This window comes from Actinophytocola oryzae (genome assembly GCF_004364325.1).
Classification (GTDB): domain Bacteria; phylum Actinomycetota; class Actinomycetes; order Mycobacteriales; family Pseudonocardiaceae; genus Actinophytocola; species Actinophytocola oryzae.
In genome coordinates, this window is record NZ_SOCP01000002.1 from 57,672 (window position 1) to 519,044 (window position 461,373).

Here is a 461,373-nt window from a genome sequence, read left to right on the forward strand (position 1 = left end):
GCGACGCGATCCAGGTGTCCGGGTTCTCGCCCCAGATCTCCTGCGCCAGCCGGGGGTCCATCTGCGCGGCCTCCCACGGGTGGACGCCGACCACCCCGCACACCCAGCCCGCGGCCCCGTCGAACCGCGCGACCGCCATCACGGCCTCCGCGAAGTCCCTCGGGTGCGCGGCGTAGCCGCCGAACTTGGCGGGCTGCAACAACCTCAGCACCCCGGAGGAACGCAGCAGGTCCACCGTCTCGGCCGAGAGCGTGCCGAGACGCTCGTTCTCGTCGGCCAGCGCCGCCAGCTTCGGTCCGATCTCCTCGACGTGGCGGACCACCTCGTGCGTCATGCCCGCACCTCCTGTTCCCGCGTGCCGTCGCCGGTCGCGGACTCCTTGCGGGTGAGGAACTCGGTCACCACCCGCTCGAAGTCGGTCTTGCGTTCGATCTGTATCCAGTGGCCGCAGCGGGAGAAGGTGTGCAGCTCGACGTTGGGCAGCCAGCGGGTCGCGAAGTGGGCCTGGTCGTAGGGGAGCATGCGGTCGTCGCGCCCCCAGAGCAGCAACGTCGGGGTGGTGACGGTCGACGCCCGCGTCCACAAGGGAGGAGTGGTCGCCGCCTGGGGGTTGAACATCGAACCGAAGATCGCCCTGGTCCGGTCGAGCACGCCGTCGGCCGTCGCGTTGCGCAGCCGTTCGTCGACCAGCTCGTCGGTGATCCTGGTGTGGTCGAACACCATCGTCCGCAACCAGCCGACCATGCGTTCCCGCGTCGGTTCCCCGAGGAACTCGAACAGCCGCTGGAAGCCCTCGCTCGGTTCGGTCTGGAAGATCCCGACGGACAGGCCGCCCGAACCCATCAACGCCATCCTGCGCACCCGCTCCGGTGCGGCCACCGCCAGCTCCGCGGCGACCGCGCCGCCCATCGAGTTGCCGACGAACACGGCCGACTCGAAGCCCAGTTCGTCCATCAGCCTGGCGATCCAGCGGGCGGCGACGCGCGGGTAGGCGTCGTCGAGCGGCGGCAGGCCGGTGCCGCCGAACCCAGGCAGGTCGGGCATCACCGTGCGGAACCGTTCGGCGAACACGGGCAGGTTGTCCCGGAAGTTCGACCAGGCCGTCACCCCCGGGCCCGACCCGTGCAGCATGATCAGCGGCTCGCCGTCACCGGCCACGTGGTAGGCGAAGGGGACCCCGTCGATGACCTTGGTCGTCTGCGCCGACTCGATCGTCCAGCTCACGCCGCCACCTCGATCGCTCCGTCGCGCCGGAAAGCTCCGCTCACCGGACCAGCCCCGCCGACGGGGAGGTGGACAGGAACGCGCCGCCGGGGCCGACGTCGAGGACGTCGCCGTACCAGGTCTGGCCGTACTCCAACTCGGGCAGCTTCCACTCGAGGGCCTGCCAGTCCGGGTCGAAGATGTGGTAGCCGCCGGAGTACAGCTCGATCCGGTGGCCCGATCCGGGGTCGTGGACGTAGAGGTACATGGCCTGGCCGATGCCGTGCTTGCCGGGACCGTGGCCGTAGGCGATGTCGAGGTCGCGGATCTCGTCCGCCGCGGTGAGGACGTCGTGGAAGTTCTCGACGTTGAACGCCACGTGGTGGAACTGGGCGTTCTGCCCCTCGGCGCTCACGCCGATCGCCAGGTCGTGCACCTGGGAGGTCACCGAAAGCCAGGACGCCAACATGATGTCGGGCGCCTGCGGCAGCCTGGCGAACTCCCGGCGTCTGAAGCCCAGCTCGGTGCGCAGCCAGGACTCGGCCTGGTTGACCGTGGCCGGAGACGTCTGCAGGTTGATGTGGTCGAGCCTGCGCACCCCGAGCCCTCGGCGACGTGAGCTGTTGCTCGGCATCTTCGAGCGAATGGACTCGTCGGCCAGCGGCTTGTCGATGTCGTAGTACAGCTCGAACGGGTGCTCGCTGCCCGGCACGAGGAACCGGACGGCCTCGCCGCGGCCCGCCTCCTGCCCCGACGACAGCTCCACCGTCTTCATGCCCTGGTCCTCGAACTGCTTGTTGAACAGCTCGACGTCCTGGCGCCGCTTGACGCGGAACCCGTAGGAGTTCACGCGGGCCTCGTCCTGCTGGGTCAGCACGAGGGAGTGGTGGACCAGCTCCTGGTACCCGCGGAGGTAGGCGACGCCGTCGACCTGTTCGACGACCTCCATGCCGAGCAGGTCGCGGAAGAACCAGAGGGAACGCTCGAGATCCGGTGTACCCAGGTCGATGGTGCCGGCATGGGCGACCTGTGGCCCCGGGTCGTAGTCGGGTTGGGTCATCAGCACTCTCCTTCGAGCGGTTTGCACTCCAGTATGGGCGACTCGACGACAGAAGAGTATCCCTATTTGACCATTGACACGATCGTTGCCGCGGCGCACGATCCGTTACGCGACAGGCAATAAATGCTGATGCGGCAAGCGTGACCGAGTTCTAGCGAAGTGTTTTTCGCTCAAAATGCTAAAAATGAGTCCACTTATTTGTGAGAGGTAGCGATGGTCGCCGAAGAACAGACGTACGACCTGGTCGTGGTCGGGTCCGGCGGAGGGGGACTGGTCGCCGCCTACGTCGCGGCGTCTCGCGGCCTGCGCACGCTGGTGATCGAGAAGACCGCCCTCGTCGGCGGCACGACCGCCTACTCCGGCGCCGGGCTGTGGTTCCCCGGCTCGGCGCCCATCGCCAGGGCCGGCATCCCGGACGACGTGGAGCGTGCCAGGACCTACCTGCGCGTCGTCGTCGCGGACAGCTCGCGGGAGGCCCTCCAGGACGCCTACCTCGACGCCGGTGCGCGACTGGTCGACGAGCTGGAGAAGAACCACTGGTTCCAGCACTTCGTCCACGCGCCCGTCCCCGACTACTTCGCGTCGGCGCCGGGTGCCTCGCCGGCCGGGCGGACGATCTTCCCGCCGGAGCTGCCCGTCGCCCAGCTGGGCGAGTACGCCGGCCTCGTCCGCCCGCCGATCCCGACCGAACGGTGGGGCCTCGACCAGGGGCCGGTCCTGGTCGGTGGTCGCGCGCTGATCGGGCGTGCGCTCGCGGCGTACCTCGGGACCGGCAACGGCGTGCTGCACATCGGCACCGCGCTGGTGGACCTCCAACTCGAGAACGACCGGGTCGTCGGCGTCAACGCCGTGCGGGACGGCGCCCCCGTCACCTACCGCGCCACCCGCGGGGTCCTGCTCGCCGCGGGCGGGTTCGAGCGCAACGCCGAGCTGCGGGCCAAGCACCAGCCGATCCCGCTCACCGGCGAGTGGTCGAACGGGGCGCCGGGCAACACCGGTGACGCGCTCAACGCGGGGATCGCGATCGGCGCCGCCACCGACCTGCTCGACGAGGCCTGGTACGTCCCCGGGGTCGTGCAGCCCGACGGCCTGCCGGTCTTCCACACCGGCACGCGGGGCGGGATCTGGGTCAACGGCGCCGGTGAGCGCTTCGTCAACGAGACCCGCCCGTACGACCAGTCCGGGCACGAGATCGCCCGGCTGCACGCGACCTCCGGCGTCTCGCACCTGCCGGTGCACTGGGTGTTCGACCAGCGCCAGCTCGACCGGGACAGCTTCGGCGGTCCGCCCGACCAGCCGCCCGCGCCCGAATGGTTCACCTCCGGCGCGCTGCGGAAGGCCGCGACCCTCGACGAGCTGGCGGCGCTCATCGGTGTCCCGGCCGGCGCGCTCGCCGCGAGCGTCGAGCGGTTCAACTCCTTCGCCCCGACCGGGGTCGACGAGGACTTCCACCGCGGCGAGTCGGTGTGGGACTCGATGTTCCAGCACATCGTGGGGTTCCCCGCCCTGCCGTGGCAGAACTACCCCGCGAAGCCGACGCCCGACTGGCCGAACCCGCTCGTGCTGCCGATCGACACCCCGCCGTACTACGTCGCCACGGTCGTGTTGTCCGACATCGGCACCAAGGGCGGCCTGCGGACCGATGCGGACGCACGGGTGCTGCGGCCGGACGACAGCCCCATCGCCGGTCTGTACGCGGCGGGGAACACGGCCGCGCCGATGTCCGGCCGGGTCTATCCCGGCGCGGGCACCCCGATCGGCTCCAGCCTCGCGTTCGGCTACCGGGCCGTGCTCGACGTCGCCGGCGCCTGACGGGCCAACGAGCAAAGGAGATCCCGTGGACGACAGGGTCAAGTTCAGGCTGTACCGGATGTCGGTGTGGTGCGGCGTCGTGGTGCTCGTCGCGTTCACCGTCGCGTTCACCGTCGTGGGCAGCCTCACCCCACCGATATCGCCGACCGCCTCCGCCGAGCAGGTGACGGATTTCCTGACCGAGCACCGGTCGGGCGTCCTGTGGGCCGTGGTGATCATGGGCGTGTTCGCGCCGCTGTTCTACCCGTTCGCGGTCGTGACCAGCCTGCAGATGCGACGCATCGAGGGTGGCTGGGGACTGCTCTCGATGGTGCAGCTGACGACCGCCGTGGTGGCCCCGACCGGTTGGCTCTACCCGCTGGCGGTGCTCGCGACCGTCACCTACCGGCCCGGCCGCGACCCGCAGCTCGTGCTGCTGCTCAGCGACCAGTTCTGGCTGACCTACGTCGGCATCGCGGCGATCTTCGTGGTGAACGTCGCGGTGATCGGCGTCTCGGCGCTCGTCGACCGGCGCCCGGAACCGGTGTTCCCCCGCTGGTTCGGGTACTTCAACTTCGTCGTGGCCCTCGCGCTGCTGCCCGGCGTGTTCGTCTACGTGTCCTCGTCGGGACCGTTCGCCTGGGACGGCCTGTTCGCGATGATGTTGCCGGCGGTCGCCTTCGTGGTCTGGAAGGTCCTCATGATCGTGTACCTGCTGCGCGCGGTGCGGTCCGAGGAGCGGGAGGCGAGGCGCGACCCGGAGTCGCTGCCTGCCGCGGTCTGACGGTTCGTGACGGCCGGGCGGGGACGCCGCTCGGCCGTCACGTGCTCACTCCCTGCCCACGGCGGCGTTCGTCCGCGGGGGCGCACCGGCCCGCACGGTGTCGAGCAGTGCGAGGCTCGCCCTGGCGTACGCCGCCCGCCGGCGGCCGCTCACCAGGAAGCTCGGCGGCGCGAAGTAGGCGACCTCCCTCGGCAGTGTGGTGCCGCGTCGCGCCAGCGCCGCCTTCGCGTCCTCGGTGGTTCCGCAGACGGCGATCTCGGTGAGCATGTCGTCGGTCACGGCGTCCGCCATGGCGTCGGTGTCACCGTGGCGGAACGCCGTGCGCAGCCGCTCGACCGGTGCCTCCCAACCGTGGTGGGCGACGAGCGGGTCGTAGGTGCGCACCGTGAGGTAGAAGGCGATCATGCGCCGCGCGTCGGTGATCGCGCGTTCCGGTGCCGCGTCGTCGATCGCGGTGATGACCCAGCCGTGTTCCTCGGGTCTGCGCGTGCGGGCGACCGCGGCGACCCCCGTCGCCACGGCCGGCCGCACGACGTCCCGCCACCAGCTCCTGGTGAAGAGCCCGTGCCCGACCACGCCGTCCGCGACCCGGCCCGCCGCCGTCGCCATCCGCGAGTTGAACGCCCCCAGCAGCACGGGGATGTCCAGGCGCCCGAGCACCGGGGCACGCACGTCGGCGTCCACGGTGTGGAACTCACCGGCGTAGCGGACCCGTTCGCCGTTCTCCGCGTGCAGCCAGGCCCGGACCACGTCGATCGTCTCGACGATCCTCGCGACCGGCCGCTCGGGCGGGACGCCGAACCAGTCCCGGTTGATCCTGGCCGCACCGGCGCCGAGCCCCAGGAACAGCCGGCCGGGGGCCTTCTGGTGCAGCTGGCGCATCGCCGCGGCGTGTGCGTAGGGCGTGCGGGCGAAGGCGTAGGCGATGGCCGGGCCGACGCGCGCGTTCCCGGTGTTCGCCACCATCTCGCCCAGCGTGGTGTAGGCGTCCTGCCCGGCGAAGTCACCCGAGCAGAACGCCCCGGCCCCCGCCTGTTCGGCCTCGGCCGCGACCGCCGGACCCGGCCATGGCATGCCGAACAACATCGGTGCCACCTCCTAAAGAGGATACTTAATTGGAGCGTACGGGATGGTCAGCGCAGCGTCCACTTCCGACGGGGGACCGTCGCGCGGTCCACCTCGGCCCTGCCGATCGGGTTCCCGAGCTGCGTGTAGGACAGGCCGGTGCGCAGTGCCTGGGTGCGGGTCATGTCGAGCGACTCCCAGATGGCGCGCACGGTGCCCTGGACCGCGGCAGGCGGTTTCGCCGCGATGACGCGGGCGATCTCGTCGGCGCGCGCCCACAGCTCCGCCCTCGGCACCACCTCGGTGACCAGCCCGATGCGCAGCGCCTGCGCCGAGGACACCCGCTCGTCCAGGCCCAGCAGGGCGATGCGCAGCGCCTCGCCGAGCGGGACGCGGCGGGCGAGCCCGATCGGCTCCAGTGCGGCGGTCAGCCCGTAGCTCACGTGCGGGTCGAAGAAGGTCGCGTCGTCGGAGCAGATGGCGATGTCGGCCTCGTTGAGCCAGTAGAACGCCCCGCCCGCCGCCATGCCCTGCACCGCGCACACGAACGGCTTCCACACCCGGTTGAGCTTGGGGGACAGGCGCTCGCCCGGGTCGGTCTGGCTCCACACGTTGGGGTGCCTGTCGATCCCCTCCTTGACGTCCATGCCGGTGCAGAAGGCGCGGTCACCCGCCGCGCGCAGGACGACGACGTGCACGTCGTCGTCGTCGCGCACCTCCCGCCAGACCAGCTCGAAGTCCGCCAACATGGCCTCGTTGAAGCTGTTCATGGCCTCCGGGCGGTTCAGCGTGATCGTGAGGACGTGGTCGGCGACATCGACGAGAACGGTCTTCGGCTCCATCCGGCAACTCCGCCCGTGGTTGGCTACAGCACATGCTCTTCCCGGCGCAGGCCAGAATAGAGTACAACCAATTGCATGACCGAAGCCGTTCTGCTGTCCGCCTGCCGCACCGCCGTGGGCACCGCCCGCAAGGGCGCGCTGCGTGACGTGAGCGCGTTCGACCTCGCCGCCGTCGTGGTCCGGGAGGCCGTGGCGCGGTGCGGTCTCCCCTCGGCCAGCGTCGATGACGTCGTACTCGGCGAGTCCCTGGCCGGTGGCGGGGACATCGCCCGGCACGCGGCGCTCGTGGCCGGGCTCACCCACGCCCCCGGGCTGGCGCAGAACAGGCACTGCGCGTCCGGGCTCGCGAGCGTGGCGACCGCCGCGGCGAGCGTGCGGGCCGGCATGGACCGGGTGGTCGTCGCCGGTGGCACGCAGTCCTCGTCGACGGCCCCGGTGTCGCGGCGACGGGTTCCCGGCACCGACGAGTGGCAGGACCCGTGGAGCTCGCCGTCCCACGTGTCCACACCGGACGCGCCCAACAACGACATGTCCGTCCTCGTCGGGTGGAACACCGCGCGACTCGCCGGCATCACCCGTGAGGAGATGGACGCCTGGGCCCTGCGGTCGCACCAGCGTGCGGTCCGGGCCATCGACGACGGGCGTTTCCGTGCGGAGATCGTCCCCGTGAAGGTCACCGACCGCGACGGCGCGGTGTCGGTCTTCGAGGTCGACGAACACCCCCGGCGCGACACCAGTGCGGCCAGGCTCGCCGCGCTCCCCGCGCTGAACGAGGAGATCCCCGGCTTCTCCGTGACCGCGGGCAACGCGAGCGGGGTGAACGACGGCGCCGCGGCCGTTGTCGTCGCCGACGCCGGGATCGCGGCGGAATACGGGGTCCGTCCACTCGCGACGGTCCGCGCGTGGGCGAGCGTCGGGGTCGATCCCGTGGAGACGGGGTTCGCCCCGATCGGCGCGATCCGCAAGGCACTCGCCCGCGCGGGGGTCCGCGTCGAGGACGTCGACCTCTTCGAGATCAACGAGGCGTTCGCGTCGGTGCCCGTGGCCGCCGTCCGCGAGCTGGCGCTGGACCCCGAGCGGGTCAACCCGTTCGGCAGCGGGTGCAGCCTCGGCCACCCGATCGCCGCGACCGGGGCCCGGATGGTCACCACACTCGCCCACGAACTCCACCGCCGCGGCGGCGGCACGGCCGTCGCCGCGATGTGCGCGGGTGGCGGCATGGGCTCCGCCATGGTGCTGACCGCCTGATCGCGTCTCTCCGGAGGGAAACGCATGACCGCACGTGAGTCGGCCGGGCTCGACCTGGCCAGGTGGACCCTGCGGGCCGTCGTCGGCGGCACCATGATCGCGCACGGCGTGCGGCACGGGCGGACCCTGGAAGGCACGGCCGGGTGGTTCGGCTCCATCGGCTTCCGGCAGCCGAAGCTCCAGGCCGTCGCCAGCTCGGTCGTCGAGGTCGGCGCGGGAGCCGCGCTGGTGGCCGGGGCCGGGACCCCGCTCGCGGCCGCCGCGGTGGTCGGCACCCTCGCCGTCGCCGCACGCTCGGTGCACCTGCCCAACGGGTTCTTCGTCGTGAACGAGGGCTACGAGTTCGTGCTCAACCTGAGCGCCGCGGCCGTGGCACTCGCCGCGCTCGGCCCCGGCCGGTTCAGCGTGGACCGCGCCGTCGGGGTCGACGGGTGGGGCAACGGACCCGGCCGCGCGGTGCTCGTCACCGGGCTGGGGCTCACCGCCGCCGCGGTCCAACTCGCCGCCTTCTGGCGCTCACCGGCCCGATGAACCCACGAGGCGGTGCGATGCCCGACGAGCGACCACTCCCGGCCAGGCTGCGCAGGGTGCTGGCCACCGACCCGGCGGCGACCGCGCTGACCTTCGAGGACCGCGACTACCCGTGGGCGTTCCTGCGGCACGCGGTGGACGACCTCGAACGGCTGCTCGCCGACGCGGGTGTGCCGGACGCGCACCGGATCGGGATCGTCCTCCACAACCGGCCAGGTCCGTTCGCCGCGCTCGTCGCGGTGATCGCCACGGGCCGTGAGCTGGTGACGCTGAGCCCGTTCCACGGCGACCTGGCCCTCGCCGAGGACATCACCACCCTCGCGCCCCACGTCGTCATCGCCGCACCCGAGGACTGGCGGCGCCCCGCGGTCGAGGTGGCGGCGGCCGGGGTCGCGGCGCTGCCGCTCGAGACGTGCGACGACGACCGACCGCTGCGTCCCCGTGCCGCCGCATGGGCCGCCGTGGCGCGACGGGAGCGGCGGGGGGACGTCGCCGTGCTCATGCAGACGAGCGGCACGACGGGACGGCCGAAGCGCGTCGAGCTGACCTACCGGAAGCTCACCGCCGCGTTCGAGGCGACGGGCACCCCGGTGGCGGCCACCGAGGTGCGCCTGCACGGCAAGGCGTCGATCCTGTGGACCTCGCTGGTGCACATCGGCGGTCTGTACTTCGCGATCGCCAACGTGGCCGCCGGGTTGCGCACCGCGCTGCTCGAACGGTTCGACGTGCCGAAGTGGGCCGCGCTCGTGCGGGCCACCCGCCCGCGCCGCCTGCGGCTGGCGCCGACCGCGCTGCGCATGGTGTTGCAGTCCGACCTGCCCGACGACACTTTCGCCTCCGTCGAGTCGGTGTCCTCCGGCACGGCGGCGCTCGCCCCCGACGACGCCGACCGGTTCACGGCCCGGTTCGGCGTCCCCGTGCTGTCGGTCTACGGCGCGACCGAGTTCGCCGGCGCGATCGCAGGCTGGGACCTCGGTCTCTACCGCGAGTGGTGGACCGCGAAGCGGGGCAGCGTCGGCCGTGCCTTCCGGGACATCGAGCTGCGGGTGGTCGACCCCGAGACCGGTGCGCCACTGGCCCGGGGCACCGTCGGCGTGCTGGAGGCCAAGGGCGCCCAGCTGCCCGCCGACGGGTGGGTGCGCACCACCGACCTCGCGACGGTCGACGACGACGGGTTCGTGTTCATCCACGGGCGTGTCGACGACGCGATCAACCGGGGCGGCTTCACGATCGTGCCCAGCGTCATCGAGGACGTCCTGCGCGGTCATCCCGAGGTGCGGGACGCCGCCGCGGTCGGGATTCCCGACGAGCGGCTCGGCGAGGTGCCGGTCGTGGCCGTCACGGTGCGCGACGGCGCCCGCACCACGCCCGCCGACCTGCGGGCGTGGCTGTCGGAGCGGATGGCGCGCTACCACCTGCCGACCGACATCAGGGTGGTCGCCGAACTGCCGCGCACGCCGTCGCTGAAGGTCAGCAGGCCGGACGTACGGGCGCTGTTCGACTGACCGGCCTCAGCGGGGCGCCATGCGGATCGCGCCGTCCAGCCGGACGGTCTGGCCGTTGAGGTAGGGGTTCTCCAGCATCTCGACGGCGAGCCGGGCGAACTCGTCCGGCTCGCCGAGCCGCTTCGGGTGCGGCACCGACGCGGCGAGCCCGGCGCGGATGTCGTCACGCAACCGGCCGAGCATCGGGGTGTCCATGATGCCGGGGGCGATGGTGTTCACCCGGATCCCCCAGCTGGCCAGGTCCCTCGCCGCGACGAGGGTCATGCCGTGCACGCCTGCCTTGGCCGCGGTGTAGGAGGTCTGCCCGATCTGACCGTCGAACGCGGCAACAGACGCGGTGAGCACGATGGCGCCCCGGTCCCCGTCGTCGAGCGGGTCGCTCGCGGCGATGCCGGCCGCGGCCAGCCGAAGCACGTTGTAGGTGCCGACCAGGTTGACCCGCACCACCTCGGCGAACGTCGCGAGGTCGCCAGGACTCCGGTCCTTGCCGATGATGCGCTTGCGGTCACCGCCCCGCCCCGCGCAGTGCACGACGAACCGCAGCGGACCTCGCTGCGCCGCGGCGTCGAGCGCGGCGGCGACCCCGGCCTCGTCGGTGACGTCCGCGGCGACGAACCGCGCCCCCGCGCCGAGGTTCGCGACCGCCTTCTCGCCGTGCTCGGCGGAGATGTCGACGATCACCACGTCGCCGCCCCGGTCGACGATCCGCCGTGCCGTCGCGAGGCCGAGCCCGGAGGCGCCGCCGGTGACCAGTGCCGAACAACCCCTGATGTCCATGGAACTCCCTTACAGGCCGAGGGACTTGCTGATGATCGTCTTCATGACCTCGCTGGTGCCGCCGTAGATGCGGGTCACGCGTGCGTCGGCGTAGAGCCGGGCGATCGGGTACTCGAGGATGTAGCCGTACCCGCCGTGCAGCTGCAGGCAGCGGTCGACCACGCGCCCCTGCGTCTCGGTGCAGAACAGCTTCGTCTTCGCCGCGTCCACCGGGTCCAGCTCACCCGCGACGTGTGCGCCGATGGCCGCGTCGAGCATGGCCTGCGCGGCGTCGACCTCGGCGGCCATCGCGGCGAGCTCGAACTTCGTGTTCTGGAACTCGGCGAGCGGCCGGCCGAACACGACGCGGTCGCGCACGTAGGCGACGGTCAGGTCGACGGCCGTGCGGGCCTGCGCGACCGCGCCCACCGTGATCGCGAGCCGCTCCTGTGCGAGGTTGCGGCGGAGCAGGGTGAACGCGGCGCCCTCCGCGCCGAGCAGGTTGGCGGCCGGGACCCGGACCTCGGTGAACGACAGCTCCACGGTGTCCTGGGTGGACAGACCGAGCTTGTGCAGCCTGCGTCCCACCGCGAAGCCGGGCATGCCCTTCTCGACCACGAGCAGCGACAGGCCGGCGCGCCGGTCCCGGGGGTCGGTTCCCGTGCGCGCCACGACGATCACCACGTCGGCGTGCTCCCCGCCCGTGATGAACGTCTTGGCGCCGTCGAGCACGTAGTCCGCGCCGTCCCGGACGGCCGTCGTGGTGACGCCGGCCAGGTCGGAACCCGTGCCTGGCTCGGTCATCGCGATGGCGCTGTAGAGGTCGCCGGAGGCCAGCCCGGGGAACCACCTGGCCCGCTGCTCGTCGTTCGCCAGCCCGGTGAAGTAGGGCACGACGACGTCGAGGTGGGTGCGGAGCCCGCCGAGGGTCACGTTCGCCCTGGCGCACTCCTCCTGCAGCACCACGTTGAAGCGGTAGTCGTCGTGGCCGCCGCCGCCGTACTCCGCCGGGACGGACATGCCCATGACGCCGAGCTTGCCGAGGTCGGTGAACAGCTCACGGGGGACGAGGCCGGCTTCCCGCCACTGCTCGTAGACCGGGACGACCTCGCGTTCGAGGAAGCCGCGGACCATCACGCGGAAGTCCTCGTGCTCGGCGGTGAACAACGTGCGGCGCATCAAATGAGTGTACGTATTACCAATGCTGACGGTCGGCAACATGAGACATCGCTCGCACATTGGCCGCCTGAGCTGATAAAGAGTATTACTAATTCTATCAACGAAAGGTTTGTTGATGCCACACGGACCACTGGCGGGCTGCCAGGTGGTGGAGCTGGGCGGTATCGGTCCCGGCCCGTTCGCCGGGATGTTCCTCGCCGACCTCGGGGCGGACGTCATCCGGGTGGACCGCCCCGCCGATCGGGACGACCAAGCCAGGGGCGGCCCGGCCGACGTCCTCAACCGGGGCAAGCGTTCGGTGGTGCTCGACCTGAAGGAGCCGGCCGGCGTCGCCGCGCTGCTCGACCTGGTCGCCGGCGCCGACGTGCTGATCGAGGGTTTCCGGCCCGGCGTGACCGAACGGCTCGGTGTCGGGCCGCACGAGTGCCTGGCCCGCAACCCGGCACTGGTCTACGGCCGGATGACGGGCTGGGGGCAGCACGGCCCGATGGCCGAGGACGCGGGCCACGACATCACCTACCTCGCGCTGACCGGCGCGCTCGGCGCGATCGGGTCCGCCGGTGGCGCCCCGCAGATCCCGCTCAACCTCGTCGGGGACTTCGGGGGCGGCGGCTGCTACCTCGTGATCGGCGTGCTCGCGGCCCTGCACGCGGCGGGGCGGTCCGGCCGAGGGCAGGTCGTGGACGCCGCCATCGTCGACGGCACCACGCACCTGCTCGCCAGCACCTTCGGCAAGTTGGGCCGTGGCGCGTGGACCGACGAGCGGGGCGTGAACCTGCTCGACGGCGGCGCGCCGTTCTACGCCGTCTACGAGACCGCCGACGGCCGCCACGTCGCGGTCGGCGCGCTCGAACCCAGGTTCTTCCGCCTGCTCGTCGACCTGCTCGGGCTCGACACCGACCCGGGCAGGCAGTACGACCGGGACTCGTGGCCGAAGCTGCGCCGCGACCTCGCGAGCCGGTTCGCCGAGCGCACCCGCGACGAGTGGGCGGCGGCCTTCGCGGGCACCGACGCCTGCGTGGCGCCCGTGCTGTCCCTGCGCGAGGCCGTGACCGACCCGCACCTGGCGGCACGCGCGAGCCTCGTCGTCCAGGACGGTGTGCCGCAGCCGGCCGCCGCCCCCCGCTTCTCCGGGACACCGACCAGCCCGGGGACCTCGGCGCCGGCCGTCGGCGCCGACACCGACGCCGTGTTGGCGGACCTGGACAGCCGCGCCGACCCGGTGGGACAGGAGAGGAGCCGACCATGAGGGACGCGGTCATCGTCGACGCGGTCAGGACACCGATCGGGAAGCGGGGTGGCGCGCTGTCCGGCGTGCACGCGGCCGACCTGTCGGCGACCGTGCTCAACGCCGTCGTGGCACGTACCGGGATCGACCCCGCGCTGGTGGACGACGTGCTGTGGGGCTGTGTCACCCAGATCGGTGACCAGTCGAGCAACATCGGCAGGATCGCCGTGCTCGCGGCCGGCTGGCCGGAACACGTTCCCGGTGTGTCGATCAACCGCGCCTGCGGGTCCAGCCAGCAGGCGGTGGACTCCGCCGCGCACGCCGTGATGGCGGGCCAGTACGACCTGGTGGTCGCCGGCGGGGTCGAGACGATGAGCCGGGTGCCGCTCGGCGCGGCCAGGCAGAGCGGACAGCCCTACGGCGACACCGTGCTCGGCAGGTACGGGGTGGCCGACTTCAGCCAGGGCCTCGGCGCCGAGCTGATCGCGCAACGCTGGGGCTTGCGCCGCGAGCGGCTCGACGAGTTCGCCGGTGAGTCGCACGCGAAGGCCGCGGCGGCGATCGACGACGGCGCGTTCGACGACCACATCGTCCCGGTCCAGGTCGACGGGACGAAGTTCGAGACCGACGAGGGTCTGCGCCGCGGCACGTCGGTCGAGACGCTGGCACACCTGACCCCGTCGTTTCGACCCGACGGTGTCATCCACGCCGGCAACGCCTCCCAGATCTCCGACGGCGCCGCCGCGCTGCTCATCACGACCACCGAACGCGCGGCCGAGCTGGGTCTTCGCCCGATCGCGCGGTACCACAGCGGAGCCGTGAGCGGCGCCGACCCGGTCATGATGCTCACCGGCCCGATTCCCGCCACCCACAAGGTGCTGCGCAACGCCGGACTGTCCATCGAGGACATCGGCGTGTTCGAGGTCAACGAGGCGTTCGCCCCGGTGCCCCTGGCCTGGCTCGCGGAGACCGGCGCGGACCCGGCGCGGCTCAACCCGCTGGGCGGCGCGATCGCCGTCGGCCACCCGCTCGGCGGCTCCGGTGCCGTCCTGATGACCAGGATGCTCGCCCAGATGCGTCGGCGGGACCTGCGTTACGGGCTGCAGACCATGTGCGAGGGCGGCGGCACCGCCAACGCGACCATCCTGGAGCTGGTGGCATGACCGCGGTCACCCGGCGCGGCGCAACAGCACCGCCCCCGACGGCACGCCACCGCCCGCGGTGACCACCGCGACGCGCGCGCCGTCGACCTGGCGGCCGTGCGCCTCGCCCCGCAGCTGGAGCACGGCCTCGCGGACGCCGCCGTAGCCGTGCAGCCGGCCGGCGGAGAGCTGTCCCCCGTGCGGGTTGAGGGGCAGTGCGCCGCCCAGCGCGATCGTCGTCCCGCCCGCCACGAAGTCGGTCGCCTCGCCGGGACCGCAGAACCCGAGCCCTTCCAGCCAGGACACGGCGTTGAACGTGAACCCGTCGTAGAGCAGTGCCACGTCCACGTCGGACGGCCGGAGCCCGGTGCGCGTCCACAGGTGTGCGGCGGGTCCGCGCGACTGCGGGGTGTGGGCGAGCGTGTCCTGGTCCCAGGACAGGCGTTCGAGGATCGCCGTGCCGACCGCCTCGACCAGCACGGGTGGGCGTGGCCGGTCGGCGGCGGTCTCGACCGAGGAGACGACGACGGCCACGGCGCCGTCGCAGGGCACGTCGCAGTCGTAGAGCCCGAACGGAGTGGTGACCATGCGTGCGTCGAAGTAGTCGTCGATGGTCAGCGGCTCGCGGTAGACGGCCTCCGGGTTGCGGGCCGCGCCGGCGCGCTGGGTGACCGCGATCGCGCCGAGGACGTCCCGGCCGACACCGTAGCGGTGCAGGTAGTGCGACGCGTTGCAGCCGATCCACTGCGCCGCCGAGACCGCGCCGAACGGGGCACGCCACTCCAGCATGCCGGTCGCGGGACCGGTTTCGGGCGCCCACTGTCCCGACCGGACGGCGGCACTGTGCGAGGACTCCCAGACCGTGCGGAAGCACAGCACGTGCCGGCACAGCCCGGCGGCCACCGCGAGCATGCCGGCGATGACCGAGCCGAGCTGGCCCGGCACCTCGCGAGCACCGTTGACCCAGACCGGACGCAGCCCGAGCGCCTCGACCAGTGGACCGATGCCGCCCTCACCCAGCCCGCCGGCCATCGGGCCCGGGTAGGTGGACAGGCCGTCGATGTCGTCCAGGTCGAGGCCCGCGTCGGCGACGGCGGCACGGGTCGCCTCGACCGTCAACGCCACCGGGTCGACCATGAGCCGCCTGCCGACCCTGGACTGGCCGACGCCCGTCAGCGCGACCGCGTCCTCGAAGCGCCCGGTCGACGCGGGCGGCCGGAGGGCCGCCCGCACGTCCCGGACCTCGGGTAGTGGACCGGGCTCGGTGTCGGTGTCGGGCTCGAACAGCGGGAGGTGCAGGTCGTCGTGCCGCTCGAACCGGACGCGGACCCGCATCCCGACGTGGACGGCGTCCGGGTCGCACCCGACGACGTTGGTCGTCAGCCGTGCCCGGTCGTCCTCCGCGAGCGCGACGACGGCGACGACGTACGGCGGTGGGAACGCGGGCAGCCAGGCCTGGAGGGTGACGGTGAACCCGACGACGATCGCCCGCCCCGAGGTGGGGGCGAGCGTGACGGCGCCACCTCGGCAGGACGGGCAGACCGGCATCGGCGGGTGGAAGAACCGGCCGCAGTCCGCGCACCGGCAGAGCCGCAGCACGCCGTCGGCGCCGGAGCGCCAGAACTCCGCGCTGGCGAACGTCGGCTGGGGGAGTGGGCGAACGAGATCGGCCATGACCCAATAATAAGGATACTCAATAAGTATCAAGACCGCAGGGAACCGCTTGTCACAGACTCACAAGGCCCGTAATGAGGTTACACAAAGTGGACCGCTGGGGTAGTGTCGGAATGCGTCGTGATCGTGACGAGGGAGCGCGGAAATGCCATTGCAACCATGGATGAAGCTGCTGTCGACCGACGACCACCTCATCGAGCCGCCGTCACTGTGGACGGACCGTTTGCCTGCCCGGCTGCGGGAGGTCGGTCCCCGGATCGTCGAGCAGTCGCGTGGCGACGGGGTCGCGCCCGCCGAGGTCTGGAACTACGAGGGCCGGATCTACCCGTACATCGGGCTGAACGCCGTCGCGGGCAAGAAGCCCGAGGAGTTCGGCATGGAACCGACGCGCTACGACGAGATGATCCCCGGTTGCTACGACCCGAAGGCGCGCCTGCGGGACATGGACCTGGACGGGGTCTGGGGCGCGCTGTGCTTTCCCTCGTTCCCCCGTTTCGCCGGCACCATCTTCCTCGACGGGCAGGACCGCGAGCTGGCGCTGCTGTGCGTGCGGGCGTGGAACGACTTCGTCCTCGACGAGTGGTGCGCGGCGGGACCGGGGCGGCTCATCCCGCTGGTCATCCTGCCGCTGTGGGACGTGCCTGCCTGCGTGGCGGAGATCCACCGGACCGCGGGCAAGGGCGCGAAGGCGATCTCCTTCCCCGAGAACCCGGTGCCGCTCGGGCTTCCCTCGTTCCACACCGACCACTGGGACCCGGTCCTCTCGGCGGCCGAGGACACCGACATGCCGCTGTGCCTGCATTTCGGCACGTCCGGCAGCGCCCCGCGCACGGCACCGGAGGCTCCCTTCGCCGTCACCATCGCGTTGTTCGGCTGCAACTCGATGTACGCGACGGCCGACCTGCTGTTCTCCCCGGTGTTCCACCGGCACCCGAGGCTGAAGGTGGGGCTGTCCGAGGGAGGCATCGGGTGGATGCCGTACCTGATCGAGCGGATGGACGCCACCTGGGAGCGGCACCGCTTCTACCAGAACGTCAACCAGGAGATCCGACCGTCGGAGCTGTTCTTCCGGCACATCCACGGCTGCTTCATCGACGACCGGTTCGGCGTCGCGGTCCGGCACGAGATCGGCGTCGACCGGATCACCTGGGAGTGCGACTACCCGCACTCGGACTCGTACTGGCCCAAGAGCAGGGCGTACGCGGCCGAGGTGCTCGCGGACGTCCCCGACGACGAGGTGCACGGGATCGTGGAGCTGAACACCCGCCGCCTCTACAACGTGCCCGCATGAGCCGACGCCCGGAGTCCGAACGGTCCGACTGGACCGACCTGGACCTGCTGACCCGCGAGGAGGCCGCCGGCCGCCTCCGCGACGAGATCGCCGAGCTGGAGCCCCGTCTCTCCCGACTCGCCGAGGAGGACGGGGCCGAACGCGAGCTGGTCGAGTCGCGGCTGCGTGCGTTGCGCGACGCCGCGGCGGAACTGGCGGACCCCGGAGCGCCCGAGTGAGCGTGGCGGCCGCCGTCGGCGGGCTGCCGAGCCCGGTCGGGTTCGTGGGCGCCGGACACGTCGGTGCGCCGATGGTCGAGCGGCTGCTGGTCGCCGGGCACGCCGTGCGGCTGTACGCGCGGCGAGCCGAGGTGCGCGACCGCCTGGCCGCCGCCGGAGCCGAACCGGTCGACCACCCCCGCCGGCTCGGTGCGTGTCCCGTCGTGGTCAGCTGCCTCTACGACGACGAGCAGATGCTCGACGTGTTGCCCGGCGTCGTGCGGTCCCTCGAACCGGACGCGGTACTCGTGTCGCACACCACCGGCCACCCGTCCACTGTGGAGCTCCTGGCGGCGAGCGGGCGGGCGTCGGTCGTCGACGCGCCGTTCAGCGGCACGGCGGAACTCGTGCGGACCGGCCGGCTGACCGTGTACCTCGGCGGGAAGCCCGGCGCCGTCGGCGTCGCGCGCCGGGTCGTGGGCGCCTACGCGAACACGGTGATCGACACCGGCGCACGCGGCACCGCACTGCGGACCAAGCTGGTCAACAACCTCCTGTTCGCGGCGATCGCGCAGGTGACGCTGAACGGGTTGGCCGCGGGCCGCGCGCTGGGCATCGACGAGGACACACTGCTCGCCGCGCTCGCGGTCGGCAGCGGCGGCAGCACGGCGGCAGGCCACATCGCGGCACGCGGCGGCGCGGAACGCTTCAGCGCCGCCGTCGTTCCCTTTCTCCGCAAGGACCTGGCGGCCTGCCGGGACCTCGCGGAAGACACCGGCGCCGACCTGTCGGCGCTGTTCGCGGTGGCCCACGACGGGCCGATGAACGTCGGCGAACCCGTCCCGGAAGGGAGTTCCTGATGAAGGTCACGATCGACACGTCGCTGTGCTCCGGGCACGCGCGGTGCAACGCGACGGCGCCCGAGGTGTTCGACCTCGACGAGAGCGGCTACGCGCTGCCCCTCGCGGACGAGGTCCCCACCGCGCACGAGGCCGACGCCCGGGACGGGGCCATGGCGTGCCCGGAACGCGCGATCACCGTCGAGTGAACGAGGGCGAGGAGGCAGTCGGAGTGCACCGACCGATGGAAGGCGTGCGGGTACTGGAGGTCGCACAGTTCACCTTCGTGCCGGCGGCCGGCGCCGTGCTCGCCGACTGGGGCGCCGACGTCGTCAAGATCGAGCACGCGGAACGGGGTGACGGCCAGCGCGGCCTGTCACGCGTGCTGGGACTGGAGACCGCGAACGAGGGCTCCACGTTCCTCCCGATCATGGAAGGGCCGAACCGGGGCAAGCGCAGCGTCGGGCTCGCGCTGGAGAAACCGGCCGCGCGGCCGGTGCTCGAAGCACTCGTGCGCGCCAGCGACGTGTTCCTGACCAACTTCCTGCCCGGCGCACGTGCCAAGCTGCGCATCGACGTCGAGGACATCCGTGCGCTCAACCCGGACATCGTCTACGTGCGGGGGAGCGGCTTCGGCGCCCGCGGCCCGGAGGCGACCAAGGGCGGCTACGACAGCACCGCGTTCTGGGCCCGTGGCGGCAGCGCGGCGGGCGTCACCCCGCCGGGGGCCGAACGCATGGCGCGGATGCCGGCCGGCGCGTACGGCGACTCGATCGGCGGCATGACCATCGCGGGCGGCATCGCGGCCGCGTTGTACGCCCGCGCCGTCACCGGGGAGCCGGCCGTGATCGACGTGTCGCTGCTCGGCGTCGGCGCGTGGGCCACCCAGTACACGGTGAACCAGGCGCTGATGCGGGGTGGCCCGCTGCCCGTGCGCGAGCAGCCCCGGTACGGCTCCGCGACCAACCCGCTCGTCGGCTCGTACCGGACCGCCGACGGCCGCTGGATCGAGCTGACGATGTTGCAGCCCGGCCGGTACTGGCCGGAGTTCTGCCGCCTCGCCGGTCGGGCGGACCTCGCGACCGACGAGCGGTTCGACACCGTCGACCGGCTCATGGCCAACGCGGGCGTCGCGGCCGAGCTGGTCGCCGACATCATCGCGAGCCGGCCCCACGACGAGTGGGTGGCGGTCCTGTCCCGGGGTGAGGGCCAGTGGGCGGCGGTGCAGAACTCGTGGGAGGTCGGCCAGGACCCGGCGCTGCGGGCCAACGGGATGATCGCGCGGGTCGTCGACGCCGAGGGTGTCGAGCGCGAGCTGGTCGCGAACCCCGTCCAGTTCGGGGAGACGCCGGTGACCCTCACCCGCGCGCCCCTGTTCGCCGAGCACACCGACGAGGTGCTCCGCGAGCTGGGTCTGTCCGACGACGAGCTGATCGAGCTGAAGCTGGAAGGCGCGGTGACCTGACGTGCCCGCCGAGGTTCTCGTCGAGCGCGACGGCGCGGTCCAGGTCATCACGATCAACCGCCCGCACGCGCGCAACGCGCTCGACGCGGCCGTGGCGCACGCGGTCGCCGCGGCCGTCGACGAGCTGGACGCGTCGGACGACCTGCGGGTCGGGGTGCTCACCGGGGCGGGCGGGACGTTCTCCGCCGGCATGGACCTGAAGGCGTTCCTGCGTGGCGAACGGCCGTCGATCGAGGGCCGCGGCCTGTGCGGGATCACGATGACGCCGCCGCGCAAGCCGCTCGTCGGCGCCGCGGAGGGCTGGGCGCTCGGCGGCGGGTTCGAGCTGCTGCTCGCGTGCGACCTGGTCGTCGCCGCGCGCACCGCCCGGTTCGGTGTCCCGGAGGTGAAGCGGGCTCTCGTCGCACGCGGCGGCGGCGCACTGCTGCTGGCCGGCCGGGTCCCACTCGCGGTCGCGCTGGAGCTGCTGCTGACCGGAGAGCCGTTCGGGGCGGAACGTGCCGCGGCGGTCGGCCTGGTGAACCGGCTGACCGACGAGGGCGGCGCACTCGACGGCGCACTGGAGCTGGCGCACACCATCGCGGGCAACGGCCCCCTCGCCGTCGTGGCCACCAAGCGGATCGCGCGTGGCAGTGCCGACTGGACGGTCGCGGAGGGCTGGGTCCGCCAGGACGACATCGTGGCGCCGGTGTTCGCCAGCGCCGACGCGAAGGAGGGCGCCGCGGCCTTCGCCGAGAAGCGGCCGCCGGTCTGGCGCGGTCGCTGACCGGACCGCGCACGCACAATCCAGAGAGGACCCGCGATGAGCACCACGCTCGAACCGGAAGGCACCTACGAAGGCGTGTCCGCCTACCACTACGACAACACGGCCGGCGGGCCGCTGGGGAGCCATCACGAGCGGTGGGACGCGATCGCGGCCGTCCACTCCGGCTTCCGCAGCAGCGTCTCCCGCGGCTTCTGGGTCGTCACCGACGGGGAGGCGGTCCAGACCGCCTTACAGGACTGGCGAACGTTCTCCAGCAGTTCGGTGACGGCACTCGACCCGGACCCGAAGTTCCTGTGGATACCGGAGATGCTGGACCCGCCGGTGCACACGCAGTGGCGCCGCCTGCTCGGCCGCGAGTTTTCGCCGAGCGCCGTCGCCGCGAGGGAACCCGAGGTCCGGCAGGCTGCGGTCGAGCTGATCGACGAGCTGGCCGCCACCGGCGGCGCCGACGTCCTCGACGGGTTCGCCCGCCGGTTCCCCACCCGGATCTTCATGCGCCTGATGGGCCTGCCGGAGGAGGACCTGGACACCTTCCTCGACTGGGTGCACCACATCCTGCACCTGTCCTTCGAGGAGGACCCGGACCGGAGCCGGCAGCTGGCCGCGATCACCGCCGTGTCGGCCTACTTCGCCGAGCAGATCGCCTCGCGCAGGCAGACCCCGCGCGACGACCTGCTCTCCCACGCCATGACCTGGACGATCGACGGCGGACCCGTCAGCGACGAGGACCTGCACGCGTTCTGCATCCTCATGTTCATGGCCGGGCTCGACACGGTCCCGATCTCGGTCGGGTGGGCGCTCCACCACTACGCCACGCATCCGGGGCAGCGCGCGGAGATCATCGCCGACCCGTCGCTGATCCCGACGGCCGTCGAGGAGATCCTGCGCGTGTACGCGTTCGTCGTCCCCGCGCGGAAGGCGACCAGGGACGTCGAAATCGCCGGGTGCCCGGTCCGGGCCGGCGACATGGTGATGCTGCCGCTCGCCGTGAGCAACCGCGATCCGGACCGCTACGAGAACCCCCTCGACGTGGATCCGCGTCGCAGGACGACCAACCACATCGCGTTCGGCTCGGGGCCGCACCGGTGCCTGGGTTCGCACCTGGCCCGGCTGGAGCTGAACGTCGCACTCGAGGAGTGGCACCGGCGCATCCCCGACTACCGGGTCGCGCCCGACCAGGACCTCGAGGAGACGGGCAACATGTACGGCATCAAGTCGTTGCGGCTCGACTGGTGAGTGGGGTCGCGGAGCACGACCAGCTGCGCGCGACGCTGCGTGAGTTCGTCGCCGACCACTCGCCGTCCTCGGCCGTCCGGCGGTGGATGGACGCCGAGCGGGGCCACGACCCCGTGCTGTGGCGGCGGTTCGCCGGGGAGCTGGGGCTGACCGGCATCGCGGTGCCGGAGTCCTACGGCGGCGCAGGCGGCGGGCCGGTGGAACTGGGCATCGTGCTGGAGGAGCTGGGCCGGGCGCTCGTGCCGTCGCCGTTCTTCGCCACCGTCGCCATGGCAGGCCAGGCGCTGGTGGCGTCCGGCGACGAGGAGGCGCGGTCCCGCTGGCTGCCCGGCATCGCCGACGGCTCGCTGACCGCGACGCTGGCCGTCACCGAGGAGACCGGCTCCTGGCAGCTCGACGACCTCGCGACGGTCGCGACCCGGCACGGTCTCGTGTGGACGGTGTCCGGCACCAAGATGTTCGTCGTGGACGGGCACACCGCCGACCTGCTGCTCGTCGTCGCGAACACGGCGGAGCAGCCCGCGCTGTTCGCCGTCGAGCCCACCGCGGCCGGCGTGACGCGGACCCGGCTGGACACCCTCGACCCGACCAGGAGACTGGGCCGGGTCGACCTCGACGGTGCCCCCGCGGTCCGGATTCGCCCGTCCGGCCCCGAGTTCCTCCGTACAGTGCTGGACCTGGTGCTCATCGCCCTGGCCGCCGAACAGGTCGGCGGTGCACAGGCGTGCCTGGACGCCGCGGTGGCGTACGCCAAGCTCCGCGTCCAGTTCGACCGGCCCATCGGGTCCTTCCAGGCGGTCAAGCACAAGTGCGCGGACCTGCTGCTGCGCGTCGAGTCGGCCCGGTCGGCCGCACGGCACGCCGCGGCGGTCACGGCAGGCGGTTCGGACGAGACCTCGGTGGTCGCGGCCGTGGCCGCGGGCTACTGCGCGGCGGCGTTCACCCACGCGGCCAAGGAGAACATCCAGCTCCACGGCGGCATCGGCTACACCTGGGAGCACGACGCGCACCTGTACCTGCGGCGGGCGAAGTCGTCGGAACTCCTGCACGGTGCGCCGCCGACGCACCGCGCCCGCCTGGCCGACCTGCTCGCGATCTGAGGCACCCGTGACGACCGTTCATGAACGTGACCGGCCCCTGGTCGACGACGAGTTCCGGTCGGGACTGCGGCGGTTCCTGACCGAACACCATCCCGGACGGGGCCCGAAGGATCCCGCGGCGCGCCTCGCGTGGCGCAAGGCGTGGCTGGCGACGTTGTTCGACGCCGGGTACGCCGGCCCGAGCTGGCCGCGCGCCCACGGCGGCATGGCGTTGAACTTCACCCAGCAGGTGATCTACCAGGAGGAGTACGCGCGGGCGCGGGTGCCGGGTCCGCTCGGCACCGGCCTCGGCATCGCCGCGCCCACGATCATCCGGTACGGCAGCCCCGCACAGCGGGACCGTTACCTGCGCCCCATGCTGCGCGGCGACGCCGTGTGGGCCCAGGGCTACTCGGAACTCGACGCCGGGTCCGACCTGTCGGCGCTGCGCACCACCGCCCGCCGCGTGGGCGACGAGTACGTCGTCAGCGGGCAGAAGGTGTGGACGAGTGCCGCGGACATCGCCGACATCCTGTTCACCCTGGTCCGCACCGGCCCGCCCGGCTCACGCCGGCACGGCATCACCTACCTGCTCGTCGACGCGCACGCCCCCGGCGTCACCGTGCGGCCGCTGCGGGACCTGACCGGGGACGCCAGCTTCTGCGAGGTCTTCCTCGACGACGTGCGGGTGCCGGTCGCCGACCGCGTCGGCGAGGAGAACGGCGGCTGGCCACTGGTCCGCACGAGCCTCGGCCACGAACGCGCGGCCGGGGCGATGAACCAGGCCGCGCGCTACCGCCGGGTGCTCGACGAGCTGGTCGAACTGGCCCGCGAGCGTGGCCGCACCGCCGACCCCCTCGTCCGCGACCGGCTCGCCGACCTCGCGACCAGGGTGCGGATCATGCAGTACACGGGGATGCGGACGATCTCCGACATCATCGAGCGCGGCGAGCCCGGCCCCGCGTCGTCGATCGCGCGGCTGTTCGTCGTCACCGTCGAACAGGACCTGCACGAGTTCGCCGTGGACCTGCTCGGCTCGCACGGCCTGCTGGGCCGCGACGACCCCCACGCCGTGCAGCGCGGCCGGTGGGTGTGGGGGTTCCTGCGCACCCGCGCGTCGACCATCGGCGCCGGCACCGCCGAGATCCAGCGCGACACCATCGCCGAGAAGGTACTGGGCCTGCCGCGCGACCCGGGCATGCCGACGGACACGACAGGAGACCCCGCGGGATGACGAGCACCGACGAGACCTACGGGGTACTCACCGACGAGGCGATCGAGCGGTCCCGCCGCAGGCTCGGCATCCCGCGACCCCAGCGCAACCCGCCCCACAACTACGAGGTGACCTGGGACGGCGTGCGGCATTTCGCCTACGGGTACGGCGATGACAACCCGCTCTACTGCGACCCGGGGTACGCCGCAGGCACCCGCTGGGGCACGCTCGTCGCCCCGCCGACCTTCCTGTACACGATGGGCGAGGACGCCGCGCCGCCGCAGGACGAGACGACCAGGGCACTGCTGAAGGGCGACCCCTTCGCGGGGCTCGGGTCGTACCAGGCCGTCATGGAGTTCGAGTGGTGGCGGCCGCTGCGGCTCGGCGACCGCTGCCGCGTGCTGCAGACCCAGGTCGGCGTGGTCGCGAAACCCAGCGGTTTCGGCGGCCGCACCGCACACGTCACGCAGGACTACCTGTACACCGACGGGGACGGCGAGCCGCACGCCGTCCGGCGGGGCACCTGGATCAACGCCGAGCGGCACACGTCACGGGACCGTGCCAAGGAGAAGCCGGCGCAGCGGCCGTACACCCCGGGACAGCTGGCCGAGATCGACGCGGCGTACGCGGCGGAGGCCCGGCGGGGCGCCGCGCCGCGTTACTGGGAGGACGTGGTGGTCGGGGAGGAGCTGCCGCCGAAGGTGAAGGGGCCGCTCACGACGACCGACGTGGTCGTGTGGCACCTGGGCTGGGGGATGCAGCTGACCCCGCCCGGTGCGTTCGGACTGGCCGCGCGCGTCCGGCGCAAGGCACCCGGGCTGTACCCGCCGAACGAGCTGAACATCCCGGACACGGTCCAGCGGCTGCACTGGGAGCCGGCGCGGGCGCGCGAGCTGGGCCTGCCCAACCCGTACGACTACGGCGGCATGCGCGAGACGTGGCTGTGCCACCTGCTCACCGACTGGGTCGGTGACGACGGCTGGCTGTGGCGCCTGCGGTGCGAGCACCGCAAGTTCAACTACCTCGGCGACACGACGTGGGTCAGGGGAGAGGTCGTCGACAAACGACGGGTGGACGGCCGCGGCGAGATCCACCTCGCCGTGCGTTGCGAGAACCAGCGTGGCGAGACCACCACCCCCGGCACCGCGGTCGTGCTGCTGCCGACGCGGGACCACGCCGTCGCCCTGCCGTCCCCGCCCGCGCCGGACCTGGCCGGCCTGGTGGCCCACGAGCTGGCCCGGTTCGACGTCGGTTGACCAGGCCCGTCAGGTCAGTGCCACCACGACAGGACCGCGTTGAGGTGCTTGCGCATGCGGCCCCGGGCCAGACCGGTGTCACCGTCGACGATCGCGTCCAGAATCCGTTGGTGGACGAGCCGCACCTCCTCGGCCGCGGTGTCGCCGGGGAGGGACTGATCCTGGGTGGCCCCGTGGCGGCGGAACAGTTCGGTGATGATGTCGAGGAACAACGTCAGCACCGGGTTCCCCGCCAGGTCGGCCAGCTCCGCGTGGAACAGGTCGGCCTTGCGTTGCTCGTCGGCCGGGCCCTCGGTGGTCCAGCGGACGGCCGCAGACAGCCGCTCGGCCACCTCCGCCGCGCCCCCGGCGTGCCGGGCGGTCACCTCGGCGACCGTGCGCAGCTCGATCGCGTCCCGCACGACCCGCAGGTGGTCCGCCGTGACGCCCTGGTACCCGAGGAACAGCGCCATGGTGTCGATGCTCGCCCGTGGCTCCGGCTCCGCCACGACCAACCCGCCGCCGGGCCCCCTGCGCATCCTGGCGACCGAGTGGTACTCCAGCAGCCGCACCGCCTCACGCAGCACCGCCCGGCTGATCCCGTACCGCCCCAGCAGGTCGGCCTCCGAACCCAGCACCGAGCCGATCCGCCAGCCACCGGCCGCGATGTCGTCGTGGATCCGCGCGGCGACCACCTCGGCCAGCTTGGCCCTCGGCCCCTCGACCATCTCCGGCTCGATCACGGGCCCCGCGACCCTGGCCCGCCGCACCCGGTGCCGCTCGACCCACGCGGCGACCCACTCCAGGTGCTCGGTCAGCAACGTCTGGGCGCGTGCGTCGTCGCCGGCTACCACGGCGTCCACGATCGCCCGGTGCACGGCGTGCGAGGTCTCCTCGGACGCCAGCAGCTCCGCCTTGGGAATCCGGCGGGACGTGTGGGCGAACCGCGTCGTGAGCCGGGTGAGCACGTCGATGAACAGGTGCAGGACCGGGTTGCCCGACAGCCGCCCGAGCAGCGGGTGCAGCGGCTCGTACGCCGAGTGCTCCGCCGACGGGGGGCCGTCGACCATCGCCCGTAGCGCGTCGACGCCGTCCTCGGTGAGCCGCTCGGTGGCGAGACCGGCGGCGATCGGTTCCAGCAGCAGCCGGGCGTCGAGCAGGTCGGCGACGCTGGTGCCGACGTACTCGAGGTAGATCACGATGGAGCGGGTCGCGGGTCCCGCGTCGGGCGCCCGGACGAGCAGCCCGCCGTTCGGGCCCCGGCGCATCCTCGCCACCTGGTGGTGCTCCACCAGGCGCACCGCCTCGCGCAGGACCGACCGGCTCACCCCGAGCCGCTCCCGCAGGTCCACTTCGGACCCGAGCGACTCGCCCACCGGCCACCCCCGGCGCATCACGTCGACCTCGATGCGCCGCGCCGTCTGCGCGGCGAGCTTGCCGGCCGGGGCCGAGGACTCGTCGTCGGCGGGCTCCAGCTCGACCGGGGTCGCCATTCGGCCAACTCCTCAGGACAGGCGGTTTCGTACCCTCAGTCTAGTCAGCGGCCGGTGACGACGGCCGTGGCCTGCGGATACGGCGTGTCCGGCGAGTCATTCGGGTCACTGATCACCGGGGCCCGAACCGCTGGCCCGCGTCGAGCCGCAGGCACTGACCGTTGAGCATCGGGTTGTCGACGATGGCGAGCACCAGCTTCGCGTACTCCTCCGGCCTGCCCATCCGCCTCGGGAACGCCGCGTCACGCACCAGCGTCGCCTTCGTGTCGGCCGGCAGCCCGCGCACGGCGCCCGTCTCGAACAGGCTCGGCGCGATCGCCAGCACCCGGATGCCCAGCGTGCCGAGATCCCTCGCCATCGTCAGGCACATGCCCGCGATGGCCGCCTTGGCCGCGCCGTAGGCGACCTGGCCGATCTGCCCCTCGAACGCGGCGATCGAGGCCGTGTTGACGACGACGCCGCGTTCGCCGTCGTCGGGTTCGTTGCGGCTCATGTGGGCAGCGGCGAGCCTGCTGATGTTGAAGGTCGCCACCGCGTTCAGGTCGAGGACCCGCCGGAACGTGTCGAGGTCGTGCGGACCCTGCTTGGTGAGGGTCCGCATCGCCACGCCCCCGCCCGCCGTGGTGACGGCGACGTGCAGGCCGCCCAGGCCCGCCACCGCGGCGTCGAGAGCCTGCTCGGTGGCGGCGAAGTCGGTCACGTCCACCGGGTGGAAGCTCCCGCCGAACCCCGCGGCGACCGCCGCGCCCGCCGATTCCGGCCGGTCCAGCACCGCCACGTCCGCCCCGCGGGCCGCGAGCAGTTCGGCGCTCGCCCGCCCCATGCCGGACGCCCCGCCGAAGACCACCGCCTTCCTACCCTTCGTGTCCACCGGTGCTCTCCTCGTCTGGTGCGGGCCGGACGAACTCGCACAGCCGGTCGCGGTGGCTCGCGGCGTCGCCGTAGAGCATCCCGTCGACCGTCGCCCGGCGCAGGTACAGGTGCAGGTCGTGCTCCCAGGTGAACCCGATCCCGCCGTGCAGTTGCAGTGCCGCGCCCGCGACCTGCTCGGTCGCCGCGCTCGAGTGCGACGCGGCGACGCACGCGGCCCGCGCCGCGTCCTCGGTGTCCGCGTCGACGGCCATCGCGGCGTACCAGGTCGCCGCCCGGACGCCGTGCACGGACATCGCCATCCCGGCACACGCGTGCTTGACCGCCTGGAAGGTCCCGAGTGGCCGGTCGAACTGGACCCGGACCTTCATGTACTCGACGGTCATCTCCAGCATCCGGTCCAGGACGCCGAGAGTCTCCGCCGCGAGGAGCACCGCCGCGTCGTCCAGCAGCCGGGGCACGGCGTCGGCGTCGCCGGGCAGGCGACGGTCCGCGGGCACCCGCACGCCGTCCAGCCGGACCTCGTAGAAGGACCGCGTGAGATCCAGGACCTGCTGACGTCGCACGGTGACCCCGGCGGCGTGCCGGTCGACGAGGAACGACTCGGGTACGCCGTCGTGGCGCACCGTCACCAGCAGCCAGCGGGCCCCGCCGGCATCCTGCACAGCGGTCTTGACGCCGTCGAGGACCACCTGGTCGCCGTCGGTGCGGGCGGTCGCGGCGATCCCGTCCAGCGACCACGGCGCACCCGGTTCGGCGAACGCCCACGTCGCCCAGGCATCGCCGGTGGCCAGCGTTCTCAGCGCTTCGGCCAGCGGGCCCGCCGAACCGGCGCGGGTCAGCGCCCGCCCGACGAGCACAGTGGGCAGGTACGGACCCCGAGCCGCCGCGCGGCCGACCTCCTCCGCCACCAGGGCCAGCTCCACGAGGCCCTGTACCGAGCCGCCGCGGTCCTCGGGGAGGCCGAGCCCCGGCCAGCCCGACCTGCCCACGAGTCGCCAGAACGCCGCGTCGACATCCTTCTCGTGGTTCGACCCCGCACGCGCCGGGGCGTGGTCGGCCAACAGGTCCCGAGCCGCCGCCCGCAGCATCGCCTGCTCGTCGTCGAGTTCGAAGTCCACGAACAAAGCATACTCATTTGTCTCACGAAAAGATCCAGTTGTTCAATGACCCCGATCTGCGCAACCATCAACTCGGTTAGAGTGACCTCATCGTCTCCCGAGGGCGGAAGCAGGTGGGTGATGCGACTGGAGTCGACGCCAGAGCTCGAGGCGTTTCGCGACCGGGTCCGGGAGTTCGTCGCGGAGCATGCGCCGGGGACCAAGGCACACGCGGGTGTCCGCGCGCCGGATCCCTCGCTCATGCCCGAGATCCGCGCCTGGACGGCCAGGCTGTACGGCGCCGGGTTGCTCGGGATCGACTGGCCGGCCCGTTACGGCGGCAGGCCGGACGCGCACCCGCTCGAACCGTTCGTCGTCGCCGAGGAGATCGCTCGCGCACGCACGTGGCCGCCGGTCGGCGCTGGCACGTTGGCCGCCGCGGCGTTGCTCGAGTTCGGCACCGAGGAACAGCTGGCTCGCTTCCTCCCCCGCATCAGGGACTGCGCGGACGTGTGGTGCCAACTGTTCAGCGAACCGGACGCCGGTAGCGACCTGGCCGCGTTGCGGACCAGGGCCCGCCGGGTGGGCGACGAGTTCGTCGTCGACGGCCAAAAGGTCTGGACCACCAACGGTCACCACGCCGACCGGGGCTACCTGCTCGCCAGAACCGACCCGGATGCGTCGAAACACCGCGGCATCACCGCGTTCGCACTCGACATGCGTGCCCCCGGGGTGACCGTCCGCCCGCTGCGGGAGATCACCGGGACGACCGACTTCAACGAGGTCTACCTCGACGGCGTGCGGATCCCGGCCACCGATGCCATCGGCGGCGAGAACGAGGGCTGGCGGGTGGCGATGCGCAGCCTCGGACACGAGCGGTCCGGCGTCGCGGCGCGGGGAGTCGAGCTGTTCGCCATGCTCGACGAGCTGATTGCGCTGGCCGAGCCGGTGATGGAGGACTCGGCGACCCGGCAGGCACTCGGCGAGCTGGCAACCCGGACCCACGTGAACGCCGCCATGGTCGCGCTGGCACAGTCACGCGTGCTGCACCGCACCGAGGGACCGGCCGACGCGGCCCTGGGCAAGATCTTCTTCAGCGAGCTGAACCACGACCTCACGGTGTACGGCCTCAGGCTCCAGGGCACCAGCGGACTGCTCGTCGAGGGCGACCCGGGCGCGGTCGCGAACGGCTGGTGGCAGGACGCCTACCTGTACTCCCGCGCCTACACCATCGCGGGCGGCGCCAACGAGATCCTGCGTACCCAGATCGCCGAGCGCGGCCTCGGTCTCCCGCGGTGATGACCGTTCGTCGACCGAGGAGGAACCCGAAGATGCCCCTGCTCGCCGCGCTGACCTGGTTGGGTGTGGTCGGCGCCGGGGCGCTGGTGATCTGCCTGCTCGCGTTTCGCTGTGCGGACTGGAACCTGCTGCCTCGGTCGGTGTTGCCGAGGCTGCGGTGGTGGCGGCGGTTCGCACCCGTCCTGCTCGGGGTCGCGGCGGCGTTCGCCCTCACCTGCGGTGTGCTGCTGGAGCTGGTCTCGTGAGGCGGTGGGGCCGCCGGGGTTTCCTCGGCGCGGTCGGTGGCGCCGGACTGGCCGTCGCGGGCGGGTCGGTGGCACACGGCTCGCGCGACCAGCCGCACGACCACACGGCACCGGGTGCGATCGGCACGGTCGGCGTGGTCGACCACGCACGCAACGGCTTCCACCCGAACGAGCTGCTCGGCACCTTCGACCACGGCACCGTCTCGCGCACCGCGGCCGGCCGCACCGTTCGCGAGTACCGGCTGGTCGCGGTGGCCAAGGAAATCGAGGTCGCCCCGGGGGTCCGCTACCCGGCCTGGACCTACAACGGTCGCGTGCCCGGCCCCACGATTCGCGCCACCGAGGGCGACCTGCTCAGGATCACCCTCGACAACCAGACCGAACACCCGCACACGGTGCACTTCCACGGGTACCACCCGGCCGCGGTGGACGGCGTCCCGGGAGCGCTCGAGGCGGCACCCGGCTCCTCGGTGACCTACGAGTTCACCGCGGCGCCGTTCGGCCTGCACCTGTACCACTGCCACTCGATGCCGCTGCGCGCCCACATCTCCCGTGGCCTCTACGGCGCGTTGGTCGTCGACCCGCCGGGTGGCCGCCCTCCGGCGACCGAGATGGTGATGGTGCTCAACGCGTTCGACACCGACTTCGACACCGCCAACGAGGTCTACGCGGTGAACACGGTGGCGTTCGCCTACGCCCACGAACCCATCCCGCTGCGTGCCGGCGAGCCGGCCCGCGCCTACGTCGTGAACATGACCGAGTTCGACCCGGTCAACTCGATCCACCTGCACGCCACGATGTTCGACCTGTTCCGCACGGGCACCTCACTCGAGCGCCACGAGCTGACCGACGTCGTCACCATGGGACAGGGGGAGCGCCACATCATCGAGTTCCGCTACCGCGAGCCGGGGCGGTACATGTTCCACGCGCACCAGACCGAGTTCACGGACCTCGGCTGGATGGGCATGTTCGAGGTCACCTGATGCCCCCGGCCCGGCCGCGTGGCGTCGACCCGAGCCGGCACGCGGCCCGCGCACGGACGGTCCGGGTCGCGCTGCTCGTCGCTCCGGTGGTCGGAGTGGCCGCGTTGGTGGCGATGCTGCTGGCCGGCGACCTCGTCGGCACCCTGCGGGGCGGAGCGCCCGTCGAGTCCGTGGCGGTGGAGGACGTCCGGCTCTCCCCGAACCACGTCCAGCTCCACCTCCGTAACGACGGCAGGGTGCCGGTCACCATCGCCCAGGTCACCGTCGACGACGCGTTCCGGCCGTTCAGCGCCCGTCCGTCCACGATGGCGCGCCTGGGCACGGCGACGGTCGACGTGGACTACCCCTGGGAGCCGTCGATACCGCTGGACATCGGCGTGCTGACCTCAACCGGGGAACTCGTGCGGCACCACATACCGGCGCCGCTGCCGACGCCGGTGGGAACCCCGGCCACCGTGGGCACGCTCACGCTCGTGGGCCTCGCGATGGCGGCCGTCCCCATCGGACTCGGGTTGCTCTGGCTGCCGTTCCTGCGTCGGGCGTCTCCCGAGGTGAACTCCGCCGCGCTGGCGTTCACGCTCGGCCTGTTGACCTTCCTCCTGGTCGACACGACGGCTGAAGGTCTCGACCTCGCGGGCGGCGTGGGCCTGGACGGCATCGGACTGTTCACGGTGGGCGCACTGGGGGCACTGGCCGTCTTCGCGGCAGTGGAGTCCGGCGCGCCGCGACTGGCATGGCTCGTCGCGGCCGGTATCGGTCTGCACAACCTGGGCGAGGGCCTGGCCGTCGGCGCCACCATGCGCGTGGGGGAGGTGGCGCTCGGGACGAGTCTGGTCGTCGCCTTCGCGATCCACAACGTGACCGAGGGCGTGGCGGTCGCGACCCCACTGGCCCGCGTGCCGGCCCGGTGGTGGGCACCGCTGGTGACCACCGCCATCGCCGGCCTCCCCGCGGTGCCCGGCCTGTGGGTCGGCGGCCTCACCGCGAGCGGGCCGTGGGCAGTGCTGGGCCTCGGCGTCGCGGCCGGAGCGATCGCACAGGTCGTTCTCGCCGTGGCCAGGCAGGCGGTCGGCGGTCTCGGCCTGGTCACCGCGGCGAGCTTCGTCGGCGGGGTCGGCCTGATGTACCTGACCGGCCTGCTCGCCTGACGCGTGCTCGATGCCGGGACAGCGAGTCCTACGTCACAGCCAGTCCTCGGCGACCCGGGACCAAAACCCGCACAGGAGGCGTTCTTCCCAGTGGCGGCGCCGTGGGCGACGCCCGAGGAAGGAGGATCGTGCCACACGACTACCGCAAGACCCCGGAGGCGCTGGGACGCCTCACCGAGGACCAGTACCGCGTCACCCAGGAAGACGGGACCGAGCCGGCGTTCCACAACGAGTACTGGGACAACCACGAACGTGGCATCTACGTGGACGTGGTCTCCTCCCAGCCGCTGTTCTCGTCGACCGACAAGTACGACAGCGGCACGGGGTGGCCGAGCTTCACGAAACCGATCGAGGCCGACGCCGTTCGTACGAAGACCGACAGATCGCTGTGGATGACCCGCACGGAGGCGCGGTCCGCGGGTGCCGACAGCCACCTCGGACACGTGTTCGACGACGGCCCCGCCGATGCCGGGGGCCGGCGGTACTGCATGAACTCGGCCGCGCTGCGCTTCGTCCCGGTCGCCGAGCTCGAGGCGCAGGGCTACGGCGAGTACCGGGCGCTGTTCGACACGGCCGACACCACCAGCACGGAGGAGGACACACCATGACCAGCGGGGTCAACGACACCGGACAGGTCACGCGCACCCCGGGTACCGAGACGGCTGTGCTGGCCGGCGGGTGCTTCTGGGGCATGGAGGACCTCATCCGCCGCCGGCCCGGTGTGCTGGCTACCCGTGTGGGTTACACCGGGGGCGAGAACGACCATGCGACGTATCGCCACCACCCGGGCCACGCCGAGGCCGTGGAGATCGTGTTCGATCCGACGAAGACGACCTATCGCGACATCCTGGCGTTCTTCTTCCAGATCCACGACCCGTCGACGGTCAACCGTCAGGGCAACGACATCGGGACCAGCTACCGGTCGGCGGTCTTCCCGCTCACCCCGGAACAGGAGCGGATCGCCGGTGACACGATCGCGGACGTGGACGCCTCGGGCCTGTGGCCCGGCAAGGCGGTGACGACCGTCGAGCCCGCCGGTCCGTTCTGGGAGGCCGAGCCCGAGCACCAGGACTACCTGGAGAGGTATCCGAACGGGTACACCTGTCACTATCCGCGTGCGGGCTGGGTGCTGCCAAGGCGCGCGGCCACCTCCAGCTGACGGCGGGGGCGAGCCAGACCCAGTGGCGGTCGGCTTCCTCGGCGTCGCGCAGGTCGGACGGGGGTGCTCGGACCGGATGCTGGGCGACAGCTCCAGGAAGTCGACGCGATGCCGGACAACTCTGGACTGCGCTGGACATGGCCCGTGGCCATGTCCAGCGCACGCTGTCACGGGTGAGGGGTTCGCGTAGCCGTACGCGAACCCCGCACGCCTCGTGGCGACGCCTGCCGCGGATCGTGGTCCGCGTCGCCGGTGATCGCCTGCGCCGCGATACCGGACAACCCGTGCGGCTACGCGAAGAGCCTCGTGCGGGTCGAACCGAGTTCCGCCTTGTGCCGGAGGTGGTGCGGTTTCTCCCGACCGAACCGGCAAGTACGGTGCCCGTTCGGACATGAGCGGCTCTCCCCGCGTGGACTCGTCAGTAGGCTCACTCCGTTTCCACGGAAATGACGGAGGTCGCGCGCATGACCGACGACATCCGGTCGGTCCCGCCCGGAACGGGCGGTGCGATGCCGACCAGTGGTCTCGTGACGTTGTTGGCGACGGTCGACATACCCGGCGAGATCCGACTTCCCGACGGCTCGCGGTTGCGGGTCGGCACCGGCGAACCGGTCTACACGCTGACCTTCCGCTCGGACCGCGCACTGCGCACCCCGGTCACCGAGCTGGGCATCGGCCGCGCGTACGTGTCCGGCGACCTCGACGTCACCGGTGATCTCGGCGCTCTGTTCGGCGTGCGGCAGGCGCTGCCCGACAAGGTGCCGCTCCGGCAGCGGATCCGGTTCCTGTACGACTTCGCCCGCACCCCGAGGTCGGTGAACGCGAGGGCGATCCGCCGGCACTACAGCCGGGGTGACGACTTCTACCTGACGTTCATCGACAGACGGTTCCGGTTCTACTCGCAGGGACTGTTCCACTCGCCGGAGGAGACGATCGAGGAGGCCGCCGAGCACAAACTGGAGTCCATGGTGGACGGTCTGGGTCTGCGGCCGGGCATGCGCCTGCTGGACATCGGTGGCGGTTGGGGCGGCGTGACCCAGTACTGCGGCGCCCGTGGCGTGCACGTCACGACGCTGACGATCGCGGAGGACTCGGCGCGCCACGTCCAACGCCTGATCGACGAGGACGATCTGCCGGGCGAGGTGTTCCGGGAGGACTTCCTCGACCACCGCCCCGCGGAACCGTACGACCACGCGGTGATCTACGGGGTGATCGAGCACCTGCCCAACTACCGGCGCTTCGCGGCGCAGGTGTGGCGGGTGCTGAAACCGGGCGGCCGGCTCTACCTGGACGCCTCCGCGACCATCCAGAAGTTCTCGGTGAGCGCTTTCGTCCGGGACTACATCTGGCAGGGCACGCACACGTTCATGGCGCTCCAGGACGTCATCGCGGAGCTGCTCTACCACGGCTTCGAGATCCTCGACGTGACCAGGGAGACGCGCGACTACGAGCTGACGATGCGGGAGTGGGCAAGACGCCTGGATGCCGCCGAGCAGGACATCACCGCACGGTGGGGCGAGGAGACCTACCGCGCGTTCCGGCTGTTCCTGTGGGGTGGTGCCCACGCGTTCCGCACCAACGCCCTGCAGGCCTACCACCTGGTCGCGGAACGGAGCGCCGCCCCGGGGCCTCGTCCGTCGACCGCACGCCGGATGGTCCAGTTCCTGACCGGCCTCCGCTGACGACGTCCCCGGCGGGCACGTCAGACGGTCACCACCAGTGTGGTGTGACGAAGCCGTCAGGCCGTGCCGTGCACGCGTACCCAACGTCTCGTGACAGGTCGGACCCTTGTGGACAGGAGCGGCAACCCCGGTAGTGCCCCTGACGGGACCGGTCCCTGGCTCAGGTCACCAGTCCGTGGCGGTAGGCGTAGACGACCGCCTGCACGCGGTCGCGCAGGCCGAGCTTGGTCAGGATGCGGGACACGTACGTCTTCACGGTCTCGTGGCTGAGGACCAGGCTCGCGGCGATCTCGGCGTTGGACAGGCCGTCCGCGATGAGGCGCAGCACCTCCAGCTCACGCGGCGCCAGCGGGACCTCGACCGGGGTGCCGTCGGCGGGGCGGACGCGGGCGGCGTACCGGCCGATGAGCCGGCGGGTCACCTCGGGGTCCAGCAGCGCGGCGCCGGTGGCGACGGTCCGGATGCCGTGCAGGAGCTGCCCCGACGGGGCGTCCTTGAGCAGGAAGCCGCTGGCGCCGGCCCGCAGCGCGTCGTAGACGTACTCGTCCAGGTTGAACGTCGTCACCACGAGCACCTTGACCGGGAACGCGACACCGACACCGGCGAGCCGCCTGGTCGCCTCGATCCCGTCGAGCACCGGCATCCGGACGTCCATCACCACCACGTCCGGGCGCAGCCGGTTGGCGAGCTCGACCGAGCTGCGCCCGTCCGCGCACTCGCCGACCACCTCGAGGTCGGGCTGCGCGTCGATGATCATGGTGAAGCCGGCGCGCACCAGGTCCTGGTCGTCGCAGACCAGGACCCGCACGGGAGCGGTCACGACGGTCCGCCCCTCGGGATGCGGGCGCGCACGGCGAAGCCGCCGTCCGCCACAGGACCCGACGTGAGTTCGCCGCCGAGCACGCCGACCCGGTCACGAAGGCCTGCGAGACCCCGGCCGCTCCCTCTCGGAGAGGTGGCGTGCGAACCCGGGCCGTCGGTGTCGACCTCGATGGTGATCTCCGAGGGACCGCGGTGCACGCGCACGGCGGTGTTGTTGCCGTGAGCGTGCTTGAGGGCGTTGGTCAACGCCTCCTGCACCACGCGGTAGGCCGCCTCCCCGGCGTCGCCGTCCACGCCCGCCGGGTCGCCCTCCTCCGTGAGCCGCACCGGTTGACCGGCCAGCCGGGTCCGCTCCACGAGGGCGCGTAGGTCCCCGGCGGCCGGGGCCCGGGTGCCGTGGTCGGGGTTGAGGAGGTCGAGCAGGTGCCGCAGGTCCGTGATGGCCCGGCGGCCGGTGTCGGTGATCGCCACCAGGGTCCGGTCGAGGAGCTCGGGGGACGCGGTCGCGCAGCGCGCCGCCTCCGCCTGCACGACCATCGCCGTCACGTGGTGGGTCACGACGTCGTGGAGCTCGCGTGCGATGCGGCCGCGTTCGGCGACGCGGGTGGCCTCGGCGACCTGGCGGCGCCGGACGGCCTCGGCCGCGCGGAACCGCCGCAGCCACACCCCGAAGCCCCACGCGAGCGCCATGCCGAGGTAGAACGTCACGAACCCGAGCACGCTCTCGGTCGCCCCGCGATCTTCGAGGGCGGCGACCAGGAGTCCGTACCCGGCGGAGGAGGCGACCACCGCGACGCGACGGTGCCGCTCCAGGTACGAACCCGCGCTCAGCAGCGCGACGGGCAGGGCGCTCCCGGCGACCGTGTGGTAGCCGAGCAACTGGTCGGCCGCGAAGCCCGCCGACACGAGGAGCAGGCACGCGGCCGGCCACCGCCGCCGGACCGCCAGCGAGAGGCACTCGACGGCGACGAGCGCGACGGCCAGCGCGTCCATGGGGCGGTTCGACAGGCCGCCGAGCTGCGTCCCGTAGCTGTCGAGCGACGGCGTCAGCGACAGGGCGGCGAGCAGCGGCGCGAACGGGGCGTCCCGAACCGTGACGTCGAACCGCCGCCACCGAACCACGACTAGCCGGAGGTCGAACACCGCCAGAGGGTAGCGGCGACACGGTGTGCCGGGTCCGGCGCCACACACCGCGGCGGCGCTGCCGGCACGTTCGTCCCGGCAGCGGGAGGTGCCGTGTCCCCCGTGCGAGCTACTCACGGATGTCCGCCGTGTGGTGACGACGTGCGCCTGGCCGGCCCCTAGCGTTCGACCGGGCCGCGGTGCGGTCTCGAACAGCCATTCCACGATCTTCTCTGGAGAGAACTCTTGTTCCACAACGTCAGGCCACCTGCCGCCCTCGTGCTGTGCTGCGTCGCGGCCGCGGGGGTGCTGGCCGGGTGCGACGAAGCCCCGGACCCGGAGCAGGACGCGTCACGCCCGTCGGTCACCGCGACCGGGAGCCCTGCAGGTGACGACGCGCTCACCGGCACCACGACGATCGATGTCGGCGGCCGGTCGGTGAACGTCGACTGCTCGGGACGCGCGGCGGGAGGCAGGCCCGTCGTCGTGCTGATGGCCGGTCTCGGCGACGGCCTCGACAGGGTGGCGGACCTCCAGCAGATTCTGGGCGAGAAGGACCGGGTCTGTTCCTACGACCGGCTCGGTGAGGGCAAGAGCGACCAGCCCGCGGACCCGCAGAGCTTCGAGACCACCGGGGACGTCCTGACCGGTGTCCTCGACCGGGTCGCAGGCGAGGACCCGGTCGTCCTGGTCGGACACTCGCTCGGTGGGTTGATCGCGGCCCGGTACGCGCCCGAGCACCGCGACCGGGTCGCCGGCGTGGTCCTCCTGGACGCCACGCCGCCGACCATGCTCGCCGACACGACGAGGATCGTCCCCGAGTCCGCCACGGGCCAGGCCGCCGAGCTCCGCGCCGGGGCCTTCGCCGTCTACCAGGGGGAGACCCCGGAGAAGCTCGTGATGACCGACGGGGAGGTCCGTTCCGCCGGTGACATCCCGGTGGAGGTGGTCCAGCACGGGCAGCAGTACCTCGCGGCCGTCCCGGAGTACGGGCCTGCCCTGGAACAGGCGTGGTCCGACGGGCAGCGCCAGTGGCTGGCACTGTCCGGCCACAGCAGGCTGAGCGTCGCCGCCGACAGCGGTCACTACATCTACGTCGACCAGCCCGACGTCGCCGTCGAGGCCATCCAGCGCGTGGTCGCACAGGCCGCGCAGTAGGACCCTGTCCCTGGCGGACTGTCGTCATCGGACTCCCGACCCCTCGTGGGTCATCCGCGTCTCCCACCGCCGCGGCCGGAAGAGTCGATCAGCGCCCGGTCGGTGCTCTCTCAGGACGGGAGTTCGACCGACTGCGCATGGCGGAAGACGTTCCTCGGGTCCCACTTGGCCTTGACCTGTTGCAGGCGCGGGTAGTTGGCCTTGTAGTACAGGTCGTGCCAGGGCGTGTCCGACGAGTTGTAGGTGGGGTCGGACAGGTCGGTGTCGGGGTAGTTGACGTAGCAGCCGTCGGTGTGGTCGTTGGGGACCGGGACGCCGCCGGTGGCGGCGTAGAGTTCGGCATAGAACGCGCGGACCCAGGCCAGGTTCTTGGCGTCGTCGGCAGGAGTGGACCAGAAGCTCTGGCAGAGCGCCTGGAAGGCCGCGCTCCGGTGCGGAGCGGCCGTCGCGGCGGGGTCCACGGCGTTCACGTTTCCGCCGTACGGGAGCAACAGCAGCATCGCGTTCGGATTGTCGATGGTGGTGCTGGTGAGGTGCCTGTAGATGACCGCCAGGTCGGCGTCGGTGAAACCCTGACGATGGTATGCCGACTTGTGGTCCGCGCGGAGGGTCGGATTCGTCAGCGTGGGGGCGTTGGTCGCCAGCAGTCGAACGGAATGGAACCAGGGGAGTCGCTGGGCGTTGACCAGTTGCGGCATCGCGGTGTATTCGCCCGCGTTTCCGCTCATCGGCCGAATCGCCACCGACACGCCGTCGACGACCTCGGAGACGAAGTCGTCCAGCAGTTGCCCCGCGTTCGGTTCATCCCCGTCGACCTGCACGAACATGCTCACATTGCCGTTGGACCTGTGGTTCAGCGCGAGCGACGCCGACAGGGCCACACCCGGTGAGCTCGGCGCGCTGTTGCGCTCGTGCCAGCCGCTGAAGTTCTTCACCAGCGTCGCGAACGTGGCCTCGGTGAGTTCCGCCCAGGAGAACGACATGCCGTTGAGCAACACCGTGGCCGGCGGCCTGGGCAACGCGGTCCTCGGATCGGCGCCGGTCACCCCGGGTGAGCGTAGCCAGTAACGGGTGATCACGCCGAAGTTCCCGCCGCCACCGCCGGTGTGCGCCCACCACAGATCCCGGTTGCGGTCGTTGGGCTCGCGGGTCGCCACGACGGCGCGCGCCTTGCCTGCCTTGTCGACCACGACGACCTCGACGGCGTAGAGGTGGTCGACGGTGAGGCCGTGGCGCCGGGACAACGGGCCGTCCCCGCCGCCGCAGATGTGCCCGCCCGCGCCAACCGAGTAGCACCGTCCACCCGGGAGGGTCACACCCCAGCCCTTGTACAGGGTGGCGTACAGATCCAGCAGCCGCGCACCGGGCTCGGCGGCGAACGCCTTCATCTTCCTGTCGTAGCGGACCGCGTCCATCTCGGACATGTCGATCACCACGCGCACGTCGGAGTTGCTGACGAAGTCCTCGTAGCAGTGTCCGCCGCTGCGCACTGCGATCCGCCGGCCCGCCTTCACCGCGGCCTGCACGGCGTCGACGACCTGCTGGGTCGAGCCGACCAGCTGGAAGTAGTCGGGGGCGCCCACCCAGCGCTGGTTGTCACCGGTGATCAGTTCCCCATAGCGAGGATCGTCCGGCTTCACGGTGAAGGGTCCGAACGTGTCGGCCGCGGTCACGGAGTCGGCGCCGTTCGACGGGAGCGCGTCGGCGTCGACGGCCGAATCCGCATCGAGAGACGAGGCCTTGGTGATTCCTTTGTCCATGTGTTTCCCCCACTGAAGTCATGCCGAATACAACACCCGGATCGGGATGGGACTCGGTGTCCGGTGTTGTCACCGGGACACGTGGCCGGGAATGTGTGACCGTGCTCCACAAACCCCCGCGTCACGGCCAATGTTCCCCCGCACCGGTGGCCCCCAAACCGTCGCCGATGTGGTTGCCAGCCTAGCAGAGCGACTACCCCCGACCGGGTGATCTTCGCCGCTGGAACGGGTCAACGGCGGCCCGGCGCGAGTGGCGGCTGAGTTACAATCGGCGGTGTCATGGGGGCAGTTATGGAGTGAGTCCAGGCGCGTCGAACTGGGGAACACGGCGCGTGCCGTCGGCCTTGGGGGCGCGCCGGCGGCCACGGTCATCCTCGCTTCGATGACACCTTCGGGCGTGTGACACACGCCTGGGCTGCCGGTCGCAGTTGCCCGGCTCGTCAATCCACCATCAGGAATTCATACGAGCACGCCTATCGACGATGTTATGCCTATCGACAATGTTCGGCACTCCTAGGGGGAAATGTGCCACGAACCAACCAACACCTCCAGCTACCAGTGCAGGTCCGACCAACGACGCAGGGGCACACCGACCAGGTGCTGATCTCTCGCCTCGGTCTGCATATCCCACCCAGCCTCACCTACAACGGCTGGGAGCGTGCCGGGGTGCAGTTGTCCCGGATCCTCGACTCGTCGGCATGGTGCCTCGGCGACTGGCTGGTCTGCGGTCAGCAGCATTACGCGGATCGTTATGTCCGTGCGGTCGACGCGGCCGGTCTCGACTACCAAACGCTGCGCAATTATGCCTGGGTCGCGCGCCGATTCCAACTTGAGCGCCGCCGGGAACAGTTGAGCTTCCAGCATCACGCCGAGGTCGCCTCCCTGGACACGGAAGAACAGGACAGGTGGCTGGACCGCGCCGAGAAGGGGAGATGGTCGCGCAACGAACTACGGCGCTGGCTGCGCGGCGCCAGGCTGGACAAGAAGGTCGCAGCGGACCCGACGTCGTTGATACCCAGGGTCGCCGTGGCTCCGGAACGCGTCGAACGTTGGCGGGCCGCCGCGCAGCGGGCAAATGCTCATCTCGAGAACTGGATGGTATTGATCCTGGACCGGGCGGCCGAGGACATACTGCGGGCTGAATCGACGTAGTTCGTCCCGCCAGCGGGACAAAGCTTTCGAAGTAGTGGAGGATATTTCGATGACGACGAAGAGAACCCGCGTCGCGGTGGTGACCGGAGCGGGAAGGGGGATCGGCCTGGCAGTCGTTCGTGCGCTGGTCGAAGACGGATTCACGGTCGTCGCGGGCAGCCGCACCGTCACGGCCGGGCTGAAGGAGCTGACCCCGGACGCGCTCGAGGCCGATCTCGGCCACCCCGACGAGCCCGCCCGCGTGGTGCGGCACGCTGTTGACCAGCACGGCGGAATCGACCTGCTGGTCAACAATGTCGCGGGCACCTCGGCGCCGCCGGGTGGGTTCCTCCAGCTCGACGACGAGGCGTTCCTGCACACCTTCAACGTGACGTTCATGTCGAACGTGCGCGCGACGCGGGCCGCGCTGCCGAGCCTCCTGGAGCGTCGTGGCGCGGTGATCAACATCAGCTCTGTCAACGCGAAACTGCCCCAGCCGCGGCTGGTCGCGCAGTCCGCGGCCAAGGCCGCGGTGTCGAACCTCGGCAAGGCGCTCGCCGAGGAGTTCGGCGCCCAGGGCCTTCGGGTGAACACGATCTCGCCCGGTCCGGTGTGGACCGATCTGTGGACATCGCCCGGCGGCCCCGGCGACATGCTCGCCAAGCGGGCGGGCGCCACGCTGGACACGTTCAGGGACCAGCTGCCGGCCACCGTCGGCACCTCGACCGGCGAGTTCGCCGACCCCGAGGAGGTCGCGGCGCTCGTGGTGTTTCTCGCCTCGGGCAAGGTGGCCAACATGAGCGGTGCGGATCTGGTGATCGACGGCGGGATGACGAAGACCGTCTGAGCCCGGCGAACAGACTGCCGGCGCGGCCCCCTTCGACTGGCGAAGGGGGCCACGCCGGCAGGGTTTCAGCGCACCGCGGCCGGTTTCGCCTTCGGCGCACCGGTGGTGCGGGGCACGCCGACGAACAGCGCGGACGCGACCAGCCCGACCAAGAGGATCAGCGCCGGCAGGTACATCGACTGGCTGAGCGCGGTACTCATCTTGTGCAGCGTCGCCTCGCGCAGTTCGGGGGACAGGTTGCCCGCGGTGGTGCCGCTTTCGCCGATCGACCGGGCCGGGAGTCCCTGCGCGGCGACGTGAGCCGACAGCAGGGCGCTGATGGCGGCTGACCCGAGCGTGAAGCCGAGCTGGCGGGTGGTCAGGAACACCGCGGAGCCGGCTCCCGCCTGCTGGATGGACAGGTTCCGGATGGCGTTGGCCGCGAGAGGCGCCCAGACGAAGGCGTTCGCGATGCCGGCGATGGCACCGATGACCACGAACAGCGCGATGGGCGAGTCCGGCGTCATGATCGACACATAGCCGAACAAGGTCCCTGCGAACAGTGCGAAACCGATGGTCGGAACCATCCGTGGTGGCAGCCGATCGGCGATCTTGCCGATGAAGGGCGCCAGCAGACCGGTGAGCAACGCCATCGGCGCGAACACCATCGCCGACTCCGTCGGTGACATGTCCCGCACCTGTTGCAGATAGAAGTAGGCCACCACGAACAGGCCGTTCACCGCCGAGGCCATCGAGGTGACGGCCACATTGGACAGCGTGAAGTTGCGGTCCTTGAACAGACTCAGCGGCACCAGCGGTTCCCGCGTGTTGCGGTGCTGGTTGACGACGAACAGGATCAGCGCCGCGACACCAGCCACGATCAGTGCCCAGATGAGGGGACTCCAGTGCCGGGCGTTGCCCTCCTGGATGCCGAACACCAGTAGGAACATGCCGATCGCGGACAGCGCCATGCCGGCGAGGTCGAACCTGTGCCGATGGGTCTCCAGCGCGGGCACCAGCCAGGCCGCCAGCACGAACGCGAGGATGCCGACGGGCACGTTCACCAGGAAGATCCACTCCCAGCCCTGCCAGTCCACCAGCACGCCGCCCAGGATCGGCCCGACCAGTGCTGCCAGACCGGCCGTGCCACCCCACAGACCCATGGCGGCGCCGCGCTTGTCGGGCGGGAAGGTCCTGGTGATGACGGCCATGGTCTGCGGCGTCATCAACGCCGCGCCGAGTCCCTGCGCCACCCGCGCCGCGATCAGCATGTCGATGCTGGTGGCCGCCCCGCACCACAGCGAGGAGCCGGTGAACACCACCAGGCCGATCAGGTAGACGTTCTTGGGACCGAAGCGGTCGCCGAGCCGCCCGGTGATCAGTAGTGGCACCGCGTAGGCCAGCAGGTAGGCGCTGGTGGCCCAGATGACCTGGGCGAGGTCGGCATGCAGGTCCGCCATGATCGCCGGGTTGGCCACCGCGACGATGCTCATGTCCAGCAGGAGCATGAAGAACCCGACGATGACCGCGTACAGCGCGGGCCACGGACTAGGTTGTGCTGGCATGACTTCCGACTTCCTGTGTGAGGGAGCGGCCGGTCCTCCGTGCCCCGGTCAGGGCCGCCTTTTCGCGAGTTCGCGCCCCTTGGCCAGCACCTGCTGGGCGAGATGGGCGATCGTCGTACGGCTGAGCCGTTCCTCCATGGCGTGTTCGGCTTCCCGGAACTCCGCGTCGAGCAGCGCGTGCATATGCCGACCGACCTCACACGTGCTGCTGGGTGGATGAGCGTGCCTGGGCAGGATCGGCCCCCGCTCGACCGCGATGTACGCGTCGTAGAGGGTGATCTCCTGTGGGGCGCGGGCCAGTGTCCACCCTCCGCCCCGCCCCTCCGTGGAGCACACCAGGCCGGCGTCGCGGAGGCTGCCGAGTATGCGTCGAACCAGCACCGGATTGCTCACCAGGCTGTCCGCGATCTCGGCGGAGGTCAGCGCCCTGTCCCAGCGCGCCAACATCGTCAGTGCGTGAGTAGCGGCCGCGCTCCTGCTGCTGAGAGGCACTCGAACTCCTTCGTGACCACCACCTCACCTGAACTGCAACCAACATAGTTTCAGTTTGGCCGGTCGTCGACGCGGGTGTCGACCGTTTCGCCATCTCTCACCCGATCGAGTGACAAATGGTGAGATTCGGGGCCAATGACGGTGGTTCGGGCATTTGTCCCGCCGGCGAGACAGGTGGCATCGGCGGCCCTACTCAGGCGCCCGGTTGTCTGATAGCTTCGGTTATCGAATCCACCGCGGTAATTCGGCGGTGTCGTGCGAATAGAACTCCGCCGCGTATTTGCGACGATGTGGGACCGTTGAACGCGGCAGTCGAATCAGAGGGTCTGGGGGGACCATGCTCGTTGGGGGAGAATCGGGTGCGGAGTGACCTGCCGGTAATGCCGGCCGAAACGGCTGTGCAGCAGCCGGAATGGCCCGACCTACAGCACGTTCGAATGGTGCGCGAGGTGCTCGCCGGCCGGCCGCCGTTGGTGCGTGCCGACGACGTCCACCTGTTGCGTGCCCGGTTGGCACGGGTCGCCGCAGGCGAACTCCTGGTCGTGCAGGCGGGCGACTGTGCCGAGGACCCGGCGGAATGCACGCCGGGGTACGTGGCCCGCAAGGTCGCCCTGTTGGACGTGTTGGCCGGGGTGCTGAAGATGGCCACGGGCAGGTCCGTGCTGCGGGTGGGACGGCTCGCGGGCCAGTTCGGCAAGCCGCGGTCGAGACCGACCGAGCGGGTCGGCGGCCTCGAACTGCCGGTCTATCGCGGTCACATGGTCAACAGCCCGGAGCCGGCTCCGCTGCTCCGCAGGCCGGACCCGGAGCGGTTGCTCGCCGGCTATGACGCGGCGAGTGAGGCGATGGGGTACCTGCGCCTGCGCAACGGCGAACGGCTACCACCGGCGGGGGCGCCGGTCTGGACCAGCCACGAGGCGCTGCTGCTCGACTACGAGGTACCGATGCTGCGTCAGGGCGGGACGGGGCGGTGGCTGCTCACCTCGACGCACTGGCCATGGCTCGGCAACCGCACCAACCAGGTGGACGGTGCGCACGTCGCCCTCCTGGCCACGATCGAGAACCCGATCGCCTGCAAGGTGGGGCCGACCATGTCGCCGGACGAGCTGGTCGCACTCTGCGCACGGCTCGACCCCTTCCGCACCGCAGGCAGACTCACCCTCATCGCACGGATGGGCGCGGGAAACGTGGCCGATCGGCTGCCCGCGCTGGTCGCCGCGGTCCGTGAGGCCGGTCATCCGGTCGGCTGGCTCGCCGACCCCATGCACGGCAACACCGTGAGCGGTCCGGACGGGCTGAAGACCCGGTTCGTGGAAACGATCGTCCAGGAGGTCGTCGAGTTCCGGCGGGCGGTTTCCTCGGCACGAGGAGTAGCTGCCGGGCTGCATTTGGAGACCACTCCGGAGGATGTCACCGAATGCGTCGTAAACGAGTCGGTGATCGACCATGTCGGCGACAAGTACACCAGTTTCTGTGACCCCAGGCTCAACCCGAGACAGGCCATCGAAGTGGTTTCGGCCTGGCGTTAGTGCCACTGGGGAGCAGTGTTCTTTCTTCCTGTCATCGTGTCAGTGGAATCGAGGTCGTTCGGAATGGGCAGGACAGATCGGGTGCAATACGTCGAGACGACGATCGAGGTGGCGGGGGATCCGCTCGACCTGTCGGCTCGACTGGCCGAGGCCGGACCGCACGGCGAGTTCGTCGTCTACGAGAATGCCGGGCAGTGGTCCTATGCGGGCGGGGTGCTCGCCGACGTCACCCTCGACCGGGACGGAGCCCGGCTCAGCGGCGTGCGTACCGCGCGCCTGCCCTGGAGCGACCAACCGTTGCGCCAGGTCGACAGCCTGCTCGCGATGGTCCCGGTCCGGGGCTGGCGGGCCTATGGCACCGCGGCGTTCGAGCTGTCCTACGCCAAGAACGGCGATCTCGAGCACGTGGACGACCAACCGCTGCTGCACCTCGTGGTGCCCAGGAGCGAGGTGCGCATCGGCGCCGGCCGGGCACAGGTGCGCTCCACCAACCCGGCGACCCTTGCCGTACTCGTCGACCTGCTTACCAGTCCCGCCGAACGTCGTGAGCTGGACGCGGTTCCGCTCGACGTCAGGCAGACCGGCCGGGACGCCTACCGCGACGCGGTCGCGCGCGCGGTCCAGGACATCGCCGACGCGCGGTTGCAGAAGGTCATCCTGTCCAGGCTCGTCCCGGTGGACGAGGAAATCGACCTGGTGGGCACCTACGTGCTCGGTCGCAGCAAGAACACCCCGGCACGGTCCTTCCTGATGCGGCTCGGCGGTCTCGAAGCCGCCGGGTTCAGCCCGGAGATCGTCGTCAGCGTGACCGAGGACGGCACGGTCGTCAGCCAGCCGCTGGCCGGCACCAGGGCGCTCACCTCGGACGCCGCGACCAACAGCCGGTTGCGCGGGGAACTGCTGTCGGACGAGAAGGAGATCTACGAGCACGCGATCTCGGTGAAGGTCGGCAACGACGAACTGCTCACCGTGTGCGAACCGGACTCGGTGGGGGTCCGCAACCTGATGACGCTGGAGGAGCGGGGCAGCGTCCAGCACATCGCCTCCCGAGTGACCGGCAGGCTCGCCGCCGGGTATGACGCGTGGGACGCCTTCGCCGCCGTCTTTCCCGCGGTGACCGCGTCCGGGGTGTCGAAAGAGGCCGCCTACGAGGTTATCCGCGACTACGAGACCGAGCGTCGCGGCCTGTACAGCGGCGCCGTGCTGACCGTGGACGAGTCAGGAGCGATGGACGCCGCGCTGGTGCTGCGGACCATCTACCGCCAGGACGGACGGACCTGGCTGCGGGCCGGCGCCGGCATCGTCGGCCGGTCCCAGCCCGACCGCGAGTTCGAGGAGACCTGCGAGAAGCTCGACAGCGTCGCGCGTTTCCTGGTCGCCGCCGAGGTCAAGGCGGAGGTGCGCGCGTGAGGACCGACAACGTCTACCTCTCCGGGATCGGCTGTGTCGTGCCGGATCGAGTGAGCACCGAGCACGCGGTGGCGCAGGGGTGGTACGACGAGGCAGCCCGCGAGGCGTCGGGAATCCTGTCGGTCGCGGTCGCCGAGTCGACGCCCGCGCCCGACATGGCCGTCGAGGCGGCGAACCTCGCGATCCGGCGATCCGGCCACGTCGAGGACGACTTCGGTGTCCTGCTGCACAGCCACGCCCACCACCAGGGCCCGGACGCCTGGTCGCCCGCGCACTACATCCTGAACAACACCCTGGACCGGCCGATACCGGCGATCGAGGTCAAGCAGGGTTGCCTCGGCGGACTGGCCGCGCTCGAACTGGCCGCGACCAGGCTGCTGGCCAATCCCAGCCACCCGGCCGCGCTGGTGACCGCCGCGGACAACTTCTCCATCCCACTGGTGGACCGGTGGCGGACCTCCTCGGCGTTCGTGCTCGCCGACTCCGCCGCCGCGGTGGCGCTGTCCCGTACCGGCGGGTTCGCCAGGCTGCTGGCGATCGGTTCGGTGTCCGACGCCCGGATGGAGGCACTCGACCGGGGCGGCGACCCGCTGTTCCCGCCAGGGGTGACCGTCGGCGAGCCGTTGGACTTCGACAAGCGCCGGGAGTACATGCGGGAGCAGTGGGCGTTGGGTGTCACCCCGCCCATCGGCTACTTCGGCGACAGGATCGTCGCGGTCACCGAGACGGTGCTCAAGGAAGCAGGCGTCACCTTCGACGAGATCGCCAGGGTGGCGCACCCCGGCTTCGGGTGGGCATCGCTGGAAGCGATGTTCCTCGACCCGCTGGAGATCGACGCCGAGCGCGGAACCTGGGACTACCTCAGACGAGTCGGGCACGCCGGGGTGACCGAGGTGTTCCTCGGGCTCGAGCACCTGTGGACGTCCTCGCGGATCGGCCCCGGCGACCGCGTGCTCCTGGTGTCCTCCGGAGCGGGCGCCTCCATGGGCGCGGCGGTCGTGGAGATCCTCACCGCCTACCAGTCGGGGACGGAGAACTGACGTGTTGGAAGGAAGCACGCCGTGGCCGGCTGAGGTGGCACGGCGATACCGGACAGCGGGACTGTGGCGGGGTGAGACTCTCGGCGCCCTGCTGCGGACGGTGGCCGCCGAGCACGGCGAGAGCACCGCGCTGGTGCACGGCGACCGCCGGATCAGCTACCTCGAGCTCGACGGCAGGGCGGACCGGATGGCCGCGGGCTTCACCCGCTACGGCATCACCTCGGGTGACCGGGTCGTGGTGCAACTGCCCAACGTGCCGGAGTTCGTCGCGGTGTGTTTCGCCCTGTTCCGGCTCGGCGCCATACCGGTGTTCGCGCTGACCGCGCACCGCTCGCAGGAGATCGGGCATCTGTGCCGGATCACCGGTGCGGTGGCGTACGTGCTGCCTGGTGTGCACCGGGGGTTCGACCACCGGGTGCTGGCCAGACAGGTCCGCTCCGGTGCACCAACGCTGCGGGTGTTGTTCAGCCTCAGCGGCCAGGGCGGCGACGTCATCGACTTGTCCGCCGTGGACGCCGAACCCCGCGAGTTCGCTGAGCCGGACCCGTCCGACGCGGCGTTCTTCCTGCTCTCCGGCGGGACGACGGCACTGCCGAAGGTCATCCCGCGCACCCACGACGACTACACCTGTCAGGTGCGTGCCGCCTCCTCGGTGCTCGGCATGTCCACATCGGACGTATACCTCGCGGTCCTGCCACTGGAGTTCAACTTCACCTGGGGTTGCCCGGGAGTGATCGGCACGTTGGTCTCCGGCGGCACGGTGGTGCTCGCCGACGCCCCCACGGCCGACGACTGCTTCGCCATGATCGTCAGGGAGCAGGTCACCGTGACCTCCTTGGTGCCCAGCATCGCCCAGCTGTGGTTGGAGGCCGCGGAGTGGTCCGACGCGGACCTGTCGAGCCTGCGAGTCGTGCAGATCGGCGGCGCCAAGCTCCAGCGGTCGGTCGCCGAGCGGATCACCCCGGTCCTCGGTTGCGAGCTCCAGCAGGTCTTCGGCATGGCCGAGGGACTGCTCACGCTCACCAGGCTCGGCGACCCGACGGACGTGGTGCTGGGCACCCAGGGCAGGCCGCTGTCCGAAGAGGACGAGATCCGGATCGTCGGGCCGGACGACCGGGACGTCGCCGCCGGAGAGGTGGGCGAACTACTCACCCGAGGTCCGTACACGTTGCGGGGCTACTACCGCGCGACCGAGCACAACGCGATCGCGTTCACCGAGGACGGGTACTACCGCAGCGGCGACCTCGTCCGCCTGACCGCCGACGGCGACCTGGTCGTCGAGGGCCGGATCAAGGACGTGGTGATCCGAGGCGGCGACAAGATCTCCGCGGCCGAGGTGGAGGGGCACCTGCTCGGCTATCCGGGAGTGCTGCGCGCGGCGGTGATCGGCGTGCCGGACGACTTCCTCGGGGAGCGGACCTGCGCCTATCTCGTGGTGACCGGTGAACACCCATCGCTGCACGACCTCAAGGGCGCGCTGCGGGACCGGGGACTGGCCGACTACAAGCTTCCCGACCGGGTCGAGTTCGTCGACGAACTCCCGGTCACCCCACTGGGAAAGGTCGACAAGAAGGCGCTGGTGCTCCTCGCCGACCAGGGCCGCCCAACGGTAGCGAAACAGAAAGGCTGACATGGACACCGATTCCCGGTCGCCCACGCAACCACCCGGTGAGCAGGAACTGCGCGAAATCCTGGCGCCGCTGATCGACACCCGGCCAGAAGACATTCCCGGCGACACCAACCTGATCCTGCTGGGCATGAGCTCGATCGACATGATGCGGCTGGTCGGCCGTTGGCGCAGGGCGAAGGTGCCGGTCGTCTTCGAAGAGCTGGCGTCGGCCCCCACGCTGAACGGCTGGCTCGCACACCTCGACGGACTGCGGACATGAGCGCCACCGCGGTGGTCGCCGACCTCGATCAGGCGTCCGTCGTCCACGGCGTGCACGGCGCGGACGGCGCGTCCGAATGGAAGGCCTTCGCCCGACGCCATGACCTGTTCGGGTTCTGGGAGGCCGTCGAATGGGCCGCGTTGCCACCGGGCGGGATCAGCGGCGAACACGTGCACACCCGGACCGAAGAGCTGTATTTCATCATCTCCGGCACCGGGATCATGCTTCTCGACGGTCACGAACACCCGGTGCGGGCCGGTGACCTGATCGTCAACGGCATCGGCACCCGGCACGGCCTGGTCAACGTGGGGGACGACCGGCTGACCTGGCTTGTCATCGAAGTGGTCGGCCCACGGATGGCGGCCGTCTATTCCGAACACCAGAAGCGGACCGAATTGGGGGACGACGATGAGCAACGCCGTGGTAATCAATCTTCGTGAGGTGCGGGAGATCGACGCACGCGTCTTTCTGAGCGGGCCGCTGGGCCGGATCCGGCTACCGCGGTTCGAGCCGGGCCAGCAGGAGACGCTGGTCGCCGAGGACCAGGAGCACGCCCTGTTCACCGTGCGTGGCAACGGAACCGCGGTGACCGGAGCCACGACCGTCCCGCTGCGCGCCGGCGTCGCGCTGACCCTGCCGCTGGGCAGCAGCGTCACGGTGGAAGCGGGCGACGAGGGCCTGGAACTGTTCATCGCCAGCCTCAGCACTCCGCAGGCCGCAGGAGTGTCTCGATGATCGTCACCAACGCCGGCGGACTGAGCCGCACACAGGACGGCAGCGCCTGGCGCTGTCTGGCCCGTCGCGGGATGTTGCACAGCGAGTGCGAGGCCTTCGACTACCTCCGGCTGCCGCCGGGCGGCACACGGGACGGGCGTGGCCGGGAGGGCGTCGACGCGGTCTGGTTCGTGCTGAGCGGCGAAGGGGAGTTCGTCTGCGGTGCCGATGGCTCCGTTCCGCTGCGCCCCGGTGACCTGGTCTTCTGGTCCGGGGGATCGCGCGGGTCGTTGCGCAACCCCTCCAGCGGCCACCTCGAGCTGTTGTCCTTCGCGGTGCTGCCCACCGAGGTGACCGACCGGCTTCCCGCACGGATCCCGGTTGCTCCCGCGCCCCTGACCGGAGCCGACCATGGATGATCGACTGATCGTCACGACCCTGGACGAGCTGTCCGAGGTCTACGAGATGCACGGCGGCGACAAGGTCGCCAGGTGGAAGTGCCTGACCCGCCGCAACAACCTGTTCGGGCCGTGGGAGGCGGTGGAATGCTCGTTTCTGCCACCGGGCGGGGCCAGCGGAGTGCACCTGCACAGCAGGACCGAGCAGTTCGACTACGTGGTGTCCGGTTCCGGCGTGATGACGATCAACGGCACCGACCACCCGGTCACCGCGGGCGATCTGCTCACCACCTGCCTCGGCACCCGGCACGGTATCCGCAATGTCGGCGACGACGACCTGATCTGGCTCGTCATCGAAGTCTCCGGGCCGGGGATGGCGCCTGGTGTGCCCGCACAGGACATCAGTGGCGACCGCGCTGAGGTGATCAAGCTCCGCGAGGTCCGCGATGTCGACGCGCTGGACTACCTGTCCGGACCGCTGCGCCGGGCCCGGCTGGTCCACCTCGAGCCGGGGCAGGCCGAGACCCTGGCGGCCGATGTGCAGGAGCACGTGCTCTTCACCCTCCGCGGCAGCGGGTCCGCCACGTCCGCGTCCACCACCGTCCCGTTGTCCTACGGGGTGTCGGTCGGGGTGCCGTTCCTCGGCGCGGTCACGGTCGAGGGCGGGGCGGACGGACTGGAGTTCTTCGTGGTCAGTCTGGTCGTCCCGGCGAACGCAGGTGGTGCGAGATGATCGTCTCCAACTCCGGTGACGGGCTCACCAGAACCGTCGACGGCGGCGCGGGGGAAGCGGTGTGGCGGTGTCTCGGGCGCCGGGGGATGTTGTTCAGCGAATGCGAGTCCTTCGACTACGTCCGGCTCGCGCCGGGGGCCGTGATCGACGAGCGCGGCCGGGGCGACATCGAGGAAGCCTGGTTCGTCCTGCGCGGCAGCGCCGAGTTCGTCGACGACGGCAGGGAACCCCTGCTCGTCGGCGAGGGCGAGATGGTCTTCTGCTCCCACGCGGCAGGCGGTCAGTGGCGAAATGCCGGGGACTCCCCGGTGGAGATGGTGTTCCTCGCGCTGATGCCCACCTCGGTGAGCCGGCGGTTGCCGATCCGAACACCGTCCGACTGACAAGGGGAGAGGGGAGCCGTATGAGTCACCAGCGCATCGAGGTCGACGTCCTCGTCGTGGGTTCTGGGCCAGTCGGCGCGACCTTCGCGCGCACGCTCGTCGAAGGCGGGCGCAGCGTGATGATGGTGGACGCCGGACCGCAGCTCTCCCGTCGTCCTGGCGAGCACCTGAAGAACCACTTCTCCTACCAACACAGCCACGAACGCTTCGGCGCCCTGGTCCGAGGACATCTGCACCCGCTGTCGAATCCCGCCCACGATGCGGCCGAGCGCGACCCGATGATCAGCCTGGACGCAGGAGTCGCCACGTACGCCGTCGGCGGGATGGCCACCCACTGGACCGGCGTGACACCCCGCCACCATCCGTCCGTCGAGCGGTCCGACGCCATCGCGGCCGCCGAGTGGGACCAGCTCTACGGGGAGGCCGAGGCGCTGCTCGACACCGGCACCAGCCTGACCGAGGACGCCGTCTCGCATCAGGTCGTGCTGGCCGCGCTCGCCTCGGAGTACCCGGAGCTGCCCGCCGCGTACGGGGTGCGGCACCTGCCGATGGCGGCGCGGCGCCGCACCGACAACCCCCGGCTCGTGCGCTGGACGGGCGCCGACACCGTTCTCGGCCCACTCGCGGACGGCGGCCGCGACGAGTTCGTGCTGCGCGAACAGCACCTGTGCCGTCGGCTCGTGCCGTCGGCGGACGGTTCGTGGATCGAGTACGCCGAGATCGAGGACCAGGTCGACTGGCGGACGCTGCACGTCACGGCGAGCACGTATGTCCTCGCCTGTGGTGCCGTGCTCACCCCGCAACTGCTGTACGCCTCCGGTGTCCGCCCGCCCGCGCTCGGCCGCTACCTCACCGAACAGCCGGTCGCGTTCTGCCAGGTCGTACTCGGCGACGACCTGGTCGACGGGGTGGCGGCCGATGCGCGCTTCGCCGAACGGGTGGCCGCCCACCGGGCACGCCATCCCGGTGATCCACTGCCGATCCCGCTGGACGACGCCGACCCGAACGTGTGGATCCCGGTGTCGCGGGACCGCCCGTGGCACTGCCAGATCCACCGCGACCTGCCCTACGCGGACACGGCGCCGAACGCGGAGATCGACAACCGACTGGTGGTCGACCTGCGCTGGTTCGGGCTCGTCGACCCGAGTCCGGCCAACCGGGTGTGGTTCTCCGACACCGAGCAGGACGTCTTCGGTCTGCCGCGACCGGGTTTCGAGTTCTCGCTCAGCGACCAGGATCGCGAACGACAACATCGGATGATGGCGGACCTGCGGCGGGCCGCGGCCGCACTCGGGTCGTACCTGCCGGGGTCCGAGCCACGATTCGTCGTGCCCACCCTCCCGTTGCACATCGCGGGAACCGTCCGGATGGGCACCGACGCCGACACCAGTGTGGTCGACCCAGGCTCGAAGGTCTGGGGCGTGCGGAACCTCTACCTCGGCGGAAACGGCCTCATCCCCACTCCCACCGCGAGCAACCCGACGCTGACCAGCGTCGCGATGGCCCTGCGGGCAGCACGCGGAATTCTCCGCACCGGACATCCATTCTCGGCAGAAAGGCGCGCAGATGAGCGGCCCAGGCTACTTGTTCCTCGGTGACGAAGAGAAAGCGCTGGTCAACAGTGCGCTGGACACCTGGCAGCTGAACAGGTACCGGTTCGACGAGACCGCCGAGCCGTCCATGGTGTTCACGCTCGAGCGCGAGTTCGAGCAGCACACGGGCGCCAGTCACTGCCTTGCCGTGAACAGCTGCACCTCCGCGTTGCTCACCGCGCTGGCGGCGTTGGGCGTCGGTGCGGGCGACGAGGTGATCGTCCCCGGTTACACGTTCATCGCGTCCATCGCCGCGATCGTCCACCGCGGCGCGGTCCCGGTGCTCGCCGAGATCGACGAGTCGTTGACCCTGGACCCCGAGGACGTGCTGCGCCGAATCGGTCCGGCCACCAAGGCCATCCTCGCGGTGCACATGCTGGGGGCTCCGGCGGCGCTGGACGAGCTGCGTCGGATCGCGGACGACCACGGCCTGTTCCTGATCGAGGACGCCGCCCAGGCCGCCGGTGGCCGCTACCGGGGTCGCGGCCTCGGCACCGTCGGCGACGCCGGCGCCTTCTCCCTCAACCTGTTCAAGATCATCACCAGCGGTGACGGCGGCCTGCTCACGATCGCGGACGACGCCGTCTACGAACGTGCGTTCGCCTTCCACGACCACGGATTCAAACCGATGCGCCATGGCATCGCCGACGCCGACTCGCTGTTCGGGATGAACCTGCGGATGCACGAACTGAGCGGCGCCGTCGCGCTCGGTCAGCTGCGCAAGATCGACGACATCCTGGGGACGCTGCGCAAGCAGAAGGCGGCGCTGTCCGACGCGATCGGCGAGTTGCCCGGCGTCGAGCGCAGGAAGATCAACGATCCGGACGGCGAATGCCACTCCTTCCTCGTCCTACGATTCGACACCGTCGACACGGCGCGGGCGGTGGCGGCCAAGCTCGGCACCGCCACGCTCATCGACTCGGGCCGGCACTACTACGGGAACATGCCCCAGCTGATCAGCCGGCGCATGCCCACCGCGTCGGAACACCCCTTCGGGTGCCCGGCCCATCCCACCGAACAGCGGTACACACCGCACATGCTCGCCCGTACCGACGAGATCCTCGGCCGGTCGGTGGCGCTGTCGGTCGGCGTGGTCGACGCCTATCTCGGCGCCGGCTTCGGTATCACCCCGCTCTCGCCGGCCGACGAGATCGCGGCCGTGGCCGCCGCGGTGAAGTCCGCTGTCAACGACGTGGTCGCGAGGACATGAACATGCACCCGATCGAATCGCAACCGGCGGAGGCGGGTTCCCCCGCTCACCACTGGCGGGTACAGGCCCAGCTGTCGGTCGACTACGAAGTCGAGATGACCAGCGGCGTCCTCGACCCGTCCAACCTGGCGTTGCTGGATGCGGGCACCACCGTCCGCGGGGACCGGCGTCGTCGGTTCGTCGTGGTCGACGCCGCTGTCTACGACATCTACGGCGACAACGTGCGCAAGTACCTCGAACATCACAACGTCGAACACCGCCTGTGCGTCCTGCCTGCCTCCGAGGAGGCCAAGACGATGGAGTCGGTGTTCACCGTGGTGAACGGGCTCGACTCGTTCGGCATCGCCCGCAGGCACGAGCCGATCATCGCCATCGGTGGTGGCATCGTGCTCGACATCGTCGGTCTGGTGGGCAGTCTGTACCGGCGCAGCACCCCGTACGTTCGGGTCCCCACCTCGTTGATCGGCCTGATCGACGCCGGGGTCGGCATCAAGACCGGCGTGAACCATGGCAGTCACAAGAACCGCCTGGGCTCCTACTTCGCGCCGACGGTGGCGTTGCTGGACCGCGACTTCCTGGCCACGCTGGACGATCGGCACATCAGCAACGGCCTCGCGGAGATCCTCAAGATCGCGTTGATCAAAGACGCGGAGTTGTTCCAGCTGTTGGAGGAGCACGCCGAGTTGCTGCTCGCCGAGCGGCTCACCGGTCATACGCAGACCGGTGACCTCGTCGCCAGGGACGTGTTCAGCCGCGCGGTGGGCGGCATGCTGGCGGAGCTGGCGCCGAACCTGTGGGAGAAGCAGCTGGAACGCGTGGTCGACTACGGCCACTCGTTCAGTCCTACGCTGGAGATGCGGGCTCTTCCCGAACTGCTGCATGGCGAGGCAGTGGCCGTCGACATGGCGCTGACCACGGTGTTGGCCGAGGGGCGCGGTCTGGTGTCCACACAGGATCGTGAACGCGTGTTCCGTCTGATGGGCAGGCTGCGGTTGCCCGTCTGGCACCCGCTGCTGGATGCCGAGCTGCTGGAACACGCGCTGCAGGAGACCGTTCGGCACCGGGACGGGTGGCAACGCATGCCGATCCCGCTCGGTATCGGCGCGGCCTGCTTCCTCAACGACCTCACCGCCGCCGAACTCGGTCTCGCGGCCGAGATCCTCCGAGAACTCGGGGAGAGGACCGAACCTGGGACAACGGCGGCCGAGCTGGTCGTCACCGATGTCGCCCGCCGGTCCACCGCCGCCGGGAATCGGATGATCCGCCGGTCCTCGCTGCCGCCTGGCGGCAGTCGGGAGGAGGAGACGAGGACCGGCACGAACTTCCACTTCGTGCTGGCCGGCCACGGCGAACTGCGCGTCGACGACGTGTCGCACGACCTGCGCCCCGGCTACCTGGTCGCCACCGGAGCCGGGGCCGTGCACCGGTTCGCGAACCAGGGCACGGAGGACCTCAGCTGGTTGGTGATCGAGGTGTCCGGAACAGACGAGGCATCCGTGTCTGCCACGGGAGGCGCCGCATGACCCGGCGGCGGGGCCTCCCCGGGGCCACCGCGGTGCACCATGTCGCCTACACCGTCCCGGATCTGGCCCAGGCGGTCGAGTTCTTCGTCGAGGTCATCGGTGCGGAGCTGGTCTACACCGAGGGCCCGGTGCAGGACGGCGAGGGTGACTGGATGACCCGCAAGCTCGCCGTGGACGCCGCGGCCACCGCACGGGTCGCGATGCTGCGGTTGGGCCCGGTGACCAACCTGGAGCTCTTCGAGTACACCGCGCCGGACCAGCGAAGGCAGCTTCCCCGCAACAGCGACTGGGGCGGCCACCACCTGGCGATCCACGTCACGGACGTCGACGCCGCCGCGGCCTATCTGCGAACCCGACCGGGCGTCCAGGTGCTCGGCGACCCGGAGACGATCACCGACGGCCCGATCGCGGGGGACCGGTGGGTGTACTTCCTGACACCGTGGGGGATGCAGCTGGAGTTGATCAATCTGCCGGCTGGAGCACCGTTCGAGCAGCGAACCACCGCGCGGCTGTACCAGCCGGACCAGCCCTGGGCCAACCACTGAGGAGCATCGTGACCGATCCGTCAGCACAGACCGCGCTCGTCCCCGCCGGCCAAGGACCGACGACCTGGTTCGACGGCAACGTCTACACCGTCAAGGCGAGCGCCGAGACCACCAACGGCGCCTTGTCCGTCCTGGAGTCCTCGATCCTGCCGGGAAACGGTCCGCCGCTGCACGTCCACACACAGGAGGACGAGGCGTTCTACGTGCTGTCCGGCCGGCTGAGTTTCACCGTCGGCGACGAACAGTTCGTTGGCAAGGCGGGGGATTTCGTCTTCGTCCCACGAGGCACACCGCACTGTTTCACGAACGTCGGCGCCCACGTGGCTCACACGATCTTCGTGTACACCCCCGCCGGGTTCGAGAAGTTCTTCGTGGAGGCGGGAGACCCGGCCGTACCTGGCATGCCGATCCCGACCTGGGGACCTGCGGAATTCGAACGGGCGACGAAGATTGCCGCCCGCCATGGGTGGGAGGGCCCACGATCCGAGCAGGAGGCTGGTCGTCAACGAGCTGTCAACGCAACCTGACGACACCGCCAGGTGACCGGCTTCTGCGGCCGAACAGTGGCTGGGTGATGCCCTCCGGTCACAGAGACAGAAGGAACGGGAAGACGGCCGGTCCGCCGGTCCACGACGACTTGGTCCGATGCGACTGCACCGCCACAGCGGCGAATCGGCTGTGGCCGCTCGACATCACCGAACACCGCACCGGTGAAGGAAAGCCGTATCTGTGCGCTGGTCAAGGACGTCTACTCCCATCGGATCGTCGGCTACTCCCTCGACTCCAGGACGAAGTCCCGACTCGCCGTCACGGCGCTCACCAACGCGGTCGCCCGCCGCGACGAGGTCGCCGGTTGCGTGGTGCACGACCGACCGCGGCTCGCAGTTTCGGTCCGGGAAGTTCGTTCGTGCCCTGGTTTGGTTCGCCGGATAGTTGGTGTCGAGTTCCGTCGCGGTGGACCAGTCCCACAGGATTCGGGTGGGTTCTCGGGTCAGGCGCGGCAGATGTCCTGCGCGTGCCGCAGCGACGAGCCGGTCTGGTCGATGTCGAACACCTGCGCGGCCTGCACGCTCCTTTCCAGTGCCTCGGCCAGCGGCTTGTGCGTCGAGTCGGTCTCGGCCATGGCGGCGGCGAGTTCGGATATCCCGGACAGCCGTCGTATGTCCGCCAACTCGAAGTCCCGGGTGATCGGTTCCGTGCGCACGACGAGCCCGCACAGCGCGTCGTAGTCCTCGTCGACGTTCGTGCCCGAGCTGAGTGCCCACGCGAGGCCGAGCCCACCAGCGCCGATCGCGAGCCCGATCGCGACACCGACGACCACCCCGCCCCACCGTCGTGTGGGCGGTCCGTAGCTGGGCGGTCCGTAGGCTGGAGGTCCCTGGAACGGTGGTCCGGGAGGCTGTGGATACCCGTGCGGCACCGGGTCCTGTGACGGCACGCCCTGCGGTTCGGTGCCCGGTGTGTTCATCGTTCTCCTCCGGTGGTGGGTCGCATTCCCTCTGGATCATGCCGTATTGGGGTCTTCGTGCGAAGGTCTCGCTCCGACCGGCGGGCACCGGCCTTCTGCTCGGGTTCGGTGAAAGGCGGTTGGTCGTAGCATCGATTCCGACGAGGAGGAGCGAACGCCGGAGGACGACCAGACGAGTACGCAGGCCGGCTCCGCTCCGACGGTCGCCTTTCGCGGTGCGCGAGCCGGTCGCCGGAGGCAACGGCCCCCACAGGCAAGCGCGGCGTCGTTCTGGTTAGATTGCGCCCCGACCTGCTGGCTCTGTCGTGTCCCGGTTCGTTGCCCGCGTTGACCGATCTGGCCATAGCCGGCAACTCCTACCAGAGCGAAGGGGCCAGTGCCGTGAAGATCGTGTTCGCCAGCCTGCCCGCCTACGGGCACCTGTATCCGATGCTGCCGCTGGCGCAGACCTGCGTCGACGCCGGTCACGACGTGATGGTCGCGGCAGGCGGGCCTTTCCTGACGGAGCTGCCGTTCCGGACCGTCCAGGGCATCCAGGACGGAGTGACCCTGCGCGACCTGAGGCAGGAGGCGAGCCGCGACACCCCGGCGGCAACGGGCATCGAGTTCGCGGCGCGGATGTTCGGCGCGACCGGAACCCGTTACGTGGAACCGGTCCTGCGGGAGCTGTTCGAGCGGGAACGCCCGGATCTCGTGGTGTACGAGCTGCTGGACCTGGGTGCGGCCGTGGCGGCGGCACGCCTCGGGATCCGCGCGGTGGCGATGGGTCTGGTGTTGTGGAACCCGATGTTCGCGCGGTTCTACGAACTGGCGGGTGCCGACCCGACCCTGTTGCAGGACGGCTACCTGGACTCGATACCGCCCTCCCTGCAGACCCCGGGCCCGCTACCCGAACGGCGGCAACCGATCCAGCCCGCGCACTGGGTTCCTCCCATCCCGCTGCCGGCGTGGTTGCCGGACCTGCCGCGCAAGCGGGTGTACGTGACGCTCGGCACGGTGGTGTTCGACGCGGTCGACGTGCTGCGCCGGGCGATACTCGCGGTGGCGGGCCACGATGTCGAGGTGCTGGTGTCGGCGGGGCCGGGCAGCGACCCCGCGTTGTTGGGCGAACTGCCGGCGAACGTGCACGTGGAGCAGTTCGTCTCACAGCCCGAGGTGTTGCGCCACGTCGACCTGGTCGTCCATCACGGTGGCTCCGGCACGATGCTGGGGTCGCTCGCCGAGGGCATACCGCAGTTGGTCCTGCCGCAGCGCGGGGACCATCCGTTCAACGGGGCGGCGCTCGTACGCGCGGGAGCGGGACGGGTACTGGCCAACGACGAGCAGACGCCCGACGCCTTGGGGGAGGCGATCGGGGTGTTGCTGTCCGACTGCCCCGAACGCGTCATCGCCAAGCACATCGCGACCGAGATAGCCATGATGCCGAAACCGTCACCTGCGCTCCTCGAGTCCTTCTGATACGCGAAGGCCCTTCCGTAGAACCTGGAACTGCGTGGCATCCCTGTCGAGGACCTGATTCCGCGCGGCGACGGCGATTGCCCGCCGATCTTCTGCGTGTACGAGAGCGGTGGCACCATCGGTCTGCGGTCCGCGCGCCCAGTCGGCGCGGTGAACGACTGGTGCGAGGAGCGGACCCGGCAAGAGGCTCCGCGGTGTGGACCCGGCGCGGCGAGGTCTTCGCCGTGCACGCCGCGGGCAACCGCCCCGCCGTGCACTTCGGTTGGCTGGCGGCCCTCGCCGCCGGTCGCCGGGTCGCGGTGCGGCCGTCCCGGCGGGAGCCGTTCACCTCGCACCGGCTGGTGTCCGCGTTGCGTGTCAGTAGCGTAGAACGAGAGCTGCACCACGCGGCCAAGGGTGCGAAGCCGGCCTAGCGTACGCCCACACATGACCATGGGCCCGGCACAAGGCCGGGCCCATGGGGTCATGCTTCTGCGTGGAGACCGGTCACGACGTCGGAGTCTCGACCGGCGAAGCCTCCGTGTTGACGATCTCCTGGCAGCTCTTTGCCTGCTCGTAGGCGGCCTTGAGTTCCGGGTTCGCCCCGAAGGACACCGTCGGGTCCACCTCGCCGAGCGCCGACAGCTCCTGTCCGAGCGTGGTGAACGCCTCCTGGAACGCCGCCGGGTCGTCGACCGGTGCCGCGGCTGCCTTGGCCTTCGCGCTGGCCACGGTCTGCTTGGCGGTGCCGAGCTGGTCCTGGAAACCGGTGGCGGTCTCCTCACCGTTCTTGACCGGCGGGGCGCCAGCGTCGTCCACCGCACTTGCCATGCTGTCGAGCGCCGTCTCCACCTTGCCGAGGTACTCGACCATCGAGTCCTTGGTGACCTGCAGGTTGTTCGGGTCGACATCAGGCGTGTCGGCCAACGCGGTGACGTCTTCCTTCATCGACGAGCACACCTCTTCGGCCCAGGCGACAGCATCCTCGTCGGCGCCACCCGACTCCGCGCTGGAGCCGGTGTTGCTGGTGCTGTTCGAGGCGGTGTTCTCGCCACTGTCACCGCAGCCTGCCACGACGAACGCGAGCAGTGCTGCCGCCACCGCGGTGGTCAGTTTGGTCATGTGACTTCCTCCCAGTAGTTACGCCTCGCCACGGTCTTCCATCGCCGTGCCGCGGCGCTGTGACACGGCGATGGCCGCAGCGATGAGTACCACGCAACGACCGCCTTAATGATCCGAATCGCGGTGTTTGCGTCGTCGCCGACGGAGAGGGTGACGATCGCCGAGGCGATCAGCAGCGGGTCCAGGCTCATGACCTTGATCAACGGGTTGTTCGGCGGGTGGGCGGTGTCCTCGGCAGGGTCGCCGACTGTGTCGTTAATCACGGTCGTGGCGGCCGGCGACGATTGGCGCCAGCACGGCGAGCAGGCCGGGGAGTGGCCCTTTCACGCAGCGAGTCACGCGTGACCATGGCCGCCAGCAGACTCGTCTCCTTCGAGCCGCGCGCACTCGTTCCGCTTGGACGGTCGTATCGCGCCGGCTCGGTACTCGACATCGGGCCGGACACGGGTACCGACGGGCAACATCCGTCGATCGCCGCGGTCGGGGAGCCGAGGGCTGGTCGCCGAGCCGGTCACTTTCCTTTTGACAGTAAGAGATCTTGCGGGTAACCACCACATCGCGGTTACGGTCGGCAGGTCGAGGGAGCAGAGGGGGAATGGGGAATGGCGTCGACGCACGCGGATGTCGCCGTTGTCGGTGGTGGGATCATCGGCAGCTGTGTTGCCTTCTACCTCGCGAAGAGGGGTGCGGACGTCGTCGTGCTCGATCCGGCGCCGGGTCAGGGAGCCTCGGCAGGCAACGCGGGAATGTTGGTGCCGAGCCAGTCCGTCCCGTTCGCGAACCTGACCACGGTGGGGGCGTGGCTCGGCGCGCTGGCCCACCGCGACAGCGCCATCAGCTTCCGCCGCCCGCTGTCGCTGAACCTGTTGCCGTGGTTCGCGCACCTCATGATCGAAGCCCGTCCCGGTCGGAGCAGGCGCACCACCGAACTGCTGTACCACCTGGCCCGTCGGAGCCTCCAGCTCTACGGGGAACTGGTTGACACAGAAGGGATCGACCTGCCCCTACGGTCGGCCGGTTCGCTGCGGGTGTTCCGCAGCGCGTCCGGACTCCTGCGCCAGTACCCGGTGTTGCGCACGCTGGCCGGCTTCGGTGCCGAGTTCGAACTGTTGGGGCCCCGTGCCCTGCGGCGGGCCGAACCGGCACTGCACACGGGACTGGCCGGCGCGGTCGACTTTCCCGGTGACCGCAGCCTCGATCCTTCGCGGACCACACACGCCATCGCCGACGCCGCCCGGGCTCGGGGCGCGCGGTTCCAGGCCGACCGTGTCCTCGGGGCCCGGCGCACGGGCGGGCGGGTCGAGTCGGTGACCACCGACCGCGGCACGGTCCGGGCCCGCTGGTTCGTCGTCGCCGCCGGTGCGGCCAGTGCGCGGGTCGGGCGGCTCCTGGGGGTCCGGCTGCCGGTGCGGCCCGGCTACGGCTGGAGCCTCACCTATCCGACCGATCACCCCCTCCTGCGGCACGCCGTGATGCTGGAAGAGGACCACGTGGTGATCAACTCCCGGGAACGCTCGGTGCGGTTGACCACCGGGATGGAGTTCGGCGGCACCACGCACGACGAGCCGCGCGCCGGCGCCGCCCCGTGGCTCGACGCCGTGGCCCGGTCCTACGTGCCCACGCTGCCTGCCCGCGAGACCGCGGCGGCACCCTGGCGCGGCGCCCGACCGATGACGCCGTCCGGCGTTCCGCGCGTCGCCCGTGTCGGCGCGAACGTCGTCGCCGCCACCGGCCACGGCACGTTGGGCATGACGCTGGGCCCCGTGACCGGGCAGCTGGTCAGCGCGCTCGTCACGCCCTGACCGGCTCCGTCCATTCGCGACACTCGGAGAGAACCCGTGAACGATCTGCACGAACGGATAGTGGTGGGCGACGCGCACAACGACCTGCTGGCCATCGTGGCCCTGCGCGACCCGGACCGCTGGGGGAGCTACTTTCGCGACCACTGGTACCCGCAGCTGGTCGCCGGCGGGGTGAACCTCCAGGTACTTCCCATCATGATCGACCGCGAGTTCCGGCCCGAGGGCGCGCTGCGGCGCACCCTGCGCATGGTCGAGGCCGCGCACCGGATCGCCCAGCAGAACGCCGACGTCGTCGCCCTGTGCCGATCGGGGGCCGACATCGACGCCGCGCTCGCCGCACACCGGGTCGCACTGGTCCTCGCGCTGGAGGGGTGCGCGCAGCTGGACGAGGACGTCGAGCTGCTGGCGACCATGGTCCGGCTCGGCGTGCGCATGGTGTCGCTCACCCACTTCGGTCGCACCGCGCTGGCCGACGGCTCGGCCGAACAGGACACCGGTAGCAGGCTCTCCCGGGCCGGGGCGGCGGCGATCGCGCTGCTCGACCGGCTCGACGTCCTCGTCGACGTGTCCCATCTCAACCCGGCGGGTGTCGACCACGTTCTCGAGCTCACCACGCGGCCGGTCGTCGCGAGCCACTCGGCGGCGTTCGCTTTGCGTGCCCACCACCGGAACCTGACCGACGACCAGCTCCGGGCCATCGCCGCCACCGGTGGGGTGATCTGCCTGAACCTCTACGCCGGCTACCTGACCGAGGACGAACCCACGATCGACCACGTCGTCGACCACATCGTCCACATCGGACGGATTGCCGGTGAGGACCACGTCGGCATCGGCTCCGACTTCGTCGCCGAGCTGTTCGCGGAGACGGTGCCGGCCTGGCACCGCCCGCTGATCGTCGAGGGCACCGACGGCGAACGGCTCGTGCCAGGGCTGTTCGGCCCCGCCGGCCTGCCCCACCTCACCACCGCTCTGCTCGGCAGGGGCCTGTCCGAGTCCTTCGTCACGAAGGTCATGGGCGGCAACCTGCTGCGCCTGCTCCACAACCGACACTCCGGAAAGGACTGACATGGACAACGCGAACGCACTGTCGCCCCAGCAGATCGACGAGTACCGGACCACGGGCTACCTCGTCCAGGAACGCGTCTTCGACGAGGACGAGGTGACGTGGCTGCAGGCCGAGGCCGCGCGGGAGTTCGCCGCGGGCGGTGAGCGGGTCACGGTCGAGGAGGGCACCGACATCGTCCGCGGCGTGCACGGCTGCCACCTGTACACCGAGGCGTTCGGCCGACTCGTCCGCTCGCCCCGGCTGCTCCCGGTCGCCGAGCAGCTACTGGACGACGACGTCTACGTGCACCAGTTCAAGATCAATGCCAAGCGGGCCTTCAAGGGCGAGGTGTGGGAGTGGCACCAGGACTACACGTTCTGGCACCACGAGGACGGGATGCCCGCGCCCCGCGCGCTGACCGCCGCGATCTTCCTCGACGAGGTGACCGAGTTCAACGGCCCGCTCACCTTCGTCCCCGGCGGCCACGACGACGGCATGATCGACACCGAGGTCAACGGCGAGGGCTGGGCCGGCACCCTGGCCGCGAGCCTCAAGTACTCGGTCGACATCGACACGATGCGCAAGCTGATCGAGCGCAACGGCATGGCCGCGCCGAAGGGCCCGCGCGGCTCGGTCCTCTGGTTCGACGCCAACATCCCGCACAGCTCGGTGCCGAACATCTCCCCGTTCGACCGCGGTCTGCTGCTGATCACCTACAACAGCGTGGCGAACAGGATCGACCTCGCCCGCGGCACCCGGCCCGAGTGGCTCGCCGCTCGCGACTTCACGCCTCTGACCGCCCTGCACTCGATGTCGTCCTGAGGACGCGATGACGACCTCACTCGCGCACCGCGTCGCCGTGGTGACGGGCGCCTCGTCCGGGATCGGCGCGGCCACCGCCCTGGCGTTGTCGGCGGCCGGGGCCCGCGTCGCACTGCTCGCCCGGGGCTCGGCCGCGCTGGCTGGGGTCGCGTCGACCCTGCCCGGCGAGTCGCTGCCGGTGCCGACCGACGTCGCCGACGACGCCCAGGTGGCGGCGGCCATGGACCGCGTGGTGGCGAGGTGGGGTGTGCCCGACCTCGTCGTCACCTCGGCCGGGGTGTCCCACCCGGCACCGCTTTCCGGGCTCACCCCGGAGCTGTGGCGGGAGACCGTCGACGTCAACCTGTCCGGCACGTTCTACGTCGCCCGCGAGGCCGGCCTGCGCATGCGGGCGGTCGGCGTCACCGGGGACATCGTCACGGTCGGCTCCGAGCTGTCGGTGATCGGCATGGCCTCCTACGTCGCCTACTGCGCGGCGAAGGCCGGCGTGCTCGGCCTCACCCGTGCCCTCGCGGCCGAGCTCGCGCCGCTGGTCAGGGTGAACGCCGTCTGCCCCGGGCCGGTCGACACGCCGATGCTCGCCGCGGAGTTCGCCGCCGAGGGCGACGCCAGCACGGCACGGGCGGAGACCGTCGCCCGCGTCCCGTTGGGACGGTTGGCCACCGCGGACGAGGTCGCGGCGGCGGTGTGCTACCTCGTCGCCCCCACCACCTACGCCACCGGAACGGTGTTGAACCTGGACGGCGGCACCACCTGCGTCTGAGAGGAAGTCCATGCGTGCCAACAGGATCGTGCACACCGTCGAGTCGCACACCGAGGGCATGCCGACGCGCGTCGTGGTCGGCGGCGTCGGCGCGCTCCCCGGCGTGACCATGGCGCAGCGCCGGTGCTACGCCGTCGAGCACCGCGACGACCTGCGCGCCCTGCTGGTCCGCGAACCCCGAGGGCACGCCGCGATGTGCGCGGCGCTCCTGCAACCACCCGCACGGCCCGACGCCGACGCCGGCGTGCTCTACCTCGAACACGCCGGCTGGCTGCCGCTGTGCGGTCACGGCACGATCGGGGTCGCGACCGTCCTCGTGGAGACGGGCATGGTCGAGGTGGCCGAGCCCACCACGACGGTGCGCCTGGACACCGCGGCCGGCTTGGTGGTGGCGGAGGTCGCCGTCTCCGGCGGTGTCGCGCGATCGGTGACGATCGACAGCGTGCCGTCGTTCGTGCTGGAGCGCGACCGCGAGGTCACGGTCACCGGCGTCGGCCCCGTGCGCTGCGACATCGCCTACGGCGGCAACTTCTACGCCATCGCCGAGCTCGCCGACCTGGGTGTCCCCTTCGAACCCGGTGCCCGGCAACGGATCGTGGACGTCGGTATGTCCATCATGGACGAGATCAACGCGGCGGGCCCGCCGGTCCACCCCGAGGACCCGTCGATCGTGGGCTGCGACCACGTCTACCTCGCCGCCCCCGGTTCTACGGCGCTCCGGTCCCGCCACGCCATGGTCATCCGGCCCGGCTTCCTCGACCGGTCGCCGTGCGGGACCGGGACCGGGGCGCGCATGGCCCAGCTGCACGCCCGCGGGGAGCTGGAAATCGGCCGGGAGTTCCGCAACGAGTCGTTCCTCGGCACGCACTTCACCGGCACACTGGTCGCCGAGCGCCGGGTCGGCGAGCACCGGGCCGTGCTGCCCCGGATCACCGGCCGGGCCTGGCTGACCGGGACGGCGCAGCTCGTCCGCGACCCGGACGACCCGTTCCCGACCGGTTTCGAACTCTGAGCCACGATGACCACCGGCTCCCTGTGGCGGTTCCTGCTCGTGGCCCTGCTGGGCGGGATCAGCTTCCCCATGCTCAAGCTGACGCTCGCGGGCGTGACCCCGGCCCAGCTGGTGTTCGGCCGCCTGCTGCTCGGCGCGGTGGTGCTGCTGGTCCTGGCCGGCGTGCGCGGTGTGCGGCTGCCGCGTCCCGGCGGCGTGTGGGGCCATGTGGTCGTGGCCGCGCTGCTGGGCAACGTGGTGCCCTTCATGCTGCTGTCCCACGGCGAACGCACGACCGACGCCGCGGTCGCCGGCATCCTGGTCGGCAGCACCCCGCTGCTCACCCTGGCGCTGGCGGCGGTGGCGCTGCCGACCGAGTCGGTCACCCGGCGCAAGGTGATCGGCCTGCTGACGGGCTTCTGCGGGCTCGTGGTGGTGCTCGACCCGTGGCACCGGCCCATCGGCTCCCTCGGCGGGCAGCTGGCCTGCCTGGGCGCGGCCCTGTGCTACGCGCTGTACTTCCTCCACATCCGCAGGTACCTCTCGCCGCTGGGGCTCGCCCCGGTGTCGCTGATCGCCGCGCAGCTGTGCGCGGCCACCGTGCTCCAGGCGCCGCCGGTGCTGGTGGAGGGGGCCACGCCGCACCTCACCGGCGAGGTCGTGGCCGGCATGGTGATCCTCGGCCTGCTCTGCACGGGGCTGGGCTACACGCAGCTGTTCCGGCTCATCGGCGAGGTCGGGGCGGCCACGGCGTCCGCGGTCAACTACCTCGAGCCGGTCTTCTCCGCGCTGATCAGCACCGTCCTGTTGGGAGAGTCGCTCACCTGGACCATGCTGGCCGGTGGCGCGGTGCTGCTCGGCGGCCTGGCCTACGCGGAGAACCGGCTCCGGCGACCGCGGTGGTCCGGCGTCGCCGGGGAGGTCCCGTGAGCGCGGCGGCGTGGGTGCGCGCGGCGGTCGCCGACCTGGACATGATCCGCGCGCGTGACCCGTCGTGCGCCTCGCGGACCGAGGCGTTGCTGCACCCCGCGCTGCCGGCGATCTGGACCTACCGGGTGGCGCACCGGCTGCACCGCCGCGGCCTGCGCCGCACGGCCCGGTTCCTGTCCGGCCTGGCCCGGGTGCTCTGCGGCGGCATCGAGATCCACCCTGGCGCGCGGATCGGCCGCGGCTTCTTCATCGACCACGGCACCGGCGTGGTGATCGGCGAGACCGCGGTGATCGGCGACGACGTCACGATCTTCCACCAGGTCACGCTCGGCGCGGTCGGCTGGTGGCACGACCGGGCCCGGCCCGCAGGCGCGCGCAGGCACCCGCTGGTCGGGGACCGGGTGGTGATCGGCGCGAACGCCACGCTGCTGGGCCCGATCACCGTCGGCCCCGACAGCGTCGTCGGCGCGCAGGCCCTGGTGATCGACGACGTGCCGGGCGGGTCCCGGATCCTCGCCCCGCCTGCCGGGCCGTACCGCCTGCGCACCACGGCCGTCGTCGTCAACTTCCCGACCTGGTGAACCCCGACAAATCGACACGGAGGCATGTGTGACGACCACGACCCGGCGTTCCCCGGTGGACTCGTTCGCCGACCTGATCGGCGGCACCCCGTTGGTGCGGCTGGACTTCGGCGCCGACGCGGTGGCGACCGTCTACGCCAAGCTTGAGTCGGTCAACCCGCTGGCGAGCGTCAAGGACCGCACCGCGCTGTTCATGATCGAGGGTGCCGAGCGGCGCGGTGAGCTGCACCGCGGCACGAGCACCGTCGTGGAGGCGTCGTCGGGCAACACCGGCATCGCGCTGGCCGCCCTGTGCGCGGTCCGCGGCTACGCGTGCGTGATCGTGCTGCCCGACGACGTGACGGCCGAACGGATCCAGCTGCTGCGGTCCTTCGGTGCCGAGGTCGTGCTGTCCCCGTACCAGGACGGCTACGCGGCGGCCGTCGCCCTGGCCGAGGAGATCCACCGCGCCCGCCCCGGCTCCTGGTACGTGTGCCAGCACGAGAACCCGGACAACGTGGCGGCCCACTACACCACCACCGGCCCGGAGATCTGGACCGACCTGGACGGCGACGTGGACCTCCTGGTCTGCGGCTACGGCACCGGCGGCACCCTCACCGGCTCGGCCCACTACCTGAAGGAACGCAACCCCGCCCTCCACGTGGTGGCGGTCGAACCGGACCGCTCCCCGCTCCTGAGCCAGGGCCGCGGCGGACTGCACGCGATCCCCGGCCTCAACGGCGGCTTCCTCACCTCGACCACCGACGTCACCTGCGTCGACGAGGTCCTGACCGTGACCGACGACGAGGCCAGGGCCGCCGCCCAGGCCCTCGCCCGCACGGCGGGCCTGCTGGTGGGCATCTCCTCCGGCGCGGCCGCCCACGCCTGTCGCACCCTGGCCGTCCGCCCCGACCTGGCCGGCAGGACCATCGTCACCGTGTTCCCGGACACCGGCGAGCGCTACCTGTCCGCCCTGAGCGCCGGATGACGGTGGCCTCATTCGGGTGGGGTCTGGTAGCAAGTTTCGCGTCGTCGTCGCTTCGGGGGTGTTCGTCGCGGGAGCCGTGGTGCAGCGTGCACTACCGGCGTCGTAGCGCTGCCGGGATCGTCCGTCGGCCTTCTGGTTGACAGAGTCTCCTGTGGAAGATCCTGGGACGGAAGTACGAGGGGGACGGATGAAGGCAACGAGCAGGGGGCTTCGGTGCACGGCGGTCGTGCCGGCCATGCGAGGTTCCGCGACGACGTCGGGTCGTGGTTCGAACACGGTGGTTGCCGAAGGCACGTGCAGGATGCGGGGGCGGCCCGTTGCGGCCGTGCCGGCGAGTTGACCTGGTTCGGTTCGACCATGAACGAGAGGTTCGGAAGCCGGCAGGGCGCCGCGACGGATGAGCGGGTCCGGGCCGTGTTCAGCCTGCTTTCCAGCTGGCGGACCGCGTCGGCCATCGGTTCTCTGGAGAGTGGCCCCAAGCGGTTCGGTGCCCTTCTCCGGGAGATGGACGGGGTCAGTCCCAAGGTGCTCACGCGGACGTTGCGCCGTCTGGAGGGGTTCGGCATGGTCAGGCGGCAGGTCTACCCGGCCGTTCCCGCGCATGTCGAGTACTCGCTCACCAAACTCGGGGAGAGCGTGGCGGCTCCCTTGCTGGAACTGCGGTTCTGGGTCGAGACCAACACCGGCTCGCTGGGAGGTGACGGGTCGGAGGAACGGTGAACCGCCTGCGGTGGTTTCGTCCGCCGTGCGGTCCCGGTCGTGTCGCAGGTGGAAGGCTCGGTGTGGCGCCGGATCCGGGCCCTGGCCCCGGATCCGGCCACCCGACGGGACTCGCTGTGGCTCGTCCTACCGGTCATCGGATGGCAGCGCGTCGGCCGCACGGTCGGAGAGCTTCTCGTCGACCGCGTCCAGGTTGTCCTCCGCCCAGGCGCGCAACGCCGCCAGCGGTGCGGCGGCGCTGACGCCGAGCCGGGTGAGGGAGTACTCGACGTGCAGCGGGACGGCCGGGTAGACGGTGCGGTCGACGAGGCCGTGCTCCTCCAACCGGCGCAGTGTCTGGGTCAGCACCTTCGAGCTGATTCCCTGCAGGTTCCGCTGGAGGGCACCGAAGCGCTGTGCGCCGCCCTCCAGGGTGCCGATGGCGAGCGCGGACCACTTGTTGGCCAGGAGGTCCAGTATCGTCCGGCACGGACACAGCGCCGCGTAGACGTCGTGGTCGCGATGACGTCCACTGATGCACCTCGCGGTCATGACGACTCTCCTGTCATCGCCGGTGAAAGGCCTCGATTCCGCCCTTGCCCCTGATCGTCCGGGCAACCGTAGCCCGCGCGGGATCCTTACCCACAAGATCGCTTACTTCCCTGGCGGGAGACGGGGGTCGTCGAGGATAGCGACTCCTCATGTGTCCACTGTGGATTGACGAGGCCGTCCAGGGCCCGACGCCAGCCGGTTCCGTCACAGCCCGCCAACGCGGCGCGCCGCCCGTCCGCACGACGTTGGTGCCGATCCGGTGAGCGAGAGGTCGCGCGGTTCGAGTACGCGCCCGAGCACCAGCATCAGGACTCCCGACTCCGATGGCGGCCTGGCCGTAGTCATTGTCAGCTTGTCGGCGGCCCGAGGCCCAGGCCCCGTTTCGGTGAATTCGTTCGTCCTCGTGTTCGGTTCGCTCAGCATTCGCCGGACTCCGCCGATCAAGGGAGAATCAGGGCATGGCGAGGGAGGGCCGACTGACCGTCGGCGTCGAGGAGGAGTACCTCATCGTCGACGCCGTCAGCCGGGCGACGTGCGCGGAGGGGCCCCTGGTCGCCGACAGCGCCGCTGACGAGCTCGGCGCTCGGGTCGGGACCGAGTTCACCCGGTTCCAGGTCGAAGCTCGCACCGATCCGCACGACTGCCTCCTGTCGCTCGGCGAGCAGGTCCGGGCCATGCGCGCCGCCACCGCGGTCGCCGCGGCCCGTCACGGGGTGCGGGCGGTGTCCTCCGGGACGCCGGTGCTCGGGGAGCTGACCCCGCCGCCGGTCACCGCCGACCCTCGCTACGCGGCGAGCCTCGCCCGTTTCCGGGCACTGAACGACGAGCAGTCCGCGTGTGCCTGCCACGTGCACGTCGGGTTGGCTGAGCGGCCCGTGGCCCTGCGGGTCAGCAACCATCTGCGACCCTGGCTGCCGGTGTTGGTCGCGATCTCGGCCAACTCGCCCTACTGGGCCGGCCGCGACACCGGCTACGCGAGTTGGCGTGCGATGGGCTGGGCACGCTGGCCCGCGGCCGGGCCGCCGCCCTTCTTCCACTCACCCGCCCACTTCGACGACCTGCTGGGCCGGCTGCGGGATTCCGGTGCGATCATGGATTCGGCCGGCGTGTACTGGGATGTGCGGCCCTCGCACCACCTGCCGACCGTGGAGGTCCGCGTGGCCGACGCCGCGACCACGCCAGGTGAGACCCAGCTGTTCGCCGCCCTGGTCCGAGGGCTGGTGGACACCGCGGTGGAGGCGATTGCCGCCGGTGAACCCGACCCAGACCCGGAACCGGAGATCCTCCGGACCGCCTACTGGCGCGCCGCCCGCGACGGCCTGTCCGGCCACGCCGTCGACCCGCACACCGCGCGCCTGCAGCCCACCCGAACACGGGTGGTCCACCTGCTCGCCCACATCCGGGATGCCGCCCGACGCAACGGCGACCACGACCTCATCGAGCGGGAATGGCTCGAGTTGGCGGAACGCGGCTGCGGGGCGGACCGACAGCGCGCCGTCCGACGTGTCCGCGGCCGGCTCACCGACGTCGTCGACCACCTCACCCTTACCGCCACTCACGCCCGACAGTGAGAGGCGTTGCGGTTGGTTGCTCCATTTGGGCGGTGTGATCGTCACCGGGGCGGGCACTCCCGGGGCAGTAACTCGAACTGGGAGGTCACGTGCAGCGCATCCGTCCGTCCAAGCCGGTCGCGGTCTTCGGCGCGATCTTCGGTCTTGCCATCCTGGTGTTCGGTGTGATCCAGATGAAGGACAGCACCAGCGGCTTCTTGTGGCTGTGGTTGGCGGCCGGTCTGGGGATCATCGGGTTCAACCTGTGGGCCGCCTTTGCCAAGAAGGGTGCGACGCAGGTCGTCGAGCACGACAACACCCGTTGAGGAAAGGTGCCACAGCCATTTCTTCAGTGCCGCCCGGGGGTTGAGCACAGGCGACCGGGAATTCACGCACCGCCCCGAGGAGCGCTGTAGGGTGCCGAGGTGACCGCGGCGGACGACGACTACGATGTCGCCGTTTCCTTCGCCGGTGAGCACCGCGAGTACGTCGAAGCCGTCGTCCGCGCCGCCAAGGCACTCGGTCTCCGCGTCTTCTATGACCGGGACATGACGAACGAGTTGTGGGGCAAGAACTTCCTCACGGCCTTTCGCAAGGTCTATTCGTCGGCCACCCGTTACTTCGTCCCGTTCATCTCGGTGGAGTACTTCTCGAAGCCCTACCCGCGGGACGAGTTCTCCTACGCGATGCTCAGAGCGGTCGAGCGGGGGGACGACTACATCCTCCCGTTCCTGATGGACGACGCGGAGATACCGCCCGAACTCCTGCACCCGCACATCGGCTACCTCCGCGCCGCGGACCACACGCCGCGGCAGCTCGCGGAGCGGCTGCGGATCAAGGTCGACCAGGCGCGGGCAGCCGGCCAGACGCCACAGACGATGGGCAGGCTGGTGCAGGACGCGCTCCAGGTCGACCCCACGTTTCCCGCGGACATCCCGGACTTCACGAATCGGGTCGACGAGATCGAGGCGTCGAGGCAGCACGCGTCGACCGCGCGGCCGGTGATCGTCTTCCACGGCATGGGCGGTGTCGGCAAGTCGAAGCTCGCCATCCACCTCGCGCACGGGTTCGGGAAGGGCCGGTCCGACAGGCTCGTCTACCTGAACATGCGCGGTCACCAACGGGAACCGATAGACCCTGTGGACGCGGTCGACGTCCTGTTGTCGCGGCTCGACATCGTCCCCGAGGGCAAGCCGCAGCTGAAGTTCGACCAATGGCACGTCGCGGCGGCGAGGACGAAGGCGATCCTCCTCCTGGACAACGTGGAGACCGCCGACCAGGCAGAGCCCCTGATACCGAACAGTGGTTCGACATTGGTGCTCATCACGTGCCGAAGCCTGATCGGACTGGACGCGGCGAAGTTCGTCCACGTCCGCGAGTTCGACGACCACGCCGCCGCGTCGATGGTCGGCGGCATCGTCAGCGTGGCGGAGTCGGTCGTGACGGAGGTCGCGGAGGTGCTGCTGCGCACCGCGCAGGACGCGGCCGTCGCGGACGGCGACATCCCCGCACTGGCCCGGTTTTCCCTCACCTTGGCTGACCTGCTGGGCAACCGCGGCGAGTCGGCCGAGGCGATCCAGGTCCTGGAGTCGGCGCTCACCCACGACATGACGGCTGGGGACCGATCGGGGCTCCTCGCGTCCCGGGGTGCCCGGTTGCGCGAGCTGGACGACCACGCCCATGCCATATCGACGTTGGAAGAGGCCGTGGCGCTCGCACGCGAGTGGGGCGAGGACAGGCACACGGCGTGGACCCTGAACTACCTGGGACTCGCCTACGAGATGGGCGGCCGGCAGGACGACGCTCTGCGGGTGGAGGGCGAGGCTCAGCGGATCTACGAGGGCCTTGACGACGCCGGTGGCGTCACCTGGGTGATCGGTTACCGGTCCCGCACACTGGAAAGCCTCGGCCGGTACGACGAAGTCGAGCACTCCCTCCTCGAAGCACTCGAGGCGATCAGGCGGCGGCCGCAACCGGCTCTCGGGGCGGAAGCCTGGGTGGCCCACAGGCTCTGCGAGTTCTTCCAGGCGACCGAACAGCACGCGAAGCTCGCGAACTCGGCACGAGACCTGCTGGGTGTCGCCAACGCCATGGACAACAACATCCTGCGAGAGCAGGCACGGGGGTTCCTGGAACACGTCATGCCGGGGGACGGCCTTGCGGAGCCTCGATGAAGTTCTTCAACGCGTGGAGGGTGCGCTCGCTTTCCTTGCGGTAACGCGCGACGACGACCGGCGCGAAGGGTTTCAGTGCCGGTGGGAGCGTGATCTCGATGTCCCGTTGGAGAGTCACGGTGTCGGCCGACTCGGTGAGGGTGTAGGTCACGGCGCTGTCGATGACGCCGAGCAGGCGTGGTCGCAGGGTCATCGGTTGGTGGAACGTCACGGTCTCCGGGCTCCGCATCGCGGTGACGACGCCTCGGCGCACGCCGAGGCCGCTCCGCTCCACGTACTCGGTGCCGACCCGGACCGGGCCGTCGGTGATGTCGATGGTGCCCGTGTAGTCGGCCGACGTGTCGAGCCACCGTCCGTAGCCACGGAGGTCGGTGATGACGTCGAACGTCCGCTCGGCGGTGCCGCGGATCCTGGCTGTCAGGGAGAGCGTTGGCATAGCGCGAAAGGGTAGTCCGAACACCCCGGAACCATCCTCGGGCCGGACGTGTCGAACGCGGTCGGCGACGTGGGTCGCGGCACCCTCTTCCCGGCCGGGGTGGCGGATCGCGACCGGGGAAGCCACCGGGCCCGGCCTGTCATGCGATGCGCTGTCGCGATCCCAGCACGGTCACCGTGAATCGTTTGCCGGGGTTCGGGCCGGGGGTGGCGCGGATGCGGATCCGGTGGTCGGGGGACGGTAGACGCAGCCGGACGTCGCGCACCAGGTGCGCGACCGTGGCCGTCGCCAGCAGTTCGGTGATGCCGGCGCCCAGGCAGGTGTGGCCGCCGACCGAGAACGGTGCGTAGACGCCCTTCCGGCGGCTGCCCGTGAAGTCGCGGTCCAGGTCGAAGGCGTCGGGATCCGCGTAGTGCTCGGGCAGGTGGTGGGGAACGGTCGTGGCGACCAGCACCCGCGTGCCCGTTCCCACGTGGCAGCCGCCGAACTCGAACGGCTTCACCACGGTCCTCGTGGAGCCCGGCGCAGGCGGGTACAGGCGGAGTGTCTCCATGACCAGCCGGTGGGTCACCGCCATCGAGCGCAGGCGCTCGAACGGCAGCCGGCCGTCCACGAACGAGGCGTCGACCTCCTCGGTCACGCGCTGGTGGACGGTGGGATGCCGCAGCAGGGCGTAGACCAGGAAGCTGTACAGGTAGGCCACGGTGTTGATGCCCGCGAAGTACCCCTGCAGCGCCATGCCAGCCTGGACGTCCGGCGGGTAGGGGCGCCCGTGCTGGTCGGTCGCGGCCAGGATGTGGTCGAGCAGGTCCGGCCTGCCGTCGTGCGGCCTCGCGGCGCGTTCGGCCAGCGCGGCGCCCGCGAACGCGCGGATCTCGTCCCGTGCCCGCCGGTACGCGGGCAGCCGCAGTGCCGCCCTCGGCCATTTCCCGGCGACGGTGACGTCGAGCACCCGCTCGAAGGCCGAACGCAGCTGCTCGAACCGGTCGGTCGTCGCGGCACCGGTGAGCACGCTCGACAACTGGTCGGCGGCCAGGCGCTGGCACTGGTCGACCACACGCAGCGGCGCACCCGGTCGCCACGCGCGGATCCGGGCCTCGGTGTGTGCCGAGAAGGTGTCCCACCGCGCGGCGAGCAGGTCGCGGGAGATGGCGCTGCCGAGGGTCCTGCGCAGGCGCCGGTGCGGAGCCCCTGTCAGGACGTGGACGCGCATGCCGAACTCGCGGTCGAGCCCGCCCATCGTGTCCCGGCTGGAGAAGTGCTCCTCGCCGTGCCTGTGCAGGAACTGGTTGGCCTCCTGGCCCGCCATGATCGTGAACGCCTGGTTCAGCGCGCGGACGCGGAAGACCGGCCCCAGCGCGCGGTGCTGCGCGACCAGGAACCGTTGGATGTCGCCCGCCATCGCCAGCGCGTTGCCGAGAACCGGGAGTCGTGGCGCCATGGGCGGCAGCCGTGTGGTGGTCATGGCGTCACAGCCACGTGAGTCGGGAGAACTGGTCGGCGTCCAGGCCGCTGCCGTCCAGGTTGGTGCGCAGCTCGGGCCGGGCGTCGGTGCCCCGGCCGAGCACGTCCATGCCCGCGGGCGTGACGAGCGACCTGTCGAAGGTGATCACCAGGACCTCGCCGTCGGCGCTGACCCGCTCGACCTGCCACCGGCTGCGGAGTATCCACAGTGGACCGCGGCCGCGCCAGACGAACCGGTGGTCGTCCTGCCGGTAGCGGTCGGTGCCGACCACGCGTCGGGCCGCGCCGGCACGGGTGCGGTAGTCGACCTCGTCCCGCAGCACGAGGTCGCCGCCGGGCAGCGGGGTGTAGGTGATCGTGGGGTCCAGCCTCTTCCCGGACAGCCACATCGGGAAGGTCGTGGCGTGGACGCGCCACCGTCCTGGCAGCACCCGACGCAGTTCTTCGACACTCGACTTCGTGGTCACACAGGAAGAGACGGCACGACCGCGGTCGTGGTTTCACGGTTGGTACGCACGGGCAACACGGGGTGGCGGATGGGGCAACGTCAGGTCGGCGTCACTCACCGTCGCACTGCTGCGGTCGTCATCCGTGATGGGTGACGGGGAAGTCGAAGTAGGTGTCGGGGTAGGGCTCGTCGTCGAGGGTGTAGTGCCACCACTCCTCGGCGAGGTTGTGGAACCCGGCGGCCACCAGGGTGTCGCGGAGCAGGTCGCGGTGGTGGCGGGCCGCACCGGTGATGGCCGGGTTGTCGGTGTGGGACAACGGGTCGAAGCAGTCGTAGCCGGTGCCCATGTCGACGGTGTTGTCGGGGAAGCGTTGTCCGACCGGGGCGTAGCAGGCGACCAGCGGCTCACCTGGGCGGTAGGGCCGTTGGGGTCGGACGGGAAGCCTGACGAGCGTGACGTCGAAGGTGCTGCCTCGGCTGTGGCCGGACTTCTCGGCGATGTAGCCGTCGGCGAACAGCCGGGTCTTGTCGACGTCGGGGTAGAACTCGGCCTTCATCCTGTCGTCGTCGAGATCCTCGGCCCAGCGGACGAAGTGGTCGACCGCGCGCTGCGGGCGGTAGCAGTCATAGACCTTGAGCGTGTAACCCTGCCCGATCAGGCTGCGTTGCGCGGTACGCAGGGCGGTCGCGGCCTCGCGGGTGAGGATGCACTCCGGTTGCAGGTAGCCGTCGATGCGTTCACCGACGAAGTTGTGCCGGGTGAAGTAGCGGATGTCGTACCGGATCGTCGGGTCGATGTCGTGCAGAGCGACGAACCCGGCCGGCACACGGTCCCGTTCGCTCGCGGAGGCCGGTGCGGCGAGAGCCACGCAGGAGAGGACGGCGAGCACGACCGCGCCGAGGCGGGAGAGTCGGGACACCGAACCTTTATACACACACGGTCGCGGCGGGTGTTGATCGACGCCGCGGGGGAGAGTGAGACATACCCCTAGCCCCAATGCCGGTCGTTTAAGCCAGTGCAAGATCAACTCGACGATCGGCGACCAGCGGAAACAGGCACGACCAAGATCCACAAGCAGACCCTTGGCGATCTAAACGACCGGCATTGCCCCTAGCCCACCTGCGCACGCACGATGACACTGCCCTCGGCACGGGGGCATCGGCAGTAGCCGTCCTCGTCGACCAGCGTGACGCGTTGGCCGTACACGCCGGCTCCCCGCGGCAGCACGACGTCGACGGGCACGATCACGGTGTGCCCCGGGCCGACGTCCGGCACCGGCACCAGCTCCGGCATGTCGAGGATGTGTGGCCCGTACCGCGGTCCGGTGCGCCGCAGGAACCGGTTGTGCCAGTGCCACCGGCCGCGGTTGCGCAGCTCGACGGCCACCGTCACCCGCTCGCCCGGCCTGCCCCGTGCCGCGGCCGGCGGTGCCCACTCGATCCGGTCGCCCCTCCTGCGCCGCGACCAGCCGGTCCCCTCACGTTCGTCGTGTGCCGCGAACTGGTAGAGCAGCTCCAGTATCGGCGCGGTGCCGTGCAGCTCGTCGTAGGCGCGCACGAGCGGGCGGGGCACGCGGCGGGTGTTCGGCCACCGCCGCCCGCCGACCAGCCTGCCGATCTCCGCCCAGTCCGCGCGTCGGCGGGGTGCCGTGAGCAGCTCGACGCGCCGGCACACCTCGGAGGCCGACAGGCGGCGGTCCACCGGCAGGCACGAGCAGTCGGTCACCAGGTCCGCCAACGGGTCCGCCAGCGGCACCGCACCCTCGCCCGTCGCCGCGAAGCGGGCCAGGTCCGCCCACGCGACCAGGTCGGCGCCGCCGGCCGCACCGGGACCGCCGACCACGAACCGGTCCCCGTCCAGGAACACCGACCGCGGCCCCAGCCCGCCGTGCGACGCGCCGACCCGGTGCAGGTCGGCCATGACGCGCGCGGTCACCCGCAGCAACTCGACGAGCCGCTCGCCCTTCACCGGGCCCCGGGCACGGACCTCGGTGACGACGTCGATCCTCGGCAGGTCCTCGTAGACGAGGTAGCCGGGGCCCCGGTCCACGAGCGCGGCCATGCCGGGGATCCGCAGGTGCCGCAGGCGCGTGCCGACGTCGTGGCCGCCGGTGACCAGGCTGTAGGGCGCCTTGTCCGGGCCGCGCACCCGCCACAGTCGACCGTCGATCCGCTCGACGAGCTCGTAGGGTCCCATTTTGACCGTCACCGGGCCCTGGCCGGTCATCACTCTGGGGGTGCCTGCGGCGGTTCGGCGAGCTCGGCGATCCGGTCGAGGTAGGCGGTGAGGTCGACGACGAGCGAACGGGCCGGGCCTCCGTTCAGTGCCTGGGCCTGCGCGACGTGACCGTGCAGCCGGTCCACGGTCACCTCGATCAGCCGGCTTCGGTTCGCCAGCATCTCCTGGAGCTTGCGGCCGGCCTCGTCACGCTGGCCGCGGTGCAGCTCGCGGAACCCGGTCACCCGGTCCAGCTCCGCGTGGTACCGGCGGCGGCTGCGCAGGTTGTCGACGCACTCCCGCTTGGCGGCCGGGTCCCGTGGCGCGGGCATGTCCACCTCACCCAGGTAGCTCTGGTGTTGCTGGACGATCAGCTGCTGCCGGGTTATCGCCGGGTCCATCGCGCGCAGCTCGCCGATCAGCCGCACCAGCTCCAGGTCGAGCCGTGTGTACAGCCACCGGTCGTACACCTGGGAGAACATCGCCACCATGGCGGCTAGTTCACCGGATCGGGGCGGCACGCGGTATTGGTCGATCAACCAACACGGGGCCGCCGAAGAATGGGCTGGTCAAGAGGTCGATGCGCGATTGTTATGGACAGATCGTCACATCGGTGACAACATCGCGCATCCGATGACCGATATGCCGATCGTGCCACACGGCTATGCTGAGCAACGCCTCCGCGCGCTGAGCTACCGGTACGTTGGTGTGACCCGGGCGATTGTCGTGGCCCTGGCGGCACTCTTCGCGGTGCCGGTGGCGTCGCCCGCCGGAAAAGTGGTCACCGCCATTCTCGCCGGAATTCTGCTCGTCTGGCAATACCCCTATCTGACGCGGATGCGTTCGGGGAACCCCCAGGCGTGGGTGATCGGCATCGACCTCGCGCTCGTCGCCCTGGTCAGCCTGACCCAGCAGTGGACCGTGCCGGACGCCTACCTGGCCGACGGCATCGGCTGGGTGAGCATCGTCGTGTCCATCTCGGTGGTCGCGCTCCAGTGGTACCTCAGCCTGTGGCTCGCGGTACCCGTGACCGTGCTGCTGTCCGTCGCGTACGGGGCGGGCGCGGCACTCGCGGTGCCGGACGAGCCCGGTGCGGCGGTCGCGATCGCGGCCTGGATGCTCGCCGAGGGTGCGCTGTCCCGCGTGCTGTACCTGCTGGTGCGGCAGGGCGCCCGGCGGGCCGACGACATCAGCGCGCGCACCGAGGCCTCCCGCCGCCAGGCCGAGGTGGCCAGGGCACTGCGTGACGACGAGGCCGAGCACGTGGCCGTCCTGCACGACACGGTCGCCAACACGCTGCTCATGGTCGGCGAGGGCGTGTTCGCCGCGCGGGACGACTGGCTGTCGCGGCGGGCCGGCACGGACCTCGAGACGATCGGCACCCCGAGCGACCTGCCGAGCACCGCGGAGTCCGTGGCACTGGACGAGCTGCTGGCGCAGGTGTGCGGGCAGGCGGCGGTGCGGGTCGACGTCGAGACCGTCCCGCTGGCCGTGCCCGGTCCGGTCGCGACCGCGTTCTGCGGCGCGGTCCGCGAGGCGCTCGGCAATGTGGCCAAGCACGCCGGCGTCGACACGGCGACCGTGCGTGCCACCCGCACCGGCCGCACGGTGACGGTCGAGGTCACCGACGCCGGTCGCGGGTTCGACACGCGGTCCTCGTCCCGCAGGGGTTTCGGCCTGAGCGGGTCGATCGAGGAGCGCATGGACCGGATCCACGGCTCGGCGACGGTCTCCTCGACGCCGGGCGCGGGCACGACCGTCCGTCTGATGTGGACACTGGCGGAGCTGCCGCCGGAATCGCCGAGTACGGTCGGGGCGGAACGGTTCCTGCGCGGGATCCGGGTCGCCACGGTGCTGATCGCCGGCGCGGTGCTGGTGGGCATGAACACGCCGATGCTGCTGACCCACCTCGACCAGTACACGTCGGCGCCGCTCGAGATCGCCTGCTTCGCCGCACTCGCACTGGTCGTGCTCGTGACGGCCGTGCCGATCGCCGCCAACCGGCCCATTGGCGTGCTGCGGTACCCGCTGCTCGGGCTGGTGCTGCTCGCGTCGGTGGTCGCGGCGGCCGACGTTCCCGCGCCGTACCAGATGACGGCGGCGCAGTGGAGCTACGGCACCGTCGGCTGGTTCGTCGTGATGCTGCTGTTCGACCGGGGGTTGCGGCCGGTGGTCGTGTTCCTCGGCGTCCACGTCGGCGCCACCCTGGTCCAGTTCGCGCTGGCGGAACAGTTCGACTCCGCGACGCTGCTGCGCACCCTCAACGTGTCCATCCCGATCCTCGGTTTCCAGCTCGCCCTCGGCGCGTGCGGCCACACGCTGACGGTGCTCGCGCAGAGTGCCGAGGAGGACAGCGCACGCGCGGCGCGGGTGATCACCGCGCACGAGACCGCCGAGCGGCTCTACCAGCACCGCCAGGGGCGCTACGCCGAGCTGATGCCCACGATCACGCCCATCCTCACCGGCCTGGCGGACGGGCAGCTGGATCCGGGCGACCGGGAGGTCCGGCACCGGTGCGCGGTCGCGGCGGCGGTGATCCGCAGGCTCCTCGCGGAACGCACCGACCACGACGACCCGCTGGTCGAGGAGCTGCGTGCGGTGATGGACGTGGCACTGCGCAAGGGGGTCGTGGTCGACCTGCTGCTGAGCGGGCAGCGGCCGTCGATCCCGGTCCACGTCCGCCGTGCGCTGACCGAGCCGGCGCTGACCGTGCTGGCGCTGGCCGAGTCGACGGCCCGCCTGACCATCGACGCGGACGAGACCGCGGTGACCGTCAGCGTGGTGGCCGACGCGTCGCCCGTCGACCTGCCCGCGAACGGGCACCCGATCGAGACGACGGTCCTTCCGCTGGACGAGCGAATCTGGGTGGAGTCACGATGGACGATGTGATCACGGTGGCGGTCGTCGACGACCACCCCGCGATGCGGCTCGGCGTGCGGCTGTGGATGGAGTCCGCCGACCCGCCGATCCAGGTGACGGCCGAGGGCGACTCGATCATGACCGCGTGGACCGAGCCGGGTGACCACGCGGACGTGGTCGTGCTGGACCTGGAGCTGCGGCCGGGGGTGCCGGCCTACGACGACCTGCGGCGGCTGGCCACGGCTGGGCGGCGGGTCGTGGTGTACACGCACCGCCAGGACCAGGCGGCCGCACTGGCCTGCATAGCGGGCGGCGCGACGACGTACCTGACCAAGCACGAGAGCAACGAGCACCTCGTGTCCGCGGTCCGCGCGGCGGCGGCCGGTGAGCAGTACGTCTCGCCGTCGCTGGCGGGCGCGATGGCGAACAACCCGGCGGCCGACCGGCCGCGGTTGTCGCCGAGGGAGAAGGAGGTGCTGCTGGCGTGGTTCCGCAGCTCCTCGAAGCAGATGGTGGCCACGCGCCTGTACCTGTCGCTGAGCGCGGTGAACCGACACATCGAACGCGCCCGCGCCAAGTACGCCGAAGCCGGCCGAGCCGCGGGCACGAAGGCAGACCTGCTGAAACGAGCGGTGGAGGACGAACTGGTCACCTGGGAGGACATCTGACCCGCCTGCGATGAGCGGCCCGTCTTCGCGCCGGTCGGACGGTGGGAGGCGGAATCCCGGCCGCAGGTCGACAACCCGCCCCGACGAGTGCCCTTCCGGGCACGGTGACCGGACCTCGACATGCCTATGGTTGGCGTCCACCAAGCTCGTCTTCTCGCGGAGGAGCCATGACCACGCCGTCCCGACGCCTCGAGGACCTCATCGCGATGTGGATCCTCGGCGAAGAGGAGAAGATCGACGATGTCGAGGAGGTGGAGAGGGCGGCGATGGATCGGTATCTCCCGTCGCTCGCCCAGGTTCGGCAGCTCTGTGACGGCTGTGAGGGATTCTGTTCGAGGGTGGTGGACGCGCTGGCCGACGGTGCGCTGGATCGCGGGTCGGGACAGCGCGCGGACGAGTGGCTCAAGGACACGTTGGCGAATGGCTACGACACGGACGACGTGGAGAGATGGCGGCAGCTTTCCGGTTCCGTGCGGGCCGACGACACGCGAGCCGCACTGCTGGACGCGGTCGCCGAGATGCTGCCCCGCCTGCTCACGGTGCGGAACGGCGCGCAGGCCACCCGGGAGGCGCTCTCACAGCAGCTGGACACACTGCCGGAGCTGGTCACCCCGGAGGAGCCTTCGCTGGCCAGAGCCAGGAAGTTCTGCGAGGACCTGACCGGTTGGCAGCATGGACTTCGCGACGGTCTGGCGAACGGTCAGATGACCTATGAACTGGCCCTCTGGTACTACCAGGTTTTCGACCAGGCGGTGAAGAACGAGTACCCGTCGATCAAGGCGGACGTGGAGACCGCTGTCTCGTCGATCGATCCGCACCTGGCCGCTGAGACCCAGGCCGGGCTGAAGAGTGTGCGGGACGCTGCGTACGTGACGATTGACGCCCTTTCCCGGGAGATTCGGCCGAATTCCCAGTCGGGCACCTACCAGCTGCTCCACATGCGGAACGTGGACGAGGAGGCCCAGGAACTCGACGACCGGGACGAGGGGTTCGAAACCGGCGAGATGGGCGACTGTGCGTCCGTCGTCGTCCTGTGGAACCGGAACGAGTACGGCATCCACCGGAACGCGCGGGCCATTCACGGCCTGGGCGGTTTCCGGGCGGTCAACCTGGACAGCCTGTTGGACGACGTGCCGAACGACCGTGGCACGACGGTCGTCGCCCTGCTCGGCGGCGTGTCGGCCACTTCTTTCGACGATCTGCTCCTGACGATGGCGTTCGGGGAACGACTGGGCCAGGCGCGGCTCAGGATCTGTGCAGGAGGTGGCCGCGTCAACCGGAGGGGCGAGGTCCTGAGGTAGCCGACGGATGGTCACCTCGGCGTCCCGGAGCACGGCGAGTCGGGTCCGTCAGTGCCGGCTGACGAGGTGGTCGCGGAGACGGGCGTGCCGGAACTGGTACACCGCGCCGCTTTCGCGCAGTACGCCGCGTCGGTGCGCGTCGTCGAGGAACCGCTTGGGGCGCCAGGGCAACCGGCCGGTGAGCGGCAGCCACAGGCGGGCGAAGACGAGCCATCGCCCGCCCCACGACGAGAACAGCAGCCGGGTCAGCAGGGCGACGAGTCCGTACAGGAATCCATAGAGGACACCTTGCCGGACGGGACTCTCCAACACGTACAGGTTTCCGACCGCGATCGCGTTCACCAGCACCACCATGGCGCCGACCATGGCGACGCGGAACAGTGTGGCGGACCGGTCCCTGGCCAGCAGCTCCCAGGTGCTGACCGCGGCGTCCTGGTTGTCCGGGCCGCTGAACAGACTCACGATGACGTTGGCGATCGCGTACGTCGTCCCGACGACGACACCGAGCACGAGGCCCGCGGTGACGTGGACTGCCACCCCAGCGTCGGGGAGCCGATCCGCGAGGGCCGGTGCCAACGCGCCGACGAACTCGCCGGCGAACGGACGTGAGAAGTCGTAGGCGACGCCGTAGACCAGCCACGAGGCGAGCGAGAACACGACCCCGGTCACCAACCCGGTGACGCCTTCGGCGCCGAACCCGCGGAAGGCTCGCGATGGTGCGGACGGTCGAGAACGCCCGAAACGCAGCCGCTCCGGGACCCGATCCGCTCTCAGCTCGTTGATCACGCCGACCGTGAGACCGGCGGCGAGGCCGGTTCCCGTCTCCAGCATCCCTTCGCTGACCTGGTTGGACCCGCTCGACCCCGCAAGCCAGTCGGCGGTGAGGTAGCCGAGGATGCCGATGGCGGCACCCAACGGTGCCGTGACGATGCCCGTGACCAGTACGCGAGCAGGACGGCCGAGCGTGGTGTCGAGCTGCCACCAGGCGAGGTCGTAGGTGTTGCGGCGAGCCAGGTGTCCGGCGAGGAAGCCGAGCCAGCGGCGCGCCTGGTGGTCCGTCCACACCGGACGCTTCTGGAGAGTGCGGCGGGGGTCGTAGAGCGCTGCGAGGTAGGCGCTGAAGAGGTGGTCCTCGATGGCGTCGAAGGAGGGGAACCGGCGTATGTCGAGCAGGTCCTCGGGATTCTGGTGCGGCACGTCGTTGTAGATGGTGCGCACCAACATGACCAGCAGCGGGGTCCGCAGCGCCCAGGCGAGGTTGCGGCTCGCGGGGTCGCCGGGTACGGCGCGCAGATACGCGAAGATCGACCCCCAGCGGACGGCCCGGGTCGTGCTGTTGCCCGCCTGCAGGTAGCGCTGGGCTTCGTCGAGAGCGATGTCCGCCAGCTCGATGACGGCCGCGTTGCCCATCGCCCCGGTGGCGTCGACCGCGGCGATGTAGTCGGGCGGCCGGGTGGTGAGGACCAGTGGGCCGGCGAACCGGTTGATCTCACGAATGGCCTCGATGTGGTGGCGTGGCTGGATCTCGTCGAAGCCGTCCAGGATCGGCAGGATCCTGCCGGTCAGCAGCAACCTCCTGGCGAAGGTGGTGCCGGCGGCGTCGACCCCGTCCAGGAAGGTGTGGTCGCGGATGAGCCGGTCGGCGAGCATCTCGGTCAGGCCGGTCAGGTGGGGGTTCCAGTTGCTCATGCTGAACAGCACCGGCACTCGTGCCGTGTCGTCCGGGTGGTCCAGGCATTCCAGGATCAGCCGGTGAGCGAGCACGGTCTTCCCCGCGCCTGCCCGACCCGTGATCACCAGGCGACCGGACGGAATGCCCCGGTAGGTGGCGTGGATGCCGGCGGCAGGTTGGTGACCCCGACCCCGCCACGACATGCGCAGCGGCCGTGGATCACCGATGCGCCAGTGGCGTTCCTCCTGCTGGCTGAGCTCCTGGCTCCGGAGCGCCAGCAGGCGGAATGCGGCATCGAGCTGTGCGTCGCCGACCGTCAGGTCCGGGAGAGTGGCGGTGCTGGAGCCGAGGAGCTGGAAGACCAGTGCCACCGCCGCGTAGACCACCGACACGATTCCCGCGACCTGGCTCGCCGTGTTCGTGCCGCCGCCGAACAGTGCGAGCACCACCCACAGGAGTACCGCGACGATCGCCCCGATGAGCAGCAGAAAGGTCCACCGTCTCGCGGTGCTGGGTTGCCGGAGCACGGTGTACCCCCTCATCGAGTCCCCACCCATTGATTTCCAGCGTAGCCGAACATTTCTTTCGAGAACTGGCCTGCGGAGCCGAAGCCGGGAACCACCGGAAGTTCACCGGAGGATCGGGTTTCGCGGTCGCACGGATGGTTCGGCATCGGAACGGGGGTCGCGGTCGGAATTCGGACACTCGCTTCGACTGGCCGGGTCCGCAGACCGAAGAATTCCGGATTCTTCGACACTGCTCATGGACGAGCCGTTCGGGGTCCGACGCACCCGCGCGATCCCGTCCTCGACGGGAGGCCCCGCACGATCCGACTCGCGGCTGCACACCTCCTGCGTGGGGATCCGCACGGCCGCCGCCGACCTGCCGGGCCCGGCCCAGGCGTCTGGCCGGATCAGGGGAGGCGCTGGTCGAGTTCGTGCCAGGCGGTTCTGCGGCGGCGTTGTTCGGCGGGGTCGGCCACGGGGGCGGCGGCGAGCAGTCGCTGGGTGTAGGGGTGGAGCGGCCGGTTCAGCACGGCGGAGGTGGGGCCCTGCTCGACGACGTGGCCGCGGTGCATGACGGCGACTCGGTCGGCCAGCTGTTCGATGACGGCGAGGTCGTGGCTGATGAACAGGCAGGCGAACCGGTGCTGTCGCTGGAGGGTGCGGATCAGGTCGAGGACGCGTGCCTGCACGGAGACGTCCAGGGCGCTCGTGGGTTCGTCGGCGACGAGCAGGTCGGGGTCCAGTGCCAGCGCGCGGGCGATGCAGACCCGCTGGCGTTGTCCGCCGGACAGTTCGTGCGGGTACCGGCCGCGCAGGTTCGTGGGCAGCGTGACCATCTCGAGCAGTTCATCGACCCGATCGTCCACGGCGGACCCGCTGAGGGTCCTGTGTAGACGGACGGGTTCCGCGATGCTCGCGGCGACGGTGGTGCGGGGGTTGAGGGAGGACAGCGGGTCCTGGAACACCACGCCGATCCGGCGCCGCACCGCCCGGACCGCCCGGCGTCCGGCCCGGTGGATGTCGGTGCCCGCCACCCTGACGGCCCCGTGGTCGGGGGTGACCAGCCCGGTGACCGCGCCGGCGACGGTGCTCTTGCCGGAACCGGACTCGCCGACGAGGCCCAGGATCTCACCGGGTTCGACGTGCAGGCCGACACCGTCGGCGGCGTGGACGGAGATCCGTCGGAACCGGCCGTGGTAGGTCACCGACAGGTCCTCCACGAGCAGCACCGGCTCCGTGGCGGGCGTGTCCGGCACGGACCCGGTCGCCGGGTGTTCGGCCGCCGCCAGATGGCTGTCGGAGTCCTGCCGGACCTCACCTCGCAGCGCCTGTTCCACCGCGTGGGTCGCGGCCCCGCCCAACGACACGACCGCGCCGAGCAGTTGCTTCGTGTAGTCCTCGCGGGGGGCGGTGAAGATGGTCGTGACGTCACCCTGCTCGACGACCCGGCCGTCGCGCATGACCACGACCCGGTCGGCGATGTCGGCGACGACGCCCATGTCGTGGGTGATGAGCAGGATCGCGGTGTCGAAGCGTGCACGCAGGTCGCGGAGCAGCTCGAGGATCTCGGCCTGCACGGTCACGTCGAGGGCGGTGGTGGGCTCGTCGGCGATCAGTAGCACCGGGTCGTTGGCGATGGCCATCGCGATGACCACGCGTTGCAGCTGGCCGCCGGACAGCTCGTGCGGGTAGGACCGCAGCCGCCGCTCGGGTTCCGGCAGCCGCACGAGCTCGAGCAGTTCGACCGCCCGTCGCCGGGCCGCGGCGGCGGTGACGTCCTGGTGGGTGCGGATGGCCTCGACGAGCTGTGTGCCGACGGTCAGGACCGGGTTCAGCGCGCTCGTCGGCTCCTGGAAGATCATGCCGACGTCGTTGCCCCGCACGGCACGCAGCTCCGCCGGTCCCAGCGAGTACAGGTCCCGGCCGCGCAGGAGTGCCCGGCCGGTGACTGTCGCCGTGGCGGGCAGCAGCCCGAGCAGCGACATCGCCGTCACGGTCTTGCCCGCGCCGGACTCCCCGACCACCGCCAGCACCTCGCCGGGCACGAGCGCGTAGCCGACGTCCTGTGCGGCGGGCGTGCCGCCGGTGGAGAACGTGATCGTCACGTCCTCCACCGACAGCAGGGGCCGGCTCACTGAGAGAGCCCGACCAGCCGGTAGTCCTGGTAGGCGGGGAACTCGCCGATCAGGAAGTTGACCACCTTGGAGCCGTGCAGGAACGAGTTGCGCGTGTAGATCAGCGGGACGACGGGGGAGTCCTCGAGGATCTTCTTGTCGATCGCGGCCCACCTGCTGCCGGCCTCGTCCGCGTCGACGGTGCTCTGGGCCTCCTCGATGAGCTGGTCGATGTCGGGATCGCTGTAGCGGGCGGTGTTGTACCCGCCACCGCCGATCTCGGAGGAGGCGAACAGCGGCTGGAGGTTGGCGTTCGGGCTGGGGAAGTCCGGTTGCCACGAGGTGAGGGTCAGGTCGTAGGTCGGGTTCGGGTTGGTGGTGACCTCCGCGTCGTAGGCGTCGCTGTCCAGCGAGCGGATGTCGACTCGGATGTTCGCCTTCGCCAGTGCGGCCTGGATGGCCTGTGCCTTCTCGGGATAGTTGTTCTCGGTGCCGACCACGAGCTGCAGGCCGTCGAGGCCGTTCGGGTGCCCCGCCTCGGCGAGCAGCTTCCTGGCCTTGTCCGGGTCGCCGGTCGGTTTCGTCTTGTAGAGGTCGAACTCCTCGCGCCCGTTGATGCCCGGGGTGATCAGCGTGGTGGCGATGTCGCCCGCGAGCTTGGCGTTGCCCGCGGACGCGACCTGGTAGGCGCTCTTGTCGACCGCGTACTGGAAAGCCTTGCGCACCTCGGGGTCGGTGAGCACGCCTCGCTGCGTGTTCAGCGCGAGGAACGCCAGCGCGCCGGACTCCGAGGTGACCAGCCGCCTGCTCGCATCGGGATCACCCCGCAGCTGCGCGAGCTGGGCGGGGGAGACGAACGACGCGCTGAACGCCGACTGGTCGTCGCCGGTGTCCTCGACGAGGCGTTGCGACACGACCGTGGCGTCCTGGCCGAGTGAGAACACGACCTTGTCCGGGAGTCCGAGGCGGACTTCGTCGGACTTCTCGTCCCAGTGGGGGTTGCGGGTCAGCGTGACCTGGACGCCCTTCTCGTAGGCGGACACCTGGTAGGGCCCGGAGGTCACGGGATGCTCGCCGTAGTCGGCCTCCGCGCCCTTGCCCTCGGGCACCGGCGAGAACGCCGGGGTGCTGACGACCCATGGCCAGTCGCCGTAGGGCCTGCTGAGGTGGAAGACGACGGTCCTGTCGTCCGGGGTCTCGACGGAGTCCAGCTCCTTGCCATCGAACGGTCCCTGGTAGCCGGGCCCGCCCTCGAGCAGGGTCTTGTGGTAGCCGAGACCGCCGGAGAACGCCGGGGCGAACGACCGCTCGATGCCCCACTTGACGTCCGCCGAGGTGATCGGGCTGCCGTCGCTGAACTTCAGGCCGTCCTTGAGGGTGAACGTCCAGGTCCTGCCGCCGTCACTGGCCTTCCCGGTGTCCTCGGCCAGGTCCGGCACCACCTCGGTCGTCTGTCCTTTCGCGACCTTCCAGGTGGTGAGCCTGCGGTGCACCAGCCCGTTCGACGTAATCGCCAACCCCTGGCTCTTGGCCGGGTCGAACGGGAAGGTCGTGTTGTCGGTCAGGATCGTCAGCGTGCCACCGGGTTTCAGGTCCTCACCAGCCGGTGTGGACGACGGCTCGTCGTTGGCGCCGCACGCGGCAAGCAGCAGGCCCACGCCGACCGCCGCGACCGCCTTCCCGAGATGCATCTGGTCTCCCCTCAGTTCAGCCGCACCCGCGGATCGAGTACGCCGTAGAGCACGTCGACGACGAAGTTCGCGACGACGATCAGGGCCGCGCCGAACAGCGTGCAGCCCAGCAGCAGTGGCAGGTCGACCGCGTGCACCGCGTCGATCATCAACGAGCCGACGCCGGGCATGCCGAACACCCGCTCGGTGATCACCGCACCACCGAGGAGCCCGCCGAGGTCGATGCCGAACACGGTGACCACCGGCAGCAGCACGTTGCGCAGTGCGTGCCTGCCGACCACGCGCGCCTCGGTGAGCCCTTTCGCCCGTGCGGTGCGGATGTAGTCCTCGCCGAGCGCCTCGAGCATCTGCCCCCTGGTGAGCCGGGCGTAGAGCGCGCCGTGCAGGAACGCCAGCACCAGCCACGGCAGGACCAGGTGCCAAGCCCAGTCCACCGGGCTGTCCCAGAACCGCACGAAACCGTGGGTGGGCACCATGTCCAGCGTGAACCCGAAGACGAGGATGCCGAGCAGACCGGTCAGGAACACCGGTGTGGACACCCCCGCCACCGCGCCGACCATGGCGATCCGGTCCACCGGCCGCCCCGGCCGAAGCGCCGACACCACCCCGACGCCGATGCCTGCCAGCAGCCAGAGGACCGCCGCCCCGACGGCGATCGACGCGGTCACCGGCAACCGGCTCAGTATCAGGTGGAAGGTCTCCTCGTTCTGCTGGAAGGAGTAGCCGAAACACGGTGCGGGACAGTGGATCGCGGTCACCCCGGTGCCGAACGTGCGCCCGGCGACGATCCCGCCGAGGAAGCTCGCGAACTGCTGGTACCACGGCTGGTCGAGCTGCATGAACTTCTTCGCCGTGGCCAGCGACTCCGGGCTGCAGGGCCGCCCGCACGACATCCGCGCGGGATCCGACGGCAGCAGGTAGAACACCACGAACGAGACCAGCGCGACGACCAGCAGCACGACCACCATGCCCACGAGGCGGCCGAGGACGAACCGGGTGACTCCCACTACGCCTTCGCCCTTCCCCTCGGGTCCGCCTTCGGGTCCAGCGCGTCGGCGAGGCCGTCGCCCAGCAGGTTGAACGCGCACGTCGCGAGGAAGAGGAAGAGGCCGGGGAAGATCAGGAACATCGGGTCGGTCTGGATCCACCCGACCGCGTCGCTGATCGACCGCCCCCAGCTCGGCGTCGGCGGCGGGATGCCGACCCCCAGGAACGAGAGCGCCGCCTCCAGCCCGATGCGTTCCGGAATGGACAGTGTGGTCACGACGATGACCGGCGCCCACAGGTTGGGCAGCAGCTCGGTGGTGAACACGTGCCACGGCCCCGCGCCCATCACCCGGGCGGCCGAGACGAAGTTCCGTTTGCGCAGCGTCAGCGTCTGCGCGCGCACGATGCGGGCGACCTTCGGCCAGCCGAAGAACCCGAGCACGACGATGAGCATCAGCGGCCGGGGCACGCTCGGCGGCACGACCGCCCCGAGTGCGATCATGAAGATCAGGTAGGGGAAGCCGAAGATGACGTCGCTCGTCCAGCGCACCACCCGGTCCCACCAGCCGCCGAGATAACCCGCGCTGGCACCGAGGAGCACCCCGATCAGCATCGCGAGCGCCGTCGAGGCGAGCCCGACCAGGAACGAGGTCCGCGCGCCGTGCACGACGATCGCGAACAGGTCCCGCCCGGTCAGCGGCTCCACCCCGAACCAGTGGTCGCCGCTGACCCCGCCCAGCGGGCCGGCAGGCAGACCGGTGTCGGCGAGGGCGTCGTTGTGGTAGCTGTACGGGTCCTGCCCCTCGATCGCCGCGAGCACCGGCGCGACGACCGCGACGAGCCCCAGCGCGGCGATGGTGACCGCGCCGGCGAACGCCCACCGGTTGGCGCGTGTCGCACGCCAGACCGCCACCGGCAGGAATCGGGTGACGGGTGGGTTCCCGAGGCCGTTCAGCCGTGCACCCCCTTGGCTTCGAGCCCACGGTGGTGGGCCGGGAAACGACGGGAAGATTCACACCACCGCGTGGATCGGTCAAGGGTTCCCAGCTTGTGAGATGCCGGTGTGACGTGCGACAGAGGCCTCGGGTTGGTGCTCACCCGGGTGCACGTACCCGGCACTGGGCCCGCGTCCCGGTGCCGGAGACGGAGACCACCAGGCGAGGCAGGTCGCGGCCGTGGCGGCCGGTCACCGCCACGTGCCCGTCCGGTGCGCAGGTCACGGCGATCTCGGCCGGGAAGACGTCAGGCACACCGTGGTCGCGCAGCCACGACCGCACGGCGTCCTTGACCGCGATGACGCGCAGCAGCCATGCCTGTCGTCGCGGGGCCGGGCAGCGGTCGTACTCGGCGCGTTCGGCGGTCGCGAGGTAGTTGCGCATCACCAGCTCCCGTGAGGCGAGGTCGGTCCACCGCTCGCGGACGACCACCTCGCCACCCGGCCGCGGCTCACCGAGGAACCGCCGCTCCGGGTAGCGGAAGACGTCGTGCAGCAGCTGGTCGCTGCCGAACCGACGGTCCCGCCAGCCGGTGATCTCCGCCCACACGCGCCCACCCGACAGCAGCTGCGCGTCGGCGACCACGCTGTCGCCGGTGACCGCGCGCACCCGCAGCAGGCAGTCGAGCCGGGTGCCGGGGGCGGGATGCGGACCGTGGAACGCGATCCTGGCGACGTGCGCGGGGAACACCACGGCCCGCGGCGCGCCGGACTCGATCAGCCACGCGCCGAGCAGCTGCCCCACGTTGTCGAGCAGGCCGCCAGGCGCCCGCGGGGTGACCAGCGTGCCGCGCAGGTGGTCCGGCCCGACGGCGACGAGCTCCGCGACACCCCGGAACCGCGGGCCGTGGAACATCCAGCGGTCGGCGTAGAGGTCCTCGGCGGTCAGTGCCGGCCGCCGTTCGGCCGTGCGGTCCACCGGCCACGGCGGCGGTGGCGGCGGGTAGCGCCCGTCGACCACCAGGGTCGCTCGTGCGTGGTCGCCCAGCGTGCAGGTGAACCGGTCGCCGTCCACCCGCTCGACGGACACCGTCACCGTCCGGGCCGGCACCGCGACGAGCCAGCGGCGCAGTTCGAGGTTCTCCACGGCGGTCACCGCGCGCCCTTCGGCCTGCTCCGCGACGCCGACGAGCTGGTGCAGGATCGTCGTCGCCGGGACCACCGGCCAGCGGTCGGCGAGGTCGGGCCAGCCGGGGCGCTGCCGGAAGAAGCAGTGGTCCACCAGGTACGGCATGGCGTCCACGGAGACCGCCAGGTCCCGGCGCGCCGGGCCGTCTGCGGACAGCCGGGCGGCGCTCACCGCGAGTCCGGTGACCTCCCGGACCAGCGCGGAAAGCTCGCCTGCCACGGGAAAACGTGCGGCGAGGTCGTCGAGTGCGGTCGGGCTGCCCGAGGCGAGTGCCGGTGTGCGACCGGTCAACGACACCAGCCCGCCGCCCAGGTCCAGCCTGACCACGAGCCCGGAGCCGGCCGCCGCGGGCCGAGGCCACTCCGGGGTGCCACCGTCCGTCCAGAGCGCGGCGGCCGTCCGCGACAGCTGTGCCAACCCCGGTCGCCGCGGGTCGTGCGCGGTGACGGCGAGGTGTGCCCGCTCGCCGAGGGTGTCGGCGATCATGCCGGGCAGCTGCCCGACCCCCAGCTGAACGAACGCGCGGAACCCCTGCTCGTACATCGCCTCGGTCAGCGCGCGGAACCGCACCGGTTCCAGCAGGTGCCGCACGAACAGCGCACGCACGTCCGGCTCGGCCGACGGGTACGGGCGTGCCGTCGTGGCCGACCAGACCGCAACGCCGGGCGCGGCGAAGGACAACGCGGCCGCGGCGGTCCTCAGCGAACCGACGTGTGGCGCGAGCATCGGGGTGTGGAAGCCGGACCTGAACGGCAGTGTCCGGCCGAGCACGCCGCGAGCACCCAGGTCCGCCAGCAGGCGCCGAACGGACTCCACCGGGCCGCAGACGAGGCTCTGGTGGGGCGAGTTGTCGTGGGACAGCACGATGTCCGGCCATTCCGCGAGCAGCTCGCCCACCTCGGTGGCCGCCTTGGTGAGCACCGCGAAGGACAGGTCGGGCAGCCGCAACCGGTCCGGCCGCAGTGCCGCCGTGAACGCCGCGACTCCCTGCGGCGGGCACATCCCGGAGCTCGCCATCGCCGTCCACTCGCCGACGCTGTGCCCCGCCATGCCGTCGGCGGTGACACCGAGCGCGCCCATCGCCTCGGCGAGGAACCCACCGAGGCGGATCACCTCCTTCGCGTGCCTGGCGACGTCGCCGACCACCGGTTCGCCGGACCGGGACGGCGCGGTCCACGGCAACCCGAGGGCGGTCGCCACGTCGTCGACGTCCGCGGCGAACTCCGACTCCAGACCGGGGAAGACGAACGCCGTGCGGCCACCACCCGCGCCCAGCAGGGGTTTCGGCACGAACCACACGTCGTCGCGGCCACGCCAGGGACGGCCCGCCGCGGCCATGCGCCGCGCGAGAGCCAGTCGTCGCGCCGCAGGCCCGACGACGGCCAGGCGGGCCGGTCCGCCTTCGGGTGGCGACCACCGGGTCGCCTTCGCGCGCAACGCCTCGTCGGGGGCGTCGAGCTGCCGGGCCATCTCCTCGGCCGTCCCGGCCGACAGCATCAGGACGCTCTCCGGCTCCGTGACGGTCACGGCGGCGGATGCCCGGTCGGGTGCCTGGTCGAGCACGACGTGCGCGTTCACCCCGCCGAACCCGAACGCGTTCACCCCGGCGCGGCGCGGACCGTCCCACGGCTCGGCCGTCGCCGTCACCCGGAACCGCGTGGCGGCCAGTCCGGGATGCGGCTCGTCGCAGTGCAACGAGGGCGGCAGCACTCCGTGGTGCACGGCGAGCGCGGCCTTGACCAGCGCCGCCACCCCGGCCGCGGGCATGGTGTGCCCGATCATCGACTTCACCGAGCCGAGCACCGGCCGGTCGGCGGGGTCACCCGGCCCGAACACCTCGGCGATCGCGGCCAGCTCCGCCGCGTCACCCGCGGGCGTCGCGGTGCCGTGCGCCTCCAGCAGGCCGATCGAGCCCGGCGCGGTCGGATCGAGCCCGGCGGCGTGCCAGGCGCCGCGCACCGCGTCGGCCTCACCCGAGGCGGACGGGGTCAGCAGGCCGCCGGAGCGCCCGTCGCTGCTCACCCCGGTGCCCCGGATCACCGCGTAGATCCGCGCGCCGTCGCGCACCGCGTCGTCGAGGCGCCGCAGGACGACCACGCCGGTGCCCTCCCCGAGCAGGATGCCGTCGGCGTCACGGTGGAACGGCCGGCTCCGCGCGCTGCGGGACAACGCGCCCAGCCGCGCGAACACGCTCCACAGCGTCAGGTCGTGGCAGTGGTGCACGCCACCGGCCAGCACGGCGTCGCACCGGCCGGACGCCAGGTCGCGCACCGCGTGGTCCACCGCGACGAGCGAGGACGCACACGCGGCGTCCACCGTGTACGCCGGGCCGCGCAGGTCGAGCCGGTTGGCGATGCGGGACGCCGCGAGGTTCGGCACGAGCCCGGCCACCGACTCGGCGTCGGCCGGGCCGAGCGAGTCGATGAACGCCGCCCGCACGCGGTCCAGGTCCGTGTCCGACACCGACGGCACCACCTCGCGCAGGGTGTGCACCAGCTGGCGCGCGGTCCGCACCTGCTGGTCGAGCCGGGCCAGGCCAGGGGTGAGGTAGCCGCCGCGGCCGAGGATCACCCCGACCCGGGACCGGTCGGGCAACCGCGCGTCCCCACCCGCGTCCGCGATGGCCGCCGCGGCGACCCGCAACGCGATGAGCTGGTCGGGTTCGGTGCCCGCGACGGAGTTGGGCGCGATGCCGAACGGGGCGAGGTCGATCTCGGCGTCGACGAAGCCGCCGCGCAGGCAGTAGACCTCCTCGGCGTCGCCGGGCCACCGGTGTGCGGGCAGGTCGCCGATCGCGTCGACGCCGTGCACGATGTTGTGCCAGTAGGTGGCGAGGTCCGGCGCACCGGGCAGCAGCACCGCCATGCCCGTGATCGCGACGGCGGTCATGAGACGGGCCGCCAGCCGGGCGCGGCGTGGACGACCACGTCGTCCACGCCCCAGGCCAGCTCGCGCAGCACCGCGGCCGACGCCGAGCCGGGCTCGACCAGCCCCACCCCCCGCGCGGCGTAGCGACGGGCGAGATCCGCGTCGACCATGCCGCCGAACACGTCGTCGGGCGCCCACGGTCCCCAGTGGACGGTGAGGACACGCTCGGCGACCCCGGTCATCGTGGCGCCCAGCTCGGCGAGCGCCGCGTTGGCGGCCGCGTAGTCGGCCTGGCCCGCGTTGCCGGTGACGGCCGCGATGCTGCCGTACAGCAACGCGAAGCGGGCGCGGGCTGGTGCGTTCTCGAGTGCGGCCACGACGTTGCGGGCGGCGCCGACCTTGGCGTCGAACACGCGGCGGAACGAGGCGGCGTCCTTGTCGGCGATGCGCCGGTCCTCGATGACCCCGGCCGCGACCACGACGCCGTCGAGCCGTCCGTGGGTGGCGAGCACGTCCTTGACGACCGCGCGAAGCGACTGCGCGTCGGTGGCGTCCGCCTGGTGGTAACGCACGAGACCGCCACGCCCGCGCAGGGCGTCGACCGTGGCGCCGACCTGTCTGGCCGCGAGCAGCAGCCGTACGGACTGCTCGACCCGTGCCAGGTCGCCGCCACGCGCCGCCAGCGCGGCCCGCAGTGCCACCGGGTCGTCGATCCCCGCGGTGCCGGGGCCCTCCGGGTGCGTGGGCACCGCGGTGCGGCCGACCAGTTCCAGCCGGCATCCCGCCGCCGTGACGAGCGTTTCGGCCAACCGCGCGGTGATGCCTCGGGCACCGCCGACGAACAGCAGCACGGCGTCGCCGTCGAGGCCCAGTTCACGTGCGGCGAGGGTGCCCACCGGGTCGGTCTCCGGCACCGCGAGGTCGGCCAGGACCGGTTCCACCACCTCGCGACCCCGTGCCGACCACCGCACGACCGGATCACCGCCGGACTCCCGCAGCTCGGCCACGAGCAGGGCGGCCGTGGCCGTCGGGGAACGGTCGACGGCCAGCTCGACCAGCCGCGTCGTGGTCGTCGGGTACTCGACCGCGACGACCCGCAGGAACCCGTCGAGCCCGCCGAGCACGCCCGGTCGGCCGGCCGCCAGCAGGCACCGCGGTCCGGCCGAGACGACGTCGCGCCACCACGGGTACTCGGCCACCAGGTCGGTCGGCGTGCCCTCCGCCGCGGCGAGGTGCACCACGCAGTCGACTCCGGTGCCGACCGGCTCGCCGGGACGGATGACGCGAACCGTCGCGCCCAGGTCGCGCAGCTGGTCGGTGAGCGAGGTCGTGATGTCGGACGTGCCGACGACCACGACGGTCCGCCCGGCGAGGTCCGAGGCCGGCCCGGTCAGCTCCCTCGGCACGGGGGCGAGCACGAACCGTCGAGCGGCCTCGACGTGCGGTGCCGGTGGCGTGGTCGGCGGCGTCGCGGTCGGCACGGCCGCACCGGTCAGGCGTGCGGCCATGTCGGCGGCGGTTCGTGCCGTGGAGACGGCCTCCAGCCGCTGTGGTGTGGTGCCGAGGGCCGAGGCGAGGTCGGCGGCGATCTCGGCGCGTTTGATGGAGTCGATGCTGAGCGCGGCCTCCAGGTCCGTGTCCGGGTCGATCATGTCGACGGGATAGCCGGTGCGGTCGCTGATGGCGGACAGCACACGGCGCAGGGCCGTGTCCTCGCCCACCGCCACGGTGGTGGTCTCGCGGGGCTCCTCGGGCAGCTCGACCGGAGCCGGGCGTGCCGCCGGGGCGGCGGGGCCGCCGAGATAGGCCACGAGGACGTCGCGCTGGGCGGCCACGAGGTCGCGGCCTGCCTGGAGGAACTCGGTGACCATCGCGTCCCGGTCGGCCGGTGGCCTGGCGAGGCTCACGAGCCGGGGCGGCCGGCGGGTGGGGGTCTCGCCACCGACCTCGTGCGCGCCCCGGCCGTCCAGCGTCCACCGGGGAGGTTCGGCCCGCGTCGTGACGTCGACGGCGTCACGGCCGGTGAACAGCCAGTCGGTGTCGACCGGCACGCCGGTGACCGCGAGTGCGCCGAGCGCGGACAGGAACCCGGCCACCCCGGCGTCCGGCCCGCCCAGGTTGACCGTCTGGTGTGGACGGTCGGTCAGCGTCGCGTCGACGAGGCGGGACAGCACGGTGCCGGGGCCGGCCTCGACGAACGTGCGGATGCCCGCGTCGTGCATCGCCGTGATCTGGTCGGCGAACCGGACCGGCGCGGTGAGCTGGGCCGCCAGCTCGGCACGGACCCCGGCCGGGTCCGCCGGGTACGGGCGGGCCGTCCGGTTGGACCACACCGGGATCTCGGGCGCGGTGACCGGCACCTCGGAAAGCACCGAGGTGAACCGGTCGGCCGCGCCGCCGACGAGCGGGCTGTGGAAGGCGCACGCCACCGGCAGCGGCGTGGCGCTGTGGCCGCTGTCGCGGACCACCGCCACCGCCCGCGCCATGAGGTCGGTGGGACCGGCCAGCACGGACTGCGCGGGTGCGTTGTGGTTGGCGACGACCACCCGGTCCGCGAGCCCGGCGGAGTCCAGGACGGCTCGCACCGTCGCCGGGTCCGCCGCCACGGCCGCCATGGTGCCGGGATCGTCACCCGTCGACGCGAGGACGGCCTCGGCCCGCCGCCCGGACAGCCAGGCGAGCAGCTCCGGGGCGAGCGCCCCGGCCGCGGCCAGCGCGACCACCTCGCCGTAGCTGTGGCCCGCCACGGCATCCGGTCGTACGCCTGCCGCGACGAGCAGGTCGTGCACCGCCATCCCCGCCGCACCGAGCGCGGGTTGCGCGGCCGAGGTGTCGGTGAGCGTGGCGTGCTGCCGGGCGCGCTCCGACTCGTCGAACGCCGACGGCGCGAGCCACGCCCGCAGCCATGCCGGGTCGTCGTCGGGCAGGTGCCTGCGCAGCTCGGGGAAGTGCGCGTACAGCTCGGCGAGCATGCCGGGGGACTGGCTGCCCTGGCCCGGGAACAGGAACGCGACCGGTCCCGGGGCCGCGCCGGGCACGGCCCTGTGCACACCGGCCGGAGTCGCCCCGGCGAGTAGCCCGCTCAGCTGCTCCACCAGCTGCGTGGTGTCGCGCGTGACGACGGCGAACCGCACGGGCTCGTCGCGGTCCGACAGGGACGCGGTCAGCGCCAGGTCACGCACCCGGGTGCCGGGATGCCGGGCCAGCTCCAGCAACCGGGTCACCGAGCGGTTCGCCGACGCCGTGTCGTGCCCCCGGACGAGGACCAGCTCCGCGGGCCACTGGTCGGCGGCGTGCCGTGCGGGTGGCGCGTCGGGCACCCCGCGCAGCACGGCGTGGAAGTTGGTGCCGCCGAACCCGAACGAGCTGACCCCGGCGACCCGCCGCGCCGCGGGCACCGCCCACGGCCTGGTCGCCGGGTGGAACGCGAACGGGCTCGTGTCCGCGTCCCACAACGGGTTCGGCCGCTCGAGGTGACCTGTCGGGGGCAGCACCCCGTGGTGCACGGCGAGCGCGGCCTTGATCAGCCCGGCCATCCCGGCAGCGCACTTGGTGTGACCGATCAGGCTCTTCACCGAGCCGAGCGCGCAGCCACCGGTACTGGCGCCCGCCGCGGTGAACGCCTCGGTCAGCGTGCGCAGCTCGGTGCGGTCGCCGACCGAGGTTCCCGTGCCGTGGGCCTCGATCAGGCCGACCTCGGCGGGGGACAGCCCCGCTGTGCGGTACGCGCGGTCCAGCGCCCGTCGCTGCCCTTCCGGCCGCGGCGCGACGATGCCGAGCGAGCGCCCGTCGCTCGCGCTGCCGGTGCCCGCGATCACCGCGTAGACCCGGTCGCCGTCCCGTCGCGCGTCCGCGAGCCGCTTCAGCACGACGCAGCCGACGCCCTCGCCGAGGACGATGCCGTCGGCGGCGGCGTCGAACGCCCGGCTCCGGCCGGTCGGCGACAACGCCTGCACCGAGCCGAACATCACGTAGTCCTGGATGCCGTTGTGCAGGTCCGCGCCACCGCACAGCACCAGGTCGCTCGCGCCGGCCGCCAGCTCCCGGCAGGCGAGCTCGACGGCGGCGAGCGACGACGCGCACGCGGCGTCCACGGTGTAGTTGCCGCCGCCGAGGTCGAGCCGGTTGGCGACGCGGCCCGCGATGACGTTGGCCAGCGTGCCGGGGAAGGTGTCCTCGGTGATCGTCGGCAGCTGCTCGGCGAGGTCGGCGGGCAGCTCACCGAGGTAGGCGGGCAGCACCGAACGCAGTGTCACCGCGGCGGACAGCTCGCTGCCGGACTCGGCGCCGAACACGACCGAGCAGCGCGACCGGTCGGTGTCCGGGCCGTCGTACCCCGCGTCGGCCAGCGCGCGGGCGGCCACCTCCAACGCCAGCAGCTGCACCGGTTCCACACTGGTCAGCGACGCGGGCGGCAGGCCGTGGCGCAACGGGTCGAACGGGATCGGCGGCAGGAAGCCACCCCACTTCGACGGCGTGCGGTCCGATCCCGCCGTGGCGCCGGGGGAGTAGTACCGCTCGGTGTCCCACCGGTTCCCGGGCACCTCGGTGATCGACTCGGTGTCCGCCAGCACGTTCGCCCAGAACGCGGCGAGATCGGGCGCACCGGGGAACACCCCGGCCATACCGATGATCGCGATGTCGAGCGGCGCGGGTGTCGGCGCGGGCACCCGCTCGGCACCGAGACGACCGAGCAGCTCGCGTGCCCGCCCGGCCAGCACGTCGGCGGCGCCCTCGGTCACGGCCCGGTGCAGCGCCTCGACGGTGGTCGTGGTCGACCGCAGTCCGGCGACCTCGCCCGCCATGAACAACCCGTCGGCGAGCTGGCGGTCCTCGTCGACGGCGGCCAGCCCGGCCTCGGTGCGCACGAGCCCCCTGCTCGCGGTGCGCAGCCTGCCGACGCACAGTTCCTCCAGCGCGTCACGGACCGCAGGGTCGGACAGGCCTGCCGCACGCAGCCGCGCGGCGTGCTCGGGCAGCGCGGTGACGAACGGGCTCGGCACACACCTCGTCACGTAACCCGGCCCCGTCCGCACGAGAGCGGTGCCGGACGCGTTCAGCACCTCGCGCTGGAACACCGCGCCGATCGCCCCGGTGGCGACGGCCTCCTCGGTGAACAGGTACGCGGTGCCCATGAGCATCCCCACCGCCGCGCCTGCCGCGGTCAGCGGCGCGGCGAGAGCCGTGACCGCGGCGGCCGAGCGGGCGTCGTGCACGCCACCCGCGAACAGCACGTCGATTTCGGCCGCGGCCTCCGGGTGCTCGGCGAGGAACGCGTCGAGCACGGCGACCTGCTCGTCCCACAGGACGAACGCCGACCTGGGTCCCACGTGGCCGCCGCATTCGGCGCCCTCGAACACGAACCGGCGGGTGCCCGCGCGCAGGAACCCGTCGAGCAACAGCGGCGACGGCGCGTGCAGGAAGGTGCGGACGCCGAGACTCTCCAGCTCCTCGGCCTGCGCGGGACGCCCGCCCGCGACGATCGCGTGCGACGGCCGGGCCGCGGCGACCGCGGCGAGCTGGGCGGTGCGCAGCGCGTCGTCGGCGAAGCCCAGAATGCCGACGCCCCAGGGCCTTCCGTCGACGGCGAGGTTCGTCGCCGCCATCAGGTCGGCGCTCGCCTGCCCGTCTGAGAGGGAGAGCGCGACGAACGGCAGGGCACCGTCCTCGGCCACCGCGGCGGCGAACGCGGGCTGGTCGCTCACACGGGTCATCGGCCCCTGCGCGAGCGGCAGTGCGGTCCCGGTCGGCGACCGGCCGGGTGCCCGCGTGCGCAACGCCGTGGCGAGGTGGTCCCGCACCCCCCGCAGCGCCGCGGGCACCGTCGCCCACCGGTCGCGAAAGCGCGTGGCGAGCCCCGCGTCCTGGCCGAAGGCCGCCGGGTGCCTGCCGTCCCGCACGGCGTCGGTCCCACCGTCCACTCGGGACAGTGCGGCGACTACGTGCCCCGCCACCCCCGCCTCCGGGTAGGCCGCGAGGGCGACGTCGAGCACGACACCGGCCGCGCCGCACGCCAGCGCGGCCGCCGCGCTGTGCGGGCCGATCCCGCCACACGCCCACACCGGCACGTCCACCGCCGCGAGGAGGTGTTGCAGCAGCGCGAAGGTACTGAGCGTGCCGACCGGGCCGCCCGCCTCGGCGCCACGGGCGATCAGGCCGTCCACCCCGGCGGCGACCGCGGTCCGCGCCGACACGACGTCGGTGACCTCGGCGAGCACCACGCGCCCTGGCAGGGTCGAGAGGGGCCACGCGGCGTCGGCGGCCAGCACGACGACCTCGACGTCGGCAGGCAGGTCGCCCGGTCCCGGCGCGCATGTCGCGCCGACCCGCACGCCGAACCGGCCTGCGCACCAGGCCCGTGCGTCGCCGAGGGTCCGGCGCGCGGTGCGGGCGTCGCCGGGGAGGTCGACCACGCCGAGTCCGCCGCCCGCGCGCACGGCCGCGGCCAGCCGGGCGTTGGGCCTGCGCAGCGGGTCGAAGCCGAGAACCACCGTGTCCGGGTCCGTGCGCAGGCTCATCGCGTCCTCGTTCCGCTCGGCCCGACGGGATCCGGGCACTACGGCGATCCTGCGGACGCCGGGGGCGCCGGACGAGGCGGGATCACCGGCAGATTCACCGGCAGAGCGGTCCGGTGCGCGGGCGTCGCGGCGGGTTCGCCGAGGTGAACGTCCGGCAGCCGGGCCGCCGCCGCGTTTCCGCCGGTGATCCCGCCTCGTGCCGCGGCAGCCACGCAAGCACGGTGGCGGTGCGGGAGCGTCGGGCTCCCCGCGATCTCCACGACACGAACGGAGTTGCACATGCCATCTCCCACCCTGCGGCGGCCGTACCTGGCCGCCGCGGCCACCGTGGCCGGTGTCGCCTCGGTGCTGCTGCCGACCGCCGCGCAGGCGGCGACCGCGGCCACCGCGGACGCGCACGTCGGGACGGCCGGCCCGGAAGCGGCGCCCAGAGCGGTGCAGGCGAGCCTCGGTGACACCATCGCCCAGAAGGCGGTGGCCGAGCTCTCGAGCGGGCACATCGGCGAGTCCCCGGCCGGGTCCAACTGCAACTACTACTCGGGCTACTTCGGCCGCCCGTGCGAGGAGTGGTGCGCCGACTTCGGCCAGTACGTGTGGAAGGCAGGCGGCGCCAACGTCGGTGGCCTCAGCGCCGCGTCGGCGAGCTTCGCGGCCTACGGCCGTGCTCACGGCACCTGGCACGCGGAACCCAACCTGGCCGGGGTCAAGCCCGGTGACGCGGTCCTCTACAACCTCAACGGCAGCGGCACCTACGCCAGCCACGTCGGCATCGTCACGAGCATCAACAACGGCACGGTGAACGTCGTGTCCGGCAACTACCACAACACGGTGTACAAGCACCCCGCCCAGGAGGCGGGCACGATCTCGGGTTACGTCCACCCCGTGGCCTGACGACCGAGGACACGACGAAGGACCGGTGCCCGGCGGGCCTATCCGCCGGGCACCGGTCCTTCGTCGTGGTCAGTCCGGATCGGAGCCGGACCGCCGCGGCGCGAGGGGTCCCGCCGCGTGCTCCGGGTAGATCGCGAGCAGGTACTTGTCCCAGTAGCGCCCCGCGAAGTAGTCGTGGTCGCGCAACACGCCCTCCACCTCGAACAGCGTGCCCGCCGCACTGCGGATCTGCGGGTAGTTGAACCCCGGCGTCTCCATGTAGACCTTGCGCAGCGGGAAGTTGTGGAACAGGTACCGGATGAACAGCGACGTCGCCTCGGACGCGAGCCCCAGGCCGGTGTGCCTGGCCTGGAACACCGCGCCGACGTAGGCGTGGCCCTGTGCCGTGTCGGCGCTGTAGGCCACGACGTGCCCGATGGGTAGGTCGTCGTCGACCCGCCGGACCATCAGCTGCACGAGCACCTGGGCCCACAGGTCCTGGGTGAAACGCTCCAGCGACGGCGGCGCTCCCCGGTAGCGCCAGCGGAAGCAGGTCTCCGGCTCGACCGCCATGGCGTAGAGGAACCCGACGTCGTTGTTGTCGACGATCGGGGTCAGCCGGACCGAGTTGTTCTCCATCACCGGGTACTCGGACGGCAGGGTCCTGGCGAGTTGCGGGACGGCCGTCGGCCCGAACTCGTCGGTGACCACGAAGGACAGCCTGCGGTCGGGCGCCGCGCGCCCGGCCAGCGAGAGCACCTCACCCACCGAACCCAGCATGCTGCGGTCGGGACCGAGCACGACGCCGCGGGACTCCAGCCATCCCGCCACGGTCATCATCGCCACGCTGTCGAGCCCGAGCTCCGCGACCAGCAGGGTGTCGTCGGACAGGTCCTCCGGGAGCAGGTGCAGCAGGCGGGCGAGGTCCGCGCGCGCGGTGTCGCGGTCGTCGGGCTCGCGGCGGCCAGGGTGGACCGGAGCGAGCGGGTCGTTCGTGATGGTCATGGACTCTCCTCGTACGTGGGACGGACTCAGAGGAACCCGAGCTTCCGCGCGCAGGCGGGCCACGGCGACCAGCCGCGCTGCGCCTGCAGCTTGAACGCGGCCTGGTCCTGGGTCTCCGGTGACGCCTGGTCGGGGCGGCCGGAGTAGCCCAGCCCCTGCCAGGTGGCGAGGTCGAACTGGTAGGCGCCGTAGTAGCCGTTGCCGGTGTTGGTCTTGTAGTTGCCCCCGCTCTCGCACTGGCGCAGCTTCGCGAAGTTCTCCGCCGTGGGCGGGGCGGCCTTCGGCTGCACGGTCAGCGTGTCGAGCGCGGCGCTCGCCCGCCGCGCGGTGTCGTCGACGGCGCCCGTCCGCGTCCCGACGCCGCTCTGGGCGGCGTGGCTCACGGCGTTGTCCGCGGCGGGGGCGGCGTGCGCGGGGGCCGCCAACGCGGTGATCCCGGCGGGGATCGCGATCGTCGCGGCGACGGCGCGCAGGGCAAGCCTGCCGGTCGATGTGGTCATCATGTTTCCGCCAACTCTCTTTCCTGGTACGACGGTGGACGCGTCGAGCATCAGCCGCGAGGACCCGCGCCCACGAGGCGGAATCACCGGCGAATTCGGCGGCAGTAACGGTCGCTGGGACGAACGGGTGCACATCGCCGCGAGGTGCGGTCAGGCACTGGACACACTGAGGCAGATCGCGCCAGTCTGTCCCGGGGGATCACGGAGCACGGCCGTTCGGGGGTGCTGGTCGGTGGAGGACGGCGAGGGGACCGGTGTCGGTCTGGTGGCGGAGCGCGCCCCGCTCGGCCACCGGGTGCGCGCGTGGCGCCGCAGGGCACTGCTGTCCCAGGAACAGCTCGCCGACCGTGCCGGACTCGGCGTGCGCACGGTCCGCGACCTCGAGGCCGGCCGGGTGCGGCGGCCGCACCGGCGGTCGCTGGAACTGCTCGCCGCAGCACTGGGTCTCGACGCGGAGGAGACCGGCGCACTGATGACGGCGTCGGCGCGCCTGTGGTTCGGCGCGGACGCCCCGAAGATCCCCGCCCCGGCCGAGGCCGTCACCGGCGAGACGGTCGCGGCGGACGCCATCCCCTTCCCGGCGGTGGAGCTGCGTGGACGGCGCGCCGCGGTGCGGGCGCTGGTGGACCGGGTGCGCCGCGGCGTGCGCGAGCACGATGTGCCGGTCGTGGTCACCGGTCGGGCCGGCATCGGCAAGAGCGCGCTCGTGGCACATGTCGGGCGCATGATGGCCGACGAGTTCCGGGACGGACTGCTCCACGCCCGGGTCGACGACCCGGGCTCGGTGGACGCCGTCGTGGTGCGCTTCCTCCGCGAGCTCGGCATGCGACCAGCCGAGATCGCCCACGACCCCGGCGAGCGTGCCCGGCAGTACCGGCAGGCGCTGACCGGGCGCGCGGTGCTCGTCGTGGTCGACACGGAGGAGTCGGACCTCGGGCCGCTCACGACCTCCCCGCGCGGGTGCGCGGTGGTGCTCACCGCGCGAACCGAACCGGCGGCCGGGCACGTCGTGCGGCTCACCGCGCTCGACCACGACGACGCCCTGCGGGTCCTCGCCGACGGCGGTGTGCCGGTCGCCGACGATCTCGCCGCGGCGCGCGGGGTGGTCGACCTGTGCGCCGCCGCGCCACTGGCGCTGCGCATCGTCGCCGCGGCGGGGAACCTGCCGGTGCGCCGCCTCGCCGACCGGTTGCGCGACGCCGCACGCGGCTGCGCGGACGAACCGGCCGTGGTGGTCGCCAGGCAGGCGCTCCCCGCCGACGAGGCCGAGGCGGTGTCCCTGCTGGCGCGGCTACCCTGGCGCGAGCTCACCGCGTGGACGGTCGCCGCCGCGTTGGACGTCGCCGAGTCCCGGGCCGCCGCCCTGCTGGAGCGGCTGGTCGCCGCGCGGCTGCTCGAGGTGGTCTCGGGCCGCCACCGGATGCCGGACCCGGTCCGCGACACCCTGCTCGCGCTCACGCCGGACAGCACCCAGGACACGGCCGCGGCGCTGCGGCGCGTGCTCGGCGCCACGCTCGCCCTGACCGAGCTGGCGGACCTGCGGGCACAGCGCGTCCTCGTGCGGGCTGCGCCGGTGCGTGCGCACCGCCACCCCGTGTCCGCCGAGCTTCGCGCGGTCGTCCGCGACCCCGACGGCTGGCTGGGCGCCAACGCGGGCGCACTGGCGGACGCGGTGCGCCAGAGCGCCGCGCACGGGTTCGTCGAGCTGTGCGCCGCGCTCGCCGTCGTCCTGCAGCACTGCGACGGGGAACCGCCCGGCTGTCGGACCGAGGAGCTGGCCGAACTGGCCCGGGACGTCGCCAGGGCGGCCGGTGACGTCCCCGCCGAGGCGGCGCTGCTCCTCGCGGCGGGGATGCGCGCCACCCGCCTCGGCCGTCTCGAAGCGGCGGCGGCCGACCTCTCCGCGTGCCGCACGCTCTACGAGCGGTGTGGGCACCTGCTCGACCACGCCGTCGCGACCGTGGCGGCGGCGGACGCGGCGGCCCACACGGGCGAGTTCGCGACGGCAGGCGCCCTGCTCGATGCGGCGGAGCCGGTGCTGGCGGCCGACCGCTGCCTGCCAGCGCTGGCCGCGGTCGCGCTGGTCAGAGCCCGGCTCCTGGTGATGCGTGGCACCGGCACGGAGGCGGCGCGAGGGCACGCGCTCGCCGCCGAGGCGGGTTTCGAGGCGGTGGGGAACACCAGGGGACTGGCGGAGGCACGCATGGAGCTCGGCGTGCTCGCCGCCCGGGGCGAGCACCACGAGGCCGCCGCCTGGTACCTCGACAGTGCGCTGGCCGCCTTCACCGCGATGGGCGCCCACCGGGCGGCGACCGTGGCCCGGTTCCTGCGCGCGGACCTGCTGCGGATCACCGGCGAGTCCGACCGGGCGGTCGACGACCTGGCCGCGTGCCTGCCCGCGTTCACCGCCCACGGGTCATCAGTCGGTCAGGGCCTGGTGCACCTGTCACTGGCGCGGGTGCACCGCACGCTCGGCAACCTCGCCGACGCCCAGTGGCACACGGCGGTGGCGGGCTCACTGCGTGCCTGCGCGGATCTCCCGGTCGGCCGGTGCCTGCGCGGTGGCGAGCAGCGTCGCGACTCCGGCGGCGCGCGCTGAGCCGGCTTCGCAGAACGCGCCGTAGGCCTGGCTCCACGCCTCGATCGCGGCCGCCGGGTCGCCGTCCGCGGCCAGGACGTGCCCCAGGATCACGCGGGTGCGGGCCGTGCGCACGACCGCGCCTGCCGCCTGCCACAGCCGGACGGCCTCGGTGACGGCCGCCCTGGCCGAAGGGAGGTCACCCGCGAACCGGTGCAGGTAGGCGGACGCGCCCGCGACCGTGGCCAGATCCGCCTCGCGGTCACCGGACCGCCGGGTCACCCGCCTGGACTCGGCCAGGTGCTCGGCCGCGGCGGCGGAGTCCCCGGCCGCCGCGGCGGCGACCGTGAGACCGGCGAGCGCGCCGACGCGGGTCGTGTCGTCGGCACCGGCGCCGCGCAGCGCGTCGCGGTAGTACCGCCGGGCACGGGTGATGTCGGCTCGTTCGGCCAGCAGGTCGCCGAGCCACAGTGCGGCCGACGCGGCGCCGACCTCGTCGCCGGTCGCGCCCGACCCGGCCACCGCCGCCGACAGCAGCCGCCGGGCGGTGTCCTCGTGTCCGGCGTCGTGGTGCACCCGGCCGAGCGCCGCCGTGGCGCGCCAGCCGGCCCGTTCGTCGGCGATCGCGCCGCAGCACGCGACGGCGCCCGCGGCCTGCGCCTGTGCCTCGGCAAGCCTTCCCCGCATCCGCAGCGCATCGGCGAGCAGGTGGCGTGCCGCGGCCTCGCCGAGGACGTCCCGCGCGGCCACGAACAAGGCGATCGCCCGGCCGAGTGCCGCACCGGCCGCCTCCAGGGCGTTGCGGTGCAGCAGCGCGCGGCCCACGGCCACGAGCGCGTGCCCGTCGACCCCGTCGGCGGGCAGCGCGGCCTCGACGCCCGCCGCCGAGGCGAGGACCGTGGCTGCCCGCACCAGGCCCTGGTCCATGGCCTGCGCGGCTGCCGTCCGCAGTGCCGCTCGATCACGTTCCCGGAACGCACGGGGATCGGTCGCGCTGTCGTCGCTCAGCTCCGGCTCGGTGCCCCGCGGTCTGGCGAGCAGCACGCGTTCGGCGAGCCTGCCCAGCTGCTCGACGGCTCGCCGGACCGCCGCGTCCCGATCGTGGTCGTCGTGCTCGGCGCGTTCGCGCGCCCACGCCCTGACCAACGCGGTCATGCCGAAGCGGGTCCCGCCCGCCGGGTCCGCGCCGTTGCTCTCGACGAGGTCGACCAGCCGTGCCCGGACCAGCGGGTTCAGTGCGAGCGCGGCCTCGGCCGGCGTCGTGTCCAGCAGCGCGGCCGCGGTCGCTGCCGAGAACTCCTCCCAGTCCAGCAGACCCAGCAGCCGCAGCATCCGCCCGCTCGGCGCGGGCAACGGCCGACACACGCCGTCCAGCACCGCCCGCACCGAGCGCTCGCCGTCGTCGAGCATGTCGAGCAGTGGCTGGGCGAGGAGGTCCTCCGGCGTCTCGCCCATGCCGAGCCGCCGGCCCGCGATCGACAGCGCCAGTGGCGACCGCTCGCACCGCCGCGTCAGCGCCTCGGCGTGGTCGGTCGCAGGCGGCACGCCCGCCTCGGCGGTCAGCAACGCGACCGCCGCACTCGCCTCGATGCCGGTGAGGTCGACCCGAGCCGTCGCGTGCAACACGGTCAGGGGGTCGCGGCTGGTGACGAGCGCGGCGCAACCCCGGGTCGCGGGCAGCAGCGGACGGACCTGGGTCTCGTCGCTCGCCCCGTCGAGCACGAGCAGGGTGCGCGTGTCCGCGAGCCGGGAACGCAGCGAACCCGCCAGCACCTCGACGTCGGCGTCCGGGTGCTCGGCCACGTCGAGCGCACCGAGCACAGTGGACAGAGCAGTCCGGACGGGGACCGGTGTGCCGTCCTCGCCGCGCAGTGCGACGAACAGCGCACCGTCGGGGAACCGGTCCGCCATCCGCCTGGCCGCGTGCACCGCGAGCACGGTCTTGCCCGCACCGACGGGCCCGGACACCACGCACAGCACCGGTGTCGCGCGCTGTCGCAACCCGGCGGCGATCCGGTTCAGGACGGCCGCCCGGCCCACGAGCGGGACCACACGCGGCAGTCCGGTCACGGTGCCACGCCGGCCAGCCGCGCCGCGACGAGCTGCGCCCTCGGCACCGCGCCGACGCGTGCGAACAGGCCGTGGGCCTCGGACCAGCACTCGATCGCGGCAGCCCGGTCGCCGCTGCCCGCCAGCGCGTCACCCAGCGCGGCGAGTGCGGCGGCCAGCTCGATCGGGACGTCGGCGCGGCGCGCCAGGTCCGCCGCCGAGCGCAGGCAGCGCAACGCCTCGTCGGTCTCCCCGAGCGCGTGACACACCTCGCCCCGCAGCCGCAGGCCCATCCTCCGGATGCTCGCGTGCCCGCAGTTCTCCGCGATGCCCAACGCGTCGTCGACGAGCTGGCGGGCGTCCTCGGGATGACCGCGGTGCAGGGCGATCTCGGCGAGCCCGCACAGTGCGCCGCCCTCGTTCTCGGTCAGGTGATGCTCCCGCGCGAGCTCGAGTGAGCGCTGGAACTGGCTCTCCGCGCCCGCGAGGTCGCCGTCGGCCAGGCGGGCCTCGCCGATCCGGCGCACCACCTTGGCCTCGGCCGCGATCGCGTTCACGGCGCGGTAGCCGGCGGCGGCCTTCTCCCACGCCTGGGTCGCGGCGGTGAAGTGACCCTGGTCGACGTGCAGGTTGCCGAGCTCGTGGTCGGCGCGGGCCACGCCGAGCACGTCACCGAGCCCGGCGAACAGGGTGTGGGCCCTCGACCGCAGCTCCCACGCACGGGTGATGTCACCGTGCCTGCGCGACGCCGTCGCGGCGTCCAAAGTGGACAGTGCCTGCTGGGCGTGGTCGCCGACCGCGCCGGAAAGCCGGGCGGCCTCGGTGAAGGACGCGATGGCCTCGGCCAGCCTGCCGTCCGCCTCGCTGACGTAACCGAGGCCCGCCTGCGCGTAGGCCTCGCCGCGGTGGTTGGCGGCCTTGTGCGCGGCGTCGTGGGCCGCCTGGAGGGTCCGCCGCCAGTGCCCGCGCCTGCCGGTCGAGAAGAAGAAGTCCTGCAGCGTGTCGGCGAGGGCACACGTGATCTCGTCCCAACCGCGCTCTCCCGCGTGCACGACCGCGGCGGTCAGCAGCTCGTACTCGGCCTCCAGGTAGTCGAAGCCGTCGGGGATCTCGGTGGGCACGCCCGCCGCGGCGCGTTTCAGCTCCGCGATCGGCGCGGGCGTGTAGACGTGCTGCTCGGCCCCCGGGATGAACGTGGCCATCGCGCGGTCCACGCGGGCGAGCCACTGGCCGTAGACCGCCCGTACCGCGTGGTCGAGGTCGGCGTCGGCCTCGTCCCGCGCCCGCTGTCGGGCGTAGATGCGCACCAGGTCGTGCATGCGGTAGCGGAGCCCGTCCGACGGGTCGGCCGCCACCACGCCCGCGACCTCCACCAGGCGCAGGTCGACGAGGGTGCGCACCACCTCGGCGGTCTCGTCGGCACCGGATCCGGTCAGGGCGGCGACGGCCCACTCGGCGACCGGGTACGCGGGCAGCAGACCCCACCGCCGGAACGCGCGCCGCCCGGGTTCGCCGATCTGGCGGTAGCTCGCCTCGAAGCTGGCCCGCACGGCGAGGTCGCCCGCGACGAGCTCGTCGAGGCGGCCCTGCTCGTCGCGCAGGAGCGCGGCGAGCTCGGCGAGCGGCCAGCGTGGCCGGGCGGCGAGGCGCGCACCGGCGATCCGCAGCGCGAGGGGCAGCAGACCGCACTGCCGCACCACCGTCTCGGCAAGGGCCGGGTCGTTGCGAACCCGGTCGTCACCGACGATGCGGGCCAGCAGTGTCACACCGTCCTCGGTGGACAGTGCGCCGAGCGGCACCGGGTGCGCGTAGGGCAGCCGCACCGGCCGCCTGCTCGTGACCAGCACCGCGCAGTCACCGGTCAACGGGAGCAACGGCAGCACCTGCTGTGCGTCGCGCGCGTTGTCCAACACCAGCAGCACCCGCGCGCCGACGAGGCGGGCACGGAAGAGGTCCGCCCGCGCCACGGCGCCATCGGGCATCTCGGCCCACGGCACACCCAGCGCGGCGAGCACCCTGGTCAGCAGGTCCGCCGGGTCCGCCGGGTCCTCGTCGGTGCCGTGCAGGTCGAGGTGGAGCTGACCACCGGGGAACCGGCTCCTGAGCAGGTGCGCCACGTGCACCGCGACCGTCGTCTTGCCTGCGCCGCCGACCCCCGTCAGCACGCACACCGGAGCAGGCTCGGTGGACCTGCCCGAGCTCACCACCGCCGCCAGGCCCGCCACCACGTCGGCGCGGCCGGTGAAGTCGACCACGTCCGGGGGCAGCGAACAGTGCGCCCCTCCCCGGTGGCGGCCCGCGGTCCTGCCCGGCGCGAACAGCTCCGCGTCGGCGGTCTCCAGGATCGGGTTGCCCTCGGCGGCCCACCGCTCCAGCTGCGCCAACCGGGGATCGGCCGAGTGGCCAGCCAGGCCGGGTGGCCGCTCGACGCCCGAGCGGTGTGTCGCCAGCACCAGCGCCGCGCGCATGGCGGTCGTGGTCGGGGGAACCTCGGCCAGCAGCGCCGCGAGGGCCTCGTGCCTGCCTGCCCGCAGCTCGACCGCCGCGTACAGCTCCCACGCGTTCGCGCACAGGGTTCTCAGCTGCTCACGCGCGTCGTCGAACCCCTCGGGCACGTTCGCCAGCGGCTCCTCCCGGCAGCGGGTCGGTACCTCGGCGAGCGCCGTGGCGGCCTCCGGCAGCCGGTTGGCCAGGAAATGCTCCTGTGCGTCGCGCAACGCCGTTCTGATCAGCTCGACGTCGACGGCGTCGGCGGGCACGGTCAGCGCGAACCCGTCCGGTGTCGACGCGATCAGCCCGGGCACGAGCCGCTCCAGTTCGTCGACACACGCCGCCACGTCGTGGCCGTCGGTGAGCAGCCGGCCGAGTTGCCCGGCGGTGAGCGCACGTCCGTGCGCGAGTGCCAGCGCGGCGATCACGGCGCGATGGCCGGACTCACCCAGTTCGACGCGCCGGCCGTCGGTCGACAGCTCCACCGGTCCGAGTAGGCGGACAGACCTCCCAGCGGGCTCGCCAGCGACCACGGGTGCACCTTCCCAGGTTCCCCTCCGCCTGTCCACGTGCCAGGGCGCTCATCGAACCCTGGCCTGGGTCGCAGGCCGGTGGGGCGAACATCGCCGAAGGCGACTCGGCCGAACGTGGTCGCCGTTGCCGTGCGTCAGCCGTTTCCCTGGGATTGGCGCGTCGACTGGTCGACATAGGTGAGGACGGCCCTCACCCGGCGGTCGCTGCCCGCGCCGTCGACGTCGAGCTTCGCGAAGATTCGGCCGACGTGCTTGCGCACCGTCGCCTCGCTGATGAACAGGTGCTCGGCGATCGCCCTGTTGACGAGGCCCCGGGACATCAGCGCGAGGACCTGGTTCTCGCGGTCGGTGAGCCCGGCGAGGCGACCACCGGGCTTCGGCGCCGTGCGGGCGGGGCCCGGTGTGGTCGACATCCGCGTGACCCAGGAGCGTTGCATGCGGCCGACCTTCACCGCCACCGCGACGATCGCGGCGAGCAGGACGGCGCCCGGTGCCGCCGCGAGCCAGGCCTCACCTGGTGTGTCGATCACCCGGACGCCGAGGTCGATCCGGTCGCCGGGGACCAGCGTCGGGGCCAGCAGCAGGATCGCCGGGATCGGGAGGACCAACAGCAGTGCCACGAGGTCGAGCAGGACGAGCACGGCGCCGAGCACCGTCGCGGGGCGCGGCGCCGGGATCACGGTGGCGTGCGGTCTCATGACGCCACGGTAGTGGTAGCGCACGCGCTACCCCGGTAGGGCGTCGAGTCGCGCACGCGCCCATACCGTCTCCCGCGCCGGCCGGTTTGGATGGCGGCGTGATGGTGCGGACAACCGCGCAGGCGGCCGTGACGGCGCTCGGCGCGACGAAGACCTACGGCTCGGGCGAGACCGCGGTGCGGGCGCTCGACTCGATCTCCCTGGAGGTGCCGCCTGCCTCGTGGACGGCCGTGATGGGACCGTCCGGCTCGGGCAAGTCGTCCCTGCTGCACTGTCTCGCGGGCCTGGAGCGGGTGGACCGGGGTCGCGTGCTGCTGGCGGGCCGGGACATCACGTCCTGCTCCGACCGGGAGCTGACCCGGCTGCGCCGGGGCGAGATCGGTTTCGCGTTCCAGAACTTCAACCTGGTCACCTCGCTCACCGCGGCACAGAACGTCGCTCTGCCGTTGCGGCTCGCCGGCCTGCGCCCCACCCGCCAGGACATCCACGCCGCTCTCGACGAGGTCGGCCTCGCCGACCGCGCACGCCACCGCCCCGGTCAGCTCTCCGGGGGCCAGCAGCAGCGGGTGGCACTGGCCCGCGCGATCGTGGCCCGGCCGACGGTGCTCTTCGCCGACGAGCCGACCGGGGCCCTGGACACGGCCTCGGCGCGGTCGGTGTTCGCCCTGCTGCGTGCGATGGTCGAGCGCGGCCAGACGGTCGTGATGGTGACCCACGACCCGGTCGCCGCGGCGAACGCCGACAGCGCGTTGTTCCTGCGTGACGGCCGACTGGTCGACCGCCTCGACCGGGCCGCCGCCGCCGCGGTCGCGGCCCGGCTCGCCGACCTGGAGCGTTGATGCTCACCCTCACATTCGCCGGCCTCCGCGACCGGTGGCCGCTGTTGCTCGGTGCTGTCCTCAGCGTCGCGGCCGGCGTGGCGCTCGTCGCGTCCGCGCTGACCGTGGCCCGGTCGGCCACGCCGCCGGACGTGGGTGGCCTCGGTGAGCGGGCCGCCGCCGCGGTGCGCGAGTCGTTCGACGGCGTCGCGACCGCGATGATCATCAGCGCCATCCTCGCCGGCCTGCTGACGGTCTTCGTCGTCGCGACCACGTTCGCCTTCACCGTGGCCGAGCGGCGCCGCGACATCGCGCTCCTCCGGCTGCTCGGCGCGGGACGGGGGCAGGTGCGGCTCGTGTTGCTCGGCGAGGCGACCGCGCTCGGTCTGGTGGGCGCCTCGCTCGGCGTCGTGTCGACGCGCCCGGCGGTCGCCGCCCAGCTGTGGTTGCTCCACCGCGCCGACTTCGTCCCCGACGGCTTCGTGGTGACCCACCCGACCTGGCCACGCTGGACCGCGGCAGGCGTCGGCGTCGCGGTCGCGTTGCTCGGTGTGCTCGCCGCGTCGCGCAGGGCCTCGGCGGTGCCCCCGCTGGCGGCGGTCCGCGGTGAGCAGGGCAGGACCCGGGTGATGACCGCGGGGCGCTGGATCGTCGGACTCGTGCTGCTTCTGGGTGCCGCGGCGCAGGTCGTGGCCGCCACCGCGGTGGGCCTCGTCGCCGCGCTCGCACTGGCCATGGGCGTCGCCGTCACGGGGGCGGTCGCGCTGAGCCGGCTCACCCCGGTCGTCCTCCCGTTCGCCGTCCGCGCCCTCGGCCTGCCGGTCCGGGCGACCGTCCTCGGCGGTCTCGCCCAGGCCAACGGGCGCGACGGCATCCAGCGCTCCGCCTCGACGGCCGCCCCGGTCATCGTCCTGGTCGCACTGGTCATCAGCGTCACCAGCGCGCTGGGCGCCACCACGGCGGCCGTCGTCATCGAGGAACGCGCCAACACCCGTGCCGACTTCGTGGTCGAGACGACCGGTGCCGACGTCACCGCGATCAGGGCGCTGCCCGGTGTCGCGGTGGCCGCCGCGGAGTCGACGCCCGAGATGAGCGTCGAGCTGCCGACCCACGACGACCGGTTCATCGACGGCATCGCGGTCGTCGACCCGGCGGACTACGCGGCGGTTCACCCGGCCGCCCCGGTGGCCGGCGGCCTCGGTGACCTGACCGGCAACACCATCGCCGTCATGGCGCGCCCCACGGACGGCGCGACCTACCGACTCGGCGACCGCGCGGTGGTGACCGTAGGCACGACGACCGTCGAGGTGTCGATCGGCGCGATCCTCCCCGAACGACTCGCCACCGACCGGCACGTCATCGTGCCGGAGGACCTGGTGTCCGCCGACGTGCTCGCCGCGGCACCCACGACGGTCCTCGTGCGCGTCCGGCACGACGCGGACACCCGGGCAGTCGAGGAGGCGGCCGGAACCTACGGCGAGGTGACCGGGACCGAGGCCCGGATCGCCGAGGACGCGGCGGAGCTGCGGCGCACCAACGACGCCACCCTCGTCGTGCTGCTCACGCTCGCCGGCCTGTACACGGTCATGGCCGTCGTGAACGCCGTCGTCATCGCCGGCACCGGGCGCCGCCGCGAACATGCCGTCGCTCGTCTGTCCGGCCTGACCCGCACACAGGTCGTCGCGACCACCGCCGTCGAAGCCGTGATCACGACGGTCACCGGCCTGGTGCTCGGGCTGGTCGTCGTCGCTGGCGCGGTTCTGGGCATCGCGCTCGCGGCGCGGCGAAGCGTCGGCACGACCGTCGTGGAGATGCCCTGGACACTGCTGGTCGTGACGGCACTCGGCACGATCGCGCTGTCCACGGCGGTCGCGGCGGCGGTGTCCTGTGTCCTCACCCGGACCGGACCCATCACCCTCGCCGCCGCCCGCGAGTGAGGCGACCGGGTTGGCCACGACGTCGTCCCGACTGGTCAATTATCCCATGGCGTGTCTGGTCGACCCGAGGTAATGGCCGCGAGTTCGTCAGCGCCGGTTCTCTATCGTCCGTCGCATGATCGGTGACGAGAAGTACGTGACCTCCGGTGGACTGCGGCTGTGGACCGAGCGGTTCGGTGACCGCGACGACCCCGGTGTCCTGCTGGTCATGGGCACGTCGGCGCAGGCCATCGGGTGGCCGGACGAGCTGGTCGCGCGTCTGGTCCACAGTGGACGCCAGGTCGTCCGCTTCGACCACCGCGACACCGGGCTCTCGGACTGTGTCGACTTCACCGCCAATCCGTACACGCTGGCGGACATGACCGCCGACACGCTGGCCGTGCTCGACGGACACGGCATCGACCGGGCACACGTGGTGGGCGTCTCCCTGGGCGGCGCGATCGGCCAGTGGCTGGCGGTGCACCACAGGGCACGGGTCCAGACCCTGACCGCCATCATGACCTCCCCCATGGGCAACAACGCGGGACCGGCCTGGGCACGGGCCATCGCCGGGCGGCCCGCCGCGCCGGACGAGCTTCCGCCGCCGGCGCCGCGGTTCCTCCGCCACGTGGTGGAATCCGCCCACGCGCCCCGTGCGACCCCCGAGCAACGCATCGACGCGGACCTGCGGACCTGGCGTGTGCTCAACGGCGAGGCCCTGCCGTTCGACGAGCCCGCCGCACGACGGTTCGTCGAACGCTCCCACCAGCGTGCGCACGACCCCGCCGCGGCGGGCAACCACGACCTCGCGGGCCGCCAGTTCACCGAGGAACGACTCGCGCCACTGTCCTCGATCACCGCACCCACCCTGGTGATCCACGGCAGCGAGGACCCCATCTTCGCCACCGCGCACGCCGAAGCGCTGGCCGCGCAGGTGCCTGGCGCGCGGCTGCACGTCATCGACGGCATGGGCCACAACCTGTTCTCACCAGGACTACCCGAACGGATCGCCGACCTCGTCGCCGACCACACGGCCACCCGGTAGCTCGGTCCACACGGGCCCCGCTTGGTCATGCCGCTCGGAGCGCACGGTCCCGCGTGCTGCGTTCTGTCACCGCGAGGCCGCGGCTGAAAGCGATGTGAAAGGGGAGATTGCTCTACTCACGCCCGGTGTGTTGACCTGAGCATGGGGGAGAGAGTCGATGACCTGGCGAAGAACGCCGGCCGTGTTGGTGGGACTGGGACTGGTCGTCGGCGTGGTGGTCGCGGACCGGATGGGTCCGCAGGCCACCACGCCGTTCCAACGGATCACCGAGACCGCCGACCAGAACGTCGCCGCCACCGCGGCCAGGCGGCAGCACGAACCTGTCCTGGTCACCTCACTGGGCACGCCCACCAGGAAGGTGTCCGCACAGCCGGACGGCACGATGCTCGCCGAGTTGAGCGCCGAGCCCATGCAGGTCAAGCGCGGCGAACGCTGGCTCCCGGTCGACCCCACGCTCACGAAGAACAACGGCGTGGTCACGGCCAGGACCGTCACCACGCCCATCACCCTCTCCGGCGGCGGCGCCACCCAGCCGCTGCTGAGGTACGGCCCGATCGCCGTGACCTGGCCCGGTCCCCTTCCCGCGCCCAAGCTGGACGGGCCGACCGCCACCTACCCCGACGTCCTCCCCGGCGTCGACCTCACGCTCACCGCCACCGCGACCAGCGTGTCCCAGCATCTGGTCGTCAGGACCCGGCAGGCGGCACAGTCGATCACGCGGATCCCGTTCGGCATCACGGCCGACGGGCTCGCCCTGTCCGTCAAGGACAACGCGCTCCTCGCCACGGACGCCGGCGGCAAGGTCGTCTACGGCACCCCGCCCGCCACGATGTGGGACGCGTCGGAGAAGCGCACGGCTCCCGTCGGGCTCGAGCTGACCGGCTCGACCCTCACCCTCGTCCCGGACCAGGGACTCCTGACCGACCCCGACGCCACGTTCCCGATCACCATCGACCCGGACTACCACCCCGCCGAGGAGCGTGGCTGGGCGAAGGTGTTCACCGGGCACCCCGGCGACTCCTACTGGTACGGGGGCATCGACGACGGGTTCGGCAAGGTCGGCTCCTGCACCGGCCTCAACGACTGCGCCGGCGTGGGCACCAGCCGGACGTACTTCCAGTTCGACACGAGCTTCCTGGGCGGCAAGCACGTCCTGGACGTCAAGTTCGCGGCGACCATCGTGCACAGCCCGAGCTGCGACACGGCCGAGCACCAGCTGTACATCGCGAACTCGACGTTCGGCTCCGGGCTAACCTGGAACAACCAGCCCGGCGCCACCTTCGTCGACCGGCAGACCGCGCAGGGAGCGTGGGGCGGCACGTGCGCGGGCAACAAGGGCATCGAGTTCACCGTCGGCGGGTTCTACAGCCCGTCGAACTGGTCGGCCTACTCCATCCGCGCCGCCGACGAGGCCCACAACTACGCCTGGCGCCGCTACGACGTGGGGTCCACGCGCCTGCGTGCCCGCTACAACATCGTGCCCGGCGCGCCCACCGACCTCACGACCGAGCCGAACCGGCCGGTGTGCAGGTGGTGCGACGGCAAGAGCTACGTCCGTGACGACGTCATCCGCCTGAAGGGCCGGATCGGCGACGGCGACAACGACAACATCACCGCGCGGTGGGACATCAGGGGCGGCTCGTCAACCGAGCACCACGACGGCCCGACCATCATCCAGGGCAACCTGTTCACCACCGACGTCGACCTGCGCAACCGCAACGGGCAGACGGTCACCTGGACCCTCTACGGCTGGGACGGCACCGACAACGGGCCGTCCAGGGCGGGGACGGCGTTCGTCGTCGACCGGATCGGCGTCACGACACCACCGACGATCGCCGCGGGACTGTACCAGGGGGACGACCGCTGGCACGGCGGTGTGGACGTGCCGGGCACCTTCACGTTCGGCTCGGCCGGGGTCGCCGACATCGACCACTTCGAGTACACCTGGGGCAACAAGGCGCCCGTCCCGGTCGACGCGGACGCGTTGGGGGGCAGGGCGACCGTCACCGTCATGCCGCCGGGCGACGGGCCGCAGAACCTGGTCGTGCGGAGCTTCGACCGAGCCGGGAACCCCAGCCCGGAGACGACGCTGCGCACCTACGTCCGGCCGGGCAGCGGCGCGATGGCGCAGTACTCGTTCGAGGGCAACGCGAACGACACCGCCTACCTCGGCGACCGGCACGGCACGGCGACCGGCGGGGTGAGCTACCTGCCCGGCGCCGTCGGCACGGCCGCGTCCTTCGACGGCACCGGCTACGTGACCACCACCAACACCGTGCGGACCGACGCGAGCTTCAGCGTGTCCGCGTGGGCCAGGATCAACCCGACGGGCGGGGCACAGGCGATCGTGAGCCAGGACGGCACCACGTTCGCCGGCTTCGACCTGTGGTGGCGGCCGGACAACGGCGGCCGGTGGGTGTTCGCCATGGCCGACCCCGATGCGACACAGGGCAACGCCGACATCGTGTGGTCGGCGGCACCCGCCCAGCCGAACACGTGGACCCAGCTGACCGGCGTGTACGACGCGGCGGCGAACCAGCTCCGGCTGTACGTCAACGGCGTGCTGTCCGCGAGTGTGGCCAAGGCGAACGTGCGGCCGGAGAACTCGACCGGACCGGTGCGGATCGGCCGGACCATGTGGGACTCGCACCCGGACGTCGACTTCGTGAACGGCGCGATCGACGAGGTGAAGCTCTACGACCGGGTGGTGTCCGACGCGGAGATCGCCGCCTCGGTGAACCGGGACAACGTCCAGGTCGGCTACTGGAAGTTCGACGAGACCAGCGGCACCACCGCGGCGAACACCGTGCCGGGTGGCAGCAAGGCCGTGCTGCGGGGCAACGCGCACTTCACCCAGGACGGCGCGGTGAAGGGCGCGCTGCAGATCGACGACTCCGGCGACGTCGCGCAGACCGACGGCCCGGTCCTGCGTACCGACCAGAGCTTCTCGGTGGCGTTGTGGGCGCGGCTCGACCAGTCCCCGGTGACCGGCGGCATCTCCGTGGCGCTGTCCCAGGACGGTGACGTGAACTCCGCGTTCCTGGTCGGGTACCGCAACCTCGCGAGCGGCCCGAAGTGGGAGGTCTACAGCTTCGGCGCCGACGCGACGACGCACCCGGGTGACGCGGCGATCGTCAGCGACGTGCCCGCGAAGGTGGGCGAGTGGACGCACCTCGCGGCGGTGTACGACGCGCAGGCCGGCAAGCTGCGCATCTACGTGAACGGCGTGCTCGCCGGGACCACGAACAAGACGGTGGCCTTCAACGGCACCGGACCGATGGTCCTGGGACGCAACAGGGACGCGAGTGTCGACGGCAACCCGTGGCACGGCGCGATCGACGAGGTGCGGGCGTACAGCCGGGTCCTGTCGGGTGAGGAGATCCGCGGCATCGTCGGCGGCGACAACGTGATGCTCGCCGAGTGGAAGCTCGACGGCAACACGGTCTCCTCGCCGGCCGGCCACGACGGCTCGCCGGTCAACGGCACCGCCTACACCGCGGGACAGGCCGGCATGCCGGACTCCTCGGACCTGGCGGCCCGCCTCGACGCGACCGGCCAGCAGTCGATCAGCGCACCGCACGTGGTGGACGTCGACCGCAGCTTCGCGGTGGCCGCGTGGGCACGGGCGGACAAGCTTGGCGGGCTGCCCGCGGTGGTCTCCGAGGACGGGACCAGGATCAGCGCGTTCAAGGTGCGGGCCAACGACGACGGGCGCTGGTCGTTCGTCATGTTCAACACCGACGACCCGGGCGCGAGCAGGGACGAGGTGCTCGGCGGTACGGTCCAACTGGGACAGTGGACCCATCTCGTCGCCGTGTACGACTCCGGCGTGCACCAGCTCCAGCTGTACGTCAACGGTGTGCTGGCCGGGTCGGCAGCACACACGCAGAGCTGGAACCCCGCCGGCGGGTTCCAGATCGGCAGGGCGAAGTGGGCGGGTGCCCCGGTGGAGTGGTTCACCGGCGCGATCGACGACGTGTCGGTGTACTCCCGCCCGCTGTTCGCCTCGGAGATCCAGGCCATGGCGGGCCGGGACCTGACGCTCGTGCACGAGTACCCGTTCGACGAGTCCAGTGGCCGCAACGCCGCCGACGCCGTCGGTGCTCGCGGCGCGACCCTCACCGGCAACACGACGTTCACGCCGGGCCGGGTCGGCAACTCGGCCACGTTCGACGGTGACGGCGACGCGGCCACCACGACCGGCGTCGACCTGCGCACCGACCAGGCGTTTACGGTGTCGGCGCTGATGCGCATGCCGACCAGGGGGAGCGGCCGGATGACCGCCGTCAGCATCGACGGCGCCGCCACGAGCAAGTTCCGGCTCGGCTACCTCAAGGACGCCGCCCACCCGCTCGGGGTGTGGCTGTTCGAGATGCCGGAGTCCGATTCGGACAGTGCCCCGGTGACGCAGGCGGCCGTGTCCACGGTGCCGTCGGACGTGAACTGGACGCATCTCGTCGGCGTCTACGACCCGGCGACGAAGAAGATCTGGCTGTACGTCAACGGAACCCGTGTCGGCGACGGCACGCTCAACACGCCGTGGCAGGCCTCGGGCGGTCTGGTGGTCGGTCGCGGCCAGGCCAGGGGGCTGCCCGCGGAGTACTGGAACGGCTCGGTCGACGACGTCCGGCTCTACACCGGACAGCTGGACAGGACCAGGGTTTCCGCGCTGTTCCACTCCTACCCGGCGGAGACGGGCACGGGGTCGCTGCCGGTGCCCGACGCGGGCGCCTGGAACCTCGACGAGAACACCGGCACGACCGCGAACGACTCGAGTGGCCGCGGCATGAACGCGACGCTCAGGGGCGGCACGGGCTGGGTCGGCGGCCGCAACGGGCCTGCCGCACTGAACCTGGACGGCACCTCCGGGTACGCCGAGACCAGTGGGCCGATCGTCGACACCTCACGGAGTTTCACCGTCGCGGCGTGGGCGTACCTGACCGCGACACCGACGGGCAACCTCGTGGTTCTCGGGCAGGACGGCACCCGGCTGAGCACGTTCTCCCTTGCCTACAACGGCGCCGCGAAGAAATGGATGGCGCTGGTGCCCACGGTGGACGCCGACAACCCGGGCCAGTCGGTGACGATCCTCAACTCCACGGAACCCGCCACGCCGGGTGAGTGGACGCACCTGGCGATGTCCTACGACCCGAACCTGCGGCAGGTGCGGCTGTACGTGAACGGCATGCTGTCCGCCGCGCAGGTGGGCGTGACCGTCCTGCCGGCGAAGGGGCCGTTCTCCATCGGCCGCGGCAGGTGGAACGGCGGGAATGCGGCGTACTTCCCCCAGGTCATCGACGAGGTCCGTGCCTACAGCAAGGTGCTGACGGACGGCGAGGTCCGCAGGCTGCACGACGACGTCGTCGACTCGGACCTCGGGTACTACCGCTTCGACGACGGCACCCCCGGGGACTCGACGTGGCGGCACTACGACGCGACGCCGACCGACGGCGTGACCTACGAGCAGGGGGTGAGCGGCGGCGGCGCGAAACTGGACGGCACGGGTTTCCTGACCGGACCGGCCGGGCTGCCCATGCACGACAGCTTCACGGTGTCGGGCTGGGCCAGGCTGACCCGCGGCGACCGGATCGCCACGGTCGTCAGCCAGGACGGCGCCCGGATGTCCGGGTACGCGTTGCAGTACCGGCCTGAACTGAACCGGTGGGTGTTCGCGGGGTACACCTCGGACAGTGACGGCGCGCCGCTCGCGTACGCGACGGACCTGGTGCCACCGAAGCTGAACGAGTGGACGCACCTCGCGGGTGTGTACGACTACCCGGCGCGGCAGCTGCGGCTGTACGTGAACGGGCAGCTGGTCGGGTCGCGCAACAACGTCGTGCTGTGGCCGGCCTCTGGCAAGGTCGTGGTCGGCAGGGGCCGGATCAACGGGGCGTCTGCCGGGTTCTTCACCGGCTCGCTCGACGAGGTCCGGATCGCGGAAGGGGTCGTCACCGACGACCGGATCGCGGTCCGCGGCGGATGGGCGGCGCCGCAGGGCGGTCAGCTCGGCCGGTTCGTCAACGGTGCGGGTGACCACTACACCGGCAGCACCGACCAGGTCCGGTCCGGCTACCACTTCGAGGGCACGCTGGGCAGGCCCGCGGCGGCCGGGGCGAACACGACGATGCTCCACGCCTGCCAAGGCCGGTGCCGACGCGTTCACGTCCACCGACGCGGCCTGCGAGGGCGCGACCGTGGTCGGGGACGTCGGGTTGGTCTACACGGTGGCACCGGGCAACATCCCGACCATCCCGATCTACCGGTGCCTCGGTGGCACGGACCGGTTCGAGTCGCGGTCGGCCACGTGTGAGGGCGGCACCCAGCAACGCCTGCTGGGCTACTCGGTGGCCTACGGCACCTTGGCCGGCTACGGCCTCGGTGGCTTCGACCACATGTCCACAGCGGACGGTCCGGCGGTGGCCTTCGTGGCAGAAGGAGCGCAGGGGCTGCTCGCCCTGACCGCCTCGGAGGGTACGACCTCGCTGATGAGCTGCCAGGACGGTGCCGACACCTTCGTGTCGACGGACGCGGCGTGCGAGGGCAGGAAGGTGCTCGGCTCGCTCGGCCGGATCTGGACGACCGCGCCCGCCTCGGCCAACCGGCCGATCTACCAGTGTGTGAACGGTGGTGACCGGTTCGTCTCGCTGGACGCCGCCTGCGGTGGCCTTCCCGTGGACAGGGAGCTGGGTTACGTGCTCGACGACGTGCCGGCCGTGACGGCGGTGTTCGCGTGATGACTGGAGGAACCGTGCGCCGCAGACGTGTCGCGATGGTGCTGTCGTCGGTGTTGGCGGTCTCGGCCGTCGTCGGGTTGCCGGGTCGGGCATCGGCGGCCGGGGGGCCGTCGGTGCCGTTGCCGGACACCGCGCCCACCCCCGTCACCGAGCAGACCATGAAGCCGCGGGACGCCGACGAGGCTACCGTGAAGGAACTGCACGGCAACCAGGAGTCGAGCGGGCAGGCCGACGGCGGCGGCACCAACAAGGCCACCCCGCTCGCGCCGTCCGCGAAGTGGGACGTCTCGAGGCAGACGGGTGACTTCACCTGGTCCTACCCGCTGCGCGTGCCGCCCTCACCCGGTGGGTTCGTACCCGACCTCGCCCTGTCCTACGCATCATCCACGGTGGACGGACGGACCAGTGCGACGAACAACCAGGCGTCCTGGGTCGGCGACGGCTGGGACCTGTCGGTCGGGTACATCGAGCGCTCGTACCTGCCGTGCGCGCTCGACACCATGGACGGCACCACCCCGCCGACCGTCGGCGACCTGTGCTGGCGCAGCGACAACGCCACGGCCTCCTACGACGGCAAGGGCGGCGAGCTGGTCCGCAACGACGCCGACGGCACGTGGCGCGTGGCCTTCGACGACGGCTCCCGCGTCGAGCGGACCGGCAACCCCGGCGAGGCGGGGGAGTCGTGGAAGATCACCACGGTCGACGGCACCCAGTACTTCTTCGGCTCCCGCGACGACGCGCATTCCAAGTGGACGGTGCCGGTCTTCGGTGACGACGCCAACGACCCGTGCCACAAGACGTCCGGGTTCACCGACTCGCACTGCGTCATGCCGTGGCGGTGGAACCTCGACAAGGTCGTCGACCGCAACGGCAACATGATCCTCTACGACTACGAGGTCGAGACCAACTCCTACGGCATGAACCGCAAGGACCCCGCGGTCTCCTACGTCCGGAGCGGCACGCTCTCCTCCGCCGAGTACGGCCTGAACACCGCCAACGACAAGCACGCCACGGGCCGCGTCGACTTCGCGGTCGCACCCCGGTGCGTGCCGGGCAGTGACTGCACGCCGGACAAGAAGGCCAACTGGCCGGACGTGTCGTGGGACGACAAGTGCGACACGGCCACGTGCCCGGACAGGTACTCGCCGACGTTCTGGTCCACCAAGCGCCTCGACGCGGTCACGACCTCGGTGTGGAACGGGTCGAAGTACACGCCGGTCGAGAAGTGGACCATGGACCAGCAGTTCCCGAAGAGCGGCGACGGCGAGAAGCCCGCGCTGTGGCTCAAGGGAATCAGGCACTCCGGCCTGGCCGGGACCCAGGTCGACCTGCCGGACGTGCGGTTCGAGGGCAAGAGCATGGAGAACCGGGTGGTGAAGCAGGACGGTATCGGCCCGTTGCTGCGCTACCGGATCACGGCGGTCGTGTCCGAGGCAGGCGGGGTCATCACGGTGAACTACGCGCCCCCGGACTGTCTCACCGCACCCGCGCACCCGGAGAGCAACACGCTGCGGTGCTATCCGGTGAAGTGGGCGAAGAAGGACTTCGCCGAACAGACCGACTACTTCCACAAGTACGTCGTCGAGTCGATCACCGAGTCCGACCGGCTCGCCACCAACACCGAGCAGGAGACCAGGTACCAGTACCTGGACGGCGCGGCGTGGGCGTACGACGACTCCGAGTTCACCAAGGACGACCACCGCGACTGGAACGTCTTCCACGGCTTCCGGCGGGTGCGGATCACCAAAGGCAAGCCGGGTGACCTCGCAGGCCCGCAGACGATGGTCGAGGAGCGTTACTACCAGGGCATGGACGGCGACAGGCAGCCGAACAACGGCACGAGGTCGGCGTCGGTGCCCGACACCGAGGGCACCGACTACACCGACAGCCCGTGGCTGCGGGGCTTCCAGTACGAGAGTGTCGTGCACGACGGCACGTCGGACCGGGTCGTCAGCAAGACGATCGTGACACCGTCGGTCCAGGGGCCGGTCGCCACCCGGGGCTCGATCAAGGCCTACCTGGTCCGGCCCGCCGTCCAGACCAACTACACGGCGCTGGCGGCAGGCGGGTGGCGCAAGTCCCGCACCGAGCAGAGCTTCGACACCAGTGGTCTGGTCACCACGAACAACGACCTCGGTGACCTGGCCACCGGCGACGACGACAAGTGCACGACCACGCTCTACAAGCGCAACGTCGGCAAGTGGTTGATCGACATGCCGTGGCTGGTCAAGACAAGCGCCGCGGCCTGCACTGCCACACCGACGTTCCCCGAGGACGCCGTGTCCGCGACCAGGACCTGTTACGACGGCGGCGACTGCGCCGCGGGTCCGACGCGGGGGAACGTCACGCGGACCGAGGAGCTGGACTCGTGGAACGGGTCCGACCCGGTCACGACGCTCGTGTCCACCGCCGTGTACGACGACTACGGTCGTGTCACGTCCACGAAGGACGCCAAGGACCACGAGACCACGACCGCGTACACGCCGGACAAGGGCGGCCCGGTGACGGAGTCCGTGGTGACCGACCCGGCCGGCTTCACCACGAAGACGACGCTCGACCCAGCCTACGGTCAGCCGCTGAAGGTCGTCGACGCCAACGGCTTCACCACCGAGACCGCCTACGACGCGCTCGGCCGCGTGACCGAGATCTGGCTGCCCGACCGGCCGAGATCACCCGACGTGCGGGGCAACCAGTACTTCTCCTACGCCTACCACAACGACGCGCCGACGACGGTCACCTCGAGTGCCATCGGCCCGAAGGGCAACTACACCACCAGCACCCAGCTGTTCGACGGCCTGCTGCGGCCGCGGCAGAAGCAGGTGCCCGCGCCGGGCGGCGGCAGGCTCATCGTCGACACCCGGTACGACTCGCAGGGGCGTGCCTACCGGACGACCAAGCCGTACTTCACGAACTCGCCGGTCGACGACAGGATCTGGATCGCCGGTGACGTCGAGACCGCGAGCCAGACCCTGACCACCTTCGACGGCGCGGGGCGGCCCACGGTCGAGACCGTCAAGACCGGCGCGGACGACGCCTGGCAGACCACGACGGTCTACGGCGGCGACCGGGTCACGGTCACGCCACCGGCGGGCGGCACGGTCACCATGACCCTGACCGACGCCCGCGGTCAGACCACCGAGCTGCGCCAGTACCCCGGCGCGACGGCTCAGGGCGACGACTACGACAGCACGAAGTACGCCTACACCCCGGCCGGTCAGCTCGCGCGGCTCACCGACCCGGCGGGTCAGGTGTGGCAGCACACCTACGACCTCCACGGCCGCGAGGTCGTCACCGACGACCCCGACAAGGGCACGTCGACGTCGTCGTACGACGAACTGGGGCAGCTGGTCAGCACGACCGACGCAAGGAACACCACGCTCGTCTACGACTACGACAGCCTCGGCCGCCGCAGGGCGGAACACCTCGGCACCGCGACCGGTCCGGTGCAGGCCGAGTGGACCTACGACACCGTGGAGGCGGGCGGGAAGGGCCTGCTCGCGACGTCGTCCCGGTACGTCGACGGCCTGACCTACCGTTCCGAGGTCCTGGCCTACGACCAGCGCGGCAGACCGGTCGGCACGACCGTCACCATCCCGGCGTCCCGGGAGGAGCCCGCGCTGGCCGGCACGTACACGACCTACCAGTCCTACAAGGAGGACGGCAGTGTCGGGGGCGTGACCCTGCCCGAGATCGGCAGCCTGCCCACCGAGACGTTGACCTACACCTACGACGATCTCGGCGGGCTCCAGACGGCGAGCGGGGGCTACGACGGCGAGACGGTCGACTACGTGACCGCGACCGACTACACCCGCTACGGCGAGCAGGCCAGGATCCGGATGGGGGCGCCGGGCAGGCAGGTGTGGGTGTCGAACTACTACGACACGAACCTCCGCAGGCACAACAGGTCCATTGTGGACATCGAGGCGGCGAACCCGAAGCAGTCGGACGTGAACTACTCCTACGACCTGTTCGGCAACGTCACGTCGATCGCGGATGCCTCGGACACGCAGTGCTTCCGGTACGACTACGTGCAGCGCCTGGCCGAGGCGTGGACACCCGGCGCCGGTTGCGCCGCCGATCCCGCCGTGTCCGCGCTGTCCGGGGTCGCCCCGTACTGGCAGTCGTTCACCTACGACAAGTCCGGCAACCGGTTGACGCAGACGCAGCACGCGGCGGCGGGCGACACGGTCCAGACGTCGACCTACCCGGCGGCCGGACAGCCGGACGCGCACAAGCTCGCGTCGGTGTCCACCGTGGGGCCGGGAGTGAACACCTCCGGTGCGGTCACCTACGACGAGACCGGGAACGTGAGGACCAAGCCCGGCCAGGTCCTGGACTGGGACGCGGAAGGCCACCTGGCGAAGGTCACCGAGGGCGGCAGGACCACGGAGTTCCGCTACGACGCGGCAGGCAACCGCCTGCTGCGCAGGGACGCCACCGGGTCCACGTTGTACCTTGGCGGCCAGGAGCTGCGGGTCACCAGGGCGACCGGCGCGAAGTCGGCCACCCGGTACTACGCCTACGGCGACCAGACCGTCGCGATGCGGGACTCCTCGGGCCTCACCTGGCTCGCCGCGGACGACCAGGGCACCGCGCAGACCGCGATCAACAGCACCACGATGAAGGTGACGCGCCGCAGGCAGACCCCGTTCGGCGGTTCCCGCGGCCCGGCGGTGACCTTCCCCGGAGAGAAGGGTTTCGTCGGCGGCACGAACGACCCGACAGGCCTGGTGCACCTCGGCGCCCGCGAGTACGACCCGGTGCTCGGCCGGTTCCTGTCGGTGGATCCCCAGCTGTCGCTGGGTGATCCGCAGATGATGAACGGCTACACCTACGCCGACGACAGCCCGGTGACCAAGTCGGACCCGAGCGGCAACGCGCCGATCTGCAACAAGTTCGGCGACTGCATGCAGGGCCACGACACGGGCGCCTCGAACCCGGCGGTGTGGCCGGCGGAACGCGCGGCACAGCAGGAGAACGCCCGCAAGTACGCGGACTACATCCGCGAACGCACCAAGCCGCGCCCGAAGCTGGACCGCTACGACGGCGACAACCTGCTGGTGGGCAAGCACGGCCCGTCCTGGGCGGAGGAAGAGGCGAAGTTCATGGCGAACCTCGACGCGGCGATCCAGGCCAGCCACGACGGGGCCTGGGCCCCGGACGGCTTCAGCGTGTCGCTCTGCGTCGACGCGGGTTTCGCGGTGATCTTCGGCGGCAGTCTGTGCATGGTCGTCGACGGCCAGGGCATCGCCTTCCAGCCCGAGTACGGTACGGCCCTGCCGGGGCTGTCGACGGGGTACTACACCGAGCTGGTGCCCATGGCCAGGAAGATGGTCGTGGACGCGTCGGCGCTCAAGCCGGCGCGACCGGGATTCTCCCTCAAGATCAACAACACGCCGGCGCAGCCGGGGCCCGGTGAGGGGGTCACGGTGACCCATCCGTTGTGGGGTAGGACCCTCGGCATGAAGTGGGGGTTCGAGTCGGACTTCAGCGGGCTGAACTCGGTCGGCATCGCGGTGCCGGGTGGGGAACTCTCGGCCACCTACGAGGGGAACTACACCACCCCGTACCTCGTGCGGTGGGACCACGTGTTCTCGTGGTACGACCCCAAGGAACACGACCGCTTCGGATTCTTCAAGTAGCGGTGACCCGGCACCGGGCCCGGGGTGCGACGATGACGCGGTTTCCGCTGTCGTTCGGGGTGGGTGCTGCCCCGGCGTGAGCTGCACGTGCGCGGCTGGGCACCGACAACGGGGACGAACCCGCGGCACGACACCGGGTTCAGCCCCGGCAGCCCTGGTTGACGAGCTGCAGGGTCACGCCCCGCACGACGCCCGCGTCGAACCGGAACCGGTACTGGCCGTTCGGGTTGCCCGGGGCGGCGACCAGCACGACCCCGTTCGGTTCGACGGTCTGGCCTGCGAGTTCCGGGTACACACCTCCGGCGACGAGGGTGCGTTCCGCGTTCCCGTCTGCACGGTCGACGAGCTGGTGCGGCTCGTCGACGTCCCCGGCTTCGAGACGTTCCGCGTCACACCTGACTGGTGACCTACCGCCGAGGACCACCGCGAGCCGGGGGCAGGCGACCACCTGCCCCCGCCGTGCGTCACCGGCGGTGCGGATTCTGTCGGCCGTCGAGGTAGACGACCACGGCCAGCACGCGGCGGTGGTCGTCGGCGGTGGCGGGGATCCGCAGCGTTGCCAGGATGTTGCGGACGTGCTTCTCGACGGTGTGCTCGCTGATGAACAGGCGGTCGCCGACGGCCTTGTTGGTCAGGCCCTGTGCCACGAGGGAGAGGACCTCCAGCTCGCGTGGGGTGAGCCGGTCCAGCGGGTCGTCGTCGCGGCGGCGGTGGGCGACCAGCTGCGCGACCACCGACGGATCGAGCACCGAGCCGCCTTCGGCCACGGTGCGGATGCTCGCCGTCAGCTCGTCGAGCCTGGCGACCCGGTCCTTGAGCAGGTAGCCCACCCCTTCGGTCCCGTCCGCGAGCAGCTCGATGGCGTAGGAGGGCTGCACGTGCTGGGACAGGACGAGGATGCCGACCCGCGGGTATCGCTCGCGGATGACGCGTGCCGCCCGCAGTCCCTCGTCGGTGAAGCTGGGCGGCATGCGGATGTCGATGATCGCGACGTCGGGCCGGGTGCTCTCGACCAGCGTGAGGAGCTCGTCCGCGTCGGCGGCCAGTCCGGCGATCTCGAAGTCCGCGCCCTCGAGCAGTCTCGCGAGTCCTTCGCGCAGGATGACCCCGTCGTCGGCGATGACTACACGCATGGCAGCTCCACGCTGAGAGAGGTGCCGCCTGCGGCGGGGCTGTGGATGTTCAAGGTACCTCCGAACCCCTCGACCCGGTCGGCGAGGCCACGCAGACCGCTGCCGTCACGTGCCTCCGCGCCACCGACCCCGTCGTCGGTGACCCGGAGGCGCAGGAGACCGTCGTGCGTCTCCGCCGCGATGGTCACTCCGCTCGCGTGGGCGTGCTTCGCCGTGTTGGTGAGGGCCTCGCTGGCGACGTAGTAGGCGGCGGTCTCGATGTCGGCAGGCACGGCGGCACGCAACCGGAGGTCGACGGTGGCGGACACTGTGGACCGACGGGCCAGTTCCGCGAGCGCCGCACCGAGACCGCGTTCGACCAGCACGGCCGGCCGGATGCCCTGGCTGAGGGTGCGGAGCTCGTCCATCGCACGCGCCAGGCCGTCGCGTGCCTCGTCCAGGGCGGCCCCGGCCGCGACCGGGTTCGCGCGGAGGTTCGCCTCGGCCAGCGCGATCGACATCGCGACGGCGATCAGTCGCTGCTGCGCGCCGTCGTGGAGGTCCCGCTCCAGGCGGCGCCGTTCCGACTCGGCGGCGCGCACGAGTCGCTCTCGCGAAGCCCGCAGCTCGACCAGGCGTGCCTCGAGGTCGGCACGCAGGCGCTCGTTCTCCAGCGCCATGCCCGCCGCCGCGCAGACGGAGTCGACCAGAGCGCGGTCGTCCTGCAAAGCCTTGTCGTGCACCAGAACTGCCACCGGCCGGCCGTTGCGCTGGACCAGCGTGCTCGCCTTCTCCGGATCGTCGGGGTCGAACGGACGTCCCCTGGAGTCCACATAGGTCTCGGTCGACGCCAGCCAGTAGCCCACCGCCAGGTCCGGGTCGCCGAGCGCGCGGCTGAGTGCGTCCCGCAGGTCCACGCCGCCGGGGCCGCCGTCGAGCTGGACCACCAGCTGTGCCACGGCGCCGCGGGCGAGACGCTGCCGCAGCATCGAGGCGAGGATCGAGACCGGGATCGCCGCGAAGACCAGTCCGCACATGAAGTTCGGCGCCTGCCCCATGGGTTCACCCGCGACGTCGTTGACGATCGTCACCACCATGGCCACGCAGAAGGCACCCCCGGTCCACAGCACGGGTGCCAGTGACCGCCGGACGGGCGTGGACGCCAGGCGGATCCGCCGAACGAACAGCACGACGGCGACGACGCTGACGACCAGGGCGGCGCCGCGCTGTGCCTGCAGGATCCCGTTCGCCCAGGCGTGGTCGCTGACGATCCGCACCGCGTTGTCGGGGCAGTCCGCGCACACGACCCCGGAGTCCGCCAGGACCAGCCAGGCCAGCTCGACCACCGTGCCCAGCACCACGCCGACCGCCATGAGCGCCCGGTCGACCCGACCGCTCAACCTGCCGTGCGGGAACACCAGGACCAGGTACATCACGCCTACCAGGTAGACGTCCTCCAGGGCGGTCCCGAGCGTGAACCAGAAGCTGTCGTTGCTGTAGGCGAGGTAGGTCGCGAACCACGCGAGCCCGATGAACACCAGGATCGACCCGATCCGGCGGCGACCGTGCCGCCACGTCAACAACCCGCTACCGACATAGGCCCAACCGACCGTCACGGCCAGAACGGCCGACATCGCCGCCTCGGCACCCGCCTCCTGCCGGCTCAGCGCGATGAGACAGATCACGCCCAGCCCGCTCAGGAAGGCCAGTACGGCCAAGGACACGATCCGGATCATGGTGGCTCGGGCACCGACCGACACGGTGGCTGGCAGGAGGTGGCGCACATCGCGAGCATGCCCGCCCCAGTTCGCCCGCGCCACATCCCCGGTACCCGTGATCGCGATATGATGGCTAGCCGGTAGCGCGGACTCCGGCCCGCAAGCTGTCGAGACGACCGTCCTAGGCAGAGGCTGGAGGTACAACGCCGGCCACGAGGGAACACGACCATGAGCACCACGTCGCAACGGTTCGTCGCCGCGATGCTCGCCGCCTTCGCCGTCATCCCTCTTCCCCTTGCCGCCCTGGGACTTCGCCGGGGCGGCGGGAGTCGTGAGCGCCGGGGCCGCCTGGCCGCGGGCGGGTGTCCTGCTGGGAGCGGCCGCCTACCTGGCCGACGCACCCGACCACACGCTTTGGCAGGCGCGGGACCGCGACTTTCCACCTCGCCGATCGTTTCACCCAGCACGAGCCCGCTGACGGGGAGTCCGTCCACAGCCGACCGCACGACGAAGGAGCAGTCATGACCGACCTCACCAAGGATGTCGAGTGGACTCCGGCCGCCCCGGCGCGACGACGTCTGACCGATTCTCGCCGCGGCCGCCTGATGTTTCAGACTGTTCTCCCGGTCGTCGTGGGGGTCGCGGGCGCCGTGGCGATCGGCGCGAAGGCCGGCATCCCGTCGGCGCTGATGATGTGCGCGGGCATCTACCTGGTCGCCGCGGCGACTGGTGTTCCGGTCGCCGCCTGGTGGAGTCTTGCTGGTGCGGTCCCGCTCGTCGGCCTGGGCGCGGTGTTCGACAACGAGTGGCTGTCGCTTCTCGCTCTCGGTGTGGTGCAGGCCGTCCTGCTCGTCATCGGGGGCGTCCGTGGCCGGTGGCGGCAGCGCGACAACCTCCTGCAGGTGGTGGCCGCCGTCGTCTTCGCCGCCCTCGCGATCGCCTCTGCCGCGGGTACCCCGGTCGTCGCGGCGGTGATCCTGATCGTCGGTCTGCTCGCACACGGGGTCTGGGACGTCGTCCACCACCGCGCCGGCATCGTGGTGGCGCGCTCGTACTCCGCGTTCTGCGCCGGCCTGGATGCCGCCCTCGCCCTCGTCGTCCTGATCGCGCTCGTCACGCACAACTAGGTCAAGGTAGCGGACACGCGACGAGTGAGCCCGGGTTCTGATCGAGGAGCGGTTGACGACGGCGTGAGCCACAGCCGGGTCAGTGACCGGTCAGTGCGTTGTAACGGGTGAGGGCTTCCCGGCGTTCGGTGTCGTGGTCGACTACGGGGAGTGGGTAGTCGGGTGCCAGCCCGGCGGGTGGGTGGTGCGCCGCCTTGCCGGTCAGCCCACGCAGTTCTGGTACGTGTCGCCGGACGTAGTCGCCGTCGGGGTCGAACCGTTCGGCCTGGAGGGTCGGGTTGAACACGCGGACGTAGGGCGCGGCGTCGGTCCCACAGCCCGCGACCCACTGCCAGCCGTGCTGGTTCGCGGCCAGGTCGCCGTCGACGAGGTGTGTCATGAAGTGCCGTGCTCCCCACTGCCAGGGGAGGTGGAGGTCCTTCACCAGGAACGATGCCGTGATCATGCGGACGCGGTTGTGCATCCACGCCTCTGCTCGCAGTTGGCGCATGCCCGCGTCGACGACGGGGTAGCCGGTTCGTCCCTCGCACCACAGGGCGAACCGGCGCCGCGCGTCGGGCCCGGTGTCCACGGACAGGGCGTCGAACGTCCGGTCGTGGTTGTGCCGCGCCGAGTCCGGGCGCCGATCCAGTACCTCGGCGTAGAAGTCCCGCCAGGCCAGCTCGGTCGTGAAGGGACCGTCGTGGCGACCGAGGTCGGCGAGCAACGTCCTGGGGTGCACGCAGCCGAACCTGAGATAGGGCGACATCCGCGAGGTGGCGTCGAGGTCGGGGCGGTTGCGCGTCGACCCGTACCCGGATGCCCTGTCACGCAGGAACTCCCGCCAGGTCCGCAGTGCGGCCGCCTCGCCCGGCTCCGGGAGGTCCGCGTCGCAGGGCGGGTCGTGGGGGAGCGGCACGCCGCCGAGGTCCAGGGTCCCCGGGTCGGCCCACCGCACGGTGGCGGCGTCCGTTTCGGCCGGTGCACGCCAGCCGTGTGCCCGCCAGACCCGGGAGAACGGCGTGAACACGGTGAACCGGCGCCCGTCGGCGGTGCGGACCCGACCGGGGGCCACGGCGTAGGGCGAACCGGTCACGACCAGGCGGGTCCGGGGACCGAGCGATCGCCGCACCGCCTCGTCCCGCCCTTTCCCGTACGGTCCGTGGTCTCCGGCGACGTGCACCGTGTGCGCCTGGAGCGCCGAGGCGAGCCGGGGGATCTCCACGGCCGGGTCTCCGGACAGGAGCAGCAGGCGTCCGCCCAGCGCGGTGTCGAGCTCGCGCAGGCACCCGAACAGGAACCGGCGCCGGGCGGCCCCTGCCGGTCCGAGCAGGGCCGGGTCGAGGACGAACACACCGACGACGTGTTCGCACGTGCCTGCGGCGAGGAACGTGGGCTGGTCACGGACACGCAGGTCACGCCGGAACCAGACGATGGCGGTGTCACGCACGTCAGAAGGACTCCCTGTCACGTTCCTGTCCGACCACCACGTCGAGGTCGGACAGCCTCCGCAGGCCGCGTAGCGGCTGGGCCATGCGGTGGTTGGCACGCAGCCGAGGCTCGTTGCGGTCGAGGAAGGCCCAGTAGCCCGCCGTGAACGGGCAGGCGCGCTCGCCGACTCGGGTGCCCGGGTCGAACGCGCAGGACCGGCACGAGTCGCTCATCCGGTTGATGTAGGCGCCGCCGGCCGCGTAGGGCTTGGTGGCGACGATCCCGCCGTCGGCGTACTGGCTCATGCCGATGACGTTGGCGGGCATGACCCACGGGAACCCGTCGACGAACGCGGTGGCGAACCAGTCGGTCAGGGCGCGGGGTGCGTAGCCGCGCTGCAACGCGTGGTTGCCCAGGACCATCAGACGCTGGATGTGGTGGACGAAACCGCGGTCCCGCACACCGGTCAGCGCGGTGCGCAGGCACTGCGCGGTCACCTGGTCGGCGTCCAGCGACCGCCACCAGCCCGGCAGGCGGGTGCCTGCCCTGAGCGCGTTGCGCCGCAGGTAGGAGGGGCCGAGGTGCCAGTACAGGTGCCAGATCCACTCCCGCCAGCCCAGGATCTGCCTCACGAAGCCCTCGACGCTGTTCAGCGGGGCACCGTCGGGGTGGCGCCGCTCGGCCGCGCGAACGACGTGCAGCGGGTCGAGCAGCCCCAGGTTGAGCGGCACCGACAGCAGGGCGTGCGACATCTCCCAGTCGGCGTCGAGCATGGCGTCCTGGTGGGTGCCGAACGTCGCCAGCCGGGTGTCGAGGAACCGGTCCAGCGCCCGTCGTGCCTCGTCGTGCGATGCGGCGAACAGCCGGGGACCGTCGACGCCGACGGGGTCGATGCGCCCGTGTGCCGCCAGTTCGTCGAGGTCGGCGCGGACCTGCCGGTCGATCTCGTTCTCCTGCGGCCGGTAGGGCGCGGGCACGCCCAGGCTCGCCTGTCTCGGCGGCTGCTCGCGGTTGTCCCTGTCCAGGTTCCACCGGCCGCCGACCGGTTCGCCGTCGGGCTCCAGCAGCACCCCGAACCGGCGCCGCTGGTCACGGTAGAAGTCCTCCATGAGGAACCGGCCGCGGTCCTCCGCCCAGTGTGCGAAGTCTTGTTTGGACAGTGCGAAGCCCGTGGTGGGCAGGATGTCCTGCACGACACCTGCCTTCGCGAGGTCCTCGACCAGGCGGGCGGCGGCGTGTGAGCCGGGCTCGTGGGTGATCACCGGCCGCCCCAGCCGCGCCAGCCCGTCCCGATAGGACTCCGCCTGGATCAGCGTGGCCCGGTCGCCGAGCTCCGCCGCGAGCCTGCGCATCGCGTACAGCACGAGGTGCAGCTTCTGCCGGTGGTAGCGGTGCCGCCCCAGCGCCGAGCGCGACTCGATGAGCACGACCTCGCGGTCGGCGTGCGCGCCACCGTGGAAGTGCCGGCCGAGCTGGTCACCGAACAACCACAGTGGAGCCCTGTCACTCATCCGCCCATTCTCGACGTGCCGAACACGCACCGCACTTCGGCGAGCGGTCCTGTCGACGGGGCGCCCTGGTGGGTCCGAGCCCGTGCCCGATGAAGGGCGTTGCCGGAGGACCTGCTGGGCCGGTGGCTCCCACCACCCTTCACCGTTCAGGTGTGGTAGCCGTCCAGGCGGGACAGGACGTACAGCATGACCTCGTCGGCGCCGCCGCCGATGGACCACACCGGGCTGTCCCGGAAGTACCGGGCGGTCCACATCTCCTCCATGTACCCCATGGCGCCGTGGAACTGCAGGCACACCGCGGCGATCTCGCGCGCCAGGCGGGCCGTCTCCAGCTTGCCCACGGTCGCGAAGCGGCTCACGTCCTCGCCCCGGACGTACGCCTCCGCCGCCGCGTAGTTGTAGTGCCGAAGGACGTCCAGGCGCGCGCCCAGTTCGGCCAGGGTGAAGGCGACGTGCTGGTGGTCGATCAACGGCTTGCCGAAGACCTCGCGGGTCTTCAGGTGGTCCGCCGTCCGGGTCAGGGCCGTCTCCATGCTGCCGACCGCGGCGTAGCTCATGACGAGCCGTTCGTTCTGGAACTGGCTTGCCTGCTGGTAGAAGCCCAGGCCGACCTCGCCGATCGTGTTGCCGATCGGCACGCGTACGTCGGTGAACGTCAGCTCGGCGGTGTCGGACGAGCGCATGCCGAGCTTGTCGAGTGTGCGCTGGACGTGGCACCCGGGGGTGTCGGTCGGGACGATGATCTGCGAGAGGCTGCCGTGGCCGGGTTCGTCGGACGTGCGGGCCAGCAGGCAGACCCAGTCCGCCTGGGTGCCGTTGGTGACGTAGAGCTTCGTGCCGTTGATCACCCAGTCGTCGCCGTCGCGTGTCGCTCGGGTGCGGAGGGCGGTCACGTCGGAGCCCGCGTCGGGTTCGGTCACCGCGACCGCGCAGACCGCCTCGCCCCTGATCGCCGGGGCCAGGTAGCGCTGTTTGAGGTCCTCGCTGCCGAAGTGGTGCAGTGACGGGGTTGCCATGTCCGTCTGGATGCCGATGCCCAGTGCCACCCCGGCGGGGCCGACGCGGCCGAGCTCTTCGTGCAGGATCACCGTGCACAGGTGGTCCGCGCCCTGGCCGCCGTACGCCGGGTCGTACTCCAGGCCGAGCAGGTCGAGTCCCGCCATCTTCCGGAACAGCTCGTGCGCGGGGAAGCTCCCCTTCGCCTCCCATTCCTCTGCGTACGGGCCGATCTCCCTCTCGGCGAAGTCCCTGACCAGCCTGCGCAGTGCCGTGTGTTCGGCGGTGAAGACGACCATGGTCACTCCGATGGCTTGTCAGAGGAGGGCGAGCAGCTTGGGCGTGTACAGGGCGTCCGCCGACACGACCCCGGCCACCACGTCGAGGTAGGTCGCGACGAGTTCCGGATCCGACCGCACGGCCCGCAGCAGGGCCAGTCGCTGCTCGTGCGGGGGAGCCAGCCGGGCGACGCCGAGTGTGCCCTGGTAGCCGGGAGCCATCGTCGCGTCCCGGGTCTCGGCGAACCGGGCCAGGGCCGCGTCGAGGCGTGCGGGATCGTCGGCGAGCACGTTGGCCAGCTCGGCCGCCAGGGCCTCCGCCTGCTGGAACGCGTCGCTGATGCCACGGGCGGTGACGGAGTCCTTGTGGTGCCCGGCATCGCCGACCAGCACCCAGCCGGGTCCGGTCGCCTGCCGGAAGAAGTTCTGCTGGTCGCCGGTGCCGTGGAGGCGCTCGGTCGGCTCGCTGCCCAGCAACCGCTCGTGGAGCGAAGGCGCGGTGGTGCGGATCTGCTCCTCGTACGCCCGGCGCGCGTCGGTGCGGACCTCCTCGAAGCGGGACTGCGGGAAGTACGCCTGCACGAGGGTCGCGTCGTCGTTGGTGCGCACCGCGGCCACCCAGGCGCCGGGCCGCTCGTACAGCTCGACGCCGTCGGCGGGCACGTCGTGCCAGTACGTGTGGTAGGCGCAGGTCATGAGCGGGTGCCGCACTGTGCACGGCGCCGCCACCAGTCGGGCGACGGTGGAGCGCATGCCGTCCGCGCCGATCACCAGGCGCGCGTGTTCGGTGAAGTGCCGGTCGCGGTGTCGGCCCTCGACACCGACGACCCGTCCCGTCCGGTTCCGCAGGAGCGCGGTCACCCGGCAGCGTTCGCGGTACTCCGCTCCGGCCCGGACGGCCGCGTCCACCAGCAGCGCGTCCAGGACGCGACGCCGGGGGGCGTACTTCGCCCGCTGTCCCGCCACACCGCCCGCGCACCCGTCGATGCGGATGTCGGCGACCTCGTAGACGGTGCGTTCCAGCGGCGGGCAGCCCGACGCGCGGATCTGGTCCAGCACGCCCCAACGGGCGAGTGCCGCGATCCCGGGCTGGTGGACCAGATGCGTGGAGAGCGTGTCGGAGCCGTACGCCGACCTGTCGAGCAGGAGCACCCGATATCCCGCGCGGGCCAGGAGCAGGGCGCTCGGCGCGCCCGCACAGCGGGCCCCCACCACGATGGCGTCGTACATGCAGATGCCTCACAATCCGCCGCTGGTCACGCTGCCCGCCTCGGGAACGCGCCCGCGGGTCTGGCGATGGTCGCGAGCCGGCGGCGGTCGATCTTCCCGGTCGTCGTGATCGGCAGCTGGTCCACGACCGCCCAGAGGCCGGGCACCATGTACGACGGCAGCTCGTCGCGGAGCCGGTCCCGCAGGTCGGCGGGGGTGATGTCCGCTCCCGGCGCCAGCCGGACCGCGGCCACGAGCCTCTTGTCGAGGCTGTCGCCGTCCGTGACCGTCACGAACGCCTCGTCGACGCCCTCCCTGGCACGCAGTGACTCGCTGATCGCGTGCAGCTCGACGCGGAAGCCGCGGATCTTGACCTGGTCGTCGGCCCGGCCGACGAAGCGGAGCCGGCCGGAGCCGTCGATCCGCACCAGGTCACCGGTGCGGTACAGCCGCTCGGGAACGTCCGGTGAGAAGAAGCCGAACGCCTTGTCGGTCTCCGCGCTGTCGTTCACGTAACCCGACGCGAGGCCGTCTCCGGCGGCATACAGTTCTCCGACGGCCCCGGGGGTCAGCAGCCTGCCGCGCCCGTCCAGGACGTGGACCCGTGTGCCCGGTACCGGCGACCCGATGGGGAGAGGGCCGTCGACGCTTTCGGGTTCGCGCACCGAACACACTGTCGTGACGACGGTGTTCTCGGTGGGGCCGTAGCAGTTCGTGACGACGAGGCCCGGGTTGTTCGCCAGCGCCCGTCTGACGTGCTCGTGGGGCACGACGTCGCCGCCGGTCATGAGGTGCCGCAGGCCGGAGAACGAGTGTCCCGCGAATTCCTGCACCAGCCCGAAGAGGCCCGCGGTGAGAAACGCCACGGTGATGCGGCGCTCCTCGAGGAACGCGCCGATCTCGGCCGGGAACAGCACGTCCGGTGGGCAGATCTCGAGGGTCGCACCTGTCAGCAGGGTGCCCCACAGCTCCAGTGTGGACGCGTCGAAGGCCAGTGACGCCAGGCGAAGCGAGCGCTCACCCGGCCCCAGCGCCAGGTACTCACTCCCGTGGACCAGCCGGATCACGCCGCGGTGCGGAATCGCCACGCCCTTGGGCGCACCGGTCGAACCCGAGGTGAAGGCGATGTACGCCCGTCGACCGGAGTCAGGCCGGACGGCGGCTGCTCCGGTGCTGTTCCGGCCCGGATGCCAGGGCTCGACCACGGGCACGCCGTGGGGTGCGAGCCGGGTGTCGTCGGCGGCGATCGCGGCGGCCGGACACGCCTTGGCCAGAATCCGGGCGGTGTGCGACGCGGGCTGTGTGAGGTCGACGCCGAAATAGGCGGCGCCCGCCCAGAGCGTGCCGAGCACGGCCACCACTTCTGCGACGGACCTCGGCACGCCGATCAGAACCGTGTCCCCGTCTCCCACGCCCGCCGCACGGAGCCGATGCGCCTGTTCGGCCGCGGCGTCGGCCAGTTCGGCGTAGGTCAGTGCCGACTCGGCGTCGCGCACGGCCACCGCGGTGGGCCACCTGCCGGCCACGTCGCGGAAGAGCGCGTCCACGGACGTGTCGGGGAACTCGCGGCTCGTGTCGTTGATCGCGGCGAGGGTTTTCCGTGCGGGGGCGGAGATGCAGCGGAGATCCGCGAGCGTCGCGTCCGCGCTGTCCGCCGCCTCGCCAAGCTGCTCCACGGCTGCCGCGTAGTCCAGGGCGAACCTCCCTGCCTCGCCTTCGGCCCAGATCTCGGCCGCGTAGTCGAGTCGGCCGGCGAACGACCCGCCCTCGTCCACCCGCACGGCGAGGTCGAACCAGGGTGCGATCTCCGCGTCCGGTCGGCCGGGTGTCGAGAAGTGAACCTGGACGAACGGATGACGTCGGCCGGACCGCGTGACGCCCAGCCTCGTGGCGACGTCGTCGAGGGGAAACCGTCCCCGTGCCAGGCTCCAGGCCAGCGACTCCTCCACGCCACGGACGAATGCCGCCGGCGCCAGGTCGTCGTCGACGTCGATCCGCACCGGAACGGGAGCGGTGGGATCGCCGACGCCCACCAGCACGGTGCTCGCCCCGGTCAGTCTGGCCAGGGTCAGACCGAGGGCGGCCAGGAGAAGGGAGTGCGGCGGCACGTCCACCGTGCGCGGTCGTAGCTCGAACGGCCACCTGCCGTAGGTGTCGGACCGGTGTGGCCGACGGTTGTCCGACGGCAGGTCCAGCGTCGTCGGCGCCGTCTTCAGTCTGTCCACCCACGACTCGACCAGGCGCACGCCCTGTCTTCTTCGCGCCCCCATCAGGCCGCCTCGCCGCTGCGGTCACTCTCCATCAACCTGCCGAGCAACGCGGCCTGTTTCCTGATCGTGGGGGCCCGGAGGACGTCGACGGCCTTGATCGTGAGCCCGGAGGACGTCGAGATCCTCCCGATGAGGGCGATGAGGACGAACGAGTCGCCGCCCGCGTCGAAGAAGCTCGTGTCGTCGTCGGGTGTGTCGTAGCCGAGGGTGTCCCGCCACGCCGAGCGGACGAGGCCGACGAGACGAGGTTGGTCCCCGGCCTCCGCGTCGGCCTGACCGGAGCTTGTCACGTCGGACATGATCCGCACCTCTCCCAGTGGTTGTTCGTGCGTTGTGAGCCGTGTCGGGGATGTCGACCGGTCCGGGATCAGGCAGCCTCCGTGCCCGACCTGACGAGGTCCAGGACGTCACGCAGGTCGGCGAGCAGCGTGGCCTCCTCGGGTGTGAGGTAGAAGTGCCCGCCGGGCAGCACGCGCAGCCGGAAGGCACCGCGTGTCATCTCCGCCCAGCGCCCGATGTCCTCCGGAGCCACCTCGGTGTCGTCGGCCCCGGCGTAGGCGTGGATCGGGCAGTCGAGCAGTGGCCGGGGGCCACCGGAATAGCCGCCCACCAGGCCGTAATCGCCGCGGACCGCGGGCAGTGTCGCCTCGCGCAGGTCCGGGTTCTCGAAGGCCGAGGCACGGCTCGCGTCCAGGCTCACGACGTGCGCGATGATGTCCTCGTCCGCGCTGGGGACGACGCGGTCGGCAGGCAGCACGTGCGGCGGCTGTGTTCCGGACACGCACAGGGCGGCAGGCGGGTACCCCCGGTGCTGGAGGCGCAACGCCACCTCGTGGGCGACGGTGGCGCCGAAACAGTGACCGAACAACACCAGCCGTCGCTGTGCCAACTCGCCGAGCGCGTCGGCGACGTCCTCCGCGAGCGCTTCCAGCCCGGGCGGGAACGGGTCGTCGAACCGCTCCTCCCGACCCGGGTACCGCACGGCCATGACACCGACATCCGACGGCAGTCCCCGCGGCCAGGAGCGGTACTGCCCGGCCACGGACCCGGCGTGGGGAAAACAGACGAGCTTCGTCGTGCACTCGTCGCCGTCACGGAAGCGGCGAACCCATTGGTCCGCAGGCGATCCGGTCATCGGTCCACCCCTCTTCCTTGCCATACAAAGGACATCGTCACCTGCGGAGGTCAGAGGTCTGATCGGCGAAGGATAGTTCGGCGATCGGGACGGCCGCATATCCGAAAGTGCGAAGATTATTCGCGGACGGGACCTGCCGGTGGTCGGCCGCGCGTCGACGGCCGCGGTCGTGGCCGGCGCACGCTCCCGTCGGGCTCGATCGGTCATGCTGACGGGGTGGAACCGACCTGGCTGGACGAACCGACGGTCGACGCCCTGCGGGACGCGCTGCGCGCCGTGGCGCCGGACCTGGCCGAGGCCACGATCGTGCCTCGCGGGCTCGAGCCGAACGACGACCCGGAGTGGTGTGCGGCCACCGCGGTGGTCGACGACCGGTTCGTGGTGAAGTTCGCCTGGGCCCGACCCGCCGCGCTGCGGATCTGTGATCAGACACGGGTCCTGGACGCGCTGACGACAGTCGCACCCCGCCTGCCGCTGCCCGAGGTGGTGACGTTCTCCCGTCGTCCGGCGATGCTGGTCATGCGCCGGGTGCCGGCCATGCCGTTCTTCCAGGTGCGGGACCTGGTCGGGTTCGCCGAGCGGGACGGTGTCGCCCGGGACCTCGCCGCGGTTCTCGCCGAACTGCACGATCCTGGGATGCCGCACGCGGTCGCCCGGGTGATCGGCCCGCTGCCGGAGTCGAACCCGCCTGTCCCGACGGACACGCTCCGCGCCCGGTTCGGCGCGCTGGTCCGGCCCGACCAGCGTGACCGCGTGCTGTCCTGGTGCGACCGGGCCGACGCGGTGCTCGCGACGCCGGGGCGGACCGTGCTGGTGCACGGCGACTTCCACGGCGACAACCACCTGTGGGACCCGAGGACGCTGGCGCTGCGGGTGGTCGTGGACCTGGAGACGGTGGGCGTCGGCGAGCCCGAGTTCGACCTGCGTTGTCTTCCGGCGGACTGCGGCATCGAGCTGTTCACCGCGACCGTGGCCCACTACGACAAGCTGACCGGCACGACACTCGAGGTGAACCGCGTCATGGCGTGGCACCTGCGCACCGTGCTCGGCGACGCGCTGTGGCGGACCGAGGCAGGAGGTCCGTTGCCGGACGGGCGAACACCGCGGCAGTGGGTCGACGACCTGGCCGACAGGTTCGCCAGGCTCGGCATCTGGACCTGACGGTCGGGCTGGGAGCTGGCGACCGCTGTGGATCCGGGTCAGCCGGCCGATCGGCGGGCGGCTCGCCGCAGGAATGGTGACCTGCCGGAGTTCGTGACCGACCACAGGTCGTGACCCCGTATCCGCCAGTGGCCGAGCAAAGCGTTGGCCGCGGTGAAGCCCGAAGTGGCGGCGCGTTCCATGAGGGCGACGGGGAGGTCGACGCGCACGAGGTCGCCCGCCAGGACGAGAGCGGGGTCCGGGGTGGTGACGGTCGGGCGGTGGGCGAAGCTGCCGGGTGCGAACAGTGGGCAGTCCTGCGCGAGCACGTGTTCCTCGTGGCGGATGCGGGCTTCGGCGAGTTCCGGGTAGACCGTGCGCAGCTGTGCGGTCAGGTCGTCCACGACCTGGTTCTGGTCGACCTCGTCGGGCAGGGCGTAGGCGTGCAGCTCGACCACCGAACCCCCGGTGTTCGCCCGCCACGTTCGTGCCTCGTCCTCGAACAGGTCCAGGACGCTGATGTTGTCCAGCAGCCGGAAGCCGCTCGTGCCGAGGAACGGTGCGCGGTGCGGGGCAGCGGGGCGGTCCAGCCACAGCCTGCTGACCAGGAACGGAGGCGCGGTACGCAGCGCGGCGATCCTGGACCGCCAGCCGGGGTCGCCGAGAGTGGGCGAGTCGGCGACCAGCCGCCGCAGGCCGCGGACGTCGGTGGCGAGCACGACCGCGTCCGCCGTGAGCCGTTCGGTCGCGGTGTGGACGGTGAACCCCGCGGGCCCGCGTTCGATTCGCGACACGCTCGTGCCGGTGCGCACCTCCGCGCCCAGCTCGGTCAGGAGGCGGTGGAGCGGGTGCCACAGCGTCGTCGGGTAGGCGTCGCGGGGGACGTCGAAGATCAGGCCCTCGCTCGAGCCGAGGAAGTAGATGTGGAACATGGTGGCGAGCTCGGCCGCCGACAGGTTCACGGGGTCGGCGAAGAAGCTGCGGGAGAACACCTCGAAGGCCAGGTGACGGGCCGCGGCGGGGAAACCGATGTCACGCAGGAAGGTCGAGGCGTCGACGGCGTCCAGCTCGGCGTAGGTGCGGGGGATCGAGACGTCGAACAGGCGGGTGGCCGCGGCGGGGTTCATCCTGCGCAGGTCGGCGAGGGTGAACGTCTTGCTGCGCAGCACGAAGCCGGCAACGTTCCACGGCGGGGTGCGGGGGATGCCCGCGAAGCTCTCCTCGGTGCCGTCGACGTGCAGGAGTGGGTAGTCCGCCACGGGGCGCAGCATGCCCAGGTCGGGGGAGACGCGCCGCAACAGGGCGCGCAGGTTGTAGTACTGCTTGAAGAACGCGTGGAAGCCGCGGGTCATCGTGCGGTCCGGGGCCGCCGACCAGCCCTGGAGCCGGCCGCCGAGGTCCGGCTCCTTCTCGACGAGCCGTACCGACAAGCCGCGTTCGGCGAGGGCCACCGCCGCGGTGACACCCGCGATGCCACCTCCCACGACCACGGCACGCGGCGGCCGGTCGAGGTGGGAGGCCGACGGCCGGCCGGGACGGGCGGGGAGCACCTCGGCGTTGCGGTCACGACCGGGACGGATCGGCGGTTCGACCGGGAGTCCACGCATGGGCAGCATCACCCGATGCTCGCAGGGGCCGCCACCATGCGCTGAACGAAGGCCGCCGCCCGCCGTGGGTTGTGGTGGGAGGCGGCGGTGGGTTGGTGCAAGGGCGGCCGTCGCCGTGGACTGGGTGGAGGGTTGTGGGCTGGGTGGGGGGCGTCGTTGGTCGTCGTGCCGGAGTGGGGTGGTGCGGTTAGTGTTCGGCCATGTCCCCGGTGGCCCAGGTTCAGCGTGCGCTGGGGGCGCGTGTTGTCGGGGTGATGGGCTGGGTCGCGGGGGTGGCCGTCGTCCTCGCCCAGATCGTCTACTCCATGACCGACCCGGGGGACCGGCTGCCGACCACGGTCCTCTCGGTGGTGGCGTTCGCCGTAGCGTCGGTGTGTGACGCCGCTGCCCGTTTCGGGGCTCGGACCGCGGTACTGCTGGTGCTTGTCGCCGGTGGTGGTGGGTTGGTCGCCGAGACCGTTGGGGTGCACACGGGGTTTCCCTTCGGTGACTACCGCTACACCGGCACCCTCGGGGCCGAGTTGCTCGGCGTGCCCGTGCTCGTCCCGCTGGCCTGGGTCATGATGGCGTGGCCCGCACTGCTCGTCGGGCGTGCGTTGGCGGGTGCGGGTCGTCCGCCGTGGGTCGCTGTGCCGATCGGTGCCGGGGCGCTCGCGTCATGGGACGTGTTCCTCGACCCCCAGATGGTCGACGCCGGGCACTGGGTCTGGGCGCACCCCTCGCCGGGGCTGCCCGGCGTGGCCGACGTGCCGCTCACCAACTTCGCCGGGTGGCTCCTGGTGGCACTGCTGATGCTGCTCCTCCTGCACCGGGCCACCCCGCCCGGAACCGACCTGGACCTGCGTGCCGGACCCGCGCCCCTGCTCTACCTGTGGACCTACGGCTCGTCCGTCTGGGCCCACGCCGCCTTCTTCGACCGGCCGTGGGTGTCGCTCGTCGCCGGTGTCCTCATGGGACTGACCGCCCTGCCGTTCGCCGTGGTGCTCTGGCGGACGCTCCGGTGAACCTCGTGCGTGCCGCGGCCGCCGCGGCGGTCCTGTCCGCCTGCCACGCCGTGGTCAACGCACGCCTGATGCGTGTCCCTCCCACGGAGCCACCCGAAGTCGGCGAACCGGTCTCGGTGTGCCTTCCCGCCCGTGACGAGGCCCACCGCATCGCGCCGACGATCCGCTCCCTGCTCGCCCAGCACGGCGTGCGGGACCTGGAGATCATCGTGCTCGACGACGGGTCGACCGACCACACGGCCGACGTCGTGCGTGACGTGGCCGCCCGCGATCCCCGACTGCGTGTCGTGACCGGGGCACCACCGCCGCCCGGCCTGCCCGGCAAACCGCACGCCTGTGCCCGTCTCGCCGCCGAGGCACGCGGCAGCGTGCTCGTGTTCGTCGACGCCGACGTCGTGCTTGCCCCGCACGCGGTGGCCGCCGCCGTCGCCCTGCTTCGCGACCTCGGCCTCGACGCCGTCTCGCCCTTCCCCCGCCAGCTCGCCGACGACCTGCCCACCCGGCTGGTGCAGCCGCTGCTGCAGTGGACCTGGCTGGTGTTCCTGCCGCTGCGGCTGTCGGAGCGGTCTTCGCGGCCGTCGCTGTCCGCGGCCAACGGGCAGTTCCTGGTGCTCGACCGTGCCGCCCTCGACCGCGCGGGAGGGTTCGAGTCCGTCGCGACCGCCGTGCTCGACGACATCGCCCTCATGCGGGCGATCAAGCGGTCCGGAGGACGGGGCATCGTCGCGGACGGGAGTGCGGTCGCGACCTGCCGCATGTACGCGGGCTGGCCCGAGGTGCGGGACGGCTACACCAAGTCGCTGTGGTCGGTCGCCGGCAACCCCGCCTCGGCGGCGGCACTCGCGCTCGGCCTCGCGTGGCTCTACCTGCTGCCCCCGCTCGCCGCACTGGCCGGGTCACGCGCCGGTCTGGTCGGCTACCTCGCCGGGGTGGCCGGGCGCGTGGTGGCCGCCCGGCACACCGGCGGACGTGTGTGGCCCGACTCGCTCGCGCACCCGGTCTCGGTGGGCGTCCTGCTCTCGCTGCTCGGCCGGTCGTGGCGGGCACGCGGGACCGGCCGGCTCACCTGGAAGGGCCGGTCGCTGCGGGGGAGCGACTGACGTGGCTCGGGTCGTGGTCATCGGTGCCGGCATGGGCGGACTCGCCTCGGCCGCACGCCTCGCCGCGCTCGGGCACCGGGTGACGGTCGCCGAGCAGGCGGGCACCCACGGCGGCAAGCTCGGCACCCTGCGACGCGACGGCTTCACGTTCGACACCGGTCCGTCGCTGCTCACCCTCCCCGACGTCTACCGCGACCTGTTCGCCGCCACCGGCGCCCCGCTCGACGACGTCGTGGACGTCGTGCCCGTCGACCCGGTGTGCCACTACCGCTTCCCCGACGGCACCGAGCTGGACCTGCCCCACGCGGCGGACGAGGTGCCCGCCGCGCTGGCGGAGGTGTTCGGGGAGCGGGCGGCGCGGCAGTGGCAGGCGGTCATGGTCGACGCGGCGCACCTGTGGGACCTGGTGGGGGAGCCGGTGCTGCAGCGCCCGCTGGGTGGTGTCGGCGACCTGGTGCGCCGGTCGGCGAGCGTGCGGGACCTGCTCGCCATCGCGCCCTGGCGCACGTTGCGTTCACTGGGGCGGCGCAGGCTAGCCGATCCTCGGCTGCGCATGCTGCTCGACCGCTACGCCACCTACAGCGGGTCCGACCCGCGCCGCATCCCGGCGTTGATGAGCGTCGTCCCGTTCGTCGAGCAGCGGTTCGGCGGCTGGTACGTGCGCGGCGGCCTGCGAGTGCTCTGCGACGCGCTGGCCGACCGCTGCCGAGCACTCGGTGTCGGGTTCCGCTTCCACGCGCGGGTGGCGGGGATCGACAGCGACGCGAGCGGCGTCACCGGGGTCCGGCTCGCGGACGGGGAACCGCTCCCTGCCGACCTCGTCGTGTCCGACGTGGACGCCGAGCACCTCTACCACGACCTGCTGCCAGGACGCGCGACCTCGCGTGCCCGGCGAGCACTGCGGCGGGTGCGGCCGTCGCTGTCCGGGTTCGTGATGCTGCTCGCACTGCGTGGCCGCACACCGGCGCCCCGTCACCACCGGGTGCTGTTCCCCGCCGACTACGACGCCGAGTTCGACGCCGTCTTCGGCCGCGCACCGCAACCCGTGCCGGACCCGACCGTCTACGTCTGCGCCCCCGACGACCCCACGGTGGCCCCCGACGGCGACGAGGCCTGGTTCGTGCTCGTGAACGCCCCGCGCCACGGGCCGGTCGACTGGACCGCGCCCGGCCTGGCCGACGACTACGCCGACCGCGTGCTGCGGATCCTCGCCGACCGGGGGCTCGACGTGCGGGACCGGGTCCGCTGGCGCGAGCTTCGCACCCCGGCCGACTGGGAACGCGACACCGGCTCGGTCGGCGGCTCCATCTACGGCTCCTCGTCCAACGGGCCGCGTGCCGCCCTGCTGCGACCGGGCAACGCCGGGCCCGTTCGCGGCCTCTACCTGGTGGGTGGTTCGGCGCACCCCGGCGGCGGGCTGCCGCTCGTGGCCATGTCAGCCGCGATCGTCGCCGGCCTCGTCGGACCGGCCTGACCGGGGCGGGTCGACCCAGGGGCGTCCGGACAGCTCACGGCGGATCCCGGCCGCCAGCTGGACCAGCCCGACCACCGCGATCCCGGCCCACAACAGCGCCGACACCACGCCCCACGACCACCCGGTCCCCGGGGTGCCCGCCGGGAACGTCCCGGCTCCCGCACAGGCGACCGCCGTGACGATCAACCGGGTCGGGCGCTCCGCGACCGTCACCGAGCCCGCCGACCCCATGCCGACGCCCTGAGCCCTGGCCCGCGCGTACTCGTGCAGCAACACCGCGGCACCCAGCGCGGCACCCGCCCACCCGGGAGCGCCGAGCACGACCAGCACGGCCACCAGGCACAGGTCCGCGACCCGGTCGGCCACCGCGTCGACGACCGCGCCGAGCGGCCGTGCCCTGCCGGTCCGCAGCGCCACCGCGCCGTCCAGCCCGTCGAGCACCCCCGTCGCCACCACCAGCACGAACGCCGCGAGCGGCCACCGGTCACCGAGGGCCGCGAGCCCGACGGCGCCCGCCGCGACCACCACCCCCGCCACGGACAGGACATCGGGGGGCACGCGGTCGACCCTGCGTGCCAGCACGTGCACGAGCCGGAGCCAGCCGACGACCACGCGGCTGCCGGACACGTCCTCGCCGTGCAGCCGCGACCAGCCCGCCACGGGGTCCTCGTGCAGGTCATCGGTCACTCGCCCAGGCTAGGCGGCACGCGGGGACCACGCGCCGCGGACGGGTGAGATCGCCGCGGACGGGTAACCAACGCCCATGCCCCGCGCACGTGCCGCACTCCACGCCGTGGTGGGGCACGTCCGCGACGCCCTGCGTGGCCGTGACCTCGTCCTCTGGGCGGCGGGGTTGACCTTCTACGGCATGGTCGCCATGGTCCCGGTGCTGCTGCTCGCGCTCCGGGGCGCCGCCACCCTCTTCGGCGACGGGCTGGTCCTCGACGGCGCGCGGCACCTCGGCCGGTCGCTGCCCCACGCGCACGACGCCGGCCCGCCGCTGTCCACGCTCGCCGCCGGTGCCGTGTCCGCGACGTGGCCGTCGCTCCTCGCGATGCTCCTGCCCGCGAGCCTCTACGGCGAGGGCCTGCGGCGTGGTCTGATCGCGGTCACCGGCCGGCCCGTGCCCGGGTCGACGGGGTGGGCCGGACGGCTGCGCTTCCTGCCCGTGCTCGTCGCCGCGCCACTGCTCGTGGCGTTCCCGCTCGCGTTCGCACCGGTCGTCGCGCCGCTGTACGAGGCGGGCGGCTGGGCGCGCGTGCTCGGCATCGTGCTGTCCTTCCACCTCGACCTCGTGCCGATGTGGGTGGTGGTCGCGTTCGTGTTCGCGAGGACCGGGCCGTCGGTCCTCCCGACCCGTGCCGCCGTGCTCGCGGGTTTCGTCCTCGGCGCGGTCCTGACCGGGTTCCTGCACGGGTTCGTGCTCTTCCTCGCGATCCCGGTCGACTGGAGCATCGCGTTCGGCGGACTGCCGGTGGTCGGGGATATCGTCGCGCTCGGGTTGTGGCTGTTCGGGCTGCACGTCGTGCTGCTCGCCGGGTACCGCATCGCCGTCAGCGCCCACACCGTCCACTCCCGGAGAGGAACACCCCATGGCTCTGTTCGACCGGCTTCTGGCGCGGTGGCCGGATGAGGTGCCCGTGCGCCCGCTGGACCCGACGTCCTGGCCCGCGCAGGAGCCGACGTTCGCCGCCGCGAAACCGGCGCTGATCGACGCCGCCGCGAAACGAGCCGCCGCGCGGCCGTCCGGCAACTGGTTCGTCATCGCCGCGAGCGGGGAGATCCGCGCCGACCGTCCCTTCGGGACCGCTGTGGGACCGAAGGAGCTGGTGGCGTGGCGGGACGCGGCGGGTGGCCTCGTGGTCGGCTCCGGTGTCTGCCCGCACCTCGGGGCGCCGCTCGCGCTCGGCCGGGTGGACTGCGGCACCCTGCGCTGCCGCTGGCACGGCCTCCCGCTGACCGGCGACGGCGGACCGGGCTGGCGGCCGCTGCCGTCCCACGACGACGGTGTGCTCGCCTGGGTGCGGCTCGACGACCTCGGCGGCGAACCGCCGCTGGACGCGCCCGTGCTCGCGTCCCGGCCGGACCCGGCGGCGAGCGTGGCCGCCGTCGCCACCCTCACCGGGGTGTGCGAACCGGACGACGTGGTCGCCAACCGCCTCGACCCCTGGCACGGCGCCTGGTTCCACCCGTACTCGTTCACCAGGCTCACCGTGCTGTCCGCGCCCGACGCGGCCACCGACCTGTCCGACGAGGACGACCGGTTCGTCGTCGACGTGACCTTCCGGGTCGGTCCCCGCCTCGGGGTGCCCGTGCGGGCGGAGTTCTCCTGCCCCGAGCCCAGGACGGTGGTCATGCGCATCACCGACGGCGAGGGCCGCGGCAGCGTCGTCGAGACACACGCGACACCACGCGCACCCGGCGCGGACGGGCGGCCGAGGACCGCGGTCGTCGAGGCGACCATCGCCACGTCCGACCGCCCGGGGTTCGCCAGGGCGAAGCGCGTCGCGCCGCTGCTCCGCCCGCTGATGCGGCGGGCCGCGGCCCGGCTGTGGCGCGACGACCTCGCCTACGCCGAACGCCGCTACGCCCTGCGCTCCGCCACCTGAGCCCGCGGCCGGGTGGCGAGGAACGTGTGCTCGATGCCGCGCTGCCAGCCCGGCACCGTCGCGAACCGGACGTCGGTGAAGCCCGCGCCGACGAGCCTGCGCGCGAAGGCCGGGGCGTCGTCGAACTCCGCGACGCTGCGCCACAGGTGCCGGTACAGGCCGGTGCCGCCTCGGTGCACCACGGCGAGCGGGATCACGATCCCCCAGCACACCGCGTGCCACTTGGCCCGCGTCACACCGTCCTCACCGGAGGTGTAGTCGTGCACCAGCAACGTGCCGCCCGGCCGCAGCAGCTCGCACAGCGCCCGGAGCTGGCCGTCCGGGTCGGCGAGGTTGCGGAACAGGTACGCGGCGAAGATCGCGTCGAACGGGCCGTGCACACCGGCCGCCGCCAGGTTCTCGACGGGACTGTGCACGAACCGCACGCCAGGCGGCCAGTCCTTCTCCCGCGCCCTGGCCAGCATCGCGTCCGCGGCGTCGATCCCGACGATCTCGGCGTTCGGCGCCACCGTGAGCAGCGCCGCGGTCGACGCGCCGGTGCCGCAGCCCGCGTCGAGGATCCGCGTCCCGGCGCCGTCTCCCGGCACGCCCAGCCGCCGCGCCGACAGCCGCAGGTTCTCGTGGTAGCCGGGGTTGCGGTCGACGAGCAGGTCGTAGGCGGGTGCCCCGGCGTCGAAGGCGGACGCCAGCTCCGCGTCCCGCAGCGGTGCCCGGCTCACGCCGCCTGTCCTTCGTGGACGGAACGGGCGTTGCGGCGCAGCCACCACGCCCGCGCGAACGCCGGTGCGGCGACGCGCAGCTTCCTGCCCGTGCCGACCGTCGCGCGACCGGCGAACACGTCGTGGTCCATCGCCTCGATGCGGCCGAGGATGCCCGAGTACAGCGCGAGCGCCGTCGCGATGCACGGCCGGGACTCGGGGCGCAGCATGGGGATCCCGCGTGCGGCCTCCCGGGTGACCGCCCACGTCCTCGCGACCTGGTCGGCCACGGCGCCGCGCACGGCCGCGTCCGCCGCACCGCGGCCACGGCACCACAGCAGCCGCTCCCTGTCCACACCGGACGCCGCGAGCTCGTCGGCAGGCAGGTACACCCGGCCCCGGTCGAGGTCCTCGGCCACGTCCCGCAGGAAGTTCGTGAGCTGGAACGCCTCGCCGAGCAGCTCCGCGTAGGGCGCGGCCGTCGCCAGGTCGGTCACCGCGCCGAGCACGGGCAGCATCTGCAGCCCGATCACCCGCGCGGAGCCGTAGGTGTAGGTCTGCAGGTCGGCCCTGGTCGCGTACGCGCGGACGTCGAGGTCCATCCGCATCGACCGCAGGAACGCCGAGAACAACGCGGGGTCGATGTCGTAGCGGTCGACCGTGTGGACGAGCGCCCGCACCACCGGCTCGCCGTCGGCGCCGTCGCGTGCCAGCCCGGCGGCCAGCAGCCGCTCGGCCCGGTCGACGCAGCCGGACACGACCTCGGGCGTCGCGTCCGGCCCCGGCTCGTCGACCAGGTCGTCGACCCAGCGGGCGAAACCGTAGAGCGCGTGGACCGCGGGCCGCTGGTGCGGGGCGAGTAGGCGCGTGGCGAGGAAGTAGGTGCGGCCGTGCGTGGCGTTGAGCACCCGGCAGCGCAGGTAGGCGGCACGCAGGGCCGGGTCGGTGATCCCGGCGGCGTCGAGCTCGCGGCGGCTCATCGCGCACCCACCGCGGTCCGCAGCGGCACCCGCGTGCCGGTGATCCGGTCGGCGGCGAGGCGCCCCGAGATCAGCACCGTCGGCACGCCGACGCCGGGGACCGTGCCGGACCCGGCGAGCACCACGTTGTCGGTCGAGCGGGGGAAGTTGCCCGGCCGGAACGGACCGGTCTGGGCGAGGGAGTGGGCGTAGCTGAAGGGGGTGCCTGCCGTGAGCCCGGCACGCGCCCAGTCGGCGGGGGTGGTCGTCTGCAGCACCTCCGCCGACGAGGTCAGGCCCGGCAGCAGTCTGCGTTCGGTCACGTCCAGTATCCGTTCGGTGTAGGCGGGGCCGCGGCGGTCCCAGTCGATGCCGCCGCGGTCGAGGTTGGGCACCGGCGCCAGTACCGAGAGCAGGTCCCGGCCCCGGGGCGCCAGCGTGGGGTCGGTCGCGGTCGGCCGGGTGACCAGCAGCGACGGGTCGGTCATGGTGCGGCCGAGGTCGATCAGCTCGCGGAAGGTCTCCCGCCACGCCGCGCCGAAGCCCAGCACGTGGTGGCCGGTGTCGAACCCGGCCGGCACGCCGAGGTGCACCACGAACGCCGACGGCGCGGCCCGCAGCGGCACCGGCCGGAACGGGGTGCGGTGCAACAGCCGGTAGGCGGTGCGTGGTTCGGCGGTGAGCACGACGGCGTCGCAGGCGAACCGGTCGCCACGGTCGGTCACCACCGAGGTGACCCGTCGCCCCTGCCGCTCGAGTGCCGTCACGGTCGCCCCGAACTCGAACCGCACGCCCGCGTCCCGCGCCGCGGCCGCCAGCGCGTCCGGGAGCGCCCGCACCCCGCCGACGGGGAAGAACGCCCCGGCGACGGTGTCCATGTAGGAGATGACGCCGTACACGGCGAGCGCCCGCCGCGGCGCCACCCCGGCGTACAGGGACTGGAAGGTGAAGACCCGGCGCAGCCGCTCGTCGCGCAGGAAGCGGCCGACCTGCCGGTCCAGGCCGTCGAACCCGCCCAGCGCCACCAGGCGCGCCAGCCGCGGGGTGAGCAGCGACAGCGGCGAGTCGGTGTTCGCGGCGATGAAGTGGTCGTACTGCGCCCGGTACAGCCGGGTGAGCCACTCCCGCAGGCGCAGGTAGCGCAGCGCCTCGTCGGGCCCCGCGAACTCGCGCACCGCCTCGGTCATGGCGTCCACGTCGCTGTGCACCGCGAGCCTGCTGCCGTCGGCGAAGCGCGCGTCGTACACGGGCGTGAGGCGGCACAGCTCCATCCGGCCGCTGATCGAGTCGCCGACGGCGTTCAACGTCTCCTCGACGATGTCGGGCATCGTGAGCACCGTCGGCCCGGTGTCGAGCCGGTAGCCGTCGACGTCGGACCTGCCTGCCCGGCCACCCGGCACCTGCTCCCGCTCGACCACCACGACCTCCCGGCCGCGGCCCGCGAGGTGCAGCGCCGCCGCGAGGCCGGACAACCCGGCACCGACCACGACCACGCGGTCGGTCCGTCCTCGCACACTCCGCACGACGTCTCCTACTCGTTCCGGTTGCCGCACAGGTCGGCGAGGTGGACGAGGCGCCGGCGCGCCTCGTCGGACAGCACCACGTTCGACAGTGCCGTCATGCCGTCGCGCAGTCGCTGCTCGACCAGCCGCTCGGCGTGCTCCCTGGCGCCGGTCGCCGAGACCAGCGCCAGGTAGTCGTCCACATCGGACCGGTCGAGGGTCGGCAGCCGGTCGAGGCGGGCCAGCTCACGCCGCTGTGCGGTGTCGGCCCGTTCCCTCGCCAGGACCATCACCGCGGTCGCCTTGCGCGCCAGGAGGTCCTCGCCGACCGGCTTGCCGGTGCGGTCCGGTGTGCCGAACAGGCCGAGCAGGTCGTCGCGCAGCTGGAAAGCCTCGCCGACCGCCGCACCGTACTGCCCGAGCGCGCCGAGCAGGGCGGGGGAGGCGCCGGCGAGCTCGGCGCCGAGCTCGAGCGGGCCGCGGACGGTGTAGTCGCCGGACTTCGCCCGAGCCACCGCGCGCACGTCGTGGAGGGTCGGCTGCCTGCGCGCGTCGTTCACCAGGTCGCGGAGCTGGCCGACCGCGAGGTCGCTGCGCATCCGGTCGTAGCGGGGGAGAACCCGCGCGAGGGCGGCCTCGCCGACGCCGCTCTCCCGCAGCATCTGTTCGGCCCACACCAGGAACAGGTCTCCCGCGAGCACCGCGGCGGACTCCCCGAACCGCGACGGCGAACCGGCGAGGCCCTGCCCCCGGTGCCACTCCGCGAAGACCACGTGCGCGGTGGGGCTCCCCCGGCGCCTCGGGGACTGGTCCATCACGTCGTCCTGCAGCAACGCGAAGCAGTGCAACAGTTCCAGGCTCCCCGCGGCGCGCACGGCCGCGGGTGTCGGTGCCGACACGCACGCCCAGCCCGCGAGCGCGAACGCCGAGCGCACGTACTTCCCGCCCTCGACGAAGCGTCCCAGCACGTCGGCGAGCAGCCGCGTCTCCGGTGCCGGACCGAGGTGGTCCCGGCTGCGCGCGCCGACGAATCGCCGGATCTCGTCGGCGACGGCGGCGCGGGCATCCGCCCGCCAACCGTCGACGCCGTCGGCCGAGGTACTGGCTCGGATGGCCATGCTCACAGGGCACTCCCCGCTACTCGTCGCCGGAGGCTGACCCGCTCATCGTCACATCTTTCGGGCGACCTTGCATCGTTTGTGCGTCGGTTGGCGGAGAGCCTGATACCCTTCCCCGCCCCGTCGCCTCGGTGTTACGAAGGACTCCTTCAGTGCGCTGGGCGTTAGGAAGGCGTCCTTCAGTGCGCTGGGCGCGCCCGCGAGGCGGTGGGGACGTACATTGGGCCCGTGGTGGTCCCGACGAGCACGTTCGCCGACGTAGTCGTCGTCGGATCGGGGCCCGCGGGCTGGGCGCTCGCGGACCACTGCGTCCGCAACGGACTGCTCACCGCGCTCGTGGCTCCTGCGCCGACCGAGCCGTGGACGGCGACCTACGGCCTGTGGACCACCCAGACCGGTGGTCTGCCCCCGGGCTCCGCCGTCGTGCGGGCGCGGCGGGTGCTGGCCGGAGACCACGTGCTGAACCGCGAGTACGCCGTCCTGGACAACGAGGCCGTCCGCCGCGGCTATGCCCGTCAGCCGGTGCACACCGTGGCCGCCGTCGTGACGGGGGTCGAGCACCGGAGTGACCGCGCCGTCGTCGCTCTGGAGTCGGGCGGGCGGCTGGCGTGCCGGCTGGTCGTCGACGCGTCGGGCCGGCGCAGGGCGCTGTCCGGCGGTCAGCGGCGGGGGAGCAGGCCGGAGCAGACCGCCTACGGCATGATCTTCCCCACCTCGGTCGCCGAGCCGCTGGTGGGAAGGCACGAGGCGGTGTTCATGCGTTGGGCCGGGGACACCGCCGGCCCTCCGACCTTCCTCTACGCGGTGCCACTGCCCGACGACCGCGTCCTGCTGGAGGAGACCTCGCTCGTCCGCAGACCCGGTCTCGCGCTCGTCGAGCTGAAGCGGCGCTTGCTGCGCCGCCTCGAGCACGCGGGCATCCCGTCCGACGCGGCCACGAGCACCGAACACGTGCGGTTCGCGATGGACGCGCCCCGGCCGGGACCTCGGGGCGCCGACCTCTCGTTCGGCGTCGCCGCGGGCATGATGCACCCGGCGACCGGGTACAGCGTCGGCGAGGCACTGACCTCGGCTCCGCCGCTGGCCAGGGCCATCGCGGAGGCCCTGCCGCGCGGCCGGGACGAGGCGAGGCGGGCGGCGCGTGCCCAGCTGTGGTCCTACCGCGCACGGGCGGTGCGGCGACTGCGCGTGTGGGGGCAGCGAACGCTGCTGACGCTCGCGCCGGAGCAGGTGCCGGAGTTCTTCGACGCGTTCTTCTCGATCCCGGAGCACCTGCAGGACGCCTACCTGTGCGGACGGGACGACCTCGCGGGCACGGTGGCCGCGATGGCGGCCGTGCACCGCGCCGCGTCCGCGCGCCTGCGTGCCGCCATGGTCACGGGTGCGCTTCCCCAGCTGACGGGGTAGCACCCGGTGCGATGATGTGCCGGTGCTCGAACCAGGTGACGGCGCCACGGCGAGGACCCGCGTGTACACGGCGGGCCAGGTGGCCCGCGCCCTCGGCGTCGCGGAGACCACGCTGCGCTCCTGGCACCGCCGCTACCGGATCGGGCCGCACGCCGCCACCCCCGGCGGGTACCGCAGGTACAGCGCGGAGGACGTCACACGCCTGCAGGACATGTGCGACCTGATCAGGTCCGGCATGCTGGCCTCGGACGCCGCACGGACCGTGAGCGGGAAGCCGTCCGCCGAGTCCCTCCGCCTGTTACGGGACCGCCTGACCGCCGCCGGCCGAAGGCTGGACAGCCGGGCCTGCCTGGAGATCGTCGCGGAGGCCGTCCGGACCCTCGGCGTCCCCGCGACGTGGGACGGCCTGTGCTGCCCGGTCCTGCGTGAGGTCGAGTCCGAACAGGCGGCACGCGCAGACGACACGGCGTGCATCCCGAGGGAGCACGTGCTGTCGTGGGCGATCACGGCCGCACTGCACCAGGTGACCCCCACGATCCCGGTCGGCAACCTGCCGACGGTCATGCTCGCCTGCACCGACACCGAACAGCACTCACTGCCCCTCGAGGCGTTGGCGGCGGCACTGGCGGAACGCCGGGTGCCGGTGCGGATGCTGGGCGCGGCGGTGCCGACGGCGAGCCTCGTCGACGCGGTACGCGCCGCGTCGCCCCATGTGGTCGTCCTGTGGGCACAACGACGGGAGACGGCGAGCCGGCAGACGCTCGCCAGGCTGCGGCGCCTGCCCGTGCGTCCGCTGACCGCGGGTCCGGGCTGGCTGCCCAGGCGCCACGGCGGCGTCGGGCACGTCGACAGCCTGTCGGCGGCACTGGCGTCCCTGGCGGACATCATCGAGGGAGCTGAACCGGTCGGCTCGCCAGGTCGGCCCTGACCGCGGTCAGGGCCGTCAGCCCGGCCTGGATGGTGAACACGACGAGGGCTCCCGGGACCGAGGGCGATGATCTCGCCGGTGCCGGTGCCGGTGCCGGTGCCGGTGCCGGTGCCGGTGCCGGTGCCGGGGATGGCGGTGGTTCTCGGCGTGGCGTTCAGCAGGACCCGTGCCCTGTCACCACAGCCGCACCCGTCCGGAGCGGTGCTGTCCTGTGCGGCGAAGCCGGGTGCGGTCGGCCGCGCCCGCGGCGGCCGGCTCGTCCGCCAGGGTGCCGGACAGGCAGGCCGTCGCGATGGTGAGCCGGGTCGACCTCGTCACCGGCGTCGGCTCCGTCGTGTGCTCGAGTTCCGCGGTGACCGCGGTCACCTCCCGGCGATCTCGTCGAAGTGGCGCAGCATGCGGTCGGTGTCGGGTTCGCGGCCGGTGATGATCCGGAAGGTGCCCGCGGCCTGGAACACGGCCATCCGGCCGCCGTCGAGTACCCGGCAGCCGCGTGTTCGGGCGGTGGTCAGGAGTTCTGTCTCGAGTGGGCGGTAGACGACGTCAGCGACCCACAGGTCTGGTCGCAGCGCTGTCGCGGGCAGGGGGAGACCCGGGTGGCCTGCCATGCCGGTGGGGGTGGCGTGCACGAGTCCGTTCGCGTCGTCGAGCAGTCCCGGTTCGTCGAGGCGGACGGCCTTGGCCGCGGGGATGCGGTCGGCGAGTCGTCCGGCTCTGTCGTGGTCGACGTCAGCGATGTGGAGGGTGTGGACGCCGAGAGAGGACAGGGCGTGGGCGATGGCGGCGCCCGCGCCACCCGCGCCGAGGAGCACGACCGTCTCGATGGCCGCGCCGGGGAGCCCGGTGGCGAGTGCTTGTGCGAAGCCGGTCAGGTCTGTGTTGTGGCCGACCGAGCCGGTGTCGGTGAACACCACCGTGTTCACCGCGCCCACCGAGGCGGCGTCGGGGGAGAGCTGGTCGAGGTGGGGGAGCACGAGCTGTTTGACGGGATGGGTGACGTTCAGGCCGTCGTATCCGGCGAGCTGTGCGGCGGCGACGACGTCGCCGACCCGTTCCGGGCCGAGTGTCCGCAGGTCGAGGAGGCGGTAGAGGTAGCGGATGCCGAGGGTGTCCGCTTCTCGTTCGTGCAGGTGCGGGGTGAGGGAGGTGCCGATTCCCGAGCCGACCAGGCCGACGAGATAACCGGAGCGCGCCGATGCCATGAGCCTCCTCGCAGCCCGTCCGTTGAACGGACTAGATAGTTACATATACGCCGCGAAGGTGGAACGGGGAAGACCGGCCCGCCACCCGGGGGAGTGGCGGGCCGGTCGCCCAGTACACCTCGATCTCGCCGAACGCCGGGCGCCGGACGCGTCGACCTGATCGAACTGCCGACGGGGCGCCGCCGAGTCGCGCGCCGACTCCTGGCGGTCGGGACGAAGGGCGCGGAGTGGGAGGCAGGAGCGGTCGTCGACGGCTCCGACCTGTGTCTCGTGCTCCGCCTCGACGACGTCCACCGGGCAGGCGTCGAGGTCCGGGAGTCCGCACTCGTCGCACGAGCCGTCTCATCGGCGGGCTGGACCACGTCCTCGCGGAGGTGTCCCGGCCGACAACGCGGTCGCGATGTGCGTCCGGCCGTCGAGCAGCGCGGGAGCGGGCGTCCTTCCGTTCCGGGAGTTCGCTGCCGCCCGCGATCCCCTCGGACGGTTCGCCGACGGTCGTGCTGCTGTGGCGCCTGCGAACAGTGGTAGTCGGCCGTGGTTCACCGCCTGCGGCGGAGTGTCCTTTCGTAGTCCTGGAACCGAGCCTTGGCGATGGTGCCGCGGTCCGCCGTGCGCAGCACGATGCCCTCCGCGGCGCCTGCCGCGCCGTCGTCGAGGGCGCTACGGGTGCGTGGCAGGTGTTCTGCCAGGAAGGACCGGGTCTTGTCCAGTTCGACGGGCAGTTCCGCGGCGTCGACGGTGAACAGGCGCGGGGTGAGGGTGAGCGCGTCCGCCTCGGCGCGTGCGGTCAGGTCCTTTTCGGACAGATACCGTTGGCCGCCGGACTCGCGCCAGGCCGAGAGCCGGTCCGGTGGCAGCGCCATGAGTTCGGCGTAGTCGTCGATCACGGCCACGTCGAACAGTCGGAAGCCGACGGACCGCTCGCCGGTGTACTGCTTGCCGGCCGCGGTCACCTTGCCGCCGTACACCTCCAGGTAGTGCACGCGGATCACGTCGTCGGTGACCGGCGCGAGTGCGTCGGCGAACGCCCGCAGCGCGGCCACGATGCCCTGTGCGGGGTTGCCGATCAGGTCGCCTCTGGCATAGAGCAGTTCCTCCCGGCTGCCGAGCAGGTACTCACCGTCCGGCAGGGAGATGACCCGCGAGTTCGTGCCGTCGACCTTCTCGGTGCCGATGACCGCACCGGTGAACGGGACCGTGTCGTCGAGCAGGCCGCCCTTCGCCGGGTCGAGCGTGTGGTAGGTGGGGATGGACGGATACTTGGTCAGGGAGTTGAGCCTGGCCAGATCCGCCCCGCGCACCGTGAACGTCATCGTGTCCTCCCCATGACTTGGTGCGGGGATCATCCCACCGGTCACGAGGAGGACGCGCGCGAATTAACCTCGGGCCCCCGCTTTGTTTGCGTGTTTCCACCGATGCCGACGACCCGGCCTGCGTAGGTACGCTCGACATTCGTTGCATCGCCTGGTGAGCGCCTTCGACGACCCGGACGTACTCCAGAGGTCTGGACCAATCCGGCCCGGACCGGCCGACGTCGTCTCGAAGGGGTAGTCCAGCACGGTTGGCACGCAAATCGGAGGAACACGTGCGCACAGTTCTGTCCAGAACAGGGTTACTGGTCGGTGCCGTCACGCTCGCGCTGGCCACGACGGCCGGCCCGACGGTCGCGGCACCCGACCACACCGCGGACGTCGCCACCGGCGCCCGCACGATCACCATCACGACTGAGGGCATCCCGGCGGCCGTGCTGCGCGCGGCGGCCGAACAGGCGCCCAGGCAGACCCCACTCGCCGGTCACGCCACGACGAGGGGAGTCGACGTGGTGATCACGTGCCCGATCTCGTCGGACTACCCGCACAAGTCCACCACCACGCCGGGTGCCGTGGACGGCAAGGCCAAGACCTCGTGTGACGCCCCTGTGCCCGACCTACGCGCACAGGGCGAGCTGTACCGCTACCTGGACGGGTACGGCTTCACCCTCGTCGGCATCGGATCGCTCGACTACCAGTTCAACAGCACCGGCCCGGTGTCATCCGCGGCGTTCGACCTCTGCTGGAGCACGCCGCAGTACTACTACACGAGGGGCATCCACAGCGTGGTGTTCCCGCCCAACTTCACACCCCAGTCTGCTTCCGGGACGACGCAGAGCCCGGTGATCCAGGTGACCTGCTGACCGGCACCCCCACGCGGACCAGGGCGAGGCCCTGGTCCGCCAGGGGGGATGGCTCGACTGTCGTCACCCCGGTGTCGATCTTCTCCGCGAGCCCCGGCGGTGGCGACCCCCGCGAGCCTCGAACGGCGACTCCCGCCGAGTTCAGCGCCGACCGTGCCCGTCCGAGTTACCGGTGGCTTCCTCCCTCGTGGACCGCCACGTGTGAGTGTGCCGTCCATAAGCGCTCCCAGGGGGAGCCTTTCCGGAAGGACGGGCCATGATGTTTTCCCGATGGCGACGACGCCTCGTGGCGGCGCTGTGCCTGGGGGTCGCGCTGACCTTCATGCCTGCGACCCCCGTTGGTGCACAGGAACAGGCGGGCACCCCGCGTGCCGAGGACCTCGCGCGGTTGGTCAACCCCTACATCGGCACCAAGAAGGGCTGCTGCACCGGGCTCACCTACCCCGGCGCGGTCGCCCCGTTCGGCATGGTGCAGTGGAGCCCCGACACCGTGCTGTCCCAGGTCGGTGGCTACAACTACAACGACAACCGCATCAAGGGGTTCAGCCTCACGCACCTGTCCGGCGCGGGCTGCACGATCTACCAGGACGTGCCGTTCATCCCGTTCGCCGGTGACGTCACCACCTCGCCGGGCACCGACAGCGGCCGCTATGTCTCCACCTTCAACCGCGCCAACGAGTCCGCGAGCCCCGGCAACTACGCCGTCGGGTTCGACTCTGGGCTGTCGGTCAAGCTCACCGCCACCCAGCGCACCGGCGCCGCCGAGCTCAGCTTCCCCGCCGGGGCCACCGCGTCGCTGCTCGTGAACTCCTCCGGCTCGGTCAACGGCGTCACCGACGCGTCCATCACCATCGGCGCCGACTCCATCAGCGGCTACGCGGCCAGCGGCAACTTCTGCGGCTTCCCGCACGGCTACAAGGTGTACTTCCACGCCATCTTCGACAAGCCGTTCACCTCCCACGGCACGTGGAAGGACGGCACCGTCTCCAGTGGACAGTCCACCGCCACCGGCGGCAAGTCCGGCGGTTACGTGACCTTCGCGGCAGGCCAGACCGTCAACGTCCGCGTCGGTGTCTCCTACGTCTCCGTCGACGGCGCCAGGAAGAACCTCGCCGGGGAGAGCGGCACCCGCACCTTCGCCGACCTGTCCACCGCCGCCCGCGCGGCGTGGAACGAGCGGCTCAACCGCATCGCCACCAAGGGCGGCACCGACACCGAGCGCGTCACCTTCTACACCGCGCTCTACCACGCGCTGCTGCACCCCAACGTGTTCTCCGACGTCGACGGCAGCTACCTCGGGTTCGACAACAAGGTCCACGCCGCCGCCTCCGGCCACGTCCAGTACACCAACATCTCCGGCTGGGACGTCTACCGCTCCGAGATCGCGCTGCTCGCGCTCCTCGCGCCCAAGGAGACCTCCGACATCATCCGGTCCATGGTGAACTTCGCCAAGGAAGCCGGGTTCTGGGACCGCTGGACCATCGCCAACGGCACCACCAACGTCATGGTCGGCGACCCCTACCACGCCATGGTCGACAGCGGCTTCGCGTTCGGCGCCAAGGACTTCGACGCCGGTGAGGCGCTGGCGCTGATGGTCCGCGGCGCCACCCAGCCCTCGCAGGAACGCCCGGGGCTGCCCGAGTTCCAGCAGTACGGCTACGTCTCCACCGGCGCCACCGGCGTGTGGGGTGCGGCGGCCACCACGCTCGAGTACGAGAGCGCGGACTTCGCCATCGCCGACCTCGCCAAACGCCTCGGCGACACCGCCACCTACACCACGTTCAGCAAGCGGTCGCAGGCCTGGCAGAACCTGTACAACCCGGCCACCGGGTACCTGCAGATGCGCAACGCCGACGGCACCTTCCGCCAGCCGTTCTCGCCGACCAGCCTCGAGGGGTTCGTCGAGGGCAACTCCACCCAGTACAGCTGGATGGTGCCGCACAACCAACGCGGCCTCATCGACGCCATGGGTGGCAACACCGCCACCGTGGCCCGGCTCGACGACTTCTTCCAGAAGCTCAATGCTGGTGCCGACGCGCCCTACGCCTGGATGGGCAACGAGCCCATCATGCACGTGCCGTGGCTCTACAACTACGCCGGCGCGCCCGGCAAGACGCAGTCGACCACCCGCCGGATCATGAACGAGCTGTTCACCTCCGCGCCGGACGGGCTCGCGGGCAACGACGACCTCGGCCAGATGTCGTCCTGGTACGTGTGGGCGGCGCTCGGCATGTACCCGACGGTGCCCGGCCGCGCCGAGCTCGCCGTCAACGGCTCGCTGTTCACCGAGGCCGTGATCACCCGCCCGACCGGCGCGAGGATCACCATCAAGGCCAGCGGGGCGGCCACCAACGCGCCCTACATCCGGAGCATGAAGGTCAACGGCGTCGCACAGACCCGCAACTGGCTGCCCGAGAGCTTCGCGGAGAAGGGCGGCACGGTCGAGTACACGATGTCGTCGAGCGCGTCGTCGTGGGGAAGCGGCACCGCCGACGCCCCACCGTCCTTCCGCGACGGCGAGGCCACCCAGCGCGGCTTCGTCCAACCCGACCGCAGCACCATCCCCGCCAACAGCGGCACCTCCGTGTTCGTCGGCGTGGACAACCTGTCCGGTGCCGCCGGTTCGGTCGCCTGGAAGGCCACCCCACCCGCGGGCATCACCGTGGAACCCTCGTCCGGCACCATCAACCCGGCCACCGGATCGTCCGGCACCCAGAAGGTCACCGTCCGCGTCGCCGCGGGCACGGCCACCGGGTCCTACCGGGTCCCGGTCACCTACACCACCGCGGGCGGCGCCACACTGCCGCCCAACGGCATCCAGGTGCTCGTCGACACCCCGGGCGGCCTGCGGGAGGCCTACTCCAGCGTCGCCCAGTGCCCCGACGACCGGCAGTCCGTCGCCTCCTACGACCCCCACTGGAACTACTCGGCGAACGCGCTCGCGGCCGTCGGCGTGACGCCGGGGGCGACCCTCACCGTGGACGGCATCAGCCACAGGTGGCCGAGCGTCGGCGTCGGTGAGCCGGACAACGTGGTCGCCAAGGGACAGACGATCGTCCTGCCCAACACCGCGGGCGCCACCCGGCTGTCCATCCTGGGCAGCGCGACCGCGGGCGCGTCCAACGGCACGATGACCATCACCTACACCGACGGCACCACCCAGCAGGCCGACGTCGGCCTGTCGGACTGGGGCCTCGACGGCGGTCTCAAGTTCGGCAACAAGGTCGTGGCGAGCCCCGCCTACCGCAACTCGCTGTACGGGGTCAGCGCGCCACTGCCGTCGAACATCCTGGCCACCGCGCCGATCACCCTCGCGAGCGGCAAGACGGTCCGCAGCGTGACCCTGCCTGCCTCGGTCACCGGCGGGGTGATGCACATCTTCACCATCACCACCGCCTGACCGCCGCGTCACGGGCGGCTGCGCTCGGCTCGTCGCTGAGCGCACCCGCCTGTGCCCGTGCGGTGCGCGGCACCGGATTCGACCGCACGCCGAATTACCTGAGCATTACCTTGCTTTCTGGGCAAGTCCTTTGGTGCGTGCTAGAAAATAGTCGTCGGCCAGCGCCTCGCGTTTTCGCACCCCGATGGCCGGTCGCCCACCTCGACTGGATGCGGGCATGCCGCAGTGTGAATTGTGAGGGCACAACGATGACAGGTAAATGCCCGGTTCATTCGAACCCGATGCCGATGGACGAGCAGTACTGGCCCAATCCGCACCGGGCGCACGCGGCGTTGCACGAACAAGGCCCGGTCAGCCGGGTGTGCTTACCCGACCAGGTCCCGGTGTGGTTCGTGACCGGCTACGAGCAGGTGCGGGTGGGACTCTGGGACCAGCGGCTGGCCCGTCAGCGCAAGTACGCGGGCCCCGACTTCACGACCACGTGCTACCCCGAGGGGCAGCTCGAGTCCAAGCTGATCATGGAGGACCCGCCCGAGCACACGGCGACCCGTGACCTGCTCAACTTCGCCTTCACGCCGAGACGCATCGAGGCCGTCACCCCGAAGATCCGGGAGATCGTCGCACGGCTGCTCGACGACGTCGAGCGCGAGGCCGCGGCGAACGGCGGCGACGTCGACCTCATGCGCTCGTTCTACGCGCCGCTGCCGATCTCGGTGATCAGCGGCATCCTCGGCCTGCCGGACGAGTACTTCGACCGCATCATGGCCGTCACGACCGCGGAGTTCGCGATGGCGGACGTGCAGACGGGGGCGGACGACGACTTCGAGCCGCTCGGCAACGCCGCGGAGACCGCGCAGGCCGAGCTCTTCCAGATCATCGCCGCGCTGGTCGAACAGCGGCGGGCGGCGCCTGGCGACGACCTGATCTCGCACTGGGCCACCGCGACCGACGAGAACGGCGAGCTGCTGTCGATCTACGACGTCGTGGCCCTGGTGATCATCATGTACCTCGGCGGCTACGACACCACGGCGGGGATGCTGCTCTCCTCGACCGTGGACCTGCTCGAACACCCCGAGGAGCTCGCGAAGCTGCGGGACAACCCCGAGCTGTACCCGGTCGCGATCGACGAGCTGCTGCGCCGCAACAGCTCGGTGACGCGGGGCTTCCGGCGGTTCGCCACGGAGGACATGGAGCTCGGCGGCGCGCGGATCGCCGCGGGCGACACGGTGCTGCTGTCGATCAACGGGGCCAACCGCGACCCGGAGGTCTTCGAGAACCCGCACGCCCTGGACTTCTCCCGGCCCAACAACCAGCGCCACATCGCCTTCGGCCGGGGGCCGCACCACTGCCCGGGCAGCTCGCTGGCCACGGCGGAGGTCACGATCGCCCTCGAGGCGCTGTTCGCGCGGTTCCCGAACCTCGAGCTGCGGACGACGCGCGAGGAGATCCCGTGGCGCCAGTCCACGTTCTGCCGTGCCGCGTACAGCCTGCCGGTCAACATCGGCACCCCTGCCGGCGACGCCTGACCTCCCGTGACCGGTGCCGGCGGCCCCGGGGAACGTGCCGTTGTCCGACCCGTTCCCGGGGAGGACGTGACGGATTCATCTGAACACCTCTCTCGTGGAAACGAGCCGTTCGGGGCGTGGCGTCCTGAACGGCTCTTTTCCGTGCGGTGCCCATGCGGTGCCCGCGCAGTTACCTGGGGGTTCGCCCTGGGTTGGCGAGGGTGGGGAATGTCCGAACTAGCATGATCGGTGTCCAGGCTGTGGGGGCACGCAAAATGCGTCGGGGGCCTGATACGGCATGTATCGCCCGATTACCGTGCCGGTTATTCGGCTGAAGTCGCTAGAGCGGAGAGCAAAATGGCCACTTCCTCCGAGGAGATGGTTGCCGCCTTACGGGAAACGCTCAAAGAGAATGAGCGGCTGTGGCAGCTGAACCAGGAACTGGCGGCGCGGTCGACCGAGCCGATCGCGATCGTCGGCATGGGCTGTCGGTTGCCCGGCGGAGTGGAGTCCCCCGAGGACCTGTGGCGCCTCGTCGCGGACGGGGTCGACGCGGTCTCCGAGTTCCCCGCGGACCGGGGCTGGGACGTCGAGAACCTGTTCGACCCGGACCCCGAGCGGTTCGGCAAGTCCTACGTCCGCCACGGCGGCTTCCTCGACGACGCGGCCGGGTTCGACGCCGAGTTCTTCGGGATCTCGCCACGCGAGGCGCTGGCGATGGATCCCCAGCAGCGGTTGATGCTGGAGACGACCTGGGAGGCGCTGGAGCAGGCCGGGATCGACCCGACCTCGTTGCGCGGCAGCCGGACCGGGGTGTTCGCGGGCGTCATGTACCACGACTACGCGGAGGGTATGCCGGTCGCGCCGGAGGAGCTGGAAGGCCTGCTGGGCACCGGCAAGGCCGGCAGTGTGGTGTCCGGCCGGGTGTCCTATGTGCTCGGTGTCGAGGGCCCGTCGCTCATGGTCGACACCGCCTGCTCCTCGTCGCTCGTGACCCTGCACCTCGCCGTGCAGGCGTTGCGCACCGGGGAGTGCACGCTCGCGCTGGCCGGCGGTGTCACGGTGATGGTCAGCCCGGAGGTGTTCGTCGAGTTCTCCCGGCAGCGCGGCCTCGCACCGGACGGTCGCTGCAAGTCCTTCTCGGACGCGGCCGACGGCGCCGGCTGGTCCGAGGGCGCCGGTGTGCTCGTGCTGGAGCGACTGGCGGACGCCAGGCGCAACGGGCACCGGGTGCTCGCGGTGATCCGGGGTACCGCGGTGAACCAGGACGGCGCGTCGAACGGTCTGACCGCGCCGAACGGCCCCTCGCAGCAGCGGGTGATCCGTGCGGCGTTGGCGAACGCCGGTCTGTCCACACAGGACGTCGACGTGGTGGAGGCGCACGGCACGGGTACCCCGCTGGGTGACCCGATCGAGGCACAGGCGATTCTCGCGACCTACGGTCAGGACCGGCCGGCTGGTCGGCCGTTGTGGCTCGGTTCGGTGAAGTCCAACATCGGGCACGCGCAGGCCGCCGCCGGGGTCGTCGGGGTGGTCAAGATGGTGCAGGCACTGCGACACGGTGTCCTGCCGAAGACACTGCACGTCGACGCGCCCTCCACCAAGGTGGACTGGGCCGCGGGCACGGTGGAGCTGCTGGCCGAGGCCAGGGACTGGCCGCGGCAGGGTGACCCGCGACGCGCGGGCATCTCCTCGTTCGGGGTGAGCGGTACCAACGCCCACCTGATCCTGGAGGAGGCGCCCGCCGAGACGGCCACGGCGAGCGACGCGGCACCCGTCGCGCCGCCGGTCGTGCCGTGGGTGCTTTCCGCGCGGTCCGAGGCGGCCCTGCGCGGGCAGGCCGCGCGGTTGACGGAGTTCGCGACCGCTAATCCGGACGTGCCGCTCACCGACATCGGGTCGTCGCTGGTGACGACGCGGGCCCGACTGTCCGACCGGGCCGTCGTGACCGGCGCGGACCTCGACGAGCTGCTGGCCGGCCTCGCGGCCCTCGCCGCGGGCGAGACGGCACCCGGTGTGCTGCGGGGCAACGCCATCGGCGGCACCCGGAACCGCGTTGCGCTGGTGTTCCCGGGCCAGGGCGCGCAGTGGGTCGGGATGGCGGCGACGTTGTTGGCGTCGTCTCCGGTGTTCGCCTCGGCGATGTCCGGGTGTGTCGCGGCGCTGGAGCCGCATGTGGAGTGGGCGGTGTGGCCGGTTCTGCGTGGTGAGGCGGACGCGGAGTCGTTGGAGCGGGTCGATGTCGTGCAGCCCGTGTTGTGGGCGGTGATGGTGTCGCTCGCCGCTCTGTGGCGGTCCTTCGGTGTCGAGCCCGTCGCGGTGGTCGGGCACTCGCAGGGTGAGATCGCCGCGGCGGTCGTGGCCGGCGGGTTGACCGTCGAGGACGGGGCTCGGGTCGTCGCCCTGCGGAGTCAGGCGATCACGGCGCTCGCGGGGCTCGGCGGCATGGTCTCGGTCCCGCTCCCGCCCGCCGAGGTCGAAGAGCTGATCGGACAGTGGCAGGACACCGTGGGCATCGCCACCGTCAACGGACCGTCGTCCGTGGTGGTGTCCGGTGCGGTCGACGCGCTGGACGAGCTGCTCGCCGAGTGCGAGCGGCGGGGCGTCCGCGCGAAGCGGATCCCGGTGGACTACGCGTCGCACTCCCACTACGTCGAGCGCATCCGCGACGACATCCGCGAGAGCCTGGCGGGCATCACCCCGGTCTCGGCCAGTGTGGCCTTCTACTCCACGGTGACCGGTGAGCCGATCGACACCGCGGGCCTGGACGCCGACTACTGGTACGCCAACCTGCGTGGCACGGTCCGCTTCGCCGAGACCGTGGAAACCCTGCTGGCCGACGGGATCCAGCACTTCGTCGAGGTGAGCCCGCACCCGGTGCTGGTCACCGCGATCGGCGACACCATCGAACGCGCGGAGGTCGAGGCCTCGGTCGTCGGCACGCTCCGGCGCGACGAGGGCGGCCTCGCGCGGGTGGTCGCCTCGCTCGGCCAGGCGCACGCGAACGGCGTGTCGGTCGACTGGTCCACGTTCTTCCCCGGCGCCCGCCGGGTCGACCTGCCGACCTACGCCTTCCAGCACGAGCGGTACTGGCTCACCGGCGGTGCCGCGGTCGTGGACGCGAGCGGGCTCGGCCAGTCCACGATCGACCACCCACTGCTCGCCGCGGCGGTCGAGCTGCCGGACAGCGGCGGCGTGCTGTTCACCGGCCGGCTGTCCACGGCCACACAGCCCTGGCTCACCGACCACGCCGTGAACGGCACCGTGCTGGTGGCGGGTGCGGCGCTGGTGGAGCTGTCGCTGCGTGCGGCCGACCAGGTCGGTTGCGACCAGCTGGAGGAGCTGACCCTCGCCACCCCGCTCCTGCTGCCCGAACAGGGCGGTGTGCGGGTGCAGGTGATGGTGGGTGCCGCGGAGGGCGACGGCCGCCGGTCGGTGGTCGTGTACTCGCGCGACGAGTCCGCCCCCGAGGACGCGCCGTGGACCCAGCACGCCACCGGTGTCCTCGGCCTCCGCCGTGTCCCCGCCGCCGCCGAACTCACCGAGTGGCCGCCCGCCGGTGCCGAACCCGTCGACCTCGACGGGCTCTACGACGAGCTGGCCGCCGCGGGCTTCGGGTACGGCCCCGCCTTCCAGGGGCTGCGGCGGGTGTGGCTGCGTGGCGAGGAGATCCTCGTCGAGGCCGCGCTGCCCGCACAGCTCGCCGGGGACGCGGACGAGTACGGCCTGCACCCCGCGCTGCTCGACGCCACGCTGCACGGCATGCTCGCCGCCCGGCGGGAGCGCCTCGAGGTGCGGTTGCCGTTCAGCTGGGTGGGCATCTCGCTGCACGCGAGTGGCGCCACCACGGTCCGGGCCCGGCTCGTGCCGACCGGGGCCGACTCGGTGGCCGTGCACCTCGCCGACGCCTCCGGTGCGCCCGTCGCCACGATCTCCGCGCTGGCCAGCCGTCCACTCGCTGCCGACGCGCTCTCCTCGGGCGCCCAGGCCGGCCCGCAGCCACTGTTCAGTCTCGGCTGGACGCCGGTGTCGGTGGAGGACACCGGCGTCGGCGCCGCCGTGGTGCTCGGCACCGAGACCCACGGCCTCGCCGAGCGGGCACACCCCAGGCTCGCCGACATCGAGCCGGTGCCCTCCGCCGTGCTGTTCCCGGTACCCGTCGACGGAACGGTCCGCGACGTCACCGGCCAGGTGCTGGCCCGGCTGCAGGAGTGGCTCGCGGACGAGCGGTTCGCGGCCTCGCGGCTCGTGCTGGTCACCAGGGACGCCGTCGCCGTCGAGGCACGGCACAACGTCGACCTCGCGCAGGCCGCGGTCTGGGGGCTCGTGCGCAGCGCGCAGTCCGAGCACCCCGACCGGTTCGCGCTGCTCGACCTCGACGCGCACCCGGACTCGCGTGCGGCCGTCCCGTCCGTGCTCGGGACCGGCGAGCCGCAGCTCGCGGTGCGTGCCGGCCGGCCGCTCGCTCCCCGGCTCGCCCGCGTCGGCACCGACGGCGTGCTGGTGCCGCCGGCCGGTGCGCAGGCGTGGCGCCTGGAGAGCGAGGGCAAGGGCGAGCTGGAGAAGCTGGCGATCGTCGCCTGCCCGGACGTCCTGCGGCCCCTTGCCGATGGCGAGGTCCGGCTCCGGGTCGGCGCCGCAGGCCTGAACTTCCGGGACGTGCTGATCGCGCTCGACATGTACCCCGACGTCGTGAAGCCCGGTGGCGAGGCCGCCGGTGTCGTGACCGAGGTCGGTCCCGGCGTGACCGGCCTGGCGCCGGGCGACCGGGTGTTCGGGTTCGTGCACGAGCCGTTCGGGCCGGTCACGACCGCGTCGGGGAGCGTCCTGCGGCGGATGCCCGAGCGCTGGTCCTTCGAGCAGGCGGCCGCCGTGCCGGTGACCTACCTGACCGCCTACCACGGCCTGAAGGAACTGGCCCGGGTCGGCGAGGGCGACAAGGTGCTGGTGCACGCCGCCACCGGCGGTGTCGGCATGGCCGCCGTGGCGCTCGCCAGGCACCTGGGTGCCGAGGTGTTCGCCACCGCGAGCACGGGCAAGTGGGACACGTTGCGCGCCATGGGTTTCGACGAGACCCACATCGCCTCGTCCCGCACGCTGGAGTTCGAGGAGCGGTTCCTCGCCGCGACCGGTGGCAGCGGTGTCGACGTGGTGCTCGACTGCCTCGCCGGTGACTTCGTGGACGCGTCGCTGCGGCTGCTGCCACGCGGTGGCCGGTTCGTCGAGATCGGCAAGACCGACCTGCGTGACCCCGCCGCCGTCGCCGAAGCGCACCCCGGCGTGGCGTACCACTCCTTCGACCTCATCGTGGCGGCAGGCGACCGGCTGGGCGCCATGCTCGACGACCTCCTGGCGTTGTTCGACGACGGCTCGCTCGGACTGCCGCCGGTCACCACGTGGGAGATCACCCGCGCGGTCGAGGCGTTCCGGTTCGTGAGCAAGGCCAAGCAGATCGGCAAGGTCGTGCTGACCATGCCGCGCACCCTCGACCAGGCAGGCACGGTGCTCGTCACCGGCGGCACCGGTGTGCTCGGTGGGGAACTGGCGCGGCACCTCGTCACCACGCACGGCGTGCGCGACCTGGTGCTGACGAGCCGTCGCGGCCTGGCCGCCGACGGTGCCGCCGCACTGCGCGACGAGCTGGTGTCACTCGGCGCGGACGTCACGGTGGCCGCCTGCGACGCCGCCGACCGCGAAGCGCTCGCCGAGCTGATCGGCGGCCTCGCCCGCCCGCTGACCGGGGTGGTGCACGCGGCCGGTGTGCTGGACGACGCGATCCTGGCGTCCCTCACACCGGAGCACCTCGACACGGTCCTGCGGCCGAAGGTCGACGCCGCGCTGAACCTGCACGAGCTGACCAAGGGCATGGACCTGGCCGTGTTCGCGCTGTTCTCCTCGGCCGCCGGTGTCCTCGGCACCCCGGGTCAGGGCAACTACGCCGCGGCGAACGCCGCGCTGGACGCGCTCGCCCAGCACCGGCACGCACACGGCCTGCCCGCCACGGCCCTCGCGTGGGGCATGTGGGCGCAGGCGACCGGCATGACCGCGCACCTCGACCACACCGACCTCGCCAGGATGAGCCGGGGCGGCGTGCTCCCGATGTCCACGGAGGACGGTCTGGCGCTGTTCGACACGGCCGTCCGCGTCGACCACGCCTTCGTCGTGCCCGCCAAGCTGGACCTCCCGGCGCTGCGACACCTCGGCCGCACCACGCCGCTCTCGCCGGTACTGCGCGGTCTGGTCCGCGCGCGGCGCACCGCGGCCACCACCGGCCAGGCCACCGGGCTGCGGCACCAGCTCGCCGGCCTGTCACCGGCCGACCAGGACCGGACGCTGCTGGAACTGGTCAACACCAACGTCGCGACCGTGCTCGGGCACTCGAGCCCGGACGCCGTCGCACCCAACCGCGCGTTCACCGAGCTGGGTTTCGACTCCCTCACCGCGGTCGAGCTGCGCAACCACCTCAACAACGCCACCGGGTTGCGGCTGCCCGCCACGCTCGTCTTCGACTACCCGACCCCTGGCGCGCTGGCCAGGCAACTGCGGGCCGAGCTGGTCGGGGCAGGCGCGGACCGTCCCGCCACACCGGTCACCACGGCCGCCGCGCCCGCCGACGAGCCGATCGCGATCGTCGGCATGGCCTGCCGGCTGCCCGGCGGCGTGGACTCGCCGGACGAGCTGTGGGACCTGATGGCGACCGGCGGTGTCGGGCTCGTCGACTTCCCGACCGACCGGGGCTGGGACCTGGAGAACCTCTACGACCCCGACCCCGACAAGCCGGGCAGGTCCTACGTGAAGAACGGCGGGTTCCTGGCGGAGGCCGGCGACTTCGACGCGGAGTTCTTCAGGATCTCGCCGCGTGAGGCGATCGCGACCGACCCGCAGCAGCGGCTGATGCTGGAGGTGTCGTGGGAGGCACTCGAGAACGCCAGGATCGCGCCGTCGTCCCTGCGGGGCAGCCCGACCGGGGTGTTCACGGGCGTGATGCACGACCACTACGCCGACTTCGTGACCCCGGGCGCCGAAGGCGTCGAGGGCCTGCTCATCGTCGGCAAGGCGGCCAGCGTGGTGTCCGGGCGCGTCGCGTACACGCTCGGTCTCGAAGGACCGGCGCTCAGCATCGACGCGGCCTGCTCGTCGTCGTTGGTGGCGTTGCACCTCGCCGCGCAGTCGATGCGTGCGGGGGAGTGCACCCTGGCGCTGGTCGGCGGCGTGACCATCATCGCCGACCCGATGCAGTTCGTGGAGTTCTCCCGGCAGCGGGGCCTCGCCAGGGACGGCCGCTGCAAGTCGTTCTCCGCCACCGCGGACGGCACCTCGTGGTCCGAGGGCGCCGCCGTGCTGGTGGTGGAGCGCCTGTCGGACGCGAAGCGCAACGGGCGCCGGATCCTCGCGGTGGTGCGGGGTTCCGCGGTGAACCAGGACGGTGCCTCGAACGGCCTCACGGCGCCGAACGGCCCGGCACAGCAGCGGGTGATCCGTGCCGCGCTCGCCGACGCCGCGATGGCCACACAGGACGTCGACGTGGTGGAGGCGCACGGCACCGGCACCTCACTCGGTGACCCGATCGAGGCGCAGGCGATCATCGCGACCTACGGTCAGGACCGCCCCGAGGACCGGCCGCTGTGGCTCGGTTCGGTGAAGTCGAACATCGGGCACACCCAGGCCGCCGCGGGTGTCGCCGGTGTGATCAAGATGGTGCTGGCGATGCGGCACGGCGTGCTGCCGAGGACGTTGCACGTGGACGAGCCGTCGCCGAAGGTCGACTGGGCGGCCGGTTCCGTCGAGCTGCTCACCGAGGAGCGGGAGTGGCACGCGCCGGACCGCCCGCGCCGGGCCGGGGTGTCCTCGTTCGGCATCAGCGGCACCAACGCGCACGTGATCATCGAGGAGTGGCAGGCGGACGAGGCCGCACGCCCCGCGGAGCCGGCCACGCGGGCACTGACCCCGTGGGTGCTCTCCGGCAGGACCGAGCAGGCCGTGGCGGCGCAGGCCGAGCGGCTGCACGCGTTCGTCGCGGCGGACGAGGACCTGCGCCTCGCGGACGTCGGTCTCTCCCTCGCGACCACCCGGTCGCACCAGGAGCACCGGGCGGTGCTCACGGCGTCCGACCGCGACGGCCTCCTGAACGGCCTGGCGGCACTGGCCACCGGTGCACAGCCCTCGGACGTGGTGCGCGGCCGGGTCGCGACCGGCAGGCTCGCGGTGTTGTTCACCGGCCAGGGCTCGCAGCGTGCCGGGATGGGCAGGCAGCTGTACGAGCGGTTCCCGGTGTTCGCCGCCGCGTTCGACGAGGTCTGCGCCGGGCTCGACGGCCTGCTCGGCCAGTCGCTGCGCGAGCTGGTGTTCGCGCAGGACGGTTCGGCGCTCGCCGAGTCCCTGGACCAGACCGGGTACGCACAGCCCGCGCTGTTCGCCGTCGAGGTCGCGTTGTTCCGGCTGCTGGAGTCCTGGGGCGTGACCCCGGACTACGTGGCGGGCCACTCGATCGGCGAGCTGGCCGCGGCACACGTGTCCGGGGTGTGGTCGCTGGCCGACGCCTGTGCGGTCGTCGCCGCTCGCGGCAGGCTGATGCAGGCGCTGCCTTCTGGCGGCGCGATGCTCGCGGTCGCCGCGAGCGAGGACGAGGTGCTCCCGACCATCGCGGGCCAGGAGAGCCGGGTGAGCCTCGCCGCGATCAACGGCCCGACCTCGGTCGTGCTGTCCGGCGAGGAGGACGCGGTCGAGGAGCTGGCGACCACGTGGCAGGAGCGTGGCCGCAAGGTCAAGCGCCTGCGGGTGTCGCACGCGTTCCACTCGCCGCTGATGGACGGCATGCTCGCCGAGTTCGCCGCCGTGCTCGCACAGGTCACCTTCGGCGAACCGGCGATCCCCGTGGTGTCGAACCTGACCGGACGCCTGGCCACCGCCGAGGAGATCGGCACGCCGGAGTACTGGGTGCGGCACGTGCGGGAGACCGTCCGGTTCGCCGACGCGATCACCGTGCTGCGCGAGGAGAACGTCACCACGTTCCTGGAGCTCGGCCCCGACGGCGTGCTGTCGGCCATGGGCGCCGGTTGCGTGGCCGACGGCGCCGACGCGGTGTTCGTCACGGCGCTGCGCAGGGACCGCGACGAGCGTGACACGGCGGCCGCCGCGTTCGGCACCCTCCACACGCGGGGTGTGCCGGTCGACTGGCGGTCGGTCTTCGCGGGCGCCCGCACGGTGACCCTGCCGACCTACGCGTTCCAGCACACCACCTTCTGGCTCAAGCGGACGGTCGAGGCGGTCAACGCGGTCGGACTGGGCCAGCTCACCGCCGGGCACCCGCTGCTGGGTGCCGCGGTGGAGCTGCCGCAGACCGGCGGCTTCCTGTTCACCGGCAGGCTCTCGCTCCGGTCACACCCGTGGCTCGCGGACCACGCCGTCAACGGCACGGTCCTGGTGCCCGGCACCGGGATGGTCGAGCTGGCTCTGCGGGCGGGCGACCAGGTCGGCTGCGACCGGGTGGAGGAACTGACGCTGGCGGCACCGATGGTGCTGGCACCGAACGGTTCGCTGCGGATCCAGGTCGTGGTCGACGGCGCGGACGACGACGGTCGCCGGGCGCTGACCCTGTTCTCCCGCACGGAGGACGCGGCCGACGACGAGCCGTGGACGCGCCACGCCGCCGGTGTGCTCACCGTCGGCCAGCCTGCACCGATCATGGCGCTGACCGAGTGGCCCCCGGCAGGGGCGACGGCGGTCCCGGTGGACGACGTGTACGACGGTCTCGCGTCGATGGGACTGGACTACGGGCCGGTGTTCCAGGGGCTGCGCAAGGCGTGGCTGCGTGACGGCGAGGTCTTCGCGGAGGTCGCGCTGCCCGAGCAGGCCGAGGCCGACGCGGCCAGGTTCGGCGTGCACCCCGCGCTGCTGGACGCCGCACTGCACGGGCTGCTGGTGTCCGATCCGGACAACCGGCAGGCGAAGCTGCCCTTCTCGTGGTCCGGGGTGTCACTGCATGCCACCGGCGCCTCCTCGGTGCGGGTGCGGCTCGTGTCCTCGGGCACGGACTCGGTGTCGGTGCAGGTCGCGGACCGCACCGGTGCGCCGGTGGTCACGGTCGAGTCCCTCGTCACCCGCCCGGTCGCCGGTGTCGTCGCCGCGTCCGCCACTCCGACGACGAACCGCTGGCTGTACGGGCTGGACTGGGTGCCACAGCAGGCGCCGTCGTCACCGGCCGTCGAGTTCGCGGTGCTCGGCGACGACCCCGGTCTCGCGGGCGGGAACGGCCACGCGGACCTGCGGGCACTGGTGGCGGCGCTCGACGGACCGGACGCCGTGCCCGGCCTGGTCGTGCACCCCGTGCCGGTGACCGACGGGGTCGCGGCAGGCGACGTGCGCGCCACCGCACAGTCGGTGCTGGACCTGTTGCAGGCGTGGACGGGCGAGGACCGGCTCGCGACCGTGCCGCTCGCGGTGCTGACGCGGGGCGCGGTGCCGACGGACGGTGCCGAGGCGCCCAACCTCCAGCAGGCCGCGGTGTGGGGTCTGCTGCGCTCCGCGCAGTCCGAGCACCCGGACCGGTTCGTCGTGGTGGACATCGACGACCACCCCGAGAGCCTGGCCGCGCTGCCCGCCGCGTTCGCCTCCGGTGAGCCCCAGCTCGCCGTCCGAGGCGGCGAGCTGCTCGTGCCGAGGCTGGCCCGTGCCGGCTCGGACGGGGAGCTGGTGCCACCGCCGGGGGTGCCTGCGTGGCAGCTGGACCACAAGGGCAAGGGCACCCTGGACCGCATCGAGCTGGTCGCCTGCCCGCACGTGTTCGAGCCGCTGCCGGAGGGTTTCGTCCGGCTCCGGGTCCAGGCCGCGGGACTCAACTTCCGCGACCCGATGGTGGCACTCGGCATGATCGACAACCCGGACACGCACCGCGCGGAGGCCGCCGGTGTGGTCATGGAACTCGGCCCCGGGGTGACCGGTCTCGCCGTCGGCGACCGGGTGTTCGGGTACATGCCCGAGCCGTTCAGCCAGGTCACCATCGCCGACCAGCGCCTGGTCCGACGCATGCCGGACTCGTGGACGTTCGAGCAGGCCGCCTCGGTCGGGGTGATCTTCGCGACCGCCTGGCACGGCCTCGCCGACCTCGGCGGGCTGCGTGCCGGCGAGAAGGTGCTGATCCACGCGGCCGCGGGCGGTGTCGGTGTCGCGGCGGTGCAGCTGGCGCGGCACTGGGGTGCGGAGGTGTTCGGCACCGCCAGCCCCGGCAAGTGGGACGCGTTGCGGGCCGCCGGTCTGGACGACGACCACATCGCCTCGTCGCGGACGCTGGAGTTCGAGGAGAAGTTCATGGCCGTGACCGGGGGCGCGGGCGTCGACGTCGTCCTCGACTGCCTGGCGGGCGACTTCGTGGACGCCTCGCTGCGGCTCCTGCCGAGGGGCGGCCGGTTCCTCGAGATCGGCAAGATGGACGTCCGCGACGCGGCCGAGGTCGCGGCAGCCCACACCGGTGTCGACTACCAGGCCTTCGACCTGTTCGGGGTGCCGGAGCGGCTCGGCCCCATCCTCGACGAGCTGATCGCGTTGTTCGAGACGGGCGCGCTGACGCTCCCGCCGACGACGACGTGGCCGATCACCCGTGCGGCGGCGGCGTTCCGGCACCTGAGCCAGGCCAAGCAGGTCGGCAAGATCGTGCTGAGCATGCCGCGCAGCCTCGACCAGCGCGGCACGGTGCTCGTCACCGGCGGCACCGGTGAGCTGGGTGCGGCCATGGCACGGCACCTGGTGACCGACCACGGCGTCGGGCACCTGGTGCTGACCAGCCGCAGGGGCCTGGCGGCGGAGGGGGCCGCCGAGCTGCGCGACGAGCTGGTCGGGCTCGGCGCGGAGGTCACGATCGCCGCCTGCGACGCGGCGGACCGGGAGTCGCTCGCGGCGCTGCTGGCCGCGATCCCGGCGGAGCACCCGCTCACCGGTGTGGTCCACGCGGCAGGTGTGCTGGCCGACGGCATGCTGGAGTCGCTGACCCAGGAGAGCATGGACAGGGTGCTGCGGCCGAAGGTGGACGCGGCACTGAACCTGCACGAGCTGACCAAGGACATGGACCTGGCCATGTTCGTGCTGTTCTCCTCGGCGGCGGGACTGCTGAGCACGGCAGGTCAGGGCAACTACTCGGCGGCGAACTCGTTCCTTGACGCACTCGCCCAGCACCGGCGGACACTGGGCCTCGCGGCCACGTCGCTGGCGTGGGGGCTGTGGGCCGGCGGCATGGGCGGCTCGCTGGACGACGCGGACATCGCACGTATGGCCCGTGGTGGTGTCTCGGCGTTCACCTCGGCGGAGGGGCTCGCGCTGTTCGACTCCGCCCACCAGGTCGACCGGGCGCTGCTGGCCCCGATCAAGCTGGACGTCGGGGCGCTGGCCGCCCAGGCGGCGAGCGGGCCGGTGCCACCGGTGCTGCGCGGCCTGGTCCGGGTCAGGAGGGTGGCGAGCACGTCGTCCGGCGAGGCGTCGTCCGCGCTGCGCGAGCGCCTGCTCACGCTGTCCACACCGGAACAGCAGGACGTGTTGCTGGAACTGGCCGGCGTGCACGTGGCCGCGGTGCTCGGGCACCCGAACACCGACGCGATCACGCCGAGCCGTGCGTTCAGCGAGCTCGGTTTCGACTCGCTCACCTCGGTGGAGCTGCGCAACCGGTTGGGGTCGGTCACCGGGCTGCGCCTGCCGGCCACCCTGGTGTTCGACCACCCGACCCCCAGTGCCCTCGCGGAGTTCATGCGCGCGGAGCTGGTGGGGGACGGGGCCGCGAGCGTGTCGGTGACCGACGAGATCGCGAAGCTGGAAGCGGTTCTCGCGGCCGTCGAGGTCGAGCAGACCGACCACGCGGACGTGACCGTTCGCCTACGGCGCCTGCTCGCGACCTGGAACGACCTGGTGAGCGGCGTGGACACCGCCGACGACGAGGACCTGAACTCCGCCACCGCGGAGGACTTATTCGACCTGCTCGACGACGAGCTGCGGGCGTCCTGACCAGCCCCGAGCTCGTGCCGCCGAGGCCCACGAGGAGTTGACACCAGTGGCCACCGAAGAGAAGTACCTCGACTACCTCAAGCGAGCCGCCGCCGACCTGCGCGAAGCCCGCCGCCAGCTGCGTGAGGCGGAGCGCAAGGACTTCGAGCCGATCGCCATCGTGGGCATGGCCTGCCGGTTCCCGGGGCAGGTGTACTCGCCGGAGGACCTCTGGCGGCTGGTCTCCGACGGTGAGCAGGGGATCGTCGACTTCCCCGACAACCGCGGCTGGGACCTCGAGAACCTGTACGACCCCGATCCGGAGAAGTTCGGCACGTCCTACGTCCGGCGTGGCGGTTTCCTCTACGACGCCGCCGACTTCGACGCGGAGTTCTTCGGGATCTCACCGCGTGAGGCACGCGCGATGAGCCCGCAGCAGCGGTTGGTGCTCGAGACGTCCTGGGAGGCGGTCGAACGGGCGGGCATCGACCCGAACTCGTTGCGGGGCAGCCGAACCGGCGTCTACGCCGGCGTGCTGTCCAGCGACTACGGCATCGGGGCGGAGCAGACGCCCGAGGAGCTGGAGGGACTGCTGAGCACCGGTGCGATCGCCAGCGTGGTCTCCGGCCGGGTGTCCTACTTCCTCGGGTTGGAGGGGCCGGCGATCACCGCCGACACGGCGTGCTCGTCCTCGCTGGTGACCCTGCACCTCGCCGTGCAGGCGCTGCGGCGGGGCGAGTGCACGCTCGCCCTGACCGGTGGCGTGACGGTGATCTCCCGGCCTGACTCGTTCGTCGAGTTCTCGCGGCAGCGCGGGCTGGCACCCGACGGTGTGTGCAAGTCCTTCTCCTCGGGAGCCGACGGCGCCGTGTGGTCGGAGGGCGCCGGTGTGCTCGTGCTGGAGCGGCTGGTCGACGCGCAACGCCAGGGGCACCGGGTCCTCGCGGTGATCAGGGGAACCGCCGTGAACCAGGACGGTGCTTCGAACGGGTTGGCGGCGCCGAGCGGTCCCGCGCAGCAGCGGGTGATCCGTGCGGCACTGGCGAACGCCGGTCTGTCCACGAAGGACGTCGACGTCGTCGAGGCGCACGGCACGGGCACCCCACTGGGTGATCCGATCGAGGCGCAGGCGATTCTCGCCACCTACGGACAGGAGCGGTCGGAAGGTCGGCCGTTGTGGCTCGGTTCGGTGAAGTCCAACATCGGGCACACACAGGCGGCCGCCGGCGTGGCGGGCGTCATCAAGATGGTGTTGGCGCTGCGGCACGGCGTGCTGCCCAGGACGTTGAACGTGCAGGAGCCGACGCCGAAGGTGGACTGGACCGCGGGTTCGGTCGAACTGCTGACCGAGGCGCGGGAATGGCCCGCGTCCGACCAGCCGCGCAGGGCAGGCGTGTCGTCGTTCGGCATCAGCGGCACCAACGCGCACGTGATCATCGAGGAGGCCCCGCCGGTCGAGCCCGCGGCGGCCGCGCCGGTCGGACCGGAACCGGCCGTGGTCCCGTGGCTGCTCTCCGCGCGGTCCGACACCGCGCTGCGTGCGCAGGCGGCGCGGCTGTTGACAGCGGTCACCGAGGACACGGACGCACGTGCGGTCGACGTGGGCCTGTCCCTCGCGACCACTCGGGCACGGCTCGACCACCGCGCGGTGGTCACGGCGGGGGACCGGGACGGCTTCCTGCGTGGCCTGGCCGCACTGGCGGCCGGCGAGCCCGCGACGGAACTGGTGCAGGGGCGCGCCATCGGCAAGCGGAGCCGGGTCGTGCTGGTGTTCCCCGGCCAGGGCGCGCAGTGGGTCGGGATGGCGGCGACGTTGTTGGCGTCGTCTCCGGTGTTCGCCTCGGCGATGTCCGGGTGTGTTGCCGCGCTCGAGCCGCTTGTCGACTGGGCGGTGTGGCCGGTCCTGCGTGGTGAGCCCGACGCCGAGTCGTTGCAGCGGGTTGACGTCGTGCAGCCCGTGTCGTGGGCGGTCATGGTGTCGCTCGCCGCGCTGTGGCGGTCCTTCGGTGTCGAGCCCGTTGCCGTGGTCGGGCACTCGCAGGGTGAGATCGCCGCGGCCGTCGTCGCCGGTGCGTTGAGCGTCGAGGACGGGGCTCGGGTCGTCGCGTTGCGGAGTAAGGCGATCACGGCGCTCGCGGGGCTCGGCGGGATGGTGTCGGTACCGAGGACCGTCGCCGACGTCGAGGAGCTGATCGGCCGCTGGGCAGGCGACGTCGGGGTGGCCGCGGTCAACGGGCCGTCGTCGGTGATCGTGTCCGGCGGGGTCGCCGCGCTCGACGAGCTGCTCGCCGAGTGCGAGGAGCGGGGCATCAGGGCCAAGCGGATCCCCGTGGACTACGCGTCGCACTCCCACCACGTGGAGCGCATCGCCGAGGAGATCCTGGCGAACCTCGCCGACATCACGCCGGTCACGGCGCCGGTCACCTTCTACTCCACGGTGTCCGGCGGGGTCATCGACACGGCCGAGCTGACCGCCGACTACTGGTACCGCAACCTGCGTGGCACGGTCCGCTTCGCCGAGACCGTCGAAACCCTGCTGGCCGACGGGTTCCAGCACTTCGTCGAGGTCAGCGCCCACCCCGTGGTGTCCGTCGCGATCCAGGACACCATCGAGCGCGCGGAGGTCGACGCGGCCGTGGTCGGCACCCTGCGCCGGGACGACGGCGGCCTGGACCGCTTCCTGTCCTCGGTGGGCCAGGCCCACTGCCAAGGCGTCGCGGTGGACTGGGCGAACCTGTTCGCCGGTGCCCGGGTGGTCGACCTGCCCACGTACGCGTTCCAGCGCGACTCCTACTGGTACGCCCCCACCAGGGGCATGGTGGACGCGGCCGGGCTCGGGCAGACCGCGCTCGGCCACCCGCTGCTCAGCGCCGTCGTGACGTTGCCGGACGGCGGGGGAGCGGTGCTCACCGGCCGGCTGTCCCGCGCCACCCACGCCTGGCTGGTCGACCACGCGGTCGAGGGCACCGTCCTGCTGCCCGGCACCGCGCTGGTGGAGCTGGCCCTGCGGGCCGGTGACCAGGTCGGCTACGGGCACCTGGAGGAGCTGCTGCTGTCCGCGCCGCTTCTCCTGCCCGCGCAGGGTGGGGTGCACGTCCAGGTGGTCGTCGGCCCGCTCGACGGCGACCGCCGCCCGGTGGCGATCCACAGCCGTGACGAGGCCGCGCCGCCGGAGACGCCGTGGACCCAGCACGCCGCCGGTGCGGTCGGCCCGGAACGGCCCGCGGAGGACGCCGGCCTCGCCATCTGGCCGCCGATCGGCGCCGAACCCGTTGACCTCGACGGCTTCTACGACTCACTCGCCGCGGCCGGGTTCGGCTACGGCCCCACCTTCCAGGGGCTCGTGCGGGCGTGGCGGCGTGACGCCGAGATCTTCGCCGAGGTCGCCCTGCCCGAGTCGGCCGCGGGCGACGCCGTCCACTTCGGACTGCACCCGGCGCTGCTCGACGCCGCACTGCACGGCATGCTCGCCGGCCGCGACGACGTCGAGGTGCGGTTGCCGTTCAGCTGGGCGGGGGTCGGGCTGCACGCGACCGGCGCGACGACCGTGCGGGTGCGGCTCACCCCGACCGGCCCCAGCTCGATGTCGGTCCACCTGGCCGACCCGGCCGGGACGCCGGTGGCCACCGTCACGACGCTGACCACCCGGCCGCTGGCGGCAGGTGCGCTGACCGCACAGTCCAACGCCACCGGCCGGCAGTCGCTGTTCGGTCTGGAGTGGACACCCGTCGCGGCGGAGCAGGCCGGGTCCGGCTCGGTCGCGGTGCTCGGTGCCGACACCCTGGGGCTTGCCGCCGAGTCCTTCGTGGACCTCGCGGCACTCGCCGGTTCCGGCGCCGAACCCCACCTGGTGGTGCACCAGGTGTCGGTCGACGCCGGCACGCCGAGCGTGGCCGTGCGCACGGTCACCGAGTCGGTGCTCGGCCTGGTCCAGGCGTGGCTCGCCGAGGACCGGCTGCCCGCCGACGCGAAGCTGGTGTTCGTCACCCGGGACGCGGTGGCGACCGGTCGCGACCACGACGTGGACCTCGTGCAGGCCGCCGTGTGGGGTCTGGTGCGGACCGCGCAGTCCGAGCACCCGGACCGGTTCGTCCTGCTTGACCTCGACGGCGACGCGAACAGCGTGGCCGCGGCACCGGCCGCGCTCGCGACCGGCGAGCCCCAGCTCGCGATCCGCGCGGGCGAGTCGTTCGCGATCCGGCTCACGAGGGCCGGTGCGGACGGCGAGCTGGTGCCCCCGGTCGGCGCGTCGGCGTGGCGGTTGGACAGCCGCGACAAGGGCACGCTCGAACGGCTCGAGTTCGTCGCCTGCCCGCAGGTGCTGGAACCGTTGGCAGAAGGCGAGGTCCGGCTCCGCGTGCGTGCCGCCGGGTTGAACTTCCGCGACCCGCTGATCGCGCTCGGCGTGATCGAGGGCCCCGAGGTGCAGCGCGGCGAGGGCGCGGGCGTGGTGCTCGCGGTCGGGCCGGGCGTCACGGGTCTCGCACCCGGCGACGACGTCTTCGGCTTCATCGGCGGGTCCTTCGGCCCGATCGCCGTGACCGACCACCGCATCCTGCGGCGCATGCCGCGCGGCTGGTCCTACCGGCAGTCGGCGTCGGTGCCGATCACCTACCTGACCGCCTACCACGGGCTGAAGGAGCTGGCCGGGGTCGGCGAGGGCGACAAGGTGCTGATCCACGCCGCCGCCGGTGGCGTCGGCATGGCCGCGGTGCAGCTGGCCCGCTCGCTGGGTGCCGAGGTGTTCGCCACGGCGAGCCCCGGCAAGTGGGACACCCTGCGCGCCATGGGTTTCGACGACGACCACATCGCGTCCTCGCGCACGCTGGAGTTCGAGGAGCGGTTCCTCGCGGCGACCGGCGGCACGGGTGTCGACGTCGTGCTGGACTCGCTGTCCGGCGAGTTCGTGGACGCCTCACTGCGGCTCCTGCCAAGGGGCGGGCGGTTCATCGAGATCGGCAAGACCGACATCCGCGACGCGGACGAGGTCGCCGCCGCGCACCCCGGCGTGGTCTACCGGGCGTTCGACCTGATCGAGCCGGGCCCCGAGCGGCTCGGCGACATGCTCGACGAGCTGGTCGCGCTGTTCGAGAGCGGCGTGCTGGAGCTGGCGCCGATCACCGACTGGCAGCTCACCCGCGCGATCGACGCGTTCCGCTTCCTCAGCCAGGCCAAGCAGGTCGGCAAGATCGTGCTGAACCTGCCGCGTCCGCTCGACCCGGACGGCACCGTGCTCATCACGGGCGGCACGGGTGCGCTCGGCGCGGCACTGGCCAGGCACCTCGTGACCACGCACGGGACGCGGCACCTGGTGCTGACCAGCCGCAGGGGCCTGGCGGCCGACGGGGCCGCCGAGCTGCGCGACGAGCTGGTCGAACTGGGGGCGGAGGTCACGGTCGCCGCGTGCGACACGGCCGACCGGGACGCCGTGGCCGCGCTCCTCGCCGGCCTGGAGACCCCCCTGACCGGCGTCGTGCACGCCGCCGGTGTGCTCGACGACGCGACGATCGAGGGACTCACGCCGAAACACCTCGACACGGTGCTGCGGCCGAAGCTGGACGCGGCGCTGAACCTGCACGAGCTGACCAGGGACATGGACCTGGCCATGTTCGTCCTGTTCTCGTCCGCCGCGGGCATCATCGGCGCCCCGGGACAGGCGAACTACGCCGCGGCCAACGCGGCGGTCGACGCGCTCGCGCAGCACCGGCGTGCGGCCGGACTGCCTGCCACGGCACTCGCCTGGGGCCTGTGGGAGCAGGCCAGCGGCATGACGGGTCACCTCGACGATGCGGACCTGGCAAGGCTGCGGCGAGCCGGGACGCTGCCACTGTCCACTGAGGAGGGCATGGCGCTGTTCGACACCGCGACCGGGCTGGACCGGGCCGTGGTGGTGCCGATGAAGATGGACGTCGGCGCGTTGCAGGCGGAGGGCAGGCCGCTGCCGCCGCTGCTCCAGGGTCTGGTCCGGGTGCGGCGCACGGCGCAGTCCGCCGACCCGGCGCAGGCGTCCGCGCTGCGTGCCCGCCTCGCGGGCATGTCCGCGGCCGAACAGGACCGGACACTGCTGGAACTGGTCAACGCCAACGTGGCCGCGGTGCTGGGCCACACCGGCACCGACGCCATCACCCGCCACCGGGCGTTCACCGAGCTGGGCTTCGACTCGCTCACCGCGGTCGAGCTGCGCAACCGGCTGAACGCGGCGACCGGGCTGCGGCTGACGGCCACGCTCGTCTTCGACTACCCGACGCCCGGCGCACTCGCCAAACAGCTGGGCTCGGAGCTGGTCGAGGACGGCGCGGAGGCCGGACAGTCCAGAGTGGACGCCCTGCTCGGCGAGCTGGACCGGGTGGCGACCGCGGCGCTGGCCGCGGCGGTGGACGGACAGGCCCACGGGTTGGTGGTCGCACGGTTGCGGTCGCTGCTCGCCGGCGCGACCGACGACAACGAAGACGGTGCACAGGACGTGCAGGCGAAGCTCGCGTCGTCGACCGACGACGAGCTCTTCGACTTCATCGAGAACCTCGGGGTGTAGGCCGGCATGGGCTACAAGGACGAAATGAGCGGATCGTGAGCGACCCTGTTGACCAGGCCGACAAGCTGCGGGGCTACCTGACGCGCGTGACCGGTGAGCTGCACCGCACCCGCCAGCGGCTGCGTGACCTGGAAGAGCGTGAGAACGAGCCGATCGCGATCGTGGCGGCCGCGTGCCGGTACCCGGGCGGCATCTCCTCGCCCGAGGACCTGTGGCGGCTGGTCGACGAGGGCGGGAACGTGCTCTCCGGGCTCCCGGCCGACCGCGGCTGGGACGTCGAGGGGTTGTACGACCCGGACCCGGACAAGCTCGGCAAGTCCTATGTGCGCCACGGGGCGTTCATGGACAACGCGTCGCACTTCGACGCCGAGTTCTTCGGGATCTCGCCGCGTGAGGCGCTGGCCATGGACCCGCAGCAGCGGCTGCTGCTCGAGGTGACCTGGGAGGTGTGCGAGCGGGCCGGGATCGACCCGACCTCGTTGCGCGGCAGCAGGACCGGCGTCTACGTCGGCGTGATCCCCCAGGGCTACGGCAACGGGCGGGACGGCAAGGACGAGGTCGAGGGCTTCGTCGCCACCGGCACCTCCGCCAGCGTCGCGTCCGGCCGGCTGTCCTATGTGCTCGGTCTGGAAGGCCCGGCGGTCACCGTCGACACGGCCTGCTCGTCCTCGCTCGTCGCGCTGCACCTCGCGGCGCAGGCACTGCGCTCGGGCGAGTGCGACCTGGCCATCGCGGGCGGCACCACGATCATGGCCACCCCGGCCGTGTTCGTGGAGTTCTCGCGGCAGCGCGGGCTCGCGCCGGACGGGCTGTGCAAGGCGTTCGCCGAGTCCGCCGACGGCTTCGGCTGGTCGGAGGGCGCCGGCGTGCTCGCGGTCGAGCGGCTCTCCGACGCGCGGCGACTGGGGCACAGGGTCCTCGCGGTGATGCGGGGTTCCGCGGTGAACCAGGACGGCGCGTCGAACGGCCTGACCGCGCCCAACGGTCCCTCGCAGCAGCGGGTGATCCGGGCCGCGCTCGCGAACGCCGGGCTGGTCGCGGGCGACGTCGACGTCGTCGAGGCGCACGGCACCGGCACCACGCTCGGCGACCCGATCGAGGCGCAGGCGATCCTCGCCACCTACGGCCAGAACCGGCCTGCCGAGCACCCGCTGTGGCTCGGCTCGGTCAAGACGAACATCGGGCACGCACAGGGCGCCGCGGGCGTCGCGGGCCTGATCAAGATCCTCGGGGCCATGGAGCACGGCGTCCTGCCCAAGACCCTGCACGTGAACGAGCCGACGCCGCAGGTCGACTGGAGCAGCGGCGCGGTGGAGCTGCTGACCGAGGCACGGGAGTGGCCGGTCGACGGGCACCCGCGCCGTGCGGGCATCTCCTCGTTCGGCATCAGCGGCACCAACGCGCACGTCATCCTCGAGCAGGACACGGCGCCGCAAACCGAGGACGCGGAAGGCGTCGTGCCCTCGGTGGTGCCGTGGACGATCTCCGCGCGTACCGCGAAGGCACTGCGGGCGCAGGCAGAGCGGCTGCGGGCACACCTCGTCGCGGACCCGGCGCTGCGGCCGGTCGACGTGGGGCTCTCCCTCGCCACCACCCGTGCCGGGCTGGAGTACCGCGCGGTCGTCACCGGTTCGGACCTGTCCGACTTCCTGCCCGCGCTGGACGCGCTCGCCACGAAGTCGGCGGCGGTCAACCTCATCCAGGGCGTCGGCCTCAGCCAGCCGTCGGTCGCACTCGCGTTCCCGGACGTGGCTTTTCCGGCGCCCGGGCGCCTGTCGGAGATCCCGGCGTTCGCCACGGCCTACGCCGAGGTGCTCGCGGAGCTGGGCGGGAAGTCGGTTCCGTCGTTCGCCACCGGTGTCGCGCTGGCGAAGCTGCTGGCGGCGCTGAACGTTCTCCCGGAGTACGTGGCCGGGGACGGCGTCGGCGCGGTCGTGGCGGCACACGTCGCGGGCGTGTGGTCGCTCGCCGACGCCGCCGCGGTGGCCGCCGCGCTCGTCGGTGGTGACCTGGAGACCGTGCTCGGCTCGGTGTCCTACCACGACCCGGCCATCTCGATCGTCCCGGACGCCGACGGCAAACCGGTGTCGGCCGCGCAGTCCCGCGACGCGGGGTACTGGCTGGCGCGCCTGACCGCGACCGGTCCGTCCGGCGGCCAGGAATGGCTTGCCGGCCACGACATCCCGACCGCCACGCTGGACGCGGCGGCCGTCGACCTCGACGCGCTCGTCGCGATCGTGGCCGGGTTGGCGGTGCGGGGCGTGCCGGTGACGTGGGGCCCCTACTTCGCCGGTAGTGGCGCGAGCTGGGTCGAGCTGCCCACCTACGCCTTCCAGCGCCGCTCGTTCTGGTTGGCGAGCGGTGAGGTGGAACTCCCCGCACCCGCCTGCGCGGTCGGCCTGCCGCCCGCGGTCACGGTCGAGCGGACCGTCGAGACCGAGGCGGACGACTGGCGTTACCGCGAGACCTGGGCGCCGATCACCGGCACGCCCGCCACCCCCGTCGCGGGCTGGTGGCTGGTGGCGATCCCGGAGCGGCAGGCCGGGCACGCGTGGGTGGCCGGCGCGATCCGGGCACTGACGGGCCGCGGTGTCGACGTCCGGCAGGTCGTCGTGGCCGACGCCGACGCGGACCGGGCGATCCTGACCCGCTCGGTCACCACGGTGCTGGCGGGCGGTCCCGCACCGAGTGGCGTGCTGTCGCTGCTGGCGCTGGACGAGGCCGCACACGACGTGCACGCCTCGGTGCCCGGTGGCCTGCTGAGCACCTTCGCGCTGGTGCAGGCACTCGGCGACGCGGGCGTGAACTCCCCGCTGTGGTGCGCGACCCGGGGCGCGGTGTCCGTCGGTGACGACGACCCCGTGACCTCGCCCGCGCAGACCGCGGTGTGGGGCTTCGGCCGCGTGGTCGGCCTGGAGCACCCGCAGCGGTGGGGCGGTCTGGTCGACCTGCCCGACACCGTCGCGGAGGACGGCGTTGCGAAGCTCGCCGACGTGCTCGGCGCGATCGCGGGCGAGGACCAGGTCGCGCTCCGCGTGGACGGCGTGTTCGGCAGGCGGCTGACACACGCGGCCGACGACCCGTACGACGCCGCGTGGACACCTCGCGGCACCGTGCTGATCACCGGCGGCACCGGCGGGATCGGTGCCCGCGCTGCCCGCTGGCTCGCGGGTGCCGGCGCCGAGCACCTGGTGCTGGCGTCACGCAGCGGCCAGAACGCACCCGGAGTGGCGGAGCTGACCCAGGAGTTGGCCGAGACCGGCACCCGGGTGAGCGTGGTCGCCTGCGACTTCACCGACCGGGACGCGGTGACGGCACTGGTGGAGGGGCTGCGCGCGGACGGCGAGCAGATCCGCGCGGTGCTCCACGCGGCCGGTGTGCTGCAGGTCGGCCCGCTGGCGGAGACCACGGTCGACGAGCTGGCGGACGTCATGGCCGCCAAGGCCGCGGGCGCCGCGCACCTCAGCGAGCTGTTCGAGGTGGACGACCTCGACGCGTTCGTGTTGTTCTCGTCGATCTCGGCCGTCTGGGGCAGCGGGACGCAGGCGGTCTACGCCGCGGCCAACGCCTACCTCGACGGCCTCGCCCGACAGCGCAGGGCGGCAGGCTTCACGGCGACCTCGGTGGCCTGGGGCATGTGGGGCGAGATCGGCATGGCCGCGTCGGACGAGGCCAGCGCGCAGCTGCGTGACCTCGGCCTGGTGCCGATGGCGCCGGAGACCGGCATCGTCGCGCTGCGGCGGGCACTCGACCGGGACGACACGTGCGTGACCGTCGCCGACGTGACGTGGGACCGGTTCGCGCCGCGCTTCACCGCGTTCCGGCGCAGTCCGCTGATCGGCGACCTGCCGGAGGTCCGTGCGCTGGCACCGGCCCCGGCTCCGGCCGCGCCCGTCATCGCGGCCACCGCGCTCGCCGAGGAACTCGCCCCGCTGTCGGTGGTCGAACAGGAGCAGGCGCTGCTCGCCCTGGTGCGCGAGAAGACCGCCGCGGTGCTCGGCCGTGAGGACGACGATGACGACGAGGGCATCGAGCCGGGCCGGGCGTTCAAGGACCTCGGGTTCTTCTCGCTCACCGCGGTCGAGCTGCGCAACCGGCTCGCGACCGCGACCGGGCTGGACCTCGCGCCCACGCTGATCTTCGACCACCCGACGCCGCTGGCGCTCGCCGACTTCCTGCGGGCCGAGCTGATGGGTGCCCGCAAGGAGCAGACGGCCGTCGCGCCGGTCCTCACGGTGGCGGCCGACGAGCCGATCGCGGTGGTCGGTCTCGGCTGCCGGTTCCCCGGCGGCGCCAACGACCCGCAGCTGTACTGGACCAAGCTGCTCGACGGCCTCGACGGTGTGCGCGAGGTGCCGTCGGACCGCTGGGACGCCTCGGCCTACTACGACGAGGACCGTGCCGCCGCAGGCAAGGCGTACACGCGGCACGGCGGCTTCCTCGACGACATCGCCGGCTGGGACGCCGCGTTCTTCGGGCTGTCCCCGCAGGAGGCGCTGCGGCTCGACCCGCAGCACCGCCTGGTGATGGACCTGGTGTGGGAGGCGCTGGAGGACGCGGGCATCGCGCCGGACGGGCTGCGCGGCAGCCGCACCGGCATGTTCCTCGGGCTGGTCGACGCCGGGCAGTACGTGCGGCGGCAGACCGAGGCCGAGGGCGCTACCCCGATCGACGACCCGTACCTGGGCCTCGGCAGCTCGCCGAGCGCCGCGGCCGGACGCGTGGCCTACCACCTCGACCTGCGCGGGCCCTGCTTCACCGTGGACACCGCCTGCTCGTCGTCGCTGGTGGCCACCCACCTCGCGGTGCAGAGCCTGCGGCGCGGCGAGTGCGACCTCGCGATCGTCGCGGGCAGCTCCACGATCACCCACCCGGACCTGTTCGTGCAGGCCTGCAAGATGGGCATGCTCGCGGAGAACGGCCAGTGCAAGACCTTCGACGCGGCGGCGGACGGCTTCGTCATCGGTGAGGGCGCCGGCGTGCTCATCCTGCAGCGGGCCGGTGACGCCGCCACGAACGGGCGCCGCCAGCACGCCGTCATCCGCGGCTCGGCCATCACTCAGGACGGCCAGAGCAACGGCCTGACCGCGCCCAACCGGGTCGCCCAGCTCGCGGTCGTGCGGACCGCGCTGGCCGACGCCGGGCTCGTGCCGGACGACATCGGCTACGTCGAGGCGCACGGTTCCGGCACCGAACTCGGCGACACCATCGAGTTCAGCGCGCTGCGGGAGGTCTTCGGCGCCCGCCCGGCCGAGCACCCGCTCGTGGTCGGCGCGGTGAAGAGCAACATCGGCCACCTGCTCGCCGCGGCGGGCATGGCCGGGCTGATCAAGGCGATCCTGTCGGTCAAGAACGGCGAGGTGCCGACGAACCTGCACATGGGTGAGCCGAACTCCGTGGTGACGGTGGACGGGCCGGTGCGCCCGGCGATCGGGCGCCAGCCGTTCCCGGCCGCCGCCGCGGGCGGGCCGAACCGGGCGGGTGTCAGCTCGTTCGGCTGGTCCGGCACCAACGCGCACGTGATCGTCGAGCGCGCGGAGGAGGCACCGGCACCGGCCGTGTCCCGGCCGTGGCAGGCACTCACGATCTCCGCCGCCGGCACGGCGGCGCTGCGCCAGACCGCCGCGCGGCTCGCCGAGCACCTGGCGGACAACCCGGCGCTCGAACTGGCGGACGTCGCCTACACCACCCAGACCGGCCGCGCGTCGCTGCCGCTGCGCGCGACGGTCGTCGGCCGCGACGCCGCCGACACCCTGGACCGGTTGCGTGCCCTCGCCGCCGGACTGGCGGACGGCACCTCGGCCGGTACCGAGACGCCGTCGACCAGCCAGCGCGTCGGGTACCTGCTGCCGGGCACCGACGAGGTGTGGCCGGGAGCGGTCGAGGAGCTGTACCGCGCGGAGTCCGCGTTCGCCGCCGCCATCGACGACTGCGTGACCGCCGCCGGTGACCTCGGTGTCGACCTGTGGGCGGAGCTGAACGGCGGCCGGTCCGCGCTCGGGGCGTTCGCCGTCGAGTACGCGCTGGTCGCGCTGCTCGGCTCGTGGGGACTGACCCCTGCGGCCGTGCTCGGGCACGGGACCGGCGAGTACGTGGCCGCCTGCGTGGCCGGGGTGTTCGACCTGGCAGGAGCGCTCCGCCTGGTCGGCCTCGACGCGACACGCGGCGTCGACGAGGTGGCCGGGGAGATCGCGACGCTGTCGCGGACCGGCCCCCGCGTCCCCGTGCTCACGCCGTCCGGCGAGCTGCTCAGCGAGGTCCAGGCGGTCAGCCCGTTCTACTGGGCCGAGCGCCGCTGCCGGCCGACCGCGCTCACCGGCGACAAGCCGGGTGGGGACGCACTGCGCCAGCTCGCGCGGCAGGCGGGCGTGCTCGTCGAGGCCGGTCCGGGGCAGGCACTGGCCGACCTGGCCGGTGAGCACACCGAGCTGCCCGCCGTGCCGGTCATGCCGGCGCGGGACGCCGAGGCGGCCCGCCCGGCCTGGCTGGCCGCGATCGGACGGCTCTGGGAGCTGGGCACGACCGTGGACTGGACGGCGGGTCACCCCGACCTGCGCAGGCCCGTGACGCTGCCGACCTACCCGTTCCAGCGGACCCGGTTCTGGCCCGAGGTCAGGGAGAGGCAGGAGAAGCAGGAGGCGCGGCCGGTCGCCACACGGGGCATCCGGCACCACACGCCGACCTGGCGGCGGCACGACGCGCTCGCCGCGTCCGCGCCTGCCGGGCAGCTGCTGGTGTTCGCCCCCGAGGGCGTCTTCGGCACACGGCTGGTCGCGCAGGCCGCCGCCGCGGGCCACGACGCCGTGCTCGTCCAGCCGGGCACCACGTACGCCCGGCAGGACGGCGTGTTCACGATCGACGTCACCAAGCCCGCGCACTACCTGCGGCTGCTGGAGGAGGCGGTCACCGACGGCGGTGCGCTGCGCGTGGTGCACGCGTTCGGCACGCACGGTGGCGCCTGGGACCTGGAAGCCGCGCTGGACAACGGTTTCTACAGCCTGCTGTGGCTCGCGCAGGCACTGGGCCGCGCCCTGGCCAACCGGGACGTCGAGCTGGTGGCCGCGGTCGCGGACACGTTCGACGTGCTCGGCGGCGACGCGACCAACCCGGTGCCCGCCACCGTCGCGGGCGTGTGCCGGTCGATCGCCACCGAGTACCCGAAGGTCCGGGTCCGGTGCGTCGACCTGGTGTCCGGTGTGGACGCCGGGGACCTGGCGGGCCAGGTGCTGCGGGAGGTCGACCTGCTGGCCGCGGCCGAGCCGGGCGCGGACGAGGTCGTCGCCTGGCGGCGTGGCCGCCGCTGGGTGCGGACGTTCGAGGAGACCACGCTGCCCCCCGCCGAGGAGGAGCAGGTCTGGCGGCGCGGTGGCACCTACGTCATCACGGGCGGCACCGGTGGGCTCGGGCTGATCATGGCGCGGCGGCTCGCCCCGCTCGGCGTGCGGCTGGCCCTCGTCGGCCGGACCGAGCTGCCCGAGGAAGCCGGGTGGGACGAGTGGCTCGCGGGCCACGACCCGGACGAGAAGGTCAGCGCGATCCTGCTGGCCGTCCGCCAGCTGCGGGCGGCGGGCGCCGAGGTGGCCACGTTCGCGGCGGACGTCAGCGACACGGACGCGGTCAAGCGCGTGCTGCACGCCGTGCGCGAGAAGTTCGGCAGGGTGCACGGCGTGGTCCACGCCGCGGGTGTGCCCGGCGCGGGCCTGCTCGCCGCGAAGGCCAAGGACGACGCGGCCGCCGTGCTCGCCCCGAAGGTCGGCGGCACGCTCGCGATCGCCGAGGCACTGCGCGACGACCCGCCGGAGCTGTTCGCGCTGTACTCGTCGTCGGCCGCCAGCATCGGTGGCTTCGGTGAGGCCGACTACTGCGCGGCCAACGCCTTCCTCGACGCGTTCGCCGCGTCGTCGACCGGGCACGTCGCGGACAAGGTCGTCTCGGTCGCCTGGGGTGCCTGGCAGTTCGACGCCTGGCAGTCCGTGACCCTGGCGGGGAACCCGGCGCTGGAGATGGTCCGCCAGTACCGCGACGAGTTCGGCATCACCGAGGAAGAAGGCCCCGACACCCTCACGAGGGTCCTGGCGGCCGGTACCCCACAGGTGCTCGTGCTGACCAAGCCGCTCGCGGACGTCGTCGCGGACCTCGCGGCACTGACCAACCCCGACGGCGAGCTGGCCGCACCGACCGCCGGCGGGCAGCGTTTCCCGAGGCCGGACCTGCGCACCCCGTACCTCGCGCCACGCACGAAGGTGGAGCGGCGCGTGGCGGAGGTGTGGCAGGACAGCCTCGGCATCGAGCAGGTCGGGGTGCACGACCCGTTCTTCGAGCTCGGCGGCACCTCCCTGGCAGGCATCACCGTGGTGAACCGCCTGTCCAAGGAGTTCGGCGTCGAGCTGGCCGCGGCCTCGCTGTTCGAGCGGCCGACGGTCGCCCAGTTCTCCGAGCTACTCGCGGTACCCGACAACGACGACACAACGGCGCCCCCGCCGTCGCAAGTGGACAACAGTGCCGCGCGTGGGGAGCGCCGCAGAGCACGAACCGGGGCCGCCGCGGTGCGCGCCAGGAAAGCCCGAAGGTGAGGAATCTCCGATGACCAGCGAACCTACACCGTACGACTCGGGAGAGGACGCCGGCGCAGAAGACCTCGCCGGTGACATCTCTGGCGACATCGCCATCGTCGGCGTCGCGGGCCAGTTCCCCGGCAGCCGCGACGTGCGCGAGCTGTGGCGGAACCTGCGTGCCGGCAAGAACCTGATGACCCAGTTCTCCGACGAGGAGTTACGGGCTTCGGGTGTGTCGGACGAGCTGCTCGACGACCCCACCTATGTCCGCGTCGGCTCGATCCTCGACGACGTCGACAAGTTCGACGCCGGCTTCTTCGGCTACGCGGCACGGGAAGCGCAGGTGATGGACCCGCAGCAGCGGCTTTTCCTGCAGAACGCGTGGCACGCGCTGGAGGACGCCGGCGTCGACCCCGACCGCGCCAAGGGCGCGATCGGTGTCTTCGCCGGTGCCCAGCTGTCCACCTACATGGTGAACAACATCGCGCCGCACCCCGGCCTGATCGAGAACACCGGCATGGTGTTCGTGGGGCTGGGCAACGACAAGGACTCCCTGCCGACGCGGGTGTCGCACGCGTTCGACCTGACCGGCCCGTCCTACGGCGTGCAGAGCTACTGCTCCACGTCGCTGGTCGCGGTGTCCGCGGCGTGCAGCAGCCTCGTGATGGGGGAGTCGGACTACGCACTGGCCGGTGGCGTCGCCGTCACCGTGCCGCAGCGGGTCGGCTACCTGTACGTCGAGGCGGGCATGTCCTCACCGGACGGCATGTGCCGCGCCTTCGACGCCGAGGGCAAGGGCACCCCGCTCGGCAACGGCGTCGGCGTGGTCGTGCTGCGCCGCCTCGAGGACGCGCTCGCCGACGGCGACCGCGTCTACGCGGTCATCCGCGGCTGGGCGGTCAACAACGACGGCTCGATGAAGGTCGGCTTCACCGCACCCGGCGTGCGCGGCCAGGCCGGTGTCGTGGCCGAGGCGCTGGCCGCGGCCGGGCTGTCCCCGGCCGACATCGACTACGTGGAGGCCCACGGCACCGGCACCCCGCTCGGCGACGCCGCCGAGATCGCCGCGCTGCAGCAGGTCTTCGACGTCGAGGAGGTGACCAGGGTCCGGGTCGGCTCGGCCAAGACCAACATGGGCCACCTCGACCGGGCCGCGGGTGTCACGGGCCTGATCAAGGCGTCGCTCGCCATGCACAACCAGGTGATCCCGCCGACGGTCAACTACGCGACCCCCAACCCGCAGCTCGTGCGGAGCAAGGGCCGCATCGAGGTGGTCACGGAGCTGACCCCGTGGGAGCGCAACGACGAGCGGGTCCGCAGGGCAGGCGTCAGCGCGTTCGGCATGGGCGGCACCAACGCGCACGTGGTGCTGGAGGAGGTCACGCCTGTCGACCGCGAGGACCGGGAGGACGCCCGTCCGCACCAGGTGCTGGTCTGGTCGGCACGCACCGCCACAGCGGGCACCGCCGCGACCGAGCGGCTCGCCGCCACCCTGTCCGACCTGGCCGCCGGTGAGGTCACCGACGGGGGCGCGGTCGAGCTGGCCGACGTCGCCTACACGCTGCAGGTCGGCCGCAAGGTCTTCCACGAGCGCAGGGCGGCCGTCGTCGCCGACGCGGCCGACGGCGCGACCGCGCTCGGCACCGACGCCGCACAGCGCGTGCTGACCCGGTCCGACGCGAGCACGAAGCGGCCGGTCGGGTTCCTGATCGCCGGGGTCGGCGAGCACTACAAGGGCATGATCGGTGGGCTGTACCGCAGCGAGCCGGTCTTCCGCGCGGCCATCGACGAGTGCGCGGCGATCTTCCGCGCCGAGCTGGGCAGCGACCCGCTGGCCGAGCTGGTCGCCGACGAGAAGTCGAACGGCGCGGACCTCGCCCGCCTGCTCGGCCGCACCGCCCCCGGGGAGGACGAGTCCACCTCGGCCACCGAGGTGGTCCAGCCCGCGGTCTTCGCGGTCGACTACGCACTGGGCAAGCTGCTCATGGCGTGGGGCATCGAGCCGAGCATCCTCGCCGGGTACAGCGTCGGCGAGTTCGCCGCCGCCGCACTCGCCGAGGCGCTGACGCTCGACGAGGCCGCCCGCCTGGTCTCGGTGCGCGCCAAGCTGATCGCCGGACTGCCCGCCGGTGCGATGGCGGCCGTCCCGCTGTCCGTCGCGGAACTCGGCAAGCTGGTCGGCGCACCCGCCGACCTCGGTCTCGACGTGGCCGCGGTCAACGGCACGCAGATGATCGTGGTGGCCGGTCCCGTGGCCGCGGTCGAGGACCTGACGAACCGCCTGGCCGAGCACGACGTGCCGTGCCGGCGGCTGCGCACCGCGCACGCGTTCCACTCGCGCATGCTGCGCCCGGTCGCCGACGAGCTGACCGCGTGGGCACGGGAGAACCTGTCGCCGAAGGCACCCAGGATCCCGTACCTGTCCAACGTGACCGGCGCGGTCATCACCGAGCGCCAGCTGCGTGACCCCGGCTACTGGGCCGAGCACATGTGCCGCACCGTCAAGTTCGCCGACATGCTGGCGACGCTGCTCGCCGAGGGTGAGCCGGCGCTGGTGGAGATCGGGCCGGGGCAGTCGCTCGGCGCGATCACCCGCAACCACCCGGACTGCCCGCCGAACCGGTGGCCGCTGCTGGTCCCGACGCTGCCCGCCGAGGCCGACCCGCGCGCGGACACCGAGGTGCTCGCCGAGGGCCTCGCCAAGCTGTGGCTGTCCGGTGTGGACATCGACTGGCACGCCTACCACGAGGACCGGCTGCCGAGGAAGGTGTCGATCCCGAACTACCCGTTCGAGAAGCAGAGCTACTGGATCGACCCGCCCGCCGCCGCACCCCGGCAGAGTGTGCAGGCCCCCGCCGTGCTGGCGGCAGCGCCGGTCGTCGAGGCCAGCGCGGACGACAACGCGCGGTTCTGGGGTCCGGTCTGGGCGCCGACGCCGCTCGGCGTGCCGGACGGCACCGCGCCGACCGGTCCGGTGTGGATCCTGACCGACGGCCACGGTGTCGGCGAGGCACTGGCCGCCCGGTTCGCCACCGACGGCCGACAGACCGTCGTGGTGCGACGCGGCGAAGCCCTGGCGGAGGGTCCTCAGTGGACGATCCGGCCGGGTGAGGCCGAGGACTACGAGCGGCTGTTCACCTCGGTCGGCGCACCGAGCGAGGTCGTGCACCTGTTCGGCCTCGACGACGGCGACCCGCGCCTGCTCGGCTTCGACAGCGTGTGCCGGCTGACCGCGTTGCTGGGCAGCGAGGTCGCCGACCCGGTGCGGATCACCGTGGTGACCTCCTCGGCGCGGCCGGTGCTCGACACCGACGTGCCGGACCCCCACCGCGCCACCGTGTACGGCGCGTGCATCGTCGCGAGCCAGGAGTTCGCCGGGCTGCTGGTCCGCTCGGTCGACGTCACGCTCGGGGACACCCCGTCCTCGATCGCCGCGGGGCTCCACGCGGAGTCACGCGTCGCGGACGCCGCGAACGCCGTGGCACTGCGCGACGGCACCCGCTACGTGCTCGACATGCGCCCGACCCCGGCCACGGACAACGTGCCGGTGCCGGTCAAGGCGGGCGGTGTCTACCTGATCACCGGTGGGCTCGGCCCGGTCGGGCGACTCATGGCCGGGCACGTCGGTGCCGGTGGCGAGAACACGATCGTGCTCGCCGGGCGCAGCGGCCTGCCGCCGGAGCAGGAGTGGGACGCGCTCATCGCCGAGGGCGACACGCGTGCCGAGCGCCTCCTCGCGGTGCGGCAGCTGCGTGAGGGCGGTGTCCGCGTCGAGGTGGCCGCGGCCGACATGACCGACGAGACGGCCGTGCGCAGGCTCGTCGACGACCTGTTCACCCGCCACGGCAGGCTCGACGGCGTCATCCACCTGGCCGCCAACACCGACCCGAGCACGTTCGGGCCGATCACCGAGCTGCGCCCCGACCAGGTCGACGCGCACTTCGGCGGCGGCAAGATCGACGGCACCGTGGCACTGGAGACGGTGCTCGCCGACTACGACGTCGAGTTCGTGGTCCTGTTCTCGTCGATGTCCGCGGTGCTCGGCGGTCTCGGGTTCGCGCCGTACGTCGCCGCGAACACGTTCCTCGACACCATTCCCTACCGGCACCGCGACGACGCCACCCGCTGGGTCGCCATCAACTGGGACACCTGGGCGGCCACCGCGGCCATGATCGACGACGGCGGCATCGGCGACCTCGGCGCCACCATGGTCGAGTACTCGATGTCCGAGCAGGAGGCGCTCGACGCGTTCGACCACGTCCTGGCACACCCGCTGCCGAGGACCACGGTCAGCGCGGGCGACCTGCCGCAGCGGACCAGGCAGTGGCTGGTCAAGGACATCACCGAGGCCACGTCGTCGTCGGGGGTGCGCCTGCCAAGGCCGGACCTGCCCCAGGACTTCGTGCCCGCGACCAACGACCTCCAGCGGCTGCTCGCCGGGGTGTGGGAGGAGATGCTCGGCATCGACCGGGTCGGTGTGCGGGACAACTTCTTCGACCTCGGCGGCACCTCGCTCATGGGCCTGCAGCTGGTCAAGAAGATGCAGAAGGCGTCGGGTGCCACGGTCTCCGCGGTCAACCTGTTCGAGGCGCCGACCGTCCACGCCATGGCCCTGCTGATCGAGAGCAAGGGCGGCTCCGCCACGCCGAAGCCGGCCGAGAAACCGGTCGAGAAGAAGGTGGAGACACCCGCGCGGGCGGCGGTCACCACCGCGCCGCGCGGCGACGAGTACGGCGACAAGATCGCGATCATCGGTCTCTCCGGCCGGTTCCCCGGCGCGAACGACGTCGGCCAGTTCTGGCGGAACCTGTCCAACGGCGTCGAGTCGGTCACCACGTTCTCCCCGGAGGAGCTGCTCGACGCCGGTGTCTCGCCGGACCTCGTGAACGCGCCCAACTACGTGCCCAAGCGGCCCGTGCTGGACAACATCCGCGAGTTCGACGGCGCGTTCTTCGGCTACAGCCCGCGCGAGGCGGAGATCACCGACCCGCAGCACCGGCTCTTCCTCGAGGTCTGCTGGGAGGCACTGGAGGACGGCGGCTACGGCACGTCGGACGGCCGGGGCCGGGTCGGCGTGTTCGGCGGCAGCAACATCAGCACGTACATGATCCGCACGCTGATGGCGTCGAAGACCACCGACGTCGGCGAGGTGGACGCCTACCAGTTCATCATCGGCAACGACAAGGACTCGCTGACCACCAGCATCTCCTACAAGCTGGGGCTCACCGGGCCGAGCTTCACGGTCCAGACGTTCTGCTCGACCGCGCTCGTCGCCACGCACCTCGCCTGCCAGAGCCTGCGCCACAACGAGTGCGAGCTGGCGCTGGCGGGCGGTGTCTCCATCCACGTCCCCGACCGCGTCGGTCACCTCTACGTGCCGGGTGGGATGGAGTCGCCGGACGGCAAGGTGCACACGTTCGACGCGGACGCGCAGGGCACGATGTTCGGCGACGGCGCCGGGGTGGTGCTGCTGAAGCGGCTGTCCGACGCCGTGCGCGACGGGGACACCGTGTACGCGGTCATCCGCGGCTCGGCGGTCAACAACGACGGCTCGCTGAAGGTCGGCTACACCGCGCCGAGCGTGGTGGGCCAGTCCGACGTGGTCGCCGACGCCATGGCCAACGCGGGCGTCACGGCCGAGGACATCGGCTACGTCGAGGCACACGGCACGGCGACCCCGCTGGGCGACCCCATCGAGGTGGCCGCGCTGACCAGGGCCTTCGGCGACACCGAGCAGAAGCAGTACGTCCCGATCGGCTCGGTGAAGACCAACATCGGCCACCTCGCCGCCGCCGCGGGCATCAGCGGTCTGATCAAGACCACGATGGCGTTGCGGCACAAGCAGATCCCGCCGAGCCTGAACTTCAACCGGCCCAGCCCGGAGATCGACTTCGAGAACAGCCCGTTCTACGTCAACACCGAGCTGTCCCCGTGGGAGTCGCGGGGCGGCAAGCCCAGGATCGCCGGGCTCAACTCGCTCGGCATGGGTGGCACCAACGTCCACATGATCATCGAGGAGGCACCCGCCCCGGCCGAGCCGGCCGTGACGCAGGAGTCCCCGGACCGCCGCTACGAGCTGATCAGGGTGTCCGGGCGCAACGCCGCCTCGGCCGACCAGTCCGTGCGGCAGCTGGCCGACCACCTGGCCCGCAGGCCGGACGTGCCCCTGCGGGACGTGGCGAACACCCTGCACCTCGGGCGCGAGACGTTCGAGCACCGCAGGGCGTGGGTCACCGACTCGATGGCCGAGATCGTCGCGACCGCGGGTGGCGCCGACCGCGCGCTGCCGCCGGGCGTGCTCACCCGCGCCGAGCCCAACCGGGCCCGGCCGGTGAACTTCATGTTCGCCGGTGTCGGCGAGCACTACCCCGGCATGATCGTCGAGCTGTACCGCAGGGAGCCGCTGGTGCGCTCCATCGTGGACGAGTGCGCGGCGGTCATGCGGGAGGCGCTCGACGTCGACCTGCTGCCGCTGCTCACCGCGCCGAGGAGCGCGGGTGGCGGCCAGGACTCGGCGCTGCTCGCCATGCTCGGCCGCTCGGCGGAGGAGACCGACCCCAACCGGGAGGCGTTGCGCCGCACCGAGATCGCGCAGCCCGCGGTGTTCGTCGTGGAGTACGCGGTGGCCAGGCTCCTGATGAGCTGGGGCATCCAGCCGTCGGTGATGCTCGGCTACAGCCTCGGCGAGTACGTCGCCGCGTGCCTCGCCGGTGTCCTCCCGCTCGCCGACGCGCTACGGCTGGTGGCGTTCCGCGCCGACCTCATCTCCCGGCAGCCCGCCGGTTCCATGCTGGCGGTGCCGAGGTCCCCGGAGTGGCTGACCGACCGGTTCGGCGACCTGGGCGAGATGGGCATCGACATCGCGTCCGTGAACGGCCCGGAGATCACCGTCCTCGGCGGTGAGCCGCAGGTGATCACCGACTTCGCGGCCCGGCTCCAGCGTGACGACGTGCCGAGCACGAAGCTTCTGACCACGCACGCGTTCCACACGAGGATGCTGGCGCCGCTGGCCGCCGAGCTGACCGCGTGGGTGAAGGAGAACCTGCGGCCGAGGGCACCCCGGCTGTCCTACATCTCCAACGTGACGGGGAAGCTGGCCGACGAGGCGCTGGTGACCGACCCGGAGTACTGGGCACGGCACATGTGCTCGACGGTGCGCTTCGCCGACGGTCTCGCGCAGCTGCTCGCCGACCAGGACCCGGCACTGCTGGAGATCGGGCCAGGCCAGTCGCTCTCGGCGATGACCAGGGTGCACCCGGACTGCGCACGCGAGCGATGGCCGCTGGTGACGGCGACGCTGCCCGCCTCGGCCGACCCGCGCCCGGACGACCGGACGATCACCGACGCGCTGGCCGTGCTGTGGCTCGCCGGTGTCGAGATCGACTGGGCCGCCTACCAGAACGCGCGCCCGGTCCGCCGGGTGCCGCTGCCCACCTACCCGTTCCAGCGCCAGGAGTACTGGCTCGCGGGCGAGTCGACCCAGGCCGCCCCGGCCACGGTCGCGACGTCCGCGACACCCGACGCGGCCAGCGCGCTGACCGGGTTGCCCCTCCTGCCGGAGGAGCAGTGGGTGCACACGCCGGTGTGGCACCAGACCGCGCCGCGTGCCGGTGCGCTGCCCTCGGCACGCTGGCTGGTGTTCACCCACGAGCCTGCCGAGGAGCTGCGTACGCGGCTGACGGCGAGGTTCGAGGCGGCGGGCGGCAGCGTCGTGCTGGTCCGGCCGGGCGAGGCGTTCGCCTCGACCGCCGACGGCTACGTCGTGCGGCCGGGGGAGAGCGCGGACCTGCGTGCGCTCCTGCGTGAGCTGCGCGACGGCGCGGGACTGCCCGAACGGGTGCTGCACCTGTGGACGGTCGCGCCGCCCGCGGAGCTGGACCTCGACGTGGTGGACACGGGCGTCGCGGTGGGGCCGCACAGCATCATCGCCCTCGCGCAGGCGGCGAGCGACGTGGGTGTCGAGGGCTACACGATCGACATCGTCACCTCGGGCTTCTCGCCGGTGACCGGTGCCGAGCGGATCCGGCCGGAGGTCGCCACGATCCTCGGTCCGGTGCGGCTCGTCCCGGTCGAGTACTCGGGGGTGAGCTGCCGGCTGATCGACCTCGACCCCGCCGAGCTGGCCAACCCCGCGCGGGTGGTCCCCTCGGTCGTGGCCGAGATCGGTGACCCCGAGGTGATGAGCCTGGTCGCACTGCGGGCCGGGCGGCGCTGGCTGCTCGACTACGAGTCGGTGCCGGTCGCCGACGACGGTACGAGCCTGCTGCGCGACAAGGGTGTCTACCTGATCACCGGTGGCCTCGGCGGCATCGGTCTCGCCATGGCCGAGCAGCTCGCCGTCGCGTGCGAGGCACGGCTGGTGCTGTTCGGCCGCACGGGTCTGCCGCCGCGTGACACGTGGGACGCCGTGCTGGCGAGCGACAAGACCGGAGCCGAGGTCCGCAGGCGCCTGGAAGGCGTGAAGCGGGTCGAGGAGCTGGGTGCCGAGGTCCTGGTCGTCACCGGTGACGTGGCCGACCGGGCGGACGTCGAGGCCGCGGTGAAGGCCGCGACCGGGCGGTTCGGTGGCCTCGACGGCGTGCTGCACGCCGCGGGGGTGCCGGGTGTCGGCCTGATGCAGTTCAAGACCAAGGCGGAGATCGAGAAGACCCTCGCGCCGAAGGTCGCGGGCACGCTCGCGCTCGACGCCGCGCTGGCCGACCACGAGCTGGACTTCCTCGTCCTGTTCTCGTCGATCACCTCGGCGACCGGCGGTGGTCCCGGCCAGGTGGACTACTGCGCGGCCAACTCGTTCGTCGACGCGTTCGCCCACGCGACGTCCCAGCGGTCCGACGGTCGCCGGACCGTCGCGATCAACTGGGGCGAGTGGGAGTGGAACGGTTGGGAGGCAGGGCTTTCCGGGTACAGCCCGGAGGTGGCCCAGTTCTTCCGGGACTACCGGGCGGAGTTCGGCATCCCCTTCGCGGCGGGCTGGCGCTCGCTGCTGCGGGCACTGGGTACCGGGCTCACGCAGGTCGCGGTGACCACGCAGGACTTCGCGAAGCTGGCCGTCGCGGGCAGCGGCGTGACGGTCCAGGAGATCGCGGCCCTCGGTGTGGCCGACGAGGAGTCGACCGGCGGCCGGCACCCCCGGCCGGAGCTGAGCGTCGCCTTCGTGGCGCCGGACGGCGAGACCGAGGTCGCGATCGCCGAGGTGTGGGCCGACATGCTCGGTCTGGAGCGGGTCGGCACGGCGGACAACTTCTTCGAGCTGGGCGGCAACTCGCTGGTGGGCGTGGAGATCATGATCCGCATCCGGCGGCGGCTCGGGATCGAGGAGCTGGCACCGCACGTGCTGTACGAGGCACCCACGGTCGGTGCGCTCGCCAGGCTGTTGAGCACCGAGGCGGGCGAACAGCCCGTCGTGGACATCGTGGCCGCGCAGGATCGGAGCAACGCGCGTAAGGCGAATCTCGCCCGCCGCAAGCGCGCTTCCTGACGGCCACCTGGTCGAAAGGCGCGTCCGGGGAATTCGAAACCCCCGGACGCGCCTTTTCGTGTCCGACCGGAGACCCCCGTGCACTGAAGGACGCCTTCCTTACGCTGGGCGTTATGAAGGACGCCTTCAGTGCATTCCAAAAAAAGCGGCCCACACCATTGGATGGCGTGGGCCGCTCGGGGTTGGTTCCGGTTGTCAGCCGGTGACGATGAGCTGGTTCTCCTTGACCAGCGAGATGCCGCCGCTGACCGCCTTGCGGGTGCCGTCGCCGGAGTCGAACTCGTCACCGGGGGAGTAGGCGCCCGACGTGGTCTTGCCGACGCCGATGCCGCTGACGCCGCTGGCGCCGTAGTAGGAGCGCTGCACCGAGGCGACCGTCGTGGCGCCGGTGTTCCAGTGGATCGTCTCGGTGGTGACCGTGCTGACCGCCAGTCCTCCGATCGTCGTCGCGGTCCCCGTGATGCTGATCGTCGCCGAGTGGATGTTGGGGTTGACCTGGGCCACGCAGTCGGTGGCCGTGCCGGAGCCCGTGACCGCCTTGGTGGCCGTGTTGACGGTGACGCTGATCGTGCCCTCGCTGCACTCGATGAAGTCACTGGCCACGGCGGACGGCACGAAGTCCGGCACGCTGCCCTGTGCGTCGGCGGCCGATGCGATATCCCCCGCGGTGACCGCGGGCGCGGCCCCCCTGGTGACGCCTGCCGACACGGCTCCGGCGGTCACCGGGAGAATCGCCGCGGCCGTGACCGCAGTGACCGCGATGACCGCGGCGTTGTACAGTCCTCGACGCTTGGAACGGTCCTTCAGCATTTAGACCTCCGCAGTACGTTTTGATGTGCCATAAAATTGTAGTAATTCGATCACCATCGATCGCCCATTGGCGCACCATTGTCCGGTAATCGCCTGCCGCCTCGTGCATTGTGCCGCAGTTACCGGCAGGTGGGCGGTGTGTGGACTTCGTCCGAATACTGTTGGCTGCGGCAGTCGATTGGGGGCAGCCCGCAGAGAAGTACGGCTTCTTGCACTGGTGACCAAAACCTGCGGCGGTGAGAATTCGAGATGTTGGAACGCGACGAGGACTCGATGGTGGCCATCGTCGGCATGTCCGGGCGTTTCCCGGGTGCCGACGGTGTCGAAGAATTCTGGGAGAACCTCGCCGCCGGGGTTCCCGCGATCCGTGACCTCACCGAGGACGAGCTGCTCGCCTCGGGTGTGGAGCCCGCGCTGCTCGCCGACCCGAGGTACGTGCGCGCGGCGGCGCCGCTGCGCGACATCCAGCACTTCGACGCGGCGTTCTTCGGCTTCAGCCCGCGCGAGGCGGAGGTGACCGACCCACAGCACCGGCTGTTCCTGGAGTGCTGCTGGGAGGGTATGGAGAGCGCCGGCTACCAGCCGAACCGGATGCCGGGGCGCGTCGGCGTGTTCGCCGGCTGCGGCGTGAGCAAGTACGGCTTCGGCAACGTGCGCCAGCGGCCCGACGTCATGGCCACCACCAACGAGGTGCAGTGGGCCGTCGGCAACAACAGCGACTCGCTGTCGAACATGGTCTCCTACAAGCTCGGGCTCACCGGCCCGGCGCTGGCCGTCCAGAGCTTCTGCTCGACGTCGCTCGTCGCGGTGCACCTGGCGATCCAGAGCCTGCTGACCTACGACTCCGACGTCGCGGTCGCCGGTGGCGCGTCCCTCGAGGTGCCCCAGGCCGCCGGCTACCTGTACGAGGAGGGCAGCATCCTGTCCCCGGACGGGGTGGTGCGCACCTTCGACGCCGACGCGGACGGCAGTGTCGTCGGCAACGGCGTCGGTGTGGTCGTCCTCAAGCGCCTGTCCGACGCCCGCCGCGACGGCGACCACATCCACGCGATCGTGCTCGGCTCGGCGTCCAACAACGACGGCCGGACCAAGGTCGGCTTCACCGCGCCCGGCGCGGACGGCCAGGCCGAGGTGATCGCGTACGCCCAGTCGGTCGCCGAGGCGCCGCCGGAGACCATCGGCTACGTCGAGTGCCACGGCACCGGCACGAACCTCGGCGACTCCGTCGAGCTGGCCGCGATGGACCGGGTCTTCCGCGACGCGCCGGGTGACGCCGTCACCGTGCTCTCCTCGATCAAGCCGTCTGTCGGCCACCTGGACCGCGCCTCGGGCGTGGCGGGGCTGATCCGCGCGACCATGGCCGTGCGGCACGCCGTGCTGCCCGGCACCCGCAACTTCCGCTCCCCGAACCCCGCGCTCGCGGCCAGTGGCGCCCGGTTCACCGTGCTGACCGAGTCGACGCCGTGGCCCGCGGGGGAGCATCCCCGCAGGGCGGGTGTCAGCTCGTTCGGCCTCGGCGGCACCAACGCGCACGTCATCCTCGAGGAGGCCGGTCCGGCGCCGGAGCGGCCGACCGAGGACGGCCCGCAGGCGCTCGTCCTGTCCGCCAGAAGCGAGGAGGCGCTCGACGCGGCCGTCGACGAGCTGCGTGCGCACCTCGCGAGCCACCCGGACCTCGACCTCGCCGACGTGGCGTTCACGCTGCAGGCCAGCCGGGCCGGGTTCGCCCACCGCGTCGCGGTGGTCGCGACCGACCTCGACGACGCGGTCCGCGCCCTCGGCGACGAGGCCCGCCAGCGCCGGGCGACGCCGGACACCACGGCCGCCACGGTCGTCCCCGAGGACCTGGCGTCCGCGGTGGACCAGTGGCTGGCAGGCGCCGACATCGACTGGCCCGCACTGCACGACGGCCACCGCAGGCGCGTCCCGCTGCCCACCTACCCCTTCCAGCGCGTGAAGTACTGGATCGACCCGCCGACGGCCCGCCCCGGCGTCCCGGCCGCGGCACCCGAGGCACCGCAGTTGTTCGGCGCCTCCGCGGACCGCGATCTCGGCAACTGGTTCTACCACCCGACGTGGCGCCGCGTTCCCCTGGCGCACAACGATGTCACGGACAGGCTGACGGCTCGCGGCCCCTGGTGGGTGCTCGCGAACGACCCGCTCGGCGAGGCCGTCGCCGCCCGCATCGGCGCACTCGGCGCGGACGTCGTGCTGGTCCGGCCGGGCACCGGGTACACGAGTGACGACGCCCTGCCGGTCCGCACGGTCACGGTCGACCCCGACCTCCGTGCCGGCTACACGCGGGCGATCGAGGAGTTCGGCCGTCCCGGCACCGTGCTGCACGCGTGGAGCCTCGGTGCGGCGGCCTCGGCCGGGACGGATTCCTTCGCCGACGCGCAGGACCTCGGTTTCCACGCCACCCGGGCACTCACCGGCGCACTCGCCGACGCACGGGAGGCCGGCGCGGTCGAGCTGGTCCTGTGCACACAGGGCGCCGTCGAGGCCGTCGGCGGTGACCTCACCCACCCGGAGCAGGGCACGATGAGCGGCCTCGGCCCGGTGATCGGGCAGGAGGTCCCGAACGTCACCTGCCGGCTCCTCGACATCGACGTGCCCGGCTGCCTCGCCGCACACGGCGACGTGGCCGCGCTGGCCGCCGAGGTCGTGGCCGAGGCGTGCACCGGCGTCCGCGACCAGGTCGCGCTGCGCCGCACGGACCGCTGGGTGCAGACCTACGACCAGCTCCGCGTCGACGAGGTGCCCGCCGCACGCCGCCCGATCCCGCAGGGCGGCACGGTGCTGATCACCGGCGGCCTCGGCGACGTCGGCATCGTGCTCGGCGAGCACCTCGCGAGGACCCGAGGCGTCAACCTCGTGCTGACCGTCCGCACCCCGCTGCCCCCGGAGCACGAGTGGGCCACCTACCAGGCCGAGCACCCGCACGGCGACCGCGCGAACCGGCACATCCGCACGTTGCGACGCCTGCGTGAGCACGGTGTGCCCGTGCTCGCCCTGGCCGCCGACGTCGCCGACCGCGAGCAGATGGCCGCCGTCGTCGCGAAGGCGCGGGAGCGGTTCGGGCGCATCGACGCGGTGATCCACGGCGCCGGTGTCTCGGGCCCGGAGTACTTCGACCTCACCGCGGAGATGACCCGCGCACAGGTCGACGCCCACTTCACGGCCAAGATCGCTGGTCTTCGGGTGCTCCAGGACGTGCTCGGTGACACCGACGCGCCGCTGCGGGTGACCGTGTCCTCGCTGGCCTCCATCCTCGGCGGTCTCGGCTTCGCGGCCTACGCCGGGGCGAACTCCGGCATGGACACCTACGCCAGGGCGCTCGACGGCCGGTGGCTGACCGTGAACTGGGAGGGCTGGGGTCTGCGTGGCGAGGAGGACCACCCGATGCCGGCCACCACCATCATGGAGTACTGGATGCGGGAGGACGAGGGCGTCGAGGTGTTCGAGCGCTCCCTCGCCCTCGCCGGCCGGGTCAGCCAGCTCGTGACGTCCAGCGGCCTGCTGCTGCCGCGGCTCGCGCGGTGGACCGACGTGCGTGCGCCGGAGGCGGGCGACACGGTCCAGCAGCGGCACCCCAGGCCGCCACTGTCCATCCCGTACGAGCCACCCGCGCCGGGCGACGAGGCCGCCATCGCCGAGATCTGGTGCGAGGTGCTCGGGATCGCGGACATAGGCGCCAACGACAACTTCTTCGAGCTTGGTGGCCACTCACTGACGGCGGTCCGCCTGATGGGCCGGATCCGGGTCACCTACGGCGGTGTGCCGATCACGGCAGTGATCGAGCACCCGACCATCCGCGAGCTCAGCAAGGTGCTGGCCGCCTCGGACGCGACCGACGGGAAGTGACAGGGATATGACGGTGGTAGGAGTGGTCGGCGCCGGCCTCATGGGCGCGGGCGTCGCACAGAACTTGGGCATGGCAGGGCACTCCGTCGTGCTCGTCGACATCAGCGAGGACGCGCTCAGCGCCTCGCTGGACCGGATCCGGCTGAACTGCCGGATGAGCCGGATGCTCGGCGGGCCCGCCGTCGACGGCGACGAGGTGCTGGCCAGGATCACGACCAGCACCGACCTCGCGGCCCTGGCCGACGCCGAGGTGGTGATCGAGAACATCACCGAGGACGAGGCGCTCAAGCGCGCGCTCTACCCGCGCCTCGACGAGGTGTGCCGGCCGGAGTGCGTGCTGGTGGCCAACACCTCGGCCATCCCGATCACCAGGATCGGCTCGTGGACGGGACGCCCCGACAAGGTCGCGGGCGTGCACTTCATGAACCCCGTGCCGATGAAGCCTGCCGTCGAGTTCATCCCCGGCCGGCACACCTCGCCCGAGTCGCTCCAGATCGTGCGTGACCTGCTCACGTCGATGGGCAAGAAGGCGATCGACGTCAAGGACGCGTGCGGGTTCATCTCCAACCGGCTCTCGCACGTGTTCATGAACGAGGCCGCGTACCTGGTGTACGAGGGGGTTGCCGACGCCGAGACGATCGACGAGGTGTTCCGCAGCTGCTTCGGCCACCCCATGGGTCCGCTCGAGACGGCGGACCTGATCGGTGTGGACACCATCCTGCAGAGCATCGAGGTGCTCTACGAGCACTTCGCGGACAGCAAGTACCGTCCCTGCCCCCTGTTGAAGCACATGGTCGACGCGGGGCACCTGGGACGCAAGTCGGGCGAGGGTTTCTATCGCCACAGCAACGATTTATCGCAACCAGCCGGAGGTCGCGGTCACCTGACCGCGGTCCGCACCGGCTCCGCCAACTGAGGAAGGTCCGGCGAAACCCATGTCCAACACCACACGTGCCGAGATCCGGGCGTTCATCACGGCCAAGTTCCCGGCCATCGACATCACCGACGACCAGGACATCTTCGCCCTGGGCTTCGTGAACTCACTGTTCGCCATGGAACTGGTGCTGTTCATCGAGAAGGCCTTCGGCACGCGCATCCCCAACGACGAGCTCAAGCTCGACCACTTCCGTTCCGTGGAAGCGATGGAGTCCCTCGTGGTGCGCCTGACGGCGCCCGCGAGCAAGGCCTCCGGCGCCTGAGCCGGGAACAGGAGACACCATGAGCACCGTCGCCGGCCTCGAGCCGGACGCCGTTCTCGCGAGCGTGCGCGCCTTCGTCGACACGGAGGTCGCGCCGCACGCGGAGGAGTGGGACCAGGCAGAGCGGCTCCCACGGTCCGTTCTGGACCGCATCGGCGAGCTGGGCCTGTGGGCGCCGTTCCTGCCCGTCGAGGTCGGCGGCGCCGGACTGGACATGGTCACGCTCGGCCGCATCCACGAAGAGGTCGCCAGGGGCTGCTCCGGTCTGCGGAGCATGCTGACGGTGCACGGCATGGTGTCCTGGGCCGTCGGCCGCTGGGGCACCGACGTCCAGCAGGAGCGGTGGCTGCCGCACCTGATCAAGGGTGAGAAGTTCGGCGTGTTCGCACTGTCCGAACCGGACTGCGGCAGCGACGCCTCCGCCGACGGCACCCTCGCCGAGCAGGACGGTACCGACTGGGTCATCAACGGCCACAAGACGTGGATCACCGGCGGGCAGGTCGCCGACCTCCTGCTGGTGTTCGCACGCACCGGCCCGGGGATGAGCGCGTTCCTGGTCCCGAGCGACGCCGAGGGCGTCGAGATCACGCCGATCCCGAACATGATGGGCATCCGGTCCAGCATGGCCGCGGACATCGTGCTGCGGGACGTGCGCGTCGACGCCGACGCACTGCTCGGCCCCCAGGGCTGGGCGGCGGGCACGATCATGACGGGTGCGCTCGACCTCGGCCGCTACAGCGTGGCGTGCGGTTCCGTCGGGATCATCCAGGCCTGCCTGGACGCCTGCGTGTCCTACACGTCGAAACGCTCCGTCAAGGACGGTCGGCTGCGGGACCTGCAGCTGATCCGCCGCAAGATCAGCGACATGGTCACCAACGTCCGCGCCGCCAGGATGCTCTGCGAGCACGCCGGACGGCTCAAGGACAGCGGTGACCCGGCCATGATCATGGCCGCGTGGGTGGCGAAGTACCACGCGTCCACGGCCGCCGTCGCGGCGGCCAACGACGCGGTGCAGATCCACGGCGCCAACGGGTGCAGCCCGTACTACCCCGTGGCCCGCATGTACCGCGACTCGAAGATCATGGAGATCATCGAGGGCAGCACCGAACTGCAGCAGACCACCATCGCAGAAGAAGCCTACCGGGAGGTGGCGTGAATGACCGTCGACGTGGCAGCCGGACGCGCCGAGATCCTCGCCAAGCGGGGAAAGATCAAGTGCGTCGTCTGGGACCTGGACAACACGCTGTGGGACGGTGTCCTACTCGAGGGCGGCGCGGTCACCGTCCGTCCTGAGGTCGTCGCGGAGATCAAGCGGCTCGACGAGATCGGCATCCTGCACTCGATCGCGAGCAAGAACGACCACGACGCGGCGATCGCGCGCCTGAAGGAAGCCGGGATCGAGGAGTACTTCCTCTACCCGCAGATCAACTGGAACCCCAAGTCCTCCTCGATCGAGGCGATCGCCAAGGCCATCAACATCGGCATCGACGCGCTCGCGTTCGTCGACGACCAGCCGTTCGAGCGCGAGGAGGTGGCCCACGCCCACCCGGACGTCGTCACCGTCGACGCACTGGAGCTGGACGTGCTCAAGAACCCGGCGTTCGAGCCGAGGTTCGTCACCGACGAGTCCAGGCAGCGCAGGCACATGTACCGCGGGGACGCGGCACGCAACCAGATCGAGCAGGAGTACTCGGGCACCAGCGACGAGTTCCTCGCCACGCTGGGCATGAAGTTCACCATCCGCCACGCCGAGGTCGACGACCTGCGCCGCGCGGAGGAGCTGACGGTGCGCACCAACCAGCTGAACTCCACCGGCCGCACGTACTCCTACGAGGAGCTCGACGCGCTGCGCCAGTCCGACGACCACGTGCTGCTGGTCGCCTCGCTCACCGACAAGTACGGCACCTACGGCACGATCGGCCTCGCACTGGCCGAACGCGGCCGGCCCGCGTGGCACCTGCACATGATGCTGATGTCCTGCCGGGTGATGGCTCGCGGCGTCGGCACCGTACTGCTCAACTACATCATGTCGCTCGCGAAGGCGGACGGCGCGAAGCTGCGTGCCGACTTCGTGGAGACCGGCCGGAACCGGGTCATGTACGTGACCTATGCCTTCGCAGGCTTCACCGAGGTCGAACGGGACGGCTCGCACCTGGTGTTCGAGTCGGACCTGTCCACCATCCAGGGGTGGCCGGAGTACCTGTCGGTGGAACTCCCGTGAACGTGCGGGAGTGGCTGACGCGTCCGCCACCGTCACTCGACGAGCTGCACCCCAACGCGACCAGGGCCACGCTCCAGGCCCTGTCCGTCGCGGTGCCGAGGATGCTGCGCAGCACCGTGCTCACGGCCGTGACCTTCCTCGTCGGCTCGGCGCTGTTCGGCGTCGTGGTCGGCGCCGTGCTCGCGATCGTCCTGGTCGGCGCGATCTTCGTCATGGACCGCCGGGCCGGCCGGGCCGGTTTCGTCGCGGCGCTGGTCCTGGTGTTCGTCGCCGTGTCAGCCGCGGTCGCGGTGATCTCCCGCAGCCTGCCGCTGTTCTTCCTGCCCGCGGCTGCCGTGGACATCGTGATGGCACTGGTCCTGCTGGGCACCGTCCTCGCGGGCAAACCGCTGTTCGCCGCGGCGACGCCCGACTTCCTGACCCTCCCGGAGAGACTGTCGGCCAACGAGCAGCAGGTCTCCGGTGCGGTACGGATGACCCTGGTGGGCAGCGGGTACTTCGTCGCACGCGGGTTGTTGCGGCTGGCGGCGTTCTTCTGGCTACCGACACCGTGGTTCATCGCGGTGTCCATCGCCGGCGAGATCATCTGCGACGTCTCGCTCGCCTTCGTCGGGGTGCGGGTGAACATCATCCGACTGCGCGAGGTCGACCTCGAGCTCGCCCGGCAGCCGACGACGGAGGCGCGGTTATGACAACCCCATCGCCCGCGGCGAGGAGCCGGTGGCTGCCGTTCGGCACGCCGTCGGCGGACGAGCCGAGGTTGTTCCTCTTCCCGCACGCGGGCGCCAGCGCCGCCGCCTTCGCCTCCTGGCAGCGGCTCGCGGGCGACGGGATCGCGGTGTGCCCGGTGCAACCACCCGGTCGCGCGGAGCGCTTCCGCGAGACGGCCCACCGGGAGGTCGGTCCGTTCGTGGACGACCTGCTCGGCGAGCTCGGCGACCAGTTCACCGGGAACTACGTCCTGTTCGGACACAGCATGGGCGCACTCGTCGCGTTCGAGCTGACGAGGCGGCTGCGTGCGTCGGGTGCCCAGCTGCCCGCGCACCTGTTCGTGTCGGGCAGGCCGGCCCCGCAGCTGCCCGAGGTCCGGACCCCGCTGCGCGACCAGCCGGTGGACCAGCTGGTCCAGTCGCTGCGCCGCATCGGCGGCACCCCCGACCTGCTGCTGAACGACCGGGAGCTGCTGGACGCGTTCCTTCCCCTGCTGCGGGCCGACTTCTCGGTCAACGAGACGTACCGGTACACCGACGAGGAGCCGTTGCGGATCCCGCTGACCGCGTTCGGCGGGGAACGGGACCCGAGGGCAGGCGCGCCGGAGATCAAGGAGTGGGCAGCACAGACCAGCGTCCAGTTCGAACACCGGATCTTCCCCGGTGGGCACTTCTTCACCGACCAGTACGCAGGCGAGCTCGTCGAGACGATGCGGACGGCCCTCGTGAACAGCTAGGGCAGAGCGCATCGCCGATGACGACCGTTCGGCTCGATGACACAAAGTTGGGGGACCTGACCGATGGCAATCGTGCAGCCGGTCGAGAAAACACCGATCATGGGCGGCCGTGAACCGTCCGTACCCGGAGCTGATGTCCGACGTGCCTGGTACGCCTACGACTGGGCGAACTCGGTGTTCTCCACCTGCGTCACCTCGACCTTCTTCGGCCCCTACCTGACGGGGATCGTGAAGGACGCGGCGGACGCCGACGGCTTCGTCCACCCGCTCGGTCTCGCCGTGCGGGCGGCGTCGTTCTACCCGTTCCTCACCGCGCTGTCGCTGATCCTGCAGGTGCTCGTGCTGCCGTGGGCCGCGGCCCTGGCCCACCGCCTGCCGAGGAACCGGCTGCTCGGTGCCTTCGCCGTGTTCGGCGCGGTCGCCACCGTGGGGCTCTCGCTGGTGTCGCACCTCAGCTATCTGGCCGGTGGTCTGCTGTTCGTGTTGGCGACACTGGCACTCGGCGCCTCGGTCGTCGTCTACGACACCTACCTGCCGGAGATCGCCGCACCCGCCGAACGGGCCGCCGTGTCCTCACGCGGCTCGGCGGCCGGCTACCTCGGCACCGTGGTCGTCATGGTGCTGAGCCTCGGCCTGCTGATGGCGCACGAACCACTCGGGCTGTCCGAGGACACGGCGGTGGCGCTCTGCCTCCTGCTGGCCGGTCTGTGGTGGGCCGGGTTCACGCTCATCCCGGTCAGACGCCTGCCCGCGACACCGGTCGCCACCGCGGCGGTCGAGAAGCCTGGCCTGCGCGGGTTCCGCCGGATCGTCGTCGAGTTGGTCCGGCGCCGCGACCAGCGCAGGGCCGCGCTGTTCCTGCTGGCGTTCTTCCTGTACAACAACGCGATCCTCGTGATCAGCAGCCAGGGCACCACGTTCGTCACCGAGGAGCTGGACGTCTCCGACGACATGCTGGTGATCGGCGTGCTCATGGTCAGCGTGGTCGCGGTGGCGGGCACGACCATCGCCGGGCGCCTGGCCGGCAGGTTCGGTGCGCCCGTCGTCCTGTTGGCGAGCCTCGCGGTGTGGGTGCTGGTGATCGGTCTCCAGGTGACCGTGCAGCCGGGCGCCATCGCGACCCTGGTCCTCATCGGCATCCTGGTCGGTCTGGTGAACGGCTGCTGTTACGCGTTGTCGCGTGCGGTGTTCGCGAACCTGACGCCTGCCGACCGGTCCGCGGAGTACTTCAGCCTGTTCGAGATCGTGAACCGCAGCCTCGGTGCCTTCGGGGTGCTCGTGTTCGGGATGGTCGTGCAGATCACCGGGAACTACCGGGTCGCGATCGGCTCGATGGCCGTCTTCTTCGCCGTCGGCGCGTTGCTCCTGGTCGCGGTCGGTCTTCGTGTGGTCGGTGTCGGGGAAACCGTTGCGGCGGGAGGGGACAGAGATGGTCACGCGGGCTGAGCCGCCGCTTCGGGTGCTGCTGACCGAGTCGGTCAGCGCGTCGGCCCGCGAGGCGGTGACCGTGCTGACCAGGCGCGGCCACAAGGTCGGGGTGCTGGAACCGAAGCGCGACGGCCTCCTGTCGGTCTCCCGCCGGGTCAGCTGGCGGCACCCGGTGCCCGCGTTCGGCGCCGACCCGCTGGGGTACCTCGAGGCACTGCGCACCGTGTTGCGGGACAACGAGTACGACGTCGTCCTGCCCATCCACGAGCAGGTCGCCGTGGTGTCGCGGTACCCGGAACGGTTGACGGAATTCGGGGTCGGGTTCGCGGCACCGCCGTTCGAGTCCCTCGCCAGGGTCCAGAACAAGGCAGAAGCCGTGCGCGTGCTCGACAAGCTGGGCATCCCGCAACCACCCACCGAACTGGTCGGCTCGGCCGACGAGCTGCGTGCGACGACCGGCTTCCCCTGCTATGTCAAGCTTCCCGTGGCGACCGGCAGTCGCGGCGTGTGGTGTGTGGAGAGCAGGGAAGCGCTGGCCGAGGTGGCCGAGCGCCCCGAGGTGGCCGACACCTTCGCACGGGGCTGGCCGGTTCTGGTGCAGCAGCCGGTCGACGGCCGGTTCGTCATGATGGCCACGGTCTTCGACCACGGCCGGCTGGTGGCCGCGCACGCCGCGCTGCGGGTGCACGAGGGCGTACAGGGCAGCGCGGCGGCCAAGGAGTCCGTGGACCTGCCGGAACTGCGGGCCGACCTCGCCGCGCTCGGCGCGGAACTTCGTTGGCACGGCGCGCTTTCCGTGGACGCCATCATCGACGCGGACGGGACCGCCCGGCTGATCGACATCAACCCCCGGCTGGTCGAGCCGGTCAACGCGGAGCTGGCGGGTGCCGACCTCATCGGCAGCTACCTCGCGGTGTCCACAGGCGAGTCACCAGGACTCTCGCCGGTCGGACGGGTCGGGACGCGGACCCACATGGTGCTGATGGCCCTGCTGCGCCACGGCGAGATCGGCGGCAACCGCCGGGACGTGCTCGCCGAGCTGTGGCACGTCGTCACCAGGGGCGGTCGCTATGCCGGCAGCAGGGAGGAACTGCTGCCCGCTGCATGGGATCCGCCCGCGGGGTTGCCGAACATCCTCGTCAGCGCGTTGATGTTGGCCAACCCGAAGTGGTGGAACAAGGTCGCCAAGCCGTCGCAGTCGACCGTGACGCTCAGCCCCGACGCCTGGGAGCTGCTCGGCGTCTCGTGAGTCGGCGGACAGTTACCCGGAGATGGGCGCCGCGTAGAAGTCCATGACACGTCCACCTGCCCGTTCTCGGGCATAGTGGACATACTGATGGACCGTTCCGGTCCGTGTTCTGACATGAGGTGTTCGACGTGCTTCGTACCGAACTGATCCGGCCGTTGCCCGAGCTGCTCGTGGCGCACGCCGAACACCGTGCGGACACGGTCGCGTTCGCCGACAGCGGGCGCGCGGTGACCTACGGCGAGCTGGCCAGGCGCACCGAACGGCTCGCCGGGCACCTCGCAGACCTGGACCTGTACCAGGGCGACCGGGTGGTGATCTGCCTCGACGACGGCGTGGACCTCGTGGAGAGCTGTCTCGGTGTGCTGCGCGCGGGCGGGATCGGCGTGCCGGTCGGTCCATTATGGACCGACGACGAGCTGGCGCACGTCCTGGCGGACAGTGCCGCGGACCTCGTGGTCACCGACGCGGCCCACCTCGACCGGTTCGCCGCGCTCGCGGCGGACAACCCGTACCTGCGGGTCGTGCTCACCGGCGTGGACCGGGTGCCGGAGACCGCACCCGAGGGCACCGTCTCCTTCACCGAGCTGGTGGCGACCGACGCCGAGAGTCCCGCCCGCGACGATCTCGAACTGGACGACCTCGCCTTCCTGACCTACACGCAGGGCACCACCGGGCGACCGAAGGGTGTGCTCACGAGCCAGCGCAACGCGTTGTGGCCCGTCGCCGCCTGCTACGTGCCGGTACTCGGCCTTTCCGCCGAGGACCGGGTCGTGAGCACACTGCCGCTGTTCGACCACGGTGGACACCACCTGTGCGTGCTCGGGGTGACCGCCATCGGCGCCACGGCAAGGATCGCGACCGCCGAGGACCTGCCCGCGGTGCTCGCCGACGAGCCGGGCGCGGTCCTGGCCGCCACCCCCGCGACCCACGCCGAGCTGGTGGCGACCTCGGCGGGTGCCGTGTCACCGAGGCTGGGTCTCGTACTCGGTGAGGCAGGCACCGAGGACCTGAGGCAGTCCTTCGCGGCCGCCTTCGGCGTGCCGCTGCTCGACACCTACGCCACGGCGGAGACCTGCGGCCCGATCGCCGCCAACTGGCCGACCGGTGCGCGGGTCGGCACCTCGTGCGGGGTCCCGGTGCCCGGGTTGAACGTGCGCCTCGTGGACCCCGGGACCGGAGCCGACGTCGGTGCCGGTGTCGTCGGCGAGGTGTGGGTGAACGGCCCGAACGTGATGGCGGGCGGCTACCACAACCTGCCGGAGCAGACCGCCGCCGTCCTGCGTGACGGCTGGTACCGCACCGGCGACCTGGCCCGCCGCGACGAGTACGGCTACCTCACCATCACCGGCCGCCGCCAGGACGTGATCGTCAGCGACGGCGAGAACCTGTACCCCGAACCGATCGAGGACGTCCTGCGTGGCGTTCCCGGCGTGGTGGACGCGGCCGTGGTCGGCGTGCCGAACACCCGCCACGGCGCGGTGCCGGTGGGCTTCGTCGTTCCCGCCGAGGACGGCCCCGACCCCGACCAGCTGGCCGCCGCCTGCCGCGACCGCCTGCGAGAGGTCCAGCTGCCGCAGGAGATCCACGCGATCGACCCGTTGCCGAGGACCGGGTTCGGCAGGCTGCGCCGCCACGCGTTGCTCGACGGCGCCACCCGTCCGCTCGTCGCGCTCGCCCGGCCCGCCGACGCCGCCGAACACCGCACCGGTGAGGAGGAGCAGGCCCTCGACGCGCTGCGCGAGCGCCTGTCCGGCCTGCCGGTGACCGAGCAGGAAGGCGTGCTGCTCGACCTGGTGCGGGCCGGGGTGGTGGACACCGGCATGCCGGGTGGGTTCGACGCCGATCGCGCGTTCCGGGACGCGGGCTTCACCTCGCTGACGGCCGTGGACCTGCGCAACCGCCTGAACGTGGTCACCGGTCTGCGTCTGCCGGTGACGACGGTGTTCGACTACCCGACCCCGCGTGCGCTCGCGAGCTACCTCCGCGCGGAGCTGTTCGGCCACCCGGCGGCCGGGGACGCGGACACGGCGACACCGGCCGGGACACGGGACGCCGACGACGACCGGATCGCGATCGTGGGCATGGCATGCCGCCTGCCGGGCGGCATCGCGTCGCCTGCCGACCTGTGGCGGGTCGTCGAAGGCGAACTGGACGTGATCGGCGAGTTCCCCACCGACCGGGGCTGGGACATCGACGGCGTGTTCGACCCGGACCCCGAGCGGTCGGGCCGCAGCTACGTGCGGCACGGCGGTTTCCTCGCCGACGCCGCCGGGTTCGACGCCGGGTTCTTCGGGATCTCGCCGCGTGAGGCGCTGGCGATGGACCCACAGCAACGCCTGATGCTGGAAACCTCCTGGGAGGCGCTGGAGCACGCCGGGATCGCCCCGACGTCGTTGCGCGGCAGCCAGACCGGGGTGTTCTCCGGTGTCGTGGCACAGGACTACGGCGCGGGCACGAAACCGGAGGCCGTGGAGGGTCACTGGCTGACCGGCATGGCGTCGAGCGTGGCGTCCGGCCGCGTGTCCTACGTGCTCGGGCTCGAAGGCCCGTCGCTCACCGTCGACACGGCGTGTTCGTCGTCCCTCGTGGCACTGCACCTCGCGGTGGCCGCTCTGCGGCGCGGCGAGTGCTCACTGGCGCTGGCGGGCGGCACGACCGTGATCGCCACGCCGGACGTGTTCGTGGAGTTCTCGCGACAGCGCGGTCTCGCGCCGGACGGTCGCAGCAAGTCCTTCTCCGCCGACGCCGACGGCACGTCGTGGGCGGAGGGTGCCGGCGTGCTCGTGGTGGAGCGGTTGTCGGACGCCAGGCGCAACGGACACCGGATCCTCGCCGTGGTGCGGGGGAGCGCCGTGAACCAGGACGGCGCGTCGAACGGCCTGACCGCCCCCAACGGACCCTCGCAGCAGCGGGTGATCCGCGCCGCACTCGCCGACGCCGGACTGTCCACACTGGACGTCGACGCCGTCGAGGCGCACGGGACCGGCACCAGGCTGGGCGACCCCATCGAGGCGCAGGCGATCATCGCGACCTACGGCCAGGACCGGCCCGAGGACCGGCCGCTGTGGCTCGGTTCGCTGAAGTCCAACATCGGGCACCCGCAGGCCGCGGCGGGCGTCGCCGGTGTGATCAAGATGGTCGAGGCCATGCGGCACGGCGTGCTGCCGAAGACACTGCACCTGGACGAGCCCACACCGAAGGTCGACTGGGCCGCGGGCTCGGTCGAGCTGCTGACCGAGGCCCGTGACTGGCCACGCGCGGACACCCCGCGCCGGGCAGGCGTGTCCTCGTTCGGCATGAGCGGCACGAACGCGCACGTGGTGCTCGAGGAGGCCCCCGAGGACGCCGCGGCACGAACGGTCGACGCGTCCGCGCCGGTGGTGCCGTGGGTGCTCTCCGCGCGCTCCGAGGAGGCGCTCGCGGCGCAGGCCGCACGACTGCGGGACTTCGTCGACGCCGACCGGGACCTCGCCCTGGCGGACGTCGGCTTCTCCCTCGCCACCACGCGTGCGTTGCTCGACCACCGCGCGATGGTCACGGCCGGGGACCGGGACGGGTTCCTGAGCGGACTGACCGCGCTGGCGACCGGAGAGCCTGCGGCCGGGGTCGTCACCGGACTGGGTGCCGCCGGCGGCAAGGTCGCCTGGGTGTTCCCCGGCCAGGGCGGCCAGTGGGTGGGCATGGCGGCGGAGCTGCTGGAGTCGTCGCCGGTGTTCGCCTTGGCGATGTCGGGGTGTGTCGCCGCGCTGGAGCCGCATGTGGAGTGGGCGGTGTGGCCGGTTCTGCGTGGTGAGGCGGACGCGGAGTCGTTGGAGCGGGTCGATGTCGTGCAGCCCGTGTTGTGGGCGGTGATGGTGTCGCTCGCCGCTCTGTGGCGCTCCTGCGGGGTGCTGCCTGCCGCGGTGGTCGGGCACTCACAGGGCGAGATCGCGGCGGCGTGTGTGGCCGGTGCGCTGAGCCTGGCCGACGGCGCACGCGTGGTCGCGTTGCGCAGCAGGGCGATCACGGCGTTGTCGGGGCTCGGTGGCATGGTGTCGGTGTCACTGCCTGCCGCCGAGGTCGAGGAGCTGCTGTCCAGGTGGGACGGTGTCGTGAGCGTGGCGGCGGTGAACGGGCCCGCGTCGGTGGTGGTGTCCGGCGCGGTCGACGCACTGGAGGAACTGCTCGCCGACTGCGAGGCCCGCGGCGTCCGCGCGAGGCGGATCCCCGTGGACTACGCGTCGCACTCCCACTACGTCGAGCGGATCCGCGAGGACATCCTCTCGAGCCTCGCCGGGCTCTCCCCGGTCACGTCACGCGTGACGTTCTGCTCCACGGTGACGGGCGAGCCGATCGACACCGCGGCACTCGACGCCGAGTACTGGTACCGCAACCTGCGTGGCACGGTCCGGTTCGCCGAGACGGTCGACGCGTTGCTGGCCGACGGCTACGCGCACTTCGTCGAGGTGAGCCCGCACCCGGTGCTGGTCACCGCCATCCAGGACTCCCTGGAGCGCGCCGGGACCACCGGAAGCGCCGTCGGCACGCTGCGCCGCGACGAGGGCGGTCTCGACCGCTTCCTCACCTCGGTCGGCCAGGCGCACTGCGCGGGGGTCGACGTGGACTGGTCCGCGTCGTTCACCGGTGCGCGCACGGTCGACCTGCCCACCTACGCCTTCCAGCACGAGCGGTACTGGCTCACCGGCAGTGGCGGCGGCGTCGACGCGACCTCGCTCGGCCAGACCGCCGTCGACCACCCGCTGCTGACCGCGGAGGTCAGGTGGCCGGACACCAGCGGGGTGGTGGTCACCGGGCGGCTGTCGCGGAGCACCCACCCCTGGCTGGTGGACCACGCGGTCGACGGCACCGTGATCGTCCCCGGCGCGGCGCTGGTGGAGCTGGCGCTGCTGGCCGGTGACCAGGTCGGCTGCGGCCACCTGGACGAGCTGCTCGTGACGTCCCCGATGATCCTGCCGGACGGCGACGCACTGAGCCTGCACGTCGTGGTCGGCGCACCCGAGGACGACGAGCGTGCCGTGACGATCTACAGCCGCGACGGGTCCGCCCCCGCCGACGCACCGTGGCACCAGCACGCCGGCGGCACCCTCACGACCCGGGAGCCGCAGGGGAGCGCGGACCTGGCCGTCTGGCCGCCCGCCGGCGCGGAGCCCGTCGACCTCGACGGGTTCTACGACGAGCTGACGACCGCCGGTTTCGGCTACGGCCCGGCCTTCCAGGGCCTGCGGCGCGCGTGGCGGCGCGACGGGGAGATCTTCGCCGAGGCCGTGCTGCCGGAGAGCCTCGCGGGCGAGGCGGCGCGGTACGGCCTGCACCCGGCGCTGCTCGACGCCGCACTGCACGGGCTGCTCGTCGACCGGTCGAGCACCGAGGTGCGGTTGCCGTTCAGCTGGTCGGGCGTGGCACTGCACGCGACCGGCGCGACCTCCGTACGCGTGCACCTCACCCGGGGCGCCACGGACAGTGTCACAGCGCGGCTGGCCGACCCCACCGGTGCGCCGGTGGCCACGATCGAAGGCCTGACACTGCGGCCTCTCGCGGCAGGCGCCCTCACCGCCGGGCGGGCGGCGGACGCCCTGTTCAGTCTGGAGTGGACACCGGCCGCGGGCGAGCAGGGCACGGTCCGGGCCGCGTCGCTCGGCACGGACACCCTCGGCCTCGGCGAGTCCTACACCGACCTCGCGGCGCTCGCGGACGCGACCTCGATACCCGGGGTGGTGGTCCACACCGTGGCGCCGGGAACCGGGGCGTCGGCCGAGGCCGTGCGGACGCTGACCGGCGACACCCTGGCGCTGCTGCAGGACTGGCTGTCGGAGGAGCGGCTGGCCGACTCCCGGCTGGTGCTCGTCACCACCGGCGCGGTCGCCGTCGAACCGGGACAGGACGCGGACCTGGCAGGCGCCGCCGTGTGGGGCCTCGTGCGCACCGCGCAGACCGAGCACGCCGACCGGTTCACCCTGGTCGACGTCGACGACCACGCCGACACCCGCGCCGCCCTCCCCGCCGTGCTGGCCGCCCAGGAGCCGCAGCTCGCCGTCCGCGCCGGGCACGTGCTCGTGCCGAGGCTGGCGCGTGCCACGGTCCTGGACGACGACACGTCCATGGTGGACCCCGACGGCACGGTCCTGATCACCGGCGGCACCGGTGTGCTGGGTGGCGCGCTGGCGCGGCACCTGGTGACCAACCACGGCGTGCGGCACCTGGTGCTGACCAGTCGCCGCGGCGTGGCGGCGGAGGGCGCCTTCGACCTGCTCGAGGAGCTGACCGCGCTGGGTGCGGACGTCACGGTCGCCGCGTGCGACACGGCGGACCGGGCCGCACTGGCCGAGCTGCTCGCCGACCTCACGCACCCCCTGACCGGTGTGGTGCACGCGGCGGGTGTCCTGGACGACGCGACGGTCGGTTCGCTGACCCCACAGCAGCTGGACGCGGTACTGCGGCCGAAGGTGGACGCCGCGGTGCACCTGCACGAGCTGACCAGGACCCTGGACCTACGGCTGTTCGCGATGTTCTCGTCGGCGGCAGGGGTGCTCGGCACGCCGGGCCAGGCGAACTACGCCGCGGCCAACGCGGCGCTGGACGCGCTCGCGCAGCACCGGCACGCGCACGGCCTGCCGGCCACGGCTCTCGCGTGGGGCATGTGGGCGCAGGCGACGGGCATGACCGCACACCTCGACGAGACCGACCGCGAGCGTTTGCGCAGGGCCGGGACGCTGTCACTGTCCACTGCGGAGGGCATGGCGCTGTTCGACACCGCGACCCGCCTCGGCACGGCGACGGTGGTGCCGATCAAGCTCGACCTGGCCGCGTTGCGGGAACAGGCACGCACCACCCCGGTGCCGGCCGTCCTGCGTGGGCTCGTACGGGTCCGCCGCGCGGCGGGGTCCGTGGACCCGGGCCAGGCCGGGGCACTGCGCGACCGCCTGGCGGCGCTGCCGGCGGACGGCAGGGAGCAGGCCGTGCTCGACCTGGTCGGCACGCAGGTCGCCGTGGTGCTCGGGCACACGACCACCAGGGCCGTCTCGCCGGACCGCGCGTTCAGCGAACTCGGTTTCGACTCGCTCACCGCGGTGGACCTGCGCAACAGGCTGAACGCGGCGACCGGGATGCGCCTGCCTGCGACGCTCGTGTTCGACTACCCGACCCCCGGTGCGTTGGTGAGACACCTCTGCGCGAGTCTGGTGCCGGAGGAGCAGCAGGCGCCCGAGGACGGGCAGGCGCCCAGCGAGGCGGAGATCCGCCGGGCACTGGCGACGGTCCCGATAGCGTCTCTCGAGGCGGCCGGGGTCATCGACATCGTGCTCCGCCTGTCCCGCACCGGCGAGCCGGCACCGGTCGAGGAACCGAAGCCCGAGGCCGCGATCGACGAGATGGACGTGGCCAGCCTGCTGCTGCACGCACGGAACCTGCGCCGCACCGCCTGAGCACCTCAGGGCAGGGCCGCCACCGGCGGCCTTGCCCTGACCCACTGACTCCGGGTGTGCCCGGTCTCCCCCCAGTGCACTGAAGGCGTCCTTCGTAACGCCCAGCGTTATGAAGGCGTCCTTCGTAACGCTGGCGTTAGGAAGGCGTCCTTCAGAACGGCCGGTGCACTGAAGGCGTCCTTCGTAGCGCCCGGTGCACTGAAGGCGTCCTTCGGAACGGCCGGCGTTAGGAAGGCGTCCTTCAGTGCACCGGGAGGCACCCGCACAACAGAAGTGGCGCCGGTCCCCGTCGGGAGACCGGCGCCACCTCGGCGTGACCCCTGTCAGATCAGCGCCTTGGCCTGGCTGGTTTTGGTTCTATCGCGGAGCTTCTGCACACGCTCACCGTCAGGACCGGGTTGCACCTGGCGACGGTCCCACCGGGTATCGCCACGTAGTACGGACTGCCCCACCTGTTCGCCAGCCCGGGTGCCGGATAGTCGGTGCTCACCCACTGCGCACCACTGGCCAGCGCGGCATCCCGGTCGGTCGTGTCGTTCGCCCGCGCCTGCAGGGTGTCCGCGTCAGCGCGGGTGCGCACCAGGTAACCCTGGCGGACCAGGTTCGTGATCTCCGCGGGACCGCCCGCGTCCCAGACGTACCGCTTCAGGAACGCCGCGTCCGGCTGGCCCGGCGTGCTCTGCGAGAACATGAGCCTGCCTTCGAGGCTGGGGTTGCCCGCCACGTAGGCGTTGCGGTACTTGGTGTCGAAGTCCTTCTGGTCCATCAGGAACATGACCTTGCCGCGTGACGAGCCGATCGTCGGCCAGCCGTCGGTCTTGATCGACTGCTCCAGCGTCTTGCCCGGCTTGCGGACATCGTCGGGCGTGATGATCCGGTTGCGCGGGAACACCGACAGCAGCTCGTTCTCCAGGCTGACCATCCTGGCCTTGGTCCACTCGACTGGCACGACGGTCCCGGGCACGACTTCGGTGGTTCCGGGGTACCACAGTGGATCGTCGTTGAACTCCAGCAGGATGGCGATCGGCATGTGTGACGGATGACTGTCCGACCAGGACTTCACCCCGCGGAGGCAGGAGACGAGAGTGAGGCACCTGGAGTAGTAGTCGACGTCCTGGGCGTGCAGAACCTTGGTACCGGGCTGTGCCATGGCCGGCTCGTAGGCACCGAGACCGGCCAGCTGGCGCAGCAGCGGGTTGGCGAACAGGCCACCGTCCGGGTCGGCCCACACGTCGAACTCGACCTGCCGGACGTTCTGCGAGCTCAGCTGCTCCGCGAGGGGGGACGCGGTGAACTCGAACTCGTGCTCGTTGTCGGGCGCCTGCTGGATGCGGATCGCCTTCTCCGCGGCCGACACCTCGAGGTGGTAGCTGTTGTGGCTGCCGATCGCCTGGATCTGGTTGAGCCGCGTGGCGTCGCTACGGGGGTTGTCGTAGCCATGAGCCGGGGACGAACCAGCGTTCGCCACCGCGGGAATCGTGATCGACAACGCTATGGCTAAGGCACCGACCCCTGCCTTTCCGCGCCATCCGAATCGTAATCGCATCTGCCACCTCCGCTGAGACCGCACCGCCACCGTCCGATGGTGCGTGTAGATATCTTTGGCGCAGTCGCTCATCGTCCGGTAACCGCGGACCCATCCACCGACCACGGCCGCGGTGACGTGGCCGGGAGGGCGGTCCCGGCTCGACGGAGGCGGAGGAAGCCGACGGCCAGGCGCGTCGTGGCGAGGACGAGGCCTGCGGCGGTGATGGCCGTGAGTATCAGTGCCCGGCTGGCCGACCGGGTCGCGGCAGGAACGGCCGACGAGCAGCCGATCTCGGCGATCGTGCTCGACGGTGTGCTGGAACTACTGCCCCTGGACGACGAACGACGCGGCGAGTACCGCGTCACCCGCGTGTTCCGCGGCCGGTCGCTGGACAACCCCGCGCTCGCCGAGGTCGCCGCCGCCACCGCGGCGGACATCCGAACCCAGCTGGCCACCGCCGTCCGCAACGGCGAGGAGTGCGGCGAGGTCGTCGCGGGCACCGACGCCGACCTGGCCGCGACCCGCCTGGCGGCACTCGTCGACGGCTTGGCCGACCAGCTCTACGACAACCCGGCCCGCCGGGTGGGCCACCGGGAACTGCCCGCCGCGGCGACGACGATCCTGCGCGAGTGCCTGGCAGCCACGTTCACCGGCCAGTGCCACCACTACCGCACGGAGAAGTCCTGAAGGGGCTTCGCGTCAGGACGTGGCGTGAGCCGCGCGGTCGGCTGCTCGACCGACTGCCCGCCGCGGCTGCCCGGATCCCGCACCCCTGCTCGTCCTCGTCGCGGCCGGCGGCGAGTACCACGCCTGCCGCCGTGCGCGCGCCGAGTCGTGACGACGTGTCCACCTCAGTCACGATCCCTCCCCGGTTCGCCACCGTGACCTCACGCGCGTCACGACCTCGGAAGGGGCGCACGGTCCTGCCGTGCTCGAACACCGACCAGGCCGGCTGTCACTCGGCCGCACCACCCATCGGGTTACCTGCGAACAGCGCGTCACTACGGCAGCGCGACCTGCCGGACCGCGACGCGTCGACAGAGCCCGGACGGCGTCACCTCGTGGGGCGCGGGTCGAGCTTGTCGAGTTCGTGCTGGATCCAGGTCGCGTCGTCGTCGCGGTGTTGTTCCCGGTACAGCCGCAGGGCTTCCCGCCATGCCGCGCAGGCCTGCTCGGTCTGTCCGAGGGCGGCGCGTGGGTGGCCGAGGTCGGCCAGGGTGTTGGCGATCTCGTAGGCATGGCCGAAGTCGCGGTACAGGATGAGCGCGTGCTGGTAGTGGTCGATGGCCTGGTGGTGGTGGCCGCTGTGGTGCTCGATGTAGCCGAGGCTGTCCAGGGTGGTCGCCTCGCCCATGGTGTTGCGGTGGCGCCGATGCAGCGCGAGGGCGGCCTGGCAGTGGTCGCGGGCGGTGTCGTAGTCGCCGACGCGTGCGGCGCTCCAGCCCACGTTGTTGAGCGCGCGTGCCGTCCACTTCGGCACGTCGGAGGTCCGGTAGCGGTCCAGGGCGTGGCGGGCGTGGTCGAGGGCCCGCCGCTCGTCTCCGCGAAGCTCCCAGGCCCACGCGAGCGCGTCGTGCGTGTGGGCCTGTTCCAGGAGGTCCTGGTGGTGTTCGGCGAGGGCGACGGCCTTGTGCAGGTGGTCGAAGGCGTTGTCGTGGTCGCCCAGGTTGGCGTAGGCGCGGCCGAGATGGCGGTGGGTGTAGGTGAAGGCGGTGGGGTCGGGCAGGTGGGCGGCGGCGTCGGCGGCGGCCCTGCACACGGTGACGTGGTCGTGGCGGTGCCCGCGCCGGTAGTGGAAGGTGTACAGGCTCGCGGCCAGGGAGCAGACAGTGAGGTGCCACAGGTGAGCGGCGGCGGTCTGTTGGGCGGCGAGCAGGCAGGCGTGCTCGGTGTCGAACCAGGCCCACGCGGCCGGGGGATCCGGCAGGAAGTGGGGACGGGCACCCGAGGTGGGTGGCTCGAACGGTGTGGGGTCGCGGTGCGGGTTGAGGAGTCGGTCCGCTGCGTTGGCGGTGTCGGCGTAGAAGTCGAGAACACGCCGAAGCGCCGTTTCCCTCGCGTGGGGGAGCAGTGTGGCCGCGGTGCTGGTGGCGTAGTCACGGACGAGCGCGTGCATGCCGTAGCGACCACCGGAACCGCGATCGACCAGGGATGCCTCGACCAGGACCCGCAACACGGCGTGTGTCTCGCGTTCGGGTAGTCCGGTGAGCGCGGCCGCGGCGGGCAGACCGGTGTCCGGGCCGGGCGCGATGCCCAGCAGCGCGAACACCTCGCGGTGCCGGTCGGTGAGGTGGTGCAGGGACCACGACAGCACCGCGGGCAGGCTGGCGGTGTGGTCGTCGGAGTCCAGGGCGTCGAGGCCGAGAGCCCGCAGGTCGGCGACGACGTCTCGCAGGGGCAGGTGCGGGTTGGTGGCGGCGCGGGCGGTGATCACCCCGAGCGCGAGGGGGAAACCACCGCACAGCTCGACCAGCTCCGCGATCGCGGACGGGTCGGCGTCGACCCGGTCGGCCCCCAGCGCGGTGGCCAGCAGGGTGCGGGCCTCGGGGTTGGAGAGAGCATCGAGGTGGACCGGGAAGGCGCCGTGGCGGGCGGCGAGCCCGCCCAGCTGGTTGCGGCTGGTCACCACGACCATGCAGTGGGCGCCGCCGGGGAGCAGCGGGATGACCTGCTCGGTGGACACGGCGTTGTCCAGCACCACCAGCATCCGTCTCCCGGCCATCAGGCTGCGGTACAGCTCGGCGCGGGCGTCCAGACCGGCCGGCTGGCGGTCGCGGTCGACGCCGAGCGCGTGGAGAAAACCGCCGAGCACGTCGGCCGGAGGTGCCGGCTGCTCGGCGGGGCTGAAGCCGCGCAGGTCGGTGAACAACTGCCCGTCGGCGAACCGGTCGACATTGTCGTGGGCCCAGCGCACCGCGAGCCACGTCTTGCCGATGCCGCCGGTGCCGCCGATCGCGGAGACGACCATCGTCCCGCCCTGGCGGTCGGCGGCATCGGCGACCGTGGTGAGGAAGGAGAGTTCGGCCTCGCGCCCGGTGAACGCCCGAGGCGCCGCGGGCAGCTGCCGGGGGATCGGCGCTCCCGCTGCCCGATCGCCGGTGACCGACGTGGAAGTGGTTGCCAGGACTGCCTGATGGGCGGCACGAAGCTCCGGACCGGGGTCGGTGCCCAACTCGTCGGCCAGCCGCTGCCGGACGGCGGTGTAGCGGTCGAGAGCCTCGGCACCTCGTCCGGTCGCGTGCAGCGCCAGGATGAGCAGGGCTTCGATTGGCTCGACCAGTGGGTACTCGGCGGCGAGGTCGGGTAGAAACGCGGTCACCGCGGCGGGATGGCCCAGCCGGAGTTCGGTCTGTGCCCAGAGCATCACCGCGTCCAGCCGTCGCTGGTGCCAGCTGTCCCGGACCTGCGTGACCCATGCCCCGGAAAGGCCGCACAGGGGCTCCCCCCGCCATAGACCGAGAGCCTCGGTGAGCGCGGCGAGCCGGACACCGTCGTCGCGGCGGTCGTCGTGGCCCTGGTCGACCAGACGTCGGAACCGGTGCAGGTCAACGAGATCCGGATCGATGTCCAGCACGTAGCCCGCGGGTCTGCGCTCGAGGCACACCGAGGGCCCCAGCAACCGCCGGATCCTGCTCAGGTGCGAGTACAACACGGCACGGGGGTTCGCGGGGAGCCTGTCGTCCCAGACCCGGTTGACGAGGGTGTCGATGGCGACCGGCCTGCGCGCGTCGACGACCAGTGCGGCCAGAACCGCCTGCTGCCGCGGCGTTCCCGCTTCCAGCGACCGGCCTGCCGACCACACTTCCAGTTCGCCGAAAAGCCGGAGCTCCACCTGTCCCCCAATGGTGATCGAACGAACAGGATTCGATCCTGACCTGCCACGCAAGGTCGCCGCAAGGTTACCGAGCAGGCTGCCACGCGATGGTTCAAGGCGCTGGGCCGAACGGCTCGGCGGGAATGACGTCAAAGGAGGAAGCAATGCGTGTGCGTACCGTTGTTTCGTTGCTCGCCGGCGTGCTCTTGGCAACGGCATTCGCAGCAACGCCCGCGCAGGCGGCACCGTCCGTGGCCGCGTCGTTCGGCCCCTACGAACTCAGGAACAATTCCAGTCACCACTGCGCGGACATCGCCAACGGCTCGATCCAGGACGGCGCCAGGGCGCAGACCTGGGACTGCTACGGCGGAACACCGGAGCGGTGGACGCTGGTGGAGACCAGCGTCATCAACGGCGTGCACTACTACGAGATCGTCAACGTCAACAGCGGCAAGTGCCTCGACGTGCCGAACGGCAGCAAGGACTGGGGTGTGGAACTGCACCAGTGGACGTGCTGGTCGGGCGACATGCAGCAGTGGATGCTCTACAACGCGGGCGGCAACGCCTGGTTCATCAAGAACATGAGAAGCGGTCTCTGCCTGGACGCCAGGGACTTCGGTCTTCCTGGCGCCTCCCTGCAGCAGTGGGACTGCAACTGGGGGGCGATACAGGCCTGGACCCACACGCCGTGAGCAGCCCCGTCGACGCGATACGGAGAAGGAGAACGCGATGAACGTCCGCGCGGCGATCCGAACGCTCGTGATCGCCGTCCCGCTCCTGCTCGGGGCGACGACGGCCCAGGCAACGACCTCCGTGAGTCCCACCGACGCGACGGGCCTCACCGTCGCCGCACCCGACAGTGTCCTCCAGGTCTCCGAAGTCAGGTCGTTCCGGAACCAGGCCACCGTGCAGTGCGTCGACGAGAGCTACGACCACGGCTTGCGTGCCTTCCCGTGCAACGGCCTCGGCTTCCAGCAGTGGAACGTCACGGTGTGGTCCGACGCCACCCGTGAACTGAGGAACGTTGCCACCGGACGGTGCGTGGACCACAGTTTCGACTACGGGCTCCGCGCCATCCCGTGCAACGGTCTGGGCTTCCAGCGCTGGATCCAGACGCCGATGCCCAACGGTGGTGTCATGCTGCAGAACCAGGCCACTCACTGGTGCGTCGACGACAGTGCCCAGTACGGGCTGCGCGCGCTTTCGTGCAACGGCCTTTCCTTCCAGACCTGGTTCTGATCCACCGCACCGTCGGAACCCGGGCCATCTCCTCGATGCCGTACCGCGGACGCGGCCCCGGATCGAGGGGATGGCCCGCGTTCGTCAGGTCGCCTGCCGGGGTGTGGTGTGTTCCATGGTGATGCGGGGCGTGGACTGCCATTCGGTGATCTGGCGGACCACCCGGATCAGCAGGACACCGGCCACGAGCACGAGGCCCGTGCTGATGGTCGAGTAGACCGCGACCGTCTCGAAGTATCCGAGGGTCACGTCGCCGGAGCTGTTCTGGATGCGCAGGAAGTACAGCACCACGTAGTTGGCTACGAGGGCCAGCCACCAGGCGCGGACGAGCGGGCTCAGGGGGAGTGGGTCGACCTGGAGTTGGTCGGTCGGCACGTCGGGGCGGCTGGTCCGCCAGATGTCGTCGACGATGCGACGGGGGAACCACAGGTTCACGATCGGGCAGAACCAGCCGCCGATGGTCCAGCCGCGGCCCAGGCGGTGGTGAACACCCGACAGGCGCTCGGAGTTCACGCGGGCGCGCCACAACCAGGTCAGGAACACGGCCGCCGACGCGACCAGGGCGAGCACGCTCAGCCAGAGCGCGGTGGTGGTGGCGTCGTCCGCGGCGTAGAGGTCGCTGTCGGTGACCCCCGGCACGCCCGCGACGAAGTCGGCGACGACGGAGTGCGTGTTCCATGCCGCCCATGTCGCGTACAGGTCGACGGCGCAGACGACCGCGATGAGCACGGACGCCACCGTGGCGAGGGTCCGGACAGGCGTGAGCCCAGGTGGTGTGTGCACGGATCGCTCCGGAATGATCAACTGTTTCAGGTTTTCCCACACCTGCGGGAAAATTTCGGGACGTGCGGTGAAACACCTTGGTATGACACACGTTCCTCGCGGTGGTCAGGACGCGTCGGAGGTGAGGACCCGCAGCCCCAGCGGAGTGATGAGGTGCGTGGCGAAGTTCTCGTGGCGGTCGGTCGTGATGAGTCCCGCGTTCCGCAGGACGCTCGTGTGATGGCTGATGGTGGCGGGTGCGACGCCGGTCTGCCTCGCCAGTCCGGTGGTCGTGCCACCGTCGATGACCGATCGCAGGATCGAGGCCCTGGTGTTCCCCAGCAGCGCGCTCACGTGGTCGCCGCCGCGGCGCCCGGCCAGCAGGCGTGACTCGGTTCGGATCGGGCACACCAGGACCGGGCGCTGCAGCGGGTCCGCGAGCGCCACCGGGTGATGCAGGCAGAAGTAGCCGGGAATCAGCACCAGGCCGCGGCCGTCGAGGTACAGGTCGCGGTCGAGCGGGTACTCGACCGTCAGGAGCGGCGGCTGCCAGGCCGTGGGTGGCCCGAGCCACCGCAGCAGCCCCTCGGCGCCGGTCCGCAGGTAGCTCTGGATCCCCTCGGCGCAGTGGGCACGCAGCGCGTCCTGGATGGTGCGCAGGTGCGGTTCGATCAGGGCCGCGAAGTACACGTGCAGGGCCCGCCGCAGATGTCGCAGTGCTGTCGACTTCCCTCGGGCGAGCTCGCCGAGCCAGCGTGCCTGCGCGGCCCCGGCAGGCCGGAGCAGGCCGACCTCCTCGCTCAGGCGGGGCCGCGGCGTCGAGAGAACCGTCTCCACCCCCGTCTCGAGGTCGGGCGCGTCCGTTGCGGGAGTGAGGAAGTCGGGGAAGTAGGCGGCGTGCGGCGCCATCGCCACCAGCGCGGCCACCGCCGCCCGCAGGTCGCCGTCCCGGCTGAGCCGCTCACGGACCTGGCGCCGCCACGGGTCGAAGGACAGTCCGCCGTCGGCGTGCTGGAGGACCTGGACACTGCTGACGATCTCCCACATGAGGTCGATCTCCAGGTGCAACCGCGTGCGCGCGAGGTCCGCGTCGGTGAAGTGGATGCGCAAGTGCGGCATGTCGTCTCCCTCACCCTCGTCGACACCGGCCAGCACATCAGCTCGCCACGTTGTCCAACAGCGGGTGCGGTGCGTGGACAACTCCACGGAACGCACGCCCGAACGACAACGAGCCGCCGTCGCCGGCCGACCGGGCACCCCCGTCACCGGCCGCTCGCCACACCCGAAAACCGCACCCACCTGCACGAGCGACGAGGGTCGTCACGACTTGTGTCCATTGTGGCCGATGTCGGACGACCCTCCCGGCCCGGTCAGAAGCACGAGTCTCCGGTGACCCACCTGTGGGAGCGGATCTTCACACCGGGCACCCCGGAGTACGCGTCGCCCTGTGAGATCAGGTACGCGCCGCCAGGTACACCGGAGTAGTTGGCCCCCGGATACAGGCACACGCCGCTGTAGGACGTGCTGGTCCCGTGGTTGTACACGGCCATCACAGGACTGGACGACGACCACGAGCACGTGACCGGACTGACCTGCCAGTCGTTGTCGGAGTTCGTCCAGCTGCAGCGGTTCCGACTGCCGTCGCTTACCGGCCACACGCACAGGTCACCGGCAGGGCACGACAGGGCCAGCGGCGAGACCTCGCGCCCCGGGGTTGCCGGTGAGCCGACCTGCACGTCAGGTCCCGAGGAGACGCCGGGTTCCGCCGCCGCGGTCCCCAGCAGCGACACCAGCGCCACGGCAGCGCTGAAAAGCACGGAAAGCGTTCTCTTCATGGTTCTCCCAACGGAATCGGTAAGCGGTAGACGCACACTCTGCCCCGCCCGCCGCGCGCTGGGCCCGTCGTTCGAACCCGCTCGAAACGCCTGTCACTCCGTGCTGGACGAGGACCGGGCACGGATCCGCCCCCGCCGGTGGCGGACCGGAGCGGAAGCTCGGCGACGAGGGTGGTGCCCGCCCCGGCCGGGCTGTGGACGGTGAAGGTGCCGCCGAGGGCCTCCACGCGGTCGGTGAGGCCGATCAGGCCGCTGCCGCCCTCGCGGTCGGCGCCGCCGTGGCCGTCGTCCGTGACCGTGAGGTGCAGGTGGTCGTCCTGGTGGTGGAGTCTGACGTGGACGGTCGTGGCGTCGGCGTGTTTGGCGGTGTTGGCGAGTGCCTCGGAGACGACGTAGTAGGCGGCGACCTCGACCGTTTCCGGAAGTCTCGCGGGGAGGTCGAGGTCGAGCTCGACCGGCAGGGCGGCGCGGCGGGCGAGTGACCTCAGCGCGGGACGCAGTCCACCCGAGGTGAGGATGGCCGGGTGGATGCCGCGCGACAGCTCGCGGAGTTCGTCGAGCACCGCGGTCAGGTCGTCGGCCACACGGCCGACCCGCGCACCGGTGTCGGGGTGGTCGTCGGTCTCGGTCTGGACGGCGCGGAGGTCGAGGACGAGGGCGACGAGGTGTTGTTGGATGCCGTCGTGGAGGTTGCGTTCGATGCGGCGGCGTTCCTGGTCCGCGGCGGTGACGATCCTGGCGCGTGAGGCGGCGAGCTCGGCGCGGTTGTGCTGGAGCGAGCCGGCCATGGTGTTGAAACCGCGCTGTAGGGCGCCGATCTCGCCGGGGCCGCCGTCGGGGAGGCGCGCGTCCAGATCGCCGTCCGCGATGTGGCCCGCCATGGCCGCGGCACGTCGGACAGGTCGTGCGATGACCACCGTCAGGTAGCCACCGAAGGCGGCGATGAGCAGTACCGAGGCGGCGAGGCCCGTCGCGGCGGCCACCGTGGCGCGGCGGTCGGCGCCGTCGGCGCTGTCCTGGCGGCCCGAGGTGAGGGTGGTCTCGGTGGTGAGGAACTCGTCGAAGTCGGCGCGGATGCCGTCCAGGCGCTGCTCGCCCTCCTCGGTGACCTGCTCGGTGCTCGCCGCGGCCCGGTCGTGTCGGGCCAGGGCGAGCAGGGGGACGGAGTAGTCGTCCAGGTAGGAGTCGATCGCGGTGGCGATGCGGCCGACGGTGTTGCGCTGGTCGGGGTTGTCCGCGACGAGCCGGGTCAGCTGGTCGAGCTGTCCGGGAATGGCGGCCCGTGCGGCACGCCATGGCGTGAGCAGGTTGTCCGCGCCGGTGATGACGTAGCCGCGCAACCCGGTCTCCAGGTCGACGACGCGCCGCTCGGTCTGGCTGGCGACGACGAGCACCTCCTCGTCACGCTGTGCCTGCCGCTGCAGGTCGCGGAGCCGCGCGGTGGAGCTCAGCATGACCACGAACGCGCCCGCGACCACGACCCCCAGCGCCACGCTGGCCGCGACCAGCCGGAACGCGAGTCCCCCGGTTCGCTTCACGTCGCGGCCCGCCGCCCTCGGCCGATAATGGCGGGGTGGACGCTGGCGATTGGCCGCGCACAGGTTCGCGAGCGCGGCGGTCGAGCAGACGGACCCGGCGCTGACGTAGCCGTCGGACACCGGCTTCGCCACGTTCGCCTTCGTGATGACGGTCGGGTCGGCCAGGTACGACTGGACCGAGCGGCCGGTCGTCGGGTCCTTCGTCGACGCGGGCGCGGTCGGCTTCTGACCGTCGAGGATCTGGGCCGCCAGCCTGATCGCCACGTCGGCCTCACCAGCGACGGGCTTGTAGATGGTGAAGGCCTGCGTGCCGGCCATGACGTTGTCGAGGCCGCCCGCCGTGGCGTCCTGGCCGGACACCGCGACCTTGCCCGCGAGCCCCTGTGCCGTCAGCACGTTGATGACCGACTGCGCCATGGTGTCGTTGGCGACCATGACCGCGTTGAGGTCGGGGTGCTGGCCGAGCATCGTGGTGAACACGGTCTGCGCGGTGGCGGCGTCCCAGTTGCCGCTCTGGTCGGCGAGCCTGGTCCAGCCGGGCTGCTTGGACAGCACCGAGTTGTAGCCCTGCGCGAACAGGGTGGCGTTGTTGTCGGTGGCCGCGCCGTCGATCTCGACGTAGTTCACGGTGGACTTGCCCTTGACCTGCGGGGCCTGGGTCAGCGCGGTCCCCTGGTCCTCGCCGACCTTCACGTTGTCGTAGGACACGTAGTACGAGGCGGTGCCCCCGGCCGTGAGCCGGTCGTAGTCGATCGTGACGACATCGTGCTGCTGTGCGAGTGCCTCGATGGCCTTGCCGGAGCCCGAGTCCAGGTTCACCACGAGCAGGACGCCGACGCCCGCGTTGATGAGTGCCTGGGCCTGCGACTGCTGGGTGGTCGCACTGCCGTTGGCGTTGTCGATGTAGCAGGTCAGCTTGCGTGCGGCGCACTGCTTCTTCAGCTCGGTGGGATCGGCGGACACCCAGCGTGGTGAGGACGCCGTGTCCGGCAGCAGCACCCCCACCTTCGTGTTCGCGGGCGCCGTGCCTGCCGAGGAGTCGCCGCTGCCGCAGGCCGCCAGTCCCGCGCCCATCACGACCGCGATGCCGGCCAGGGCCATGGCCTTTCGGGATGTTGTGAGCATAGGTGCGTCCCTCCTGGTCGTCGGACGGAGACGGCACGCGCGTCCCGTTCGCATGACCCAGGGTGTGCTCGGACACGGCGTGTGTCTGCGCAGGAGGCCCCCATCCTCACTACCGGCTAGCAGGAACCGCCGGTACCGGACAACCGCCACGTCGTGCGCCGCTTCAGCGCCGTCACGGCCGGCCGGACGTCCCACGAAGGTGTCGCGGAGTTGTGGCCGGGTCGGGGGACCGGTGAGATCCGGGAGGACCGGAAGGGAGTGGTGGGCATGGTGCGCCGGTGGCTGTGGGTGGTCGTGCTGGTCGTGTGCGGGCTGTTGTTCGGCGCGGTGTGGTGGGTGCTGAGGGAGACCGGGAACCCGAACCTGGTGCCCGCGCTGATCCTGCTCGGTTCCGCCGTCATCCCGCTGACGTTCGTCACGTTCGTCGCCGGGCAGCGGGTCGGGTTCGGGGTCGGTGCGGGCACGGTCGGGACGGTCGTGCTGGTGGGCGGCGTGGTCGGCGTCGTGCTGGCGGGCCTGGTGGAGTACGACACGGTCAGGGGCCTTGGCGCGCTGCCGATGGTCGGGGTCGGGTTGATCGAGGAGGCCGCCAAGCTGACCGCACCGGTGGCGGTGCTGCTGGTGCTGGTGGTGCTGCGTCGCCGCCGCGCACCGGCCGACGGGCTGCTGCTCGGGGTCGCGGCGGGTGCGGGGTTCGCGGTGCTGGAGACCATGGGCTACGCGCTGGTCGTGCTGGTCGAGTCCAGTGGCTCGCTGGACGCGTTGGACGACGTGTTGCTGATGCGGGGTGCGATGAGCCCGGCCGCGCACATGGCCTGGACCGGCATCACCGCCGCCGCGTTGTGGGCGGCGGCAGGCCGGGGGTGGAAGGGATGGTCATGGCTGTGGTTCGTCGGTGGGTTCGCCGTCGCCGTCGCCCTGCATGCCACGTGGGACAGCGCGAACAGCACCTGGGTCTATGTCGTCCTCGGCGCTGTCAGCCTGGGCATCCTGCTCACCGCCACCATTCTCTTCCACCCCAGGACCGGGCGCGCCAGGCGGCCGGTCCAGCCCACGTTCGCCGTCGGTCCGGCCTGACCACCGGTCACCCGCCACACCTCACCTTCGCGGACAGGCCGGACGGACTCGTTCAGGGGGCGGTGACCTTCGCCCGTCGCTTGCGGGTCGTGGTCGTGGCCTCGGCCTGTGCGGTCTCGAACGCCTCGATCAGGCTGGCCGGGATACGGCCGCGGTTGGACACCTCGTGGCCGTTGCGGCGAGCCCACTCCCGGATAGCCTGTGCCTGCTCGTGGCTGGCGGTGGTCGCGCCGACGGGCTTCACCCCCGCACCGGTCCTGAGCCGCCCGCCGGTGCGCCGGGCGTGGGTGACGAAGTCCTGGACGCTTTCACGGAGGTTGCTCGCGTTGGCCTCGGACAGGTCGATCTCGTAGGTGACCCCGTCCAGGCCGAAGGTCACCGTGCTGATGTCCGTTGTCTGGCTGCCGTCGAGGTCGTCGACCAACTGCACGATCGTCTGCTGAGCCACGGGCGGGATCTTCCCTTCATCGGAACTGGGGTCTGGTCGGGTGGGTCCATTCCGGATCCGGACCGAGGCGAGCGTATCGCATGCATGAGCGAAAGCTCCATGCGTGTCCGCTCGGACTTCACCACGCGCCGCCCGGTGCGACCAGTGGTCCGCGGTCGATGTCCACAAAGGACGATCGAATCGGGGGAATCGCGCTCGACGAGGACTGGGCGGCCACCGTCGTCGGCCTTCTGTCGCCGCCGACGCCCGAGAGCCACCGAGCCGGCCGTCACCGTCGAGCCGGTGTCCCGGCGCGGCCGGGTGGATCGCGGGCGGGGTCCTCGTCGTCCTCGCGCTCGGCGCCATCAGCCGCTACCGCGAGCACGACGTTCCACTGTGGATCGAGGGCGCGAGCCTCGAGGACTTCGCCGCGGGTGTCGAGAACCCCCGTCTACGCGATCGTCCTCGACCTGCTCGGCAACATCGTGCTCAGCTCCACCGGCCTGCGGGAGCGACTGTCGGGTGGCTTCCGCACGGAGTTCTTCATCAGGACCGGGCTCGTCCTGCTCGGTGCGTCGATCAACCTCTCGGTCCTGGTCAACGCCGCAGGCCCGGCGATCGCGCAGGCGTTGTTGCCGATCACCCCATTGTTCGCGTTCACCTGGTGGCTCGCGGGCCGGCTCGGGCTCGACCAGAAGATCCGCGCGCGTGTCGATCCGTGGTGTGAGTGCCGCCATCGCGCCGCGCGTGCGCTCGCGGGCGAGGACACGCTGCAGATCGCCGCGATCGTGAAGACCCCCCAGAACGCGCTCATCGGTTTCGTCGCAGTGGGGTTGGTCGGCCGCCTACTTCACCTGCCGGGTGGAGCGGCGCACCGCGACCGAAGACGATCGAGCTGTGGCACCGGTTCCCGACGCTCGTGCTCGGCTTCATCGCGGCGACGGTCCTCGTCGACTCGGTCGGCGCGGCCGACGCCAGGGACACCATCGCGGTGGCGAACGACCTGCGGACCTGGTCCCTGATCGTCGCGTTCGTGAGCATCGGCCTGGAGTTCCGGCCGTCGTCGCCGCGTGAGGCGGGCTGGCGGCCCATCGGCGTGTTCGCGGCGGCGACGGTGTTCGACCTGGCCCTGGCGCTGGGCACCGCGAGCGTGTTGTTCGCGAACGTGGCGGTGTGGAGCGGCAACGGACTCGGGTCACGGACAGGGCGTGATGAGCGCCTGGAGCAGCGGGCCGAACGCGGCGACGATCTCGTCGGCGGTGAGCGCGGTGACACCGGGGAGTTTCACCGCGCGGCGGACGGCGCCGAGGCCGGTCAGGTGTGCGCAGATCATCGCGGTGCGCAGGGGTACGTCCTGGCCGGCGAGCCGTGCGGCGAGCGGCTCGGCGAAGTGCTGCTGGAACGTCTCGGCGAAGTGGGTGCCGTTGGGGCGGCACGCGGCCATGACCGCGCGGAGGAACGGGTCGGACTCGGCGTGGTCGTGGAGGTCGAGGAGGGTGCGGACGAGGTGCTCGCCGAGGTGCTCGGTGTCGCGGTCCAGCAGCGCGGTCGCCTCCGTCTCGAAGGAGACGGCCTCGGCGAACAGGTTTTCCTTGCTGCCGAAGTACTTCACGATCAGCGCGGCACTGACGCCGCTGTCCTGGGCGATCTCGCGCAGCCCGACCTCGGCGAACTCGCCGTGCGTGAACCGCCTCCGCGCGGCCTTCAGGATCGCCTGCCGGGTGCCGCCCGTCGCGACGGGCGGTGCGTGTCGTGGCGAGGCGTCCGTGACCATGGCGGGAGCCTACTGAACGACCAGGTCAGCGCCCGCGACGACGCGGTCGCTCGCGCGCACGGTGACGCGTGCGCCGCGCCGGAGCACCGTGGTGACCACCAGTGCGAGTCCCGCCGCGCCGAGGCTCGCCGCGGCCGCCATCCAGAACGTCACCTGGAACCCGGTGGCCGAGGGCACGACGGCGCCGTCGACCCGGGTGGTGTACGCGGCGAGGAGCGTGCCGCCGATCGCCGCGCACGTGCTGGTGCCGACCGTGCGCAGGAGCGAGTTCAGGCTGTTCGCCGACGCCGTCTCGGTCTCGGGCACCCAGGCCATGATCAGCGTCGGCATCGCGGAGAAGCACAGCGCGGTCCCGACGGACAGCACCATCAGCACGACCATCAGCAGCGGGATGTTCCCCGGCAGGAGCGCCAGCGCCACGTTGCCGCCGAGCATCACGAGCGCGCCGACCAGCAGCGTCACGTGTGCGCCCCGCCGCGCCGACAGCTTGGCCGAGAGGGGCGAGAAGAACAGCATCCCGAGCCCCATCGGCACCATGCACAGCCCGGCGACCATCACGGACACGCCGAAGCCGTAGCCGGTCGCAGTCGCCGCCTGGAGCAGCAGGGGCGTCATCATGAAGCTCGCGAACATGCCGACGCCGACCAGGATCGTCGCCGTGTTCGTCAGGAGCACCACCGGGCGTGTGGAGGTGCGCAGGTCCACCAGCGGCTGCCGCACCCGCGACTGGTAGACCGCCCACAGGGCCAGTACCGCCGCCGACCCGCCGAACAGTCCGAGGGTGGCGGCGCTGCCCCAGCCCCACGTGCCGCCCTGCGAGACGGCCAGCAGCAGGCTCACCAGTCCGGCGCCGAGCCCCAGCGCGCCGAGGACGTCGAACCGGCCGCCGGAGCGCACCGGCGACTCCGGCACGAAGACCAGCACGAGCGTGAACACCAGCAGCGACGCGGCGGTCGCCGCCCAGAACACCGCGTGCCAGTTCATGAGCTGGGCGATCACCCCGGCCAGCGGCATCCCGATGGCGCCACCGACACCGAGCGTCGAGCTCATCGTCGCGGTGCCGGCCATGACCCGGTCCTCGGGCAGCTCGTCCTTGAGGATGCTGATCCCCAGCGGCAGCACGCCGAACGCGGCGCCCTGCAGCATCCTGGCGCAGAAGAGCGTCGCGAACGACCAGCTGAGCGCACCCAGCAACGAGCCGACCGACATGATCGCCAGCGCGATGGCCAGCATCCGCCGCTTGCCGAACATGTCGCCGAGGCGTCCGCACACCGGCGCGCACACGGCCCCGGACAGCATGGTCACCGTGAGCAGCCAGGACGCCGCGCCCTGCGAGAGGTGCAAGGTGTGCGAGACGTCCGGCAGCAGCGGTGCCACCAGGGTGTGCATCAGGGACACGGTGACACCGCACCCACAGAGCACGATCATGAGCCGACTGGAATGAGCCGTCCTGGACGGTGAACCATTGTTCACCCCTGGAGTAAACCGTCGTTTACCCGACTGAGTCAATCGACTGTGACGGGTGTCCGTCCCGGTCGTGCCCAGGTGCGGGGAGCCCGTCGTCCAGGGCGACCATGCCGCCGTGGAACTGTGGATCATGCGCGAGGGCCGGTTCGATCCGCCGCCGGCGCGCCGCATCGTCGACGAGAAACGCGCCGGACCCGTGGCACGTCAAGGACTGAGCAGGACCTAGCATGGCCTGTTGCCCACCTTCGGCGCAGGCGACGCCGAGACGGTCGAGCGGCGCTGCGCACCGGGCGTCGGCCTCCAGGCGGCCAACACCCGACGCCACAACGCATTCACCAACCACACCTGCTCAACCACCCGAACAGCGCCGTAGGCCTGCGCAGCACCCTGCTGATCGTGCCGGGCGACGCGGTGTCGTCCTTCGTGGAACGACACGAGCTGATCCTGGCCGCGTTGCCGGACGTGCTGGTAGGGCGTGCGCGCGGCAGCCCTACCGTTCCTGGCGGCTCCTCCGCCACCGACGCACTCGGCGCGAGCATGGGCTTCGTGCCGCGTGACTCCCCGGGGTGGTGCGATCGGCCAGAACGGCCTGGACGTCGCCGTCCGCCCGGCCGAGAAACGCCGCGGCCAGCTGTCGGGTCTGCTCGGCCCGTGCGAAGGCAGGCGGGCAACCCGGCGACGGTCGACCGCGACGGCAGGCGCTACCCGTCGGTGACCACCGCGCAGCTCTACGGAAGCTGGGGGAGAGCCGGCGGGTGCCCGAGGAACCCCCGACGGCACGGAGCCAGTGGCGGGCGATGCGCAACCATCGGTTGGCCCAGGGCTCAGGCGCGGGCGTAGCGTTCCGCGAGGACCTGTAGCAGTGGCCGTAGCTCGGCAGGTGACTCGACGGTGAAGTCCATGTCCAGCATGCCGATGTAGGCCGCGACCGTGTCCAGCGAGTCGGCGCCGGTGATCAGGACCGAGGTGGTGTCGTCGACCGCCTCGACCACGCCGACCGTCGGGTTGATCCGGTCGATCACGGCCTGGGCGGGGGCGTCGACGCGCAGGCGCGCGTGCACCTGCCAGCCGCTGGACGCGACGCGGCGCATGGTGAAGGTCGTGTAGTCGTCGTCGGGCAGGGGAGTGGGCGCGAACCGGCGGTGGGTGCGCATGCGTGGCGTGATCCAGTCGGCGCGGTAGACGTCCCACTCGCCGCCGGACGGGTCGCGGGCCACGAGGAACCAGCGCCGCTGCCAGGCGAGCAGGCGGTAGGGCTCGACGAGCCGCGAGGTGTCCTGGTAGTCGAAGCGGAACCACTCGACGTCGTGGATCGCCGTGGCGATGGTGCGCAGCACGGCGGGGTCGACCTCGGGGTCCGGGGCGTCGGTGCCGATGTTCTCCGGTGCGTGGTCGACGACCGACGCCAGCGCCTCCACCGTCGGCCGCAGGCGCGGCGGCAGGACCTGTTCGAGCTTGGCCAGTGCGCGGGCGCTGGAGGTCTCGAGCCCGGCGATCCCCTTGCCCGCACGCAGTCCGATCGCCACGGCCACCGCCTCCTCGTCGTCCAGGAGCAGCGGCGGGAGCTTGCCGCCCGCCCCGAGCCGGTATCCGCCCGTCGCGCCACGGGTGGCCTCGACGGGGTAGTCGAGGGCGCGGAGGCGCTCCACGTCGTTGCGGATGGTGCGGGTCGTGACGCCGAGCCGTTCGGCCAGTTCGGCACCGCTCCACGACGGCCGCGACTGGAACAGCCCGAGAAGCGCGAGGAGCCGCGCGGATGTGTCCGCGGTCACTGCGACTGCCCTCCTCAAATAGGAACGAATCCTTCCTATAACCACCCTAGCGTCAGTGGCATGACGAACACGGACATCCGCCCCTTCCGCATCGAGGTCACCCAGGCCGAGCTGGACGACCTGACCGACCGCCTCGGCCGCACCCGGCTGCCGCGGCAGGCACCGGGCGACACCTGGGAGCACGGCACCCCGAACCACTACCTGCGCGAGGCCGTCGCGGCGTGGCACGCGTTCGACTGGCGCGCCGCCGAGGGGCGTCTCAACGCCCACCCGCACTTCACCACCGAGATCGACAACCAGCCGATCCACTTCATCCACGTCGAGTCGCCGCACGCGGGCGCGACGCCACTGCTGCTGGCGCACACCTACCCCGGCTCGTCGGTCGACTACCTCGACATGATCGACCGGCTCACCGACCCGGTCGCCCACGGCGGACGCGCCGAGGACGCGTTCCACGTCGTGGTGCCGGACGCGCCCGGCTTCGGCTTCTCCAACCCGGTCACCGAACCGGGCTGGACCACCGCCAGGGTCGCCCGCGCCTACGACGCCCTCATGCGCAGGCTCGGCTACGAGCGCTACGGCGTGCACGGCTCGGACCACGGCGCGCTGGTCGCCCGCGAACTCGGCGTACTGAACCCGGACGGTTTCCTGGGACTGCACGTGTTGCAGCTGTTCTCCTTCCCCTCCGGCGACCCCGCCGAGTTCGAACGACTCGAACCGAGGGACTACGCCGGGCTGGAGCACATGCGGTGGTTCCAGAAGGTCGGCGGCTACAACACCATGAACGCCAGCAGGCCGCAGACGGTCGCCGCCGGTCTGAGCGACTCACCCGTCGGGCTGCTCGCCTACAGCGAGCTGTTCAACTCCTTCGGCAACGGCACGTCACTGGTGCCACTGGAGTCGATCCTGACCGAGGTGTCCGTCGCCTGGTTCGCGAACGCGGCCGCGGGCATGGCCCGGTCCTACTTCGACAACGCGAACGCCGCCACCGACGAACCGGCACCGGTCAACGCCGCCCCGACCGGCGTGGCCGTGTTCGCCGACGACTTCCAGACCATCAGGGTGTTCGCCGAACGGGACAACGCCAACATCGTGCACTGGAGCCGTTTCGAGAAGGGCGGCCACTTCGCCGCACTCGAGGTGCCCGAGATCGTGGTGGACGACATCCGGACGTTCTTCTCGGCACTGAAATCCAGTTGACGGAGTGAGGACTCACTCCGAAGACTGGGCCGGTGACCAGACCCGAGGCGAGCAGGCGCGCGCCTGCCATGAAGCCGGACGAGCGCCGCACGATGATCGTGCGTGCGGCGTTGCCACTGGTCGTCGAGCACGGTGCCTCGGTGACCACCGCCCAGATCGCGCGGGCCGCCGGGATCGGAGAAGGCACGATCTTCCGCGCCTTCGCGGACAAGGACGAACTGCTCGACGCCTGCCTGCTCGAAGCCCTGCGGCCGGACAGCGCGCTGGAGCTGATCGCCGGGATCCCGCTCGACCAGCCGCTCGCCGCCCGCCTGGCGGCAGCGGCGGGCGCGCTGTCCGCGCACCTGAGGCGGATGGGCGCCGTCCACGCCGCCCTGCGTGCCTCCGGGTACAGGCGTCGACTCGAACGGCCGCGCCGCGAAGCGTCCCTCGCCGCGACGCGAGCGGCGGTGGCCGCGTTGTTCGCGCCCGAGGAGGAGCTGCTCCGCCTGCCCGCGGAGCAGCTCGGCGCGCTGTTCCTGTCCCTGCTGTTCACGCGAGCCAGGGAGGACGAGGGGAGTACGGAGATCGACGTGCTGGTCGACGTCTTCCTGCACGGGGCGGTGACCGACCGGTGATGCCCGGTACCGGCTCGACACGCGGCCTGCGGCAACGGCTCAGGAAGGCCAGCAGCACCGTCCCCGACAGCGGCCTCACCGGTCCGGTGGACATCCCGGACCCGAAACCGGCCGACGAGCCCAAGGACCTGCGGGCCCGGCTCCGGCGGATGCGCGACGCCGCCGCCGGGACGGTGCGTGGCCTGCCGAAGGTGGCGAAGCTGACCTGGCAGGCCAGTCCGGTGATGACCGTCCTGATCCTGGTGTCCACCGTGGTCGGCGGCCTGACGCCGACCGTCACCGCCTACATCGCCAAGCTGCTGCTGGACTCGGTGGTGGCCGCGGTGGCGGGGCACGGCTCGACCGGCACGATCGTCTGGATCTCGGTGTTCCAGCTCGGCATCCTGACGTTCACCGCGGTCAGCACCGCGCTGACCAACGTGGCACAGCAGCTCCTGCAGGAACGGATGACGCTGACCATCCGCCACCAGGTGATGGAGCACGCCAGCAGGCTGGACCTGGCGTTCTTCGAGGGCTCCGAGTCCTACGACCTGCTGCGGCAGGCCTCGCAGGAGGCGCCGTCCCGCCCGGTGTCGATGATGACCTCCGCGCTGAGCCTCGTCCGCACGGCGATCACGTTCGCCAGCATGATCGTGCTGCTCGTCTCGGTCAGCCCGCTGCTGGCGGCGGTCGTGATGGTCGCACCGATCCCCGCGTTCGTCTCGCAGTCGAAGTACGGGGCGCGTGCGTTCATGCTGGCGCTGTTCGTGTCGCCGATACGCCGCCGGATGGAGTACCTGTCGTCGCTGGTCACCACCGACACCTATGCCAAGGAGACAAAGGTCTTCGGGCTCGGCCCGTACCTGGTGGACCGCTTCCGCAGGCTCGGCCAGACATACTACGCACGCGAACGCGAGCTGACGACGACCCGCAACCTGGTCGGCACCGCGTGGAGCATGCTCTCGACGGTGGCCGGTGCGGGCATCGCGCTCTACATCGCGTTGGAAGCCGTCGCAGGCAGGCTCACGATCGGCGACCTCGCCCTCTACACCAGCGCCGCGACCGCGGTGCAGTCGTCGGTGCAGGGCCTGTTCACCGGGTTCTCGGGGATGTACGAGAACAACCTCTACCTGGACACGCTCTACCTGTTCCTCGCCACGAAACCGACGATCACGGCACCGGAGAAGCCACGGCCGATGCCACGGCCCGTGCTCGGGCACGTGCGGTTCGACGAGGTGTCGTTCAGCTATCCCGGCTCGGAGGAACGCGCGCTGGACAGTGTCAGCTTCGAGATCCGGCCGGGGGAGACCGTCGCGGTCGTCGGCCGCAACGGCGCGGGCAAGTCGACGCTGATCAAGCTGCTGTGCAGGCTCTACGACCCGACGGAGGGCCGGATCCTGCTCGACGGCGTGGACATCCGCGAGTTCGACCCCGACGAGCTGCGTGCCTGCATGAGCGCGATGTTCCAGGACTACGTGACCTACCAGGGAACGGCCGCCGAGAACATCGGACTGGGACAGCTCGGCGCGCTGGAGGACCGCGCACGGATCGAGGACTCCGCCCGCCGCGCGGGCGCCGACGAACGCATCGAGCGGCTGCCCAGTGGATACGACAGCCCGCTGGGCCGCTGGTTCGACGAGGGCGTGAGCCTGTCCGGCGGTGAGTGGCAGAAGATCGCGCTGGCTCGGGCGTTCATGCGAGACGCGCCGATCCTGGTCCTCGACGAACCGACCTCGGCGCTGGACGCCCAGGCCGAGCACGACCTGTTCGCCCGGTTGCGTGCGCTCGCCCACGGCCGGACCACCCTGTACATCTCGCACCGCTTCTCCACCGTCCGCCAGGCCGAGAAGATCCTCCTGCTCGACCACGGCAGGCTGGCCGAGCACGGCACGCACGAGGAGCTGATGACCCTCGGCGGGAACTACGCGGAGCTGTTCACCCTGCAGGCGTCGGCCTACCTGGCGGACTGACCGCGGGCGCGATCAGCCACCGGGTTCAACTCGCGTCGTAGATCCCCCTGACCGTGAAGTCCCAGCTCTGGTCGACCTCGACCACCGGGAGCCGTCTGCCGACGACGTTCCCCGTGGCGGGGTCCATGGTGAACGTCCCGCCCGCGCCGCGCACCTGGTTCCGGTCCCGGTCGGTGCGCCCGAGTTCGAACCGGACGTCGGTCCTGGACGGGAGCCTGCCGTCACTCCCGGCCCCGGCCCGGTCGATGGCCTCGGTCGCCGCCAGCACACCGTCGTGCGTGATGACCGCCCAGCCGTCGGCGAGATCGGCCGTGCCGAAGGCCAGGTCCTCGAACTGGGCGGTGAGCTGCTCGAACTCCACCACCCCGTCCTGGCGGAGGGCGTCCGGGTCGACGAGCGGGGTGTAGAGGATCACGGTGTCGGCGTCGCGGTCCTGGCTGTTCGGTCTGAGGTCCTCCCGCGTCCGCAACACCGAGGCATCCGAGCCGGAGATGACCGTGATCACGCGGTTGCGGACGCAGTTCCGCTTCCGCACGTTGACGACGAGCTCGTCGAACAGCTCGGCACGCGCCGCGTACAGGATCGTGTCCGGCGCACCGTCACCGCACAGGTCGCCCATGATCGCCTTGAGCTGCGCGGGCAACGACGCCTCGGTGTCGTACTGGCTCTCCACGGTGATCGTGAGGTTCGCTCTCGTCGGCGCGATCGTCATGAAGTCGTCGCGCAGTGCCGAGACGAACAGGTTCTCCTCGTCGCTGTCGAACACCAGCATCGCCTTGCGCGGCGTCGCGGTGCCCAGGTAGTCCGACAGCACGGTGACCTGGTCACGGGTCGTGGGACTCACCCTGGTGAAGCCCTGGACCTTGCTCTCGTTGATGCCGGTGGCGGTGACGAGGGTGGCCACCATCGGCAGGTCCACCGCCGCGAGCGCACGCATGACCCGCTGGGTGGTCCGGGAGCTGGGCACCAGGCCGAGGACGCCGACGAGGTGCTCCGGGCCGTCGGTCATCTCGGTGAGCTGGTCGACCACGCGCCGCCACTCCTGCTGGTCGCTGCCGGGATGCGCGAGCACCAGCCTGATCTTGGGCCAGTTCTCCTCGTTCGCGTTCAGCTGCGCGGCGTGGGCGCCTTCCAGCTGCGCGCGTATGCGTTCCCACGTGCTGCTGCCGGTCGCCGACGGGATCATCGGCGTCAGCAGCGCGAGCGTGACGTGGTCCTCCCCGTCCACGCGCTCGTTCTCCGCGTGGATCCTCCCCTCCACCGCGGCCAGCCGGTCGTCGAACACGTAGGAGCCGTCGGTCACCCCGACGCACTCGCCACCCCGTTCGGCGACCCCGTCCCCGCAGCTCGACCACATGACCGTCACGACCACGACCGCGGCGACGAGGGCCACCGCCGTGGCGGCGGCGATCGTGACCTTGCGCAGGCTCCTGCGCTTCCGCTCGGCCGCGGTGACCGGCGGCGCGAACGTCGGTGGCCCGGCACTCGGCCGCACCCCCGGGTCGGTGACGGTGCTGGGCCTGCCGTCGACGGACAGTTCGGCGTTGTGCGGGTCACCGGCCATCGCGGCGAACCGGTCCGTCTCGTCGCGGAGCCGTGCCCGGCCGGTGCGCACGTTCTGTCGCAGCACGCGGAGTTCCTCCTCGACGGCCCTGAAGAGCTTGCGCCGGTCCGCGTCGGACATCGGGTCGTGCGCGCTCCACAACGCCGCGACGAGACGCGCCACCGCCGCGGTCACCACCTCCGACGGCTCGGTCCAGCCGACCCTGGCCAGGACCTGGTCGGGGTCGACGTCGTCGCAGTCGAGGTCGTTGGGTGCGGCGGTGATCGCGTGGAGGTCGGCCAGCCAGTCGTCGATGCCGGTGTGTGCCAGTCGGTCCACCAGCCACGCGACCACCGACGCGACGTCCCGGCCGGCCAGTGCGTGGTACAGCCGATCGCCTTCCTCGCCGTTGTCCCGCAGCCACCGGTGCACCTGCGACCACCTGTCCGGGTCGTCGGCGAGCTGGCGCAGCAGCAGGTGCCGCAGCACGGGAAGCATCGTCACCCGGCCGCCGGGGGCGTCGGAGGTCTGCAGCTCCGGCGGCACGACCACGTCGGAGCCGCGGCGCGAGAGGTGCTCGGCCTGCTCGATGTCGCGGGCGGCCGAGCACGTGACCAGGTTCTCGAAGGAGGGTCCGGAGGTCTCCTCGACGAACAGGGCCAGCAGCTTCTCCTCGGCCGTGGTGTCCTGCTCGTCGCCGGGCAGGTGGACCCGGAGGAGGGCCTTCAGCGAGGCTGTCCTGCCGCCGTTCCTGACGATGGCGTCCACCATGACGGCGGTGGCGGCGGGATGGCCGCGGGTGAAGCGGTAGACCGAGGCCGCGGCCTGTTTGGCATTCGTCCGCACGCTGCCCGCGGCCGCCACCATGGCGTCGACCTCGTCGAAGGTCAGGTCACGCAGGCCGACCGGGTAGTACCAGTCGCTGTCGGCTCCCGTCCGGCTCTCGTAGTCCGCGTAGCAGGCCTCCTCGGCGGCCGGGGTCCGCCCGTCCAGCACGGCGTGCGTCCGGACGAACGCACCGGAGGCGGTCGCCACGACGGTGAGCGGATCGGGCTCACCGGGGTGGTCGACGGCGTGTTGCCTGCGGACCTGGGTGAGTTCCCTGAGCAGTACGGCGCCGCACCCGCTGTCGACGTTGTCCAACAGGGCCACGCAGTTCAACGACCACGCCCGCGCACCGCGGCCGGTGCCGAAGGCCGTCCGCAGGTCGGCCAGGAAGGCCTCCCACAGCAGCTTCGTCGCCTTGCGCCTGTCCTCGGCGTTGGTCGAACACGTCCACCGGTTGAGTTCGATCAGCTTGCTGATGGCGGCAGGACCGGTCCCGTACCAGGTCAGGCCTTCGTCTCGCATCACCTGCCAGGACAGCAGCGCTGTCGAACCGCCCTCGGCCATGGTGCGTCCGACGCGTTCCGCACCGGGCACCCCGCCGATGCCGGGGCCGACGGCCGCGACCTCCTGCGCCAGTCGCGTGAGGAACTCGCGGAGCCTGCCGGCCTGCCGGTACCGGACGAGAGCCTCCTTGACCTGCCGCTCGGCGGTCGGCACGTCGGTCAGGTCGAGATTCTCGGCGATCACCAACCGGGCGGTCAGAAACCGGGGAAAGGGGAGTTCCCGGTATCCCGCGGCCGTCAGGTTGAAGTCGAACACCAGCCGGGTCAGCAGGTTCCATGACGGGTGCGCGGTGTCGAAGGCCCCGCAGTCGATGCGTGCGTGGGGAACCTTGTCGTCGAGTCGGCTGTCCAGCTCGGACAGAAGGGCCGACTTGCCCGCACCATGGGGACCGGTGAACACGATGACCGGCACGCGCCTGCTGGTCGGTACTCCGTCGCGTTCTGGTCTTGTCACGAACTCGCGCACCAGCCCGATCGGGCGCTGCCTCCCGTACAAATGCGCCGGTCGTCCGGCCATCGCGACCCCCCAGTGAACGGTGATACTTCCTGAAGATATCGCCTGGACGGAAAACCCGCCGTCAAAACCCCGTAATTGGAACAGTGCGACCAGAGGAATCTCGGAGCCCGCACCTGGCCGGTGATTTACCCGCCCAGGTCGTAATTCGTGTGCGCGTGCCGACAACACAACTGCCTGACCCGAGAACTCCGCCCGCACCTGGACGTGATGCCCCGCGGGCGGAGTCCTTTCCGGAACGCTACTCGAAGAACTTCAGGCCCCATCCGGTGTCCCTGGTGGCACCCGGGACGTTCGCCCGCTGGTAGGTCACGTTTCCCCACCAGGTGAACGTGCCCGTGTACCAGTGTCGGTTGTCCCAGCTGTACGGCGTGCCCTTCGCGACCGCGTGGAACATCAGCGGGAACCTCGGCCCCGACGGCGGACTCGTGCCGATGTCGCCGTTGAGCAGCACGAACGTGTGGTGGCCCGGCCCGTTCACGGACAGCGTCGGATCCCAGCCGGTCATCATCGTCGCCCGGTTGGAGCCGAAGAGGCAGCCGTTCGACTTGTACCAGTCCCAGACGTACGTGGGGTCACCGCCCGCGCGCAACCGGAGGTCCGCCAGGCAGTACTGCTCACTCCAGCTGCCGTTCGCGGAGTACACGATGTGGAGCTGCCCGTTGGGGTCCTTGATCGCTTCCGGGCTCTCGTTGATGAACGGGTTGCCGACCACGCGTTCCCACGGTTCACGGGGCTGCGAGATGACATACCGCGGCCCGACCGGCGCCGTCGGGCTGTTCATCCTGGCGATGTAGAGATTCTGTTCCACGTTGGTGTCGCCGGCCCAACCGGACCACACGAACCAGCGTTGTCCGTTGAACGTGAACAGAGTCCCGTCGATCGCCCATTTGTCGTCCGGGAGGGCGAGCTGGGTCTCGGCGCCGTAGCCGCTGTCCGCCGCCGACGAGCTGATCACGAACACACGGCGGCCCGCACCGGCGTCGAGGGCGAAGTAGATGTAGTAGCGGCCGCCGTCGACGACGATCTCCGGTGCCCACACCCCGCCGCGCCCCCGGGTGTCCGTCCAGACGCGGCGTTGCGGGGCCGCCGCCAGCTGGTCGGTGGACGGGGCCTGTCGGACGGCCACGCCGTCGCCGACCGACTGCACCGAGACGTACGTGCCACCGACCCGGATGACGCTGGGGTCGGCGGCACGAATGCTCTGCGCGGCGGACGCGTCGGGTGCCATGAGGGCCTGCCACACGGCGATCGTCGCCAGGAGGGCCAGTACCAGGCCAGATGAACCGAAGCGGGAACTTTTCATGAGATCACTCCATACCAGCCTCCGGGTTCGACGTCTGTCCGGAGTGGAGCGAGCCGGCGGCGTCCGGCCGAGGGATGTGCGGAGGCGCAGCAGGGGGCATCCCCGGCCTTCGCGACCTCACGGTTGCGACGCCATGAGAGCGCTCTCACAGAGTGACGAAGACTATCCTCGGTGTCAACGCTCGGCGCTCGTGCGTCTCCGGGCAGGGGCCGCCGGGGTCAGCGGTCGGCGGGGCCGTTCGTGATCATCCGTAGCGGGACGTAGTCGGCGAGCGCTTGCTGGGCCTCGATGTTCACGTGTATCCCGTCACCGACGTCGTAGGCGGGGAGGATGCTGTTGGGGCGGAGCGGATCCTCGAGCACCCGGTCGAAGTCGACCGTGCCGTCGCACGTGCCCGCGCAGTCGTTGCCGTTCTCGACGAACGTGCCGACCGCGTGCCGGTCGAGGTTGTTCTGGTCGCTGTAGCCGGGGCGCGGGGTGATGGGCGTGACGTACACCCTGACGCCCGCGCCACGCAGCCGCGCGAAGACCTGCCGGTAGCTGTCCAGGATCTGCCGCGCGTCGCAGGCGTCGGCGAGGTCGTTGGTGCCGTAGTAGTAGAGAACCGCGGTCACGCCGTGCAGTGCGAGCACGTCCCGGTCGAGCCGGGCGAGTGCGTCGAGACCGGTGAACTGGCCGGGGATCGAGGGGCAGGCGGCGGAGCTGGTGGTGCCGCCGATACCCGCGTTGGCGATGGCGACCTGCCGGCCTGCGGGTAGTTCGGTGGTGACGCGCCGGGCCAGGTCGTCGGTCCAGCGGCGGTTGGTGCCCAGTTCGGTGCAGCCCGGTCCGCAGTCGGTGCTGCCCGTGCCGTCCACCACCGAGCTGCCGAAGGCGACGACGGTGCCGTCCAGGTCGGGGTTCGCGACGTCGACCGCGCTGACCAGGTAGGTGGCGCCCGTGGTCGCGGTGTAGGCGGCGCCGTCGCCGTCGGTGGTGTGGTCGCCGGACCCGGTGGGGGTCAGGTAGTTGTTCCGGAACGCGCTGCCGTGCTCGCCGGGCGTGGTCCGGCCCGCGAGGTACATGGACACGGCCACGTCGTCCTGTGGTCGCGTCGCGAGGCGCACCGGGTCGCTCCACACGTCCCCGCCCGCGGGCACCACGACCGCCGCGCGGCCGTGGAAGGTGACGGCGTTGGCGGGGCCGGTGAGTGCCGGGCCGCCGCCGCTGGGTGCCACCGTGGTCGCGTCGACGGACAGCGGGCTGGTGCCGAACGTGTTCTGCAGGCGGATCCGCAGCGCGTGACCGCCCTGGCTCAGGTGCGTGATCATCCGGACGGACTGGTGGTCCAACACCGCGGCGGACAGCCACTGCTGTGACTGCGCCCAGGAGGTGAACCACTGCCGGTGCCCCTGCCTGCCGGGCGTCGCGCCCGCGACCGAGGAGACGGCCACGACGCCTGCCACGAACGCCACGGTGAGGACGAGCAGTCGCCGAACGCGGTTGGTGATCGTCATAGGAGGCCCCGTCCCGTCACGGAAGATCAGACCTGGAGTGTCCGTGTGGATGCGGTCCGTAGTCAAGGTGTCAGGCCCTCGTCCGTCCGGGAAATGTTTCAGCTCCGGGCCGATGAATACGCGATCGTGACAGAGGCTTGATTTTTCTGAATACCCTTGGCTGGTTGTTCGCAATTGCCGGTAACGGCGGACACGCGAGCGCGGCTCCTCTTGCGGTGGCACAACACTGAAGAGCGAGGGTTTCGATGCCGCGGAGTGCGTGGCCGCTGTCCGAGGTGGTCGTCCGGTTCGCCGCGCAGGTGGCGGAGTCGGCCGACCACGCACTCGCGGCGGCGGGAAAGCGAGCACAGGACCGGCTTGGACAATCATTGTGTGTCGCCGTCGTCGGCCGCATGAAGGCGGGCAAGTCCACCCTGCTGAACGCGTTGCTGGAAACGGCGATCTCCCCGACCGCAGGCGGTGAGTGCACCGAGGCCGTGTACGTGTTCGAGCCGGGCATGCACACCACCGCGGTCGCGAACCGGCGCGACGGCGGCGATCCCACACCGGTGGTCCTCGACGGCCAGACCCTGCCACGCACACTGCCCATCCCAGCGGGCGACCTCCGCAACATCGAGGTGACGCTGCCCGTCGAATGGCTGGACGACGCGGGTCTGGTGCTCGTCGACGCCCCGGGCATGGCCTCCACGTCGACGGAGAAGTCCGCGCTGACCGAACGGATCGTCGCCGACACCGAGGACGCGGCGGCGGACGCCGACGCGTTGCTGTTCTGTGTCAACGGTCCCCTCAAGGACGACGAGGCGGCAGCCGTCTGACCGGCGGCACCGCGGTCGGCGTGCTGACTGGACCGCCACCCACCTGACACGACCCGGCCTGCGTGAGGAAGCCAGTCGAAGAGTGCCACCGAAGAACAAGAGCGCGGTGCGTCGAATTCGCCTGCCGCTCGCCGGTGATGAACCGCGATGCCGCCGGAGGCAACCTCCTCCGGGTTTCCGCGTCTTCGTTCGTGTCAACATGCCGGCGGGGGCAGAGCCGGCGCTCTTTCACGATACCCGGGGGGTAGTCATGAACCTGAAGAACCACGCGACCATCAGGCCTGCGAGTGCATTGACAAAGTTCGGCACGAGATTATTGGTCGCGACAGTGGCAGGTGCGGCATTCGCCGTAGCGGGATGTTCCAGTCCCACCGAGCAGCCGACAGTGCCAACGCCGAGTTCGACCGCCCGGCAGTCGGTGGCCGCTACCGAACTCGCCGACGCGCCTGCTCCTGCCGTCACAACGAATTCCGCCCCGGTCGCGGCGGAGTCGGACTTTCCGGCCGCCGTCGACCCGTCCGCACTCGAACACGGCGGCACTTACTGGGGTGTCTACGTCACGGTCGTGCGCGCGGACGACAACGGCCAGGTAAGTCCGGCTGACCAGAAACGGCTCGACGCGGCCAGGAAATCGTTGACCGACCTCGGGTACCAGCCGGATTCCGGGGTCTACGACAACGGCTGCGAACAGGGCGTGCAGGAACAACTTCACCTGGATCCGCAGCGCACCTATGCCGCGGTCAGAATCTACTTCGCGACGCAGACCCAGGCCGAGAAGTTCGTCGAGGAATACCAGCCGGGTGTCGTCGGCACCGCGAAGGTAACCCTTTACTGCATGGACTGACCCGAGCAACCGGGCAGGTGCGGTACTGTACCGGCAGGTACATTCTCGGGAGGGTCCGGTGATCACGAAGAAGGGCGCGGCCACCCGTGCGCGGATCATCGACGCGGCGGCCGACGAGATCCGGGACCGGGGTATCGCCGCCGTCACGCTGGAGGACGTCGGGCGGCGCAGTGGTACCGGCAAGAGCCAGATGTTCCACTACTTCCCCGACGGCAAGGAGCAGTTGCTGCTCGCCGTCGCGCGGCGGGAGGCCGAGCGGGTGCTGGAGGACCAGCAGCCCTACCTCGGCGGGCTGACCTCGTGGGCCGCGTGGCAGCGATGGCGGGACGCCGTGGTCGCCCGGTACCGGCGGCAGGGCGTGCACTGCCCGCTCGGTGCGCTCATCACCGAGGTCGGCAGGCGCACGCCCGCCGCGCAGGCGGTGACGAGCGAGCTGCTCGCCCAGTGGCAGCGCGAGGTGCGGGCAGGCATCGAGGAGATGCAGGCCCGCGACCTGGTGGACCGGGAGCTCGACCCCGGCAGGACCGCGGGGGCGGTGGTCGCCGCGATCCAGGGCGGGGTGTCGATTCTGATGTCGACCGGTTCGGTCGACCAGCTCGAGTCCGCCCTGGACCTGTGCCTCGACTTCCTGCGTCAGTCCACCCAGTTGCGCACGGCGGGCCGGTAGCCCGCGGGCTTGTCCGCCACCTGCACGCCGGGGCTGACGAGCCACGACTGGTACCTCGGTGTGAACATCCCGTACGGCTTGCCCAGCGGCACGGAGCCCGCCGCGTCCAGCTCGGCCCGCAGCTCGTCGGGCAGCGTGAAGTCGAGGGCCGCGAGCGAGGTGTCCAGCTGCGCCGCGCTGCTCGCCCCGACGATGGCCGACGCGATGCCCGGCTGGGTGGCCACCCAGTTGATCGCGACCTGGGCCATCGTCACGCCGAGCTTGTCCGCCACGGTCGACAGGGTCCTCAGCAGCTCCCAGTTCCGGTCGGTCCACGCGGCACCGGCGGCGCCGTCGCCGGTGAGCCTGCCGTCCCCGGTCATGCCGTCGGCGGCGTTGCGGTACTTGCCGGTGAGGAAGCCGCCGGCCAGCGGGCTCCACGCGGTGATGCCGAGGCCCAGTTCCTGCCCCGCCGCCACGTGCTCCGCCTCGATGGCCCGGTCGACCAGCGAGTACGGCAGCTGCAGGTTGACCAGCGGCGCGAGCGAGTGGGTCTCGGCGAGGGTCTGGGCGCGTGCGGCGTACCAGGCGGGCACGTCCGACAGGCCCGCGTAGCGGATCTTGCCCGCGCGGGTGAGGTCGTCGAACGTGCGCAGGACCTCCTCGACCGGGGTCAGGCGGTCCCAGGTGTGCAGGAGGAAGAGGTCGAGGTAGTCCGTGCGCAGGCGCCGGAGCGAGGCCTCGATGGCCCTGATCATGTGCTTGCGGCCGTTGCCGCCCGCGTTCGGGTCTCCCGGGTCGACGGTGTTGGTGAACTTGCTGGTGAGCACGAGCCGCTCGCGGGTCCCGGCCTCGGCGACGAGGTTGCCGAGGATGGTCTCGCTCTCTCCCGCGGTGTAGAAGTCGGCGGTGTCGATGACGTTCCCGCCCGCGTCGAGGTAGCGCCGGAAGATCGGCCGCGCCTCGTCCTGCGTCCTGCCGTAGGGCGCGTGGAACCCGCCGGTGCCGAAGTTCATGGTGCCGAGTGCCAGCCGGCTGACGCGCAGGCCCGACCTGCCGAGGAGGAAGTACTGGTCCAGTGACATGCCACCACGGTGCCCACACAAAAATGTACCCGCAAGTACAGAACCGGGTCGTCTAGATGCTGATCCCCCGGCTGCGCAGCCACGGCAGCGGATTGATCTTGCTGCCGTCCTGGTGGACCTCGAAGTGCAGGTGGGGGCCGGTGGACTCGCCCCGGTTGCCCAGCGTGGCGATCTGTTCGCCCGCGCCGACCCGCTGGCCGACCCTGACGAGCGACTCGTTGATGTGCCCGTACACCGTGATCAGGCCGCCCGCGTGCTGCACGCGCACCCACAGCCCGAACCCGCTCGCCGGGCCCGAGTTGATCACCGTGCCCGCCATGGCCGACACGATCGGTGTGCCGATGCTGTTCGCGATGTCGATGCCGTAGTGGATGGTGCCGCCACGCGGTCCGTACGTCGAGGTCAGTCGGCCCTGGACCGGCAGCACCACGTCGGCGCCGGACACGGCCGTGACGGCCGGGCTGCTCGGGGCGCTCTGTGCGACCAGCGCGGCGCGGCGGTCGGCCAGCTGCTGCACCTCCGTCTGCGCCTCATCCTCCAGGACAACCGCCGCCTGGTACGCCTGCTCGGCCGTCGCCTTCGCACTGCCCGCGGCGTCCCGCTTCTTCTCGGCGTCGGCCAGTGCCGCGGTCGCGTCGTGGTCGGCCTGGGCCTTGTCCGTGACCGCCACCTGTGCGGTGTCCATGACCTCGCCGTACTGGCCCGCGAGCACGGTCAGCATCGACGCGCGGTCCAGCAGGTCCGACGGGCTCGCCGCGCCGACGTAGGCCCGTGCGGAGAACATCGCGCTGCCGTGCCGGTAGCTCGTCGCCGCGAACTCGTCCAGGTCGTCGCGTGCGTCCCGTTCGCGGACGGCGGCCGCGTCGGCCTCCGCGCGGGTCTGCGCCGCCCTGCCCTGCGCGGCCGTGTACGCCGCGTTCAGGTCCTGGTACTGCTTCTCGGCCGCGCTGAACGCCTCGTACGTGTCGGCGACCTGCTTCTGCGCCGTCTTCAGCTCGGCGTCCGCCGCCGCTACCTGGTCGTCGACCGAACCGGGCTGCGCCGCGGCCGCGGACGGCCCGGTCAGCGCGGTGGCGGCGGCGACCGCGGCGGCGAGGCTCACGAACGTGGCTCGCGTCAGCGTGCGACGCGCGACCATGCGCGGCTCCAGGGGGTCGTCGGCGGGCGGTTCGGCCGACTATGTCCTGAACGTGCGTCCAGAAGCCAGTCAAAGGGACCTGAATCACAACGGTAAAGTAACGATCATGACACGTATCGGTACGGCCCGTTGACAGTCGGTGGGTGTGGATCTTCGACGGGTCCTGGTACGCTTGTCGTGATGATCACCTACTCGAACAGATCGGGGGTTCCGTTCGCAACAGGTGAGTGCTGATGCACCCCTTGATCGCGAACGAGAAATCCCGCCTCCTTTTCTGGTCGCACGTGCGCGAGTTCGCCGTGCCGCCCTCGATGGTCGAGTCAGCGACTGCCCGCCGCGCGGTGGGCGACTGGGCCGGAGCCTGCGCCGCCGCGCGTGTCGACGTGGACCTGAACCTACGAGCCGCCGGTCACGCCCGTGGCCGGGAGTTCGCGGTGCGGGTCCGCGCCGATCTGCGACATCTGGCTCCTGACCTGCTTCGCTCAGGAACGGGACGCCGTCCGGTTCCGCGTGGCACAGGGCATCACCGGCCACCCGGGGAACATCCCGGAGGGCTGGCAGCGGTGGGCGGAGGAGGCGTTCCAACCGCCACAGCCGTGGCGGGAACTGCTCGGCGCGGCGGTCCGTACGGCGATCTCCGGCCCCGGCGTCGGTGAGGACTACACCTACGGCCGACCCGCGCGCCGGTCGGCCTGCCTGCCCGGCGTCGTCCTGCCCAGCCTGCGGCGCAGGCCGCCCCGCGTCTGCGTGATCGTCGACACCTCCGGCTCGGTGAGCGACGCCGAGCTGGGCAGCGCGATCGTCGAGATCGCGGCGATCGTGCGCGCGGTGGGTGGTCGCCGTGATCTCGTCTCGGTGCTGTCGTGCGACGCCGCCGCCCACGTCACGCACCCGCTGTGCCGCGCGGAGGGGATCCCGTTGGTCGGCGGGGGCGGCACGGACCTGCGCACCGGCTTCGCGAGGGCCGTGCGCACCGGCCCCCGTCCGGACGTCATCGTGGCACTCACCGACGGACAGACCCCCTGGCCCGACGCGCGACCGCCCTGCCGGACGGTCGTGGGCCTGTTTCCCCGCCCTCTCCCGTCCGGTGAGAACGATCCCGACTACGTGCCGGACACACCACCGGACTGGGCGCGGGTGGTGGTCGTCGGCTGAACGCGCACCGGCGTCAGGTTCTCGGCCGGACCAGGCCCGAGTCGTACGCGAACACGATCGCCGCCGCCCGGTCCCGCGCGCCCAGCTTCGTGAAGAGCGTGCCGACGTGCGTCTTCACCGTCGTCTCCGCGAGGCTCAGGTGGTCGGCGATCTCACGGTTCGACGCGCCGCGGGCCATGAGGCGCAGCACGTCGGTCTCCCGCTCGGTCAACGTCGTGGGCAGGTCCGGTCGCGGCACCGGCCGGGCCAGCTGCCGGTACGACCGCAGGATCGGTCCCAGCAGCGTCCCGTCGATCCACGTGCCGCCCGCCGCCACGGTCCGTACCGCCTCGATGAGGTTCTCGGCCGTCGCGGACTTCAGCTCGAAGCCCGCGGCGCCCGCGTCCACCGCCGACCACAGCACGTCCTCGTCGCCGAAGGTGGTCAGCATGCAGACCGGCGGCCCGGCCGCCGCGTGCAGCTGCCGGGTCGCGGTCACGCCGTCCGTGCCGGGCATCCGCACGTCCATGCACACGACGTCCGGCGCTGCCTCGGTCGCGGCGGCCACGATGTCGTCGCCGTTGTCGCGTTCGCCGACCACCTGGATGTCCGCCTGACTGCGCAGCACCAGGCCGAGCCCGGCCCGCACCATCGGCTGGTCGTCGACCAGCAGCACCCGGATCACGCGGGTACTCCGTGCACGCGTGCGGGCAGCTCGGCCCGCACCACCCAGTGGTCCTGTTCCGGGCCCGCGGTGAACGTGCCGTCGATGGCGGTCACCCGGTGCTCCAGCCCGGACAGCCCCATGCCGGCACCCGGCGCACCCGTGGCGGTGCCGAGCAGGCTCTGGACCCGTAGCGTGACGCCGTCCCGGCCCGCCCGGAGCCGCACCTGCGCCTCCGGTGTCCGGCCGTGTTTGGCGACGTTCGTGAGGGCCTCGCGCAGCACGTCGTGCAGCACGAGCCGCTGCGTGGCCGAGATCTCCTCGCCGTCGGCGTCGAGGGTGACGGTCATGCCCGCGTCGCGGTAGGTCGCGACGAGCTGGTCGAGCTCGTCGCTCGGCAGCGGTCCGGTGGTGCCGCGGTACATCAGGGCCAGCGCCTCCCGCAGTGCGTCCATGCCGGTCCGGCCGACCGCCTCCGCCTGCCGCAGCGCCGCCGCCGCCTCGTCGGGAGAGGTCGTGAGGTGCATCCGCGCGCCGGACAGGTGCAGCAGCACCACGCTGAAGCTGTGACCGACCAGGTCGTGCAGGTCCCGTGCGATGCGTTGCCGCTCTGCGGCGACCGCCGACTCCGCCAGCTCGATCCTGGTGCGTTCCAGCTCGGCGATCAGGGCCTGCTGCCTGCCGACGAGACGGCCCAGCACCCACCCGACCAGCAGCCCGGCCGACCACAGCCACGCACCGATACCGCGGTGCCAGTCGTTGGTGTTCAGCGCCCAGATGAAGAACGGCGACACCAGGCACAGGGCCATCGCGACCGTGTCGGCCCGGCCCGAGCCGGTGGCCGCGACGATCGCGAGCGCCGTCAGCACCACCATGTACGCGGTCTCGGTGACCACGAACGCGTCGCCGACGAGGGTGGGGACCAGCATCCACGCCAGCAGCAACCAGCCGGGCATCGTCCGCCACACGAGCCGGACGAGTAGCGCGGGCGCCATCACCGCGGCCAGGATCCAGCCCCACTCCTTGGTGTAGTGGAAGTTCAGGACCTCGAACGCGCACCCCAGCACGGCGGCCTGGACGACGAACTCCTCTCGGCCACGCGCCAGCAGGTGCATGCCGTCGATGGTAGTGGCCGTGCCGCGTGCGGACGGCGCACCCGCCGCGATCTCCGACCACGGGACGAACCCTTTCTCCTCCCACGGTAGGAGAACAGGCGCCGCTCCTCCCTCCGGACCGGCCGAAGACGGCACCGCTCTCCGAAGACGCGGGCGCCTGTCGGCCAATACGGTTTCCCCGCCCGGTCCACCGATGGCGGGCGTCCCCAGTTCCCTTGCCAGGAAGGCGAAACCGTGCCCAAGACGGTGCTCAGGATCCTGCTCGTCGTGGTGGCTGTGCTCGTCGTGGGCGCAGGCGGCGTCGGCCTCCACTACGTGCGGGCCGGCGTCGACACGGTCGGCGAGGTCGACTTCAGCGAGCGCCTGGCCATCCCGCCCGTAGCCGGCTCCCGGGTCGACGCCGCGGGCACCCGCGTCTTCGACCTCGACATCCGTGCGGGCGAGACCAGGTTCCACGACGGGCCCGCCACGAGAACGGCCGGTGTCAACGGCGCCTTCCTCGGCCCGACGATCCGCGCGCACCGGGGCGAGAACGTCGCCTTCACCGTCCACAACGGACTCGGCGAGACGACGTCGCTGCACTGGCACGGGATGCACGTGCCGGCCGCCATGGACGGCGGCCCGCACCAGACTGTCGCGCCTGGCGAGACGTGGACTCCGAAGTGGACGGTCGCGCAACCCGCGGCCACACTCTGGTACCACCCACACCTGCACGGGAAGACGGCCGAGCACGCCTACCGGGGCGTGAGCGGGATGTTCATCCTCGACGACGACGACACCGCGGCCCTGAACCTGCCGGACACCTACGGCGTCGACGACCTGCCGGTGATCGTCCAGGACCGCGACTTCGACGACGGCAACCAGTTCGACGGCTCGGTGCCCTTCCTCGGCAACCTCGGCGCGCTCGGCGACGAGATCCTCGTCAACGGCGTCCTCGGCCCGTACACCGAGGTCAGCACGAGACTGGTGCGGCTGCGCCTGCTCAACGCCTCCAACGCCCGCATCTACGACTTCGGCTTCGCCGACGACCGCCGCTTCAGCCTCGTCGGCACCGACGGCGGGCTGCTCGCGGCGCCGTGGCGGACGACGCGCCTGCAGCTCTCGCCGGGGGAGCGGGCCGAGATCGTCGTCGCGTTCCGGCCCGGCGAGACCACCGAGCTGCGGTCATACGGGGGCGGCGAGGGCCTCGAGGGGTTCGGGGCGCGCATCAACGGCGGTGCGGACCGCTTCGACGTGCTCCAGTTCCGGGCCGCCGACCGCCTCACCGACACGACCGAGGTGCCCGCCGTGCTCGGTGCCGCTCCCGACGTCGACACCGACGACGTGGCCAGGGCGCGGTCGTTCGAGCTGGCCGGGCGGGAGATCAACGGCGCGAGGATGGACATGGACCGCGTGGACTTCGCCGTGCGCGAGGGATCCACGGAGGTGTGGGAGGTCGTCAACACCAACGGCTACCCGCACAACTTCCACGTGCACGACGTCCGGTTCCAGGTCCTCGACGTCGCGGGCGGCGCTGCGCCACCACCACTGCGGGGCTGGAAGGACACCGTGCTCCTGGTACCGGACAGGACGTACCGCCTCGCCATGCGGTTCAGCGACTACTCGGACCCGGACTCGCCGTACATGTACCACTGCCACCTGCTCACGCACGAGGACGAGGGCATGATGGGCCAGTTCGTCGTCCTGGGCGACGGCGAGGAGATCGGCAGCGTCGCGGGGCACGACCACCCGTGACGCCGACCCGCGCGGCCCGTGGCACCGTCCTCGCCGCGGCGACCCTGACGATCATGGCGCCTGCCCTCATCGCGCCCAGCCTGCCCGCCATGGAACAGGTCTACGGCTCACCGCTCCTGGTGCGCCTCACGATGACCATCACGTCGCTGGCCGTGGCGGTCACCGCACCGCTGTCCGGGCTGGCCGCCGACCGCGCGGGCCGCAGACCGCTGCTCGTGGCGAGCCTGCTGCTGTACACGGTGAGCGGCACCGCCGGCTACTTCACCACCGACCTGATCCTGTTGCTGGTGACCAGAACGCTGCTCGGCGTCGCGGTCGGCGGCATCATGACCTCGGTCAACGCGACGATCACGGACTGGTTCGACGGGCCCGCGCGGGCGTCGTTCCTCGGGCTGCAGCAGGTCTTCGCGAGCCTGTCCGGCGTGGTGTTCCTGCCGGTCGCCGGGATGCTCGCGACGATCGGCTGGCGGGTCCCGTTCTGGCTGTACGGCGTGGCGGCGGTGGTCGCCCTGTTCGCGCTCGCGGCGGTGCACGACCGGCCGCGAGCGAGCGCCCCGGCAGTGGTCACCCAACGCGCGATGACGGGCCCGGTGCTCGGCATCTGCGTGCTCGCGCTCGTCGCCACGACGCTCTTCTACATGGCGCCGACCCAGGTGCCGTTCCTGTTGGCAGAGCAGGGGATCGGGCCCGTTCTCGTCGGCGTCGTCGTCGCGGGCGGCACGGCTACGAGCATGCTCGGCGGCTACGGGTTCCCGGCGCTGCGCAGGCGGCTCGACCCGGCCGCGGTCAACGCGCTGTGCGTCGGGCTGCTCGGCGGCGGCTGGCTGCTCGTCGGCAGCACCGGCACGGCGACGGGGATCGCGGCGGGCCTGCTCGTCGGCGGGCTCGGCGTCGGCTTCGCGATCCCCAACCTCACCCTGCGCCTGTCCGACCTCGCCCCGCCCGCCGCGCGCGGCCGGGTGTTCGGCGGGCTCGTCTCGGGGATCTTCCTCGGCCAGTTCGTCTCACCGCTGGTCGTGCAACCCCTGGTCCGGACCGTCGGCGTCGCCGACGCCTTCACCTGGACCGGGGCCCTCATGGTCGCGGGCGCCGCGGTCGCCCGGATCACCCACAAGGAAAGGACAGTTCGATGATCTACCACGGTATTCGCTTCTCCCTGCGGCCAGGCGTGACCGACGAGGAGGTGGCGGCCGGCCTCGCGGCCATGCGTGCCGCCACGCTGTCGATGCCGACGGTCACGTCGTTCGTCATCGGCCGCGACATCGGCGGCGAGTACGACTTCGGCGCCGTCTCGGTCATCGAGGACCTCGCAGGCTACGAGGCGATGATGAACCACCCGGCGCACCTCGAGATCGACCGCGCCGGTCTGCCGCTGGTCGAACGGTTCGCGTCGTTCGACATCACCGACGACCCCGACCCGGCGCTCGCGGAGAAGATCGCCGAGATCCACCGGCGGCGCTACGCGGAGAACCCCGACGTCGCCGGTCTGGTCGCGGGCCTGGACGACTACAGCGGCAGCGCGGCGCCCAGCACGGAGGAGAACTGACGTGACCACGACCGAGATCGTGTTGCCGGGCCCCGTCGAGCCGGACGAGCTGCAGGTCCGGGCCCGTGACCTGCCGCCACCCGGCCAGGGGCAGGTCGTACTGCGCATGGAGGCGACCGGGGTGTCGTTCGCCGAGCAGCAGATGCGCCTCGGCAAGTACTACGACCAGCCGCCGTTCCCGTTCGTACCCGGCTACGACGTGGTCGGCACCGTCGTCACCACCGGCCCCGGCGTGGACTCCGCACTCACCGGCCGGCGGTTCGCCGCGGTCGTCAAGACCGGCGGCTGGGCCAGCCACCTGCACGTCGACGCGGCCGACCTGGTGGCGGTGCCGGTCGGCGTCGAACCGGCGGCCGCCGAGACCGTGCTGGTCAACGGGGTGACGGCCTGGCAGATGCTGCACCGCTGCGCGCGCGTCGCGACGGGTGGCGCGGTCGTGGTGCTCGGCGCCAACGGCGGTGTCGGCACGACGCTCGTGCAGCTGGCCCGCCACGCAGGCCTGCGGGTGATCGGCACCGCGGCGCCCCGCCATCACGACGCGGTCCGCGCGCTGGGCGCGGAACCACTCGACTACCGCGACCCCGGTCTGTACCAGAAGCTCCGCGGTCTCGCACCCGAGGGTGTGGACGCGGTCTTCGACCACGTGGGTGGCGAGGGCCTGAAGCAGTCGTGGCGACTGCTGCGCCGCGGGGGTGCCCTCGTCAACTACGGCTCGGCGTCCGCGAAGGGCGAGAACGCGTTGCTGCCGACGCTGGCGTTGTTCGGGCGCCTGTACGCGTGGAACTACCTGCCCAACGGCAGGAGCGCCACGTTCTACAACTTCTGGGCAGGCAGGCGCCGCGACGTCGACGCCTTCCGCGCCCGGCTCGCGGGGGACATGACCCAGGTGCTGCGCCTGATCGCCGACGGCACGCTGGAACCGCAGATCGCGGCCCGGATCCCCCTGAGGCGCACCGCGGAAGCGCTGCGGCTCGCGGAGTCGCGGACGGTGCTGGGCAAGGTCGTGATCGTGGGCGGCACGACGTGACCGCGCCTGCCGGTGAGGTCGACAGCCGTGCCGCCTACACGGGGTTCATGCTGGCCTACGTGGTCGGCCACGGCACCGCCGCACTGTCCAAAGGGGATCGACCGGTGGTCGCGCTGCCCGCGTGGGTGCCGCTGGTCCTGCTGGCGGCGGGTCTCGTGCCCGCGCTGACGCTGGCCGTGCGGGCGGGGGTGCGAGCGCAGCGGGCGGCGGGCGAGTCGAGGCGACGGGCGGAGAAGCTGCTGGGGGCGGCGTGGTGCACGGGGTTCACGGCGTTGTTCCTGGCCATCACCGGGCTGGCGACGGCACGCGACGAGCCCGCGCTGCAGGACGTGTTGTGGCCGGCGGGTTCGGTGCTGCTGGTGGGGTTGCTCAACATCGCGGAGGGTGTGGTGCGGGGCAACACCCTGCACTACACGCTCGGCTCGTGGCTGGCGCTCGTCGGTGCTGCGGCGCTGTTCTTCGACACCGCGGGCGTCTACGCGACGGTGGCCGTCCTGGGCGGCGGGGGCTACGCGGTCGCGGCGGTGCTGGAACGCAGGCGTCTCGCGACGGACGGCACGGTTTTCCCGCATACTGGTGTTCTGATCTCACGCGGTCCTGTAACGCCCGGCGAGTGATCTCAGCTGTCGTCGATCACTCGCGGGAGCGCTGCCCTACCTGGATCCGGCCCTCCCCGCGACGACCTCGCGGGGAGTTGGCCATTGCGTCGGACCGTCGAGTTGTTCACTGCCGGGGTCGTCGATGCCGCGGAGGTGTCAGCCGCGGGTGAACTCGTCCAGTGTCACGTCCAGCAGTTCGCACACCGCGCGTAGCTCGGCGCGGTGGTCGCCCGGGACGGCGTGGATGTGGTTGGCGCCGAAGCGGGACAGGAAGACCTCGGCAGGGGCGTCGAGCCGGGCGAACGCGTGTGGCCACTCCGGGGTCGACATCTTCACGAGTGCCTCGGTCGTGGTGTCGTCGTAGTTCTCGAACTCGCCGAGCATCAGCTGCAGGCGGTACCGGCCGTCGTCGCGGGTCAGGCGTGCCAGCGTCATCCGGCCCGGTGCGGCGATGTGCTGCACGGACGCGCCACCGGCCGGGAAGAAGAACACCTCCGGGAACAGGTGGACCTTCGCCAGGTTCTCGGCCGGGTCGTCGCTGCGCGCCGCGTACCACGTGGCGTGCTGCCCCGAGTTGCAGAGATCCCAGATGTCGCGGTCGCCGTGGTAGTGCCGGACGTCGGCGAACAGGACCGGTGTGCCTGCCACGTGTTTGAGGATCTGCATGGTGAGCGCGCCGTCCATGTCGGCCTCGGTCGCGCAGACGTGCGGCTCCTTGGGGCCGTTCCAGTCGTACGGGTCGTTGAGGAACGCCTCCGCGACGTCCATCGTGGCGAAGTACTGCGTCAGCTCCGGCTGCCCCTTGATGCCGGTGAAGTCGAGGTGCCACTCGTCGATCAGCTCACGCATGGCCAGGTACGAGCCGATCTGCCGTTCGAGGATCTCCTCGGTGAGCTTCTCGCCGTCATAGTGGACGTTCGCGTGCCGCTCGAGCCACCGGCGGGCCCTCGTCTTCTCGTCGGCGTCGGCCTTCTCGGCGCGGCGGACGATCTCCCACTGGTCGATCTCCTCGACGTCCACCCCGAACTGCCGGTGCCACTGGTCGGTGTTGGCCGTCGCGGTGTTCATGCCCATCGGACGGCCGCCGATCCGGCCGAACGTCTGGCCCCGCAGGGCTTTCACGGTGTGCGCGGCCGTCGCGCGGACGCCGATGGCCGCGATCACGGCGTCGTCCTCCGGGTCGCCCCACAGTCTGGTGTGGGCACGGCCGACCTGGTCGAGGGCGCCGCCCGCGGCCAGCATGCCGACCATGCCGGGCTGGACCGGGTCGAGGTTGGCGAGCAGGACCAGCGGGCTGGTGAGCTGTCCCGCGGCGAGCATGGTGAAGTGCGGGAACGCCCAGACGCAGTAGTGCAGGACGGTCAGGTCCACCCCGGCGGCCTCGACCTCGCGGGCGACCGACGTGGCGAGCGTGTTGGCGGACACGGGCAGGCGCGCCCGGACGACCTCGTGGCCCGCGTCCTGGAGTGCGCGGACCAGCTTGTCCTCGTTGGCGACGATGAACTCGGCGATGCCGCCGTGGACGTAGTCCCGTCCGTCGGAAATGTTGATCACGCCGATGCGGGCCACCGCACAACCTCCTGCGTCGGGGTCGCCGCTCGTGCGCCGGCGCCGCCAGTCCTGGTTTTCGCGTGTCGGATGGAAGTAATCGTTTTCTCAGAAGTTATGCTGAGGCGGGAAACGTGTCAATAGGGCAGTGGAGGCGATGAGTGGCAACCATCAGTGACGTCGCGGCGCTGGCGGGCGTGTCGACGGCCACAGTGTCCCGTGCGTTGAACGGCAAGTCCACAGTGGACCCCGTGCTCGCCGCGCGGGTGCTCGATGCCGTGCGGGAGCTGGGTTACCAGCCGAACGGCCCGGCGCGGAACCTGCGCAGGCAGGAGGCGGCCGTCCTCGCGTTGATCATCAGTGACGTCGAGAACCCGTTCTTCACCGCGATCGCCCGGGGTGTCGAGGACGTGGCACACGCCGTGGGCTACTCGGTGGTGCTGTGCAACTCCGACGAGGACGCGGAGAAGGAGCGACGCTACGTCGACGTGGCCGTCCAGGAGCGGGCGGCGGGGGTGATCGTGTCGCCGACGGCCACCGCCTCGAGTGTCGGCGCGTTGGTCCGGCGGGGCACGCCGGTGGTCGCGGTGGACCGGCCACTGCCCGACCAGGAGATCGACACGGTGCTCGTCGACACGCGGCAGGCGGCCCGGCAGGCGACCACGCACCTGATCGAGCAGGGGTACGCGCGAGTCGGGTGCATCACGGGCCCGGCCGGGGTGCGCACGGCGGACGACCGGCTCGCCGGGTACCGGGACGCGTTGAAGGCCGGTGGGCAGCGGGGCTCGACCCGGTTGGTGCGGCGGACGGAGTACAAGGCGGCGGGCGCGGAGAAGGCCGCGGCGGACCTGCTGGGCCAGGAGGAACGGCCGGACGCGTTGCTGGTGGCCAACAGCGCGATGGCGGTCGGGGTGCTGACCGCACTGCGGTCCCACGGTTTGCGGGCGGGACGCGACGTCGGCGTCGTGGCGTTCGACGACGTGCCGTGGGCCGGGCTGGTGGACCCGCCGATGACGGTGGTCGCCCAGCCCGCCTACGAGCTCGGCACCGTGGCCGCGAAGCTGCTGCTGGCCCGGATCGCCGACAACACCCGTGCCGCGACGACCACCATGCTCGGCGCCCGGCTCCTCGAGAGGGGCAGCTCGCACCGCGGCTGACCGCGTGGGCGTCGGCCCACGCGCTCAGCCGCGGACGAACACCGCGGCCGCGGGTCAGCTGTTGGCCTCGGCGTAGACGGCGGCCGCGTTGTCGGCCGTGATCAGCTTCGTGGTCAGCGTCTGCTCCTTCGGCACGTCCGTGCAGTCGACCAGGAGCTTCTTCGCGGTGTCCACGGCCTCCCTGCCGGCCGTGGGGTAGACGAGCGTGGCCGACAGGCGACCCTCCTCGACCGCCTTCAGGCCGCCGGACGGGATCGGCAGGCCGTCGATGCCGATGAACCTGATGTTCTTCTCGACGCCCGCCGCCTTCGCCGCGAGGTAGGCGCCCTCGGCCATCGGGTCGTTGTGCGAGTAGAGCACCTGGATGTCCGGGTGTGCCTTGAGCAACGCGTCTCCCTGCGACTGGCCCTTCTCCCGCAGCCAGTCGCCGTCGACGCTCGCGACGATCTCGATGTTCTTGCCCTTGATGCCCTCGCGGAAGCCGTCGCCGCGTTCCTTCGCCGGGGTCGAGCCGGCGAGCCCGCGGATCTCGCCGACCTTGCCGCCGTTCGGCAGCAGCGTCGAGGCCACGTACTCGCCCGCGGTGCGGCCGATCTCCACGTTGTCCGCGCCGATCCACGTGGTGTAGGCGTCGCCGTCGACCTTGCGGTCCAGCACGATCACCGGGATGCCCTTGTTGTAGGCCTTGGCGACCACCGAGGTCAGCGGTGTCGCCTCGTTCGGGCTGATGATCAGCAGGTCGATCCGCCTGGTCAGGAAGTTCTCCACGTCGGACACCTGCTTGGCGTTGTCCTGCTGCGCGTCGGCGAACTCCACGGAGAACTGCGGCACCTTGGCCGCGGCGGCCCTGATGTCGTCGTCCATCCGCTGCCGGTACGGCTCGGCGACGTTCGCCTGGCTCATCCCGATCGTGTACCTGCCGTCCGCGCCGCCGCACTTGTCCTGCTGGGCGCCGGCGTTGGCCTGACCGCTGTTCTCACTGGTGGTTCCGCACGCGCTGAGGCTGAGCGTGGTGGCCGCGGCGAGCACGGCGGCCACGGCACGACGACGGGCCATGTCGGTTTCCTTCTTTCCGGTTGTGTCAGACAGTCGGCCGCAGGCGTTGGAGCCCCGCGGCCACGACGATGACGAGCCCCTTGACGAGCAGCTGGACGTTCGGGTCCACGCCGTGGAGGCCGAGGAAGTTGTTGAGCACACCGAGCAACAACGCGCCGGCGACCGTGCCGACGACCGAGCCACGGCCGCCGGACAGGCTGGTGCCACCGATGACGACGGCCGCGATGGCGTCGAGCTCGTAGCCGAACCCGTCGTTGGGGCTGCCCTGGTTGAGCTGGCCCGCGTGCACGATGCCGGACAGCGCGGCGAGGAAGCCGCAGACGCAGAAGACGACGACCTTGACGCGGGTGACCGGCACGCCGGACAGGCGCGCGGCCTTCTCGTTGCCGCCGATCGCGTACACGTGCCGGGAGAACGCGCTGGTGCGCAGGAAGACGATCGCGACGACGGCCACCACCGCGAAGATCAGCGCCGGGATCGGCACCAGACCGTTGAACGTGCGTTCCCCCAGCAGGGAGAACGCGACCGGCGCCTCGCCGGGGTCTTCGCCGTAGGCGATGGCGACGCCCTGACCGCCGGACCAGATGCGGGCGAGGCCGCGGGCGATCTGCATGCCCGCCAGCGTGACGATGAACGCCTGGATGCCGAACAACGCGGACGCGAGTCCCTGGAGGAAGCCGAAGAACGACCCGACGAGCAGGATGATCACGACGGTGGCCGCGACGCCGAGGTCGTCGTCGACCATCAGCACGGCCGAGCCGACCGCGGCGAGCCCGAGCACCGCGCCGACGGACAGGTCGATGCCACCCACGAGGATCACGAACGTCATGCCGACGGCCATGATCCCGATCTCGGACACCGCGCGGACGACGTTGAACAGGTTGTCGCCGGTCAGGAACAGCAGCTCGCCGTCGTAGTGCGGCGAGAACACCACGGCCGCGACGAACACGGCGACCAGGCCGAACAGGCTCTGGAACCGGAAGAGCGCCGCGGTGACGCTCGTGTGTCCCGGCGGCTTCGCGGGAGTCCCGGTGTCGGTGACGTCGTCCTTCGTGGTGGTCACGCCAGTTCTCCCTCGCCCATGGCCGCCGCGAGCAGGTCGGCCTCACCCGCCTGCCTCGTGTCCAGCTCCCGCACGCTCCGCCCGCCCGACAGCACGACGACGCGGTCGCAGACCCCCACCAGCTCGGCCAGCTCCGACGACGCGAGCAGCACGCCGATGCCCTGCTGGGCGGCCTCGCCGAGCAGCTGGTAGATCTCGGCCTTCGCGCCGACGTCCACGCCGCGGGTCGGCTCGTCGAGCAGCAGCAACGCCGGCTCGGTCAGCAGCATCCGGCCGAACACGACCTTCTGCTGGTTGCCGCCGGACAGTGTGCCGACCGCGTCGCCGACCGAACCGAGCTTCACCTTCAGCTCGCGGACGATCCGGATCACGGCGGCGTTCTCCCGGCCACGTGGGACGATGCCCGCCGTGCCGAGTCGATCCACTATGGACACCACGGTGTTCGCGAGGACCGAGTGCTCGATGGCGAGCCCCGCGACCCGCCGGTCCTCCGGCACGAACGCGATCCCGGCCCGCAGTGACCGCCGTGGACTCGTGGGCCGGAACTGCCTGCCCCGGAACAGGATCTCGCCGTGGAGCACGCCGGGCGAACCGGCGCCGTAGAGCGTCTCGAGCAGCTCGGTGCGGCCGGAGCCGAGCAGACCACCGAGCCCGACGATCTCACCACGCCGCACGGTCAGGTCGATGCCAGCCGGCTCCCGCCGCCCCGACCGTTCGCGCCGGGGCGCCACGACGAGGCCGGTGACCCGCAGGACCTCCTCGCCCGCCTCGACCTCCGTGGTGCGGAACATCGTCTGTACCGGGCGGCCCACCATCGCCTCGGCCGCCCGCGCCGCGGTCATCTCGCGGGCGTCGAACTCCGTGACCACCGCACCGTTGCGCAGTACCGTCGCCCGGTCGGCGATCCGGCCGATCTCGTCCATCCGGTGGGAGATGTAGACGATCCCCACACCGGAGCGGCGCAGCTCGGCGATGACCGAGAACATCTGCTCGACCTCGGCGGGCGAGAGCGCGGACGTCGGCTCGTCCATGATCAGGACGCGGGCGTCGAGGGAGAGCGCCTTGGCGATGGTGACCAGCTGCTGCTCGCCGGTCCGCAGCTCCCCGACCGGCCTGCGGGGGTCGAGTGCGACGCCACACAGCGCGAGCAGTTCGGCGGTCACCCGGTTCGTCTGCCGGCGATCGACCGCGTGCAGGCGGTTCCTCGGTTCGCGGCCGAGGAAGATGTTCTCCGCCACCGACAGCGCCGGCACGAGGTCCAGCTCCTGGTGGATCATCGCGACGCCGGCACGCTGTGCCTCCGCCGGTCCGGTGAACCGCCTCGGCTCACCGGCGACGCGGATCTCGCCCGTGTGGTCGGTGACGTCGCCGGACAGGATCCTCATGAGGGTGGACTTGCCCGCGCCGTTCTCGCCGAGCAGCGCGTGCACCTCGCCGGCTCGTACCGTGAAGTCGATGTCGCGGCAGGCGCGGACGCCGCCGTAGGACTTGCTGACGCCGACCATCTCGACCACGTTCTCGCCTGCCGTGCCCGAACCGCCGTGGCTCGGTTCGACGGCGGGGGAAGGCTTCGGCACTCGTCGAGACTGGTGCACCACCGCGGGGTTGTCGTGGAGCGTGGCCGGATCCGGCCACGTGCGGGCCGGGCCGGCGCCCGAGGGCGCCGACCCCTGCCACCGAAACCCCCGCACTACAGCGTGATCTCGCCGTTGAGACCGAAGTACTCGTGCCACTTGGCGCCGCCGAGGAACCCGACGCCGGTGGAGATCGCGGTGAACACGTCGTTGAGCGTGCCCTTCGTGAACGTGACCACGTCGTCCTTCCCGTCGCCGTTGAAGTCGCCGCCGTACGGGAACTCCCCGGCCAGGCCGAAGAAGTCCTGCCACTTCACCGTCGTGCCCGCGAACGACGAGCCGGTCGAGGTCGCCACGTAGACGTCCGCGGCGGCGTTCAGGGTGAACGTGGCGACGTCGTCCCGTCCGTCGCCGTCGAAGTCGCCGATCCTGGGTGCCTCTGCGCCGACGGAGAAGAAGTCGTGCCACTTCACGGAGTTGCCGACGAACCGGGCGCCGTCCGAGAGCGCGACGTAGACGTCTCCCAGGGTGCCCTGGTTGAACACGACGATGTCGTCCCTGCCGTCGCCGTTGAAGTCGCCGACGCCCGGCGTTTCGCCCGCGAGTCCGAAGTAGTCGTGCCACTTCGTCGCCCCGGCGAACGCGGTGCCGGTGGAGAGTGCGACGTAGACGTCCGCGGCGGCGTTGTGGGTGAACGTGATGATGTCGTCCCGTCCGTCGCCGTTGACGTCGCCGACGGCGGGCACCTCACCGTCGAGACCGAAGAAGTCGTTCCACTTCAGCCCCGGCCCGAAGGAGGACCCGTTGGACAGCGCGACGTAGACGTCGTTGAGTGCGCCGTTGGTGAAGGTGACGATGTCGTCCTTCCCGTCCCCGTCGAAGTCGCCGGTCAGCGGGGTCTCGCCGGTCGGGGCGAAGAAGTCGTGCCACTTCACGGCGGTCCCGGCGAACCCGGAACCGTTGGACAGGGCCACGTACACGTCGGCGAGCGGGCCCTGGGTGAAGGTGACGACGTCGTCGCGGCCGTCACCGTTGAAGTCGGTCGACGATCCCGTGTAGACACCGGCCGACCCGCCGCTGTTGACCAGGCTCATGTAGTAGTCCCAGTTCCAGTGCGGCCCGGGGTCGGTGTGGTCGTTGCCCGGCACCTCGTTGTGCCCCATGATGAACTGGCGCGTCTTGGGCAGCCCGTGCCGCTCGCACAGCCACTTCGTCAGCGCCGCGGACGAGCGGTACATCGAGTCGGTGAACCACGACGGGTTGTCCACGAAGCCCTCGTGCTCGATGCCGAGCGCCCTCGAGTTGGCCGACCGCACGTGGTAGGCGGTGTCGCCGTCACGCACCATCTGCGTGATCTCGCCGTCGGACGACCGGACGACGTAGTGCGCGCTGACCTGGGCGTCCGGGTTCTGGAACCAGTTGATGGTGCCCGCGTAGGAGCCCTGGGTGACGTGGATGACGATCAGGTTGATCGCCGCCGAGCGGCCGGGGCTGTAGTTGTTGCCGTTGGCCGGGACCCACAGGGAGTTCGGGTAGTCCATGCCCTGCGCGCTGACCCCGCCCGACGGCGCCTTCTCGTACTCGCCGCGGTCCGGTGCCCGGGTGTAGGGCGCGACCTCGACCGGCTCGCCGTCGGCGGTGCGGGTCTGGATGCCGGACGACAGCAGGTCGTACACCGTGTCCGCGTAGAGCCGGGCGACCGCGGCATCGGTCGCGCCGCCGTACCCCGCCACCACCGGGTACCACGCGGAGATGTCGTCCCGGTCGGCCTGGGTCAGCCCGGCCTTGTCGGCGAAGGCACGCAGCACGGCCGCGCCGCCGCGGATGTTGGCCGTGGTGTCCTTCCGCAGCGCGTCGGTGGACTCGCCGGTGAGCTGGGCCGCCTCCTCGAGAGTGTGCCTGGTCGGGTTGCTCACCAGGTGCATGACGCCGAACCCGTTGTCCTGGCTGGGTTCGCCGTGGTGGCCGTCGAGGTGGGTCTCGCCGTAGCCGACCGCCACGACGAGGTCGCGCGGCACGTCGTACTCCTCGGCCGCGCCCGCGAAGGCCGCGTTCATCGTGCCGTCCTTCGGTGTCGCCCCGGCGTGGCCGGTGACGAGTCCGAATGCGACGGTGAGTGCGACGCCGAGCGCCGCAAACCTGCCTGATCTGGTCATCGCAGCACTCTCCTCAGAGTGTGATTTCGCCGTTGAGACCGAAGAAGTCGTGCCATTTCGCGCCGCCGACGAACCCGGTGCCGGTGGAGAGGCCGACGAACACGTCGTTCAGCGAGCCCCTCGTGAACGTCACGGCGTCGTCCTTGCCGTCGCCGTTGAAGTCGCCCGTGTACGGGAACTCCCCGGCGAGGCCGAAGAAGTCCTGCCACTTCACCGTCGTGCCCGCGAACGACGAGCCGGTCGAGATCGCCACGTAGACGTCCGCGGCGTCGTTCATGGTGAACGTGGCGATGTCCGCCCTGCCGTCGCCGTCGAAGTCGCCGATGCGTGGCTGTTCGCCGCCGGGCGCGAAGAAGTCGTGCCACTTCACGCCCGGCCCGAACGAGGCGCCGTCGGACAGTGCCACGTACGCGTCGGCGAGCGTGCCCTGGGTGAAGGTGACGATGTCGGCCTTGCCGTCGCCGTTCACGTCGCCGACGCCCGGGTACTCGCCGCCCAACCCGAAGTAGTCCTGCCACTTCGCCGACGCGCCGAACGAGGAGCCGTTCGACAGTGCCACGTAGACGTCGGCGAGGGAGTTCCTCGTGAACGTCACGATGTCGTCGAGCCCGTCGCCGTTCACGTCGCCGACCGCGGGCACCTCGCCGCTGAGCGCGAAGAAGTCGTGCCACTTCAGTCCCGGTCCGAACGAGGAACCGTTGGACAGCGCCACGTAGACGTCGTTCAGGCTGCCGTGTGTGAACGTGACGATGTCGTCCTTGCCGTCGCCGTTGAAGTCACCCGTCAGCGGCGTCTCGCTGCCCGGCGCGAAGAAGTCGTGCCACTTCAGTCCCGGTCCGAACGACGAGCCGTTGGACAGCGCCACGTACGCGTCGGCGAGCGTGCCCTGGGTGAAGGCGACGATGTCGTCCTTGCCGTCGCCGTTGAAGTCGGCGGGCGAGCCGGTGAACGACTTGAACCCGCCGACCAGCCCGCGCGCCTCGTCCAGCATCGACTGGGCCTTGGCCTGCGCCTGGTCGTAGCGGTCCGGGCAGCACGACCGCTGCACGCTCTGCGCCAGCTGACCCGCGGTGTACTCCGGGTGCAGGGGGTCGTTGTGCTGTGCCTGGACGAAGAACTGCGTCGCGGCGTAGGAGACGTTCATGATCTGCTCCGGCGTGCCCCAGCCCTGGCTCGGCCGTTGCTGGAACACCCCGAGCGAGTCCTTGTCGCCGCAGTTCAGGTTGTTCATGTGCGACTCGACCCAGCCGGCCTCGAACGCCGCCAGCATCGCCTTCGGCGACACGTTGCGGTCCAGGCCGACCTGGTAGACGACCTTGGTCACGTTCGGGTCGCGGTCGGCGGGGATGCCCGAGCACGCCCGGGGCGACACGGACAGCGGCACGTGGTCGCCGGGTGCGAGCGGGTCGGACTCGGGCGCGGCGACCGCCGGGGCGAGCGAGAGCCCGGTCAGGGTCATGACCATGGCGCTCACCAACGCGCCACGTCTCCACTTTCTCATGGACAGTCCTTTACTCAGCAGGTGTCTCGAGGTGCTCATCTCGGTGCGAGCAGACTGGGGCGGGGTATCTCGGCGACGTGCCCGAAGTCGCTGTGCCACAACGATGCCGGGCCGAACGAGCCGGTGGTGGTCGACAACGCGACCGACACGTCCCCCATCTCCGCGCTGCCGCGCTGGAAGGCCACGATGTCGGCCCGGCCGTCACCGTTGACGTCCGCGAGCCCGGGGAGCTGGTCGGCGCCGGCGAAGTCGTCGTGCCAGCGCCATCCGGTCTGCACGAAGCGGTTGCCGTCGGACAGGGAGACGTACACGTCCGCGGCGTCGCCCCGGGTGAACGTCACGAGGTCGTCGCGCCCGTCGCCGTCGACATCGGCCGCGCCGGCCAGCTCGTCCCCGACCGCGAAGCTGTCGTGCCACTTCACGCCGTCGCCGACGAACGCGGCGCCGGAGGAGAGCGCGACGTACACGTCGGCGGCCGCGCCGCCGGTGAACGTCACGATGTCGGCGCGGCCGTCCCCGTTGAAGTCACCGACCGCGGGCCGTTCGGTGCCGATCGCGAAGTTGTCGTGCCACTTGATGCCGGGGCCGAAACCGTTCCCCGTGGACAGTGCGACGAACACGTCCGCGGCGCCACCCCGGGTGAAGGTCACGATGTCGGCGCGGCCGTCCCCGTCGACGTCGCCCACCGCGGGCACCTCGGCGTCCAGCGCGAAGAAGTCGTGCCACTTCGCCGAAGCGCCGAACGTGCCGTCGGGGTTGGCCAGCGCGACCCACACGTCCGCCGCCTGGCCGCGGGTGAACGTGATGATGTCGGCGCGGCCGTCGCCGTTGACGTCACCGGTCAACGGGACCTCGCCGTCGATGGAGAAGAAGTCGTGGGCCTTGGTCCTCGCGCCGAACGCCGACCCGTTCGACACCGCGGTGAACACGTCGTCGTCGGTGCCCTGCGTGAACAGCACCGCGTCGTCACGCCGGTCGCCGTTCACGTCGCTGACCGTGGGCACCACGGTGGTGGCGCCGACCACCCCCGAGGCCGGACCCGTGTTGCCTGCCGCGTCGACCGCGATCACGCGGTAGTGGCGGGTCGCCTTCGCGGGCAGCGGACCGTGCCGGAAGGACGGCGTGGTCGTGGTCCCGACCAGGTTGCCCGCGGTGACCGGCACCGTCGCGTCCTGCGACGCGTACACCCGGTAGGCCGCGACGGCGACGTCGTCGGTGGCGGGCGTCCAGGTCAGCGTGAGCGCGTGTGCGCGGCCCCCGACGATACTCGGCGTGCCGACGCCGCTCGGCGGGGAGGAGTCGGTGAACGGGCCGACCAGGTTGAGCGCCTGGTACCGCGCGGCGGTCCACTGTGGACCACTGGGTGTGAGCCGGACGGTGACCGACGACCTGCCCGAGGTCAGCGCGGGTGGCAGCGTGAAGTCGTCGTCGAGCCAGCGCTGGACGTTGTTGCCGAGTGCCTGCACCCAGGTGCCCGCGGCGACACCGTCCACGGTGACCGCGGCCGTCTGGTAGGCGGCGCTCTGGTCACTCGTGCGGCGCAGGCGGACGCCCTTGTTGCCCGGGTCGACGGCGAGGCGGAAGCTGACCGCGCCCGCGGTCGCGCGGACCTGGCCGTTGACCGACTCGACGTCGTCGTCGCCCTCGTAGGCGCCGGCCAGCGCGTACTGGGTCGTGGCGGCGGACTCGGTGTAACCGTGGGCCGCGCGGCTGCCCGCGTCGCCGACGGTGATCGTGTCGGTGACGCGGCCGGCGATCTGCGGTGAGGTGTAGAGGAAGGCGGTCGAGCTCTCGAAGACCGGGACGTCGTTCTGCGGCCCGTGCTCGATGCCCATTCGCAGGCCGGTCGTGTAGGACACCGAGTCGCCGAGCTGCAGGCGGTACATCGAGTCGCACTCGCCGCCGCACCCGCTCGCGTTCACGCGGTGGACGGCGTTGCCGGTGAAGACGCCCGAGTACTCGCCCCGGTTGAAGTACCAGCCGGACTCGTAGTAGTCCTCGGTGCCGGTGCCGTGGATCTGCGGGGTCAGCGAGCCGTCGACGTACACCCGCTCGTCGCCCTCGAGGTAGAACCGGCTGGCGGCGGCGTTGCGCACGACCTGCGTGACCCCCACGAACCGGCCGCGGCCGGACTGGTCGGCGAGCATCCAGTCGCGGCCGACGACGGTGTCCCCGGCGCGGGACTGCGTGGTGAAGTACCCCGAGGTGCCGCCTGGGGCGAGCGCGGCGGTCCACCTGCTGTCGGGTGCGTAGGTGATCTCGGCCTGGAGGCCGGTGACCGCGGTGCCGGCCGTGTTGGTGACGGCCAGCGTGGCGGAGTTGGCGAACGGCATGACCCACCAGGCGCTGTACCAGCCACCCGGCGCCGCGTCCATGGCGAACATCAGCGATCGGACGTCGCGTTCGCCGAGGCCGGAGCCGAAGAACTGGCCGAGCGGGGAGTCCACCGTGGTGCGGCCGTCGAAGGTGGCACGCAGGCGCAGGGCGTCGAGGTTCTGCTCGGTGGCGAGGTTGTCCGGAACGCGGATCCGGACGGCGGTGATCGCACCAGGCCCGGTGAGGTTGGCCAGCGTGGCGGTCGGGTTGGGGCTGACCGTGGCGGTGACCGTCGTCGCGCCCGGCTGCGCGAGCTTGGGGTCCTGGCGACCGGCGTTGCGCAGCTTGGTGATCACGTCGGTGGCCTGGTCGGCCGGGTCGAAGCGGGTCACGCCCGTCGCGTCGGTGAGCTCGCGGTAGCCGACGTGGTAGAAGAGGGGGTTGTTGGTGGTCGTGACCAGCATCGAGTCCCGGTAGGGCATGGGGACCTTGATCGTCACGCCGCCGGAGGTCTGGTCGGCGTTGGTGACGAGCGGCCAGACGAACGGCGCACCGAGGTCGCCGTTGACGACCCGCTGCAGGTTCGCGTCGAGGACGGTGACCCCGTCCAGCACGATCCGGATGTTGCCGGTGGCGCTGACGTTCCCGTTGTCGCGGGTGAACCAGATCGACTGGATCTCGCCAGGGCCGCGGTCCTCGGCGATGACGCAGCCGTTGTTGGTGCGCAGACAGGAGTACGTGCCGTCGAACCCGTCGTTGTTGGTGCCGTTGCGGCCGAAGCTGGAGAACTGTTTCGTCTGGGCACCGGTGAGATCGGGCAGCAGGTCGAGGCGGCGATAGGTGTCCCAGCCGGTGCTGGTCGCCGCCGCGGTGACGGCGGCGGTCTGCGTGGGCACTGACAGGCCCAGGGCGACGAGCGTCAGACAGGCGAGGACGACTAGTCGTGACATCGGAAACCTTTCGATCAACCGCTGAGCAGGGGAACGGTCGATACGATGGGTAATCGTTTACCCATCCTGGCCAGTGTCCGACCGGTTCCTTCTTGACGTCAATAGGCTGTACGGCGGTACTAATTCACAACGGCGACCGAGTGCGTGTGTGTGGCGCACGCGTGCGAACGTCTTCTACCGTCCCGATTCCGCTGACTCAACCGCATGGCCGGAAGCGGCCAACCGGCGCGGATGCGTGCCGCATCGTGAATTGGCACCGCCGTTCAGGGGGTTGACGTAAGACGGCAACCGACTGGAGACTGTGGGCCGATGGGGTAAACGATTACTCGACGGTACCGCGTCGACCGTCCTGACCACGCGGTTGATCGAAGGGTGTTCCGATGTCGCGACTTGTCGTTGCCGCCGGTCCGGGACGTGGGATGCGCAGAGGCCCGGTCCTGCTGGCGCTGCTGGTCCTGCTGGCCGGGCTCCTCGTCACACCGGCGGGTGCGGCCCCCGCGCCGCCGACCGTTTCGGCCGGGCAGTTCGTGCGTGTCTACGACCCGTCGGTCGGCGAGACGCAGCAGTGGTACTACAACGACCACACGCTCGTCCGGGACGTCGTGACGGGCACCTGGCACGTCTTCGCGATCACCCATGCCGAGCCGCAGAACCCGCTGGACGAGAAGAGCTTCGGGCACGCGACGGCGCCGTCGCCGAGCGGGCCGTGGACGAAGCGGCCGTTCGCGCTCACCGCGAACCCGGCGGCGGGGGAGAGCCACATCTGGGCGCCGTACGTGCTGTACGACAACGGCCTGTACTACATGTACTACGCGGCAGGCACGCCGGACCACGCCGCCTACCGGATGCACCTCGCGACCTCGACCGACCTCACCACGTGGACGCGCAGCCCGGCCAACCCGCTGTTCGCCGACGGCTTCGACGCCCGCGACCCCATGGTGACGCGGGTCGGGCCGCAGTGGGTCATGTACTACACGGCGAACAGCACCCCGCAGGGCGGCAACCACCAGGTGGCGTACCGGACCTCCGTCGACCTCGTGCACTGGAGCGCGAAGCAGGTGGCGTTCCAGCACCCGGCCTCCGGCACGTCCGGCGGGCCGACGGAGTCGCCGTTCGTGGTGTTCCGCGACGGGTGGTGGTACCTCTCGGTCTGCTGCGAACAGGGGTACAAGGACACCCGTGTCTACCGCAGCCGCGACCCCTTCCACTTCACCGTCAACGACCTCGCGGGCCGGGTCGACGCACACGCGGCGGAGATCGTGACCGAGCCGTCCGGTGCCACGTGGGTGACGGGCGCGGGCTGGAACCAGGGTGGGCTCTACCTCGCGCCGCTGTCGGTCAACCCGGCACAGACGAACGTCTTCCTCGGCTCGTCCGCGGACTTCGACGGCGACGGGCGCGACGACGTCGTGACGTTCACCCTGGACCCGCTGGCCGACGTGTACGTCGCACTGTCCTCCGGGGCGGGTTTCACCGGCACGTCGGCGAAGTGGCACGACTTCTTCGCGCTGTCCGGCGAGACCCCGCTGACGGGCGACTTCGACGGCGACGGGCGCGACGACGTCGTGACGTTCACGCACGGCGCGTCCGCGGACGTGTTCGTGGCGCTGTCCACCGGCACCTCGTTCGGCGCGTCCGCCAAGTGGCACGACTTCTTCTCACTCGACGGCGAGGTGCCCGCCGTCGGCGACGTGAACGGCGACGGCCGCGACGACATCGTGACGTTCACCCACAACTCGCTCGGCGACGTCCACGTCGCCCTGTCCACGGGTTCGTCCTTCCAGCCCGCGGGGATCTGGCACGACTGGTTCGGGATCGCGGGTGAGTCGCCGAGTGTGGCGGACGTCAACGGGGACGGCCGCGACGACATCGTGACGTTCACCCAGGGCGGCCTGGCCGACGTCTACGTGGCGCTGTCGACGGGAACGGGCTTCGGGGTGTCCCAGAAGTGGCACGAGCAGTTCGCGATGGGGCTGACCGACCCCCGGCTCGGCGACGTGAACGGCGACGGTCGGGCGGACCTGCTCCAGTTCTCCCGCGAGGGCGTCGTGAGCGTCGCGTTGTCGACGGGCTCCTCCTTCGCGCCCGCCGTGCGCTGGCACGACTTCTTCGCGCCGCAGGGCGAGTTCCCGTACGTGGGCGACTACAACGGCGACGGCCGGGACGACATCGTGACGTTCACCCACCTGCCGAGCGCGGACGTCTACGTGGCGCTCTCGACCGGCACGGGCTTCGGTCCCGGTCCGAAGTGGCACGACTACTTCGGCCTGCCGGGGGAGATCTCGCTGTGAGGGAAACGGTGTGACGTAGGGATTCCCTCACAGGTCGTCGATGGTGATCAGGCCGTCCTGGAGAGCACGGGCCATCAGGGCGGCCTTGGTGGGCGCGGGCCGGCCCACCTTGGCGTACTTCAGCCGGACGCGGTCGAGGAAGGTGCCGACCGTGCGCACGGAGACACCGGCGCGTCGCGCCACCTCCTGTTTGGACTCGCACTGGAACCACAGGGTCAGCACCTCCTCCTCGCGGTCGGAGAGCCTCGGCTGGCCCTGGTCGCGGTTGGCGACCATCGCCCCCGCCAGCGACGGGGGCAGGTAGGGGCGGTCCTCGGCGGCGGCCAGGATGGTCCCGATCAGGTGGTCGTGGCCCTCCGCCTTGGTCAGGACCGCGAAGGCACCCAGCTCGATGCATGACAGTGCGATGTCCTCGTCCTCGCACATCGTGTAGACGATGACCTTCCTACCGTCGTCCACCAGGCGTTTGAGTGACGGGCGGTAGGGGAGGTCCCCCAGGACGAGGTCCAGGATCACGATGTCGGAGGCGCGCCCCCGCTCGGTGAACGCGACCTCGACGTCCGGCCCGGACGCGACCACGTGGATCGGCGGGACGCTGCCGGCGAGCCAGGCGGAGATGCCCGCGACGACCGCGGGGTGGTCGTCGACGACTGTCACGGTGATCGCCATGATGTCTCCGTCCAGACTCCGTGGTCGGTGGTCGACTCGGTCACGGTCACGTGCTCGGTTCGGGGGCCGGCGACCGGCGGGTCGGGGCGCGGGCAGGTCAGGCTCACGCGTACCCGCCGGTTAGTCCACAGCAGCGTGACCCGCGCGGTGGCGCGGCTCGCCATCAGCGTTTCCGCGATGGGTGCCAGCAGCTCGTGCCGCACGACGTCGGGCAGCGTTCGCGGGGTGCCGCGCACGGAGAGGTGGACGTGCACGCCGTGCCGTTCGGCGACGTCGATGAAGGCCGTCAGCTCGTGGGCCAACCGGTCGACCACGTCCGCGGACTCGCTGAACAGCCGGCGCATCCGGCCTGCGTCGACCGCACAGCGGTGTCGGATCGACGGGTCGCGTGGGTCCAGCGCACCGCTCGCCAGTCCGCGCAGCAACGGCACCGTGGTGTGTCGGAGGTCTGCGTAGCGGCGTTCGTGCTCGGCGAGGGAGGCGGCCGCGGCGGCTTCCCTGACCCGCAGCCGCTCGCTGGCTGCCGAGCTCCTGGCCGAGGTGCGGGCGATGATCCGGATGAGGTTCGCGGTCATGGCGACGCCGAACTGGAAGCCGGTGACGGAGATCGTGACGACTCCCATCCTCGTCAGGTCCGGCAGCGACCCGACGGCGAGCACGGGCCCCACGGACACGGCCGCGTGCACCAGGAGGAACAGCCCGAGCCTGACCAGTGCGACGTCGAAGAGCAGCGCGATGCCGTACCAGCCGACCAGTCCGAAAGACCAGTGCTCGGCGCGTGGCGCACCCTCCGCGGGCAGGGACGCCGACATCGCGACGGAGCACGCCAGCAGCACCACGACACCGGCACCCACCACGACCGCAGGCGGTGAGACGCGCCGCAGGCGGTACACCGCGCACACGACACCCACGAGCGCCAGGACCGCGTAGACGGCCGCGTAGATCGGTCGGAACCCGGGAAGTCGCGTCTGGGCGAGGAATTCCGGTCCGCCGAGCGCGAACTGGACGCAGACGGCGACCGCGAGGAGAACCATGCGGGCGATCTCGAGCAGTGGCCGTTCCACCGGGATCGCTTCCGGCAGATCAGGCATTCGGCCACGTCCAGACGATCGTGGTGCCGGTCCCCGGCACGGAGTGGACGTCCGCCCGACCACCGGCCGCGGTCATCCGCGCCTGGATCGAGTAGGCCAGTCCACACCGGTGCAGTGGCACGTCCTCCTGGCGGAATCCCGGGCCCCGGTCCTGCACCTGCACGTGCAAGGACTCGTCGTCCACACGCGCGCTGATCCTCGGTCTTCGGTCGGACGTGTGCCTGCGGATGTTCTCGAGCGCCTCGCGCACACCGTCGAAGACCGCGAGACCGGCGTCCGCGGGCAACACCACGCGTGGCGGGATGTCGAGTGACACGTTCATGCCACGGAACGCGGTCAGCGAGTCGAGCAGCTCGCTCAGGTCGACGTGGCCGCTCGGGTCGGGAGGTGGCGCGGCGAGGCGGGCGAGGTCCCGACCCGCCTGTTCCCGCAACCAGGTCAGGTCGTCCGAGTCGGTCCTGGACACCATCAGCAGCGTCGTGCTCGCGGTGTCGTGGAGGGTCGCGAGCATCGCGCGTTCGGTGGCCCTGCGGGCCTGCGCGACCGACGCGGCGACCTTGTGCCTCGCGGCACGGTCGATCGCGTCGTCGCTGGTGCGGGCCGCCCGCCTGGCGAGCGACAGGCCCACGCGAACCAGTGTCGCCTGGACGAGTAGCCGGACGCCGTCCGCCACCGCCGGACCGCCACCGGCGAGCCATGACCCGCCGCAGAACCCGAGCACGCCGAGAACGGTGATACCGCCGGCGGTCCACGGTGTCGCGGGCCATTCGAAGTGGCACGTCGCCGACGCGATGGACACGACGGCGAAGATCCACGCACTGGGCTGCTTCGGTCCGATGACCACCTGGCTCAGGCCGACCAGCGTGATCACCACCGCGTTGACCGCCTGGAACACTCGCTGTGGCCGGTGGTGCCAATGGCTCTGGAGCACCGGCAGCACGGTGACCGTCACGACGACGAGTACCGCGAGAGGAAGAACGCGCGCCGGCGTGGTGAGCAGGCCGAGCGCGCCGCACGAACCGGCCACTGTGGCACGCAGGCGTGGCGTGTAACGACTCACGACACGTTCGAGCTGGCGGGTGCACGGTCCGTCTGACACTTCTCGTCGGGCGCCTATTGGTGACGTTTCCACGGAGAGGCGCGCAGTGGTGAGTGGGCGGCCGGACATAGGGGTGATGTTACGCAGTAACGTCAATTCCTGGGACCCGAGTCACCTCGGGTCATGCGGCCGGTTCTTGTCCGGTGGGCGCGAGGTTTCCTTGCAGTCGCAACGAGTATGTCCGGAACCTGCCAGGCCGTCCGGCCGGTCGGACGCCCCTCGGCCGAATCCGAAGAATTCACAGGTTAAGTGCATTTCGACAGTTGAGGAATAGTGTCGGAGGCGACGGAAATCGATTCGGTGGCGGTGCGGGATCGTCTGTGGAACGAGCAGTGGGTGGAGTGCCTCTCCTCGTGTCCACCGTGGACAGCGAGGGCCCGGGTGGAGACCGGACGGCGACGAGTCCCGGGCTGGGGTGCGCTGGGGTGGTCGTCGACGGCCGCGTCCGGCCGGTGCACCCCTCGTCGCCGCCGTCGGCGCGGTCCCGGCGCCTGCCCGCCGACGGTATCGTCGAGGGTGTCCGAAAGTTGTCGATCGGGTAGTTGCGATCGGCGAGATGCTGTGTGGCGTAAAGGACAAGCTCTGTCCGTCAAACCCTTGATTATCTTCCCGAACAGTCCAATGATCTACCCGGCGCCCGAAGACTGGTGCTCCAAAAGGGAGAATCGAGATGCGCAAGAAGGCCGTGACGGCCGCGATCGCTGCTGTGGCACTGTTCGCGCCGGTCGGTTGTGACGCCGCGGACGCGGGAGACGCGACCTCCGGCGAGCCAAGGCGGGTGGAGGTGGTGTGCCACACCAAGCCCGGCGGCGGCAGCGACGTCTACGTCCGGGGCATCCTCAAGATCATGTACGACGAGAAGGTGATCTCGGCGAACTGGCCGGTGCGCAACGTGGCGGCGGGCGACGGGATCGGCGCCATGTCCTTCCTCGCGGCGCAGCAGGGCAGGAACAACGAGATCGCGCAGATGACCCCGACCTGGATCGTGACCCCGATGACCGTGAAGGGCAGCGCGGTGTCGGTGGACAAGCTCACCCCGATCGCCGGGCTGTCCACCGAGCCGACCGTGGTCGCGGTCCGGCCCGACGAGCCGTACGACACGTTCTCCGACTTCGTCGACGCGGCGAAGGACAAGCCGAACGAGCTGACCCAGACCGGCGGCTCGACCACCGCCAGCGACTCGCTGATGGGCCTGGCACTGCAGAAGTCCACCGGGGCCAAGTGGAAGTACCTGTCGTTCGAGGACACCGGCTCGCGGCTCACCGCGCTGCTGCGTGGCGACGCGGACGTCATGTTCGGCAGCCCCGGCGACTTCAGCGAGCAGGTGGCCGCCGGCAAGCTCAAGGTGATCACGGTCCTGGACAAGCAGAAGGTCTCGATGTACCCGGACGCACCCACCGCGGACGAGCTCGGCATCTCCCTCGACGGCCTGCCGCTGCAGTTCCGCGGGATCCTCGGCGCGCCCGACATGAGCAAGGAGACCGTCGCCTACTACGAGCGGACCTTCAAGAGAATGCTCGAGACCGACGAGTGGAAGAAGTACGCGCAGGAGAACGGTCTGGTGACCGACTACCGGGACAGCAAGGATTTCGGGGCGTACCTCACCGACCAGCGCAAGGTGCTCGGCGGCCTGCTCGAGGACCTCGGCCTCCGGAAGGACCGTTGACGCGCGGACGACCCGTCCGAGTCCACCATCCGCCTCCGGCCACCGGAGGCGGATGGTTCACGCAGGCAGGTTGCGCAGCCCACGCAGCACACGGTCGAGCAGCGGCAGCTCGGGCTGAGCGGTGCTGTCGACCTGGTTGTGGTGCACGTCGAGCAGGCCGAGGTTGGCCATGTCGTCCAGCAGCACCCGCACGACACCCAGCGGCAGGGACATCAGCGCACCGACCTCGGCGACGGATCTCGACTGGTAGCACAGCACCGCGACCGACTGGTGTTCGCTGCGCAGCGACTCCAGCGCCTCCTCGGCACGTGCTGACGTCGACACCAGGGTCTCGATCTCCAGTCGGCGGCGCGACTTCGTCCGCCCACCGGTCCATGTGTACGCGCGGACGGTCGCGGGTTCCTCCTCGTCGGGGGCTGTCCAGCCACCGGAGCTCATCAGCCGGCGGCTAGCGTGGCGCGTAACTGTGGGGTGAGGATCTGACCGACCTGGTCGACGAGCACGGTCATCTCGTAGGCCAGCTGCGCGATGTCGCAGTCGGCCTCGGCCAGCACCACGAGGCACGCGGCGTCGCGGATCGACGTGAGCAGCAACGCGCCCTCGTCCATCTGGACGATCGTGCGCACCACGTCACCGGCGTCGAACGTCTTGGACGCGCCGATGTTGAGGCTGATGATGCCCGCCGAGATCGCGGCCATCTCGTCCGCCCGGTCCGTCGGCAGCTTGGCGGACGCGGTCAGCAGCAGGCCGTCGACGGAGATCACCACCGCGTGCGCGACGCCGTCCACGTTGTCGGCGAAGCTGTCGATCAGCCAGCTGAAGCGGCTCGCCTGGCGGTCTTCTTGCTCCGTGGTGCCGGTCATGGCCTACGGTCTCCCTTTTCGTTCTGCCCACTGCGGATCCCGGACTGGAAGCCGTTCAGGAAGCCACGAGCCTTCGCGGCGTCTCGAGCCTGTGCGGCGGGCGGCTCGTGGGCCGTGCCCGCACGCAGCTGCCCCTTCGGCACGCGTTTGGGCAGGCCGTTCGGGCCTGTCGGGGGCTCGACCGTGACCGCCTTCGTGATGACCGTCTGCACGGCCACCTGCTGCGTGGTCGCCGCCCTCGCCATGCCGGACCGCTGCTTGAGCCAGTTGAACCCGGCGGGCATGGGCGGGGCGTCGGCCGGTACGTGCGCGGCGAAGAGGATGGAGGCGGGAGTGCGGGCCGTGGGGAGCACCGGCAGCCGCACGATGATCCCCGCCGACTCCAGCCTGTCGACCACCTCGGTGACCGGCTCGGGTGCGGGACCGGCCTGCTGGTCGGCGTCGTTGAGCAGCTCGGCAGGCACCAGCACCATCGCCCGCGTGCCGGAACTGCCGTCCCCGCGCGGGGTCAGGTGCGCCCTGATGTCGTACTTGGCGGTGAGACGGCCCACCACGAACAGTCCCAGCTGGCGGGAGACCGGCACGTCGGTCCCGCTGAAGGCGATGCGGTGGTTCGCCTCGCGCAGCTCGGCCTCCGCCATGCCGACGCCCTCGTCGAGGATCTCGACGACCACCGAGCCGTCCTCCGTCAGCCGGCCCGCGACGACGACCTGGCTGTCCGGCGGCGAGAAGGCGGCGGCGTTGTCGATCAGCTCGGAGATCGACCGGATCAGGTCGCCCGCGGCGAACGCCGCGATCCGACACTGCGGCGCGGACTGGATGACCGCCCGCTCGTAGTGCTCGACCTCCGAGACCGCGGCACGCAGCACGTCGGCCAGCTGCACCGGTTCGGCGAACTGCCGGTGCAGCGCGCCGCCGGAGAGGATGATCAGGTTTTCGTTGTTGCGCCGCATCCGGGTGGCGAGGTGGTCGACCTTGAACAGGTTGGACAGTTTGTCCGGGTCGTCCTCGCCCTGCTCCAGCTGTTCCATCAGCCGCAGCTGGCGTTGCACCAGGCCCTGGCTGCGGCGGGACAGGTTGGTGAGCATGTCGCTCAGGGTGCTGCGCAGGCGTGCCTCCTCGCCCGCCGAGCTCACGGCCTGGCCGAGCACGGTGTCGAACGCCTTGGCGAGCTGGCCGAACTCCTCGGTGGTGCGCAGTGGCACCGGCGGGATCCCGACGTCCTGCCCGGCCCGGATGGACCGCACCGCCGCGGGCAGCTGGTTGTGTGCCACGTCCAGCGCGGTGCTGCGCAGCTGGCCGACCGTGCGCAGCAGATAGCGGCCAAGGCCGCCGCCGATGCCCACGGCGAGCAGGACCACCACGAGCAGCAGCACCAGCTCGATGGTCCAGCTGGTGCGGTAGCTGGCGGCCAGCACGGCCGACTGCGAACGGAGCGACTTCGCGACGAACCCGGTGACCTCGGTCGTCAGGTTCGCGGTGGTGTCGAACGTGCTGCGCCACTGCGCCTCGGTGAACGGCAGGCCGATCTCGCCCGAGCCGCGGGCGTCGACCACCAGCAGCGTCCGTTGCGTCTGGGCGGAGCCGGTCACCGTTCCGTCGTACCGGTCGAGGAACTGTTGCGGGGCCACCGACTGGAACTCTTCGAGGTTGGTGTTCAGCTGGATCTCGGCCTCGGAAAGGGTCTCCTTGTCCGTGTCCGACAGCGAGCCGTCCTTCATACCGAGCAGCCCGGTGGCCTCCTGGAGGCTGACCTGCTCACGGGCCGACTGGAGCTCGTTGAGCGCGATGGCCGTGTTGGCCAGCGCCTCGTCGGGGAACCGTCCGACCAGCGACCGGTCGAACTCCAGCATCGCGGTGGTCAGCCCGGCGTAGGCGTCCTGGGCGTCCTGCGCGCTCTGCTCGTTGCCGCCGGTCAGCTGCTGGCGCGCGTAGCCGAGCACGCCGAGCATGCCGGACAGCTCGCGGTAGCGCTGCGTCGCGTTGTCGCCGAGGTCGGGCGTGTTCCGGACGGTGTCCTTCATCGTGGCGACGGCGGCGTCCGTCGCCTTGGTCACGGTCGGGAAGTCGGCGCCGGGCGCCACGGCCGCGCTGCGTTCGCGCTGGACGGCCGACAGGGTCCGCACCAGCTCCACTCGCAGGTTGGCGATGCGTTCGATGTCGCCGTAGGAGTTCGCGAGCTGGACGTCGGTGACGACACGCAGCACGCCGAGCACCAGCGCGGCGACGACCGGCACCACCAGCACCATGCCCAGCTTCACGAGCAGCGGCCAGTTGCGCCACTGCACGATGGTGCGCCACAGGTTGCGCGAGACGTGCAGGGGTCGGTCGTCCGCCGCGCTCACGGGATCTCCTTCCGCCTGCACCATGCAGACGACAATTTCTCGACTACCGTGGGGATCCGTCTACTTGGGATCAAGGGGGGATTATGTCACCGTGCGGGCATCTGTAAAGCGCCTCGGCACTGGTGTGTTTCGCTTCCGTGTCACGAATGGGAAAAGGTCGCATCCGTACGCCGTCCCGCAACGGCGACAGGAAGATCATCGTGACGGAGTCCGCACGCCTCATGACGATCCGCGATGCGGAGATTTCGGACGCGCGGACAGAGTTGATCTTAGCGCGCGGGAACACCGGACGACGCGACGAACTCCGGTGCCACCGCAGCACGCGGTGGCGGCCGTGCACGACGGGCTCGTGTCCGGCCCGACGTGAGGTCACCTCGACAGTGCCCGACGGGCGATGAGACAGTCGTCGGTGACGCGGGCGCCGTTACAGCGGCCGCCCGCGCGGCTGTTCCGCGCGCCAGAACGCCGCGGCGCCAGGACGGCACCGCGGCGGGAACCTCTCTTTACTCTCCTGCCGTGCGGCCCACGATGATGGCCTTCTCGACCTGCTCGATGCGTGCGCGGTCGAGGTCGTCGGCGATCTTCTCGTCCTGTTCCATCATCTGGTCGAGATCGGCGTTCTCGTAGCCGATTATCCCGATGTCCGCGAAGGCCTGGCGCATCCTGTCCCCGAACAGGCCGATGTCGCCGAGCGTCGGCACGATGCGGGAGAACAGGTGGCTCTGGAACAGCTTGAAGTGCTCCGAGTTGCGCATGTACTCGACGCACTCGTCCGCGTCGATGTCGAGGTTGCGCCACACCTCCTCGCCGAGGAAGCGCTGCCTCATCAGGTAGCAGGCCTCGACGCAGAACTCCTCCCGCTCCGCGCGCTCGGCCTGGGTGAGCTCCGGGTAGTAGTCGCGCAGCGCCAACCGGCCGAAGGCGACGTGGCGGGCCTCGTCCTGCATGACGTAGGCGTTGAGCGTGCTCGCCAGCGGCTCGGTCGCGATGTCCCTGATGAGGCCGAACGCGGCCAGTGCGAGGCCCTCGATGAGCACCTGCATGCCGAGATAGGTCATGTCCCAACGGGAGTCCGAGATCACCTCGTCGAGCAGTGACTTCAGTCCCGGGCTTATCGGGTAGGCCAGATCGAGTTTCTCGCGGAGATAGCGGGAATAGACCTCGACGTGCCGCGCCTCGTCCATGACCTGGGTGGCGGCGTAGAACTTCGCGTCGAGCCCGGGAACGGTGTGCACGATTTTCGACGAGCAGATGAGTGCGCCCTGTTCGCCGTGCAGGAACTGTGAGAACTGCCAGGAGGCGAGATGGTGTCGAACCATCGCGCGATCCTTTTCACCCATCGAGTCCCAGATCGGCGAGCCGAAGATGGAGACGGCCTCGTCGGGAATACCCATCGGATTGGAGAGGTCGACCTCGATCGTCCAGTCCAGCCTTTCCGCGCCGTCCCACTGCTTCTGTTTCCCTTTCTCGTACAGGCTCAGCAGTCGGTCGCGGCCCTCGTCGTACTCCCAGTCGAACACGGTCGTGCTGCCACCGGGCACTTCCCACCGGGTCTGCTCGACCGGTAGTGCGTACATGCGCGTGCTCACGGTGCCTCCACAAGGGATGTCGATCGACCGCCTCGGTCCGGACCCAGTCTGTAGCGTCACACCCCACCGACGAAAGTAGGGAATACCCTGGGCCCCGACCCGGGGACGCTCTCCGGCGCCACTACCGAGGGGAACACCATGAACACACGGGAGCCAGTCGTGCCAACGGTTTCGTACGGACACCTAGAGCCGATGTTCGTGCACTTCGACGACCTCGACTCGATGTCGATGGTGCACAACATCAGGTACGCGGTGTTCGTGGAACGGGCGTTGTCGATGTTCTGGGAGAGCAACGGATACGGCTACCCGAACGGCACGCTGAGCCATCCGGACGCATCGGTCGGCGTGGCCGAGTTCTCGATCAGCTATCGCACCCCCGTTCGGGGTACCGGATTCATCCTGGTCCACCTGGTCGTCGAACACGTCGGGAACAGCAGCGTCGTCTACCGTTTCCGCGTGCTCGACGCGGAAGGCGTCACGGTGCACGCGGAAGGCAAACGGGTGCACATCCATCTCGACCCGCGGACGTTCCGCCCTTCGCCGTGGGCGGAGGAAACTCGCGCGATTTACAAAACCCTGCAGGAACCGCGCTAGTTTGTTCCGACAGCACGCCCCGAAAACCCGGGACGTCAGCGAACGGTAAGCGAGCGGTCAATCCGCGTACATACGCTCCCGTATCCGTCGTCCATTCGGGAATCAGAGGGGATGGCATGAGTGCTGGCCGGTTGAGTCCGACGGACTTCTCCTTCCTGGCCTACGAGAAAGCCCACCGGTCCGTCGCGGCGGAGATCGGCGCCGTGCTCGTCTTCGACGGCGTCGCGCCGCACGTCGACGAGCTCCGCGAACACGTCGGGGGCAGGCTCTCGCTGCTGCCCGGGCTCAACCGCGTGCTCTCGACGGGCCGTGCCCGGCTGCTGCGGCCCCGGTGGCTCCCCGCGGGCGAGCCGGATCTCGAGTTCCATGTGCGGGAACGGGTTCTGGCCCGGGGTTCCGGCGAGGTGGGCCTGCGCGGCGCGGTCGACGACCTGCTGACCGCGCGGCTCGACCACGACCGTCCGATGTGGGAGCTGTGGCTGCTGCGTGGCCACTGCGCCGACCGGTTCGCCGTCGTCTACAAGGTGCACCACAGCGTTCACGACGGTGTCGCACTCACCGAGGTGGTCAGGAGACTGTTCACCGAGGCCCCCGAGCGACCGGTGGACCCGCCGAGGACGAACGCACCGCGCGGTGCGGCGAGGGGACTGCTGTCGGTCGGGGCCGACCTGTTCCGGCCCGCGCGGCGCTCGCCCCTCACCGGGCGGCACAGCGGGCGTCGCGGGCTCGTCTGGGGCAGCGCGCCGCTCGACCTGCTGCGCACCGCGGCCGGGACCGGGCGGACCGTCAACGACGTGTTCCTCGCCGCACTCGCCGACGCCCTGCGAACCTGGGCGGCAGCGTGGGCGACCGACCCGCCGCCGAACCGGCTCCAGGCCCTCGTGCCCGTCAGCATCCGCGCGCCGCACGAGCACGGCAGTCTCGGCAACCGGCTCGCGGCGGTCCGGATTCCGTTGCCCATGACGGGGTCCGGGCCGGCGCGGGCGCTCGACGAGATCGCACGGGACACCGCGCGGGCCAAGGACCACGGCAGAGCGGCCGCCGCTGCCCTCGTCGCAGGCTCCGCACACGCGCTCCCCGCCGCGTTCGTGCGGGGGATGGGCGAGCTGAGCTGGAACCCGCACGTCGTCAACCTGATCGCGTCGAACATGCGTGGCCCCGACGAACCGCTCTCGCTGGCCGGACGGCCGCTGGCCGAGTTCGTGGTCGTCAACTTCACGCCCGCGGACCACCTCGTGTCGGTCACGCTGCTCAGCCACCTCGGCCGGGTGTTCGTCGCGTTCGCGGGCGACACCGCGCTGCCGGGCTTCGCCGAGCTTCCCGACCGCTGGCGCGCCGCACTCGACGCACTCGCCCAAACCAGGACCCCGGTTTCCCATACCCCGAAAGAAGGACCGCGCCCGTGAACCCGACCAGCTTCCTCGACGACCGCATCGACTTCCTCGGCGAGCGCTACCGCGACAGCGTCACCGAGGGCAACTACTTCTACGAGACGGAGCTGACCGGGCAGACCGCGGCCACCGTCGACGCCGAGGGTACCGACTCGATCATGCTCTCCTCGTACAGCTACCTCGGCCTGCTGCGCCATCCGACGATCGACAGCGCCGCACACGCCGCGCTGGAGCACTACGGCACCGGCACCCACGGCGTCCGCCTGCTGTCCGGCACGACCACGGTGCACCGGCTGCTGGAGGAGCGGATCGCGGCGTTCAAGGGCACCGAGGCCGCGGTGGTGTTCTCCACGGGCTACACCACGAACGTCGCCGCGGTGTCGACGCTGATGAGCCGCCACTCGGTGGTCATCTGCGACAAGCTCAACCACGCCAGCATCGTCGACGCCTGCCGGCTGTCCGGCGCCGAGTTCCTCCGCTACGCCCACAACGACCTGGAGGACCTCAGGCGGGCGCTGGTGCAGGCCGGTGACCGGCCGGCCCTCGTGGTGGTCGACGGCGTGTTCTCGATGGACGGCGACATCGTCCCACTGCCGGAAACCGTGGCCCTGGCACGGGAGTTCGGCGCGGCCGTGATGGTCGACGAGGCACACAGCCTGGGTGTGCTGGGCGCGACCGGGCACGGCGTCGAGGAGCACTTCGGCCTCGACCCCTCGGCGGTCGACGTCAAGATGGGCAGCCTCTCGAAGGCCATCCCGGCCTCCGGCGGCTACATCGCGGGCTCACGTGGCCTGATCGACGCGCTGAAGCACAACGCGAGGCCCTACATCTTCTCCAGCGCGCTGCCACCCGCGGTCGCCGCCGCAGCCGCCGCCGCGTTCGACGTGATCGAGGCCGAGCCGGAGCGCGTCACCGACCTGCAGCGCAAGGCCGTGTGGTTCCGCAACACGCTGCGCGACGCCGGTTTCCGCACCGGCGACTCCAGCACGCCGATCCTGCCCCTGCTGTGCGGCACCGACGCCCTCACCTTCGAGATGACGCGGCTGTGCCGCAAGAACGGCGTCTACGTCACGCCGGTCGTCTTCCCCGCGGTGCAGAAGACGGTGCCACGCCTGCGGTTGGTCGTCACCTCCGCACTCGACGACGCGGCCCTGCGCCGAGGCGTCGACGTCCTGATCGACGCGGGCCGGGCCACGGGGCTGATCGGGCGATGACCGTACTCGACGACTTCGGCGCGGCGCCGTTCCGCGCGGGCAACATCGAGAGCGTCGGCTTCCCGCTCACCGACGACCAGCGGTCGTGGGCACGCCGCGCGACGACCATCGGCGGGGACGTTCTCGAGCCTGCGGCGAAGACCACCGACAGCGGCGTGTACCCGAACGCGGCGCTGCGCGAACTGTGGTCGGCCGGGATCCTGAACATGACCGTGCCGAAGGAGTCCGGCGGCGGCGGAGCCGACCTGCTCGCGCAGGTGGTGGTCACCGAGACCCTCGCGAGACACTGCGCGTCCACCGCGTTGTGCTTCCACATGCACGAGAGCGCCATGCAGCTGCTGTCCAGAGTGGACCCCGGCGACGCAGGACTGGCCGCGACGGTGCGGTCGATCGTCGAGGACTTCCGGCTCTGCACCTACGCCACGAGCGAGGCCGGGTCCGGCTCGCACTGGTGGCACATGGACCAGGCGGCGAACCGGGTGCCGGACGGGTTCCACCTGAAGGCGACCAAGTCCTGGGCGACGAGCGCGGGCCACGCGGACTACTACGTCGTCCCGCTGCGGGCCAACCAGCACGCCGGGCACAACGAGCTGACGCTGTTCCTGGTGCGGGGCAACACTTCCGGGGTCGAGCCCATCGGCACCTGGGATGGCTCCGGCATGCGCGGCAACAGCAGCACCCCGGTGCGGTTCGACGTCGTCGTGCCGCCCTCGGCGCGGCTGGGGGCGTCCGGCTACGGCTTCCCGCTGCTGTTCGCCTACGGGCTGCCCGCGTTCCAGCTCGGGGTCGCGTCGGTGTACCTGGGCGTCGCGCAGGCCGCCTACGACGAGACGGCCACGCGGATGGGCACCCGTGTGCACACCGACCTCGGCAGGCCGAAGTCGCACTCCGAGGTGGTGCAGCGGGAGGTGGCCGAGATGCGCCTGCGTCTGGACGCCACGCGTGCGCTGCTCTACGTCGTCGCCGACAACGTCTCCAGGCGCCAGCGCGACGGCGCGGACCTCGTCGACCTCCTCGGCGAGTCCGACCTCGTGCTTTCCCTGGCACAGACGAAGATCGCGGCCACCGAGACCGCACTCGCCATCACCGACACCGCGTTGCGGCTCTGCGGTGGCAGCGCCTACAAGCGGGGCGGTGTGGTCGAACGCTGCTTCCGCGACGCCCGCGCAGGCACGGTGATGGGGCCGGACAACGACTCCCTCAAGGACCTGATCGGCAAGCGGACACTCGGCATCCCGTTCCCGTGGGCGACGACGTGATGCGCTCGGTTCACGTCGCACGCAGCATCCCGAGGATCGCGCTGTCGCGGGCGACCCGGCCGTGGCTGCCCTCGGTGGCCTACGGCCGGCTCGGCCCGGTCGGCGACCGCGCCGCCGACGACCGCGACCTGCCGGGGCCGGGATGGGTCCTGGTGCGGAACCTCCAGTCGGGGATCTGCGCGTCCGACCTCGCCGTGCTGCGGGCGGAGGTCGACCCCCGGGTCACCATCGCCGCGCTGCCGGGCCGCGACCGGACCTACCTCGGCCACGAGGTGGTCGGCGAGGTGCTCGCCGCAGGTGCCGGGACCGGTCTGGAGCCGGGGGAGCGCGTCGTGCTCGACACCCGGTTCCAGGGGCCGACGTGCCGCTCGACGGAGACGGGGTCGCTGTGCCGGGCGTGCGCGGCCGGGAACCCGATGCTGTGCGAGAACCCCGACCGGTTCCCGGCCGAGCTGGGGGTCGGCGGTGGCTGGAGCGAACGGATCCTGTGCCACGCGAGCGAGGTCTACCGGGTCCCACCCGAGCTGGACGACGACCAGGCGATGCTCGTCGAGCCGTTCAGCCTCGGGATGCGTGCGGCGTTGAAGGCGCTGCCAGGGCCGGGGGAGCGGTGCCTGGTGGTCGGCGGCGGGATGGCGGGACTGTCGATCGTGCAGACGGTCCGGCTGCTCTCCCCCGACGCGCACATCACCGTGGTGGCACGGCATCCGGCCCAGGCGGCGCTCGCGGAGGGGCTCGGCGCGGACCGGGTTGAGCGCAGGCTGGACCCGGCCCGGCTGGCGGAGCCGTCCAGGATGTTCCGGGGCCCGCTCGGCTCGTACTTCGTGATGGGCGGCTTCGACGTGGTGTTCGACTGCGTCGGCTCGGGGCCGACGCTGACGACGAGCCTGCGGCTGGCCCGCGCGTCGGCGACGGTGGTGCTGGTCGGCATCCGGTTCGCGCCGGTGAAGGCGGACCTCAGCCCGGTGTGGCACCAGGAGGTGCGGCTCGCCGGTGTGCTGGCGCACGGCTGGGAGCGTGCGGGGGAGGAGGACGCGCACACCTACGACCTGGTGTGCCGTCACCTCGTCAAGGGGGACCTGAGTACGGACGGGTTCATCACCGACCGGTTCCCCCTCGCGGAGTGGCGGCGGGCGGTGGCCAGGGCCGATGCCCGTGCCGACGGTGTGATCCGGGTGGTGCTGGACACGACCCGGGGCTGACCGTCAGGTCCCCTTCGCCAGCTGGTCGCGGATCTCCGCCTTGAGGATCTTGCCGACCTTCGAGCGGGGCAGGTCGGGCCAGATCTCGACCTGCTTCGGGGTTTTCACGCTGCCCAGGCGCTCCTTGACGAACGCGGCCAGCTCGGCGGGCTCGGCGTGCCTGGCGTTGCGGAGCTGCACGACGGCGGTGACCCGCTCGCCCCACTTGTCGTCGGGCAACCCGACGACGGCGCTGTCCTGGACGGAGGGGTGTGCCTGCAGCGCCTGCTCGACCTCGGCCGAGTAGACGTTGAACCCGCCGGTGATGATCATGTCCTTCGCGCGGTCGACGATGAAGAGGTAGTTGTCGTCGTCGAGGTAGCCGATGTCCCCGGTGTGGTGCCAGCCGTGCCTGCTCACCTCGGCGGTGGCCTCGGGGTTCTCGTGGTAACCGGCCATGACCAGCGGGCCGCGGACCACGATCTCGCCGCGTTGCCCTTGTGGCACCAGGTTTCCGCTCTGGTCCATGATGGCCACCGTCGTCAGCGGGGTGGGCCTGCCCGCCGAGGACAGCCGGGCGGTGGCCACCGAACCGTCGGCGAGGAAGTGGTCCGCCGGCGCCAGTGTCGTGATCATGTTCGGTGCCTCGGTCTGGCCGAACAGCTGGCCCATCACCGGTCCGATCCGCCGCAGTGCCTCGGTCAGGCGTGTCGGGGACATCGGTGCGGCGCCGTACCAGAGGCAGCGCAGCGAGGACAGGTCCGTCGAATCCAGCGCGGGGTGGTCGAGCAGCCCGTAGATGACCGTCGGCGGCAGGAACGCGTGGGTGATCCGGTGCCGCTGCACCAGCCGGAGGAACTCACCCAGGTCCGGCGCGGGCATGATCACCGTCTCGCCGCCCTTGGCCATGATCGGGAAGGTGAGCACGCCTGCCGAGTGCGTGAGCGGGGCGAGCGCCAGGTAGCGCGGCCGGTCCCCGAACGGATAGCTCATCAGGGTCAGCGCGGTGGCCGTCTCCATGTTGTGGCCGGTCAACCGCACGCCCTTGGGCCGCCCGGTCGTGCCGCCGGTACCGGCCAGCATGCAGAGGTCGTCGTCGGCGACGGTGACCGGCGCCGGCTCGCCGCCGTGCCGGTCCAGCCAGTCGGCGAAGGTGGCCGCGCCCTCCACCTCGCCGTCCAGGCACACCAGGGTGGTCAGCTCGGGCAGGTCACCCCGGATGCGTTCGACGAGCCGCGCGAACCTCTCCTGGAAGAACAGGCACCGGCACCCGAACAGGTCGAGCAGCTCGCGGTTCTCGGCCGCCTCGTTGCGCGGGTTGACCGGGCACCACACCGCGCCGGCCCGCGAGATGCCGAACACGCAGGTGAGCGCGAGCGGGTCGTTCGCGGAGAGCACCGCGACGCGTTGCCCCGGCGCGATCCCGCTCGCCTGCAACGCGCCCGCGATCAGCCGGGACCGCTGCTGTACTTCGGCATAGGTGGTGGTGGCGCCGTCGATGGTCAGGCACGGCGCGTCACCACCCAGTGACGCGCCCTTGTCCAGGTAGTCGCACAACCGCACGGACGCCTCCAGCCAAGAAGGGAAGGCGCCGGCCGTGGGGGGACGGCCGACGCCGGGATCAGCGGTGCACCTCGAGGATCGGGTCGAGCACCAGGCCGAACGACCGCAGCGTGCCGAGCAGCTCGCGGTGTCCGAAGGCCTGGCAGCCGGACGCGAAACCGACCCGCCTGGGCACGTCCTGCAGCAGGTGCGCGGCGGCGTGGACGTTCAGCAACGCGGTCTGCTTGTAGTTGCAGTTGCCGTGGATGACGCAGTGCGAGCGCCCGAGAGGACCGGACGCGTACACGGAGTCGAGCGAGATGTTGAGCCGCGGGTTCTCCCTCGGCGGCATCTCACTGCGGACCGCCGAGGACTGCTCGTCGACGATCCGCCACTTCTCCTCGTCGGACTTGCCTTCCATCATCTGGAGCGCCGCGGCGACGATCTGCGGCACGCCCTGCATGAGCGGCCGGTTGAACACCCCGCCGAGCGCCCGCACCGACGCCACCCGAGGGTCCTTCCTGAACCACACCGGGTGCGCGGTGCCGCCCCACGGCAGTGCGAGCCCCAGCTCGTGCTGTCCTGGGACGACCAGCTCGTACAGGCCCGCGTCCGGCGGCCATTCCACGTACTCGTTCTGCTCCAGGTAGTACGCCTTGGCGAACGCGGCGTTGGCCAGGATGGTGTTGGTCGAGGCGACGGTCGGATAGCCCTTCCAGAACACCTGGATGTCCAGCGTGTCCAGGCCCGGTGTCTCGAGGGTGATCTGCGCGGCGATCTCCCCGACCGTGTACATCTGCGCGAGGCCGGGCGAGAGCAGCAGGCCCTGCTCCGCGAACTGGGTGCCGTACTGCTCCTCGGCGTCGATCATCCAGTCCTGTTCGCCGTTGGTGTCCGTGTAGTGCGCGCCGACGTTCAGGCTCGCGCGGACGGCCTCGTGGCCGTAGCGGGAGAAGGGCCCGACGGTGTTCAGCACGACCTTCGCCCCGCCGAACGCCTCGGTCAGCGCGTCCTCGGTGTGCTCGACCTCCACGATGTCGTAGTCGACGGTCTCGATGCCGGGAACCGCGTCGACGACCTCCTTCACACGCTTGTGGTCGCGGCCGACCGCGAGGAACGGCAACCCGTACTCACGCAGGTACTCGCAGATCAGGCGCCCGGTGTAGCCGGAGGCGCCGTAGACGACGACGGGCTTGTCGGTAGGCATGTCACATCCCCATTCCGCCGTCGACCGGGAGTCCTGCCCCGGTGATGAACTTGGCCGCGTCGGACGCGAGGAACACCACGGCGTCGGCCATGTCGTCGACCTGCCCGAGCCGCCCGAGCGGGGTCAGCTCCACGACCGCGCCCGCGGCCGCCTCGGGGGAGGGGAACAGGCCGATCTCCGCGCAGTCCACGGCGAGCTGGTTGCCCATGGTCGTCGGCGTGAGACCCGGGTAGATGCAGTTGACCCGTACGCCGTAGCCGAGCTTGCCCGACTCCGCCGCCGCGACCCTGGTCAGCCGGTCGATGCCGGACTTGGTCGCCGAGTAGACGCTGATCCCGGGGAAGGCGATGGTGGCGGCCACCGAGGCGATGTTGATCACCGAGCCACCGTTGCCCGCGGCGCCGCCCGGCCGCATGGCGCGCAGCGCGTGCTTGAGGCCGAGGGCGGTGCCGAGCAGGTTGACCTCGAGCATCCTGCGCACGTCGGCCGCGTCCAGCTCGGTGATCAGGCTGGTGATCTCGATGCCCGCGTTGTTCACGACGATGTCCAGCCCGCCGAACGCGTCGACCACGGTGTCGACCGAGGAGGCCCAGCTCGCGTCGTCCGTGACGTCCAGCGGCACGAACTCCGCGGTGGCACCCGAGTCGCGCAGGGCCTGGGCGGTCTGCTTGCCCTCGTCCTCCAGGATGTCCCCGATCGCGACCGAGGCCCCCGCCGCGGCCAGCGCCTCGGCCATGCCGGCGCCCAGACCCCGTGCGCCCCCGGTGACCAGCGCGTTTCGTCCGGCCAGCTGATAGCTCGTCATGGCGAACCTCCCTCGGTGATGTGGCTCACCCTAACTCGTTTGGGACGCTCGTCAAGATTTTCTCGTACGCTTGTCCGAATTTTCGAGGACGGCTGTCCAAAGTCCCCCGGACGGGGGACGATAGACTCCGGAGAGTGCGGTCCACCGCACGCTGACCAGAGGAAAGTCGCCGACAGGACGCCCACGTGACCGACGTCGCTGAGACCAAGCACGACCGGATCGCCCGCCGCCAGGTCGACAAGTTCGAGGCGCGGCGGACACAGCTGGCCACCGACGCCCTGCACACCCTCGCCGAGCTGGGCTACGCGCGCACCAGCCTGCGTGACATCGCGCAGAACTCGACGTTCTCCCTCGGCGTGATGCACTACTACTTCGCCGACAAGCGCGACCTGGTCACCCAGGCCGTCCGCCAGTACGAGGCGGTCTGCGTGACCCGCTACGACGAGGTGGTCGCCCGCGCGACGGGCGCCGACCAGCTGCGCGACGAGTTCGTCGAGATGTTCTTCGACACCCTCGCCGAGGACGCCGCACTGCACCGCCTCTGGTACGACCTGCGCAACCAGAGCCTGTTCGACGAGTCCTTCCGGGCCGACGTCCTGGAGATCGACGGACACCGGGAGGCCATGGTGTGGCGGGTGGTCAGCCGCTACGCCGAGCTGCGTGGTGCGCAGGTCGTCAGTGCGCCCGGCCCCGCCTACACCCTGCTCGACGGCATCTTCCACCGCGCGCTGCTGCACCACCTCACCGGCAGGAGCGAGGACGTGGCGACGCTGCGCACCGAGCTGCCGAACGTCATGGACTACCTCGTGGACGGTCCTCAGTAGACGATCCCGCTCCGGTGCTCAGGCCGGGTGGATCGCCTCGGGTTTGTGCACCGCCGTCCGGCCGGACTTCTCGCTCCGCACGAGGTACTGCGGGTGCTCCTCGGACGCGCGGACCGTACGGCCACCGGCCTCGGTGTCACTGGTGATGATCTCCTCGACAGTGCCCGTCGAACTTTCGTTGCCCGCGTCCCAGCGAACGCGGTCGCCCTTCCTGAACGTCTTCGCCATGTCACCGGGGTACCCGTCCACAACGGACCGAACCGCCGGACGAGGTCCCCGCGGTTGAACCTCTCCGCGCAGCCAGCCGTAGGTCTCGATGAGAGATCGACGCCACGACGGTCAAGGGAGGTTCCGATGGGAACCGTCAGTGCCGGCTCGCCGGACTCGTGCTACGTCCACGCCGGGCCGAGCGGCCTGCTCTCGCCGGTAGTGTGGCGGGTCCTCGGCGCGCTCGCCCTCCTGTCGATGGGCGGAATCCACCTCGTGCTCGTGTTCGACGGGGTGGGCGGCGTGCTGGGGAGCCTGTTCGTGGTCGACGCCGTCGGCGGGTTGCTGCTGGCGGCCGGGCTGCTGGCCGCGCCGCCGCGGCTTCTGCTGCTCGCGAGCCTGCTCGGCCTGATGTTCCTGGTGGGCACGCTGCTCGCGCTGGTCCTGGCACTGACCGTCGGGCTGCTCGGGATGACCGAGACGCTCAGCTTCACGCTGGTCCCCACGACGCTCGTCGTCGAGTCCGTCGGCACCGGCGCGCTCGTCGTGATGACCGTGCTGGCGTTCGGTATGCGCCCCGGGCGCGGCTAGGCGAACACGACCCGGACGGCGAGGAGCTCGCCCGCGGGGGAGTAGTCCGCATGCACCGGGAAGTAGCCGTCGCCCCAGGAGGTCATGGCGAACAGCACCTCGGCGCCCGCGACCGTGACGGTGCCGGACTCGTGGTCGGACGCGCGGACCCGGCGCATGACCTGGTAGTGGTGCGAATGCGGCCGGAAGTCCAGCCGCAGCAGGCGGTCGGGCGCCGCCTCGGACCAGGACTCGACGGCCTCGTAGCGCTCGATGGCCGCTTCCAGCTCCAGGTTCTCCCAGCCGTGCACGCCTTCCGGTAGTTCCGTGCCGCCGAACTCGGCGACGGCCTCGTCCCGCGAACTGCCCCAGAACGCGACGTCGGCGCGGCCGTCCAGTGCGGCGTGGTGCCGCCACTCACCCAACGCGTCGGCGTCCGCGAACGCGAGTCGTGCCCAGTCCACGCCCACGTCGCCCAGTCGGACGCTCCTGGCGACGATGTCGTCCGCGACACGCAGGCTGATCTCCTGCCACCGCACGCCGAGATCACCGAAGTGCCGTGGCGTTGCCTCGACGCGCACCGCCCGGTCGGCCGGCACGCCACCGACCGCGACCACCGGGATGCCGAACATGAGGAAGCTGCCGTCAGCGCTGCGGCGTACGCGCTCCCGGTGCGGCACCCGGTCCTCACGCGCGGCGAGGAACGCGTCGAACCCGTGCTCCCGGCAGTGGTCCTCGAAGATCGCGGCCATGTCGGACGTGCCGGAGGCAGGCACGTCGTAGAGCGCGGTCCCGGGCTGCCGGTCGAACGAGCGCGCGGCGGCCACGGCGTCCGGGCCGAGGATGTCGAAGTCGACCGAGCCGCTGATCTCCTTGGCCAGCGCCTCGTCGTCCACCCCGAGCACGACCGGGTCGATCTCCGCCGGGGACCGGTCACCCGACCAGCCGCTCAGATAACCACCGTCGACGACGACGAGCTGACCGGACGGACAGGTGACCTCACCGAGCTGAACGACCTTCTGCACCGGGCCATTCTAGTCAGCGCGGGCACAGTGGAAGTCCCGGTGGCGCACGGTGGACCGCGACCGTGGCGCGGAACCGGATGACACGTTTCGGGACTCGGTGTACTTCACGGGTGTGCCCGTTCGAAGCCCCTTTCCGGTGCCCGCTGCCGCGCGTCGGCGCGAGACCGACTTCGTGAAGGAGCGCCCCGCATCGTGTCGCCGGGCCTGGAGCACCGGGCGGAGCGGCGGCCCCTGGTGAGGTGCCGCCGCCCTGAGGATGTGCCTTTTCCCGTGCTCGGCGGGATCGCCGGATTGTCGACGTCAGTCGTTGATAACGACGTTTTCCTCCGGGAACCAGCGCCACGTGTTGTTGTTGCAGTAAAGCTCCAGCCAGGCGCCGGAGGCGGCACCGGACCAGTAGTAGTTGTGCCCCGCGACGACCCCACCGGAATGGGCGGAGTCAAACCTCGGTGCGACGCGACAGTCACCCGTAACGAGGACATACACGGTCGCGTAAGCCTTGTCCTCCGCGGCCTGGGCGCTTGGCGTCGCGACGCATGCCATCGCTCCCACTGCGACGGCCGTGGCGAAAACTCGACGGAAATTCATTTTTCCTCCATGGTCCGGGCGGCTGACTGCCGCGGTTCGACTGTCGCGGTCGCGGCTTGCAGAATCCTTGCCACGGCGGAATCCCCTGGCCGAGAGGCGTCCCGGATCTGCGGAACCAACCGATCGATACATTGCGTCCGGTCACCGCATGCTCTCTAGTGGACTCGCGGGAAGGCGGGGGGAGCGATCGCGGTGTTCCAGGTGCTGGGTCCGGTGGAGTTCCGGCCGGGTGGCGACCGGGTCGGCCTTGGCTCGACCAAGCAACGGTGCGTGTTCGCCGTCCTGCTCGTCGGGGTCGGGCGGCCGTGGCCGGTCGAGTCGCTCATCGACAGGGTGTGGGGTGACTACCCGCCGGTCCAGGCCCGCGGCGCCCTCTACAGCTACGTCAGCCGCCTTCGTGCCGTGCTGCGTGACAGCACGCTCGACGGTCTCGACGTCGCGATCCGGCAACGGTCCGGCGGATACCAGCTGGACGCACCGCCCGAGCTGGTCGACATGCACCGCTTCACCGCCGTCCTCGATCGGGCGCGGGCCGCCGTCCGGCCGGAGGAGCGGGTCGACCTGTTCCGCGAGGCGTTGGGGCTGTGGCGCGGCAACCCGCTGCAGGACCTGGCCGGCCGATGGGTCGAGGAGGTCAGGCAGGCGTTGTCGCGGCAGCGCGTGGGGGCGTGTGCCGAGTGGGCCAAGGCCATGATCGGCCTGGCGAGGTACCCGGACGTGATCGACCTGCTCGAACACGAGCTGGTCGAGCACCCGTTGGCCGAGCCACTGGTCGGCCAGCTCATGGTCGCCCTGCAACGCCAGGACCGGCAGGCCGAGGCCCTGGCCCGCTACGCCTCCTTCCGGCACCGCCTGGCCGACGACCTCGGCGTCGAGCCGGGCCCGGCGCTGGCACAGCTCCACCTGCGGATCCTGCGTGCCGAGGCCGCCGCATCCGCGCCCGTGCCGCTGGGCGAGGCGCTGTGGACGCCGGACGCGCCGGCAGCCGAACCCGTGCCGCGGCCACGCACCGGCCACCCGGACCCGCCGAGGTGCGACCGGCCGCCGTATCTCGGTCTGAAGACCTTCCAGGCCCACGACGAGGACCGGTTCTTCGGCCGGGCGCACCTGGTGGACGAGCTGCTGTCGAGGCTGACCGACCAGCGGTTCCTCGCGCTGCTCGGGCCGTCCGGCAGCGGGAAGTCGTCGCTGCTGCGGGCCGGTCTGCTCGCCGGGGTCCGGGCGGGCAGGCTGCCCGGCCTGGCCGGACCGACGCCGCTGCTGCTGGTCCCCGGTGAGCATCCGCTGGCCGAACTGGCGGGCCGGCTGGCCGGGCTCGGCGGACTCGCGGCCGCGGCGCACAGCGAGTTGCTGGCCGACCCGGCCTGCCTCGGCAGGCTGGTCCGCGACCGCGTGGGAGAGGCGGGGGTGTTCCTCGTCGTCGACCAGTTCGAGGAGGTCTTCACCCTGTGCGGGGACGACCAGGAGCGTGCCGGTTTCGTCGAGTCGCTGCTGTCGGTGGTGAACGACTCGTCGGTGCCCGCGCGGGTCGTCGTGGGTCTCCGGGCGGACTTCTACTCCTGTTGCGCCGAGTTCCCCGCGCTGGTCGAGGTGCTGCGCGACCGCGACCTGCTGGTCGGGCCGATGGCCGAGGAGGACCTGCGTGACGTGGTCGTCGAGCCCGCGACCCTCGCGGGGCTGACGGTCGAGCCGGGGCTGGTCGCCACGGTGCTCGCGGACGTGCTCGGCGAGCCCGCCGCGTTGCCGCTGCTGTCCCACGCCCTGCTGGAGACCTGGCGGCGGCGGGGAAGCGACTGCCTCTCGGTTGCCGACTACCACCGGGTCGGCGGCGTGCGCGGTGCGGTCGCGCAGACGGCCGACCAGGTCTACGCCGGTCTGGACGCGGGTCAGCGCCGTGTCGCGAAGGACATCCTCCTCCGGTTGACCGTGCCGGGGGACGGCCATCACGACACCCGGCGGCGGGTTCACCGGGGGGAGCTGCTCGACCGCCCGGACGCCGTGGACGTCGAGATCGTGCTGGCTCGGCTGGCCGAGGAACGCCTCGTCACCCTCGACGAGCAGACCGTCACCGTCAGCCACGAGTGCCTGATCCGCAACTGGCCCGTCCTGCGCGAGTGGATCGACGAGAACCGCGAGCGCCTTCGGGCACACCGGCAGCTGACCGAGGCCGCCTCGGAGTGGGATCGGTCCGGCCGGGACGAGGGGATGCTGTACCGGGGCTCCCGCCTCGCCAGGTGGCAGGACCGGGACACCGCCGAGCTCAACGAGCTGGAACGGGACTTCCTCGGCTCGGCGGACCGGCTCGTGGCGCGGGAGCACAGAGCGCGTCGTCGCCGGATCCGGACCGCGTTGGTCGGCCTGAGCAGCGGGCTCGTGGTGTTGGCCGTGCTGGCAGGCGTCGCGGTGTTCCAGGCAGGCGAGGCCGACGTGCAGCGGGACCGGGCGATGTCCAGCCAGCTCGTGGCCAACGCACGTGACCAGCTGACCCTGGACCCGGAGCTCGCGCTGCTCCTCGCCGAACGGGCCTACGAGTCCGCGCCGACCGCACAGGCCCAGACGGTGCTCGCGCAGGCACTGACCGAGTCACGGGTGCGTGCGACCTTCCTGGGGCACCGTGGCTCGGTCACCGCCGTCGCGTTCAGCTCGGACGGGCGGCTCGTGGCCAGCGCCGGCGCCGACGCGACGGTCCGGATCTGGCCTGTGGGGCGTGGCGAACCCGTGGTGCTGCGCGACCACGCCAGCCGGGTGCTGGGCGTCGCGTTCAGCCCGGACGACGACCGAGTGGTGAGCTTCGGGGAGGACGGGACGATCCGTGTGTCGCGAGTGGACGGCACCGGTCACGCCGCGGTGGCGTCCGCCGTTCCCGCGGGCGTCGTGACGGCCGTGTTCGCCGACCGGGGGCGTCGTGTGCTCGGCGTCGGCAGGGACGGCACGCTGTGGGACTGGCCCGCGGACGGTTCGGGTGTGCCCGTGGTCCGGCGCGGACCGGGACCGGGCGCCGTCGTCGCGGCTGCCTTCGACCCCGAGCGCACGCGTGTCGTGCTGGCCGGACCCGGCACCGCCGTGACGATGTGGGACCTGGTCACCGGCTCGGTCACCCGGCTGCGTGACCAGAGCAGTCCTGTCGAGCAACCGGGCACGACGACGAGGCTCGCGACCGTCGACCAGCTGGCCTTCAGCGACGACGGCAGGCACGTCGCGGCCGCGACCGTGGACGGCAGGGAATGGATCTGGTCCACGTCGGACGACCGGGCGCCGGTCGTCTGGTACCCCCACCGGGACACGGTGAACGCCGTGGCGTTCAGCCACGACGGACGATGGGTCGCCACCGGGGGCAACGACCGTGTCACGCATCTGCGCCAGGCCGACGGCCTCGGTGACCCGGTGACGTTCCGCGGCGAGAACGCACCGCTTCGCGGGGTGGCCTTCGGCCCGGACGACCGACTGGTCGCGACGGCAGGCGACGACGGAGCGGTACGGCTGTGGGAGGCCCGCCACCGGCCGGGCATACGCGGGCTCACCGGGCAGACCGGCACGAACACCGGGGTCGCGTTGAGCCGGGACGGGAAGCTCGTGGCGAGCGCGAGCGACGACGGCACGGTCTGGGTGCGGCACACCGACGGCACGGGCACACCGGCCGTCCTGCGCAGCGGCCACGGCTCCGTGCTGGCGGTGGCGGTGAGCCAGGACGCGGGTCGCGTGGCCGCCGCCACCGGTGACGGGACCGTGCTGGTCTGGCGCGGCTCCGGTGACGGCGCTCCACTGGCGCTGACCGGCCACCGCGCAGGCGCCCTCGCCGTCGCGTTCGGTCCCGACGGCCACCTGCTCGCGACCGGCGGAGCCGACGACGCGGTCCGGCTCTGGGACGGACAGGACGGTGCGCCCCGGGCGGTCTGGCGCGTTCCCGGGCCGGTACGCGACCTCGCCTTCGCCCCGAACGGGAGGCTGGCCGCCGCGGTCGGGGACGGGACGGTCCGGATCTGGTCGCCCACCAGCAGGCGGCAGTCGGCGGAGCTGACCGGCCTCAGGGGTGTCCGTGCTGTCGCGTTCAGCCCCGACGGCCGGCGGATCGCGGGCGTCGGCAACGACGGCGCGGTGTGGATCTGGCGCACGTCCGGCGACGCGGCCCCGGTCGTGCTCCACGGACACCACGGCAGGGTGCTGGACGTCGCGTTCAGCCCGGACGGCCAGTACATCGCCAGCGTGGGCAACGACAAGGCACTGAACCTGTGGAAGTGGGCGTCGGCCACCGATCCCGTCACCCTCACCGACCACAACGGACTGGTCGAGAGCATCGCGTTCGGTCCGGACAACCGCATCGTCGCGGGCCGGGTCGGTGGTGCCGTCAACGTCTGGACCTGTGAGGTCTGCGCCGCAGGCGAGCGCCTGTCCGTCCTGGCACGCCGACGCATCACCCGGGACTTCACACCGGAGGAGCGGCAGCGCTACCTGGTCGGCGGCTGAAACCCTGGCACACGCGCCGCTACGGGGCTTTGCCGGCACGGCGTCCCGCTGGTCGGCAGGGAACAGGCGCCGCCGGTGGACGTGTCACAGGAACCACGCCTCGGTCGCCGAGATGTTCCACGCGCAGGGCGTACCAGGCGAGGAAGTGCGCCCGAACGTACTGGCTGCCTGCCCCGGCCTGCTCCTCGGCCGCCGCGTCCCCGGCGCGGGTCTGGTCGGCGAGCCGCGTCCACTGGTCCGCGTCCACCCGGGCCGAGGACGCGGCCCACTCGACTCCCCCTGTCATCGCGAGCACCCCGGCGGACACCACCAGGACCCTCGCGACCAGCCACCTGCTCATCGTTCCCCCTCCGTGTCGATCTGCCCTTGTGCGTCGCGACGATGGGCCGTCGGGCTTGTACATACCTTGCAGAGCCCGTCCACCTGGCGGTTGCCGGGTGCGCGACACGTGCCTCGCACTAGGTTGTGCGTGAGCGACGGTGGAGGTGGCTGTGCGGGCGTACGGGTTTGCGCGGGTCGGCGGTCCCGAGCAGGAGTCCTTTCTGGACGTGCCGGTGCCGGAGCCGGGGGAGGGCGAGCTGCTGGTCCGGGTGCGTGCGGCCGGGGTGAACCCGGGTGACTGGCGGTTGCGGGAGGGTTCCTACGGGGACGTGCGCTCCGCGGTGTTCGGCCGCGAGGTCGCCGGGACCGTCCTCGCCTGCGGGCCGGGGGTGACCGGGTTCGCGGCGGGGGACGAGGTGTTCGGGGGCTGTCCCGGGATGGTCGGTGGCTGGGCCGAGCAGGCGCTGGTCACCGCCGGTTTCGCCGCGCGAAGGCCCGAGGGGGTGACGCCGGAGGCCGCCGCCGTGCTGCCGGTCGCGGCGGGCACCGCGTACGACGCTCTGAACCAGCTCGCCCTGCCGGAGGGGAGCACCCTGCTGGTGAACGGGGCGGGTGGTGGCGTGGGCGTGCCGCTGCTGCAGCTGGCCCGGCTGCGTGGGATCCGGGTGATCGGCACCGCGAGCCCGGCCAAACACGCGTTCCTCGCCGGGCTCGGGGCGGTTCCCGTGGCGTACGGGGAAGGCGTCGTCGACCGCATCGCCGCCGAGGCGCCGCAGGGGGTCGACGGGGTGTTCGACCTCGTCGGCGGGGACGCGCTGCGCACGGTCGCGCCTCTCGGTCCCCCGGAACGGCTGTTCTCCGTCGCGGACAAGGCGCTGGTCGGCACGTTGGGCGGGCGGAGCGTGGAGCGTGACCGCAGTACGCGCGTGCTGGCCGAGTTGGCGCGGCTGGTGGCCACCGGGGACCTCGACCCGCACGTCACACAGGTCCGGCCGCTGAGTGAGGCCGGTGCGGCACTCGCGCTCGTCGAGGAGGGACACGCGCAGGGCAAGGTCGTCCTGGTCCCGTGAGCACCCCGAAACAGGTTGCCGCATAGCGATTTGCCGATACGGCACGGTTTCTTGTCGAGACCGGGCCGGGGCGAGCACCCTCCCGGCATGGACACTACCGAGTGCATCAGCATGGGTGGCACGGCCAACCTCCTCACCCTGACGGAGAAGAGCGGGATCGGCGCGGTGACCGGGACCGTCGACGGCGCGGCCTACGGCGAGCCGACGAGCGAGCCGGAGGACGCGGGCGACGGTTCCCTCACGTTCACCATGTTCCACCACTTCCTGGACAAGGACGGCTCACGGCTGCACACCCGCGACAGGGTCACCGTGCGCGTCGACCCGGAGACCGACGTGACGTTCATGGAAGTCGAGTACACGGTCGTTGAGGGCACGGAGCGGTTCGCGGGGTACGGCGGTACCTTCCGCAGCCGCGGCTGGACGAAGCCGGACGGCGCGCACACCGCGGGCGTGGTGCGCTTCGAGGGACGGCTCTGTCGCGAGTAGACCGTGTGCCGCTCAGGCGAGTCCGCGCAGTGCCTCGTCGTCCGCGCTGCCGGGTTCGGCGAAGTACACGTACAGCACGTGGTCCTCGGGACCGGCGAGCGCGAAGGTCTCGAAACCGAGGCGGAGGACGCCGACCCCGTCGACGCGCAGCCGTTTCTCGCCCATCACGCGGTCGTACACGTCGTGGGAGTCCCACAGCGCCCGGAACGTGTCGCTGCGCTCGCGCATGCTCGCCACGAACTCGGCAAGCTCGGCGTGGCGTGCGGCGGCGGTGGCACGCAGCCCGGCCACGGCCTGCAGGCCGATGTCGTCCCAGTCGGGATAGACCTCCCGGGCACGCGGGTCGAGGAAGGTGAACTCGATCAGGTTGCGGCCCGGGCGCCACGCCGGGTTGACCCGGGCCGCGAGCGCGGTGCCTGCCAGCACGTCACGGTTGGGGCCGACGACGAAGGCGGGCAGGTCCGCCCAGCGCTCCAGCAGGTGCAGCACCCCCGGCCGAACCGTGTGGGCAGCGCCGGCGCCGGGGTCGGCCGGGGCCAGCCCCGGCATCGCGAGGGACCACAGGTAGGTCCGCTCGGTGTCGTCCAGCCGCAGCGCGCGGGCCAGGGCTTCGAGGATCTCGCGGGACGGATGCCGGTCGCGGCCCTGCTCGATCCGCGTGTAGTAGGACGGGCTGAGCCCGGCGAGCAGGGCCAGCTCCTCACGGCGCAGCCCGGTGACCCGGCGTCGCGCGGTGTCGACGACACCCGCCGAGGCGGCGTCGATCCGCTCCCGGCGGCTGCGGAGGAAGGAGCCGAGCTGGTTGTCGTCGGATGCCATCCAGCGCGACTCTACCGCCGCGAAACCGGCGAAGCTGACCCTGCGGGAGCCACCCTCACGGGGGCGTGGCACGTCCGGGGGCCCGCTGGTGCCATGGAGGCATGTCGAACGAAACACCGGTGTGGCTCGTCACCGGCTGCTCCAGCGGCCTGGGCCGCGCCATCGCCGAACACGCCCTCGAGCGGGGTGACCGGGTCGCGGTCACCGCCCGTGACCGCACGGCCGTGACCGATCTCGTCGCAGGGCACGGCGACCGCGCACTGGCCCTGCGGCTGGACGTCACCGACCCCGCGTCGGTGGCCTCGGCCGTCCGGGCCTGCGAGGAGACGTTCGGCCGCGTCGACGTCCTGGTCGACAACGCGGGCTACGGCTACCTGGCGGCCGTCGAGGAGGGCGAGGACGCGGCGGTCCGCGCCCTGTTCGAGACCAATGTGCACGGCGTGGTGACGGTCCTCAGGGCGGTGCTGCCCGGCATGCGGGCCCGCCGCTCGGGGCGGATCGTCAACGTCTCGTCCTTCGGCGGCCTGGCGGCCTTCGCGGCGACCGGCTACTACCACGCCACGAAGTTCGCCCTGGAGGGCCTGTCGGAGTCGCTGGCCGCGGAGGTCGCGCCGCTCGGCATCGCGGTGACGATCGTCGAGCCGGGTGCCCTGCGCACCCGGTGGGCAGGGGCGTCGATGCGGCAGTCCCCGACGCGCCTCGACGACTACGAGCAGACCGCGGGCAAGCGCCGCGACGCCACCCTGGCGGTGTCCGGCCGCCAGCCCGGCGACCCGGCACGGGCAGCCGAGGCGATCGCCGCGGTCGTGGACCTGGACAAGCCACCCCTGCGGCTGCTGCTGGGCTCCGACGCGCTGGCCGGAGCACGCGCGAGCCTGGACCGGAGGCGACGCGAGATCGACAGGAACGAGGCGCTGACCAGGAGCGCGGATCTGGAGGAGACATGAGCACGGGTGCGTTCGTCGTGATCGGAGCAGGCCGGGGCCTCGGCGCCGCGGCGGCCCGCCGGTTCGGCCGAGAGGGACATCCCGTCGGCCTGGTCGCACGCGACGCCGAGCGCCTGGGTGCCCTGGCGTCCGAGCTGGCCACCGAGGGCATCCCGACAGCGGCCGAGACCGCGGACGTCACCGACGAGCGGGCACTCGCGGCGGTGATCGGCGCGCTGCGGGAACGACTCGGCCCCATCGAGGCGGTGCTGTTCAGCCCGCGGCCGAGCGTCGCGTGGATCAGGCCGGTGCTCGACACCGAGCCGTCGGACGTCGCGAGCGCGCTGGCACTGAGTGTCGTGGCCGCCGCGACGGCCGTCCGCGCGGTCCTGCCGGACATGCGCGGGCGGGGACGCGGCACCCTGCTGTTCACCACGGGCGGCGCCGCCGTCGAACCTCACCGCGACCGCGCGGTCTCCGGCATCGCGTACGCGGCCGAGTCGGCCTACACGCGCATGCTCCACGACGCGCTCGCCCCCGAGGGCGTGCACGCCGCGCAGGTCACGGTGGTCGGGCCGATCGGCCCGGGAGCCCGCCACGAACCGGCCGAGGTCGCCGACGAACTGTGGCGACTCCACACCGAACGCGACCAGCCCCTGGTCGTCCTGCGCTGACCGGCCGCGCGGGTCACGACGTGGTCCGGCAGATCAGGCTGTTGGGCAAGAGCTGGTCACCGGTACGAACCCGATGCCGCCTCGAACCAGGACTACGTCGACGGGTCCGCCGGACGTGTCGCCTGCGCCGTAGCGTCCTCTTCGGACCTGCCGGCGAAAGTTTCGGAATTGCGTGCGACTCGGTGACACATTTCGAAACTTTCCGAAATGAACGGGGTTAACGCTCACATCGAAACATTCGGTAATCATTGACTTGCTGTCGGTGGCGTGGCTACATTCACTGCTGAAGTTGCTCATCACTTTGTGCGGGAGTGCATGGGCACGCTCACAGTGCCTGCCCGGGCGTAATGCCCGCCATCCCGCTCTTCGACCCCTGCAGACAATGTCGTCGGAGGGAAATTCGCCATGGTTCACGCAATTCCGAGAGCCCGTCGCGCGGCGACGGTGCTCCTCACCGTCGGTCTGATGGCCGTCGGGTTGGTGTCGGTGTTCGCCGGTACCGCCGCCGCCGCGACGACCCTGGGTGCCGCGGCCGCGCAGTCCGGCCGGTACTTCGGTGCCGCCGTCGCGGCGGGCAAGCTCGGTGACAGCACTTACAGCACGATCCTCCGGCGTGAGTTCAACAGCATCACGCCGGAGAACGAGATGAAGTGGGACGCGACCGAGCCGAACCGCAACTCCTTCAACTACACCAACGGCGACCGCATCGCCGGCCAGGCCAGTAGCCAGGGGGCGCGCCTGCGTGGGCACGCCCTGCTCTGGCACCAGCAGCAGCCCGGTTGGGCGCAGAGCCTTTCCGGCAGCACCCTGCGTTCGGCCATGATCAACCACGTCACCCAGGTCGCCACCCACTACCGCGGCCAGGTCTATGCGTGGGACGTGGTGAACGAGGCGTTCGCCGACGGCAGCGGCGGTGGTCGGCGCGACTCGAACCTGCAGCGCACCGGCAACGACTGGATCGAGGCGGCGTTCCGCGCGGCCCGGTCGGCCGACCCGAACGCCAAGCTCTGCTACAACGACTACAACACCGACGGCGTGAACGCGAAGAGCACCGGCATCTACAACATGGTGGCCGACTTCAAGAACCGCGGCGTGCCGATCGACTGCGTCGGGTTCCAGTCCCACCTGAGCAACTCCGTGCCGGGTGACTACCAGGCCAACCTGGCGCGCTTCGCGAACCTCGGCGTCGACGTGCAGATCACCGAGCTGGACATCTCCGGCTCGAACCAGGCCGCCGTGTACGGCAACGTCACCCGCGCCTGCCTGGCCGTGTCCCGCTGCACGGGCATCACCGTGTGGGGCATCAGGGACAGCGACTCCTGGCGGACCGGGGAGAACCCGCTGCTGTTCGACAACTCCGGCAACAAGAAGGCCGCGTATACCGCGGTGCTCGACGCCCTCAACAGCGCAGGCCCCGAGGACCCGGAGGACCCCGAGGACCCCGGGACCGGCGGGAGCGGCAACGTGCGGTCGACGGGAGCGGGCAGGTGCCTGGACGTGCCCAACGCCAGCACGTCGAACGGCACGCAACTGCAGGTGTACGACTGCCACACCAACGCCAACCAGCTGTGGACGTACACGTCGAGCAAGCAGCTCACCGTGTACGGCAACAAGTGCCTCGGCGCCAGCGGCCGGGGGACGACCAACGGCACGGCGGTCGTCATCTGGGACTGCGACGGTGACTCGAACCAGCAGTGGAACCTCAACTCCAACGGCACGGTCACGAACGTCCAGTCGGGCCTGTGCCTCGACATCCCCGCCACCGCCAACGCCACCAGGGTGCGGCTGTGGGCGTGCTCGGGTAGCGCGAACCAGCAGTGGAGCGGTCCCACCGGCTGACCGACCGGCCTGACCCGACGGCCTCCGGCGACAGCTGCCGCCGGAGGCCGTCCCCGCGCGTCGTGACGAGCCCGTTCGCGCCGACCGGACGGCGGTCCGGGGTAGGACCTAACATTCGGATCATGGCAGGAGAGACGAACCCGCTGGAGCTGGTCCGCGCACGGGGCGTGCGGGCGCAGCTGTGCGTCCTGCGGGACGGGGAGGTTCTCCTGGACCACGCGGTCGGCTGCGAGCCCGACTCGTTGTTCTGGATCTTCTCGGCGAGCAAACCGTTCGTGGCGCTGCTGGTGCACCTGCTCGCCGAACGGGGCGAGTTGGACCTGGACGATCCGGTAGCCAGGCACTGGCCGGAGTTCGGTGCCCGTGGCAAGGAGTCGGTCACCGTGCGGCATGTGCTGCGACACCGATCCGGCTTGTTCGCGACACGAACGTACGTCGGCGACGCGTTGGCGCTGACCGACTGGTCGCGGTCGGTGCGCCGCCAGGAGGAGGCGCGACCGCGTTGGCGACCGGGCGAGGTCCCCGCGTACCAGGCGATCGCGTTCGGCTTCATCCTGGGAGAACTGGTCCGCCGGGTCACCGGTGACCGCCCGGAAGATCTGCTGCGCAAGGAGTTCCTGGACCCGCTCGGCCTGTCGGACACGTATCTCGGCCTGCCGGACTCGTTGTGGCACCGGCATGTCCCGGTCCGCGGTCGTGGCCTCGCGGCGGTCGTCGGACACGTCGTCAACCGCCGCGCCACCCGCCGCGCGGTGATCCCGTCGGGCGGGATCTCCACGACCGCAAGGGATCTGGCCCGCTTCTACCAGGCGCTGCTCAACGGTGGCACGCTGGACGGCACCCGAGTCCTGGGCGAGGACTCGATAGCGGAGGCTCGGCGGCCGGCCGCCCCGGGCGCCCCGATGGACCGGGTGACCCGACTGCCGGCCCGCTGGGCACAGGGGTTCCAGCTGGGCCACCCCGACGCGGAGCCCAGCCACTTCTCTCCCCTGGGACGGTCGAGCACCCGGTCGACGTTCGGCCACGACGGGAGCAACTGCTGCATCGGCTGGGCGGACCCGGATCGCCGGCTGGTCTTCGTGTACCTGACCGACCTGCTGCTCGCCGGCCACGCGGGCGCACGCCACCTGGGCGAGGTGAGCGACGCGGTGATCGCGACGTGCGACTGACGTGCCTACCTGGTAGCCGGTTCGGTCTCCAGTAGGCGGCGGACGTGGAGGAGGTCGTAGAAGTTGGACAGACGGCTGATGAGGCCGCCCTGGAACTCGAACAGGTCCACGGCGTCGAAGCTGACCTCCAGGCCCCGAGTGGTGCGGCCGGTGAAGGTGACGGCCGTCGCGATGGAGCCGTCGTCGGCTACGTGGGTGCGGGTCGGCTGGTCCCAGTGGGTCTGCCATGGTGTGAAGAGTCCACTGTAGAACGCCGTGATCTCCTTCGGGCCCGTGCGCGGGCGTGCGCCGACCGGGGTCAGCAGCGCGTCCTCGGTCCACAGGGTGGCGAACTCGTCCCACTGCTCGCCGTTCATGGTGGCGAAGTAGCGGTCCACGGTGTCCTGGCTCATGCGGCGCTCCTTGACAGTGAACGGAGACGGGGGAGGAGCGACTCGCCGAGCGTGGCGATCTGCTCGGCCCGTCGCGTGCGGGTCGGCTCTATGTGTGCTTGCAGTACCAGAGTGTCCACTCCGGCCGCCAGGAACGGCCTGAGTGCCTCGGTGAGTTCGTCGGCCGTGCCCGCGATGGCGGTCACCAGGTTGCGCTCCACCTGACCGGGCACGGCCTCGTCGTTCGGCGCCCACCACGCGGTCACGTACTCGGTGTAGTGCGGTCGCAGGACTTCTTCGTACCACTCCGGCGATCCCAGCCACACGTCACGCATCAACCCGACCGGCACCTCGGGTGCCGCGGTTCGGAGTCGGCCCACCAGATCGACGGTCCTGGCCAGTGTGGTCGTCGGTGGCAGCAGCACGCCAAGGCCGCGTCGGGCGGCCCGCGCCATGGTGGCCGGGCGCATCCCGCCGACCAGCACCAGCTCACCCAGACCCTCGGCCACCAGTGCGTCGAGTCCGTCGACCAGGCGGCGGACCCGGTCGGTGATGTCCAGTCCGGTCACCGCGTACTCGCCTGCCCGGTAGCCGAGGCCGACACCCAGTCGCAGCCGTCCCGGCCACAGTGCCTGGATTCGCCTGACCAGACCCACCGCCGGGCCGAGATCGTGCTGGGGCAACAGGTGCACGGCCGTGCCCACCGAGATCCGTTGTGTGGCGCCGAGAACCGCGGCCGCCGCGAGCACGGGCTGCGGGCACCAGCCGTCGTACCAGTACCGGTGCTCGCCAAGCCAGATCGAGTCGAACCCGGCCTCCTCCGCGGCCCGCGCGTCCGACACCAGCGTCGCGTACAGCTCCGGGTGCGGGGCCGGGTGTGCTGCGGTCGAGCGCATGTTCCACAGGCCCATGCCGACGTGGAGCGCCATGTCAGTACGACCGGGGCAGCCCGAGGGAGTGCTGGGCGACGAAGTTGAAGATCATCTCCCGGCTCACCGGTGTGGTCCGCTGCAGCCGGGCCGCGCCCCACAGGGTGGCCAGGCCGTACTCGGTGGCGAAACCGTTGCCGCCGTGGGTTTGTATGGCGTTGTCCAGTGCGGCCAGGCACGCCTCGGCCGCGGCGTACTTCGCCATGTTGGCCGCCTCGCCCGCTGGTTCGCTGTTGTCGTGCAGCCAGGCCGCCTTCTGCGTCATCAGCCTGGCCAGCTCGACCTCGATCTTGGACTTGGCCAGCATGTGCGCCACGCCCTGGTGCGCGCCGATCGGCACGTCCCAGACCTTGCGGTCGCCTGCGTAGGTGCTCGCCTTCTCCAATGCGTACAGGGCGATGCCGTTCTCGAAGGCGGCGGCCATGATCCGCTCGGGGTTGAGGCCGCCGAACACCTGCCGCATGCCCTCGCCCTCGGTGCCGATCATGGCCGACGCGGGTAACCGCACGTCGTCGAAGAACAGTGTGAACTGCTTCTCCGGTGCCGTCACCTCGACCGGGATCAGCGTGCGCTGCAGACCGGGCGCGTCGGTCGGCACCAGGAACAGCGAGAGCCTGCCCCGTCCGGTGTCCGGGTCGGTGCCCGTGCGGGCGACCACGACGACGGCCTCGGCCTGGTCCACGCCGGACGCGTAGTACTTGGTGCCGTTCAGCACCCAGTCCTCGCCGTCCTGACGGGCCACCGTGGACAGTTTGTGGGTGTTGGAGCCCGCGTCCGGCTCGGTGATGGAGAAGCACAGCTTCGTGCTGCCGCCTGCCATCCTGGGCAGCCAGTACCCGCGCTGCTCGTCGGTGCCGTGTCGTACCAGCAGCTCACCGCAGATGGAGCTGGACACGATCAGCATGAACGACGGGGTGCCCGCGGCGGCCAGCTCCTCGCACACGATCGCCAACTCGGCGACGCCGCCACCGCCGCCGCCGTACTCCTCGGGGAAGTTCACGCCGAGGTAGCCGTTGCGGCCCAGCTCGAGCCACTGCTCGTCGGTGCGTTCCGGGTCGCGGGCCTGCCGCAGCCAGTACTCGTGGCCGTAACCCCTGGCGAGCTTGCGCACGGACGCGCGCAGCAGGGCCTGTTCTGGTGTTTCCGTGTACATCCGACGCTCCTCGTGGGGTGCTGGTCAGCCGTCGCACCAGCGGCTGACGGCGTAGCCGCCGTCGACCGGGAGCACGGCGCCGGTCAGGTAGCTGCCGCCGGGTCCGGCTAGCAGGAGCACCGGCGCGCACACGTCTCGCAGGCGGCCGATTCTGCCGAGGGGGTTGTTGCGGACCATCCGCTCGCCCTCGGCGTCCAGCAGTACCGAGGTCAGTCTGGTCAGGATCGGGCCGAGCGCGAGGCAGTTGACCGTGATGTGCCGCGGCCCCAGCTCTCGGGCGAGTACCCGGGTCAGGTGGTGCAGTGCCGCCTTGGCGGTGGCGTAGCCGTAGTTCTGGAAGGGGCCGACGGCGTGCCCGTCGATGGACCCGATGTTGATCACACGGGCCGGGTCCTCCTCGGTGGCGGCCGCGGTCAGTGCCGGCAGCAGTGCCTGGACGAGGTGGAACGGCGCCACGGTGTTGAGCTGCAGCAGCTTGGTGAACGCGCCCGCCGGGTAGTCCTCGAAGGGCGCGCCCCAGCTCCGGCCCGCGTTGTTGACGAGCACGTGCACCTGGGGGAAGCGCTCGAGCACCTCGCTCGCGAACCGCGTCACGCCGGTCTGGTCCCCGAGGTCGGCGGCGACCGCGTGCGCCTTGCCCAGCTCGGACAGCTCCCGCTGGGCGGCCGCGGCCTCGTCGGCCGAGCGGCTGGTGACCATGACCTCGGCGCCCTGGCCCAGCAGTGCCTCCGCCGCGGCCCGGCCGACTCCGCGGGTGCCGCCGGTGATGACTGCGGTGCGCCCGGTGAGCCCGAACAGGCTCTCGGCGCTGACGACTTCGGCCATCGCCGCCCTCCTTCCCGCTGGCGCTCACTGAAGCATGCGCCGCTGCGTTTGGTCAAACTTCCGTTCGTTTGATTTTCTGATCGGCCGCCTGCCAGGCTTGACAGTCGTGGGCAGGGTGAGAGAGCATCCGATTCAACCAATCGTTTGATAGAAGACGGTGGCGGAAAGGCGGCCTGCGGTGCGGGATGTGGCGGAGCGCGAAGGTGACGGGCAGTCGCCCCGGGTCGCGCTCGTCACCGGCGCGGGCGGCGGTCTCGGCGGGGAGTGTGTGCGGACCCTCCTGGCGCACGGTCTGCACGTCTTCGCCTCCGACCTGACCACCGACCTGCTCGGCGGCCTCGACGCCGGTGAAGCGCCCGGCCGCCTGTCACTGCGTGCGCTGGACGTCACCGACCCGGCGGCGGTCGACGCGCTCGTCGCCGACGTGCTGGCCGAGGGCGGACGACTGGACGTGCTGGTCAACCTCGCGGGCGTGGTCCGCAACCAGGTGCTGCACAAGATCGCCGACACCGACTTCGGGCTCACCATCAGCACCCACGTGCTCGGCACCATGCACACCATGCGTGCGGCCGCCCCGGCCATGCGGTCCGCGCGTTACGGCCGGATCGTCAACATGAGCTCGATCGCGGTGCGGGGCTCGATCGCGGGTAGTGCGTACGGCGCGGCCAAGGGCGCGATCGAGGGCATGACCCGCGCCGCCGCGATGGAGCTGGCACCCCACGGGGTCACGGTCAACTGCGTCGCCCCGGGAGTGGTCGACGCGGGCATGTTCCGCACCGTCCCGAAGGACTACCAGGAACAGAGCGTGGCCCGGGTGCCGATGCGCAGGCCCGGCACGGCGCGTGAGGTCGCCGACGTCGTGGCGTTCTTCTCCTCGCCTGCCGCCGGTTACGTCACCGGGCAGTCGTTGTTCGTCTGCGGAGGGCTGTCCCTTGGGTTCTGAGGTCTCGCCGGTCACCATCGCCCGGCACGGTTCCACCGCCGTGATCACCGTCGACAACCCGCCGGTCAACGCGTTCCACCCGGACATCGCCGAGGCGATCGCGGAGCTGGCGGCCGGTGTCGGCGAGGACCCGGACGCGCGGGCGCTGGTGATCACCGCAGCGGGTAGGCACTTCATGGCCGGTGGTGACATCGCCTATCTGAAGACGCTGAACGCCTACCGGTCCGAGCGGTACGTGCTGCGCATCCAGGAGGTGCAGGACCAGCTGCGCCGGCTGCCGCAGCCGGTGATCGCGGCCATCAACGGCACCGCCCTTGGCGGCGGTCTCGAGCTGGCGCTCGCCTGTGACATCCGGCTCGCCGCGTCGAACGCCGTCCTCGGGCTGCCCGAGGTGTCGCTCGGCATCATCCCCGGCGCGGGCGGGACCCAGAACCTGCCTCGCGTCGTGTCACTCGGCCAGGCCAAGCGGCTGCTCTTCACCGCGGACCGGATCACCGCCGCCGAGGCGCTGACGATCGGGCTCGTGGACGAGGTGGTGCCTGCCGGGGAGGTGCTCACCGCGGCGCTCGACCTCGCCGCGCGGATCGCGCGCAACGCCCCGCTCGCGGTCACCGCGGCCAAGCGGGCGGTGGACCTGGGGCTGCAGACGGGCGTCGTCGACGGGCATCGCATCGAGGCGACGTTGTTCGCGCCGCTCACCGAGTCGGCCGACTTCGCCGAGGGCATTGCCGCCTTCATCGACAAACGCGAGCCCTCGTTCCGCAGGGGCTGACCGAGTAGGAGATAGCGAGATGCGCATCGGCGTTGTGCACGTGACGACGGAGGTCTCCTCCAAGCCGTACACGAAGATGATCACCGAGACGTTGGACCGGGCGCGCAACGAGGGCACCGAGCTGGTGCACCGTTATGTCGGGCACCTGCGCCGTGCCACCGACACCGCGATCGCCTACCCCACCCTGCTCAACAAGGTGGACATCGTCTCGGAGATCGTGGCGCTCGAACGTGACGGGGCCGACGCGGTGTTGGTCGCCTGTTCGGGTGATCCTGGCGTTGCCGAGGCACGCACGCTGGTGTCCATCCCGGTCGTCGGGCCGATGGAGGCCGCGTTCGGGCTGGTCCTCGGGTACGGGTGGCGGTTCGGCATCGTCACCGTGGAGGACCGTACGTGGTCGTCCAACATGGAGCAGATGGTCAACGCCGCCGGCCTCGGCAGCCGTTACGCGGGGCAGCGCACTCTGCACACTCCCACGTCGGTGATCTTCACCAAGGGGTTCGAGGAGCCGGATCTGGTGATCGCCGACGTGTCGGCTCGGGCCCGTGAGATGGCTGCCGCCGGTGCGGACTCGATCCTCATCGGGAGTGCCGGGCTCTCCACGTTCTGCAGCTACGTGCGGTTGGCCGGTATCGACGATCCGGAGCTGCCGATCTTCGACGTGATCAGTGTCGGGCTCAAGTTCGCCGAGTTGCGTGCCGAGCTTTCCAAGCAGGTGGGTGTGCCCGCGGTCAGCCGTGCCGGGTGGTACGCGCGTTATCCGCTGGGCGACCACATCCGGGTCAACCGCCAGTTCGGTTGGGTTCCGGAACCCGAAGAAGCGAAATAACCAGGAAGGACGTGAGCGCAATGCCGGTCAAAGGTGTCGAGGTCGAGCGCCGCGGTGAAGTGGGCTGGATCATTCTCAACGACTACCAGGAGACGGTGGAGGCGGGGTTCGCCGAGCCGGAGGGTTACGAGCCGTTGCAGGTCGGTCTTCTGAACGCGTTGGAGGAGTTCCGCTGGGACAGTGGGATTCGGGTCATCGTGATCACGGGGAAGAACGACGGGGCTTTCTACCGGGTGTCTCGGCGGCCGCACTACGACGTGCAGAAGCATGCTGACCGGTTGAACCCGATGCACAGCCCGTACATGCGTCAGTCGATGCCTGCCAGTCGGAGCATGACCGAGATTCTCGCGTTCATCGAGAAGCCGGTCATCGCCAGGATGAACGGTGACGCGATCGGGTACGGGCAGGCTCTGCTGTGGGGGTGCGACATGATCGTTGCCTGGGACGGGGCCGTGGTCGCCGACGTGCACACCGGGCAGGGTGACGTTGTCGACAGCGACGGGGAGGCTCGGGGCTTCCCGTGGGCGGTTACTCCTGGTGATGGCGCTATGGCGTTCCTGCCGGTGTCCATGACCGCGGCCAAGCTCAAGGAGTTCATGTTCCTGTCGCGGACCTGGCCGGTTACCAAGCTCGCCGAGATGAACCTGGTGAACTACGCGGTGCCGATGGACCAGCTCGACGGGGTGCTCGACGAGATCATCGAGAAGCTGTTGGCGCGGCCTGCGCACGTGCTCGCGCACACCAAGCGGGTGTGCAACAAGCGTCTGGTCGAGCAGATGAACAACGTGCAGGACCTTGCCTCGGCGTACGAGATGCTCAACTTCGTGAGCCACGGCGTCGAGGGTCGGATGGACATGACGAAGTGAGTCCGGTGCAGGTTGGGCTCGGCCTGTGGGCGATGCGCTCCACCGCACGGCGGCCTCGGCCTTGGCCTGCGCTCTACGAGGAGTTGCGTGAGGACGCGGTCCTGGCCGAGAGTCTGGGCTTCGACTCGGTGTGGCTCGCGGAGCATCACTTCTGGTACGACGGGTGGTGTCCGCAGCCGTTGCTGGCCGCCGCGTCCTGTCTCGGGGCGACCAGCAGGCTGCGGGTGGGTACCGCGATGCATCTGTTGCCACAGCATGACATCGGCGTGGTCAGTCGGGATGTCGGTCAGTTGCTCGATCACTTCGGTGATCGGCTTGATCTCGGGGTGTCGATTGGTTATCGCGACGAGGAGTACGACGCGGTCGGGGTGGAACGGGCTCGGCGGGGGCGGCGGATGGATGGTCACCTCGACCGGTTGTTGGGTGATCATGCGGGTCGTCTCGCGTCGCCTGCCCGGGTGTTCGTCGGGGGGATCGCGCCCGCCGTCATCGAGCGTGCGGGCAGCCGTGGGATGTCGTTGCTGCTGCCCAACACGTTGACGGCGGTCGAGTTGGCCAAGCGTCGGACTGCCGCGCAGGCCAGCGCCGTGGCGGCTGGGCGTGCTGCTGGGCGGGTTGGGGTGATGGTCGATACCTGGCTCACGTCGGGCGCTGACGAGGCCGAGGTTCGGGAGCGGATCGTGGCGCACTACCGGGAGTACACCGGAGCCTGGTTCCGGCTGCGGGGGGAGCCTGCGTTCGACCGGCCCGATCTGTTGGATCGCCAGTCCGAGCGTAACCGTGTGTCTGCGGTGGTTGGTGACGGGGAGCGGGTGTTGGCCGGGTTGACCGAGCTGCGTGATGCCGGCGCTGACACGATCGTGTTGCAGGTGCATGCTGATGCGTCGGTTGGGGAGCATCGTGCGGTCATGGCTCGGCTGGCTGAGGATGTCCTGCCCAAGCTTCGGGGGACGGCGTGATCTCGCGTGCGCGATGGTCGTCCCGCTGGTGGTCGGTGGAGTTGGTGCCCGCCTTCGCCCGGGCCGGGGGTCCGGGCTTGCGCCCGGCTCTTTCGTTGGTGCCAGTCTGTCGGCCGCGCGTGACGTTCGCTGGTTGTTACCGGTCGGTTGTGGACAACTCTGTCGCTGTGGATGACTTCGAAGGGAGGGTGGCGTGAGGTTGGGATTGGTGGCATCGGTGCCTGGGCCGTCTGGATGGGCTGAGTGGGCTGAGCTGGTGGAGCGGGCCGATCATCTCGGCGTTGATGCCGTTTACCTGCCGGCGGGTGACGGGGACGATCCGTTGCTTGCCGCGGCCGCGTTGGCTGGGCGGACTCGGTGGATACGGGTGGTGGCCGAGGTGGCGGTGGACGAGGAGCTGCATCCGGTGCACCTTGCCGAGCGGATCGCGGTTGCCGACCAGTGCCTTGGTGGGCGGCTCGGTGTTGCGCTCAGTTCGCCTGCGGCCGACCTGCTCGGCGAGACGGTCGCTGTGCTCCAGCTTGCCCTTTCCGGGTTGCCGTTCGCCCACAAAGGACCTCGGTGGACCATTCCCGCTCGGTTGCCTGCCAACGACGCCGTTTCGTGGTCGCGGGTCACCGTCACCCCATCGCCGGTTCAGCCCGGTCTGCCGTTGTGGCTCACCGGGCCTGGTGCCGCGGCTCTCGCCGACGAGCGCGGGCTGGTCTGGCTCGCTGGGGCCGACGACGATCCCGCCGACCATCGGGCCACATCTCCCGGGCGACCCGGTCTGCGGGCTTGGACCCTCGGTGACGACGGTCGGCCCGACGTCCTGGCCACGGCCGCCGCCCTGTCTGCCGAGCGTGACGAGTGGGGGCTTGGGTTCGCGTTCCTGCCCCTTGGCGATCCTGCCGACATCGAGACGCTCGCTCACCGGGTTCGGCCGCGTGTCCAGCTCGCCGAGCTGCCGTCCGGCCTTGAGCGTTACTGGGCCAGTGTCGGTATCTAACCCTCGTGTACCAGGGTGTCCGGGTTGCCGCCGCCGTTGACCACGACCGTTTGCCTGGTCAGGTAGGAGGACGTGTCGCCGGCCAGGTAGCCCACCACGTCGGCCACGTCCTCCGGACGGCACACCCGTCCGAACGGGTAGTGCGCGTCCAGTGACTCTGCCGCTGACGAAGCCGAGCCGGCCCGCACCAGGCGGTCGCCCATCTCGGTCGACACCAGCCCTGGTGCGACCACGTTGACCCGGATGCCGTTCGTCCGCTCCTCGAACGACAGCACCGATGCCAGTGCTTCGACCGCGGCCTTTGCCATCGCGTACGGGGCCAGTCCGGCGCCCAGCCCTCGTGCCACCACGCTCGAGACGAACACGATCGACCCGCCCCCTGCCGTCCGCATTCCGGGCAGCGCGGCGGTGCAGGCTTCGGCGCCGGCCAGCGCGTGCACCTGGTAGAGCCGTAGGTACTCCTCCTGCGTGGTGTGCTCCACGCTGCGGCCGGAGCTGGCGATGCCCGCGTTGTGGACCAGCACGGTCGGTGCGCCCAGGTCCGCGCTCGCTGCCGCGACGAACTCCGCCGCCGCGCCGGGGGTGGCGAGGTCCGCGGCGTAGGCGCTGGCCCTTCCGTCCAGTTCGGCCACCAGCTCCTCGGCCGCGCCGACGTCTCGGCGGTAACAGAAGGCCACCTCTGCGCCCAGCTCTGCGAGTCTTCGCACCACTGCGCGGCCCACTCCACGCGAGCCGCCGGTGACCAGGGCGACTCGGCCGTCCAGGCGGGTTCGGTCAGGCATCGGAGACCAGGGATCTGCCGACTATCTCCTTCATGATCTCGCTGGTGCCGCCGTAGATGCGTTGCACGCGGGCGTCTCGCCACAGTCGGGAGATCGGGTACTCGTCCATGTAGCCGTAGCCGCCGAACAGCTGCAGGCACTCGTCGGTCACCCGCCACTGCAGTTCGGTGGCCCAGAACTTGGCGCCTGCCGCGTCCTCCGCGGTCAGCTCGCCCGCGTTGAGTGCCAGTACGCAGCTGTCCACGTGGCTCGTCGCCACGTCCAGTGCCACTCGCAGCTCCGCCAGTGCGTGCATCACCGCCTGGTGGCGCGCCACCGGCTTGCCGAACGTCTTTCGTTCGCGGGTGTGGGCCAGTGCCAGGTCGAAGGCGTGTCTGCCCGCGGCCACGGCCGTGACCGCGATCGCCAGGCGTTCGCGGGCCAGGTTGCGCTTCACGATGGTCATGCCGTCGCCCGGTGTGCCGATCACGTTGGCCATCGGCACCCTTGCGCCCTCGAAGAACAGTTCTGCGGTGTCCTGTGAGCGCCTGCCGACCTTGTGCAGCGTCCTGCCGCGCTCGAAGCCCGGTGTGCCCGCCTCGACCGCGACGACGCTTGTTCTGTCGCCGCTTCTGGCCAGTACCAGCACCAGGTCGGCGCGGGCACCGTTGGTGATGAACGTCTTGGTGCCGGTGAGTACCAGTTCGTCGCCGTCCGGCACCGCCGTGGTGCGGATGGCGGCCAGGTCGGAGCCTGCTTCCGGCTCGGACATCGCGATCGCCACGATCGTCTCGCCTGCCACGTAGCCGGGTACCCAGCGTCGGCGCTGCTCGGCGTCGGCGAACTCCACCAGGTACGGGCCGATGATGTCGTTCATGACGAAGCCGTCGCCCGGGGTCTCCGTGGCCGCCATCTCCTCGGCGATCACCGTGTTGTAGCGGAAGTCGTCGATGCCGAGGCCGCCGTGTTCCTGCTCGGCCTCGAAACCGATGAAACCGGCCGCGCCCGCCGCCTTCCAGAACTCGCGGTCCACCAGGCCGGTGCGCTCCCACTCCTCGTGCCTTCCCGCCGCGGCGCCGTCCAGGAACGCTCGGAAGCCGGTGCGGAACAGCTCGTGGTCGGCGTCGAACAGGTGGCGCTTCATGCGAGCCTGGTCGCCGCGTCCAGTCGGGCCACGTCGCCGTTCAGCATCGTGTTCTCCATGAAGCCTCGTACCAGTTTGGCGAAGTCGTCCGGGGTGCCCAGGCGCTTGGGGAACACGTTCAGGTCCACCAGCGCCGCTCGGCGGCGCTCGTCCAGGCCCGCCAGCATCGGGGTGTCCATGATCCCCGGCGCTATCGTCATCACCCGGATGCCCCACGCGGCCAGGTCCCTGGCCAGCGGCAGCGTCAGTGCGACCACGCCGCCCTTCGACGCCGCGTAGGCGGCCTGTCCCACCTGGCCCTCCATGCCGGCTATCGACGCCACGTTGACGATCAGTCCGCGTTCGTCGTCCTCGCCCGGCTCGTTCGCGCTCATCGCCCGTGCCGCGTGCCGCACCACGTCGAACGTGCCCAGGAGGTTGACCTCGACCGTTGTGCGGAACAGGTCCAGGGGGAACGGCACGCGGTCGCGGGTGAGCACCCGGTGCGCGGGGCTCACGCCCGCCGCGTTCACCGTGAGGTCCACCCGGCCGAACCGGTCCAGGACCGTCGTGAACGCGGCCTCCACCTGGTCGGGCCGGGTGACGTCGGTCGGGACGAACAGCGCGGCCTCGCCCAGTGACTCGGCGAGCGTCGCGCCCGGTGACGACGGCAGGTCCAGGATCGCGGCCTGTCCGCCGCCCTCGGCGAGCATGGTGACGACGGCACCGCCGAGACCGCCGCCACCGCCGGTCACCACGCCCACTGTCTGTTCGATCAGCACTCGGTGAGGATTTCAAACAGACGGTTGGTAGTCAAGGTCAGCTGACGGTGGTGGGGCTCGGCACCCGCGCCCTGGAGTCCGGCAGGTCCCGCTTGCCGTCGATGACCTCCTGGACCCGCGCCAGCACCACGTCGTCGGCCTCGCCCTCGTTGTGGATGAACGCCTGGATCAGGCGGATCGTCATGGTCAGGTGGCCGATGAACGCCGTCCACTCGACCGCGCCGCGCTGTCCGAGGTCCTCGACCAGGGTGGCCCACTGCTCGTCGGTGACCTTGCCGGTCGCGAACGCCCTGATGAACTCGGCGAGCATCCGCTCCCGGGGCTCCAGGTCGTCCCAACTGCCCGAGACGACCGCGATGACCGCCTGAGGGCGCACCCCGACCGCCATGCCGTCGGCGACGTGACCCCACATGTTCAGGCCCATCTCGTGGCCGAGCACGATGTCGATCCACTCGCGGTCGGCGTGGCTGTAGCTGCCCGGCACCTCGCCCCGCGACCGGTAGATCGCGCCGAGGTCGCTGATGTGCGCCGCGATCAGCGGACTCTGCAGCAGCGCCCCGAAGTAGGGGCCTGCCATCTGGTCGGCCGGGCGTGCCTTCTCGTACCCCGGCTGCCCGGTGGCGTAGCCGTAGCTGGCCTGCCTGGCCACCACGTTGTCGTAGGCCGCGAGCTCGTCGGCCGCGACGCTGTCCCGGGGTGGCTGGCGCATCATTCGTGTTGAGGTTGTGGCCACTGGAATGCCTCCTTGCTGGTCTCCATCGCCCTTGACGGGCCTGCGCGAGCGTACTTAGTCTGACAACCGTTTGGTGGATTACGGAAGGCGATGAGCGAATGTCGACCCAACGTGGCGAGGACGGCCAGAGCGCCATGGAGGTGCGCGGCCTCGTCGTGCGGTACGGGACCGGACGCCAGGCGCTCACCGCGGTCGACCAGGTGGACCTCACGGTTCCCGAGGGCGGCACGCTGGGCATCGTCGGGGAGTCCGGCTGCGGCAAGTCCACCATCGCCAAGGCGCTCGTCGGCCTGGTGCCGGTGGCCGAGGGCTCGATCAACCTGGGCGGCGAGGACTTCACCCGGCAGTCCGCCCGCGCCTCCGCGAACTACCGGCGCCGGGTACAGATGATCTTCCAGGACCCGCATTCCTCGCTCAACCCGAGGATGACTGCCGGGATGACCATCGCCGAGGCACTCGCCCACGGCACCCAGTCCGGCCTGTCCAGGGCCGACCGCAGGCGTGAGGTTTCGCGGTTGCTCGACCTGGTGCAGCTGCCGGAGAGCGCGGCCGACCGCTACCCCCACCAGTTCTCCGGCGGGCAGAAGCAGCGCATCGCGATCGCCAGGGCGCTGGCGGTGGGCGCCCGGGTGATCATCAACGACGAGGTCACCTCGGCCCTGGACGTCTCGGTCCAGGCCACGATCATCAACCTGCTGCGTGACCTGCAGCGCGAGCGCGGCCTGTCCTACGTGTTCATCTCGCACGACCTGTCGGTGGTGCGCGCGGTGAGCGACGTGGTCGCGGTCATGTACCTGGGCCGGGTCGTCGAGCTCGCGCCTGCCGACGAGGTGTTCGACGCGCCGACCCACCCCTACACCAGGGCGCTGGTGGCGAGCATCCCGACGATGGCCGAGGCCACGCGGTCCAAGCCGCTGGTCGGCGAGATCCCCGACCCGCGCAACCCGCCAACCGGCTGCCACTTCCACACCCGCTGCTCGATCGGCCCGCTGTACCGCGACGACCGCCCGGAGTGCGCGACCGACGACCCGAGGGCCGGTGCCGCCGAGCGGCTGCACCGCGCCGCCTGCCACTTCGCACCGTCCGCCCCGGCGGTCGTAGCCCCCACCACCGGCACACGGGTCGCCCACAGCGCCTGACCGGCACGGATTCGGGGGCATGAGAGAGGAGCTAGTCCATGGCCTTCGAGCCCCCTGTTCCGTTCAGCGACGAGGTCACCGACGCCGATGTCGTCGTCGTCGGCTCCGGCGGGGCCGGTCTCACCGCGGCCCTGGTCGCGGCCGTCGGCGGTGCGTCGGTCGTCGTGCTGGAGAAGGCCGACCAGCTGGGTGGCACCACGGCGCTGTCCGGTGGTGGCGTCTGGGCCCCGCTCAACCCGCACGAGGCGGAGCAGGGCGTGCCCGACAGCGTCGAGGACGTCGTCGCCTACCTGCGCGCGATCTCCGACGACGACGCCGACGACCGCCTGCTGCTCGCCTACGCCCACAACGCGCGCGCGATGGTCGAGTACCTGGAGACGCGGGCAGGCCTGTCGTTCCGCGCCTATCCCGGCCGCGGCACCACGTGGGACTACCGCTCGGAGGTGGCGGGCGCACGGCAGGGCGGGCGCGGCATCGACTCCGGCCCGGTGAGCCTCGAGCCGCTGGGCCAGGCGTGGGTCGACCTGATCAGGATGGGGCCGCAGTCGGCCTGGGTGTTCGACAAGTTCGTCTACTACGCCGACAGCCTGCACGCGCGCACCCCCGCCGCCGGTGGCCGGCCGAAGATGGCCGCCCAGGACATCGTGGTCCGCGGGCCGTCCGGGCGCCCCACCGAGGTGGTCGCCAACGGCACCGCGCTGGTCACCCAGCTGCTGCGCGGCTGCCTCGAGCGCGGCGTGCGGGTGTTCACCGGCGTGCGGGTCCGCGACCTGGTGGTCACCGACGGCCGCGTGACCGGGGTGCGTGCCGAGTACGGCGGTGAGTCCCGCCCGGTGTCCGCCCGGCGCGGCGTGGTGCTGGCGACTGGCGGCTTCACCCACAACCCCGAGCTGGTGGCGGCCCACCTGCCCGGCCGCACGATCGACTACACGTGCGACGTGACGAGCAACGAGGGCGACGGGCTGACCATGGGCGTCGCCGCGGGCGCCGCGACGGCCGGCATCGGGGACGCCTGGTGGATCCCGGCCTTCCTGTTCACCGACCCGAACAACCCGGCCTCGACCGGCAGCATGATCCGGGAGGACCGCTGCCTGCCGCACACCATGATGGTCAACCGGCAGGGCGTGCGGTTCGTCAACGAGGCGATGAACTACTACGACATCGTCAAGTCGTTCGAGCGGCCGGGCGAGGAGTCGAACCTGCCCGCGTGGCTGATCTTCGACAGCCAGGCGCTGGCCAGGTACGGGGTGCTGCGCAACGCGCCGTGGCCCGCCGACGGGTCGACCCCGGACTGGCTGCGTGCCGCGGAAACCCTGTCCGCGCTGGCGGGGGAGTGCGGGCTGGATCCCGAGGTGCTGGAGCGGACGGTCGCCGAGTTCAACGAGCATGCCGACGCCGGGGTGGACCCGCTGTTCCACCGTGGCGAGTCGCCGTGGGACCTGACCTGGGGCGACGCGGACCACCTGCCCAACCCGTCGCTCGGCCCGGTGGAGAAGGGCCCGTTCTACGCGCTGGAGGTGACCGGCGGCGCGTTCTCCACCAAGGGCGGACTGCGCCTGGACGACCACGGCCGCGTGCTCGGCGAGGCGACCGGCGCACCGATCCCCGGCCTCTACGCGGCGGGCAACGTCTCCAACTGCGCCCTGCCGGGTGCCTATCCGGGCGTGGGCGCCACGTTGGGGCCTGCCATGACCTTCGGTTACCTGATCGGGCGAGAGCTGGGTACGGACGACGACAACGACTGACGCGGGTAGCCCAGCGTAACCGTCAGGAGCTGACCGACCTCCCGTCGTGGGCGGTCGGGGGTGACGCGACGTCCGACGCCGCGCGCAACGACGTTCCCGTCGCGACAATGCAATGACCAGCGCCGATCCGTGATCGTCCGAGTGTTGACGCCACGTTCTCGGCATGCATATTCTGCCGGTCGTTTGGTGGATTCTGGGCACACGAAGACGTGGGAGACCCTATGGCCACGGTTGTGGATGTTCACGGAGAGTCAGGCACTCGACTGGCTCGTCTGGCCCGGCAGAGCGCCTGGCCTGCCTTCGTGCTGCGCAGGCTGGTCTCGACGGTGGTGATCGTCGCCCTGCTCCTCGTGGCGACGTTCTCGCTGGTGCGGCTCATCCCCGGCGATCCGACCGTCACGGTGGCAGGCCTGGACGCCAACCCGGCGGCCCGCGCGGCCGTCCGCGAGCAGCTCGGGCTCGACCGGAGCTGGCTGGACCAGCTCGGCCGCTACCTCGACGCCCTGTTCCACGGCGACCTCGGCACCTCGTTCATCACCAAGCAGCCCGTCGCGGAGCTGCTCGGCCAGCGGCTCTCGGTGTCGATCCAGCTGGCGGGCATGGCGTTGCTGGTGGTCCTCGTGGTGAGCGTGCCCGCGGGCATCCTGGCCGGGGTCCTCACCCGCGACGACCGCAGGCGCCGCACCGAGATGGGCTTCACCACCGTGACCAGCATCGGCGGCGCCATTCCCGAGTTCCTCATGGCCACCCTGCTGGCCACGGTGTTCGGCGTGTGGCTGCGCCTGCTCCCGGTCGCGGGCATGGACGGGTGGAAGAGCCTGATCCTGCCCGCGGCGGCGGTCGCCATCAGACCGACACTGCTCCTGGCGAGGATCGTGCGGGTCGAGACGTTGGGGGTGCTTGCCCAGGACTACGTCCGCACCGCACGCGGCAAGCGGCTGCGTGACACGCGGATCTACGTCCGGCACGTGCTGCCCAACGTGATCACCGCGGCACTCGCGCTCGGTGGGGTGCTCTTCGCCGGTCTGGTGGCGGGCGCGGTGCTGGTGGAGAACGTCTTCGCGCTGCCGGGTCTCGGCACGGCGCTGGTCACCGCGGTCGTCCAGAGCGACTACCCGGTGGTCCAGGGCATCGTGATGGTGCTCGGCGTGACCGTGGTCGTGGTGAACACGATCGTCGACCTGTTGCTCGGGCTCGTCGACCCGCGCACCCTGGCGAAACCGAGCTGATCATGATCATTCGTTCGTTCCTGCGCTCGCCGTCGGGCTGGGCGAGCCTCGTCGCCATCGCCGTGCTGGCGCTGGTCTCGGTGGTGAGCTGGCCGATCTTCGGGCACGCGGCCACGACGGTCGACATCGTGCAGTCCCTCCAGGTGCCGACGCCCCAGCACTGGCTCGGCACCGACCAGCTCGGCCGCGACCTGCTGGCCCGGCTGCTCACCGCGACGCCGCTGTCGCTCGGGCTGGCGCTGGGCTCGGTGGTCATCTCGGCGGTCGTCGGCATCCCGCTCGGCGCACTGGCAGCCGTGCTCGGCAGGCACGTCCGCGGCGTGCTGCTGCGTGCGTTCGACACGCTGCTGGCCTTCCCCGGGATCATCCTCGGCATCTACGCGTGCGTGGTGATCGGCCGGGGCGCGCTCGGGCCGATGATCGGCGTCGGCATCGCGGGCTCGTTCGCCTACGCCCGCATCGCCAGCGCGCTGGCCATGTCCGTGGGCGGCCGGGAGTACGTGCAGGCCGCGCGGGTGGTCGGGGTCGGCCGGGGGACGCTGCTGTTCCGGCACGTGCTGCCCAACGTCGCCGACGCGCTGATCATCACGACCACGGTCAACATCAGCGGCGCGATCGTGGCGATCTCCGGGCTGAGCTTCCTCGGCCTCGGCGTGCAGCCGCCCACCTCCGACTGGGGCAGGCTGCTCACCGACGGGATCAGCCAGATCTCGGTCAACCCCGCCTCGGCGCTGGCCCCGGCGGCGGCGATCGCGCTCACCGCGCTCACCTTCGGCTTCTTCGGCGAGGCCCTGGCCAGAGCCACCAACCCGCTGCTGGCCTCGAGGCAGTCCGCGAAGCGCAAGGGCCGCAGGACCGCGCCGCTCTCGGTCACCGAACAGGCCGACCTGCCCGGCGCCGAGCCGGACGCGGGCGCGGTGCTGGAGGTCCGCAACCTGAGCGTGCTCTTCCCCGGCCCGAACGGTGCCCCGCTGCGGCTGGTGAAGGGCGTGTCGTTCCGCGTGGGCCGGGGCGAGCGCGTCGGCATCGTCGGCGAGTCGGGGTCGGGCAAGACGATGACCGCGATGGCCGTCGCGAGCCTCATCCCGCACCCGGGTGTCACGGAAGGCTCGATCCTGTTGGACGGCAACGAGATCGGCCGCTCCGACGCGGTGCGCCGGATGAGCGAGCACGAGGTCGCCACGCTGCTGTCCCGCGAGCTGGCCGTCGTCTACCAGGACCCGATGTCGTCGCTGAACCCGGCGCTGACCATCGGCACCCAGCTGACGGAGGCGATCCGCCAGCACCGGGGCATGTCCCGGGGCGACGCGGTGCGCCGGGCCGTGGAACGGCTGGGCGAGGTGCACATCCCCGCCGCGGGCCGCCAGCTCGGCCGCTACCCGAACCACCTGTCCGGCGGCATGCGGCAGCGGGTCATGATCGCCATGGCCCTGATGGACGAGCCGAGGCTGCTCATCGCGGACGAGCCGACGACCGCGCTCGACGTGACCATCCAGGCGCAGATCATGGAGCTGTTGGCCGAGGTCAACCAGCGGCACGACACCGCGACGATCCTGATCTCCCACAACCTGGGGCTGATCAACCAGAACAGCGACCGGGTGCTGGTCATGTACGCCGGGCACATCGTCGAGGAACTGGTCACGAGCCACATCCAGGACGCCAGGCACCCGTACACGCTGGCGCTGCTGGCGGCGGTGCCGGACATGACCAAGCCGCGCGACCAGCCGCTGGCCGACATCCCCGGGCAGCCACCGGACGTCGCGGACCCGCCGCCCGGCTGCCCGTACCAGCCCCGGTGCCCGCTCGCGGTCGGGCGCTGCGCCGAGGAGATGCCGCCGCTGCTGGCCCGCGCCGACGGCCAGCGGGTCGCGTGCTGGGTGGCCAACGACGACCTGGCCACCCACCGCACCGCCGAGCTGTCGACCCGCTGAACCTCCATCCCACCCAGGTTTTGTTCGTGAAGGGAAGCCACATGAAACGAGTCAGAGGTCGCACGATCAGATCGGTGGCTGCCCTGGTCGCCGTCGTCGTCGTGGCCGCAGCGTGCAGCAGCCAACCGACCACGCCCGCCAACGAGAGCGCCGGGCGCACCGTGAAGGCCGACATCGCCGCCAAGGGCGGCTCGGTCACCATCCGGCTCAACCAGGACTGGCGCGACTTCAGCGTGCAGACCACCGGTGAGGGCAACACGCAGGCGCTGTTGCAGAACGCCTACGCGACGCTGCTCGCCCAGGACGCGTCCGGCAAGCTCATCCCGTACCTGGCGGAGTCGTACAAGGCCACCGCGGACACCATCACCTTCAAGCTCAAGAAGGACATCACCTGCTCCGACGGCACCCCGGTCACCCCTGAGGTGGTCCGCGCGTCGCTGCAGAACATGGTCACCGTGAAGTCGGCGTACAACACGGTGAACTGGGGCAAGGGCCCGTACACGATCACGGCGGACGACAAGGACGGCACGGTCACCTTCAAGACCGCCACTCCCTACGGCCCGCTGGCCTACGGTTTCTCGAACGCCTTCCCGGCCAGCATGACCGGCATCGTGTGCCCGGCGGGCCTGAAGCCGGGTGCGGACCTGACGACCCAGATGTACGGGGCCGGCCCCTACACGCTGGTCGACGCCGTGCACGGCGACCACGTGACCTTCAAGCTGCGGTCGGACTTCAAGGGCGGCCCCGAGGGGACCACGTCCCAGACGGCGGGCCTGCCGGAGCAGGTCACGTACAAGATCGTGCCGACCGACGCCACCGCGGTGCAGCTGCTCAAGACCGGCGGCCTGGACGTGGCTTCCATCGGTGGCACGCAGGTGGCCCAGCTCCTGAACGACCAGACGCTGTCCTACACCCGTTCGACGGGGTTCTTCGTGTTCCCGCTCGCGTTCAACCAGGCGCCCGGCAAGCCCACGGCGGACAAGGCGCTGCGGCAGGCACTGATCACCGCGATCGACCCGAAGGCGTTCGCACAGGCGGTGTGGCAGGGGAGGGCGGTGACGAGCCCCACGATCGCCACCCCCGACGTCGAGTGCTACGACGCCGACGTGGCGAAGCTGGCGCCGAAACCGAGCGTCGACGCGGCCAAGAAGGTGCTCGCGGACGCCGGCTACACCCTGGACAACGGCAAGCTGACCAAGAACGGCGCGCCGGTGACCATCCACCTGATGACCGACAACACGCTCAACCCGGGTCCGGAGTACATCGCGGACCAGTGGCAGCAGCTCGGGGTGACGGTGAACGCGGACAACCTGCCCTACCAGCAGTACGTGACCAAGCTGCTGGCCAGTGACATGGACGTGTCCTTCGTGGAGTCGAACAGCCCCGGTCCGATCTTCGGCCCGATGAGCCAGCGCGTGACCGGCCCGGTCCCGCCGAAGGGCGGCACCAACTACGCGGGCACCTACGACGACACGCTGAACTCCATCCAGGCCAAGGCGATCGCCCAGAGCGGCAAGGCGTCGTGCGCGGACTGGACGGACTTCCAGGAGCAGCTGTGGAAGAACTGGTCCATGCTGCCGCTCGGGTCGCCGTACCAGTACATGTTCGCCAAGGGCTTCGACATCACCAGGGCCCGGGGCAGCAACGCCTACCCGATCAACATCCGCAAGCTGGCCGGCTGAGAGCCGTTCGCGGCCTCGGGCTTGCACTGAAGGACTCCTTCCTAACGCTGGACGTCAGGAAGGAGTCCTTCAGTGCAAGGCTCACCTCGGGCCCATTCCGCGGGCCTACCTGCGCGGCCATCGGCCGGCCGGAGAAGTCCGCACTGGCCGCCGACGAGGACCAACCGCACTGAAGGACGCCTTCGTAACGCCGGGCGTACTGAAGGACGCCTTCGTAACGCCGGGCGTACTGAAGGACGCCTTCGTAACGCCGGGCGTGCGTGAGGTCGGGCGTACTGAAGGACGCCTTCGTAACGCTGGGCGTACTGAAGGGAGCCTTCATTGCGTCGGGTCAGGCCCGCCGGACTCCACTCTGCTTCGGTGTCACCCTGGCGCCGTGCACGGTCTCGTACGTCCGCGCGTCCGGGCTGCTCGGCGAGTGCGGTCGCGAGGCTGTCCCTCGAGAGGAACCCCGACCGGTCTTCAGGTCCGGCCCCAGCCGTTCTCGATCTTCTCGCGCAGCTTGTCGGCGCCGCCGTGTGCCTCGATCGCCGCCTGCGACGCCACGCCGAGGCACAGCATCGCGGCCATGTCCCGGCCGAGCCGGGCCGCCGAGACGCGCCCCGTGGACCGGAACCAGCGATGCACCGAGTTGAGCATCTCGACGATGGCCATGCTGGTCATCCGCACGTCCAGGTCAGCCGAGATCGTGCCGTCCTGCTGCCCGTCGGCCAGCAACGCGCCCACCATCGCCCGGTAGCGCTCGCCCTCCGGCTCGATCTCCGCGCGCCGTTCCGCCGACAGTGCCCGGTACTCCCGGAAGAACACCACCGACTTCGTCCGGTTGGCCGTGAAGAACTCGACCTGCCTCAGGATCAGGTTCGCGAGGCGGTGCAGGCCGTCGGTCTCCATGGCGAGCACCGGTTCGATCGCGCGGACCGCCCCGGTGTGCGTCTCCCGGATGATCTCGTACAGGAAGTCTTCCTTGGACGTCACGTAGTAGTACAGCGATCCCTTGAGGATGCCGACCTTGTCCGCGATCTCCTGGGTCGACGAGGCGTCGTACCCCTTCTCCAGGAAGACTTCGGCAGCCGCGTCGAGGATCTCCCTGCGGCGTGCCTCCTTGCCTCGCCGCACTGGCGGCGCGGTCTCGGTGTCCGAGGTGCCGGATCCGCGCTCGGCACTGGCCGTACCTGTGCTGCGTCGGGCCATGTTTGGTATCCCTCTGTGGTTAGTGCGATACATCAGGGTACGGGTGCCCGCCGCCGGTGGACAGGCTTTCGTAGACCCCATAGCATAACTAACGGTTGTTTGATTTTCGCACCTCCTCCCCTGGAGTGGACGCAGATCATGTACACGTCTTCCCAGATCTCCCAGGACACCTCGGCTGACCTGGTCGAACTGTCCGTCGGCGCACTGCTGGCCGAGGCGGCCGAGCGTGACCCGGACCACCTGGCCCTGGTCGCGGGCGCCGACACCGGCGAGCGGCGCGAGTGGACCTACGCCCAGCTCCACGCCGACGCGCGCAGGCTCGCCCTCGCGCTGCTCGCCCGCTTCCGCGTCGGCGAGCACGTGGCGATCTGGATGCCCAACCGTGCCGAGTGGGTGCTGTTCGAGCTGGCGGCGGGCCTGGCCGGGCTGGTCATGGTCACGGTCAACCCGGCGTTCCGCGCGGCCGAGGTCCGGCACGTGCTGGGCCAGTCCCGCGCGGTCGGCCTGTTCCTGGTGCCGGAGTACCGCGGCGCCGACCAGGTGGCGACCCTGGCCGAGATCCGCGCCGACCTGCCGCACCTGCGCGAGGTCGTCCTGGCCGACGACCTCGACCGCTTCACCGCCTACGCGCCCGAACGCGAGCTGCCGACGGTACCCGCCGACGCCCCGGCGCAGATCCAGTACACCTCCGGCACCACGGGCTTCCCCAAGGGCGCCGTGCTGCGCCACCGCGGCGTGGTCAACAACGCGCGGCTGATGGGCGAGCGGCTCGCCATGAGCGCGGAGGACCGCTCGCTGAACTTCATGCCCATGTTCCACACCGGCGGCTGCGTGTGCGGCACGCTCATCCCGATCGCGTTCGGCGCGGTGCACGTGATCCTGCCCGGCTTCGAGGCGGCGACCGTGCTGGCTGTGATCGAGTCCGAGCGGATCACGCAGATGGGCTGCGTCACCACGATGTTCACCATGCTGCTCGAGCACCCCGAGCGTGCCGAGCGGGACACCTCCAGCCTGCGCGCCGGGTGGACCGGGGGCGCGCCGGTGCCGGCCGCGCTGGTCCGCCGGGTCGAGCGGGAGTTCGGCATGCGGCTGACGATCGTGTTCGGGCAGACCGAGAGCGGCCCCACCATCACCCAGACCAGGCTGGACGACTCGCCGACCGACAAGGCCGAGACGGTCGGCTCGGTGCTGCCGAGGACCGAGGTCAAGATCGTCGACCCGGACACCGGCGAGACCCTGCCGGTCGGGCAGGCAGGCGAGCTGTGCTGTCGCGGCTACCTCGTCATGGCCGGCTACTTCGAACTGCCGGAGCAGACCGCGGCGGCCATCGACGCCGACGGCTGGCTGCACACCGGCGACCTGTGCTCGATGGACGAGCGCGGCTACGTCTCGGTCACCGGCCGGCTGAAGGACATGATCATCCGCGGCGGCGAGAACATCTACCCCCGGGAGATCGAGAACGCGCTCATCGGCCACCCACGGGTGCTGGACGCCGCCGTGGTGGGCGTGCCGGACCCGGTGTTCGGCGAACAGCCCGCCGCGTTCGTGCGCGTCGCGGTGGGGGACGAGGGCCTGACCGACGAGGAGCTGACCGGTTTCCTGCGCGAGCGGCTGGCCAGGCACAAGGTGCCCAGGGTGTGGCGGTTCGTCACCGAGCTGCCCCTCACCCCGTCCGGCAAGATCCGCAAGTACGTACTGCGCGACCGGCTTGCCACCGAACTCAGCGACGCGTCCACCCCGACAGCCGGTCGGTGACGCACCGCACCGACGCCACCGCGCCGCCCACCACCTCGGCGATGCCCGCGACGTAGCGGGTGGTCGCGGCACCGTCGAGGCGGATGTGGAACGCCACCCGCGAGCCCGCCGAGAACAGGTCGAGCACGGTCACCGTGCCATCACGCGGCACCATGCGGTCCTGCGGCGCGACATGCTCGTCGTCGAGGCTCCCGGCAGGCAGCGACGCCACGCCCGCACCCTCCAGCCACGCCCGCACGGCGTACTCCGCCTCCCGGTCCGCCGCGGCGGGCTCGACCGACCACGGGTCCACCGCGGGCGACGCCACGACCTGACAGGCCCGCGTCTCGAGCTGCCTGCGCCTGCTGGCGTAGTCCTGCTCGACCCCGCAGTGCGTCAGCCGGGCGCCGTCCCACCGGTACAGGCTCACCCCGCTCCAGGCGGCGGCCGTCCCGGTGCGGGTCGAACGGCCGTGCTCGGTGAACCGCAGCGCGGCCCGGTCCTCGCCGAGCACCAGGTCGTGGACCGTGAACCCGAGTGCCGGGAACTGCCGCAGCTGCTTGCGTACGGCGGCCAGGTACTCCGTGTCGCGGCCGTGCAGGGTCACCGGGCCCATCGTCAGCTCGTAGTCGTCGACCATCAGCTCCCGGCACCGCGTCACGTCGCCGGACGCGGTGTAGGCGTAGGCGTAGCGCCTCAGCAACGCCGCCAGCGGGTGCACGTCAACGCGCCGACGTCAGCCGGGGCGCCTCGGTGATGCCGCTCGCCGCCAGCTCCGCGGCGATCCGGTCGCGCAGCACGAACTTCTGGATCTTCGTGCCGGACATCGGCCACTCCGTCACGAACCGCACGTAACGCGGCACCTTGTAGGTCGCGATCGAGCCGAGGCAGTAGTCGACGACGTCCTGTTCGGTGAGCGTCGCGCCGGGGGAGAGCTGGATGAACGCGGTGGGCACCTCGCCGTAACGCTCGTCCGGGGCGGGCACGACCTGCACGATGCCGACCCCGGGGTGGCGGGCCAGGTAGTCCTCCACCTCGATGGCGGCCACGTTCTCGCCGCCCACCTTGAGCATGTCCTTGATCCGCCCGCCGTAGACCAGGTTGCCTTGCGCATCGGTCATGGCTCGGTCACCGGTGTGCACCCAGTGCTGCGCGTCGATCGTCAGAGCCGTCTGCTCGGGGTCCTTGTAGTAGCCGTCGAACGCCGAGTACCCGCGGAAGCACAGCTCGCCCATCACGCCCTCGCCGAGGTCGGCGCCGGTCTCCGGGTCCACGATCCTGATCTCCATGCCCTCCACCGGCCGCCCCAGCGTGCGCATCCGCACCTCGTAGGGGTCGCTGGCCAGCGGCAGGGTCAGGTTGGTCGCGCACTCGGTCGAGCCGTACGAGGACACCTGACGTGCCCACGGCATCCGCGCCTCGAACTGCGCGAGCCGCTCCGGCGTGCAGATGTTCTGCAGCAGCCGCACCGCGGACAGGTCCGTGCTCGCGAAGTCCGGGTGGTCCAGCACGGCGAGCCAGATCGTCTCGAACGCCGGGTAGAGCACCGTGCAGTGCTCCTCGGCGATCATCTTCAGGGCGCCTGCCGGCTCGAAGTGCCCGGCGTGGCAGTAGGTCGCGCCCGCGCTGAAGCAACCGAGCATCGGCACGATGCCGCCGCAGTGGAACAACGGCAGCGGGTCCCAGAACGCGTCGGTCTCGGTCAGCTCGAACCTCGTGTGTGCGACCATCGTCGCCTGCCGCACCAGCGCCTCGTGGGTCAGCAGACAGCCCTTCGGGCGGGCCGTGGTGCCCGAGGTGTACATCAGCAGTGCCGTGTCCCGCACCCGGACCCGTGCCTGCAGCCGCTTGACCTCGGCGACGTCCACGCTCTCGGCGGCCGCCTCGAAGTCGGCGCGGGACAGGAACCCCGGCGTGTCACCGGTGAGCCCCACGACGGTGCGTGGCCCGCGATCGCCGAGTTCGGCCAGCACGTCGCCGACCAGCGCGGCGTAGTCCGTGCCGTGGGGGTCGGCGGCGACGAGCAGCACGGTCGCGTCGGAGTGCTCGACGACGTGGCCGCACTCGTGGACCTTGAACCGCCCGTTGATCGGCACCGCGACCGCGCCCAGCTTGACGATGCCGAGCAGCGCGCACACGTAGTCGACCGAGTTGGGCATGAGGATGGCGACCTTGTCGCCTGCCCGCACGCCCAACCCCACGAGCGCGGCGGCGAACCGGTCGGACGCCGAGGACAGCTCCGGGTAGGTCAGCCGCGCCTCCGGCATCACCAGGGCGTCGCGCGTCGAGGTCTCGGCCCGCGCGTCCAGCAGGTCACCGATCGTCGTTACCTGGATCCACACTGATCGCTCCTTCTACTCGCCGGCCGCCCGTCGCAGCTGGCGCTGCACCGCGACCCGGTTGGTCACCACCCAGCCATCGCCCACCGCGTCGGCCACGACCGACACGAAACCCCCGACGTCCATCCGCACGGCCAGGCCAGGGTCGGGGTACTCGGGCAGGCCGCCCGCGTAGGCCCCGGTGACCGTCGCGTGGAACGCCGCCCGACCGCCTTCGCCGACCACCACGTTCGCGGTGACCCGCGGTGCCGTGAGGCGGACCGCCACGTCGCCGTACGGACCGGGGTCGGGGCGCAGGTTCGGGGGCGGCCACTGCGTCACCTCACCGAGCCAGCTCCTGGTCGCGGCGACCGACGCGTCGTCGGCCTTGCCCTCGTGCCCGGAGAACGGCGCCAGCGCGGGCCTCGGCATCGGGGCGGGCGCCCCCTCGGCGAGCTGGCGGCGCCGCGAGTAGTGGTCCTGCTCGACCCAGCACTCGGCCAGCCGCTCGCCGTCGAACCGGTAGATGCTCACCCCCGGCCAGGCCGCGCGGCCCCGGTCGGTGTGCGTGCCGTGCTCGCTGAAGTGCAGCGCGGCGTACTCGCCGTCGGTGATCAGCTCGTGGATCTCGAAGCCGAGGTCGGGGAACTGCTCCATCTGGTGGCGCACCGCGGGGATGTAGGCGTCGTCGCGGCCGGTCAGCACCGTGTCGCCCATGTGGAGGCCGTAGTCCACGGTCATCAGCTCGCGACACACCGTGAAGTCGTGGGAGTTCACGAAGCCGAAGGCGTAGCGCCGGAGTGCGACGGCGATTGGCAGCGTCACGATGGTCCCGCCAAACTCTGTTTGCCAACCAAACGTTCGGCAGATTACCGTGGCCAGGGAGAGAGCACAACCGCAGGTCACGGACGGAACGAGGGTTGGGCGTGGACTTCGAGCTGAGCCAGCAGCAGCAGCTGTTCGGCAAGACCGTGCGCGACTGGGTGGAGCGCGAGGCACCCAAGTCGTGGGCCCGCGAGCTGGAACGCGACGAGACCGCCTTCCCGCACGCGCTGTGGCGGAAGATCTCCGAGGCGGGCTTCCACGGCGTCGGCATCGCGGAGGAGTACGGCGGCCAGGGTGGTGACGTGCTGGACCAGGTGCTGCTCGCGCGTGGCCTCGCCCGCTCGCTCGGCGGCCTCACCTGGGTGTGGGGCATCACGTCGTTCGCGGGCAGCAAGTCCGTCGGCGTCTACGGCACGTCGGAGCAGAAGCGCCAACACCTGCCCGCCATCGCCGAGGGCAGGGAGAAGTGGGCGATCGGGTTCACCGAGCCCGGCGGCGGCACCGACGTGCTCGGCGCGCTGCGCACCAGGGGCCGCAAGGTCGACGGCGGCTGGGTGATCAACGGGCAGAAGACGTGGAGCTCGATGTCCCACGTCGCCGACTACATCCTGCTGCTCGCTCGCACCCAGGACTACGTCGAGAAGCGCCACCAGGGCGTGTCGCTGTTCATCCTGCCGACGGACGCGGCCGGGGTGACCACCCGCGAGATCCCCAAGCTCGGCATGCGTGCGCTCGGCTCGTGTGACGTGTTCCTCGACGACGTGTTCGTGCCGGACGAGAACGTGCTCGGCGAGCCGGGCCGGGCCTGGCACCAGCTGCTGCCGACGCTGAACAACGAGCGCATCGTGCTGTCCGCGCTGTGCCTCGGGATCATGGACGGCGTCCTGGAGGACGCGGTGCGCTACGCGGGGGAGCGGACCGCGTTCGGCGGCCCGATCGGGCGGTTCCAGGCCGTGCAGCACTACCTCGCCGACATCGCCATGTGGCGCGACCAGGCCGAGCTGATGGTCTACCGCGCGGCCTGGCTCCAGTCGCTCGGCCGCCCGTGCGGCCAGGAGGCGAACATGGCCAAGGTCGTCGCGTCCGAGCTGGTCGGCAAGGCCGCCGACCTCGGGCTGCAGATCCTCGGCGGCATGGGTTACTCCGCGGAGACCGACATGCAGCGCTACTGGCGTGACGCGCGGCTGTTCCGCATCGGCCCGGTCACCAACGAGATGGCCCGCAACGGGATCGCGGAGGCCCTGGGCATGCCCCGGTCGTACTGATGCTGTCCGCCGCCGCACTGGCCGAGTTACCCGGCACCACCATCCCGGGTGGCCGCTGGAGCCTGCGCCCGCACGAGAACTGGCTCGCCGCGGACGCCCTCTACGCGACCCCGTCCGGGACCCCGCACCCGGTGCTGGCGTTCGTCGGGGCGCAGCGCGGGCTCGGGGTCTCGGTGGCCGGGTTGTTCGCCCTGTTCGGCACGGCGATGGCGGAGGGCCCGCTGCTCACCGACTGCGAGCTGGACCTCCCGGGCGAGCTGCGGGTCGGCGTCGAGTACGCGGTCAGCGGTGAGGTGCTGGCCGCCGAACGCAAGACCGGTCGCAGGCTCGGCACCTTCGACCTGGTCACCGCCCGGTTCTCGATCACGGTCGCGGACACCGGCGAGCTGGTCGCCGCGGTGACCAACACCTACGCGCTGCGGCGGCAGGCATGACGGACCTTCCCGAGTGGACACTGGCCGAGGGGGCCGACCCCGGCCGCATCAAGGTGCTCGCGTTGCTGCTCGACGACCCCAACCCGCTGCACTACGACCCGGCGGCGGCCCGCTCCGCCGGGTACACCGGCCTGCTGAACCAGGGCCCGGCCAACCTGGCCATGCTCGCCAACCTGCTGTTGGCCGCGTTCCCCGGCGGCCGGGTGCGCAGGCTCTCGGCCCGCTTCGGCGGCGCCGTCGTGGCCGGGGCCCCGCTTCGCGCCACCGGCCGGATCACGGCCGTCGACGACCAGGACGGCGCGCGCCTGGTCACCTGCGAGGTCCGGCTCGAGTCGGCCGGAACCGCCGTGCTGACCGGCGAAGGCGTCGTTGTCTGTAAACCAGTTGAGGAGAACTCATGCGTGACGCGGTGATCGTCGAGGCCGTCCGGACCCCGGTCGGCAAGCGCAAGGGCGGCCTGTCCGGGATCCACCCGGTGCACCTGTCGGCCGACGTGCTGACGGCGTTGGTCGAGCGGACCGGGATCGACCCGGGCCAGGTGGACGACGTGGTGTGGGGCTGCGTGTCGCAGGCAGCCGAGCAGACGGGCGACATCGCCCGCACGGCCGTGCTCGCGGCGGGCTGGCCGGAGACGGTCACCGGCGTGACCATCGACCGACAGTGCGGTTCGTCGCAGCAGTCGGTGCACTTCGCGGCGGCCGGCCTGGTGAGCGGCCAGTACGACGTGGTGGTGGCGGGCGGTGTGGAGTCCATGTCGCGGGTGCCGATGTTCAGCCCGGCACAGGGCGCCGACCCCTACGGCGAACGGTTCCTCGCCCGGTACGACGGGGTCGTGCCCAACCAGGGCATCGGCGCCGAGATGATCGCGGCGCGGTGGGGCCTGTCCCGCACCCAGCTCGACGAGTACTCGCTGGCCAGCCACGAGAAGGCGGCCGCGGCCCAGGACGACGGCCGCTTCGACGCCCAGCTCGTGCCGGTCACCGATCCCGACGGAACCACCGTGTCGGCCGACGAGGGCGTGCGCCGAGGTGGCTCGGTGACCGCGATGGCGTCGTTACGCACGGCGTTCCAGGAGGACGGCGTGATCACCGCGGGCAACTCGTCGCAGATCTCGGATGGCGCGGCCGCGTTGCTGATGACCACGTCCGAGAAGGCGGCGGAGCTGGGCCTCACGCCGATCGCCCGGGTGCACACCGCGGTCCTGGCGGGAGACGACCCGATGCTCGTCCTGACCGCCCCCATCCCGGCCACCCGCAAGGTGCTGGACCGCAGCGGTCTGCGCCTGGACGAGATCGGCGCGTTCGAGGTCAACGAGGCGTTCGCACCCGTGCCCCTTGCGTGGCTCAACGACATCGGCGCCGACCCCAAGGCCCTCAACCCCAACGGCGGAGCCATCGCGCTGGGCCACCCGCTTGGCGCCTCGGGTGCCCGCCTGGCCACCACGCTCCTCCACCACATGCGGGACAACCAGCTCCGCTACGGCCTGCAGACCATGTGCGAAGGCGGCGGCCAGGCCAACGCCACCATCTACGAACTGCTCTGACTCGCCTCGGAAGCCGGGGAGGACGCGGTGCAGGTGTCCGACTCGGCTGCCCAGCCCACCGAAGCCGACCATCCGTCAGGGACGCGGGCGTCGGTGGGCTGTGGCTTCGACGAGCGTGGTCGAGTAAGTCAGGCAAGCAGCCGGTAGCAGCCACCGGGTATCGGGTTCCAGGTTTCGAACGTGGGATATGCCGCGAAGAGGAACCCGCCCCTGCGGGTCTGCGGACCGTACCGCCCGTCGACCGCGACACCGAGCGAGGCCTGCACGCTTTTCAGTGCCTGTTCGGTCTTCGGACCGAACTCGCGGTCGTCGGCGATGTTCTGGCCCGCACAGTTGCGCATCGACGCCGGTGGGCAGGGTGATGGTGAGGGCGCCGGTGGGGACGAGGAGCTGGTTGCCGGTAGCGGGGGTGTGGATGCGGAGAACGCCGTCGGTGTAGTCGACGGTGGTTCGGGCGGCTGCTTTGAGGTCACTGTTCTTGGCGGGGTTGGCGGGCTGGACCCGCACGGTGGTCTCGGCGCGGTCGGTGGCGGTGAACTGGACGCTGCCTGCGGGGATGTCGAGGGTGGTGGTGATCGGGGCGGGGGTGTCGAAGATGTACATCGTGGTCTCCGGACCGTTCGGGTGTCCCCCTGTGTCTGGTGGGGACTTGGTGACAGGAGCAACGATGGCCTGTTGTTCTGACAGCGGACCGCCACCGGACTGACACCGGACTGACACCGGACTGACACCACCCCTGACACGGCTACGCGGTCGGCGGATCGTCCAGGCTCCAGAGCGTCGCGTCCAGCGAGAGTGTGCGTGGACTGTCGATGCTGACGAGGCTCGGGGCGGGCAGTCTCTGGTTGGGCGTCCGGTTGAAGGTCAGGTCGTGGATGTGGACCCCGTTGGCGAAGATGCGGGCGGTTCGGTCCCGCACGTGCGCGATCAGGTCGATGGTGCACCCGTAGCCGCCGTCGAGCTGTTCGAGGTAGCCGGTGCGGATCACCGGGTACGGCGCACTGGGCTCGGTGAACGAGTACTGGCCCGCGCACGACGCGGTGGCGTAGGCGATGCCGGGCAGGTACACACCGGCCTGCCCGCGTCCGTACAACACGAACCTCGTCTCGACCGCGTAGCCGCGGGCGAAGTCCAGCGGAACCGGGGACCCATCCCAGCTCGACAGGCCGCCGCCCCGGCCGACGGCCGTGATCGTCGAGACGGTCGTCCTGAACTCGCTGTACGCGGTCGTGTCCGGCGGCGGCCGTGTCGCACCCAGGACCATCACCGACAGCGTGACCACCGCGGCGGCGGCCACGGCGAGCGGTGTCGACACGCGGCGCGGACCACCGCCACGTGACGGTGGCGCTGCCACCGCGTCGCGGAGCCGTGCGTGCCGGAACTGGTGGCCGGAACCGGCCTGGTGCAGGACTCCCAGGTCCAGTGCGTCCCTGAGAAAGCGGTCCAGCCGCCACGGCAGTCGGCGGGTCGCCGCGAGCCGCGTCCTGGTCACGACGAAGCGGCCCCACGGTGACGAGCCGAGCACCAGCGTGCCTGCCATCACGAACGCGGTCACCCCGAACGTCGGGTTGGTGACGAGCCAGGTACCCACACCGGCCGCGGCTGCCACGAGGCCCGCCGCCGCGAGGGCGGAGTGGCATGCGGTGCGGAGCGTGGAGTGGTGGCCGAACCTGTCGTAGTTCCGCTCCACCCGGATCGCGACCGCAACCGCGAGGCCCAGCACGAGGCCCGCGGCCGCGTAGGTGCCGACCACGACGTCGGCGTCGCGGCGGATGTGCGCGCCCAGCGCCGTGTCCAGGGCGACCCCCATCAGAGCGCCCGTGCACGCGCCGATCGTCGCCCACACCGCGAAGGGGATGACGCGCTGGTGCCGCACCCGCTCGTCGGCATCGCCGTCGGCGCCGAGCTGCCGGATCCGTTCGAACAGGCCGGTCCGCAGGCCGAACGCGACACCGGCGAGCAACCCGAACACGAAACCCGCCTGCAGGCCGTCCGCGCCACCCGCGAAGACGGCGCTGATTCTGCTCCCACCCAGGTATCGGTACTGCTCCGGGAAGACGAGCCCACCGGCGAGACCGCCCGCGATGCCGCCCGCGAGGCCCAGCCGCACTCGCACGTGCAGGCTGACGAGCAGCGAGGTGAACACCTCGGCGCGCTCGGTGGACTCGTCGCGCCGTCCGCGCAGTGCGACGACCGCGTAAGCGGCGGCGAAGCCGGCCCCCACCGCCGCGCCACCGGCCGCCCCGTGCCCGCCCAGCAGGACCGCGCCCGCGGCGACACCGGCCAAGGCACCCACCCCGGCCGCCGCGAGCGGCACCATGACGTGCCCGCTTGGCACCCGTTCGGGGCTCTGCCGCCGCGCGATCACCCAGCCGCCAGGCCATCCTCGGCCCAGCTCGACGACCACCCCGGCGAGTACCCCGACCACCAGGCTGAACGCGACGGCCGTCCACAGCTGGTCGGCGAGGCCGAAGCCGAGCGCGGACCGCCACGCCTGCAGGGCGCCGATCGCGGCACCGCCCGGCAGTTCGTCGGCGTAGCCCACCTGCGCGCCCTGTGGGAAGCCACATGTCAGTGCCGCGACCAGCCAGGCGACCGGACCGGCGACGATCCCCGTGAGGAGACCCGTGCCCGCGGACCGGGCGTCCGAGCGCCTGGGGGCGGCGCCCGCGACGATGCCGAGCAACGCACCGAGCAACAGCGTGGCCGGTCCCGCGGAGAGGAATCGTGCGAAGAACGCGCCCGGCAGGCCGACCACGAGTCCGCCGGACATGCCGATCCCGAGTCCGTCGGCCACCGCGCGGTGAAACTGCCGCGAGTCGCCTGGCGAGGCGGGGACGCACAGCGCCCTGCGTTCGAGCAGCCACAGCAACGTGGCGAACCCGGCACCCGCCGCGAGTCCCCACCACCAGCCCGCCGGGAGCCCGACGAGACGCGATGCCACCGCGGCAACCACTCCCGCCGCCGCGCCGAGCACCACCGGCGGCACCCGGCCCCGTCCCGGTGCGAGCTCGGCAAGCCCGTGCCAGCCGAAGTCGTTTCTGCCGTGCTCGGTCAACCTGCGGGCGAGGAAGGCCAGCCACCGCCCGGCAGCCGGGGCCGGCCAGGGGCGCCTTCCGCTGTGATGTTTCTGGTCGTTCTCGTACATGGTCGGGATGAACGCCTTGAGCAGCAGCTCTTCCAGCTTCTCCGTGGTCGGGTGCGCGTCGCGGTCGCCGAGCTGCTCGACGACCGGACTGCCCGCACTGCCGCCCGGCGCCAGACCCACCTCGCGTGTCAGGAACAGCATCAACGGCTGCTCGAGAAGTGCGGCGAGCGGGCCTTTCCTGTCCTCCGCCGCGCGGCGGCGCAGCAGCGGCTCCCACACCTGCCGGTCACCCAGGTAGTCCATCCCCTTGCCCGGACGCACCGGCTCGAGGTTGATCCTCGGGACGGTGCCGAGTACCCGGCCCGATTCGCCGAGGTCCGGGAAACGGTCCTCGGTGCGGCAGGTGAGCACGAACGGTGTCTCGTCGGAGTAGTCGTCGAGCCACTTGTCGATCTTCGCCAAGGCCTTCGGGCGCTGCTCTTCCTTGAGTTCGTCCAGGCCGTCGAGGAGCACGAACACCCGGCGGTCGGTCACCAGCTCCCCGAGCACCGAGCGCGGGTACCTCCGCAGCAGCCGTGGGTGGTCCTGCGCCAGCTGTCCGGAGAGCCAGTCGGTGAACTCCTCGTCGTCAGGGCTCCACGACGCCAGCCGGAACAGGACCGGCACCCTGTCCGTGTCCTTTCTCGGTGACGTGAGAACCAGATGGACGATCAGGGCCGCCATTGTGGACTTGCCTGCGCCCGACAGACCCAGAACAACGGCTCTCGGCACCTGCCCGCAGGCAAGCTTCTCCTGGAACTCCTCGACGATCTCGCGTACAGGCCGCGCCCTGCCGCCGTTCGTTCTCGCCTCGACCACCATCGGGTTGCCGCGGACCGCGTGGGACAGGTGCAGTCGGCCGCCCGCCCGCTTCCGCTGTTCCTCCGCCAGATCCCGCAAGGCTTCCTCGACCCGACCGGTGCTACTGCCCCGTGACGTGTACAGCCCGTAGATGACGCCGAGTAACAGCAGCACCAGCCAGGCGGGGTGGTCGAGCGGCAACAGCCGTGCGGACCCGGTCACTACGCCGTTTGCGACACCGAGCGCGACAGGCACGAGCCCAGCCACCCCGACGGCGAGAAGAAGTCTCCGTGTGCGTTCTCTCACTGCGATCAGATATCCCGAGCTGGTTGGGAAAATGGACGACTGTTCGCGAAGCGGGGCGCGCGGGCGCCCCGCTTCACCCGTGCGCTACGACACCACCACTCCGTAACGTGGTCCGTAGTAGGCGAGGCTGTCGGCGATCGGGTAGTAGAACGACACGTTGGGCAGGCCGACCTTCTCCAGGCACCGCCCCGCGTCCAGCGTGGCGCCGCTGACCACGCCCTCGGCCCGGTTCTGGGGACCGGTCTGGTAGACGGACCCGCCGGAGTCGCCCTTTTCCACGCAGGCGTCGAACCTGGTCAGCCCGTACATCCAGTTGACGTTGTCGTACAGCACGGACTGGTCCTTGCCGGTGATGTGGCCGCACGTCAGGCGGGTCTTCACACCCGACTTGCACACCGCGGCGCCGACCGGGCCGTCGCTGTAGCCGTCGATCGTGACCGCGGCGCCGTTCGACGGGTTCGTGTCCACCCACGGCCCCTGTACCCACTGGGCGGTGTTGGTGACGCGGACCAGTGCATCGTCGAAGCCCGGGAACCACCGTTCCACGACCGGGCCGATCACCGAGCCGTCCTGTCCGGTGACGGTGCCGCCCGCGGTCACGCAGTGGCCCGCAGTGATCAGGTAACGGACACTGGTGGTGGGGTTGACGACGTTGAAGCCGTTCGAGCAGTTTCCCCCGTTGATCGCGTCGCCGCCGTGGAGGTACTGCCAGGTCGCCGTGGGCTGGGCGGTGGCACGCGCCACCACGACAGCATCGCCGTACGCGGCGAGGCGGTCGAGTGTCGCCCGAGCGGCGTCGCGGCGGATGGTGACCACGACGCGGTCACCCGCCGGGTCGGTGTACCAGCCGACGACGCCCTCGGGTGCGGTGACGGCCTTGGCGCCGCGCCCACCGCGGTGGCCGCCGAGGTCGTCGCTGATCGCGGCGAGTGCCGCCGCGCCGTGCCGGACGACGCGGACGTCCGCGCCGGCGGCGACGACCCTGGGCGCCTGGTCCGCCCGCGTCGCGGCGACCGTCAGCCGTCCGGTGTCGGCGTCGAGCCACGACCCGGCGTGGTCCTTCCCCATCCGGCCGCGCAGTGCGGTGTTGAGCGCGACCGCCCGTTCCTGCACGGCGAGCCGCTGTCTCGCCTGGTCCTCGGTCATGTCGAGGTCGCGCGCCAGCGCCGCGAGCACCGCGGCCGGGACGTCCTCCGCGTGTCCGTGACCGGTATCCGGTCTGGCCACCGCCGCGGCGTCGAACGGCGCGAACAACGCGCCGAGCAAACCCATCGTTCCGCACAGCACGGCTGTTCGTCGACGAAATGGACTCACAATCCACCCCAATTCCTGGTTGCTTTCTCGCACGGGGACCGACTGTTCCGCGAAAATGCGGCCTGCGGTCTCCCAGTCAGACTTTCGCTTGTTGGCAAGGGCATCCGGAAGGCGACGAGAATAGTCCGTACAAGGCCGTACGCCGCGCCGGAGTCCGTTTAGACTTTGTCCGCCCGCAACCGATCAGGGGGTCGTGGATGCGTCAGCAAGAAACCCCGGAGCCGGATTACCCCCGGCCGCACGCGGTGCGCACCCGCCGTGAATTCGCCCAGGAACTGACGGTGCTCCGCGAGCGCGCCGGTCTCACCGTCCGCCAGGTCGCGGCCGAGGTCGGTGTCCAGGGCGCGCACAGCACGATCGGCGACTGGTTCGCGGCACGTGGCCTGCCGTCACTGGCGTCCCGCCCACTGCTGGAGTCGGTGCTGGCCGTGTGCGGCGTGCGGGACGCGGCGGCGGTGGAGCGCTGGATCGACGCGTGGCAGCGGGTGCGGCGGGCCCCTGGCAGGCGACCCGCGGGCGTGGAGCCCTACCGGGGACTGGCCGCGTTCCAGCCGGCGGACGCGCCGTGGTTCTTCGGCCGCGAGGAGGCGACCGCGCGGCTGATGGCGGGCCTCGCCGCGTTGCACGAGGCGGGTGGCGGGCTGCTCACGGTCGTGGGCGCGTCGGGATCGGGCAAGTCGTCGCTGCTGCGCGCGGGCATGATCGCCGCGATCGGGGACCTGCCCGCCCCGGCGGGCAGGCGGGTCGAGCTGCTGACGCCCGGCGCCGACCCGGTGGCCGCGGTCGCCGGTGCGTTGTCGGCGGATCCCGAGGCCCTGCGTGCCGATCCGGCCCTGTGCGCCGCGGACCACGCCCGCGAGACCGCCGAGGTCACCGGCGCCCCGTTGGTGCTGGTGGTCGACCAGTTCGAGGAGCTGTTCACCGCCTGTGGTGACGAGCCGGACCGGCAGGCGTTCGTCGCCGCCCTCGGCGCGGCGGGCTCACCGCGAGGCGGCGCGCTGGTCGTGATCGGCCTGCGGGCGGACTTCTACCCCCGCGTGCTGCGCTACCCGCCGCTGCTCGCGGCCGTCCAGGACAACCAGCTCGCGGTCGGCCCCATGACCGTGCCCGAGCTGCGCCGGGCCATCGTCGAGCCGGCGCACAGGGCATCGCTGGAGGTCGAGGACGGCCTCGTGGAGCTGGTGCTGCGTGAGCTTGCGCCCGCCGGTGGCGACGGTGCCCCGGACGCCGGCGTGCTGCCGCTGCTGTCCCACGCGCTGTACGCCACGTGGGCGCACGCGGCGGGCGGCCGTCTGACCGCCGAGGACTACACCGCCACCGGTGGCATCGGCGGCGCGGTCAGGGCCAGCGCCGACTCCGTCTACGACAAGCTGCCCGAACCGCGCAGGGTGCTCGCCCGCAGGATGTTCCTGTGCCTCGTCCAGTTCGGCGACGACACGGTCGACACCCGCCGCAGGGTGCCGATGTCGCGCCTGGTGACCGAGTGCGGCGACGGCGACGTGGCCGAGGTGCTCGACCAGTTCGTCGGTGAACGGCTGCTCACGGTCGACGCGGACGCCGTGGAGATCAGCCACGAGGCGCTGCTGACCGCCTGGCCCCGGCTGGGTTCGTGGCTGGAGGACGACCGGGCCGCGCTGATCATGGGCCGCAGGCTCAGCGACGAGGCGACCCGGTGGGACGCCGACGGCCGGGACCCCGGCGGGTTGCTGCGCGGTACGCGGCTCGCGGCGGTCCAGCACTGGTGGCACGGCGCCGGACCAGGCGTGGCACCGGGCGAGCTGGTGGCACGGTACGTGGCGGAGTCCGTGGGGCTCGAGCAGGAGGAGCGAAGAAGGGCCCGGCAGCGAACCCGGCGACTCCGCCAGCTCGTCGTGGGCCTGGTGGTGCTGCTGGTCCTCGCCGCCACCGCGACGGTCGTGGCCGTGCGGGGCCAGGAGGAGGCCCGCGCCGAGCGCAACGCCGCCATCGCGGGCAGGGTCGTCGGCGAGGCGAACGCCCTGCGTGCCACCGATCCCGGACTGGCCGCCCAGCTCGCGCTGGCGGCCTATCGGCTGACACCCGGTCCCGAGTCGGTCGGCAGTCTCCTCAGCAGCACCAACGGCCCCTACGCCGACCGGTTGACCGGCCACCGCGACGACGTGATGGCGGTGGCGTTCAGCGGCGACGGCACCACGATGGTGACCGGCAGCGTCGACGGTGTCGTGAAGGTGTGGGACACCGCCGAACGCCACCGGCCCCGGCTCGCCGCGACCGTCGACCGGCCAGAGGGCGAGGTGACCGCGGTGGCGTCCCGCGCGGGCGGCCCGGTGTTCGCGACCGCAGAACACGACGTGATCACGCTGTGGGACATGACCGACCCCGCCAGGCCGCGTGAGACGGCGGTGTTGCGCGGGCACGAGGGGCCGATCCGGAGTCTCGCGTTCAGCCCCGACGATCACCTGCTGGTCAGCGGCAGCTTCGACGGCACCGTCGGCCTCTGGAACACCGGGGACCCCGAGCACGCCGGCCTGCTCACCCGGCTCACCGGGCACACCGCGGGGGTCGGGACGGTGTCGGTCAGTCCGGACGGCCGGACCGTGGCCAGCGGCAGTGGTGACGGCACGGTCCGGCTGTGGGACGTCGGCGACCCGACCGCGCCGAAGCCGCTGGCCACCATCACCGACGAGGGCAGCCAGTTCCTGTCCACCGCGTTCAGCAGGGACGGGCGACTCCTGGCCACCGGAGCGTTCGACCAGGTGAACGCCGTGCGCCTGTGGGATGTTGGCGACCCGGCCCGGCCCGTCCGGCTCGCCGAGCTGTTCGGACACACCAACGGCCCGATCGGGCTGGCGTTCGGCCCTGACGGCCACACGCTCGCGTCGGCGGGCTACGACAGCACCGTACGGCTGTGGGACCTCACCGACCCGACCCTCCGCGGCGCACCCGTCACGCTGTCCGGTCACTCCGACGTCGTGTACACCGTGGCGTTCTCACCCGACGGACGGACCCTGGCCAGCGCGGGGAAGGACGACACCGTCCGGCTGTGGGACCTGGACGGCGAGGTGCTGACCGGGTTGGGCAGTGAGGGGCAGTCCGTCACGTTCAGCCCCGACGGCCGAACGCTGGCCGCGACGACCTTCGGCCTCACCCGGCTGTGGGACATCACCGGTCCAGGCGCGCCGAAGCCGGCCGGAACCCTCACCGGACACACCAACGGCGTGGTCGATGCGGCGTTCACGCCGGACAGCCGGGCGCTGGCCACCGCGAGCCTCGACTTCACGGCACGCCTGTGGCGGGTCGAGGACCCGTACCACCCCAGGCCGTTGTCCGTGGTCACCGGGCACACCGACAACGTGTACGCCGTCGCCGTCAGCCCGGACGGGACGTTGCTGGCGACGGGCGGGGTCGATGAGCCGAACGCGTTGCGGCTGTGGGACATCAGCGACCCGGCGCATCCCCGACCTGCTGGCTCGGTACGGGACCACCCGGCGGTCAGCGCGCTGGCGTTCGCGCCCCAGGGCACGCACCTGGTCGCCACCGGACTCGACGGTGTGGTGCGGGTGTGGGACATCACCGACCCGCACCACACCGTCCGCACGGCCGTCCTCACCGGACACACCAACGCTGTCGACTCCGTCGTGTTCAGTGCGGGCGGCACGCTCATGGCGACCGGCAGCGCCGACCGCACCGTGCGCCTGTGGCACACGTCGGACCCCGCCCACCCGCGACCCGCGGCCACACTGACCGGCCACACGGGAGCGGTCGACCGACTCGGGATCAGCCCGGACGGACGTATGCTGGCGACTCCCAGCAAGGACGACACCGTCCGGGTCTGGGACATCACCGATCCCGCCGCGCCCGCACTGACCGCGATCCTGACCAACCACACCGACGACGTCAGGTCGGCCACGTTCAGCGCGGACGGCGCCACCCTGGCGACCAGCAGCGCCGACGCCACCGTGCGACTGTGGCCGCTCGATCCCGCCACCGCCGCGGCCCGTGTCTGTGACCGGGTCCGCGCTCCGCTGAGCACCGCCGAGTGGCAGCGACGCTTCCCCGACCTGCCCTACGAACCACCCTGTCGCTGATGCTCGGCTCGGCGTGAGACCCGGTGCACGACGCCGAGCAGCGCCTGCTCCTCGACGTAGCCGAAGTGTCGGGAGTCGTAGCTCTCGTCCGGGTTGTCGCCCAGTACGACCATCTGGTGCGCGGGCACCCGGTTACCCGGGTAGCTCCACAGCGTGGCGACCCTTGCACGCGGGATCACGTCACCGGGAACGGCGATCACCCGTTTGATCATCCAGCCCGGTTCCGTCGTCCTGGGCCGGGCGAAGACCACCAGCGCGCCCGCCGGCACAGCACGCAACGGCTTGCGCCGCACCAGGACCTGGTCGCCGGACCGGAGGGTGGGGGCCATGCTGTCGCCTCTGACGGTCACGACCACCAGCCGCAGCCGTAGCCAGAGCAGGGCGGCCACGACCGCCACCGACACGGCCAGCAGGACGATCATCCCGGCACCTCCTGCAGGTATCCCTTGCTCTGCAACCGGTACAGCCGGGCGTACACACCGTCGTGCGCCAGCAGTTCCGCGTGGTCGCCCAGTTCGGTCACCCGCCCCCGGTCGAGTACGGCGATCACGTCGGCGTCCCGGACCGCACCCAGGCGGTGCGAGATCAGCACACTGGTGCGTTCGGCCCGGTGCTCGTGTAGCCGGGTGTGGATGTCGTGCTCGGCCTCCGCGTCCAGGCCGGAGCTCGGTTCGTCGAGGATCAGCAGATCGCGGCCGACCCGCAGGAACGCCCGCGCGAGCGCTACCCGCTGCCACTGCCCGCCGGACAGCGCCACACCCGTGCCGGGGTCGGCGCTGTCGGTGAAGGTGCGGCTGAGCATCGTGTCGTAACCGCGGGGGAGTGCCGTGAGCGTCTCGTGCGCACCCGCCCGCTCGGCGGCCTCCCGCAGGCGCGTCTCGTCGCCCAGCGCGGTCAGGTCGCCGAGCGCGATGTTCTCCGCCGCGGACAGGTCGTAGTTCACGTAGTCCTGGAACACCGCGCCGATCCGGTCGCGCAGGGCGAGCGGGTCCATCTCCCGCACATCGACCCCGTCCCAGAGGATCGCGCCCCGGTCCGGGTCGTACAGCCTGCAGAGCAGCTTCACGAGCGTGGACTTGCCGACGCCGTTGTGCCCCACCAGGGCGACCGACCGTCCAGCCGGGACAGTCAGGTTCACACCGCGCAGCACCCAGGGGTGCTCGTCGCTGTAACGGAACCAGACGTCGCGGAACTCGATGCCCTCCCGGAGCCGGGGCACCGGCTCGGGGTGCGTCGGCGTCGGCAGGTCGGCGGGGACGGTGACGACGGCCTGGTAGTGGTCGAACAACAGCACCGCCTGGTGGATCTGCGCGGCCTGGTCGACGCCGCTCGCCAGCGCGCCCTGCACCCCCGCGACCGCGGCGACGAACAACGCCACGTCGCCGATGCTGACCGTGCCGCCCGCCGCCGCCTGCACGACCCACACCAGGCCGCACCCGGCGATCACCGCGGCGAGCAGCCCGAGCGCGCCCTGCACCCGCAGCTCGCGCCGGTCCACCGAGCGTGCCGCCGCGTTGATGGCGCCCAGCTCGGTGACCATCCTGGCGCGGAAGAACGACCCCAGACCGAACAACCGGATCTCGTGCGCCGCCCGTGTGCCGGACAGGAGGTTGCCGTAGAAGATCTCCCGCCGCTGCCACGGCTCGATCTCCCACAGCATCCTCGCGCGCCTGCGTGCCAGCCCGAACTCGGCCAGCGCCACCGGGATCCCGCCCGCCAGCACGACGACGGTGACGAGCGGGCTGACCAGCAGCAGCGTCACCGCGAAGCCCGCCACCGTCAGCCCGCCCCTGACCAGCTCGACGACACCGGCGAGCACCGTCGGCGGGCTGATCCGGCCGGAGTCGGCGGCCAGCTGGAGCCGGTCGTGGAACGCCGGGTCCTCGAGCGTCGCCAGCCCGCGCAGCCGGTCCAGCGCGCCGAACAGGCGGTCCCGCGCGAGCACGTCGACCGCGCGGTTGACTTCCGCACGCAGGTACCGCTCCAGGTGGGGCAGGCCTGCGACGAGGACCCCGAGGACCACCAGCAGCAGCGCGGGCAGCAGCAGGCCGGTCGTGGCGCCGCCCGCGATCCGGTCGATCACGGCCCTGGTGAGCCAGGCGATCGCGACCGGTGCCGCGCCCCCGAGCACGGCGGCCACCAGGAACCCCACCGCGGCCAGGGGGCGGGCGACGAACGCGAGCCGCGCGGCGGCCAGGACGGTGTTCACGCCGGCTGGTGTTCCGGCAGGTCCGCGACGTCGTGCGTCGAGGTGGTCACGACGCCGTCCACGATGACCAGGAACGTGGGGAACGCCTTGGCGCCGAACGCCTCCTGCACGGGACCGCGCTGCGGCTCCACCACGACGGCCCCGACCTCGGCCAGCGCCGTGCGGTACCTCACGCCTCCGGCCTGGCCGGACACGACGGCGAGCGTCCGGTCCCGGCCGCCGGGGAACGCGCCGGCATAGGCGAGGAACGCGGGGAGCTTCTCCTCGCAGGCCGGGCAGTCCGGCGCGAAGAAGGCGACGAGGCTCGGCTCGGCGAGGTCACCGAGCGACCGGTCGACGCCGTCGATGTCGGTGGCGGTGAACGGGTCGACGGGGGTCCCCGGCGCGCGGAGGGCGTCCGACGGGATGTCCAGCGCGGCCGCGTTGATCGCGGTCAGGCGGGAGGAGTGGTCACGCAGCCTGCGCACGACTCCCAGGGTCAGCACGAGGTCGATGAGGCACAGGACGCCGACGACGGCGACCGCGACGGCCAACAGGGTCATGACGTGGTCCTTTCCGGGACGGGGGTGGTGGCGAACAGGTCGGTGAGCGCGTCGAGGTTGAGCACGAGCACGGCGAGCACCACGGCCGACGCACCGGCCAGCGCCAGGCCGGGCACCTCCGCGCCGCCGCGCCCGCCGAGGAGGCCGATCCCCGCGACGGCCAGCAACAGGGCGTTGCGCACGAGGTGTCGTGCTCCCATGGGCGTGGTCGAGCGGCCGAAACAGTTGCACGACGCGGTCTCGCCCCGCCGCAGCGCCGCCGCGACCGCCACCGTGAAGGCACCCAGCAGGGCGAGTGCGAGCACCAGTCCGACTCGCGCGGTCGCGGGGACCGCGAGCAGGACGGCGGTGGTGACCTCGACACCCACCACGGCGACGGACAGCGGTCCGGCCAGGCCGCGGAAGGCGGGCACCAGCCGGGCCGTCGCCAGCCGGAACTCGGCGAACGCCCCCCTGCCGGTGAGCTTGGTCTCCGCCGAGAACGCGAACACCACGATCAGCAGGCACTCGCAGCCGAAAGCCACGTAGGTCATGTTTCCTCCGGTAGCCGGGCCGGCACCGGGACACACGCGTCCCGGTGCCGGCTCACCGAGCACCTAGCAGCACGGGTCCGGGTTGCCGCACGGGCCGCAGACGCCGTTGCAGCACCGCTTGTACCGCACCTCGCAGGTGACGCAGCCGCCACAGCTGGGGTAGGTGCACGCGGCCGCGCCCGCCGCGTCGGCCTCGACTCGTGGGACCAGTGCCGACAGCACCCGGTCCCCCAACCGCTCCAGAGCCGCGATCATCTCCACTCCTTCCGACGGTGACATGAACGCCAGCCATGTAACCGCCATGAAGATCGTTCAACCGGGATACTGGAATTTCCTGAACGTTCCTGGACATTCGCCCAGTGGGGGTGGCTGATGTCGGACACGGGTGTGGGTCCGGACCCGCGACGTGTGACTGACCTGCGTGAACTCGCCCACGAGCTCGACCTGCTGCGCCGCAGGGCCGCGGGCGGCACGCGCAAGGCGCGGGTGAGCCTCACCGACCTGGCCGCCAGGGTGAGCCTGCCCCGCTCGACCGTGCACACCTACGTCGCCGCGACGACGTTCTGCCCGGCCGAGGCCCTGGACCGGATCGTGATCGCGCTCGGGGCGTCACCCGCCGAACAGGCGCAGTGGAGCGAGGCGTGGTACCGGGTCGCGGGCAACCAGCACGACCGCCGCCGCGCCGTGGCGCAGGCCACGCCCCGTCAGCTGCCACCCGGTATCCCGGGGTTCACCGGCAGGCACGAGGCGCTCGCCGCGCTGGACGCGAACCTGTCGTCGCCGGAGGGCACGATGGCGATCTCCGCCGTCGCGGGTGCCGCGGGCGTGGGGAAGACCGCGCTCGCGGTGCACTGGGCGCACCGGGTCGCGGACCGGTTCCCGGACGGGCAGCTGTTCATGAACCTGCGCGGCTACGACCCGGGAGAGCCGGTGCGGGCGGTGGACGCGCTCGCACGGCTGCTCCGGGTGCTCGGTGTCCCGCCGGGAGAGGTGCCTCCGGAGCTGGACGACGCCGTGCCGATGTACCGGTCGCTGCTGGCGTCCCGGCGGGTGCTGGTCGTGCTGGACAACGCCGGTTCCGCCGAGCAGGTCCGCCCGTTGCTGCCCGGCGCCGCCGGCTGCTCGGTCCTGGTGACGAGCCGGGAGGACCTGGGCGGGCTGATCGCGCTGGACGGTGCCCTGCCGGTGCGGCTGAACACCCTGCCGCCCACGGAGTCCCTCGCCCTGCTGGCAGGCATGATCGGTGCCGGGCGGCTCGGCCGTGAACCCGCCGCCGCGGCGGAGCTGGCCACGCTGTGCGGTCATCTGCCGCTGGCGTTGCGCATCGCGGGCGCGCACCTCGTGAGCCACCCGGAGCGGACGGTCGAGGCGTACGCACGGGACCTGGCGGACGGCAACCGGATCACGAAGCTGGCGATCCCGGAGGACCCGAAGGCCGCCGTCCGCAGCGCGTTCGACCTGTCGTACGCGACGCTGACCTTCCGTGAGCGGCGGCTGTTCCGCGCGCTGGGCCTGGTGCCCGGTGGGGACTTCACGGTGGCGGCGGCAGCAGCGGTGGCGGGTTCCTCGGTGGCCGAGGCGGAACAGGACCTGCACCGCCTGGAGACCGCGCACCTGCTGCGCCCCGGTCCGCACGGCCGGTACCTGTTCCACGACCTGATCCGGCTCTACGCCACGGAACGCGCGACGACCGAGGAATGCCCGCAGGACCGCGAGCACGCGATGGGAAACCTGCTCGCGCACTACCTCGGTGTCGCCGACGCGGCCCACGAAGTCCTGTACCCGCACCGGATCCGCGTCCCGCCGCGGGCGCGCGCGGCAGCGGTCGAGTTCGCCGACTCCGCGTCGGCACTGCGGTGGCTGGAGGCCGAACTGCCCAACCTCACGGCCGCGATCCAGCACGCCGTGGCCACCGCGCACGCGAGGGAGGCCTGCCTGCTGGCCGACGCGATCCGGGGCTACTTCCCGGGTCGGGGGCACGGTTCGGAGCAGTTCACCGTCGCGACGACCGCGCTGAGGGCGGCGTCCGAGGCAAACGACCCGCTGCTGGCCGCCTCGGCCCACCTCAGCCTCGCCGAGGCACACGCGGGGCGCGGCCGGTACACGCCTGCCATCGAGCACAGCGCGTCGGCACGGACGCTCGCACTGAAGGCAGGCTGGACAGACGGCGAGTCGACCGCGTTGGGCCGCCTCGGCACGATCCACCGCGAGACCGGCAGGCTCCGCGACGCCGCGACGTGCTTCCGTCAGGCGCTGGACATCAACACCCGGCTCGGCGCGCGGCACAAACAGGTGCTGGACCTGATGAACCTGGGCGTCACCCATGCCCTGCTCGGCGACCTGACCGAGGCCGCCGACCTGTTCGGCCGCGCACACGAGATCGGCCACGAACCGGTGTCCCCGTCCAACACCGCGATGGTCCTGCAGTGCCTCGGCAACGTCCACCGGTACCTGGGACTGGTGACGGAGGCCGTCGGGTTCCTGACGGAGGCGTTGGCCATCAGCCGTGCCATCGACGAGGCCGGCAGTCAGGCGGGGATCCTGGACAGCCTGGCGGGCGCCCACACCGACAGCGGCCGCCAGGACGACGCGATGCTGTTCGCGACGCAGGCGCTGTCGTTGGCCAGGCAGGTGGGTGCTCGTCGGACCGAGACGGCGGCACTGGTGAACCTGGGTGCCATCCACCTGGCACAGGGTGACCACCGGCAGTCCCTGCAGCGGTACGGCGATGCCCACGGTCTGGCCACGGACATCGGCCACCTGGCGGGGGAGCTGGACGCACTGATCGGGTTGGCGTGCGCCAACACCAGCCTCGGTCACCACCGGACGGCCGGCACCCACGCGGACGCGGCGCTGGCCCTGTCCCGCAGGTCCGGCCACCGCCTGCAGGAAGGGCAGGCCCTGACGGCACTCGCCGACAACGCCCTGGCGTCCCGCTCGGCCCGTGATGCCGCCCGGCTGGCGCACGAAGCCCTCACGGTCCACAGCAAGACCGGCTACCGGCTTGGGGAAGCCCGTACGCTCCGCACTCTCGGCCACGCCATGCGCCGGCTCGTCGATATTCCTGCCGCCCACACCCACTGGCAGGCAGCGGTCAGTTTGCTGACCGACATCAACACGAGCGAAGCCGAGGCCCTCCGCAGGGTGATCGCCCACGATTCGTGACCGACAGCGCAACGTGCCGGTACATGACGGCGAGGGGAAGCGGTTCGGCGCCTGGTGTCGGAGCCAACGCCTTCCTACGGGTTGTGGCGCCTCCAGGAACTGAACCGCCTCGCTGCGAGCGCGGAGACGTGGGTGCTGCTTCCTCGGTACGAAAGCCTGTTCGCCAAGGAGGTTCGCGACCAGGCGGAGCGGAAGCCGCGCCTTCTCGGCGTGGATGTCGACGCCGAGTTGGCGCGCCTGACAGAACGGGCCTCACCCACGACCTGGCGGATGTCAGGGCAGGGCGCGCATCTCGGCAGGCGACCCGCCGTCGGCCGTGACTACCTCGGCGTCCGCGACCGCCTCCGCGGCCGGGACCGCCGCGCCGTTCGCCACCGTCCTGGTGTCCCGGTGCGCCAGCGCGTCGAGGATCTCGGCGGGGCCGCGCAGTAGCTCGGGACGCGTCGCCAGCAGCCGGATCTCGTCCTCGGTGAGTACTCGCGCCACCACGCGTCCGCCGGACTTCACGAACAGCACGGAGCTGAGGTGAACGACCACCTCGTCGTGGTCGCCGAGCGCCTCGGCGAGACGTGCTACGGCGTTGGCCTCCCGCTCGTCGCTCTCCGACCGCGGCGCCGCGATGTGCTTCAGCTCGGCCGCGCGCTCGACCTTGTGCAACACGTCGACGAGTTTGTCCACCGCCGCCGACTCACCCCGTGACGCGAACAACCGCTGGAACCACGACCCGCGCTGTGGCTCCTCCGCCTCCTCGACGTCGAAACCGCACACCTCGAGCACAGCCACGACCGCGTCGCGCAACGCCTCCCCGTCGTCCGCGGCCGTGTAGACGGAGACCGGTTCGACCGCCCGGACCACGCGAACCACCGGACTCTCGCCCCGGGTGGATCCGTTGTCGCCGAACCAGACGACGGGCCGCCCGCCGCCGCCCGAGCCACCGGCCTGCGGCCACCCCGGGTGCATCGGCACGCCCTGACTGGCGACGACCGGGCCGAACGGCTGGCCGAACATCCCGGGCTGTCCACCGAACATCCCGCCCTGCCCGGGAACACCGAAGGCGCCACCCTGCCCGGGCGTGGCCGGTCCCTGGGTTCCGGGCCCGGCCGGGTACGTCGAACCCGGCTGCCACAGGGATTCGACGACCTCGGGTGGCTCCTGTGTGTACGCGTCGCCGGTGGCCGGGTCGACACCCTCCTCGTCTTCGTACCGCACAGTTGTCACCTCTGTCGGGAGCACGCCGGTTCGCCGAATACATCGCCGGGCGTCTGCCGCCCGTTTCGGCCCGATCGGGTGACATGTGTCGGTTGCGGCCTAGAGGTGGTCTTCAGGCCGGGGTGGTTCCGGGGGAAGGACGCCGAGAGCGCGGGCCTTGTTGAGCACGGCAACACGATCGTGTACGCGCAGCTTCCGGTAGATGTTCTCCTTGTGCTTGACGACGGTCCTCTCCGCGATCTGGAGCCTGGTACCGATGGCGTGGGCGGTCAGCCCTTTGTCCAGAAGCGTGAGGACGGCCATTTCTCGCATGGTTATCCCGTGTTCCGCGGGATCGCCGAGCCTCGGAATGTCACGCACCACTTTTTCGTGTGCGGATACCGTGTCGAGCAGTGAGCGGGCGAGGTCTGCGTATTCGAGGTCGCGGTCTGTGAAGCCGTGATCGCCTCGGCTCATGATGACACCCCGGATCTGCCCGGGGCGTGAGGTCAACGGCAGTGCCAGTTGACGGTCGATGCCAATGGCCGCCTTTCCCGCGTGATAGGCCTCGCTCTTCCCCCAGCGGTCATCGGTGAACTCGTCGAGGGTCAGAGGAGTCAGGTCCCTCGTGTGCGCGTAGTGACGTAGAAGGGGATGCACCCGCATGTGGGCGGCGATGAGGTCGTCCAGCGGTGCCTCCTCCAGCCAGTCGGGTTTGCCGGTAAGGGCATGACCGGTGCCGGACTGCCAGTCCAGGTCGACGAGGACGGCCAGATCGGCCGGCAGGTCGATGGTCAGTCGTTCCATGAGCAGCGGCCACACGCGCACCGGCTCGCGTTCGGTGAGCAAAGCCCTCGCCAGGTCGTGAACGAGCCTGGCATCGCCCCCGGACAAAGCTGTCATATACGCAGTGTGCCTGATCGATTTCCGTATTTCGAGCAGTGCGATGGTGACATCCTGGTTGGTTACTTTCCTCCGGCCAATACGAAGTTCTTCGTATTCGTCTTGCCCGGTCAGGGCGTCAGGCTGTGACTCAGCTGGTATCCACATCAATTGAAAGGAATCATCGATGTCCAGTCGCACACGCCGTCGCCTCACGGCGCGGTTGGCTTCCCTGGTCCTGACCGCGACCGCGGTGCTCGGGCCCATGGCCACTCCTGCCGAGGCCAACGAGATCCCGGGATCGTGGTGGTGGAACACCGCCCGGTTCTGGGAGTCCCCCGGCTTCGACGACGACGGGGTCGAACTCGGCCCCGGCGCCTACGACCTGCGGAACGTCACCAGGGACTGCGCCATCTTCTGCTGGAACGACTGGAACGACGTACCGTCCTCCCTGCACGTCGCACCCAACACGTGGCTGACCGTGTGGGAAGGCGTCCGTCAAGGAGCCTGCGTCGCCTTCTGGGGAGGCGACCCCTTCCAGCCAGGGGGGAACACTCCGGGCCGCGCATGGGACAGCCTCGCCCACATCGCCGCCGGCGGCTCCTCCGGCAACTGGAACGGCCGGATCAGCTACGTGGTCGTCACCCCGGTGTCCGGGTATCACGAGCGCCCGATCACCGGCTGCCCGGAAGCCGTCTGGTTCGGCTGACCACGGCGGCCCGGCGGCAAGTCTGACAGCGACTGTCCCGTGTGTCCCAGGCACACGGGACGTCAGTCCAGCTCGCCCGCGTCGTGGGCCAGGAGGGCGACCTGTACGCGGTTGTTGAGCGCGAGCTTGGTGAGGATGCTCGACACGTGGGTCTTCACGGTCGGGACGCTCAGGTGCAGGGTTTTCGCGATCTCCGCGTTCGACTTGCCCTGGCCCACCTCGACGGCGACCGTCCGCTCGCGTTCGTTGAGCGTGGCCAGGCGGGCCTGCGCCCGTGAACGGCGAATCTCGGTCCCCGTCTCCGCCACCCGTGCGATCAGGCGCCGGGTGACCGCGGGTGAAAGAACCGGCGTACCGGCCACGACCTGCCGCACCGCCGCCACGATCTCCTCGGGCGGGGTGTCCTTCAACAGGAACCCGGCCGCCCCCGCGCGTAACGCCCGCAGCACGTGCTGGTCCGCGTCGAACGTCGTCAGCACCAGCACCTCCGGTGGCGACGTGCGGGCTCGGACAGCCTCAGTGGCAGTCAGGCCGTCGACCCTCGGCATGCGGATGTCCATCAGCACGACCTGCGGCCGGTGCCGGTCCACCAACGCCAGGACCTCGTCGCCGTCGCCTGCCTCCGCCACCACCCGGATGTCCGGCGCGCCGCCCAGCATCATCGCGAGTCCGGCCCTCACGAGGGGATCGTCGTCGACTATCAGCACGTCGACCCGGGTCTCGGCGGCGGTCATGCCGGCCACGGTAACCAGGCCGACACCCGCCAGCCGCCCGAGGGGGTGGGGCCGTGCGTCAGCCTGCCGCCCGCGAGCGCCACCCGCTCGGCCAGGCCGACCAGACCCTGCCCGGAACCCGGCGCCCCGCTCGGCGCCGCCCCGCTCGAGTTGGTCACCTCGACCGTCACGCCGTCGGTCGCCGCCCCCGTCACGTCGACCTCGACGCTCGCGCCCGCCGCGTGTTTGCGGACGTTCGTCAGGCTCTCCTGCACGATCCGGTACACCGTGCGGCCCACGGTGTCCGGTGTGGTCCCCTCGACGCCGGAGCGCAGCACCACCGGCATCCCGGCCCGTGCCGACTCGGCGATCATCGTCGGCAGGTCGGCCATCGTCGGCTGCGGCAGTTCCTGCACGGGGGCGCGCAGCACGCCGATCACCTCGCGCAGGTCCTGCAACGCCTGGTGCGCGCTCTCCCTGATCACCGACGCGGCCCGCGCGATGTCCTCCCTCGGCGCGTCCGGCCGGTACTCCAGCGCCCCCGCATGCACGCTGAGCAGCGACAACCGGTGGCCGAGCACGTCGTGCATCTCCCTGGCGATCGACTCCCTGGCCCGCAGCTGTGCGTGCTCGGCCCGCAGCTCCGCCTCCTGCTCGGCCCGCAACGCCCGGTCCCGCAGCGACGCCACCAGCTCGCGGCGGTGCCGCACCACGAGCGCCCACCCGGTCACCGCGCTCTGCACCGCCAGCCCGAACAACACGACGACGTACAGCGGGAGGTCGCCCTCCGGTCGCAGGACCGTGAACACGACCGACGACACGATCCCCAGCGCGAACTGCACCGCCGTGACCCGCATCGGCCGGTGCACCGCGACGGTGAACAGCGCGACCATCGCCGCGCCGCCGACCAGCTCCGACACCGACGACACGACCATCAGCACGGTGCAGAGCCCGGCAGGACTGCGTCGCCGCAGCCACAGCGCGCCACAGCCCACCACGCCGACGAGCTGGTCGACGTCGAAGAGCCACTTCTGGTCGGGCAGCTCGTGCGCGGTGATCCGCGCGGTGGACAGCACCAGCCCGAACAACACGGCGAACAGGAACAACGTGATGTCCACGAGCCAGTCACGCACGCTTCGCCTGCGGCTCCCCATGACAGCCGAACCTACCGACCCCGGTGCCGTTCACCGGCCGGTCCGTGACCAAGGTCGGCGAGGTCGATACTTTGGTCGCCTCGCCGCATACGCCCGACCGATCCGGTGGTCACCTCGCCGGCCGTAGTTTCGCCGCCATGCGGAAGATCGTCGAGACTGTCGGGTTCGTCCTGTTGGTCATGGGCGTCAGCGGCACGATCGACCACCTGGCCGTGCAGCCGGTCCTCGGGTTCCTCAACGTCCTCAACCGGCTCGTGTTCCCCCAGGTGGTGCCAGGGTACGAGCTGTACGCGAACCTGGCCGTCGCCGTGCTCGGGCTCGCCGTCCTGGTCGCCGCCGAACGCACGAGGACCTAGCCCGGCGGCGTGTTCGCCAGGTTCCTCATCGCCGCCAGGGTCTGGTCGACGGTGGTCGGGAGGTCGGGGTCGCCGTGCTGGTCGAGCCAGCGGGTGACCGCGATCCGGAACGTGGTCACGGCGATCTCGGCCGCCAGCCGCGCGGTCAGGTCGTCGACTCCTCGGTCGCGGAAGCCCCGCTCCAGGGCCTCGGACATCAGCGAGAACTTGCGCAGCTCACGCTCGCGCAGGGCCGGTTCCGCGTCGACCGCGGTCCGCCTGCGCAGCAGGTAGTCGAGGCCGCGACCCTCGAAGATCTCGGCCGCGGTCGGTGCCAGGCCCGCGGTGATCAGTTCCATCGGGCCGAGCGAGGGCGGGGCATCGGCCATGAAGCGGGCCACCCGCTCGGGCACCAGCTCCTCGCCTGCGAACAGAACCTCGCGCTTGTCGGCGAAGTGCCGGAAGAACGTACGGGTCGTGAGCCCGGCCCGAGCCGTGATCTGCGGCACGGTGGTCTCGGCGAAGCCCTGCTCGAGGAACAGGTCGAGCGCGGCCTGCTCGAGCCGTTCGCGCGTGCCCGGCTGCCATCGACCCATGCGCCCGATTCTAGTGATGACACGACGTGTCATGCCGTGCGATAGTGATGACACGACGTGTCATCACTATGGAGGCGACCATGACGGGGGAGATCTGGGTGCTCGGCGCGACCGGACGGGTCGGCAGGGCGGTGGTGGAGCGTCTGCGGCAGACGGGCGCGGAGTTGGTGGTGGCCGGTCGCGACCGGGAGCGGCTCTGCCGGGTGAGTCCGGACGCCAGGGCGGTGACCGGCTCGCTCGACGAGGTCTGCGCGCGGCTGGCCACCGAGGCGCCGTCCGTCGTGGTCAACACGGTGGGCCCCTTCACGGTCACGGCGCCACGGGTCGTGCGCGCCTGCCCGCCAGGCACCCACTACGTCGACGTCACCGACGAGCTGAGGTCGTTCGAGCTGCTCCACGACATGGACCGGGAGGCGGCGGCGACCGGTCGCACGCTGGTCTCCGGGGCCGGCTTCGGCGTGCTCGCGACCGAGAGCATCCTGCTGCACCTGTTGGCGGGCGGGGAAAAGCCGTCGCGAGTACGTGTCGACGCCGTCGCGTCGGTCGCGATCGAACCCGGCGCCCTCGGCGAGGCCCTGGCGGGCACCATCGTGCACTCGTTCCTCGACGGCGGTCGCGAGGTGCGGCAGGGCCGGATGGTGCGTGCCAGGCCTGGCCGTGCCGCCGAGAGGCTGACCACCCCCGACGGCGACGTGGTGACCACCGCTTCCCTCGGCGCAGGCGAGCTTTTCGCGGCCTGGCAGGCCAGCGGGGCCCCGTCGGTGATCGGCGCCTCGGCTCTGGCCCCGGCCAACCCGCTCGTCCGAGCGGCCCTGCCCGCGATCGTCGGCGTGCTGCGGCTGCCCGGCGTGGCCGGCTTCGCCACCCGGCGGCTCGGCCGCGTCGCGACAGCTACGGCCAAGGAGCGCCCGCGCCGGTCGTCGTGGGGCCGGGCCCGGGTCGAGTGGCCGGGTGGCCGCGTGCGTGAGGGCTGGCTGCGCACCGGCGAGGGCATGACGTTCACGGTCGACACCGTCATCGAGGTGGTCCAGCGCCTGGCCAAGGGCGGAGGGCGTCCCGGCGCCTTCACCCCGGGCAGGCTCTTCGGTCCCGAGGTGGCGCTCGCGGCGGGCGCCGAGTTCGTGGTCGCGGACTGAGCTGCGTTCGCACGTCGAGCGACCACCGTAAGTCCACAGTAAAGTCCACTCCATGGTGTGGTTATGAACAAGTCAAAGGTGAAGTCCCGCGAGGTGACGACGAGCGCGGCGTTCCAGTTCGTGGCCCGGTTGGGGTTGGTGGCCTACGGCGTCGTCCACCTGCTCGTCGCGTGGCTGGCCGTGCAGGTCGCGCTGGGCGACCTCGACGGTGGTGGGGTCGGCAAGGCGGACAAGACCGGTGCGTTGCAGTCGATCTCGGCCAACACCGGCGGTGACGTGCTGTTGTGGCTGATCGCGGTCGGGCTCGGTGTCAGCACGCTGTGGCAGTTGGTGGAGGCGGTGACCGGCGACCGGAGTGGCAAGCAGGCACGGTTGCTCCGCATGATGAACCTCGGCGAGGCGGTCCTGTTCGGCTACCTGGCCTTCAGCGCGGGCAAGCTCGCCGCGGGCTCTCCGGCGTCCTCGACCGACCAGGCCCAGCTCGGCGTGATCGGCAGCCTGCTCAACGAGCCGTGGGGCAAACCGGTGGTCGTCGTGATCGGCCTCGCGATCGTCGCGGCGGGGCTGTTCGTCGCCCACCACGGCGTCACGAAGCGCTTCGCCAGGGAGCTCGACCTGCACAAGGCGAGCAGGCCGACGCGGACGGCCGTGGTCCGGTCCGGGCAGGTCGGGTACAGCGCACTCGGTGCCGTGTATGCCATCGCGGGCGTGCTGGTCGTGGTCGCCGCGTTGCAGAGCCAGCCTGCGAAGGCAACCGGCCTCGACGTCGCCCTGCGGACGCTCGCGGCGCAGACCTACGGCACCGCGCTACTGCTCGTGGTCGCCGCGGGCCTGGCGATCTTCGCCCTGTTCACCGTCCCGGACGCCCGTTACCGGCAGGCGGGCTGATCCCACTCCGTCGAGCAGCCGGGTCGCCAGTGCCCTGACGGTCTCGCGCAGCTCGTCGGGTGACTCGATGACGAACGGCGCGTCGAGCGCGGTGAGAACACCAGGGATCCAGTCCAGCCGCTCGGCCTCTATCCGCACCCGCACCCAGGAGACGTCGACGGGTTCGAGAGACGCGATCCCGCGTGGGAGCCGGGAACGGACGGTGTCGAGGTCGCCGAGGACCCGTACGGACACCTGGTGGCGCCACGGTGTGCCCGCGATCCCGGCGAGTACGTGCGCCGCGGGGTCGAAACCGGTCGGTACCTCGAACGTGCCGTCGCGTGGCGCCACGTGTCCGATGCGGTCGAGCCGGAAGGTGCGTACCTCGCCGCTGACGGAGTCCGCGCCGGTCAGGTACCAGCGGCCCGAATGGGCGACGATGCCGTACGGGTGCACGGTGCGTTCGCCGCGCCGTGCGTCGCGTCCGGTGTAGCCGATCTCGACGGGCCTGCGGCCACGCGCGGCGTCGGCCAGCCGCAGCAGCACCTCGGTCTCCGGGGTGGTCGCGGGACGCGCGGGCGCGGTGAAGTCAGTGGTCTCCAGCAACGCGCCGAGGCGGGCGGCCAGTGGCTTCGGCAGCACGCGGCGCAGCTTCGCGACCGCGCTCTCGGCGGCCGCCGCCGAGGTCGTCACCAGCCCGGCGCGGTGGCCCGCCACGAGCCCGAGGAGGACGGCCAGGGCCTCCTCGTCGGTGAGCATCAGCGGCGGCATCCGGTAACCGGGCATCAGGCGGTAGCCGCCGTGGGGGCCGCGTACCGACTCGACGGGCACGTCCAGGTCGACCAGGTGCGCCACGTAGCGCCGCACGGTGCGCTGGTCGACGCCCAGCTGTGCGGCCAGGTCGGCGGTGGTGCGCGTACCGCCGCTCTGGAGGATCTCGAGCAGTGCGAGCACGCGTGCCGCGGGTCGGGGCATGGTCCGGACATCGTCTCACGTACCGGGCGGAACCTGTCCGGTACAGGCTCTAGCGTCGCTGACACACGAAGGGAGCACGTCACCATGAGAATCGCCTCACTGCGCGTCATCACCGACGACGTCGCGCGGCTCGTCGGCTTCTACGAGCACCTCACCGGCCTGACCGCGACCTGGGCCACGCCGGACTTCGCCGAGATCACCACGCCCACGTTCACCCTCGCGGTGGGCAGCACACGCACCGTCGGCGTCTTCGGCCCCGGCACCGCCCACGCCGCCGACAACCACAGCGCGATCATCGAGTTCCTCGTCGACGACGTGGACGCCGAGTACAGCCGGCTCCGCCACCGCGACGGGCCGCCGGTCGAGTTCGTCAACGAGCCCGCCGACATGCCGTGGGGCAACCGGTCACTGCTCGTGCGCGACCCCGACGGCACACTCGTCAACATCTTCACCCCGGTCACCGACCAGGCCGTCGCGAAGTGGTCGTGCATCGTTCCGTGACCACCGGGCATCCCTCGCCCATGGACACCTTCGACAACGCGGACCGCCGACTCACCGACGGGCCATGGCGTGAGGCGTTGGACGACCGGACGGTCGAGGCGGTGGGGGCGTTGACCGAGGCGTTCGAGACGGTGGAGGTGGCGAGGGGACACCTCTACGCCTTCCACCAGCTCACCGGCTCGGCCGACATCAAGCTGGAGCGGGCCGTCGAACTGCTCGAGAAGGCGGGTCACGAGCAGCTCGCGCAGCGGCTTTCACGCGAGCTGCTCGGCCGCAACGTCCTACCGGGACGGTGGACCTTCCAGGTCGTCGAGGACTACGAGGACACGTACTACTCCGTCTTCAGAGGCCTCGAACGCGAGGTCCGCGAACTCACCAACGGCCTCCCGCACGTGTACGAGGCCGACCTGAAGCGCAGGCGACGCTCGGTGGGCGTGCCGGGACACGAGGCCACCGCCGACGAACCCGCGGCGGGCACGTGACGTCCACGCAGGACGGTCACTACGTGGTGATCTCCGGCAGGCGCTGGCGCGCGACGGACCCGGCTGTGCCCGAGGACGTCGCGGCCGCGCTGCGGAAGCACCTGATGGCCGCACGCAGAGCCGTCGGGGTCGCCTTGCGGGCGGGGGACCGTGCTGCCGAGCGCGAGGCACGCGGTCACGTCCACGAGGCCAAGGTCGCCCTCGGTGAGCGCGGCACGCCGTGGTGGGAACAGAGCGACGACGAACGTGCCCGCCGCTGGACGGTCGGACTCGACACCCTCGACCATGACAGTCCACACGTCACCGGGGGTCGACGCTGATGCGGACCGGGCCGGTCCACTCGCCGTCCGGCGACAGGACGTCGCCTCGGCTCGTGACCCGGACCCGGTGCTGCCGCGCGAGTGCGCGTGCCGCCTCCCTGGCGTCGGGCATGAGGTCGCGCCACCCCGCGCCGCCGACCGCGCGCGCGGCGTCGGAGGGGCAGATCGAACTGTCCGGCCCCCGATGACGAGCCAACGCGAGGATGACGACCTCGAGCCGGTCACCGGTCGAGCCCTCCAGGCGCTTCACACCGGCCGCGGCCAGTTCGGCCCGCAACCGCGCCACTCCCTGGTCTGCCATGACGATGAGCCTCCCGTGCGTCCTCTGGAGACGTTGCCCTGAGGTGCTGGAGGTAAACCCGCTCGCGCGTCACGGGCCGAACGCACGCAGGTTCAGACGTGTCGCCATGATCGCGAACCACGCGACGGACTCGTCGTTCCTGTCGAGGTTCGCGCGGGCGGTGTCGCACCAGTTCCGGCGGTTGAGCACCGCGAGGTACTGCCGCACGATCTCGTCGCGTTGGCCGGTGGTGCAGCCGCACTGGGCCGGCGCCCTGGTCGTCAGGTAGTAGGCGATGACCGCGGCGTCGAGGTATCGGTTCCTGGTCGGCGCCTGCCTGCCGAGATGAGCCGCGTGTGCGGCGAGGACGACGGGTGCGGGCGGATAGTGTTCGAGCGTCGTACCCATGCCGTCGCAGTCGGTCATGATGCGCAGTACGCGGCCGGTGTGGTCGACGAGGTCGTCGTCGATGTCGGTGCCGGTGATCGCTTCGTGCAGGTGCGTGGCCGTGGCGACCTGGCCCGCGAAGTAGGCGTTGAGGAAGTCGCCGTCGCAGGCGTTGCGGAGCAACCACCCACGCGAGGTGCTCCCTCCGCGCCCGCAGAGTTTCTCGATGACGTGGACCCGTCCCCAGCCGGTGACCCGCTGGCCCAGCCACTGCAGGGCCTCCCCACCACCCCTGCGTCTGCCCAGCGCCTCGGCCGCGAGCGGGCCGAACGTGTGCGACAGCAGTCCGATGGTCTGGATCAGCGGGATGTCCTCCTCGGTCCAGTCCGAGGCGAGCAGCGCGAGTCCGACGACGGCCGAGCAGCGGTCGGTGCTGTGGCGCACGAGCCAGCGGCCGGTGTGCCGCACGCGCTGCCGGTCCGCCCGCAACGCCGCCGCGTTGACGTGCGCGTTGTCGAGGAACGGGACGAGGACATCGTGGAACGCGTCGACGAGTTCGCCTGCCCGCGCGTCCGGGTCGGCGAAGTGCCTGTCGAGGATGGCGGCGACGTCGGCGCCATCCAGGCGCTGGTCCGCCCGGGTCCGCGGTCGCTTCCCGCGGTGACGTTCCTCGTCGGGGAAAGGCGCACCGTCACGCGGCAGGGGCGAGTCCGGGGTTTGCTGGTGCAGACGCAGCGCGTGGCGGAACAGAGTGGTCCGGGAGCCGAGCGGCACCGGCTCGGTCGTCTCGCTCACCGGCGGACTGAGGACTCGATTCTCTCGATCATGGCCGACATCATGGCAGGCCCTCCCCCTCAGGGCAACGGGCCGGGCGGCGGACACCGGGCAGACGCACACGCACACCCGCATGTGCCGGAAATGTGCGGGGGCCGCACAACATCGTCGTGTGAATGTTTTCCTCTCCGGGCAGGGCGGGTTCGCGGTGATGGTTGCCGAGGCGTTGCTCGGTGCCGGTCATCGGATTCTGGGCACGGCGTCGCCTCGGGTGCGCAAGGGGTATTCCGACGATGTCGAGGCGATTTCGTGGGACCGGCTGAGGTCGTGGTCGTTTCCCCGCAAGGTGCCGTGGGTCGACGCGCGTGAGCTGCGGGCCCAGCACATTCCCGACAAGGTCGACATCATCGTCGCCGCGCATTCGCACGCCTTCATCGGCAGGCGGACGCGGGCGCGGGCCTCGGTCGCCACCATCGGCTACCACCCCAGCCTGTTGCCGCTGCACCGCGGTCGTGACGCGATCCGCTGGACCATCCGTGACGGGGACCGCGTCACCGGCGGCAGCGTCTACCACCTCACCGAACGCACCGACGGCGGGCCGCTCGCCGCCCAGGAGCACGTCATCGTGCCGCCCAGGTCCACCGCGTCGAGCCTGTGGCGCGACCACCTGGCGCCACTGGGGGTCCGGCTCCTGCTCCGCGTCGTCGACGACCTCGCCAACGGCATCCGGATCGAGGTCCCGCAGGACGAGGGCATGGCGACCTGGGAACCCGCGATGGACGCGCCGCCGCTGTTCAAGCCGGAGCTCATCGCACTGCCCGGCGCCGCCGTGACCAACGGGAGCAAATGGGCACTCGTCGACCGGTGACCGTCCGATAGAGAAAGGTTTGCCATGTCCATCAACAGTCGGCTCGCCACGGTGAACGTGCTCGACCAGAAAGTGCTCGGCGCGCTCTTCGATGGCGACGTCATCGCCATTCTGGTGCCCAAGTTCTACGACTCCCTCTACTGCAAGAACCTCGCGGCCAGCTTGTACCAGTCCATCGACAACGAGTCGGTGTCCGGCGGTATCTACGACAGCGACATCGACTCGTACTGGAACGTCATGAACGACGAACAGCGGCGCGAGCGTTACTTCTCGATGGCGCTGTCCTCCCAGGACCGGCTGCGCAGGCTCAGCACCCCGTACCCCTCACCCATCGACCTCCTGCGGCTCGCCCTGGACGAGGCGTGGGCGGGCGGCGCGACACTCATGACGATGGCCGGCCGCAAGATGCCCTTCGGCATCACCCGCCTGTGGCGCACCGGCAGCGAGGGTCTCCCGCACCAGGACGCGTTGTGGCGCGAGGTCGGCCGCATCGACGAGGTCGCCGGGCTCACCGGCCAGCTCGGCGTCAACGTCTACCTCGACACCGCCGACGAGGGCGGCGAGCTGGAGACCTGGGACCGGGTGATCACCGACGAGGAGTACGCGTCCCTCGCAGGCGAGTACCCGGGCAGCTACGGCTACCCGCGCGAGATGCTGCCCGAGGAGTCGCTCCTGGTCACGCCGCGTGTCGGTGACCTCGTCCTCATCAACACCATGCGGGTGCACGCCATCCGCGCGATCACCCGCGGTCAGCGGATGACGATCTCCGGCTTCGTCGGCAGCTCCGGCACCGGCGCCCCGCTGAAGTGCTGGAGCTGACATGACCTCGACACTGGCTTCCCCGGACCTCAGGCGGCGCCTCGAGGGCATCCAGCTCCCGGACCCGCTCGGCTTCGGCACCCTGATGGCGCCGGTCATGGCCATCGCCCACTACCGCGACGGCGCGTGGGAGGACGTGCGCCTCGACGCGCTCGACCCGCTGTCGCTCGCCCCGCACACCCAGGCCCTGCACTACGGCCAGGCGATCTTCGAGGGCATGAAGGCCTACCGCAACCTCGGCACGGACCTGCCCGGCACAGCCCTGCTCTTCCGGCCCCACGAGCACGCCAGGCGGTTCAACCGCTCGGCCACCCGGCTCGGCATGCCGGAGCTCGACGAGGACGTCTACGTCGCCACCCTCGAACGCCTGGTGTCCACACTGGACGCGCTGGTGCCCGAGCGGCAGGGCCAGTCGCTCTACCTGCGTCCCACGATGTTCGGCGCCACCGCACACCTCTCGGTCGTGCCGTCCACCGAGTACTGCTTCGTCGTGCTGGCCACGCCGTCCGACGCGTTCTTCACCGCACCCATCTCCGCGTGGATCGAGCGCCGCTTCAGCAGGGCCGGACCGGGCGGCACCGGCAACGTGAAGGCGGCGGGCAACTACGCCGCGAGCTTCGCGGCGGCGGCACCCCTTGCGAAGCTTGGCTTCCAGCAGCTGCTGTGGCTGGACGCGGTGCACCACACGCACATCGAGGAGTTCACCGCGATGAACGTGTTCGTGCGCAGGGGAGACACGATCCTCACCCCGCCGCTGTCGGACACGATCCTCGCGGGCATCACCCGCGACAGCCTGCTGCGGCTGGCAGGCTCGCTCGGCCTGTCGATGGTGGAGAAGCCGGTCGACGTGGCCGAGCTGGTCGACGCGATCGCCTCGGGCGAGGACGTCGAGGTGTTCGGCTGCGGCACCGGGGCCGTGGTCGCGCCGGTGGAGCTGATCGGCGACGAGACCGGCCTGCGCCTGCCGCTGCCGCCCTTCCCCGTGGCCACCCGCCTTCGCCGGCACATGCTCGACCTCCAGCACGGTGTCCTGCCCGCGCCTGCCGGCTGGCAGCGGCCCGTCCCCACCCGCTGAATCCCGCGAGGACCTTTCCATGAGCGAGATGTCGTACGTCGTCGTGACCAACGCCGAGGAGCAGTACTCGATCTGGCCTGCCCACCGCGAGCCGCCGCAGGGCTGGACCGCGCGCACGGCCGCGGGCGACAAGGAGTCGTGCCTCACTCACATCCGCGAGCACTGGGTGGACATGCGCCCGAGAAGCCTGCGCGGGTGAGGACGACGTGAGTGAGTTCCCGGCCTCGTCGGCCCAGCAACGCATGTGGTTCCTGCAGAACCGGCACCCGGACACGCGTGCGTACCACGTGACCGAGGCGGTCCGGCTGCGCGGGCCGCTGGACACAGGCGCTCTCGAAGCCGCCGTGGCGGCCATGATCGAGCGGTACGAACAGCTCCGCGCGGTCTTCGACCACCGCGACGGCGAGCTGGTGCAACGGATCCTGCCGGTTAGGTGCCACCTGGCCCGGGCACGGGTCGCCCGCGACGACGTGGACGCCTGGCTCGCCGCGGAGACCGACCGCGCCTTCGACCTGACGGCCGGTCCGCTCCACCGCGCCACGCTGCTGGAGCTGGGCCCGGACGACCACGTGCTGGCGCTGTCGATGCACCACATCGTCACCGACGGGTGGTCGTCACGGCTGCTCTTCGCCGACCTGGGCGCCGCCTACCGGGGCGAGGCGCTGGGCGAGGCCGGGAACTACCGCACAGCCGTGGCACGGGAACGGGCCTGGCTCGACTCACCCGCCTACGCCGCCCGGCTCGACGCCGCCGCGGCGGCACTGGCCGGCGCGCCGTTCGCCCTGGAGCTGCCCACCGACCACCCCGGCGGCGCGGAACCGGCGCGGGCCGGCACGGTCCGGGTGCCGCTGCCCGAGGAGCTGACGGCCGGGGTCACGCGGCGGGCGGGCGAACTCGGGGTCACGCCGTTCATGCTGCACGCCGCCGCCTACGCGGCACTGCTCGCACGCCACACCGGGCAGGACGAGCTGGTCGTCGGCCTGCCCTCGGCCGGTCGCGAGCACCCGCCCTCGAGCGAGACCTACGGGTTGTTCGTGAACACGGTGCCGCTGCGCGTCCGGCTCGAGGCGGGGGACCGCTGGACCGAGCTCGTAGGTCGCGTACGGGACGCGGCGCTCGCGGCCTACGAGCTCGCCGAGGTGCCCTTCGACCGGCTCGCCGCCCGGCTGGGTGGCGCCCCGGTCGGCGCGATGCTCGTGGTCCAGCCGGACGACGTGCCGCTGCCGGACCTGCCCGGTGTCGAGTCGTCCTGGTGGTTCGTGGACAACCGGCACACCAAGTTCGACCTGGTGCTGCACCTCGACCGCGCCACCGCCGTGCGGCCCGGCGCCGACGAGCCGGAACACGGTTGGTACGCCACACTGGAGTACCCGGCCGACCGGGTCGAGGCGGCCCGCGCGAGCCGGCTCGTCGACCACTACCGGCGGCTCCTCGCCGCCCTGGTCGACGACCCGGACACCCGGGTCACCGACCTCGACCCGGACACCGAGGCCGAGCGGGCACTGCGCCTGGCGCACCACCGGCTGGCCGAGGCCCCCGCGCCGCTCGACCCCGTGGCCGCGTTCGGCCGGCTGGCGGCGCGGCGTCCGGTCATGCCCGCCGTCTGGGCCGGTGGGACGGCCGTCGGCTACGGCGTCCTGGCCGATCGGGTCGGCGCACTGCACGCCGCGTTGCTCGTGGCCGGGGTGCGGCCCGGCGACCTCGTGGGCGTGTGCCTGCGCCGCACGCCCGACCTGGTGGCCGCGCTGCTCGCGATCCTGCGCTGCGGTGCCGCGTACGTGCCGCTCGACGCGGGCTACCCACGCGACCGGTTGGCGTTCGTCGCTCAGGACGCCGGCTGCGTGCTGATCCTCACCGAGCCGGCCACCGAGGGTGTGCTGCCTGCCGGTGTCGCGCCCCTGCTGGACGTGCGGACCGTGCCTGCCGCCGCGGCGCCACCGGCCGTGGCCGTCGTGCCGGAGCGGACGGCCTACCTGATCTACACCTCCGGGTCGACGGGCCGCCCCAAGGGCGTCGCGATCCCGCACCGCGCACTGCACGCCTTCCTCGGCTGGGCCGCCACACAGTTCGGCCCGAACGACCTCGCCGTCGTGCTGGGCAGCACGTCCATCTGCTTCGACCTGTCGGTGTTCGAGCTGTTCCTGCCACTCGCCACAGGCGGCTCGGTGCGGCTCGTCGACGACGCGACCGACCTCGTCACCACTGCGGGGCCCGCGCCGACACTCGTCAACACCGTCCCGTCGGCCATGGCGGAGCTGCTGCGGGTCGACTCGCTGCCCGAGAGCACCCGGGTGGTCAACCTGGCGGGGGAGGCCCTGCCCAGGACACTCGTCGACCTCGTGCACGCCGAGCACGACCGGGTGCGCGTGCACAACCTGTACGGGCCGTCCGAGGACACGACCTACTCCACGTGGACCGAGGTGCCGCGCGGGCACGCCGGGGAACCCACGATCGGCAGGCCCGTCGCGGGCACCAACGCCTACGTGCTGGACGAGCGGCTCGACCCGGTCCCGGTCGGGGTCTCCGGCGAGCTGTACCTCGGCGGGCTCGGGGTCGCGCAGGGATACCTGGGCAGGCCCGACCTGACCGCGGAACGGTTCCTGCCCGACCCGGTCACCGGCGGGCGGATGTACCGGACCGGGGACCGCGTGCGGATGACCGAGTCGGGGGAGCTGCGTTACCTCGGCCGGTACGACCACCAGATCAAGCTCCGCGGGTACCGCATCGAGACCGGCGAGATCGAGAGCCGGGCCCGCACGTGCCCCGGCGTGGCGCAGGCCGTGGTGGCGCCGAAGGTGGTCGGCGACACGACACACCTCGTCTGCTACTGGACCGGCGCCGCGGACACCGACACCCTGCGTGCCGCGCTGGCCGCCGAGCTGCCCGGCTACATGCTGCCCACCTACTGGGTGCCGCTCGCGGAGTTCCCGGTCAACGCCAACGGGAAGACCGACCGGGCCCGCCTGCCCGAGCCGGTGCGCGAGGCCGGGGACACCGCGCCCACGACCGGCACCGAACGGGTCATGGCCGAGCTGGTCGGACAGGTCACCAAGGCGGGCGAGGTCGGTGCCGACGCCGACTTCTTCGCCCTGGGCGGGCATTCCCTGCTCGCCATGCGGCTGATGGTGGCGGTGCGTGAGCGGCTCGGGGTCGAGATCTCGCTGGCCGACATCTTCGCGGGCCGGACTGTGCGGGCACTGGCCGCGCGGGTCGACCAGGAGCTGGCGCACCGGCCGAGCCTGCCGCCGCTTCGCCGCCGCGCCGGCAGCGGACCCGCGCCGCTTTCCTTCGCGCAGGAACGCATGTGGCTGGTCGAACAGCTGCGCCCGGGGACCGCGATGCTCAACATCGGCTCGGCCCTGCGCCTGGAGCACCTCGACCGGCCCGCGCTGCACCGCGCGCTGCGAGCGCTGACCGACCGGCACGAGGCGTTGCGGCTGCGGGTGGACCGGGGAGAGGACGGCCGCCTGCGCCAGTGGGCCGTGGACAGCCGGCCGGTGCCGCTCCACGAGGTCACCGCCGCCGGGCAGGCAGAGGTCGACCGGCTGCTCGCCGAGGCCGTGGCCACGCCGTTCGACCTGGCCACCGAGCCGCCCGCGCGATGGCTCCTGGTCGTTCCGGCGCCCCGGGCGACCGAGGAGTCGGCCGACACGGAGGTGGCGGTCGAGGAGCCTGCCGGTGCGGTACTGGCCCTGGTGATCCACCACGTCGTCGCGGACGCCCGGTCGGTACGCCTGCTGTTCGACGAGCTGCTCGCCCACTACGGCGGCACCCCGGTCGGCGACGTGCCGGTCTCGGTGCTCGACCACGCCGAGTGGCAACGCCACCTGGACCTGTCCTTCCGGCGCGACGTCGACTACTGGCGGGAACGGCTGGCCGGGCTGCCGGAGCGGTTGCCGCTCGCCTTCGACCACCCGCCGGCCACCGCCGTGTCGTACCGGGGGGCCCGGGTCACCCGGCGGCTGCCCGCGCAGGCGGTGGACGTGCTCGTCGCCGCGGGCGGCACCACGCCGTTCATGACGCTGCTGACCGTCTACCAGGCACTGATGTCACGGCTGTCCGGCCAGGACGACGTCGTGGTCGGCACCCCGATCGCCAACCGTGACCAGGCAGGCGCCGAGGACCTCGTCGGCTGCCTGCTCAACACGCTGGCGTTGCGGGCCGACCTGACCGACCGGCCGTCGTTCACCGAGCTGCTGGCGCGGACCACGGACAGCTGCGTCGAGGCGTTCGACCACCAGCTGGCGCCGTTCGAGCTGGTGGTCGCCGCACTGGACGCGGCGCGGACGGTCGAGCACACGCCGGTGTTCCAGACCATGTTCGTGCTGCACGGTGAGCAGGAGCGTGGCGCGTGGTCGGACATCCCGCCGGTCGCGACCCAGTACGACGTGACGCTGATGGTCCACCGCGACGAGCGGGGCTGGTACGCCGACTGGGACTACCGCACCGACCTGTTCGAGCCGGAGACGGTGGCACGCTTCGCAGGCGCGTTCGAGGCGTTGGTCGGCCAGGCCGCGGCCCACCCCGACCTGCCCCTGCACCACCTGCCGCTGTGCGACCCGGACACCGAGCGGCGGCTGCTGTCACTGGCCGGCCACGACGCGCCGGACGTACCTGCGCCCGCCACGTTGCCGGCGCTGTTCGCCGCACGGGTGGCGGCGCACCCGGACGCGCCTGCCGTGCGCGACGAGGACGGCGTGCTGACCTACCGCGAGCTGGACGTGGCGTCGGGCGGGTTGGCCGCGGTGCTGCTGGCGCGCGGTGTCCGTCCTGACGAGACGGTCGCGGTCGTCCTGCCCCGGTCGCGGGCGTGCGTGGTCGCGTTGCTGGCGGTCGCCAGGGCAGGCGCCGGTTTCCTCTGCCTCGACCCGGGGTTGCCCTCGGCGCGGATGGCGTGGCTCGCCCGCGACGCGGGCGCGGTACTGCAGGTCACGAACGCGGACATGGCCGACCGGGTCGACGTCCCCGCGGTGCTGGTTTCCGAGACCACCGACGGCCCCTGTGACGCCGACGGCCTCACCCCCGACCACCTCGCGTACGTGATCTACACGTCCGGCTCCACGGGCACGCCGAAGGGGGTGCTGCTGTCGCATCGCGGCCTGGCGCAGCTGCTCTCGTTGCACCGCGACAAGTTCGCGGTCGGGCCGGGTTCGCAGGTGCTGCAGTACGCGCCGTACTCGTTCGACGCGTCGGTGTGGGAGTGCGTGATGGGGGTGCTGTCGGGGGCGTGCCTGCACCTCGCCCCGGCGGACGCCCTGCTGCCGGGGGCGCCGCTGGCGGCCACCCTCGCGGAGCGGCGGATCACGCACGTGACCATGCCGCCGTCCAACCTGGCGATGCTCGAGACGGTGCCGGACAGCCTGGCGCACCTGGTGCTCGCGGGCGAGGCGTGCCCGGCGGAACTGGTGCGGCGGTGGGGCGGACGTGTCCACCTGTGGAACGCGTACGGCCCCACCGAGGCCACGGTGTGCGCCACGATCCAGGACTGCGCAGGCGTGCCGGACGGACAGGCACCGACCATCGGCACGGCGTTTCCCGGCGCGGAGGCGTACGTGCTGGACGCAGGCATGAACGTGGTGCCGCCGGGTGTGCCGGGCGAGCTCTACCTCGGCGGACAGGGACTTGCCCGTGGGTACCTGAACCGCCCGGAGCTGACGGCGACCGCGTTCGTGCCCCACCCGTGCACGCCGGGAGCCCGGCTCTACCGGACCGGCGACCTGGCACGCCTGACCGCGACCGGGGAGATCGACTTCCTGGGCCGGGCCGACGACCAGGTCAAGGTGCGGGGCATCCGCATCGAGCTGGGCGAGGTCGAGCGGGTGCTCGTCGGGCTGGACCCGAGGGTGGCCGACGCGGCGGTGCTGGTGGCGGGCAGTGGCGGGGACGCGCACCTGATCGGGTTCGTGGCCGCGCCGGGGGATGTCGACCCGGCCGCGCTGCGGGAGGACCTGGCCGCCCGGCTGCCCGCGTACCTGGTCCCGGCGTGGCTGTCCCGACTGGACGAGTTCCCGTTGACCGGCAACGGAAAGCTCGACCGCCGCGCACTGGCGGCCCTGGCGGGCGACCATCGTCCGGCCACACGTCTGGTCGCGCCGCCGAGGGGCCCGGTGGAGCGTGAGGTGGCCGAGATCTGGCGAGAACTGCTGCCCGACAACGACTTCGGCCGGGAGGACAGCTTCTTCGCCGTCGGTGGCACGTCGCTGACACTGACCAGGCTGCACGAACGGCTGGACACCCACCACCCGGGCGCGCTCAAGCTCGTCGACCTGTTCCGCCTGAACACGGTCGCCGCGATCGCCGTGGCCCTGGCCGGTGCCGGCACGCCGGCGGAGACCGCCGCCGTCAGCATCCGATTCTGAGAGGGAGATCGTCATGCCCAGCTCCCCACCCATTGCGATCGTCGGTGTCGCCGCCGCGTTGCCGGGTGCCGGTGACGACCTCGCCGCGCTCGCCGAACTGCTCGACGCCCGGCGTGACCTCGTCGCCCCGGTGCCGGCCAACCGCCGTGCGGACGGCGGCCTCGACCAGGCTGCCGCGCTCGCCGAGTGCGCCCTGCTCGACCGGATCGACGAGTTCGACCACGCCTTCTTCGGGCTCTCCGCCCGTGAGGCCGGCGAGATGGACCCCCAGCAACGCCTACTGCTCTCCTTGTCCTGCAAGGCGATCTGGGACTCCGGCCACCCCCTCGCCGCCTTCGCGGGCACCAGGACGGCTGTCGTGTTCGGTGCGGCGAGCGAGAACTACTCGACGCTGCTGGAAACCGGGATGGTCACCGGGTCGCTGCCCGCCGCGCAGGCCGGCCGGGTCGCGCACACGCTCGACCTGCGCGGCCCGGCCATGACCGTGGACACCGCCTGCTCGTCCGCGCTGGCCGCCGTCCTCGAGGCGTGCCGCCGACTGGCCACCGGCGAGGCGGACTGGGCACTCACCGGCGGCGTCCGACTCCTGCCCGTGCCGCCTGCCGCCACCCCACCCGGCGCCGAGGGCATCGTGTCACCGACCGGCCGGTCCCGCAGCTTCGACGCCGCCGCCGACGGCACGGGGCTCGGCGAGGGCGGCGCCGTCTTCCTCCTCAAACCACTGGTGCGAGCCGAGGCCGACGGTGACCCCGTGCACGCCGTGATCCTCGGCGGCGCCACCAACCACGACGGCGGCCGCAGCAACGGGTTCGCCGCACCCAGCACCGAGGCGCAGGAGGAACTGCTCCTCGACGCGTGGCGTGCCGCCGGGATCAACCCCGGCTCGCTCGGGCTCGTCGAGGCGCACGGCACCGGCACCCGGCTCGGCGACCCCATCGAGTTCCAGGCGCTGTCCGCCGCGTTCGCCAGGCGTACCGAACGCACGGGGTTCTGCGTCCTCGGCTCGGTCAAGTCCAACATCGGCCACCTCGACTCCGCCGCGGGTGCGGCCGGGCTGCTCAAGGCCGTCGTCTCGGTCGGCACCGGCGCCCGTTACGCCTCCGCACACTTCGTCACCCCCAACCCCCTGCTGGACACCGAGAACTCCGCGCTGCGACTGCCGACCGGCACCGAGTCGTGGACCGGCCCGGGTCCGCGCCGCGCGGGGGTGAGCGCGTTCGGCCTCATCGGCACGAACGTGCACCTCGTGGTGGAACAGCCACCGCCCCGGGAGCCCGAGCCGTCGAGCGGGCTGCCGCTGCTGGTGCCCGTGTCCGCACGCAGCGAGGGCGCCCTGCGCAGGCACGCCGCCCGCCTGGCCGCACACCTGCGTCGCAACCCCGAGGCCATGGCCGACGTGGCCATGGTGCAGGCGGTCGGCCGCGACCACGAGCCGTGGCGTGCCACCATCCTCGCCGCCGACGCGGGCGAAGCCGTTGCGGCACTGGACAAGCTGGCCGACGGCACCCAACCCGTCGCCACGGCACCGGAGGCCGTCCCGGTGGTGCTGCTGCCACACGAGACACCGCCGGGAGCCGAGCGTCTCATCAGGACACTGCTCGACGCGGGCGTCTCCGACCGTGTCCTCATTGGACACGGTGCGGGAAACCACCTCGTCGACATCCTACGCGGAGAAGCCGACCCGTCGGCCACGCCACCGACCGAGGCGACACCACTGGACCCCACCCGGCTGGCCGCGGCCTTCGGATCGCTCGCACAGCAAGGCACCCCGGTGTGCGTGGCCCCCTGGCCCGGTGCCCTGACCAACCTGGCGAGCGACCTGGCCCCGGTGCACGTCCTCGACGCGGCACTCCCGCCACGCGAGGCACTCCTGGACCTCCTCGCCGCGCTCTACCGGGCCGGCGTGCCGCTCGACTGGGCACGCAGTGCGGCCGCCCTCGGCGGGTACGGCCGCCGTGCCTCGGTGCCGACCGCGTTGTTCGAGCCGATCCGGTGCTGGGTCACGGGTCCCCAGCCCGAACAGGGCGTCCTCGCCGACGAGGGCACCCGGTCCGAACGCGTCCTCGCCGCCATCTGGTGCGAGCTGCTCGGCACCCCGACCGTGAACCGCGAGGACGACTTCTTCGAACTCGGCGGCGACTCCCTCATGCAGACCCAGCTCGACAACGCCGTCGAGCGCGAGTTCGGCGTCACCGTCGAGCTGACCGACATCTTCGACTACCCGCGCCTGTGCGACCTCGCCGCCCACATCGACTCGCTCACCCCGCGGGAGCGGACAGGTCCCCGGCACGACCCGGCCCGCACGACGGCGCCTGCCACCCACTCGCAGCGCCGCATGTGGTTGCTCCAACAGCTGGACCCGAAGTCCGGCCTGTACAACGTCAGCACCGCGTTCGAGCTGTCCGGCCCGGTCGACGCCAGGGCCGTGCACCGCGCCCTCGACACCATCGCCGCACGACACGCCATCCTCCGCACCCAGCTGATCCACGAGGACGGTGAGCTGACCCAGCGCGTCGACCCCTCGGCCGGCTTCGAGTTCGCCGTCCGCTCCTTCGACGGCGACCCGACGACCGACCTGCGCGACCACGCCGCAGAGCCGTTCGACCTCGCGGAGCCGGGCGCGGCACGGGCCCTGCTGCTGCGTGACTGCGCGGACCCGGCACACAGCCTCCTCCAGCTCGTCCTGCACCACGCGATCTGCGACGAGTGGTCGATGAACCTGCTGCTCGACGAGCTGGCGGCCGAGTACACGGCACAACTGCGCCAGGTGCCCGCGGCGATCACCGAGCCGGCGCTGCAGTTCACCGACTGGGCCGCATGGGAGCACGAACGCGGCACGGACGACGACGCGGACTACTGGCGCACCCGTCTCGCGGGCGTCCCCGTGGACCTGCCGCTACCCACCGACTTCCCCTACGGCGCAAGGCAGGACGACCACGGCGCCTGGCTGCCGGTCGACGTGCCGGCCGAACTCGTCGCCAGGGCGAGGGAAGAGGCCAGGAAGGCAGGCGGCACCCTGTTCACCTGGCTGCTGACCGCCTACGCCGCCTGGCTCGCCCGCCTGACCCAGTCCGAGGACTTCCTGATCGGCGTCCCGGTCGCCGGTCGCCAGCACGCGAGCGCCGAACGCCTGCTCGGCTGCTTCGTCAACACCGTGCCGGTCCGGGTCGACGCGACCGGCGACCCGGGCTTCGCCACCCTGTTCGAGCGGGTCCGCGACTCCCTCAACGGCGCACTGGCCCACCAGGCCTACCCGTTCGACCTCATGGTCGACAACACGGGCGCCACCAGGGACGCCGCCCGCCCACCACTGGTACAGACCCTGCTGTCCCTGCAGGGCGACAGGAACAACGCGGAACGGCTGCTCGACGAGGTCCGCCTGCGCCCCCTGCGGGTCGACGCCGAGATCTCCTGGTTCGACCTGTCCGCGGTCCTGTGGGACGCACCGGACGGCGGACTCGGCGGGGTCGTCGCCTACCGCACGGCCCTGTTCGAACCGGACTCCATCAAGGGATTCCTGCGGGACTGGCTGGCACTGGCGGCGGCAGGCCTCGACCGCCAGGACGAATCGATCCACACGTTGCTGGAGGAGCCATGGTGAGCCTCGAGACCCTCACGGACACCAACCACCTGAGCCGCTACCTCGGACAGGGCATCGAGACCCTGGCCAGGGAGGACCCGGACGTCTACCGGCTGCTGGAACGCGAGCACGAGCGCCAGTGCGAGTCGCTGTCGCTCGTGGCCTCCAGCGGCGGCACCGACGCCTCCGTGCTGGCCGTCGCGGGCGCGAGCGTCGTCAACGTCACCGCCGAGGGCTACCCGGGCCGCCGCTACCACGCGGGCTGCCGCAACGTCGACGAGCTGGAGCGCCTCGCGGTCGAACGCGCGAAGGCCGTGTTCGGCGCGCGGTATGTCAACGTGCAGCCGCACTGCGCGAGCTTCGCGAACCACACGGTCATGCAGGCGTTGCTGGACCCCGGCGAGACGATCCTCGGGATGGCGCTCGACCAGGGCGGCCACCTCACCCACGGCGCGCAGGCCAACCTGTCCGGCAAGCTGTTCAAGGTCCACCACTACGGCCTCGACGACGACGGCCTGATCGACTACCGGCAGCTGTCCGAGCTGGCGCAGGCACACCGGCCCCGGCTGATCGTGTGCGGCACCACCTCCTACACGCGGGTGATCGACTTCGACCGCATCAGGGAGATCGCGGACGGCGTCGGCGCGTACGTGCTCGCCGACGTCACGCACATCGCCGGGCTGGTCGCGGCGGGCCTGCACCCGAGCCCGATCGACGCGGCGCACTTCACGACCACGTGCACGTTCAAACAGCTCTACGGCCCGCGCGGCGGCCTGATCATGATGGGCCGTGACGCGGACGCACTCGGCGACGACGGCAACCGCACGCTGTCCCAACGGATCCAGAGCGCGGTGTTCCCGCTCATGCAGGGCTCGCCGGAGGTCCACACGATCGCCGCCAAGGCCCGCGCGCTCGCCCGCCTCGCCGAGCCGTCGTTCCGTGCGCTGGCGGGGCGCATCCGCACGTGTGCCAACGCGTTGGCCGCGGCCCTGACCGACCGGGGCTACGACGTGGTCGGCGGTGGCACGGACAACCACATCGTGCTGTTCCGCGTGCCCGAGCGGCTGACCGGCGTGCTCGCGGAACGCGCGCTGGAGTCCTGCGACATCCTCGTGAACAAGAACAAGATCCCCGGCGACACCCGGGGCGCCACGGTCGCGAGTGGCGTGCGGCTGGGCAGCAACACCGTGGCACTGCGCGGAATGGGCCCGGCCGAGATGGTCAGGTGCGTCGAGCTGATCGACACCGTCCTCGCCAACACCCTCCCGTCGCAGGACGGCGGCCTCCACCTGCCCGACCTCGTCCGCGAGCACGTGACCGCGCAGGTCCGCGGCCTGTGCCGCGACTTCCCGCTGCCGTACGCCGCCTGAGCAAAAGGGTTGTCATGCCGAAGAACGTCGAAGCCGTCTACCCGCTTTCCCCGCTGCAGCAAGGACTGCTGTTCCACACGCTGAGCAGGCCTGGTGAGCCGACCTACTTCGAGCAGATCCGGTGCGTGGTCACCGGTCCGCTCGACCTGGCCGCCTTCGAACAGGCGTGGAACTGGGTCGTCGCACGCCATCCCGTGCTGCGGACCGCCTTCGCCTGGCAGAAGCTCAGGGAGCCGGTGCAGGTGGTCGGGCGCGCCGTGTCCGTGCCGTTCGACTGGGCCGACTGGCGTGACCGCACCGACCACGCTGCGGCGTGGGAGCGGCTGCTGCGCGAGGACCGGGAGCAGGGCTTCGACATGGCCCGCGCGCCGCTGATGCGGTTGGTGCTGCGGCAGATCGCGGACGAGGAGCACCTGTTCGTGTGGAGCCACCACCACATCCTGCTCGACGGGTGGAGCTTCGGGACCGTGCTGCACGAGGCACTGTCGTGCTACGCGGCGCTGGTGACCGACGGCACGCCACCGGACCTGCCGGCGCCGCGGCCGTTCGGTGACTTCATCCGCTACCTCACCGACCGGGATCCCGTGGCGGACACGGACTTCTGGCGCGACTACCTGGCCGGCTTCACCGCGCCGACCCGGCTCGCCGTGGACCGGGGGCAGGGCGTGCACGAGGGTGGCGGCGACGCCGAGGTCACCCTGTCGGTGACACTCGATCGCGAGACCAGCGCGTTGGTGCAGCAGAACTGTGCCCGGCTCGGCGTGTCACTCGGCGCGCTCGCGCACGCCGCGTGGGCCCGGCTGCTCGGCGCGTACAGCGGCGAGGACGAGGTGCTCTTCGGCTCCACCACGGCGGGCCGCCCGCCGGAGCTGGCCGGCGTCGAGCAGATGGTCGGCCTGTTCATCAACGCGGTGCCGCTGCGGGTGCGGATCGATCCCACCCAGACCGTGGCGCAGTGGCTGACCGAGATCCAGCGGGACCTGTTCCGCACGCAGGGCCACCAGTTCACGGGCCTCGCACGCGTGACCGAACTGTCCGAAGTAGAGCGTGGCAGGCCGCTCTTCGAGACGCTGCTGAGCTTCCAGAACTACCCCCTCGACGCCGGGCACACCGAGTCGTGGGCCGGGATCCGCCTGACCGACTACGGCTGGAGCGGCCCGACCAACTACCCGGTCGCCGTGCGTGCTTTCCCCGGCGACGAGATCATGCTGGTGCTCACCTACTACCGGCACCGGCTGGCCGACGAGACCGCGGAGGCCATGCTCGACCAGCTCCGCCTGCTCGTCGAACACCTTGGCGCGGCACCGGACCGGCCGCTGGGCGACGTGCCGGTGGTCGCGGGTCGGCACGCCGAGACGATCCTGCGTGACTGGAACGACACCGTGCGACCGTACGACCTGGACCGCACGCTGCACGGCATGGCCGAGCGGCAGGCACGGCTGCGGCCGGCGGCGGTCGCGGTCGTGGCCGGGGACGGCACGCTCACCTACGCGGAGCTGGACGCGCGGGCCAACCAGGTGGCACACCGGCTCGTCGGGCTGGGCGTGCGGCCGGGTGACCGCGTCGGCCTGTGCACGGACAAGTCCACGGCCACGGTCGCCGCCATGCTGGGCGTGATGAAGGCAGGCGCCGCGTACGTGCCCCTCGATCCGTCCTACCCGGCCGACCGCATCGCCTACATGGTCGGCGACGCGCGGCTGCGTGCCGTGGTGACCTGGGGGAGCGGCACGGCGGCCATGCGTGGCGCGTCGTTGCCGCTGCTGGCACTCGAGGACGTGGGCGACGCGTCGACCGCGCCGGTGGACGTCGACGTGTCACCGGACGACGTCGCCTACGTGATCTACACGTCCGGTTCGTCCGGGCGCCCCAAGGGAGTCGTGCTCGACCACCGGGGGCGGGTCAACAACATCGAGGACTACTGCGACCGGTTCGCCATGGGCCCGGACGACCGCACGCTGTGTGTGTCGTCGCTGAGCTTCGACATCTCGGTCTGCGACGTCTTCCAGAGCCTGAACTCCGGCGGCCGCCTGGTGTTCCCGCACGCCGGCCGCGAGAAGGACCCGGAGCACTGGCTCGACCTGATCGCCGCCGAGGGCATCACGCTGTGGCACTCGGCCCCCGCGCTGATGGACGCGTTGCTGGACACGGTGGCCGACGCCGGTGTCCGTCCCGACACCCTGCGGCTCGCGGTGCTCGACGGCGACTGGATCCCGCTGACACAACCGGACCGGGTGCGTGCCGCGTCCCCCGGGGTGGCGTTCGTCAGTGCGGGCGGCGCGACCGAGCTGTCGGTGGACTCGGTGACCCACCCCGTCGGCGAGGTCGACCCGGCGTGGCGGAGCATCCCGTACGGCAGGCCGATGGCGAACCAGACCGCGTACGTCCTCGACTCGCGGATGGAGCCCGCGCCGGTCGGCGTCCCGGGAGAGCTGCACCTCGGCGGAGTCGGTGTGGCACACGGGTATCTGGACCGGCCGGAGCTGACGGCGGAGAAGTTCGTGCCGCACCCGTGGCCCACGCGGCCCGGCGAGCGCCTCTACCGCACCGGCGACCTCGCCAGGTTCGGCCACGACGGCACGATCGAGCTGCTCGGCCGGATCGACTTCCAGGTCAAGATCCGCGGTATCCGGGTGGAGCTGGGCGAGATCGAGGCGGTGCTGCGCGAGCACCCGGCGGTGTCGGCGTGCCTGGTGTCCGCGGCGACGGACGCGGCGGGTGACCGGCGGCTGGTCGCACACGTGGTGGCCGAGGAACTGGACGCGGCGGGGTTGCGTGCCTGGCTGCGGGAGCGGGTGCCCGAACACCTCGTGCCGGAGGCGTTCGTGCGGCTGGACCGGTTGCCGCTGACCGCGAACGGCAAGGTGAACCGCCGTGACCTGCCCGCACCGGAGTTCGGCCGCCGGGTCCGCGCCACCGCGGTCACGCCACTGGAGACGACGCTCGCCACGCACTGGGCCGGTGTGCTCGGCCGGGACGAGGTCGACGTGGAGACCAGTTTCTTCGACCTGGGTGGCAACTCGCTGAAGGCGTTGCGGGCCTGCCGGGTGCCGGGCCTGTCGGTGCCGATCACCGCGCTGTACCGGTACCCGACCGTGCGGGCGCTCGCCGAGCACCTGGGGCAGGGCAGGCAGGACCGCGACCTGCTGGTCCGGCTGAGCGCGGCCGACCGGGGGTCCGCGGTGATCTGCGTGCCGTACGGCGGCGGTCATGCGGGCGTCTACCAGCGACTCGCCGACGAGGCGGGTGATCGCCTCGCGGTGTACGCGGTCCGGCTGCCCGGCCACGACGATTTCGCCGAGGCACCGCGCCCGATCGACGTCGTGGCGCCCGCGGTGGCCGAGGCGGCCAGGGCGCTGGGTGGCCGTCCGCTGCTCGTGTACGGGCACTGCGGTGGTGTGGCGCTCGCGACGGAGGTGGCCCGGCTGCTCGAACGTGACGGCGCCGACCTGCGTGGGCTGGTCGTGGCGGCGGCCTACCCGCCACCGGCTGGACACGTGCCGGTGGACCCGTTCGAGTCGGTGTCCGATGTGGAGCTTGCCGAGCAGTTCGCGAAGCTGGGTGGTTTCACCGATCTTTCCGAAGAGGACGCCCGTGTCATCGGCCGCCTGCTGCGCCACGACGGCGACGAGGCGAGGCGGTACTTCCAGCGTGACCTGGCCCCGCTGAGCACGTCGTTGACGTGTCTGATCGGCGACACCGACCCGCTGACCAGCGACCACGAGACCGGCTGGCACGGCTGGGCCAGGATCGCGACCCGGGTGCGGCGTGCGGTCGTGACCGGTGACCACTACTTCGTCCGCGACCAGCCCGCAGAGGTGGTCGACCAACTTCTGTCGGAGGTGGCGTCGTGAGCACGCTGGCCGTACTGAACCTGATGCCCGAGGCGGAGATCTACCTCGACTACATGGCGGGAGTGCTGCCGCCGGGGACCGAGGTGCGGTGGATCCGCCTGCACAAGCACGCGTACCGCAGCAGCAACCAGGACGTGCTGGCGCGAACGCACCGGTACTACGAGGACACCGACCTCGACGCGTGCGACGCGGTGCTGCTGACCGGGGCGGCGATGGACCTGAACCCGGACTTCACGGCGGCGACGTACTGGGACGAGGTGGTCGACACCCTGCGTGACGCGAGTGGGCGGGTCGGGTCGGTGGCCGGCGTGTGCTGGGGTGCGCAGGTCGTGGGGAAGGTGTTCTACGACATCGAGAAGCAGCACTTCCAGCACAAGGTGTCCGGCGTGTTCGAGATGACCAACCTGGCGCCGGAGCACCCGCTCATGCACGGCGTGGACGACCGGTACTGGCTGCCGCAGAGCCGGTACGCGCAACTGGAGCCGAAGGGGTTCGAGGCGGCGGTGGGGGAGGGCACGCTGGTCCCGCTGGACTGGTGCGAGGCGAGCGGCCACACCACGATCGCGTCGCCCGACGGACGTTTCGTGCTGCTGCAGGGACATCAGGACTACCCGACCGAGCGGCTCGGACAGGAGTACCGCGCCGCCCTGGAGCGGGGCGACGACCCACCGGTGCCGGTGAACTACGACCCGGACCGACCCGTGAACCGGTGGCGCGCCAACAACCGCGCCTTCTTCGCGAACTGGCTGGCGCTGGCCCACCAGCTGCGAACCGGCTCAGCGGGCGCATGACCGTGCGGAAGTCGGGTGTTCGTGCCGCAAGGACCTCGGCGGGTGCGCGGGACCTGGCTGCCGGGTTTGCCTCGGCGCCGGTGACCGCGTACTCGCCGATGCGGGCGACTGCGACGGATCCGGGCGAGAGGGCCTTGTTCGTGGACTGGCCGGTGCTGACCCATCAGCCTCGGGCCGGCTTGAGGGGAGTATGACCGTGCAGACGTTCGATGTTCGTGCCGCGTTGTCCGCGCAGACCCTGGTCGGGGTGCCGGACCTGGCGTCCCGGGTCGCGGCGGTGCCCGTCGCCCCGCGCTCGTCGGTGGCGGTGACCGCCGCCGATCCGGTGGACGTGCTCGTGGCGTGCATGGCCGCGTGGCTCGCGGACGCCACGCCGGTGGTCGGACCCTCGGACACGCTCCCGCCCGCCGGGGCGGGGCTGGTGGTGGTCGAGCCGCTGGTCGGTGCCGTCGCGCACCCGATGGCCACGTTGGGGCGACTCACCGTGCCGGACGTGGACGAGCTGCACGTGGTGGCCGACTGGCGGGTGGACGTGTGGGTGCCACTCGCCCTGGCCGCCCTCAGGACCGGGCGAATCCGGGTGACCCTCCTCCCGGAGAGCCCGGGCGGCGGTCCCGCGCCCACCTCGGGCGCGGGGCTGGCCTGCCCCGCCGCCCTACTGGCCCGGTCACCGCAACTGGCCGAGGCGGACGCGTTCGCGAGCTGGGTGACGTGGGGTGGCGGGTTGCCCACCACGCCGCCCGCCGACCGGCACGTCCACGCCTTCGGTGACCACTTCGTCGTGGGAACCTCCCGTCGGTCCGTTGTGGACGGTGACCGCGGGTGGGTGCCCGGCAGGCACCGCGTGTGCAACCCGGCTGGCCGGCCGCTGCCCGACAACGCGTGGGGCCTCCTCGCGCTGGCCGGCGAGCTGCCCACGGTGGCGAGCACACCGACCGCCCTCGACGCACCCGGCGAGCGCACCTGGCTCACCGACTACCGCGCCCGCCGCCGTCCGGACGGGAGCATCGAGTTCGACCAGCGCGTGCCCGACCCGACGCGGGTGTCCGGCCGCCGCCTCGACCCCGTGCTCGTGGCGGAGCTGCTGTCCGATGTGGAGCTTCCGGGCGGCGTGCTGACGGCCCGCGACCAGAACCGGCTCGTGCTGCACGTCACCGGTCCCGCCGACACCACCGCCCTCGAACGCCTCACCGCCGCGCTTCCCGCCTGGGCCGGACCGGTCGGCGTGGTCACCGTACCCACCTTCCCCAGGACCGAGACCGGCGCCGTCGACCTTCCCCGGCTCGCGCTCGCCGCGTGGCCCGACACCCGGCTCCTGTCCGATGTGGAGCACCGCCTCGGGGTCACGCTGCGGACCGTCACCGTGCCGCCGGAGACCACGCGGCTCCCGCTGCCCGACGACTTCGCCGCGGGCGGCGCGCACTATCCAGCGGCCCGCCCGGCCCACGTCGTCGGCAAGACCCTGCCGCCCCAACACGACGACCTGCTCGACCGGCTGTGCCGCGCCGCCGACCTCGGCACCGGCATCCTCATCGTCGACGCCGACGGTCACGAGCGTGACCTCCCGTACCGGGAACTGCTCGCCGACGCCGCCAGGATCGCCACCCACCTCACGGCCAACGGCGTCGCGCCCGGCGACGAACTGATCGTCCACTGTGGGCAGACCGCCGACCTGTTCGCCGGCATCTGGGCGGCCGTCATGGTCGGCGCGCTGCCGCTGCCGCTCACCCCGCCCTCGCCGTACGACGCCGCGAGCAACCCGCTCTGGCACCTGCTCGGCCACGACAGCATGCTCACCCGCCGCACCGTCCTCACCACCGAGCCGCAGCACACGACGACCGAGGCACACCTGCGCACCCGCGGCCTGACCGCCGAGTTCCTCGACCTCGAGGCCGCCCGACGGGAACGACCCCTACCCCGCGACGAATGGACCCCGCGCCCGCCCGCGCTCATGCTGCTCACCTCGGGCAGCACCGGCGCGCCGAAGGGTGTCGTGCTGTCCCACCGCAACCTCGTGTCGCTCGCGGAGGCGGTCGGCGCCGAGTTCGGTCTCGACGGCGAGACGTCCGTCAACTGGCTGGCCGTCGACCACGTCGGCGGCCTCGTGCAGCACCACATGCGTGACCTGTGCCTGGCCAACCGGCAGCTCCACGTGGACACCGGCTACGTGCTCGCCGACCCGACCCGGTTGCTCGACCTGTGCGCCAAGCACCGCGTCACGGTCACCTGGATGGCCAACTTCGGGTTCAACCTGGTCAACGAGTGCGCGGACGCGATCACGCACGGGCACTGGGACCTGAGCGCCATCAAGGTCTGGGAGAACGGCGGCGAGTCCGTCACCCACGACGGCAACCAGCGCTTCCTCACGCTGCTGGCGCCGCACGGGCTGCGCCCCGACGTGATCAGGCCGGTGTTCGGCATGACCGAGACCAGCTCCGCCGTCATCGCCGCGCACAACCTCGTCGCGGGGCGGGCCGACAACGTGCACTGGCTCGCGGACACCGCACTCGACCGGCCGGTGGTGCGGGCGCTGCCGGGCGAGGGGAGCCCGTTCGTCGAGGTCGGCACGCCCATGGCGGGGCTCGCCATGCGGGTGGTCGACGCCGAGGGAAACGTGTGCCAGGAGGGGGTTAGCGGCCGGATCGAGGTCAGCGGGCCGCAGGTCACGGCCGGCTACCACAACAACCCGGCGGCCAACGCGGAGACGTTCACCGCCGACGGCTGGCTGCGCATGGGCGACTGCGGCTTCGTCGTGGACGGCAGCCTCGTGGTCACGGGCCGTGAGAAGGACGTGATCATCGTCAACGGCCTGAACTACGCGGCGAGGGCACTGGAGAGCACCGTCGAGGCGCTGCCCGGGATCCGCCAGGGCTGTTGCGCGGCCGTCCCGGTGCGCAGACCGGAGGCGGCCACCGACGACCTGGTGGTCTTCTACAGCGGCGACGCCGACCCCGCCGCGGCCGAGGCGGCGCTGATCGCGGAGCACAACCTGCGCCCGGTCGCGATGGTCGAGCTGTCCCCGCAGGCGTGGCCGCGCACGGCGATCGGCAAGATCCGCCGGTCCGTGCTGGCACGCGGGTTCGTCGCGGGGGAGTTCGCCGACCTGATCACCCTGCGCCGCGACGGCGGCCTGGGGGAGCGGCCCGCACTGCCCGGCTGGCACTTCGCCCCGCAGTGGCAGCCGACCGCGCCGCCCCCCTCCGGCGCACGGCGGGTCCTGTGGCTGGGTGCCGACGCCCCACCCGGCACGACGCCGGTACCGGACCCCGAGGAGCTGCCCGCCGTGCTGGCCGCCTCCGGCGCGGAGGTGGTCGTCGACGCCCGTCGGCGGACGGTGCCCGTCGGTGCCGAACCCGAGGTCGCGGCCCTCGTCACCGCTCACCGCGAGTGGGACGCCCTGTGCCGGGCGGCGGCCGGTGTGGCGGTGCCGCCGGCCGTCGTCCTCGCGACCGAGGCCGCCTTCGCGGTGACCGGCCGCGAGACCGGCATCGTCCACGCCGCACTGCCCGGGCTGGCGCAGAGCCTCGCCCAGGCCCACCCACGGCTGTCCGTGACCCTCGTCGACGGCGCGCCGGTCGAGGTGTTGCCCGCGGAGGGCGGCGGCGTCCCGGTCGCCTACCGCGACGGGACCCGGCTGACCCCCGTCCTCCGACCCGTCCCCGCTGCCTCCGTGCCCGACAAGCCCCGCCGGGTCCTGCGCGACGGCGGCCACTACCTGGTCGTCGGCGGCCTCGGTGGCGTCGGCGCGCACCTCTGCCGGCACCTCCTCCGCCGGTTCGGCGCCCGCCTGCTGGTCGTCGGGCGCGGGCCCGCGACGGGCACACGGGCCCAGACCCTCGCCTACCTCTCCGCACACGGCGACCTCCGCTACCGCACAGCGGACGCCACCGACCCCGACGCGCTCGCCGCCGCCCTCCGCGAGGCCGAACACGACTGGGGCACCCGGGTGGACGCCGTGTTCACCCTGGCAGGCGAGGGATCCATCGCCGAGCGGCTCGACGTGCTCCAGGGCGCCGGCCACGACCGCGACGCCGACGAGCGGGCCGAACGCGCCGCCGCCGACCGCATCCGGATCTGTCACTCCCTCGACGCCGTCCTCGCGGACCGGCCCACCCCCGTCGTCACCTTCAGCTCCGTCAACGGCTTCTTCGGTGGCGCCGGGTTCGCCCACTACGCCGGTGCCTGCGCCTACCAGGCCGCACACGCCGCGACCAGCGGGCGTGACGACCTCTGCCTCGACTGGAGCCGCTGGCAGCAGGTCGGCATGGCCGCCGGCACCCCGACCGCGCTGGCCGAACTGGCCGCCCGCCGCGGTTTCGCAGGCATGACCCCGACCCAGGGCCTCGCCTCCCTGCACGTCGCCCTCGACTGGGCCGAGCGGCGACTCCTGATCGGCCTCGACCCCGCAGGCACCGAAGTCCTGCCCCTCCTGCCCTTCGGCACCGCCACCTGCCTGGTCGAAGCCACCGGGGCGGAGCCGAACGACGTCGCGACCCTGCTCGACCTGCCGCCCGCCCAGGTCCGCGTCGGCTCCGGCACACAGCGGCGCGGCACCGTCCCGGCACCCCGCACCGAGGCGTTGCTCGAGGTCTTCCGCGCGGTCCTCGCCAACCCCGACCTCACCGAGGACGACAACTTCTTCGCCTCGGGCGGCGACTCGATCCGTGCCATCCAGGTCGTCGCCAGGGCCGCCGAACGCGACCTCCGCTTCAGCCCGCTCGACCTGTTCGAGCACCAGACCGTCGCGACCCTCCTCGAACACCTCGCCGAGCTGGACCCGGCCGCGATCGGCGTCGACGGCGAGGACGCCACCGGCCCCGTCCCCCTGCCCCCGGTGTTCTCCTGGTGGCTGGAGACCGGCGACCCTGCCGCCACGCGCCGCCGCCTCACCATGAGCACGCGGTACGCCGTGACCGCGACCCCCACACAGCTGGAGGCGGCGCTCGGAGAGCTGGTCGACCGGCACGAGGCGCTGCGACTGCGACTCGTCGACCGCACCCTCGACGTCGCCGACGCCGACAACCTCCGCTTCGAGGTCGTCGACGGCCCGGTCAGTGCCGAGGCGGTCGAGGACCGGCTCCACCTCGGGCTCGACCCCGCCACCGGCCCGATCGTCCACGCCGCCTACCTGCGGGACGCCCGACAGCTCGTCCTCGTCGTGCACCACGCCGCCGTCGACGGGGTCTCGTGGCGGGTCGTCGAGGACGACCTGCGGGCGTTGCTGGCAGGCACCCCGCTGCCCCCGGCCCACGGCTACCTCGACTGGGCGCGCCGCCTCGCCAGGCGGACAGGCGAGCTGGACGGCCGCGCACTGGCCGACGCGTGGCTGGCCCGTGTCACACCGTCCACCCCGTTCCCGCCCGCGCCGACGCTCCACGAACGCGACGCGCGGATCCTCACCCGCACCCTCGGGGCCGGCCGCCACGGCGGTGTCCACGAGGCCCTGCTCACCGCCGTCGGCTGGAGCCTCGGCTCCTGGACCGGCACCGACACCGTGACGGTCGACGTCGAGGGCCACGGCAGGCTGCAGCACGAGCTGCCCGTGGACCTGTCCCGCAGCGTCGGCTGGTTCACCGCGATCGCCCCGCTGTCCGTTCACCTGCACACGACCCCCGAGGAGACGCTGCGCCACGTCCGCCGGTCGGTCACCGACCAGCGTGGCCGCGACATCGAATGGGGCATCCTCCAGCACCGAGGCGCCGACCAACCCCTCGCCGCGTTCCCGCCCCGCCAGGTCAGCGTCAACTACCTCGGTGTGTTCGACGGCGACGGCGAGCCCGACCCGGTGCTCACCGCCGTCCCCGGCTCGCTGCGTGCCGAGTTCGACCCGGCGGCCACCCGGCACTACCTGATCGACGTCGCCGCGCAGGTCAGCGGCGGCGAGCTGGAGCTGTCGGTCAAGTACTCACCCGAGGTCCACGCGACGGCGGACGTCGAACGCTGGCTCGACGAGTGCGTCGCCGTCCTCGACCGCCTGCTCGGCGGCGACGAGCCGGTCGACATCGATCCCGAGGAACTGCTCCTCGCCCTGGAAGAGGTGGGTTTCGCATGACCGACACCGTCGCGCCCGCCCGGTCGCGCCGGGCCGCGCTGTACGTGCTGTGCGCGGGCCAGCTCATGATCCTGCTCGACGCGACGGTCGTGAACGTCGCGCTGCCGTCCATCCGGGCCGACCTCGGCTTCACCGAGAGCGGCCTGGCGTGGGTGGTCAACGCCTACCTGGTCGCCTTCGCCGGCCTGCTGCTGCTCGCGGGGCGGCTCGGCGACCTCCTCGGGCAGCGGCGGGTCTTCCTCACCGGGCTGGTCGTGTTCACCGCGGCCTCCGTGCTGTGCGGGGCCGCGCAGACCCAGTTCGTGCTGGTCGCCGCCCGGTTCGCGCAGGGCGTCGGCGGCGCGCTGGCCTCCGCGGTGATCCTCGGCATGATCGTGACGACCTTCCCGGAACCGAAGGAGCAGGCCAGGGCCATCGGCGTCTACGGGTTCGTCTCCTCGGCAGGCGGCGCGGTCGGGCTGCTCGCGGGCGGCACGATCACCGACGTGTTCAACTGGCACTGGATCTTCCTGGTCAACCTGCCGGTCGGCGTGCTGACCGTGTGGTTGTGCCTGCGCCACGTCGAGCACCGGCCCGGCGTCACCGCAGACGGCACCGACGTCACGGGCGCCGCGCTGCTCACGGCCGGGCTGATGCTGGGTGTGTACGCGATCGTGTCGGCGCCGGTCCTCGGGCTCGGCTCGGTGGTGCTGCTCGTCGCGTTCACGCTGCGGCAGCGGTACGCGGCGAACCCGCTGATCCCGCTGCGGCTGTTCGCGGCCCGCGCGGCCGTCGTCGCGAACGTGGCACAGCTGCTGGTGGTGGCGGGCATGTTCGGCGTGTTCTTCTTCGGCGCGCTCTACCTGCAGCAGGTGCTCGGGTTCAGCCCGCTCGCGGTCGGCCTCGCGTTCCTGCCCGCGGCGGGCACGATGGCGCTCACGGCACTGCGCCTGTCCGGCCCCGTCGCACTGCGGTTGGGCACGCGCGGTGCCGTGCTGCTGAGTCTCGGCCTGATCCTCGTGTGCCTCCTGCTCTGGGCACGCACCCCGGCAGGCGGCCACTACGCAGTCGACGTGCTTCCGGCGATGGTCCTGTTCGGCCTCGGTGGCGGGCTGGGGTTCCCCGCCCTGATGACACTGGCCATGTCCGGGGCGACCGAGACCGACTCCGGCGCCGCGTCGGGCCTGTTCAGCACGACGTACCAGGTGGGCGGCGCGGTCGGCCTCGCGGCGCTGACCACGGTCGCGGCAGGCGCGGCCGACCTGAACTCGGGTTACCACGCCGCCCACCTGGTGGCCGCGGGTCTCGTGGCCACCGCACTCGTGCTGGTGGCAGCCGGTCACAGCAGAACGCACTGAAGGACGCCTTCGTAACGCTGGGCGTAAGGAAGGCGTCCTTCAGTGCAACCGGGGGCGGCGCTACCGGGCGTAGAGCGCGTACAGCCGGAACAGCCGGTCGAGGCGGTAGCTCGGCTCGGCGCCGCCCGTCGGCACGAGCAGGTTGGCGCACATCAGTTCCTCGACGATCCGGTCCGACTCCGCCTCGGGCCTGCCGAGGACCTCGGCCACCCGGCCGGCGGGCACGTCGTCACCGACGTGCCGCGCCAGCAACGCGACCGCCCGCCGCGCCCCGTCGGCGAGGCGCCGGAAGCTCGACTCCAGGTACGCCCGCACCGACAGCTCACCGATGGTCAGCTCGTCCAGCCGGTGCGGCTCGTCCCACAGCCGGTCGGCGAGGGTCGCGAGCGGCCACGCGGGCCGCATCGCCAGCCGGACGGCCGCGACCCGCAGCGCCAGCGGATGTCCGCCGCAGGCCAGGAAGATCCGGGTGGCCGCGTCACGTTCCCGCCTGATCCTGGCCGGGCCGGCGACCGCGGCGAGCAGGCCGATCCCTTCCGTCTCGGTCAGCGGCGCAACCGTCACCGCGTGCGCGCCCTCCAGCGCCGTCAGCCGGTGGCGGCTCGTGATCACCGCCCGGCACGAGCCCGTCCCCGGCAGCAGCGGCCGGACCTGCGCCACGTCCGCGGCGTCGTCGAGCACCACCAGCAGCCTGCGGTGCGCGACGGTCGAGCGGAACAGCGCCGCCCGGTCCTCCACGCCGTCCGGCAGCTCCCGCACGCCGAGCGTGCGGAGGAACTCGGCCAGCACCTCGCCGGGCGGTCGCTGCCGCCCGGTCGACGCACCGAGTGCCTGGTAGAGCTGACCGTCGGCAAACGAAGGCCGCAGCAGGTGCGCGGCACGCAGCGCCAGGGCGGTCTTGCCGACCCCCGGCGGCCCGGACAACGCGGCCACCAGCGGCCCGTCGTGCCCGGTCAGCCACCCGCCGAGCCCGGCGAGCAACCCCTGCCTGCCGACGAAGTCCGAGACCGGCGCGGGCAGTGCACACGGACCGGCGCGGTGATCGGCCGACCGGACAGCAGGCCGGTCGGCGGCGAGCGCACGTTCGTGCGCGGCCCGCAGCTCCGGCCCCGGCCGGACCCCCAGCTCCCGGTCGAGCACGGCCCTGGCGCGGGCGAACGCGTCCAACGCCTCCGAACGGCGCCCGACAGCGGTCAACGCGGTCATCAGCAGTGCCCACGCACGCTCGGACAGCGGCCGTTCGGCCACGACGTCCCGCAGCCCGGCGACCACGTCCTCGTGCCTGCCGAGCGCCAGCCGCGCGTCGGCCAGCGCGAGCTGCGCCTCCCACCGCCGGTCCTCCAGCGCCGTGACCCGTGCCCGCGCCCACGACCCCAGCTCCACACCGTCGAAGGCGTGACCACGCCACAGCCCGACAGCCCTGGCCAGGAAGGACACCGCCGCGGCATGGTCGCCGCGCCGGCAGGCGGCCAGGCCCTCCCCGGACAGCTTCTCGAAGCACAGCAGGTCCAGCTCCTCCGGCCCCACCTCGATCGCGTAACCAGAAGCACTGCTGGCCAGGCGCGGCCTGCCGTCGGCCAGCGGCCCCAGCGCCCGGCGCAGGTCGGCGACATAGGTCCGGAGGTTCGCCAACGCGGACGTCGGCGGGTCGTCCTCCCAGACCGCGTCGACGAGCCGCTCCCGTGACACCGTCCGCCCCGGGTCCAGCAGGAGGGCGGCGAGCAGCGCGTAACGCTTCGCACCCTTGATCTCCGGCAGCCCCCCGGACACCGCCACTTGCCACGGCCCGAGCACGTTGATCCGCATCCCACTCCACAACAGGTCAGCCCCCCGGCTGTCGTTCACGGTTGCCAGACTGAGCGCGCCGCGACGGTGTCCACATGGGCGACTCGCCCCCGCTTTCGCCATCGGCGGCCCCCAGTACGTGCCGGCCCCCGGTCCGGGGCGTGCGACGGGCCGTGCGGACGGCGCCGAGGGCGGTCCGACGGCCTCGGCGACCGTCGCCGGCCTGGCCGCCGTACTGGGGATTCACACGAATGCGGGGGCAGGTTCCCCATGTATGGGGGCGCGGGCGGCTGGCAGGGTTGGCCCCCGTGAGCATCGAGTCCGGGCGCGGCGCGGAGATGGGGCACTCGTGGTGGGCACGCGGGCTCTCCCTGGCGGAACGGCTTCCTGCCGGGGCCTCGCCGGACCCGGTGCGCCTCGACGCGGCCCGGCGCCGGTTCAAGCGCTGGTCGGAGGCCCACGACCTGTCCGCGACCGGCCAGTTCGCCCGTCGGCTCGCCGACGCGGGCCTCGTCGAGGACGGCATGGTCGGGCTGCTCGCCGAGGCGCCGGAACCGCTCGCCGCCCGCACCGCCCGACCGCAGTGGGCCACGTTCGTGGACCGGGTCCTCGCCGAACCGTCCTCGGCCTCCGCCGGAGCGGAACCGGCCACGTGGCAGGGGCAGTTCGCCGCCGCGCTCGGCCGCCTCACGGCCGCCGCGCGGGCCGAGGTCACCCGGCGGATCACGCCGGCCGCCGCGCCGGGCAGACTCGAACCGGCGGCGCTCGCCGACCACTTCTCCGACTGGCTCGGCCTGCGGCTGGCCCGGCTCGCGGCCCGCACGCTCGTGCTCGAGGTGAACGTGGCACGGGTCAGGGGCACGCTGACCGGCGCGACCGCCAAGGAGCGCTTCGCCGAGTTCGCCACGCGCCTTGCCACCGAGGACGGTCTCGCCGCGCTGCTCGACGAGTACCCGGTGCTCGCCCGCGTGCTCGGCCAGGCGAGCCAGCACTTCGCGGTCGCCTTCGCGGAGCTGGTCGAACGCTTCGCCGAGGACCGGGACGCGATCGTCGCCGGCCTGCTCGGCGGCACCGACCCCGGACCGCTGACCGGCATCGAGCTGGCCAAGGGCGACCCGCACCAGCGTGGCCGCATGGTCGCGATCCTGCGCTTCGACGGCGTCGCCGTGGTCTACAAACCGAGGGGACAGTCGCTGCAGCAACGCTTCGGTGAGCTGGTCGGCTGGCTCAACGACCGGATGCCGGGGCTGGCGCTGCGGTCCCCGGCCGTCCTGGAGAGGGACGGCTACGGCTGGCTGGAGCACATCGCGTACGCGCCGTGCGCCGACGTGGACGGCGTGGACCGCTTCTACCGCCGCCAGGGCGCGCTGCTGGCGCTGCTCTACGCGTTGGACGGCACGGACATCCACTGCGAGAACCTGATCGCCGCCGGTGACCAGCCGGTGCTGGTGGACGTGGAGACGCTGTTCCACCCCACGCTCGCGCCCGCCATGGTCGCCGGCGCCGACCCGGCGTCGCAGGCGTTGTCGGAGTCGGTGTGCCGCACCGCGCTCCTGCCGTTGCTCCTGGTCGGCGAGCACGGCGCGCTCGACATCTCCGGCCTCGGCGGCGACCGGGGCACCACGTTCCCGTTCGCCGCGGTCGGCTGGGACGACACCGGCACGGACGGCATGCGGTTGGTACGTCGGTCCTTCGAGTTCATGGGCCACGACAACCAGCCGCGGCTGGGTGAGGCGCCGGTCGACCCGGCGGACTACCGGGCGGCGCTGCTGACCGGTTTCCACGACGGGTACGACGCGATCCTGACCCACCGCGAGGAGCTGCTCGGGCTCCTCGCGGCCGCCGCGGGCGAGGAGATCCGCGTCGTGATCCGCCCGACCCAGCTCTACTCGACGCTGCTCGACGAGTCGACCCACCCGGACGTGCTGCGTGACGGCCTCGACCGTGACCCGGTCTTCGACGTCCTGTGGGCCGACGCGGTCGGCGACCCGGTGAAAGAACGCCTGACCCGCCACGAGCACGCCGACCTGTGGGCGGGTGACGTCCCGGTGTTCTTCGGGCGCGTCGACGTCCCCGACCTCTGGTCCTCGACCGGCGAGCGGATCCCCGGCGTGCTGGCCGAGTCGGGCCTGGAGTCCGTGCGCGCCAAGCTCGACCGGATGGACGAGGTCGACCGCCACGACCAGGACTGGCTGATCACCGCCACGTTCGCGACCAGGACCGGGCCGATCGACCACCACAGCGGCCAGGAACCACCAGGCCCGGTCGCGACCACCGCACCCAAGCCCGCCGCGTTGCTGGCCGCGGCCTGCGCTGTGGCCGACGAGCTGGTCGCCAGGGCGGTGCACCGCGACGAGCGCGCCAACTGGCTGGGCCTCGAACCGGTCGACGACCGGCACTGGGGTGTGCTCCCGCTCGGTGCTGGCCTCGCCAACGGCTACACCGGGGTGGCGCTGTTCCTCGCCCAGCTCGGCGAGCTGACCGGCACGTCGCGCTACCTGGACCTGGCGGCGCGGGCACTGCGCCCCGTGCCGCGCCTGCTGTCCGTGCTGGAGCAGAACCCGGCCGTCGCGCGGTCGGTGGGCCCCGGCGGGTTCCTCGGCACGGGCGGGATCTGTTACGGCCTGGCGCGGGTGGCCACGCTGCTCGGCGACGACGAGGTGCGGGGCTGGTGCGCACGGGCGATCGACCTCGTGGCGGACAGCGACGACGGCATCGCCGGGTTCGCGGCGGGTCGGGCGGGCGGGGTGGCCGCACTGCTCGGCGCACACGCCGAGACCGGTCTGGCGGCCGCGGCCGACGCCGCCGTGGTCCTCGCCAAGCGGCTGGCAGGCACGACCGTGCGGGCGGACGAGGACGGCGCCTTTCCCACCACGGGCTTCGCGGGCGGCCTCGACGGCGTCGCGTACGGGTTGGGCCGGTGCGCGGGCTTCACCGCCGCGTCGGCCGAGGTGTTCGGCCGGGTCGTGCCGCTGGCCGACCGGCTCGCCGACGCGGACCACGGTTGGTGCAGCGGCCTGGCGGGGGCGCTGCTCGCCCGCGCGGACGGGCTGGTGCCCGACCCGGACCTGGACCGCGCGGTGAGTTCGCTGGCCGACCGCAACCCGTTGCGTGACACCAGCCTGTGCCACGGTGAGCTGGGCGTGCTCGAGGCGCTCACGGTGCTGTCGGAGCGCGGCCACCCTGGTGCGGCGGGGGCGCTGGCGCCCGCGGTGGCGCGGCTGCTCGGCGTGCTGGACCAGCGCGGTCCCCGGTGCGGCACGCCGGACGGGGTGCCGACACCCGGCCTGCTCACGGGTCTTGCCGGTATCGGATATGGCTTGCTACGCCTCGGTTTCACCGAACGCGTGCCGTCGGTGCTGCTACTGGCACCCGGCGGTCCGGTATGACGCACCGGAATCCAGGAGGGAAGAGAAATGGACAAAGAACCCGATCAGATCGCGGCATGGAAGGACGTCGAGGCGCGGGACGAGGAGACCGACGACCATCCGGCCGGGAGGATGAGCCTGCCAGGACGGTTATCGGCGGCGAGCCGGGCCGCGATCCTCGCGGGCTACATGGGCGTGTCCGCCGCGGGGGCGGTCACCAACATGGTCCCCACGATCCCGAGCAGCTTCTGCTGCGGTTGGCTTTGCTGAACCTGGACCACCGGTGACCCACCGGCCGGCTTCGACGCCCGGTTCGAGGTCGGCAGGCAGTCAGGGTATGGGCCGGGCGCGCAGCGCCCGGCCCGCGACCACTTTCCCGCCAGAGGCCGAGAAAACCCTTGCGGAGCGGGGCCCACTCGAAAACGCCGACACCGCCCTCCTTGGCCGAGCGACGGGCGGCGTTCTCCGTGGCAGTGGGCGTGATCGTCGACGGTCTTCGAGGGGCTTCGGCGGGTGGAGCCTCCCCGGCCGGTGACCCGCGGCAGGCCCTGCCCGCCGGAACACAACAGTGTCATCCCACCACCCTCGGTGAGTCCGGGTCGAACGATGTGACAGCTCAGGGCGAAACCGCCCACGGCCGTTCGGCAGGTCGGCCCAGTGGGGGCAGGCCGATGGGCGATCCCGCTGCACGAACGGGAACTGTAAACGGATTGACACGTTTCAGGTGGCCTGGCTCGCTACTGTAAGCCGCATGCAGACGCGGGCTCCGTCGATCGTTGGCCGCGACACCGAGCTCGGTGTGCTCGACCGGGCGTTGGCGGACGCGCGGATCGGTCGCGGCGGTGCGGTGTTCCTGGTGGGCGAGCCGGGCATCGGCAAGTCGCGGCTGGCCAACGAGGCGTCCGGACGGGCCTTCGCCGCGGGGATGCGGGTGCTCCGCGGCCGGGGCAGCACGATCGGTCCCACGGTGCCCTTCCGGCCGCTGGCCGAGGCGTTGCTGTCACTGTCCAGAGTGGGCGACCCGGAGGTCGAGCGCGACCTCGGCCCCTACCGGCTCGTGCTCGGCAGGCTGGTCCCGGAGTGGGCGAACGGGGAACCCCAGCAGGGCGGCGAGTCGCTGGTGATCCTCGCCGAGGGAGTCGTGCGGCTCGCGTCGGCGCTGGGCAGGGAACGCGGTTGCCTGCTGATCCTCGACGACCTCCAGGACGCCGACGCCGAGACGCTGGCCGTCCTCGAGTACCTCGTGGACAACATCGGTACCGCCCCGACCGTGCTGGTCGCGACCATCCGCAACGAACCGTGTGACGCGCTCGACCTGGCGCAGGCCGTGGCGCAGCGTGGTTCCGGCGTGGTGCTGTCGCTGGACCGCCTCGGCCGCGACGAGGTGCGCGGGCTCGTCGCGTCCTGCCTGGACATCACGTCGGAGGACGTACCCGCGCCCGCACTCGCCCGGCTGTGGGAGAGCAGCGCGGGAAACCCGTTCGTCCTGGAGGAGCTGCTGCACAGCATGGTGAGCACCGGCCTGCTGCGCCGGGGGACCGACGGCTGGCAGCTCGTCGGCGGGTCACGCACCGAGGTGCCCGCCACGCTCGTCCGCAGTATCGCCCGGCGCACCGACCGGCTCGGCCTGCAGGGCCGCATGCTGCTGTCGGTGGCCGCCGTGCTCGGGCCACGGTTCCCGCTGCCGGTGGTGCAGCGGGTGACCGGGATGGACGACCGGACACTGGTGAGCCACCTGCACGCGGGCGTCGCCGCGCAGCTGGTCACCACCGACGAACCCGCCCCCGACTGGTACGCCTTCCAGCACCCGCTGACCAGTGAGGCGTTGCTGGCCCAGCTCACCCCGACCGACCGCGCGGAGCTGTCCAGGCGGGCCGCCGACGCCATCGAGGAGTTCCACCCCGGCCTGCCAGGGGAGTGGTGCCAGCTCGTCGCCGCCCTGCGTGTCCAGTGTGGACAGAAAGTGGATGCCGCGGCGCTGTTCGCCGAGGCAGGCCGCCGTGCGCTCGCCGCGGGGGCCGCCGCGTCCGCGGTGTCGCTCCTGGCCAGGTCCGACGGCCTGCTGGAGGGCCACGAGGACGTCGACGCGCGGGCCGACCTGCTCGAGTCGCTGCTGTACGCGCTGGCCGAGGCTGGACAGTTCGACCACGCCTTCCAGCTCGTGGAACGGCTGGAGGTGGTCGGCGCGCTGGACCTGCGGCGCAGGGCGATGCTGCACGTGCGGCTGGCCTGGGTGGCGGAGGTCGCGGGCAGGTACGACGAGGGAACCGCGCTGGTGGCCACCGCCCGGGAGCTGCTCGGCCCGTCGCCGGCCGATGCCGACGCGGCCTCACTGGCCGCCGTCGCCGCGGACCTCGCCCTCGGCGCACCCGACCACAACCGCACCGAGGAGGCGGAGGAGCTGGCCAGGAGCGCCGCGGAGATGGCGGAACGCGCCGACCTGCCCGCCATCGTCTGCCAGGCGTGGCAGACCATCGGCGACGTGGCCAGGGAGCGCGACCTGGCCGAGGCGAGCAGGTGCTACGAACGGGCCAGGGTGATCGCCGAGGAGCACCGCCTGCCGATCTGGCGGATCTACGCGCTGGTCCGGCTGGCGGGCAACGAGCTGCTCGCGACCTCGGACCCCACGAGCCTGCACCAGGCCAGGCTGGAGGCGTTGCGGGTCGGTGCGATCAGCATCGGTTACGTGGTGGACACGACCGTCGCCATGCACACCGTCCACTGTGGAGAGTTCAAGCGTGCGGCCGAGCTCGCCGACGAGTGCTACCGGGCGACCAGCCGCCTGCGACTGGCGTACGTGTCCCGGCACGCGTTGCTGACCAGGGCGACACTGGCCGCGCACCAGGGCAGGCGGCGCGAACTGGAACGCGCGCTCGCGGAGTTCCGTGCGGCGGAGGGGGAACAGTCCCAGGAACCGCCGCTGCGGGTCATGTGCGCGGTGCTGGAGGAGGACTGGGAACGCCTGCCGGTCGAGCTGGCGCGCGCGTGCGACCGCGAGGGGGACAACCCGTCCACGCTGCACCTGTCCGGCAGGCACGGGCTCTACCTGTTGTTGCGGGTGCTGACGCGGGACGCGGACTGGCCGCAGTACGAGGAGGTCTGCGTGACCTCGGCCGGGCGGATGCGGTGGAACCGCCAGTTCGTGGTGCTGGCGCGTGCTGTCCTGTTGGGACGGTCCGGCCGCGGGGCCGAGGCGCTCGCCTCGGTCGAGGAGGCACAGGACATCGCCGCGCCCTTCGCGATGGCGCGGCCCCTGGGGCTGCGCCTGGTGGCCGAGGCCGCGCACACCGACGGGTGGGGCGAGCCGGAGAAGTGGCTGCGGTCGGCGGAGGAGTACTTCCACCACGCGTCCGTACCAGCCGTCGCGAGCGCGTGCCGGGCACTGCTGCGCCAGGTGGGTGCGTCGGTGCAGCAACGCAGGCGGGGCACGGAACGCGTGCCGGACGCGCTGCGCGGGCTGGGGGTGACGATCCGCGAGTACGAGGTGTTCGAACTGCTGGTCAACCGCCTCGGCAACAAGGCGATCGGTGCCCGCCTGCACATCTCCCCGCGCACGGTCGAGAAACACGTGGCCAGCCTGGTGGTCAAGACCGGGCAGACCGACCGCGAGGCGCTGAACGACTACGCGAAGGCCTTCTTCAGCGGGTGACCGCGGCCTCCTGATCGAGGTCCGCGACGTCCTCGACCTCCGCCGAGGACATCCGCTGCTCCAGCCAGGCGATGACCAGCTCGGTCGCCTCGTCCGGCGGCAGCATCGCGAGGCCCATCGCGTTCTCCCGGCGCCACAGCTCGAACACCGGTGTCGGCCGGGGATCCACGACCGTGTGGCCGTCGGCCCGCAACGTCGCCACGTTCCGCGTGGTCACGGCCTTCGCCCACATCGAATCGTTCATGCTGGGGAAGAACAGCGCGGGCCGCTCGTCGGCGAGGATCGCCGTCTGCGCCGGGCTTCCCGCCAGCCCGGCCGCGACCGCCGCCAGGGTGTTGGCGCTGGCGGGCAGCACCACCAGGCCGACGGACCGCCTGGCCAGCTCGGTCGGGTTCAACCCGGGATCGTCGCTCGTGTAGAGCTCGTCGACGTACCAGGACAGCGCCGTCGGCTGGACGAACCGCTCCGCGCTGTGCGTGAGCAGCAGCCGGATCGGCAGGTCGATCTCCTGGCGCAGCCACGTCAGGTAGGGCGGCACGCTGATCGCCGCGCTGGCACCGGACACGATGACCGTCAGAGCATCGTTACGCATGCCCGAAAGCATGCCCCGGGAGGGCGCGACAGCGGTACGGGATCACTACCCAGATTCGCGACCATCACGCCGGACCCCGGGCCGCGCGCCGGTCGATTTGGGGGCCGCGCACCCATGTCCCGTCGAGCCCACCATGGCAGTTTCGTTCTTGTGAGCCGGCCCCGGCCACACCTCGAGATGGAGGACAGCATGAAGAAGATCGCGATCCGCAAGAAGGGCTCCATCAAGCTCACCTCGTCGGCGTCGGCGTACGCCTGGCCGGTCTGCTGACCCAGTCGGAGAACGGGCGTGCCTGGTGCCCCGCGCGGCTGACGCCGGGCACAGGCACGCCCATTTCGGCGTGCCCAGGGGAGAATGCCATGACCACCGTGCTCGACTTCCACCCGCTGACCTTCGCGGACGAACCCGACGGCGTCACCGTCGGCAGGCCGGACACCGGGGACTACGTTCTCCTGCCCACCGACGGGGCCGCCCTGCTGCGCAAGCTCTCCGGCGGGATGCCCGTCACCGAGGCCGAGGACTGGTACCGCACCGAGTTCGGCGAGCGCGTCGACATGGCGGACTTCGTGGACTCGTTGCGGGAGCTGGGTTTCGTCCGCGCGGGTGACGAGGAGCTGCTACGGGTCGGTGCCCCGAGGTGGCAGCGGCTCGGCCGCGCCGCCTTCTCGCCCCTGGCCTGGTTGTGTTACGCGGTCATCGTCGGCGCCTCGGTCGTCGCGATGGTCGCCGAGCCCGCGCTGCGACCACGCGTGGCCAACGTCTTCTTCTCCCCGTCACTCGTGGTCGTGCAGCTCGCGCTGGTGTTCGTGCAGATGCCCGCGGTGCTCTGGCACGAGTGCTACCACATGCTCGCGGGCAGGCGGCTCGGTCTGCACAGCAGGCTCGGCGTCGGCAGGCGTTGGTACTACTTCGTCTTCGAGACCGAGCTGAACGGACTGCACGGCGTACCACGCGCGAAGCGGTACCTGCCGATGCTCGCAGGCATGGTCGGTGACCTCGTCCTGTACGGCTGTCTCGTGCTCGTCGCCGCGGCCGACCTGTCCGGCGGGCTCTCGCCGGTGGGCCGGTTCGCGCTCGCCGTGGCCTACGTCATGCTGCTGCGCCTGGTCTGGCAGTGCTACCTCAACCTGCGCACCGACCTGTACTTCGTGCTCACCACCGCCCTGGGCTGCACCGACCCGCACGCCGCGACCATGGCCTACCTGCGCGAGAAGTTCCGCGCGGTGCCCGGCGTCCGTCCATCCACGGTGGACCTCGCGGAGTTCTCGCCGAGGGACAGGAGGGTCGCGCCTGCGTTCGCCGTCGTCACCGCGGCCGGGTTCGCGCTGCTGGTGCTGACCGCGGTGCTCACCGTGCTGCCGGTCGCCGTCGAGTTCGTCCGGCAGTCGGGCGCCGCACTGTCCGCCGGGGCCACCGAACCCCGGTTCTGGGACTCGGTCGTCTCGCTGGTGCTGCTCGTCGCGCAGTTCGTCGTCCTGCCGTCGCTGGCCGGCAAGTCCACCACCCGAAAGGAAGCACCATGAACAGCCACCTGTGGCTCGTGGCCCCGTGGCAGGGGAGCGCCGAGCCGGCCGACGTCACCGTCGACTGCCACCGCAGGCTGCGGGGCCCCTACACCGGACTCGGCGCCGTGCTGCGCGAGCTGGTGCCCACGATCGACGCGCGGTACCCGGACCTGGTGCGCCGCAACGTGATCGCGATCCTGTCGGTGGCGCCCGAGCTGCGTGGCACGGTCGAGGCCGAGCCGGACACCCTCACGGCACTGGCGGTGCCGACCGAGCGAACCCGTATCTACCCGGCGAACCGGACCCGCAGGCACGCACACTCCGTCGTGGAACTGCTGGAGTCCTACACCGCTCTCGCCGGGCACGAGACGCTGACCCTGCGCTTCCGCGACGTCGACCTCGCCGACCACACCGACCAGGAGTTCCTGGCCATCGCACTGCGCAGGGCACGGTCGGGCCGCGTCCGGCTGCTGGTGGAGACGGTCGGCGAGGACCTGCCCGGCGAGCTGCGTACCGCGCTCGACCGGTACGCGCGACGGTTCGTCGTGCCCGAGCCGCCCGCGACCGGGAACGACCGCGCGGCGGCGGACCTGGTGGCCGCGTACGTGGCCTCGGACGGCACGACACGCCACCCGGCGGAGATCGCCGCGTACAGGGCGGCGGACCCGGACGTGCGTGCCCGGCTGCACGACGAACGCGCCGCCGCACTGTCCGCAATGGACGAACAGAGCCTGCGCCTCGGCGCCATCCCGTACCACCTGGAACACGGCACCGACCCCGTCGCCGCGGGCACGGCGCTGCTCGACGCGGCGAACTACTGCTTCGACCTGGGTTTCTACCACGCGGTGCTGGACTACGGCCCACGCGGCCGCGCGATCATGGACCCGACCGCCGACCTGCAGCCGTACTGGCTGCTGAGCACCAAGCTGACCACGGCACTGGCCGCCACCGGTCGAAGTGCCGAGACCGAGCCGATCTACCTGGAACTGAGCACGATGGGCACCGACCCGAAGGTGCACATGTCGTGCTGTTACGCCCTGGCCATGATGTTCACCCGCCACCACCCGCCGGAGCGCAGGAACCACCCGCTGGCCAAGGGTTTGCTGAACAACTCGATCGCCATGGCCGGCCTGCTGGCCGACCACGACGACCGCGTCTTCTTCACCGTGTTCCAGCAGAACGGCCTGGCGCTGGTCGAGATGCACCTCGGCAACATGGCCGAGTCGCTGCGGCTGGTCAGCGAGGGGCTGGTGCGGTTGGACGCCGAGTTGCCCGCCGACAAGCACCGGCTGCACCGCTCGGTGCTGGTGAACAACAGGGCGAAGGTGCTGATGATCCAGGGCCGCCTGACCGAGTCGCTGGCGGATCTCGACGCGGTGATCGAGATGGACCCGAACTACCCCGACTACTACTTCGACCGCGCCGACGTACGCCGCAAGCTCGGTGACCTCACTGGTGCCGAGGCGGACTACGACCACGCGACCACGCTCACGCCACCGTTCTGGGAGCTGTACTACAACCGCGCCGACATCCGGTCGGAACTCGGCGACCACGAGGGTGCGGTGGCCGATCTGTCCTATGTGGTCGAACTGGAACCGGGAGAGGTCGACGCACGGGTCAACCTGATCGACCTCCTGCTGGCAGCCGAGGACCTGGCCACGGCGAGCGTGCTCATCGACGAAGGCCTGCACCTGGCCCCCGGCAACGCCCGCCTGCTCCACGCCCGCGGCCTGGTGGCCCAGGAGAGCGGCGACGTCGAGCGCGCCCGCGCCGACTTCGACCAGGCGCTGGCCGTGGACGCGAGCTGCGTGGTGGCACTGGCGAGCCGCGCGGCGCTGCTGCACGAACTCGACGACAACGAGGCCGCACTGGCCGACCTGGACCTGGCGGTGGCTCTGGCCCCCGCCGACCCGGACCTGTTGTACAACAGGGGTTTTGTCCGGCAGGCGACGGGTAGGTGCGCCGAGGCCGTTGCCGACTACGACGCCGCGCTGCGGTTGCCGGGCGCGGACGAGGAGGAGTTGCTGCGCCGGCGTGCGTCCTGCCATGCCGAATCACTGGTCTCCCGGTGACCGCCGTGGAGGAGGTCGTGAACGCGGCCCAGCTCCGCGACTTCATGCGGAGCTGGGCCACCGGCGTGGCGGTGGTGACGGCCTTGCTGGACGGAAAACCGGTGGGCTGCACCGTGAACGCCTTCACCTCGGTGTCCCTGGACCCCCCACTGGTACTGGTATCCCTGACGGAGACAAGCCAAACCCTGACAGCGATCCGCGACAACCACACGTTCGGCGTGAACATCCTGGCGGAGAACCAGCACCACCTGGCCACCCACTTCGCGACGACACCGCCGGCACACCGGTTCGCCGCCGTACCCCACGAGCTGACCACCGGCATCCCCACCCTGACCGACGCCCTCGCCACCCTGACCTGCTCGGTGGCCGACACGATCAGGGTCGCCGACCACGTCCTGGTCTTCGGCCGTCCCCGCCGTCACACCTCACCAGCCGCCACCACGCCGGCCATCCTGTACGCCGGTGGCTACCGAGCCCTGGCGTGAGTCCGGGGCTGGCGCTGACGTCCGACTTCCGCCAGACACAAGGAGGAAGATCCGAACCAACTGGGGAGAAGTGACAATGAGGAGTTTCCCACGCGCGGTCGCCGTCGCGGTGGCGTGCATCGCGGCAGTGGCCATGGCGCAGGTCCCCGCCAGTGCGGCACCTGCCGACGAGGACACGGTAGTCGGGGGTTGCAGCAGCTTCCCTCCAACGCCGTGCGGCGAGGTGCAGAACAACTCCGTGCGATCCGTGCGGGTCTCGTTGAACTGGACGTGCTCCGCTGACACGGCTCCGATCGGCTCGAGCCTCAACACCGTCACGATCCACAGCACCACCTGCGGCGTCGGCTCCTGACCGGCGCGGCGCGGCCGCCGGTTCCCGCAGCGGATCTGCCTGCGGCGCAACCCCATCGCCTCTCACACGTCTGTTCATGTGGAAGCGCCCAACGGATTCGGGGTCAACCGGAGGCAATTCACCATGTGGCACAGCACTGTCAGGAAGGGCTTTCTCATCGCCGGGGGAGTGACGGCCGCGGTCGTCCTCGCGGGTTGCGGGCAGCAGGCGGCGGAGTCGGCCTCGCCGGACGGATCGCGGACCAGTACCGCGACGAGCGACGTCCAGGCGCAGGCCGAGACGTCGTCGGCACCGGCCGCCAACAGCGCGGAGTGCAAGGTCGCGGACCTCACCATCGGTTTCGGGCAGTCGGAAGGCGCGGCGGGCACCATCTACCGGCCGATCATCTTCACCAACAAGGGAACCCGCACGTGCACCATGCAGGGTTTCCCCGGTGTGTCCTATGTGGCCGGTGACGACGGCCACCAGGTCGGGCCGGGTGCGGACCACAGCAGCGACAAGCTGCCCGCGGTCACGCTGAAGCCGGGTGACAGCGCCAACTCCAGCCTCGGCGTGCGCAACGCCGTGGCCGACGATCCCAACTGCCAGAAGACCGCGGTGCGTGGTCTGCGGGTCTACCCGCCGGACGAGTACGACTCGATGTTCCTGGCGAGCGAGGGCACCGCGTGTGCGGGCACCACGTCCGAGAACCAGCTGACCATCTCGTCGATCGAGCCCGGGACCAGCCACCACTGACGTCACCGATCCACACAGCTCGCCGCGGTCGGGGTTTCACGAGAACCCCGACCGCGGCGAGCGTGTGTTCGGTGTCAGTGCGTGCAGACGAAGCTCGCGGCGCTGTCCGGATCGCCTGAGCGATACCGGGGCCAGCCGGGATAGGCGCAGAGCGGACGAGTACGGTCGTGGGTCGTGTCGGTGACGACCGGGTTCCCCGGTGACTGTCCACTCTCGACCCAGTGCTCGAGTGCGGTGAGCGAGTCCCAGCTCGCGGCGAACGCCGGGGTGCCGAAGTTCGCGTGGTTCGCGCCGGGCACGAGGTAGTACCGCATGAACGCGTGGGTCGTCCGCGGACCCAGCACGGCCCGGACCCGCTCGTAGTAGTCGTTCGTCGAGCGGTGGGAGACCAGTTCGTCCGCCGCGCCGTGGAGCAGGATCAGTTTGCCGCCCGCGCGTGCGAAGGGCCGCAGGTCCGCGTCGTTGCGGTCCTCGATCGTGGACAGGTAGCTGATCCGGCCGAGCCATCTCCCCGGCTGGCGGGGATCCACGGTCAGCGAGTTGTGGTCGGGGTCCCGGGTGAGGAAGTACTTCACCCACTGGTCCCAGTACTGCATGCCGTAGCCGCTCGTCACCGGCATGGGATTCGCGGGTGCGGTGGTGCCGAACCCGAGGAACGGGGTCCTCATGTCCGCCCCGGACAGGAACGGGAAACCCGGGTACTGCGTCTCGCCGCTCGCGATCCGGTACGGCCACCTGAACGGCGTCGACATGGCGATCACGCCCCCGATCTGCGCGTCCGACAGGCACGTGGGGCCCGTGTCGGCACCGCCGGGACAGCGCAGCGTGTGCGGGTCGAAGCGACAGCCGCGCTCGTCCGAGACGACGTCGTCCCTGACCCCGTCCAGGCCGTCGCACGCACTGACGGCGCTCTCGTAGAGGAGGGTTTGCTTCTCGGGACCGGGAAAGGCGCCGGGACGGGACAGGATCTGGCTCAGGTAACCCAGATCCAGGATCTCGGCGAGGTTGTTCCAGGCGGGATAGCCGGAGATCACGCCGTCGAACGCACTCGGCCATCGCTGCGCGACGACCAGTGCCTCGCGACCGCCGGTCGAGCCGCCCGCGAAGTACACCTCGGCGGGGTCCGTCCCGTAGGCGCGCCGGACCAGGAACAGGCTCGCGTCGCGGGTCTTCTTCAGCGCGTCGCCCGCGGCGAAGTTGTGCACCGCCTCGTCGTTCACGCCGAACGACCCGTCCAGTGACGGCGGCGCGGTCGGGCTCTGCTGGTGACCGGAGTCGCCGGCGAACGTCGCGTAGTGCCGGGCCAACGGGGTCGGTTTGTCCGCCGGTCCGAACGGCACATTCGCCGTCAGGTCGGGGATGGTGCCGTTGTAGCCGCCGCCACCGAACATCAGCGCCTCGCGGTTCCAGTCGTACGGCAGGGCGACGCGCATCCTGATGTCGGGCGCGGACTGGTCGACGGGGAAGATGTCGGCGTCGACCTGGCAGTACGTGATCGTCTCGCCGCTGATGACGCTGGTCACGACCGAGGTCGACGTCACGCGCCCGCCCGTTGTCGGCAGGCTCATGACCGACGCCGGGATTCCCAGCTGTGCCAGCCCCGCGCACTCCGGCGCCGCCGGGTGGCTGGCCGTCGCGGTCGCGGGTCCGGCGCCGAAGGCCGTGCCTGTCACCAGAACCGCGGCCAGCACGGCGAACCGACGCATCTTCGTGGACATGGTCCTCACCTCCTCAGTCGTAGAGGTGCGTGCCGGGAACCGCCTGCGGGTCGTCGCGGACCTCGGCCGGGTTCGTCTCGGGCAGGAACCACGCGCAGGCGAAGGTGATCAGTCCCATGAGCATGATGTACGCGGCGACCGCCATGGTGCTCCCCGTGTTCGCGATGAGTGCCGTCATGAGGAACGGTGTGCCGCCGCTGACGATGATCGCGGAGAGCTGGTAGGCCAGCGACGCACCCGAGTAGCGGACGTTGGGTGCGAACAGCTCGCTGAGGAAGCTCGCGATGGGACCGTAGGTGAGGGTCTGGAACACGAAACCCACCACCACGGCGAGGAAGATCAGCGGCAGCGACGCGGTGTCGACGAGCCCGAAGTACGGGAACGCCCAGACGGCGACGCCCAGGCCACCGATGAGGATCAGCGGCCGACGACCCACCCTGTCCGAGAGGTGGCCGGACCACGGGATGACCGCGAGCATCGCCACGGAACTCAGCAACACGACCGCGAGCAGGGGATCGCGCTCGAGGCCGAGGGTGTTGGTGCCGTAGCTCAGAAGCCCGGAGATGCTGACGTAGAAGAGGCTGTTGGTGGCCGAGAGCATCCCGCAGCCGAGGAGGATCGTCACCCACTTGCCGCGGATGACCTTCGCCAGCGGCGCCCTGACCACCGCACCGTCCGAACGCGACACCTCCCGCTGCAGCTCGCGGAACTCCGGCGTGTCCTCGACCCTCGCCTGGATGTAGAGCACCACCGCGAACATGACGATGCTGAACAGGAAGGGAATGCGCCAGCCCCAGCTGAGGAACGCGTCGTCGGGCATCACGCCGCTGGCCGCCACGAAGATCAGGTTCGAGATGATCACGGCGACGGGAACGCTGGTCTGGCCGAAGGTTCCGGCGAAGCCACGCCGCTTGGGGCTCGCGGACTCGGTGAGCAGCAGCACGATGCCGCCCCACTGGCCACCGGTCGCGAGGCCCTGCACGAAGCGCAGGATCACCAGCAGCGTCGGAGCGAGCGCGCCGACGGCCGCCGCGCTCGGCAGACAGCCGATCAGGAACGTCGCCGCACCCATGACCGCCAGACAGGTGACGACGACCGGCTTGCGCCCGTACTTGTCACCGAAGTGCCCGGCGAGCACACCGCCGACCGGACGCGCCACGAAACCCGCCCAGAACGTGCTGAAGGCGAGGAGGGTGCCGGTCAGTGCCGAGGAGTTGGGGAAGAACACCTTGGGGAACACCAGGGCGGCCGCGGTGCCGTAGAGGAAGAAGTCGTACCACTCGATCGAGCTGCCGACGAGACCCGCCGCCAGCAGCTTGCGGAAGGCGCGGCGTCGGGTCGCCCGCAGGTCGGAACCTGTGTGGCCGGACCGTTCTTCTGGCTGAGCGAGCGGGGTTGCCATACATGCCGCCTTCGTCGAGAGCACAGGCAGGTGATGACGGTCATGTTAGGGCGCGGTTACGCTGTGATTGAGGTGTGCATCACACACGCCTCGGCCTGGTTTGGTGGAGATTTCTGTCATCTGGCACTGGGAGGCGGCACCGTGGCCGGACATCCGGACGGCGAGGCACCGTCGCGTGCCCTTCTGCGCAGGCAGCGCGAGCTGGCGTCGTTGTACGCCACCGCGAAGTCGCTGACCGCGCTCGGCGAGCTCGACGAGGTGCTGCAGTCGATCGTCCACCACGCCCACGAACTGATCGGGACGGACTTCACCTACCTGTCCCTGGTCGGCGCGGACGGCAAGCTGTCGGCGAAGGCGTCGGAGGGAACGATCTCCGCGTCCTTCCTCACGGCGTCCATCCCGGCCGACGTGGGGCTCGGCGGCAAGGTGCTGGCGTCCCGGAGCCCGCACTGGGTGAGCGACTACGCCGCCAGCACGCTGATCGACCACGATCCGAGCTTCGACCGGCTCGTGGTCACCGAGGCGCTCGTCGCGCTTCTCGGTGTCCCACTGGTGATCCGGGGCGAGGTGGTCGGCGCCCTGTTCGCCGCGGACCGCGCCGAGCGCTCCTTCGAACCGGGCGAGATCGCGCTGCTCAGCGCGTTCGCCGACCACGCGGCGGTCGCCCTCGACAACGCCCGTCTGTACGAGGAGAGCCGGACCGCCCTACAGGAGCTGAGGGTCGCGTACTCGAAGATCGAGGAGTACGTGGCCGTCATGGAGCGAGCACAGGCGACCCACGAGGCCCTGACCGGTGTCGTGCTGGAAGGCGGGACACCGGACGACGTCGCCCAGCTGCTCGCCGACCAGCTGGGCGGCAGCGTCACCCTCCTCGACAGCGGCGGTGCGACCGTCGTCCGGCGGGTCTCGATGTCGAGTCCGTGCCGGACCGAGCCGCGGCTCGACCTGGTCGACGCGGTCAGGAACGCACACCGCTCCGGCCGCTGCACGACCTCCCTCGACGCCGCGGGAGTCGCCCACAGCGTGGCGTCGATCCAGGCGGGGGACAGCTGCCTCGGCGCGCTGGCGTGGAGCCGGGAGGCGGTCACGGACCACGGCGACCTGCGGACCCTGGAGCGGGCCACCCACATCGTGGGGCTGCTCATCCTGAAGGAACGTGCCGTGGCGGAGGCGGGCGAGCGGCTGAGCGGCGAGCTGCTGACCGAGCTGATGGTCGGCAGCCCCGGGATCAGCCCGACCCAGCGCGCCCGCACCCGGGCACGCAACATCGACGCCGACCGGCTGAACCTGGTCCTCGTCGCGGACTCACCGGCGTTGTCGTCCACCGGACTCTCGCGCCACCTGCACGACATCGCCCGCGACCACGCCGGACTGGCAGGCGAACACCTCGGCAGGGCAACGATGATCCTGCCCAGTGACGACGACGAGCGGACCGTCGAGGAGGTCCACCGCCGACTGCGCCGCACGCTCGGAGGTGACGTCCTGGTCGTCGGAGAGCGGGCGGTGAACCACGACTGGGCCCGCGCCTTCTCGCTGGCGAGCCGCTGCGGCGTCGTGCTTCGTGCGATCGGGCACACCGACCTGGGTGCCACGACGGGCCGGTACGCCCTCTACGCGATGATCTTCGACACCGACCGGGGGCGTGAGCTGGACCGTTTCGTCGCCGACTCCATCGGTCCGCTCCTCGACCACGACCAGCGCCGCGGCACCGACCTCGTCGACACCCTCGGTGCCTACTACGCCCATCACGCCAACGTCGCGGCGACCGCCAGGGCGTTGCACGTGCACGTCAACACGCTGCTCAAGCGACTGGACCGCGCCAGCGGCGTGCTCGGCGTCGACTGCCGCCAGGACGACGATCTGGAGCTGCGGCTGGGACTGCGGCTGCACCAGCTGCGGGCGATCACCGCCGCCCCGTCGTGACGGAGTCCCGCAGGGCGGCCTTGGAGAGTTTGCCGGTGCCCGTCTTGGGCAGGGCGGGCACGAAGACGACCTCGTCGGGCAGCCACCACGTGGCGACCATCGGCGTGAGGTGGCGCAGCAGGTCGTCGGCCGTGGTGGTGCTGCCGTCACGCAGGACGACGTAGGCGACGGGGCGTTCGGCCCACCGGGGGTCCGGCCGCCCGATCACGGCGACCTCGACGACGTCGGGGTGCGAGGCGATGGCGCCCTCGAGCTCGACCGAGGAGATCCACTCGCCACCGGACTTGATCAGGTCCTTGAGCCGGTCCACGATCCGCAGGTAGCCCTCGGCGTCGATGGTGGCGAGGTCGCCGGTGCGCAACCAGCCGTCGTCGGTGAAGCTGCCGCGGCTGTCCACGTGGAAGTAGCCACTCGCCACCCAGGGGCCGGCCACCTGCAGCTCGCCGACGGAGTGGCCGTCGCGGGCCAGCTCCCCACCGGTGTCGACGTCGACGACCCGGAGGTTCACGAGCGGCAGGGGCTGGCCCTGGGCGGCCCGCACGGCGACCTGTTCTGTCGGGATCGCGTCGTGGTGCTGGGTGCGGGTGCCGCCGATGGTGCCGACGGGGCTGATCTCGGTCATCCCCCAGGAGTGGGTGATGGGGACGCCGATCGTGGTGCGGTAGGTCTCGGACAGTGCCGAGGGGACGGCGGAGCCGCCGCCGAGCAGGAAGCGGGTGGCGCGGAGATCATGGTCCCGCAGCTGGGGAACGAGGCTCGTCCACACCGTGGGCACGGCACCGGCGACGGTCACCCGTTCGGCTGCCATCAGGCGCAGCAGGTGACCGGGCTCCGAGGACCTGCCGGGAAGGACCAGTGCGGCGCCGGCCATCATCGCGCCGTAGGGGAGACCCCAGGCGTTGGCGTGGAACATGGGGACGATCGGCATGACGACATCGGTCTCGGTGAGTCCGATGAGGCCGGCGGCGAGGGTGCCCAGGGTGTGCAGGACTGTCGAGCGGTGGCTGTAGAGCACGCCTTTGGGTGGTCCGGTCGTTCCGGAGGTGTAGCAGAGACCGGAGGCCAGGTTCTCGTCTGCCAGGGTGAAGGTGTCCTCGAAGGAGCCGGTGAAGGGATCGGCGCTCGCGACCAGCTCGTCGTAGTCGAGGATGCGGGAATCTTCCGGGAGCGCGGTGTCGCTGTCGTCGGGTAGCACCACCCAGTGTCGTACCAGGGGCAGTCGGTCGACGCTGGGCCAGATCCGGGGGAGCAGGCCGCGGTCGACGAACACCACGTCGTCCTCGGCGTGGTTGACGATGTACTCAAGGTGTTCGGCGGAGAGCCGGATGTTGACCGAGTGCAGGACCCGTTTGGTGGCCGGGACCGCGAGGTACAGCTCGAGGTGGCGTCGGGTGTTGGCGGCGAACGTGGCGACACGAGCGCCGACCGGGACGCCGAGGTCTGCCAGCGCGGTGGCCAGCCGCCGGGCGTTGCCTGCGACGTCGGCGTAGGTGGAGCGCTCGGTGCCTGCCGTGGAGACGTGCTTGTGCGCGAAGAGCCGCTCGGCACGCTCCAGGACGTGCGCGATGGTGAGCGGCCGTGGCTGCATCAGTCCGTCCATGACGCCCCTCAGAGTCCCTCGGCACGGTGTCCGTTGCGTGCGTGGAGGTCACTCTAAGTGAGACCCTGGGAGGGGAAGAGGTGAGAACCGTCCACTCATCCACCCGCCACGGCAGTGGTTCCTGACACGCCGAACGACGCCAGGAGCGGGTCAGCTGACGACGTCGTCGCGGAGTTGCCTACGACTGGTCATTCCCAGCTTGAGGAAGATGTTGCTCAGGTGGTACTCGACGGTCTTCGTGGTGATGTAGAGCTCCGCGGCGATTTCGCGGTTGGTGTGGTTCAGCCGGACCAGGTGGGCGATCTGGTTCTCACGCGGCGACAGACCCCGAGCGTAGGGGGAGACCGGCGCTTCTTTGAGCGAGTTCGGTGCGCACCGGTCGATGATCTGCCGAGTACGGCACTGGAACGGGCCTGCGCCGAGGCCGGCGAACCGGGCGAGTGCTGTGGTGAGGTACGGGAGTGCCGCCCGCGCGTTGCCTGCGTCGGCGAGGCGCCTGCCGTAGTCGGCTTCCAGCTGGGCCTGGAAGAAGCTGTGTCGTGGTGATCGTTCGGCGAGGTCGGCGATCTGGTCCTCGATCCGGCGCGAGGCGCCGCTGCCCGACAACGCCGCATCGAGGCGGACGATGGTGGGACGCAGGTAGTCCACTTCCGCCGCCAGGATCCGTAGCGCGGTCAGGTGCTCGGCTCCCTCGGCGTGGTGGCCGGTCGCGATCAGCGCCTCGACCAGAAGCGGTCGCCACCACAGGGCCCACCACGTGTGGGCGGTGGGTTCCGCTTCGTAGCGCAGCTTTCGCAGTGCTGTCAGCATCTTCGCCGGCTCACCTCGGGCCTGGTGCACGACGGCTTCGGCGATCACCGCGTAGCGGGTGTCCTGCGGACTCGCGACGCGGTTGGCGTGGGCCCAGGCCGTGTCGACGTGGTCGGTGGCGGTTCGCCACTGTCCTCGGCCCGCCGGGACCAGGCAGGCGACCATGTGCCGCAGCACACGATGGTGTGGCTGCTCGTCAGGATCCGCCAGCGACAGTGCCTGGTCGACCAGGATCGAGGCGTCGTCCCAGTCACCCCGCACGTAGTGCAGGGCCGCGAGGTACGAGAGTGGAGTCGTACCGCCCATGTTGTGATGTCCGGCGCGGCACATCGCGATCGCCGCACGGAGGTCGACTTCGGCGGCAACGAGGTCACCCAGCATGGTACGGACGGCACCGCGGCAGACCAGCGAGTCCAGCTGTTCGGGCGGCACGTCGACGGCTTCGGTCGGGAGGTGGGCAAGCTCGGCCAGCCCACTTTCCATGCCGTTGGTCCGACAGGTGGCCACGGTCCGGAAGACGGTGACGAAATCGGCCAGTCGAACCGGAAGGCCGCCATGGCTTTCCGCGAGCCGGGCGGCCTCGACGGCTTCCGCCGCGGCTCCGGACCAGACCGCGGTTCCGGCCAGACCGGCCGCGGCGACGGCGCAGATCCAGTCGGCGTTGTCACCCGGCCGATCGAGGGCCGCCGACAGGTGCCGCTTTGCCTCGACCCGGTCACCCGTGGCGAAGAGGGCGACGAGTCCCAGCGTCAGCGACCGCAGCGCGGAGTCGGCGCAGCCGGTGATGTCCGGTAGTGCGGCCAACGCCGTGTTCCTGTTGGGGCCGAACACCGTCTGGACCCACGACAGGAGGAGTCTTCTCTCGTAGTCGGCGCGGTTGACGGACAGGTCGGCTGCCCACCGAAGGTAGCGCGCGGCCAGCATGTGCTGAGCGGCCCCGCCGGCGTCGCGGGCCGCGAGCTCGAGATCGGTCGCGAGAGCCGGGTCCGCGCTCATCGTCGCCGCCACGCGATGGGTCCACCGGGTGACCGGATCGACGATCCGCGCGGCCCTCAGGTGCAACCTGCCGCGCCGCTCGAGTGGGATGACCTCGTAGATGGCGTTCCGGTACAGGCTGTGGGTGACGTTGAGGAGGCCGATCGGAGTCTGTGACGTCCAGCCGAGCAGACCGGTGCCGATCGCCGGTCCGACAGCGGTGGCGGCATCGGGGATTCCCGCCACCTGGGCGGCGCGCGCCGGCGGGCTCGGCTCGTCGAGCACCGCCAAAGCCTCGAGCAGAAGCCGAGGCGGCTCCGCAAGCCGGTGCAGTGTGGAGCGGACGGCCGCGACGATGGATCTCGGCGCGGGCAGCCGCGGGTGCTCGCCGCAGAGGACCGTCGTCGGCAGCTCCTGCAGCAGGGTGCCGAGATGCAGCGGGTTTCCGCCTGCGTGAACGCGGATCCGCTCGGCGGCAGCCGGCGGCAGCTCGTGGCCCCGGACCGCCAGGGACAGCGCACCGACATCGGGTCCAGTCAGTCCCGCCAGCTCGATGACGACCGCGTCGGTGCAGCTCCGCTTCAACTGGTGGAGCGGGCTGTCCGGGTCGTCCACTTCCCGGGTACGGCTGACCAGGACAGTGAGGACCTGGTCAGCCCAGATGCGCCGCAGCACGAAAGCCAACGCCTGCGCCGACGGTGTGTCGATCCACTGGGTGTCGTCGACCAACATCGCGACCGGGCCGACCAACTGTTCCGCACCGAGGAGCGCCAGTATCTCAGCGCCGACGGCGAACGGGCTGGTTCCCGAGGGCACCGGCCTGGACAGCAGCGGAAGCCCACGCAGTATCGACGGTTCGACTCGGCGCACGATCTGCTCGACGACACCGAACTCGAGAACGGACTCCGCCTCGGCCGCCGTCGCGTCGAGCACGGTGAGTTGTGGCCGGTCCACCGAGTGGAGGGCATGTCGAGCGAAGGTCGTCTTTCCGATTCCCGGCTCGCCGTGGATCCACACCGTTCTTGGCGAACCGCCGGCTACCGTGTCGATGATCTCGGCCATGCGGGCGAGTTCGGTACGCCGTCCGACGAAGTGATGTCGACACACGTCAGTCGCCTAACTCCTGGTTCGGACGGTCAGATGAGGCCTTCGCGGAGGGCGTAGGCAACGGCGTGTGTTCGATTCCTGAGCTGATAACGACAGACGACGGCGTGAAGAATATTCTTCACCGTTCGAGAGGAATAGCACAGCTGCTGGGCGATTCCCGCCGTGTCGAGCCCGTCCGCCGCCATTTTCAGAACGGCGCTCTCCCGTGGGGACAGGCCGCCCCGGCATTCCCCGCGCGTCCGTGAAATCTCCTCGAGTAAAAGACCCACGAGATCGGCCGGCAATGCGGCCCCGGTCCTGGTGGCGTTGGCCACGGCGTTCGCGAGTGTGGCGCCGGTCGCCTCCGCGCGGTGGACAAGCCCGCGCACTCCGGACTCGATGGCAGGCAGCAGCGCGGCCTCGTCGACGGCCTCGACGACGAGGACGGCCCGTTCGCAACCCTGATCTCGGATGTCGCTCAGCAGAGCCAGTGTCGTCGTCGCCACGTCCGCCGCGACAACGGCGACCACCTGTGCGCAGATCTCGGTTCTGGGGACCAGCCGAAGCTCCGGCTGGAATCGCAGTTGACCCACCAGACCGGCCAGAGTGAGTGGATCGGTGGCGTGCGCGAGCACGGGAATTCTCATGTTGGGCATCCGGAGGTCTCGATTCGGTTGGACGCGGCACAGCCTGTCGCACCGGAGCCGTCGGCAACCCCGGGGAAAGACCCCAGGAAATTCGGAGATGACACGGACGGGTTAGGGGTCGGTGTTCCGCGAGCGAACCCACCCCTGGCCGCCTCCCGACCGGCCATCTGGAACACTTGATCGGCCTGTCGACGGAACCGGGACGGATTGTGCGGATCAGAACCCGCGTGGCGATGCTCGCGGCGGCCATGACACCTGTGTTCTTCGGATCGGGTGGGGCGCCCAGCCAACCTCGACCCGTCGAGGTTGGCTGGGTTGTCCTCGGCGACTCCTATGTGGCCGGTTCCTTCGTCGGTGATCCAGTGGGCCGGCCCGACGGATGCGAGCGAACGAGCGAGGCCTACCCGGCGGTCGTCGGACGGCGGCTGCGAGAGGCGGGTGTGCCGGTCCGGATGGTGGCGAACGTCAGCTGTGGCGGTGCCCGGATCATCGACGTCACCGAGTCGCAGCGGCCGGTCGGCCGGGACGCACCTGCCGGCGGCTGGCCGGCCGTGCCGCCGCAGGTCGACGCGGTGAAGCGGGACGTCGGGCTCGTCACCATCGGCGTCGGTGGCAACAGCGTGCCGCTCGGCGACCTGCTGTTCACCTGTCTGCGCAGTGGAATCGGGCAACCCGACGACACCGCGCCCTGCCGGGCCGCCGCCGAGGAGTCGGTCGGGACCGCGTACGCCCGAGTGTCCACCGAGTACCGGAACATGTTGGCCGAGGTGCGTGCCGCCGCACCGAAGGCGGTGATTGTCACCGTCGGGGCGCCGAGCGTCATCCCGATGGACACCCGTTCGTGCGACCGAGGCGACGTCACCATGTTCGCCGGCACGCTCGTCGGCCAGGGCATCGCTTCGGTCACCCACGCCGACCTCGGCTGGATCCGCGAGGTGACGGAGAACCTCAACCAGATCTACGCGGAGCAGACCACCTCGGCCGGCGGTGTGTACGTGGATGTCGTGGAGGCGACCAGAGGCCACGACGCTTGCCGGCACCGGGGCGTGAAATGGGTCGAAGGGGTGTGCGGTCCACCTGGAACACCGGTCGCCGAACCGATCGACGCACTGTGTGCCACCGCTCCTCGCGGGCAACGGCGTGCCACCGTCGTCCACCCCAACGCCCAGGGCCACGCCGCTGTTGCACGACAGGTGGCCTTTGCCGTCGCACGCATCTTCCGAACCGGGTGAATTCTCTTCGCGCGCCACATTCCCGATCGGGCACGCGAAATGCACTGCCGCTTGTTTCGGTCCTCACGTGAACCAGGCAGAGTTGAACTCGTCGCCGGAAAGAACGTCCTACTCCGGCAGGCTTTCGGTTCAGAACAGTGAGGAGTAATTCGTATGTCGACAAACTATTCTCTTGCCGTCACGAACAATTCGTCCCAACTCCAGGACATCGTCGTCTTCCAGAAGGCGCCGGACCGCGGCAGGCACAATGTGCTGTCACTCGCGTGGTTGACCAAGCGGGCCCACTCCGGGGCCACGGTCACCTTCAACTGGTCCGAGGACTACAACTTCGTCTGGTCCGAGTCCGGCCCCCTGCGGCCGGGGGTGACCTTCAAGGCACAGCAGGCCGTACCTGCCGACCCGGACCGTCCGGTCAACAACCAGATCCAGTTCGGTTATCCGAGCGAGGCGTACACGTTCGTCGACGGTCCGGCGGTCCGACACCCCCGGCCCGGTTCGATCTACATCAGGACGCTGTCCGATGTGCCCAACGGGGGCGCGTGGGTCGGCATCGGCATGTCGGGTGCCGGCACGTTCGTGGTGCCCGCGACGCCGAACATGGTCTACGACTTCACTCCACACCCCGAATACTGGGTGGCCGCCGGCACGTTCACCGCGGGTGAGGTCATGGACATCGAGGAAATCACCAACGCGCACAAGGTGACCTACGAGAGCACGCTCACGCATTCCCTGGTGCTCCACGCCGACAACCTCATGCGCGCGGCCTAGCTCGTCCCTCGGGGTGGGAGCGCGCGGACCGTTTCGCCGCGCGTCCCACCCCGATTGGGAATTCTCATCCGGCGGTGCCGAACTGTCCCGATCGATCTCAGGAGTTCATTCATGTCGTACGTGACCATTCACATGGACAACCTTCTTCACTCGCTGAAGCGGTGGATACACGAAAACAGGCACGCGATCGACACTATCTCGGTGCGATCAGGAGGCTGGGAGCACTGGCTGAACTCCCAGTTCGCCTACTGGCTCGGTGCCGGTTTCAATGCGCCAGGCCTCGACGTCCAGTCGGAGGTCGAGTCGATCAACACCCTCAATGGCGCGGTCTCGATCTTCGAGAACTTTCGGGAACGTGCCGACCTTGTCTTCAACGGTCTCACCGGTTCGGTGCAGGGTGAACCACCCGTGATCGTCGTCGAAACGAAGTGTCAGACACCGAAGAGGAAGCGGGCTGCGTTCCTGTCGGACCTTCGCAGAGATCGGGTCAAACTGGAGGGAATCAACGCGGAACTCCGCATGATGAACTCGGGCCGGGTGTACGGACTGTCACTGGGAATCTGTTTCGGAGGCATGCCGACTGTGCCTGGCTACACCCAGGAGCACATCACCAACAATATCGCCCTGCAGTGGCAGGTTGTCGATCCCTGTCCAGACCCGGATCATGACGAGGAGTGGGACAGCGACGACGATCCGGATCCGTGGTCGGAGAACTAGGCGAGCCATCGCGATGGCCAGGGCCGGCATGGACCGGGCCATCGCGATGAACTCGGGTCCGCGTCGCTGACGATCCAGTACGACAGTGCCGGCTGGAAGCCCCTACCTCTACGCCGACGGTGCCGTGCTCGGAGTGTGCGGAGAAGGCGACCCGGAACCCGTTGGGCGGCGGCATGTCCCCCCGTGCCTCGGTGGACGAACACGGCGGCGTCGGGCTCGCCGGTGGCATGCGCTCGTCGTAGGAGGACGCGATCCGTCGTCATCCGGACCCGCCGACCCGGCGCAGTCCGTCGAGGACGAGCTGCGCGAGGTGGGCCGAGCGTTGCCGACTGGTCTCCGCGCCTGCGTGGCGGATCGCGGCGAAGGCGCCCGCGACCAGTGCCATCACCTCGTCGACGGTGACGTCGGGGCGTACGGCACCGGCCGCGTGCGCGCGGTCCAGCAGGTTGCCGACCTCGTGGGTGAGGGCGGCGGCCACGTCCGGGGCCGCGGTGCGCAGGTCGTACTCGGCGGCCGTCAGCGCGCTCTTCACCGCCGCGTTCTCGGCGCCCATGGCGACCATCCGGGAGAGCTGTGTGAACAGGGCCGCGGGATCGTCGGTGGCGGCGAGTGCCCTCGCCCCGGCGACCAGCCGCTCCAACTCGTCGGTCGCGACGGCGAGGTACAGCGCCTCCTTCGTGGGGAAGTGCCGGTGGACGGTGCCGGGACCCACGCCGGCGCGCCTCGCGATCTCGTCGAGGGAGACGCCGAGACCGTCCCGCGCGAACAGCTGCTGGGCGGTCCGCAGGACGCGCTCGCGGTTGCGGCGCGCGTCGGCACGCAGCTCGCGTCCGTGAGCCGGTGAGGAGTTCGCCTGCGGTGGCTTCTGCATGGTGACCCTAGTGTAACCGGGGCGCCGACCCGTATAGTCCGAGCACAGAAACGGGGCGTCGACCCGGTTACTGGCGAAGGGAACCACGAGGATGACCGCACACGACGCAGGCGAACTCGTCCGGCGGCTGCAGGAGTGCTTCAACACGAGGCAGTTCGACCAGGCCGACGACCTCTTCGCCCAGGACTTCTTCAGTCACCCACTCGGCACGCTCGGGTTCGAGGCGGGCAAGGAGGCGTGGCGGACCCTCGTCGCCCACTTTCCCGACTACCGCGTCGTCGCCGAGGACGTTCTCGTCGACCGCGACCGGGTCGCCGTCCGCTCCTCTGTGGAGGGAGTGCCGCGCGGTGGCGTACCGCCGATGCTGATCGAGATCTTCCGCGTCCACGACGGCCGTCTCGCGGAGATGTGGGGGATCGGCCAGGGACTCCCGCTCGAGGTCCTCGCCGCGGGCTGACCCGGGGGAGTCGTCGCGCGGCCGGTCGGCGGGCTGGCTAACGTGGGACCACATGGTGGCTATCGCACGCACGGATCTCGACGTCTTCCCCCTCTGCCTCGGCGGCAACGTGTTCGGCTGGACGGCCGACGAGCCGACGTCCAGGGACGTCCTCGACGCGTTCACCGAGGCCGGTGGCGACTTCGTGGACACCGCGAACTCCTACCTCGTCGAGCACGGCCAGTCCGAGACGATCATCGGGCGCTGGCTGGCCGACCGGGGCAACCGGGACGAGATCGTCGTGGCCACGAAGGTCGGCGGCGGTCGGGGAGCGGTCCGCAGCCTGAGCGCGGCGACGATCGAACAGGAGGCCCACGCCTCCCTCGAACGCCTGCGCACCGACCGCATCGACCTCTACTACGCGCACTTCGACGACGAGTCGACGCCCCTGGAGGAGACGCTGCGTGCCTTCGACGCGCTCGTCAGGGCGGGCTCGGTGCGCTACCTCGGCGCCTCCAACTACACGCCGGACCGCCTCACCGCCGCGCTGCGGTTCCAGCGTGACAACGGGCTCGCCGAGTTCACCGTGCTGCAGCCGCACTACAACCTCGTCGAACGGGACTTCGAGCGGACGCTGCTGCCCGTCGTCGAGGAGTGGGACCTCGCCGTGGCGCCCTACTTCGCGCTGGCCAAGGGCTTCCTGACCGGCAAGTACCGGCCGGGTGCCGACGCGGTCGAGTCCCCGCGAGCCGAGGGCGCCCGCGCCTACCTCGACCGCGACGGCGAGGCGGTGCTCACGGCGCTCGACGAGGTCGCCGCCGCCCACGACACCACGCAGGCCGCCGTCGCGCTCGCCTGGCTGCGTGCCCGCCCCGGGGTCGTCGCCCCGATCGCCAGCGCACGCGGCACCGACCAGCTCGCACAGATCATGCCCGCGGGCACGCTGACGCTGACCCCCGCCGAGGTCGACCGGCTGACGGCCACCACACAGGTCGCGTCGCGGACCTGAACCACCCGACGGGCAGACCTCACCCGCGCGGATGATCGAGAATGGTCGGGTGGAGGCGGCGCGGATACTGGTCGTGGAGGACGCGGAGGCGATCCGCGTCTCGGTGGAGTCCGCGCTGGCCGCTGCGGGCTGCCAGGTGCTGGGGCGGCCCGACGGCGTCGACCTCGAGCGGCAGCTGGCGGAGTTCCGGCCCGACCTGGTCGTGCTCGACGTCATGTTGCCCGGTCGCGACGGGTTCGCGCTGCTCGACGTGATCCGCAGGCACTCCGCGGTCGGGGTCGTGCTGCTCACCGCCCGTGACGCGGTGGACGACCGCCTTCGTGGGCTGGGTGGCGGGGCCGACGACTACGTCGTGAAGCCGTTCGTGCTCGCCGAGCTGGTCGCGCGGGTCGAGGCGGTGCTGCGGCGCATGGGCCGCGCGCAGCCGGTCGTGGAGGTCGGCGACCTGCTGATCGACCTCGACCACGGTGTGGTGCGGCGTGGTGGCGTGCCGGTCGAGCTGACCGCAACCGAGCTGCGGCTGCTGGTGTTCCTCGCGCGGCGGCGGGACCGGGTCGTGGGCAAGGCCCAGCTGCTGACGGGGGTGTGGGGGTACGAGGAGTACGCCGAGAACCTGGTCGAGGTCCACGTGAGCGCGTTGCGGCGCAAGCTGGAGGAACACGGGCCGCGCCTGCTGCACACCGTGCGTGGCCGGGGTTACGTGTTGCGGGCATGAGCGGCGTGCGGACCGGGTCGCTGCGCAGGCGGGTCACGCTGACCGCGCTCGCCGTGCTCGGTGTCGTGCTGGTCGCGGCCGGGATCGCCGTGCACGCGGTGTTCACCGCCCAGGCCGAGCGGGGGCTGAACGCGTTGCTCGCCGGGCGGGTCCAACTGGCCAAACAGCTGGCGCGGCAGAACGTGACACCCGCGAACCTGGTGCGCCGCGTGGACGCGCCGGGGCTGCGGGTGAGCCTGACACTGCCGTCGGGCGAGCGGCTGGGGGAGGAGCCGGTGCGGGGGAGCGACCTGCGGCAGGTGCGGGCGACGCTCACCGGGTCGCCGAGGATCGCCGGTGCGCGGCTGGTGGTCAGCGCGGACACGGCGTTGCTCTCGGGTGCGACGAGGACGTTGCGACAGGTGCTGCTCGGCGCGGGTGCCGCGGCGCTGCTGTTGACCGCGTTGGGGCTGGTGTTCGGGATGCGGCTGGCGCTCGGCCCGTTGGACGCGATGACCGGGCTGGCGCGGGCGATCGCGGGTGGCCGTCGGGGTGGTCGGCTGCGACCGTCCAGGGCGGACACGGAGCTGGGGCGTGCCGCCTCCGCGTTCGACGACATGCTGGACGCGTTGGAGGGTGCGGAGCGGGCGGCCCGCGCGTCGGAGGAGCGCACCCGCCGCTTCGTCGCCGACGCGGCGCACGAGCTGCGCACCCCGATCGCGGGTGTGCGTGCGGCGGCCGAGGCGGTGCTGTCGCTGGGGCCCGACGCCGATCCGGTGCAGCGGGACCGGCTGCAGGTGCTGCTGGTGCGGGAGTCCGAGCGGGCCGGGCGGCTGGTCGAGGACCTGCTGGAGCTGGCCAGACTCGACGCGGGCCTGGTCCCGGCCCGTGACCCGGTGGACCTGGCCGCCGTGGCAGGGGCCCAGGTCGAGCGGCTTGCCCTGGTCGCGCCCAGTGTCACGGTCGAGGTGCTCGGCGACCCCCACGTGTGGGTGCGCGGCGACGCCGACCGGCTGACGCAGGTGCTGGGCAACCTCGTCGACAACGCCTGCCGGGCCATGGACGGCCACGGCACCCTGACCGTCACCGCGACACGCACCGCGAGCCACGCTCGGCTGACCGTCGCGGACACCGGCCCGGGTGTCGCACCGCGGGACCGGGAACGCGTCTTCGACCGCCTGGTCCGCCTGGACGCCGCCCGCTCCGACCGGACCGGTGGCGCGGGCCTCGGGCTGCCCATCGCCCGGGGCATCGCCAGGGCCCACGGCGGCGAACTGCGTTGCCTGTCCCGCGAGGACGGTCGCGGCGGCGCGGTCTTCGAGCTGACCCTGCCCTGAACCCGCGGCAGGCCGTCCGTCCGGGTGTCGTGGCCTGCGAGGACTTGCCGGGGTCGGTGCGCTCTAGACGCGCAGCAGGCCGTCCATCCGGGTGTCGTGGCCGGTGAGGACCTTGCCGGGATCGGTGCCGAGCACGTCGCCGAGCATGGTGGCGTAGACGTCGCGGAAGTCCGTCGTGGACCGGAGGTCGCCGTTGTCGAGGTCGGTCAGGCTCGGTTGCTCGCCGTGGAAGCCGCCGTTGACGCGGTCGCCGAGGACGAGGACCGGGCCCGCGGTGCCGTGGTCGGTGCCGTCGCTGGCGTTGCCGCCGACGCGGCGCCCGAACTCCGAGTAGACGAGCACGACCGCCTGCTTGCCGCGATCGGTCCTGGCGAGACGGGTCGCGAACGGTGTGAGTGCCGCGTCCAGTTCCTTGAGCAGCCGCTCCTGTGTGCCGCGCTCGTCGGCGTGGGTGTCGAAGCCGCCGAGGGACACCGAGTACGCCCTGGTCGGCACGCCTGCCTCGATGAGCCGGGCGACCACGTCGAGCTGACCGGCCAGTCCGCCTGAACCGCCTGCCGAGGCGCCCTTGTTCCGGTCCTCGTCCTCGTCGGCCTCCTCGTCGGGCGCCGCCGCACCCCCGAGCACACGCGCCGACTCGTGCAGGTCCGCGATCGACTTCGCCACCGACGCACGCCAGTGCTCCTCACCGCGTGACGACGAGCCCAAGGCCGAGAACGCGGTGCCGAGGTCACCCTTGGGCAGCATCAACCCGCCTGCCGGCAGTGCCGCGGCCGCCGTCGTCGCGCCCGCCAGCAGCGGCGGCAGCACCGGGTCGACCGCGAGTGCGTGCAGCGGGTCGCCGCCGGTGGCGTCGAGCCAGCGGCCGAGCCAGCCGGTCGACACGGAGGTGTCCGGTGACGCGGTCTGCCAGATCGCCATGGAGCGGAAGTGGCTGTGGTCCGGTTTCGGGTAGCCGACGCCACGCACGACCGCCAGCTTGTGGTCGTCCCACAGGCCCTTGAGGCCCTTCATGCCCGGGTTGAGACCGAGCCCGTCGCCGAGGTCGAGCACCTCGTTCGGCTGGTAGGCGAGGTCGGGGCGGGCCTTCTGGTAGGCGGCGTCGGCCGCCGGGACCACGGTGTTGAGGCCGTCGTTGCCGCCGTACAGGGTGACCACGACCAGCACGCCGTCGGACGGGTCGAGCGGGTCGTCGGCGGCAGCGGACAGCAGCGTGTCCCAGTCGACCTGGGTGGCGCCCACGGCCAGCGCGCCCGCCGCGGCGACCCCGGTCCAGGTCAGGAACCGGCGCCGGGTCAGGGGGTTCATGTGGTCGGTCATCCGCTCACCACGTATTCCGGTGCACACGCCGCGAGGGCGGTCACCTGTGCCGGGTTCGCGGCGACCTTGCCGAGCGCCGCGCGGGTACGGTCGGAGAACGCGTCGACGGACAGCAGGACCCGAACCGCCTCGACCGGGTCCTTCCCCGACACGGTGGACAGATCGGCCGTCTTCGCCACCAGCTGGGCGATCCGCAGCCTGGTCAGTCCGGCCGCGGTGGTCAGGAACGCCGCCCCCGCGGGCCACCCGCCGACACTCGGCGGCCGGAACGGCACCTGCCCGAGGGCGACGAGCCCCTGGTAGAGCTTGGTGCTCACGCCGTCGTCCAGTGTGGACGGCCGCAGGCCCGCCGCGCGCAGCAGCCCGGCCAGCCACTCGACGGGCTGCTTGACGAGCGTCGTCCGGTCGTCCCGGAACGCCGAGGTGCCCGCCACCGCCCGCAGCACCGCACGGATGTCTCGATTCGTCCCGTAGGCGCCGACCAGCCCGTCGAGCGTGTCCTTGTCCGGCGGGGTCGAGGAGACGAGTCGGAACCACAGGCGCCCCACCACGAACGGCGCCGACTCCGGCCGCTCGAGCACGTGGTCGACGAAGGACTCGGCGCTGAACTGGGCACGCTCCCCGAGGATCTCCTCGGGGCCGTCGTCGTGCCGCTTCGGGACCAGCTTCGTCGCACCGGTGGCGCGGTTCACGGTCCACCCGGTCAGCGCGCGGGCCGCCTCCCGCACGTCGGTCTCGCTGTAGTGCCCGACGCCGAGTGAGAACAGCTCCATGAACTCGCGTGCGAGGTTCTCGTTCGCCGCGCCCGTCGTGTTGTCGTCGCCGTCCAGCCACAGGATCATCGCCGGGTCGACCACGAGCGTTCGCGCGAGGTCGGTGAAGCTGCCCAGGCCGCGCTGCCGGAACGTCTGGTTCTGCTTCAGCATCAGCGCGGGCACCTTGACCTTCTGCGCGCTGGTCGCGAAGTGGCCGTGCCAGAACCAGGTCATGCGCTCCGCGGTCACGTCGGCGCCCTGGGTGGTCACCATGCGGTCCAGCCACCAGGCGGCGAGCTGCTTCTCCTGCGCCGCACGCTGTTTGTTGGCGGTCTTGCGGGCCTGCTGGTCGTCCTTCGGCGGCTTCGTCGTCACCGGCAGCTCGGGCGGCGCCGTGCCGCCGCCTGCCGGTGCGCCGAGCAGCCGGTCGAGCGTCTCGTCGAACGGTCGCGTCAGGTCCCCGGGCGCGGCCCCGAAGCCGAACCTGTCCCAGAGCCTGCGCACGGCGGCTTGCTCGCTGAGCACTCCCATGCGCCGATCATCGACGGCCGGGGCGAGGCGCGGCCAGGACGCGCGCCCCATCTTCAGGAAGCCTTCAGCCGGGGTCAGTCGAGCCGGGTGGGGAGCCCGAAGCGGGGGTAGAGGGTGTCGAGGTGGAAGCGGGTCACGGCGTGCACGCGGTCGCCGGTCGAGGCGAGGACCAGCAGGCCGGCGGGGGTCGCGGCCGGCGCTCCGGGTTCGCGCAGGTAGGTGCCGTAGGCGGGCAGGCCGTTCGCGCGGGTGGGGACGAGGTGGCTGGTGCGGTCGGCCCGGTAGGCGAACGAGGCACGCAGGAAGGCGGCGATGGCGTCGGTGCCGTGGTACTCGTGTGGCGCCGGTGGCATGGCGAGCCAGGCGTCGTCGGTGAGCAGCGCGATCAGCCCGTCGATGTCGGCGGCGGTATAGGCCTCGGCGAAGCGGCGCCCCAGCTCCCGCTCCGCCGCCGCTCCCGGCCGCGGCGGGGGACGCTCGCCGTCCAGGGCCGCCCGAGCACGTTGCAGGGCACCCTTGACCGCGGTCGGGGTGGTGTCGAGGATGTCGGCGACCTCGTCGGTGGCGAAACCGAGCACGTCACGCAGCACCAGGACGGCCGTCTGCCGGGGTGGCATGCGCTGGAGGGCGGCCACGAAGGCCAGCTCGACGGCCTCGGCCGCCTGGTACCGCGCCTCGGGTCCTGGCGCGGTGTCGGCGATGCCGTCGAGCAGGGCGTCCGGGCAGGGCTGTAGCCAGGTGATCTCACCGCGCCGCGACGGCTCGGGTGGCTGGAACGGCGGTGTCGGCTCGGCAGGCACGCGGCGGTTGACCGCACGCATCGCGTTGAGACAGCGGTTGGTGGCGATGCGGTACAGCCACGACCGGAGCGAGGAGCGGCCCTCGAACCCGGCCAGGCCACGCCATGCCGCGAGCAGGGTCTCCTGGAGGAGGTCCTCGGCGTCGGTCAGCGAGCCGAGCATGCGGTAGCAGTGCACGAGCAGCTCACGCCGGTACGGTTCGGTGAGCGCGGCGAACGCGTGCCCGTCACCGGCACGGACGCGCTCGAGCCTGTCCTGGTCCACATCGGAATCGTGCCACTTCCCACCGACAGCGTTCCGTTCCCGACGCGGCCGGTGTCTCAACAGGTCGGAGGACCCGACTGACGAGGAGACCGACATGACCAGCCCGGCCCAGCAGACCGCGCTCGCCTACTTCGAGGCCTGGACCAACCACGACCTGGACGGTGCCATGGCCTACGTCGCGGAGGACGTCGTCTGCGACGCACCCGCGGGCCGCATCGAGGGCGCCGCCGCGTACCGGGCGTTCATGGCGCCGTTCGTGGGCACCCTGAAGAACGCGTCGCTGATCGCCTCCTTCGGCGACGACCGGACGGCCGTGGTCGTGTACGACACCGAGACTGTGCCGGTGCCGAGCGCGCCGGCCGCCGAGTGCGTCACCGTCGTGGCAGGCAAGATCACCCACAGCCGGTTCATCTTCGACCGCGCCCCCTTCGACGCCGCCCGGCTCAGGGCGTCGGGTGGTCGGAATGCAGGGTCGTGAGACGGCCTGCCCTGAACTCGTCGCGGGCTCGGGAGCGTTGGACCTTGCCGCTCGTGGTCCCGGGCACGCTCATGGGCCCGTGACCCCGGCGAAGGTCCGCAGCGCCGGTTGCGCGAGAAGGGTGACACCGGCGACGACGAGCAGCCCGCTCAGCACTCAGCTGGCGGTGGCGCCCGCACCGGTGAACCGCAGCAGTCCCGGCGAGGTGTTCGCCACGACGAGGAGCTCGACCCTGGCGCCCGCGGTGGGCAGCCCGCCGACGAACGGGCACGACCGCCGCCACCGCGTGATCATCCGCCGGCCCCTTCGGTTGCCTGGCAGCCCTCGGCGCCGAGGTGGTAGTCGAGGTGCAGGCCGGTGATGGTGAACGTGCCCGCGGCGGCCGACCCGGCGCTGATCGTCACGTCGGTGAACTCGGCCCGTCCCGACCGGTAGGCGTTCTCCCCGGAGCCGACCAGCAGGTCGACCAGGTTCAGCGCGCCGTCGACGAGTTCCATCTCCAGCACGTTCGTCGGCAGGGAGACACTACCGACGGAACAGCCGACCTCCGTGCCGCACTGACGAGATACTCCACACGCTGCCGACAGCGGCGCGAACGGATGGCAGCGCCGTCAGTGGGTGCGCTGGAGGCGCAGCGCCAGCGCGGTCGTCACGGCGAGCACGATGGTGCCGATCGACTCGACGACGAGGGTCGTCGGGACCAGGGTGAAGCCGAGGGTCTCGGTGATCCCGAAGAGGCCGACGGTCAGTGCCAGTACCAGCGCCAGCAGCGTCCCCACCATGAACAACAGGCTGAGCACGCCGGCCGGCAGCAGGAACCGCCGTGGTGCGGCGAGCATCGCGATGGCCAGGACCAGCCCGCCGATGGCGTTGAGGACGAACAACACGCCCAGCGTGCCACCCACCCCGTCGAAGACGAGGTAGAGGTGGATCCCGCCCATCGCGAGGAGGGCCACCGCGCTGACGATCCGCCAGACGACCGGCGAGAGCACTCCGCTCGGCCCGGCATGTGTGTAGTTCGAGCTTCCCGCTCCGGCGTCGATGGTTCCCATCGGAACCTCCCTTGGTCACAGCTCTCGTGTCGATGGCCCTTGCCCCGCACTACGCCTGCGTCCGTCGACAGGTTCAACCGCCGGTCGGCCAGGGGTCGTGAACCGACTTCACGGCCTGAACCGGACAGGTCTCGACTGAGGAACAAGAGGATCGTTTCGGGACCTCTCCCGCGCACGTGTGGTTAGCGTTCGGACACGGTGCGGAAGGCAGCCCGCGCACCGAACGCCAACCGAACGGAGCTGATCGGGATGAAGATCCGACCCGGCACCCTGTCCGCGCTCGCCGCGGCCGTGGTGCTCACCGGCTGCTCGATCGGGAACCCGACCTCCAGCGAGGTGTCCCTGCAGTACGGCAGCGGCCCGTTCGACTCGCGGAAGTTCGTCGAGTGCGAGACCGAGCGCGACGTCAGCGACGTGAACGACGACCACTACTACTACCCGAGCGGCCAGCGGGACTTCTCCTTCGGCGACGGCGACAAGATGGACTCCGCCGCGCTGACGTCCACCACCCAGGACTCCCAGGAGATCAAGGTGACGGGCACGGTCAAGTTCACCCTGAACACCGACTGCACCCCGTTCACCGACCCGACCGGCAAGGCCTGGCCGGGCGGCAAGCTGCAGATGTTCCACGAGCTGATCGCCTACAAGTACGACGCCGCGCCGACCGACGGCGGCGAGCAGATGAAGGAGGGCTGGTCGGCCCTGCTGCGCAACTACGTCGGCGCGGCACTGGACCGTGCGACCGACAACGAGGCGCTCAAGTACCCCTGGCAGAAGCTCTACACCGACGCACCGTCGAAGGCGCAGTGGGAGCGTGACGTCCTCGCGCAGCTGCCGAAGGTGCTCAAGAACCTCACCATGGGCGTCGACCTGATGACGATCAACTCGGTGCTGTTGCAGAAACCCGGCATCCAGCCGGACCTGATGGAGGGCCTGACGTCGAAGCAGGCGGCACAGCTGCGCAGCGAGGCGGCGGAGGTCGACAAGGAGGCGGCGGCGAACTTCCCCGGCGGCATCCCCGGTTACCAGGCCTACCAACAGCAGCAGGCGGTCAACGAGGCCATCAAGTCGGGCAAGGTGCAGGTGCTCCCGGTGCCGCAGGGCTCACCCGTGATCGTCTCGCCGACCAGGTGACCGGGTAGCGTCTGGACGATGGCCAGGAACGTGGACGCCGTACTGTTCGACTTCTCCGCCACCCTGTTCGACGACGCGGCGGTGTTGACCGTCACCGGGGTGCGGGCCGCCGCGGGTGAGCGCGGGGTCGCGCTGGACGACGAGCAGGCGGCGCGACTCGTCGAGGTGTCGCTGGCGACGGTGGACGCCCCCGCCGGACACGCACGCCGCGAAGGGTGTGACCGGTCGGCGGACCGGCACCGTACCGTGTGGACGGAGCTGCTGACCGAGGCCGCCACCGGGTTCCTGCCCGGCCAGGAACCCCGGACGCTCGCCGACGCGGTGTACGCCTGCCTGACCGACCCGCTGAGCTGGCGGGCCTACCCGGACACCGCCCCGGTGCTCACCTCCTTGCACCGGGCCGGAATCGCACTCGGCGTGGTGAGCAACATCGGCTGGGACATCCGACCCGCGTTCGCCGCGCTGGGGGTCGCCGAGCTGGTCACGAGCTTCACGCTGTCCTGCGAGCACGGCGCCGTCAAACCGGAGCCCGCGCTGTTCGAGGCAGCGTGCACACGACTGGGGGTACCGGCCGAGCGGGCACTGTTCGTCGGCGACGACCCGGTCAGGGACGGCGCGGCCACCGCCGTCGGCATGCCGGTGTACCTGCTGCCGAACCACCGTGCCGCGGACCGGCCCCGTGGGTTGGCTGCCGTGCTCGCCATCGCCGGGTGCTGAGCTACGGCAGCACGAGCGTCTTGCCGAGGAACCGCCCCGACGCCTGCTCCCGCAACACACCCGGCAGCTCGGCGAGCGGTACCTCGCACGTGATCATCCGCTCCACCGGCAGCGCGATGCCCGCCAGAGCCTCCACCGCCGCGCCGAAGTCGGCGGGCACCGTGCCGTAGCTGCCGGCGACCACCACCGGCTTGCCGCACCACCGCGTGGACACGGCGGACTCGGTGCGCCGCACGGTGTCCAGGTCGCAGTCGAGGCCCGCCAGCGCGTCACCTGGCTTGGTACCGCCATAAAGCAGCACCAGCCCACCCGGCACCACCACACGCAGCGCCTCGGCCAGCACCTCCGGTCGCACGAAACTGGTCGTGATCACCGCCGCGTCCACGCCGTCCGAAGCCAGCTCCGACAGCGGCCCGACCGGCACCTCCAGCACCCGCCGCTCCCGCAGGAACTCGGTCCGATCGCCACCACGGTTGCCGACGACCACCGACGCCCCACCGGCGTGCGCCAGCCCCGCCGCCAGCACCCCGGCGGTCCCCGCGCCGAGCACGGCCAGCCGCAGATCCCGAAGCGGTCTGCCGAGATCCATCGTGAGCACGGAAAGACAGTGCCGCACACACGCGACAGGCTCGGCGAACACCAGCCGCCGCGCGGACAACCCGTCCGGCAGCACGGGCAACGCCGCCACCAACCGTTCGACCGGCCCGGCCACCCACATCTCCGTGGCGAACCCCGAACCCCGCCGCACCGCGGGCACGTTCGGGTCCAGGCCGACCCTGCGGCCGGGAGGCAGCCCCGGCACGTCCGACTCCGTCACCACCCCGACGATCTCGTGGCCGAACTGGCTCACGCCGTGCCTCGCCCCCGTCACCTCCTTGAGGTCCGACCGGCACAGCCCGGCCAGCTCGATCCGCACCAGCACCGCGGGACCGTCCGGCGGGCGCCGCGCAGGCTCGTGCGACAGCACGGGTCCCGCGGGCCCCAGCTCCACTCTCACGGCAGCTCGTCCAGCGCCGCCCCGAACCGGTCGGCGATCAGGTGCGCGTCGGCCGTGCTCAGCACCAGCGGCGGCCGCAGCTCGATCACGTTGCCCAACCCGTGTTCGGACACCCGCGTGATCACGCCCTGGCGGTGCAGCTCCTTGTTGAACGCGTGCGTCTCGGCCACCGCCTTGCCGCCGTCCGGCGTGATCAGCTCCACCCCCAGCATCAGGCCGAGGCCGCGAACGTCCCCGACGATCGGGTGATCCGCCCGCAGCGCGCGTAACCGGTCCAGCAACACCGCGCCGCTGGCACGCACGTTCTCCAGGAAACCCGGGCGCTGCACGATCTCCAGCGTCTTCACCGCGGCCGCCGCGGACAGTGTGTGCCCGCCGTAGGTGAACCCGTGCAGCGAACGGTCCCAGCCGCTCATGCGTTCCTCGGTGAGGATCGCGGCGAGCGGCAGGCCGCTGCCGGTCAGTCCTTTCGAGACGGTCATGATGTGCGGCGAGACGCCGAACGTGTCGGCGGCGAACATTTGCCCGGTGCGGCCGAACGCGGTCTGGATCTCGTCGAAGATCAGCAGGATGTCCCGCTCCTCGCAGAACGCCTTCAGCTCGGCGAGGTAACCGGGTGGCGGGATCACGTTGCCGCCGACGCCGCTCACCGGCTCGATGATCAGGCATGCCACGCTGCCGGAGCTGGCGTAGTCGATGAAGTCGTCGATGCGTTGCACACACCAGAAACCGCACGTGTCCGGGTGCTGCCGGTAGAAGCAGCGGAAGCAGTACGGCTCCGGCACGTGCACCGAACCCGGGAACCGGTACGGGAACGGCGCCCGCATCCGGCTGCTGCCACTCAGGCTCGCCGCGGCCAGCGTCTGGCCGACCTGTCCTCGGAACGGCACGATCACGTCCCGTTTCCCCGTGTGGTGCTGGGCGATCTTGATCGCGCCCTCGTTCGCCGTCGAGCCGCCGGAGCTGCGCAGGTTCACCCTCGTCAGGTTCTCGGGGCTGATCCTGACCAGCTCCCGCATCACCTCGTTGGTCGGCTCGGTCTGGAACGACGAGCTGGCGAACACCAGCCGCTCGGTCTGCTCCCTGATCGCGGCCATCACCTCGGGGTGGTTGTGCCCGAGCAGCAGGTTGAAGGTGCCGGACACGCAGTCCAGGTACTCGCGGCCGGTGCTGTCCCACGCACGCACCCCCGACCCGCCGACCAGCAGCGCGTCGCCGAGCTGGTACTGCGCGACGTCCTGGGGATCCAACGCGTCAGCCATGGCTGTCCTCGTGGTCCTCCGCGAGGCCGTCGAGCTGGGCACGCACCCACTCCTCGAGCGTCCACGGCGCGGCCACCTCACGCCTGCGCTTCGCGGCCGCCGCCCGTTCCTCCGCGGGTGCGGTGAGCCCGGCCCGGATCGCCTCGGCCTGCTCGACCAGGTCGAACGGGTTCACCGTCCGGCACACGGGTGCGAGCACCTCGGCGGCGCCGCACATCTCGGACAGCACCACGTCGGCGTCCCTCGTGTTGACCAGCGGGGCCTCGAACGTGCTCAGGTTCTGCCCGTCCACGGTGGAGTTGAAGACGAGCAGGTCGGCGCGCTCGAAGCAGGCGATCGTGTGGTCCACCTCGTTGTCGCAGTGGCTGCGCACCCGGTCGCCGCCCAGCTCGCGGTTGGCCTCCGCGACCGCGTCCTCCACCCGCCGCTTGTAGTCGGCGTTCGCGTCAACGTAGAGCCGGTTGGGGTTCATCCGGACCAGCAGCCTGACCGAGCCCAGTCGTTCGTCCCCGCGAACCGCCATCACGAACGCCCGCACCGCACGCACCGCGTTCTTCATCGGGTCCGTTCGTCCACTGTGGACGACCAGGGGGTCGGCGCCCGCCCACTCCTCGACACCGTCGGGCAACCGGGGCGCGCGACCGCGCAGGGCGAGCGGGCTGTAGCCGAGCGGCATGGCCCGCACCCGGCACCGGTGGCCCCGCCAGTGCACGACGCCCGCCTCCCGGTCGACCTCCGCGTCCGGCAGCAGATCCGCGACACAGTCGAGGAAGTTGCGCACCCACCGCCACGCGAAGAACCCGATCGTGGTGGCGGGCAGCATGCTCTCGACCAGCGCGGTGCGCACGGGCTTCGGCAGGATCCGCCAGTAGTCCGCCGACGGCCACGGGATGTGCACGAACAGCAGCACCGGCGCGTCCGGGCGCCGCTGCCGCAGCAACGCGGGCACGCCGATGAGCTGGTAGTCGTGCACGAGGTATACCGGGTCGGCCACCTCGGCGGAGGCGCCGAGCAGCGCGCCCGCGAAGTCCTCGGTGAACCTGGCGAAGTGGTCCATCGCCGTGTAGGTCTCCTCGCCGAACGTGGGCGTTGTCCACCGGTCCCAGCCGTAGTTGTTGGCCGCCCACAACAACTCCGCGGTGAGCAGGTTCTGCACCACGGCGAAGGTCTCCCGGTCGTGGCGCAGCAGCCGGATGCGGATGTCCCGCCCGGACGGCAGCCGGACCTCCAGCCCGTCCGGGTGCTCCGCGGCGGCTTCGCGGTCCTCGTCGGTGTCCGCGCTGGCGATCCAGGACACGCCGAGGATGCCGGCCTGGTCGGCCACCACGTTGCCGGTGCCGCCGGGCGCCAGCCACGGGCGGAGCGCTCCGGTGTCGGGGTCGGGCGCGAAGCTCACCGCGGCGCGCTTGCTGGCCAGGAACAGGTGGCGATCGGTCACGGGGACGTTCCTCCGGTGGTGATCAGGCGGCTGCTGGCGGACAGGACGTCGACCGGGTCGAGGCCGGTCAGCTCACGCAGTGCCCCGGCCCGTTCGCTGTGCAGGCAGGCGTTGCGCGGGCGGCACGCGTAGGCGCTCTCGGTCCTCGGCACGGGCCGGATCAGTGCCGGATCGGCGTCGCACGCGGTCGCGAGGTGCTGGGCCCACGCCAGCCTGGTGAGCCTGCGGGGACCACCGAGGTGCAGCACGCCGGTGTGGTCGGTGCCCAGCAGTGCCGCGGTCCAGGCGGCCACGTCGTCGACGAGTACCGGGCTGTTCCAGTGGTCGGCGGGCACCGGCACCGGCAGGCCCGCACGCATGCGTTGCACGCACGTGGTGAGGAAGTTCGGGCGCAGGCCCGCGGGGTCCCAGCCGTAGACGAGGCTCACCCGCAGCACCAGTGCCGCGCCGGTGGCCAGGAACCTGTCCTCCGCGGCCAGCTTGGCGCGCCCGTAGGCGTTGGCCGGCTCGGGTGGCTCCGACTCGGCGCAGCTGTCCTTGTGTCCGGAGAAGACGTTGTCGGTGGAGATCAGCAGCGCCCGCCTGCCGTCGAGCGCGGCGGCGAGGTGTGCGGCGCCACCCGCGTGCGCGTCGGCGGCCTCGTCCGGGTGCTCCTCGCACCAGGTGATGTCCGACGGGCCGTGCACCACGACAGCCGCGTCCGGTCGCAGTTCGGCGATCCGCGTGCGCACCTGTGCCGCGTCGCCGACGTCGAGCGGGGACCAGGGCAGGTCGGCGGTCTCCGGGGTGGCCGGGCGGCGGCGCGAACTCAGCGTCGGTTGGTGTCCCGCCGCCCGCAACTGGTGGGCCACGTGCGAGGCGAGGTAACCCGCCCCAACCACCAACACCCGTAAGGGCTCACCCACCCGAGCCTCCCAGGGCAGATTGGTGACGTTCCGTGTCGAATTGCGCCGCCAGAGTCACGATAGCGTAGGAGGTGTCACCTCTGCAGGGTGAAGATCGGGTTGCGGCAGCAGTCGGAGCACCTGGGCGCCGAGCAGCACGACCAGCCCGAGCGCCGCCACCACGCCCAACGCGGGCGGCAGGCCGATCCCCGCGGCCAGCAGTCCGACGAGTGGCGGGCTGGCGAGGAAACCCGCGTACGCGGTCGTCGTCACCACGGAGATCGCGGTCGACCTGCGTCCCGGCTCCACGGACCTGCCCACGGCGGCGAGCAGCGTGGGCACCATCGGTGCCAGACCGATCCCGGCGAGCGCGAAGCCCGCGAGCGTCAGGACGGGCAGGCCCGCGAACGCACCGACGGCCAGGCCGCAGCCCCCGACCACCGCGCCGATCCGCACCAGCGTCGCCTCCGCGAACCGATCACCCCTCCACTGCGCGAGCATCCGGCCGGCGGACAGACCCGCCATGTACGCGGCAGGCCCGGCGCTGCCCAGCAGCGGTCCGGTGCCGAGGTCCTGCTGGAGGTGCACCGCGCCCCACTGCTCGACCGCGTTCTCCATCAGCAGCACGGTCGCCGCGACCGCACCGACCCACAGGAGCGGCCGCAGCCAGCGCGACCCGGTCACGGGCAGGGCGGTCTCGTCCGGGGCGTCGGCGCCCTGCCAGCCACGCCGGTCGACCGCGAGTGCCGCGCTGACCAGCACCAGCGCCGCGACCACGAACAACACCACCTGCCTGCTGACGTCAAGCTGCCTGGCGAGGCCCGCGGCGGGCCCGGCGAGCACCATGGCGAGCGGGGTCGCCGCGTGCACCTTGTTGAACAGCCGCACGCCGTCCCGGGCCTCGTGCGCGGCGGTGGTCGCGTTCAGCGCCACCTCGATCCCGCCGCTGCCCGCGCCGACCAGCAGCAGTGCGACGACGAACAGCGGCACCGAAGTGGTGAACGCCGTCAGGGTGATGCCTGCCGCGAACACCACCGTCGCGGCAGGCAGGGTGTGCTGCGCGAAGCGGTCGGCGAGCCTGCCGGTGAACACCATGGCGGGCACCGCGGCGACCGGCACGGCGAACAGCGAGAGGCCGAGCCCCCTGGTGTCGAGTTCGAGTGCGTCCTTGAGGTCGGGGATGAGTGCGGCCCAGCCGCCCCAGAACACCCCCCAGGTCGCGGCAACCGCCAGCAGCCCGAGTACTCCTCCGGTCCTCCCGCGCACGTGACCTCCGTGTCCCGCGTCGCCGCGATCTTCCGGCACGGTGCGTGACCGTACCGGTGCTCACGATAGCCACGTTTGCCCGATTACCCGGAAGCGCGGCTTCGGTAGCGTTGCTGACGGACGGCGACAGGGAGGTGGCCAGGGGTGCGGTGCTGGGCGGTCGACGCCGGGGGCAGCTGCACGACGGCCATGGCCGAGGGCGGTCACCGGTGGGGCGTGGGCTCGATCAACCCGGCGTCGGTGGGCGCGGCGGCGGCGGACGCCGAGCTGAGCGCGTTGTTCGCGGTGCTGGCCGACAATCTCGGCCCCCGACCGGTGTTCGGCTGGCTCGCGACCGCCACCGTGGACGCGGACGCCCCGGAACCGGAGCTGGCACGGCTGACGGCGTTGGCCACGGTGGCGGGCCTGACCGGCACACTGGTGATCTCCCGGGACATCGTGCCGCTGCTGGCCGCGCGTCCGTTGTGCGGCAGGGGAGTGGCGGTGGTGTGCGGCACGGGGTCGGGCTTCCTGGCCGGCGACGGATCGCACCCGCCCGTGTCCGTTGGCGGGTGCGAGTACCTGGGCAGCGACGAGGGCAGCGGCTTCGACATCGGCTTGGCAGGGCTGCGGGCGGCGGTGCGCGGCTCGGACGGCCGAGGCCCGAGGACACTGCTCGCTCAGGAACTGACGGCGAACTCGGCTGGGGCGATCACCGACCTGGCCCGCACGCTGGCCGCACGCCCGTTCCCGAAAGCCGCGGTTGCCGCTCTGGCGCCGGCGGTGTGCCGCTGCTGGCTCGCAGGCGACGCGGTGGCAGGGGCGATCGTCGACCGGGCACTGGACGAGCTGGTCGCCGGCGTGCGTGCGGCCAGGGACCGCGCGGGGCTCGGGGGCGGCACGTGGTCGGCGGTGCTGTCGGGCGGGGTGTTCCGTGGCTGCCCGGAGTTCGCCGCCGCGCTCGCGGGGCGCCTGACCGACGAACTGGGCGCCACACCGCGCCCCGCGGTGGTCGACGACCCGGTCGCGATGGTGCTCGCCGCCGCCACCACACACCGAGACGAGTTCCCAAACACCCTCGCGGGCCGCTGGGCATGGCCCCGCGAACTCGGGACGGCCCCATGAGCGAGACACCCGCGCCCGTCGAGGTCGGTCTGTGCCTCGCCGCGTTGTCGCCGCTCGGGCTGGCCGGCGCGGTCACCGTCGCGGCGGACGTCGGCGTCGAGGTTGTCGACCTGCCCGCGGACCGTTGCTTCGGGCTCACCGACGCCGACCGGCTCACCGACACCGACCACCACCGTGAGCTCGCCGACGTGCTGCGGGCTGCGGGTGTGCGCGTCGGGTGTGTGAGCAACAGCCGCGACACCCAGCTCGTGCTCGGGCCGCACGGGCCGCACACCGACCCGGTGTTCGCCGGTTCCCCCGCCGACAAACGCGAGTACGGCCAACGCGCCGCGCTCGGCACCGTCGCGCTGGCCGCCGGGATCGGGGCGCCGCAGGCGCGGCTCATGCTGGGCGTGCCGGACCTCGGCAGGTGGCTGTCCTGGTGGGGGAGCGAGGTCTCCTGGCGGGACAACGTCTCCGCCTGGACCGAGGCGGCCGCACCAGCGCTCGCGCTCGCCCGCGAGACCGGCGTGCGGGTCGTCGTCGAGCCGCACCCCAAGCAGGTGGTCTACGACCCCGCCAGCGCGCGGGCACTGCTCGACGCCGCGCCGGACGTCGGGCTGTGCCTCGACGTCGCCAACATGGCCGCGGTCGGGCACGACCCCGTGCACGCCGTCGGCTGCTGGGGTGACCGGCTCGCCGCGGTGCACGCCAAGGACCTTCAGGTGTGGCGGCAGCCGAGTGACCCGCGCGGTGCCGGGTGGTCCCGGTACGGCCCCGGCCCGCCGATCCGGTTCCGGGCGCTCGGGTGCGGCGAGCTGCCGTGGGCACGGACGGTCGCCGCCCTGCTCGACGAGGACTACCGAGGAGTGATCTACGTGGAGCACGAGGACGCCCTGCTCCCGACCCGGCAGGGCATCGGCACGTCCGTGGCGGCACTGCGCACGCTGCTGCCGGCAGGCACACCACAGGGGCGCACCTGGTGAGCGCACTGGAAGGCGTGCGTGCCGGCCTGCTCGCCGGCGGTCTCGGCGAACGGATGGGCCGGCTCACCGACGGGCTGTGCAAGCCGCTCGTGCCCTACGCCGCGTCCTGCCGGCTGGTCGACTTCAGCCTGGTCAACGCCGTCCGATCGGGCGTGCCCGAGGTCGTGCTCCTGTCGCTGCACCGCGAGTCCGACCTCGCGCGGCACCTGCTGGCGCACTGGACCGGCCACCCCGGCACCCGCATCCACTTCGGGCCCCACGACGAGCTGCTCCGGTCGGCAGGCGGCCTCGCCGAGGGCGAACCCCTGCCCCCGAGGCCGCCGGAGCACGGCACCGCCGACGCGTTGCTGACCAACGCCGAGTACCTCCTCGCGCCGGGCGCGCGGGACGTGCTGGTGCAGCACGCGGACCACGTGTACCTGCTGGACTACGCGCCGATGGTGGCCGCGCACCGCGAGTCGGGCGCCGACTGCACCATCGGCGTGCAGCGGATCGAGCGCCGGTACGTGTCGCTGTTCGGCATGGTCGAGGTGGACGACGAACTGCGGGTGCGCGCACTGGTCGAGAAGCCGGCCGAGCCGACCTCCGACCTCGTCTTCACGGCGTTCGGCCTGTTCCGCATCGACACCCTGCGGGAGGTCCTCGACGAGCTGACCGCGCTCGGGGAGGACGGCTGGCAGCACGACATCAGCAAGGACGTCCTGCCACACATGATCGCGACCGGCCGGCGCGTGTCGGCGTTCCCGATCTCCTGCTACTGGGCGGACATCGGCACCGTGGAGCGCTACCGGGTCGAGCAGCTCAAGCTCCTCGACCTGCCGATGGACCCGCAGGCCATGCCGCGCACGCTGTCCAGCGCGGCGCCGACGTACCTGCCCGGGTGCAACAGCCTGGTCGGCGCGCCCGTGCCGCCGGGCGCGGTGGTGGAGGGCAGCGTGCTCCACCCGGGCTCCCGGGTGGAGCCGGGAGCCGAGGTGCGCGGGTCCATCGTGCTGCCCGGCGCGACGGTCGCCGAGGGCGTGACGGTGGCCGACTCCATCGTGCTCGCCGGGGAGACCGTCACCGAGGACCGGCACGGCCTCGCGCACGTCTGACCGTCTACCGAGGACTCAGCCGGCCTGTCGGTACCCGGTGGCGTCGGCCGTGATCGCGGCCCGGATCTCGTCCTCGGTGACGTCGTCGGCGATCACCGTCTCGCCGAGCGCGGCAGGCAGGACGAAGCGCAGCACGCCGTCGCGGATCTTGCGGATCTGCCGCAGTGCGCCGATCGTGGCCGTCACGTCCAGCTCGACGGGCAGGTCGTCCAGCACGACGGGGAGACCGACCGCGGCAAGCAGGTCGACCAGGCGTGCCCTGGTCCGCCAGTCCAGCAGTCCTCGCCGCTCGGCGATCCGTGCCGCGCACGCCATGCCGAAGGCGACCGCCTCTCCGTGCAGGATCGGGCCGTAGTCGGTGACGGTCTCCACCGCGTGGCCGACGGTGTGCCCGAAGTTCAAGGGGCGCCGCAAATCCCGCTCGTACGGGTCCTTGGCGACGAGCCTGGTCTTGACGACGCTCGCGCCGTGCACGAGGCGGGCCGTGGTCGCCGGGTCGCCGTCGAGGATCGCGGGGTGGCGGTGCTCGATGAACTCGAACAGCTCCGGCGACGCGATGACCCCTTTCTTGATCACCTCGGCCAGCCCGGACCGGAGCTGCCTGCGGTCGAGCGTGCGCAGGTAGGAGACGTTGGAGACAACGGCTTTCGGGTGGTAGAAGGCCCCGATGAGGTTCTTGGCGGTGTGGTGGTCCACCGCGACCTTGCCGCCGAGCGCCGCGTCGACGTGCGCGAGCAGCGTGGTCGGCACGTTGATGTAGGGCACGCCACGCATGTAGGCGCTGGCCACCCAGCCGACGGTGTCGATCACCACCCCGCCGCCGACGGCGAGCACGACGTCCCGGCGGGCCAGTGCGGTGCCGGCCAGCCAGTCGAGCAGCTGCGTGGCCGTGGTGAGGCTCTTGCTGGCCTCGCCGGCGGGGAACGAGGTCGCGGTGACGGACAAGCCGTTGTCGGCCAACATCTCCGCGAGCCGTCGCGCGTGCAGCCTCGTCACCGTGTGGTCACTGATCAGCGCCACCCGCCTGCCGTCGATCTCGGCGCGGAGCCGCTCGACCGCGGCCTCCTCCGTGCGACAGACGGAAACCGTGTACCGATCGTGCCGGTTCGCGGTCGTGACCAGGTCCTCTTCCGAGCTGCGCGGTAACGGAACCTGCTCGCGCACCCGGACGTGTGCCACCACCCGTCCAGCACCCCCAGACATTCACTCCACTGTGGACAAACAGAGGATTCTCTTCTCCCATCGTAGTGATATCTGGATCGTCCGCCCGACGAGTGACGATCAGTACCTGTTCGGCCCAACCCGGCCCGGCGTGCTAAGCGCAGAGTCAACAACAGTGCGCCAACCGAGTGACGCCCCGCCAAGCGCCGGACAGTTACCCGCCGGACGACAAGGGCTGGCAACACCTGCCCCGCTGACATCCAGTCCTCTGTGTACTCATACACCTGTCCCAAGCAGCAGGAGATCCCGCAGGGGCGACCCGGCCGACTTCCAGCTCACCGCGGCCACGACTCCCGACCGCCGTTCCCGGGTGAGCCGACGTAGCGCGCCTCAGGGCGGGAACCCGTCGAGCACCTGCCTGAGCCCGCGAAGTGCCGGTGCGAGTTCGGCACGCGCGGTGCCGCCCAGTGCGATCCGCAGCGCGCGGGGCGGGTGAGGCGTGGTCGAGAACGCGGCGGCGGTGGCGACGAGGATGCCCGCGTCCGCGAGGGCGGCGGCGACCGCCGCGGTGTGCAGGTGGGGCGCGAGGCGCACCCAGCAGGAGTACGAGACGGGATGCGCGGTGACGTCCAGGCCCGCCAGCTCCTGACGGGCGATCGTCTGGCGGGCGGCGGCATCCACGCGGCGCTCGCGTTCCCGCCGCGCCACGGTGCCGTCGGCCAGCCAACCGCGGACCAGCGTCGTGACGATCGTCGGGAGCCCCCAGGTGGACGCCCGCAGCACGGTCCGCGCGGCGTCCACCCGGTGCGGCGGCAGCACGGCGAACCCGAACCGCAGACCGGCCGCGACGTTCTTCGACAGGCTCGCCAGGTAGCAGGTCCGTTCCGGGGCGTACGTCTGCAGCGGCGGCGGTGCGTCGGGGTCGAGGTAGGCGTAGGTGCCGTCCTCGACCAGCAGCAGGTCGCGGGTCCTCGCGATGTGTGCGAGCCGCTCGCGCTGTTCGTGGTCGAGCACCCAGCCCAGCGGGTTGTGCAGGGTAGGGATCACGTACGCGGCGCGGACGGGCCGGTCGCGGCAGAGGCGGTCGAGGGCCTCCAGGTCGGGGCCGCTCGGGGTGACGGGGACCGGCGCGAGGTCCAGGCCCTGGACACCCGCCACCAGCTTGAGTCCCGGGTAGGTCAGGGCGTCGACCGCGACGACGTCGCCGGGGCGCGTCGTGCACCGCAGGATCGTGTCCAGCGCGTGCTGCGCCCCGCCCGTGAGCACCACCTGGGCCGGCGGGACGTCCAGGCCACGGTCGAGCAGGTGCGTCGCGACGGCGGCCCGGTCGGCCGTGCGCCCGGCGGGCGGTGACTGGCGCAGCAACGCCTCCGCGTCGCCGGCGCCTGCGAGGTCCCGCAGTGCCTGCCGGAGCCCGTCTGCCTCTCCCGGCGAGGTGGGCTGGTTGAACGACAGGTCGGCTGTCCTGGGTACCGCGAGCACCCGGCTCGGTTCCGGCCCGTCGAAGCCGGAACGGTCCCGGACGAACGTCCCCCGGCCGGGCTCGCCGACCACCAGCCCGGCCGCCTCCAGCTCGGCGTAGGCGCGGGTCGCGGTCGCGAGGGCGATCCCGCGCTGCCGGGCGAGCGCGCGGTGGGTGGGCAGCCGGGTGCCGGGGGTGAGCGTGCCGGCGCGGATCGCGGCCGCGAGGTCGTCGACGACCGGCTTGTAGCTCGGGATGCGCACCCCGCCACTGTATCCAGGACAATTCGTCGATTGTCCTGCTTTCGAGGTTCTAGCGTGGCGTCGACCACGCGTTCCCCAGGAGGCTCCGTGACCGTCCACGTCCAGCAGGACGACGACCTCGCCGTCGTCACCATCGACCGCCAGGCCAAGCTCAACGCGCTCGACTATGCCACCATCGACGAGCTGCGCGCCGTGCTCGATCGCCTGGAGGCCGACGACGCGGTGCGGGCGGTGATCCTCACCGGCGCGGGCGACCGGGCGTTCAGCGCCGGGGCCGACATCCCGTCGCTCGCGGGGAGCATCGCGGCGGGTCCGGAGCGGGCGTTGCGTGAGATCGTCCGTCGCGGACAGGGCCTGACCCGGCGGATCGAGGAGCTGGCGAAGCCGGTGATCGTGGCGGTGAACGGCCTCGCCTACGGCGCGGGCTGCGAGATCACCGAGGCCGCGCCACTCGCGATCGCCGCCGACCACGCCACGTTCGCCAAGCCGGAGATCACCCTCGGCTTCCCGCCGCCGTTCGGTGGTTCGCAGCGCCTGCCCCGGCACGTCGGGCGCAAGCGTGGCCTCGAGCTGGTCCTGACCGGTGACCCGGTCGCCGCGACGCGGGCGGCCGAGCTGGGTCTGGTGAACCAGGTCGTCCCGGCGCCTGAGCTGATGGCGGCCGCGCGGGCGCTCGCCGCGAGGATCACCCGGCACGCACCGGATGCGGTGGCCGCCTGCCTGCGTGCGGTGACCCGGGGCATCAACCTGCCGATCGACGAGGCGCTCTCGGTCGAGGCGGCCTGCTTCGCGGGCACACTGGGGACCGACGGCGTCCGCGACGGGCTCGCCCGGTTCCTGACGCGCTCCGCCCCGGCCTGAACCACCGGTCCGAGCACGGAGTCGGCGTTCTGTGCCGACCACGTGGTCGGCACAGAACGACGCCGCTCGACACACCCGGTCTCGGCGTGAGCGGCGTTGCCGTCGATGCCTCCTCGGCCTCGGGCGGACGCGGCCTCGACGGTTGGCGAGCCGGCTATCCCACCGCTGTGCGGAAGGGTGTCGGCACGAGCAGTTCCACGTTGCGGTCGGAGACCGACCCTCGGCGGCCGTCCTCGCCGGGTACCGGACGTTCCCTGGACTGCCAGTCGTTGCCCGCCAGCTCCCTGGCCAGCGCGGCGAGCGCCGTGGGGGAGTCCAGTCGCCGCCCGGGGTTCGCGGGTGCGTCCATGTCCACGATCGTGGCGAAGATGGACAGGGTGCCGTCGGCGTTGTCGACCAGCTCCAGCACCCGGGACTGTTGCGGCCAGTCGATGTGGGCGGCCGTGTTGACCTCCCAGAAGCCGCCGCCGGCCGCCGCCCGGTGGGGGATCACGGTGTTGCGGTGGGTGTGCCCGTTGACCCACAGCACCACGTTCGGGAAGCGCAGCAGCAGGTCGCGGACGCCCGCACCGTCGACCCGGCCCGGTTCGCCGACGACGTTGTCCATCGAGCCGACGGTGTGGTGGCTGAAGATCACGAAGAGCCGGTTCCCGCGGCGGTGGCCGGGTGTGCTGCTGCCCTCGGTCAGCTCACGTTCGAGCCACGCGTACTGCGCGGCGTCGATGGAGCCCTCCGAGCCGCCGTTGGGGTTGACCGTGTCGAGCACAATGCCGCGCACCAGCCCCTGGTCGAACGCGTAGTAGGCGTTGCCGGTGTCCAGGTTCCACCGGCCGAAACCGTGCCCCCTCGGCGACGACGTGGTGGCGAAGTGCTCGCGGATCGTCTCGACGCGGCTCACGAACCGCCGGTCCGGGTCCGCGGTGACCGTGCGCGCCGGACCGCCCAGCAGGGTCGCGAGGCCACGCGGGTCCAGCGTCTGCAGCTGCTGGGCGAGGACGATGACGTCGGTGCCCGGCGGCAGGTCGACGATCTTGCGGTCGCCGACGGCCAGTGGCGCCAGCGCGGGGACCGGCGGCAGGTTCCCCTGGATCAGACCGTCGTGGTTGCCGTAGGCGGTGAGCCACGGCATGTCCAGGCCTGCCGCGCGGAACGGCCGCCGCGCCGCGTCGAGCAGCCCCGGCACGGTCGGGAAACCGTAGCGGGCACGCGGTAGGTCGTCCTGCTGACCGGCGGGCGTGCCGTCCGGGTGCCAGTACCGCACGTCGTAGGACGTCTGGTCGGCGACGCCCTCGTAACGCGTCAGGTCGCCGGAGTCGGGCCGCACCCGCCGCCCGTCGAGCAGGTCGATGTACCAGCGCAGCTCGTTGTGCTGCACGTTGTCCACGTTGTCGCCGGTCGCGATGGTGAACGCCAGCCGCAGCCCTGTCGCGGGCCCTAGCCCGACCCGGTTCATCGCGCGCACCATGGCGTCGCTGATGTGCGCGGACAGGAACTCGTGCGCCCGGTAGGACGACTCGAACGGCAGCAGACTCGCGAACGGCGAGTCGGGATCGTTGTAGCGGTCGAGGAACTCCACCCGGGCAGGCGACTGGGTGTCCATCGCGTGGATGTCGGTGAGCTGTCCGAACGCGACGATCGCGCGACCCCGGCCGTGGTGCCCGCCGCCCCGGCGGGCGGTGGTCAGCAGTTCGTCGCGGACCAGATGTGGTTCGCCCGGCCCACGCACGATCGGCCGGTACCCGCCCGCGCCCGGCGGGCCGAGCAGCAGGGTGCGGTCCAGCGTGGTGTTCTCGGGGTGGAGGCGCCGGGGGTCCGCGTAGGCGGTGCCGCCCAGCGCTCCCGTGGCCGCCACGGCGGCGCCGAGCGTTCCGACGCGCAGGGCGTCCCGTCGGCTCAGCACCATCGCCGCCTCCTGACGTCGCGAACGTCGAAGCATTGAACGTCAAAAGGCGACGAAGGTCAACGTCGACCGCACCGAGCGAAACGGCCGGCAACGCGGTCAGGACAGGTGGTCGAACCGTGCGACGACGGCGTCGCCGCGCAGGACGGTGCCCGCCCACGGTAGTGCTGGCCGGACAACGCGTCCGAGGCCCGGCGGCGCGAGAACGTGAGCGCGACCCGGTCGCCCTGGTGGACGGGGACCGGTTCCCGCACCGGCAGGTACGCGTGCTTCCAACTGTCCGACGCCGTGCCGTGTTCGATGTCGTCGCCGGAGATGTCGAGCACCTGCACAACCCGGGCATCAGCGTGCACTGGGAGGGGCCGTGGGCGTCGGGCTTCCCGGTCGTGGACCAGCACACCTCCGACTGGACCGACGACCTGCTGAAGACGGCCGCGGAGCCACGTTCCTCCTGACCGGCGGGCGAGGCGCGGAGCAAGCGTGCCGCCGGTCGCGGTCATGGCGACCGCCTTGTCAATCAAGTGCTTGATGGATAGAGTGGGTGCATGTCAGCCACACCCGGTCCGTCCACCGGCGAGCCGCCCGTCAGGGGTCCGAAGACCTGTGACGCGAGCGGGATGTTCGCTATCCACCGCATGCTGCAGAGGTCCTTCGACGAGGCCGTCGAGCTGGTCGGTGGAGTCCCGGCGGGGGATGTCGGTCATGCGAAGGTCGTCGCCACGCAGTTGAACCTGATCTCGAACGCGCTGCATGCGCATCACGAGGGCGAGGACACACGGCTCTGGGACATGATCGACCAACGCGCGCCTGCCTGTTTCCTCCACGTGGAGCGGATGAAGGTCCAGCACGCCGCCATGCTCGTGCACCTCCAGGCGCTCGACGAGGCGGTGCCCGCCTGGCGTGCCAGTGCCGCGCTCGCCGATGCCGAACCGGTTCGGGTCGCCCTCGCCGGGGTCTCCGCCGCGCTCGCCGCGCACTTCCCCGACGAGGAGGCCAACATCGTGCCCGTCATCGAACACGTCGTCGCCCAGTCCGAGGTGGACTGGTTCGCCAAGCACGGCCGCAAGGCCACTCCCAGGGGGCAGGGATGGAACATGCTGGGCGCCATCCTCGCCGGTCAACCCGACGGCGGCGCCATGTGGCTCAGGAAGCACATGCCCGGACCGGTCGGGCTGATCTGGCGATTCGTCGGCGCCCCTCGGTACGCACGCTTCCGTGCCGCCCTCGAGGGACGTCGACGCTGACCGCGCAACCCGGTCGACCGGCGACCACTACGCTGACCGGCGAGCATCCGACTGGTACCCGTGGGAGGTTGGCCGATGCCGGGTCGCAGGCGTACGGCCGTCGAGGGCGAGCAGCGGCGTGCGCAGATCATCGAGGCCGCCGAGCACGCGATCGCCACGACGGGCTTCGAGGGCCTGCGCGTCCGCGACGTCGCCGACCAGGTGGGCATCAACATCGCCACGCTGCACTACCACTTCCCCACGAAGGAGGCGCTGGTCGCGGCCGTCGTCCAGCGGATCGTCAGCACCCTCGACCGGGTGCCGCTGAGCGACCCCGTGCAAGACCCTCGGCAGATGCTGGTCGACCACGTCGAGCACATCCTCGGTCGCTTCGGCGCTGACCGGAACCTGTTCGTGGTGCTCAACGAGACCTACGCCAGGGCAGACCGGGACGCGGAGCTCCGCGCGGTGCTGCTGGCCAACGACCACGCCTGGGCCGAGTACCTGCGGACCATCTTCGCCGCGGGCCGCGACGCGGGGCAGTTCCGGACGGATCTCGATCCGGACGGAGCCACCGTGCTGGTCATCGGCTTCCTCAAGAGCCTGCTCACCCAGCTGGACCTCACCGCGGAGCGCAGACGCCTGGCCGCCGACGAGATCATCCGCGCCGTCACCGCCCCGTAGACCTCGACGACCGGCGTGTGCTGGTCGTCGCCGTCACGCCTCCCGCACAGGACCGAGTAGATCGTGCGGGCTCATTCGTCCATCAAGTGCTTGATGTGTGTCGTCGGGCTGCCACTTCGACCCAAGGTGGAATCGGACAACCATGACCGCACCGACAGGACCATTCCCCTCCCACGACCCGTTCACGGCGGAGGACCAGGCAGGGTTCCTCCTGGCAACCGGGGCGAAAAGCCCGCTGGCCTGGCTGCCGTCGCTGGACTCGTACCTGGTCAGCAAGTACGAGTACGTGCTGAGGTTGCTCAGGGATCCCCGGCTCACCAACGAGACGATGACCTACCTGTTCGACCGGTTGTCACCCGCCGACCAGGACAGAGTGCGGCACGTCCGCCGTTCCGTCGACATGTGGATGGGCGGCACCACGTCCGAGAACCACGCCCGGTTCCAGAAACTGCTCAAGAGCTCCTTCAGCGTGTCCGCCGTGAACGCCCTGCGGCCCCGCGTGCGCGACCTGACCCACGAGCTGCTGGACGCGGTGGTCGGTGCCGGCCGGATGGACATCGTGGCCGATCTGGCCCTCCCGTTGCCCGCCGACGTCATCGCCGAGATGCTCGGCATGCCGGCGGCCGACCGGGACCTGCTGCGCGTCTGGTCGCGCGACGTCCTGGGGATCTTCCAGCAGGGGACCATGGATCGGCTGCTCGCCGGACAGACGGCCATCGAGGAGATGGAGGACTACCTGCGACCGATGGTCGCCGCGCGCCGCACCGACCCCCGTGACGACCTGATCACCATGTTCACCGAGGCCGAGCGGGACGGCCGGGTGACCGAGGACGAGATCGTCGCCAACTGCGTCATGTTGCTGTTCGGTGCGCACCAGACGACCGCGACAGTGATCACGCACGGCCTGGCGCTGCTGATGCGACACCCGGAGCAGATGGCGTTGTTGCGGGCCGAGCCGGACCGAACCCCGGCCGCTGTCGAGGAGATCGTGCGGTTCGACGGTCCGAACAAGGCGATCGCCAGACGCAGCCTGCAACCGCTGACCATCGCGGGCCACGACTTTCCCGTGGGCCAGAACTTCCTGCTGTCCCTGCAGTTCGCCAACCGCGACCCGGACGCCTACACCCACCCGGACCGGTTCGACATCACCCGCACGGACGACACCCGCCATCTCGGCTTCGGCATGGGCACCTACTACTGCCTGGGCGCCGCACTCGCTCGTGCGCAGGTGGACGAATGCCTGCGGATCGTGCTCGGCCGGCTGCCGGAACTGTCCGAGGGACGGCAGTTCGGCCATCACTACACGCGCCTGCCAGTACGGTTCTGACACAGGGTCGTCCCGTTGGGGACTGTGCCGACGGCACGACTGACCCGGAGGTGCCCGACCCCGAAGACGAGGCCCTGCAAGGCCGCGTGACCGGCCTCACGCGGAGAGGATCTCGACGTACCCGTTCGTCCCGTTCACGCGGATCCGCTGCCCGTCGGAGATCAGGCGGGTGGCGTGCTCGACGCCGACGACGGCGGGCAGGCCGTACTCGCGTGCGATCACCGCGCCGTGGGTCATGAGGCCGCCCACCTCCGTGACCAGGCCGGTGATCGCCACGAACAGGGGCGTCCAGCTGGGGTCGGTGTAGGCGGTGACCAGGATGTCGCCAGCCTCGAGGTCGGCCTGCGCCATGTCGAGGATGACGCGGGCCCGCCCCTCGACGGTCCCGGCGGAGACGGCGAGGCCGACGAGCGCGCCCTCGGGCAGGTCGGCGCGTCGGTAGGTCCCGGCGACGGCCTCACCGTCCGATGTGAACACCCGGGGCGGTGTGAGCGCCTCGTACGACCGGAACGCCTCCCTGCGGCTGCTGACGAGCGCGTCGTCCACCTGGTCGGTGCGCACGACGTCGTGCAGCTCGGACAGCCTGAGGTAGAAGATGTCCTCCTTCTCGCGGAGCACCCCGGCCCGCACGAGGCGCTCGGCCTCACCCAGCAGGGCCTGCTTGTACACGAAGTAGCGGCTCACCATGCCGTACTTCGGGTACTCCCGGTAACCGATGAAGGTGCGGACCCGGTCGATCATCCGCCGGGTCTCCTCGGCCTTCCGCTCGCCGTCCGGCAGTGCCCGCAGGCGCTCCAGCAGCTCGTCGGCCTTCCGCAGCGCCTCCTGCCGCCCCTGCTCGAAGCGCCTCGGGCCCGCGCCGTGCTCGAAGTTCCTGACGTTGCCGAGGATGACGGGCACGAGCGTGGTGGGCCGCTCGCTCCACCTCGGCTTCGTGACGTCGATCTCGCCGACGCAGCGCATGCCGTACCGGTCGAGGTAGCCGACGATGGCGTCCCGTGCCTCCGGCCCGCCGGGGAGCGTGGCCAGCTCGTCGAGGAAGTCGTCGTCCTCGACGCGTTCGAGGAAGGCCACGACCTCGGGACGGGGGCGGATCACGTCGGCGACGTCCAGGAGTGCGAGCCCCATCTCGGAGGTGACGTTGTGGGGGACGGACTGGGTGAGGGTGTCGGCCGCGTTCTTCTCGCCAAGCCACGTGTGCAGCTTGTCGTTGAGCCACCAGGTGGCGTCCATCCCGGCCACGACCACCTGCATGCTCAGTTCGCTGAACTGGATCCGCTTCAGCTCCTGGATGTCCGCCGGGATGAACTCGAGCAGCCCGGTCCCCGACCTGGTGCGGATCTCGCGCTTCAGGGCGGCGACGGAGGCCTGGGAGCGTTCGATCAGCTCGGCGACGATGGCCGGGTCGGTCCCGACCGTGCCCTGCGAGCCGGGCAGCGACCACCCCTGGGGGTCGTCCGGGACCGACGGGATGAAGTCACCGCGTTCGATGACGGTCTCCAACGCGTCCCTGATGAGCGGGTCGGACCGCCCGAGCGCCTCCAGGAGCCCGGAGCGGCCCGCGGGGGAGGACAGGGTGCGGGTGACGTCGACGAACAGCCGCCCGCCGGCCTCGGCCATGGGAAAGGGGGTCGTCAGCTGCCACAGGGACAGCCCGAGGGGTTTCATGGCGTCGGTCATCATCTGCTGGTGACCGACGGAGACGTACACGTGGTTGTCCCCGTCGGTGGTCTCGGGGAGCGGGAAGAGCGTGGTGATCGGCCGGCTCTGGACGACGGAGAACCCGTCGCCGACCAGGCACCACTCGATGTCCTGGGGGTGGCCGAACCGCGCCTCGATCCGCCGCCCGAGCCGTACGAGCCGCACCACCTGCTCGTCGGTCAGCACCGGCCGCTCCCGCGAACCGGGCTCGATCGCCTGCTCGCGCGTCCCACCTCCCGGCACGGCGTGGATGGCGAGCTGCTTGGCGGCGACCGTCCTGTCGACGACGTCGCCGTCCCGCACCCGGTACACGTCCGCGTTCACCAGACCGGAGACCAGTGCCTCGCCGAGGCCGAAGCCGGCCTCCACTGTGGACACCTTGCGGTTCGACGTGACGGGGTCGGCCGTGAACAGGATGCCCGCGGCGTCCGAGAACACCATCCGCTGCACGACGACGGCCATGTGGACCCTGCGGTGGTCGAAGCCGTTGCGCAGTCGGTAGGTCACGGCCCGCTCGGTGAACAGCGAGGCCCAGCAGCGGCTGACGTGCGCGAGGACCGCCGAGGGGCCGACGACGTTCAGGTACGTGTCCTGCTGGCCCGCGAAGGAGGCGGTGGGCAGGTCCTCGGCTGTCGCGCTGGATCGGACGGCGTAGGCGCCCTCGCCGAGCGGCCGGGTGATCGCCGCGGCCAGGTCGTCGGGGATGGGGGCCTCTTCGATGCCGCGGCGGATCTCCGCGCTGAGCGTGTGGATCGCGTCCCCGTCGCCCGGTGTCAAACGTGACAGCCGGTCGAGCTGGTCATCGATCGTCTGTGCGATCACGCGCCGGAAGGCGTCCGTCGTCACGCAGAAGCCGGGCGGGACCTGGATGCCGTCGATGCGCGAAAGCTCCCCGAGATGCGCGCCCTTGCCCCCGACCAGGGCGACCTGCGTCCGGTCGATCTCCGTCAGCTCCAGCACGTAGCGGTCGGGCGGCACATCGCCTTCGGTGTCAGGCATTTCGCTGGTTCCCCCTGCGTGGTTCGCGGTGTGAGCCGAGAATTCTGCGGCAGGACCCGGGTCTTGCCGCAAGCCCCCCGGCGTGCTGTACATTGATCATGGCGGGGAGTGCGACTCCTTGCCACTTTTGCTTTCCTGGCCCGGTGGCGACTACGAGGTGGCGGCCGTGAACAGTCAACCCACACACGCGGCCACGTCGCCGGCGTCGGTCCGCCGCTGACCCCGACCCTTCCGCGTCACACCGAGAACCGGCCACAGCACCCGAAAGGGCAGCGGATTCGCGCCGAAGTACCGACCCATGGCCACTGCTGTCGAAAGCCCTGCCGGACCTAGGTTCTTCGGCGTCTACTTGGGACCGGAGCCGGGACGACCGTCGAGAAGTGACGGAACCCGCCGTTCCCCACGCAGCGAAGGGAGGATCCCGTGCAGAGGTTCCGCGTGGTCGCGGTGCTCGCGGGCACCGCGGCGGCCCTGGTCTCGTTCGTGCCGGGCGCCGCGGCGACCGGCCTTCCCCAGGGCCCCTACGAGATCTACAACGACAGCCATGGCGCCCACATGTGCCTGGACGTGCCGGGCGGCAACCCCGCCGGTGGCGCCAGGATCCAGCAGTGGGACTGCTGGGGCGGGGACATGCAGAAGTGGTACGCCGAGTTCACGGCCTACGGCGCCGTAGGCGAACCCGCCTACTTCCGCTACCGGAACGTCGCCACGAACAAGTGCCTCGACATCCCGGGAGGCGACCCGGCCAACGGCGTCCAGGTCCAACAGTGGGACTGCTGGGCAGACGGGTCGGCCGGGCTGATGCAGCAGTGGCAGGCGCTGCCGATGGACCCGTCGAGCACCCACGTGATGCTGAGGAACCGCCTCACCCGCAAGTGCGTCGACATCCCGGGCGGCGACCGGAACCCCGGCGTCATCGTGCAGCAGTGGGACTGCTGGGGCGGGGACATGCAGACGTGGCGGGAGGAATGGCCGTGACCGTCACACCGTTCCGTCGGGCCGCCGGTACTCGCCCCGAAAGGCGCTGTACAGCCCGAAGTGCATGAACATGCCGAACCGGTCGTCGCGGTATGCCCTGGTTCTGGCGGCGGTGAACACGTCGTCGACCGCGTAGTTGTCACCGGGTGCCGCCTGGGCGGCGGGTGGCACGAGGACTGGGCCCACCCAAGCCAGGAGGGCCACGAGAAGTAGTCTCATCGCAGGGGAATGCATGGAGCCACCAACTCCTTTGTTGTCGCTCCGGCACCAATACATCGGATGTATATCGTCCCGTTCCTACACGTCGCTCGGCCTGTGTCGCAAGACTGCGAGTGATCGGACGTGTACTCACGCGCACTAGTCAGTGCTACTGTGTACTGGTAGTCAGTGACACTGAATAGTGGAACGGAGGGGTGCGCATGACGACGACCCGGGCCGGGACCGTGATCCACGTGCGGGGACTGGAGAAGTCGTACAAGGGCCTGCACGTGCTGCGCGGCGTGGACTTCGATGTGGTGCGGGGCAGCATCTTCGCGCTGCTCGGTACCAATGGCGCGGGCAAGACCACGGCCGTGAAGATCCTCTCGACGCTGCTCGGGGCGGACGCGGGAACGGCGAGCGTCAACGGCTTCGACGTCGCCACGCAGGCAGGGGACGTGCGGGAGTCCATCAGCCTGACGGGTCAGTTCGCGGCGGTCGACGAGATCCTCAGCGGCCGGGAGAACCTGGTGCTGGTCGCGAAGTTGCGGCACCTGAGGGATCCTGGCGGGATCGCGGACGAACTGCTCGACCGCTTCTCGCTGGTGGACGCGGCCACGCGCAGGGTGTCGACGTACTCCGGTGGCATGCGCCGCCGCCTCGACATCGCGATGAGCCTCATCGGGGAGCCGCCGGTCATCTTCCTCGACGAGCCGACGTCCGGACTCGACCCGCAGTCCCGCGTCGAGGCGTGGAACAGCGTGCGAGAGCTGGCAGGGCGCGGCACGACGGTGCTGCTCACGACGCAGTACCTGGACGAGGCCGAACAGCTCGCCGACCGCATCGCGATCCTCCACGAAGGACGAATCATGGTGAACGGCACCCTGGCCGAGCTCAGGGCGCTGCTCCCGCCGGCGAAGGTCGAGTACGTCGAGAGGCGGCCGACCCTCGAGGACGTCTTCCTCGCGCTCGTCGGTACCACGTCGAAGAGTGGGGAACGAGCGTGAACAAGCACTTCCCCGGCGACACCACAGTCCTGTTGGGACGGTCGCTGCGGCACGTCACCCGCAGTCCGGACACCATCATCACGACCGCGGTCATGCCGATCGCCATGATGCTGATGTTCGTCTACGTGTTCGGCGGCGCGATCGACACCGGGTCGGACTCGTACGTGACCTACCTGCTGCCCGGCATCCTGCTCATCACGGTCGCGTCCGGCATTTCCTACACGGCGTTCCGGCTGTTCATGGACATGAAGGGCGGCATCGTCGAACGGTTCCGGTCGATGCCGATCGCGCGTTCGTCCGTGCTGTGGGCACACGTGCTGACGTCGCTGGTCGCGAACCTGGTCTCGCTCGCCGTGGTCGTGCTCGTCGCCGTGCTCATGGGCTTCCGCTCCGGGGCGGGAGTGCTGACCTGGCTGGCGGTCGCGGACATCCTGGTCCTGTTCACCCTGGCGCTGACGTGGCTCGCCGTCATCCCCGGCCTCACCGCGAGGTCCGTCGACGGCGCGAGCGCGTTCTCCTACCCGCTCATCTTCCTGCCGTTCCTCAGCTCGGCGTTCGTACCGACCGACACCATGCCCGGCCCCGTCCGCGCCTTCGCCGAGAACCAACCGGTGACCTCGATCGTCGACACGATCCGCCGCCTGTTCGCGCGACAGCCGGTCGGCACCGGCATCTGGGTCGCCCTCGCCTGGTGCCTCGGCATCCTCGCCGTCGCGTACGTCCTCGCCATGACCACCTACCGCCGCAAGACCGCCTGGCGCGAACGTCCGGGCAGGAAACCGCTTCTGTCCGGACGACCCGAGGGTGACGAACCTGGGCGAGGCCCGCGAGAGCCCGCCTCCGCCGACGCTCCTCCGCGTCTTTGACGACCCCCACCGTGGCGTGTGATCGTACTATACGATATACGTCACGGTGTGACTGGAGGAGCGATGGATCTCGTACCTGGACCGGCCGAGGTGGCGGGCGGTGTCTGGAGTGTCGCGTTGCCGTTCCCCAATCCGCTCGGGTTCGCGTTCTCCTATGTGGTGCCCGTGGCGGGCGGCGTGGTGGTGGTCGACGCCGGATGGGACTCCGACACGTGCTGGGAGGCGTTCCTCGCGGGCCTCGCCTCGGCCGGTGCCGGCCTCGACGACCTGGTCGGCGTCGTCATCACCCACGTCCACCCCGACCACTACGGGCTGGCCGAGCGGATCCGGGCCACCACCGCGGCGTGGATCGCGGTGCACCCGGCCGAGCGGCCCAGGATCGCGGCGGGGGAGCACGACCGCGAGCGGGCGATCACCGACATGGCCGAGTGGCTCCGGCAGGCAGGGGCACCCGCCTCGGAGTTCGCCGAGCTGGAGTCGGACGCAGCGGACATGAAGGCACGTATCTCCATGGTGGTCCCGGAACACGACCTCCTCGACGGTGACGCGGTGCCCGGCACGGACGGCTCGCTCATCGCGGTCCACACACCCGGCCACACCCCCGGTCACCTCTGCTTCCACGACCAGCAGCGACGCCTGCTCTTCACCGGCGACCACATCCTGCCCCGCGTGACGCCGAACGTCTCGAAACGCCCGCAGTCCGACGTGGACCCGCTGCGTGACTTCCTCGCCTCGCTGCGCAAGGTCGGCGGGTACGGCGACGTCGCGGTGCTGCCCGGCCACGAGTGGACGTTCCACGGCCTCGACGACCGCCTGGACTACCTGCTCGCCCATCACGAGGAGCGGCTCACGGAGATCGAGGCGGCGGTCGGCGCCGGTGCGGGCACGGTGTGGGAGGTCGTCCGCGCGGTGACGTGGTCGCGGCCGTTCGAGCGCCTGCGTGGCCGCGCCCGTCGCTCGGCCATCGGCGAGACGTTCTCGCACCTCTACCGGCTGGCCGCCGCGCAACGCGTCCAGTGGGTGCCGGGTTGTCCGGACCGCTGGCTGCCCGCCACCACGCCGCCCGCCCTCTAGCGGACGCGCACCGTGATCCCGGGGGAGGGGGCGGCGAACTCGCCGATCACGACCCCGCCCGGGACCTCGCCCGCGACGAGCAACCCGCCGGAGGTCTGGGCGTCGGCCAGGAGCAGGAGCGTCAGCTCGTCAGCGGTCCCGGCGTCGAGCTGTGGGCGGACCCAGTCCAGGTTGCGCTTGGTGCCGCCGGAGACGAAACCCTCCCGCGCGGAGTCCACGGCGCCGTCCAGGTAGGGCACGGCGTCAGCGTCGAGGAGGGCCGTCACACCGCTCGCCCTGGCCATCTTGTGCAGGTGGCCGAGGAGACCGAAGCCGGTGACGTCGGTGGCCGCCCGCACGCCCGCGTCGAGCGCCGCCTTCGACGCGTCCCGGTTCAGTGCCACCATCGACGCCACGGCGTGCGGGAACGTCTCACCGGTCTGCTTGTGGCGGTTGTTCAGCACGCCGACGCCGAGCGGCTTGGTGAGGCTGATCGGCTGCCCGGCGACCGCGGCGTCGTTGCGCAGCAGGCGGTCCGGGTGCGCGGTGCCCGTGACGGCCAGGCCGTACTTCGGCTCGGGGTCGTCGATCGAGTGCCCGCCGGCGAGGTGGCAGCCCGCCTCGCCCGCGACCGCGAGCCCGCCGCGCAGGACCTCCTTGGCCAGCTCGGCGGGCAGCAGGTCACGCGGCCAGCCCAGGAGGTTGACCGCGAGGATCGGCCTGCCGCCCATGGCGTAGATGTCGGACAGGGCGTTGGCCGCGGCGATCCGCCCCCAGTCGTAGGCGTCGTCCACCACGGGGGTGAAGAAGTCCGTCGTGGACAGGATCGCGGTGTCGTCGTCGAGGCGCACGGCCGCGGCGTCGTCGCCGTGGTCGAGCCCGACGAGCAACTCGATGTCGGTCGGGCCGGTGCCGAGGAGGCCACGCACCATGTCCTCGAGCTCGCCGGGCGGTATCTTGCACGCGCAGCCGCCGCCGTGTGCGTACTGGGTGAGCCGGACGGTCGTCGTCATGCCAGAAACCTTACGCTGATATAGTCTCTATTCGGAGGCGTACGTGTTCCTGGTGGGCGCCGCGGTCTTCAAAACCGACGTGGCCCGGTATCCGGGCCAGGCAGGTTCGATTCCTGTCCGCCTCCGCCACCTCTCCCGAGGGATCGCCGCATGCATGTTCTCGCCACCGCGGGCCACGTCGACCACGGTAAGTCAACTCTCGTGCGCGCGCTCACCGGGACCGAGCCCGACCGGTTCGCCGAGGAGCGCCGCCGCGGCATGACGCTCGACCTCGGCTTCGCGTGGACCACCCTGCCCGGCGGCGAGACCGTCGCGTTCGTCGACGTCCCCGGCCACGAGCGGTTCATCTCCACCATGCTCGCGGGCGTCGGCCCGGTGCCCGGCGTGGTGGTCGTGGTCGCGGCCGACGAGGGCTGGCGGGCGCAGACGAGTGAGCACGTCGAGATGCTCGACTCGCTCGGCGTGCGGCACGGCCTGCTGGTCGTCACCCGCGCGGACCTGGCCGACCCGGCACCGGCGCTCGCGCACGCCCGCGACCGGCTCTCACGCACGTCGCTCGGCCAGGTCGAGGCGGTCGCGGTCAGCGCGGTCACCGGTGCGGGGCTGGACGACGTGCGGGCGGCCCTGTCGCGGCTGGTCGGCGCGCTGCCCCCGCCGGTGACCGACGGCCGCGTGCGGCTGTTCGTCGATCGCGCGTTCACGGTGCGCGGCAGCGGCACGGTGGTCACCGGGACGCTCGGGGCGGGCACCGTGCGGGTGAATGACCGGCTGCTGCTGGCGCCCGCGGGCACCGAGGTGCGGGTGCGTGGGTGCGAGTCGATGGGGGAGCGGCACGACGAGGTGGCGGCGGTGGCGCGGGTGGCGGTCAACCTGCGTGGGCTGCCGGTGGAGGAGGTCCGGCGCGGGCACGTGCTGATCACGCCGGACAGCTGGGTCAGCACCCAGGTCGCCGACGTGCGGCTTGCGTCCCTCGACCCGGCCGACCTGCCCGGGGACCTGTTGTGGCACATCGGTTCCGCGGCGGTGCCGTGCCGGGTGCGGCCGCTGGGGGAGGACACCGCACGGGTGCGGCTCGCGACCCCGCTGCCGCTCGAGCCGGGCGACCGGGCCGTGCTGCGTGAGCCGTCGAGCCGGCTGGCGACCGGGGTCGTCGTGCTGGACGTCGATCCGCCGTCGCTGCGCCGCCGGGGCGCCGCGCTGGACCGGGCGATCGAGCTGGAGGACGCCACCGGGGCGCCGGACGTGCTGGCCGAGGTCGCCCGCCGCGGTTGTGTGACCAGGACCCGGCTGGCGGCGCTGGGGGTACTGCCGGTGTCGGAGCCCGCACCCGCGTCGCTGGTCGAGGTGGGTGAGTACCTGATCGACCCGACGACGTGGCAGCAGTGGGGCAAGGACCTGGCCGAGGCGGTCGACGCCCACCGGTCGACGGCGCCGCTGGAGCCCGGCCTGCCGACGAAGTCCGCCGCCCGGGTGATCGGCACGACCGACCTGCGGCTGGTGGAGGCGCTCGTGCGGGGGGCGTCGCTCGTGTCCCGAGGCGGGCGGATCGCCCGGCCGGGTACGTCCCCGGGCTTCTCGAACGCGGCCCGCCGCGCGCTGGACGAGGTGTGCCGCAGGCTGGACGCGGACCCGTTCGACGCGCCGAGCATCCCCGAGCTGTCCGAGGCGGGCCTGACGAGGGAGATCCTGGCCGCCGCGGCTGCCGCGGGCATGGTCCTCCGGCTGCCGACCGAGGTCCTCCTGCACCCGACGGCCCCCGCTGCGGCACGTGACGTGCTGGCCGGTCTCCCGCAGCCGTTCACCCTGTCCGACGCCCGTCAGGCCCTGAACACGACCCGCCGGGTGGCGGTCCCGTTCTTCGAGTACCTGGACGCGCAGGGCGTCACCGTCCGCGTCGACAGCTCCCTGCGCCGCGTG

General features: G+C 71.5%; 345 protein-coding genes, 1 tRNA gene and 1 pseudogene (2 of these 347 running past the window's edge). 195 read left to right on the forward strand and 152 right to left on the reverse strand.

What is annotated here, in order from left to right; genetic code table 11:
• The 3 genes in view from CLV71_RS04255 to CLV71_RS04265 are tightly spaced (at most 40 nt apart) and all read right to left on the reverse strand, a layout consistent with a single transcriptional unit that may run on beyond the window.
• Positions 1-334 carry the 5' end (the start) of an acyl-CoA dehydrogenase family protein gene (locus CLV71_RS04255; protein WP_133901289.1) on the reverse strand. Its footprint begins 848 nt before the window's first position, so 334 of the gene's 1,182 nt are visible here — the first part of the coding sequence; its start codon is at positions 332-334; its stop codon lies beyond the left edge, outside the window.
• Positions 331-1,224 carry an alpha/beta fold hydrolase gene (locus CLV71_RS04260; protein ID WP_243866217.1) on the reverse strand — a complete coding sequence of 298 codons (894 nt, stop codon included), beginning with the start codon at positions 1,222-1,224 and terminating at the stop codon, positions 331-333. Before CLV71_RS04260 ends, CLV71_RS04255 begins: the two co-directional genes overlap by 4 nt.
• Positions 1,225-1,264: 40 nt before the next feature.
• Complete coding sequence (locus tag CLV71_RS04265; RefSeq protein ID WP_133901290.1) at positions 1,265-2,263, reverse strand: VOC family protein; 999 nt, start codon at positions 2,261-2,263, stop codon at positions 1,265-1,267.
• A 213-nt stretch (positions 2,264-2,476) separates the two neighbouring features.
• Here CLV71_RS04265 and CLV71_RS04270 point away from each other — a divergent pair, with 213 nt between their 5' ends.
• Positions 2,477-4,075 (forward strand): FAD-binding protein, encoded by a 1,599-nt coding sequence (locus CLV71_RS04270; RefSeq protein ID WP_133901291.1) that lies wholly within the window; start codon positions 2,477-2,479, stop codon positions 4,073-4,075.
• A 25-nt stretch (positions 4,076-4,100) separates the two neighbouring features.
• Positions 4,101-4,838, forward strand: coding sequence for a hypothetical protein (locus CLV71_RS04275; RefSeq protein WP_243866218.1), 738 nt, complete (start codon positions 4,101-4,103; stop codon positions 4,836-4,838).
• Between the two features lie 45 nt (positions 4,839-4,883).
• On the opposite strand, the gene CLV71_RS04280 is transcribed toward CLV71_RS04275, so the two are convergent.
• Together CLV71_RS04280 and CLV71_RS04285 are read right to left on the reverse strand one after the other, a co-directional pair.
• On the reverse strand, positions 4,884-5,924 hold the full coding sequence (locus CLV71_RS04280) for an LLM class flavin-dependent oxidoreductase (RefSeq protein WP_133901292.1): 1,041 nt from the start codon (positions 5,922-5,924) through the stop codon (positions 4,884-4,886).
• A gap of 47 nt (positions 5,925-5,971) precedes the next feature.
• A complete protein-coding gene (locus CLV71_RS04285; protein ID WP_133901293.1) occupies positions 5,972-6,745 on the reverse strand; it encodes an enoyl-CoA hydratase/isomerase family protein in 774 nt (257 codons plus the stop codon).
• A gap of 75 nt (positions 6,746-6,820) precedes the next feature.
• Here CLV71_RS04285 and CLV71_RS04290 point away from each other — a divergent pair, with 75 nt between their 5' ends.
• The 3 genes from CLV71_RS04290 to CLV71_RS04300 are packed head-to-tail and all read left to right on the forward strand — an operon-like array spanning position 6,821 to position 10,029.
• On the forward strand, positions 6,821-7,993 hold the full coding sequence (locus CLV71_RS04290; RefSeq protein ID WP_133901294.1) for a thiolase family protein: 1,173 nt from the start codon (positions 6,821-6,823) through the stop codon (positions 7,991-7,993).
• 24 nt (positions 7,994-8,017) lie between these two features.
• Positions 8,018-8,524 (forward strand): DoxX family protein, encoded by a 507-nt coding sequence (locus CLV71_RS04295; protein ID WP_133901295.1) that lies wholly within the window; start codon positions 8,018-8,020, stop codon positions 8,522-8,524.
• 17 nt (positions 8,525-8,541) lie between these two features.
• Positions 8,542-10,029: a class I adenylate-forming enzyme family protein gene (locus CLV71_RS04300; RefSeq protein WP_243866219.1), complete on the forward strand. Its 1,488-nt coding sequence runs from the start codon at positions 8,542-8,544 to the stop codon at positions 10,027-10,029.
• Positions 10,030-10,035: 6 nt separating this feature from the next.
• On the opposite strand, the gene CLV71_RS04305 is transcribed toward CLV71_RS04300, so the two are convergent.
• Positions 10,036-10,806: an SDR family NAD(P)-dependent oxidoreductase gene (locus CLV71_RS04305; RefSeq protein ID WP_133901297.1), complete on the reverse strand. Its 771-nt coding sequence runs from the start codon at positions 10,804-10,806 to the stop codon at positions 10,036-10,038.
• A gap of 9 nt (positions 10,807-10,815) precedes the next feature.
• On the reverse strand, positions 10,816-11,964 hold the full coding sequence (locus CLV71_RS04310) for an acyl-CoA dehydrogenase family protein (RefSeq protein WP_133901298.1): 1,149 nt from the start codon (positions 11,962-11,964) through the stop codon (positions 10,816-10,818).
• A 115-nt stretch (positions 11,965-12,079) separates the two neighbouring features.
• Between CLV71_RS04310 and CLV71_RS04315 the strand changes: the two genes are divergently transcribed.
• The gene (locus CLV71_RS04315) at positions 12,080-13,213 is read left to right on the forward strand and encodes a CaiB/BaiF CoA transferase family protein (protein ID WP_133901299.1); all 1,134 of its coding nucleotides are present in this window, start codon (positions 12,080-12,082) and stop codon (positions 13,211-13,213) included.
• Positions 13,210-14,355 (forward strand): thiolase family protein, encoded by a 1,146-nt coding sequence (locus CLV71_RS04320; protein ID WP_133901300.1) that lies wholly within the window; start codon positions 13,210-13,212, stop codon positions 14,353-14,355. Before CLV71_RS04315 ends, CLV71_RS04320 begins: the two co-directional genes overlap by 4 nt.
• A gap of 6 nt (positions 14,356-14,361) precedes the next feature.
• Here the strand turns inward: CLV71_RS04320 and CLV71_RS04325 are convergent, their stop codons facing one another.
• Positions 14,362-16,008, reverse strand: coding sequence for a thiolase C-terminal domain-containing protein (locus CLV71_RS04325; protein ID WP_133901301.1), 1,647 nt, complete (start codon positions 16,006-16,008; stop codon positions 14,362-14,364).
• 145 nt (positions 16,009-16,153) lie between these two features.
• Here CLV71_RS04325 and CLV71_RS04330 point away from each other — a divergent pair, with 145 nt between their 5' ends.
• The 10 genes from CLV71_RS04330 to CLV71_RS04375 are packed head-to-tail and all read left to right on the forward strand — an operon-like array spanning position 16,154 to position 25,350.
• Positions 16,154-17,299: an amidohydrolase family protein gene (locus tag CLV71_RS04330; RefSeq protein WP_133901302.1), complete on the forward strand. Its 1,146-nt coding sequence runs from the start codon at positions 16,154-16,156 to the stop codon at positions 17,297-17,299.
• Entirely contained in the window at positions 17,296-17,517 is a 222-nt protein-coding gene (locus tag CLV71_RS04335) for a hypothetical protein (RefSeq protein WP_133901303.1), read from the forward strand. Before CLV71_RS04330 ends, CLV71_RS04335 begins: the two co-directional genes overlap by 4 nt.
• Entirely contained in the window at positions 17,514-18,356 is an 843-nt protein-coding gene (locus tag CLV71_RS04340; RefSeq protein ID WP_243866220.1) for an NAD(P)-dependent oxidoreductase, read from the forward strand. Before CLV71_RS04335 ends, CLV71_RS04340 begins: the two co-directional genes overlap by 4 nt.
• On the forward strand, positions 18,356-18,544 hold the full coding sequence (locus CLV71_RS04345) for a ferredoxin (protein WP_133901304.1): 189 nt from the start codon (positions 18,356-18,358) through the stop codon (positions 18,542-18,544). The genes CLV71_RS04340 and CLV71_RS04345 overlap by 1 nt, the downstream gene beginning before the upstream one ends.
• Positions 18,545-18,567: 23 nt before the next feature.
• Entirely contained in the window at positions 18,568-19,800 is a 1,233-nt protein-coding gene (locus CLV71_RS04350) for a CaiB/BaiF CoA transferase family protein (protein WP_166663925.1), read from the forward strand.
• A 1-nt stretch (position 19,801) separates the two neighbouring features.
• Positions 19,802-20,566 carry a crotonase/enoyl-CoA hydratase family protein gene (locus CLV71_RS04355; RefSeq protein WP_133901305.1) on the forward strand — a complete coding sequence of 255 codons (765 nt, stop codon included), beginning with the start codon at positions 19,802-19,804 and terminating at the stop codon, positions 20,564-20,566.
• 36 nt (positions 20,567-20,602) lie between these two features.
• Positions 20,603-21,802 (forward strand): cytochrome P450, encoded by a 1,200-nt coding sequence (locus CLV71_RS04360; protein WP_133901306.1) that lies wholly within the window; start codon positions 20,603-20,605, stop codon positions 21,800-21,802.
• On the forward strand, positions 21,799-22,902 hold the full coding sequence (locus CLV71_RS04365; RefSeq protein ID WP_424923863.1) for an acyl-CoA dehydrogenase family protein: 1,104 nt from the start codon (positions 21,799-21,801) through the stop codon (positions 22,900-22,902). Before CLV71_RS04360 ends, CLV71_RS04365 begins: the two co-directional genes overlap by 4 nt.
• Positions 22,903-22,909: 7 nt before the next feature.
• Positions 22,910-24,115, forward strand: coding sequence for an acyl-CoA dehydrogenase family protein (locus CLV71_RS04370; RefSeq protein WP_243866221.1), 1,206 nt, complete (start codon positions 22,910-22,912; stop codon positions 24,113-24,115).
• A complete protein-coding gene (locus CLV71_RS04375; protein WP_133901307.1) occupies positions 24,112-25,350 on the forward strand; it encodes a MaoC family dehydratase in 1,239 nt (412 codons plus the stop codon). The genes CLV71_RS04370 and CLV71_RS04375 overlap by 4 nt, the downstream gene beginning before the upstream one ends.
• Before the next feature lie 14 nt (positions 25,351-25,364).
• Here the strand turns inward: CLV71_RS04375 and CLV71_RS04380 are convergent, their stop codons facing one another.
• The 3 genes from CLV71_RS04380 to CLV71_RS04390 all read right to left on the reverse strand — a co-directional run bounded on the left by CLV71_RS04380 (position 25,365) and on the right by CLV71_RS04390 (position 28,813).
• On the reverse strand, positions 25,365-26,822 hold the full coding sequence (locus CLV71_RS04380) for a FadR/GntR family transcriptional regulator (protein WP_133901308.1): 1,458 nt from the start codon (positions 26,820-26,822) through the stop codon (positions 25,365-25,367).
• 112 nt (positions 26,823-26,934) lie between these two features.
• Complete coding sequence (locus CLV71_RS04385; RefSeq protein WP_133901309.1) at positions 26,935-27,693, reverse strand: SDR family NAD(P)-dependent oxidoreductase; 759 nt, start codon at positions 27,691-27,693, stop codon at positions 26,935-26,937.
• A complete protein-coding gene (locus CLV71_RS04390; RefSeq protein WP_133901310.1) occupies positions 27,677-28,813 on the reverse strand; it encodes an acyl-CoA dehydrogenase family protein in 1,137 nt (378 codons plus the stop codon). Before CLV71_RS04390 ends, CLV71_RS04385 begins: the two co-directional genes overlap by 17 nt.
• Positions 28,814-28,933: 120 nt before the next feature.
• Here CLV71_RS04390 and CLV71_RS04395 point away from each other — a divergent pair, with 120 nt between their 5' ends.
• The 7 genes from CLV71_RS04395 to CLV71_RS04425 all read left to right on the forward strand — a co-directional run bounded on the left by CLV71_RS04395 (position 28,934) and on the right by CLV71_RS04425 (position 35,308).
• On the forward strand, positions 28,934-30,091 hold the full coding sequence (locus tag CLV71_RS04395; RefSeq protein WP_133901311.1) for an acyl-CoA dehydrogenase family protein: 1,158 nt from the start codon (positions 28,934-28,936) through the stop codon (positions 30,089-30,091).
• A 32-nt stretch (positions 30,092-30,123) separates the two neighbouring features.
• Positions 30,124-30,336, forward strand: coding sequence for a hypothetical protein (locus tag CLV71_RS04400; protein ID WP_133901312.1), 213 nt, complete (start codon positions 30,124-30,126; stop codon positions 30,334-30,336).
• Positions 30,333-31,319 carry a multicopper oxidase domain-containing protein gene (locus CLV71_RS04405; RefSeq protein WP_133901313.1) on the forward strand — a complete coding sequence of 329 codons (987 nt, stop codon included), beginning with the start codon at positions 30,333-30,335 and terminating at the stop codon, positions 31,317-31,319. Before CLV71_RS04400 ends, CLV71_RS04405 begins: the two co-directional genes overlap by 4 nt.
• Complete coding sequence (locus CLV71_RS49170) at positions 31,319-32,467, forward strand: ZIP family metal transporter (RefSeq protein ID WP_133901314.1); 1,149 nt, start codon at positions 31,319-31,321, stop codon at positions 32,465-32,467. The genes CLV71_RS04405 and CLV71_RS49170 overlap by 1 nt, the downstream gene beginning before the upstream one ends.
• A gap of 128 nt (positions 32,468-32,595) precedes the next feature.
• Positions 32,596-33,075 (forward strand): peptide-methionine (R)-S-oxide reductase MsrB, encoded by a 480-nt coding sequence (gene msrB, locus CLV71_RS49175; RefSeq protein ID WP_133901315.1) that lies wholly within the window; start codon positions 32,596-32,598, stop codon positions 33,073-33,075.
• Entirely contained in the window at positions 33,072-33,626 is a 555-nt protein-coding gene (gene msrA / locus CLV71_RS04420; protein ID WP_133901316.1) for a peptide-methionine (S)-S-oxide reductase MsrA, read from the forward strand. Before msrB ends, msrA begins: the two co-directional genes overlap by 4 nt.
• Positions 33,627-34,090: 464 nt before the next feature.
• Positions 34,091-35,308 carry a class I SAM-dependent methyltransferase gene (locus CLV71_RS04425; RefSeq protein ID WP_166663926.1) on the forward strand — a complete coding sequence of 406 codons (1,218 nt, stop codon included), beginning with the start codon at positions 34,091-34,093 and terminating at the stop codon, positions 35,306-35,308.
• A 160-nt stretch (positions 35,309-35,468) separates the two neighbouring features.
• On the opposite strand, the gene CLV71_RS04430 is transcribed toward CLV71_RS04425, so the two are convergent.
• Complete coding sequence (locus CLV71_RS04430) at positions 35,469-36,128, reverse strand: response regulator (protein ID WP_133901318.1); 660 nt, start codon at positions 36,126-36,128, stop codon at positions 35,469-35,471.
• Positions 36,125-37,273, reverse strand: a complete 1,149-nt coding sequence (locus tag CLV71_RS04435; protein ID WP_133901319.1) for a sensor histidine kinase — start codon at positions 37,271-37,273, stop codon at positions 36,125-36,127. The genes CLV71_RS04430 and CLV71_RS04435 overlap by 4 nt, the downstream gene beginning before the upstream one ends.
• Positions 37,274-37,498: 225 nt before the next feature.
• On the opposite strand from CLV71_RS04435, the gene CLV71_RS04440 reads away from it, so the two are divergent.
• Positions 37,499-38,410: an alpha/beta fold hydrolase gene (locus CLV71_RS04440; protein WP_133901320.1), complete on the forward strand. Its 912-nt coding sequence runs from the start codon at positions 37,499-37,501 to the stop codon at positions 38,408-38,410.
• Between the two features lie 110 nt (positions 38,411-38,520).
• Here the strand turns inward: CLV71_RS04440 and CLV71_RS04445 are convergent, their stop codons facing one another.
• On the reverse strand, positions 38,521-40,170 hold the full coding sequence (locus tag CLV71_RS04445) for an FAD-binding oxidoreductase (RefSeq protein WP_133901321.1): 1,650 nt from the start codon (positions 40,168-40,170) through the stop codon (positions 38,521-38,523).
• A gap of 597 nt (positions 40,171-40,767) precedes the next feature.
• Here CLV71_RS04445 and CLV71_RS04450 point away from each other — a divergent pair.
• Together CLV71_RS04450 and CLV71_RS04455 are read left to right on the forward strand one after the other, a co-directional pair.
• On the forward strand, positions 40,768-41,322 hold the full coding sequence (locus tag CLV71_RS04450) for an LmbU family transcriptional regulator (RefSeq protein WP_243866222.1): 555 nt from the start codon (positions 40,768-40,770) through the stop codon (positions 41,320-41,322).
• 49 nt (positions 41,323-41,371) lie between these two features.
• Positions 41,372-42,148, forward strand: coding sequence for an SDR family NAD(P)-dependent oxidoreductase (locus CLV71_RS04455; protein ID WP_166663927.1), 777 nt, complete (start codon positions 41,372-41,374; stop codon positions 42,146-42,148).
• Between the two features lie 65 nt (positions 42,149-42,213).
• Here the strand turns inward: CLV71_RS04455 and CLV71_RS04460 are convergent, their stop codons facing one another.
• Positions 42,214-43,692: a DHA2 family efflux MFS transporter permease subunit gene (locus CLV71_RS04460; protein ID WP_133901322.1), complete on the reverse strand. Its 1,479-nt coding sequence runs from the start codon at positions 43,690-43,692 to the stop codon at positions 42,214-42,216.
• Between the two features lie 48 nt (positions 43,693-43,740).
• Positions 43,741-44,184, reverse strand: coding sequence for an RrF2 family transcriptional regulator (locus tag CLV71_RS04465; protein ID WP_133901323.1), 444 nt, complete (start codon positions 44,182-44,184; stop codon positions 43,741-43,743).
• 380 nt (positions 44,185-44,564) lie between these two features.
• Here CLV71_RS04465 and CLV71_RS04470 point away from each other — a divergent pair, with 380 nt between their 5' ends.
• The 16 genes and pseudogenes from CLV71_RS04470 to CLV71_RS04540 all read left to right on the forward strand — a co-directional run.
• Entirely contained in the window at positions 44,565-45,713 is a 1,149-nt protein-coding gene (locus CLV71_RS04470) for a 3-deoxy-7-phosphoheptulonate synthase (protein ID WP_133901324.1), read from the forward strand.
• A gap of 81 nt (positions 45,714-45,794) precedes the next feature.
• A complete protein-coding gene (locus CLV71_RS04475; RefSeq protein ID WP_243866223.1) occupies positions 45,795-47,123 on the forward strand; it encodes a salicylate synthase in 1,329 nt (442 codons plus the stop codon).
• Positions 47,120-48,163: a ketoacyl-ACP synthase III family protein gene (locus tag CLV71_RS04480; protein ID WP_133901326.1), complete on the forward strand. Its 1,044-nt coding sequence runs from the start codon at positions 47,120-47,122 to the stop codon at positions 48,161-48,163. The genes CLV71_RS04475 and CLV71_RS04480 overlap by 4 nt, the downstream gene beginning before the upstream one ends.
• Position 48,164: 1 nt before the next feature.
• Entirely contained in the window at positions 48,165-49,793 is a 1,629-nt protein-coding gene (locus tag CLV71_RS04485; RefSeq protein WP_166663928.1) for a (2,3-dihydroxybenzoyl)adenylate synthase, read from the forward strand.
• 1 nt (position 49,794) lies between these two features.
• Positions 49,795-50,052 (forward strand): phosphopantetheine-binding protein, encoded by a 258-nt coding sequence (locus tag CLV71_RS04490; RefSeq protein ID WP_133901327.1) that lies wholly within the window; start codon positions 49,795-49,797, stop codon positions 50,050-50,052.
• Positions 50,049-50,492, forward strand: a complete 444-nt coding sequence (locus CLV71_RS48365; protein WP_208297384.1) for a cupin domain-containing protein — start codon at positions 50,049-50,051, stop codon at positions 50,490-50,492. Before CLV71_RS04490 ends, CLV71_RS48365 begins: the two co-directional genes overlap by 4 nt.
• Position 50,493: 1 nt before the next feature.
• Positions 50,494-50,787, forward strand: coding sequence for a cupin domain-containing protein (locus tag CLV71_RS48370; RefSeq protein ID WP_243866224.1), 294 nt, complete (start codon positions 50,494-50,496; stop codon positions 50,785-50,787).
• Positions 50,784-51,185, forward strand: coding sequence for a cupin domain-containing protein (locus CLV71_RS04500; protein WP_133901328.1), 402 nt, complete (start codon positions 50,784-50,786; stop codon positions 51,183-51,185). The genes CLV71_RS48370 and CLV71_RS04500 overlap by 4 nt, the downstream gene beginning before the upstream one ends.
• Positions 51,178-51,897 (forward strand): cupin domain-containing protein, encoded by a 720-nt coding sequence (locus CLV71_RS04505; RefSeq protein WP_133901329.1) that lies wholly within the window; start codon positions 51,178-51,180, stop codon positions 51,895-51,897. The genes CLV71_RS04500 and CLV71_RS04505 overlap by 8 nt, the downstream gene beginning before the upstream one ends.
• Positions 51,894-52,280 carry a cupin domain-containing protein gene (locus CLV71_RS04510; RefSeq protein WP_133901330.1) on the forward strand — a complete coding sequence of 129 codons (387 nt, stop codon included), beginning with the start codon at positions 51,894-51,896 and terminating at the stop codon, positions 52,278-52,280. The genes CLV71_RS04505 and CLV71_RS04510 overlap by 4 nt, the downstream gene beginning before the upstream one ends.
• Before the next feature lie 20 nt (positions 52,281-52,300).
• The gene (locus tag CLV71_RS04515) at positions 52,301-53,878 is read left to right on the forward strand and encodes a GMC oxidoreductase (protein WP_133901331.1); all 1,578 of its coding nucleotides are present in this window, start codon (positions 52,301-52,303) and stop codon (positions 53,876-53,878) included.
• Positions 53,847-55,082 (forward strand): DegT/DnrJ/EryC1/StrS family aminotransferase, encoded by a 1,236-nt coding sequence (locus tag CLV71_RS04520; RefSeq protein ID WP_133901332.1) that lies wholly within the window; start codon positions 53,847-53,849, stop codon positions 55,080-55,082. The genes CLV71_RS04515 and CLV71_RS04520 overlap by 32 nt, the downstream gene beginning before the upstream one ends.
• Before the next feature lie 2 nt (positions 55,083-55,084).
• Complete coding sequence (locus CLV71_RS04525; RefSeq protein ID WP_243866225.1) at positions 55,085-56,605, forward strand: iron-containing alcohol dehydrogenase; 1,521 nt, start codon at positions 55,085-55,087, stop codon at positions 56,603-56,605.
• Positions 56,602-57,150: a VOC family protein gene (locus CLV71_RS04530; RefSeq protein WP_133901334.1), complete on the forward strand. Its 549-nt coding sequence runs from the start codon at positions 56,602-56,604 to the stop codon at positions 57,148-57,150. Before CLV71_RS04525 ends, CLV71_RS04530 begins: the two co-directional genes overlap by 4 nt.
• Before the next feature lie 8 nt (positions 57,151-57,158).
• Positions 57,159-57,677 (forward strand): quercetin 2,3-dioxygenase, encoded by a 519-nt coding sequence (locus tag CLV71_RS04535; RefSeq protein WP_133901335.1) that lies wholly within the window; start codon positions 57,159-57,161, stop codon positions 57,675-57,677.
• Positions 57,678-57,757: 80 nt separating this feature from the next.
• Positions 57,758-58,065 (forward strand): annotated as a pseudogene (locus CLV71_RS04540) (transposase); the annotation flags it as partial.
• Between the two features lie 76 nt (positions 58,066-58,141).
• On the opposite strand, the gene CLV71_RS04545 reads toward CLV71_RS04540, so the two are convergent.
• Positions 58,142-58,471, reverse strand: coding sequence for a hypothetical protein (locus CLV71_RS04545; protein ID WP_133901336.1), 330 nt, complete (start codon positions 58,469-58,471; stop codon positions 58,142-58,144).
• Between the two features lie 474 nt (positions 58,472-58,945).
• On the opposite strand from CLV71_RS04545, the gene CLV71_RS04550 reads away from it, so the two are divergent.
• Both CLV71_RS04550 and CLV71_RS04555 read left to right on the forward strand, forming a co-directional pair.
• The gene (locus tag CLV71_RS04550) at positions 58,946-60,076 is read left to right on the forward strand and encodes a glycosyltransferase (RefSeq protein WP_133901337.1); all 1,131 of its coding nucleotides are present in this window, start codon (positions 58,946-58,948) and stop codon (positions 60,074-60,076) included.
• Positions 60,077-60,237: 161 nt separating this feature from the next.
• Positions 60,238-60,489, forward strand: a complete 252-nt coding sequence (locus CLV71_RS04555; RefSeq protein ID WP_208297453.1) for a hypothetical protein — start codon at positions 60,238-60,240, stop codon at positions 60,487-60,489.
• Positions 60,490-60,562: 73 nt separating this feature from the next.
• Here the strand turns inward: CLV71_RS04555 and CLV71_RS04560 are convergent, their stop codons facing one another.
• Positions 60,563-61,177 (reverse strand): hypothetical protein, encoded by a 615-nt coding sequence (locus CLV71_RS04560; RefSeq protein ID WP_133901338.1) that lies wholly within the window; start codon positions 61,175-61,177, stop codon positions 60,563-60,565.
• On the reverse strand, positions 61,174-61,440 hold the full coding sequence (locus CLV71_RS04565; RefSeq protein ID WP_133901339.1) for a hypothetical protein: 267 nt from the start codon (positions 61,438-61,440) through the stop codon (positions 61,174-61,176). Before CLV71_RS04565 ends, CLV71_RS04560 begins: the two co-directional genes overlap by 4 nt.
• A 339-nt stretch (positions 61,441-61,779) precedes the next feature.
• On the opposite strand from CLV71_RS04565, the gene CLV71_RS04570 reads away from it, so the two are divergent.
• The 9 genes from CLV71_RS04570 to CLV71_RS04610 all read left to right on the forward strand — a co-directional run bounded on the left by CLV71_RS04570 (position 61,780) and on the right by CLV71_RS04610 (position 69,798).
• The gene (locus CLV71_RS04570) at positions 61,780-62,979 is read left to right on the forward strand and encodes an NAD(P)/FAD-dependent oxidoreductase (protein WP_133901340.1); all 1,200 of its coding nucleotides are present in this window, start codon (positions 61,780-61,782) and stop codon (positions 62,977-62,979) included.
• 36 nt (positions 62,980-63,015) lie between these two features.
• Positions 63,016-64,044, forward strand: a complete 1,029-nt coding sequence (locus CLV71_RS04575; protein WP_133901341.1) for a dipeptidase — start codon at positions 63,016-63,018, stop codon at positions 64,042-64,044.
• A 1-nt stretch (position 64,045) separates the two neighbouring features.
• Positions 64,046-64,846, forward strand: coding sequence for a phytanoyl-CoA dioxygenase family protein (locus CLV71_RS04580; RefSeq protein ID WP_133901342.1), 801 nt, complete (start codon positions 64,046-64,048; stop codon positions 64,844-64,846).
• Positions 64,847-64,853: 7 nt separating this feature from the next.
• Positions 64,854-65,609: an SDR family NAD(P)-dependent oxidoreductase gene (locus CLV71_RS04585; protein ID WP_133901343.1), complete on the forward strand. Its 756-nt coding sequence runs from the start codon at positions 64,854-64,856 to the stop codon at positions 65,607-65,609.
• A gap of 10 nt (positions 65,610-65,619) precedes the next feature.
• Positions 65,620-66,621: a proline racemase family protein gene (locus tag CLV71_RS04590; RefSeq protein ID WP_133901344.1), complete on the forward strand. Its 1,002-nt coding sequence runs from the start codon at positions 65,620-65,622 to the stop codon at positions 66,619-66,621.
• Positions 66,622-66,627: 6 nt separating this feature from the next.
• Positions 66,628-67,530: a DMT family transporter gene (locus CLV71_RS04595; RefSeq protein ID WP_133901345.1), complete on the forward strand. Its 903-nt coding sequence runs from the start codon at positions 66,628-66,630 to the stop codon at positions 67,528-67,530.
• Complete coding sequence (epsC, locus tag CLV71_RS04600; protein ID WP_243866226.1) at positions 67,527-68,111, forward strand: serine O-acetyltransferase EpsC; 585 nt, start codon at positions 67,527-67,529, stop codon at positions 68,109-68,111. Before CLV71_RS04595 ends, epsC begins: the two co-directional genes overlap by 4 nt.
• Positions 68,112-68,139: 28 nt before the next feature.
• Entirely contained in the window at positions 68,140-69,078 is a 939-nt protein-coding gene (locus CLV71_RS04605) for a PLP-dependent cysteine synthase family protein (protein ID WP_133901346.1), read from the forward strand.
• A 357-nt stretch (positions 69,079-69,435) separates the two neighbouring features.
• A complete protein-coding gene (locus tag CLV71_RS04610) occupies positions 69,436-69,798 on the forward strand; it encodes a winged helix-turn-helix transcriptional regulator (RefSeq protein WP_133901347.1) in 363 nt (120 codons plus the stop codon).
• A 126-nt stretch (positions 69,799-69,924) separates the two neighbouring features.
• On the opposite strand, the gene CLV71_RS04615 is transcribed toward CLV71_RS04610, so the two are convergent.
• Complete coding sequence (locus tag CLV71_RS04615) at positions 69,925-70,329, reverse strand: winged helix-turn-helix transcriptional regulator (protein WP_133901348.1); 405 nt, start codon at positions 70,327-70,329, stop codon at positions 69,925-69,927.
• 458 nt (positions 70,330-70,787) lie between these two features.
• Here CLV71_RS04615 and CLV71_RS04620 point away from each other — a divergent pair, with 458 nt between their 5' ends.
• From CLV71_RS04620 to CLV71_RS04630, 3 genes are all read left to right on the forward strand, one after another.
• The gene (locus tag CLV71_RS04620) at positions 70,788-71,900 is read left to right on the forward strand and encodes a carboxylate-amine ligase (RefSeq protein WP_133901349.1); all 1,113 of its coding nucleotides are present in this window, start codon (positions 70,788-70,790) and stop codon (positions 71,898-71,900) included.
• Between the two features lie 89 nt (positions 71,901-71,989).
• A complete protein-coding gene (locus CLV71_RS04625) occupies positions 71,990-72,205 on the forward strand; it encodes a hypothetical protein (RefSeq protein ID WP_133901350.1) in 216 nt (71 codons plus the stop codon).
• 99 nt (positions 72,206-72,304) lie between these two features.
• Complete coding sequence (locus CLV71_RS04630) at positions 72,305-74,053, forward strand: TIR domain-containing protein (protein WP_133901351.1); 1,749 nt, start codon at positions 72,305-72,307, stop codon at positions 74,051-74,053.
• On the opposite strand, the gene CLV71_RS04635 is transcribed toward CLV71_RS04630, so the two are convergent.
• From CLV71_RS04635 to CLV71_RS04660, 6 genes are all read right to left on the reverse strand, one after another.
• Complete coding sequence (locus CLV71_RS04635; protein WP_133901352.1) at positions 74,019-74,489, reverse strand: SRPBCC family protein; 471 nt, start codon at positions 74,487-74,489, stop codon at positions 74,019-74,021. The genes CLV71_RS04630 and CLV71_RS04635 overlap by 35 nt on opposite strands.
• A gap of 139 nt (positions 74,490-74,628) precedes the next feature.
• A complete protein-coding gene (locus CLV71_RS04640; RefSeq protein WP_133901353.1) occupies positions 74,629-75,954 on the reverse strand; it encodes a cytochrome P450 in 1,326 nt (441 codons plus the stop codon).
• A 4-nt stretch (positions 75,955-75,958) separates the two neighbouring features.
• Positions 75,959-76,420, reverse strand: coding sequence for a hypothetical protein (locus CLV71_RS04645; RefSeq protein WP_133901354.1), 462 nt, complete (start codon positions 76,418-76,420; stop codon positions 75,959-75,961).
• Between the two features lie 118 nt (positions 76,421-76,538).
• Entirely contained in the window at positions 76,539-77,321 is a 783-nt protein-coding gene (locus CLV71_RS04650; RefSeq protein ID WP_133901355.1) for a M15 family metallopeptidase, read from the reverse strand.
• A 191-nt stretch (positions 77,322-77,512) separates the two neighbouring features.
• Positions 77,513-78,598, reverse strand: a complete 1,086-nt coding sequence (locus CLV71_RS04655) for a hypothetical protein (protein ID WP_133901356.1) — start codon at positions 78,596-78,598, stop codon at positions 77,513-77,515.
• 29 nt (positions 78,599-78,627) lie between these two features.
• Positions 78,628-79,110 (reverse strand): hypothetical protein, encoded by a 483-nt coding sequence (locus CLV71_RS04660; RefSeq protein WP_133901357.1) that lies wholly within the window; start codon positions 79,108-79,110, stop codon positions 78,628-78,630.
• 142 nt (positions 79,111-79,252) lie between these two features.
• Between CLV71_RS04660 and CLV71_RS04665 the strand changes: the two genes are divergently transcribed.
• From CLV71_RS04665 to CLV71_RS04675, 3 genes are all read left to right on the forward strand, one after another.
• Positions 79,253-81,508, forward strand: coding sequence for an ATP-binding protein (locus tag CLV71_RS04665; protein WP_133901358.1), 2,256 nt, complete (start codon positions 79,253-79,255; stop codon positions 81,506-81,508).
• Complete coding sequence (locus CLV71_RS04670; protein ID WP_133901359.1) at positions 81,496-82,146, forward strand: response regulator transcription factor; 651 nt, start codon at positions 81,496-81,498, stop codon at positions 82,144-82,146. Before CLV71_RS04665 ends, CLV71_RS04670 begins: the two co-directional genes overlap by 13 nt.
• A gap of 167 nt (positions 82,147-82,313) precedes the next feature.
• Positions 82,314-83,447, forward strand: a complete 1,134-nt coding sequence (locus tag CLV71_RS04675; RefSeq protein ID WP_133901360.1) for a hypothetical protein — start codon at positions 82,314-82,316, stop codon at positions 83,445-83,447.
• A 48-nt stretch (positions 83,448-83,495) separates the two neighbouring features.
• Here CLV71_RS04675 and CLV71_RS04680 read toward each other — a convergent pair whose 3' ends face one another.
• The 7 genes from CLV71_RS04680 to CLV71_RS04710 all read right to left on the reverse strand — a co-directional run bounded on the left by CLV71_RS04680 (position 83,496) and on the right by CLV71_RS04710 (position 101,965).
• Complete coding sequence (locus tag CLV71_RS04680) at positions 83,496-85,661, reverse strand: NACHT domain-containing protein (RefSeq protein ID WP_166663929.1); 2,166 nt, start codon at positions 85,659-85,661, stop codon at positions 83,496-83,498.
• 371 nt (positions 85,662-86,032) lie between these two features.
• Complete coding sequence (locus CLV71_RS04685) at positions 86,033-87,760, reverse strand: dipeptide ABC transporter ATP-binding protein (RefSeq protein WP_133901362.1); 1,728 nt, start codon at positions 87,758-87,760, stop codon at positions 86,033-86,035.
• Positions 87,757-89,430, reverse strand: coding sequence for an ABC transporter substrate-binding protein (locus CLV71_RS04690; RefSeq protein WP_133901363.1), 1,674 nt, complete (start codon positions 89,428-89,430; stop codon positions 87,757-87,759). Before CLV71_RS04690 ends, CLV71_RS04685 begins: the two co-directional genes overlap by 4 nt.
• Positions 89,431-89,441: 11 nt before the next feature.
• Complete coding sequence (locus CLV71_RS04695; protein ID WP_208297386.1) at positions 89,442-90,437, reverse strand: ABC transporter permease; 996 nt, start codon at positions 90,435-90,437, stop codon at positions 89,442-89,444.
• A complete protein-coding gene (locus CLV71_RS04700; RefSeq protein WP_243866227.1) occupies positions 90,437-91,330 on the reverse strand; it encodes an ABC transporter permease in 894 nt (297 codons plus the stop codon). Before CLV71_RS04700 ends, CLV71_RS04695 begins: the two co-directional genes overlap by 1 nt.
• Positions 91,331-91,511: 181 nt before the next feature.
• Positions 91,512-95,429 (reverse strand): beta-ketoacyl synthase N-terminal-like domain-containing protein, encoded by a 3,918-nt coding sequence (locus tag CLV71_RS04705; RefSeq protein WP_133901365.1) that lies wholly within the window; start codon positions 95,427-95,429, stop codon positions 91,512-91,514.
• The gene (locus CLV71_RS04710; RefSeq protein WP_341771438.1) at positions 95,426-101,965 is read right to left on the reverse strand and encodes an SDR family oxidoreductase; all 6,540 of its coding nucleotides are present in this window, start codon (positions 101,963-101,965) and stop codon (positions 95,426-95,428) included. Before CLV71_RS04710 ends, CLV71_RS04705 begins: the two co-directional genes overlap by 4 nt.
• 240 nt (positions 101,966-102,205) lie before the next feature.
• Here CLV71_RS04710 and CLV71_RS04715 point away from each other — a divergent pair, with 240 nt between their 5' ends.
• A complete protein-coding gene (locus CLV71_RS04715) occupies positions 102,206-102,817 on the forward strand; it encodes a CHAP domain-containing protein (protein WP_133901366.1) in 612 nt (203 codons plus the stop codon).
• Positions 102,818-102,886: 69 nt separating this feature from the next.
• Here the strand turns inward: CLV71_RS04715 and CLV71_RS04720 are convergent, their stop codons facing one another.
• Together CLV71_RS04720 and CLV71_RS50075 are read right to left on the reverse strand one after the other, a co-directional pair.
• A complete protein-coding gene (locus tag CLV71_RS04720) occupies positions 102,887-103,801 on the reverse strand; it encodes a GNAT family N-acetyltransferase (protein WP_133901367.1) in 915 nt (304 codons plus the stop codon).
• A gap of 26 nt (positions 103,802-103,827) precedes the next feature.
• Complete coding sequence (locus CLV71_RS50075; RefSeq protein WP_279588710.1) at positions 103,828-104,304, reverse strand: transglycosylase family protein; 477 nt, start codon at positions 104,302-104,304, stop codon at positions 103,828-103,830.
• A 229-nt stretch (positions 104,305-104,533) separates the two neighbouring features.
• Here CLV71_RS50075 and CLV71_RS04730 point away from each other — a divergent pair, with 229 nt between their 5' ends.
• Positions 104,534-106,900 (forward strand): helix-turn-helix domain-containing protein, encoded by a 2,367-nt coding sequence (locus CLV71_RS04730; protein ID WP_166663930.1) that lies wholly within the window; start codon positions 104,534-104,536, stop codon positions 106,898-106,900.
• On the opposite strand, the gene CLV71_RS04735 is transcribed toward CLV71_RS04730, so the two are convergent.
• The 3 genes from CLV71_RS04735 to CLV71_RS48375 all read right to left on the reverse strand — a co-directional run bounded on the left by CLV71_RS04735 (position 106,817) and on the right by CLV71_RS48375 (position 112,649).
• Positions 106,817-108,949: an NB-ARC domain-containing protein gene (locus tag CLV71_RS04735; RefSeq protein ID WP_166663931.1), complete on the reverse strand. Its 2,133-nt coding sequence runs from the start codon at positions 108,947-108,949 to the stop codon at positions 106,817-106,819. The two genes, CLV71_RS04730 and CLV71_RS04735, sit on opposite strands and share 84 nt — an antisense overlap.
• Positions 108,946-111,903, reverse strand: coding sequence for an AfsR/SARP family transcriptional regulator (locus CLV71_RS04740; protein ID WP_133901370.1), 2,958 nt, complete (start codon positions 111,901-111,903; stop codon positions 108,946-108,948). The genes CLV71_RS04735 and CLV71_RS04740 overlap by 4 nt, the downstream gene beginning before the upstream one ends.
• Positions 111,904-112,085: 182 nt before the next feature.
• Positions 112,086-112,649: a helix-turn-helix domain-containing protein gene (locus tag CLV71_RS48375; RefSeq protein ID WP_208297387.1), complete on the reverse strand. Its 564-nt coding sequence runs from the start codon at positions 112,647-112,649 to the stop codon at positions 112,086-112,088.
• A 101-nt stretch (positions 112,650-112,750) separates the two neighbouring features.
• Here CLV71_RS48375 and CLV71_RS04750 point away from each other — a divergent pair, with 101 nt between their 5' ends.
• The 6 genes from CLV71_RS04750 (at position 112,751) to CLV71_RS04775 (ending at position 128,804) form a co-directional block, all read left to right on the forward strand.
• The gene (locus CLV71_RS04750; RefSeq protein ID WP_133901862.1) at positions 112,751-113,488 is read left to right on the forward strand and encodes an ABC transporter ATP-binding protein; all 738 of its coding nucleotides are present in this window, start codon (positions 112,751-112,753) and stop codon (positions 113,486-113,488) included.
• The gene (locus tag CLV71_RS04755; RefSeq protein ID WP_133901371.1) at positions 113,488-115,404 is read left to right on the forward strand and encodes an FtsX-like permease family protein; all 1,917 of its coding nucleotides are present in this window, start codon (positions 113,488-113,490) and stop codon (positions 115,402-115,404) included. Before CLV71_RS04750 ends, CLV71_RS04755 begins: the two co-directional genes overlap by 1 nt.
• A gap of 115 nt (positions 115,405-115,519) precedes the next feature.
• Positions 115,520-116,428 carry an alpha/beta fold hydrolase gene (locus tag CLV71_RS04760; protein WP_133901372.1) on the forward strand — a complete coding sequence of 303 codons (909 nt, stop codon included), beginning with the start codon at positions 115,520-115,522 and terminating at the stop codon, positions 116,426-116,428.
• A 157-nt stretch (positions 116,429-116,585) separates the two neighbouring features.
• Positions 116,586-122,738 carry a LamG domain-containing protein gene (locus tag CLV71_RS04765; protein ID WP_133901373.1) on the forward strand — a complete coding sequence of 2,051 codons (6,153 nt, stop codon included), beginning with the start codon at positions 116,586-116,588 and terminating at the stop codon, positions 122,736-122,738.
• Positions 122,641-123,162 carry a hypothetical protein gene (locus CLV71_RS04770; protein ID WP_133901374.1) on the forward strand — a complete coding sequence of 174 codons (522 nt, stop codon included), beginning with the start codon at positions 122,641-122,643 and terminating at the stop codon, positions 123,160-123,162. Before CLV71_RS04765 ends, CLV71_RS04770 begins: the two co-directional genes overlap by 98 nt.
• The gene (locus tag CLV71_RS04775) at positions 123,162-128,804 is read left to right on the forward strand and encodes an RHS repeat-associated core domain-containing protein (protein WP_133901375.1); all 5,643 of its coding nucleotides are present in this window, start codon (positions 123,162-123,164) and stop codon (positions 128,802-128,804) included. Before CLV71_RS04770 ends, CLV71_RS04775 begins: the two co-directional genes overlap by 1 nt.
• Positions 128,805-128,943: 139 nt before the next feature.
• Here CLV71_RS04775 and CLV71_RS04780 read toward each other — a convergent pair whose 3' ends face one another.
• Genes CLV71_RS04780 through CLV71_RS04790 form a run of 3 tightly spaced genes read right to left on the reverse strand, consistent with a single transcriptional unit; the run spans position 128,944 to position 131,640 of the window.
• Positions 128,944-129,252, reverse strand: coding sequence for a hypothetical protein (locus CLV71_RS04780; RefSeq protein WP_133901376.1), 309 nt, complete (start codon positions 129,250-129,252; stop codon positions 128,944-128,946).
• Positions 129,253-129,268: 16 nt separating this feature from the next.
• Complete coding sequence (locus CLV71_RS04785) at positions 129,269-129,937, reverse strand: response regulator transcription factor (protein WP_133901377.1); 669 nt, start codon at positions 129,935-129,937, stop codon at positions 129,269-129,271.
• Positions 129,928-131,640 (reverse strand): sensor histidine kinase, encoded by a 1,713-nt coding sequence (locus CLV71_RS04790; RefSeq protein WP_166663933.1) that lies wholly within the window; start codon positions 131,638-131,640, stop codon positions 129,928-129,930. Before CLV71_RS04790 ends, CLV71_RS04785 begins: the two co-directional genes overlap by 10 nt.
• Positions 131,641-132,155: 515 nt before the next feature.
• On the opposite strand from CLV71_RS04790, the gene CLV71_RS04795 reads away from it, so the two are divergent.
• Positions 132,156-132,761: a hypothetical protein gene (locus tag CLV71_RS04795; RefSeq protein ID WP_133901379.1), complete on the forward strand. Its 606-nt coding sequence runs from the start codon at positions 132,156-132,158 to the stop codon at positions 132,759-132,761.
• A gap of 79 nt (positions 132,762-132,840) precedes the next feature.
• Here the strand turns inward: CLV71_RS04795 and CLV71_RS04800 are convergent, their stop codons facing one another.
• From CLV71_RS04800 to CLV71_RS04830, 7 genes are all read right to left on the reverse strand, one after another.
• Complete coding sequence (locus tag CLV71_RS04800) at positions 132,841-134,190, reverse strand: cryptochrome/photolyase family protein (protein WP_133901380.1); 1,350 nt, start codon at positions 134,188-134,190, stop codon at positions 132,841-132,843.
• Between the two features lies 1 nt (position 134,191).
• Complete coding sequence (locus CLV71_RS04805; protein ID WP_133901381.1) at positions 134,192-135,682, reverse strand: cryptochrome/photolyase family protein; 1,491 nt, start codon at positions 135,680-135,682, stop codon at positions 134,192-134,194.
• A gap of 146 nt (positions 135,683-135,828) precedes the next feature.
• Complete coding sequence (locus CLV71_RS04810) at positions 135,829-136,977, reverse strand: acyl-CoA dehydrogenase family protein (RefSeq protein WP_133901382.1); 1,149 nt, start codon at positions 136,975-136,977, stop codon at positions 135,829-135,831.
• Positions 136,978-136,995: 18 nt separating this feature from the next.
• On the reverse strand, positions 136,996-138,186 hold the full coding sequence (locus CLV71_RS04815) for an NAD(P)/FAD-dependent oxidoreductase (protein WP_133901383.1): 1,191 nt from the start codon (positions 138,184-138,186) through the stop codon (positions 136,996-136,998).
• Between the two features lie 26 nt (positions 138,187-138,212).
• A complete protein-coding gene (locus CLV71_RS04820; protein ID WP_243866228.1) occupies positions 138,213-140,411 on the reverse strand; it encodes an amino acid adenylation domain-containing protein in 2,199 nt (732 codons plus the stop codon).
• A 23-nt stretch (positions 140,412-140,434) separates the two neighbouring features.
• The gene (locus tag CLV71_RS04825; protein WP_133901385.1) at positions 140,435-140,734 is read right to left on the reverse strand and encodes an acyl carrier protein; all 300 of its coding nucleotides are present in this window, start codon (positions 140,732-140,734) and stop codon (positions 140,435-140,437) included.
• A 68-nt stretch (positions 140,735-140,802) separates the two neighbouring features.
• On the reverse strand, positions 140,803-141,570 hold the full coding sequence (locus CLV71_RS04830; protein ID WP_133901386.1) for a thioesterase II family protein: 768 nt from the start codon (positions 141,568-141,570) through the stop codon (positions 140,803-140,805).
• A gap of 216 nt (positions 141,571-141,786) precedes the next feature.
• Here CLV71_RS04830 and CLV71_RS04835 point away from each other — a divergent pair, with 216 nt between their 5' ends.
• The gene (locus tag CLV71_RS04835; RefSeq protein ID WP_208297388.1) at positions 141,787-142,731 is read left to right on the forward strand and encodes a phosphotransferase family protein; all 945 of its coding nucleotides are present in this window, start codon (positions 141,787-141,789) and stop codon (positions 142,729-142,731) included.
• A 38-nt stretch (positions 142,732-142,769) separates the two neighbouring features.
• Here CLV71_RS04835 and CLV71_RS04840 read toward each other — a convergent pair whose 3' ends face one another.
• Positions 142,770-144,317, reverse strand: a complete 1,548-nt coding sequence (locus CLV71_RS04840; protein WP_133901387.1) for an FAD-dependent oxidoreductase — start codon at positions 144,315-144,317, stop codon at positions 142,770-142,772.
• 200 nt (positions 144,318-144,517) lie between these two features.
• Between CLV71_RS04840 and CLV71_RS04845 the strand changes: the two genes are divergently transcribed.
• Genes CLV71_RS04845 through CLV71_RS04855 form a run of 3 tightly spaced genes read left to right on the forward strand, consistent with a single transcriptional unit; the run spans position 144,518 to position 147,895 of the window.
• The gene (locus CLV71_RS04845) at positions 144,518-145,321 is read left to right on the forward strand and encodes a carotenoid biosynthesis protein (protein WP_133901388.1); all 804 of its coding nucleotides are present in this window, start codon (positions 144,518-144,520) and stop codon (positions 145,319-145,321) included.
• The gene (locus tag CLV71_RS04850) at positions 145,318-146,421 is read left to right on the forward strand and encodes a glycosyltransferase family 2 protein (RefSeq protein ID WP_243866229.1); all 1,104 of its coding nucleotides are present in this window, start codon (positions 145,318-145,320) and stop codon (positions 146,419-146,421) included. Before CLV71_RS04845 ends, CLV71_RS04850 begins: the two co-directional genes overlap by 4 nt.
• Before the next feature lies 1 nt (position 146,422).
• Entirely contained in the window at positions 146,423-147,895 is a 1,473-nt protein-coding gene (locus tag CLV71_RS04855) for a phytoene desaturase family protein (RefSeq protein WP_133901389.1), read from the forward strand.
• Here the strand turns inward: CLV71_RS04855 and CLV71_RS04860 are convergent.
• Entirely contained in the window at positions 147,857-148,582 is a 726-nt protein-coding gene (locus CLV71_RS04860) for a CDP-alcohol phosphatidyltransferase family protein (RefSeq protein WP_243866230.1), read from the reverse strand. The genes CLV71_RS04855 and CLV71_RS04860 overlap by 39 nt on opposite strands.
• A 76-nt stretch (positions 148,583-148,658) precedes the next feature.
• Here CLV71_RS04860 and CLV71_RS04865 point away from each other — a divergent pair, with 76 nt between their 5' ends.
• Together CLV71_RS04865 and CLV71_RS04870 are read left to right on the forward strand one after the other, a co-directional pair.
• Positions 148,659-149,528, forward strand: a complete 870-nt coding sequence (locus tag CLV71_RS04865) for a YhjD/YihY/BrkB family envelope integrity protein (RefSeq protein WP_133901390.1) — start codon at positions 148,659-148,661, stop codon at positions 149,526-149,528.
• Complete coding sequence (locus tag CLV71_RS04870) at positions 149,488-150,504, forward strand: Rieske (2Fe-2S) protein (protein ID WP_133901391.1); 1,017 nt, start codon at positions 149,488-149,490, stop codon at positions 150,502-150,504. Before CLV71_RS04865 ends, CLV71_RS04870 begins: the two co-directional genes overlap by 41 nt.
• Here the strand turns inward: CLV71_RS04870 and CLV71_RS04875 are convergent.
• Genes CLV71_RS04875 through CLV71_RS04890 form a run of 4 tightly spaced genes read right to left on the reverse strand, consistent with a single transcriptional unit; the run spans position 150,480 to position 154,781 of the window.
• The gene (locus tag CLV71_RS04875) at positions 150,480-151,223 is read right to left on the reverse strand and encodes a class I SAM-dependent methyltransferase (RefSeq protein ID WP_208297389.1); all 744 of its coding nucleotides are present in this window, start codon (positions 151,221-151,223) and stop codon (positions 150,480-150,482) included. The two genes, CLV71_RS04870 and CLV71_RS04875, sit on opposite strands and share 25 nt — an antisense overlap.
• Positions 151,220-152,182 carry a phytoene/squalene synthase family protein gene (locus CLV71_RS04880; protein WP_133901392.1) on the reverse strand — a complete coding sequence of 321 codons (963 nt, stop codon included), beginning with the start codon at positions 152,180-152,182 and terminating at the stop codon, positions 151,220-151,222. The genes CLV71_RS04875 and CLV71_RS04880 overlap by 4 nt, the downstream gene beginning before the upstream one ends.
• Positions 152,179-153,684, reverse strand: coding sequence for a phytoene desaturase family protein (crtI, locus tag CLV71_RS04885; protein ID WP_133901393.1), 1,506 nt, complete (start codon positions 153,682-153,684; stop codon positions 152,179-152,181). Before crtI ends, CLV71_RS04880 begins: the two co-directional genes overlap by 4 nt.
• Before the next feature lie 8 nt (positions 153,685-153,692).
• A complete protein-coding gene (locus tag CLV71_RS04890; RefSeq protein ID WP_133901394.1) occupies positions 153,693-154,781 on the reverse strand; it encodes a polyprenyl synthetase family protein in 1,089 nt (362 codons plus the stop codon).
• Positions 154,782-155,009: 228 nt separating this feature from the next.
• On the opposite strand from CLV71_RS04890, the gene CLV71_RS04895 reads away from it, so the two are divergent.
• Together CLV71_RS04895 and CLV71_RS04900 are read left to right on the forward strand one after the other, a co-directional pair.
• The gene (locus CLV71_RS04895) at positions 155,010-156,188 is read left to right on the forward strand and encodes a lycopene cyclase family protein (RefSeq protein WP_208297390.1); all 1,179 of its coding nucleotides are present in this window, start codon (positions 155,010-155,012) and stop codon (positions 156,186-156,188) included.
• Positions 156,189-156,210: 22 nt separating this feature from the next.
• A complete protein-coding gene (locus CLV71_RS04900; protein ID WP_166663934.1) occupies positions 156,211-157,116 on the forward strand; it encodes a MerR family transcriptional regulator in 906 nt (301 codons plus the stop codon).
• Between the two features lie 174 nt (positions 157,117-157,290).
• Here the strand turns inward: CLV71_RS04900 and CLV71_RS04910 are convergent, their stop codons facing one another.
• The 3 genes from CLV71_RS04910 to CLV71_RS04920 all read right to left on the reverse strand — a co-directional run bounded on the left by CLV71_RS04910 (position 157,291) and on the right by CLV71_RS04920 (position 159,631).
• Positions 157,291-157,482: a hypothetical protein gene (locus tag CLV71_RS04910; protein ID WP_133901396.1), complete on the reverse strand. Its 192-nt coding sequence runs from the start codon at positions 157,480-157,482 to the stop codon at positions 157,291-157,293.
• On the reverse strand, positions 157,479-158,318 hold the full coding sequence (locus tag CLV71_RS04915; protein ID WP_133901397.1) for a shikimate dehydrogenase: 840 nt from the start codon (positions 158,316-158,318) through the stop codon (positions 157,479-157,481). Before CLV71_RS04915 ends, CLV71_RS04910 begins: the two co-directional genes overlap by 4 nt.
• Positions 158,319-158,857: 539 nt before the next feature.
• Positions 158,858-159,631, reverse strand: a complete 774-nt coding sequence (locus tag CLV71_RS04920; protein ID WP_133901398.1) for an RNA ligase family protein — start codon at positions 159,629-159,631, stop codon at positions 158,858-158,860.
• A gap of 272 nt (positions 159,632-159,903) precedes the next feature.
• Here CLV71_RS04920 and CLV71_RS04925 point away from each other — a divergent pair, with 272 nt between their 5' ends.
• From CLV71_RS04925 to CLV71_RS04955, 7 genes are all read left to right on the forward strand, one after another.
• Entirely contained in the window at positions 159,904-160,491 is a 588-nt protein-coding gene (locus tag CLV71_RS04925; RefSeq protein ID WP_133901399.1) for a hypothetical protein, read from the forward strand.
• A gap of 256 nt (positions 160,492-160,747) precedes the next feature.
• Positions 160,748-163,891, forward strand: a complete 3,144-nt coding sequence (locus tag CLV71_RS04930; protein ID WP_243866231.1) for a GH92 family glycosyl hydrolase — start codon at positions 160,748-160,750, stop codon at positions 163,889-163,891.
• A gap of 281 nt (positions 163,892-164,172) precedes the next feature.
• Positions 164,173-165,417 (forward strand): cytochrome P450, encoded by a 1,245-nt coding sequence (locus CLV71_RS04935; RefSeq protein ID WP_166663935.1) that lies wholly within the window; start codon positions 164,173-164,175, stop codon positions 165,415-165,417.
• A 336-nt stretch (positions 165,418-165,753) separates the two neighbouring features.
• A complete protein-coding gene (locus CLV71_RS04940) occupies positions 165,754-178,383 on the forward strand; it encodes a type I polyketide synthase (protein ID WP_133901401.1) in 12,630 nt (4,209 codons plus the stop codon).
• A gap of 46 nt (positions 178,384-178,429) precedes the next feature.
• Complete coding sequence (locus tag CLV71_RS04945) at positions 178,430-184,894, forward strand: type I polyketide synthase (protein ID WP_133901402.1); 6,465 nt, start codon at positions 178,430-178,432, stop codon at positions 184,892-184,894.
• Between the two features lie 35 nt (positions 184,895-184,929).
• Positions 184,930-193,467: a type I polyketide synthase gene (locus CLV71_RS04950; RefSeq protein WP_133901403.1), complete on the forward strand. Its 8,538-nt coding sequence runs from the start codon at positions 184,930-184,932 to the stop codon at positions 193,465-193,467.
• A 10-nt stretch (positions 193,468-193,477) separates the two neighbouring features.
• Entirely contained in the window at positions 193,478-202,927 is a 9,450-nt protein-coding gene (locus CLV71_RS04955; protein ID WP_133901404.1) for a type I polyketide synthase, read from the forward strand.
• Between the two features lie 195 nt (positions 202,928-203,122).
• On the opposite strand, the gene CLV71_RS04960 is transcribed toward CLV71_RS04955, so the two are convergent.
• Complete coding sequence (locus CLV71_RS04960) at positions 203,123-203,737, reverse strand: hypothetical protein (RefSeq protein WP_133901405.1); 615 nt, start codon at positions 203,735-203,737, stop codon at positions 203,123-203,125.
• A gap of 249 nt (positions 203,738-203,986) precedes the next feature.
• On the opposite strand from CLV71_RS04960, the gene CLV71_RS04965 reads away from it, so the two are divergent.
• From CLV71_RS04965 to CLV71_RS05010, 10 genes are all read left to right on the forward strand, one after another.
• The gene (locus CLV71_RS04965) at positions 203,987-207,601 is read left to right on the forward strand and encodes a type I polyketide synthase (protein ID WP_208297391.1); all 3,615 of its coding nucleotides are present in this window, start codon (positions 203,987-203,989) and stop codon (positions 207,599-207,601) included.
• 7 nt (positions 207,602-207,608) lie between these two features.
• Complete coding sequence (locus CLV71_RS04970) at positions 207,609-208,517, forward strand: 3-hydroxyacyl-CoA dehydrogenase family protein (protein ID WP_133901406.1); 909 nt, start codon at positions 207,609-207,611, stop codon at positions 208,515-208,517.
• A 19-nt stretch (positions 208,518-208,536) separates the two neighbouring features.
• Entirely contained in the window at positions 208,537-208,800 is a 264-nt protein-coding gene (locus tag CLV71_RS04975) for an acyl carrier protein (RefSeq protein ID WP_133901407.1), read from the forward strand.
• 19 nt (positions 208,801-208,819) lie between these two features.
• Positions 208,820-209,956, forward strand: a complete 1,137-nt coding sequence (locus tag CLV71_RS04980; protein WP_133901408.1) for an acyl-CoA dehydrogenase family protein — start codon at positions 208,820-208,822, stop codon at positions 209,954-209,956.
• Positions 209,957-211,021: an HAD-IIIC family phosphatase gene (locus CLV71_RS04985; RefSeq protein ID WP_133901409.1), complete on the forward strand. Its 1,065-nt coding sequence runs from the start codon at positions 209,957-209,959 to the stop codon at positions 211,019-211,021.
• The gene (locus CLV71_RS04990; protein WP_133901410.1) at positions 211,018-211,713 is read left to right on the forward strand and encodes a hypothetical protein; all 696 of its coding nucleotides are present in this window, start codon (positions 211,018-211,020) and stop codon (positions 211,711-211,713) included. The genes CLV71_RS04985 and CLV71_RS04990 overlap by 4 nt, the downstream gene beginning before the upstream one ends.
• A complete protein-coding gene (locus CLV71_RS04995) occupies positions 211,710-212,468 on the forward strand; it encodes a thioesterase II family protein (RefSeq protein WP_133901411.1) in 759 nt (252 codons plus the stop codon). Before CLV71_RS04990 ends, CLV71_RS04995 begins: the two co-directional genes overlap by 4 nt.
• A gap of 63 nt (positions 212,469-212,531) precedes the next feature.
• Positions 212,532-213,914: an MFS transporter gene (locus tag CLV71_RS05000; RefSeq protein ID WP_133901412.1), complete on the forward strand. Its 1,383-nt coding sequence runs from the start codon at positions 212,532-212,534 to the stop codon at positions 213,912-213,914.
• Positions 213,898-215,145 carry an ATP-grasp domain-containing protein gene (locus CLV71_RS05005; RefSeq protein ID WP_133901413.1) on the forward strand — a complete coding sequence of 416 codons (1,248 nt, stop codon included), beginning with the start codon at positions 213,898-213,900 and terminating at the stop codon, positions 215,143-215,145. The genes CLV71_RS05000 and CLV71_RS05005 overlap by 17 nt, the downstream gene beginning before the upstream one ends.
• Positions 215,146-215,273: 128 nt before the next feature.
• A complete protein-coding gene (locus CLV71_RS05010; RefSeq protein ID WP_208297392.1) occupies positions 215,274-222,566 on the forward strand; it encodes a type I polyketide synthase in 7,293 nt (2,430 codons plus the stop codon).
• Positions 222,567-222,894: 328 nt separating this feature from the next.
• Here CLV71_RS05010 and CLV71_RS05015 read toward each other — a convergent pair whose 3' ends face one another.
• Positions 222,895-224,034, reverse strand: coding sequence for a phosphatidylinositol-specific phospholipase C1-like protein (locus tag CLV71_RS05015; RefSeq protein ID WP_243866232.1), 1,140 nt, complete (start codon positions 224,032-224,034; stop codon positions 222,895-222,897).
• Between the two features lie 288 nt (positions 224,035-224,322).
• Here CLV71_RS05015 and CLV71_RS05020 point away from each other — a divergent pair, with 288 nt between their 5' ends.
• Entirely contained in the window at positions 224,323-224,781 is a 459-nt protein-coding gene (locus CLV71_RS05020) for a TetR family transcriptional regulator C-terminal domain-containing protein (protein WP_208297393.1), read from the forward strand.
• Between the two features lie 367 nt (positions 224,782-225,148).
• Here CLV71_RS05020 and CLV71_RS05025 read toward each other — a convergent pair whose 3' ends face one another.
• On the reverse strand, positions 225,149-227,926 hold the full coding sequence (locus tag CLV71_RS05025; protein ID WP_243866233.1) for an AfsR/SARP family transcriptional regulator: 2,778 nt from the start codon (positions 227,924-227,926) through the stop codon (positions 225,149-225,151).
• A 146-nt stretch (positions 227,927-228,072) separates the two neighbouring features.
• Here CLV71_RS05025 and CLV71_RS05030 point away from each other — a divergent pair, with 146 nt between their 5' ends.
• The gene (locus tag CLV71_RS05030; RefSeq protein ID WP_243866234.1) at positions 228,073-228,600 is read left to right on the forward strand and encodes an RICIN domain-containing protein; all 528 of its coding nucleotides are present in this window, start codon (positions 228,073-228,075) and stop codon (positions 228,598-228,600) included.
• Between the two features lie 37 nt (positions 228,601-228,637).
• A complete protein-coding gene (locus tag CLV71_RS05035; RefSeq protein ID WP_133901418.1) occupies positions 228,638-229,147 on the forward strand; it encodes an RICIN domain-containing protein in 510 nt (169 codons plus the stop codon).
• 84 nt (positions 229,148-229,231) lie between these two features.
• On the opposite strand, the gene CLV71_RS05040 is transcribed toward CLV71_RS05035, so the two are convergent.
• From CLV71_RS05040 to CLV71_RS05055, 4 genes are all read right to left on the reverse strand, one after another.
• Positions 229,232-229,885: a DUF4328 domain-containing protein gene (locus CLV71_RS05040; RefSeq protein WP_166663937.1), complete on the reverse strand. Its 654-nt coding sequence runs from the start codon at positions 229,883-229,885 to the stop codon at positions 229,232-229,234.
• Positions 229,886-230,035: 150 nt separating this feature from the next.
• Entirely contained in the window at positions 230,036-231,028 is a 993-nt protein-coding gene (locus CLV71_RS05045; RefSeq protein ID WP_133901420.1) for an ArsR/SmtB family transcription factor, read from the reverse strand.
• 251 nt (positions 231,029-231,279) lie between these two features.
• Complete coding sequence (locus tag CLV71_RS05050; protein WP_133901421.1) at positions 231,280-231,744, reverse strand: peptidase inhibitor family I36 protein; 465 nt, start codon at positions 231,742-231,744, stop codon at positions 231,280-231,282.
• A complete protein-coding gene (locus CLV71_RS05055; protein ID WP_133901422.1) occupies positions 231,741-234,407 on the reverse strand; it encodes a substrate-binding domain-containing protein in 2,667 nt (888 codons plus the stop codon). The genes CLV71_RS05050 and CLV71_RS05055 overlap by 4 nt, the downstream gene beginning before the upstream one ends.
• A 267-nt stretch (positions 234,408-234,674) precedes the next feature.
• On the opposite strand from CLV71_RS05055, the gene CLV71_RS05060 reads away from it, so the two are divergent.
• Positions 234,675-235,484, forward strand: coding sequence for a PrsW family glutamic-type intramembrane protease (locus tag CLV71_RS05060; protein WP_133901423.1), 810 nt, complete (start codon positions 234,675-234,677; stop codon positions 235,482-235,484).
• 52 nt (positions 235,485-235,536) lie between these two features.
• Here CLV71_RS05060 and CLV71_RS05065 read toward each other — a convergent pair whose 3' ends face one another.
• The 6 genes from CLV71_RS05065 to CLV71_RS05085 form a co-directional block, all read right to left on the reverse strand.
• Entirely contained in the window at positions 235,537-235,932 is a 396-nt protein-coding gene (locus CLV71_RS05065; RefSeq protein ID WP_133901424.1) for a histone-like nucleoid-structuring protein Lsr2, read from the reverse strand.
• A gap of 430 nt (positions 235,933-236,362) precedes the next feature.
• Complete coding sequence (locus CLV71_RS47480; protein ID WP_166663938.1) at positions 236,363-236,725, reverse strand: hypothetical protein; 363 nt, start codon at positions 236,723-236,725, stop codon at positions 236,363-236,365.
• Positions 236,722-237,096, reverse strand: coding sequence for a hypothetical protein (locus tag CLV71_RS47485; RefSeq protein WP_166663939.1), 375 nt, complete (start codon positions 237,094-237,096; stop codon positions 236,722-236,724). The genes CLV71_RS47480 and CLV71_RS47485 overlap by 4 nt, the downstream gene beginning before the upstream one ends.
• 10 nt (positions 237,097-237,106) lie before the next feature.
• Positions 237,107-237,685: a TetR/AcrR family transcriptional regulator gene (locus CLV71_RS05075; protein ID WP_133901425.1), complete on the reverse strand. Its 579-nt coding sequence runs from the start codon at positions 237,683-237,685 to the stop codon at positions 237,107-237,109.
• A 9-nt stretch (positions 237,686-237,694) separates the two neighbouring features.
• Positions 237,695-239,113: an MFS transporter gene (locus tag CLV71_RS05080; protein ID WP_133901426.1), complete on the reverse strand. Its 1,419-nt coding sequence runs from the start codon at positions 239,111-239,113 to the stop codon at positions 237,695-237,697.
• A gap of 863 nt (positions 239,114-239,976) precedes the next feature.
• Positions 239,977-240,924, reverse strand: coding sequence for a helix-turn-helix transcriptional regulator (locus CLV71_RS05085; RefSeq protein WP_133901427.1), 948 nt, complete (start codon positions 240,922-240,924; stop codon positions 239,977-239,979).
• 60 nt (positions 240,925-240,984) lie between these two features.
• Between CLV71_RS05085 and CLV71_RS05090 the strand changes: the two genes are divergently transcribed.
• The 3 genes from CLV71_RS05090 to CLV71_RS05100 all read left to right on the forward strand — a co-directional run bounded on the left by CLV71_RS05090 (position 240,985) and on the right by CLV71_RS05100 (position 244,690).
• Positions 240,985-242,124 (forward strand): epoxide hydrolase family protein, encoded by a 1,140-nt coding sequence (locus CLV71_RS05090; protein WP_133901428.1) that lies wholly within the window; start codon positions 240,985-240,987, stop codon positions 242,122-242,124.
• A gap of 68 nt (positions 242,125-242,192) precedes the next feature.
• Positions 242,193-242,741, forward strand: a complete 549-nt coding sequence (locus CLV71_RS05095; protein ID WP_133901870.1) for a TetR/AcrR family transcriptional regulator — start codon at positions 242,193-242,195, stop codon at positions 242,739-242,741.
• Positions 242,741-244,690, forward strand: coding sequence for an ABC transporter ATP-binding protein (locus CLV71_RS05100; protein ID WP_133901871.1), 1,950 nt, complete (start codon positions 242,741-242,743; stop codon positions 244,688-244,690). The genes CLV71_RS05095 and CLV71_RS05100 overlap by 1 nt, the downstream gene beginning before the upstream one ends.
• 25 nt (positions 244,691-244,715) lie before the next feature.
• Here the strand turns inward: CLV71_RS05100 and CLV71_RS05105 are convergent, their stop codons facing one another.
• From CLV71_RS05105 to CLV71_RS05115, 3 genes are all read right to left on the reverse strand, one after another.
• Positions 244,716-248,078: a hypothetical protein gene (locus CLV71_RS05105; RefSeq protein ID WP_133901429.1), complete on the reverse strand. Its 3,363-nt coding sequence runs from the start codon at positions 248,076-248,078 to the stop codon at positions 244,716-244,718.
• 301 nt (positions 248,079-248,379) lie between these two features.
• On the reverse strand, positions 248,380-249,444 hold the full coding sequence (locus CLV71_RS05110; RefSeq protein ID WP_133901430.1) for a glycoside hydrolase family 43 protein: 1,065 nt from the start codon (positions 249,442-249,444) through the stop codon (positions 248,380-248,382).
• A gap of 218 nt (positions 249,445-249,662) precedes the next feature.
• Complete coding sequence (locus tag CLV71_RS05115) at positions 249,663-250,940, reverse strand: GDSL-type esterase/lipase family protein (RefSeq protein WP_208297394.1); 1,278 nt, start codon at positions 250,938-250,940, stop codon at positions 249,663-249,665.
• A gap of 245 nt (positions 250,941-251,185) precedes the next feature.
• On the opposite strand from CLV71_RS05115, the gene CLV71_RS05120 reads away from it, so the two are divergent.
• The 3 genes from CLV71_RS05120 (at position 251,186) to CLV71_RS05130 (ending at position 253,266) form a co-directional block, all read left to right on the forward strand.
• Positions 251,186-251,755: a dynamin family protein gene (locus tag CLV71_RS05120; RefSeq protein WP_133901431.1), complete on the forward strand. Its 570-nt coding sequence runs from the start codon at positions 251,186-251,188 to the stop codon at positions 251,753-251,755.
• Between the two features lie 250 nt (positions 251,756-252,005).
• The gene (locus CLV71_RS05125; protein ID WP_133901432.1) at positions 252,006-252,599 is read left to right on the forward strand and encodes a hypothetical protein; all 594 of its coding nucleotides are present in this window, start codon (positions 252,006-252,008) and stop codon (positions 252,597-252,599) included.
• 58 nt (positions 252,600-252,657) lie between these two features.
• Positions 252,658-253,266 (forward strand): TetR/AcrR family transcriptional regulator, encoded by a 609-nt coding sequence (locus tag CLV71_RS05130; protein ID WP_133901433.1) that lies wholly within the window; start codon positions 252,658-252,660, stop codon positions 253,264-253,266.
• Here the strand turns inward: CLV71_RS05130 and CLV71_RS05135 are convergent.
• Both CLV71_RS05135 and CLV71_RS05140 read right to left on the reverse strand, forming a co-directional pair.
• The gene (locus tag CLV71_RS05135; protein ID WP_133901434.1) at positions 253,233-254,330 is read right to left on the reverse strand and encodes an aldo/keto reductase; all 1,098 of its coding nucleotides are present in this window, start codon (positions 254,328-254,330) and stop codon (positions 253,233-253,235) included. The two genes, CLV71_RS05130 and CLV71_RS05135, sit on opposite strands and share 34 nt — an antisense overlap.
• A 52-nt stretch (positions 254,331-254,382) precedes the next feature.
• Positions 254,383-255,468 (reverse strand): M23 family metallopeptidase, encoded by a 1,086-nt coding sequence (locus CLV71_RS05140; protein ID WP_133901435.1) that lies wholly within the window; start codon positions 255,466-255,468, stop codon positions 254,383-254,385.
• 417 nt (positions 255,469-255,885) lie between these two features.
• On the opposite strand from CLV71_RS05140, the gene CLV71_RS05150 reads away from it, so the two are divergent.
• Positions 255,886-256,623, forward strand: coding sequence for a vWA domain-containing protein (locus CLV71_RS05150; protein ID WP_243866236.1), 738 nt, complete (start codon positions 255,886-255,888; stop codon positions 256,621-256,623).
• 13 nt (positions 256,624-256,636) lie between these two features.
• Here the strand turns inward: CLV71_RS05150 and CLV71_RS05155 are convergent, their stop codons facing one another.
• Both CLV71_RS05155 and CLV71_RS05160 read right to left on the reverse strand, forming a co-directional pair.
• Entirely contained in the window at positions 256,637-257,287 is a 651-nt protein-coding gene (locus CLV71_RS05155) for a response regulator transcription factor (RefSeq protein WP_133901436.1), read from the reverse strand.
• Positions 257,284-258,381, reverse strand: a complete 1,098-nt coding sequence (locus CLV71_RS05160; protein WP_133901437.1) for a sensor histidine kinase — start codon at positions 258,379-258,381, stop codon at positions 257,284-257,286. Before CLV71_RS05160 ends, CLV71_RS05155 begins: the two co-directional genes overlap by 4 nt.
• A gap of 234 nt (positions 258,382-258,615) precedes the next feature.
• Between CLV71_RS05160 and CLV71_RS05165 the strand changes: the two genes are divergently transcribed.
• The 5 genes from CLV71_RS05165 to CLV71_RS05185 are packed head-to-tail and all read left to right on the forward strand — an operon-like array spanning position 258,616 to position 263,305.
• Complete coding sequence (locus CLV71_RS05165; protein WP_208297395.1) at positions 258,616-260,115, forward strand: multicopper oxidase family protein; 1,500 nt, start codon at positions 258,616-258,618, stop codon at positions 260,113-260,115.
• Positions 260,112-261,248 carry an MFS transporter gene (locus CLV71_RS05170; RefSeq protein WP_133901438.1) on the forward strand — a complete coding sequence of 379 codons (1,137 nt, stop codon included), beginning with the start codon at positions 260,112-260,114 and terminating at the stop codon, positions 261,246-261,248. The genes CLV71_RS05165 and CLV71_RS05170 overlap by 4 nt, the downstream gene beginning before the upstream one ends.
• On the forward strand, positions 261,245-261,661 hold the full coding sequence (locus CLV71_RS05175) for a Dabb family protein (protein WP_133901439.1): 417 nt from the start codon (positions 261,245-261,247) through the stop codon (positions 261,659-261,661). Before CLV71_RS05170 ends, CLV71_RS05175 begins: the two co-directional genes overlap by 4 nt.
• A gap of 1 nt (position 261,662) precedes the next feature.
• Entirely contained in the window at positions 261,663-262,688 is a 1,026-nt protein-coding gene (locus tag CLV71_RS05180) for a medium chain dehydrogenase/reductase family protein (protein WP_133901440.1), read from the forward strand.
• Complete coding sequence (locus tag CLV71_RS05185; RefSeq protein WP_208297396.1) at positions 262,685-263,305, forward strand: ABC transporter permease; 621 nt, start codon at positions 262,685-262,687, stop codon at positions 263,303-263,305. The genes CLV71_RS05180 and CLV71_RS05185 overlap by 4 nt, the downstream gene beginning before the upstream one ends.
• Before the next feature lie 138 nt (positions 263,306-263,443).
• Here CLV71_RS05185 and CLV71_RS05190 read toward each other — a convergent pair whose 3' ends face one another.
• Positions 263,444-264,856, reverse strand: coding sequence for an L-fucose/L-arabinose isomerase family protein (locus tag CLV71_RS05190; RefSeq protein WP_133901441.1), 1,413 nt, complete (start codon positions 264,854-264,856; stop codon positions 263,444-263,446).
• Positions 264,857-264,996: 140 nt separating this feature from the next.
• Here CLV71_RS05190 and CLV71_RS05195 point away from each other — a divergent pair, with 140 nt between their 5' ends.
• Positions 264,997-265,992 carry a LacI family DNA-binding transcriptional regulator gene (locus CLV71_RS05195; RefSeq protein ID WP_133901442.1) on the forward strand — a complete coding sequence of 332 codons (996 nt, stop codon included), beginning with the start codon at positions 264,997-264,999 and terminating at the stop codon, positions 265,990-265,992.
• Positions 265,993-266,046: 54 nt separating this feature from the next.
• Here the strand turns inward: CLV71_RS05195 and CLV71_RS05200 are convergent, their stop codons facing one another.
• The 6 genes from CLV71_RS05200 to CLV71_RS05225 form a co-directional block, all read right to left on the reverse strand.
• Positions 266,047-267,048 (reverse strand): substrate-binding domain-containing protein, encoded by a 1,002-nt coding sequence (locus CLV71_RS05200; protein ID WP_133901443.1) that lies wholly within the window; start codon positions 267,046-267,048, stop codon positions 266,047-266,049.
• A 25-nt stretch (positions 267,049-267,073) separates the two neighbouring features.
• Positions 267,074-268,015 carry an ABC transporter permease gene (locus CLV71_RS05205; protein ID WP_243866267.1) on the reverse strand — a complete coding sequence of 314 codons (942 nt, stop codon included), beginning with the start codon at positions 268,013-268,015 and terminating at the stop codon, positions 267,074-267,076.
• A gap of 92 nt (positions 268,016-268,107) precedes the next feature.
• Positions 268,108-269,616 (reverse strand): sugar ABC transporter ATP-binding protein, encoded by a 1,509-nt coding sequence (locus CLV71_RS05210; protein ID WP_133901874.1) that lies wholly within the window; start codon positions 269,614-269,616, stop codon positions 268,108-268,110.
• A gap of 185 nt (positions 269,617-269,801) precedes the next feature.
• Positions 269,802-271,841, reverse strand: a complete 2,040-nt coding sequence (locus CLV71_RS05215; RefSeq protein WP_133901445.1) for an N-acetylmuramoyl-L-alanine amidase — start codon at positions 271,839-271,841, stop codon at positions 269,802-269,804.
• A gap of 13 nt (positions 271,842-271,854) precedes the next feature.
• Entirely contained in the window at positions 271,855-273,342 is a 1,488-nt protein-coding gene (locus tag CLV71_RS05220; RefSeq protein ID WP_133901446.1) for an FG-GAP repeat domain-containing protein, read from the reverse strand.
• A 35-nt stretch (positions 273,343-273,377) separates the two neighbouring features.
• Positions 273,378-276,608 (reverse strand): DUF2961 domain-containing protein, encoded by a 3,231-nt coding sequence (locus CLV71_RS05225; RefSeq protein WP_133901447.1) that lies wholly within the window; start codon positions 276,606-276,608, stop codon positions 273,378-273,380.
• 380 nt (positions 276,609-276,988) lie between these two features.
• On the opposite strand from CLV71_RS05225, the gene CLV71_RS48380 reads away from it, so the two are divergent.
• Positions 276,989-278,899, forward strand: coding sequence for an FG-GAP-like repeat-containing protein (locus tag CLV71_RS48380; RefSeq protein ID WP_208297397.1), 1,911 nt, complete (start codon positions 276,989-276,991; stop codon positions 278,897-278,899).
• Positions 278,900-278,926: 27 nt separating this feature from the next.
• Here CLV71_RS48380 and CLV71_RS05235 read toward each other — a convergent pair whose 3' ends face one another.
• The 3 genes from CLV71_RS05235 to CLV71_RS05245 are packed head-to-tail and all read right to left on the reverse strand — an operon-like array spanning position 278,927 to position 281,719.
• Positions 278,927-279,568, reverse strand: coding sequence for a response regulator transcription factor (locus tag CLV71_RS05235; protein ID WP_133901448.1), 642 nt, complete (start codon positions 279,566-279,568; stop codon positions 278,927-278,929).
• Positions 279,553-280,659 carry a hypothetical protein gene (locus tag CLV71_RS05240; RefSeq protein WP_133901449.1) on the reverse strand — a complete coding sequence of 369 codons (1,107 nt, stop codon included), beginning with the start codon at positions 280,657-280,659 and terminating at the stop codon, positions 279,553-279,555. Before CLV71_RS05240 ends, CLV71_RS05235 begins: the two co-directional genes overlap by 16 nt.
• Positions 280,652-281,719 (reverse strand): sensor histidine kinase, encoded by a 1,068-nt coding sequence (locus CLV71_RS05245; protein WP_166663940.1) that lies wholly within the window; start codon positions 281,717-281,719, stop codon positions 280,652-280,654. The genes CLV71_RS05240 and CLV71_RS05245 overlap by 8 nt, the downstream gene beginning before the upstream one ends.
• Before the next feature lie 709 nt (positions 281,720-282,428).
• Here CLV71_RS05245 and CLV71_RS05250 point away from each other — a divergent pair.
• On the forward strand, positions 282,429-283,424 hold the full coding sequence (locus CLV71_RS05250; RefSeq protein ID WP_133901451.1) for a Bug family tripartite tricarboxylate transporter substrate binding protein: 996 nt from the start codon (positions 282,429-282,431) through the stop codon (positions 283,422-283,424).
• 57 nt (positions 283,425-283,481) lie between these two features.
• Here the strand turns inward: CLV71_RS05250 and CLV71_RS05255 are convergent, their stop codons facing one another.
• The 4 genes from CLV71_RS05255 to CLV71_RS05270 all read right to left on the reverse strand — a co-directional run bounded on the left by CLV71_RS05255 (position 283,482) and on the right by CLV71_RS05270 (position 288,221).
• A complete protein-coding gene (locus tag CLV71_RS05255; protein WP_133901452.1) occupies positions 283,482-283,862 on the reverse strand; it encodes a DUF742 domain-containing protein in 381 nt (126 codons plus the stop codon).
• On the reverse strand, positions 283,862-284,287 hold the full coding sequence (locus tag CLV71_RS05260) for a roadblock/LC7 domain-containing protein (protein ID WP_133901453.1): 426 nt from the start codon (positions 284,285-284,287) through the stop codon (positions 283,862-283,864). Before CLV71_RS05260 ends, CLV71_RS05255 begins: the two co-directional genes overlap by 1 nt.
• A complete protein-coding gene (locus CLV71_RS05265) occupies positions 284,284-286,632 on the reverse strand; it encodes a sensor histidine kinase (protein WP_166663941.1) in 2,349 nt (782 codons plus the stop codon). Before CLV71_RS05265 ends, CLV71_RS05260 begins: the two co-directional genes overlap by 4 nt.
• Positions 286,633-287,135: 503 nt before the next feature.
• A complete protein-coding gene (locus tag CLV71_RS05270) occupies positions 287,136-288,221 on the reverse strand; it encodes a ferritin-like domain-containing protein (protein WP_208297398.1) in 1,086 nt (361 codons plus the stop codon).
• A gap of 192 nt (positions 288,222-288,413) precedes the next feature.
• Between CLV71_RS05270 and CLV71_RS05275 the strand changes: the two genes are divergently transcribed.
• The 5 genes from CLV71_RS05275 (at position 288,414) to CLV71_RS05295 (ending at position 293,881) form a co-directional block, all read left to right on the forward strand.
• On the forward strand, positions 288,414-288,815 hold the full coding sequence (locus CLV71_RS05275; protein WP_341771463.1) for an acyl-CoA thioesterase: 402 nt from the start codon (positions 288,414-288,416) through the stop codon (positions 288,813-288,815).
• Between the two features lie 116 nt (positions 288,816-288,931).
• Positions 288,932-290,221 (forward strand): wax ester/triacylglycerol synthase domain-containing protein, encoded by a 1,290-nt coding sequence (locus CLV71_RS05280; RefSeq protein WP_133901456.1) that lies wholly within the window; start codon positions 288,932-288,934, stop codon positions 290,219-290,221.
• Positions 290,218-291,420 carry an aminotransferase class I/II-fold pyridoxal phosphate-dependent enzyme gene (locus CLV71_RS05285; RefSeq protein WP_133901457.1) on the forward strand — a complete coding sequence of 401 codons (1,203 nt, stop codon included), beginning with the start codon at positions 290,218-290,220 and terminating at the stop codon, positions 291,418-291,420. Before CLV71_RS05280 ends, CLV71_RS05285 begins: the two co-directional genes overlap by 4 nt.
• On the forward strand, positions 291,417-292,679 hold the full coding sequence (locus tag CLV71_RS05290) for an acyl-CoA dehydrogenase family protein (RefSeq protein WP_133901458.1): 1,263 nt from the start codon (positions 291,417-291,419) through the stop codon (positions 292,677-292,679). Before CLV71_RS05285 ends, CLV71_RS05290 begins: the two co-directional genes overlap by 4 nt.
• A complete protein-coding gene (locus CLV71_RS05295) occupies positions 292,664-293,881 on the forward strand; it encodes a zinc-dependent alcohol dehydrogenase (RefSeq protein WP_133901459.1) in 1,218 nt (405 codons plus the stop codon). The genes CLV71_RS05290 and CLV71_RS05295 overlap by 16 nt, the downstream gene beginning before the upstream one ends.
• A gap of 3 nt (positions 293,882-293,884) precedes the next feature.
• Here CLV71_RS05295 and CLV71_RS05300 read toward each other — a convergent pair whose 3' ends face one another.
• From CLV71_RS05300 to CLV71_RS05310, 3 genes are read right to left on the reverse strand one after another with little or no spacing between them, the layout of a single operon-like run.
• Positions 293,885-295,423, reverse strand: coding sequence for an acyl-CoA synthetase (locus CLV71_RS05300; RefSeq protein WP_133901460.1), 1,539 nt, complete (start codon positions 295,421-295,423; stop codon positions 293,885-293,887).
• A 58-nt stretch (positions 295,424-295,481) separates the two neighbouring features.
• Positions 295,482-296,609 (reverse strand): DUF5938 domain-containing protein, encoded by a 1,128-nt coding sequence (locus tag CLV71_RS05305; protein ID WP_133901461.1) that lies wholly within the window; start codon positions 296,607-296,609, stop codon positions 295,482-295,484.
• A gap of 1 nt (position 296,610) precedes the next feature.
• A complete protein-coding gene (locus CLV71_RS05310; protein ID WP_133901462.1) occupies positions 296,611-297,414 on the reverse strand; it encodes an SDR family NAD(P)-dependent oxidoreductase in 804 nt (267 codons plus the stop codon).
• A 185-nt stretch (positions 297,415-297,599) separates the two neighbouring features.
• Between CLV71_RS05310 and CLV71_RS05315 the strand changes: the two genes are divergently transcribed.
• Complete coding sequence (locus CLV71_RS05315; protein WP_133901463.1) at positions 297,600-298,238, forward strand: TetR/AcrR family transcriptional regulator; 639 nt, start codon at positions 297,600-297,602, stop codon at positions 298,236-298,238.
• 18 nt (positions 298,239-298,256) lie between these two features.
• On the opposite strand, the gene CLV71_RS05320 is transcribed toward CLV71_RS05315, so the two are convergent.
• Entirely contained in the window at positions 298,257-298,466 is a 210-nt protein-coding gene (locus CLV71_RS05320) for a hypervirulence associated TUDOR domain-containing protein (RefSeq protein ID WP_133901464.1), read from the reverse strand.
• Positions 298,467-298,592: 126 nt separating this feature from the next.
• Here CLV71_RS05320 and CLV71_RS05325 point away from each other — a divergent pair, with 126 nt between their 5' ends.
• Positions 298,593-299,036, forward strand: a complete 444-nt coding sequence (locus CLV71_RS05325) for a hypothetical protein (protein WP_208297400.1) — start codon at positions 298,593-298,595, stop codon at positions 299,034-299,036.
• Here CLV71_RS05325 and CLV71_RS05330 read toward each other — a convergent pair.
• Together CLV71_RS05330 and CLV71_RS05335 are read right to left on the reverse strand one after the other, a co-directional pair.
• Positions 299,033-300,040, reverse strand: a complete 1,008-nt coding sequence (locus tag CLV71_RS05330) for a hypothetical protein (protein WP_133901465.1) — start codon at positions 300,038-300,040, stop codon at positions 299,033-299,035. The genes CLV71_RS05325 and CLV71_RS05330 overlap by 4 nt on opposite strands.
• Before the next feature lie 300 nt (positions 300,041-300,340).
• Complete coding sequence (locus CLV71_RS05335; RefSeq protein ID WP_133901466.1) at positions 300,341-300,628, reverse strand: hypothetical protein; 288 nt, start codon at positions 300,626-300,628, stop codon at positions 300,341-300,343.
• A gap of 192 nt (positions 300,629-300,820) precedes the next feature.
• Between CLV71_RS05335 and CLV71_RS05340 the strand changes: the two genes are divergently transcribed.
• A complete protein-coding gene (locus CLV71_RS05340; RefSeq protein ID WP_133901467.1) occupies positions 300,821-305,092 on the forward strand; it encodes an nSTAND1 domain-containing NTPase in 4,272 nt (1,423 codons plus the stop codon).
• Between the two features lie 19 nt (positions 305,093-305,111).
• On the opposite strand, the gene CLV71_RS05345 is transcribed toward CLV71_RS05340, so the two are convergent.
• On the reverse strand, positions 305,112-305,432 hold the full coding sequence (locus tag CLV71_RS05345) for a hypothetical protein (protein ID WP_133901468.1): 321 nt from the start codon (positions 305,430-305,432) through the stop codon (positions 305,112-305,114).
• A 145-nt stretch (positions 305,433-305,577) separates the two neighbouring features.
• Here CLV71_RS05345 and CLV71_RS05350 point away from each other — a divergent pair, with 145 nt between their 5' ends.
• Together CLV71_RS05350 and CLV71_RS05355 are read left to right on the forward strand one after the other, a co-directional pair.
• Positions 305,578-306,483, forward strand: a complete 906-nt coding sequence (locus CLV71_RS05350; protein ID WP_424923864.1) for an NADP-dependent oxidoreductase — start codon at positions 305,578-305,580, stop codon at positions 306,481-306,483.
• Between the two features lie 87 nt (positions 306,484-306,570).
• Complete coding sequence (locus CLV71_RS05355; RefSeq protein WP_133901469.1) at positions 306,571-306,969, forward strand: hypothetical protein; 399 nt, start codon at positions 306,571-306,573, stop codon at positions 306,967-306,969.
• Positions 306,970-306,981: 12 nt separating this feature from the next.
• On the opposite strand, the gene CLV71_RS05360 is transcribed toward CLV71_RS05355, so the two are convergent.
• Positions 306,982-307,788, reverse strand: coding sequence for a helix-turn-helix domain-containing protein (locus CLV71_RS05360; protein WP_133901470.1), 807 nt, complete (start codon positions 307,786-307,788; stop codon positions 306,982-306,984).
• A 101-nt stretch (positions 307,789-307,889) separates the two neighbouring features.
• On the opposite strand from CLV71_RS05360, the gene CLV71_RS05365 reads away from it, so the two are divergent.
• From CLV71_RS05365 to CLV71_RS05380, 4 genes are all read left to right on the forward strand, one after another.
• Positions 307,890-308,735, forward strand: coding sequence for an oxidoreductase (locus CLV71_RS05365; protein WP_133901471.1), 846 nt, complete (start codon positions 307,890-307,892; stop codon positions 308,733-308,735).
• Entirely contained in the window at positions 308,732-309,388 is a 657-nt protein-coding gene (locus CLV71_RS05370) for an SDR family NAD(P)-dependent oxidoreductase (protein ID WP_133901472.1), read from the forward strand. The genes CLV71_RS05365 and CLV71_RS05370 overlap by 4 nt, the downstream gene beginning before the upstream one ends.
• A gap of 405 nt (positions 309,389-309,793) precedes the next feature.
• Entirely contained in the window at positions 309,794-311,227 is a 1,434-nt protein-coding gene (locus CLV71_RS05375) for an endo-1,4-beta-xylanase (protein ID WP_133901473.1), read from the forward strand.
• 122 nt (positions 311,228-311,349) lie between these two features.
• Positions 311,350-312,396: a serine hydrolase domain-containing protein gene (locus CLV71_RS05380; protein ID WP_133901474.1), complete on the forward strand. Its 1,047-nt coding sequence runs from the start codon at positions 311,350-311,352 to the stop codon at positions 312,394-312,396.
• A gap of 5 nt (positions 312,397-312,401) precedes the next feature.
• Here CLV71_RS05380 and CLV71_RS05385 read toward each other — a convergent pair whose 3' ends face one another.
• From CLV71_RS05385 to CLV71_RS05400, 4 genes are read right to left on the reverse strand one after another with little or no spacing between them, the layout of a single operon-like run.
• Entirely contained in the window at positions 312,402-312,788 is a 387-nt protein-coding gene (locus CLV71_RS05385) for a nuclear transport factor 2 family protein (protein WP_133901475.1), read from the reverse strand.
• On the reverse strand, positions 312,785-313,696 hold the full coding sequence (locus CLV71_RS05390; RefSeq protein WP_133901476.1) for an LLM class flavin-dependent oxidoreductase: 912 nt from the start codon (positions 313,694-313,696) through the stop codon (positions 312,785-312,787). The genes CLV71_RS05385 and CLV71_RS05390 overlap by 4 nt, the downstream gene beginning before the upstream one ends.
• A 1-nt stretch (position 313,697) precedes the next feature.
• On the reverse strand, positions 313,698-314,849 hold the full coding sequence (locus tag CLV71_RS05395; RefSeq protein ID WP_133901477.1) for an acyl-CoA dehydrogenase family protein: 1,152 nt from the start codon (positions 314,847-314,849) through the stop codon (positions 313,698-313,700).
• A gap of 24 nt (positions 314,850-314,873) precedes the next feature.
• On the reverse strand, positions 314,874-315,674 hold the full coding sequence (locus tag CLV71_RS05400) for an SDR family oxidoreductase (protein WP_133901478.1): 801 nt from the start codon (positions 315,672-315,674) through the stop codon (positions 314,874-314,876).
• 187 nt (positions 315,675-315,861) lie between these two features.
• Between CLV71_RS05400 and CLV71_RS05405 the strand changes: the two genes are divergently transcribed.
• The 6 genes from CLV71_RS05405 (at position 315,862) to CLV71_RS05430 (ending at position 321,031) form a co-directional block, all read left to right on the forward strand.
• Positions 315,862-316,617 carry an SDR family oxidoreductase gene (locus tag CLV71_RS05405; protein WP_133901479.1) on the forward strand — a complete coding sequence of 252 codons (756 nt, stop codon included), beginning with the start codon at positions 315,862-315,864 and terminating at the stop codon, positions 316,615-316,617.
• On the forward strand, positions 316,607-317,389 hold the full coding sequence (locus tag CLV71_RS05410; RefSeq protein WP_133901480.1) for an enoyl-CoA hydratase/isomerase family protein: 783 nt from the start codon (positions 316,607-316,609) through the stop codon (positions 317,387-317,389). The genes CLV71_RS05405 and CLV71_RS05410 overlap by 11 nt, the downstream gene beginning before the upstream one ends.
• A gap of 19 nt (positions 317,390-317,408) precedes the next feature.
• Complete coding sequence (locus tag CLV71_RS05415) at positions 317,409-318,218, forward strand: aspartate/glutamate racemase family protein (protein WP_133901481.1); 810 nt, start codon at positions 317,409-317,411, stop codon at positions 318,216-318,218.
• Positions 318,219-318,238: 20 nt separating this feature from the next.
• On the forward strand, positions 318,239-319,084 hold the full coding sequence (locus CLV71_RS05420) for an enoyl-CoA hydratase/isomerase family protein (RefSeq protein ID WP_133901482.1): 846 nt from the start codon (positions 318,239-318,241) through the stop codon (positions 319,082-319,084).
• On the forward strand, positions 319,081-320,043 hold the full coding sequence (locus tag CLV71_RS05425) for an LLM class flavin-dependent oxidoreductase (RefSeq protein ID WP_133901483.1): 963 nt from the start codon (positions 319,081-319,083) through the stop codon (positions 320,041-320,043). The genes CLV71_RS05420 and CLV71_RS05425 overlap by 4 nt, the downstream gene beginning before the upstream one ends.
• A 217-nt stretch (positions 320,044-320,260) precedes the next feature.
• Positions 320,261-321,031, forward strand: a complete 771-nt coding sequence (locus CLV71_RS05430) for an LLM class flavin-dependent oxidoreductase (protein ID WP_279588714.1) — start codon at positions 320,261-320,263, stop codon at positions 321,029-321,031.
• On the opposite strand, the gene CLV71_RS05435 is transcribed toward CLV71_RS05430, so the two are convergent.
• The 4 genes from CLV71_RS05435 to CLV71_RS05450 are packed head-to-tail and all read right to left on the reverse strand — an operon-like array spanning position 321,028 to position 324,409.
• Positions 321,028-321,813, reverse strand: a complete 786-nt coding sequence (locus CLV71_RS05435; RefSeq protein WP_133901485.1) for an SDR family NAD(P)-dependent oxidoreductase — start codon at positions 321,811-321,813, stop codon at positions 321,028-321,030. The genes CLV71_RS05430 and CLV71_RS05435 overlap by 4 nt on opposite strands.
• Positions 321,806-322,936, reverse strand: a complete 1,131-nt coding sequence (locus CLV71_RS05440) for an acyl-CoA dehydrogenase family protein (RefSeq protein ID WP_133901486.1) — start codon at positions 322,934-322,936, stop codon at positions 321,806-321,808. The genes CLV71_RS05435 and CLV71_RS05440 overlap by 8 nt, the downstream gene beginning before the upstream one ends.
• Positions 322,933-323,697, reverse strand: a complete 765-nt coding sequence (locus CLV71_RS05445; protein ID WP_133901487.1) for an SDR family NAD(P)-dependent oxidoreductase — start codon at positions 323,695-323,697, stop codon at positions 322,933-322,935. The genes CLV71_RS05440 and CLV71_RS05445 overlap by 4 nt, the downstream gene beginning before the upstream one ends.
• A gap of 37 nt (positions 323,698-323,734) precedes the next feature.
• Positions 323,735-324,409 carry a carboxymuconolactone decarboxylase family protein gene (locus tag CLV71_RS05450; RefSeq protein ID WP_133901488.1) on the reverse strand — a complete coding sequence of 225 codons (675 nt, stop codon included), beginning with the start codon at positions 324,407-324,409 and terminating at the stop codon, positions 323,735-323,737.
• A gap of 119 nt (positions 324,410-324,528) precedes the next feature.
• Here CLV71_RS05450 and CLV71_RS05455 point away from each other — a divergent pair, with 119 nt between their 5' ends.
• From CLV71_RS05455 to CLV71_RS05475, 5 genes are all read left to right on the forward strand, one after another.
• The gene (locus tag CLV71_RS05455) at positions 324,529-325,569 is read left to right on the forward strand and encodes an ABC transporter ATP-binding protein (RefSeq protein WP_166663943.1); all 1,041 of its coding nucleotides are present in this window, start codon (positions 324,529-324,531) and stop codon (positions 325,567-325,569) included.
• A 38-nt stretch (positions 325,570-325,607) separates the two neighbouring features.
• Positions 325,608-327,314, forward strand: coding sequence for an FAD-dependent oxidoreductase (locus CLV71_RS05460; RefSeq protein WP_133901489.1), 1,707 nt, complete (start codon positions 325,608-325,610; stop codon positions 327,312-327,314).
• Positions 327,315-327,616: 302 nt separating this feature from the next.
• Entirely contained in the window at positions 327,617-328,543 is a 927-nt protein-coding gene (locus tag CLV71_RS05465; RefSeq protein WP_243866237.1) for an ABC transporter permease, read from the forward strand.
• Positions 328,544-328,545: 2 nt separating this feature from the next.
• On the forward strand, positions 328,546-330,474 hold the full coding sequence (locus tag CLV71_RS05470; protein ID WP_133901491.1) for a dipeptide/oligopeptide/nickel ABC transporter permease/ATP-binding protein: 1,929 nt from the start codon (positions 328,546-328,548) through the stop codon (positions 330,472-330,474).
• A 74-nt stretch (positions 330,475-330,548) separates the two neighbouring features.
• Positions 330,549-332,156, forward strand: coding sequence for an ABC transporter substrate-binding protein (locus CLV71_RS05475; RefSeq protein WP_166663944.1), 1,608 nt, complete (start codon positions 330,549-330,551; stop codon positions 332,154-332,156).
• A gap of 462 nt (positions 332,157-332,618) precedes the next feature.
• On the opposite strand, the gene CLV71_RS05480 is transcribed toward CLV71_RS05475, so the two are convergent.
• A complete protein-coding gene (locus CLV71_RS05480) occupies positions 332,619-333,347 on the reverse strand; it encodes a TetR/AcrR family transcriptional regulator (RefSeq protein ID WP_166663945.1) in 729 nt (242 codons plus the stop codon).
• A 138-nt stretch (positions 333,348-333,485) separates the two neighbouring features.
• Between CLV71_RS05480 and CLV71_RS05485 the strand changes: the two genes are divergently transcribed.
• Positions 333,486-335,102: an AMP-binding protein gene (locus CLV71_RS05485; RefSeq protein WP_133901494.1), complete on the forward strand. Its 1,617-nt coding sequence runs from the start codon at positions 333,486-333,488 to the stop codon at positions 335,100-335,102.
• On the opposite strand, the gene CLV71_RS05490 is transcribed toward CLV71_RS05485, so the two are convergent.
• From CLV71_RS05490 to CLV71_RS05500, 3 genes are read right to left on the reverse strand one after another with little or no spacing between them, the layout of a single operon-like run.
• Entirely contained in the window at positions 335,068-335,802 is a 735-nt protein-coding gene (locus CLV71_RS05490; protein WP_133901495.1) for a nuclear transport factor 2 family protein, read from the reverse strand. The two genes, CLV71_RS05485 and CLV71_RS05490, sit on opposite strands and share 35 nt — an antisense overlap.
• 1 nt (position 335,803) lies before the next feature.
• On the reverse strand, positions 335,804-337,423 hold the full coding sequence (locus CLV71_RS05495) for an AMP-binding protein (RefSeq protein ID WP_133901496.1): 1,620 nt from the start codon (positions 337,421-337,423) through the stop codon (positions 335,804-335,806).
• A gap of 12 nt (positions 337,424-337,435) precedes the next feature.
• Positions 337,436-338,224 carry an ester cyclase gene (locus CLV71_RS05500; protein WP_166663946.1) on the reverse strand — a complete coding sequence of 263 codons (789 nt, stop codon included), beginning with the start codon at positions 338,222-338,224 and terminating at the stop codon, positions 337,436-337,438.
• A gap of 101 nt (positions 338,225-338,325) precedes the next feature.
• On the opposite strand from CLV71_RS05500, the gene CLV71_RS05505 reads away from it, so the two are divergent.
• Genes CLV71_RS05505 through CLV71_RS05520 form a run of 4 tightly spaced genes read left to right on the forward strand, consistent with a single transcriptional unit; the run spans position 338,326 to position 341,466 of the window.
• Positions 338,326-339,489, forward strand: coding sequence for an acyl-CoA dehydrogenase family protein (locus tag CLV71_RS05505; RefSeq protein ID WP_133901498.1), 1,164 nt, complete (start codon positions 338,326-338,328; stop codon positions 339,487-339,489).
• A complete protein-coding gene (locus CLV71_RS05510) occupies positions 339,489-339,923 on the forward strand; it encodes a hypothetical protein (protein WP_133901499.1) in 435 nt (144 codons plus the stop codon). Before CLV71_RS05505 ends, CLV71_RS05510 begins: the two co-directional genes overlap by 1 nt.
• Positions 339,920-340,336: a MaoC family dehydratase gene (locus CLV71_RS05515; protein WP_133901500.1), complete on the forward strand. Its 417-nt coding sequence runs from the start codon at positions 339,920-339,922 to the stop codon at positions 340,334-340,336. Before CLV71_RS05510 ends, CLV71_RS05515 begins: the two co-directional genes overlap by 4 nt.
• Complete coding sequence (locus CLV71_RS05520; RefSeq protein WP_133901501.1) at positions 340,321-341,466, forward strand: thiolase family protein; 1,146 nt, start codon at positions 340,321-340,323, stop codon at positions 341,464-341,466. Before CLV71_RS05515 ends, CLV71_RS05520 begins: the two co-directional genes overlap by 16 nt.
• A gap of 128 nt (positions 341,467-341,594) precedes the next feature.
• Here CLV71_RS05520 and CLV71_RS05525 read toward each other — a convergent pair whose 3' ends face one another.
• From CLV71_RS05525 to CLV71_RS05535, 3 genes are all read right to left on the reverse strand, one after another.
• Entirely contained in the window at positions 341,595-341,807 is a 213-nt protein-coding gene (locus CLV71_RS05525) for a peptidoglycan-binding domain-containing protein (RefSeq protein ID WP_133901502.1), read from the reverse strand.
• Positions 341,808-342,211: 404 nt separating this feature from the next.
• Entirely contained in the window at positions 342,212-345,616 is a 3,405-nt protein-coding gene (locus tag CLV71_RS05530; RefSeq protein WP_133901503.1) for an NACHT domain-containing protein, read from the reverse strand.
• A 168-nt stretch (positions 345,617-345,784) separates the two neighbouring features.
• Positions 345,785-346,987, reverse strand: coding sequence for a S1 family peptidase (locus CLV71_RS05535; protein WP_133901504.1), 1,203 nt, complete (start codon positions 346,985-346,987; stop codon positions 345,785-345,787).
• Positions 346,988-347,211: 224 nt separating this feature from the next.
• On the opposite strand from CLV71_RS05535, the gene CLV71_RS05540 reads away from it, so the two are divergent.
• Positions 347,212-351,081: an nSTAND1 domain-containing NTPase gene (locus CLV71_RS05540; RefSeq protein ID WP_166663947.1), complete on the forward strand. Its 3,870-nt coding sequence runs from the start codon at positions 347,212-347,214 to the stop codon at positions 351,079-351,081.
• Here CLV71_RS05540 and lepB read toward each other — a convergent pair.
• From lepB to CLV71_RS05565, 5 genes are all read right to left on the reverse strand, one after another.
• The gene (gene lepB, locus CLV71_RS05545; protein ID WP_133901506.1) at positions 351,060-351,503 is read right to left on the reverse strand and encodes a signal peptidase I; all 444 of its coding nucleotides are present in this window, start codon (positions 351,501-351,503) and stop codon (positions 351,060-351,062) included. The two genes, CLV71_RS05540 and lepB, sit on opposite strands and share 22 nt — an antisense overlap.
• Positions 351,500-353,290 carry an ABC transporter ATP-binding protein gene (locus CLV71_RS05550; protein WP_133901507.1) on the reverse strand — a complete coding sequence of 597 codons (1,791 nt, stop codon included), beginning with the start codon at positions 353,288-353,290 and terminating at the stop codon, positions 351,500-351,502. Before CLV71_RS05550 ends, lepB begins: the two co-directional genes overlap by 4 nt.
• Entirely contained in the window at positions 353,287-353,832 is a 546-nt protein-coding gene (locus CLV71_RS05555; protein WP_133901508.1) for a TlpA family protein disulfide reductase, read from the reverse strand. Before CLV71_RS05555 ends, CLV71_RS05550 begins: the two co-directional genes overlap by 4 nt.
• On the reverse strand, positions 353,829-354,365 hold the full coding sequence (locus CLV71_RS05560; RefSeq protein WP_133901509.1) for a MauE/DoxX family redox-associated membrane protein: 537 nt from the start codon (positions 354,363-354,365) through the stop codon (positions 353,829-353,831). Before CLV71_RS05560 ends, CLV71_RS05555 begins: the two co-directional genes overlap by 4 nt.
• Positions 354,366-354,428: 63 nt before the next feature.
• A complete protein-coding gene (locus CLV71_RS05565; protein ID WP_133901510.1) occupies positions 354,429-354,620 on the reverse strand; it encodes a hypothetical protein in 192 nt (63 codons plus the stop codon).
• Positions 354,621-354,773: 153 nt separating this feature from the next.
• Between CLV71_RS05565 and CLV71_RS05570 the strand changes: the two genes are divergently transcribed.
• On the forward strand, positions 354,774-357,530 hold the full coding sequence (locus tag CLV71_RS05570) for an ATP-binding protein (protein ID WP_166663948.1): 2,757 nt from the start codon (positions 354,774-354,776) through the stop codon (positions 357,528-357,530).
• A 273-nt stretch (positions 357,531-357,803) separates the two neighbouring features.
• Here CLV71_RS05570 and CLV71_RS05575 read toward each other — a convergent pair whose 3' ends face one another.
• Both CLV71_RS05575 and CLV71_RS05580 read right to left on the reverse strand, forming a co-directional pair.
• Entirely contained in the window at positions 357,804-358,739 is a 936-nt protein-coding gene (locus tag CLV71_RS05575; RefSeq protein ID WP_133901512.1) for a hypothetical protein, read from the reverse strand.
• Positions 358,740-358,838: 99 nt separating this feature from the next.
• Complete coding sequence (locus tag CLV71_RS05580) at positions 358,839-359,801, reverse strand: helix-turn-helix transcriptional regulator (protein WP_166663949.1); 963 nt, start codon at positions 359,799-359,801, stop codon at positions 358,839-358,841.
• On the opposite strand from CLV71_RS05580, the gene CLV71_RS05585 reads away from it, so the two are divergent.
• Complete coding sequence (locus tag CLV71_RS05585; protein WP_166663950.1) at positions 359,788-360,309, forward strand: hypothetical protein; 522 nt, start codon at positions 359,788-359,790, stop codon at positions 360,307-360,309. The genes CLV71_RS05580 and CLV71_RS05585 overlap by 14 nt on opposite strands.
• Positions 360,310-360,371: 62 nt before the next feature.
• Here CLV71_RS05585 and CLV71_RS05590 read toward each other — a convergent pair whose 3' ends face one another.
• Complete coding sequence (locus tag CLV71_RS05590) at positions 360,372-361,043, reverse strand: response regulator (protein WP_133901515.1); 672 nt, start codon at positions 361,041-361,043, stop codon at positions 360,372-360,374.
• Positions 361,040-362,155, reverse strand: a complete 1,116-nt coding sequence (locus CLV71_RS05595) for a sensor histidine kinase (RefSeq protein WP_243866238.1) — start codon at positions 362,153-362,155, stop codon at positions 361,040-361,042. The genes CLV71_RS05590 and CLV71_RS05595 overlap by 4 nt, the downstream gene beginning before the upstream one ends.
• Positions 362,156-362,313: 158 nt before the next feature.
• On the opposite strand from CLV71_RS05595, the gene CLV71_RS05600 reads away from it, so the two are divergent.
• Positions 362,314-362,532, forward strand: coding sequence for a hypothetical protein (locus CLV71_RS05600; protein WP_133901517.1), 219 nt, complete (start codon positions 362,314-362,316; stop codon positions 362,530-362,532).
• On the opposite strand, the gene CLV71_RS05605 is transcribed toward CLV71_RS05600, so the two are convergent.
• Complete coding sequence (locus tag CLV71_RS05605) at positions 362,529-363,107, reverse strand: TetR/AcrR family transcriptional regulator (protein WP_133901518.1); 579 nt, start codon at positions 363,105-363,107, stop codon at positions 362,529-362,531. The genes CLV71_RS05600 and CLV71_RS05605 overlap by 4 nt on opposite strands.
• Positions 363,108-363,187: 80 nt before the next feature.
• On the opposite strand from CLV71_RS05605, the gene CLV71_RS05610 reads away from it, so the two are divergent.
• Both CLV71_RS05610 and CLV71_RS05615 read left to right on the forward strand, forming a co-directional pair.
• On the forward strand, positions 363,188-364,243 hold the full coding sequence (locus tag CLV71_RS05610; RefSeq protein WP_133901519.1) for a saccharopine dehydrogenase family protein: 1,056 nt from the start codon (positions 363,188-363,190) through the stop codon (positions 364,241-364,243).
• Positions 364,244-364,306: 63 nt separating this feature from the next.
• The gene (locus CLV71_RS05615; RefSeq protein WP_133901520.1) at positions 364,307-365,131 is read left to right on the forward strand and encodes a DUF1206 domain-containing protein; all 825 of its coding nucleotides are present in this window, start codon (positions 364,307-364,309) and stop codon (positions 365,129-365,131) included.
• On the opposite strand, the gene CLV71_RS05620 is transcribed toward CLV71_RS05615, so the two are convergent.
• Positions 365,051-366,085, reverse strand: a complete 1,035-nt coding sequence (locus tag CLV71_RS05620; RefSeq protein ID WP_133901521.1) for a helix-turn-helix transcriptional regulator — start codon at positions 366,083-366,085, stop codon at positions 365,051-365,053. The genes CLV71_RS05615 and CLV71_RS05620 overlap by 81 nt on opposite strands.
• 84 nt (positions 366,086-366,169) lie before the next feature.
• Here CLV71_RS05620 and CLV71_RS05625 point away from each other — a divergent pair, with 84 nt between their 5' ends.
• From CLV71_RS05625 to CLV71_RS05635, 3 genes are read left to right on the forward strand one after another with little or no spacing between them, the layout of a single operon-like run.
• Positions 366,170-366,586, forward strand: a complete 417-nt coding sequence (locus tag CLV71_RS05625; protein ID WP_133901522.1) for a VOC family protein — start codon at positions 366,170-366,172, stop codon at positions 366,584-366,586.
• A 20-nt stretch (positions 366,587-366,606) separates the two neighbouring features.
• Positions 366,607-367,068 (forward strand): hypothetical protein, encoded by a 462-nt coding sequence (locus CLV71_RS05630; RefSeq protein WP_243866239.1) that lies wholly within the window; start codon positions 366,607-366,609, stop codon positions 367,066-367,068.
• Positions 367,065-367,388, forward strand: coding sequence for a hypothetical protein (locus tag CLV71_RS05635; protein WP_133901523.1), 324 nt, complete (start codon positions 367,065-367,067; stop codon positions 367,386-367,388). Before CLV71_RS05630 ends, CLV71_RS05635 begins: the two co-directional genes overlap by 4 nt.
• Here CLV71_RS05635 and CLV71_RS05640 read toward each other — a convergent pair.
• Complete coding sequence (locus CLV71_RS05640) at positions 367,369-367,689, reverse strand: DUF3253 domain-containing protein (RefSeq protein ID WP_133901524.1); 321 nt, start codon at positions 367,687-367,689, stop codon at positions 367,369-367,371. The genes CLV71_RS05635 and CLV71_RS05640 overlap by 20 nt on opposite strands.
• 69 nt (positions 367,690-367,758) lie before the next feature.
• The gene (locus tag CLV71_RS05645) at positions 367,759-368,850 is read right to left on the reverse strand and encodes a hypothetical protein (RefSeq protein WP_208297402.1); all 1,092 of its coding nucleotides are present in this window, start codon (positions 368,848-368,850) and stop codon (positions 367,759-367,761) included.
• A gap of 151 nt (positions 368,851-369,001) precedes the next feature.
• Between CLV71_RS05645 and CLV71_RS05650 the strand changes: the two genes are divergently transcribed.
• The 11 genes from CLV71_RS05650 (at position 369,002) to CLV71_RS05700 (ending at position 394,931) form a co-directional block, all read left to right on the forward strand.
• Positions 369,002-369,697 (forward strand): formyltransferase family protein, encoded by a 696-nt coding sequence (locus CLV71_RS05650; protein ID WP_208297403.1) that lies wholly within the window; start codon positions 369,002-369,004, stop codon positions 369,695-369,697.
• Positions 369,698-369,721: 24 nt separating this feature from the next.
• The gene (locus tag CLV71_RS05655; RefSeq protein ID WP_133901526.1) at positions 369,722-370,516 is read left to right on the forward strand and encodes a 2OG-Fe(II)-dependent halogenase WelO5 family protein; all 795 of its coding nucleotides are present in this window, start codon (positions 369,722-369,724) and stop codon (positions 370,514-370,516) included.
• A 1-nt stretch (position 370,517) separates the two neighbouring features.
• Positions 370,518-371,591, forward strand: coding sequence for a branched-chain amino acid aminotransferase (locus CLV71_RS05660; protein ID WP_133901527.1), 1,074 nt, complete (start codon positions 370,518-370,520; stop codon positions 371,589-371,591).
• Between the two features lie 19 nt (positions 371,592-371,610).
• Entirely contained in the window at positions 371,611-371,790 is a 180-nt protein-coding gene (locus CLV71_RS05665) for an MbtH family protein (RefSeq protein WP_133901528.1), read from the forward strand.
• A gap of 7 nt (positions 371,791-371,797) precedes the next feature.
• The gene (locus CLV71_RS05670; RefSeq protein WP_133901529.1) at positions 371,798-377,950 is read left to right on the forward strand and encodes a non-ribosomal peptide synthetase; all 6,153 of its coding nucleotides are present in this window, start codon (positions 371,798-371,800) and stop codon (positions 377,948-377,950) included.
• A gap of 13 nt (positions 377,951-377,963) precedes the next feature.
• Positions 377,964-381,551 (forward strand): condensation domain-containing protein, encoded by a 3,588-nt coding sequence (locus CLV71_RS05675; RefSeq protein WP_208297404.1) that lies wholly within the window; start codon positions 377,964-377,966, stop codon positions 381,549-381,551.
• Entirely contained in the window at positions 381,545-382,900 is a 1,356-nt protein-coding gene (locus CLV71_RS05680) for a serine hydroxymethyltransferase (RefSeq protein WP_133901530.1), read from the forward strand. Before CLV71_RS05675 ends, CLV71_RS05680 begins: the two co-directional genes overlap by 7 nt.
• Positions 382,901-382,914: 14 nt before the next feature.
• A complete protein-coding gene (locus CLV71_RS05685; protein ID WP_133901531.1) occupies positions 382,915-386,751 on the forward strand; it encodes a non-ribosomal peptide synthetase in 3,837 nt (1,278 codons plus the stop codon).
• Positions 386,748-387,542 carry a homoserine O-acetyltransferase/O-succinyltransferase family protein gene (locus CLV71_RS05690; RefSeq protein ID WP_208297405.1) on the forward strand — a complete coding sequence of 265 codons (795 nt, stop codon included), beginning with the start codon at positions 386,748-386,750 and terminating at the stop codon, positions 387,540-387,542. Before CLV71_RS05685 ends, CLV71_RS05690 begins: the two co-directional genes overlap by 4 nt.
• A gap of 196 nt (positions 387,543-387,738) precedes the next feature.
• Entirely contained in the window at positions 387,739-393,594 is a 5,856-nt protein-coding gene (locus CLV71_RS05695) for an SDR family NAD(P)-dependent oxidoreductase (RefSeq protein WP_133901532.1), read from the forward strand.
• The gene (locus tag CLV71_RS05700) at positions 393,591-394,931 is read left to right on the forward strand and encodes an MFS transporter (RefSeq protein WP_133901533.1); all 1,341 of its coding nucleotides are present in this window, start codon (positions 393,591-393,593) and stop codon (positions 394,929-394,931) included. The genes CLV71_RS05695 and CLV71_RS05700 overlap by 4 nt, the downstream gene beginning before the upstream one ends.
• A 60-nt stretch (positions 394,932-394,991) precedes the next feature.
• Here the strand turns inward: CLV71_RS05700 and CLV71_RS05705 are convergent, their stop codons facing one another.
• Positions 394,992-396,776 carry an AfsR/SARP family transcriptional regulator gene (locus tag CLV71_RS05705; protein WP_166663951.1) on the reverse strand — a complete coding sequence of 595 codons (1,785 nt, stop codon included), beginning with the start codon at positions 396,774-396,776 and terminating at the stop codon, positions 394,992-394,994.
• A gap of 248 nt (positions 396,777-397,024) precedes the next feature.
• On the opposite strand from CLV71_RS05705, the gene CLV71_RS05710 reads away from it, so the two are divergent.
• The 3 genes from CLV71_RS05710 (at position 397,025) to CLV71_RS05720 (ending at position 403,733) form a co-directional block, all read left to right on the forward strand.
• Complete coding sequence (locus CLV71_RS05710; RefSeq protein ID WP_166663952.1) at positions 397,025-400,105, forward strand: type 2 lanthipeptide synthetase LanM family protein; 3,081 nt, start codon at positions 397,025-397,027, stop codon at positions 400,103-400,105.
• A gap of 27 nt (positions 400,106-400,132) precedes the next feature.
• Positions 400,133-400,354, forward strand: a complete 222-nt coding sequence (locus CLV71_RS05715) for a hypothetical protein (RefSeq protein WP_133901536.1) — start codon at positions 400,133-400,135, stop codon at positions 400,352-400,354.
• Between the two features lie 481 nt (positions 400,355-400,835).
• Positions 400,836-403,733, forward strand: coding sequence for an ATP-binding protein (locus CLV71_RS05720; protein ID WP_133901537.1), 2,898 nt, complete (start codon positions 400,836-400,838; stop codon positions 403,731-403,733).
• On the opposite strand, the gene CLV71_RS05725 is transcribed toward CLV71_RS05720, so the two are convergent.
• Entirely contained in the window at positions 403,723-404,325 is a 603-nt protein-coding gene (locus CLV71_RS05725) for a flavoprotein (protein ID WP_133901538.1), read from the reverse strand. The two genes, CLV71_RS05720 and CLV71_RS05725, sit on opposite strands and share 11 nt — an antisense overlap.
• A gap of 359 nt (positions 404,326-404,684) precedes the next feature.
• Between CLV71_RS05725 and CLV71_RS05730 the strand changes: the two genes are divergently transcribed.
• From CLV71_RS05730 to CLV71_RS05745, 4 genes are all read left to right on the forward strand, one after another.
• The gene (locus CLV71_RS05730; protein ID WP_133901539.1) at positions 404,685-405,848 is read left to right on the forward strand and encodes a hypothetical protein; all 1,164 of its coding nucleotides are present in this window, start codon (positions 404,685-404,687) and stop codon (positions 405,846-405,848) included.
• The gene (locus tag CLV71_RS05735) at positions 405,845-407,902 is read left to right on the forward strand and encodes a tetratricopeptide repeat protein (RefSeq protein WP_133901540.1); all 2,058 of its coding nucleotides are present in this window, start codon (positions 405,845-405,847) and stop codon (positions 407,900-407,902) included. The genes CLV71_RS05730 and CLV71_RS05735 overlap by 4 nt, the downstream gene beginning before the upstream one ends.
• The gene (locus CLV71_RS05740; RefSeq protein WP_133901541.1) at positions 407,899-408,387 is read left to right on the forward strand and encodes a flavin reductase family protein; all 489 of its coding nucleotides are present in this window, start codon (positions 407,899-407,901) and stop codon (positions 408,385-408,387) included. Before CLV71_RS05735 ends, CLV71_RS05740 begins: the two co-directional genes overlap by 4 nt.
• 475 nt (positions 408,388-408,862) lie before the next feature.
• Complete coding sequence (locus CLV71_RS05745; RefSeq protein WP_133901542.1) at positions 408,863-409,474, forward strand: DUF4232 domain-containing protein; 612 nt, start codon at positions 408,863-408,865, stop codon at positions 409,472-409,474.
• Between the two features lie 74 nt (positions 409,475-409,548).
• On the opposite strand, the gene CLV71_RS05750 is transcribed toward CLV71_RS05745, so the two are convergent.
• Together CLV71_RS05750 and CLV71_RS05755 are read right to left on the reverse strand one after the other, a co-directional pair.
• Positions 409,549-411,192 (reverse strand): tannase/feruloyl esterase family alpha/beta hydrolase, encoded by a 1,644-nt coding sequence (locus CLV71_RS05750; protein ID WP_166663953.1) that lies wholly within the window; start codon positions 411,190-411,192, stop codon positions 409,549-409,551.
• A 13-nt stretch (positions 411,193-411,205) separates the two neighbouring features.
• Positions 411,206-412,594: an MFS transporter gene (locus CLV71_RS05755; RefSeq protein WP_133901543.1), complete on the reverse strand. Its 1,389-nt coding sequence runs from the start codon at positions 412,592-412,594 to the stop codon at positions 411,206-411,208.
• Positions 412,595-412,735: 141 nt separating this feature from the next.
• On the opposite strand from CLV71_RS05755, the gene CLV71_RS05760 reads away from it, so the two are divergent.
• Positions 412,736-414,517, forward strand: a complete 1,782-nt coding sequence (locus tag CLV71_RS05760; RefSeq protein ID WP_243866240.1) for a helix-turn-helix domain-containing protein — start codon at positions 412,736-412,738, stop codon at positions 414,515-414,517.
• On the opposite strand, the gene CLV71_RS05765 is transcribed toward CLV71_RS05760, so the two are convergent.
• From CLV71_RS05765 to CLV71_RS05775, 3 genes are all read right to left on the reverse strand, one after another.
• Positions 414,498-416,117 carry a long-chain fatty acid--CoA ligase gene (locus CLV71_RS05765; protein ID WP_133901544.1) on the reverse strand — a complete coding sequence of 540 codons (1,620 nt, stop codon included), beginning with the start codon at positions 416,115-416,117 and terminating at the stop codon, positions 414,498-414,500. The two genes, CLV71_RS05760 and CLV71_RS05765, sit on opposite strands and share 20 nt — an antisense overlap.
• A gap of 150 nt (positions 416,118-416,267) precedes the next feature.
• A complete protein-coding gene (locus CLV71_RS05770) occupies positions 416,268-419,009 on the reverse strand; it encodes a helix-turn-helix transcriptional regulator (protein ID WP_279588711.1) in 2,742 nt (913 codons plus the stop codon).
• A gap of 29 nt (positions 419,010-419,038) precedes the next feature.
• On the reverse strand, positions 419,039-419,644 hold the full coding sequence (locus CLV71_RS05775) for a helix-turn-helix transcriptional regulator (protein ID WP_133901546.1): 606 nt from the start codon (positions 419,642-419,644) through the stop codon (positions 419,039-419,041).
• A gap of 200 nt (positions 419,645-419,844) precedes the next feature.
• Between CLV71_RS05775 and CLV71_RS05780 the strand changes: the two genes are divergently transcribed.
• The 3 genes from CLV71_RS05780 (at position 419,845) to CLV71_RS05790 (ending at position 422,352) form a co-directional block, all read left to right on the forward strand.
• Positions 419,845-420,867 (forward strand): SGNH/GDSL hydrolase family protein, encoded by a 1,023-nt coding sequence (locus CLV71_RS05780; protein ID WP_133901547.1) that lies wholly within the window; start codon positions 419,845-419,847, stop codon positions 420,865-420,867.
• 153 nt (positions 420,868-421,020) lie between these two features.
• On the forward strand, positions 421,021-421,635 hold the full coding sequence (locus CLV71_RS05785) for a hypothetical protein (protein WP_133901548.1): 615 nt from the start codon (positions 421,021-421,023) through the stop codon (positions 421,633-421,635).
• Between the two features lie 111 nt (positions 421,636-421,746).
• The gene (locus tag CLV71_RS05790) at positions 421,747-422,352 is read left to right on the forward strand and encodes a hypothetical protein (protein ID WP_133901549.1); all 606 of its coding nucleotides are present in this window, start codon (positions 421,747-421,749) and stop codon (positions 422,350-422,352) included.
• A 259-nt stretch (positions 422,353-422,611) separates the two neighbouring features.
• Here the strand turns inward: CLV71_RS05790 and CLV71_RS05795 are convergent, their stop codons facing one another.
• Positions 422,612-423,223 carry a TetR/AcrR family transcriptional regulator gene (locus CLV71_RS05795; protein WP_133901550.1) on the reverse strand — a complete coding sequence of 204 codons (612 nt, stop codon included), beginning with the start codon at positions 423,221-423,223 and terminating at the stop codon, positions 422,612-422,614.
• Between the two features lie 91 nt (positions 423,224-423,314).
• On the opposite strand from CLV71_RS05795, the gene CLV71_RS05800 reads away from it, so the two are divergent.
• The 4 genes from CLV71_RS05800 to CLV71_RS05815 are packed head-to-tail and all read left to right on the forward strand — an operon-like array spanning position 423,315 to position 426,699.
• Positions 423,315-423,680, forward strand: coding sequence for an ester cyclase (locus CLV71_RS05800; RefSeq protein ID WP_133901551.1), 366 nt, complete (start codon positions 423,315-423,317; stop codon positions 423,678-423,680).
• Positions 423,681-423,732: 52 nt separating this feature from the next.
• The gene (locus tag CLV71_RS05805) at positions 423,733-424,668 is read left to right on the forward strand and encodes an aldo/keto reductase (protein WP_133901552.1); all 936 of its coding nucleotides are present in this window, start codon (positions 423,733-423,735) and stop codon (positions 424,666-424,668) included.
• Between the two features lie 31 nt (positions 424,669-424,699).
• The gene (locus tag CLV71_RS05810; protein WP_133901553.1) at positions 424,700-425,383 is read left to right on the forward strand and encodes a response regulator transcription factor; all 684 of its coding nucleotides are present in this window, start codon (positions 424,700-424,702) and stop codon (positions 425,381-425,383) included.
• Positions 425,380-426,699, forward strand: a complete 1,320-nt coding sequence (locus CLV71_RS05815) for a sensor histidine kinase (RefSeq protein ID WP_133901554.1) — start codon at positions 425,380-425,382, stop codon at positions 426,697-426,699. The genes CLV71_RS05810 and CLV71_RS05815 overlap by 4 nt, the downstream gene beginning before the upstream one ends.
• A gap of 63 nt (positions 426,700-426,762) precedes the next feature.
• Here the strand turns inward: CLV71_RS05815 and CLV71_RS05820 are convergent, their stop codons facing one another.
• The 3 genes from CLV71_RS05820 to CLV71_RS05830 all read right to left on the reverse strand — a co-directional run bounded on the left by CLV71_RS05820 (position 426,763) and on the right by CLV71_RS05830 (position 430,369).
• On the reverse strand, positions 426,763-428,019 hold the full coding sequence (locus tag CLV71_RS05820) for a DUF1501 domain-containing protein (RefSeq protein WP_133901555.1): 1,257 nt from the start codon (positions 428,017-428,019) through the stop codon (positions 426,763-426,765).
• A complete protein-coding gene (locus CLV71_RS05825) occupies positions 428,016-429,305 on the reverse strand; it encodes a DUF1800 domain-containing protein (RefSeq protein WP_133901556.1) in 1,290 nt (429 codons plus the stop codon). Before CLV71_RS05825 ends, CLV71_RS05820 begins: the two co-directional genes overlap by 4 nt.
• 74 nt (positions 429,306-429,379) lie before the next feature.
• The gene (locus CLV71_RS05830) at positions 429,380-430,369 is read right to left on the reverse strand and encodes an RNA polymerase subunit sigma-70 (RefSeq protein ID WP_243866241.1); all 990 of its coding nucleotides are present in this window, start codon (positions 430,367-430,369) and stop codon (positions 429,380-429,382) included.
• 94 nt (positions 430,370-430,463) lie between these two features.
• Here CLV71_RS05830 and CLV71_RS05835 point away from each other — a divergent pair, with 94 nt between their 5' ends.
• Positions 430,464-430,847: a nuclear transport factor 2 family protein gene (locus CLV71_RS05835; RefSeq protein WP_133901558.1), complete on the forward strand. Its 384-nt coding sequence runs from the start codon at positions 430,464-430,466 to the stop codon at positions 430,845-430,847.
• A 156-nt stretch (positions 430,848-431,003) separates the two neighbouring features.
• Here the strand turns inward: CLV71_RS05835 and CLV71_RS47490 are convergent, their stop codons facing one another.
• The 3 genes from CLV71_RS47490 to CLV71_RS05845 form a co-directional block, all read right to left on the reverse strand.
• On the reverse strand, positions 431,004-431,141 hold the full coding sequence (locus tag CLV71_RS47490; protein ID WP_166663954.1) for a hypothetical protein: 138 nt from the start codon (positions 431,139-431,141) through the stop codon (positions 431,004-431,006).
• Complete coding sequence (locus tag CLV71_RS05840; protein WP_133901559.1) at positions 431,138-431,344, reverse strand: hypothetical protein; 207 nt, start codon at positions 431,342-431,344, stop codon at positions 431,138-431,140. Before CLV71_RS05840 ends, CLV71_RS47490 begins: the two co-directional genes overlap by 4 nt.
• A gap of 114 nt (positions 431,345-431,458) precedes the next feature.
• A complete protein-coding gene (locus CLV71_RS05845; RefSeq protein ID WP_208297406.1) occupies positions 431,459-431,899 on the reverse strand; it encodes a hypothetical protein in 441 nt (146 codons plus the stop codon).
• A gap of 249 nt (positions 431,900-432,148) precedes the next feature.
• Between CLV71_RS05845 and CLV71_RS05850 the strand changes: the two genes are divergently transcribed.
• Positions 432,149-433,033 (forward strand): hypothetical protein, encoded by an 885-nt coding sequence (locus CLV71_RS05850; protein WP_133901560.1) that lies wholly within the window; start codon positions 432,149-432,151, stop codon positions 433,031-433,033.
• An 18-nt stretch (positions 433,034-433,051) separates the two neighbouring features.
• Positions 433,052-433,750, forward strand: coding sequence for an HAD family hydrolase (locus CLV71_RS05855; protein ID WP_133901561.1), 699 nt, complete (start codon positions 433,052-433,054; stop codon positions 433,748-433,750).
• 1 nt (position 433,751) lies between these two features.
• Here CLV71_RS05855 and CLV71_RS05860 read toward each other — a convergent pair whose 3' ends face one another.
• From CLV71_RS05860 to CLV71_RS05880, 5 genes are read right to left on the reverse strand one after another with little or no spacing between them, the layout of a single operon-like run.
• Positions 433,752-434,747 carry an alcohol dehydrogenase catalytic domain-containing protein gene (locus CLV71_RS05860; RefSeq protein ID WP_208297407.1) on the reverse strand — a complete coding sequence of 332 codons (996 nt, stop codon included), beginning with the start codon at positions 434,745-434,747 and terminating at the stop codon, positions 433,752-433,754.
• The gene (locus CLV71_RS05865) at positions 434,744-436,009 is read right to left on the reverse strand and encodes an aspartate aminotransferase family protein (protein WP_133901562.1); all 1,266 of its coding nucleotides are present in this window, start codon (positions 436,007-436,009) and stop codon (positions 434,744-434,746) included. The genes CLV71_RS05860 and CLV71_RS05865 overlap by 4 nt, the downstream gene beginning before the upstream one ends.
• On the reverse strand, positions 436,002-437,447 hold the full coding sequence (locus CLV71_RS05870) for a trehalose-6-phosphate synthase (protein ID WP_133901563.1): 1,446 nt from the start codon (positions 437,445-437,447) through the stop codon (positions 436,002-436,004). Before CLV71_RS05870 ends, CLV71_RS05865 begins: the two co-directional genes overlap by 8 nt.
• Positions 437,444-438,352, reverse strand: coding sequence for an SDR family oxidoreductase (locus CLV71_RS05875; RefSeq protein ID WP_133901564.1), 909 nt, complete (start codon positions 438,350-438,352; stop codon positions 437,444-437,446). Before CLV71_RS05875 ends, CLV71_RS05870 begins: the two co-directional genes overlap by 4 nt.
• A 54-nt stretch (positions 438,353-438,406) precedes the next feature.
• On the reverse strand, positions 438,407-439,597 hold the full coding sequence (locus CLV71_RS05880; RefSeq protein WP_166663955.1) for an MFS transporter: 1,191 nt from the start codon (positions 439,595-439,597) through the stop codon (positions 438,407-438,409).
• A 144-nt stretch (positions 439,598-439,741) separates the two neighbouring features.
• Here CLV71_RS05880 and CLV71_RS05885 point away from each other — a divergent pair, with 144 nt between their 5' ends.
• From CLV71_RS05885 to CLV71_RS05895, 3 genes are read left to right on the forward strand one after another with little or no spacing between them, the layout of a single operon-like run.
• Entirely contained in the window at positions 439,742-440,701 is a 960-nt protein-coding gene (locus tag CLV71_RS05885) for a BadF/BadG/BcrA/BcrD ATPase family protein (RefSeq protein WP_133901566.1), read from the forward strand.
• Positions 440,698-441,666, forward strand: coding sequence for a sugar phosphate isomerase/epimerase family protein (locus CLV71_RS05890; RefSeq protein ID WP_133901567.1), 969 nt, complete (start codon positions 440,698-440,700; stop codon positions 441,664-441,666). Before CLV71_RS05885 ends, CLV71_RS05890 begins: the two co-directional genes overlap by 4 nt.
• A complete protein-coding gene (locus tag CLV71_RS05895) occupies positions 441,663-442,760 on the forward strand; it encodes a sugar phosphate nucleotidyltransferase (RefSeq protein WP_243866242.1) in 1,098 nt (365 codons plus the stop codon). The genes CLV71_RS05890 and CLV71_RS05895 overlap by 4 nt, the downstream gene beginning before the upstream one ends.
• A gap of 15 nt (positions 442,761-442,775) precedes the next feature.
• Here the strand turns inward: CLV71_RS05895 and aroB are convergent, their stop codons facing one another.
• Together aroB and CLV71_RS05905 are read right to left on the reverse strand one after the other, a co-directional pair.
• Positions 442,776-443,963 (reverse strand): 3-dehydroquinate synthase, encoded by a 1,188-nt coding sequence (gene aroB / locus CLV71_RS05900; protein ID WP_133901568.1) that lies wholly within the window; start codon positions 443,961-443,963, stop codon positions 442,776-442,778.
• 348 nt (positions 443,964-444,311) lie between these two features.
• A complete protein-coding gene (locus CLV71_RS05905) occupies positions 444,312-445,646 on the reverse strand; it encodes an aminotransferase-like domain-containing protein (protein WP_133901569.1) in 1,335 nt (444 codons plus the stop codon).
• A gap of 87 nt (positions 445,647-445,733) precedes the next feature.
• Between CLV71_RS05905 and CLV71_RS05910 the strand changes: the two genes are divergently transcribed.
• On the forward strand, positions 445,734-446,507 hold the full coding sequence (locus CLV71_RS05910; RefSeq protein ID WP_133901570.1) for an enoyl-CoA hydratase-related protein: 774 nt from the start codon (positions 445,734-445,736) through the stop codon (positions 446,505-446,507).
• A 154-nt stretch (positions 446,508-446,661) separates the two neighbouring features.
• Here the strand turns inward: CLV71_RS05910 and CLV71_RS05915 are convergent, their stop codons facing one another.
• Positions 446,662-448,410: a TIGR03767 family metallophosphoesterase gene (locus CLV71_RS05915; RefSeq protein WP_133901571.1), complete on the reverse strand. Its 1,749-nt coding sequence runs from the start codon at positions 448,408-448,410 to the stop codon at positions 446,662-446,664.
• Between the two features lie 290 nt (positions 448,411-448,700).
• On the opposite strand from CLV71_RS05915, the gene CLV71_RS47495 reads away from it, so the two are divergent.
• The 4 genes from CLV71_RS47495 to CLV71_RS05930 all read left to right on the forward strand — a co-directional run bounded on the left by CLV71_RS47495 (position 448,701) and on the right by CLV71_RS05930 (position 451,641).
• On the forward strand, positions 448,701-448,862 hold the full coding sequence (locus CLV71_RS47495) for a hypothetical protein (RefSeq protein ID WP_166663956.1): 162 nt from the start codon (positions 448,701-448,703) through the stop codon (positions 448,860-448,862).
• A gap of 90 nt (positions 448,863-448,952) precedes the next feature.
• A complete protein-coding gene (locus tag CLV71_RS05920) occupies positions 448,953-449,651 on the forward strand; it encodes a hemerythrin domain-containing protein (RefSeq protein ID WP_133901572.1) in 699 nt (232 codons plus the stop codon).
• Positions 449,652-449,726: 75 nt separating this feature from the next.
• A complete protein-coding gene (locus CLV71_RS05925) occupies positions 449,727-450,314 on the forward strand; it encodes a TetR/AcrR family transcriptional regulator (protein ID WP_133901573.1) in 588 nt (195 codons plus the stop codon).
• A gap of 142 nt (positions 450,315-450,456) precedes the next feature.
• Positions 450,457-451,641: a cytochrome P450 gene (locus tag CLV71_RS05930; RefSeq protein WP_133901574.1), complete on the forward strand. Its 1,185-nt coding sequence runs from the start codon at positions 450,457-450,459 to the stop codon at positions 451,639-451,641.
• A 96-nt stretch (positions 451,642-451,737) separates the two neighbouring features.
• On the opposite strand, the gene rph is transcribed toward CLV71_RS05930, so the two are convergent.
• Positions 451,738-454,341: a rifamycin-inactivating phosphotransferase gene (rph, locus tag CLV71_RS05935; RefSeq protein WP_133901575.1), complete on the reverse strand. Its 2,604-nt coding sequence runs from the start codon at positions 454,339-454,341 to the stop codon at positions 451,738-451,740.
• A 423-nt stretch (positions 454,342-454,764) separates the two neighbouring features.
• Here rph and CLV71_RS05940 point away from each other — a divergent pair, with 423 nt between their 5' ends.
• Positions 454,765-455,319 carry an RICIN domain-containing protein gene (locus CLV71_RS05940; RefSeq protein WP_133901576.1) on the forward strand — a complete coding sequence of 185 codons (555 nt, stop codon included), beginning with the start codon at positions 454,765-454,767 and terminating at the stop codon, positions 455,317-455,319.
• A gap of 3 nt (positions 455,320-455,322) precedes the next feature.
• On the opposite strand, the gene CLV71_RS05945 is transcribed toward CLV71_RS05940, so the two are convergent.
• Positions 455,323-455,523, reverse strand: coding sequence for a hypothetical protein (locus tag CLV71_RS05945; protein WP_133901577.1), 201 nt, complete (start codon positions 455,521-455,523; stop codon positions 455,323-455,325).
• A gap of 215 nt (positions 455,524-455,738) precedes the next feature.
• On the opposite strand from CLV71_RS05945, the gene CLV71_RS05950 reads away from it, so the two are divergent.
• From CLV71_RS05950 to CLV71_RS05960, 3 genes are all read left to right on the forward strand, one after another.
• On the forward strand, positions 455,739-456,524 hold the full coding sequence (locus tag CLV71_RS05950; protein ID WP_133901578.1) for an ABC transporter ATP-binding protein: 786 nt from the start codon (positions 455,739-455,741) through the stop codon (positions 456,522-456,524).
• The gene (locus CLV71_RS05955) at positions 456,521-457,390 is read left to right on the forward strand and encodes an ABC transporter permease (RefSeq protein ID WP_133901579.1); all 870 of its coding nucleotides are present in this window, start codon (positions 456,521-456,523) and stop codon (positions 457,388-457,390) included. Before CLV71_RS05950 ends, CLV71_RS05955 begins: the two co-directional genes overlap by 4 nt.
• A 63-nt stretch (positions 457,391-457,453) precedes the next feature.
• Complete coding sequence (locus tag CLV71_RS05960) at positions 457,454-458,464, forward strand: MBL fold metallo-hydrolase (RefSeq protein ID WP_133901580.1); 1,011 nt, start codon at positions 457,454-457,456, stop codon at positions 458,462-458,464.
• Here CLV71_RS05960 and selD read toward each other — a convergent pair.
• Positions 458,461-459,456, reverse strand: coding sequence for a selenide, water dikinase SelD (selD, locus tag CLV71_RS05965; protein WP_133901581.1), 996 nt, complete (start codon positions 459,454-459,456; stop codon positions 458,461-458,463). The genes CLV71_RS05960 and selD overlap by 4 nt on opposite strands.
• A gap of 33 nt (positions 459,457-459,489) precedes the next feature.
• Between selD and CLV71_RS05970 the strand changes: the two genes are divergently transcribed.
• A tRNA-Sec gene (locus CLV71_RS05970) sits at positions 459,490-459,585 on the forward strand.
• A 21-nt stretch (positions 459,586-459,606) separates the two neighbouring features.
• Positions 459,607-461,373, forward strand: the 5' portion of a protein-coding gene (gene selB / locus CLV71_RS05975) for a selenocysteine-specific translation elongation factor (protein ID WP_133901582.1). 15 nt of this gene lie beyond the right edge of the window; the window shows 1,767 of its 1,782 coding nt (coding positions 1-1,767); it begins with the start codon at positions 459,607-459,609; its stop codon lies off the right edge, out of view.

Coding starts and splice junctions, on each gene's coding strand:
- CLV71_RS04610 (WP_133901347.1), top strand. CDS start 69,436: ATGAACGAGAGGTTCGGAAGCCGGCAGGGCGCCGCGACGGATGAGCGG.
- CLV71_RS05825 (WP_133901556.1), bottom strand. CDS start 429,305: ATGGGAGTGCTCAGCGAGCAAGCCGCCGTGCGCAGGCTCTGGGACAGG.
- CLV71_RS04515 (WP_133901331.1), top strand. CDS start 52,301: ATGAGTCACCAGCGCATCGAGGTCGACGTCCTCGTCGTGGGTTCTGGG.
- CLV71_RS04455 (WP_166663927.1), top strand. CDS start 41,372: ATGACGACGAAGAGAACCCGCGTCGCGGTGGTGACCGGAGCGGGAAGG.
- msrA (WP_133901316.1), top strand. CDS start 33,072: ATGACCAGCGGGGTCAACGACACCGGACAGGTCACGCGCACCCCGGGT.
- CLV71_RS05460 (WP_133901489.1), top strand. CDS start 325,608: ATGGCCTTCGAGCCCCCTGTTCCGTTCAGCGACGAGGTCACCGACGCC.
- CLV71_RS04470 (WP_133901324.1), top strand. CDS start 44,565: ATGCCGGCCGAAACGGCTGTGCAGCAGCCGGAATGGCCCGACCTACAG.
- CLV71_RS05345 (WP_133901468.1), bottom strand. CDS start 305,432: ATGAGCAGGTGGCTGGTCGCGAGGGTCCTGGTGGTGTCCGCCGGGGTG.
- CLV71_RS05520 (WP_133901501.1), top strand. CDS start 340,321: ATGCGTGACGCGGTGATCGTCGAGGCCGTCCGGACCCCGGTCGGCAAG.
- CLV71_RS05120 (WP_133901431.1), top strand. CDS start 251,186: ATGCCGCGGAGTGCGTGGCCGCTGTCCGAGGTGGTCGTCCGGTTCGCC.
- CLV71_RS05845 (WP_208297406.1), bottom strand. CDS start 431,899: ATGGGAACCATCGACGCCGGAGCGGGAAGCTCGAACTACACACATGCC.
- CLV71_RS05125 (WP_133901432.1), top strand. CDS start 252,006: ATGAACCTGAAGAACCACGCGACCATCAGGCCTGCGAGTGCATTGACA.
- CLV71_RS05915 (WP_133901571.1), bottom strand. CDS start 448,410: ATGGTGCTGAGCCGACGGGACGCCCTGCGCGTCGGAACGCTCGGCGCC.
- CLV71_RS05280 (WP_133901456.1), top strand. CDS start 288,932: ATGAGTGCTGGCCGGTTGAGTCCGACGGACTTCTCCTTCCTGGCCTAC.
- CLV71_RS04500 (WP_133901328.1), top strand. CDS start 50,784: ATGATCGTCACCAACGCCGGCGGACTGAGCCGCACACAGGACGGCAGC.
- CLV71_RS04675 (WP_133901360.1), top strand. CDS start 82,314: ATGACCACGCCGTCCCGACGCCTCGAGGACCTCATCGCGATGTGGATC.
- CLV71_RS05030 (WP_243866234.1), top strand. CDS start 228,073: ATGCGTGTGCGTACCGTTGTTTCGTTGCTCGCCGGCGTGCTCTTGGCA.
- CLV71_RS05745 (WP_133901542.1), top strand. CDS start 408,863: ATGTGGCACAGCACTGTCAGGAAGGGCTTTCTCATCGCCGGGGGAGTG.
- CLV71_RS05395 (WP_133901477.1), bottom strand. CDS start 314,849: ATGTACACGGAAACACCAGAACAGGCCCTGCTGCGCGCGTCCGTGCGC.
- CLV71_RS05160 (WP_133901437.1), bottom strand. CDS start 258,381: ATGCACCTGCTGGCGCGTGGCCGAGAGGAGTTCGTCGTCCAGGCCGCC.
- CLV71_RS05600 (WP_133901517.1), top strand. CDS start 362,314: ATGCGGAAGATCGTCGAGACTGTCGGGTTCGTCCTGTTGGTCATGGGC.
- CLV71_RS04510 (WP_133901330.1), top strand. CDS start 51,894: ATGATCGTCTCCAACTCCGGTGACGGGCTCACCAGAACCGTCGACGGC.
- CLV71_RS04755 (WP_133901371.1), top strand. CDS start 113,488: ATGCTCACCCTCACATTCGCCGGCCTCCGCGACCGGTGGCCGCTGTTG.
- CLV71_RS04995 (WP_133901411.1), top strand. CDS start 211,710: ATGACAACCCCATCGCCCGCGGCGAGGAGCCGGTGGCTGCCGTTCGGC.
- CLV71_RS05075 (WP_133901425.1), bottom strand. CDS start 237,685: ATGGTCACGGACGCCTCGCCACGACACGCACCGCCCGTCGCGACGGGC.
- CLV71_RS05610 (WP_133901519.1), top strand. CDS start 363,188: ATGACGGGGGAGATCTGGGTGCTCGGCGCGACCGGACGGGTCGGCAGG.
- CLV71_RS04715 (WP_133901366.1), top strand. CDS start 102,206: ATGCCATCTCCCACCCTGCGGCGGCCGTACCTGGCCGCCGCGGCCACC.
- CLV71_RS05400 (WP_133901478.1), bottom strand. CDS start 315,674: ATGGCCGAAGTCGTCAGCGCCGAGAGCCTGTTCGGGCTCACCGGGCGC.
- CLV71_RS05090 (WP_133901428.1), top strand. CDS start 240,985: ATGACGAACACGGACATCCGCCCCTTCCGCATCGAGGTCACCCAGGCC.
- CLV71_RS05930 (WP_133901574.1), top strand. CDS start 450,457: ATGACCGCACCGACAGGACCATTCCCCTCCCACGACCCGTTCACGGCG.
- CLV71_RS05735 (WP_133901540.1), top strand. CDS start 405,845: ATGAACAGCCACCTGTGGCTCGTGGCCCCGTGGCAGGGGAGCGCCGAG.
- CLV71_RS05890 (WP_133901567.1), top strand. CDS start 440,698: ATGAGCGAGACACCCGCGCCCGTCGAGGTCGGTCTGTGCCTCGCCGCG.
- CLV71_RS04830 (WP_133901386.1), bottom strand. CDS start 141,570: ATGACCGGATCGCCTGCGGACCAATGGGTTCGCCGCTTCCGTGACGGC.
- CLV71_RS04490 (WP_133901327.1), top strand. CDS start 49,795: ATGGACACCGATTCCCGGTCGCCCACGCAACCACCCGGTGAGCAGGAA.
- CLV71_RS05210 (WP_133901874.1), bottom strand. CDS start 269,616: ATGGTCGGCGTCAGCAAGTCCTACGGCGGCGTCCGCGCCTGCCGCGAC.
- CLV71_RS05725 (WP_133901538.1), bottom strand. CDS start 404,325: ATGCGTAACGATGCTCTGACGGTCATCGTGTCCGGTGCCAGCGCGGCG.
- CLV71_RS05565 (WP_133901510.1), bottom strand. CDS start 354,620: ATGATCGCGGCTCTGGAGCGGTTGGGGGACCGGGTGCTGTCGGCACTG.
- CLV71_RS05050 (WP_133901421.1), bottom strand. CDS start 231,744: ATGAAGAGAACGCTTTCCGTGCTTTTCAGCGCTGCCGTGGCGCTGGTG.
- CLV71_RS04570 (WP_133901340.1), top strand. CDS start 61,780: ATGGCGTCGACGCACGCGGATGTCGCCGTTGTCGGTGGTGGGATCATC.
- CLV71_RS47480 (WP_166663938.1), bottom strand. CDS start 236,725: ATGAGCGCGTTCTGGGGGGTCTTCACGATCGCGGCGATCTGCAGCGTG.
- CLV71_RS05305 (WP_133901461.1), bottom strand. CDS start 296,609: ATGCCTACCGACAAGCCCGTCGTCGTCTACGGCGCCTCCGGCTACACC.
- CLV71_RS05240 (WP_133901449.1), bottom strand. CDS start 280,659: ATGCCTGATCTGCCGGAAGCGATCCCGGTGGAACGGCCACTGCTCGAG.
- CLV71_RS05355 (WP_133901469.1), top strand. CDS start 306,571: ATGGACACTACCGAGTGCATCAGCATGGGTGGCACGGCCAACCTCCTC.
- CLV71_RS05375 (WP_133901473.1), top strand. CDS start 309,794: ATGGTTCACGCAATTCCGAGAGCCCGTCGCGCGGCGACGGTGCTCCTC.
- CLV71_RS05850 (WP_133901560.1), top strand. CDS start 432,149: ATGAAGATCCGACCCGGCACCCTGTCCGCGCTCGCCGCGGCCGTGGTG.
- CLV71_RS04290 (WP_133901294.1), top strand. CDS start 6,821: ATGACCGAAGCCGTTCTGCTGTCCGCCTGCCGCACCGCCGTGGGCACC.
- CLV71_RS05855 (WP_133901561.1), top strand. CDS start 433,052: ATGGCCAGGAACGTGGACGCCGTACTGTTCGACTTCTCCGCCACCCTG.
- CLV71_RS05755 (WP_133901543.1), bottom strand. CDS start 412,594: ATGGCAACCCCGCTCGCTCAGCCAGAAGAACGGTCCGGCCACACAGGT.
- CLV71_RS05510 (WP_133901499.1), top strand. CDS start 339,489: ATGCTGTCCGCCGCCGCACTGGCCGAGTTACCCGGCACCACCATCCCG.
- CLV71_RS04810 (WP_133901382.1), bottom strand. CDS start 136,977: ATGGTCGTCTTCACCGCCGAACACACGGCACTGCGCAGGCTGGTCAGG.
- CLV71_RS05310 (WP_133901462.1), bottom strand. CDS start 297,414: ATGACGAGCTATCAGCTGGCCGGACGAAACGCGCTGGTCACCGGGGGC.
- CLV71_RS04635 (WP_133901352.1), bottom strand. CDS start 74,489: ATGCCAACGCTCTCCCTGACAGCCAGGATCCGCGGCACCGCCGAGCGG.
- CLV71_RS04585 (WP_133901343.1), top strand. CDS start 64,854: ATGACGACCTCACTCGCGCACCGCGTCGCCGTGGTGACGGGCGCCTCG.
- CLV71_RS05730 (WP_133901539.1), top strand. CDS start 404,685: ATGACCACCGTGCTCGACTTCCACCCGCTGACCTTCGCGGACGAACCC.
- CLV71_RS05625 (WP_133901522.1), top strand. CDS start 366,170: ATGAGAATCGCCTCACTGCGCGTCATCACCGACGACGTCGCGCGGCTC.
- CLV71_RS04965 (WP_208297391.1), top strand. CDS start 203,987: ATGTTGGAACGCGACGAGGACTCGATGGTGGCCATCGTCGGCATGTCC.
- CLV71_RS04580 (WP_133901342.1), top strand. CDS start 64,046: ATGGACAACGCGAACGCACTGTCGCCCCAGCAGATCGACGAGTACCGG.
- CLV71_RS05815 (WP_133901554.1), top strand. CDS start 425,380: ATGAGCGGCGTGCGGACCGGGTCGCTGCGCAGGCGGGTCACGCTGACC.
- CLV71_RS04400 (WP_133901312.1), top strand. CDS start 30,124: ATGCCCCTGCTCGCCGCGCTGACCTGGTTGGGTGTGGTCGGCGCCGGG.
- CLV71_RS04395 (WP_133901311.1), top strand. CDS start 28,934: ATGCGACTGGAGTCGACGCCAGAGCTCGAGGCGTTTCGCGACCGGGTC.
- CLV71_RS04300 (WP_243866219.1), top strand. CDS start 8,542: ATGCCCGACGAGCGACCACTCCCGGCCAGGCTGCGCAGGGTGCTGGCC.
- CLV71_RS04320 (WP_133901300.1), top strand. CDS start 13,210: ATGAGGGACGCGGTCATCGTCGACGCGGTCAGGACACCGATCGGGAAG.
- CLV71_RS04520 (WP_133901332.1), top strand. CDS start 53,847: ATGAGCGGCCCAGGCTACTTGTTCCTCGGTGACGAAGAGAAAGCGCTG.
- CLV71_RS05080 (WP_133901426.1), bottom strand. CDS start 239,113: ATGATCGTGCTCTGTGGGTGCGGTGTCACCGTGTCCCTGATGCACACC.
- CLV71_RS04970 (WP_133901406.1), top strand. CDS start 207,609: ATGACGGTGGTAGGAGTGGTCGGCGCCGGCCTCATGGGCGCGGGCGTC.
- CLV71_RS05000 (WP_133901412.1), top strand. CDS start 212,532: ATGGCAATCGTGCAGCCGGTCGAGAAAACACCGATCATGGGCGGCCGT.
- CLV71_RS05110 (WP_133901430.1), bottom strand. CDS start 249,444: ATGAAAAGTTCCCGCTTCGGTTCATCTGGCCTGGTACTGGCCCTCCTG.
- CLV71_RS04805 (WP_133901381.1), bottom strand. CDS start 135,682: ATGAGTGACAGGGCTCCACTGTGGTTGTTCGGTGACCAGCTCGGCCGG.
- CLV71_RS05715 (WP_133901536.1), top strand. CDS start 400,133: ATGGACAAAGAACCCGATCAGATCGCGGCATGGAAGGACGTCGAGGCG.
- CLV71_RS05035 (WP_133901418.1), top strand. CDS start 228,638: ATGAACGTCCGCGCGGCGATCCGAACGCTCGTGATCGCCGTCCCGCTC.
- CLV71_RS05140 (WP_133901435.1), bottom strand. CDS start 255,468: ATGGTCGCGCGTCGCACGCTGACGCGAGCCACGTTCGTGAGCCTCGCC.
- CLV71_RS05950 (WP_133901578.1), top strand. CDS start 455,739: ATGACGACGACCCGGGCCGGGACCGTGATCCACGTGCGGGGACTGGAG.
- CLV71_RS04330 (WP_133901302.1), top strand. CDS start 16,154: ATGCCATTGCAACCATGGATGAAGCTGCTGTCGACCGACGACCACCTC.
- CLV71_RS04690 (WP_133901363.1), bottom strand. CDS start 89,430: ATGCATCTCGGGAAGGCGGTCGCGGCGGTCGGCGTGGGCCTGCTGCTT.
- CLV71_RS04750 (WP_133901862.1), top strand. CDS start 112,751: ATGGTGCGGACAACCGCGCAGGCGGCCGTGACGGCGCTCGGCGCGACG.
- CLV71_RS04380 (WP_133901308.1), bottom strand. CDS start 26,822: ATGGCGACCCCGGTCGAGCTGGAGCCCGCCGACGACGAGTCCTCGGCC.
- CLV71_RS04880 (WP_133901392.1), bottom strand. CDS start 152,182: ATGAGCCGCCGCGAGCTCGACGCCGCCGGGATCACCGACCCGGCCCTG.
- CLV71_RS04285 (WP_133901293.1), bottom strand. CDS start 6,745: ATGGAGCCGAAGACCGTTCTCGTCGATGTCGCCGACCACGTCCTCACG.
- CLV71_RS04590 (WP_133901344.1), top strand. CDS start 65,620: ATGCGTGCCAACAGGATCGTGCACACCGTCGAGTCGCACACCGAGGGC.
- CLV71_RS05435 (WP_133901485.1), bottom strand. CDS start 321,813: ATGCCTGACCGAACCCGCCTGGACGGCCGAGTCGCCCTGGTCACCGGC.
- CLV71_RS05215 (WP_133901445.1), bottom strand. CDS start 271,841: ATGACCAGATCAGGCAGGTTTGCGGCGCTCGGCGTCGCACTCACCGTC.
- CLV71_RS04930 (WP_243866231.1), top strand. CDS start 160,748: ATGATGTTTTCCCGATGGCGACGACGCCTCGTGGCGGCGCTGTGCCTG.
- CLV71_RS05420 (WP_133901482.1), top strand. CDS start 318,239: ATGCCGGTCAAAGGTGTCGAGGTCGAGCGCCGCGGTGAAGTGGGCTGG.
- CLV71_RS04975 (WP_133901407.1), top strand. CDS start 208,537: ATGTCCAACACCACACGTGCCGAGATCCGGGCGTTCATCACGGCCAAG.
- CLV71_RS04915 (WP_133901397.1), bottom strand. CDS start 158,318: ATGGCATCGGCGCGCTCCGGTTATCTCGTCGGCCTGGTCGGCTCGGGA.
- CLV71_RS05455 (WP_166663943.1), top strand. CDS start 324,529: ATGTCGACCCAACGTGGCGAGGACGGCCAGAGCGCCATGGAGGTGCGC.
- CLV71_RS04425 (WP_166663926.1), top strand. CDS start 34,091: ATGACCGACGACATCCGGTCGGTCCCGCCCGGAACGGGCGGTGCGATG.
- CLV71_RS04305 (WP_133901297.1), bottom strand. CDS start 10,806: ATGGACATCAGGGGTTGTTCGGCACTGGTCACCGGCGGCGCCTCCGGG.
- CLV71_RS05675 (WP_208297404.1), top strand. CDS start 377,964: ATGCCCAGCTCCCCACCCATTGCGATCGTCGGTGTCGCCGCCGCGTTG.
- CLV71_RS04270 (WP_133901291.1), top strand. CDS start 2,477: ATGGTCGCCGAAGAACAGACGTACGACCTGGTCGTGGTCGGGTCCGGC.
- CLV71_RS04375 (WP_133901307.1), top strand. CDS start 24,112: ATGACGAGCACCGACGAGACCTACGGGGTACTCACCGACGAGGCGATC.
- CLV71_RS05380 (WP_133901474.1), top strand. CDS start 311,350: ATGGCAGGAGAGACGAACCCGCTGGAGCTGGTCCGCGCACGGGGCGTG.
- CLV71_RS05605 (WP_133901518.1), bottom strand. CDS start 363,107: ATGGGTCGATGGCAGCCGGGCACGCGCGAACGGCTCGAGCAGGCCGCG.
- lepB (WP_133901506.1), bottom strand. CDS start 351,503: ATGATCGTCCTGCTGGCCGTGTCGGTGGCGGTCGTGGCCGCCCTGCTC.
- CLV71_RS05790 (WP_133901549.1), top strand. CDS start 421,747: ATGTCGTACGTGACCATTCACATGGACAACCTTCTTCACTCGCTGAAG.
- CLV71_RS05840 (WP_133901559.1), bottom strand. CDS start 431,344: ATGGAACTCGTCGACGGCGCGCTGAACCTGGTCGACCTGCTGGTCGGC.
- CLV71_RS04295 (WP_133901295.1), top strand. CDS start 8,018: ATGACCGCACGTGAGTCGGCCGGGCTCGACCTGGCCAGGTGGACCCTG.
- CLV71_RS05220 (WP_133901446.1), bottom strand. CDS start 273,342: ATGAGAAAGTGGAGACGTGGCGCGTTGGTGAGCGCCATGGTCATGACC.
- CLV71_RS04595 (WP_133901345.1), top strand. CDS start 66,628: ATGACCACCGGCTCCCTGTGGCGGTTCCTGCTCGTGGCCCTGCTGGGC.
- CLV71_RS04720 (WP_133901367.1), bottom strand. CDS start 103,801: ATGACCATCACGAACGACCCGCTCGCTCCGGTCCACCCTGGCCGCCGC.
- CLV71_RS04560 (WP_133901338.1), bottom strand. CDS start 61,177: ATGACCAAACTGACCACCGCGGTGGCGGCAGCACTGCTCGCGTTCGTC.
- CLV71_RS05175 (WP_133901439.1), top strand. CDS start 261,245: ATGATCTACCACGGTATTCGCTTCTCCCTGCGGCCAGGCGTGACCGAC.
- CLV71_RS05785 (WP_133901548.1), top strand. CDS start 421,021: ATGTCGACAAACTATTCTCTTGCCGTCACGAACAATTCGTCCCAACTC.
- CLV71_RS05255 (WP_133901452.1), bottom strand. CDS start 283,862: ATGAGCTCCGGTGGCTGGACAGCCCCCGACGAGGAGGAACCCGCGACC.
- CLV71_RS04325 (WP_133901301.1), bottom strand. CDS start 16,008: ATGGCCGATCTCGTTCGCCCACTCCCCCAGCCGACGTTCGCCAGCGCG.
- CLV71_RS04660 (WP_133901357.1), bottom strand. CDS start 79,110: ATGGTGGCGATGTTCTCCCAGGTGTACGACCGGTGGCTGTACACACGG.
- CLV71_RS05665 (WP_133901528.1), top strand. CDS start 371,611: ATGAGCGAGATGTCGTACGTCGTCGTGACCAACGCCGAGGAGCAGTAC.
- CLV71_RS04265 (WP_133901290.1), bottom strand. CDS start 2,263: ATGACCCAACCCGACTACGACCCGGGGCCACAGGTCGCCCATGCCGGC.
- CLV71_RS48365 (WP_208297384.1), top strand. CDS start 50,049: ATGAGCGCCACCGCGGTGGTCGCCGACCTCGATCAGGCGTCCGTCGTC.
- CLV71_RS48380 (WP_208297397.1), top strand. CDS start 276,989: ATGTCGCGACTTGTCGTTGCCGCCGGTCCGGGACGTGGGATGCGCAGA.
- CLV71_RS05275 (WP_341771463.1), top strand. CDS start 288,414: ATGTTCGTGCACTTCGACGACCTCGACTCGATGTCGATGGTGCACAAC.
- CLV71_RS05775 (WP_133901546.1), bottom strand. CDS start 419,644: ATGCCCAACATGAGAATTCCCGTGCTCGCGCACGCCACCGATCCACTC.
- CLV71_RS04670 (WP_133901359.1), top strand. CDS start 81,496: ATGGACGATGTGATCACGGTGGCGGTCGTCGACGACCACCCCGCGATG.
- CLV71_RS04785 (WP_133901377.1), bottom strand. CDS start 129,937: ATGCGTGTAGTCATCGCCGACGACGGGGTCATCCTGCGCGAAGGACTC.
- rph (WP_133901575.1), bottom strand. CDS start 454,341: ATGCCTGACACCGAAGGCGATGTGCCGCCCGACCGCTACGTGCTGGAG.
- CLV71_RS05680 (WP_133901530.1), top strand. CDS start 381,545: ATGGTGAGCCTCGAGACCCTCACGGACACCAACCACCTGAGCCGCTAC.
- CLV71_RS05045 (WP_133901420.1), bottom strand. CDS start 231,028: ATGCCGCACTTGCGCATCCACTTCACCGACGCGGACCTCGCGCGCACG.
- CLV71_RS05540 (WP_166663947.1), top strand. CDS start 347,212: ATGCGTCAGCAAGAAACCCCGGAGCCGGATTACCCCCGGCCGCACGCG.
- CLV71_RS05590 (WP_133901515.1), bottom strand. CDS start 361,043: ATGACCGCCGCCGAGACCCGGGTCGACGTGCTGATAGTCGACGACGAT.
- CLV71_RS04920 (WP_133901398.1), bottom strand. CDS start 159,631: ATGACGTTCACGGTGCGCGGGGCGGATCTGGCCAGGCTCAACTCCCTG.
- CLV71_RS04775 (WP_133901375.1), top strand. CDS start 123,162: ATGACTGGAGGAACCGTGCGCCGCAGACGTGTCGCGATGGTGCTGTCG.
- CLV71_RS04940 (WP_133901401.1), top strand. CDS start 165,754: ATGGCCACTTCCTCCGAGGAGATGGTTGCCGCCTTACGGGAAACGCTC.
- CLV71_RS05100 (WP_133901871.1), top strand. CDS start 242,741: ATGCCCGGTACCGGCTCGACACGCGGCCTGCGGCAACGGCTCAGGAAG.
- CLV71_RS05655 (WP_133901526.1), top strand. CDS start 369,722: ATGTCCATCAACAGTCGGCTCGCCACGGTGAACGTGCTCGACCAGAAA.
- CLV71_RS04765 (WP_133901373.1), top strand. CDS start 116,586: ATGACCTGGCGAAGAACGCCGGCCGTGTTGGTGGGACTGGGACTGGTC.
- CLV71_RS04870 (WP_133901391.1), top strand. CDS start 149,488: ATGGCTCTGTTCGACCGGCTTCTGGCGCGGTGGCCGGATGAGGTGCCC.
- CLV71_RS04345 (WP_133901304.1), top strand. CDS start 18,356: ATGAAGGTCACGATCGACACGTCGCTGTGCTCCGGGCACGCGCGGTGC.
- CLV71_RS04640 (WP_133901353.1), bottom strand. CDS start 75,954: ATGACCACCACACGGCTGCCGCCCATGGCGCCACGACTCCCGGTTCTC.
- CLV71_RS05525 (WP_133901502.1), bottom strand. CDS start 341,807: ATGCGCAACTGTGCGGGCCAGAACATCGCCGACGACCGCGAGTTCGGT.
- CLV71_RS05250 (WP_133901451.1), top strand. CDS start 282,429: ATGCGCAAGAAGGCCGTGACGGCCGCGATCGCTGCTGTGGCACTGTTC.
- CLV71_RS49170 (WP_133901314.1), top strand. CDS start 31,319: ATGCCCCCGGCCCGGCCGCGTGGCGTCGACCCGAGCCGGCACGCGGCC.
- CLV71_RS05005 (WP_133901413.1), top strand. CDS start 213,898: ATGGTCACGCGGGCTGAGCCGCCGCTTCGGGTGCTGCTGACCGAGTCG.
- CLV71_RS05750 (WP_166663953.1), bottom strand. CDS start 411,192: ATGTCCACGAAGATGCGTCGGTTCGCCGTGCTGGCCGCGGTTCTGGTG.
- CLV71_RS05560 (WP_133901509.1), bottom strand. CDS start 354,365: ATGACCTACGTGGCTTTCGGCTGCGAGTGCCTGCTGATCGTGGTGTTC.
- CLV71_RS05480 (WP_166663945.1), bottom strand. CDS start 333,347: ATGGCCCGACGCAGCACAGGTACGGCCAGTGCCGAGCGCGGATCCGGC.
- CLV71_RS05335 (WP_133901466.1), bottom strand. CDS start 300,628: ATGAATTTCCGTCGAGTTTTCGCCACGGCCGTCGCAGTGGGAGCGATG.
- aroB (WP_133901568.1), bottom strand. CDS start 443,963: ATGTCTGGGGGTGCTGGACGGGTGGTGGCACACGTCCGGGTGCGCGAG.
- CLV71_RS04310 (WP_133901298.1), bottom strand. CDS start 11,964: ATGCGCCGCACGTTGTTCACCGCCGAGCACGAGGACTTCCGCGTGATG.
- CLV71_RS05200 (WP_133901443.1), bottom strand. CDS start 267,048: ATGGCCCGTCGTCGTGCCGTGGCCGCCGTGCTCGCCGCGGCCACCACG.
- CLV71_RS04955 (WP_133901404.1), top strand. CDS start 193,478: ATGACCAGCGAACCTACACCGTACGACTCGGGAGAGGACGCCGGCGCA.
- CLV71_RS04680 (WP_166663929.1), bottom strand. CDS start 85,661: ATGAGGGGGTACACCGTGCTCCGGCAACCCAGCACCGCGAGACGGTGG.
- CLV71_RS05450 (WP_133901488.1), bottom strand. CDS start 324,409: ATGATGCGCCAGCCACCCCGGGACAGCGTCGCGGCCGACGAGCTCGCG.
- CLV71_RS04460 (WP_133901322.1), bottom strand. CDS start 43,692: ATGCCAGCACAACCTAGTCCGTGGCCCGCGCTGTACGCGGTCATCGTC.
- CLV71_RS05720 (WP_133901537.1), top strand. CDS start 400,836: ATGCAGACGCGGGCTCCGTCGATCGTTGGCCGCGACACCGAGCTCGGT.
- CLV71_RS04960 (WP_133901405.1), bottom strand. CDS start 203,737: ATGCTGAAGGACCGTTCCAAGCGTCGAGGACTGTACAACGCCGCGGTC.
- CLV71_RS04620 (WP_133901349.1), top strand. CDS start 70,788: ATGGCGAGGGAGGGCCGACTGACCGTCGGCGTCGAGGAGGAGTACCTC.
- CLV71_RS04655 (WP_133901356.1), bottom strand. CDS start 78,598: ATGGGACCCTACGAGCTCGTCGAGCGGATCGACGGTCGACTGTGGCGG.
- CLV71_RS05765 (WP_133901544.1), bottom strand. CDS start 416,117: ATGGACGGACTGATGCAGCCACGGCCGCTCACCATCGCGCACGTCCTG.
- CLV71_RS05485 (WP_133901494.1), top strand. CDS start 333,486: ATGTACACGTCTTCCCAGATCTCCCAGGACACCTCGGCTGACCTGGTC.
- CLV71_RS05660 (WP_133901527.1), top strand. CDS start 370,518: ATGACCTCGACACTGGCTTCCCCGGACCTCAGGCGGCGCCTCGAGGGC.
- CLV71_RS05225 (WP_133901447.1), bottom strand. CDS start 276,608: ATGTCACGACTAGTCGTCCTCGCCTGTCTGACGCTCGTCGCCCTGGGC.
- CLV71_RS04505 (WP_133901329.1), top strand. CDS start 51,178: ATGGATGATCGACTGATCGTCACGACCCTGGACGAGCTGTCCGAGGTC.
- CLV71_RS05360 (WP_133901470.1), bottom strand. CDS start 307,788: ATGGCATCCGACGACAACCAGCTCGGCTCCTTCCTCCGCAGCCGCCGG.
- CLV71_RS05810 (WP_133901553.1), top strand. CDS start 424,700: ATGATCGAGAATGGTCGGGTGGAGGCGGCGCGGATACTGGTCGTGGAG.
- CLV71_RS05925 (WP_133901573.1), top strand. CDS start 449,727: ATGCCGGGTCGCAGGCGTACGGCCGTCGAGGGCGAGCAGCGGCGTGCG.
- CLV71_RS05920 (WP_133901572.1), top strand. CDS start 448,953: ATGTCAGCCACACCCGGTCCGTCCACCGGCGAGCCGCCCGTCAGGGGT.
- CLV71_RS05585 (WP_166663950.1), top strand. CDS start 359,788: ATGTCCAGTCGCACACGCCGTCGCCTCACGGCGCGGTTGGCTTCCCTG.
- CLV71_RS05620 (WP_133901521.1), bottom strand. CDS start 366,085: ATGCCCCGACCCGCGGCACGCGTGCTCGCACTGCTCGAGATCCTCCAG.
- CLV71_RS48375 (WP_208297387.1), bottom strand. CDS start 112,649: ATGAGACCGCACGCCACCGTGATCCCGGCGCCGCGCCCCGCGACGGTG.
- CLV71_RS05370 (WP_133901472.1), top strand. CDS start 308,732: ATGAGCACGGGTGCGTTCGTCGTGATCGGAGCAGGCCGGGGCCTCGGC.
- CLV71_RS05115 (WP_208297394.1), bottom strand. CDS start 250,940: ATGACGATCACCAACCGCGTTCGGCGACTGCTCGTCCTCACCGTGGCG.
- CLV71_RS05060 (WP_133901423.1), top strand. CDS start 234,675: ATGGTGCGCCGGTGGCTGTGGGTGGTCGTGCTGGTCGTGTGCGGGCTG.
- CLV71_RS05820 (WP_133901555.1), bottom strand. CDS start 428,019: ATGACCGACCACATGAACCCCCTGACCCGGCGCCGGTTCCTGACCTGG.
- CLV71_RS05385 (WP_133901475.1), bottom strand. CDS start 312,788: ATGAGCCAGGACACCGTGGACCGCTACTTCGCCACCATGAACGGCGAG.
- CLV71_RS05640 (WP_133901524.1), bottom strand. CDS start 367,689: ATGGCAGACCAGGGAGTGGCGCGGTTGCGGGCCGAACTGGCCGCGGCC.
- CLV71_RS04315 (WP_133901299.1), top strand. CDS start 12,080: ATGCCACACGGACCACTGGCGGGCTGCCAGGTGGTGGAGCTGGGCGGT.
- CLV71_RS05630 (WP_243866239.1), top strand. CDS start 366,607: ATGGACACCTTCGACAACGCGGACCGCCGACTCACCGACGGGCCATGG.
- CLV71_RS05615 (WP_133901520.1), top strand. CDS start 364,307: ATGAACAAGTCAAAGGTGAAGTCCCGCGAGGTGACGACGAGCGCGGCG.
- CLV71_RS05555 (WP_133901508.1), bottom strand. CDS start 353,832: ATGACCCTGTTGGCCGTCGCGGTCGCCGTCGTCGGCGTCCTGTGCCTC.
- CLV71_RS04890 (WP_133901394.1), bottom strand. CDS start 154,781: ATGGCCATCCGAGCCAGTACCTCGGCCGACGGCGTCGACGGTTGGCGG.
- CLV71_RS04935 (WP_166663935.1), top strand. CDS start 164,173: ATGCCGATGGACGAGCAGTACTGGCCCAATCCGCACCGGGCGCACGCG.
- CLV71_RS04705 (WP_133901365.1), bottom strand. CDS start 95,429: ATGACCGCCGTCGCGATCACGGGCATGGCGGTGCTGCTGCCCGGTGCG.
- CLV71_RS05440 (WP_133901486.1), bottom strand. CDS start 322,936: ATGAAGCGCCACCTGTTCGACGCCGACCACGAGCTGTTCCGCACCGGC.
- CLV71_RS05960 (WP_133901580.1), top strand. CDS start 457,454: ATGGATCTCGTACCTGGACCGGCCGAGGTGGCGGGCGGTGTCTGGAGT.
- CLV71_RS05390 (WP_133901476.1), bottom strand. CDS start 313,696: ATGGCGCTCCACGTCGGCATGGGCCTGTGGAACATGCGCTCGACCGCA.
- CLV71_RS04795 (WP_133901379.1), top strand. CDS start 132,156: ATGACCGACCTCACCAAGGATGTCGAGTGGACTCCGGCCGCCCCGGCG.
- CLV71_RS05290 (WP_133901458.1), top strand. CDS start 291,417: ATGACCGTACTCGACGACTTCGGCGCGGCGCCGTTCCGCGCGGGCAAC.
- CLV71_RS04360 (WP_133901306.1), top strand. CDS start 20,603: ATGAGCACCACGCTCGAACCGGAAGGCACCTACGAAGGCGTGTCCGCC.
- CLV71_RS05865 (WP_133901562.1), bottom strand. CDS start 436,009: ATGGCTGACGCGTTGGATCCCCAGGACGTCGCGCAGTACCAGCTCGGC.
- CLV71_RS05700 (WP_133901533.1), top strand. CDS start 393,591: ATGACCGACACCGTCGCGCCCGCCCGGTCGCGCCGGGCCGCGCTGTAC.
- CLV71_RS05515 (WP_133901500.1), top strand. CDS start 339,920: ATGACGGACCTTCCCGAGTGGACACTGGCCGAGGGGGCCGACCCCGGC.
- CLV71_RS05135 (WP_133901434.1), bottom strand. CDS start 254,330: ATGTCACTGGACCAGTACTTCCTCCTCGGCAGGTCGGGCCTGCGCGTC.
- CLV71_RS50075 (WP_279588710.1), bottom strand. CDS start 104,304: ATGATGACCACATCGACCGGCAGGCTTGCCCTGCGCGCCGTCGCCGCG.
- CLV71_RS05835 (WP_133901558.1), top strand. CDS start 430,464: ATGACCAGCCCGGCCCAGCAGACCGCGCTCGCCTACTTCGAGGCCTGG.
- CLV71_RS05470 (WP_133901491.1), top strand. CDS start 328,546: ATGATCATTCGTTCGTTCCTGCGCTCGCCGTCGGGCTGGGCGAGCCTC.
- CLV71_RS04845 (WP_133901388.1), top strand. CDS start 144,518: ATGTCCCCGGTGGCCCAGGTTCAGCGTGCGCTGGGGGCGCGTGTTGTC.
- CLV71_RS05805 (WP_133901552.1), top strand. CDS start 423,733: ATGGTGGCTATCGCACGCACGGATCTCGACGTCTTCCCCCTCTGCCTC.
- CLV71_RS04530 (WP_133901334.1), top strand. CDS start 56,602: ATGACCCGGCGGCGGGGCCTCCCCGGGGCCACCGCGGTGCACCATGTC.
- CLV71_RS04760 (WP_133901372.1), top strand. CDS start 115,520: ATGATCGGTGACGAGAAGTACGTGACCTCCGGTGGACTGCGGCTGTGG.
- CLV71_RS04280 (WP_133901292.1), bottom strand. CDS start 5,924: ATGTTGTTCGGCATGCCATGGCCGGGTCCGGCGGTCGCGGCCGAGGCC.
- CLV71_RS04865 (WP_133901390.1), top strand. CDS start 148,659: ATGCCCCGCGCACGTGCCGCACTCCACGCCGTGGTGGGGCACGTCCGC.
- CLV71_RS05800 (WP_133901551.1), top strand. CDS start 423,315: ATGACCGCACACGACGCAGGCGAACTCGTCCGGCGGCTGCAGGAGTGC.
- CLV71_RS04840 (WP_133901387.1), bottom strand. CDS start 144,317: ATGCGTGGACTCCCGGTCGAACCGCCGATCCGTCCCGGTCGTGACCGC.
- CLV71_RS04335 (WP_133901303.1), top strand. CDS start 17,296: ATGAGCCGACGCCCGGAGTCCGAACGGTCCGACTGGACCGACCTGGAC.
- CLV71_RS05365 (WP_133901471.1), top strand. CDS start 307,890: ATGTCGAACGAAACACCGGTGTGGCTCGTCACCGGCTGCTCCAGCGGC.
- CLV71_RS05055 (WP_133901422.1), bottom strand. CDS start 234,407: ATGCTCACAACATCCCGAAAGGCCATGGCCCTGGCCGGCATCGCGGTC.
- CLV71_RS04445 (WP_133901321.1), bottom strand. CDS start 40,170: ATGGACAAAGGAATCACCAAGGCCTCGTCTCTCGATGCGGATTCGGCC.
- CLV71_RS04815 (WP_133901383.1), bottom strand. CDS start 138,186: ATGTACGACGCCATCGTGGTGGGGGCCCGCTGTGCGGGCGCGCCGAGC.
- CLV71_RS05325 (WP_208297400.1), top strand. CDS start 298,593: ATGGGAACCGTCAGTGCCGGCTCGCCGGACTCGTGCTACGTCCACGCC.
- CLV71_RS05095 (WP_133901870.1), top strand. CDS start 242,193: ATGAAGCCGGACGAGCGCCGCACGATGATCGTGCGTGCGGCGTTGCCA.
- CLV71_RS05235 (WP_133901448.1), bottom strand. CDS start 279,568: ATGGCGATCACCGTGACAGTCGTCGACGACCACCCCGCGGTCGTCGCG.
- CLV71_RS04985 (WP_133901409.1), top strand. CDS start 209,957: ATGACCGTCGACGTGGCAGCCGGACGCGCCGAGATCCTCGCCAAGCGG.
- CLV71_RS05415 (WP_133901481.1), top strand. CDS start 317,409: ATGCGCATCGGCGTTGTGCACGTGACGACGGAGGTCTCCTCCAAGCCG.
- CLV71_RS04525 (WP_243866225.1), top strand. CDS start 55,085: ATGCACCCGATCGAATCGCAACCGGCGGAGGCGGGTTCCCCCGCTCAC.
- CLV71_RS05260 (WP_133901453.1), bottom strand. CDS start 284,287: ATGACCGGCACCACGGAGCAAGAAGACCGCCAGGCGAGCCGCTTCAGC.
- selD (WP_133901581.1), bottom strand. CDS start 459,456: ATGACGACGACCGTCCGGCTCACCCAGTACGCACACGGCGGCGGCTGC.
- CLV71_RS04825 (WP_133901385.1), bottom strand. CDS start 140,734: ATGTCCGACGTGACAAGCTCCGGTCAGGCCGACGCGGAGGCCGGGGAC.
- CLV71_RS05795 (WP_133901550.1), bottom strand. CDS start 423,223: ATGCAGAAGCCACCGCAGGCGAACTCCTCACCGGCTCACGGACGCGAG.
- CLV71_RS04615 (WP_133901348.1), bottom strand. CDS start 70,329: ATGACCGCGAGGTGCATCAGTGGACGTCATCGCGACCACGACGTCTAC.
- CLV71_RS04980 (WP_133901408.1), top strand. CDS start 208,820: ATGAGCACCGTCGCCGGCCTCGAGCCGGACGCCGTTCTCGCGAGCGTG.
- CLV71_RS05685 (WP_133901531.1), top strand. CDS start 382,915: ATGCCGAAGAACGTCGAAGCCGTCTACCCGCTTTCCCCGCTGCAGCAA.
- CLV71_RS04665 (WP_133901358.1), top strand. CDS start 79,253: ATGACCGATATGCCGATCGTGCCACACGGCTATGCTGAGCAACGCCTC.
- CLV71_RS47490 (WP_166663954.1), bottom strand. CDS start 431,141: ATGATCACGCGGTGGCGGCGGTCGTGCCCGTTCGTCGGCGGGCTGCCC.
- CLV71_RS05320 (WP_133901464.1), bottom strand. CDS start 298,466: ATGGCGAAGACGTTCAGGAAGGGCGACCGCGTTCGCTGGGACGCGGGC.